Source organism: Novosphingobium oxfordense (assembly GCF_044029435.1).
Classification (GTDB): Bacteria; Pseudomonadota; Alphaproteobacteria; order Sphingomonadales; family Sphingomonadaceae; genus Novosphingobium.
The window spans coordinates 1,201,544-1,659,523 of record NZ_CP147005.1 but is presented as its reverse complement, the minus strand read 5'-3'; the positions used below and the strand labels follow the sequence as shown (position 1 = coordinate 1,659,523).

Here is a 457,980-nt window from a genome sequence, read left to right as displayed (position 1 = left end):
AGCGATCGAACGAGGCATCTGCGCTGTCCTGAAGCACTTGCGTGAAGCTTGCGTGGCGAAGCGTCAACCGTTCCAGCCGCTCACGCACCTGGGCAACATTGCCTTCCTGAAGATAGGGCGGCAGGGGAGCCTTGGCTTCGCGGCCGTAGCCGCGCCCGAAGGCCTGCCACGCGAAGTAGTTGTCGTTCAGCGGGAAGTGGCAGGCCAGCTTTTCAAGGCGCGCACGGAGCACGTCCGCCATGCGCTGGCCACCGGCGAGCGCGTCATATTGCGCGGGCGGGATGCCGAGACCGAAGAGCGAGGCGGGCTGGTCGGTGAGCCACCGCACCAGTTTGCGCTCGAAGATCGGCGCGAAGCGTTCGTCGAACACGCGGCGTTGTTCTTCGAGGGTTTCGGCGCCGAGAATCTCGCTGGGGTCGATCTTGTAGAGCTTGGCGAGGACATGCGCCGCGCCGATGAAGTGGCCCAGCAACCCGCGCTTGTAGATGCCGCGCGTGAAACCCTTGATGCGCTGGCGGCCGACCAGATCGCGGCCTTCCCAGTAGCGACGAGTTGCTTCGTCGAGGTGCGGGGCCAGCTTTTCGCGGTAGATACGGGCGTTTTCGGGCTTGTCGGCTTCGGCGATGAAGCTGCGCAGATCGGCATATTCGGTCAGGTTGCGGATCGCGGCGATCTTCAGGCGGCCCAGCGCGATGTGCGCGGTGTTGAGATCCACGCAGGTGATCGCGGCCGGATTCGCGGTGAGGTAGGAAAGCGCGTTGCAGCTGCCGCTGGCGATCGTCAGCACGCGGCTGTCCGGACCGATCTGCAGCGCCGCCATGTCCGCTACCGGGTCTTCCCAGATCTGCGCGTAGACCAGGCCCTTGAAGGCAAGCGCGAAAGCCTTGTCCAGCAGGCGGGCGGCGCGGGAGGATTCCGAGCGGACGACCGCTCCCTCGATAAGATCGGAAGCAGGGCGTGCGTGTGGCATTGGTAGTGGTCCCCCGGTGCCAGTTCGGCGTGTCGTGGCGGCAATGCCTCTGCCCGGTGACCGGGTGATGACGGGATGATGGCTGTTTATGACAGTCCCGCCGGCCAGCGGTGACGGTCGAAAGCGGCAGCGGAGCGGGCTTCGGCGGGCTTTCGCGAACGGGGCGTGAGGTCGGGCGGATAAAGGCTGCGACGCGGTTCCGGCAAGGTAGGGCAATTGGGTATTGAAACAGAGACCTTGCTGGCTGCAAACGCATAGAGTTGAGTTGTCACACGAGGGCACTATATGCGGCCCTTTCGCGGCTTGCGCGTTCAAGGAGATAGAGTGGTGAGCAAGGTTCTGGTGATCGGCGCAGGTGGCGTCGGTTCGGTCGCGGTCCACAAGATGGCGATGAATCCGGATATCTTTTCCGACATTCATCTCGCCAGCCGCACGGTTTCCAAGTGCGAAGCGATCGCCGAATTGGTGAAGCAGCGCACCGGCGTGACGATCAGCACATATGCGATCGATGCCGACGATGTTGAGGCGACCTCGGCGCTGATCCGCTCGATCGGCCCGAAGCTGGTCGTCAATCTGGCGCTGCCCTATCAGGATCTTGCGATCATGGACGCGTGCCTTGCCACCGGCACGCACTACATGGACACCGCGAACTATGAGCCCAAGGACGTGGCCAAGTTCGAATACCACTGGCAGTGGGCCTATCAGGAGCGCTTCAAGCAGGCTGGTCTGATGGCGCTGCTGGGTTCGGGCTTCGATCCGGGCGTTACCTCGGTCTTCGCGATGTGGCTGAAGAAGCACAAGCTGAAGACCATCCGCACGCTGGATATTCTGGACTGCAACGGCGGCGATCACGGTCAGGCCTTCGCGACGAACTTCAACCCGGAAATCAACATCCGCGAAGTCACCGCGCCGGCGCGCCACTGGGAAAACGGCGAATTCGTCGAAACCCCGGCGATGGGCGTGAAGCAGAGCTTCGACTTCGAGGCCGTCGGCCCGAAGAACATGTACATGATGTACCACGAGGAACTGGAAAGCCTCGCCAAGTTCATCCCGGAAATGGAGCGCGCGCGCTTCTGGATGACTTTCGGTGACGAGTACATCAAGCACCTCACCGTGCTGCAGAACGTCGGCATGACGCGCATCGATCCGGTGATCTACAACGGCGTGGAAATCATTCCGCTCCAGTTCCTGAAGGCCGTGCTGCCCGAGCCCAGCTCGCTTGGCTCGACCACCAAGGGCAAGACCAACATCGGCGATATCGCGACCGGCGAAGCGCTGGACGGTTCGGGTGAGAAGACGTTCTACATCAAGAACATCTGCGACCACGAAGATGCCTATGCCGAAACCGGCAACCAGGCGGTCAGCTACACCACCGGCGTTCCGGCGATGATCGGCGCGGCCATGATCCTGACCGGCGCATGGTCGGGCGAGGGTGTGTTCAACATGGAGCAGTTCGATCCCGATCCCTACATGGACATGCTGAACAAGCACGGCCTGCCGTGGACGGTCGAGGAACTCGACGGACCGCTGGCGTTCTGATGCGCGGGCTGTGGACCGTTCTCGCGGGCGCATTGGCGCTTGCCGCCTGCGCGCCGCAGGACGGTCCCCAGCCGCCTGTTGCGCCGACTGGCGCGCCGACAGGGGAAACTTCGCAGCCCGGCGGTTTTGCGCGCGAGATGAGCGCGGCAGACCGGGCTGCGTGCGAACAATCCGGCGGCACCGTGCAGCGGCGCGGCCGGATCGGCACGGAGCAGTGCGTCCGCCGCTTTGCCGATGCCGGGAAGACCTGCACCGACAAGTCGCAGTGCGAGGGCAAATGCGTGGCGAGCGCCGGTGCAGTCTCCCCCGATAAGCCCGCCGTCGGTCAGTGCCAGGCGGATGACAAGCTCTACGGCTGCTATGCCGAAGTCCGCGACGGCAAGGCGCCCGCCGCGATCTGCGTCGACTGAGACATTACCGATGAACTGGAATTTCGTAGCGCCGGTTGCTCTTCTGGCGGGCTCCAACCTGTTCATGAACACCGCCTGGTATCTGCACCTCAAGATGCCGGGCAAGGCGCTGTGGGTGGCTGTGGCGATGAGCTGGGGCATCGCCTTCTTCGAATATTGCCTTGCGGTGCCGGCCAACCGGATCGGCAGCCAGGTCTACTCGTTGGGCCAGCTGAAAGTGCTTCAGGAGGCGTTTTCGCTCACCGCCTTCGTGCTGGTGGCATGGGCGCTGTTCGGGCAGAAGCCGGGGTTGAACGAGATTGTCGGTTTCTCGCTGGTGGGGGCAGGGGCATGGTTCATCTTCAAAGGACCGTTCGGATGAAGCGCGCGTTGGCGGCCGTTCTGGCCTGCTGCGCGCTGACATCGCTGGCCCATGCTCAACCGGCTGATCCTTATGCGCCCGGCCGCGCGGTGATCGCCGATATCGATCGCATCGTTGCCGCGAAGGGCGTGGATGAGACGCAGATCGTCACGCTTGGCGGCGCAAAGCAGGTCGTCAACATTCGCGGTGCCGATCGCGGCAATCCGATCCTGCTGTTCATCCACGGCGGGCCCGGCGCAGTGGAGATGCCGATCGCCTGGGCCTTCCAGCGGCCCTGGGAAGACTACTTCACCGTCGTCCAGTGGGACCAGCGCGGGGCAGGGCGATCCTATCCGCTCAACGATCCCGCGGCACTGGCGCCGACGCTCACGCTGGAGCGCTATCGCGACGATGCCATCGAACTGATCGCGTGGCTGCAGAAGCGCTACGGCAAGCGCAAGGTGGTCGTTCTCGGTCATAGCTGGGGATCGGCTGTGGGCATGGCAGTGGCGGCGAAGCGGCCCGATCTCCTCCACGCTTATGTCGGGCTAGGCCAGATCATCGATTTCAAGGAGAGCGAGCGGCGCGGCATGGCCTGAACCATTGCCGAGGCGAAGCGGCGCGGCGATGCCAAGGCGGTCGCCGCCGTGGAGGCGCTGCGCCCCTATCCCGATCAGGGCTTCACCATCGAGAAGGCCGACGGCTGGCGCCAGTTCGCGATTCCCTACGGCTCACTGGCCTGGGGGCGTGAGAACGCGGATTTCTACCTGAAGGCGCCGCGCCTTTCGCCGCTTTATACACCGGACGACATCAAGGCCTGGGGCCAGGGATCCGAATATACGGTTACCCGCCTCTGGCCGCGGCTGGCCGATGTCAGCTACACCAAGCTCACCCGCATGAACGTGCCGGTGGTCATGATGATCGGTCGCCACGACCATACCACCGACGCCGCATTGGCCGGCGAGTGGATGGACCACTTGCAGGCGCCGTCGAAGAAGACCATCTGGCTGGAAAATTCGGCCCACCTCGGAATGATCGAGGAGCCGGGCAAGGTCTTCGCCGTCTTGTTGCGCGATGTCCTGCCTTTGACCGAAAAGGACTGAACTCGTCATGGAAACCCGCGCCGGCGATCCGGGAGCCTTCGTTCACTTCGACCTGTCGCGCGTCGACAGCCCCAGCTTCGTGGTCGATGCCGCGAAACTGCGCGAAAACCTGCGCATCCTTGCCGACATCGGCGAGCGTTCGGGCGCCAAGGTGCTCTCCGCGCTCAAGGCCTTCTCGATGTGGTCCACCGCGCCGATCGTGGGCGAGTACCTCGACGGCGTCTGCACTTCCGGCCTGTGGGAAGCGCGGCTTGCCAGCGAGTTCTACGATGGCGAGATCGCGACCTATTGCGCGGCCTACAAGGCGGAAGACCTCGACGAGATCCTGCGTCTGTCGGACCATGTGATCTTCAACTCGCCGATGCAGATCGAGCGCTTCTGGGAGCAGATCGAGGCTGCCCGCGCGCGCGGTGAGGACTTCGACATCGGGCTGCGCGTCAATCCGATGCACCCCGAAGGCGAAGTGCCGAAGTACGACCCCTGCGCGCCGCATTCGCGCCTGGGCTTCCCGATCGACCAGTTGACCGAGGATCACATCGAGATGATCGACGGCATCCACATGCACACGCTGTGCGAGCAGGATTTCGAACCGCTGCGCCGCACCTGGGACAAGGCGTTCGACTATCTCGAACCCTTCTTCGGCCAGTTCAAGTGGATCAATCTGGGCGGCGGGCACCATATCACCCGCGCCGATTACCAGCGCGACGAGCTGGTGGAATTCCTGATCGATCTTCAGGAAGACACCGGGGCCGAAGTCTATCTGGAGCCGGGTGAGGCCGTGGCGCTCGACGCCGGCATCCTGGTCGGCAGCGTGCTGGACATCGGGCACAACGGCATGCCGGTGGCAGTGGTGGACATCTCGGCCACCTGCCACATGCCCGACGTGATCGAGGCACCCTATCGCCCCGCCATGCTGGGCGAGCGCGAGGATGGCGACGGCCAGCCGGTGCGCCTTGGCGGGCCGTCCTGCCTCGCGGGCGATGTGATCGGCGACTATGTTCTGCCCGAAAGGCCGGAGCCCGGCATGCGCTTCGCATTTCTGGACCAAGCGCATTACTCGATGGTCAAGACCACGACCTTCAACGGCGTTCCGCTGCCGTCGATCTGGCTGTGGGATTCGGAATCGGACTCGCTCGAATGCATCCGCCGCTTCGATTACGAGGATTTCCGCGCCCGCCTGAGCTGATGGGAAAGGTGCACGAAGGCGGGGTGGTTCGTCCATCCCGCTTCGGCCCATCCTGCCTTGATCTCGGCCGGTCCCGAAGGGGGCGAGTCGGGTCAACCCGATCGTGCCTTACTGCGTTTTAACCGTGAAGTGTTGGGCAAGGGCCTTTTGCGTAATGCCTATAGGGTCTTCCCTTAACTATCGGACCAGTCAGGATAAATCTGGACTGGCAGGTGCTTGCGGGTGTCTTGAATGACCCTTTTGTGACGTTTTCATGAAAGGGGTATTTTTTCACTTGCGATTCATCTGCTCAGCCCTATATCCGGCCCCTCGCTGCCCCATGGGGACTTCCAAACCGCAAGGCAGCTTTTCGCTAACAATTCCGTTTGGGGGTCCCTTGAGTTGCTCGAACATCTTGATGCACCGGCCGTAGCGCGCACCCTCGCGCCTGACGAACCAGTTATCCTCAATCGCCCGCATGCTGCTGCGCGCGCTGCTCGTTTCTTCGCCACGAAGTTTCCGGGCAAGTCGCTCTATGCCGTAAAGGCGAACCCCTCGCCGGATCTCATCCAGATCCTGTGGGACAATGGGATCACGCATTTCGACGTAGCCTCGATCGGTGAAGTCCGCATGGTCCGCAAGACCCTGCCGGACGCGACCCTGTGCTTCATGCACCCAGTCAAGACCGCGAGCGCGGTTCGCGAAGCCTATTTCGAACATGGCGTGCGCACCTTCAGCCTCGACACCATCGAGGAAGTCGAGAAGATCGTCGAAGCGACCACCGATCAGGCGGGCAATCAGGCGACCGACCTGCGCCTCTGCGTGCGTCTTCGCGTTTCGTCCGAATATTCCGAGCTGAGCCTTGCTTCCAAGTTCGGCATCGATCTGGCTGACGCCGGCCCGCTGCTGCAGGCTACCCGCCAGGTGGCCGACTGGCTGGGCGTGTGCTTCCATGTCGGTTCGCAGGCGATGACGCCGTTTGCCTATGTGCAGGCGCTGGAGCGCGTGCGTGCGGCGATCGCCGACGCGGGCGTCGTTATCGACATGATCGACGTCGGTGGGGGCTTCCCCTCGGTCTATCCGGGCATGGAACCGCCGCCGCTGGAAGATTACTTCCAGATCATCCACCGCCACTTCGAAGCGCTGCCGATCGCGTACAACGCCGAACTGTGGTGCGAGCCGGGCCGTGCGCTCTCCGCCGAATACAGCTCGATGATCGTCAAGATCGAGAAGCGTCGCGGTGACGAGCTTTACATCAACGAGGGCGCCTATGGCGCGCTCTACGATGCGGCGCACGTGGCATGGCGTTTCCCGGTTGCCTGCATCGCGCGTGACGGCCAGCGTTCGGAGGAACTTCAGGAGTTCTCGTTCTACGGCCCGACCTGCGACGATGCGGACTTCATGGAAGGCCCGTTCATGCTGCCGGCCGACATCAAGGCGGGTGACTGGATCGAAGTGGGCATGCTGGGCGCCTATGGCGCGGCCATGCGCACCGCGTTCAATGGATTCGGCACCGGCGATGTGGTGACCGTTTCGGACGAGCCGATGGCGAGCCTCTACAGCGGCGACCGCAAGGATCCGCGCGTTTCGGACAACGTCGTCTCGCTTCGCTGAGCGTAGGCAGATCGAACAGAGAAAAGGCCCCCGGTCATAATGACCGGGGGCCTTTTTCGTTTGGCGGCAGGCCTGCTCAGTCCGCGGTGAACAGGTCCTTCAAGCCGTGCGGTTGGCTGCGCAGGAATTGCGGAGAGACTTTGACCTTTGCGCCCAGTGCGGCGGCGGCGTGCCAAGGCCAGCGCGGATCGTAGAGCACGGTGCGCGCGATCGCGACCATGTCCGCATCGCCGGTGGCGACAATGGCTTCGGCCTGTTCGGGCTCGGTGATCAGGCCCACGGCGATGACGGGCATCGTCTCGACCGCTTCCTTCACCTTGCGGGCGAGGGGGACCTGATAGTTCGGGCCGACCGGGATTTTCTGGTCGGCATGAAGCCCGCCGCTGGAAACGTGGAAACCGTCGCACCCGCGCGCTTCCAGTACCTTGGCAAAGGCGATCGTCTGTTCGACATCCCAGCCGCCTTCCACCCAATCGGTGCCGGAGACGCGCACGGTTACCGGCTTGTCGGCGGGGAAGGCGGCGCGCACGGCGTCGTAGACTTCCAGCGGGAAGCGCATGCGGTTCTCAAGGCTGCCGCCATATTCGTCCGTCCGCGTGTTGGAGAGCGGGGAGAGGAACTGATGGAGCAGGTAGCCGTGGGCGCCATGAATCTGGATCGCGTCGATGCCCAGACGGGCGGCGCGGCGGGCGGCATCGGCAAAGGCATCGCGGATACGGGCAAGACCGGCCTTGTCGAGCGCCTGGGGCGCGTTCTCATGCGGAAGGAAGGGAATGTCCGATGCAGAGACCGTCTGCCAGCCGTTCGCGTCCTGAGGGGCGATCTGGCCGCCACCGTCCCAGGGCTTGGCGGTGCTGGCCTTGCGGCCGGCATGGGCAAGCTGGATGGCGATGGGCATGTCCGACCAGCGGCGCACCGATTCCAGGACCTTGCCCATGGCCGCTTCGGTCTCGTCATCCCACAGGCCGACGTCGGCGTAGGAGATCCGGCCTTCGGGGCTGACGGCGCTCGCCTCGATGGTGAGAATGGCGGCGCCCGATTGGGACAGGTTGCCAAGGTGCTGGACGTGCCAGTCGGTCATCTTGCCGTCTTCGGCGGAATATTGGCACATCGGCGCGATGACGATGCGGTTTGCGAGGGGGAGCTTGCCGAGGGAGATCGGTTCGAAAAGCTTGGCCATGCGGGTCCTTCCGGTCATGTCGTCGCATTGGGGGGAGAGGGGCGTCATCCGCGACGCCTGCGACGGCTGGCAAGTTGGGGTGCCGGGGCCAAATGAAAAGGGCCTCTCGCGCGTGCGGAGGCCCTTTCGTGAAAAGATTATATTGCCGCTGCGAAAGCGATAGCCGGGTCAGGCGGCCAAGCGCATCTCCAGCCGGCCCCAGATCTCTACCAGGGCGTCGGTCAGGTCGCGCATCATCGCTTCGGTATGCGTCGGTCCGGGCGTGAAGCGCAGGCGTTCGGTGCCGCGCGGCACGGTGGGGAAGTTGATCGGCTGCACGTAGGCGCCGTATTCGGCCAGCAGGATGTCGCTGATCTTCTTGGCCTTGACCGGATCGCCCACCATCAGCGGCACGATGTGCGTGGTGGAATCCATCACCGGCAGCCCGGCATCGCGGAACATCTGCTTGAGCAGGGCGGCGGAGCGCTGCTGCGCCTCACGCTCCACGCTGGAACTCTTGAGGTGCTTTACCGAAGCGAGCACGCCCGCCACCAGCACCGGGGAGAGCGAGGTGGTGAAGATGAAGCCCGGCGCATAGCTGCGGATGCAGTCGATCACCTTCTGGTCGGCCGCGATATAGCCGCCCATCACGCCGAACGCCTTGCCCAGCGTGCCTTCGATGATGTTGATGCGGTGCGCCGCCTCGTCCCGATCGGTGATGCCGCCGCCGCGCGGGCCGTACATGCCGACCGCGTGAACTTCATCGATATAGGTGAGGGCGTTGTACTTCTCTGCCAGGTCGCAGATCGCGTGGATCGGCGCGATGTCGCCGTCCATCGAATAGACCGACTCGAAAGCCACCAGCTTGGGCAGGTTCGGATCGGTGGCGGCCAGCAGTTCCTCAAGATGCTCAAGGTCGTTGTGGCGCCAGACCTTCTTTTCGCAACCCGAATTGCGGATGCCGGCGATCATGGAGGCGTGGTTCAGCTCATCCGAGAAGATCACGCAGCCCGGCAGCAGCTTTGCCAGCGTGGAGAGCGTAGCGTCGTTCGAGACATAGCCCGAGGTGAACAGCAGCGCGCCTTCCTTGCCGTGAAGGTCGGCCAGTTCCTGCTCAAGCTCGATATGGTAGTGCGTGTTGCCGCCGATATTGCGGGTGCCGCCGGAGCCGGCGCCAACGTCGTGCAGCGCCTCTTCCATCGCCTCGATCACTTTGGGGTGCTGGCCCATCGAGAGGTAGTCGTTCGAACACCACACGGTGATCGGCTTCGGCCCATTGTGGCCGGCGAAGCAGCGTGCGTTGGGATAGGCGCCCTTGTTGCGCAGGATATCGATGAAGACGCGATAGCGACCTTCGGAGTGCAGGCGTTCGATCGCCTGTTCGAAAATATGCTCGTAGTTCACCTGGGCTCTATCCTGCACTGGCCGTAAGAGGCTTCTACCTGTTGTTGCGCGCCAATACCGCATCGCTGGAAGCCTGACCAGCCGCTTGTATCAGTTACTGTGATCGATATCGCCCCGGGATCGGCGTGAAATAAATCGTCGCGCAGGCGAATTTTTCGCATTCGGGGCGTGCTTTCAGAAATGGGCGAAACCCCAGGGGATGCCCTGGGGTGCCGCCGGGTCATGGCCCGGCACGATGACCATCTTGGGCGCGGCGTGGTGAAGCGCATTGATCGCCATCAACCACGAGGCGATCGCCGTGCGTTTTTCCGGGTGCCCGATGTCCGCCAGCGTGCGCGCGCCGGGGCGGATCGATTGCCAACTCTCGGTGACTTGCGCGACATCGCCGGTGAACAGGAATTCGCGCCCGTCCGCCAGTTGCACGAAGACCATTCTGGCCTCCTCCGGCAGGCCCGGTTGCGGAATGACCACCACGCCTGGGGCGACCGCGCGCGGTGCACCGTCTCCCAGATCGGGCAGCGGCTGCGCATTGGGGGAGCGGACTTCCGGATTTCCGCGATGGACGGGATGGTCCAGCAGGCGCAGGCGCAGCCCGGCCTCGGACACTTCGTGATCGATCCGTTGCTGGGCGAACGCGTCGAAATCCGTCACGCCGTTGTCGCTGGCAATTTTCGCCGTGGTGCCGGCATCGATCACGATAGGGCGCGATCGCGGGATCAGCAGTTCGAACGCGCGCACGCCGACTCGGATCGGGCGCAGCCCGGTGCCGGCGGCAAGCTGGTTGTGGAGCGACATGCGCATGCCCACCAGTTCATGCCGGACTTCGGTGGGATGCTGGCCCTTGTCCGAATTGGCCAGGTTTCGCAATTCGTCGATATTCAGCGGTTTTGCGCGGGCTTCGGGCGCGCTGGAATCGAACTGGAACCAGTAGAGCGGCAGCCCGACGAGCATCAGCACGGCGAGCAGGAATGCATTCAGCCTCGGCGTCAAAACAGTCCGCCCCCCTCCAGTCCGTATCGCGCCAGAGCATCGGCGTAGGATGCGGACAAGTCCCTCGTCCCGGTGAATAGCGCCCGGTCGGGATGCTGGCGAGCATATTCCTGCCCGTCGGTCAGGCGGGCGATCTGGCGGGCAATGCCTTGCGCACCGTGGACGAAGGAGACGCCGGGGCCGAACGCTTCGGCCAGTTCCTCTTCAAGCAGGGGAAAGTGCGTGCAGGCGAGGACTACCGTGTCGATATCCGCGCCGCCGGGCATCGATCGCAGGGCATCCGCAGCGCGGCGGATGGCGCCGGGATCGACGGGTTCGCCGCGCAACTTCGCTTCGGCAGCTTCCACCAGTTCGGGCGCGCCGTGGCGTAGCAACTGCTTGTCAGAGGCGAATTCCCGCTCCAGCCTGTCGACATAGGCCTGCCGGATCGTTGCCTGCGTGCCCAGCAGGCCGATCGTGCCGCTGCGGGTCATCGCGGCGGCCGGCTTGATGGCAGGCACGGTGCCGACGATCGGCACTTCCAGCACTTCCCGCACCATGCCCAGCGCGATGGTGGAGGCCGTGTTGCAGGCGATGCAGACAAGGCGCGGTGCGAACCGCTCTGTCATGCGGCCCAGCAGGCCGGCAACCCGGGCGGCGATCTGTGCCTCCGTCTTGGTGCCATAGGGCAGGCCGGCGGTATCGGCGGCATAGATCACGGGCGCTTGCGGCAGCACGTTGCGCAGTTCGGCAAGCACAGTGAGCCCGCCGACACCCGAATCGAAAACGAGGATCGGCGCTGTGGGGTCGACCTGGTGGATGGCCGACACGGCGGAATTTTCGGAAAGCATGGTTTTTCCCTGTACCTTGCACACTGTTAACCGCGCCCGGGCGGGAAGGGCAATGTCGAATGCTGCAAGTCTCTTCGCCTTGCACGCCTCAGGCGCTAAGAGACCGGGCATGAATTGGATTCTTCCCCTCGTTCTCGGATACGCCCTCGGTTCGATTCCCTTCGGCCTTCTCATCACCCGCATTGCCGGCGCCGGCGATCTGCGCTCGATCGGATCGGGCAATATAGGCGCGACCAACGTGCTGCGCACCGGCCGCAAGGGGCTGGCGGCGGCAACGCTGCTGCTGGACCTGCTGAAGGGCCTTGCCGCCGTGCTGATCGCCGCGCATTTCTGGCCAGGTTTCGCCTGGCTTGGCGCGCTGGGCGCGTTTCTGGGCCATTGCTTCCCGGTCTGGCTGGGCTTCAAGGGCGGCAAGGGCGTGGCCACGACGGCCGGTGTGGCATTCGGCCTCGCCTGGCCGATCGGCGCGGCATACGCGCTGACCTGGATCGGCCTGCTGCTGATCGTGCGGATCAGTTCGGTTGCCGGCATGACGGCTGCGGCGATCGCGCCGGTCGCCGCGCTGCTGCTGGGTGAAACGCAGGCCGCCGGCGTGCTGGCGGTGATCGCCGCCATCGTGATCTTCCAGCACCGGGAGAACATCGGCCGTCTTCGCGCCGGCACCGAGCCCCGCGTGGGGAGCAGCAAGAAACCGTGAGCCTGGCGGAGGGGGACAGCAAGGCCAGGCTCTCGCAGGAAGAGGCGTTTGCGCGCATTCGCCTGCTGCGCTCGCCCAATATCGGCCCCGTCACCTATCGCCAGCTTCTTGCCCGCTGCGGCAGTGCCGTGGCGGCGGTGGAGGCCTTGCCCGAACTCGCCGGTCGTGCCGGTCGCCGCTATCAGGCCGCGCCGGAGCGGCTGGTGGAGGCCGAAGTGGCCCGCATCCGCAAGGCCGGCGCCAGTTACCTCTTCCACGATTCCCCCGAATACCCGCGCCTGCTGGCCCAGAGCGAGGGCGCCCCGCCGATCCTGACCCTGCGGGGAGACACATCGTTGATGAGCAGGCCATGCATCGCCATGGTCGGCGCGCGCAATGCCTCTGCCGGTGCGATGCGTCTTGCGCGCGAGCTTTCGCTGGGCCTGGCCGAGGCGGGATACACCGTCGTCTCGGGCCTTGCCCGGGGGATCGACGGCGCGGCCCATCAGGGCGCGCTGGCGGGCGGCGCGACGATCGGCGTGATCGCCTGCGGTATCGACGTGACGTACCCGCCCGAACACGCCGAGCTTCAGGACCGCGTTGCCACGCAGGGCCTGCTCCTGGCCGAACAGCCCCCTGGAACCGAGCCGCTGGCGCGCCATTTTCCCACCCGCAACCGGATCATTGCCGGGCTTGCCGCGGGCACCGTGGTGGTGGAGGCGGCGCCCAAGTCGGGCTCGCTGATCACCGCGCGGCTGGCGGGCGAGATGGGGCGCGAGGTGATGGCGATACCCGGCTCGCCGCTCGATCCACGTTCGCACGGCTGCAATCAGCTGATCCGCGACGGGGCGATGCTCGTGCAGTCGGTGGAGGACGTGATCGAGCTGATCACCCATTTTGACGGCGTTCCGCGCTCGACCTTCCGCGCGGAAAGACCCGATCCGCTGCCGATGGCGGAAGCGATCGAACAGGCGTCGCCGACCGGGATCGCCGATCTGCTGACCAACGCGCCCGTCGCGGTGGACGAACTCATCCGCCAGTCCGGCGCCAGTCCTTCGGCGGTCCAGATGGAATTGATGGAGCTGGAGATCGGGGGCAGGCTCCTGCGGCATGCGGGGGGCAGGGTGAGCTTGAGTTAACCGGCGTGAAGGAACATCGCCCTACATTGCGGCGGTGAACCTGTAACGGATCTTTGGGGGGAAGATAATGGCTGAAATCAGGCTTGGGATTGGTGATCTTGCGCAGGAATGCGGGCGGGTCGTCCGGGAGAACGGCGGGCTGCTTGCCGGCCTGCTCGTCGGGATATCAACCGCCTACACGGTGGCGGATCGTGTTTCTGCGGTGCTTGCCAATCCTGTGAGCATCGCGGTTTCGGTTTTCGTGCAATACATCTTTGTTGAAGTTGCGCTGGGAGTGACCGGGGAACGCCGCCGGTTCGGGTCGCTGTTCGGGGCGAACCTCATATCGGGGCTGTGCATCTTGTTTGGGGCGATATTGCTGGTGGTACCTGGGCTTTTCCTGGCTGCGCGCTGGGCACTGGCGCCTGCTTTCGTCGTGGCGAACGGCGAGCGTGCAAGCTCGGCACTGTCGGCAAGTTGGCAAGCGACCCGTGGCTGCTGGGTGCCGATCGCGTTTGGCTATCTGATCGTTGGCATACTCATCATCGTGCCGATCATAAGCGCCGTTGTAATGGGCAGCGATGACATGGCGAAAGTGGTCTGGTGGCAGAACGCGCTGCTCAATATTGCCATAACCGGCGGCACGCTGGCGGGCTGGGTCCTGGCGGTTGCCTCCTATCGCGCTGTGGGTGAGGCGCATCATGGACTGGAAACGGTCTTCGCCTGACTTGCCTTTGTCGCATTGGGGTGCTTGACGAAGCGCCCCAAAGCTTCTCACCCTATGCGTGTACACACATGCGCCCGCGTGGGAGCGCGCGCGTAGGGGCTATAAGAGTAACGAATGCAGCTAGTCATCGTAGAATCGCCGGCCAAGGCCAAGACCATCGAGAAGTACCTGGGCAAGGACTACAAGGTCCTCGCCAGTTACGGGCACGTCCGCGACCTGCCGCCGAAAGACGGCTCGGTCCGCCCGGACGAGGGCTTCGAGATGGATTGGGAACTCTATGGCGACAAGCAGCGCCAGGTGAAGGCCATCACCGACGCGGCCAAGGAAGCCGATCGTCTGATCCTCGCGACTGACCCTGATCGCGAGGGAGAGGCGATTTCGTGGCACGTGAAGGAACTGCTGGCCAAGCGCCGGGCGCTGCCCAAGGACGTGCAGCGCGTCACCTTCAACGCCATCACCAAGGAAACCGTCACCAAGGCGATGACCCAGCCGCGTGAGCTGGATCAGGACCTGATCGACGCCTATCTGGCCCGCCGCGCGCTGGACTATCTGTTCGGCTTCACGCTGTCGCCGGTGCTCTGGCGCAAGCTGCCGGGCGCCAAGTCGGCCGGCCGCGTGCAGTCCGTGGCGCTGCGCCTGATCGTCGACCGCGAGCGTGAGATCGAGGCGTTCACGCCGCAGGAATACTGGTCCGTCGCCGCGCAGATGGCGCATGACGGCACCGACTTCACCACGCGTCTGGTAACGTTCGAGGGCAAGAAGCTCGATCGCCTGAGCATCGGTGACGAGGGCACCGCGCTGCGCGCCAAGGCCGCGGTCGAGGCTGGCGCCTTCCGCGTCGAGTCGGTGGAAACCAAGCCGCACAAGCGCAATCCGCAGCCGCCGTTCACCACCTCGACCCTGCAGCAGGAAGCCGCGCGCAAGCTGGGCTTCTCCGCCAGCCAGACGATGCGCGTGGCGCAAACGCTCTACGAAGCGGGCGCGATCACCTACATGCGTACCGACGGCGTGCAGATGGACCCGAGCGCGATCTCGGCCGCTCGTGCGGCGATTTCGGACCGGTTCTCTGGCCACTATCTGCCCGAAAAGCCGCGCCACTACGAAACCAAGGCGAAGAACGCGCAGGAAGCGCACGAGGCGATCCGCCCGACCGACTTCACCAAGGACCGTTATGGTTCGGGTGACGAGGGCCGCCTCTACGACCTGATCTTCAAGCGCGCGATGGCCAGCCAGATGGCCTCCGCGGCGCTGGAGCGTACCACCGTTACTCTGCGCGACGGCACCGGCCAGAACGAACTGCGCGCGACCGGACAGGTCGTGAAGTTCCCCGGCTTCCTGGCGGTCTATGAAGAGGGCCAGGACAACAAGTCGGACGACGACGATTCGGGCCTGCTGCCGTTCATGAAGTCCGGCGACATGCCGGCGAAGAAGGACGTCACTGCCGAACAGCATTTCACCCAGCCGCCGCCGCGCTATTCGGAAGCGAGCCTGGTCAAGCGCCTGGAAGAACTCGGCATCGGCCGCCCGTCGACTTACGCGGCGACGATCCAGGTCATCAAGGACCGCAACTACGTTCGCACCGAGAAGAACCGCTTCTTCGCCGAGGAATCGGGCCGTCTGCTGACCTCGTTCCTCGAACGCTTCTTCCAGCGCTATGTCGCCTACGAATTCACGGCGGGCATGGAGGACGAGCTGGACGACGTTTCCGGCGGCCGCCAGGAATGGAAGGCGCTGCTCGAAGCGTTCTGGCGCGACTTCAAGCCGAAGTCGGACGAAGTGATGGAAAAGAAGCCCTCGGAAGTGACCGAGGCGCTGGACGAGTTCCTGTCCGACTACCTGTTCCCGCCGAAGGCCGACGGCACTGATCCGCGCCTCTGCCCCAAGTGCGGAGAGGGTCGCCTGTCGCTGCGCGGCGGCCGTTATGGCGCCTTCGTCGCCTGCTCGAACTATCCGGAGTGCAAGTACACGCGCAAGTTCGCGCAGCCCGGCGGCAGCGCCGATGGCGGCGGCGAGGACGAGGCGCTGGGCAAGGATCCGGAAACGGGTCTGGAGATCGTGCGCCGCACCGGCCGTTTCGGTCCCTACATCCAGCTGGGCGAGGGCAAGGAAGCCAAGCGTGCGTCGATCCCGAAGGATATCGACGAGTTGACGCTGGAATGGGGCATCAAGCTGCTCAGCCTGCCGCGCACGATCGGTCCGCACCCGGAAACCGGCAACGACATTACCGCCAGCATCGGTCGCTATGGGCCGTATCTGGCGCATGACGGCAAATATGCGCGCCTGCGCAACACGGCCGAAGTGTTCGAGACCGGCATGAACGCGGCGGTCTCGATGCTGGCCGATGCCGCCAACCGTGGCGGTGCCGGCGCGCGCGCCAAGGCGGAGCCGATCAAGGTACTGGGCGCCCATCCGACGACGGCGGGCGAGATCAAGGTGATGGCGGGCCGTTATGGGCCTTACGTGACCGACGGCACCACCAATGCCACGCTGCCGCGCGATCAGAAGCCTGAGGATCTGACCGCCGAGCAGGCGATCGCGCTGATCGACGCGAAGGCTGCCAAGGGCCCCGCCAAGGGCAAGAAGAAGGCGCCTGCCAAGAAGGCCGCGCCGAAGAAGGCCGCCGCGAAGAAGGACGGCGCCGCCAAGACGGCCGAAAAGAAGCCCGCAGCCAAGAAGGCTCCTGCCAAGAAGGCCGCGAAGAAGGAGGCCGCCGAATGAGCGACAAGATCGCCAAGCACAAGCAGCCCTGGAAGCCCGAAGAGCTTCAGAAGCTCCAGACCCTTGCCGGAAAGGGCAAGGGTCTGAAGGAGATCGCCAAGGCCCTCAACCGCACCGAGGAATCGACCAAGGACGCCGCGCGCCAGCACGGCTTCTCGATCGCCAAGGCGCGCTGATCAGGCCGCGCTGATTAAAGCTTGAGGCGGTAGAGCCCGTATTTTCGGGTGCCGAGGGTTACGCCGGCATAACGCTCGTAACTCTCGGCCAGCCGCTTTTCGACCAGCGCGCGCGTCGTCAGGTTGGGCAGGTTGGGGCGGCCGGATTCGGCCTTCACGATCACGCCCGGCCGGCTGTCGAACACCCGCGCGACTTCGGCCGCCGCATCCACACCCAGCGCCGCCGCCTCGTTCATGGCGTTGAGGTGGCTGGGATAGGCAAAGCGCGTCGGGATACAGGCGTTGGTCGTGCGGTAGAGCGCGCTGTCCCCTTCGTAGACATAGAGGCAGCGTCCGTGCAGTTCGCGGGCGATGAGGTCGCTCACCGCGGTGAAGTCCTCCGCGTCCCCTTTTTCGCGCACCTGGAATGCCGGGACGAGCACGGCGCCGATCAGACCCAGGCCGACTAGCAACTGGCCGTACCAGCGCTCCCCCTTGCGCACGCGGGCTAGGGCTGGGGCCGCCAAAATCGACAGCGGCACCAGCACCGGGCCGAGGTAGTGATCATACCACGTCCCGAATGCCAGGAACCCGGCGATCGCGAAGATCGCCCATATGCGCAGGGCGGGCAGCGTCGCGGGGCGCTCCCCGCGCATCGGCGAAAGGCGATGCGGCGCCAGCAGGATGGCCAGCGTGAAGGGCGTCATCGCCAGCACTTCCTTGGCAAGCTGGGTATAGGCGTCGGCGTGGTCGGTCGCCCGGCCGAAGATCGACAGGAAGTTGCTCTGGATGAAGGCGTCGAGATGGCCGAGCAAGGCATAGCCGGCCGCTACGGCCATGGTCGGCAGCAGCGCGGCCAGCAGCCATAGCGCGGCGGTTCCGGCAAGGCGTGGCGCCCCCCAACCGTCGGAACGCCCACGTGCAAGCAGCAGCAGGCCGAAACCGATCCCTTCGAACATCACGGTGTACTTGATCTGCATCGCCAGGCCGAGCAGCAGCATCGGCAGCAGCGCGCGGCGCCATAGCAGCGGATCGCCGCGCCGCTGGCAGGCTTCGATGACCAGCAGCGCAGCCACCACCACCGGCAGGTTGTAGAACACCGGCGCCTGCCCCAGCGCGGCATTGAACACGACTTGCCACAGCAGGTAGACCAGCCCGGCGGCCTGCGCGGCGCGCGGCGAGGCGATCCAGCGCGCCATCCGTTCTATCACCAGCGCGGTCAGCACCGAGCAGGCAAGGCCCAGTATCTGGTACGTCAGCACCGGATCGAACGGCAGCAGGTAGACGCCGCGATAGATCGCGAAAAGGCCCCAGGGCTTGCGGTCCCAGATGTCCACGAAGGGCAGGGCGCCCTGAGCCATGCGCTGGCCGACGAGGAGGTAGAACTGCTCGTCCGACTGGAACGCCGGCTTGCCCAGCATCATCAAGCGCAGCACGAAACCGACGACGAGATAGAGCGTGGGCGATCCGATGGCGGTTCCGCCACGGGGGCGCACAGCCTGTCCCGTTCGGGCAAGGAGGCGCCCGGCTGCAGCGATCATGCTCGACCCTTCTCGTTCCTCAAGCCCGCATGGATGGGGGCGATTTTGTCGCCTGCGCGTCATGCAAGTCGAACATGGCATTTTCGAGACGTTGCGGCGGCGCGGAATCAGCAGCTTGCTTTCGCGAAACCGCCTGCGACAATTTCTTACCGTGCCGGACTTGCGACGAATCCGGTCTTGAGGCGTTGGTCAGATCATGTTGCAAGTGCGAGACGAAGAAGCGGTATCGGCTCCCGCGATGGGGGAAGCGGTCATTCCGGATACGGGTCTCGCGATGCCGCGCAGGCTGTGGGCCATCGTCGCGATCTCCTTCGGCACATCACTGTTCGTGCTGGACGGCACCATCGCCAATGTCGCCTTGCCGACGATCGCGCGGGATCTTGGCGTCGAGCAGGGCGTGGTTGTGAATGTCGTTACCGTCTACCAGCTGGTCATGGTGATGGCGCTGCTGCCTTTCGCCAATCTGGGCGAGCGGCTGGGCCTAAGGCGTGTCTATCAGGCCGGCCAGATCATCTTCATGGCGGCTTCCGCCCTTGCCTTTCTGGCGCATTCGCTGCCGGTATTGCTGATCGTCAGGGCCGGGCAGGCGTTCGGCGCGGGCATGGCGATGAGCGTTTCGGCGGCGCTGATCCGGCAGATCTACTCCAAGGCCAGCCTTGGCAGCGGACTGGGTATCAATTCCGTAATCGTCGCCAGTTCGAATGCCGTGGCGCCGGTTCTGGGCGGCCTGATCGTTGCCCATGCCGACTGGCGCTGGGTCTTCGTGGCGGCGGTACCGCTGGCGCTGATTTCCCTGCTGATCGGCCGGTTCCTGCCCGATCCGGTGCGGGGCGCTACGCCGTTCGACTGGCGATCGGGCCTCTGGAGCGCGGCGAGTTTCGCGATGCTGATCGGCGGTATCGAGATGGCCGCGCATGGCGGCAGGGTGGCCGTGGGCATCGCGATCGCCTTGGCCGGTCTGGGATCGGCGCTTCTGCTGGCATGGCGGGAACAGCGACAGGCGAACCCGGTCTTTCCGGTCGATCTCTTGGCGATGCCGGCGATCGGCCTTTCGACTGTCGCGGCGATTGCGGCCTTCGTGGGATCCGCTGCGCTGATCGTGGCGCTGCCATTCCGGCTGGAGCAGGGCATGGGCTACACACCGCAGGAGGTGGGCCTGATGGTGCTGCCGTTCCCGCTGACGATGCTGGTAGTGGCGCCGGTGGCCGGCTGGCTGTCCGACCATGCTTCACCATCGATCATGGGGCTGATCGGAATGGTGATCGCCGTTGCCGGCCTCTGCTTCATGGCCTTCCTGCCGGACGACGCGGGCGTGGCCGGGGTGGCGTGGCGGCTGGTGGTTGCCGCACTGGGCTTTTCGCTGTTCTTCTCACCCAACGCGCGCATGATCGTGGGCAATGCCCCGCGTGAGCGGGCGGCGGCGGCGGGCGGATTGCTGGCTACCGGACGGCTGTTCGGGCAGACGCTGGGCGCGGCGCTGGTGGGGGTGACGCTCTCGCTCGGCCTGGGGGAAGGGCCGGTGCCGATGCTGGCCTGTGCGGTGCTGGCAGGCGTGGCCGCTCTCGCCAGCCTCGCGCGGTGGAGGCTGGCGGAACGGGTCTAGCGGCAAGCCACTCTAAGTTTTTGGTTTCCCGCGTTTTTCGAGTCATCAGGTGATCTCACCTGATTAGAAAACGCTCTAGCGGCGGTTGCGCGTGCCGGACGCTGTCGACGTGGGCACGGGCTTGACCGGGGGAACCGGCGGCGGCGTTACCAGTGGCGCCGGTGCCGGTGCGATCTGCGGCAGCAGGTTGGGCTTTACCGGCTTCACGCCGGTGCGCATCAGCCACCAGGCGATATCGTTCGCGGTGGCTTCCATGCCCGCGAAGTTCAGGTGCCATTGCAAGCCTAGGCGGCCGTCATAGCCATCGGGAGAGCCGATCAGCCAGGGCACGGTATCGCACGGGGTATGCACGGCGGAAGACTGGTTCATCTCCACCAGCAGCGCTCCGTTTGCGGAGGCGACGCGGGTGGTTATATCGGCCAGACGCACGCCGATCTGGCGGATGATCGCGGCGTGCTCCTCGCTGACCGGGGTGTCCATGCAAAGCTTGCCGGGCGCGGGCAGCGGCGTCAGGTACTGGACGAAGACGATGCGCGCGCGTGGAGCCTGCGTGCGCACGCGCCGCGCAATCTCCATCAGCTGCATTTCATCGCGCGCGTAGTCGTACTCGGTCGGCACTTTCACCGCGCCGCAGGGGCGGGGCTTGCCGCCCGCTGCCAGCGACTGCTTCGCGCGATAGGCGCAGGAGGCGTTGAACAGGTTGCCGACGTAGTTGAGGTCGTTCCCGCCAATGGTCAGCGTGACAAGGCGGGTCTGCGCCGTGACGGCGTTGATCTGCGGCGGGATGTCGCCCCAGGGGCCCAGCACGTTGTCGGTCGTCGCGCCGGAGCACGAACGGTCGGTCAGCACCATCCCGAAGCGTTCGGCCAGCAGGGAGGGGTAGTTGTTCTGGCTCTGTCCGCAGCGTGCCGGCCCGCCGGGCTTGGCTGGGGGCAGCATCGGACCGGCCGCGAAGGACGATCCGATGGCGACATAACGCTGGCCGGCCAGCGTTTCCTCTACCTGTGCGCCGATATCGGCCTTGACTGTCTGCGCCTGCGCCACGGGCATGGCGCAGCAGAGCGCGATCGCCGTCGCGGCGAGCGTGGAGAACCGGATGCTGGGCATTACTTCACCCAGTCCAGCCCGATTTCTTCATAGATATCGCGCGCGTCGGCCCAGTTTTCCTCTACCTTCACGTGGAGGAAGAGGTGAACCTTCTGGCCCAGCACTTCGGTTAGTTCCTTGCGTGCAGCCTCGCCGATGGCCTTGATCTTGGCGCCGCCCTTGCCCAGCACGATGGCGCGCTGGTTGTCGCGGGTGACGACGATCTGCTGGCGGATTTCCACCGAACCGTCCTTGCGCTGCTCGTACGCTTCGGGACGCACGGCGGCATCGTAGGGCAGTTCCTCGTGCAATTGGCGATAGAGCTGCTCGCGCGTGATTTCGCAGGCCAGCAGGCGTTCGCTGGCGTCGGAAACCTGATCTTCCGGATAGTGCCAGGGGCCTTCGGGCATCAGCTTGGCAAGATGCGTCTTCAGTTCGGGCACGCCGTCGCCGGAAAGCGCGGAGACGAAGAACACTTCGTCGAACTGGACCTTGCCGGTCAGTTCCTGCGCCAGCACCAGCAGCGGTTCCTTGGCACCGGCATCGACCTTGTTGATCACCAGGATCTTGCGTTCGGGGCGGGTGGCCAGCGCTTCCAGCAGCGGTTCCAGCTCATGCCGGCGCTTCTTGATGGGATCGACCACCAGCAGCACCGCATCGGCCTCCTGCGCGCCTTCCCAGGCGGCGGCGACCATCGCGCGGTCAAGCCGGCGCTTGGGCGCGAAGATGCCGGGGGTGTCGGCCAGAATGATCTGCGTTTCACCTTCCAGCGCAATGCCCAGCAGGCGTGCGCGGGTGGTCTGGGCCTTGGCCGAAGTGATGGCGACCTTCTGGCCGACCAGTGCGTTGACCAGCGTAGACTTGCCCGCGTTGGGCGCGCCGATCACGGCGACGAGACCGCATGTCTCGGTCATCCGAATTTCCTCATGAATTCCTCGGCCGCGCGCGTTTCCGCGTCCTGCTTTGAGTTCGCGACAGCGCGCGCAGAGCCGACGTTGTGAATGGATACCTCGACAGTGAATTGCGAGGCATGGTCGGGGCCGGAGCGCTCGACCAGCTTGTATTCGGGCATGCGACGGCGGTTGCCGGCGGCCCATTCCTGCAGGGCGGACTTGGGATGCTTGCGCTTGCCGGCCTTGCCCTGCATCGCTTCGCCCCAGAGGTTGCGCACCATGGCGCGCGCCGCATCGAAGCCGTGTTCGATGAAGCAGGCGCCGATCAGCGCTTCCATCACGTCCCCCAGGATATTGTCGCTGTCCTGCCCGCCATCGTCGCGCGCCTGTTTGCCCAGGCGCATGCGCGGGCCAAGTTCGATCCCGCGCGCCACTTGCGCGCAGGTGGTGCGGGCGACCAGCGCGTTCAGGCGCTGCGACAGGCGGCCTTCGGCTTCCTCGCTGTTCTGATAGAGCCATTCGGCGACCGAGAGCCCAAGCACCCGGTCGCCGAGAAATTCCAGTCGTTCGTAATTGCGCTTCTCGCCTGTGCTGCCGTGGGTAAGGGCAGCGGCCCAAAGGGCCTCGTCGGCGGGCTCAGCCCCCGCGACTGCGGCGATGAAGGCGCGGTCCTGCGCGTCAATCACTCAAATAATGCTCCCGATGCGGCTCCAGCGCGCGGCGGTGAACCAGGTCCAGGGGAGGAACCAGTTCGCCGAACCGTCTGTGGAGAACATCATGATGGCGGCCTTGCCGACCAGGTTGTCCTGCGGGACGATGCCGATGCCCTGGCCTTCCACGGCGGGGAAGCGGCTGTCCAGCGAGTTGTCGCGGTTGTCGCCCATCAGGAACATGTGGCCTTCGGGAACGACGTAGACGCCGGTATCGTCCTGCGGCGTGTGGCCAAGGTCGAGCACGTTGTAGCTCTTCCCGTTCGGCAGCGTCTCGCGGTACTGCGGATAATTGCAGACCGGGCCGCCCTTGGCGTCCGTGCCTTCGAATTCCGGGGCGTAGCAATGGGTATTGGGCGTGACCGGCAGCGCGAAATCGGGCTGCTTCACGCGCGGCACGGCCTTGCCGTTGATCCAGACCTGGCCGCCCTTCACCTGCACTTCGTCACCGGGAAGGCCGATCACGCGCTTGATGTAGTCCACGTCGTTGCCCGGGGGCGCCTTGAAGATCACCACGTCGCCGCGTGCGGGCTGGCTGGCGAAGACGCGGCCGGGGATCAGCGGCAGGCTGAACGGCAGCGAGTACTTCGAATAGCCGTAGGACCACTTCGACGCGAACAGATAGTCCCCGTTCAGCAGCCGCGGCAGCATCGATTCGCTGGGAATGTTGAAGGGCGAGATGATGAAGCTGCGCAGCACCACCACGCCCAGCACCAGCCAGAACAGGAAGGAGAGGAAACTCTCATCCTTCTTGGCGGGTTGGCCTGAATGCTTGTCGCGGTTGGTCGCCGGGTTTTGTCCGGAGCCGGAGGCGGGGTTTGCGGATGACGGGGCCGGGGCCGCTGTGTCGGTTTCGCTCATGCGCCGACCCTTGTTGCGCGCGCGCGCTCCCGTCAAGCGCAATCCCGCCGGATACCCCATGTGGATCGACCAAAATCGTCATCTTTCAGGCCGATTGGTCTGCAACAATGCCCCTTGGCCTGAACGGGCCCGCCATGCATAACGCGGCCCGCGAATTTGGCCGCGCTTTCAGGCGCAGTGTCGGCGGCGGATCTGGCCGCAAACGTAACGAAGGGAACAAGGCATGAGCAAAGCGGTGTGGAACAAGCTGGAGAGCCTTCCCAAGCCGAGCCTGAAGGAGCTTTTTGCTGCCGATCCCGACCGCCTGGAGACCTTCGCCACGCATTTTGAGGCCAGCGATATCGAAGCCGATTGCGGCATGCGGTTCGACTGGTCGAAGACGCATCTCGACGCTGCGCACGTCGCCGCGTTCCTGGAACTGACCGAAGCGATGGACTTCGAGGGCCGCCGCGCCGCGCTGTTCAATGGCGAGATCGTCAATCCCACCGAAGGCCGCGCCGCCGAACACACCGCGCAGCGCGGCGTCGGCAGTGAGGAAAGCGTGGCTCTCGCCGCCGAATATCACCACCGCATGGCCGCCATCGTGGAAGCCATCCATCGCGGCGCCATGGGTGAGGTGAAGCACCTGATCCACATCGGCATCGGCGGCTCGGCGCTGGGCCCGGCGCTCGCGATCGACGCGCTGGCGCGCGACGGGGCAATGGTGAACGTGCAAGTCGTCTCCAACATCGACGGTTGCGCGCTGGAAGCCGCTTTTGCGAAGTGCGATCCGGCCACCACGATGCTGGCGGTTGCCTCCAAGACCTTCACTACAATCGAGACGATGACCAATGCCGAAAGCGCGATCGCCTGGCTGCGGGAGAACGGCGTGGAGGATCCTTACGGCCGCGTCGTCGCGCTGACGGCCGCGCCGGACAAGGCGATCGAATGGGGCGTGGACGAAACGCGCATCCTGCCGTTCTCCGAGAGCGTCGGCGGGCGCTATTCGCTGTGGTCCTCGATCGGGTTCCCGGTGGCCATGGCGCTCGGCTGGCCGGATTTTGCCGAGTTCCTTGACGGGGCAGCGGCGATGGACGCGCATTTCCGCGATACCGATGGCCTTGCCAACCTGCCGCTGCGCGCCGCTTTCGCGGACCAGTACTACACCCGCCTGCGCGGCTGTCAGACGCGCGGCGTGTTCGCCTATGACGAACGCCTGAAGCTGCTGCCGGACTATCTCCAGCAGCTGGAGATGGAATCGAACGGCAAGAGCGTGAAGGTGGACGGTACGCCGGTCGATGGGCCGACTGCGCCGATCACCTGGGGCGGCGTGGGTACGGATGCGCAGCATGCCGTGTTCCAGCTGCTGCATCAGGGCACCAACATCGTGCCGGTGGACTTCATCGCCGCGATCGGACCGGGCGATGATCTGAACCCGGCGCATCATCGTATCCTGCTGTCGAACTGCTTCGCGCAGGGCGCGGCGCTGATGGCCGGCAAGGCCAGCGAGGATCCGGCGCGCGCCTATCCGGGCGATCGTCCCTCGGCCACGATCCTGCTCGATGAAGTCAGCCCCGCCACGTTCGGCGCGCTGATCGCGTTCCACGAACATCGCACTTTCGCCAATGCCGTGCTGATGGGCATCAACCCGTTCGATCAGTTCGGCGTCGAACTGGGCAAGGAAATCGCCAAGCAGATCGAGCAGGGCGATACTTCGTTCGACCCTTCGACCGAGGCGCTGCTGTCGCTGGCCGGCATCAAGTAAGGTCGGCCTGACGGTAAATGAAAAGCCGGGGGCGCGGGCCGCGCCTCCGGCTTTCGTTATTTGGGCGATGTGCCGGTCAGGATCGGTATTCGAGGCCTTCCGACCAATCGCCATTGTTGAGGATGTGCGGTGTCGCTGCCTCCGGCCGGGTGTTCATCAGGCGGTGGAGCAGGCGCTTGCCATCCTCCCAGCTGCCGATCTTCGAATCGGCATTGATGTGGCCGGCATCGCCCGCATCCTCGAACTCGCTGCCCCACTGCTTGGCGAGCAGCTTGGCCGTCGGGAAACCGATCCACGGATCGTTGCGACTGGCGACGAGGATGGACGGGAAGGGCAGCCCATCGGCCGGCGTCGGTGCGAAGCCGTTCAGCCGATCGTCGCGCGGGAAGAAGTCCACTTCCGGCGGGGCGACCAGCAGGGCGCCGATTACCGGGCTCGACCAGCCGGGCTGTTCGAACTTGGCCCACCATGCCGTCAGCAGGCAGCCAAGGCTGTGTGCCACCAGCACCACCGGCCGTCCCGCGCGTTGCACGGCAAGGTTCAGCCGATTGATCCAGGTGTTGCGATGCGGCTTTTCCCACAGGCCGAGGTCGACCATCTGGGCATCTTCCATCTCATCCGCCCAGCGGCGTTGCCAGTGGCCTGGTCCGCTGCCGTCAAGGCCCGGGATGAGCAGGATGAGAGGCTTTTCGGCAGGGGCCGCAGCGGATTGCGTCAGTGCCATCTGTCTTCTCCCAAAAGGGCGCCCGCCGGAAGGGGAGACGGCGGGCGATGCGACTCCTATAAACTCAACCAAAAAAGTTGACAATGAGTCTGCGTCCAGCGGAGAGCCGATTTCGACGATCCGTTTCCGATTGTTCCTGCCGCCATGCGCAAATCGCAGGTTGGCAATATGTGCGCCCATGCCCCATATGCGCCCCGCCCCTGGACGGGGCATAGGGTTACGCCCCCGGACGGGGTGCATAGGAGCAAGCCGCATGTCCGAATTCGACTACGACCTCTTCACCATCGGCGCCGGATCGGGCGGCGTGCGTGCGAGCCGGATCGCGGCGGCGCACGGTGCGCGCGTGGCGGTGGCGGAGGAGTTCCGGGTCGGCGGTACATGCGTGATCCGTGGCTGCGTGCCCAAGAAGATGCTCGTCTACGGCGCGCACTTTGCCGAGGATCTGGAAGACGCCAAGCACTTCGGCTGGGACATTCCGGAAGCGAAGTTCGACTGGCTGAAGCTGCGCGACAACGTGCTGGGCGACGTCGATCGGCTGAACGGGCTCTACACGCAGACGCTTTCGAACAACAAGGTGGAGATCTTCCACGAGCGTGCAGTGATCACCGGCCCGCATGAGATCACGCTGTCCAGCGGCGAGAAGAAGACCGCCAAGGTGATCCTGATCGCCACCGGCGCGCGTCCGCTGATACCGAGCTGCCCGGGCCACGAACTGGGCATCACCTCGAACGAGGCGTTCCACCTCGACGCGATCCCCAAGCGCATCCTGATCGCCGGCGCCGGCTATATCGCCAACGAGTTCGCCGGCATCTTCAACGAATTCGGCGCCAAGGTGACGCTGATCAACCGCTCCGACGCGCTGCTGCGCGGCTATGACGAGCAGCTGCGCGACCGCCTGCTGCAGATCTCGCTCGCCAAGGGCATCGACTTCCGCTTCAACGCGGACTTCCGCGGGATCGAGAAGAACGCCGACGGCTCGCTGACGGTCTCGATGACCAATCACGATCCGCTGGAAGTGGACTGCGTGATGTTCGCGACCGGCCGCGTGCCCAATGTCGAAGGGCTGGGGCTGGACAACGTCGGCGTCGAACTGGACGACAAGAACGCGATCGTGGTCGACGAATATTCGAAGACCAGCGTCGACCACATCTACGCCGTGGGCGACGTGACCAACCGCGTGCAGCTGACCCCGGTGGCGATCCGCGAAGGCCATGCCTTTGCCGATACCGTGTTCGGCGGCAAGCCGACGACGGTGGACTATTCGTGCATCCCCTCGGCCGTGTTCAGCCATCCGCCGATCGGCGCGGTGGGGCTGACCGAGGCGCAGGCGCGCCAGCAGTACGGCGAGGTGGAAATCTACACGAGCGATTTCCGCCCGATGAAGAACGTGGTCGCCCATCGCAACGAACGTTCGCTCTACAAGATGGTCTGCGAGGCGCACACGGGCCGCGTGCTGGGGCTGCACATGATCGGCCCGGATTCGCCTGAGATCATCCAGGCCGCCGCGATCGCGGTGAAGGCTGGGCTGACCAAGGCCGATTTCGATGCCACCGTCGCCGTCCACCCGACCATGTCGGAAGAGCTTGTGCTGATGAAGTGATCCGGAGGCGGGTTTTGACGGCCCGTCCCGAATGCAATTGTCGCAACCGCGTCCGCGCGGGAGTGTAGAAAGCCCGGATGCCGCTATTCCCAAGCGGCGTCCGGGCTTTTCCGTTTTGGGCATCGTCCGCGCGAATGAATCGCTAAATTGCGCCATTTCATCGGCAGGGCGGTGTCGATCCATCGGTGGGGCGGATTTGCCGCCAGATCATTACTCCTACCATTTAACCGAGCGATTAAAACTATTGACCTGAGGCGTTCGACCTGCCTTAGCAGTCACAGCAAATTCGCGCCGAACGGCCAGAGGAAGGCCGGGGTCATTGCAAGGGATAACGGATGTCAGCCAATATCGCCGAAATGGAGAACCGCCGCGCCGCAGCAAAGCTGGGTGGTGGTGAGAAGCGCATCGCCGCGCAGCATGCCAAGGGCAAGCTGACCGCGCGCGAACGCCTCGATATCCTGCTCGATGAGGATAGCTTCGAGGAATTCGACCTCTACGTCGAACATGACTGCACCGATTTCGGCATGGAAAGCCAGAAGATCCCCGGCGACGGCGTCGTCACCGGATCGGGCACCATCAACGGCCGCCTCGTCTTCGTGTTCAGCCAGGACTTCACCGTGTTCGGCGGTTCGCTCTCGCACCGTCACGCGCAGAAGATCTGCAAGCTGATGGACAATGCGATGAAGGTCGGCGCGCCGGTGATCGGCCTGAACGACTCCGGCGGTGCACGCATCCAGGAAGGCGTGGCCTCGCTCGGCGGTTATGCCGAAGTGTTCCAGCGCAACGTGCTCGCCTCAGGCGTGGTGCCGCAGCTTTCGCTGATCATGGGGCCCTGCGCGGGCGGCGCGGTCTATTCGCCGGCGATGACGGACTTCATCTTCATGGTGAAGGACAGCTCGTACATGTTCGTCACCGGACCGGACGTGGTGAAGACCGTCACCAACGAAGTCGTCACGCAGGAAGAACTGGGCGGCGCGATCACGCATTCCAGCAAGACCTCGGTGTCCGACCTCGCGCTGGAAAACGATATCGAGGCGCTGCTGGCAGCGCGCGATTTCTTCGATTTCCTGCCACTGAACAATCGTGAGGAAGTGCCCGAGCGTCCTTGCGCCGATCCGTGGGATCGCGCTGAGGAAAGCCTGGATACGGTGATCCCGCCTTCGGCCAACCAGCCTTACGACATGCATGAGGTGATCAAGAAGACCCTCGACGAGGGTGACTTCTTCGAGGTTCAGCCGCTGCATGCCGGCAACATCATCGTCGGTTTCGGCCGGATCGAGGGCAAGACCGTGGGCGTCGTCGCCAACCAGCCGATGGTGCTGGCAGGCGTGCTGGACATCAACTCGTCCAAGAAGGCCGCGCGTTTCGTGCGCTTCTGCGATGCCTTCAACATCCCGATCATCACTTTCGTGGACGTTCCGGGCTTCCTGCCGGGCACCGATCAGGAGCACAACGGCATCATCAAGCACGGCGCCAAGCTGCTGTTCGCCTATGCTGAGGCGACCGTGCCGAAGATCACCGTGATCACCCGCAAGGCCTATGGCGGCGCTTACGACGTTATGGCGTCCAAGCACCTTCGCGGCGACCTCAACTACGCTTGGCCCACCGCCGAAATCGCGGTGATGGGCGCCAAGGGCGCAGTGGAGATCATCTTCCGCGGCCTCTCGCCCGAGGGCATCGCCGAGAAGACCAAGGAATACGAAGACCGCTTCGCCAATCCCTTTGTGGCGGCGAGCCGGGGCTACATCGACGAGGTGATCTACCCGCACTCGACCCGCAAGCGCATCGCGCTGGGTCTGCGCAAGCTGCGGACCAAGAGCCTCGAAAACCCCTGGAAGAAGCACGACAACATTCCGCTGTGACTTTGGATTTCCTCGATGTCTGGCCGGTCATCCTTTTAACGGGCATCGCCGGGACATTCCTCTGGAACGGGGTTCGAGGAATACGTGAAGGGACTGTACGAATTCCGTTGCAGTTCCTGAACGACGATGAATTCGAGCGAGGCACGACGATGTTCGGCTTCGCCGTGGCAATGAACTTTCTGGGCGGTCTGGGCGTACTTGCCGGACTGATCTGGTGGAAATTGGGGAACGGATGATGGCTGGTCTTGAAGACATCTACATCGTCAGCGGCGTGCGCACGGCAGTCGGTGACTTCGGCGGTTCGCTGAAATCGTTCATGCCGTCCGACCTCGGCGGCAAGGTCGTGACCGAGGCTCTAAGCCGCGCGGGCGTTTCGCCTGAGGACGTCGGCCATATCGTCATCGGCCAGGTCATGCCCACCAGCGGCAAGGATGAGATGCTCAGCCGCGTTATCGGCATCAATGCCGGCGTGCCGTTCGAAGTGCCGTCGCTGACGCTCAACCGCCTGTGCGGATCGGGCGTGCAGGCGATCGTCTCGGCCGCGCAGATGATGAAGCTGGGCGAGGCGGGGATCACCGTTGCCGGCGGCGCGGAATCGATGTCGAACGTGCCCTATCACGACCATGGCGTGCGCTGGGGCAAGAAGATGGGCGCCAACACGCAGGAAGACGCGCTGACGGTCGGCCTTTCGGACGCCATCGGCGGCTACCACATGGGCATCACGGCGGAGAACGTGGCGGAGCGCCACTGCGTCACCCGTGAGGACATGGATGCGCTCTCCGCGACCAGCCACCAGCGTGCCGCCCGCGCCATCGCGGAAGGCCGCTTCAAGGCCCAGATCCTTCCGATCGAAGTGAAGACCCGCAAGGGCGTCACCGTCTTCGATACCGATGAACATGTCCGCGCCGATACCACGGCCGAGACGCTGGCCGGCATGAAGCCTGCCTTCAAGAAGGATGGCGCGGTTACCGCCGGCAACGCCTCGGGCATCAACGACGGCGCCGCCGCCGTGGTGCTGGCGACGGCGTCCGAAGTCGAGAAGCGCGGCCTGAAGCCAATGGCGAAGATCGTCGCCTGGGGCCATGCCGGTGTCGAGCCTGCCTACATGGGCGAAGGCCCGATCAAGGCGGTTCCGATAGCACTGAAGCGCGCCGGACTCTCGCTCGACCAGATCGACGTGATCGAGAGCAACGAGGCTTTCGCCGCGCAGGCCGCCGCCGTTTCCAAGGTGCTGGGCTTCGATCCGGAGAAGGTGAACCCGAACGGTTCGGGCGTTTCGATCGGTCACCCGGTTGGAGCCACCGGCACGATGCTCGCGATCAAGTGCATGTACGAGCTGAAGCGCACGGGCGGGAAGTACGGCCTCGTCACCATGTGCATCGGCGGCGGGCAGGGCATCGCCCTCGTGCTTGAGAACGTGGCCTGAGTCAGTGACGGAGGCGTTGCTCTTCCTTGGCGTCCTGACGGCGCTCTGCTGGCTGACGGTATGGGAAATGCGACGCCTCGGCCGGTTAAGGCTGCAGATTGGACGGAGCGGGGTAGAACATTGGCTGACAGAAAGCGAACGGCCGAAGCTGTTCCGAGCGGTGCTGGTCTTGATCACAGCTCTCCCGGTCCTCGTCGGAAGTATGATGCTCATGTCCCAACTGAAGGTTTTTGCTGAATGAAGCTGGGTCGTCTCAACCACATCGGCGTCGCTACGCCCGATCTTGACGCCTCGATCGCGTTCTATCGCGACGTGATGGGCGCCACGGATATTACCGAGCCGTTCGTGCTCGAAAGCCAGCAGGTTCGCGTCTGCTTCGTCAACACGCCGGGTGAGGCTGGCACGGCAGGCACGCAGATCGAACTGCTCCAGCCGACCGTGCCGGACTCGGCCGTAGGCAAGTGGCTGGAGAAGAACCCGCTCGGGGGGCAGCACCACATCTGCTACGAAGTGCCGGACATTCACGCCGCCAAGGCCTGGTTCGAAGGCCTGGGCAAGCGCGTGCTGGGTGAGCCGCGCGTGGGCGCGCACGGGACGCTGATCTTCTTCGTCCACCCCAAGGACATGGGCGGTCAGCTTACCGAGATTATGGAAACGCCCAAAGAGGCGCCCAAAGGCGGACATTGAACTTCATTGCCCCGCCCGCTTGCGGGAGGGGAACGAGACTTGGGGCTGCGCAGCAGGCCCTAGTCGCAGTGGGGTGGGTTTCGGCGGGTCCGGAACAGCCCACACCAACTCCGGCTAGGCAGCAAGCTGCCAAGCCTACGTATCCTCTCCCGCAGGCGGGAGAGGAGGCAGAGGAAACGAAGATGGCAGACGTCAACGACTGGAAGGCAGCCGCCGACAAGGAGGTCAAGGGTAAAGACCTGACCTGGAACACGCCCGAGGGTATTGCGGTGAAGCCGCTCTACACCGCAGAGGACGTGACCGTCGATCCCGGCCTTCCCGGCTTCGCGCCGTTCACGCGCGGCGTGCGCGCCTCGATGTATGCCGGTCGTCCCTGGACCATCCGCCAGTACGCGGGTTTCTCCACCGCCGAGGAATCGAACGCCTTCTATCGCCGCAACCTTGCGGCGGGTCAGAAGGGCCTTTCGGTCGCCTTCGACCTTGCCACCCATCGCGGCTATGACAGCGATCACCCGCGCGTCGTGGGTGACGTGGGCAAGGCCGGCGTCGCCATCGATTCCGTCGAGGATATGAAGATCCTGTTCGACGGCATTCCGCTCGACAAGATGTCGGTCTCGATGACGATGAACGGCGCGGTGATCCCGATCCTGGCCTTCTTCATCGTCGCCGGTGAGGAGCAGGGCGTTGACCGCAAGCTGCTCGACGGGACCATCCAGAACGACATCCTCAAGGAGTTCATGGTCCGCAACACCTACATCTACCCGCCCGAGCCGAGCATGCGGATCATTTCGGACATTTTCGGCTACACCAGCCGCGAGATGCCGAAGTTCAACTCGATCTCGATTTCCGGCTATCACATGCAGGAAGCCGGGGCGACGCAGGTGCAGGAACTGGCCTTCACCATCGCGGACGGCGCGGAATACGTGAAGTACGGGGTGGCATCGGGCCTCGATATCGACAAGTTCGCGGGCCGCCTGTCGTTCTTCTTCGCCATCGGCATGAACTTCTTCATGGAAGTGGCCAAGCTGCGCGCCGCGCGCGTGCTGTGGCACCGGGTGATGACGGAGCTTGGCGCCAAGGACGAGCGGTCGAAGATGCTGCGCACGCACTGCCAGACTTCGGGCGTGAGCTTGCAGGAGCAGGACCCCTACAACAACGTTATCCGCACCACGATCGAGGCGATGGCATCGATGCTGGGCGGCACCCAGTCGCTGCACACCAACGCACTGGACGAAGCGATCGCGCTGCCGACTGACTTCTCGGCCCGCATTGCGCGCAACACGCAGATCATCATCCAGGAAGAGACCGGCATGTGCAATGTGGTCGATCCGCTGGGTGGGTCCTACTACATTGAATCGCTGACGCAGCAGCTGGTCGACCAGGCCTGGGAGATCATCGAACGCGTGCAGGCGGAGGGCGGCATGGCCAAGGCCGTCGCCGCCGGTTGGCCCAAGGCGATGATCGAGACTGCTGCCGCTGCCCGTCAGGCGCGCGTGGACCGTGGCGACGACGTGATCGTCGGCGTCAACAAGTACCGCCTTGCCAGCGAAGACCTGCTGGAAACGCTGGAAGTGGACAACGCCAAGGTCCGCGAAGGCCAGATCGCCCGCATCAACAAGATGAAGGCGGAGCGTGACGAGGCGGCTTGTCAGGCCGCGCTCAAGGCGCTGCGCGATGGTGCCGCTGCGCCCGCCAGCATCGAGAACAACCTGCTCGCGCTCGCCGTCGAGTGCGCCCGTGCCCGCGCCACGCTGGGCGAGATCAGCTCGGCCATGGAAGACAGCTTCCAGCGCTATGGCACGCAGCCGACCCCGGTGAAGGGCGTCTATGCCGCGCCTTACGAGGGTGACAGCCGCTGGCAGCAGGTGCTGGACGGCGTGCAGGCGGTTGAGCGTCGTCTTGGCCGCAAGCCTAAGGTTCTGGTCGCCAAGATGGGGCAGGATGGCCACGATCGCGGCGCGAACGTCATCGCCTCGGCCTTCGGGGACATGGGCTTCGACGTCGTTTCGGGCCCGCTGTTCCAGACGCCGGAAGAGACCGTCGTGCTCGCGCTGGACAGCGCGGTAGACGTGGTTGGCGCGTCCAGCCTTGCGGCCGGTCACAAGACGCTGATCCCCGAACTGATCCAGAAACTGCGCGAAGCCGGCCGTAGCGACATCAAGGTGATCGCCGGCGGCGTCATCCCGCCGCAGGACTATGAATTCCTGCGCAATGCCGGCGTTCAGGGCATCTACGGCCCCGGCACCAACGTCGTCGAATGCGCGGCGGACGTGCTGCGCCTGCTCGGCCACAACATGCCGCCGCTCGGTTCTTCGCTGGAAGCGGCGGAATAAGGATGGGCACGCTGGATCGACGCCGCGCTTGCCCCTATGACCGGGGTTTGGCCGCGCGTCATCCCGCGCGCACCGCCTGAGGAATGAATATGACTGAGACCCCCGCCGTCACTCCACGTACAGACTGGACCCGTGAGGAAATCGCGGCGCTGTTCGACCTGCCATTCACCGAACTGGTGTTCCGCGCAGCCGAAGTGCATCGCGCCAGCCATCCGCACAACGAAGTGCAGCTTTCGACGCTGCTTTCGATCAAGACCGGCGGCTGCGTGGAAGATTGCGGTTATTGCTCGCAGTCGGTTTCGGCCAACAGCGGGGTCAAGGCGACCAAGCTTATGGAAGTGCAGCAAGTGCTGCAGCGCGCCGCGCAGGCGGCGGACCAGGGTTCCACCCGCTTCTGCATGGGCGCCGCCTGGCGCAACCCCAAGGACCGCGACATGCCCGCCATCATCGAGATGGTGAAGGGCGTGCGCGCGATGGGCATGGAAACCTGCATGACGCTGGGCATGCTGACGCCCGATCAGGCGGACATGCTCTCCGAAGCGGGCCTCGACTACTACAATCACAACATCGACACTTCGCCTGAGCGTTACGATCAAGTGATCACCACGCGCACGATGGATGACCGCCTCGACACGCTGTCGAACGTGCGCATGGCGGGCATCAACGTTTGCTCCGGCGGCATCGTCGGCATGGGCGAGACCCGCGCGGACCGCGTAGGCTTCGTTCATACGCTGGCGACGCTGCCCGATCACCCGCAGTCGGTGCCGGTCAATGCGCTGGTTCCCGTGAAGGGCACCGTGCTGGGCGACATGCTGGCCGATACCCCGCTCGCCAAGATCGACGATGTGGAATTCGTGCGCACCGTGGCGGTCGCGCGCATCACCATGCCGCTGTCGATGGTGCGCCTCTCGGCGGGCCGCGAATCGATGTCCGAAATGACGCAGGCGATGTGCTTCATGGCCGGGGCGAACTCGATCTTCACCGGCGACAAGCTGCTGACCGCGCCGAACTCCGGCGACGACAATGACGCGGCGATGTTCGCCCGCCTCGGCATCAAGCCGATGGCGATCGAGCTGACCGAGGCACAAGTGGAAGCCCAGCGGATGCCCAAGGGCTGCGCGAAGCTGGAAGCCGCCGAGTGATCAAACGGGCAGGATCAATGCTGCTGGCGCTGTCCTGCCTTGCTCTTATGCCGGGCGTTGCGGCTGCCGCAACGCCCGCTGCGTCCCCGATCACGATCGGCGAGACGCATCTTGTCACCTTTGCTGATGGCGATCAGCGCCAGGTCAATGTCTACCTTCCGGAAGGCTACGCGAAAGGAAACGCGCGCTACCCGGTCCTCTATCTGCTTGACGGCGGGCTTTCGCAGGACTTCCTGCATGTCGCTGGATCCAGCGCGCTCAACGCCATGTGGGGCCGTTCGCAACCGGTAATCGTCGTCGGGATCGAGAGCAAGGACCGCCGCGCCGAACTGATCGGCACGCCGGGCAACGCCGCGCAGCACAAGCAGTATCCCACCGCCGGGCAGTCCGCTCAATTCCGCGCCTTCCTGCGTGATCGGGTCAAGCCGCTGATCGAAGCGGACTATAGGACCAATGGCGATGATGGCGTGATCGGCGAGTCGCTCGCCGGGCTGTTCATTGTCGAGACGTGGCTGCGCGAACCAGGCCTGTTCCACCGCTATGCCGCCATCGACGCGAGCCTGTGGTGGGACGATGAGGCGCTTTCGAAAGCGGCGGCAGGTCTACTCGCGGCAAAGCAGCCGCGCGGTCCCCTGTTCCTCACCTACTCGAACGAGGGGCCGGAGACCGCCGATGGCGCAGATCGCGTCGCCAGTCTGGGAGGCTCGCTCGTCTGCCTGTCCCCACGCACGGATCTGACGCACGCGACCGCCTATCACGTCCTTTCGCCGCAGGCGCTGCAGTTCCTGTTTCCGACCGACAACAAGCCAGATCCCGAATGGGGCTTCGAAGTAACATGTTCGAAAAAGTCCTGATCCCAAACCGGGGCGAGATCGTCCGCCGCGCCATCAAGACCGCGCGCCGCCCGGGCATCCAGGCAGCGGCCATGGAGCTTCGCGTTGATGAGGGTGAGGGAGAGCGCACGGCGTGACCTTCAGCGTTTCCGGTCCAGGTCTGAAAGAGAAGGCGGGCTGCATTGGCAGCGGCCTTTTGGGATCGGCTTTCGCGGTAATGATGTTGATGGGCGCGGCCATGGGAAGCGGAAGTCGACCCGGCACGCCAGAACACGAATACGAAGACTTTGTCAGGCTTCTGATGTTTCCGGGGAGCCTGATTGTTCTGATCTTGGTGGGACTTTTCGCCGCTTGGCGTATGACAAAAGACAGGGATTGAGATGTTCAAGAAAATCCTGATTGCAAACCGTGGCGAGATCGCCTGCCGGGTCATCAAGACCGCGCGCCGCATGGGCATCCAGACGGTGGCCGTCTATTCGGATGCCGATGCCCGCGCGCCTTTCGTGCAGATGGCCGATGAGGCCGTCCACATCGGTCCCGCGCCCGCTGCGCAGTCGTACCTGATTGCCGACAAGATTATCCAGGCCTGCAAGCAGACCGGCGCCGAAGCGGTACACCCCGGTTACGGTTTCCTCTCCGAACGCACCTCCTTTGCCGAAGCGTTGGCCGCAGAAGGCATCGAGTTCATTGGCCCCCCCGTCGGCGCGATCGCCGCTATGGGTGACAAGATCGAATCCAAGAAGCTGGCCAAGCAGGCCGGCGTCAACGTCGTCCCCGGCTTCGTGGGTGAGATCGAGGACACCGAGCACGCGGTGCGCATCTCGAACGAGATCGGCTATCCAGTGATGATGAAGGCCAGCGCCGGCGGCGGCGGCAAGGGCATGCGCCTTGCCTACGACGAAAAGGACGTGCGCGAGGGCTTCGAGTCCGTGAAGCGTGAAGGCCTGAACTCGTTCGGAGACGACCGTGTCTTCATCGAGAAGTTCATCCTCAACCCGCGCCATATCGAGATCCAGATCCTCGGCGACAAGCACGGCAACATCCTCTACCTGAACGAGCGCGAATGCTCGATCCAGCGTCGCCACCAGAAGGTGGTGGAGGAAGCGCCGTCGCCTTTCGTTACCGAGAAGATGCGCAAGGCCATGGGCGAACAGTGCGTCGCACTGTCGCGTGCGGTCGGCTACTATTCGGCGGGCACCGTCGAACTGATCGTCTCCGGCGCGGACCCGACGGGTGAGAGCTTCTACTTCCTTGAAATGAACACGCGCCTTCAGGTGGAGCACCCGGTTACCGAAGCGATCACCGGCGTCGACCTTGTGGAGCAGATGATCCGCGTCGCCGCCGGCGAGAAGCTGGAGATGACGCAGGCCGACGTGAAGATCGACGGCTGGGCCATCGAGAACCGCGTCTACGCCGAAGATCCCTATCGCGGCTTCCTGCCGTCGACCGGGCGCCTCGTCCGCTATCAGCCGCCGGTGGATGGCTGGACCGACGATGGTTCGGAAAATGGGCGTCGCGGCGTGGACGGCGTTCGCGTGGATGACGGCGTCTACGAAGGCGGCGAAGTCTCGATGTTCTACGACCCGATGATCGCCAAGCTGATCACCTGGGGCGAAACCCGTGACGAGGCCGCCGACAAGCAGGTCGCCGCGCTCGACCAGTTCGAGATCGAGGGCCTTGGCCACAACATCGATTTCGTCTCTGCCATCATGCAGCACCCGCGCTTCCGCTCGGGCGAGCTGACCACCGGCTTCATCGCCGAGGAATATCCCGAAGGCTTCACCGGCGCGCCCGCGTCGGAAGAACTGAAGGGCAAGCTGGCCGCCGTCGCCGCCTTCGTCGCCACCGCGCGGGCAGACCGTGCGCGCCGCGTCGATGGGCAATTGGCGCCGCATCGCCTTTCGCCGCCGTCCGAATGGACCGTCACCATCGACAAGGCGCCGTACGAAGTCGTCATCGCCGATGAGGATGTCACGGTGAACGGCGTCGCGGTGGAACTGGCGATGGAATACACTCCCGGCGACCGGCTGATCGAAGCCGAGATCGACGGAGAGGCCATCGGCATCCGCGTCGTACCCACCCGCACGGGTCTGAAGATGACGACGCGCGGCTGCATTCACGATGTGCAGATCCTGCCCAGCCGCGTGGCCTCGCTCAGCAAGCACATGATCGAAAAGATCCCGCCGGATCTTTCGAAGTACCTGATCTGCCCGATGCCGGGCCTGCTCGTCGCGCTCCACGTGGGCGAAGGCGACAAGGTCGAGGCGGGGCAGCCGCTTGCCGTCGTCGAAGCCATGAAGATGGAAAACATCCTGCGCGCCGAGAAGTCGGGCGTGGTGAAGGCGGTCAACGCCAAGGCCGGTGAGAGCCTTGCGGTGGACGCCGTGATCCTCGAAATGGAATAAATGCACCTGGACCACGATGCTGTCGCGCCTGCGGCGGAGCAGATCACCTTTGACGACTTCCTGAAAGTGGACATCCGCGTCGGCACCATTGTCGCCGCGGAAGTCTACGAGGGAGCGCGCAAGCCGAGCCTTAAACTGCGGATCGATTTCGGTCCCGGCATCGGCGAGCGCAAGAGCGTGGGGCAAGTCGCCGCGCTCTATTCGCCGGAGGATCTGATCGGGCGACAGGTGGCGGCGGTCGTGAATTTTCCCTCACGCCAGATCGGCAAGGCCGTGTCCGAGGCGCTGACGCTCGGCTTCGCGGACGAGGAGGGCCGGGTGGTCCTCTTCGCGCCGGACAAGCCGGTTCCCAACGGTTCGAGGTTGTTCTGATGACGGGTTTCGCGACGCTTCTTGCCGCGGCGGAGGAGATCGAGGGCGGTTTCGTTTTCGATATCACCGAGGATTGGCTTCAGGGGCGCACCGCTTACGGCGGGCTGACTTCGGCCATTTTGCTGGCAGCTGCGCAGCGCGTCGATCCGGAATTGCCGCCATTGCGCTCCGCCCAGTTCGCGATGATCGCGCCGCTGGCGGGCCCGGTGGAAGCGCGGGCGCGGATCGTGCGCAAGGGGCGCAATGCGACCTGGGTTTCGGCGGAGCTTTCGAACGACAAGGGCGTGGGCTTCACCGCCAGCTTCGTGTTCATGCGCCAGATCGAGAGCGCGGCGGATATTGCCGGATATCCGATGCCGGCAGGTGTGAGCCCGGTGGCCGACGCCAAGCCGGTGCCGATGGAAGTGGCGCCTGAATTCCTGAAGCGGAATTTCGACGCACGCTTTGCCTTGCCGAAGTCGGCGCTGGGCGAGGCGGACTTGTGCTGGTGGGTGCGCCTGAAGAAGCGCGAGGGCCTCGATCCTGCGCTGGAGGCGGTGCTGGTCGGCGATGCCTTGCCGACGGCGGTGCTGCCGCTACTCAATTTCCGCGTGCCGATCAGTTCGATGCATTGGCACGTCAATATGCTGGAGCCAGCGCCGACGAACGAGGATGGGTGGTGGCTGCTGCGCTCCACCAGCGAATTCGCGCGCGATGGCGGGGCGAGCGAGCATATCCTGCAATGGAGCGCTTCAGGTGCTCCGGTGATTGCGGGGATGCAATCGGTGGCGGTGTTCGGCTGACGCCTCCGGCCGCATCACGAAGCTCTTCCGCATCAATATAATCCACGTCGCCCCCGCGAAGGCGGGGGCCCCGCTTGTTCTCCCACCGTGCAGAAGAAAGCGGGATCCCCGCCTTCGCGGGGATGACGGGGATTTGCTGACGGTCGTCAGGCGGCCTTCGGCTCACCGGAAAGCGTCTTGCCCAGTGCGATCTTGAACACCGCGAAGGCAATCATGCCGAACGTCGCGGCACCGACGTGGATCAGCCAGAACGACACGGTATCCATCGACGAATACCAGCCTCCGACTACGCCCACCGCCTTGTTGGCCGCGAAGAACGCCAGATAGTAGATGCCCACCACCGTCGCATTCAGCGAACGCGGTGCGATCTTGGTGAAGAGGGCAAGGCTGACGGGCATGATGTGCGCAAAGCCGATCGAGTTGAACAAGTGGAACATCACCGGCCAGAACAGGCCGATCTTGCCGCCACCGGCCGTCGCCGCCGCGATCACCAGGCACATGCCGCCGGTCATCGAGAACAGCGAGCCGATGATCATCTTGCCCAGTTCGTCAGGCTCGCGCCCGGTCCGGTCGGCACGGAACTTCCAGAACGCAGCCACGGCGACCAGCATCGAGAAGCTGAGCGTGGCGTCGACGGTGATCATCCAGCTTGAGGGCAGGGTGATGCCGAAGAAGGTCAGCTGGAACTTGGCATCCGCCCAGACGAGGTAGGCGTTGAAGATTTCCTGGTTGGTCAGCATCGCGATGGCCAGCACCGGCACCAGCACTGCCAGCGCGCCAAGGCGCGGCCAGTCGGAACGCTGCAGTCGCGCGCCGGCGTCGCTGTTCTTGCCTTTACCCACCTTGTTGTCGGCCGGCAGCCAGGGTTGGGCCTTCAGGTACAGCAACAGGCCAAACACCATGACCACGCCGGCGGCGCCGAAACCGTAGTGCCAGCTGACTTCCTGGCCCAGCGTACCAGAGATCAGCGGCGCGGCGATCACGGAGACGTTGATGGCGATGTAGAAGATCTGGAACGCCATCGCGCGGCGCAGGTCGTTGGGGCCGTAGAGTTCGCCCACCTGGCTGGCGATGTTGCCCTTGAACAGGCCCACGCCGACGACCAGCGAGATCAGCGCGAACAGGAACATCCCCTCGAACGCCATCAGGAAGTGGCCGATCGACATGACGACCGCGCCCGCGATCAGCGTGGCCTTGCGGCCCAGCCAGCGGTCGGCGACTATGCCGCCAAGGATGGGCGTGAGGTAGACCAGCGATGTGTAGTCGCCGAAAATCGCCGAAGCGAGCGGTTGCCCGTCCAGCCCGGCATAATGCCAGCCGCGCAGCCACGATAGGCCCAGCACTTTGCCGACGTTCTCCGGCAGCAGCAGATACTTGACCATGTAGAGCACGAGCAGCGTCTGCATGGAGTAATAGGAAAAGCGCTCGCAGCCCTCGACGAAGGAGAGGTAACCCAGCCCGCGCGGATGGCCCAGGAAGGCGCGATCGTTTCGCGCCGCTTCCTCGGGGAAGTCCAGCTCGGGGGTAGCTTCGGCAACAGTCATGGCGATCCCGGAAATATTGTTATTTTTGAAAGACGTTTATATTCTTGACGCATGTGTATAATGGCGTGGCCGAGAAATGTCACGCCATTGACGTCAAGGCGTCAGGTTTCGGGACGGTATCGACGGCCGGGATCGGGGCGCCCAATGTCGGCGAAGGGGCGCGCGTCAGTGGTGGACGTGCTCGGGCTTGCCCTTCCGCTTGGTGGCGGCGAGTTCCTCAAGCTGCTTCTCGCTCATGGAATCGACCATCTCGCGCGATGCGCCCTTGAGGTCGCTCTTTTTCGTCTCTCCACGCTTGGCGGAGAGGGCGGCGCCGGCGGCTTTCTGCTGGGCCTTGGACTTGGCAGGCATCATTGGTCTCCCTTGCGGTGATGCAAGGGAGACGTGCGCAAAGCCGCGGAAGTTCCCGTCGGGCGGCCGAAGCGGTCGCACTAACGGGATGAGGCGTCAGTCGGGCGTGCGGGCCAGCTCTTCGTCGAGGAACAGCGCCACATCGTCCAGTGACACCTCACGGTCGAGATAGGTCTGGCCGATGCCCTTCATCAGCAGGAAGGGCAGGGTGCCGGCGTCCATCTTCTTGTCGTGGAGCATGTGATCCACCAGCGCGCGGCCATCGCAGTCAAGGTCCAGCGCGGCAAGGCTGGCGGGTAGGCCGATCTCGCCGATGTGGCGGGCGACGTGTTCGGCACTCGCTTGCGGCATCAGGCCCCGGCGCGCGGAGTAGCGCGCCGCCAGCACCATGCCGAGCGCCACGCCTTCGCCGTGGAGCAGGCGCGTGGAAAAGCCGGTTTCCGCCTCCAGCGCGTGGCCGAAAGTGTGGCCGAGGTTGAGCAGGGCGCGCTTGCCGGTGGTTTCGAACTCGTCCTCCGCCACGATGCGGGCCTTGGATGCTACCGAGTGTGCTACCGCATATTCGCGCAGCGCGGCATCGCCATCGAGCATCGCAGCGGCATTGGCGTCGCACCATGCGAAGAAGTCCGCATCGTCGATCAGTCCGTACTTCACCACTTCGGCATAGCCGGCCAGCAGGTCGCGGCGGGGCAGGGTTTCCAGCGCGGAAAGGTCGGCCAGTACCAGCGAGGGCTGGTGGAACGCGCCTACCAGGTTCTTGCCGGCGGGCGTGTTGATCGCGGTCTTTCCGCCGACGCTGGAATCGACTTGCGCCAGCAGCGTCGTTGGTACCTGAATGAATTTGCAGCCGCGCTTCAGTACGGAGGCGCAGAAGCCGGTTAGATCGCCGATCACGCCGCCGCCCAGCGCGATCACGCTGTCGCCGCGCTCAACCCCCAGTTCCAGCAGCCAGTTGACCGTGGCGGCCAGTTCTTCCCATGACTTGGTGGCTTCGCCGGCGGGCAGGATGCGCCAGTGCGGTTCATGCCCGTTGTCGCGCAGCGATCGCTCCACCACTTCGCCCCAGGCCGCATGGACATGGGTATCGGTGACGATCGGCACGCCGCGCTTGCGCAGCAGGCCCCGGCAGTTCGGCACGAGTTCGGCCAGCAGCCCGGCGCCCACGCGCACTTCATAAGGGCGTCCGGCGATGTCTACGGAAATCACAGCCATTGCGAGAGTCCCTGAAGTACCTTGTTGATGGTCTGCACGTGCGGCCCGGGCGAACTGAGCACGTGGATCGGTGCCAGTTCGTAATGCGGGCGGCGATCTTCGCGCAGGCGGGCGAGAATATCACGCGGGTTGCCGCCTTGCAGCAGCGGGCGATTGTCCTTGCGCGCGGTGCGGTCCACCAGCGTTTCCACTTCGCTGTCCAGCCACACGGTGATCGCGTGTTCCAGGATCAGCGCGCGCGTTTCGGCATTGCAGAAGGCGCCGCCCCCGGTTGCCAGTACCAGCGGCGCCGCGTCGGAGCCGAGCAGACGGGCGATCACCCGGCGTTCGCCGTTGCGGAAATAGGATTCCCCGTAAGTTTCGAAAATCTCCGGGATCGTCATCTGGGCGGAGCGTTCGATTTCCTCGTCCGCGTCGACGAAGGGAAAGTCCAGCAAAGTGGCCAGCCGTTTGCCCACGCTCGATTTGCCGACGCCCATCATGCCTACCAGCACGATGGGGCGATCGATACGCCGGGCGAGGGCGGCAATTTCTTGCGCGGAAAAGCGGGTCTGTTGAACGTCCATTGCCCCACCGCCTATAGTTGCGCTAGGTCGCAGCGCAAGCATCGGTGAAGGAAGGCGAGTGACGATACCAAAGGGGAGGCGCAGGCTTCCGGGCGTGGTTGCGGCAATTGCCGTCGCGGTCGTGGTGGTTGTCGGCGGATTGGCCTGGGTCGATGGCGGCAGCCGGCAGGTTCGCGATATCGTCCAGCCGGTGAAAGTTCCGGACCAGAAGGTTACGGAGACGGCTCAATGAAGACTCGCATTCGCGCTTGGCACGTGATGGCCGGCACCGCGCTGGCGCTCACTTCGGTGTGGGCGATCGCCCAGGACGGCCCCGAATCGCTGTTGCCCAAGGGTTTCGAGGAACCGACGCCCACGCCGGCCCCGAAAGCCGCGCCCGCCCCGGTTCGGACCGGGGACGGCGGTGCAGCCTCCGCGCCGCGCGCGGTTTCCACGCCGGTCATTCAGCAGCTGCCCAGCACGGCGCCCGCCGCCATCGATGCCGGCGCGCCCATTCCGGCGATTGTCGGCCCGGGCGGGCTTACCCGCGTGCCCACGCTCGAAGAACTCGAACGCATGTCGCCCGAGGATTTCGAGGATCTGCTGGGCAACAAGATCGATCTCGACATGCCGCCGCAGGCGCGCCGCTCGATGGATCGGATCGGCCTGATCGACGATAGCGAGGGCGGGATGCCCGCCGCTTCGCTGTCGACGCTGAACTGGACCGTGGTGGAGGCTGCACTGGCCGCCAATCGCGGCCAGCTGGTTTCGCGCTGGGGCCATATCCTGCTGCGCCGCGCGCTGATCTCGCGCCTTTCGCCGCCGGCCGGCATGAGCCCGCAGCGCTTCTTGGCCCTGCGCGTCTCGCTGCTGCTGCGCATGGGCGAAAGCGATGCGGCGCGGGCGGTGCTGCAGGATATCGACATAGCCAACTACACGCCCGAACTGGGCGACCAGGCGTTCGAGACCTATCAGCGCGCGGCCGATTTCACCGGTCTTTGCCCCGTGTTCTCCTCGGTCGGTTCGCTGCGGGACGATGCGCAGTGGAATGCGGCCAAGGCCATCTGCGAGGCGTTTCGCGGCAGCGGTGCCTCGGCCATGGCCAAGCTGGACAAGATGCGCGTGCGCGGTTCGATGGACCGCATCGACCTGCTGCTCGCCCAGAAATACGCCGGCGCCGCCGGCCGTTCCCGCAAGGCGGTGACGATCGAGTGGGATGGCGTGACGACAATGACGCCGTGGCGCTTCGGCCTTGCCAATGCCGTCGGCCTCACCCCGCCGGACAGCGCCATGGAAGACGCCGGATCGCTGTTCGATGACATGACGGCGCTTGCCCCGATGGTGGGTCTTTCGCGCCGCGCGGCAGCGGCCGATCACGCCGGGGCAAGTGGTGTGCTGTCGAATGCGGCGATGGTCGATCTCTATAGCCAGCTCTATTCCGATCCGGATGTGACCGGCGATTGGCAGCAGCGCGCGGAAACCTTGCGCAATGCCTATGTGCTGGAGGATCCTTCCGCGCGCTTCTCGGCGATGCAGAACCTGTGGAACGGCGCCAATGGAGCCGATGCGATCTACGCGCGTCAGGTGCTTACCGCTGCGGCGGCGGCGCGCATCCAGCCCAGCAAGGAGATGGAGGATCAGGCCCCGGCGTTGCTGGCGTCCATGCTGGCAGCCGGATTCGATTCGAACGCACTGGCATGGTCGCCGGTGGTCGCCTCCGGCACGCAGGGCTGGGCCCTGCTGGTGCTTGCCGCACCCGGCCGGATCAAGACCATCGGTTCGGGCGCGGTCAGCACTTATATCGATGGGGACGGCAGCGCCGACAAGCGCCGCAGCGCCTTCCTTGTCGCCGGCCTCGCGGCGCTGGGCCGTATCGACCAGAGCGATGCGGGCAGCCTTTCCGGCCAACTGGGCCTTGGGCTGGACAGGACTACCCGCTTTACAGAGGCGCTGGACCGTGCCGCCGCGAACGGCGATCAGGCCGGTGTCGCGCTGCTGGCCGGGCTGGGCATGCAGGGCGGCGACTGGCACCTGATGACGCCGCGCTACTTGTTCCACATCGTATCGGCGCTGCGCACCGTGGGACTGGATGCCGAGGCGCGGATGATCGCGGCCGAGGCGGTTGCCCGGGCCTGACGGGATGCCCGCACGGGGGGCGTCTGCAGGGGCGTCTGGATCTGGGGCGGCCGGACGATTCCTGACGATGCTTGCGGCGGAACGCGGCGCGGCGCTCAACACGCTGGCTGCCTATCGCCGCGATCTGGATGCGGCGGCGGACGAGATCGGGGATCTCGTAGCGGCGGATGGCGCGGCGCTGGCCGGATTGGGCGAGGCGTGGAGCGATGTCTCCCCGGCGACGCTGGCCCGCCGTTGCTCGGCCTTGCGCCAGTTCTACGGATTTCTGGTCGACGAAGGGCTGCGGGAGGATGATCCGTCTCCCTCGTTGCCGCGCCCGGTCACGCGGCGGCCGCTGCCACGACTACTCTCGCATGAGGAGGTTGAGCGCTTTCTGGCGCGGGCGGAGGAGGAAGCGGCGGCGGAGCGTCCCGAAGCGGTGCGCCTGCTGGCTCTGCTGGAACTGCTTTACGGGTCGGGCCTGCGTGCCAGCGAACTGGTGTCTCTGCCGGTGACGGCAGTGCCGCGCGATGCTCCTTTCCTGCATGTCACCGGCAAGGGCGGCCAACAGCGGATGGTTCCGGTCAGCACGCGGGCGAGGGCGGTGCTCTCGCGCTGGCTGGCGGTTCGTCAGGGCGGTTCGCGGCATCTCTTTCCGTCACGGGGGGAGAGCGGGCATCTCACCCGGGTACGCCTGTTCCAGTTGCTGCGCGAACTGGCCGGGCGGGCGGGCCTCGATCCCCAGCGGGTCTCTCCCCACGTTCTGCGCCATGCGTTCGCCACGCACTTGCTGGAAGGCGGCGCGGACTTGCGCGTGCTGCAGACGCTGCTCGGCCATGCGGACATCGCCACGACGCAGATCTACACCCATGTGGACAGCGCGCGGCTGGTGGCACTGGTCAATGCGCGGCACCCGCTGGCGAAGCGCAGCTAGAGCAGTTGATCCGATTGCATCGGATCAACTGCTCTAGGATTTTGGTTTTCCGCGTTTTCCGAGTCATCAGGTGATTCCACCTGATTAGAAAACGCTCTGGAGCGGTCTTGCGGAACAAGGGCTTGTCTGCCCAAGTTACCGTCAGGAAGACGGTGCGAAGGGAGAAGACATGTCCGTAAGAACCGCCGGGCGTGGCAGGCGCGCGGCTCCGCCCGTCGCGATGGTGCTGGGTATGGTGCTGGGAGCGGCGGCGGCGCCCAGCAGCGTCGGCATCGCCACTGCGGCAACTGCCTATCCGACGGTCAGCGCGATCAGCCAGGCAGATAAGGCGCAGGGCGCCAAGGCCCATCCCGATCTTCTGGCGGAATTCGGCGGCGCGGTGAGTGGCCCGCAGGCAGCTTATGTCGAGCAGGTAGGCAAGAACATCGCCGTCCAGTCCGGCCTTTCGAACGCAAAGGGCGATTTCACGGTCACGCTGCTCAATTCTTCAGTGAACAATGCTTTCGCGATTCCCGGCGGCTATATCTACGTTACCCGGCAGCTCACCGCGTTGATGAACAACGAGGCCGAACTGGCCGGCGTGCTGGGTCATGAAGTCGGCCACGTCGCCGCGCGCCATTCGGCCAAGCGGAAGCAGGCGGCGAATCGCAACCAGATACTGGGCGTGCTTGGGTCGATTCTCTCCGGCGTCCTGCTGGGTGACAGTGCATTGGGTCAACTCGGCCAGCAGGTCGCGTCGCAGGGGACGCAGATGCTGACGCTGCAATATTCGCGCACGCAGGAGCTGGAGGCGGATCGGCTGGGGGTTACCTACCTCAAGCGGGCCGGCTACGATCCGCGCGCGATGGCCACGGTGCTGGAAAGCCTGGCGCGGCAGAATGCGCTGGAGGCCCAGCTGAACGGAAGTTCGGCGCGGGTGCCGGAATGGGCGTCCACGCACCCCGATCCGGCCTCCCGCGTGCGCGACGCGCAGGCACTGGCAGGCACGGCGCCATCGGGCACGACGAATCGCGACGTGTTCCTCGCGCGGGTCGACGGGCTGGTCTACGGCGACGATCCGCACCAGGGTGTGATCGATGGCGTGCGTTTCACCCATCCCGACCTGAAGCTGACGTTCGAGGTTCCGGCCGGCTTCTACATGGTCAACGGAACGCAGTCGGTTTCGATCAGCGGGCAATCGGGCAAGGCGCAGTTCGGCGGAGGCCGCATCGGGGCAAGCCTGGAATCGTATATCGATGGCGTCTTCGCCGGGCTGACCGAAAAGGGGCAGGCGCAGATCCGGCCTGACGGCGTGGAGCGTGCCACCGTGAACGGCCTGTCGGCGGCTTATGGCGTCGCCCGCGTTCAGGTGTCGAGCGGTCAGGTGGAAGTCGCCGTCTTCGCCTACGATTTCGGCGGCGGCAATGCGTATCACTTCCTGGCGATGACTCGGGTAGGCGGCGTCGGCGCGTTCAATCCGATGTTCCGGAGCATGCGGCGGCTTTCCGCTGCGGAAGCGGGCCAGGTACGGCCACGGGTGCTGCGGGTCGTGACCGTCAAGGCTGGCGACACTTCGCAATCGCTCGCCGCGCGCATGGCCTATCCCGATGGGCGGTTGGAGCGTTTCCTGGTGCTGAACGGCTTGCAGGCCGGGGATCGGTTGGCCGCCGGGCAGAAGGTGAAGATCGTCACGTACTGACCGCGGCTTTCCGCAGATTTTCGTGGATCCGGGAATAGGCGCGGGGCCCTGAAACGGAAAAGGGCGGCAGGTTTCCCTGCCGCCCCGAACCGTTTAGCTCGAAAGCCTCTTAGCTGCCGGTGGTGGTGCCCATGGCCGACGAGGTCTTGTTGAAGGTCGAGGTGAGCTGCGAGCCCATGCCCTGCAGGGCGGCGATAGCGGCAACGGCGATCAGAGCGGCGATCAGGCCGTATTCGATAGCGGTGGCGCCTTCTTCGTTGCGACGCAGCTTGGCGAGAAACTTCATGGTATGTCTCCTGATGTAAAGCAGTCTTCTGTACCCGGTCCTTCCCGCCTGGCGTCTCGCTTCAGCGCTTGGGACAATTTCGCTTCTAGGGTTGAAGTGTTGAAAAATGCTTAAGTTTGCGTTGGACTTAATTGGAGGAAATTGCCTCTGCCGATTTTGAGGAAATGTTATTCCAAAGTCCGATCGTCTCATTGGCGACACCTCGCAGAGCTACCATCATTGCGAGTACGATTACGGCGAGAATAACGCAGTATTCTACTGCAGTTGCCGCGGTTGTTTCTTTAACAATACGAATACAGACCGATCGGATAGACATGAGCAACCCTGCAATTCGCCCGAATGATGCGAAAATGCCGGCTTTGCGTTAACGAGTTCCTAAGAAGGGCATTCAAGCTGGAAAATTCTTTTACACCGCTGGTCGTCGTTGCCGTGGCGCTGCTTCGCGCGGACGGGCGCGTTCTCATGCAGCAGCGCCCGCAGTCCAGCATGCATGGAGGGCTCTGGGAATTCCCCGGAGGAAAGGTCGAACCCGGAGAGAATCCGGAACATGCGGCCGTGCGCGAGTTGGAGGAGGAGCTTGGGCTGGACCTGAGCCTGGCTTCGTTGGAGCCTGTAAGCTTTGCCAGCGGGCGGACGGGCATGGGCACGGGCACGGGCACCCGGTCCCTTGTCATACTTCTTTACGCCTGCCGCGAATGGCAGGGCGAGCCGCACCCGCATGAGGCGGAGGCGCTGGGCTGGTATGCGCCGGAAGCGGTGGAAACCCTGGCAATGCCGCCGCTCGATTACCCGCTGGCGGACGCCTTGTGCAAATTCCTTCGCCAAAGTGCGATATAGGCGTTGACGGGGGGCGGATCCCTTTCTATTGGCGCCACTCCAACGCGCCCGTAGCTCAGCTGGATAGAGCATCAGACTACGAATCTGAGGGTCGGACGTTCGAATCGTTCCGGGCGCGCCACTTTCCCTTCGGGGAAAACGGCCTTGGTTGGACTGAAATTGGCACGCGCCCGTAGCTCAGCTGGATAGAGCATCAGACTACGAATCTGAGGGTCGGACGTTCGAATCGTTCCGGGCGCGCCATTTTCTTTCGAGGGGTTTCAGAACTCTTCGGCCCATATACATAGGGCAATCTGCGCGCCCGTAGCTCAGCTGGATAGAGCATCAGACTACGAATCTGAGGGTCGGACGTTCGAATCGTTCCGGGCGCGCCATTTGCCACTAAGCACGAAAAACCCCGCAAGGCGTTCGGCCAAGCGGGGTTTTTCGTATCTGCGCGTTGGCGCGAACACCTCAGGGGCCCGGAGTCGCTTCTTTCGCATGGGGAGCCGGCGCGAATCCTCGCGAGAGGCCGTGGTAGAGCTTTTCCTTGCATACCAGCGTGCTGACGGCGTCGGCTATGATCGCGGTCAGGAACAGGGGCACGATCATGCCGCGGCTGGCGGTCGTTTCCATCAGGATGATCACGGCGGTCAGCGGCGCGCGCACCACGCCCACGAAATAGCCCACCATGCCGAGCAGCACGATGGCCGGGGCCGGATCGTCGGGAAAGCCGAAGGACAGCAATTGTCCCAGACCCGCGCCGACCGAAAGCGAGGGGGCGAAGATGCCGCCAGGCGCGCCCGAAACGGCCGTGGCCGCCGTGGCCAGGAACTTGGCCGGCCCGAACCAGGGCGAAGGACCGCCGGTCCCTTCGATCATATGCCGCGTGGTTTGGTAGCCTGTGCCCCAGGTCGATCCGGTCAGCACGCCGATGATCGCCACAATCAGCCCGCAAATGCAGGCCAGCGCGACCGGGCGTCCCCGCGCCGCAAGGAAGATCGGATGCGAACTGCGTGCGAAGGCCAGCAGCGTGCGTGAGAACAGGCCGCCCAGCGCACCGCCCGTGATGCCGGCAACGGGCGTGATGACGAGCACGGAAGTGACGCCCAGCGTCTGCCGCATCGCGCCGAAATAGACGTAGTCCCCCGCCACGGCCAGACTGACGAGGCCGGAGATGACCACTGCCGCCATGACCAGCACGGCCACTTTCTGCTCGAACGCGGCGGCCAGTTCCTCGATCGCGAAAGCAACGCCGGCCAGCGGGGTGTTGAAGGCGGCGGCAACGCCGGCGGCGCCCCCCGCGATCAGCACGCCGGCAGAGATCGGCACGCGAAGCACGCGGTGGCATGTCACCATGATCGCTGCGGCCACCTGCACGGTCGGCCCCTCGCGCCCCACCGATGCCCCGGCCAGCAGCATGACCGTGGTCAGCAGCAGCTTGGTAATGGCGGTGGGTAGGGCAAGCAGCTGCGATGGCGCGAGTTCAAGGTGTTTCCCGGCCGCCATCACCTGGGGAATGCCGGAGCCTTTGGCGGCCGGCGCCCAGCGCCGGGTGATCGCCACCGTGGCCATGAAGACCAGCGGGGTAAGCACCAGCGGCGCGAAACGATGCTGCGCCTGGAACTGCGTGAATATCTTCTGTGCCAGATCGCCCATCCAAGCGAAGACGATGGCGACGATGCCCAGCGAAATCGCGCCGATCATCGTCGCGGCGCGCCGGCGCGCCATGTTGAGGGACAAGTCGAAGTCAGCGGCCGACTTCTGGAAGGTGCGGAGGCGCTCCAGCGGAGTCAATTCGGTTCCGATCATGGCAGGCAGAACGGGGGGATTCGCCGCACCGGAACCGTGCGACGGGCTGGCGCCCTAATGGGCCAATGCCTTCGCGCAAGGCAAGGACTTTGGCCGGAAATAGAAAAAGGCCCGGAAACGCCATGACGATTCCCGGGCCTTCGTGTGCATGTTCGGGCGAGAATGACCCGCCGTGGCAATTACTTGCCGGTGGCTCCGCCGGTGGCGCCCTGGACGGATGCGTTGAACTGCGCGGCGGTCACGCCGATCGCGAGCGCGCCGTCCGCGCCGAGCCCGATGGTGTTCTTCTTCAGCGCAACGGCCGAACCGCTCTGCAAAGCCACGGTGACATTGTCGCCTTCGACCTTGCTGACGGTGCCGAGCACGACGCCATCGCTGCTCTTGATGGGCGCATCTGCGACCAGGGCAGCGGCAAGCGCCTCACCCGTCTTGGCCTGTGCGCCTTGAACGGCGGCTTCCAGCTGCGACTTGGTCATGCCGATGGTCAGGCCCTTGTCGCGGGCGACGAAGGCCGACTTGGGCAGGCCCGCGCGCGCGGTACCGGTGTTGACGGTCACCACGTCGCCCTGAACGGTTTCGATCGTGCCTACGTCGTTGCCTTCGGCATCGTAGACCTTTGCACCGGCGGTCGGGCTTGCAGCGGCCGCAGGTGCCGCCTGTGCCATCACGGCGGCGGGAGCGAGCGTTGCGGCCAGAACGGGGGCCAGCGCGGCGGCGATCAGCGATTTCTTCATGGCGTAACTCCTTCTCGATGCGGAAGCCGACCCAACGGCGACCGACACGCAGCCCCCAAACGCGTGAGGGCTCTCAAAAACAGGTCCGGAATGTTGACGACCCGGACAATTCGAACCGACCCAAGGCCGGAACCCGCTCCGCGTGCCATTGCACGTGGGAAAGAGCGGGCGTGAAAGGCATGCTTGTCTGCATGCATGTAACGGAATGGCGGGTGAACGGTGCCTGATCAACCGCCCGAGTGCCTTCGACTTGCGATGAATCGGCCCGAAATCCGCCGTTTCGGTGGCTGCGTGCGATGAACCGACCCGAAGGGCTTCATTTGTCGATGGCTTGCCCTGCGGAACATGTTGCGCTCTTGTTCGCTAGGCACACACGGGTTGCGGCCGATCGAACGGGTGGATGCATTGGAAAGTGAAATTCTGAAGGAGACGGAGGAGCCACCGGTCTCCCCGTCTGTCTGGCGCTATGCGATGGCGCGCCGGGCGCATGTGGTGATCGATGCGGCCGCTTATTTCTCCGTGATCCGCGAAGTCATGGATTCGGCGCAGCAGCGAATATTCCTGATCGGCTGGGATTTCGATTCGCGCATCCTGCTTACCGCCGGCCGCCGCTGGTGGCAGGGCGGGCGGAAGGAGCGGTTTCCGGCGCGACTGGGTTCCTTCATCATATGGCTGGTGCATTCGCAGCCGCGGCTGGAAATCCTGCTGCTGAAGTGGAACGTGTCGCTGCTGAAGTCGCTGTTTCGCGGCACCATGGTGATCGACCTGATCCGCTGGGCCTTTCGCGATCGCATTCATTTCCGCTTCGACGGCGCCCATCCGATCGGATGCAGCCATCACCAGAAGATCGTGGTGATCGACGATGTCTTCGCGGCCTGCGGTGGCATCGACATGACGTCCGACCGTTGGGACACGCCGGAGCATCTTCCGCACGACCAGCGTCGGCGCAAGCCCAGCGGCCGGCTCTATGGTCCATGGCACGACCTGACGATGGTGATGGAGGGCGACATCGCCAAGTCGCTGGCCGATCTGGGGCACGCACGCTGGCGGGCGGCGGGCGGCGGCGAAATCGTGCCCTGCGCGCCGCAGGACTTCGTACCCTGGCCGCAAGGCCTCGTCGCCGAGTTCGAGAATGTGGAGATCGGCATCGCCCGCACGCGCGCGGAATATGATGGCTGCTCGCAAGTGGCGGAGATAGAGCAGCTTTTCGTCGATCAGATCCGGCGCGCGAAGCACTTCGTCTATGCCGAGACGCAGTATTTCGCCTCGCGCGCGATTGCGGAGGCGATTGCCGAGCGGCTGCTGGAGCCCGACCCGCCCGAATTCGTGATCATCAATCCGCTCACTGCCAGTGGCTGGCTGGAGCAGGTGGCGATGGACACCGCGCGCGTCGAACTGGTGAAGACGCTGCAGAATGCCGATCATGCGGGGCGTTTCCACATCTTCCACCCGCGTGCGGCCGACGGCACGCCGATCTACGTCCATGCCAAGCTGCTGATCGTCGATGACGAGATCCTGCGCGTGGGATCGGCCAACATGAACAACCGTTCGATGGGCCTCGATTCGGAGTGCGACGTGTTCATCGATGCCGCCCGGCCGGCCAACGCGCATGTGGTTCCGGCGATCCGCGCGCTGCGCATTCGATTGCTGGCCGAACACTGCGGCAAGACCGAGGAGGTGATCGTGGAGGCGCTGGATCGTTACGATTCGATGGCACAGATGATCGAAAGCCTTGTGCCGGTGGGCAAACATCTCGAACGCTTGCCCTTGAAACATCTCTCCGATGCTGAAAGAGCGCTGGGGGAAAGCGCTCTGCTCGACCCGGAACGACCCGGGGAGATGTTCGAGCCGATCGAGCGGCGCGGTCTGTTCCGCCGCAAGGGGCAGCTCATGCGGCTGCGCCTACAGGAAAGATTGCGAAGGAGTATCAAGGGATGAGCAGCCTGGTCGGTCCCGACGAGGACAGCCCTTTCGAAAAGAAGCCTGCGGTGCCGGAAGACGTGCAGGAAGCGATCCGCACGCTGATCCGCTGGTCGGGCGACGATCCGGAGCGTGAAGGGCTGCTGGACACACCCAAGCGCGTGGCGCGCGCGTGGAAGGAATATTGCCAGGGTTATGGCGAGGATCCGGCCATCCACCTCAGCCGCGTGTTCGAGGAAGTAGGCGGGTACGACGAAGTCGTGCTGCTGAAGGATATTCCGTTCCAGTCGCACTGCGAACACCACATGGCGCCGATCATCGGCAAGGCGGCGATCGCCTATCTGCCGCGCAACCATGTCGTCGGCATCTCCAAGCTGGCCCGCGTGCTGCAGGGCTTTGCGCGCCGCTTGCAGATCCAGGAACGCCTGACCGCCGAAGTGGCGGAATGCATCTGGACGCACCTGAAGCCGCACGGCGTTGCCGTCGTGATCGAGGCGAGTCATGCCTGCATGTCCGCGCGCGGCGTGCGTACGCCTGGCGTCAGCATGATCACCAGCCGCATGATGGGCACGTTCCTTGAGGACGAGCGCAGTCGCAAGGAAGTGCTGAGCCTGATGGGCTACTGACGCGCTGTTTGCAGAATACCCGTTCGGGCATTCTGGCCGGCGCCGAGAAATTCGCGTTTTGCGAATTTCCAAACGGACGCTTATCCCCGTTTCCGCGTTGCCGGGGGGCTTGAACCGCCCCCCAGCCTGCGGCGATGGAGGCGTGGCGGCACCATTCGCGCCGCGCCGGGGGAAGTTTGAGCGGTTTCAACGATAGCGTCGAAGGGCAGGGCGCCCGTCTGCTGCGATATGGAGCCGCGCTGGTTCCCGCGGTAATGCTCTGCGTGCTGCTGCTGCGCAGCGTCTGGGACGTGGACATCTTCTGGCAACTGAAGCTGGGCGAGATCATCCTTGCCCACGGCGGCCCGATCGCGCGTGAGCCTTTCGCGGCGCTCCATCTGGGCGAGCCGCTGCCGGCGGTAGGCTGGCTGGCACAGGCGAGCATGGCCTGGGTGCGGTCGCTGGGCGGCTGGGGGCTGCTGCGGGTTTTCGATTCGCTGGTCTGGCTGGGCGGGTTCTGGGCCGTGGCCGCCGCCTGCCGCCATCGCGGCGCGACCGCGCCGGCCGTGGCTCTCGCGCTGGCGCTTGCATTCTTCGCTGCCCTGCCGACTGCCAGCATCCGCCCGCAGAGCTTCGCGGCGCTGTGCTTCGGATTGCTGTTGGCGCTGATGCAATTGCGCCTGCGTCCGCTGCCGACCATTGCGCTGGGCGTGCCGCTGCTGGTGCTCTGGCAGAATTTCCACCCTTCGGTGAGCATCGGCGTGCTGGTACTGGGCATTTACGCGGTCGTCGGCGGGCTGGGCTGGGTGCGTGACCGTACCCGGCCACTGCCGGTCGCCGCCGCCGTGCTGACGTTGGTGGCGGTGGCGGCGATGTTCGCCACGCCGGACGGCTTCTCGATCCTGGCCATCTCCGCCACCAATACCGAGATGAGCCTCGCCATCGGCGCCAGCGAGTGGCGCCCGCTATGGATTACGGCGAACTGGTGCAATGCCGCACCCGTGCTGGCCGTACTGCTGCTGACGGCTTGGATCGTGCTGCGCAGCCGTCGCCTCGATCCGGCCGAAGTGCTGGTGGCGCTGGGGCTTCTGGCGATGACGATGTTCGCCTATCGCTTTGCGCTGTTCTGGGCGCTCTCCATGGTGCCGGTAATCGCGCGCGGGGCGAGTTCGGCAGGGCGAGGGGCGGCCGCACCTCACTGGCTGCCCGTTGCCGCTGTCGCGCTGGTCGCCGTGGCCATGCCGTTTCTGGCGCCCACGCGCTTCGCGCCAAGCCTTCCGCTGGAGAGCATCGCGCGGCTCAAGCAGGAGAACCTGCGCGGCACGGTTTATGCGGACTTTCCGTTCGGGGGGCCGGTGATCGATGCGGGCTGGCCGAGATGGCGTGTGGCCTATGACGGGCGTTACTACCGCTACAGCCATGAGGAATGGCAGTACAACGGCGGGATCGAGAACGGCTATGTCCCGCTGGTCGATGTGATCGCCAAGTGGAACCCGGTCGCGTTCGTTATTCAGGAAGACCACAATGCGCCGCTGGCGGAGGAACTGGCGCACTCGCCACGGTGGAAGCGGATCTTTCGAGGGGCGGACGGCGTGGTCGTCTACGTGCGGCGGCGGTAATGGGCTGCTACGGGCCCACTCTAAGCCCGAGCGGAACCAACCTGTGCCTACGCCCGTACGCTCCGTCGCCCCCGCGAAGGCGGGGGCCCGCTTCCTTCTACCTTGCCGCAAGAAGAACAAGCGGGATCCCCGCCTTCGCGGGGATGACGGGATTTCATGGAGAAGGGAGGTCGCTGGCGCTCTCCGCTCTTGCCCAACCGCGGCTGCTCAACCGCCCTTTGTCACCGGCACCAGCGCGCCGGTCACCGCGCGCGCGGCGTCGGAGGCGAGGAACAGGATCACATCCGCAATCGCCTGCGGCTGGACCCAGGCCGAGAAATCCGCATCGGGCATGTCCGCGCGGTTGGTGGGCGTGTCGATGATGCTGGGCAGGATCGCATTCACGGTAACGCTGGAACCGGCCAGTTCCTCCGCCAGCGCTTCGGTCAGGCGGTGCACGCCGGACTTGGACGCGGCATAGGCGCCCATGCCCATGCCGGCCTTGACCGCTGCGCCGGCGCCGATGCTGATCACGCGGCCTGCAGCAGAGGCCTTCAGTGCGGGCAGCGAAAGCTGGGTGATGGTGGCGGCCGTGGTCAGGTTCATCGCCTGCATCTTCGCCCAGGACGCGAGCGATCCGCCTTCCAGCGTTTCCCAGGTGAAGCCGCCGGCGACATTCACCAGCACGTCGATGCCACCATGCGCGGCGACCACCTTGTCCAGCGCGGCGCGGGTTGCCGCTTCATCGGTCAGGTCCACTCCGCCGATGTCCAGCGCGCCGGCTAGCGGCTCCCTGGCCGAAGGCGCGAAGTCGATGCGGGCGACTTTGTCCCCCTTGGCGGCGAATGCGGATGCGACGGCATTGCCGAGCACGCCGAATCCCCCAGTGACGATAACCGAACGGGCCATGGAAACTCCTCTCTTTGCGCGGAGGCTATCGCGCCGGCCGAATAGGAGCAAGCCGGGCGGGCTATCGGGCGGGAGCCAACGCCCTACCGATGCTCAAGAAAAAGGCGGCGCTCCCGATCGGGAACGCCGCCTCTTCAAATCGTCAGCCTGAAATCAAAGCCGGCCTAATTACAGCTGACCGAGCATGTAGTCGGCCGAGCTGACTTCGAAAGCGCCCGGCGCTTCGACGTTCAGCTGTTCGACCACGCCGTCGTTCACCACCATCGAGAAACGCTGGCCGCGATGGCCCATGCCGAAGCCGGTGCCGTCCATCACAAGGTCGATCGCCTTCACGAAATCGCCGTTGCCATCGGCCAGCATGACCACGTCTTCAGAGCCGGAGGCCTTGCCCCATGCGCCCATGACGAAGGCATCGTTGACGGCGGTGCAGGCGATCGCGTCGATGCCCTTGGCCTTCAGGTCGGCGGCCTTGTCCACGAAGCCGGGAAGGTGCTTGGCAGAGCAGGTGGGCGTGAACGCGCCGGGCACCGAAAACAGTGCAACTTTCTTGCCGGCGAAGAAATCGGCGGACTGAACGGCTTCCGGGCCGCTTTCGCCGGCCTTGGTCAGCTTCACGTCGGGCAGCTTGTCACCAACGGCGATGGTCATGGGATTTTTCCTTTGTCTGCAAGTGAATCGCGAGCGTCCGCAGATATAGGGCCGCGCCGCCGCGCGGCAACGGGCGGTGCGCCGAAACATGGTCAAAATGGCCTTAACCGGAGCCTTTAAAATGTTCTGAACCGGGGGAGTGAGAGGCTTCTTCATGCATCGGACCTCTGCATCGGAGGCATCCGGGCGTCGGAGGAAGAAGCGATGATGAGCATGAAGCGCGTCGCCGTGGGGGGACGCAAGAATGGGCTGGAGTTCCGGCGGCGGGAGCGCGGCGGTGATCGCCGCCTGCTGGCCGGATCGATCCTGGGCATCGTGGCCGCGCTGGCGGTGGGGCTGAGCGGCCCGGCGCACGCCGCCAAGGCCGAGGCGGTGGTCAAGGTTAAGGGCAAGGTCGAGACGGCGGACGAGAGTGCCGAGCAGCTTCGCCGGCTGGACATCATGCTTATGGTCACCAGCCTGCGCTGCCGCACCACGGTGGACGATTTTCAGGCCGACTACGGCGATTTCACGCAGGAGCACTTGTCCGAACTGAACGACGCCGCGCGTTCGCTGCGGGATGGCTTCGTCGGTCGCTATGGAGACAAGGGCGCGGTGCTGGCGCTCGACAAGATCAGCGTGGTGATGGCCAACCAGTACGGCGCCGGCCATCCCTGGCTCAATTGCCACGAACTGCGGCAGGTAACGCGCGGGCTGGCACACAGCCATGGGCGCGCGCCGCTGGTCGATGCCGCACAGGAATTGCTGGCATCGGCGCGACCCCGGACGGTGGTGGCGCTGGCGCTGAAGTGAATGGGATCAGGTGTTGGTCGTGGTTTCCACAGCCGGCACCTCGATCACGCGATCGGCCAGTCGGTCCACCTCGGCCCGGTCATGGCTGACGTAGAGGATCGGCAGGCGCAATTCGTCGCGCACACGCTCGATCACGCGCAGGATTTCCTCTCGCCGTTCTGCGTCGACGGAGGCGAGGGGCTCGTCCATCAGCAGAAAGCGCGGGCCGGACAGCAGCGCGCGGCCGATCGCCACGCGCTGCGCTTCGCCGCCGGAAAGCGTGGCGGGCATCCGCTTCAGCAGATGGCCGATGCCCAGCACCTCCAGCGCGGTTTCCTGTTCCAGCCAGCGATGTTCGGGCGCGGCGATGTGCCAGCCATAGAGCAGGTTGTCGCGCACGGTCTTGTGCGGGAACAGGCGCAAGTCCTGGAACACATAGCCGCAGCGGCGGCGTTCGGGTGGCAGGTTGATGCGGCGATCGGCATCGAACAGCGTCTCGCCAGAGACGGCGATGTGGCCGCGCGATGGCTTCACAAGGCCGGCAATCATGTCCAGCAGCGTGGTCTTGCCCGCGCCGGATGGACCGAACAGCGCCGTCAGCCCGCCTTGTTCGACGCTGAAGGTATAGTCGAACAGGCGCTTTCCGCGCTTGAGGCCGATCGCAACGTCAAATGACATAGCGCATCGCTCCCGCCCGGTTGCGGCGGGCCAGCCACTCGGAAATCACCAGCGCGCCCAGCGACAGCAGGATCGAAAGCCCGGCCAGTCGCGCCACCTGCCATTCGGCGCCGGGAACCTGCAAGGCGCTGTAGATGGCGAGCGGCAACGTGCGCGTCTCGCCCGGAATGTTGGAGGCGAAAGTGATCGTTGCGCCGAACTCGCCCACCGAACGCGCGAAGCCGAGGACCAGCGCGGCAAGGATGCCGGGCAGCGTCAGCGGCAGGGTGATCGTGGCAAATGTGCGCAGGCGGCTGGCGCCCAACGTGCGCGCAGCCTGTTCATAGCGGCGGTCCACCGCCTCGATCGACAGGCGCATGGCGCGCACCATCAGCGGCAGCGCCATGATCGTTGCGGCAAGGGCTGCCCCGGTCCACCGGAACATGAAAGTGAGGCCCAGCGCGCTCTCGAAGAAGCGGCCGAGCGTGGAATTGGGGGCCAGCGCGATCAGCAACAACCAGCCGGTCACCACCGGGGGCAGCACCAGCGGCAGGTGGACCAATGCGTCGAGAATGATCGCGCCGGGAAAGCGCCAGCGTGCCAGCACCCAGGCCAGCGCGAAAGCCAGGGGCAGCGCGCAGGCCATGGCGACGCCGCTGACTTTCAGCGACAGCAGCAGGACTTCCCATTCCTCGGGCGTGAGAGCGGTCACGCGGTGGTCCGGTTACTTCGTGCCGAAGCCGAACTTGCGGAACACGGCCTTGCCCTCGGCGGAGATCAGGTAGCGGCGAAAGCCTTCCGCATCGCGGTTGCGAGAGGCGGTGAGGACGGCGACCGGATAGCTGATCGGCGGGTGCGAGTTGGCGGGGAACACGCCGGCAACGACCACGGCCGGTTCGGCGCGCGCGTCGGTCGCGTAGACGATGCCCAGCGGCGCGGCACCACGGCCAACGAGTGCCAGCGCGGCGCGCACGTTCTCGGCCGGGGCAAGGTTGTCCTTCACCGAATCCCACACGCCCAGCTTGGTCAGCGCCTGCTTTGCATAGATCCCGGCCGGGACCGCCGCCGGATCACCCACGGCAAGGCGCCCATTGCCCAGCGCGCGGGCCAGCGGGAAGCCGGGCTTGATGGCGATGCGCTGCGGCTTGCTCTTCGGCGCGACGATCACGAGGTCGTTGGTGAGGAACGACACGCGCGTGCCCTTGCGGACAAGGCCCTTGGCCTGCACTTCGTCCATCCAAGGCTCATCGGCGGAAACGAAGACATCGGCCGGCGCGCCCGCCTCGATCTGGCGGGCCAGCGCGGAGGAGGCGGCGAAGGAGATCTTCGGACGCGGATGGCCCTTGGCGGCCCAACCATCGGCGGCGGCGTTCATCGCCTCCTGCAAGCTGGCGGCGGCAAGCACCAGCGGGCCTTCGGACTGCGCGAAAGCAGGCGTCCAGAGCGAGGCCAGCAGGAGAAGGATGGGCAGAAACAGCGCACGCAGCCGGAGCATCTTCGAATACCTCCCGAAAACAACTGTATCCGGCTGTATATGGTCCTTCAGGTCTTGCCTAGGGTGCCTTCATGTGCGGTTCAGTGCCCGCGCGGTTCGGTCGGTTCCTGCCGCAGCAGGGCGGAGAGGGCAGCGAGGTCTGCCGTGTCTGCGGCCTGCCGGATGTGCTGCTGAAAGGCGCGGTAATGCGCCAGAACCGTCTCTCCGGTGTCGGTCAGAACCGCACCCGCACCGCCGGCGCGACCGGGGGATGTGGCCACCAGCGGCTTGGCCCAGCAGCGATTCATCGCGTCCACGAGCAGCCACGCGCGGCGATAGCTCATGTCCATCGCCCGCGCTGCCGCCGATATCGAGCCATGCGTGCGGATCGCTTCCAGCAGATCGGCTTTGCCTGGGCCCATGGCGATTTCGGTGTCGCAGAGCAGGCGCGGCTTGAGGGATAGCTGGGCAAGGTCGGTCATGGGCTGGCGGTCCGTGGCAAAGTGCGATCGGACCTATGCCATCGCAGGTTTGGGGGCAATCGGGGTGGGTTGAGAGGATGGTGGGAGAGAGATTGCAGGAACGCGCCCTTCTGATAGCATGCCCCGTGAAGCCGATGGCTTCGGATCGTCACGGTCAAAAAGACCGGGCGATCGGGGACCGACGGGGGCGATCCGGAACAGCACAGGGGGCAAAGCCCTCCGGTCGCGCCCGCGCACGAGAGAGGATGCGTGGATGAAGGTCGCTGAAGAGAAGACTATTCGATTTGAACGCCGCATCGAATCGGTCGGCGGAATGGTGATTCCCGCGCCCGGGCTGGCGCTGGGAAGCGTGAAGCAGGATGACGAGCAAGACGTTCGGTCGTTGATTACTGCCGTGGCGATGTGCGTCGCCTGCTGGGTGGTGCTGGGCTACTACTTGCTCACCTGAACTTATCGGGCGGCCACGGTTTCCGCAGGAACCCAGCCGCCCGCCGTCGCCGCGTAGAGCCGCGCAACGTTCTGGAACTGCCGTGCGCGGGCATCGACCAGCGAGAGGCGTGCGTGCTGGGACGTGCGGCTGGAATCCAGCACCTGCAGCACGCCGCTGTTGCCCACTTCGAAGCTGCGGCGCGACAGGCGAAGCGAATGATCGGCCACGTCCGCCGCCGTCTGCCGCGCGGTGAGTTCGCGGGCGTTGTTGCCGAGGGCGGAGAGTAGACCGGAAACCTGACCGAATGCCTCGGTCACCACTTGCCGGTATTGCTCCGCGGCGGCCCGTGCTTCCGCCTCGGCCCCCCGCTTTTCGGCCTTCAGGGTGCCTCCGTGGAAGATCGGCGCGGAAACTCCGGCGAAAATGTCGAAAGCATTGAACTTGCTGCTGAACATCCGGTCGAGTTCGGAAGTCGACTGGCTGGTCGTCGCGCCCAGTGTGATGTCCGGATAGAGATTGGCGGTGGCTACGCCCACTCCGGCGACGGCGGCATGGAGCCGCGCTTCCGCTTCGCGAATGTCCGGCCGCGCGTGGACGAGCGTGGAGGGCAGGGCGACCGGCACATTGCCCGGCAGCACGAAGGCATCGAGCCCGAAGGCGGTTTCGCCCAGTTCCTGCGGCGAAATGCCCAGCAGGACCGCCAGCATCGCGCGGCCTTCCGCCAGTTGCTGCTCCAGCCCCGGCAGGTCCGCCCGGTCGTTGGCAAGCTGGCCCTGCGCGCTCAGCACTTCGACTTGCGTGCCTTCGCCCGCTCGGTCGCGCTTCTGGGTCAGCGAGACGTTGCGCTCATCCTCTGCGATCAGCGCGCGTTCGGTCGCCAATCTGTCGTTGAAAGCGGCGATGGCAAGCACCTGATCGACCACGCGGCCGGCGATCAACAGGTGCGCCGCCTCCGTCGCGCGTTCTTCCGCTTCGGCCTGTGCGGCGGCGCGTTCCAGCGCCCGGCGGTTGCCGCCGAACAGGTCGAGGTCATAGCTCACCCCGCCGCCCAGCGTGTAGAGGTCGAACTTCGGATTGGGGATCGCGCCGAACTGCGAATCGCTGGAAAGCCCGAAGGCGGCCAGATTGACGCGCTCGTATTCCGCGCGGGCATTGGCATCGACTTGCGGCAACTGGCGGCCGGCGACGGCGGCAACCTGCTGGCGCGCCTTTTCCAATGTCGCACGCGATGCGGCCAGCGAGTGGTTGCCGGAAAGCGCCTTCGCCACCAGCGCGTCGAGTTCGGGATTGCCGAAAGCCTTCCACCAGTCCGCCGGCGCGGCGTCGCCCAGCACCGCACGGTCGGCGGCAGCGCCATAGCCCGCCTCGGTCGAAGGCGGGGCAGGGGGCGCATAGTTGGGCCCCACCGTGCAGGCGACGCAGAGAAGCAACGGGATCAGAGTGGCGGTCTTGCGCAAGGTCATTCCCCGATGGGCAGCGTATGGGTGTCCACTTGTGTCCGGCGCACGCGCATCAGCATCACGAGCGGGATCAGGCAGAGGGTCAGCAGGAACACGACGTGGAACAGCGTGACATCGCCCACCATCGTCGCCTGGCGGGAGACTTCGCCATAGATCGCGGCCATCGATTGCTGCGATCCGAAGTCGAAATCGGGCCGGGCCCAGGCGAAAACCGGATTATCCGGCCGGACGTGCTGGACAAGGTCGTTTCGCGATTGGGCGATGAAGTGCAGGTACTCGTACTGGATCGCCGAGATGCCTACCGCATTGCCGACATTGCGGGTGAGCGCGAAGATCGCCGCGCCCTCATTGCGCAAGGCAGGGGCCAGTGTGGAGAACACGATGACCGACAGCGGCACGAAGATCATCCCGCTGCCCAGACCCTGCACCAGACCCGCAAAAACGAGCGTGCGCTGATCCACATAGAGGTCGACATGCGAATACATCAGCATGCCGGAACCCATCAAGACGAGGCCGGTGACGATCACCGCGCGCGTGTCCACGTACTTCAGTACGCGCGAGACGATCAGCATGGATGTCAGCGTGCCGATCGCGCGCGGCAGGCTGATGAAGCCCGCCTGCAAGGCCGAATAGCCCAGGAGCGACTGCGTCATCACCACGATCATCGGAATAGTCGCGAAGGCCACGACGCCGATCATCATCGAGAAGATCGACCCGATCGCGAAGTTGCGGTCCTTGAACAGGCTGGGCCGGATGAAGGTATCGCGCGCGGTCGCCATGTGGACGCACATCAGGTAGGTCGTGATGCCGCAGATTAGCGCATAGATGCGGATCTCACCGGAATCGAACCAGTCCAGATGCTCACCCCGGTCGAGGATCAGTTGCAAGGTGGTCAGCGCGATCGAGACCAGGATGAAGCCAAGCAGGTCGAACCGCGTCTGCAATCGACTGGGGCGGCGGCGCAGGAACGCCAGCATGCCCAAGAACGAGAGCGCGCCAAACGGCAGGTTGATGAAGAAGACCCAGCGCCATGACAGCGCATCGGTCAGCCAGCCGCCCAAGGTCGGCCCGATGATCGGCCCGGCCATCGAGCCGAGCGCGAAGATGGCCATCGCCTTGCCGTGATCCTCGGGCGGGTTGATGTCCAGCAGGATCGCCTGACTCAGCGGAACCAGCCCGGCCCCGCAGGCGCCTTGCAGGAAGCGGGCAAGGATGATCGTCTGGAGGTCCGTCGCCAATCCGCAGAGCGCCGAAGCGAGGGTGAACCCGGCCACTGAGAACAGCATCACGTTCTTGCGCCCCACGCGGCCCGCCAGCCAACCGCTGAGCGGCGTGGCGATCGCGCTGGCGACAAGGTAGCTGGTCAGCACCCACAGCACCTGCTCCTGCGAGGCGGAGAGGCTGGCCTGCATGTGCGGCAGGGCGACGTTGGCGATGGTGATGTCCACCGCCACCATCGTCGATGCCAGCATGCAGGGGATGGTGATCAGCAGCCGCTCCAGCGGAGACGGATAGGCGGAGGACGGCGGCATGCCCGCGCTCCTCAGCGCTTTTGCGGCGTGGTTTTTGCCGTCGTGTCGGCGGCGAAGAGGTGGCGTTCGTGTCCGGTATCGACCTTCACGGTGGCGGAGAGGCCGGCGCCGAGCGGCAGGTTGCCCGCGGGTTCGTCCAGCACCACCTGCACCGGCAGGCGCTGCACCACTTTCACCCAGTTGCCGGTGGCGTTCTCCGCCGGCAGGACCGAGAAGCTGGATCCGGTGCCGGGGCTGAAACTCTGGACATGGGCCTTGAACGTGCGGTCCGGGAAAGCGTCCAGCGTCACGGTCGCCGGTTGGCCCGCGCGCATGTAGTGAAGCTGGTCTTCCTTGAAGTTCGCCTGCACCCAGAAGTTGAGGCCGGTCAGCATGAACACCGCGCGGCCGGGCGATACGTAGTTGCCGACCTGAAGCTGGTTCACGCGGGTGACGACGCCGTCCTGCGATGCGCGCACTTCGGTATCGCCCAGGTCGATGCGCGCCTGGGCCAGCTTGGCAGCGGCCTTGCGCACTTCGGGCAGGGCGGAGGTATCGCCGTCGATATGCCCGGCCAGGCTGGCGCGCAGGCTTTCGACACGCGCCTCGGCAGCGGCGATGGCCTGCAGCGATGCGCGCGCCTCGGTCGCGGCCTGTTCGTACTGTGCGCGAGACGCGATGCCTTCGCCGGTCAACGACTTCTGCCGCGCGGCTTCGCCCACGGCGAAATCGTGGCGGGCCTTGGCGGTGGAAACTTGCGTCAGCGCCTCACGATAATCGGCGCGTTGTGATGCGGCGTCGGTCTGGGCCTTCGCGAGTTCGGCTTCGGCGGAATCGACGGCGGCGGCGAAATTGGTCGGGCGGATGCGGAACAGCACCTGCCCCTTGCGGACATGCTCGTTCTCGCGAACCTCGATGGCGACCACGGTGCCCGCGACATTGGGGCTGACCGCGACCATGCCGGTTTGCAGCGCGGCATTGTCCGTCTCTTCATAACGGCCGCCGGAGAGATAGAACCATCCGGCGCCCGCCAGCACGATCAGCGGACCGGCGATCATCAGCACCGCGCGCAAAGAGCGCCGCTGCGTGCGGGGAACCGAAGCGACTGTGTCTTCGGCCTTGATCGAGGTTTCGGCGTTCATGCGATTCTATGCCCTTCGTGCGGCTCGGGCTTGAGACTCGGCCTCAAACCTCGAGAGCACAGATAATAAGCATAGTTATTATCAGCAATACAAGCATCGCAAGGAGGTGCGATCGGGTAATCGCGATTGCGATTTTGGTGCCCTTGCGAAATTCAGGTCGCGAGGAAGCCCTTCACGTCCGCCATGAAGCGGTCGAACTGGTCGTGGTGCAACCAGTGTCCGGCATCGTCGTATTCGACCAGGCGCGCGGTCGGGAAATAGTCGATCCGACCGTCGACCGATGGGCTCTGCGAGAAGCTGTTCTTTCCCCATAGCATCAATACCGGGCACGTGATCGCCTGCCACAGCGAGACGAGGTCGCCCGAAGGCATGTCCGAAACCGACCAGATGTTGAGGTAATTGTCGAACTTCCAGCTCCAGGTGCCGTCCTCGTTCCGGTTGGTGCCGTGGATGGTGAGGTGGCGGGCCTGTTCGTCGGTGAGGAAGGAATTCTCCTCCTTCATCCGCTCATATGCGTCACGGCGCGTGGCGTATTTGCGCGGGGTGCGGCCGGCGGCCTTGCGCTTGTCATCGATCCATTGGCGCAGCCGATCGCCCACGCCGCGCTCCTCCATCTGGCGGCGGATATGCGGGGGTGGGCCGAGTCCCTCGATATTGACGAACTTGTTCACCTTGTCCGGAAACAGGCCGGTGAAGCGCGTGGCGATGCCGCCGCCCAGTGAATGGGCGATGATCGTCACCTTCTCGTACCCCAGCGTGTGCACCAGCTGCGCGAAGTCATAGACCATCGCGTCCATGCCGTAGTGCCCCTCCGGCGACCATTCGGAATCGCCGTGTCCGCGCAAATCAGGGCAGATCACATGCCAGTCGCGCCGCAGTTCCTCGGCCACCCAGTCCCAGCTTCGGCAATGGTCGCGTCCGCCGTGCTGCAGGATCAGCGGAGGGGCATCCACATTGCCCCAGTCGACATAGTTGAGCCGCAGGCGCTGCGAGACGAAGTGGTTGGAAGTGGGGCCGAGTTGTGTGTCCATCCGCCAAGCGTGGGCCGACAGGAGGGGGCCGTCAACCACGGCGAAGCGATGATTTGCGGGGATCAAGTATTTCCATGATGTCCCTAACGCTTGGCAAACCGGGGGTCTTGCCCCTATCTCGCGCCCCAACGATTTTCACGAGATTTACGCCGGAGGCTTCGTAAATGGCGACCACGCACAAGACCCGCATGCTCATTATCGGCTCCGGCCCCGGCGGACTTTCCGCCGCGATCTACGGCGCGCGCGCGGGGATGCAGCCGATCGTGGTGCAGGGCCTTCAGCCCGGCGGTCAGCTGACGATCACGACCGATGTCGAGAACTATCCCGGCTTCCGCGAAGTGATTCAGGGCCCGTGGCTGATGCAGGAAATGGAGGCGCAGGCCGTCCATGTCGGCACGCGGATGATGTACGACGTGATCACCTCGGTCGATCTGGAAGGCCCGGTGTTCCGCGCCGTGGGCGATTCGGGCGACATCTACGAAGGCGACACGCTGGTCATCGCCACCGGCGCTCAGGCGCAGTGGCTGGGCGTTCCGGGCGAGCAGGAGCTTTCGGGCAAGGGCGTTTCCGCCTGTGCCACTTGCGACGGTTTCTTCTATCGCGGCAAGAAGGTCGTGGTGATCGGCGGCGGCAACACCGCGGTCGAGGAAGCGCTCTACCTCACCAACCACTCCGACGAAGTGACGCTGATTCACCGCCGTGACACGCTGCGCGCCGAGAAGATCCTTCAGGACCGCCTCTTCGCCAATCCGAAGATCAAGGTCGTGTGGAACAAGCGCGTCGAGCGCTTCATGGAAGGCGAGAACGGCGACCTGCGCGCGCTGGCGCTGATCGACACGCACACCGGCGAGCAGAGCGAAATCCTGACCGACGGCGCGTTCGTCGCCATCGGCCATGCGCCCGCGACTGAGCTGTTCAAGGGCAAGCTGCCGATGGACGAGACCGGTTACCTGCTGGTCGAACCCGGCACGCCGAAAACCGAAATTCCGGGCGTCTTCGCGTGCGGCGACGTGATGGATCATACCTACCGCCAGGCGATCACTGCCGCCGGCACCGGCTGCATGGCCGCGCTCGATGCAGAGCGCTACCTCGCCCACCGCGACTTTGCCGAGGCGGCCAAGGTCGAGGCGTAAGCGTTTCAGGACGGGAGGGCGCCAGGCGGCGCTCCTCCCTGTCTCGCGCCTCAAACCAACGCTCCAAAATCAAACCCCGTCATCCCCGCGAAGGCGGGGATCCCGCTTTTCTTCGCGGCGTGGAGAAAGGGCAGCGGGGCCCCCGCCTTCGCGGGGGCGACGGAGTTCTATCTACTCGGTTGGGTGCGGCGCGAAGGTGTAGCTCTAAGGTCAAATCAGCCTCGCCTCGTCTTTGCGAGGAGGCGACGCCGACGAAGCAATCCCGAGCTGCTCAGCGCGACGCCAAGGCTTGCAAGCTCTCCACAACCTGCCCGAACAGCCATTCCTGAGCGTCCGGCTCGACATAGCTATGCGTGGCATCCGCGCATGTCCGCAGCCGGGTATCCCGCTTGTCCCAGGTGGCCACGAACGCAAGGCCCGTCCGGTCCCGCCCGGCGATCAGGAACCGCATCGTGCCCGGAAATGCCGCAACTCCTGCTGCAATGTCGGCCGCGAGGCCTTTTGGCACGGCAGGAGCGGGGCGGGCCGCCGCCACAAGGCTACGCAACAGCGGAACGATAGCGACCTTGCCGGTAAGCAAGCGCTTCAGCGCGGCCGGATCGGCAAGCCGCCGTCGATAGTGATCGCGTACGACCTCCGCAGGCGCTTCGCCAGCTGCATCCTCATCGAACGTCCACGGGTTTGAGAGCACCAAGCCGTCGAATCCAGTCCCACCGCTCAGCATCAGCGCGGAAGCTGCATCGCAGTTGCCGAAGCCAACCACGCGCGAGACGTGGGGGCACTCGGCCCGAAGCGCGGAGAGGGCGGCTGCGATATCCGGAGCGCTTGCGCGAAATCCTCGGTTATCGCCTTCGCTGTCGCCGACGCCCCGCCGGTCGAACCGCAGGACGGGATAGCCTGCCGCCGCTACCCGCGCCGCGAGCAGGGCCTGGCTGTTCCATGCCCCAGCGCGCGTCTCGTTGCCGCCGGAAACGATAAGCAGGGCGGTATCGCCCAACGCTTCGTCGATGGTCGCGGCAAGCTCGACACCCTCGCATACGAACGTGAAATGCCGCCGCGTCATGCGTGCATTCCCTCGATCAGCAGGGCGGCAAGCGCGTCGGCCTGCGCTGCATCCTCGTCCGGCTCGGCGCGCAGCCACAGGCCGCTGCCACCGACTTGCTCTTGGGAGATCACCGGAGTGGCCGGATCGGGCGCGAGCGCTTCCAGATCGCGGAACAGCGCCGGGCCCAGCGGATAACCGGCGAGGGAAATACCATCGCGATGCGCCATTTCGGTCAGCACCTCGCGGCTCTCCTCCCGACCGGCCTCTCTGCCCGCGAGCATCCGGGCACGCAGCATCGAGCGCAGGATATTGCCCCCTTTTACCGGCGCGTAGTGCCATGCAGGCAGTCCGGCCGGAGTGAACAGGCATCCGCCGCGCAAGGCCAGCACGTGCGAGGCGCCGAAATGGCCGGCCGCGGCCGTCATCGCCGCGCGCCAGCTCTCGGCATCCTGATCGCGAAGATCGCGCAGGCTTTCGTTGGTGCCGGGGAAATCGGGCAGGAACGCATCGACACCCGCCCGATCGAGCCGGCGCATTACTTCCACGCAGAAGCGCCGCAAGCGGTTCGCCTCGTCGAACAGGGCAGGCACGACCAGCAGTCGCAGCGCACGGCCGCGATCGAAGGCGAGCGCATGTTCATCGCTCGCGCCGTCACGGGGCAGAGGGCAGGGCCAGAAGAGGGGGGTCATTCTGCGATCCCCCTCAAGGCAGAAGTCAGGCCGTGGCGCGCTTCGCCTTGGCGAATTCGAGCAGCCCGCCAAAGGTCTCCAGCATTTCGCCGTCGATCTCGTCGTCCTCGATGATGATGTCCAGCCGATCTTCCAGTTCGGTCAGCAGGCCGGCCACTGCCATCGAATCGAGTTCGGGCAAATGTCCGAAAAGGCCGGTATCGGCCTGAAACGTCTCGGCTTGTCCCTGCTTCAGGCCTAGTACGTCCGTCAGGATGCGGCGCAGCAGCAGGTCGGTATCGTCTTGCATGGCCCCTCTCTTCGGGCATTGTCTTGATCTCCCGCGCCTCTAGCCGCGCTTCGCGGCTGCGGCAAGGCGGCGTGCGGCCCCCTTGGCAATATTCGGCCAGTTTCTGGGATCGAGCGGGCGGATCATGTCCAACCTGTATCGCGGTCGCACAATTTCCATCCAGTCGCGCTTGTAGGGATCATCTCCAGTGCCGAAATCGACGAGGTCGACCTTGTCGATATCGATCACATGGCGGAAAAGCGCCGCGCTCAGCACCGATCCGGGCGAGAAGGGCTTTGCACTTTCGCGATGGGCGAGCTTGTGGATCCACGCGGTGCCGCCTTCCACGGTCCACATCTGCGCGGCAACAGCCTCCCCGCCGACATGCGCGACGCCTAGCCGCAGCCGGCCCGCTTGCCCCTCAGCCATGGCAAAGGCGCGCAGGAAACCCGGGCTGCCTTCGGCGGTTTTCCAGCTTTCGGCGTAGATATCCTCGTAGTCGGTCCAGGCATCTGCATCGAAACGATCGAACACCGCTGTCGCCACTTTGCCGGACTTGCGCTTCAGCGTCGTGCGCAGGGGGCCGGGGCGGGAGGCGATATATTCGTCATAGCCGCGCCCGGCGATCAGCAGCACGTGGTTGGTATCGCACCGCGTGCGGGAGACCATCCAGCCCGCCTTGCCGAAGGCCTGCTCCAGCCGCGCAGCGCTGCCGTCTTCGTCGGGCACCCCATGCAGCGTGACGCGGTGCGCCCGCTTGCGCAGGTCACGCGCCAGGGCCGCAAGCAAGGTGTCCGACTTTGCCGCTAGAGGACGAAATCTGAAGGAATACCAGTTCGATAGAGCCGTAAGCTCACCTGATTTCCCGGTCAGCGGCAGCACGGCAAGTTCGTTTCCATCCCGCGCCACCGCGATCAATGGGGCGATGCCGCAATGTTCGGCCAGCATCGAAAACCATTCCAGCCGGTCGAATGGCGCGCGCTGGTTGCTCTCGGAAAGCCAGAGCGCTAGCTGGCCGTCCGATTGCACTTGCTTAAGATCGCGGTGATAATCGACGTTTACCACGTAGCTACGAACCTCTTGCGGAGCCTTTCCTCACCATGAGCGGCAGTCCCGAAAACCCGATCCTGCCGCTCGACCATCTAGCGCTGCGCGGGGCAGACGATGCCCCGGCACTGCTGTTGCGTGGAGAGACGCTGGACTACAAGGCCTTAAGATCGCGTGTCTCTCGTCTTGCGGCATGGCTGGCACGCGAAATTCCGGCGAAAGGCGCGCGCGTCGCTACCTGGGCGGCCAAGGGGGAGCTTACCTGCCTGATGCCGCTGGCCGCCGCGCGGGCCGGATTGGTGCACGTCCCGATCAATCCGCTGCTCAAGCATGCCCAAGTCGCGCATATCCTGGCCGACAGCGGCGCGCTGATGCTGATCGGCACGCCCGCACGCCTGACGACGCTGGGCGAAGGTGACGTTCCGACGGTCTGCCATCTCGTCGAGGAAGGCGCCGCGCTGGCTGGTGCAGAGGCGCTTGGCGGCGATTTGTCGCCTTCCCAGGCCGATCCCCACGATCTGGCCGCGATCCTCTATACCAGCGGTTCGACCGGGCGGCCCAAGGGCGTCATGCTCAGCCACGCCAACATGTGGCTGGGTGCGGAGAGCGTGCACGAATACCTCGGCCTGGCGCCGGACGACCGCACCTTGGCGGTGCTGCCGCTGTCGTTCGACTATGGGCAGAACCAGTTGTTTTCGACATGGCATGCGGGCGGTTGTGTGGTTCCGCTGGACTACCTGATGCCGCGTGACGTTGTGAAGGCGGTGGAACGGCATGCGATCACCACGCTGGCAGCGGTGCCGCCGCTCTGGGTGCAGATCACCGAACTCGACTGGCCGGACGAAACGGCCGCAAAGCTGCGCCGCCTGACCAACAGCGGCGGCGCGCTGACGGTGGACCTCGTCCGCCGCCTTCGCGCGCTGTTCCCGCAGGCGCGGCTTTTCGCCATGTACGGGCTGACCGAGGCGTTTCGCTCCACTTACCTCGATCCCGCGCTGATCGACAGCCATCCCACTTCGATGGGTAGAGCGATTCCCCATGCAGAAATTCTTGTTATCAACGATTTGGGTGAAGTTTCTCAGGACGGGGAGGAGGGCGAACTCGTCCATTCCGGTCCACTCGTGGCCCAAGGCTACTGGCAGGATCCGGAGCGCACGGCGGAGCGTTACAAGCCCGCTCCGGCGTCTTCGCGCTATGGCGGCATGGCGGTCTGGTCCGGCGATCGCGTGAAGCGCGGTGCGGATGGGCTGCTCTATTTCGTCGGCCGCCGTGACGCCATGATCAAGTCCGCCGGCAATCGCATCAGCCCGCAAGAAGTTGAAGAGGCGGCGCTGGCCACCGGCCTCGTTGCCGAGGCTGTCGCGCTGGGGGTATCCGATCCGAGGCTGGGGCAGGCGGTTCACCTTGTCGTTCGGGCTGCGCCTGAAAGTTCAGGTGCGGAAGAAGAATTGCCTCGTAAGCTAAAGGAAGAATTGCCAAATTTCATGATTCCTCAAGTCATTCACTGGCGCAACGCCATGCCGATAGGTCCCAACGGCAAGATCGATCGCACCGGGCTTGCCGCCGAGCTTGCGGAGATGGTTTCGTGAAGCCTCTGGGTCCGATTCCAGCCGGTTACGACAGCATTGACGGTGTGCTCGCAGTGGGCGGCAGGCCGGTCATCGAATGGGTGGAGCAGGCCGGTGACACGCCGCTGTTTCTCTACAGTGCCGATCTCGTTCGCGCACGGGTTGCCCAACTGCGCGCGGCGATGCCGTCCAGGCTCGCTCTGCATTATGCGGTGAAGGCCAACCCGTTTGGCCCGCTGCTGACGCTGATGAACGGGCTGGTCGATGGTTTTGACATCGCATCCGGTGGAGAACTCGAGATCGTGCGTGGTGCCGGGATCGACCCGGCGAAAGTTAGCTTCGCCGGCCCGGGCAAGCGCGACCGGGAACTGGAAGCGGCGATTGAAGCCGGTGTCACTCTCAACCTAGAATCCGAGGCCGAGGCGCGCCGAGCTTTTGCCATCGGCGAAAAGCTGGGCCGAACGCCGCGACTTGCCATTCGCGTGAACCCCGATTTCGATCTCAAGGGATCGGGCATGAAGATGGGCGGCGGTGCGAAGCCTTTCGGTGTCGATGCCGAACGCGTGCCGGCGCTGGTCCGCGAAGTGATCGCCAGCGGCGCGGAATGGCGGGGCTTTCATATCTTTGCCGGTTCGCAGGCACTCGATGCTTCGGCCATCGCGGAAACTCAGGGACAGACCCTCGATCTCGCGGCGCGGCTGGCGGAGGCGAGCGGGGTAGCCCTGCCGCACTGCAATCTGGGGGGTGGACTGGGCATTCCCTACTTCCCCGGCGATGTGCCGCTGGACCTTTCCGAACTGGGCGCGAGACTGTCCGAACGGTTCGAATCGCTGCCGGAAATCCTGCGCGAAACCGACTTCTGTATCGAACTCGGCCGCTATCTGGTGGGTGAGGCGGGGGTCTACATCGCCCGCGTGATCGACCGGAAGGTCAGCCATGGCGAGGTTTTCCTCGTCACCGATGGCGGGCTGCATCACCAATTGGCGGCGTCGGGCAATTTCGGCACGGTGGTGCGGCGCAACTACCCCTCGGCCATCGCCACCCGGTTCGATGCGCCGGTGGAGGAGGAGGCGTCGATCGTCGGCTGCCTGTGCACGCCGCTGGACAAACTGGCCGATAAAGGCGGTTTTCCACGGTCCGATGTGGGCGACCTGATCGCGGTGTTCTGTGCTGGGGCGTATGGCGCCAGCGCCAGCCCGGCGACGTTCCTGGGGCAAGGGCCGGCGCGCGAAATGCTGGCCTAACGGGCGTTTCAACATTAGCGCGGAGTCTGTCCCAAATCGGGACTACTCCCGAATCGGGGTGAATTGGCTAACGCAATGTTCACCCTTTTAACCGATAGCGGAGGCTGGATTCTGCCACGCGCGTCATGGGTGCTGCACCCGGGCGCGCTGGTGCTGGAGGGAAGAACCTATGCTGCAATCCCGAATTATCCGCCTTCTGGGCGGAACCGCGCTGGCCGGCGTGGTGCTGACGGGATGCGCCGGAGCCGCCTCGCGCCCGCAATTGCCGCCTGCGCAGTTCGTGGCGATGCAGGAAGGGCCGGGCGAGGAATACGTGATCGGCCCGCTCGATCAGTTGACGATCTTCGTCTGGCGCAACCCGGAACTGGGCGCGAAAGTGCAGGTGCGGCCCGATGGGCGCATCACCACGCCGCTGATCACGGACATGCCGGCCGTGGGCAAGACCCCGGCAATGCTGGCCGAGGATATCCGCCTTCAGCTTTCCCAATACATTCAGGACCCGCTGGTTTCGGTCATTGTCGACGGGTTTGCCGGCACGTTCAGCCAGCAGATCCGCGTCGTCGGCGCGACCGAGAAGCCGGCCTCCATCCCCTATCGCGCGAACATGACCGTGCTGGATGCGATGATCGCGGTGGGCGGCCTGTCCGAATATGCCGCGGGCAACCGCGCCAAGCTGATCCGCTTCGACAAGGCGAGCGGCACGCAGAAGGAATATGCGTTGCGCCTGAGCGATCTGCTCAAGAAGGGCGAGAGCAAGGCGAACGTCATGCTCAGCCCCGGTGATGTGATCATCATCCCCGAAAGCATGTTCTAAAGGGGGCCTAGGGCGACATGAACGGCCTCTACGAAGAACTGCTCAGCGCAGTCCACAGCGTCTGGCATCGGCGCTGGATCGCCTTGGCCGTGGCCTGGGCGATCTGCCTTGTCGGCTGGCTACTGGTCGCCCTGATTCCCAACGGCTACGAATCGCAGGCGCGCATTTTCATCCAGCTTGACGATGCCCTGGCCGAGCAGGTGGGCATCGGTGTGGCGGACAAGAAGCGTGACATCGAACGCATCCGCCAGACGCTGACCAGTGCCGTCAATCTTGAGAAGGTCGTACGCGGAACCCGCCTTGGCGACACGATCGAGTCGCCCGCCCAGATGGAAGCGGCGGTGCTGCGGCTGGGCAACAAGGTGAAGGTCGTCAGCCAGGAGGATAATCTCTTCCAGATCAGCGCGACGGCAGATTACGGCTCGTTCTCCGATGCCGAGAATGCCAAGCTGGCGCATGAGATCGCGCAGAAGATGATCGACATCTTCCGTGAAGAGAATCTCGCCGGCGACAAGGGCGACATGGTGGAGACGCTGGAGTTCGTGAACCAGCAGCTTCGCCAGCGTGAGAAGGAGCTGGAAAGCGCCGAACAGCGCCGTACCACCTTCGAGGCGCAGCATCCCGAACTCGCCCAGGGCGGCGCTGCCGTCGTGCAGCGGCTGGATGCCTCGCGCACCCAGCTTCGCGACGTGGAAGCCGATCTGATCGCGGCGCAGAGCGCGCTTGCCTCCATGGACGGCCAGCTTGCCAGCACGCCCCGCACGATTGCCGGTGCCGGCGGTGGTGGCGCCGCGGCGGCGCTGGCCCATGCGCAGGCTGACCTTTCCTCCATGAAGGCGCGCGGCCTTACCGACAATCACCCGGACGTGATTGCCGCCCGTAACCAGATCGCCGCGCTGAAGGGCCCGGCGGCGCAGGAAGCGGCCAGCGGCGTCGGCACGCCGAACCCGACCTACAGCTCGCTCCAGTCGATCCGGGCGGAGCGTCAGGCCGCCGTACAGGCACTGGTCGCGCGCAAGGCGGGGCTTCAGTCGGACATCGGTTCGCTGACGGCTTCGGCGATCCAGGATCCCGAACTGGCCACGCAGGCGCAGCGGATCAACCGTGACTACGACGTGCTCAAGGAACAGTACGACAAGCTTCTGCAGGACCGTGAGGAACTGCGCCTGCGCGGCGAGGTGAAGACCGGGCGCGAGGCGGTGAAGTTCCAGGTGGTCGACCCGCCGACGAGCCCGCGCAAGCCGGTTGCACCCAATCGCCCGCTGCTGCTGCTGGGCGTGCTGCTGGCGGGCATCGGCGGTGGATGCGCCGTGGCCTTTGCGCTGAGCCACATGCGCTCCGTCTTCGCGACTGCCGGTAAGCTGGAGCGGGCAACGGGCCTGCCGGTGCTGGGCACCATCTCCCAGCATCTGACCGATGGCGCGCGTGCCGTGCGCCGCCGCCGGCTCAGGCTGTTCTGCGGAGCCGGGGCCGCGCTGGGGGCGCTCTTTGTGGTGCTGGTGGCCGCGGAATTCATTCAACGCGGCACGGTGGCCTGAGGAAAGCGGTGACGATGACCGAACACAGCAAGCTTCCGGTGCCTGAAAAGGGTGAGGCCAAGCCCCGTGAATCGCTGATCGAGCGGGCGGCGGGGCGTTTCGATTTCACCCGCCTCTCCCGCCCGGCGATATCGATTCCGCCGGTACCTCTGGTCCGGCCGGTTGCCCCGCCGCCCGCAGCGCCGGTGAAGCCTGTGGATCCTGTGAAGCCGGCGACACAGGCCGCATCCGCAGCTTCGGCGGCAATTCCGGCTGAAGCCCCGGCTCAAGATGCCGTCGTGCCCGCGCCCGTGCTATTCGAAGGCCCGCGCCACCCGATCGATCGCGAGCGCCTGCGCGACCAGGGCCTGATCGTGCCGGAAGGCGCGGTGACGGCGCTTCTGGAAGAGTTTCGCATCGTCAAGCGCCAGCTTCTGATGCAGGCGGCGGACCTCCGCCGCCAGAACGCCGGTGCCGCCGCGCAGCGCGTACTGATCAGTTCGCCCCATCCGGGCGAGGGCAAGACCTACTGCGCGCTCAATCTGGCGCTGGCCATCGCGGCGGAGAAGGAGAGCGAGGTCCTGCTGGTGGATGCCGATTTCGCCAAGCCTTCGATCCTGTCTACGCTTGGCCTGCCGGGTGGTCCGGGACTGATGGACGCGCTGATGGACGAAACCATCGACGTGGCGGACTGCGTGCTGGGCACCGATGTTCCCGGCCTGTGGGTGCTGCCCGCCGGCGATACCACGGTGAACGACAGCGAGTACCTGTCGTCGTCGCGCGCGGCGCAAGTGCTGGCACGGCTGACCGAAGGCACGCCGCGCCGCATCGTCATTTTCGATTCGCCGCCGGCACTGGCGGCTTCGCCGGCTGCGGAGCTTGCCAAGCACGTGGGGCAGGCCGTGGTGATCGTCCGCGCGGATCGTACCGGGCAGGGCGCGCTGGAAGATGCGGTATCGCTGCTGGACGGCTGCCCGAACGTCCAACTCATGCTCAATGCTGCCCAGTTCAGCCCGAGCGGTCGCCGCTTCGGCGCTTATTACGGGTATAGCGGATGAGTTTCGGACGTTCCCGAGCGTGCCTTGCCGGTGCGCTCGCTGCATTTCTACTGATGCCTGCCGCTGCCGGTGCCCAATCCCTGGGCCAGAATTCGGCCGGTGGCGATGCCAGTGGCATTGCCGGTGCCGGCGGATCCTCCACGACCGGCGCCGATGCCGGTGCGACGGGCAAGTCTGGCAAGCGCGCCGGCCATGGCGGCAAGAAGGGCACCCGCCGGATCGAAGTTTCCCCCTATATCGAGGTGGATCAGATCGTGACGGCGGAGCTTACGCCCGGTGACGATGTGCTCACCTGGACGCAGCTTGCTGCCGGGGTCGATGTCGGGATCGAGGGGCGCAACAACGCGCTTTCGGCCTCGGTTCGCTATCAGAAGCAGATCGGCTGGGGCAGGGCGACCAATGGCGACGTGATCAGCGGCGTCGCGCGCGGCTACACCACGATCGCGCCGGGCCTGACGCTGGAGGCAGGCGCGCTCGCCACGCAAACCAGTACGGGCAGCGATGGCAGGGCGCTGTCCGGCGGACTGGTTTCGGCGAAATCGCGTACCAATATCTATTCGGTCTACGGCGGCCCTTCGTACAAGACGCGCGCGGGCGACATCGACCTCTCGGCCGATTACCGGGCCGGTTATACCAAGGTGGACCAGCCCAATGCCTTCGTCGCCACGCCGGGCGCGGCGGCGACCGACATTTTCAACCACAGCGTCACGCAAGTGGCCGATCTGGAAGCGGGTGTCGCGCCTTACGTGGTGGCACCCGTGGGCCTGGGCGTGGGCGGAAGCTTCTATCAGGAAGACGTGTCCAACCTGGACCAGCGCGTGCGCGATGCGCAGGCGCGGGGGCTGGTGACGGTGCCCGTCAGCCGCACTGTCCAGATGGTCGGCGCGCTGGGATACGAGGACGTACAAGTCTCCAGCCGCGATGTGCTGCGCGATGCGGACGGCAATCCGGTGATCGACAGCAATGGCCGGTACAAGACCGACAAGAGCCAGCCGCGCGAGCTGGCCTATGACGTCAGCGGCTTGATCTGGGACGTGGCGGTGATGTGGCGGCCCAGCCCGCGCACCTCGCTCACCGCGCATTTCGGCCGGCGCTACGGCGGCACGGCCTATGGCGGCACGCTGGCCTGGGCCCCGAACGACCGCAACAGCGTAAACCTTGTTGTCTACAATACGCTGTCCGGCTTCGGCGGCCAGCTCAACCGCGCGATCGACCAGTTGCCCGACGATTTCGAGGCGGTGCGCGATCCGGTGACCGGGGACTTGCGCGGTTGCGTGTCCTCGGTCGATGGCGGCAGCTGCCTTTCGGGCACGCTGGGTTCGGTGCGTTCGGCAGTGTTCCGCGCGCGGGGCTTTGCGGCAAGCTGGTCGCACAGGATCGGCCACATCGATAGCGGCATCGGCTTCGGCTACGATAACCGCCGCTTCATCGCGCGGCAGGATTCGGTGCTGGCCGCTGCGGACGGTGTCATCGATGAGAACTGGTGGGTGGTCGCCTACCTCTCGGGCCGTCTGGGCCGTGAGGCGGGCTGGTCCGCCAGCGCCTATGCCAATTGGCTGTCCAGCAACGATGCGCTGACCGGCGATGTTAACGGCTATGGCATCAGTGCATCGTATTATCGCATGCTGGCGCGCCGCCTGCGCGCGACGCTGGCGCTCAGCCTCGATGGCGCCAACCGTGGCGGCGCCGGCCGTGACGATGCCTTGATTGACGATTACTGGACCGCATCTGCCCTGGCCGGGCTGCGGTACAGTTTTTAAGAGTTTCGTGGGAGAACAGAGAAATGTTCGAAGATTTCTACGGGCTCCGGGCGAGGCCCTTTCAACTCACCCCCGATCCGGCGTTCTATTTCGAGAGCGCGACGCATCGCAAGGCGCTGTCCTACCTGGGCTATGGCCTGGCGCAGGGAGAGGGCTTCGTGGTCATCACCGGCGAAGTCGGCGCGGGCAAGTCCACGCTGGTCGCTCACCTGATGGCGACGATCGATCCGGCGCAGCTTACCGTCGGCCTGGTGGTGACCAGCGCGCTGGATGGTGAGGAGATCGTCCACGTCGTCGCGCAGGAATTCGGCCTGCACGTGGCGGGGCATGACAAGGCATCCGCCCTCGGCGCGATCGAGGCTTTCCTGCATGCAGAGGCGCGCGCCGGCCGGCGCTGCCTGCTGATCGTCGATGAAGCGCAGAACCTGGCGGTGAGCGCGATCGAGGAACTGCGCATGCTGTCGAACTTCCAGTTGGGCGCGCATCCGCTGTTGCAGACGCTGCTGCTGGGCCAGCCGGAATTCCGCGCGACGCTGCTGGAAAGCCCGGAGCTGGAGCAGCTGCGCCAGCGCGTGATCGCCACGCATCACCTTACCGCGATGACCGCGCGCGAAGTGCAGCCTTATGTCGAGCACCGCCTGGCATGCGTCGGCTGGCAGGGGCAACCCGCGTTCGACGATCAGGTCCATGCCGAAATCCACGCGGCCACCGGCGGCATTCCGCGCCGGATCAACCAGGTGCTCAATCGCCTGCTGCTGCTGGGCGCTGTCGAGCAGAAGACGCGGATCGATGCCGCCATGCTGCGCGAAGTGCTGGGCGAACTGGACGACGATGGCGCGATTGCGCTGGTCAGCCCGCAGCCCAAGGCCGTTGCTGCTGCCACGCCCTTCGCGGCCGCGCCGGCAACGGCAACCGCCATCGATACGGCTGCAACCGCCGCGATGATCGAGGCGGCGCTGGCGCATCGCGACATGCAGATCGACGAATTGCAGCGCGCGATCCTCGAACTCGCTGCCGTTGCCGATGACGCAAGGCATGCTCCGGCCCCGCACGGCGACGGGGCGGCAGTGGCCGTATTGCAGGAACAGCTTGCCCAGGCGCAGGCGCAAGTGGCCGGTCTGGAAGCCCGCGTGGCAGAGCAGGAGGCGACCCTGCGCCATATGCTGACCATGCTGATCGAATGGTTCGAGGGCGGCGAAGGCCACCGCGCGGCGGCCTGATCCTTCCCGAAGTGCCGGAAGCGGAGCGAGACATGCGCGATGTGCGGCCTATCAACGGGCTTTCGGTCGACGTCGAGGACTGGTTCCAGGTCGGCGCGTTCGAGACTGTGATCGACCGTGCGCAGTGGCCGTCTCTGCCGTGCCGGGTGGAGCGGAACTGCGACGAGATCCTGGCGCTGTTTGCCGAGGCGGGCGTAGTGGGCACGTTCTTCACGCTCGGCTGGATCGCCGAGCGGCATCCGGCGATGATCCGCCACATCGTCGAGGCGGGACACGAAATCGCCAGCCATGGCTGGGATCATGAGCGCGTGTTTCGGATGGACGCGACACGGTTCGGCGCCGACCTTTCGCGCGCCCGCAAGGCGATCGAGGATGCTGGCGGGGCGGCCGTAACCGGCTATCGCGCGCCCAGTTTCTCCATCGATGCGCGCACGCCATGGGCTTTCGATGTGCTGGCGGAGCAGGGCTACCGCTATTCGTCCAGCGTCGCGCCGGTGGTGCACGATCACTACGGCTGGCGCGAGGCGCCGCGCTTCGCGTTCCAGCCCATCGCCCGCAGCGATTTCGTGGAGATCCCGGTGACGACTGCGCTGTTCCGTGGACGACGGCTGGCGGCAGGCGGGGGCGGGTTCTTCCGCGTGCTGCCCTATGCTTTCTCCCGCTGGGCGATCCGGCAGGTGAATGCGCAGGGGCGGCCGGCGGTGTTCTATTTCCACCCGTGGGAGATCGATCCCGGCCAGCCGCGCGTGGATAACGCGCCGCTGCGATCGCGCCTGCGCCACTATACCAATCTTGGCGCGATGGCGGGCAAGCTGCGGCGGCTGGTGGGCGAATTCCGCTGGGGCCGCATGGACGAACTGGCCGCGCGCGAGGCCGCGGCCGTACAGGAAACGCTGGCGGCATGAACGCGCCGTTTTCCTTGCCTGCCAATCTCCGCCTGCCCGACCTTGCCGACCCTGGCGAACTGGCACGGATAGAGGGCTTTCTGGCGCGTCATCCGGATGCGACGCCGTTCCATCGTCCTTGCTGGTTCGTTCCTGTTGCGAAGGCAACCGGCAACGACGCGCTTGCGCTGGTGCAGGAACGGCAGGGCGAGATTGTCGCCTTTCTCCCCCTCAACGTGATCCATTCGCCGGTGTTCGGTCGGTTGCTGGCTTCCAGCGGCTTTGCGGTCGGCGGCGGGCTGCTGACCACGGACGGCGCGGACATCGCAGCGATCTTTGCGGCGCTGGAGGAACTGGCGCTGCGCCTGTCCTGCCCGGCGATCGAACTGCGCGGCGGCGCGCTGCCCGGCGCGCGGCAGGGTTGGGCGTTGAAGACGGAGAGCCACTGCAACTTCGCCCGCCCTATAGCCGCCGATGACGACGCCGAACTGCTGGCGATCCCGCGCAAGCAGCGCGCAGAAGTGCGCAAGGGGCTGGGATTCGATCTCGAAGTGGAAGTCGGCACCGGCGAAAGCGACCGCGCCGCGCATTACGCCGTTTTCTGCGAGAGCTATCGCAACCTCGGCACGCCGGTCTTCCCGCGTGCGCTGCTGGACGCAGTGGTCGATGCCTTCGGAGCCGACGCCGATATTCTTACCGTGCGCCATCAGGGCACACCCGTCGCCAGCGTGATCTCGCTCTACCATCGCGGGGCGGTGATGCCGTATTGGGGCGGCGGCACGCACGCGGCACGGGCCTTGCGCGCCAATGACCGGATGTATTTCGAACTGATGCGCCATGCCCGTGCGCGCGGCGCCACGCATTTCGACTTCGGCCGGTCCAAGACGAACAGCGGCGCCTATCACTTCAAGCGCAACTGGGGCTTCGAACCCGAACCGCTAAGCTACGCCACGTGGACAGCGCCCGGCGCGGCCCGGCGCGATGCCGATCCGACGAGCGCGGGCCTCTCGCTACAGATCAAGGTCTGGCAGCGCTTGCCGCTGGCGCTCGCCAACCGGCTGGGGCCGCTGATCGCGCGCGGGATCGGCTGATGGAACTGCTGTTCCTGGCCCACCGCATCCCATTTCCCCCGGATCGCGGCGACAAGATCCGGTCGCATCACATCCTGAAGGCGCTGGCGCGGCTGGCGCCGGTCCACGTCGGCTGCTTTGCCGACGATCCGGCCGATCGGGCGAGCGAGGGCGATCTGGCAAGCTTGGCGACAAGCCATCTGCTGATCGATCGCGGCAAATCGCTGGCGCGGGCAGGGCTGGAGGCGCTGGCACGCGGCGCTCCGCTGAGCGTGACGGCGTTCCACGATGCCCGCATGGCCCGCTGGGTGGCGGAGATCCTGCGCACGCGGCCGATCGGCGCGATCTATCTCTTTTCCGGGCAAGTGGCTCAATATGTCCCGGCGAACTTCCGTGGCCGGGTGATCGCCGATCTTGTCGATGTCGATTCCGCCAAGTTCGAGGCCTATGGTGCGCAGGGGCACGGCTTCCGGGCGTGGATGGAGCGGCGCGAAGCACGCTTGCTGGCGGCCGAGGAAGCCCGCATCGCCCGGCGGGCGCATGCCACGCTGCTGGTCAGCGATGCGGAGGCGGCGCTGTTTCGAAAGCGCCTGGCCGATCCGGCCTGCACGGTTCAGGCACTGGGCAACGGTATCGATAGCGATCTTTACGATCCGACCAAGGTCACGCCCGATCCGCGGATGGCAGCGATTCCGGGCCCGCGCCTGATCTTCACCGGGCAGATGGACTATGCACCCAACATCGCCGCCGTCGAGCGCGCGATTGCGCGCATCATGCCGTCCGTCCGCGCTGCGTTCCCGAATGCGAGCCTGCACGTGGTCGGCCGCAATCCTCCGCCATCGCTTGCCGCGCACGACGGGCGTGACGGGATCCGCATCTGGGGCCGGGTGGACGACGTTCGCCCCTTCCTGGCCGCCGCCGACATGGCGCTCGTTCCGCTGGAAATCGCGCGCGGCGTGCAAAACAAGGTGCTGGAGGCGATGAGCATGGCGCTGCCCGTGGTGCTTTCGACCGGTGCCGCCACCGGGATCGCCGCCGCGCATGGCCGCGAATTTCTGACGGGCGACAGCGATGCCGCGCTTTCGAAGGCCATTTGCGCGTTGGCGGCCGATCCGGCCCGGGCCCACTCCTTGGGCCAGGCTGCCCGGTCATGGATCGAGGCGCACGCCGGGTGGGCCGCCGCATTGGAATCGTTGCCACGGCTGACGGGCTTCGATCGGCCGGATTTCAGCGATGCCGCCTGACGCCTTGCCGCTGCGCCGGCCCGCACCGATCGAAGCCTTGCCCCGCGAATGGCGCATGCCGTTCCTGCGCGTTGCGCTGGTCTGGCTGGCGCTCGTGCTGGTGTTCCTGCCCGATTGGGTGGCGATGGGCCGTCAATGGTGGGACATTTCGACCTATAACCATGTGGTTCTGATCCCGCCGATCGTGGGCTGGCTGGTCTGGCAAAGGCGGGATGAACTGGCGAAGTTGACGCCGTTCTGCTGGTGGCCGGGCCTCGTCCCCTGCGCGGGCGCTGCGTTCCTCTGGCTGCTGGGCGCGCTTTCCGGGCTCGACCTGGCCAGGCAGGCGGGGGCGGTGGGGCTGTTGGTCTCGACCGTACCGCTGCTGCTGGGCCCGCGCGTTACCGCCGGATTGCTCTTTCCGCTTTGCTACATGGCCTTTCTGGTCCCGTTCGGAGAGGAACTGGTCGAAATCCTCCAGACCGTAACGGCTACGATCACGGTTGCGCTGACCCATCTGTCCGGGATCGAAGCGCGGATCGACGGCGTGTTCATCGATACGCCGGCCGGGCTGTTCGAGGTGGCCGAGGCTTGTTCGGGCGTCAAATTCCTGATCGCGATGGTCGCTTTCGGCACGCTTGCGGCGAATGTCTGCTTCGTGAGCTGGAGACGGCGCGGGCTGTTCATGCTGGCCTGCGCGATCGTGCCGATTCTGGCTAATGGCGTGCGTGCCTGGGCGACGATCTTTGCCGCGCAGTTCGTGGGCGCCGAAAAGGCATCCGGTTTCGATCATATCGTCTACGGGTGGATATTCTTCGCGCTCGTCCTTGCGGCGGTAATTTCGGGTGGCTGGCGCTTTTTCGACCGTCCTCTGGATATGCCGATGATCGATGCGCAGGCGATCGAGGCGAACCCGCTGCTGGCCCGGTTCGGCGACGCAAGAATTCCGGCTTTCCCGGCGCTGGGTGCGCTCACCGGGCTTGTCGTGGCGGCTTTGCTCTGGGCCCATGCGGCCGAGCGGCTGATGGCGCCCCTGCCGGCGCGGATAGAACTTCCCGAAGTCACCGGATGGCACCGTGTCGACTATGCTCCGGCCCTTTGGTGGGAACCGCGCGCGCAAGGCGCCGGCCATCGCCTGCTGGGTCGCTATGCCGATGATGAGGGGCATGAAGTCGACGTTTTTGTGGCCCTTTACGCGAACCAGGGCGAAGGGCGTGAGGCGGGCGGCTTCGGGCAGGGTGCGTTGACGCCGGACACTCCCTGGGCCTGGCAGGGCAATGGCCCCGCCTTTGCCGATGCGCGCAGCGAGCGGTTGCTGGGCCATGGCTCGGTCGAGCGCCTTGCCGTCACCTGGTATCGCACCGGATCCTTGCTCACGGGCAGCAACGCCAGCCTCAAGCTTGCGGTGATCCGCGATCACCTGCTGTTGCGGGCGCGGCCGACGATGATGCTGATCCTTTCCGCCGAAGACCGCCCCGGCCGCCCGGCACGGGCTGCGGTCGCCCGGTTCCTCGCCGCGACCGGCGACATCTCCGCGTCGATGGACCGCATCGGCAAGATTCGCTAGGTCAGACGCTTATGTGCGGGATAGCCGGTATCTATCATCTTGAGACGCCCAAGCCGGTCGATCCGGCGCGGGTGGAGGCGATGTGCGATGCCCTGGCCCATCGCGGGCCGGACGGCCATGGCGTCTGGACGGCGCCGGGGGTGGCGCTGGGCCATCGCCGTCTTTCGATCATCGATCTGGCGGGGTCGCCGCAGCCGATGGCCTCTCCCGATGGCCGGGCGATGCTGGTCTTCAACGGCGAGATCTACAATTTCCGCGAACTGCGGCGCGAATTGGCGGCGCACGGTGCTACCTTCCGAACGGAAGGCGACAGCGAGGTTATCCTTGCCGCCTGGCAGCAATGGGGGCCGGCTTGCGTATCCCGCCTGCACGGCATGTTCGCTTTCGCGATCTACGATCTGGAAGCGCGCACGCTGTTCCTGGCGCGTGACAGGCTTGGCGTGAAGCCGCTCTACTTGGCGCCGCTCAGCGACGGCAGCCTGGCTTTCGGGTCGGAACTGAAGGCGCTGCTGGCCCATCCCCTGCTGCGGCGAGAGATCGATCCGCTGGCGGTGGAGGACTATCTGGCCTGGGGATACGTGCCGGATTCCCGGGCGATCCTGAAGGGCGTGACCAAGTTGCCCGCAGGCCATACGCTGCTGCTGCGCCACGGTGCGCCGATGCCCCGGCCGACGCAGTATTGGGACGTGTCCTTCGCGGAACGGCGCAAGGGCAGAGTGGCCGATTTGGAAGCGGAACTGCTGCACCTCATGCGTGAGGCGGTAACCTCGCGCATGGTGGCCGATGTTCCGCTGGGCGCCTTCCTCTCGGGCGGGGTGGACAGTTCCAGCGTGGTGGCGCTGATGGCGGAGGCGTCGTCCCGGCCGGTGAAGACCTGCTCGATCGGCTTCGACGTGGAGGCGCTGGACGAGACGGGCTACGCCGACCAGATCGCCCGCCGGTTCTCTACCGACCACGTTTCTCGCCGGGTCTCGCCCGACGATTTCGGGGCGATAGACACCCTTGCCGGCATGTTCGACGAGCCTTTCGCCGATGCTTCCGCCTTGCCGACCTGGCGGGTGTGCCAACTCGCGCGGGAATCGGTGACGGTGGCGCTTTCGGGCGATGGCGCGGATGAGGCGCTGGCCGGATATCGCCGCCATGTGTTCCAGTATGGGGAGGATCGTGTGCGCTCGATCCTGCCGCAGTCGCTGCGCGGGCCGGTGTTCGGCGCGGCCGGGCGGGCCTGGCCGAAGGCGGATTGGGCGCCGCGCCCGTTGCGGGCCAAGGCTACGCTGCTCTCGCTGGCGGCGGACAGCGCCACCGGTTATGCGCGCGCGATCGGCTTTACGGCCCCGGAACTGCGGGACTCGCTCTATTCCGAAGGATTCCTCCGCCTGCGGGGAGATTACCGGGCAGAGGATGCCGTGATCGCGACGATGCGCGGCGCGCCGGCTCGCTCCGGGCTGGATCGCGCGCAGTATGCCGATCTCAAGCACTGGCTACCGGGCGATATCCTCACCAAGGTGGACCGCACCAGCATGGCCGTCAGCCTGGAAGCGCGCGAACCGCTGCTGGATCATCGCCTGATCGAATTCGCCGCCAGTCTGCCCGAATCGATGCGTGTGCGTAGCGGGCAGGGCAAGTGGCTGATGAAGCGGACGATGCGGCGGATGCTGCCGGACGATATTCTCTATCGCCCGAAGCAGGGATTCGTCACCCCGATCGCCCAGTGGCTGCGTGGGCCGCTGGCCGGCACGGCCCGGGAAATCGCGACGGGGACGATGCTCGCCCGCACCGGCTGGTTCGATTCGCGCCGGCTGAGCGCACTGGCAGAGGCCCATATCGGCGGGCGAGCGGACCATTCGCGGCTGCTCTGGCAGTTTCTGATGCTGGAAAGGTCGCTGGCGCGCCTGGGTATCGGCTGAGGTTAACCGGAAAAGCCGGGGTTAACCGGAAATCATCGTGAACGCCGATTAACCTAACCTCTTGTTAGTAGCTTTGTCCTAGGTCGGTGCTCCAGGCCTCATTGCAGGACGTGCATGAAGATACCAGGTCGCCACTATCGGACGCTTGAGCGCGGGCTTCCCGCGCCGCGCGACTCCGTGCATGCGGCAGCGTTCGTAAACGATGATGCTGCCAAGTCCGGCATAGTGGGCCAGTTTTTCGCGCGTCTGGTCAAGATCTGGAAAAGTCCGCGATTCCGTATCGTGTTGTGGGCAGCGCTGACCGGAATTCTGTTCGGGGTGACGGAGGCGGGCCTTCCTCTGGAAGACGTCATCGTCAACGGGCGCACCATGCTTCGCACGCATCCGTCGGATGGGCGAATCGTGATGGTCTTTCAGGATGACCGGACGGTTCAGGAACTGAATTTCGCCGAAGTCTCGCGTGGTGACGATGCCGCGGTTCTCCGCGGCCTGTTCGAGGCCGGCGCGCAACGCGTGTTTTTCGATCGTACGCTCAGCTACATGGGCGCCGATCGCGACAACCAGGCCTTTCTGAACGAGTTGAGGACGCACCGGGGGAAGATCTTCCTGGGCGCGCTGCCCAGCAGCGAAGGTTCGCGGGGCAATTATGCAGCGATGATTCCGCCGGCCGCCTATCGCGCCAGCGTCGACATCATTTCGCTGATGGCCTTGCATCACCCGTTTAACCTCAGCATCAGCCTCCCCTTCGCATCCGACAGTCCGGTTGGCCACATTCCCAGTATGTCGGCGCGGATGGCGGGGGTCACCGGTTCGCCGGACGACTTGTTCCGCCCTGACTTTTCCATCGATCATACGACGATCCCGACGGTCAGCTATGTCGACGTCCTGAAGGGGCGCCTCGATCCGCGGATCTTCCGGGGCAAGGACGTGATCGTTGCGCCGGCTGCGGAAATCTACCACGATATCCATCCGCTACCCACGCAAGGCTATGCGCCCGGGGCCTATATCCATGCCATCGGTGCCGAAACGCTGAAGAGAGGCGTGCCCGTCGCGCTGGGCTGGATGCCCGCGTTCCTGATCGTGCTGGTGCTGATCATATCGGGCGTCGGTCGGGGCAGGGCACTGGACGTCTATCGTTTCACCGGCCTTGTCGTCGTGCTGATCGCAGCGCCTCTCGCGCTCGACGGGATGCATATTCAGGTGGACATCGTGCCGGCCATTGCGATGGCGGCCGTCGCGGTGTTCCGCATGAGGCACCTCGACAAGTTGGAGGTGGCGGGAGAGACCAACGCCGGTTCCGGCCTGCCCAGCGTACAGGCCTTGCGCAAGTATGACGCGGTATCGAGCCGCATTCTGGTGGCCCTGAAGATCCGCAACTACTCCGCGATCATCGGCAGTTTCGCTGGCGAGCTTGAGGCGCAGATCGCGCACGAGATCGTTCGGCGCATTCGCATCAGCGACAGTCAGGTGGAAGTCTATCACGAAGGTGGGATGTTCCTCTGGCTGTCGACCATTCGCAGCACGTTCGACCTGTTCGAGAACCTCGAAGGGCTGCACCGGATCGTTCAGAATGGTATCCAGGTCGGCGGGTTCGACATCGATCTCTCGTTCAATTGCGGCATAGATTCGGAATTCGATCGTCCGGTTTCCACCCGCGTCGCCAGTGCGATGCAGTCGGCCGAGGAGGCGGTGCGCAACGACGAACTCGTCTACAAGTACGACGGTCACAAGCATGAGGCGCGTTGGGAGATCTCGCTGCTGACCCAGCTCGATCGCGCCATCGACAACGGCGAGGTCTGGGTTGCCTATCAACCCAAGCTGGACATGGCGGCCAATCGGGTAACGGGCGCAGAAGCTCTCGTGCGTTGGACGCATCCCGAAAGGGGGCCGATCAGCCCCGATAAGTTCATTCGCATCGCCGAGGAATTCCACCGCATCGAGCGGATTACGCGCTTCGTCATCAACGATGCGGTTCGCGCCGCGGTCGAATTGCGCCGCCAGGGGCTGGACCTGTCGATGTCGGTTAACATCTCCGCGCAGCTTCTCCGCAATCCCGGTCTGCCGGGAATGATCCTCGACATCCTGGCACTGCATGGGCTTGAGCCGCAAAAGCTGATTCTGGAAATAACCGAAACCGATCGCCTCGATCGCAGTTCGCGCACGTTCCAGATGCTCCAGAAGCTGGTGCAGGCGGGGCTGAGGCTGTCGATCGACGACTTCGGCACCGGTAACGCGACGATCGACTATCTTCGGTACCTGCCCGCCAGCGAAGTTAAGATCGATAAGGTGTTCGTCCAGGCGATGGAGGCGAACCGGGAAGACCTGCTGCTGGTGCAGTCGATCATCGAAATGGCGCACTCGCAGGACCGCACCGTAGTGGCCGAAGGCGTGGAAACACTGGCCGCTCTGGAGATGTTGCGGGCCATGAACTGCGACGCGATCCAGGGGTACTATGTGTGCCGCCCTGTCCCGTTCCGGGATCTTCTGACGGAAATCAAGGGCAGGGAGGCCCGACGAATAGGTTAAAAAAGTCTTGATGACCCTTTAACCCATTGTTATCCATTGTGTCAGCCGCGAAACAGCGGTGGTTCACATGGGGTAAATACAATGACCAAGGGTCTTTACAGCTGGTACTGGGGCGGCATCGGTAGCAAGTAAGCTCCAATTATCATGCGGCGTTTCACGGGAAATCTCGTGAAACGCCGTAATGAAAAAGAGAAAACGACGGAAATCTGCGAAATTTATAAGGACCTAAGGTCCGGCAGATTTTGAAATGTGTCAGGCAAGCGCCCTTCCTCAGAGGATCGGGCGCTTTAATTTTGCCTGTGTTCCGCCCGTCGGTCTTGGCGCAGGGAAGGCTGCCACGGGACCTTGGGCCCGAGAGAATCGGGTCTTCGCATCCTTTCGAAACGTTAACGATTGGCGCAAAAACGGGTAAACGATCGGCCTGTCAGGTCCGTCGCGCTTAAGGTTTCAAAATTTTAACCATCCCGGCCAGGGCCAGGATCTTATCCCTGGAAGTATCTCGCCAAGCTATGGCGGGCATGGGTTCAGTCTTCGCCGTGACCCATCGCGAGATATTCGGCGCTCTGCATCTCGTTGAGACGGCTTACGGTACGCTCGAATTCGAAGCGGCCGTCGCCGGCTTCGTAAAGTTCCTCGGGCGGTGCATCGGCGGCCGCGATTAGCTTCACCTTGTGCTCGTAGAGCGCGTCGATCAGCGTTACGAAGCGGGCAGCCTCGTTGCGGCGGTCCGGCCCCATCTTGGGGATGCCGACGAGGATGACCGTGTGATAGGCGCGCGCCACCGCAAGGTAGTCGGCCGCGCCGCGGGCTTCGCCGCAGAGGCGCTTGAAGCTGAATACGCCCACGCCCTTCAGGCTCTTGGGCACATGCAGCATGCGTCCGCCGCCCACGTCCAGTTCGGCCGAAGGGACGTGTTCGCTATCCTCGGGCGGATAGTCGGTGAGCCGGTAGAACGCCTCGCGCGTCTGGTCGGTGGCGTCCTCGCCCAGCGGATAGTGCCAGGTGGCCATGCCGCCCAGGCGGTGCAGGCGATAGTCGGTCGGCCCGTTCAGCGTCAGCACGTCCAGTTCCTTCTCGATCAGGTCGATGAAGGGCAGGAAGTGTTCGCGATTGAGGCCGTTCTTGTAGAGGTCTTTCGGTGCGCGGTTCGACGTCGTCACCACGGTCACGCCCTCGTTGGCGATCAGGTGCGTGAACAGCCGGCTCATGATCATGGCGTCGGCGGAGTTGTTGACGACCATCTCGTCGAAGGCGAGGCAGCGCACATCCTTTGCGATGGCGGCTGCAACGGGCGGGATCGGGTCGCCCGTTTCCTTCTTGCGCTCGTCACGCAGGCGCGCGTGGACTTCCAGCATGAAGGCATGGAAGTGGATGCGGCGCTTGTCCGGGATGTCGAGCGTATTGTGGAACAGGTCCATCAGCATCGACTTGCCGCGTCCGACGCCGCCCCACATGTAGAGGCCGCGCGGCGGGGCCGCTTTCTTGCCAAGCAGCTTGCCGAACAGGCCAGAGGCCGCGTTAGCCTTGTACAATTCGCGCTGGAGGCGATCGAGCCGCTGAGCGGCAGCGGCCTGCTCCGGGTCGGAGCGAAGCTCGCCGGTGGCAACCAGCGTCTCGTAGCGTTCGAGCATGGCAGTCATGATAGCGTGACAGGTGTAGGCATTGGCGATGATGCGGTGGCCAGGGAATGCGCAGGGCAGCCGGCGCAGACCCACATATTGGGTCGGCACCGGCCTGCGTCAATCCGGCTCACTGCAATCGATCCGTCAGCCAACAGGCCCGATCAGACCTGGCGCTCTGCCTGCATCTTCTTGATTTCGGCGATCGCGCGCGCGGGCGAAAGGCCCTTCGGGCAGACGTTCGCGCAGTTCATGATGGTGTGGCAGCGATAGAGGCGGAAGGGATCTTCCAGCTCGTCCAGACGCTCGCCGGTCATCTCGTCGCGGCTGTCGGCCAGCCAGCGGTAGGCCTGAAGCAGGATTGCCGGGCCCAGGAACTTGTCGGAATTCCACCAGTAGCTGGGGCACGAGGTGGAGCAGCAGGCGCACAGGATGCACTCGTAGAGGCCGTCCAGCTTTTCGCGCTGTTCGGGGCTCTGGAGGCGTTCCTTGCCCGAAGGCGTGGTCGAAACCGTCTGCAGCCAGGGGCGGATCGAGGCGTACTGCGCGTAGAAGTGCGTGAAATCGGGGACGAGGTCCTTGATCACTTCCATGTGCGGCAGCGGGGTGATGCGCACGTCACCCTTCAGATCCTCGATCGCGGTGGTGCAGGCGAGGCCGTTCTTGCCGTTGATGTTCATCGCGCAGGAACCGCAGATGCCTTCGCGGCACGAACGGCGGAAAGTGAGCGAGGGGTCCTGCTCGCTCTTCATCTTGATGAGCGCGTCGAGAACCATCGGGCCGCACTTGTCGAGATCGATCTCGAACGTGTCGTAGCGCGGGTTTTCGCCCGAATCCGGGTCGTAGCGGTAGACGGTGAACTTCTTGGCGTGCGTGGCACCCACAGCCTTGTGGACGTTGCCCTGCTTCTTGATCTTGCTGTTGGCAGGGAGGGTGAAGGTCGCCATGAAAGAATCCCCGTGATCTTGCATTGCGGCATGAACCGCGACTGTTGCCCCTCCCTCTAGCGATTGTGCGCCGTGTAGCAAGCGCAAGTGTGCACGCCGGGGCGGATTGCAAGTGTGATCGCGCGAAACGCAAGCGTCTGACCGGCATGAGCTGGGACGTTGTCTCGGAATTTCAGGCGTAACCCGGGCCGTTTCGCGATACTCTGTGCGGGCAATGGGGCACGGATGGGCGGAATTCGGATCAACGATCGGAAGGATGCAGGCGATGATGAAGCGTTATGTGATCGAACGGGATCTGCCGGGCGTGGGCAACATGAGCGAGTCGGAACTGGGTGGCGCAGCGAAAGTGTCCAATGATGCGCTCGCGAAAATCCCCGGCGTGCAGTGGGAGCATTCCTACGTCACCGGCGACAAGACCTTTTGCATCTACCTGGCCGAGAGCGAGGACCACATTCGGCAACACGCTGACAAGTCCGGTTTTCCGGCCACGCGGATTACCGAGGTGACGGCGGTGATCGACCCGACGACGGAACGCTGCATTCTCAGTTGACTTGGTAACCGGGGGAAACGGAAGGCGCATAGAAAAAGCCCCGCATGTTGCCATGCGGGGCTTTTGTTTGGCGGGAGGCTAGCGGGCCTCCGACCGATTTCGTCAGGTTACTCGCCGAACGTGCGCTGCCACCAGCCGCGACGCGGCGTGGCATCGGCAGGGGCGGCTTCCTCGGCCGGGGCGGCGGCTTCCGCAGGCGCGGGTTCGGCAACCGCTTCGGTTACGGCAGGTTCGGCCGCAGCTTCCGCGGGCTCAGCCTTCTTGCGACGGGTGCGCTTGGGCTTTTCCGCTGCCGGAGCCGGGGCTTCCTCGGCCACGACTTCGGCAACCGTTTCGGCGGGCTCAGCCTTCTTGCGACGGGTGCGCTTGGGCTTTTCCGCTGCCGGAGCAGGGGCTTCCTCGGCCACGACTTCGGCAACCGGTTCGGCCACTGCTTCGGCGGGTTCAGCCTTCTTGCGACGGGTGCGCTTGGGCTTTTCCGCTGCCGGAGCAGGGGCTTCCTCGGCCACGACTTCGACAACCGTTTCAGCAACTGCCTCTGCGGGCTCGGCCTTCTTGCGGCGCGTCGCGCGCTTCTTGGGAGCAGGCGCTTCGGCGACAGGCTCGGCAACGACTTCGATCGCTTCGACCACCACAGCCGCTTCGGCAGGGGCGTCGAAGGTTTCGTCACCGTCTTCGGTCACGTCGCCAGCTTCACCTTCTTCGCTGCCATGCTCGCCGTTTTCACCGTTGCGACGGTTGCGCCGACGGCGGCCACCGCGGCGGCGACGCTTGCGCGGTGCTTCGGCGCCGTCGTCCTCGGCAGTGCCTTCGCCAGTGCCTTCGGTTGCCGCAGCGTCGTCGTCATTGCCTTCCGCTTCGCTCTCGGCGTCGACGGCTTCGTCGTCCGCTTCGGCTTCAGCTTCAGCCTCTTCGGAGACGTTTTCGTCACGGCGATCGCGGTTGCGGCCACGGCGGCGCTTGCGGCGCTTGCGGCGGGCGCCGTCATCGTCCTCATCGCGACCACGCGCTTCCTCGCGCTCTTCTTCCTCGAACTCGTCTTCCTCGTCGATGAAGTCGTCTTCGACTTCCTCGGCGATGGGTTCGAAGCGCGGCACGAAGTCGTTGCGCGGACCGGAGGAGATGACGCGCATCTTCGCGCCTTCGTTCTCACCCTCGGGGATCACTTCGACGGCGACGCCGTAGCGTTCCTCGATGTCGGCAAGGTCGGTGCGCTTGGCGTTCAGCAGGTAGATCGCCGCTTCGGTCGATGCGAAGAGCGAGACGACCACGCCCTTGCCCTTGGCCGCTTCGTCCTCGATCAAACGCAGCGCCGAAAGGCCGGCGGAGCTGGCGGTGCGGACCAGGCCGGTGCCGTCGCAGTGCGGGCACGAACGCGTGGTCGCTTCCAGAACGCCGGTACGCAGGCGCTGGCGGCTCATTTCCATCAGCCCGAAGCTGGAAATACGGCCCACCTGGATGCGCGCGCGATCGTTCTTGAGCGCTTCCTTCATCGCCTTCTCGACCTTGCGGACGTTGGAGCCGTACTCCATGTCGATGAAGTCGATGACGACGAGGCCGGCCATGTCGCGCAGGCGAAGCTGGCGGGCGATTTCCTGCGCGGCTTCGAGGTTGGTGGCAACTGCCGTCTGCTCGATCCCGTGCTCCTTGGTGGCGCGGCCCGAGTTGATATCGATCGAGACCAGCGCCTCGGTCGGGTTGATAACGATGTAGCCGCCCGAACGCAGCTGTACGACCGGATCGTACATCGCGGTCAGCTGGTCTTCGGCGCCGAAGCGCTGGAACAGCGGAACCGGATCGGCGTAAGGCTTAACCTTGCGGCCGTGGCTGGGCATCAGGAGCTTCATGAAGTCCTTCGCCGCGCGATAGCCTTCCTCGCCCTCGACGATCACTTCCTCGATGTCGCGGTTGTAGATGTCGCGGATGGCGCGCTTGATCAGGTCGCTGTCCGAATGGATCAGCGCAGGCGCGGCCGAACGCAGCGTTTGTTCGCGCAATTCGTCCCAGAGACGGGCGAGGTAGTCGAAATCGCGCTTGATCTCGGTCTTGGTGCGCTGGAGGCCGGCGGTACGGACGATGCAGCCCATCGAACGCGGCAGTTCCAGTTCGGCGATGATCGACTTCAGGCGCTTGCGGTCCGAGGCCGAGCTGATCTTGCGGCTGATGCCGCCGCCGTGGCTGGAATTCGGCATGAGCACGCAGTAGCGGCCGGCCAGGCTGAGGTAGGTGGTGAGGGCGGCGCCCTTGTTGCCGCGCTCTTCCTTCACGACCTGCACCAGCAGCACCTGGCGCCGGTGGATCACGTCCTGGATCTTGTAGCGGCGGCGCAGCGCCATGCGCTTGGCGCGCAGTTCGTCGGCTTCCTTCGAGCGACCGCCGCTGCGGCCGCCCTGGCGGCGGCCACGGCCGCGACGGCCACGGCCCGAGTTGTCTTCCTCGGCGGCTTCTTCCTCGGCAGTTTCGAAGCCGTTCTCGACGTTGCCGTCCTCGATCGTGGCGACCTGGTCCTTTTCGGACGTGTCAACTTCGGTCAGGCCGCCGTCTTCGTAGCCTTCGCCGCCTTCCTCGTCCTCGTCATCGCCTTCCGAAGCACGCAGGGCGGCTTCTTCCTCGGCATGGGCGGCTTCTTCCGCCAGCAGGGCCTCGCGGTCCTCCTTCGGGATCTGGTAGTAGTCGGGGTGGATTTCGCTGAAGGCAAGGAAGCCGTGGCGATTGCCGCCGAAATCGACGAACGCCGCCTGAAGCGAAGGCTCCACGCGGGTGACCTTCGCCAGGTAGATGTTACCCTTTATCTGCTTCTTGTCGGCCGATTCGAAATCGAACTCTTCAATGCGATTTCCCTTGAGTACCGCCACCCGCGTTTCTTCCGGGTGGCGCGCATCGATGAGCATGCGCGTTGCCATTGTGTATTCTCCATGCGCGCTCGGTCCCGGCCCATGCAGGGCGGACGGCGCGATCCTGTTCGATGATGTCCGCTGCCTTGGCGCAAGGCCGGCCGGATGCGGCTGGGCCTGCTGAGCGTGTGCTCGCCTTGGCGCGGACGGGGGTAAAGGTGAAGTCGGGGCCGTTCATCGGCGCCCGGAGTGCGACTTTTTTGTCTGGCGTCCCGGCGGGCAGGCCCGAAAGCATGCCGGAGGACGTAATCGTGTCTGCAAGAGATAGTTCGCGTGGCGATATTGGACACGCGGAAAATTGCGACCACACCACCCACGCCCCTTCGGGCATCGGCTGGCAGGGCGGCAATTGGCTTCTCATCTCTCGCGTCAACCTGTTCGTACCGGACGGAATTTGTCCGGTTTGGCGACCGGGTCGCTTGTATCGTTCGGCCTCGCCCGGCGGCATGTAAGCATGCCTTGCCGTATTGCGAGGGGCCGAAGTGTCGCGTGCCCGGAACGAAAGGGCCTAGCATTCATGGCCTTGCACTACAAGGTCATTGCCGCGCTTTCGTTCACCTTGGTGGCAACAATCTTGAATTTATTCGGTCCGAGTCTCCGGCAAGGTTGTTGCGTGGGTGTGCGCTTGAACGGCATTCCGTTGCGCGCCGGGCGTTTTTCCGCCGATAACTGGGGGAAAGCGCGTGGGTGCGGGATTGCCCAGCGCAGCGCCGCAACATAGTCACAGGCCCATGTCGCCCAACCTGCAAAAGGTTCTGCCATTTTCGGCGCCTCTCGCGCTGTTGGTAGCGCTGCCCGTGTTCTATCCGCATCTGGCGGTTTCGGCGCGCGATCTGGACTATGTGGTGCGCTTTGATCTACCGGCTGTCGACGCGCCGGTGGGCTTGCCGCGCGTGGACGGACCGGCCGATGCCAGCCGGCCCTTGGTGGTGATAGACCCCGGCCATGGCGGCTTCGATCCCGGCGCCGGCCTGGGCGATGTGCGCGAGAAGAACGTGGCGTTGCAGGTCGCCCTGGCGATCCGCCAGAAGCTGCTGGCATCCGGTGGCATTCGCGTGGCGCTGACGCGTGATACGGACCGTTTCATCGCTCTGGCGGATCGGCCGGACATCGCCCGGCGCCTGAATGCCGACCTGTTCCTCTCGATCCATGCTGACAGTGCCGATAGCGACGGTGCACGCGGCGCCAGCGTCTACGTACTTTCCGAAAGGGGATCGAGCGAGGCGGCGGAGCGCTTTGCGGCGCGCGAGAACCAGTCGGGCAAGGTCAACGGCGTGGCGCTGGCGAAAACCAGCGAGGATGTAGGCGCAATCCTCCTAGACCTTTCGCAGCGCGGCGCGCAGGCGGGATCGAGCCAGTTCGCCGGGCTGATCCTGCGCGAAATGCAGGACGGCGGCATTGGCCTTCACCGCGACCAGATCGAAACGGCGGCGCTGGCGGTGCTGAAGGCGCCGGATATTCCCTCCGTCCTGTTCGAGACGGGCTATATCAACAATCCGGACGATGCGCGTTTCCTCACGTCGCGAGAGGGGCAGGCGCAGCTTGCCGAAGCCGCCGCGCGGGCGGTGCGCGCATGGTTTGCTCGCCGGGCCGGGGCGTGACGGATGGGCATCGTCGAACGCGAAAAGCGCGCGGCGGATCGTCTCCAGACTGGCCTAGCACAAAATCCCCATGCTAGAGGGCGGTCGCAATGACTGACGATACCAGCGAAAACGGTGCCGAGCAGGCTCCCGAGGATGCCCACTTCCGCCTGCGTCGCGGCGCCCGTGCTTCCCTAGCCGGACGGTTCGACGGGCTGCGCAAGGCATGGCGTGAGCGCAAGTGGCTGCGCCGCTTCGGCTATCTGGGTGCAGTGGGCCTGATCGGGGCAGGCAGCCTCTACATCGTGGTCGCGCACGATCTGCCCGATGCGAACAAGTTGCTGGAATATCAGCCGCCGCTGCCGACCATGGTGCGCGGGGTCGATGGCAACATCGTCTACAGCTATGCCCGCGAACGCCGAGTGCAGCTGCGCTATGTCGACTTTCCGCCCAAGCTGATCGACGCGTTCCTGTCTGCCGAGGACAAGACGTTCTGGACCCATGGCGGCGTCGATTTCGGCGGCCTGGCCGGGGCCGTGGTGGACTATGCCGCCAAGCTGGGCACCGGCGGCCGCGCCCGCGGCGGTTCGACGATCACCCAGCAGGTGGCCAAGAACATCCTGATCGGTGACGAATACTCGGTGACGCGCAAGCTGAAGGAAATGATCCTGGCCCGCCGCATCGAAGGCGTGCTGAACAAGCAGCAGATTCTGGAACTTTACCTCAACGAAATCCCGCTGGGCCGTCAGAGCTTCGGCGTGCAGGCCGCCGCGCGCGCCTATTTCGGCAAGGACGTGGACCAGCTTGACCTGCACGAGGCCGCGTTCCTGGCGATCCTGCCCAAGGCGCCGGAGCGTTATGGCCGCAAGCAGTACGAGGAAATGGCGATCACCCGCCGCAACTGGGTGCTCGATCAGATGGTGTCGAACGGTTGGGCCACCCGCGCCGAGGCGGATGCGGCCAAGGCGCAGCCGCTGGGCCTGATCGCCCGCCGGGTCGAGACCTATGACACCGCCAATGCCTATTTCATCGAGGAAGTGCGCCGCCGCCTGATCGACCAGTATGGCGAAAAGGCCGAGGATGGTCCGAACAGCGTCTATGCCGGCGGCCTTTGGGTGCGCACGTCGCTCGATACCGAGATGCAGAAGGCAGTGCGCGATTCCCTGCGCGCCGGCCTGCTGAACTATCAGGGCAACCGCGAGTGGACGCGCCCGATCGCGCATATCAACAATCTCGACAACTGGCAGACCGAGCTGATCGTTTCGAACAAGACGATCGACTACAAGGATTGGCGCATCGGCGTGATCCTCGACCGCTCTGGCAGCACCGGACGGATCGGTTTCTCCGATGGCAGCACGGGCACGCTGACCAATATCGCCGATGCCGCCAAGGCGGGCGACGTGGTCGCGGCCGCGCCGGTTTCCGGCGATACTTATGCGCTGCGCACGATTCCTGAGGTTTCGGGCGGCATGATGATGGAGCAGCCGGGGAGCGGCCGCATCGTCGCCATGCAGGGCGGTTTCGATGCGGGGCTGGACTCGTTCAATCGCGCCGTGCAGGCCGAACGCCAGCCGGGCTCGACGATCAAGCCGTTCGTCTACGCGACCGCGCTCCAGTATGGCATGACCCCGGCAACGCAGGTGCTGGACGGCACTTTCTGCGTCTATCAGGGCGCTGCGCTGGGCGACAAATGCTTCCGCAACTTCGGCGGGGAGGGCGGCGCCGGCAGCCACACCATGCGCTGGGGCCTCGAACAGTCACGCAACCTGATGACCGTGCGCATCGCCAACGACACCGGCATGCCGCGCGTGATCAAGACGTTCCACAACGTCGGCATCGGCGATTACAAGGCCTATCTCTCCTTTGCGCTGGGCGCGGGCGAGACGACGGTGGGACGCATGGTGAACGCCTATTCGGCGCTGGCCAACAACGGCGTGCAGTTCCAGTCCTCACCCATCGACTACATCCAGGATCGCAACGGCAAGGTGATCTGGAAGTCGGACAATCGCCGCTGCGACACTTGCAACATGCCCAACTGGGACGGCAAGCCGATGCCGCGCATCGACCGTCGCGGCAAGCAGGTGCTGGATGCGCCCACTGCCTATCAGGTCGTGCACATGCTGGAAGGCGTGGTCACGCGCGGCACGGCGGTGCGTCTGCGCGAACTCAATATGCCGATGTTCGGCAAGACCGGCACAACCAACGGCCCGACCGACGTGTGGTTCGTGGGCGGCACGCAGGACTATGTTGGCGGCGTCTACCTGGGCTACGACAACCCGCGTTCGCTAGGCGGTTACGCGCAAGGCGGCCGCATCGCCGCGCCGATCTTCAAGCAAGTGGTGGAGGCCACGCGCCCGCGGTGGGGCATGCAGCCTTTCATTGCGCCCGCAGGCATCCGCATGGTTCGTATCGACCGCGTCACCGGCAAGCGCGTGATGGGCGTGGAGCCGAGCGACGATCCCAAGGCGGCGGTGATCTGGGAAGCCTTCAAGCCCGATACCGAACCGCGCCAGTACACGCCGGAGGATGAGTTCACCCGCCGCCGCGATGCGCTGGTTGCCGAGATTCGCCACGCCCGCGACGCGCGGCAGACCGCCAATGCAGAAAGTTCCGGCGACATGACCAACTTCATCGAGGAACAAGGCGGGGTTTACTGAGGATCAAGCGGCCCGGGCGAATGATCGCCCGGGCCGCTTCGTATCCATCTCGCCAGAATAACCAAGCAAGGTTAGGATCTGCTCCATAACAGGGAGAGGTATCCGATGAAGACGTTCGATCCTGCAAGGACTTGGCGCGGCTTGGCATGCGCCGCAACGCTGGCCGCTACGCCGCTCGTTCCGGTGCTGGCCGATGCGCCGGCATCTGCACCGATTGCTGCAGATGCGCCTTACGTCCGGCCGGACGTCGCGGCCTATCTCAAGAAAACGGCGGCTCAGCCGCTGCCGCCGTTCACCGCCCAGGTAATCGCCCAGATCCGCAAGATGCCGCCCGGCGCGATGCCTTCACGCGATTTGCCGGTGGGCCAGATCGCAGTGGCCAAGGATCTGGAAATGCCGGGGCCGGCGGGGCTGATCAAGCTGCGGCTCTATGACGCGCGCGCGCAGCGCGGACCGGGGCCGGTCCTCGTGTTCTATCACGGCGGCGGCTTCATCCTGGGCAGCATCGACACGCACGCCGCGCTCGCTGCCGAGATCGCGCGCAAGCTGGACGTGCCGGTGGTGTCGGTCGAATACCGTCTCGCCCCCGAAAGCCCCTGGCCCGCCGCGCCCGACGATGGCGAGGCTGCGGCGCGCTGGGTGGCGGCCAATGGCAAGGCGCTGGGCCGCGATGCGACCGGCCTGATCCTCAGCGGAGACAGCGCGGGCGGCAACCTGACACTGATCGTCGCCGCCGCGCTGCGTGACAAGCCCGCCGCCGTGCCGGTGATCATGCAAGTGCCGATCTATCCGGCGACCGATTTTACCGGCGACTATGCTTCGGACCACCTGTTCGGCAACGGCTATGGGCTGGACAAGAGTTCCACCACGCTGTTCCGTCAGCACTACGCGGCCGATCCGAAGAACTTGCGGGCATCGCCGCTGCTGGGTGACCTGAAGGGCTTGCCGCCGACGGTGCTGGTGACTGCCGGCCTCGATCCGCTCCGCGATCAGGGCAGGGCCTATGCCGCCAAACTGATCGAGGCGGGGGTTCCGACGACGTATTATGAGGGCAAGGGGCTGGTCCACGGCTTCGCTACGTTCCGCAAGGATATCCCTTCAGCTCAGCAGGATACGGAGAACTTCCTTGCGCTGGCGAAGACAGTATTGGGGGAAGTGGAGAAGAAGTGAGTGCGGGGTACGCGGTCTGAATTGAGACGATAGATTTCGTATCGCCTCAAAGCACTCCGTCGCCCCCGCGAAGGCGGGGGCCCCGCTTCCTTCTCGCCATGGCCGCAAGAAGAAGCGGGATCCCCGCATGCGCGGGGATGACGAGGATTGGTTTGTGAACCGGGTCTTGCCATTCGGATTTGCTGGGCGGACTTACCGGCAGAGTTTCATTGAAAAAGTGCGCGCACGGTTCACGACCTGATCGGACAACAGCAAAGCCTCATGCCGAGCATTACGATCTTGGTCGGACCGGCGGCACGAAGTGCCCTCAGCAACCGGCCCGAAACTGTTGAGGGGTCATCCCCGTCCAGCGCTTGAATGCCCGGCCGAAGCTGGTCTGCTCGCCATAGCCCAGCCGGTCGGCGATCTCGTCCAGCGACAGCCGCCGGTCCGCCAGATGCGCGCGCGCCAAAAACTCGCGCTGTTTTTCGACCAGTTCCGAAAACCGGACGCCTTGCTCGGCCAGCCGCGATTGCAGGGTGCGGACCGAAATGCCGGTCTTTTCCGCACAGCGCTCGATCGAGCAACGCCCATAGGCCAGGGAGCCGCGAATATAGCTCTCCACCTTGTCGACGATGGACGGGCTATGTGTGGTCTTCACTTGCTGGAGATAGGAGCCGAGCAGCTTGTAGAGCAGCCGGTTCGCGCTGGGCACGGGCTGCTCCAGCGCGCCGACCGGGAAGGCCACCGAATTGCGCTGCGATTGCCCGCGCACCTTGCAACCCAGCAGCTTCTCGATCTCCGGCAAGTCGCTTGATCGCGGATCGGCGGAAAGGCTGACCCAACTGGGACGAAAGGCCGGGCCGCCGATCGATTGCAGCAGCTTCAGGTTCAGCATCGCCGCCTGGTAATTGGCCTGATCGTTCAGGCCGATGTCGGTGTTCACCAGCCAGGTCAGTTCGGCCGTCTCGCGCCCTTCGATCAGCACCACCTCGCAATCGGGGGCATGGACCACGGGCAGGAACTCGATCAGGCAGCGGATGCCCGCGCGCACGGTAGGGGCGGAGCGGCACAGCGCGGTCACGCAGCCGAACACTTCGGGATCCTGCATCGAGCCGAAATGCAGGCCGAACAGCGGATCGTCGAACAGCACGCTGCAATACTCGAACGTGTCCGCCACCTGCTGCGGGGCGATCAGGCTCTCCGGGTCGATCAGCACGCGCGCTTCCATGCCGTGCCGTTCGACGATGCCGCGCGCGTCGCGGCCGTGGCTGCGCGCCAAATTGGCAAGGCCGGCAAAGTTGGCCGCACGCACCTGGCCGCCGCTGGGCGCCACGTCCAGCGGACCATCAAGGCTGAAGAAGCTGCTGCCGTGAACCATACTCATCCCTCTTGCGGGCGGTATCCGCCTCTCATGTCGCGCATCCAATATCGAGAAGGTCGCGCCTAATGCCAATCCCCCTTGCCTTGCCTGTGGCAGCACTCGGGAAAGCCCCGAAAGTCATGAGCAGGGCCAAAAAGGCGGAGAGAACCATGAAGACGATAGCCGACCACAAGAAGGTGGCCGAACAGCATGTCCTCTACGAGAAGGACCCCGAAACCAAGATCGCCACGATCACCTTCAACCGGCTGGACAAGCACAATACCGCCACGATCGGCATGCGCGCGCGCTTCGGCGAACTGGTGTTCAAGGCGAACATCGACGACGATGTGAAAGTGCTGGTGATCCGCGGCATGGGCGATCACCTGGGCAGCGGCGGCGATCTGGACGAGCATGGCGATCTCTACCTGAACCCGCAGCCGGGCGACGGTTTCCTGGTCGATCTGGAAATCGATGATCCGGAGGTGAAGTACCCGCCGCCGGGCTCTTTCCGCTATCTCCACGGCCTGACCGACTACTACGCCAAGGCCCGTTCGGGGAACCGCCCGCTGCAGGAATTCAAGAAGATCTCGATCATCGAGGCCAAGGGATACTGCTACGGCTGGCACTTCTACCAGTGCGCCGATGCGGACATCATCGTCTCTTCCGACGATGCGCTGTTCGGCCACCCTTCGTTCCGCTACGCCGGCTGGGGCCCGCGCATGTGGCAGTGGCTGGAAATGGTCGGCCTGCGCCGTTTCTCCGAAATGCTTTTCACCGGCCGCCCTTTCACCGCGGACGAGATGAACAACTGCAATTTCGTGAACTCCGTGGTTCCGCGCGACAAGCTGGAGGCGGAAACCGCCAAGTACGCGCACGCCTGCTCGATCACCCGGCCGACCGACGTGGTGGTGGCGCAAAAGACCTTTATCGAGGCGTACAAGCAGTATCGCGGCGAATACATGGGCAGCCTGCTGACCGGCTGGCTGGAAGGCATGCTGCCGCTGATGAAGGACGATGGCGAGAACGACGTCAACTTGGGCAAGGGCAGCACCTTCAAGCAGGGAATCGGCAAGGTGGTGAAGGGCCATGACGAGAACTATCCGCCGGAATGGCGCCTCTCGATGAAGGGCCGGAAGGGCTGAAGCTGCAGTATCGGAAGAAATCTGCATTCAATGCAGATCGCGCTGCATGATATGTAGAGTTGTCGCGCGTTCTGATGATACCATGGCGGCGAGGATGTGAGATCGGCGAGAAGCCGGCCGCAGCCTCGCCAGATATGGGCCGGCAGCGAATGTGCATACATTCGCCGGGCCTTCAGCACCCGGGGAGAGGGTCATGGCTGAAACCTTGTTCGCGCTGGACAGGCGCAATGTACACGAAGGCCAGAACGTGTTCCGGGGGGAACGCGCACAGGAATACTATCGGGGGGACTTCTGGGTAGAGGATGCGCCAACGGTAGATGTGCGGTCCGAACGCCGCACTGTCGGCGCCGTTTCGATCATTCGTCAGCGTTCCGCCAGCAACCTGTTCTTCCGCCGATCCCGCCAGCACATCCGCGAGGATGCCACCGATCTCTCGATCCTGTGGTTCGTGCGGCGCGGGGAGTTCGCGTTCTCCAACCAGTGCGGCGCAAAGGTGGCGGCGGAGGGCGATTTCGTCATCACCCGTTCCATGGAACCGTTCCTGATCGAATGCCGGACGGACGGCACCGGGCTGAGCGAAGTGCTGCACGTCACCGTGCCTACACATCTGCTGCGCGCCCATGTCGCGCAGGATTGCAGCAGCGCGCTGGTGGTGCCGGCGGCGCGGGGCAGGGCGGTTCCCGAACTGGCCATTGCCGAACACCTGCTAGCCGATGTGTTCGCGGACGATGGCCGGCTTTGCGAGAATTCGGCCCGCCTGCTGGTGGAGACCGCGCTGGGCCTGATCGGGCACACGGTGCGTGCACTGGAAGAGCCGCGCCCAGCCCGCCAGTCGATCGCCGAGCGTCGGTTGGAAGATGTGCTGCGTTTCATCGAAGTGCACCTGTCGGACCCGCAACTGTCTACCGCGATGGTCGCCAAGGGATGTGGTATCAGCCCGCGCTACCTCTCTTTCCTGCTGCGCCTGAGGGAGACTTCGTTCTCCGAACTCGTGTGGGAACAGCGACTGGGCAAGGCGCGCGACTGGCTGACCAATTCGGATCCGCGCGACATTTCGATCAGCGAGATCGCCTATGGCGTGGGCTTCAAGAGCCCCGCGCACTTCAGCCGCATGTTCAAGCGCGTGTTCGGCGCCAATCCGCGCGAATATCGCGGCGACAGCGGTGGTGAAATCGCACCTCCATCGCCGATGGCGACCGGGTTCGGCGATTTCGTCAGCGGTTCCAGCCTGCTCCAGTAACCGGCACGCCGCCCGGGCGATGCCTGTCCATCGCTCAGGCCCGGCACCCCGCGCCGCGCTTGCAACACGGCGCGGAGCGGGGTGATGTTCGCCGCCAACATATAGGAACAGGAGGATGCCGATGCCCCGTTACAAGCTTGTCGCGCTGACCACGCCGCTGCCCGGCCGTGAGCAGGACTATCACGAATGGTACAACACCAAGCACCTGCCCGAACTGGTCAACAAGTTCGGCATGAACGGCGCGCAGCGCTATGAACTGGTGGCCAAGCTGATCGGCAACGACGCCAATCCCTATCTCGCCATCTATGACATCGAGTGCGACGATCCGATGGCGCTGCTCGGCGCGATCGGCAAGGCGACCGCCGCCGGCGAACTGACGCAGAGCGACGCTTCGGATATGGCGAGCTGCTATACCGCGCTGTTCTCCGAACTGGGCGAACCGGTGCTGCCGGCCTGATGCAGTCCGCCCTCGCGCCGGTCTCGGCGCGAGGGCTCGTTCCTTATCGCCCGATGAACTTCGGTGCGCGCTTTTCCTTCAGCGCCATTACCGCTTCGAGATGATCCGCACTGCGGACAGAGACGCTCTCATAAGCGATGCCCGCGTCCAGCACGGCGGTGGCCAGACGCTTCAGTTCCAGGTTGGTCAGCACCTTGGTCGCGCGGATCGCCATCATCGCGCCGTTCAGCAGCTTTGCACAGAAAGCGTCGACTTTCGCGTCCAGTTCATCCGCCGGGATGCAGTGGTTGACCAGGCCGATTTCCGCAGCCTTGCTGGCGGTAAGCAGATCGCCCGTCAGCAGGAATTCCTTGGCGCGGGTAAGGCCGATGCGCTGGGCCCAGATCACCGCGCCGCCGTCTCCCGCCACAAGGCCGATGCCCACGTGCGGATCGCCGATCTTGGCGCCTTCGGCCGCGAAGATTACGTCGCAGAGTAGCGCCAGCGTCGCGCCCAGGCCCACGGCGTGGCCGTTGAGGCGGCAGACCACCGGCTTGTCGATATCCAGCAGCGTCAGCACGATCCGCTTGGCAATCCGCGCCTCGTGATCGAACAAGTGCGGGTTGCGTGCCGAGTTCTCGATATGGTCGAGGTCGCCACCGGCCGAGAAGGCGCGGCCCGCGCCGGTGATGACGATTACGTCCGAACCGGGATCGCCCTGCGCGAACCACAGTGCCTCGGCCAGTTCGTCATGAAGCTGAAGGTTCACCGCGTTCATCGCGTCCGGCCGGTTGAGCGTCAGGCGCAGCAGCCGTCCCTCGCGTGCGAGCAGGATGGTTCCGAATTCCGGCAGCGGCGGCACATTATCGCTCATTTCGGCATGTCTCCCTCGTTTCCCTGCTCATAAGCGCAGCGGCGGCAACGGCCACCCTGCAATCTTTCGGAAGCCCAACCCTTCGCCCCGGCGAAACCTTTGCGTCGGCAAGGCCTTGGCGGCCTGCTTTGCTTGCATCGTGCGGGCAAGTCCGATCTACCTCGGCCAAAGCCCGCGTGATGCAAGCGATGGGCGCGTGTGAGAGGGCAAAATGGCCGAATTCGACGAGACGTTCGACTGGGTGGTCGTGGGCAGCGGGGCAGGCTCCATGGCATCGGCGCTGCTGATGAAGCAGGCGGGCAAGTCGGTGGTCATTCTGGAAAAGGCGCCCTGGGTGGGCGGTACCACGGCGAAGTCGGGCGGGGTCATGTGGATCCCCAACAACCGCTTCATGAACCCGGGTGAGGACAGCTTCGAACAGGCCTGCCTTTATCTCGATTCCGTAGTACCGGATGGGGAAGACAGCCCCGGCACCAGCCCCGAACGCCGCCGCGCCTATGCCCGCGAAGCGCCCAAGATGCTGGACTTCATCGTCTCGCAAGGCGTCGCGATGGAGCGCGGCTCCACCTTCTGGCCGGACTACTACGACGATCTGCCCGGCGGCGTGAAAACCAGTCGTACGGTCACCGCGCTGCCGTTCGACAAGAACGAATTGGGCAAGGACTGGGCCGGACGGTTGCGGCAGGGCTTCGCCGAAGTGCCGGTGAAGCTGGATGACGGCATGAAGATGCCTTTCGCCAAACACTCGTGGGCGATCAAGATGCTGCTCGTGCGCGTCGGGCTCAAGATCATCGCGGGCAAGCTGACCGGCAAGCACTGGGTCACTGCCGGCGCGGCGTTGCAGGGGCGGATGCTGAAGGCGGTGATCGCCAAGGATGCCGCAGATATCCGCCTGGAATCGCCGGTGGACGAAGTGATCGTCGAGAACGGCAAGGCCGTGGGAGTCGTTACCGTGAAGGATGGCAAGCCGTGGCGCGTCGGCGCGCGGCTGGGCGTCCTGATGAACGCGGGTGGCTTCTCGCAGAACCAGCAGATGCGTGACAAGTACATGCCCGGCACCCGCGCGGCATGGTCGAACGGGATCGAGAGCGACGCCGGCGACATGCACGTCGAACTGGAACGCAAGGGCGCGGTGCTGGCGCAGATGGACCAAATGGTGGGCTTCCAGATGAGCGAGGCGCCCGGCTGGGATACCGACTACGTCAAGCCCGGCACCCAGAGCACCACCGGAAAGCCACACGCCATTCAGGTCGACCAGACCGGCGTCCGCTACATGAACGAGGGCGGGTCCTATGAGGAATTCTGCGAGAACATGCTGGTGCGCAACCGCACGGTTCCCGCGATCCCCAGCTGGGCGATCATGGACCAGCAGTACATGGACGAATACGCCGTGGCCGGCAAAGGCACCGCGAAGAAGAACATGACCGGCTGGCTCTCCTCCGGCTGGATGCGCAAGGCGGACAGCCTGGAGGCGTTGGGCCGGCAGATCGGCGTGCCTTCGGACGCACTGAAGGCCACCGTCGAGCGTTGGAACGGCTTCGTGCGCGGCGGCAAGGACGAAGACTTCCATCGCGGCGAGCGCGCCTACGACAACTGGCTGGGCGATCCGTTTTTCAAGGACGGACCCAATGCCTGCATGGGCACTATCGAGAAGGGGCCGTTCTACGCCATTCCCATCGTGCCCGGCGATGTCGGCACCTATGGCGGCGTGGTCTGCGATTGCGATTCCCGCGTCCTCAAGGCGGATGGCACCCCGATCGAGGGCCTATATGCCTGCGGCGTCACCACGGCATCGCCGATGGGCCGCGTCTACCCCGGTGCTGGCGCCAGCGTGGGTCCGTCGATGACGTTCGGCTGGGTAGCCGCCAAGCACGCCGCCGGGTTGGGCAACCAGCTCTGATCAACCTGCTGCAATCTCATAAATATCTGCGACCTGCCGGGAGATTTTTCTGAATTTTCCGGTAGGTCGCGGAGAGCGAGCTATCGCCCCGCTGCTGCTCAAAAGATGCCCGATTGACCTGTCGATATACGAATCATATACGATTCATATGTTCGTTATCTCCAGAGGCCATCAATGGGCATTGTGAAAATCGCCGACGACCTGCACGAAGAAGCGCGTCGCGCCAGCACGGTGATGTGCCGGTCCATCAATGCCCAGGCCGAATTCTGGATGAAAGTCGGCATGCTGGCGGAAGCCAATCCCACGCTGTCCTTCAACGATATCGTGAAGAGGCAGCTTGCCACCGCGCAGGCGCCTGGGCTGGACGTTCCGGACGCAGCGGCGGCCTGACATGAAGAATGCGATGGTGAAGACGCCCGAGGAACTGGCGCTGATGCGCATTTCGGGCAAGCTGCTGGCGTCGGTGTTCGAGATGCTGGACGGGCATGAGCTTGCCGGCATGTCGACGATGGCGGTGAACGACATGGTCGATCGCTTCATTACCGTGGACCTGAGCGCACGGCCGGCGAGCAAGGGGCAGTACGGCTTCAAGTACGTGCTGAACTGTTCGATCAACCACGTCGTCTGTCACGGGGTGCCCAATGTCGATGAGGTCATCCGCGACGGGGATATCATCAACCTCGACATCACGCTGGAAAAGAACGGTTTCATTGCGGATTCCAGCAAGACCTACATTGTCGGCACCGTTCCCCCGGCAACCAAGCGGCTGGTGCAGGTCGCGCAGGAGGCGATGTGGCAGGGTATCCGGCAGGTCCGACCCGGCGCCAGTCTGGGCGACATCGGTTTCGCGATCGAGCAGCATGCCCGGCGGAACGGCTATTCGGTGGTGCACGAATATTGCGGTCACGGCATCGGCCGCGAAATGCATGAAGATCCGCAAGTGCTCAATTTCGGGCGGCGCGGAACCGGGATGAAACTGCGCGAAGGCATGGTCTTCACGATCGAGCCGATGGTGAACCAGGGTAGCCGCAAGGTGACGACCGAAGACGATGGCTGGACCGTCGTCACCAACGACGGCAAGCTGTCCGCCCAGTTCGAACATACGGTCGCCGTCACGCAAACGGGTGTGGAGGTGCTGACCTTGCGTCGGGACGAGAAGCCGGCGCGACCCTTGGCGGGGCACACCTGAAACGGTCAGGCGCGCGGTAGCGTCAGTTCTGCGCCGCCTCCAGTACGGTCTGGACCCGAACGCGGGGGAACACGTCTTCCAGCGGCGTGCTGTCCGGCAGCACGTAGACATAGCCGCCTTTCTTCTCGAACAGCGGGACCACGCCGTTGTTGTAGAAGGCCTTGGGCACGTTGATGCAGCCGAAGGTGATGCGGTTGTCGTCGATCGTGGCCGATAGCATTCGTGCCTTGCGGTTTTCCTTGTTGCCGACCGGGATCGTGTGGAGCGCCACCGAGGTCGTGTAATCGACCCAGAGCACTTTCTGGTTTCCGGCCGCCATGCCGAACTTCGCCAGGAAGCGACCGGCCGGCGTGGTCTTTTCGGCGGGGCCGATTTCGGACAGCGACTTGGTGCCGATGCCGGGCGTGGCTTCGTCTCCCAGTGCCTTGCCGATCAGGACCGGAGCGTCGGCTAGCGGCTTGCCCTTGGAACTGAACAGGTAGGCACGCGCTGCCGGCTTGTCGACGATGATGTAGGGCAGCTTGCCGTTGTCCGTGGACGATGCGATCCAGCGCGCGACCAGCGCGGCAGAGTCCGAAAGGGTTGGGGTGTATTCCGAAGCCATTCCGGCAGCGTCTTGCCGATCCGCTTCAGCGGTCAGCCCGGCTTCCCCCGCCTGATCCGAACCTTCCGCCTTGTCCGCTTCGGTGGCTGCGGTTTTCGCGGAGACTTTCGCCGGGCTTTTCGCCTTCGCCGGGGCCTTCGCCTTCACCGACGTGCGGCCCGAGGCGTGCGTCTTTGCCGGAGCGTTTAAGTCTGTCGGAATGGCATCAGCGGGCGTCGCGCCGGCCAGCGTGAGCGCAGCAAACGCCAGGGAAACACTGATCATCGTGTTAATCTACTCGAAGAATGCAGGCATGGGAATGGTCGGCGCCAGGACCGGCGCCGACACATGCTTTACAACAAGGACAGGCTCAGACCGAGCCTGCGTTCAGTTACGCGCCTTCTTGCGCGGGGCGGCCCGCAACTGCTGCTCGACGCTATCGACCCGGCCGTTCAGCTGGTCGATCCGCTGGGCGTTCTGCTGTGCAGTTCCGGAAGCGGCCTGGGCTTCCGCCAAGGCCTGCTTCGCCGTGGCATCCGTCTGCTGGAGACGGGAATCGAGACCGTCGATACGCTGGTTTACCGTGGCGATCTGATCGTTCACGTAACCTTTGGTGGCGCACCCGCCGAGGCCGACCGAACCCACAAGCACGATGGCTATCGGGGCGAATCTCGTCAGATATGGCGACATCGCATGCACTCCTTGTCGACTAAGTGTTTAACAGCCCCGCAACGGTCCAACCCGAGCGGGCAATCGTGAACAATGCGATTCTGGCCGGCCGTGCATTCGCTCGGCTGAACGGATGCAGCGAACCTTCCATGTGCAATAAGTAACGCAACGCCGTTCGGTTCCACGCAATCTGTTTGCCTGCGTCGGCGCAGCGAAGTGACTGGGCCTACCTTCCGCATTTTCGCGCCTTTCGCTGCGCTTCGCCGCGCTGCTAGGCCCGTCGAAAGACGATGATTGCGACTGGGAGGATTGAAAATCATGCACCATGCCGGCACCGCCCGCTGCGAGTTGCCCGACCCAGACCGGTCGCTGGTGCAGGCTCCCCCTCTGGCGGACGAGCCGGGGCAGGGCGCGCATACGATCGCGGGTTATTTGCGGGAGGTGACGGCCCGCCACGGCCCGCGTGAGGCGGTGGTGCTCCGCAAAGGTGAACACCGCATCGCGTGGACTTACGAGGATTTGCTCGCCCGCTCGATGGACGTGGCGCGGGCACTGGTTGCCTGCGGGATCGGCAAGGGGGAACGGGTCGGCATCCTGATGACCAACCGGCCGGAATTCCTCTCCAGCCTGTTCGGAACCGCACTGGCCGGCGGGGTGCCGGTGGCGCTGAGCACATTCTCCACGCCGCAGGAACTGGACCACCTGCTGCGCGCCTCCGAAATCACGCTGCTGATTTACGAAGCGCGGGTGCTGAAGAAGGATTTCGGCGCGATGCTGCGCGATTTGGCGCCGGGAATGCTTTCCGCATCGCGAGGCGGTCTGGCCTCGGCGCAGTTCCCGTATCTTCGGCAACTGGTCGCGCTGGGCGGAGCGCCGGGCGAGGAGGAGCCTTTCGCCGTGGGCGCGGGCGGAGCGGTGGAGACCTGGGACGAATTCATCGCCCACGGTGCCGGCGTGGCGGACGAACTCGTGCTGGCTCGGGCCGATGCAGTGCATCCGGCCGATATTGGCGGCATCTTCTTCTCCTCCGGCACCACCAGCCTGCCCAAAGGGGTAGTCCATTCCCAGCGCGCCTTTGCCGTGCAGTGGTGGCGCTGGCCGCGGCTGTTCGCGATGCATGAGCCGGTACGCAGTTGGACGGGGAACGGCTTCTTCTGGTCCGGAAATATCTCGATGGTGGTTGGCACGGCGCTCTCGACCGGCGGCACGGTGGTGCTCCAGCGCATGTTCGACGCGGACGAGGCGCTGGAACTGGCCGAGAAGGAGCGGGTGACTTTCCTCAACGGCCGGCCGCATCAGTGGGCGCGGCTTCAGGCCTCGCCGAAGTGGGCGGGGGCGGACCTGTCCAGCGTAAAGTACGTGCCGCGCGGGGAATTGATCTGGCAGCATCCGACCGTCTCCACCCAGTGGGAAGTGCCGATGTCGTTCGGCTGCACGGAGACGATGACGATCTGCACCTCGTTCGTTGCGGATGATGCCGAAGGCCGCGTGGAAGGGTCTTTCGGGGCGCCTTTGCCGGGGAATATCCTAAAGATCGTCGAGCCGATATCGGGCCGCGTGGTGCCGCTTGGGACCGTGGGAGAGATGTGCATCAAGGGACCGACGTTGATGTCCGGCTACCTCGGCAAGGCGCCCGAGGAGTGCTTCGACGCGGAAGGTTTTTTCTGCACCGGGGACGCCGGAAGGGTCGACGAGGCCGGGCGCTTCTTCTGGGAAGGGCGCATGACCGAGATGATCAAGACCGGCGGCGCCAATGTCGCGCCGATCGAGGTGGACGAGGTGATCGCCCGGATTCCGGGGGTGAAGCGCACCCAGACGGTGGGCGTGCCGGATGACCTGCTGGGAGAGATGGTGGTCGCCTGCATCGTCCCGCTGGATGGCGCGGTGGTGGATGAGGCGACCGTGATCGCATCGTGCAAGGCGCAGATCGCCAGCTTCAAGGTGCCCCGCCGCGTGCTGTTCTTCCGCGACGAGGATTACGCCATCACCGGCAGCGAAAAAGTGAAGTCAAGCGAAGTTCGCAAGCTCGCCCAGGCGCGGCTGGAAGCGGATAACGCCGAGGCGGTCTGACCCACTCTTGCGCCCGGGGGTGGGTGGCGTACTGAACTTGAGTTCAGCCAGCCCCGTTCATGCAAGGGCGGAATGAGGCTGATCTAGAGAGGACCTATGAGCCAGACACTGGAGAACCGGGCCAAGCCCGACGCCAAGACCCAGCTCGACATCTATCGCCGGATGATCCGGATCGAGCGCAACGACGACGCCACCCGCACCCAGATCCGTCGCGGCCGCATTACCGCGCCGTACTACTCGGCGCGCGGGCAGGAATGCATTCCTTCGGCCATCTCGGTGCTGCTGAACGACGACGACAAGATCTGCACGATCTATCGCGGCATCCACGACATGGTCGCCAAGGACATGCCGCTCCGCCCGCTCTGGGCAGAGATCTGCGGCCGCGTCGACGGCACCTGCAAGGGCAAGGGCGGCCCGATGCATCTCACCCACCCGGAAACCGGCGTGATGGTGACGACGGGCATCGTCGGTTCGTCCATGCCGATCGCCAACGGCTTCGGCTGGGCGGCGCTGCTGGATGGCACCAAGCAAGTGACCGTGGCCTATTTCGGTGACGGCGCCAGCAACATCGGCGCGTTTCACGAGGCGCTGAACCTGGCTTCGGTCTGGAAGCTGCCGGTGATTTTCGTGTGCCAGAACAACGGCTTTGCCGAGCACACCCGTTACGAGAACGGCACTTCGGTCGACCAGATCTCGAAGCGCGCGATCGGCTACGGCATGCCGGGCTATACCGTGGACGGCAACGACCCCGTCGACGTCTACGCCCACGCCCACGCCGCCATCGAGCGCGCCCGTGCGGGAGAGGGGCCGACCTTGCTGGAATGCAAGACCTTCCGCTTCATGGGCCACGTCTTCGGCGACGCGGACGGCTACATGACCAAGGAAGAAAAGGCCGCGGCGATCGCTAAGGATCCGCTGCCGATCTACCGCCAGAAGCTGATCGACGACGGCATTGCCACTGCGGCTGAACTCGACGCGCTGACCGCAAAGATCGAGGCCGAAGTGAACGACGCCATCGAATTCGCGATGGCCTGCGAATACCCGTCCGACGACGAACTGCGCCGCGACGTCTTTGCCGAGGAGATTCCGGCATGAGCACTGAAACTCTCGAAGCGACCGCCGTGGAAACGGTCAAGATGAACGGCCTCCAGGCGATCAACGCCGCGCTGATGGAGGCGATGGAGGCCGATCCCAAGGTTCTCGTGCTGGGTGAGGACATCGCGGATAACGAAGGCGGCGGCGTCGTCGGCGTTACCCGCGGCCTCTCCACCAAGTTCGGCACGATGCGCGTGCGCTCCACGCCGATCTCGGAACAGGCGATCATCGGCGCGGCCATCGGTGCGGCCATGGGCGGCTACAAGCCCGTTGCCGAAATCATGCTGATGAACTTCACGACCGTGGCCATGGACATGATCGTGAACCACGCGGCCAAGCTGCGCTTCATGTCGGGCGGCCAGAGCCAGGTGCCGATGGTGATCCGCACCCTGACCGGCGCGGGCAACCAGACCGCAGGTCAGCACGCTGACTTCTACGAGGCATGGTTCTGTCACACCGCCGGCATTAAGGTGGTGATCCCCTGGACCCCGGCTGACTTCAAGGGCCTCTATCTCTCGGCCATCCAGGACCCCGATCCGGTGATCATCGTCGAAAGCGGCAAAACGCTGTTCGTGCCGATGGACGTGCCGGTGAACCAGGGCCCGATCCCGCTAGGCAAGGCGAATGTCGTCGCGCCGGGTTCGGATATCACTATCGTTTCCTACGGCCAGATGATGTTCACCGTCATGCAGGCCTATGAGGAACTGACCAAGGCGGGCGTTTCGGTCGAAGTGGTGGACCTGCGCACGATCTCTCCGTGGGACAAGGAAACCGTGCTGGCTTCGGCCGAGAAGACCGGCCGCCTGCTGGTCGTTCACGAAGCGGGCCGCAACTTCGGTCCCGGCGCGGAAATCGCCGCGACCGTGCAGGAAACGCTGTTCGGTAAGTTGAAGGCCCCGGTCGGGCGCCTCGGCGCGCCCTACTGCTCGGTGCCGTTCGCCAAGAAGCTGGAAGACGCCTTCCTCGTGCAGCCGCCCGAGATCATCGCCGAGGCTCAGCGCCTCGTCGCGATGGGATGATACGGTACTGCCGTTACTGAAACGGAAGGCCTCCGCAGTGATGCGGGGGCCTTTTCGTGTTAGTGCTTGGGCTTGGCGTTATCGAGCGGGCGAACGCAGCGGAGGCACCGGAGATTGCTTCCCCCAAGCCGATCCCGGAGTCAGTCCAACCGCCCCCAGCCGCCCCAACCCAACTTAGCTCGTCATCCCCGCGAAGGCGGGGATCCCGCTTGTTCTTCGCGGCGAGGCAAAAGGAAGCGGGGCCCCCGCCTTCGCGGGGGCGACGGGATGGTGAGGCGGGAGCGCGTGTGTCCTGCGCCTGCGCTCTGGCCGTTCACAGAACGACGTGATCCCCAATGACCGGTCACGCCGTGCAGGGGCAGGTCACCAAACCATCGCATCCGCTCGCTTTTCCGGCCGAATGTAGATCGAGGTGATCCACGGCGAGAGCGCTTTCATCCTGCACTCCAGTTCCTCAATCAGCGTTTCGGCGTCGCCCATCCTCAGGTCGTCCGCGAAGTCGGCGCTGATCGCGACGAAGATCGCCTGCGGGCTCGTGTGGATGGTGCGGATGTGGTTCACCGCGTCAATGCGCGGATTGCCGTCCAGCACTTCCCGGATCCGGGCGATGAGCACCGGGTCGGCCGCCTCGCCGATCAGCAGTTCCTTGGATTCGCGGGCCAGCAGCACGGCAACGCCCGCCAGCACGCAGCCGATCAGTACCGATGCGACGCCATCGATGCGCGGGTCGGCGAAGTGGATCGAGGCCCAGACGCCGATCGCCGCGATGATGAGGCCGATCAGCGCGGCGCTGTCCTCGAACAGCACGATGAAACCCGGCGGGTCCTTGCTGCGATGGATCGCCTGCCACCAGGTCTGCTCGCCGCGCCCGCGATCGAATTCGCGCACGGCGAGGGCCCACGACGCGCCCTCCATCAGGAATGCGATGCCCAGCACGATATAGTTGAGCGTCGGATCCTCGATAGCGTGCGGTTGCTGGATGTGGATGAAGCCTTCGTAGATCGACACGCCCGCGCCGATCGCGAAGATCAGGATGGCGACCACGAAAGCCCAGAAATAAAGCTCGCGCCCATAGCCGAACGGATGCGTCGGGTCCGGCTTTCGGCTGGCGCGTTTCTGGCCGTAGAGCAGCAGTACCTGATTGCCGCTGTCCACCAGCGAGTGCACGCCCTCCGTCAGCATCGAGGACGATCCGCTGATCCCGGCGGCCACGAACTTGGCGACGGCAATGCCAAGGTTGGCCGCCAACGCGCCGTAAAGCACGATATTGGCCTTGAAATGCGCAGCGAAGCTGCCTGTTTCGCTCATCGTGGCGCGGTTCCTCGCAGGACTTCGAAGAGTCCCAACTGTCACCGCCCGGGCGAGGTTGCGCAAGCCCCCGGCAATTTAGGGTCTGTGGGCCTTCCTGGGGCGGAATCCAGTCTCAAGACTGACCGTGGAGAAAGTACTTCACGCCAAACACACCGTCGCCCCCGCGAAGGCGGGCCCCCGCTTCTTTGCGCCGCGCCCGAAGAAAAGCGGGATCACCGCCTTCGCCGGGATGACGGGAGCTAATCGGATGATTTTGGTTTGCGGGTCTTCATTGGCTGAATCCCCATAAGTCTTAGCCCAGCGCCTGACGCCCCACGCGCTCGTTCCACAGGTCGGCATTGCCGCAGAGTTGCAGGTTCAGCAGCGCGCGTTTGAGGAACAGATGGCAAGGATGCTCGTCGGTGAGGCCGATGCCGCCGTGGAGCTGCACCATCTCCTCGGTCACGAAGCGGAAGGCTTCGGCGGCGAGGACTTTGGCGGCGGCAAGCTCGGTCACGCTGGCACCATCGTCGCGCACGCGCTTCCACAGCAGGGCCTCGGCCACGACGATGCGCGTCTTCATGTCGGCGGCGCGGTGCTTCAATGCCTGGAACAGCGCGATCGGCCGGTCGAACTGACGGCGGACCTTCATGTACTCGATCGTCATGTCCAACGCCGCGCCCGCCGCGCCGATGCAGTCCGCCGCGAGCGCCAGTTGCGCTTCGCCCGAAAGCTGGTCGTGCAATGCCTTCGCGCCCGTCGCGTCGGTGAGCATCAGCGTGGGCGCGTATCCGTCCAGCACCACGTCGAACAGGCGGCGGCTGGGATCCCATATCGCGCGATCGACGATCGAGACGCCCGGCGCATCGAGCGGCACCAGTGCATAACCGCCGGGAAGCTGCGCGACGACGGCGACGGCCATGTCCGCTTCGAACACGCCCGATATCGTGCCCGAGACAGAGCCGTCCGATCCCTCGGTCATCTTGGCGGAGAGCATCGGCAGCGGCGCATATTCGCCGCCCGCCAGCCGTTCCAGCCAATCCGCGCGCTCGGCAAAGTCTTCGCTGGCGGCAACTGCTTGAAGGCCAAGTTGGGCTGGGATCAGCGGCATCGCGGAGAGCACGCGACCCATTTCCAGGTGCAGCGCGGTCGAAGCCTCCCGCGTGAAGCCAAGGCCGCCGTCTTCTTCGGGCAGGCGTACCATCAGCCAGCCCATTTCGGCGGCCAGTTGCCAGCTTTGATCGCGCGAGGGGGAGAGCTTTTCCGCCGGGAACGCCTTCTGCGCAGCGTCGGTGAGTTCGTTCAGTTCGATCACAGCACCCACCCCTTCGGCTCGCGCGGCATGTCCAGCATGCGTTCGGCGATGATGTTGCGCTGCACTTCCTCGCTGCCGCCGGCGATGGTCCAGGCATAGGAATTCATGAAATCGGCCATCCAGTTGCCGGTATTGAGATCGCCGAAGGTGATCGGCGCCACATATTGCTCGTCCATCCCGCCCAGTCGCACGCCCAGCGCGGAGTAAGCGCGTAGCGCACGGCTGTAGGCGTTCTTGACGATGGAGGCGTCACCCATGCGCTCGATCCCCTTGATGCGATTGTCGAGGAACTGGTCGGCAATCGCGCAGACGGCGTCGACTTGCGTCACCAATGTGCCGAAATCGCGCAGCACGCCGCGATCGTCCTCGTGCCCATGCTCGCGGATCAGCTTGGCTACGCGGCCCAGCGCGCCACGCATGCGGTAGGACAGCTCCATCAGCGTCAGCCCGCGTTCGGAAGCGAGCGTCGCCTGTGCCACGGCCCAGCCTTTGCCTTCCTCTCCCACGCGTTCGGAGACCGGGATCTCCACGTTATCGAGGAAGATCTCGGCGAATTCCTCGTCGCCCTGGATCTGGTGGATCGGACGGACGGTGACGCCCGGCGCCTTCATGTCCATCAGCAGGTAGGTAATGCCCGCCTGCTTCACGCCGTCAGACGACGTGCGCGCCAGCAGCAGGCACTTGTCTGCGAACTGCGCCATCGTCGACCAGACTTTCTGGCCGTTGATGACGTAGACGTCGCCATCCGGGCGTGACTGGAGTTCGGCCCGGGTCTTGATCGCGGCAAGGTCCGATCCGGCGCCGGGTTCTGAGAAGCCCTGGCACCAGGTCTCACCTTCGAGAATCTTGGGCAGGTAGCGCGCCTTCTGCTCGGCATTGCCGCATTCATGCAGCGTGGCGAAGGCGTGGTAGGTGGACACGAAGGAGAGCAGCAGGCGCGGGCAATCGGCGCCGGCCAGTTCCTCATAGATCACTTTCTGCTCGGCCAGGCTGCGACCGCCGCCGGGATACTCGTCAGGCCAGTGCGGGATCGCATAGCCGGCGCGGACGAGCTTGCCGAACCAGTCGCGTTGGGTGCGGACGAAATCGTCCTGCGTGCGGCTGGCATCGCGCCAGCCGGTGGGCGCTTCGGCTTGGAGGAAGCTGCGGACTTCGCTCCGCAGGGCTTCTAGATCGGCAGTATCGGTCATGCCCTGTCCTTGCCGGTCGGCTGTCGGGGCGTCCAGACGGGGGCGGGTCGCCGCTGCGATATCGGGATGGTCGTCAGGGTCGGAGAACGGATTCCCCCGTTCGAGGATTCGTCAGGGTGACGTTTTCCAGCGCCTGAATGCGCCAGTTCTCATTGCGCCTGGTGAGTACCGCAAGGATCAAAGTATCGATCGCGTGTGGGCCGGCCGGATGGGCTGGGCCCGTCGTCAGACGGCTCCAGAAATGAACGACCGCTGCGCCATCGCTGATCGGCATGATGTCGATCAGGTCGTTTCGCAGCTCGGAGTCGCTGTAGATGGTCTCGTGGATAGGGCGATGCAGTTCGACGATCGCCTCGACACCGCGAACGTAGTGGCCAAAGCGGTTCACGAAGCTCGCATCTTCGTGAAAGAGCGCGGCCAAGGCGTTCATATCATGCGCGTTCCATGCAGCTGCAAATGCCGCAGGCGCGTCTTCGGGGCGGTTCATGAAGCTCGGCCTTTCACGCCTTTTCAGATTGCGACCTCGATCGTCTCGCCCTCGACCCGCACCTCATACGTCTCGATCGGCATCGTGGCGGGTGGATTGATTGGCGCACCGGTTTCGAGGTCGAAGCGTGCGCCATGGACGGGGCAGGAAATCCAGCCGTTGCGCATGCGCCCGCATTCCAGCGTCTCGTAAGCGTGGCTGCACAAGTTGCGCACGGCGAAGATGCGGTCCTTCGTGTTGCAGAGGATCACGCTGATCCCGTTCAGCTCAACCACGATCTTGGTGCCGGGCGGCACGTCTTCCAGTTTGGCGGCGGCAACGAAGGTCTTTTCGGTCATCATCATCCCGGTTTCGCTTTGGTGGCTTGGGCAGTCCTGCCTTCGCGACCTGCGTGCCGCGCCGCCGTGACGCAAGGGCAGGCGGGGTACGCAAGTCGCGCAAGGCAGGACCAAGCAAGACGCTGTACCGTGGCGGTCATTTCGTGGGCAAGCCGCCGACGCGATAAGACGCACGAATAACATGCGTTTCGGGAGAATAGGGGTGGCAGCCAAGGACGGAAGCACTGAAAGCTTCGATGTCGTGGTGGTGGGATCGGGCTCGGCCGGGGCGATGGCGGCGCTGCGCAGTGCCGACCTCGGCATGAAAGTGCTGATCGTCGAGAAGGCACACAAGTTCGGCGGCACTTCGGCCACGTCGGGCGGGGTGATGTGGATCCCGAACCATCGGCTGGACGGCGATCAGGGGGATAGCCGCGAAGCCGCTCTGGCCTATCTGGATGCCACCATCGGCGTGCCGGTGAACCGCGAGCGGTTGGAAGCCTTCGTGGACGAAGCGCCGCGGATGCTGCGTTTCCTCAAGTCCACCGGCGTTTCGGTGATGGCTGCGGCGTGGCCGGACTATTTTCCGGGGCGTGCCGGCGCGCGCGCCGATCGTTCGGTGATCGTGCCGACATTCGATGGACGGCGGCTGGGCGATGGCCGCTATGCGCTGATGCGAGAACAGTACAACCGCTTCAAGCTGTTCGGCCGCTATGCGATGGACCTTACCGAGACCTTTGCGCTGATGATGCAGTCCAAGGGCTGGCGCATGGTCGCGGGCAAGATGATCGGGCGGTATTGGGTGGACCGCCCTACCCGCAAGGTATCCCACCGCGACAAGCGGTTCACGCAAGGCGCAGCGCTGATGGGCGCGACGTATGAGCAGGTGTTTGCGCGCGGGGTGGATCTGCGCATGGAAACCAGGCTGGAGCGACTGCTGGTCGATGAGGGCGGGCGTGTTACCGGCATCGAGCTGTCCAATTTCGGCCGCAAGTACGAAGTCGCGGCGCGGCATGGCGTCGTGCTGGCGGCAGGCGGGTTCGAGTGGAATCAGGAACTGCGCGACCGCTTCTACCCGGTGCCGGGCCTGACGCGGCATTCGTCCACGCCCGAGGACGGCAATCGCGGTGAGGCGCTGATCGCGGCGGAATCGGTCGGGGCCTCCACCGAACATACTTCGCAGGGCTGGTGGATCCCGACGATGACGCTGCCGATGAAGGGCGCCTCGAACTTTCATGAGATCCATCAGGCGGCGTTCGATGTCGGCCGCCCCTGGAGCGTGGTGGTGAACCGCAAGGGTGTCCGGTTCGTGGACGAGGCTTGCGGGTACGACCAGTTCGGGCAGGCCATGGTGCGCGATCAGGTGGAGAGCGGTGCCAACTGTCCGTGCTGGCTGATCTTCGATGCGAAGTTTCGCAAGAAGTTCAGCGCCGGAGGGCTAATGCCCACGGTCCATACGCCCGAGCACAAGGTTCCGGCGGACTGGTGGGATCACTACGTCTTCCGCGCCGATACGATCGAGGAGCTTTGCGCCAAGACGCATCTGCCCGTGGAGGCGGTGCGGCAGACTGTCGCCAACATGAATGCTTATGCGAAGACGGGCGTCGATCCGGAATTCGGGCGGGGCATGAACCCCTATGACCAGATGTTCGGTGATCCGTCCTCCACGCCCAATCCGAACATCGGGCCGATCGACAAGGCGCCGTTCTATGCGGTGCCGATCAACAACGGCGATCTGGGTACCAAGGGTGGCCTCAGATGCGATGCGCGGGCGAGGGTGCTCGATGGGGCCGGGCAGCCGATTGCCGGGCTCTACGCGGCGGGCAACAACTCCGGGACGCCGTTTGGCGATACTTACCCTGGGGCAGGGGCGACGATCGGGCCGGCGATGACCTTCGGGTTCGTTGCCGCCAACGATATTGCCGAGCGTGCCGGTAATCAGCGTGTGGGCTGAGTTTTAAGGAAGCGGGATCCCCGCCTACGCGCGGATGACGAGGTGATTGGATTTGGCGAAGCTTCGATAAGCAGGCCTAAAACCAGACACGCACAAAAATACTCCCGTCATCCCCGTTAAGGCGGGGATCCCGCTACTTCTTCAGGCGGTGACGGAACAAGCGGAGCAGGACAGATGCAAGGCAAGGTAGCAGTCGTCACCGGAGCGGCCGGCGGCATTGGTGAGGCGATCGTGCGCGCACTTGGGGCAAAGGGCGTGAAAGTCCTCGGCACCGGGCGCAACGAAGGCAAGCTGCAGGCGCTGAAGGACGCGCTGGCAGGCACGATGGAGTTCGACTTCATTGCCATCGATGCCACTGCGGATGAAGCACCACGCGCCATTGTCGATGTCGCGGTGGAGAAGTTCGGTCGGCTGGACGTGCTGGTGAACAACGCCGGATCGTTCAACTTCGGTCCCGTGGATCAGACGACCGACGCGATGCTCGACGAAGTGCTGGGCATCTCCCTGCGCGCGCCGTTTCGGCTCTGTCGTGAAGCGCTGCGGGTGATGGGTGAGGGCGGCTCGATCCTCTTCATCGGTTCCACCTGGGGGCTTTACGGCACGCCGGGCGGCGGGGCCTACTCCACGGTGAAGGCTGGGCAGATCGGGCTGATGCAGACGATGGCGGCCGAATATGGCCCGCGCGGCATCCGATCCAACTACATCGCGCCGACAGTGGTGCGCACCGAAATGACGACGGCGTTCTGGGATCTCGATTTCTTCCGCCGCACCAACCACGAACTGACCCCGCTTCAGCGCGACTGCTCGGCAGCGGATATCGGCAACATGGTGGCCTTCCTCGCCTCGGACGAGGCTGGGTTCGTCAACGGGCAGACCATCGCGGTGGATGGCGGCATCTCGACCACGCGCTATGTCTCGCCCGCCGCCATCGGGGTCGTCCGACAATAAGTCAGCGGGGCGGCTTGCAGGGCTTGCCTTCGTAGGCGAAGCGGATGGTCTTGTATTCGCTGCCGCTCCAGCGGGCGATGGGGAAGCAGAAGCCGGGGCCGCCGATCTCGATATCGGGATAGCCGTCCACTCCGCGCGTCGTCTGGAAGGTGGCGATGCCGGTTTCGTTGGCCATGACCTGCCAGCCGGAGGCCGTCTGGCGCAGGAGTTGGAAGCCTGCGCCGGTCATACCGAAACACTCGGTGCCATCGGCCGTGATCAGTGCTTCGGGGCGGCCGTCCCCGTTGAGATCCTTGAACTCGACGTTCTGGCGCGTGACGGTGGTGGCGCCGTCGCAGCCTTTCCAGGCATTGCCGGCCTTCACATAGCCCGCCGTGCGCATCAGTTGGTCGAACTGGGCGGGTGAGAGGGCGGCAGGCTTGGGCGCCTGTGCCGCCAGCGGTGCGGCAAGGGCAAGACCGATCAGGGCCATTCCACGGAACGTCGACATCGTTTTATTCCCCCATATCCAGCGGCATTTTCAGTGACTGGCCCCTTGGCGAAGAGGGTGCCTGCGATGCTGCACCGGCGTCAATCCGTGCGAAGCCCCAATCGTTTTTTGTGGAGGGAGGCGGTTTTCGCCGGGGCGTTGGCCCTGTGCTTGTGGGCGCATGGCCTGCTGGGTAACGCCGGAGGAAAGCAAAGACGAAGGATGCCATGCAGTTCGAATGGACCGAGGAACAGGATGCGTTCCGGCACAAGATCCGGGACTTCCTGCATGCCAACCTGCCGGAAGACTGGGAAAAGTTTTCCGAACACGGCCCCGCTTCGCCCGCGCTGACGGCTTTTGCGCGCACGTTCTGCGTGAAGCTGGCCGAAGTGGGCCTGCTGTTCCCGCACTGGCCGAAGGAAATGGGCGGTGAGGGGCTGGGCCCGTGGGAGCAGCAGATCCTTTCCGAAGAGATGTGGATCGCCGGCGAACCGCGCGGCGGCCAATACATGAACGTCAACTGGATCGGCCCCACGCTGGAGAAGTACGGCACGCCTGAGCAGAAGGCACGCTATCTGGAGCCGATCACCCGCGGGGAATCGCTGTGGTGCCAGGGCTTTTCGGAGCCGGACGCCGGGTCTGACCTTGCCTCCTTGCGTACCCGCGCGGTTCTGAAAGACGGTCAGTACGTTATCAACGGCCAGAAGATCTGGACCTCCTACGCTGGCTTGGCCGATACCTGCTTCCTGCTCACCCGCACCAGTGACGATCGCAAGAAGGGCATCACCATCGTCCTCGTGCCGATGGACACGCCGGGCATCACCGTGCGGCAGATCCCCTCGCTGATCGGCGAGGGCGACATTCACGAGGTCTTCTTTGACGATGTGACAGTGCCCGAAAGCGCCCGCTTCGGTGAGGAAGGGCAGGCCTGGGAGATCGTCGCCTATTCGCTGCGCAACGAACGCCTCGGCATCCCGCGCTTCACCTTGGCCCGTGCCGCGCTGGACCGGGCGGTCTCGATGTTGAAGGAGCGCGGCGATTTCAGCCGCGAATACGTGCGCATCGAAGCGGCCCGCTGCGCGGCACTTTGCGAGGCGGCGGGCACGGCCAACTATGCCGTGGTCCAGAAGCGCGTGGATGGCCTTGCCATCGGCGCCGAGTCCAGTTCCGCGCGCTACGCCACGGTCATGGCGGAACGCGCCGTCTGCGAATTCGTGGTGGAGTTCCTGCCCGAAGCGCTCGCGGGCAAGTCGCCCTATCTCAAGATGCACCACCAGCGCGGCATCGTCGCTGGTGTCGCCGCCGGGTCGGCCGAGATCCAGCTCAACATTATCGCCAGCGACGTGCTGGAACTGCCTCGGGAGCCGCGCTGATGCAGCTTGCCCTGAATGAAGACCAGACGCAGGTGCTCGATTTCGTCGAAGCGCTTGCCCGGCCTTTCGCCGCCGCGCCGCTGCACGATGCGGGGCTGGCGCTGGAAAGCGACGAACTTGACGCCGCGCTGGTGGAGAACGGCTTCCTCGATGTTATGGCGGTTGAGGAGCTTGGCCCCGTCACGGCCGCTCTGGTGGTCGAGAAACTGGCGCGTCTGCCGTTCGCGGTGGAGGCTGCAGCGTCCGCTCTGGTGCGTCCGCTGATCGATCCGGAACTGCCGCGCCCGCTTTGTCTGGTGGAGGAAGGGCGGACTTCGGCGCCGCTGCGCTTCCTGCGGCCCGGTGCGACGGTGGTTGTCGTCGGCGCTTCCAGCGTGCGCAGCTTTACCGCCAGCGAGGACCTGATCGCGCCGGCGCAAGAGGATACGCTCTATGGCTATCCGGTGGCGCTCCTCACCGGCTTGCCCGAGGCGATGACCGCGCATGATGTCGATCCGGCCGAAGTGACGCGGGCTTGGCGCGTGGCCATGGCCGCGGAAGCGGCGGGCCTGCTGGGCGCGGCGCTGGCGAGCGTGGTGACCTATGTGTCGGAGCGCAAGCAGTTCGGCCGCCCGCTGGCGACGTTCCAGGCGATGCGGCACCGGCTGGCCGAGGCGCAAGTGGTGACCAACACGGCCTACTGGCTCGCCATGCGGGCGGCGGCGAGCGAGGATCGGGGCGATGCGGCGATGGCGCTGCTCCACGCACAGGAAGCGGCAAAGCGGGTCTGCTACGATTACCACCAGTTCCTTGGCGGCATGGGCATGACGCTGGAGCATCCGCTGCACTTGTGGACCTATCGCCTCAAGCTGCTGACGTCGGAACTCGGCGGGCGTGGGGCTCAGGGGCTGGCTGCAGCCGAGGCGTTCTGGGGATAGCAGCAGGATAGCTGGCTGAACCCCGCCAATATATCCCACCAATATATCAGACCCGTCGCCCCCGCGAAGGCGGGAATCCCGCTTGTTCTTTGCGATCTTGCGCAAGGGAACAGAAAGAAAGCGGGGTCCCCGCCTACGCGGGGACGACGGAAGTGTGGGCACTCCGCCTTTAGCCGATCGCCCCCTCAACCACTCCCCGCGCGATGGCGTAAGCGCGCTCGCGATATCGCGCCGCAGCCTGTCGCGGGCCGAGCGAGGGCGTGCAAAAATCCCTGCCAACACAGACATGGACGAGTGAGAGCAAGGATGCAGGGAAGCGATCTTATCGATCTGGGCGGGCAAGTGGCGATTGTCACCGGTGCCGGGCAGAATGCCGGCCGGGCGACCGCGTTGGAACTGGCGCGGCACAACGCGGGCGGCATCGCCGTGAACGATTTCGTGGCCGAGCGCGCCGAGGCGGTTGCCGCCGAAATTCGCGCGATGGGCGTACCGGCCATGGCCGCGCCTTTCGATGTAACCGATCTGGAAGCGGCCAAGGCGGCCAATGTCGCGATCACGGCGGAACTGGGCGCGGCCACGGTGCTAATCAACAACGCCGGGATGGCAGGGCCTGGAGGCACGATCCGGCCCTCCCAGAACTTCTGGGAGGAAGATCCGTCCAACTGGCAGCGTTACCTCGGCACAAATCTCTATGGCGTCTACAACTGCTGCTTCGCCTTCATCCCGAACATGGTCGAGGCGAAGCGGGGGCGGATCGTTACCATCGTTTCGGATTCGGGCCGCGTGGGCGAGCCGAAGCTGGCGGTCTATGCCTCTGCCAAGGCGGGGGCGCAGGGTTTTGTGCGCTCGATCGCGAAGGAACTGGGGCGCTACAACGTTACCTGTAACGCGGTATCCCTCTCGTCGCTGATGCCGGACATGTCCGAGGAAAAGCTGGCCGAAATGATGCAGAGCGATCACGCGCGCAACCAGATGGCCCGCTATACCATCCGCCGCTACGGCAAGTCCGAAGATGTGGCCGCGCTGGTGACCTTCCTTTGCTCCAACGCGGCGGAATGGATCACGGGGCAGACCTATCCCCTCAACGGAGGCTACGCACCTTCCGCATGATGGTACGGGCAGGCGATTGACGAAACCGGCCGAGTATCGGGTTCTCCCTATAGCGTAGAACCCGATACCGCCGTGCAGCCTGAACGAGCAGCCGGCAGAACGAGTTACCCTCTTGCTCCGCGTGCGAACAGTCGTTGAGCGCAGACTGTGTAGCTGGGATCCAGCGCGCCCTGACCCAGCGTGCCGCCGCCGTCGAAGGGGCGGCGCAGCTTGAAATCGTATGTGACGACGCGCTTGGAAAAGCGCCATTTGCCATCGGCGCAGCGGCGGTAGTTGTCGATATAGCGAACCGCCATGAAGTCTTCCTGCTGCCCGCCCTCGCGCGTGGGGATCAGGTGCCAGGCGAGCGCGTAGACTTCGCCGCTGGCGCTATCGCCGTCCACCGCGATCAGGTGGTTGCACACGTGATGGCCCGAATAGGGCATGTAGGGAAACGAGCCTTCGATGAACTTGCAGTAGTCGTCCGCCGAACCGTCGAACGAATCGCCGTGGGTGTCGGTCGCGTCCTCGGTGTAAAGATCGCGCAGCAGGTCGATGTCCTGCCGGTCGATCGCGCGCGAATAGAGCAGCACCAGATCGCGGATCGCGTCCTTGTCCAGCAGTTCGCCCAATGCCTTTTCGTTCATGGCCATGTTCTCTCCTCCCGGGATATTTGCGCTTAGAGCAGTGCTCCGCCGTCCACCGGATAGACCTGCCCGGTGATGAAGCTGGCGCGTTCACCGGCAAGGAAGGCCACCATTCCGGCCATTTCCTCCGGCATGGCGAAAGGCCGGCCGACGAACGTGCGGCGCTGCCGGATCGCCCGGTCTTCCTCGGCCACGCTGGCGGTTCCACGGCTGAACAGGCCGGATTCGGGATGGAAGCGGCTGCCGGAGCTGAACGCGGCAGGATCGCGTGATATCGTCGCATAGGGGGCAATGGCGTTTACGCGAATACCGTGCTGGCCCAGTTCCTTCGCCAGAACTACAGTGAAGCTGTGCACCGCGCCCTTGGCGGCCGAATAGACCGCCAACTGGTAATCGCCGACCAGCGCCGCCGTAGACCCTACATTGACCACGGCACCGCCCTTGCGGGCGATCATGCCCGGCAGCACGGCATGTGTCATGCGCAGAAGAGTGCCGAAATTCAGGTCGATATCGGCCATCCACGTGGCCGGATCGGAATCGGCGAAGAAGCCCTGGCCCACATTGCCGCCGACATTGTTCACCAGCACCTCGACCGGGCCGAGTGCTTCGGCGGCTTCCAGAATGCTTGGCGGCGCCGAAGGATTGGTCAGGTCAGCGGCAACGAACCGGGCTTCGGGTGCGCCTGCTTTCAGGCAATCGTCCACCAGGCGGGCACCGGCTTCGGCATCGCGGCCGACCAGCACGGTTTTCGCTCCTTCGGCGGCCAGTTCGAGCGCGATGGCGCGGCCGATATTGGCAGTCGCGCCGGTGACGATCGCCAACTTGCCTGCAAGCCCGAGGTCCATTGCCCGCTCTCCCGCAAATGATTTTGCCGGAGGGCTAGTGCGGAACGCAGGTCAGGGCAAACCGCCGGAGCGATCAGCCGTGCGAAGCGTCAATCCTCGGTATCGATGCTGGAACTGTCCTGCATCCGCTGCCGGCGCGAGGTGAGCACGCAGCGCGTCTCGCTATCCTTGCCGTCTTCTCCCACCACGCGCAGGAACCCGGGGGAGATACGATGCAGGCGCAAGCCTTTCAGCCCGCCGCCGGTCATCACCACATTGTCCCCGGTCAGCAGATAGCTGCCACGCACGCCGTCCACGCCCTTGTAGCTGGAATAGATCACCACCTGGAAATCCAGCGTGGGAACCGGCGTGCCGATCGGCCCACCGGCATCGCCATCCTTTTCGCAGGAATAGCGGCCCAGCGACAGGGTGCTCAGCGTACCGCCGGGCACCGGCGGCGGCGGGGCCTTCGCACCAAGCGGCAAAGCCGGCGTTACCAGCGCAAGGAACAGTGCGGACGCGAAAGCGGGAAGGGCGCGATTCATGACCAATGCGCTAGCATTGGCGCGAAGCAATTGCCACAGTCCGCGTCCTCGGCTAAGGGCGCATGCTTTCCGTTCACCGGCTCTTTCCCATCTTAAGGTTTACCCCATGAAGATCAGCGGCGTCGACATTCGTCCCGGCAATATTCTCGAATACGAAAAGGGCATCTGGAAAGTTGCCAAGACGCAGCACACTCAGCCGGGCAAGGGCGGCGCCTTCATGCAGGTCGAAATGAAGAACCTGATCGATGGCCGCAAGACCAACGTACGCTTCCGCAGCGCCGACACGGTCGAGAAGGTTCGCCTCGACACCAAGGACTTCCAGTTCCTTTACGCCGAGAGCGACCAACTGGTGTTCATGGACATCGAAACCTACGAACAGATCCAGCTTCCCGCCGATCTGCTCGGCGATGCCGCGGCCTTCCTGCAGGACGGCATGCAGGTCCTGCTGGAAATGTGGGAAGAGCGCCCGATCTCGGTTGAACTTCCCGAGCAGGTCGAAGCCACCATCGTCGAAGCCGACGCCGTGGTGAAGGGGCAGACCGCCTCGTCCAGCTACAAGCCGGCCATGCTCGACAACGGCGTGCGCGTGATGGTTCCGCCGCACATCGAAAGCGGCACCCGCATCGTCGTCGACGTCTACGAGCGCGCTTACGTGCGCAAGGCAGACTGATGCGCCGGGCGGTCGTTTCCGCGCTGGCGATCGGCTCGCTGGCGTTCGGCGTCTCGCCGGCGCTGGCCGCGGCCAAGCCGGCTGCGAAGCCGGCCGCCAAGCCTGCGGCCGCTCCGGCGGCTGCGGCAGGCAAGCCCGCACCGCCGCCTGAGGTGCAGCACGCGCTGCTGTACCTCAAGGTGCTGATCTCCGGTCTCCAGTCCGAACAGGTCGAGGAACCGGTGAAGGGCGTGCTGGTGGGCTGCCTCTACAACAATTCGCTTTCCCGGATCAGCACGGCGATGGACAAGGTCATCGCCGACAATCCGGACAAGGTTCACCGCGACAAGCCTGAGGAAGTGCTGCGCGCGATGGTGGCGATCTGCAATCACAGCGATCAGAAGCCCGCTACAGGTGCCGCCCAGCCGGCGCCCGCGCAAACGCCTCAGGGTCGCTGACCCGGCTGGCCCCGTTTGCGGGGCCGCCCCAGACAAGTAAACATCGGCCGGTCAATCCCGGCCCACGAAGGACTAAGGTATTATGGCCATCTCCGGTCTCATTCGCGTGATGGAAAAGGCGGCTCGCAAGGCGGGCAACCGTCTGCGTCGCGACTTCGGCGAAATCGAGCATCTGCAGGTCTCGCGCAAGGGGCCGGCGGACTTCGTTTCGAAGGCCGACCAGGGCATCCGAACGCACGATCTGGGACGAACTGCGCGCTGCGCGTCCGGATTGGGGCTTCCTGTTCGAGGAAGCGGGCGAGATCGCGGGTGAGCCGGACAAGCCGCGCTTCATCGTCGATCCGCTGGACGGCACGACCAACTTCCTCCACGGCATTCCGCACTTCGCGATCTCGATCGCGGTTCAGGAACCGCGCCTGGACGGCAAGGGCTGGGGCGAAGTGACCGCCGGGCTGATCTACAACCCGGTGACCGACGAAAGCTACTGGGCCGAGAAGAGCCGCGGCGCCTGGCTGCACGACAAGCGCCTGCGCGTTTCCTCGCGCCGCCACATGGACGAGAGCGTGATCGCCACCGGCATTCCGTTCGCCGGCCATGGCGATGCCGGTCAGTGGACCCGCATCTATCACGCACTGGCGCCGCAGGTTGCCGGTATCCGTCGCTTCGGTTCGGCTGCGCTCGACCTCGCATGGGTGGCTGCCGGCCGTTACGAAGGCTTCTGGGAAGCGGACCTCAAGCCGTGGGATACGGCAGCTGGCTGCCTTCTGGTGCGTGAAGCCGGTGGATTCGTTTCCGACTGGAAGGGCCGTTCGCAGCCGATCTGCGACACGGAAATCCTGGCTGGCAACGATGTTCTCCACTCCCGTCTGCATAAGTTGCTGGTAACCGCACTTAAGTGACTTGAGCATAAGCGCCGGCGCGGCTAAGCGAGACGCGCCGGAGCCGTCCGCCATTGTGCGGCGGCAATGCACGCGAGAGTGTGCCCCTGTGGCGGAATGGTAGACGCGAACGACTCAAAATCGTTTGTAGCAATACGTGCCCGTTCGAGTCGGGCCAGGGGCACCACGCGTTTCTTTGCATAGGCAGTTACTTGTTAGCTGCTTATGCGCCGTCGACATGTGACGGCTTGTTCCGCCAAACCATTGTACCATCGGCGTTTCGCCGGATGCGTTGCCCGGTTTAACGGTTAAACACTGCCAACCTTTCCCGAATTACGGCATCACGGCCTAGTCGCTCGATGCGTCGATGTTTCCCTGTTGCGGACCTTGCCGGCCAAGGCTGTCTTCCTCCGGGTCCGCGATAAGCATTCGCGTCGAGAATTGCTGGAATCCGGCCCGTTTCACGAGTGCCGAGATGGACCGGGCGCGTGCGGCTTCCCCTACTGCCGCCGATCGGTTTCCGGCATTTCCCGCAAGCCCGGCCACACCGTCCCCCGAGGGCGGCGATGGCCCCTTCGGGTCGCAAAATGGGCGCGAGTGATAGCTCCGCCCCGTCACGCCGGTACGCTCCGGGGGGAGCGTGCCGGCGTGAATTGCCCGCACCTATAGCGCGGGCCGGCAGGAAACCGCGCTCGATTGCATGCAACGGGCGGCGAGTGCGTTTGCCAAGTCTCTCTTTCCGGACTATTTTGTTCGTGAAGGGAATGACATGGAACGTAGCGCCTCCGAATTCCAGGACGCCCTTTCCCGCGTCATCGATTCCGCTACTTTCCGTTCTTCGCCGCGCCTTGCGGAACTTCTCACACATCTTGTTCAACAGACTGTCGCCGGTCATGCGGATCGTTTGAAAGGCTACGCAATTGCGCTCGATGTCTTCGGGCGCGACGAAGATTTCGATGCCTCTTCGGATTCGATCGTGCGCGTGCAGATGACGCGGCTGCGCAAGGCCTTGATCGAGCACTATGCGGGCCAGGGGCAGGACGATCCGCTTCGCATCGTCATTCCGCGCGGTTCCTATGTCCCCTCGCTGGAGGATGCCCCGGTTCGCGCGCCAACTCCGGTGGCCGCCGATGTGGTGGCGCCCGCTGTGCCTGCTGGTGTATCGGCCGCACCGGAAGCGGGCGATGGTGCCGATGGCCCGGTGTCATCGATAGCACCGCCGCCCAGCGCCGGTGATCCGGCACCTTTGGGCGAGCCTCCGCCGGAGGAAATGCTTCATTCCACCAGCGCGCTGAACCTGCGCCGCAGGGCATGGGTCCTGCTGGCGGTGCTGGCGTTGGCGGCGGCGCTGTTGATCGTCTATTGGCCGGACGACGATCGAGACACCGCGATCGCCCGCGCCGGAGAGATGCCGCAGGGCCCCACCGTCTTCGTCATGCCCTATGCCTTGAGCGGGGCGACGCCGCAGATCGAGCAAGTGCGGGACGGTATCCAGTACAATCTGGTCAATTACCTCTCGCAGTTGCCGAATCTCGCAGTGATCGGTCTGGAAGAGGGCGGGATTTCACCGGCTGTAGAGAGGCAGGCGAAAGCCGCACCGAAGGGCAGCACGTTCGTCCTGCAGGGCTCCATCGTGGCGTCCGGAGATCACTTTCGGGTCAATTCCAGCCTGGTCCGGATCCCCGGGGGTGTCGTGGTCTGGTCGGAGAACAGCGACCTTCTGGCTTATGACCCCACGCATATCCTGCAGCTACAGTCCGATATCGCGCTGGGCGTCGCTTCGCGGCTGGGCCAACCCTATGGCGTGATTCACGAGACGATGCGCCAGTCGCTGGAAAACCATCGAAACCTGTCGATGGACCATTATTATTGCGAATTGCGCGCTTTCGAGTTCATGCGGAACAAGGCGCCGGGAACGCTCGGCCCGGTGCAGGATTGCCTCCGCCGCGCGGTCTACGACAAGCCCAATTATTCAGACGGCTGGGCGCTGCTTTCGTGGCTCTACACGTATCAGGCCATTGCGGAGGGCACAGGGAATTCGCCGGCCGCGCTGGACGCCGCGAACCGGGCGGTGGCGGCAAATGCGACCAATGCGCTGGGCTACCAATACCTGGCGATCGCGCGTTTTCATGCAGGCGACTTCGACGCTGCGCGCGAAGCGATCGGCAAGGCGTTGGAGATCAGCCCGAACAATTCCGAAATCCTGGCCGAAGCAAGCCGCATGCTGGGCGCGCTGGGAGAACACGATACTGCCCCCGCGCTGGCCGAAAAGGCAATCCGCCTCAATCCCGGTCATCCGGCGTGGTACTGGTCCGGGCTGGTGATCGATGCGCTCTATCGGGAGGATGGTCCGCAGGCGGTCCATTATGCCCGCCTCAATGCAGAGGATCGCGGCCTGATTCCGCGCTATCTGCTGGCGTCCGCCTATGCGCTGGACGGGCAGGTGCCGGCAGCGCGCAAAGTGCTCGATCAGGCGGCGCGGGACTTTCCGCGGGTGGCACGCGACCGGCGGCAACTCATTCGGGAACTGCATATGCCGGATTTCGTTTCCGGCCCGCTTGAAGCGAATGGCCTGCTGGGTCCGTGAAGTCCCCGTATCGGTTGGGAAAAGCCGGCTTGTCGGCCGGGGCGCCACGCCATAGGCTCCATGCCATGAAAGCCATCGCCACTCCCGCCGCCGTGCTCGGCCTGTTCGCCCTTTCTTCCACCGCATCGGCCGCCACGCCGCAGGAGACGGTCTCGGCTGCCATCTCCGGCGACGTGCCGGGGCTGATGACGATCTACCGCGACTTGCATTCCCATCCCGAGCTTTCGATGCAGGAAGTGCGCAGCGCTGCCATTCTGGCCAAGGCCGCGCGGGAGGCCGGTTTCACGGTTACGGAGAAAGTCGGCGGCACGGGCGTCGTGGCCGTTCTGAAGAATGGCGCCGGGCCTACGGTGCTGATCCGTGCGGACATGGATGGGTTGCCGGTGGTCGAGCAGACCGGCCTGCCGTTCGCCTCCAAACAGCGCGGCACGTCCACTGCGGGCGTGGAAAGCGGCATCATGCACGCCTGCGGGCACGATACGCACATGACGGCGTGGATCGAGACGGCACGGCTGATGGCAGCGCACAAGGGCGACTGGTCGGGCACCCTCGTGATGATCGGGCAGCCGGCCGAGGAGACCGGGGAGGGCGCGCTGGCGATGCTGAAGGACGGGCTCTATTCGCGCTTTCCGAAGCCCGACTACACACTGGCTTTCCACGATTCCGCCGATCTTCCGGCCGGGCAGGTAGGCGCGGCAGTGGGTTGGGCCTTGGCCAATGTCGACAGCGTCGACATCGATGTGAAGGGCATCGGCGGGCACGGCGCCTACCCGCAGACAACAAAGGATCCCATCGTCCTGGCCAGTGCCATCGTCATGAAGTTGCAGACGCTCGCCAGCCGGGAGACCAATCCGCTGGATCCGGTAGTGGTCACAGTCGGTTCGTTCCATTCGGGCGCCAAGCACAACGTCATTTCCGACGATGCGAAGCTCCAGCTTACCGTGCGTAGCTATTCCGACGAGACGCGGACGCATCTTCTCGACGGCATCCGCCGCATCGCGCGGGGGGAGGCGATCGCCTCAGGCCTGTCGGACGATCTCCTGCCGGTTGTCACCGTGAAGGAGCCGCACACCCGCGCTACCTGGAACTCGCCGGAATTCACGCAGGCGGCGGTGGCCGATCTGAAGGGCAAGCTGGGCGATGCCAATGTCGTGGTGACACCCTCAGTCATGGGTGGGGAGGATTTCGGCGAATTCCGCCGCGCGGATGAGGATCACATCCAGTCCGTGATCTTCTGGGTCGGCGGTGTCGATCCAGCGAAGCTGGCGGCGGCAAAGTCTGGTGGAGCATCATTGCCGTCGCTGCACAGCCCGTTCTGGGCGCCGGTGGCGGAAAAGGTGATCGCATCGGGCAGCGAGGCGATCACGCTGACCGCCATGCGGTTGATGCCGCGCACCTGACGGGGCGAGGAGGGGCGATGGTATCGCCCCTTCCTGCTGCCGATAACCTGTAAATGGCGCCGACAGTCCGGCGTGTCACAGAGTGGATTGTCCTGAAAACAGGGGCGTTGTACGGTAAACGCTCTTGTCAGATTTACCGACAGTTTACCCATTTTTCCTAGACTGGGCCAAGGCCGCACCCGGCCCGCAAGATGGCGCCCCCGCGACGATGATTCGCCTTTTCAAACACTACATACCCCACGCGGTCGTGCTGCTCTGGCTCGTCGACGTGGTGCTCCTGGCCGCAGCCAACGAGGTTTCCTGGCGGCTGCGCGCAGAGCAGATCGGCATGGAAGCGGGCGATCTGGCGGGACGAATCGGCGTTCATGCGGCGTTTTCGGCGGTGATCGTGCTCGCGATGATCGCGGTCGGCGTTTACGGGGCGGACGCCTTGCGATCGATGCGATTTGCCGCCGCGCGCTTGCTGGTGGCGGTGTCGCTGGGGATCATCGCGCTGTCCTTCGTCGATTTCCTCGTCGCCGGACAGCACTTCTGGCGTTCGACGCTGGCCTATTCGATGGCGCTGGCGATCGTGCTGCTGATGGCCAATCGCCTGGTGCTCGGCGGGTTTCTTGGAACCTCCGCTTTCCGCCGCCGGGTACTTGTGCTGGGCGCGGGCCATCGGGCCCAGCGCCTGCGCGACCTTGCCGAACGGCCGGAGAGCGGCTTCGGGATCGTCGGCTACATCGGCATGAGCGAGGCGGCGCCCGTGGTGGAGGAGGCGATATCGCGCAATGCGATCCACGATCTGACGCGCTTCGTCACCAACCTTGGCGTGAGCGAGGTTGTGCTGGCGTTGGAGGAGCGGCGCAATGCCTTGCCGCTGAAGGATCTTCTGCGGATCAAGACCACCGGCGTTCACGTCAACGAATTTTCCAGTTTCCTCGAACGCGAAACCGGGCGTGTCGATCTCGATACCGTCAATCCCAGTTGGCTGATCTTTTCCGACGGCTTTTCGTCGGGCCGGATGGTGTCGAGCGTGGCCAAGCGCCTTTTCGATATCTGCGCCAGCGCGCTGCTGCTGGTGCTGACTGCGCCGGTAATCCTGCTGTTCGCGCTGATCGTGAAGATCGACAGCCGCGGGCCGGCCTTTTACCGCCAGTCGCGCGTCGGCCTGTTCGGTGAGCCGTTCGATGTCGTCAAGCTGCGCTCGATGCGCATCGATGCCGAAGCTGCGGGCGCGCAGTGGGCGGAAAAGGACGATCCGCGCATCACCCGTGTCGGGCGTTTCATTCGAAAGGTGCGGATCGATGAACTTCCGCAAGCATGGAGCGTGCTGAAGGGGGAGATGAGCTTCGTCGGCCCGCGTCCGGAACGGCCGCAATTCGTCGCCGATCTGGAAGAGCAACTGCGCTACTATGCCGAACGGCACATGGTGAAACCCGGCATCACCGGCTGGGCACAGATCAATTATCCCTATGGCGCCTCGATCGAGGATTCGCGGCACAAGCTGGAATACGATCTCTACTACGCCAAGAACTACACGCCTTTCCTGGACTTCCTCATCATTCTCCAGACGCTGCGAGTGGTCCTGTGGAGCGAGGGGGCACGGTGATGGAAGGACAGGCCGCCATTCTGTGGTCCAGCGTCGGCACGGCGCTCAACCTTGCCGGCGCGATTGCCGTTGCCAGCCTTGCCTTCTGGCTCTGGCCGCGGCGCGGGCGCTTCGCCCGGGCGGGCGTGCCGATCGTGGCTGCCCTGTTTCTGACTGCCATATGGGCGGTGGCCTCCGTCGCATCCGGCAATGTGCTGATCGGCTCGTTCGCGGAAAGCGCGCGCAATCTTGGCTGGCTCATGGCGGTCTACGCCTTGTTCGCCAGCGACGGCCGGCACGCCAGCCTGGCACCGATCCGTCCGGTGATCTACGCGTTGGTCTTCGTCGAGTTGCTGCATCTGGCCGTCAATCTTGGCCTGTCCCGCTTCGGCTTCGATCCGCACATGTTGCGGGAGGCTTTCGACTTCACGGTGATGTTCCGCCTGCTGGTGGCGATCGGCGGGCTGGTACTGGTTCACAACCTTTACGCCGGTGCGCCGCGAGACGTGCGGAGCGCCTTGCGCTGGCCGGCGGCCGGGCTGGCGGTGCTTTGGGCCTTCGACCTCAATCTTTACACGATCGCCTATCTTGGCAGCGTCTGGCCGGTGGAGATCGGCGCATTGCGGGGAATAGCCACGCTGGCGCTGGCGGCCTGCTTCGCGATCGGCGGTTCGCGCAATCGTGACGAACTGCGCCTGCGTCCTTCGCGGGCCGTGACATTCCAGACGTTTTCGCTGCTGGTGATCGGCTTCTATCTGGTCGCGATGGTCGCGGTGGCTCAGTGGCTGGCCTATGCCGGTGGCGATTTCGCGCGGCTGATCGAATTGGCCTTCCTCACGCTTGCAAGCGCTTTCGCGCTGGTCGTGCTGCCGTCGCGCCGGGTGCGGGGCTGGCTGAAAGTGACGATGACCAAGCACTTCTTCCAGCATCGCTACGACTATCGCGAGGAATGGCTGCGCTTCACCCGCACCATCGGCAGCGGCGGCGAGCAGGCGCTGCCGCTGGGCGAGCGCGTGGTCCAGTCGGTGGCGGACGTCACCGGCAGTTCGGCAGGGCTTTTGCTGACGCCGGGCGATCAGGGCGACTTGACCCTGGCCGCGCGCTGGAACTGGCGGGATATCGAGGTTCCGGCCACGGCCTACCCATTGCGAGCGCTGACGCCGTTCGAGAGCAACGCCTTCATCGCCGATCTTGACGAACAGCGCGCCGGCGTGATGGCGGCGGGTTACGAAGTGGAAGTGCCTGCGTGGCTTCTGGCCGAGCAGCGGGCATGGGCCCTGGTGCCACTGGTCCACTACGAGCGGCTTGTGGGCATGGTCGTGCTGGCCCGACCGCAGCTTTCGCGCAAGTTCGATTGGGAGGATTTCGACCTGCTGCGCGTGATCGGGCAGCAGTTAGCGAGCTATCTTGCCGAGAATTCCAGCCAGGAAGCGCTGGCGGAATCGAGCCGGTTCGAGGATTTCCATCGCCGCATCGCCTTCGTGATGCACGACATCAAGAACCTTGCGAGCCAGTTCAGCCTGCTGGCGCGCAACGCCGAACTTCATGCCGACAAGCCCGAGTTCCGGGCGGACATGCTGGTGACGCTGCGCAACTCGTCCGACAAGCTCAACGCGTTGCTGGCGCGCCTCTCACGCTATGGGAATGGTGCGGTGGACAAGCTGGAGCCGGTTCCCGCCAGCGACGTGGCGCGCGGGGTGATCGACCGGTTCCACGGCAACCCGCAAGTGGTGCTGGCAGAGACGCTGGACGTCATGGTCACCGCCAATCGCCACTCGCTGGAGCAGGTGCTTGTACACCTTCTTCAGAACGCGCTCGACGCCAGTGCGGCGGACAGTCCGGTGTTCCTCTCGCTGGTAAGCGACGGTCTGAACGCACGGTTCGAAGTGCTTGATTCCGGTTGCGGCATGTCGGCCGAATTCGTGCGCAATCGCCTGTTCAAGCCGTTCGTTTCCACCAAGAGCGGTGGTTTCGGCATCGGCGCCTTCGAAGCGCGCGAGCTGGTGCGGGCGATGCGCGGCCGGCTCGAAGTGGAATCGCGCGAAGGGCTGGGATCGCGCTTTATCGTGCGCATCCCGCTCGCCGCTGCCACCGATTTTTACCAGACACTTGCCGCCAAGGATCAGAAAGTAGCCTGAAATGACCGATGCTTCCAAGGCGCTGCCCAAGCTGCTTGTCGTAGAGGACGATGCCGGGCTTCAGGCCCAGCTGAAGTGGGCTTACGAGGATTTCGAGGTGCTGATCGCAGGCGACCGGGCGCAGGCCATGGCGCTGCTGCGTTCGGAAATGCCCGATGTGGTGACGCTGGACCTTGGCCTGCCGCCCGATCCCGACGGCGTGACCGAAGGCTTCGCCGTGCTGGACGAGATCATGGCGCTGAAGCCCGATACCAAGGTGATCGTCGCATCCGGCCACGGCGCGCGCGAATCCGCGCTCCACGCGATCGCGCGCGGCGCTTACGACTTCTACAAGAAGCCGGTCGATATCGATGCGCTGGGGCTGATCGTGCGCCGCGCGCTGCAGCTTCACCGGCTTGAGGATGAGAACCGACGCCTCGCTTCCAAGGTGGAGAAGGACGATAAGGTGCTCGGCCGGATGATTACCGCTGCGCCGGAAATGGTGCGCGTGGCCCGGACAATCGAGCGCGTGGCGAACACCAATGTCTCGGTCATGCTGTTGGGTGCATCGGGAACCGGCAAGGAACTGCTGGCGCGCGGGCTGCATGAGGCGAGCGGGCGCGCCAAGGGTGAGTTCGTGGCGATCAACTGCGCCGCGATCCCGGAGAACCTCCTTGAAAGCGAACTGTTCGGACACGAGAAGGGGGCTTTCACCGGCGCAGTGAAGACCACGCCCGGCAAGATCGAGCAGGCCGGCGGCGGCACGCTGTTCCTCGACGAAGTGGGCGACATTCCGCTCCAGCTTCAGGTGAAGCTGCTCCGTTTCCTTCAGGAGCGTGTGATCGAGCGCGTGGGATCTCGCGAGTCGATTCCCGTCGACACGCGAATTGTCTGTGCAACCCATCAGGACCTTGAGGCGATGATCGCCGATGGCCGGTTCCGTGAGGATCTGTTCTATCGCTTGGCGGAAATCGTGGTGAAAATCCCCAGTCTGGCCGAGCGGCCGGGCGATGCGACCTTGCTCGCGAAGGCGTTCCTCAACCGCTATGCCAAGGAAATGAATCCGCGCGTGCGTGGATTTTCCGCCGATGCACTGGCGGCGATCGATGCCTGGCAATGGCCGGGTAACGTGCGCGAACTGGAGAACCGCGTGAAGCGTGCGGTGATCATGGCCGACGAGAAACTGGTCTGCGCGATCGACCTCGACCTTGCCGAGCCGGACGAGCAGGTGGCCAATGCGCTCAATCTGAAGACCGCGCGCGAGCAGGCCGATCGCAAGGTGATCCGTCATGCCCTGGCGCGTAGCGAGGGCAATATTTCCAGCACTGCCAAGATGCTGGGGATCAGCCGGCCGACGCTTTACGATCTGCTGAAGCAGTACGATCTGCAGAGTTGAACCGTCCCCAGCCCAAAAGAAAAAGGCCGGTGGCGCATCGAGCGCCACCGGCCTTTTCTATGCCTCCAGGAAGGAGCCGATCAGATGTGGATCGGCTTGCCCTGCACGGCCATGGCCGCTTCCTTGATCGCTTCCGAGTGGGTCGGGTGTGCGTGGCAGGTGTAGGCGATGTCTTCCGAGGTCGCGCCGAATTCCATGGCCTGCGCGGCCTGGGCGATCATCGTGCCGGCGACCGATGCGATGCACCACACGCCGAGCACGCGGTCGGTCTCGGCGTCCGCGATCACCTTCACGAAGCCGTCGGGCTCGTGGTTGGTCTTGGCGCGCGAGTTGGCGAGCATCGGGAACTTGCCGACCTTCACCGCGCCGCGAGCCTTGGCGGCTTCTTCGGTCAGGCCGACGCCGGCGATTTCCGGCTGCGTGTAGACCACGCCCGGGATCACGTCGTGGTTCACGATGCCGGTGAGGCCCGCGATGTTCTCGGCAACGGCGATGCCTTCGTCCTCGGCCTTGTGGGCAAGCATCGGGCCGGGGATCACGTCGCCAATGGCCCAGACGCCGTCCACCTTGGTGGCGAAGTCATGGTCGGTTTCGATCTGGCCGCGCTGGTTGAGTTCGAGGCCGATGTTGCCGAGGCCAAGGCCGTCGGTGTTCGGCTTGCGGCCGATGGCGACGAGCACGACGTCGGCATCGATCGTTTCGGCGGCACCGCCAGCGGCAGGCTCGACAGTGACCTTGGCAGCCTTGCCTTCAACGGCAACGCCGGTGACCTTGGTCGAGAGCTTGAGCGTCATGCCCTGCTTCTTGAAGATCTTGGCGGCTTCCTTGCGGACGTCGAGGTCCATGCCCGGAAGCAGCTGGTCGAGGAATTCGACGACGGTGACTTCCGCGCCGAGGCGACGCCAGACCGAACCGAGTTCAAGGCCGATCACGCCGCCACCGATGACGACCATCTTCTTGGGAACCGAAGCCAGTTCCAGCGCGCCGGTCGAATCGACCACAACGCCGCCGGCGTTGTCGATCTCGACGCCCGGAAGCGGGGTTACCGACGAACCGGTGGCGATCACGATGTTCTTGGCGGTCACGGTCTTGCCGGCCACTTCGACGCTGTGCGCGTCCTTGAACTGGGCGTAGCCCTTCAGCCAGTCGATCTTGTTCTTCTTGAACAGGAATTCGATGCCGCCGGTCAGGCCCTTCACCGCGTCAAGGCGCTGGCCCTGCATGGTGTCGAGGTCCAGTTCGGGGGTGACCTTGATGCCCATCTTGGCCATCGAGCCGCCTTCCTTCGCCGCTTCGAAGTATTCCGAAGCGTGGAGAAGGGCCTTCGAGGGGATGCAGCCGACGTTGAGGCAGGTGCCGCCCAGCGTTTCACGGCCTTCGGCGCAGGCGGTCTTCAGACCGAGCTGCGCGGCGCGGATCGCTGCGACATAGCCGCCAGGGCCGGCACCGATGACAAGGACGTCGTAATCGTAATCAGCCATTGTTCAGGCCTCCGTACGCTCGTGCTTCGCACAAATCAGCCACGAGCGGAAAATAGTCATTACATCTAAAGTGAAAACCCCGCCCGACCAGATCGGGGCGGACGGGGTATTTCGGATCAGAGGTCGATGAGGAGACGCGTGGGATCCTCGATCGCTTCCTTGATGGTCTTGAGCGCGGTAACCGCTTCGCGACCGTCGATGATGCGGTGATCGTAGGACAGCGCGATGTACATCATCGGGCGGATCACGATCTCGCCGTTGCGCACGACCGGACGGTCCTCAATGCGGTGCAGGCCCAGCACGGCCGACTGCGGCGGGTTGATGATCGGGGTCGACATCAGACCACCGAACACGCCGCCGTTCGAGATGGTGAAGGTGCCGCCGGCCATGTCGGCCATGGTCAGCGTGCCTTCCTTGGCCTTCTTGCCGAAGTCGGCAATGGCCTTCTCGATGCCGGCGAAGCCCAGCTTGTCGCAGTCCTTCACGACCGGAACGACCAGGCCATTCGGGGCCGAGACGGCGATCGAGATGTCGACGTAGTCGTGGTAGACGATCTCGTCACCGTCGATCTGCGCGTTGACGGCCGGGATGTCCTTCAGCGCCAGGACCGAAGCCTTGGCGAAGAACGACATGAAGCCCAGCTTGATGCCGTGCTTCTTCTGGAACACGTCCTTGTACTTCTCGCGCGCTTCGATGACGGCCGACATGTCGACGTCGTTGAAGGTGGTGAGTAGTGCGGCGTTGTCCTGCGCGGACTTCAGGCGCTTGGCGATCGTCTGGCGAAGGCGCGTCATCTTGACGCGTTCTTCGTTGCGGGCGGCGGGAGCTGCGGCAACCGAAGCTGCTACAGGCGCCGAAGCCGGCTTGTTCTTGGCCGCTTCAAGGACGTCGTCCTTGGTGATGCGGCCGTCCTTACCGGTGCCCTTGATGGTGGCCGGGTCGATGCCGTGCTCCAGAACCGCGCGGCGCACGGCCGGCGACAATACCGAGGAACCGGCCGAAGCGTCGTCTGCGGCGGCAGCCGGGGCGGGTGCGACGGCGGCGGCTGCCGGGGCCGGAGCGGGGGCGGCAGCGGCCGGAGCGGCTGCGGGAGCCGCAGCGGCACCCGAACCGGCTTCGATCGTGGCGATCAGCGCGCCGACGACGACGGTGTCGCCTTCCTTGGCAAGCTGCTGGCCCATGACGCCGGCGTGTGGCGCCATGACGTCGATGGCGACCTTGTCGGTCTCCAGGCTGGCAATGGGTTCGTCAGCGGCAACCGCTTCGCCGGGCTGCTTCAGCCACTGGCCGATGGTGGCCTCGGCGACGGATTCCCCAAGGACGGGGACCTTGACTTCGGTGGTCATGATTTATCTCAAGCCTTCTGCTTGCGGCGGAGTTCGGAACGGACGGAGAGGTGCAGGGCGTCGGCAACCAGCGCGGCCTGTTCGGCCACGTGGCGCTTGGCAAGGCCGGTGGCCGGGGAGGCCGAGGCGTTGCGGCCGGCGTAACGCGGGCGGGGCTGGGCAACGCCGGCTTCCTTGGCGGCAGCTTCGATCTGCGATTCGACGAAGAACCAGGAACCGTTGTTCTGCGGTTCTTCCTGGCACCAGACGATCTCTTCCAGGTTCGGCATGCGCGACAGGCGCTTGGCCAGCGGCTCGCCCGGGAAGGGATAGAGCTGTTCCATGCGGATGATCTGGGTGTCGTCGATCTCGGCGGCATCGCGTGCTTCGAGGATGTCGTAGAAGACCTTGCCCGAGCACAGGATGACCTTCTTCGTCGCCTCGTCGCTCGCGGCGTTGGGGTCCGAGAGCAAGCGGCGGAAGTGGCCGTCACCGAGGAATTCCGAAGCCGGCGACTTGGCCAACGGATGACGCAGAAGCGACTTCGGCGTCATGATGATCAGAGGCTTGCGGAACGGACGGTGCATTTGACGGCGCAGGACGTGGAAGTAGTTCGCGGGCGTCGTGATGTTGCAGACCTGGATGTTATCCTGTGCGCAGAGCTGCAGGTAACGTTCCAGACGGGCCGACGAGTGCTCCGGACCCTGGCCTTCGTAGCCATGGGGCAGCAGCATGACGAGGCCGTTGGCGCGCAGCCACTTGGACTCGGCCGAGGCGACGTACTGGTCGATGATGATCTGCGCGCCGTTGGCGAAATCGCCGAACTGCGCTTCCCAGAGCACCAGCGTCTTCGGATCGGCACTGGCGTAACCGTACTCGAAGCCAAGCACACCATATTCCGAAAGCGTCGAGTTCAGAACCTCGAAGCTGCCGTGGGGCAGGGTCTTGAGCGGGGTGTACTTGTGCTCGTCCTTCTGGTCGACCCAGACGGCGTGACGCTGCGAGAAGGTGCCGCGTTCGCAGTCCTGGCCGGACAGGCGCACGCTGTAGCCTTCGGTGACGAGGCTGCCGAAAGCGAGTGCTTCCGCCGTGGCCCAGTCGAAGCCGTCGGCCGACTTGAACATCTCTTCCTTGGCGGCGATCACGCGGGCCAGGGTCTTGTGGACGGTCAGGTCCTCGGGAACCGTGGTCAGCACGCGGCCCAGGCTGTCGAACAGCTTGTTCTCGATGCCGGTTTCGACGTTGCGGCGCGCGGTTTCCGGATCGGCAGGCTTGTGGAAGCCGCTCCACTGGCCGGCGAACCAGTCGGCCTGGTTGGCCTTGTAGGTCTTGGCCGCCTCGAACTGCTCTTCAAGGTGCTGTGTGAACGCGGCTTCGGTCTGCGGTAGGAATGCGTCGTCGATGACGCCTTCCTTCTTCAGACGCTCAGCATAGATCTGGCTGACAGGCGGGTGCTGGCGGATCTGCGCGTACATCAGCGGCTGCGTGAAGCCAGGCTCGTCGCCTTCGTTGTGGCCGAAGCGGCGGTAGCACCACATGTCGATCACGATGTCGCGGCCGAAGGTCTGGCGATAGTCGATCGCCAGCTTGCACGCGAAAGTCACCGCAGCCGGATCGTCGCCGTTGACGTGCAGGATCGGGGCCTGAACGCCCTTCGCTACGTCCGACGGATACGGCGAGTTGCGCGCGAACTGCGGGCTCGTCGTGAAGCCGATCTGGTTGTTGATGATGAAGTGGATGCAACCGCCGGTGTTGTAGCCCTTCACGCCCGAGAGGCCGAAGCACTCCCAGATGATGCCCTGGCCGGCAAAGGCCGCGTCACCGTGGATGAGGACTGGCAGCACTTGCTTGTGCTTGGCGCCGGGGCCGACGTCGTCGCCGATGTCGTCCGCGATCGTCTGGTAGGCGCGGACCTTGCCGAGCACGACCGGATCGACGGTTTCGAGGTGCGACGGGTTGGGCATCAGGCTCATGTGGACCTTGATGCCGTCGAACTCACGGTCGGCAGACGTGCCGAGGTGGTACTTCACGTCGCCCGAACCGCCGACGTCTTCCGGGTTGGCGGTGCCGCCCGAGAATTCGTGGAAGATGACCTTGTAGGGCTTGGCGAGGACGTTCGCGAGCACGTTCAGGCGGCCACGGTGGGCCATGCCATACACGATTTCCTTCACGCCCAGCGTGCCGCCGTACTTGATCACGGCTTCCAGTGCCGGGATCATGGCTTCGCCGCCGTCGAGGCCGAAGCGCTTCGTGCCGACGTACTTCTTGCCGAGGAACTTTTCGTACTGCTCACCGCGGACGACGGCCTGAAGGATCGCCTTCTTGCCTTCTACGGTGAACTCGATCTCCTTGTCGGCGCCTTCCATGCGCTCCTGGAGGAAGCGGCGTTCCTCGACATCGGAGATGTGCATGTATTCGAGGCCGACCTTGCCGCAGTAGTTGGCGCGCAGGATCTGCACGATCTCGCGAACGGTCGTCCACTCAAGGCCCAGGGCGCCGCCGACATAGACCGGACGGTCCTGCGCCGCGCCCACGAAGCCGTGGTATTCGGGGGTCAGGTCAGCGGGAAGCTGACGCTGGTTCAGACCAAGCGGGTCCAGGTCCGCCGCCAGGTGACCGCGCACGCGATATGTGCGGATCAGCATCATGGCGCGGATGGCGTCTGCCGCCGCTTCGTCTATGCGGGACTGGTCGATCTTCTGGCCACCCTTGGCGGCCGCCTTCTCGATCTGGACCTTCAGCGCGCTGGGGTCGAGGCCCTGCGTAAGATTGTCCTCGAACTCGGCGCCCACCAGGGGCCAGTTCTTGCGCTGCCAGCTGGGTCCGGCCTGCGGGCCGTCAAGCGGCTGGTCGGGGGTGAAGTCGAAACTCTCGTCGCCCATGGGAATCACCTTCATGTGGCGTCGGGAGGGGATTCCCGGCGCTACCGAGCATAGTCTGCGCGAAGCCGGGGATTCGGGGAGAGGTCCCGTGCCTTCGCAAATCGTCCGGCGTCAGAAGCGCACCGGTTATTTATAGACCCGTGGCGGCGGCAAACCACCGCCACGGGCAAAACTGGTTTACGCCAGTTCCTTGAGAACCTCGACCAGCGTCTCGCCCAGGAGCGAGGGCGAGGGCGAGACGCGGATGCCCGCTTCTTCCATCGCCGCGATCTTGTCCTCGGCGCCGCCCTGGCCGCCCGAGACGATCGCGCCGGCGTGGCCCATGCGACGGCCCGGAGGAGCCGTACGACCGGCGATGAAGCCGACCATGGGCTTCTTGCGGCCGCGCTTGGCTTCGTCCTTGAGGAACTGAGCCGCTTCTTCTTCGGCGCTGCCGCCGATTTCGCCGATCATGATGATCGACTTGGTCGCTTCGTCGGCCAGGAACAGTTCCAGGACGTCGATGAAGTTGGTGCCGTTGACCGGGTCACCGCCGATGCCGACGGCCGTGGTCTGGCCGAGGCCCGCGTTGGTGGTCTGGAACACCGCTTCATAGGTAAGCGTGCCCGAGCGCGAAACAACGCCCACCGAACCCTTGGCGAAGATGCTGCCGGGCATGATGCCGATCTTGCATTCGCCGGGGGTCAGAACGCCGGGGCAGTTCGGGCCGATCAGGCGCGACTTCGAGCCCGAGAGGGCGCGCTTCACGCGGACCATGTCGAGAACCGGGATACCCTCGGTGATCGCGACGATCAGTTCCATCTCGGCGTCGATCGCCTCGAGGATCGAGTCGGCAGCGAACGGCGGCGGAACGTAGATGCAGGTGGCCGAGGCGCCGGTAGCGGCCTTGGCTTCGGCAACGGTGTTGTAGTTCGGCAGACCGATGTGGGTCGTGCCGCCCTTGCCCGGGGTCACGCCGGCGACCATCTGCGTGCCATACGCAAGGGCCTGCTCGGTGTGGAAGGTGCCGGTGGCACCGGTCATACCCTGGGTAATGACCTTGGTGTTCTTGTCGACGAGAATGGACATAGGGAAATCCTAATTCCTGTTCCTGGGGTGGGCCGATTCCGGCTTGGGAAGCGCCATGGCGCAAATTCCGCGAAGTGCAACCGTCCAAGTCGTAAAATCAACGGCCCGGTAAGCCGTAACCCCGCCAACCCCCTCGAAACACATCGTCGGGGGCAGGCGGGGCCGGTTTAATTAGATCAGGCGAGCGAGCCGTCGATCGCCTTGCAGGCAACCAGCAGTTCCTTGACCGCGTCGATCGAAACCTGAAGGCCGGCCTTCGCCTGCTCGTTCAGTTCGATCTCGATCACCTGCTCGACACCACCGGCACCGATCACGACGGGCACGCCGACGTAGAGGTTGTCGACGCCATACTGGCCTTCGAGGTGCGCGGCGCAAGGCAGGACGCGCTTCTGGTCGCCCAGATACGATTCAGCCATGGCGATCGCCGAAGCGGCCGGTGCATAGAAGGCCGAGCCGGTCTTGAGCAGGGCAACGACTTCGCCGCCGCCGTTGGCGGTGCGCTTCACGATGGCGTCGATGCGCTCCTGCGTGGACTTGCCCATCTTGATGAGGTCGGGAACCGGGATGCCCTTGACGGTCGAGTATTCGACCACCGGCACCATGGTGTCACCGTGGCCGCCGAGCACGAACGAGGTCACGTCGCGGACCGAAACGCCGAATTCCCAAGCCAGGAAGGTCGAGAAGCGGGCCGAGTCCAGCACGCCGGCCATGCCGACGACCTTGTTGTGGGGCAGGCCCGAGAATTCGCGCAGCGCCCAGACCATCGCGTCGAGCGGGTTGGTGATGCAGATCACGAAAGCGTCGGGTGCGTTGGCGGCGATGCCTTCGCCGACCGACTTCATCACCTTCAGGTTGATGCCGAGCAGGTCGTCGCGGCTCATGCCGGGCTTGCGGGCGACACCGGCGGTGACGATGATCACGTCGGCGCCTGCGATGTCTGCATAGTCGTTGGTGCCGGTGATCTTGGCGTCGAAACCTTCGACGGGGCCGCACTGCGACAGATCAAGCGCCTTGCCCTGCGGCAGGCCTTCGGCGACGTCGAACAGGACGATGTCGCCCAGTTCCTTCTGCGCGGCGAGGTGCGCGAGAGTGCCGCCGATGTTGCCGGCGCCGATAAGGGCAATCTTCTTACGAGCCATGTTGCTGCTTGTCCTTCCCACAAGGCGGGCGCTTCGGACGAAATGGCTCCTGCTGTGTCCCGCTAAAGGCAGGTGCCGGTGTTGACGAAGGGCGCCGTACGCCCCTCAATCCGACATTGCAACCGGGAAACCGCCGCAGAAAGGCGGGAGGGTGCAGAAATTAATGATAATAGTTCGCAATTGCAATAGACGGGTTGGAAGTAGGGGATTCTGCGTCCGGAATCGTCTCCGGCCAACCATTCGGCGCAATCGCGACCGCACTATTCGCAAGCTCATGAATGGCCTGCAACGGCGCAAATCTCCCGCAGTCATGTGGCAGTGGCAAGAAGGTGGAAAGCGAGTCGGCGCGCTGGAAAGGCGCATGGTCGTGAAGTGACTTTGGATGGGCTGTTGCCGAACGACGAAAGGGCGTGGCCCGTCAAGGTCACGCCCTTCGGATCGCCAACGCCTGTTCCGGAGGATCAGCCCCGGTGGATCAACTTCGGTGGGTCAGCCGGGGCGGGCCATGCGACGTTCGAAGGCTTCAGCCATCCGCCGGTCGAGCTGGCGGCACACGGCGATCCACCACTCGCAAGCCTTGTCATCGCCGGAAAGGCGTGCGGCCTCCGCATTGGCGCGGGCGTGACGGGCTGCGGAAAGGCCGTAGACGGCAAAGTGGCGCAGGGCTTCGGTCAGCATGCGCTCGTCATGGCCGTTCTGGTTGGCGGCGGAGGGAAGGAGTGGGGATGTGCGGTGTTCCCGAAGGCCATTGTCGTTGACCGCGTCCAAGGGGGCCCAGCAACATAGCATCCGCATGACCGCTGGTGTCGTCCCGCCTCGCGCCGCGGAAAAGCGAATGGTCATTGTTGCGGGCCCTTTTGTCGTTGTCGCAGGGTATTGTCTGCCATGCAGGCCGCTAAGTCTTCGTGAGGGGCTATGGTTGCCAGAGGGTTGACGTTATGCCGTGGCAGGCCAAACGCGCGGATTCAGGTTCCCGGCGCGGCTATCCATTTGCCGGAATTGGCATATTCGGGACGGATGCCTTGGGCTTCGGGCAAACCACGGGTGCGGTAGAGATCGTCGCCGCCGCGTGCGCGCACCTCTTCCGCATATTGCGGCGCGGATGCGGCGCTAACAGGTGTGGGTTCGCTTCCCGTCGTGGCGGCACGTGCGGCAGGCGCAGAGAATGCCCGCTGCAGGGCCACGGGATCGAGGGCGGCGTCGGCCATGGCGGTTGCGGCGGAAAGATCGCGGGGGCGCGGCGCGGGGGAAGGCTCGCCGCCCAGATAGGCGAGGCGGAATGACGCGGGTGCGCCTGCCGTTCCGGCAAAGCTGTAGAACCGGTGCGCGCCGATCGTGGTGAGGTAGTGCAGGCTGGGCGCCCAGTAGGGATTGATCTGGATCGTGTGATAATGCGTCGCCAGCCCGACCGGCGCATAGACATATCCGGCAAGGGCTGCACGCGCGACGGCGGCGGCACGATCCCAGAAGAAGCGCTGCGGAGCGCGGGCCAGCGATCCATCGCAGGCGAACGTAAACTGGCAGCCCGTGGGGCGTTCCGATCCTTCGAAAACCACGCCGCAGACGGTTTTCGGGTAGGCCGGATGGGCAACGCGGTTCAGCACGACCTGGGCCACGGCGCGCTGGCCGGCGTCAGGCTCGGTAGCTGCTTCGTAGTAGATCGCCATCGTCATGCACTGCTGCGCCCGCGCACGGTCAAGGATCGAGCCGGTGAAGCGGAACGGCTGGGCGACAGGTCCGAAGGGATCGTTGCCGGAATTATCTGCAAAGGCATCGTCGGTCGCCGGCGTAACGTCCACCGCGGGATCTGCCTGCAGATAGTAATAGGCCGAGCCGGGGAAGCTCTCCCCTTTGCGCTCGAAGGGCATGGGCAGCACCGTTTCGGTCGCCGCGTCCGCATCGCCGACCGTGAAGGGGTGCCAACTGCCCGGCTCGGCAAAGGCCGGCAGGGCGACCGCTGCCAGCACGCTTGCGCCGATGGCCCAGCGACGGCGAGTCCGCTGCCGGGCATGGCGACGTCCGCCACGCACGAAGTTGCCGGCGAAGTCGCGCGGACGCGGCTCCGAGGCAGGTATTTCGGCAGTGGAGGCGAAATCGGTCACGAACAATCCCAGGCGTCGAAAGGCGCCACGCCGGCGCCTAGCGCATCGGGCCGCGCCGCGCATCGTTGTGCTGAGGCATGTCCCGATGCGGTACGATGTGACGGGAAAGAGTGAAAGAGTGACGAACGCGACGGTCCGCAAGCGCTCACCATCGTCTTTCCCGTTGCAACGCTTGCATAAGTGCAAACGCCCCCCTATCGGCTGCCGAGACGTTACGGGTGCATGATTTTCGGGCGGTGGGGGTTTTGTGCCCAACGGGTTCGACAGTCCGGATGCACGCCGTCATGCTAAGCCCAGGCCGTTACGGCAGGGGTGAAATGTGATCCATGCGCCTTGCCCATCCCCCCACCCCGAAGGGAAAGGCGCTGACCCGGCTGCTTGCGCGGCAACGGCTTCGGTCGTTGCCTGACGGAGTACACGGGTTGCGGGGGCGGCGTCGCCACCGAGTCCCGTCCCCGCAGGACCGCAACGTTTACATCCGAACGACACTGGCCTTGCCGCACGCGCGGCCCGAACGCGGCAGACTTGCGCGGCACTGGTCCGATCTCATCCCCCCAAACGAAAAACGGGCAGGATAAACCTGCCCGTTCTCCAACGTCGTTGTGACGGCTGTTACTTGCCCGCTTGGGTCAACCCGCGCGCTTCCAGCATCGGCTCGACGCTGGGATCGTGGCCGGTGAAGTCGCGGTACATCTGCGCGAAGTCCTTGGAATGGCCCTGGCCCAGGAAGCTGGCACGGATGTGATCGCCGTTCGCACGCGTCATGCCGCCGTTCTTTTCGACCCATGCCCAGCCGTCATGCGCCAGAACTTCGGTCCAGATATAGGCGTAGTAGCCAGCCGCATAGCCGTTGTCCCAGATATGGCGGAAGTACGGCGTCTTGTAGCGCGGCGGGATCAGGTCGGTGCGCAGGCCGGTTTCGGCCAGCGCCTTCGCTTCGAACGCCATCGGCGGCTGCGCGGCCGCTTCAGGGCTCAGCGTGTGCCAGCGCATGTCGAGCATGGCGGAGGTCAGCGTTTCGCCCAGGCCAAGGCTCTGGTTGAACTTGCCAGCCGCCTGGATCTTGTCGAGCAGGCCTGCCGGCAGCGGCGCGCCGGTCTGGTAGTGCTTGGCAAAGTTGTTGAGCACTTGCGGCACGGTGGCGAAGTTCTCGTTGAACTGGCTGGGGAACTCCACGAAGTCCCGCGCGGTGCTGGTGCCGGAGAGCGAGGGGTACTTCTGGCTGGCGAAGAAGCCGTGCAGCGCGTGGCCGAATTCGTGGAACATCGTCGTCACGTTGTCCCAGGTGGCAAGCGGCGGCTGGCCTTCGGCCGGTGGGTCGATGTTGAGCGTGTTGACGATCACCGGCTTTGTGCCGTTGATGTACGACTGGTCGACGAAGTTGTTCATCCATGCGCCGCCCTTCTTGTTGGGGCGAGCGAAAGGATCATAGTAGAACAGCGCCAGCGAAGAGCCGTCCTTGTCGAACACTTCGTAGACGCGCATCGTCGGGTGATAGCCCGAAAGGTCCATGCGGCGCTTGAAGGTGATGCCGTAGGTCTGCGTGGCAGCGTAGAACACGCCGTTTTCCAGCACGTTCCACACTTCGAAGTAGGGCTTGATCGCCGCTTCGTCGAGGTCGTACTTCGCCTTGCGAACCTTCTCCGCATAGTAGCTCCAGTCCCAGGGCTGAAGCGCGTCGGTCATGCCGTCTGCCTTGGCGGCCGTGGCAAGCAGGCCAGTCTCACGATCCTGCGTGGCGCGCAGGGCGGGGACGAAGCCCTTCATGAAGTCCATCGCCTGCTTGGGCGAGGTGATCATCTGGTTGTACATGTTGAGCGTGGCGAAATCAGGCTTGCCCAGCAGTTGCGCCTTCTTGGCGCGCGCCACCGCGATCTGGCTGACGATGCCGGTGGTGTCGTACTGATCGCCCGAGCTGGTGCGGTTGATGCTGGCTTCGAACACCTTCTTGCGGCTGTCGCGGTTCTGAAGCTCCGTCAGCGCCGGCTGCTGCGTGAAGTTGAGCAGCGGGATCAGGTACTTGCCCGGCTTGCCCTGGCCTGCGGCGCGCTTCGCTGCTTCGGCGATGGCGGCGTCGCTCATGCCCTTCAGTTCGGCGGCATTGTCGAACACCACGGCATGGGCGGCCGTGCCGGCGGTCAGCGTCTGCGAGAACTTGGTTTCGAGCGTGGCGATCTCAAGGTTGAGCTTCTTTAGCTCCACCTTCTGCTCGGCCGAGAGCAGTGCGCCGCGATTGACGAACTTCTCGTAAGTGGTGGAGAGCAGCATCGCGTCTTCGCCGGTCAGCGCCTTGCCCTCGGCGCTGTCGTGCACGGCCTTCACGCGGGCGAACAGGGCGTCGTCAAGGTAGATGTCGTCGTTGAGCGCGGAAATCTGCGGGCTGAGCGCGGTGTCCGCGGCATCCAGCACGTCATTGGTATTGGCCGAGGTGAGCTGGCTGAACACGTTGTAGACGCGGTCGTACATGCTGCCCGCGTGTTCCATGGCGACCAGCGTATTCTCGAAAGTCGGCTTGGCCTTGTTCGATGCGATGGCCTTGATCTCGGCGCGCTTCATGGCGATGCCAGCCTCGATCGCGGGCTGCCAGTCGCTGTCCTTATACTTGCTGAAGTCCGGCGCGTTGAAGGGCAGGGTGCTCGGCTGGGCGAGGGGCCCGGTATAGGCCGTTGCGGCGGCCTTCGGCGCATCCTTGGCAAGAGCAGTCATAGGCATGCCTCCAAGCAGGCCGGCGCCGAGTACGAATGGGGCGGCGGCGGCCATAAGCCGGGTCTTCATCGGTCATTTCTCCTGACGGCGACAGTCCGAAAACGTGCGTGGAAACGATGGGACGCTGGCCTGTTGGCAGCCGCCCCACGGCATCGGCACGGCTGCCGCGAGTGGTCGGTGGGCCGTTTGAAGCGCAGAAATCCGCCACTGGCAAGCACAGAGGCGGCGATTTATGACAGATTGCGGAAGGTGGCTTTGGGGCTTTCCTGATCGCCAAGTGCTATGACGCCGGGGCGCAAGCATGTTGCGCCCCGGCGCCTCGACGGTCGCGATACGCCACCTGTAGCGGCTATGTTGCCGGCGGGGGGATTTCCGGCCCGGTCAGTTCGACCGGAAGCGACCGTTCGACCAGATCTGCATGGGTTCGTCCTGCCCTTCGGCATGCTGGCGCACGCGATCCTCAAGCTGGCGATCGAAGATCAGCGAGCCCGTGCGGCGCGCAAAGCGGCTGCGGCGATAGGGAAGTTCTGCGCCGATGTTCATGGATCCATCTCCTCTCGTTGCGAGCAACGTTCGAAGCGGGGCATGGTTCCCGTCGGCGCGCAACTCCGGCGCGATCAGGCGTGCTCTGGAAACGGTAGTGGAAGCCGGGTGCCCGCGGCCGCATCGGCCAGCGTTTGTGCATCGAGCTCGGCCAGGAATGCACCCATCGCCTTGCGCAGCAACGCCGTAAGCCCACAGGCATTGCGCAGCAGGCAGTTTTCGCAATCGGCTGGCTGAAGGTTCGGTTCGGTAAGCCGCACGACTTCGCCAAGCGTGATTGCGCTGGCGGGCCGGCCAAGGCGGAAGCCGCCGCTGCGTCCACGCACGGTTTCCAGCAGGCCGGAATTGCCCAGCAGGTTCACGACTTTCATCGCGTGGTTGCGCGAGATGCCATGCGCCTCAGCCACTTGCGCGATCGAGAACAGCCGGTCGGGATCGACGGCGGCGTGGAGCAGGATGCGCAAGGCGTAATCGGTGTGCGCGGTCAGGCGCAATCGCGGTCTCCGGATAAATGATGCTATCTATTTACATCTTTTTGCGAGCGCGTATAGATGCATCCAGTTTGCATCATTTAGAGGACGAATCGAAATGGCCGCTCCGCTCAGCGAACAGACCATCGCCACGATCAAGGCGATTGCGCCCGCGCTCCAGCAACACGGCGTAGAGATCACGACGCGCATGTATCAGCGCCTGTTCCAGAATGAGGAGGTGCGCGCGATGTTCGATCAGGCCGCGCAGGCATCGGGCGAACAGCCGCGGCGCCTTGCCGCCGCGATCCTTGGCTATGCGCAGAACGTGGACAAGCTGCAGAACCTGACCGGCGCCGTTGCGCGCATGGTGCGGCGCCATGTCGATACCGGGGTGAAGGCCGAACACTATCCGTTGGTGGCTGATGCGCTGCTCCCCGCGATCCGCGATGTGCTGGGCGAAGCGGCGACCGACGAAGTGCTGGCCGCTTGGGGAGAGGCTTACTGGTTCCTGGCCGACATCCTGATCGGCAAGGAAGCCGATCTTTATGCGGAGCAGGAACTGGCCTGATTGCGCGTTTGAAAATGCGCTGATGCGCCCCCGCTACGCGGGCAAAAAGCGGCTGATGTCGTCGCATCGGAAGTGGAGTTAAAAAGCGTTTCTGCTGCTGGACAAGTGCTTGGGCTTGTTCATAAGCCCCCGGGAAACGGGGGTGTGACATTTCGATTCATCATTGGTTGGCTGCGACGGTCTTGGCGGGCCTCGCTGCCGGTGCGAGTGCGCAAGAGACGACTTTGGAAACGGCGGAGCGGGGGACAGTCGCGCCGCCGTCTTCCGGACAGTCTGTTGCGAGGCTTTCAGGGCAACAAGCCGCCGCGAGCAATCTTTCGGCAGCCCAGGTCTTCACGCTGGCCGACAACGCGCGTGCGCGCGGCGATTTGGCGACGGCTGAAGCGGCCTATCGCGCGCTTACGCAAGACCGCGATCTCGAAATCCGTACGGAGGCGCGCTTCCGGCTCGCCCTGATGCTGGGCGACCAGTTGCACCGCTACTCCGACGCTGCGCTCGAACTACGCCGCATTCTCGACGACAAGCCCGGGGCGGCGCGCGTGCGCCTCGAATTGGCGCGCATGCAGGCGCAAATGGGCAACCTTGCCGCCGCTCGGCGCGAGCTGCGCGCGGCCGAAGCTTCCGGGCTGCCGCCCGAAGTAGAGCAATTGGTGCGCTTCTACAGCCGGGCGTTGACTGCGAAAAAGCCGTTCGGCGGCTCAATCGAATTCGCGCTCGCGCCGGACAGCAACATCAACCGTGCGACGCGAGGCGACAAGCTGGGCACCGTGATCGGCGACTTCACGCTCGACGATGATGCCCAGGCAAAGTCGGGCCTGGGCGTAGATTTGCGCGGACAGGGCTATTTCCGTCTCGGAATATCGAAGGGCGCGGAACTGATGACGCGCGTTTCGACGAGCGCGACACTCTACAAGGATAGCCGCTTCGACGACATCTCGCTGGCATTGCAGACCGGACCGCAGTTCACCTCGGGTAGCGATCTGGTGACCCTTTCGGCCGGGCCGACCTGGCGTTGGTATGGGCTCGATCCCTATTCGCTGAGCCTTGGCGGCAGTGCCGCAATCCAGCACCCGATGGGCAAGCGGGGGCAGGTGCGCGTCGAAGGCGGTGCCAGCCATGTCGACAATCGCCGCAATGCCTTGCAGACCGGCTGGGATTACACCTTGTCGACCAGCCTGGATCGGGCGTTTTCGGCACGATTCGGCGGCGGGCTGCAAGTCTACGGATTCCGTGAGGCGGTGCGTGATCCGGGCTATTCGCTCACGAGCGGGGGCCTCTCTGCGTATCTGTTCCGCGAACTGGGCCGCACGACGCTGGTGGGCACGGTGGGCTACAGCCGTCTGGAAGCGGACGAGCGGCTGTTCCTCTACCCGAAACGTCGGATGGAAGACCGCTACTCGGCCAGTATCGCGGCGACCTTGCGCGCGCTCCACGTCGGTACCTTCGCGCCGCTGGTGCGCCTCAGGTGGGAGCGAAACCGTTCCACCATCGAAATCTACGACTACCGCCGCGTGGCTGCCGAGTTCGGCATCACCTCGGCATTTTGATCTCAACAGGGGGACTGTTCATGATGAGGGTGCGACCTCGCAATCTTGCAACGATGACTTCGCTGACGGCGCTCAGCCTGATGCTTGCGGCCTGCGGTGGAGGCGGCGGCGTCAATAGTACGCCAACGCCCACTCCGGTGCCGACACCTACTCCTACTCCCACTCCCACTCCCACTCCGACACCCACACCAACGCCGGCACCGAAAAACGATGATCTCGTCGCGCCGCTAGTTTCTGAGAACTTCGCTAACGACGCGGTGCTCGGCACGATTTCCGTTTCCACCGCAACGGGTGCGGTGTCTCAAAGTGCTGGAAAGACGGTACTGACGATCGCCTACGATGCCTCGACGAAAAGCTACACGCTAACCGACGGTTCGGTCAGTCAGGCGTTCAAGCAAACCGATATCGATGCCACGCAATCGAATGCGGCGGTCACGACCTACAAGGTTGCCGGCAAGTCGGCGACCGACTTCCTAACATTGTCCAATGCCGGGACCGGAACAGGTCAGACCCGCTACGTAGGAGCGGGATTCTGGCAACGAGCGACCGAAGGCAAGGCCAACGTAGACGGACGCTTCGATGCCTTTGCCTACGGCGTGCAGACGCCGACGGTGGAGATGCCGCGCACGGGGGCCGCAAGCTATGACGTGCAGTTACTCGGCGCGTCGACATCCGACGCGCTGGTCCACTCACTTGCCGGCAATGGGCGTCTTGATGCCGATTTCACGACAGGGGCAATCCATGCCCTCGTCCCCTACACAATGACAAACATGGAGACGGGCCAGACTGGTTATGGCGGGCGCCTTGATGGCTACGCGTTGATACAGTCGGGAACCGATCGTTTTGCAGGTGTGTTGGGCACGGCCACAAGTTCAGGATCTGGTTCCGGAACCTTCCAAGGCGCCTTCTACGGCCCGGCCGCAGCGGAAGTGGGAGCGACTTTTTCGAGTTCCGGTGTTGGCCAAGCAATGGTTGGCGTGATCTGGGGCGCGCGCAATGGCTATCCGGTCAATCAGCAGACGAACCTCTATAACCCTGAAAACGCCACATTCTTCAAAGTGGATGGGCAGAGTCTTTCATTAACGCTGGATGGCCAGGGCAATTTCGTTTCGGCCGTACAGGCCAGTCGCCTCGTGGCAAAGCTGGCCGATTCCGGACCATCGGACGTCTTTTATCGGGCATCCGGACAGGCAGTGGCGCCATTGTCAGGCAGGGACTGGGAAGCTTCTTATGCTGAGACAAGCGGCCCCTTGTTGATGGGGCAAACCTTAGCGGTCATCGCCGGGCTGCAATACGACCGGACGGGCGGCGCGCCTATTCTGGATGCCTATGTTTATGGCAATGAGACTGTAGCGCCATCAGTGCCTCGTGCAGGCACCGGCTACTACATTGCACGGCTGGGCGGGGCGGTACTGGACGTCGGAGCCAAGCCGCAGACGTTGGATGGATCCGGCCGACTTACTGCCGACCTTGGCGCGGGCACGCTATCCGGTACAGGAAGCTACCAACTCAGCCCGTTCGACACGGCAAACATGATCGTGCAGCCGGGCGTAATCTATACCGGTACCGACAGAGGTACCTGGACGAGCAGCGCAACGATATCCAGCACAACTAACGCTATTGCAGGCGTACTCTCACTCGACGGCGCAAAGGATTATACTGGCAATCTTGATGCGCGATTCTATGGCGAAGCTGGAGATCAGATCGGCGGTACGTTCCTGCTTTCGAGTGTCACCGGCGGTAAGGCCAGTGGCTATCTGATCGGCATTGCCGATCTCGCCGCAAATAACGCTGCAACCAGGTTGGCCGATATTAATAAAACAACGCTATTGCACGGCATCGGCGCTGAAATGGCGTATAGCTACTACGCCGAAACCGATGCCTATTTTGATAACTCTGCAAGCGCCACTACCGCGAACTATGGCGTTGAGTTGTCTTCGGGCTCGCCGACCGGCGCGGTCCGCGTGACGGACAATTCGGCTTACGCAAACTATGCGATCATGGGCAGCGGTGATGTCGACAACGCAGCGTCCAGCGCCGAGCGTACGGTATATCGCTCCGGGTCAGTCACGAGCGGAGAGTTTTCCGACTCGTTGCAGGTCGATCGCTACATCTACGATGGCAACGGCGGGCGTATCGCGCTGACCTATTCGGGCTTTGTGGAATATGTCCAGGCGACCGGTGTTTCGCAATATGGCGGAAGTTACCGGATGGGCTACATCGCTTATGGTCAGGCGACGCCGAATACTCTCATGCCAACGACGGGGACGGCTAGCTATTCGGGCGTGGCGCATGGCAGCGCAGCCATCTATGATGCCAATAATCAGGTGGGCATCTATGACGTGGGCGGAACTGCGACTCTCGCCGCTAATTTCGGAACTGGTGCGATTTCCGGGCAGCTTGCCCTCAACGCTGCGAGCATCTCCGACAAGCCCGATCTGAGTTTAGGAACGACAAGCTTCTCCGGCCGTATCGGGGACGTGGTTGCCGGAAATCAGACCGTCGGTGGCTTTTCCGCCACCGCCAATGGCGCGCTTCGCGGAGATGTCCACGGCATGTTTTTCGGACCCAATGCCAACGAAGTTGGCGGCAATTTCGATTTCACCGCTTATTCCGTGCCTGGGATGGGATACGGAACGATAAAGGGGGCTTTCGTTGCCGGCGGGCACTAAACCCGGCTTTTCAGTGCTTTGCGGCGCCGGTTCAGCGTGTCCCTACGCCGCGCTCGAACTGGTTCTGCAGGTTCGCCAGCGTCGCCGGGCTGACCGGTGACAGTTCCGTCGCCGCCTTGCCTTTGCGCAGGGCGGCGCGGTCCTTTTCGGGGGGCTCCACCACGCGTACGCGGACTGCGGCCTTGCCTTGGTTGCGGATGCCGAGCGCTTCGGCAGCGCCGCGCGAGAGATCGATTACTCGGGCGCTTTCGCCATAGGGGCCGCGGTCGTTGATACGAACCACGATGCGGCGGCCGGTATCGAGCGATGTCACTTCGACGTAGCTTGGCAGCGGCAGCGTCTTGTGGGCGGCAGTGATCCAGCCTGGGCGGAAACGCTCGCCATTGGCGACCTGGTTGCCGGATTCGTTGCCGTACCAGGTGGCATAGCCCAGCACGTCGTAGCCGGGCTGACTGGCAGGCGTATAAGTGACGCCGCGCACTTTGTAGGGCGGTCCTACGCGCACCGGGACATCGCTGACTGCGCGAAATTTCGCGCCGCCGCCGCAAGCTGCGAGGGCGAAGAGAAGTGCTATGGCGAATACGGGCTTGAGCGCCCCCGTTAAACTGCCGCTCATTCGCGATCCCTAGCTTCGTGCGCGGCTTGCTGTCCAATCGATCCGACGCCGAGGGAGGGCATGTCGCCGGAACCCGAGGGGCGATCGGCCGGTTGTCCACCGCTGAAGGAGTGATGCATGTTCAAGTCGATAGCCGTGGCCGCGCGCGATCGGGGGCGGATGGCCGAAGTTTCGGCAGTGATCGCCCGCTTCGGGCTTGAGGCGCTGGCGGTACGGCTGGGAATAGGCGAGGGGGACGACGGCGCCGGGGCCGAAGCGCGGGACCTGCCCACGCGCACGCGCCGCGCACTGGAAGCGCTGGGCCCCACTTACGTGAAACTGGGCCAGATCCTTGCCACTCGGCGGGACTTGCTGCCTGACCCGTGGATCGCGGCTTTCGAGCAGCTTCAGAGCGATGCGCCGCGCCTGCCTTTTGCGCAATTGCGCGAGGCGGTGGAGGCTGCGTTGGGCGAGGCGCCCGAAACGGCTTTTGCCCATTTCGATACCGAGCCACTGGCGGCGGCATCGATCGCGCAAGTGCACCGGGCGCGCCTTCATGACGGCGCGGAGGTCGTGGTCAAGATTCGCCGCCCCGGCATTCGCGCACGCATGGAGGCGGATCTGCGGCTCATGCGCCATCTTGCGGCGTTGGCGGAGGCGCGCAGCGCGGCGGTCCGGCGGATGAAGCCTGCGGCCATGATCGAGCAGCTCGGCCGCGAGATTCTCGACGAGCTGGATTTCACCAGCGAAGGCCGCAACGCAGACCTGCTGCGCGCCGATCTCGCTTCTCTGGACCGCGTCACCGTGCCGCGCATTCACTGGGAGTGGACGGGCGAGAAGGTGCTCGTGATGGATTATGTCGACGGGATTCCGCCGCGCGATCCAGGCGTGCTGAGGGCAGCCGGGAACGATCCTTCGCGCATCGCGTCGCTGGGTGCGGAACTGGTGCTGGAGATGGTGTTGGTCAACGGCCGGTTTCACGCCGATCCGCATCCCGGCAACCTGCTGTGCCTTCCCGGTGACGGGCTTGCCTTGCTGGACCTGGGCTCGGTCGGGTTCGTATCCCCGCGCCGCCAGCATGAGTTTCTGACTTTCATCCTTGCGCTGCGCAGCGGCGATCCGGGCGGCGTGGCCGATATGCTGGCGACATGGTCCGAAGGCGGCGAGGTTCCGCGAGAGCGGCTGTTGCGCACGTCCGAGCGGTTGGTAGCGCGGCATGGCACGGGGGCCTTGGTGTTGAACGCCATGGTCGCGGATTTCTTTCCGCTGCTGCGTCAGGAAGGTTTGGTGTTGCCGCCCGATCTGGTGCTGATCTTCAAGGCGATGGTGACGATGGACGGTGTTCTGGCCGGCATCGCCCCGGATTTCGATCTCTCCGACGCTCTGGGTCGGATGCGCGGCAAGCTTGTGGCTTCGCGCCTGTCACGCCTTGCCGCGCCGGACAAGCTGGAGACGGCGCTGCTTGAGCTTTCGCGCGTGGCGGAGGAAGCGCCGCGTTTCCTCCGCGCGGCTTCTACGCGGATGGAAGCGACCACGCCGGCCGCCCGCGATGACAGCACGGCGCGGGCGGTGAAAATGGCCGGCTGGCTGGTCGGCGGTGCAGTGGTGTTCCACGCGTTCGCCGACCTGCTCATTCACTGGACCTGACTTACCGGCGCGCCGCGTCCGACTTGTCGCGCGTGGCCTTGAACTCCGAACCCGTCTTCCATTGCGGCCATCGGGCGGAGTTGGCGAGGTCGCTGCCGATGGCACGTACGAGTTCGACGTCCTGCACGGCTCCGTCCATATTCCAGTCCGGCGACCAGGCATCGCAGGCCTGGTGATAGCACTGGCCGGTGTAGGCATCGATCCAGGCCTGCCCCGCCTTGACGCCGCCCTGCTTGAGGTCGGACGCACCGGCAATGCCCATCATCAGCATCACCGGCACGCCGCGCTTGGCGAAGGAGAAGTGGTCCGCACGGTAGAACAACCCGCGTTCCGGCAGGCTTTCCGGTGTCACCCGGCGGCCTTGCGCTGCGGCGAAACGGGCCATGTCGTCTTCCAGCGTATCCTGACCCCGGCCGATCAGCGTCACATCGTTCGCCGCGCCAGCGGTCTGGAGCACGTCGATGGTAAGGTTGGCGACGGTCTTTTCCATCGGGAAGACCGGATTGGCGGCGTAGAATTCGGAACCGAGCAGTCCGCGCTCCTCGGCAGTCCAGGCCGCGAAGACGACGGTGCGCTGCGGCGCCGGTTCGCTCTTCATGACGCGCGCGATATCCATGATGCCGGCGATGCCGATGCCATCGTCATTGGCGCCGGCGCGGTAGATGCGGCCTTGCGCATCAGGCGCGCCCTTGCCGTAGGCGTCCCAGTGTGCGCCGAACATCACCACTTCGTCCTTGCGGGTGGTGCCGGGAATCTGGGCCAGCACATTGTGGCTCATGACTTCCTCATGGTTCACCGGAATTTCGGCGTCGAGGGCCACGCCCTTCAGTTCCACCGGCTTGAAATCCGGGCGCCGCGCCGCGGTGGAGAGCTTGGCAAGGTCCAGCCCGGCCGAAGAGAACAGCCGCGTTGCCGCATCGGCCGAAAGCCAGCCCTGCAGGGCAAGGCTGGAGAGGCGGTCTTGCGTGCGGACGATGTCGTAATTCTCGCCGCCGGGGCTGGTCACCACATTCCAGCCATAGCCGGCACCGGCAGTATCGTGCACGATCAGCGCGCCGATTGCGCCCTGGCGGGCGGCTTCCTCGAACTTGTAGGTCCAGCGGCCGTAATAGGTCATCGTCCGGTCGCCGAACTTTCCGGCGGCGGGTTCGCCCTTCGCGGCGCGGAAGTCCGGATCGTTGATGAGGAAGACGACCACCTTGCCCTTGAGGTCCATGTCCTTGAAATCGTCCCAGCCGCGTTCCGGGGCTTTTACGCCGTAACCGACGAAGACCACCGGCGCGCCGGCAATGCGGGCGGTGTCGTCCGGCCGAACGGTGGAGAGGTAGATGTCCTTGGCGACTTCCACCGGCATGGCGCCCTTGGGGCCATTGAACGAAAGGACCTTCGGTGCCTGCAGTTTCGTATGCAGAAGCGGCACGTTCTGGACCCACTGGCCATTGGGGCCGGCCGGCTGCAGGCCGATGTCCTGGAAGCGGGCGATCAGGTAGCCGATCGTGCGTTCCTCACCCACCGTGCCCGGCGCGCGGCCCTCGAACGTGTCGGAGGCCAGCGTCTTCACATCGGCGACCATCCGCGCAGGATCGATCGCTTCCTTGGCAATGGCAGTGGGGGATGCGCCGAAAATGGCCACGGGGGCGAGCAGCGCCGCGACGGACGCCATGAGGGGGGGATTTTTCATAAGGCCCGCTTTTAGGCCGCGATGGGGGCGAGGCAAGAGTTACAGCGGGTTGACGGTGCGGGAAGCACCGTCACTTGGAAGCGGCGATAGCCTCTCGGTGGAGATCCAGCACCATGAACTGGTTGTGCGGGCTGGCCTCGTAATCCGCGAAAGGCGGGCATGATGCGAAGCCGCTCTTGCGGTAGAGCGCGATGGCGGGCTGGTGAAGCGGCGCAGTGCCGGTCTCCAGATAGAGGCGGCGCAGTCCTTTCTCCCGCGCCTCGGCCACGACATGATCGATCAGCGCCCGGCCCACGCCGGTACCGCGCGCTTCGGGCGCGGCGCGCATCGACTTTACCTCGCCGTCGCCCTGACCCAGCACCTTGAGCGCGGCGAAGCCGGCCAGCCTGTCATCACGCCACGCGGTCCAGAAAGTGACTTCGGGCGCGGACAGCCCGCTCGCATCAAGGGCGAAGGCGTGCTCCCCCATCACCGATGCCAATTCGGAAAGGTGATGGGCCAGCAAGTCGGCGACGTGGGGCGCGGCGGGATCGTCGATCCGGAGTTCCAGGCCGCTCATTTGGCCGCTCACTTAGGTTGATAGGTCTGGTCGGGTCCGGGGAAGGCGCGTGCGCGGACTTCAGCGGCGTATTGCGCGGCCGCTTCGGAAATCAGCGTCGCCATGTCGGCATAGCGTTTCACGAAGCGAGGCACGCGGTCGAACATACCCAGCATGTCTTCGGCAACCAGAACCTGCCCGTCGCACTGCGCCGAGGCACCGATGCCGATGACGGGGATTTCCAGGCTGTGGGTGAGCGAGATTGCGATGGGCTCGACCACACCCTCCACCACCACGGCGAAGGCGCCGGCATCCGCCACGGCCTTGCCGTCGGAGACGATCTTTGCATGCTCTTCCTGGCTGCGGCCCCGCGCGCCGTAGCCGCCCAGCGCGTTCACCGCCTGCGGGGTGAGACCGATATGCGCCATCACGGGAATGCCCCGGCTGGTGAGAAACGCGATCGTTTCCGCCATGGCCACGCCGCCTTCCAGTTTCACCGCAGCGCAACCGGTTTCGGCCATGATGCGCGCGGCGGAGGCGAAGGCCTGCTGCGGGCTTTCCTCGTAAGAGCCGAAAGGCATGTCGACGACGACGAGCGAGTGATAGCTGCCGCGCACGACGGCGGCGCCATGGGCGATCATCATGTCGAGCGTGACGGGCAGGGTGGAGGGCAGCCCGTAGATCACCTGGGCCAGCGAATCCCCGATCAGCAGAATGTCGCAATGCTCATCCAGAAGCTGCGCCTGCCGTGCGGTATAGGCCGTCAGCATGACCAGCGGATCTGCGGTAAGGCCGCCTGCCTTGCGGCGCTGGATGGCCGGAACCGTCAGGCGTTTCATGGGCGCCGGAGTGGGATTGGCGCGGCTGGTCGCTGTATCGAGCTGAAAGGTCGTGGACATGCGGGGCTTCTAGCCCTCTCTCGCGCTTGCGAAAACCCCGGAACGGCGATCAATTCGGACTGGCCCCGTCATCCGGTCCAGATACAGTTATTCTGGGGAACCAATAGCCTTAACGCTTGCGATACCGTGGCAGCACGCTAGCGTCGCCGCCATTAAGAACTCGGGGGTCCAATAATGTTCGGACGCGTAAAACCGCTGGACGCCATTCTGGCGACCGCGGAAAAGAAATCTCTTCACAGGTCGTTGGGGCCTGTCCAGCTGACGCTTCTCGGCGTCGGCGCCATCATCGGTACCGGCATTTTCGTTCTCACCGCCGCCGCGGCCCAGAAGGCTGGGCCCGGCATGATGTGGAGCTTTGTGATCGCCGGCGCCATCTGCGCGGTGGCGGCGCTCTGTTATTCGGAACTGGCCTCGATGGTGCCGGTTTCGGGTTCTGCTTATACCTACAGCTACGCCGTGGTCGGCGAACTGCTGGCCTGGATGGTCGGCTGGGCGTTGATCCTTGAATATGCGGTTGCCGCCTCGGCCGTTTCGGTCGGTTGGTCGGGCTACTTCATGGGGCTCTTGAAAAGTCTGACGGGGTTCGAGTTACCCGCCTTACTGTCATCCGGCCCCGCCTGGTCGCTTACCGGCGTCGATTTCAGCCACGGAATCATCAACGTCCCCGCCATCTTCGTGGCGCTGGCGGTGACGGCGCTGCTGGTGATCGGCACCAAGGAAAGCGCCACTTTCAATGCCATCCTCGTCGCCATCAAGGTGGCGGCGCTGACCATGTTCATCGTCTTCACTCTGCCGCTTCTGAAGGGCGAGCACTTTGCGCCTTTCGCGCCCAATGGCTGGTTCGGCCCGGCGGGCAGCAGCGGCTTGGGCATCGTGGGGGCGGCAGCGTCGATCTTCTTTGCCTACGTGGGCTTCGACGCGGTTTCCACCGCAGCCGAAGAGACCAAGAATCCGCAGCGCAACGTGCCGATCGGTCTGATCGGCAGCCTTGCGCTTTGCACCGTGTTCTACCTGCTGGTCGCCGCCGGTGCCATTGGCGCCGTGGGCGCGCAGCCGACCGCACTGGGCGTGCAGCCCGGTTCGGCCGAATTCGCTGCCCAGTGTGCCGCGCTCGCCAAGGAGGGCCACGTTCCGCTGGTCTGCTCGAACGAGGCGCTGGCTCACGTCCTTCGCTCGGTAAACTACAACATGGCGGGTGATCTTATCGGCCTTGCCGCAAACCTGGCACTGCCTTCGGTCATCCTGATGATGCTCTACGGCCAGACCCGCATCTTCTTCGTGATGGCGCGCGATGGCCTGCTTCCCGAAAAGCTGGCGACCGTCCACCCCAAGTGGAAGACGCCGCATATCGTGACGATCATCACCGGCGTGTTCGTGGCCGTTGCAGCCGCGCTGCTGCCGGTGGGCCAGCTTGCCGACATCTCCAATTCGGGCACGCTGTTCGCGTTCCTGATGGTGTCGATCGCCGTGCTGATCCTGCGCGTGCGCGATCCCAAGCGTCACCGTCCGTTCCGCACGCCGCTGGTGTGGGTGGTTGCGCCGATCGCGATCATCGGCTGTGTGATCCTTTTCTTCAACCTGCCGTATGAAGCGATGCTGGTGCTGCCCGTCTGGGGCGGGATCGGCCTGGTCGTCTACTTCGCCTATGGGTACCGCAAGAGCCACATCGGCCGCGGTATCGTGGATGTTCACGAAGTTGACGCCGATGCGCCGCCGCAGCCGGTTCCGCCGGTATAAGGCACCGTTTTTGCGACAACGGGGAAGGGGGCTTTCGGGCCCCCTTTTTCGTACCTGGCGGCGAGACTTGTCCCGGGTTTTCCACTTCGTATGCCGGAATTACCCACAGGGTTGGGCACAGGCTTTGGGGTGCGGCGGTAAAACGAAATTAACCAATTGGCGCCATGATCGGCAAAACGCATAAAAAAGAAACCAGGTACCGCCATGGCAGCTATCAAGGCCCTGATCCCGGCATTCATTCTTACGTGGGTGGTGTCATTGGTTATCGGTTCGCAAGGGTCGCGAGGCGGCATGCTTGCGATCACGCATACCTTCTACGAAGGATATGAACTCTATTGGTCCTGGCCGCTCTTCCTGGGGGCGACGGGGCTTGCCTGGGCGATCTTCACGCTGCTCGAATGAAGCTGCGCTAGGAGCGCCAACTGCCCTTCGCGCGTTGACCCCGCATGACCCTGTCCGTCGATCGCATTGCGATGGCATTGCTGCTGATCGCCTGCCTCGCTTTGGCAGGGCGGAATTGGCTGCACGATCATCCTGGCGACAATCCATGGGCGCCGCTGGCGCTCGATGAGGCGCCCGGCTGGGCGACCAGCCGCAAACTCGCCGCACTGCGAACCGACCTCGCTACTTGCCACGCTTTCCTTGCGCGCAGCGGCTTGCCCGACGACAGGCGGCCTGCCACCGGCGCCGGAGCATGTCGACGCGAAGACCGCATGGCTCTGACCATTCCCGGTGCAAGTCTATCCCCGCACCATCCTGAGAGCACTTGCGGGGTGGATGCCGCCTTGGCCTGGTGGTTGCGCCACGGTGTACAGCCGCAGGCGCAGGCGATGTTCGGAAGCCAAGTCGTGCGGATCGAGCATCTTGGCACGGTGAACTGCCGGCGCATCGGCAATGGCGACACGGGGGCATGGAGTGAGCATGCTACTGGCAACGCCATCGATGTCTCCGCATTCGTGCTGGCGAACGGCAGGCGCATTGAAGTCAGGCGCGACTGGAAGGGCGGCGTGAACGATGCTGCTTTCCTGCATGTCGTGCGTGACGAGGCCTGCAAGAGCTTCTCCACCGTGCTCTCGCCGGACTACAATGCGGCGCATGCAGATCACTTGCATCTGGATCAGGCGAACCGGGTTGCGGGCTGGAAAGCCTGTCACTAGGGGCGGCCCGGTCGGCGAGCCGAAGCTTACCCTGCGGTTCCGGTAAGGTGTCTCGATATCTGTCGATTGCCACAGAGAGGTGGCCCGGGATTTCCGGCGAGAGGTGAATCATCGCGATGCAATGACGGCAATTGTACACCGTGCAGCCCGAACTATCATGAAATCGGTCGATGATCCGCCATTGCTCGCAGACGATCCTGCCTTCGGCGATCATCAGGGAGGGGGCGGGATAGGCCGGAAGGCTGGCAGACCGGCACTGCCGTAAATCTTCAACTCCAGGCTTTTTGCCTCGCCCGCTCGCGCATGGCGTCGATAAAGGCGCGGACCGAGGGCATCGCTGCGCGGCCCGCATCGTAAAGCAGGTTCACCGGCATCGGCGGCGGCGCGTGGTCCGCCAGCACCCGGACCAGTCGCCCGGCGGCAATGGCCTCGGCTGACTGGTAGCTTAGCACATTGGCCAGCCCCAGGCCCCCTTCGGCTGCCTCGATCGCCGCGTCGACGGTGTTGACGGTCAGGCGCGGCACGACTTCGACCGCAGTCTCGCCCCTGTCGCCGCCGCTGTTGCCGCCCCTGTCGCCGAACGGCCATGTGCTGCCCACGCGAACACCGCTGCCCACGATGCAACTGTGGACCTTCAGATCGCCCGGCGACATCGGGATGCCTCGATCCGCCAGATAGGCCGGACTGGCCACGATGGTCTGCTGCACGGATCCGATCGCCACGACGCGCAGCGCACTGTCTGCAAGCGCGCCGATCCGTACGGCCACATCGATCCCTTCCTCGATGATGCGCACGTTCCGGTCCAGCAGCATCATGCGTGCGCTCAAGCCATCATGTTTCGCCAACAGGGCACCGACCACCGGCACCACATGCATCCGCCCGAACATTACCGGCGCAGTGAGGTAGAGCTGCCCGCGCGGCGCCGATCGGCCGCCCATGACCACCTGCTCCGCCTCACGCAGATCGGCGAGTATTCGGCGCGCACGGTCGAGAAATGCCGCGCCTTCGTCGGTCAACGACACAGCCCGGGTCGATCGGTGGAACAAGGTTACGCCCAGGTGCCGTTCAAGTGCCGCTACGGCGCGGGTAACGACGGGTGGAGAGACATCCAACGCCCGCGCCGCCGCTGCAAAGCCGCGCCGCTCGGCAACCGTGACGAAAGCCGTTAATGCCTCGAACCGATCCATTATTCTCCAAACCGAAATAGTGAACGCCAATTAGCGCGAATTATCATAAATGCGGCGTTATATTAAGCTCGCCGACATGGCACAGACTTTCCTCCACACCATGTTCGGCCCCGGCTCCCGCGCCTTGCAGGAGGCAGCCGGATCGCGCGCCTCCTACGCCCGGATGGAGGCCCATGCTGGCGACATGGATGTCCTCACCGAACGGGAACTGGATTTCATCGCCGCGCGGGACAGTTTCTACATGGCCAGCGTCAGCGAGGACGGCTGGCCCTATATCCAGCATCGCGGCGGTCCGGCGGGTTTCCTTCGGCAGATTGCCGGAAACCGGATCGGCTTTGCCGATTATCGTGGCAATCGTCAGTATCTTTCGACCGCGAACCTTGCCGCCGACGATCGCGTATCGCTGTTCCTGATGGACTATCCTGCTCGGCGCCGGCTCAAGATGATCGGCCATGCGCACACCAGCGACGACCCGGCCGACATCGCGGCGCTGATGGTGCCGGGCTACGATGCCGAGCCGGAGCGGGCGTTCGTGATCGATATCGTCGGGTTCGACTGGAACTGCCCGCAGCACATCACTCCGCGCTTCACCGAAGCGCAAATCTCCCTGGCCACCCGGCCTCTGCTGGAAGAGCTTGCCCAGTTGCGCGCCCGCGTCTCCGAATTGGAAGGAATGCAGTCATGACCGCCAAGCTGACATGCGGCGTCCATCACGTGGGCCTGACCGTCCCCGATCTTGAACAGGCGCGCGCATTCTTCTGCGATGTGCTGGGTTTCGAGGTTGTCGGCGGTGTACCGGACTATCCCGCGGTCTTCGTATCGGATGGCGGGGTGCTGCTGACGCTGTGGCGCGCTGCCGATCCGATGACCGCGCGGGCTTTCGATCGCCGTGCCAATATCGGCCTGCACCATCTGTCGCTGGCCGTCGCGGACGATGGTGCCCTGGATGAAGCGTGGAAGAAGGTGAGCGCGCATCCCGAAGTCATCGTCGATGTCGCGCCCGGTCCGATCCGCCCGGGATCGCCGACGCGTCACTTCCTCGTGTTCATCCCCGGAGGCATCCGCCTGGAATTGGCCACACCCTTTGCGTGAAGCTGACACGACAAGCCTGATGTTTTGGTCGCCGCGGCGAGAAACCGCTCTCCAGGAAGTGCGCATTGCCGAAGACGGCTGGAATTCCCGTGGCCCATCGCAAGTGATGCAGGCCAACACGCCGGACAGCCTATGGCGAAGCCGCTCGGGCTTCTTGCAAGGGCGCGACGCGATCGTCGCCTTTCTCGCCGACAAATGGCAGCGCGGGCATGACTACCGGCTGGTGAAAGGGCTGTCGGTGCATGACGGCAACCGGATCGGCCCGCGACCGCAAGGCCTCCGGAACTGGAGGAGTTGGGACTTTGAGCGCGGCTTACTTCGCCGCCTGAACAACCCCGTCAGCACCACCATTTCGACGATTTAACCCTCCACATCGTCGAGTGGACGAGTGGCTAGCCGCGTTTCGTTGCCGTGTGTCCGGTCTTTTTCCTTCCCTCACTCGGGTTTCCCCAGTGTGAGGTCGCGCTGCAGTCGGTCACGATCCAGACATCAGCACGATTTTCCGGAGCCGGGGGAATGGCGACAAGCCCGCACTACAAGTTGCAGACGCGCATTCCGCCAGAAATCACCACGCCAGAACGGGTGGAGGTGAGCATTGGCGCGCTGGAATTTGCTGATGGCGTGCCGACAGCCGCGACGGCAGCAAAGGTTTTCGACAATCTGGACTTCCTTCGCGGCATGGAGGCGTTCCTCAAAGGTGTTGCGGGCGCCTCCCTGGTCGCGATCCGCCGCGCACTGCGTGAAGTCGGTGCGACCGGAAGCTGCATGGGCATCTTCGCGGCGATCGCTCTGCGCAAGGGTCATGCATTCGCTTCCGGCGCCGTGGATGCGTGGTCGCGCCGCAGCGTCCCGACGGGGCTGCCAACCGGGTGCAATCGGTGCCGGCCAAGAGCTGTTTCACGATCTTCCGCCTCTACGGCCTATTGGAGCCGTGGTCCGACCGGAGCTGGCAACTGCCCGACATCGAAAAGATCTGCTGAAGGAGCCTCTCGCCATGCCAGATACCCCGTCCGCTGCCGATGCGGCCACGCATGATTGGATCGACACCGGCACCATCGAAACGCCGCTTGGAAGTTTCGACTTCCGTGGCGGCTATCCAACCGCCGAGACCAGCAAGCGGTTGCAGGACTTACGCACGCTGAACCGCGCGGTGGAGGTGTTTCTCGACCAGATGCCGGTTGTGTCCTGGAACGCGGTGTGGCGCGCCGTTCGGCAGTTCGGCGATGGCGTACCCAACCAGGTGGTCATCTGGGAGCAATTGATGGATTCGGCGACATTGCTGCTCACCGGCAATTCCGAGACGGTCTATTCGCTGGCCGCCATCGATCTGAAGCGTGACGGTCCGGTAGTGGCGGAACTGCCAGGCGGGCTTTTGGGTGGGTTTGCGGACTTATGGCAGGACGATATCGCGGCGGTCGGCCCCACGGGCGTCGACAAGGGGCAGGGCGGCAAGATCGTGCTGCTGCCGCCAAACCATCAGGGTGAGGCGCCGGAAGGTGATATCGTGGTGCGTGCCACCAGCTATCGCGTGGTCCTGGGCCTGCGCGGCTTCCTGGTGGAAGGGAAGCCCGATCACGCGGTTTCGCTGATGCGCACGATAAGGGTCTACCCGCTCAGCCAGGCGGGGTCTCCGCCTGAGGCGACGTACTGCAATGCGTCCAACTCCACCATCGACACGATCTTCAGCGATGATATCCGCTTCTTCGAGGATCTGGCCGAGATCATTGCCTACGAAGTGGACCATTTGAGTTCGGCCCAATGGTTCAACCTGAATGCGATCGGCATTCGCAAAGGACAAGATTTCGCGCCCGACGCGGCTTGCAAGAAGCTGCTGACTGACGCGGCCAAGCTGGGCGCGGCGACGGCGCGGGCCAACAGTTACGACTGCCCGGATCCGGTACGGCTGGTCTATCCCGATCGCGCGTGGGAACGGCTATTCGTGGGCGGCACCGCAACGTGGGACGAGAAAGGCTTCGTCGATACCGACCACCGCGCGGGCTTCGCCTATGCGGCTATCGGCATGTCGCCGGCGATGGTGAAGAAGATCGTCGGCGGTGGATCGCAATATCTGTTTTCCCCGCGCGATGCGCGAGGGGATCATCTGGACGGCGGCCGTAACTACACGCTGCATTACCCGGCGAACATCCCGGTGAAGGCATTCTGGTCGATCGTGGTCTATGACGCGGTCAGCCGGTCCATGCTGAAAAACGGCAACAAGTTCCCGACCGTCAGCGTCTACACCGGCCCCGAATTTAACGCGGACGGGTCGATCGATTTCTTCTTCGGTCCGGAGGCGCCTGCCGGGAAGGAAAGGAACTGGGTGAAGACCGTCCCTGGACGCGGCTGGTTCCCGTTGCTGCGCTTTTACGGGCCGCTCGATGCCTTTTTCGATCAGGACTGGAAGCCGGGCGATATCGAGCCACTTTGAGCGGGCAGTTGTACAACCCAGGCCGGCGCCTGTTCCTACAGGCTTCACCATTCCGGTAGAGGCGAGGATGGTGCTCCGCGCCGCGCAAAGTTGGATGATGACCGACTCTTCCGTTCCGGATGTCAGGCGGCCACGATTGGCCTCCCTGACCGCGAGTTCTTGGGTGGACCAAAGTCGCGCGCGCGTCGTTTCGAGTGAGGGAACGCGACCAAAGGCGAGGAGGCCGCGCACCGATGAAATGTCGACGATCGATCGCGGTCGTTTTGTGATGGTAGTGGCCAAGTGACGTGGCACTTCATTGGCGAGTGCATTGGCGGGGGGTGTTGCGCAAGCGGAGAAACCGTAGCCTCGCGGCCTGCGCGCACGACCGTTGCCCTTTCCGCCACGATCAACGCGAGGGGTGCCGCCTGATCGGGGGTGGCCCTTACTGGGCTGCTTTCCTCTCGGCATTGAGCCGCTCGACAAGTTTTTCGATCTCGTCGGGATTGAGAATCCACGTGCGGGTCTTGCGGCCTTCGCGGAACACGGGCCGCGTCAGCAGGATGCGCGCCTGCTCCTTGGCGAAAGGTTTGAAGATCGAAAAGTGCATCACGCATTCGAGCATCGATCCGATCACCGGCGTCTTGCCATCCAGATCGATCAGTGTTGCGGGCTGGTCCCAGGGACTGTTCATCATGGGGTGCGCCTATCGCGGGTTATGACGAATGCAAAGGCTGTCAGCATTCAGCGCGAATCAGGTATCGACAAACGCTTCTGCTGGAAGGGGGATTTCCGGCTTACCATGCGCCAAATTTCCGCCAACGACCGCAACCGCTCGCGATATCAAATTAGACAGAAATTTTTGGGATTGTTAAATGCCCGAAAAGACTGGTGACCCCTACGGGAATCGAACCCGTGTTTCAGCCGTGAGAGGGCCGCGTCCTAACCGCTAGACGAAGGGGCCATTATGGCCAGTCGCGACAATCCGGAAGACTGTCGGTAATGGTGACCCCTACGGGAATCGAACCCGTGTTTCAGCCGTGAAAGGGCCGCGTCCTAACCGCTAGACGAAGGGGCCAATAAAGGCATTTTAATTTGCACTCAGCGCACCGAAATGGTGACCCCTACGGGAATCGAACCCGTGTTTCAGCCGTGAAAGGGCCGCGTCCTAACCGCTAGACGAAGGGGCCATTCCGAGCTGCGCCGGAGGCAGGACCGGCCCTCTAGCGGCGGTCCTCCGGGGGGTCAACCCCCTCATTGCGAATAAAATGAACTCTTCGTGTCGGTTCCTTGAATCAGTCCAGAAAAGCGGCGTCGTCGACGTGGAGTTCCGCTTGCGGGCGGCTGCCCCAGTCATCGATCTTTGCCCGCCCGGCAAGCCACAGGCGCCGTCCTTGCGACGCGTGGAGTAGCGCCTGGCCAAGATCGGTTTCGGCTGAGCGGAAGGCCATAGCCTTGAACCGGCCGCCATCGTTGCCGCTGACGATCAGGCGCACGTGATCGGCGCCCACGGTATCGGCCTTGATCACACGAACCGGGCCCACGGCCACACGCGGGCCAGGCCAGCCCATGCCGTAAGGGCCCGCACTTTCCAGCGTTTCCACCAGTTCGGGCGTAAGCCCGCCGGGTGCGAGCGCGAGGTCCAGCAGCATGGACTGGTGTGCGCTTGCATGCGCAACATCGTTGCCAAGACGGGAATCGAGCCAGTCGGACAGGGCGTCGAGCTTTTCGGGGGCGATGGTGAGACCGGCCGCCATGGCGTGTCCGCCGCCGGCGACCAGCAGTCCCGCTTCGCGCGCGGCGATGATCGCGGCGCCAAGGTCCACACCGGAAATCGACCGGCCGGATCCCTTGCCCTGGCCGGACTCGTCGGCATCGAGGGCGATGACGAGTGTCGGTTTTCCGGTCTTTTCCTTGATTCGGCCGGCGACGATGCCGATCACGCCCGGATGCCAGCCGGCCCCCGCCACGACGATGACTGCGCGGTTGTGCTGTGCCGCCAACTGCGCCTCGGCAGCTTCCTGCACGGCCTGTTCGATGGCACGGCGTTCGTCATTGAGGCGGGACAATTGCGCCGCAATATCGCGGGCCTCATCGGGATCGGTGGTGGTGAGGAGGCGGACGCCCAAGGTCGATTCGCCGACACGACCGCCGGCGTTGATTCGCGGGCCGAGCGCGAATCCCAGGTCGGAGCAGGTGGGTGCCCGGCTGAGCCGGCTGGCGTCGATCAAGGCGGACATGCCGATATTGTCACGCCGGGCCATGATCTTGAGGCCCTGCGCGACCAGGGCGCGGTTGAGGCCATGTAACGCGGCGACATCGGCTACGGTACCCAGCGCGACCAGATCGAGCAGGGCAAAGAGGTCGGGCTCGCGCCGGTTTGCGAAGAAGTTCCTGCGGCGCAACACGCGTACGGTCGCCACCGCGAGCAGGAAGGCGACGCCCACTGCGGCAAGGTGCCCGTGTCCCGCTGCGAGTTCGCTTTCGTCAAGCCTGTTGGGGTTGACCAGTGCCATCGCGCGGGGAAGCACCGCGGCGCACTTGTGGTGATCAACGACGACGACGTCGACACCCGCCGTTGCCGCCATTTCCAGCGCTTCGTAGGCCATCGCGCCGCAATCGACGGTGACGATCAGGCTGGAGCCTTCGCCGGCAATTCGGACTAGGGCCTCGCCACTCGGGCCATAGCCTTCCAGCAGGCGGTCCGGAATGTAGTAGCGCGCTTCGTGGCCCAACTCGCGCAAGAGCAGGATCAGCAGGGCGGCGCTGGTGGCGCCGTCTACGTCATAGTCGCCATAGACGGTTACAGTTTCACCCGTCAGCACCGCTTGGGCGAGGCGTTCGGCTGCTGCGTCCATATCGCGGAATTCGGAAGGATCCGGCAGGAACGCGCGCAAGGACGGGTTGCGGTGGCGTTCCAGATCCTCGCGCGGGACGCCGCGCGAGAGCAGGAGCTGGGTGACGATGTCATCGGTAAGACCACCTCCGAATCCGGAGCCTGGTTCCGATATGTCCATGTTGCCGCCGCGCCAGCGCCAGGATTTGCCGGAAAGCGAGCGATCGATGCCGAATACGGATGCGGGTCGGGATGCCATCCTGGCCGGTTATACCAGCGCGGCGCGCACGGGAAGACGGCGTGAGTGGCGATCGGAGTGTCGGGTGCTCCGCAATGGTGACTAGGGAACGGTATCGAGGAAGAGTATAGTCCGCCCAAAAGCCAAGGAGAGGACAGCCATGATCCCGTTCGCGGAGTCTCCGCCATTGCGCCATGCAGGATTGGAGAACTGACATGCTGGCGATCATCTGGCACAGCAGAACCGGTGCATCGCGCGCTATGGCCATCGCCATTTCCGAAGGGGCAGGGCAGGCTTCCCATCTGGTGCCCGCGGCGGAGGCCATGCCTGCCATCATGCTGGGCATGCAGGGCTTCATCTTCGTCTGCCCGGAAAACCTCGGCACGATGTCGGGCATGATGAAGGAAATGTTCGATCGCTGCTATTATCCGTTGCTGGGACGGTTAGAAGGTCGTCCCTATGCCACGGCGATCTCCGCCGGCAGCGACGGTTCCGGCGCACAGGCTCAGGTCGATCGGATCGCCACCGGTTGGCGGTTGAAGCGCGTGGCGCCGCCGCTGGTGGTGTGCCTGGACGCGCAGACACCACAGCAGATTCTTGCCGAAAAAACCGTATCGCGATCCGATCTCGACGCCTGCTGTGAATTGGGCATGTCGTTTGCCGAAGGTCTCGCGCTCGGAATATTCTAGAGATTACTGCACTAGGATAGTCGTTGTTACTATCTGTTCATGATGGCGTCGCTGAATCTGACTCGACGTTAGGTGAAGGTTGCTGCCAAGTGGCGCCGTGGAAACAGACGATCGTGTGAACTGCGACTTTCGTAATGCCGGGCGGCGACCGCATCCCCCCGCGGCTACGGGCGTGTCCCTGCTTTTCCGGGAGGCAGATCGACCTTCGGTCGAGGCCATGAACGCCTTGTTCGTCGTGGGCGAGGCGGGCGCGCCGCCTGCGCGAATTAGTCACCGGCCGCCGTCGGCTCAGGGATGGCTGGAGTTGCTGGCAAGCGGGTTGACGTTTGACATGTCAGGCCTTGCACCGGGCGAAGCTGCCTCGCTGCCGTTCGATCAGCCCCATTTCCATGGGTTTGAGGTTGTTCCGGAGCTTGAGCTTCTCAAGGGGATCGAACTTGTGCCCGGCGGCCATATTGCGGGAGGCGGGACGATGCCGCCGGTCCTCCGCACATTGGCAGGCCTCTCGGCGGCGCTGGCGCTGCAATTGCCGGTTTCGGCGGTTGCATGGCATTCGGCGGGCACTGTTATGGCACCGGCCTATTTCGCACGCATGGTCATGAACTGGCTGAGTGGCGGGGTCTTTCCGGCGTTGGGTCTGGCGGCGCTGGTTCAGGCCGAGGACGGCAGTATCGCTAGCCAGGGATTGGCGGCATTCTGCGGGCAGGAATTCCAACTCGAACCGCGCCGGGACGAGCATCGGACGGATACCGTCAAGCTTGCCCTTCGGGTAGCCGATCACATCGTCCGCCGCGGCCCGCTGACGGTGCCGGGCCCGATCGAGGGAACCGGCCTTTTCGCGGAGCCATCGCAAGTGGGCAAGTTGGTCTGGATCTGGCGCCAGAGTTGACGGGATCGGCCAGTCGCAGCGGAAGTTCCTGTGCTTTCGGGCAGTCAATTGCCGGCATGGGCCGGGCTACGATTCCGGCATCACCTGCTGGCCTGCGAGGATGCGGCGGTCGTGCGTCTTGGGCTGCCGCTTTATCGTGTGCGCATCGTCGCTACAGCGAACTCGTGCTTGAACGCGTTTCGCAGGTCCAGGCGCAGATGCAGCTCGATGTTTTACGTCGGGCGCTGCAGCGGATGCTGTTGACGCGCCGCAGCTCTTGCCCGCTGCTGAACCGCCATGATCCGCACGGTAGAGCGTTTGATTTTTCGGATCTCGACGCTGTGGCCGATGTCTTGTGGGACGGGACGGCCGGCGTGGCCGCGCCCGTCCGGATAGCTGCGCTTCAGGCGATGCCCGTACGGACCATGCCAGCACGGTCCGCGCCGGCGCGCGCGTTCAATTCTGCCTTGGCGGACTGATATTGAGCATCCAAGGCGGCCACGCGATCGGCCACCGTATCAACTTTGTCGACAGCGCCCACGCCTTGGCCGGCACCCCAGATATCCTTCCAGGCCTTCGCGGCCGTATTGCCGCCCGAGCCGAAGTCCATCTGGGCCTTGTCGCCTTCGGGAAGGTTGGCGGGGTCAAGGCCTGCTGCCGCGATCGACGCGCGCAAATAATTGCCGTGGACGCCGGTGAACAGGCTGGAATAGACGATGTCGGCCGCGTGGCTGTCGACGATGGCCTGCTTGTAGCCTTCCGACGCATTGGCCTCCGTGGTGGCGATCCAGGGGCTGCCGATATAGGCGAAATCCGCTCCCATCGCCTGTGCGGCAAGGATCGAGCGGCCGCAGGCGATGGCGCCGGAAAGCGCCAGCGGCCCGTCGAACCACGCACGGATCTCCTGCATCAGCGCGAAGGGTGACTGGGTTCCGGCATGCCCGCCGGCACCGGCCGCAACGGCAATCAGTCCGTCCGCGCCTTTTTCGACTGCCTTTCTGGCGAAGCGATCGTCGATCACGTCATGCATCACCAGGCCGCCCCAGCCGTGTACCGCCGCGTTGACTTCCGGGATCGCGCCAAGCGAGGTGATGACCAGCGGCACCTTGTGCTTTTCCAGCACCTTCAGGTCTTCCTCAAGGCGGTTGTTGCTTTTGTGGACGATCAGATTGACTGCCAAGGGTGCTGCACAACCATTTGTTTCTTCAGTGATTTGGTGCAGCCAATCGTCCAGCTGGCTGGCCGGGCGGGCATTGAGCGCGGGAAAGCTGCCCACGATCCCCGCGCGAATCTGTGCGATCACCAGCTCCGGGGTGGAAACGATGAACATCGGGGCGGCAATCACGGGGAGGCGCAGGTTTTCGAAAAGCGCAGGCAGGGTCATGTCCGGTCCGTTTAAGTGATCGATTAAATCGTGGCATAATCGGCTGTCGGCGACCTGTCGAGAGCGGCGTAGCGCCACGGCGTTACCGAACGCCGTCCTTACCTTGCCGCGTGACGCCGACACTCGGTGATGTAATAGACAGCACTGTCGACCAGTAACGAGGCCATCATGGGTGGCCTACGCAAAGAGAGGATTTCGCCATGGCCGAGGCCGCTACCGCCACGCTCGATTGTTCCGATATCGACCAGTATCTCGGCAAGGTCATCGATTCCTCGCCGATCCGCGAACCGTTGGGCAACAACGACATCCGTCGCTGGGTCCAGGCGATGCATTACGCCAACTTGCTCCATTTTGATCCCGCCTATGCCGCCGCCAGCCGCTTTGGCCGTCTGGTCGCGCCGCAGAGCTTTCCGATTGTGATGGATGATGGGCACGGCACGGCGCCGTCCTGCGTGGGCTGCATTCCCAATTCGCACCTGCTCTTCGGTGGCGACGAATTCTGGCACTACGGCCCGCGCGTCTTTGGCGGCGACACCGTTACCAATGAACGCATTCCGTACGATTATGTGGTCAAGAACACTGGCTTCGGCCCGACCTGCTTCCAGCGCGGGGACAATTTCTATCGCAACCAGCACGGCGAATTGATCGCCAAGCAGCGCTCCACTGCGATCCGCTATCTGGCCCACGCCGGCGGAGACATGGTCAATACCGCCGAGTTCGACGAGCCGGAATGGACGGATGAGGAACTGGAGAAGCTGGAGGAGCGCAAGTTCGCGTGGATCCAGATGATTCACGACCTTGGCCATAAGGAGCGTTGGTGGGACGATGTGAATATCGGTGACCAGCTTCCCGAGCGTGTGTTCGGGCCGCACACCGTGGCCAGCTTCACCACCGAGTGGCGTTCCTACCTGTTCACCACCTGGGGCACGTTGGATCGCCGCGAACTCGATCTGGCGGCGCTGGGCTTCACGCCGGAAATGGCCGGGCATGAGAACGATCCGCACATGGAGCGGATCAATCCGGAACTGACCGACGGCGCCTATTTCGGCCCTTCGCGCGGCCACCTCTTCCCCAAGTATGCGCGCAAGATCGGCATGCCACGCGCATACGGCTATGGCGCTTCGATGGGCGCATGGGTGACCGACTATCTCGCCGGTTGGGCAGGCGAATGGGGCATGGTGGTTCACTCTACCGCCAACTATCGCGGCCCGGCACTTTCCGGCGACGTGACGATCCAGACGGCCGAAGTGGTCGACAAGATGGTGGATGAGGAAGGCCGCCACCTCGTGCAGGTCAAGCACAAGATGGTGAACCAGAAGGGCACCCTGATGTGTGCCGGCCTTGCCGAGATTGCGCTGCCGAAGAAGCCGGACTGAACGTCAGGCCATTTTCGGGGCGTTTTCTGAGGCGTTTCGCAAATCCGGTACGGCTCTGGGATCGGGGCCGTACCCGTTTGCTCCTTTCGTGCCAGGCGCCAGCAGCAAGAGCAGGTAGGCGAGGCCGAAAGCCGGGAAAAGCAACCAGTCGAGGTAACGGGTAATGGCTTCGATGGCTGCCCGCGCCTCCCATCCGGCCGTGCGCGCGATCACGTCCAGTGCCACGTTCTGGATCGCGACGAGAACAATCGGCAGGCTCCACCATCCCCGGAAACCTATGTCGTGCATGCGCCGTGCCAGCAGCGCGACGCCGGGGACGACGGCCACGAGCGCGATGGCGAGCCGCGCCCATTCAAGTTGAGCGCCGGAAACAGCCAGGGATGCGATCCCGCCCAATACGATATTGGCCAACAGAACCAGCACGAACCACGCGATCAATTCGCTTCGGGCGGCTCGACCGGATGTCGTGAACGTTCGCCGCAGCGTCTGGGCTGCAAGTCTCCGCCAAGTGTTCAGCAGGTTTTTCATAGGGCAGGGCCGATGCCGTGACTGCTTGAATCAAGCCCGGCGCGCTCTGCCGTTTCGGACATGCGCATGGGAAACAGGACGGAGGCCATGAGCGCAGCGATCGCGCTGGCCACGGCCGACCACAGCACGACGACGCCCAGCCCGATGGCCTGTGCGAAGACTTGCGAGATCATCGTATAGCCGGCCGTATATCCGGTCCCGCCGAAGGCAGGGCTCTGAAACACACCGAGGAGGAGCAGGCCAACCGCTCCCGGCAATCCGGCGACTGCGAAGACGCCCATCGCATCATCGATCCGCGCGCGAGCCAGCAGGGCCAATCCCTGCCTTCCGATGAGCGAACCAAGAAGACCCAAAATCAGCGCCGATCCAGGGGAGACATAGCCGGCGGCAGGTGCGATCGCCGCCAGTCCGGCGAGAATGGCCGAACCCGGTCCCAGAATGGTCGCCGGTCGCTTGCCACTCAACCGATCGGCGGCGAGCCATGTCAGAAGTGCGGCGGCGATGGCGATGTGGGCATTGATGGCGGCGGCCGCTGCCGCATCGCTGGCAGAAAGCGCCCAACCTCCGCATAGGCCCAGACCGCCGATCCAGACCAGCGCGCCGCCCGTCAGCGGCAGGCGCGATTCGCTGTCTCGGCGGGGATGGTCGATACGCCTGCCCATCATCAGCGCAGAGACGAGCGCGGACACGCCGGCGGCAACGAACACGACCAGTCCGCCAGCCCAGTCCAGAGTGCCGACCGAACTGGCCAACCAACCACCGCCCCAGACCCAGTGCGCCACCGGTGCTCCCACCATGAGCGACCACAGTCCGCAAAACAGGAGGACCCAGCCGAAACGTGCCCGTTCGGCCCAGGCCCCGGTCATCAGTACCGGTGCCAATGCGGCGACGGCCATCTGGAACAGCACGAAAGCGCTTTCGGGCACGGCGGTCCCCGCGCGCAGGGAGCCCAGGCGGATCAACATCCAGGCGTTGCCGCCGCCGATCCACCCGCCGGTGACATCCCCAAACGCAAGCGTATAGCCGACGACCGTCCAGATCAGGCTGACGACCGCGACGATGCCAAGCGCCTGAAACTGCACGGACATGCGATTCTCGGCACGCAGGCGGTTCGAATGCAGCAGCGCAATGCCGGGCAAGGCGGCCAGCAGCACGAGAGCGGCCGCCGCCAACAGCCAGGCCGTATCGCCGCTGTCGGCGCTCACGGACCGTGCGTCCTGCGCCAGCGCGGGGAGCGCGCCGGCAATGGTCGCAAGCACAAGCGTCACGATGAACGTGAGGCGCTTTATCATGGAACTTCCCCCCGGAAACAGATTGGCTCCGAAACGGAGCCTCTTTGGCTGAGAAGCCGTAAAAGCTCTCCTAAGGCACGAAGCGGGCGGGAGACAAGTAGCCGGAAAACGAGCGGGCAGGTCCCTCAGGGTAGGTCAGGCAGCACCTGATCCGGTGGACGGTGGCCGTCGACCCAGAAGCGGATATTGGCGATGATCCGTTCGCCGGCAGCACCGCGACCCTCGAAAGTCGCGCTGCCAAGGTGGGGCAGGGCGACTACGCCCGGAAGGCTCAGTAGCCGAGGATCGACTTTCGGCTCATTGGCGAAGACGTCCAGCCCGGCGCCCGCGATCCGGCCTTCGGCAAGGGCGGCAATCAGCGCGTCCTCGTCCACCAGTTGGCCGCGCCCGGTGTTTATGAGGCAGGCGGATGGCTTCATTCGCGCGAACCGCCTAGCATCCATCAACGGCTTTCCATCGGATAGGGCGGGGCAATGAAGCGTCAGAATGTCGCTTTCTGCGATGAGCCGGTCCAGATCGGATTCGAAGCGCGCGCCGAACATGGTTTCCAGCGCGGAAGGCAGGCGTCGACGGTTGTGGTAGGCAACCTCCAGACCGAAAGCGCGCGCGCGATGCGCAACGGCCTGGCCGATGCGTCCCATGCCGACGATTCCGAGTCGTTTGCCGGAAAGCGCGCTGCCCAACATTGCCGATGGACCCCAGCCGCTCCACTGGCCGGCGTTCAGGATGGCCTGGTTCTCACCGAACCGGCGCATCGTGAAAAGGATCAGCGCTATCGTCAGGTCGGCCGTATCGTCCGTGAAAACACCGGGCGTATTGGTAACGACGATGCCGCGCGCCCGTGCCGCCTCAACATCGATATGCTCGGTTCCCGCGCCGAAATTGGCGATCATGCCGAATTGCTCGCCCGCCTGCGCGATCATGGCAGCATCGATTCGATCGGTCACCGTAGGCACAAGCACGTCGGCCTCACGCATGGCGGCGGCCAGCGCATCGCGCGACATCGGCTCGTCGCTGGTGTTGAGGACCGCGTCGAACAGTTCGGTCATGCGCGCCTCGACCGCCGGGAGCAGGCGCCGCGTCACGATGACGCGCGGTCGTCCACCAGGGCGGTGGGCCAGATCGGTCTCGGTAACCAGGGTCATGTCGAAGAAAGGGCTAGGCCGTCCACAGGAGCCGGGTCAAGCGGCCTTGAAGCGATGAGGGCGGGCGGGGTATGAACAAGGCTATGTCTCAGCGAAATACGTTCCGGCTGCGTGCGGCCGCTTGTGCCGCCGCCGTCGTCACGTTTGTAGGCGCCTTGTCGGCGCCGGCCATGGCGGCCGATGACGGCAAGGTGCCGTACTGGGCTTCCATCGATGCCGATATTGCCAACCTGCGGGTGGGGCCCGGAGAATCGTACAAGATCGACTGGGTATACCGTCGCCCGCATCTGCCTGTGAAAGTGATCCGCCGCGAAGGTCCGTGGCGTCTGGTCGAGGATCCGGACGGCACGCAGGGCTGGATGCGCGATCTGCTGCTGTCGCGCACTCGTTCTGCGATGGTGCGTGCCAAGGACGTGATCGAGATGCATGCGGAGCCGAAGTCTTCGGCAGCCATGCTGTGGCGCGTGGAGCCTGGAGTCGTCGGCCTGCTGGGCGAATGCAAGGACGGATGGTGTTCGTTCGATGTCGCGGGCCACAAGGGCTTCGTGGAGCAGGAGCAGCTCTGGGGTGCCGGATCGCTCTGAGCTTTTCGCGACAAGCATCTAAGATAAAAGAAAACCCCCGTCGTTTCCGGCGGGGGTTTCTTCTTGAGAGCTGTATTTCGCGATCAGGCGAGTTCGACTGCCACTGCCGTCGCTTCACCGCCGCCGATGCAGAGCGAGGCGACGCCCTTCTTCAAGCCCTTTTCCTTCAGGGCATTGATGAGGGTGACGATGATGCGGGTGCCTGAAGCGCCGATGGGGTGGCCAAGGGCGGTGGCGCCGCCGTGGACGTTCACCTTGTCGTGCGGGATGCCAAGATCATGCATCGCGAACATCGCGACGCAGGCGAAGGCTTCGTTCACTTCGAAAAGGTCAACGTCCGAAAGCTGCCAGCCCACCTTGTCCATCAGCTTGGTGATCGCGCCGACGGGTGCGGTGGTGAACTTGGCGGGCTCCTGCGCGTGGGCGGAAACGCCGACCACGGTAGCGACCGGGGCAAGGCCTTTGGCATCAGCCACGCTCTTGCGCGTCATCACCACGGCGGCGGCGCCGTCGGAGATCGAGCTGGAGGTAGCGGCCGTGATCGTGCCGTCCTTGGCGAAAGCGGCCTTCAGCGTGCGGATCTTGTCCGGATTGCCCTTCGGCGGCTGCTCGTCGGTATCGATCACCAGGTCGCCCTTGCGGGTCTTCACGGTGACGGGGACGACTTCGTCCTTGAACGAACCGTTGGCGATCGCTTCCTGCGCGCGGCGCAGCGACTCGATCGAGTAATCATCCTGGTTTTCGCGGGTCAGCTGGTATTCGTCAGCCGTCACCTGCGCGAAGGAGCCCATCGAGCCGCCTTCGTAGGCGTCCTCAAGACCGTCGAGGAACATGTGATCGTACAGCGTGTCATGGCCGGCGCGCGCGCCAGAACGGTGCTTCTTCGACAGGTACGGGGCATTGGTCATCGATTCCATGCCGCCGGCGATGATCACGTCGAGCGAACCGGACGCAAGCGCCTCTGCGCCCATGATCACCGTCTGCATGCCGGAGCCACAGACCTTGTTCACGGTGGTCGCCTGAACCGACTTGGGCAGGCCGGCCTTGATCGCCGCCTGACGGGCAGGGGCCTGGCCGAGACCGGCGGGCAGCACGCAGCCCATGTAGATGCGTTCGATATCGTCTCCGGCAACGCCGGCACGCTCTACGGCGGCCTTCACGGCCGTGGCGCCGAGATCGGTCGCCGAGACTTCTGCGAGCGAGCCTTGAAGGCCGCCCATCGGGGTACGAGCATAGGAAAGAATGACAATCGGGTCCGAAGCCGAGATCTGGGCCATTATTATGCCTTTCACGCTGGGAAACAGGTATCCTTGGCAGGTGAACTAGTGTTGCGCTGCATCAATTGCAATTGGCGACTCTGGCGATAACGGATGCGAACATGCTCCATCCCCGTGGCGTTGGCCTACTGCTGCTGAGCGTCATTTTTCGCAATCTGGCTGCGAAATCTTGCATCTGTGGGGCAGTGCGGGGATTTTGATGCATTCACCGTCAATCGGCGCCGATCCCCCGGCTTGTGCAGGTTTCGGCACGCTGCCGAATAGTGACGGTCCGTGTCTGAACGCTTCCTTATTGCGAACGTGTTGCAATGCAACGAACTCGGGCCGATTATTCCCATCGGACACCTTGCGATAGGGGGAGGGCTGGCCTAAGAGCGCCCGCAACGACCGGGCGTTGTCTTATGGCATGAGTCCGGCTGCCGTAATCCGGTATGAGGCCAGAACCATTGACTGATCTGTCACAATACCTGCCGATCCTGATCTTCCTCGTGATCGCCCTTGGGCTCTCGTCGGTGATCGTGCTGCTGCCGCTGGCGGTTTCGCGCCTGACCGGCACTCACAATCCGAGCGCCGACAAGAACAGCGAGTACGAGTGCGGCTTCCCCGCGTTCGAAGACCCGCGCAGCCAGTTCGACGTTCGCTTCTATCTCGTGGCGATCCTGTTCATCGTCTTCGATCTTGAAGCCGCGTTCCTGTTCCCCTGGGCCGTTTCGCTCAAGCTGACCGGCTGGGCCGGCTGGCTGACGATGATGGTGTTCCTGGGCGAACTGGCCATCGGCCTCGCCTATGCATGGAAGAAGGGAGCTCTGGACTGGGAATGAGCACGCTCGTCAACTCCGCCGGCCAGCCTCTCGCGCCGGCCGCTAGCCAGGGTGGCGCGATCACGCCGCCCGATCAGTCCTTCTTCAAGGACCTCAATCAGGAAGTTTCCGACAAGGGCTTTCTCGTCACCTCTACCGAGGAACTGTTCCAGTGGGCCCGTACCGGCTCGCTGTGGTGGATGACCTTCGGCCTTGCCTGCTGCGCGGTCGAAATGATCCACGTGAACATGCCCCGCTACGACATGGAGCGCTTCGGCGCCGCGCCGCGCGCTTCTCCGCGCCAGTCGGACGTGATGATCGTGGCTGGCACGCTCTGCAACAAGATGGCCCCGGCGCTCCGCAAGGTCTACGACCAGATGTCGGACCCGAAGTACGTCATCTCGATGGGTTCGTGCGCCAACGGCGGCGGCTACTATCACTACAGCTACAGCGTCGTACGCGGTTGTGACCGGATCGTTCCGGTCGACATCTACGTGCCGGGCTGCCCGCCGACCGCAGAAGCGCTGCTCTATGGCGTGATGCAGTTGCAGCGCAAGATCCGCCGCGTCGGCGCGCTCGATAGGTAAGGACGACGATGACCGTTCTGCATTCCGCCCCGAAGTTCGCTTCGAATGAAGGTGTGATCGAGGCGCTCTCGGCCGCGCTGGGCACCATGGTCGAAGCGAGCAAGGAAGAGCACGGCGAAGTCGTGCTCACCGTTGCGCGCGGCCAGATCGAAAACGCCCTTCGCCTGCTGCGTGACCATCACGAGTACCAGCAGCTGATGGAAATGGCCGGCGTCGACTATCCGTCGCGTCCGGAGCGTTTCGAAGTGGTCTACATGCTGCTTTCGGTGACGAAGAACCATCGCCTGATGGTGAAGGTGAACGCCGCCGAAAGCACACCGGTGCCGACCGTGACCACGCTGTGGCCCAATGCCGGTTGGCTGGAGCGCGAAGTGTTCGACATGTACGGCGTGATCTTCGCCGGCAATCCGGACCTGCGCCGCATCCTCACCGACTACGGCTTCGAAGGGCATCCGTTCCGCAAGGACTTCCCGCTGACCGGCCATGTCGAGCTGCGTTATTCGGAAGAAGACCAGCGCGTGGTCTATGAGCCGGTCAAGCTTGCGCAGGATCTGCGCCAGTTCGACTTCATGAGCCCGTGGGAAGGCGCTGAATACGTGCTTCCGGGCGATGAAAAGGCTGAAGGAGCTGCGAAGTGAGCATTCAGCTTGAACAGTCGCCGACCACCGGCGACGAAGTCATCACCAACTACACGATCAACTTCGGTCCGCAGCACCCTGCGGCCCACGGCGTTCTGCGCATGGTCATGGAACTCGATGGCGAGATCATCGAGCGCATCGACCCGCACGTCGGCCTGCTGCACCGCGGCACCGAGAAGCTGATCGAGCACAAGACCTACCTTCAGGCGCTGCCGTATTTCGACCGTCTGGACTACTGCTCGCCGCTGGGCATGGAACATTCCTACGTCCTCGCGGTCGAGAAGCTGCTCAACCTCGAAGTTCCGATCCGCGCGCAATATCTGCGCGTGCTGTTCGCCGAGCTGACCCGCATCTGCAACCACATGCTGAACATCGGCTCGCACGTCATGGACGTGGGTGCGATGACCCCGAACCTGTGGCTGTTCGAAATCCGTGAGGACTGCCTCAACTTCTTCGAACGCGCTTCGGGTGCCCGCATGCACTCGGCATGGTTCCGGCCGGGCGGCGTCCACCAGGACGTGCCGCTGAAGCTGCTGACCGACATCGCCGACTGGCTCGATACGCGCCTGCCGGAGCTGTTCGAGGACGCGATGAGCCTCGTGGTCGACAACCGCATCTTCAAGCAGCGCAATGTCGACATCGCGCTGGTGAGCAAGGAAGACGCGCTGGCATGGGGCTTCTCCGGCCCGATGATCCGCGGCGCGGGCATCCCCTGGGATATCCGCAAGTCGCAGCCTTACGACGTCTATGACCGCATGGACTTCGAGATCCCCGTCGGCACCAACTCTGACTGCTACGACCGCTTCATGGTCCGCGTCGAGGAAGTGCGCCAGTCGGCCAAGATCATGAAGCAGTGCCTTGCGCAGATGCCTGAAGGTCCGGTTGCTTCTTCCGACCGCAAGGTCGTGCCGCCGAAGCGCGGTGAGATGAAGCAGTCGATGGAATCGCTGATCCATCACTTCAAGCTCTACACCGAAGGCTTCCACGTGCCCGCCGGTGAAGTCTACGTCGCCACTGAGAGCCCGAAGGGCGAATTCGGCGTCTATCTGGTGTCGGACGGCTCGAACAAGCCGTACCGCTGCAAGATCCGCCCGACCGCCTTCTCGCACCTCCAGGCGATGGACTTCATGTCGAAGGGCCACATGCTTCCGGACGCGACCGCCATTCTTGGCGCCATCGACGTCGTGTTCGGGGAGTGCGACCGTTGAGCCGTCTCGCCATCGCAGAGGCCATGATCGCCGCGTACAATGCGCAGGACGCCGATCTCTACGTGACCTACATGACCGACGACGCCAGCGAAGCGAACTATCGCGGCGCCGTCGTTCGTGAGGGCAAGGAAGGCACGCGTGCCGGCCTTCGCACGGCTTTCGCCAAGTGGCCCGAGAACAAGGCCGAGATCGTCTCGCGCGAAGTGACCGACAATTATGTCGTCTTCCGCGAGCATGTCACGCGCGGACCCGCCACCGACGGTTCCGATCTCGTCGAGCCCTTCGACGTCCTCGCTGTCTACAGCTTCGAGGGCGACAAGTGCTCGCGCGTCGAGTTCATCCGGTGAGGGGGCGTTGATGAAGTTCAACACACTCGAACTGACCCGCATATGGGCCGCCGTTACCGGTGTGGCCCTTGCGGTGTGGTATTTTGCCGCCGTCTATTTCGGTCTCCAGCCCACGGCCGTACTGCCGATGCTGGTGACCGCGATCGGCGGTTTCGAATTGTTTCTTTTCGGCCAGGACCAGTGGCTGAAGCGCAGGGGTAAGCATGGCTGACCGCTATATCGAACCCGACACGCCCGAACTTCGGGCCCGTTGGGGCAATTTCGCCTGGACTCCGGAAAACGCCGAAAAGGCGAAGGAAGTCGTCGCGCGTTATCCGGAAGGGCGTCAGCGCTCGGCCGTGATGCCGTTGCTCGATCTGGCCCAGCGCCAGGTTGGAGCCGAACTGAACACGCAGGGCTGGCTGCCGATCCCGGTGATGGAATACGTCGCCGCCTATCTGGACATGCCGATCATTCGTGTGGTCGAGGTCGCGTCGTTCTACACGATGTATAACATCGCGCCGATCGGCCGGTTCCACGTGCAGGTTTGCGGCACCACGCCGTGCATGCTGCGCGGTTCGGATGACCTGCTGGCGACCTGCAAGTCGCGCGGCATGAAGAAGGGCCACATCTCGGAAGACGGTCTCTGGTCGTTCACCGAGGTCGAGTGCATGGGTAACTGCGCCTCCGCCCCGATGGTCCAGATCAACGACGACAACTACGAAGACCTGACGTCGGACCGCCTGAACGCGGTGCTCGACGCTCTTGCCCGTGGTGAAACGCCGAAGGCCGGCACTCAGGATCCCGCCCGTCACACCGTTGAACCGGTGGGCGAACCGACGAACCTGGCGGCCATGATCACCGAAAACCATGACTATCGGAGTGAGTGGTAATGGCTCTCCTCGATAAGGATCGCATCTTCACCAACCTCTACGGCTATCAGCCGTGGAACCTGAAGGAAGCGCAAGCACGCGGCGCTTGGGACAACACCAAGGCGCTGATCGAACGCGGCCGTGAAGCCATCATTGATGAGATGAAGGCATCGGGTCTGCGTGGTCGCGGCGGTGCGGGCTTCCCGACCGGCATGAAGTGGTCCTTCATGCCCAAGCAGCCGCCGCTCGACCAGAACGGTAATCCGAAGCCCAGCTTCCTCGTGATCAACGCGGACGAATCCGAACCGGGTTCGTGCAAGGATCGCGAGATCATGCGTCACGATCCGCACCTGCTTTTCGAAGGCGCGCTGGTCGCGGGCTTCGCAATGGGCGCGCGCGCTGCGTACATCTACATTCGCGGTGAATATATCCGCGAAGCCGAAACGCTGTTTGCAGCCCGTGAAGAGGCCTACGCGGCCGGCCTTCTCGGCAAGAACGCCTGTGGTTCGGGCTACGATTTCGACGTCTTCGTCCATCGCGGCGCCGGCGCCTACATCTGCGGCGAAGAAACCGCGATGATCGAGAGCCTCGAAGGCAAGAAGGGCCAGCCCCGCCTGAAGCCGCCGTTCCCGGCCGGCGCAGGCCTCTACGGCTGCCCTACCACGGTCAACAACGTAGAATCGATCGCCGTTGCGCCGACCATCCTGCGTCGCGGCGCTGCGTGGTTCTCCAGCTTCGGCCGTGAGAACAACAAGGGCACCAAGCTCTTCCAGATCAGCGGGCACGTGAACCGTCCCTGCGTGGTCGAGGAAGAGATGTCGATCCCGTTCAGCGAACTAATCGAGCGTCACTGCGGCGGCATTCGCGGCGGCAAGGACAACTTGCTGGCGGTGATCCCTGGCGGTTCGTCGGTTCCGCTGGTTCCGGCTGCCGAGATCTGGGACGCGCCGATGGACTTCGACGGCCTGCGTGCCGTCGGTTCGGGCCTCGGTACCGCTGCCGTCATCGTCATGGACAAGTCCACCGACATCGTCCGCGCCATCAGCCGCATCTCGTACTTCTACAAGCACGAGTCCTGCGGCCAGTGCACGCCCTGCCGCGAAGGCACGGGCTGGATGTGGCGCGTGATGGAACGCCTGCGCACCGGCGACGCAGAAGTCGAGGAAATCGACATGCTGCAGCAGGTGACCAAGCAGGTCGAAGGCCACACCATCTGCGCTCTGGGCGACGCTGCGGCGTGGCCGATCCAGGGCCTGATCCGTCATTTCCGTCCGGAGCTTGAGCGCCGGATCGCCGAAAACGTCCGCGAGGCTGCCGAGTAATGCCCAAGGTCAAAGTCGACGGCGTCGAGATCGACGTCCCCACCGGCGCAACCGTGCTGCAGGCTTGCGAGCTTGCCGGCAAGGAAATCCCGCGCTTCTGCTATCATGAACGACTGAGCATCGCCGGCAACTGCCGCATGTGCCTGGTCGAAGTGAAGCCCGGACCGCCGAAGCCTCAGGCCTCGTGCGCGCTTCCGGCCGCCGAAGGCCAGGAAATCCGCACGGATTCCGAAATGGTCAAGAAGGCGCGGGAAGGGGTGATGGAGTTCCTCCTCATCAACCACCCGCTCGACTGCCCGATCTGCGATCAGGGCGGCGAGTGCGACCTTCAGGACCAGTCGGTCGCTTACGGTCGTGGCGCTTCGCGCTATGACGAGAACAAGCGCGCGGTTACTGAAAAGTATATGGGCCCGCTCATCAAGACGACGATGACGCGCTGCATCCACTGCACCCGCTGCGTGCGCTTCTCGGAAGAGATCGCCGGCGTGGACGAGATCGGCGCGCTTTATCGCGGCGAGAACATGCAGATCACGACCTATCTCGAACATGCTGCGAAGCACGAGATGTCGGCCAACGTGATCGACCTGTGCCCGGTCGGTGCGCTCACATCGCGTCCTTACGCCTTCGAGGCCCGTCCCTGGGAACTCAAGAAGACGCTGGGCATCGACGTGTCGGACGCCACCGGCGCCAACATCCGCATCGATGCGCGTGGCCGCGAAGTGCTGCGCGTGCTTCCTCGTAACAACGATGACGTGAACGAGGAATGGATCAGCGACAAGGCGCGCTACATGGTCGACGGGCTTACCAAGCGCCGCCTCGACAAGCCGTTCCTGCGTCGTGACGGCAAGCTCGTTGCGGTCAGCTGGAACGAGGCGTTTGCCGCCATCGCCACCCTGAATCCGGGCAATTCGATCGCCGCCGTCGCTGGCGACATGGTCGATTGCGAAACGATGTTCGCGGCCAAGAAGCTGGTCGGCGCGCTCGGATCGAAGCTCATTGAAGGTCGCCAGACCGGGATGGACTACGCGACCGAAAGCCTGGCTGCAGTCAACTTCAACACGACGTTCTCGGGCATCGAGACCGCCGATGCGATCCTGATCGCCGGCAGCAACGTGCGCTGGGAAGCGCCGCTGCTCAACGTCCGTCTGCGCAAGGCGGTCAAGCGCGGTGCCAAGGTGTTCCTGGTCGGGCCCGAGTGGGAAACCACGTTCGGTGGCGTGTTCCTGGGCGAAGACCTCTCGGTCCTTGGCAATCTTCCGCAGAACGTCGCCGATGCGCTGTCGAACGCCAAGCGTCCGGCGGTGATCCTTGGCGGCGCGGCGCTTGGCCGTGGCGGTCTGGAAGCTGGCCTTGCACTCGCGGCCCAGTTCAACCTGGTTCGCGATCTTGAAGACGGCACCAAGTGGAACGGCTTCAACGTCCTCCACATGGCGGCAGCCCGCATGGGTGGCCTGATGCTTGGCTACGCGCAGAAGGGCGGCATTGCCGACCTCGTCGCCGCCAAGCCCAAGGTCCTGATCGCGCTTGGCGCCGATGAAGTGGACTTCACGCAGTTTGCCGGTTCGATGATCGTCTATGTCGGTCACCACGGCGACAAGGGCGCCCACGCGGCGGACGTGATCCTGCCGGCTTCGGCCTACACCGAAAAGGCGGGCACTTACGTCAACACCGAAGGTCGCGTTCAGTGGTCGGACAAGGCCGTGTTTGCACCCGGCGATGCCCGCGAAGACTGGACGATCCTGCGCGCGCTCGCCGATGCTTTCGGCGTGACCGTCGGCTTCGACACGTTCGACCAACTGCGAAACGCAATGATCGCGGAAGTTCCTGCACTTGGCAGCGAAGGTCTGGCGGACTACGGGAGCGTTCTGCCTAACGGCGGCGGTTCCGCTGCCGGTCAGATCGCCTATCCGATCAAGGACTTCTACATGACCAACCCGATCGCTCGCGCGAGCGCCGTCATGCAGCGTTGTTCGGCTGAACTGCTGCACGGTGAAGAGCTGGCGGAGGCTGCGGAATGACCGCTTTCTTCCAAACTCTCGGGATGAGCTACGAGTGGGCATGGTTCGTGTCCACCGTATGCGGTGTCCTGCTCATTGCGTTGCCGCTGATGCTGGCTGTCGCCATGATCATCTATGTCGACCGCAAGATCTGGGCCGCCATGGCGCTGCGCCGTGGTCCCAACGTGGTCGGCCCGTTCGGTCTGCTCCAGTCCTTCGCGGACGGTTTGAAGGTTTTCCTTCAGGAAACCATCATTCCTTCGGCCGCGAACAAGGGTCTGTTCCTGATCGCGCCGATCGTGACCTTCACGCTGGCGCTGCTGTCCTGGGCAGTGATCCCGTTCAACTCGGGCGCGTTCGTTTCGAACATCAACATCGGTCTGCTCTACATCCTCGCGATCAGTTCGCTGGGTGTCTACGGCACGATCATGGCGGGCTGGGCTTCGAACTCGAAGTACCCGTTCTTCTCGGCGATGCGCGCTTCGGCGCAGATGATCTCGTATGAAGTCTCGATCGGCTTCATCCTGATCACCGTCGTTCTTTGGGCGGGTACGTTCAACATGAACGACATCGTCTGGGCCCAGAAGGGTCATGTCTGGATCATCAACGGCTTCGTCGCGAACCCGCTGCTGTTCCCGATGTGGGTGATGTTCCTGATTTCGAGCCTTGCGGAAACGCAGCGTGCTCCCTTCGACCTTGCCGAAGCGGAATCCGAACTCGTCGCCGGTTACCAGACCGAATATTCGTCGATGGCATTCGCCGCCTACTGGCTGGGCGAATATGCCAACGTCCTCCTGATGTGCGCGCTCAACGCGACGCTGTTCTGGGGTGGCTGGCTGCCGCCGCTCGATATTCCCGTTCTGTACCTCGTGCCGGGCTTCATCTGGTTCCTGCTCAAGGTCTTCTTCTTCTTCTTCGTGTTCAGCTGGATCAAGGCCACCGTACCCCGGTACCGCTATGACCAGTTGATGCGCCTGGGCTGGAAGGTCTTCCTGCCCGTATCGCTGCTGTTCGTTGTTCTCGTCAGCGGCTACCTCATGGCTACCGGACACTTCCAATGACCGTCGGACAACTCATAAAGAGCTTCACGCTCTGGGAGTTCGTGAAGGCGCACTGGCTGACCTTGAAGTATTTCTTCAAGCCCAAGGCGACGATCAACTACCCTTTCGAGAAGAACCCGCTTTCGCCGCGCTTCCGTGGTGAGCACGCCCTGCGCCGTTATCCCAACGGCGAGGAACGCTGCATCGCCTGCAAGCTCTGCGAAGCGATCTGCCCGGCGCAGGCGATCACGATCGAGGCCGCACCGCGTGTCGACGGTTCGCGCCGCACCACGCGCTACGACATCGACATGACGAAGTGTATCTACTGCGGCTTCTGCCAGGAAGCCTGCCCGGTGGACGCCATCGTCGAGGGGCCGAACTTCGAATACGCGACTGAAACGCGCGAAGAACTGCTCTATGACAAGGCCAAGCTATTGGCGAACGGGGACAAGTGGGAGCGTGCGATCGCCGCTAACCTTGAAGCCGACGCGCCGTATCGATAGGGGCCCGGGGACATGATCCAGACCATCGCCTTCTATCTGTTCGCGGCGCTGACCATCGCGTCGGCCGCTGCGACCATCCTCTCGCGCAACCCGGTTCACTCGGTGCTGTTCCTGATCCTGGCGTTCTTCAACGCCGCCGGGCTCATGGTCCTCACCGGTGCCGAGTTCATCGCCATGCTGCTGATCATCGTCTACGTGGGTGCAGTCGCAGTGCTGTTCCTTTTCGTGGTCATGATGCTCAACATCGACTTCGCCGAACTGCGGGCAGGGTTCGTCAAGAACTTCCCCGTTGGCCTGCTTGTCGCGCTGATCCTGATTTCGGAACTGCTGTTCGGCATCGGTACGCTCAAGGCCGGTGGTCTTGTGCTTGGCACGGCGGATGGCACCAACGCCGCGCCGGCCGGAACCTCGAACATCGAGGCGATCGGCGCGCTGCTCTACAGCCGCTACCTGTTCCTGTTCGAAGCCGCGGGCCTGATCCTGCTTGTCGCGATGATCGGCGCCATCGTGCTGACCCATCGCCAGCGCGGCGACACGCGCGGCCAGAAGATCAGCAAGCAGATCGCCCGTCGTCCGGACGAAGCGACCGTCAACGTCAAGCCCGAAGTGGGCAAGGGGGTCCAGCTGTGATCGGCGTCGAACATTACGTGGTCGTGAGCTCGATCCTCTTCGTGCTCGGCGTCCTCGGCATCTTCCTCAACCGCAAGAACGTCATCGTTCTGCTTATGGCGATCGAACTGATCCTGCTTGCGGTCAACCTTAACCTCGTCGCGTTCAGCGCGGCCCTGCACGACCTCACGGGTCAGATCTTCGCGATGTTCGTGCTTACGGTCGCCGCCGGCGAGGCTGCAGTGGGGCTTGCAATCCTCGTGATCTACTTCCGTGGCCGCGGCACCATCGCCGTCGACGACGTCAACCGGATGAAGGGATAAGGCCTTGCAGTCGATCCTGATCATCGTTTTCCTGCCATTATTGGCAGCGATCATTGCCGGGCTGGGTAACAAACAGCTCGGCAACTTCCCGGCCAAGATCATCACGACCGGCGCGCTCTTCGTGTCGTGCGCTCTGTCGTGGCCGATCTTCCTTCAGTTCCTCGGCGGTCACGCCGAAGCCAGCGTCGTTCCGGTCCTCAAGTGGGTCCAGTCTGGCGCGATGACCTTCGACTGGGCGCTGCGTGTCGACACGCTGACCGCGGTCATGCTGGTGGTCATCACGTCGGTTTCCGCGCTCGTGCACCTCTATTCCTGGGGCTACATGAGCGAGGAGCCGGATCAGCCGCGCTTCTTCGCGTACCTGTCGCTGTTCACCTTCGCCATGCTCATGCTGGTGACCGCGGACAACCTGGTGCAGATGTTCTTCGGTTGGGAAGGCGTGGGCCTTGCCTCGTACCTTCTGATCGGCTTCTGGTTCCGCAAGCCTTCGGCCGGCGCTGCCGCCATCAAGGCCTTCGTGGTCAACCGCGTCGGCGACCTTGGCTTCATGCTCGGCATCTTTGCCACCTACCTGGTGTTCGGCACGGTCTCGATCCCCGAGATCCTGCATGCGGCGCCCGGCATGGCTGGTGCGACGATCGGCTTCCTTGGCTATCGCTTCGACACCATGACGGTGATCTGCATCCTGCTGTTCATCGGCGCGATGGGTAAGTCGGCGCAGCTCGGTCTGCACACCTGGCTTCCGGACGCGATGGAAGGCCCGACCCCGGTGTCGGCACTGATCCACGCGGCCACCATGGTCACCGCCGGCGTCTTCATGGTCTGCCGTCTCTCGCCGATGTTCGAGACCAGCGAGACCGCGATGCACGTCGTGGCCTTCGTCGGCGCCTGCACCTGCTTCTTCGCCGCCACCGTTGGCTGCACGCAGTGGGACATCAAGCGCGTGATCGCGTATTCGACCTGCTCGCAGCTCGGCTACATGTTCTTCGCCGCTGGCGTCGGCGCCTATGGCGCGGCCATGTTCCACCTGTTCACGCACGCGTTCTTCAAGGCGCTGCTGTTCCTTGGTGCCGGCTCGGTCATCCATTCGATGCACCACGAGCAGGACATGCGTTACTACGGCGCGCTGCGTAAGCACATTCCGATCACCTTCTGGGCGATGACGGCGGGTACGCTGGCCATCACCGGCGTTGGTATCGCGGGCTTCGCAGGCTTCGCAGGCTTCCACTCCAAGGACGCGATCCTTGAAGCGGCCTTCGGTTCGGGCACCCAGGTCGGCGGCTTCGCCTTCTGGATGGGTATCGCTGCCGCGCTCATGACGAGCTTCTATTCGTGGCGCCTGGTCTTCCTGACCTTCTTCGGCAAGCCGCGCTGGATCCAGTCGGAGCACATTCAGCACGCCGTTCACGACGCGCACGGCCACGGTCACGACGACCATGCCCATGACGACCATGCCCATGACGACCATGCCGAAGACGAAGACTCGCATGCGACCGAAGAACTCGGTTCGCGCGGCCCGAACTACACGGTGCACGGCGACGGTACGGGTGGTTACCACCCGCACGAGAGTCCGTGGGTCATGCTGCTGCCGCTGATCATCCTTTCGATGGGGGCGATCTTCGCCGGATACATTTTCCAGCACGCCTTCGTTTCCGAAGGAGAGGGCGAGTTCTGGAAGGGCGCTCTGGTCTTCCACGAACACCTCATCCACGCGATGCATGGCGTTCCGGCCTGGGTGAAGTGGGCACCGTTCACGGTGATGACGCTGGGCCTGCTGACCGCTTGGTACGGCTACATCAAGAACCTCTCGTTCCCCAAGGCAGTCGCCGAACAGCTTGGGCCGGTCTACACCTTCGTGTTCCGCAAGTGGATGTTCGACGAACTCTACAACACGATCTTCGTCCGTCCCGCTTTCTGGCTCGGCAATGTGTTCTGGAAGGTCCTGGATATCGGCGTGATCGACAAGTTCGGTCCCGACGGTGCGGCCTGGGTCGTCGCCAGGGGTTCGACTTACGCGCAGAAGGTCCAGTCGGGCTATCTGTACAGCTACGCTCTTGTCATGCTGATCGGCGTCGTTGCCGCCATCAGCTGGGTGATCGCGGGATAAGATGATGAGTGGTTTTCCGATCCTCAGTCTGATGTTGCTGGTGCCGCTCGCGGCGGCACTGGCGTGTCTTTACCTTGATGCCAAATCGGCCCGAGTGGTGGCGCTTGTCGCCACCCTCGCGGACCTTGCACTTGGCATCGTCCTCTGGATGAACTTCGACGTCGGCGGCGCGCAGTGGCAGTTCACGGAACGGCATGAGCTGTTCTCGGGCTTCTCCTATGCCCTCGGCATCGACGGTATCGCACTTCTTCTGATCATGCTTTCCGTGTTCCTCATGCCGATCTGTATCGGCGCGAGCTGGAATTCGATCGAGAAGCGCGTCGGCGAATACATGGCTGCCTTCCTGCTCGTTGAAACGCTGATGATCGGCGTGTTCGTGGCTCAGGACATCTTCCTGTTCTACATGTTCTTCGAAGCGGGCCTGATCCCGATGTACCTGATCATCGGCATCTGGGGCGGCGCGGACCGTATCTACGCCTCGTACAAGTTCTTCCTCTATACGCTGCTCGGCTCGGTGCTGATGCTCGTGGCGATGCTGTGGATGGTCCACACCGCCGGCACGACCTCCGTCCCCGAACTGATGAACTACGACTTCGACCCGAAGGTCCAGACCTGGCTCTGGCTCGCCTTCTTCGCCAGCTTCGCGGTGAAGATGCCGATGTGGCCGGTCCACACCTGGCTTCCTGCCGCGCACGTTCAGGCGCCGACCGCAGGCTCGGTCATCCTGGCGGGCGTGCTGTTGAAGATGGGTGGCTACGGCTTCATCCGCTTCTCGCTGCCGATGTTCCCCGAAGCCTCGGCCTACTTTGCGCCGCTGGTATGGGGCCTGTCGATGGCCGCCGTCGTCATCACCTCGCTCATCGCGTTGGTGCAGGACGATATGAAGAAGCTGATCGCCTACTCGTCGGTCGCCCACATGGCGATCGTGACCATCGGTCTCTTCGCTTTCAATCCGCAGGGCCTCGAAGGCTCGATGTTGGTCATGCTCAGCCACGGCCTCGTGTCGGGCGCGCTGTTCCTTTGCGTCGGCATCATCTACGATCGCCTGCACACCCGTGAGATCGCCCGTTACGGCGGCCTCGCCATCAACATGCCGCGTTACGCGCTGTTCTTCCTGCTCTTCACGATGGCCTCGATCGGCCTTCCGGGCACCAGCGGTTTCGTCGGCGAATTCCTGAGCCTTGGCGGTATCTACCAGGCATCGAGCTGGACGGCGCTGATCTGCACCACCGGTATCATCCTGGGCGCTGCCTACATGCTCTACCTCTATCGCCGGGTTGCCTTTGGCGACCAGAAGAATGCCGATGCCGCCGCCATGGTCGACCTCGACGCTCGCGAACTGATCATGGTCGGTGCGCTGGGTCTCGCGGTGCTGTGGATGGGCGTCTACCCTGAGAGCTTCATCGCTCCGATGCGCGCAGATATTGCCGCGCTCGACGCCCGGCTCGCTCGCGCAAAGCCGGAAGGAGACGCCAAGTTGGCAATCGGCAAGGAAAAGCCTGCGCACGAAGAAGCCGCTGCGCATGAGGGGGCACACTGATGGACTGGGCTCACTCACTGCGCCTGATCGCGCCGGAAGAAACGCTTAGCATTGCAAGCCTCGTCTTGCTCCTGATCGCCGCCTGGGGTGGCGACAAGGCAGCCAAGCTGATCTCCGTTCTCGCCGTGGCGGCGCTCGTCGCCGCCGGCTTCCTGGTTGCCCCCGCGCTTTGCGGCGGCGCCATGGGAGTGGATACTTACGCCTTCTTCGGCCAGTTCAAGGCCGACGCCTTCGCGTCCTACGCCAAGGTGCTGATCTATATTTCGGCTGCTGTCGCCCTGATGGTGGCGCCGAAGTTCTTCGATCGCTTCAACGCGATGCGCGCCGAATATCCGGTGCTCATCCTGCTGGCGACGATCGGCATGAGCATGATGGTTTCGGCCACGAACCTCATCACGCTGTATGTCGGCCTCGAGATGAACTCGCTGGCGGCTTACGTCTTGGCGGCGTTCCTGCGCACCGACGGTCGTTCGGCCGAAGCGGGCCTCAAGTACTTCGTGCTGGGCGCGCTGGCTTCGGGCATCCTGCTGTTCGGCATGAGCCTGACTTACGGTTTTGCCGGTACCACGTCGTTCGATGGCATCAGCGCTTCGATGGCGCAGGGCCTTTCGCGCGGTGCGCTGTTCGGCCTGGTGTTCGTCCTTGCGGGTCTGGCCTTCAAGATCAGCGCCGTGCCGTTCCACATGTGGACGCCCGACGTTTATGAAGGCGCGCCGACCCCGGTGACCACGCTCTTCGCCACGGCCCCTAAGGTCGCGGCCATGGCGCTGACCATGCGCGTCGCCGTTGAGGCGTTCGGCAATCAGCCCCATGCATGGCAGCAGATCGTCGTCTTCGCGGCACTCGCCTCGATCGTCGTCGGTGCCCTCGGCGCCATCCGCCAGTCGAACATCAAGCGACTGATGGCCTATTCGTCGATCAACAACGTCGGCTTCATGCTGGTCGGCCTCGCCGTCGCCACGCCGCAGGGCATCTCCGCCATGCTGTTCTACCTCGCGATCTATGTCGCGATGTCGATCGGCGGTTTCGCGATGATCCTGATGCTCACCGACGAAAATGGCGATCAGGTCGAGGATCTGAGCAAGATGGCCGGCCTGTCGCGTACCCGTCCGGGTCTGGCACTTGGCCTCGCCATGGTCATGTTCAGCCTCGCCGGTATCCCGCCGATGTTCGGCTTCTGGGGCAAGTTCCTGGTCTTCAAGGCGGCCGTGGACGGTGGAATGGTCGCGCTGGCGGCGCTGGGCTTTGCAGCCTCGGTGATCGGTGCGTTCTACTACCTCAAAGTCGTCAAGATCATGTACTTCGATGAACCGGCAGACGTGGTGAAGGGTGAGAGCGACATCTGGCACAAGCTGATCCTGATCGGTTCGTGCATCGTCATCTCGCCGCTTGGCTTCCTGCTCACCAAGTGGCTGGGCCATCTGGCCGACACGGCCGCTTCGGCTCTCTTCGCCGGCCTTTGATAGAGGTCGTAGAAGAGACCGCTTCGACCAATGCCGATCTCGTCCGGCGCTTAGGCGCCGGCGAGGGCATTGGCGAAGGCTTCTGGCTGCGCGCGGTGCGACAGAGCGCCGGGCGCGGCCGCCGGGGCAAGGCATGGTCCTCGCCCGCGGGCAATCTCTATGCCAGCACTGTCGTGGCGCTGCGGGCCGATGACCCGCCTGTTCATACATTGGCATTCGTAGCGGCGCTGGCCGTGTGCGATCTCGTGCTATCGCTGCTGCCCGCTGCAGCTTCCGTCCAGCTCAAGTGGCCTAACGACGTTCTGGTCGATGGCGCCAAGATCAGCGGCATTCTGCTCGAACGCTCTGGCGATCATGTGATCGTCGGGATCGGCGTCAATGTCGTTTCCGCACCAGAGCTGTCCGACCGGGCCACGACCTCAATCCTTGCTTCCGGGGCATCGGATATAGATGCGCAGGCCGTGCTCCATGTGTTGGATGCCCGCTTTGCCGAGCGTCTTGCCCAATGGCGATGCGAAGGGCTTTCCGGCACGCTGGCGGCATGGCAGCAGAGCGCCTATCCGTTGGGAACGGCATTGAAAGTAATGCTGGATGGGGAAGGGCAGGTCACCGGAACCTTCGCCGGGCTTGACCCGGACGGCGCTCTGCGCTTGCGTCTTGCCGACGGTGGCCTACGTGTCATCCATGCGGGCGACGTCTCGCTGGTCTGAAGGGATTTCCATGCTGCTCGCGATCGATGCCGGCAATACCAATGTCGTTTTCGCGCTTTTCGAAGGCCGCACGCTGCGTGGCCGCTGGCGCATCGCCACCGATCCGCGCCGCACTGGCGACGAATATGCCGTCTGGCTGATGCAACTGCTGGCGATCCGCGGCGTCGATCCCAAGGCGGTGGACAGCATCATCATCTCCACCGTGGTGCCCCGCGCGCTGCACAATCTGGAAATCCTCTGCCGCCACTATTTCGAGGTGGAGCCGCTGATCGCGGGGCAGGGCAAGGCAGACTATGCCATCGATATCGACGTGGACCAGCCGCGCTCGCTGGGGGCCGACCGCGCCGTCAACGCGATTGCCGCGCATGAGCGGCATGGCGGCGACCTGATCGTGGTCGATTTCGGCACCGCGACCACATTGGATGTCGTAGACTATCACGGCGCCTACAAGGGCGGTATCATTGCGCCGGGCATCAACCTCTCGCTCGACGCGCTGGTGGGCAACACCGCGAAGTTACCGCGCATCGCCATCGCCGTGCCGGAAACCAAATCGGTGATCGGCCGCAATACCGAGGACCAGATGCTGATCGGCGTCTTCTGGGGCTATGTGGCGATGATGGAAGGCCTGATCGCGCGCATGCGTGCGGAGATTGGCCGCCCCGCCAAAGTAATCGCCACGGGCGGCCTGGCCGTGCTGTTCGACAAGGCGACTGATATTTTTGATGCCGTCGACGCCGATCTGACGTTGGAGGGCCTTGTAATTCTCGCCGAAAGGGCTGCGAAGAAGTGATTCCGGGTAACGAACTGCTGTTTTGTGCGCTGGGTGGGTCTGGCGAGATTGGCATGAACGTCAATCTCTACGGCTGCCAGGGCAAGTGGCTGATGGTCGATCTTGGCATGACCTTCGGCATGAATGAGTACCCGGGCGTCGATCTGGTATTTGCCGACCTCGAATTCATCGAGGATGAGCGGGAGAACCTGCTTGGTATCGTGCTGACCCATGCGCATGAGGATCATATCGGCGCAGTGCCTTACTTCGCCCAGGAACTCGGCGTGCCGATTTACGCCACGCCCTTCACGGCGCGGCTCGTCGCTGCGAAACTGGAAGAAGCCGGCATCCTTGATGAGATCGAACTGATCGTCGTCGATGACCTCGAACGCTTCGAGCTTGGGCCCTTCGGTATTCGCTACGTTCCGCTGGCGCACTCGATCGCCGAGGGCAATGCGCTGCTGATCGACACGCCTTACGGCAAGATCTTCCATACGGGCGACTGGAAGCTGGATGATGAGCCGCAAGTCGGCACGCCGGCAACCTCGCAGGAACTGACCGCGATCGGGGATGAGGGCGTGCTCGCCCTGGTCTGCGATTCGACCAATGTGTTCAACCCGCAGGCCTCGGGCTCCGAAGGTGAAGTCTATCGCGGACTGCTGGAGGAAGTGAAGAAGCATCGCGGCAAACGCGTGCTGGTGACGACTTTCGCCTCCAACGTGGCACGGCTGCAGACGCTGGGCGACGTGGCACGCAAGACCAATCGCAAGCTCTGTGTCGCGGGGCGCTCGCTTGACCGTATCATCGAGACCGCCCAGGCCAGCGGTTACCTTGGCAAGCTGCCGGAATTGGTCGACATCGAAACGGCGATGGATCTGCCCCGCGGCGAAGTGCTGATCGTCGCGACCGGCGGGCAGGGTGAACCCCGCGCGGCGCTGGCGCGCATTGCGGAAGGCAACCATCCGATCAAGCTGGATTCCGGCGATGTGGTGCTGTTTTCCAGCCGCCAGATCCCGGGGAATGAAATCCCCATCGGCCGTATCCAGAACCGGCTTTCGGACGCAGGCATTGTGATCGTTACCGATCGTCAGAGCCCGATCCACGTGTCGGGCCATCCGGGACGCCCGGAACTCGAAGCGCTCTATGGCTGGCTGCGGCCCGAAATCCTCGTGCCGGTTCACGGCGAAGTCCGCCATATGCGTGAACAGGCTCGGCTCGGCCTGGCGACCGGCATTCCCAAGGCGATCTTCCAGAAGAACGGCGATCTCGTTCGTCTCGCACCCAGTCACCCTGGAAAGTTCGGCGAAGTTCGCTCGGGGCGCCTCATTCTCGATGGCGATATCATCGCGCCGGCGGACGGCGATGCAATGGTGATGCGCCGCCGGATTTCCTACAACGGCGTCGTCTCTGTGGCCGCGGACCGCAAGGGACACGTGCAGGTTGCAGCGATCGGCCTGCCGCTTGACGAGGATTACGCAAAGTTCGTCGAGGAAGCGCAGAGGGACGTTGCCGAAGCGCTGAACCGGGCAAAGAAGTCGGATCGCGAAGTGCGGATCGAGGCAGCCCGCTTGGCTGCCCGTCGCGCCGCAACGCGCTGGTCTGGCAAGAAGCCGCAAGTGCAGGTTCTGCTTCTGGAGGATTGAACGATGGCCATGCAATGGACTTCGATCGTGGCGATCTACGGTTTGTTCTGGGTTCTCAGCGCCTTCCTGGTCATGCCGTTCGGCCTGCGCACGCCCGATGAAGTGGAGGGCTATGTTGTCGAGAAGGGGCACGCCACCAGCGCGCCAGTCAACTTCCGGCCCAAGCTGATCGCCAAGCGCGCCACGATCCTGGCGGTCGTGTTGTTCGGCCTCTATTACGTGAACTATGCCCAGCAGTGGATCACGGTGGACGACCTGAATTTCTTCGGCCAGCCACCGGTGAAGGAATTGGGCTACTGAGTTCCCGATCCACTGGAGAGCCAGTGTTCAGAAAAAGGCGACAGATTTGGATATCTGTCGCCTTTTTCGTTTCAACTCAGTTGCGCAGGCGTTCGATGCCTTGCGCCAGGGCCACATAGAGCTTGCCCATGTCCGACGAGAGCAGCGTGACCCCCAGGGCATTCCCGTCGCGCGTCGAGAGAATCTGGCGCAGGATCGCCTCGAAATCGTGAATATAGCGGCTGACGTGTTCCCGAAACGCGTTGTCACGCTCGAACAGCTGCTGGATCGATTTCACTTCGCCGGCATCCAACAGGGCGACGGCCCGCCTCGTGAAAATGCCGCGATCGCCGCGAAGGTAGGACGCCCATGAGGTGTCCGAAACATCGGCTGACAGCGAAGTGGCAATGTCGATAGCGTTGGAATTGAGCGATTCGGTTATCAGGGCGACGCGGCGGGCGAAGTCATTGTCGACCTGTTCTTCCGCTTGTTCCCGGGCATGGGCGACACGGTTTTCGAGATTGCCGACCAATTCGTCGACCTTGCCCAACTGGTCACGCAGTTGAATGGTGGCCTCGCGCGTGGCTCCTGATGCGTGGGCGACCGCCTGATCGAGTTGGCCGGCAACTTCGGCGACGCGCTGGCGCATGGCCTTGTCGATGGCCTGTGCACTTTCCGATCCCAGGTTTTCAGCTACGAGAGCGATGCGCTGGGCACTGTCGCTTTCGATGGCGTCGGTGGCTTCGCCAAGAGCCGCCTGAAGCGCCGCGATCGCGTTGCGTAATTCGCCCTGGGCTTTGCCTGCTGCATCGCCGGTTGCGATCTCGATGGCCGCGACCGACTGGCGGAGTTCGTCGAGGAGTTTGGCGTGGGCCTCTCCGCTTTGCGAGAGATCGGCCTGCGCCTCGATCAGTTCCGCCGCCAGAGCTTTGAGGCTGAGGCTGGAAGTTTCCACCGTGCCGACAAGTGTTGTGCTCGTGCTCGTCGATTCCCGAAGAGCGTCCAGCAAGGTGGCGATTGCCGATTGCAGCCGATTGAGCCGGTCTTCGGAAACGGCGAGCGATTCCGGCAGCTCATGGTTGGCGTAGCGTGCGCTGCCCTGGATCAATTCGAGGAGGCGAACGCTGGCTTCAGTGAGCTTGTCTACGTCACCATCGGTTGCGGTCAGCGTTGCCCGGGCGGCGGTGAGCCGCTCGGTAAGGGTGCCAAGGCTGGTGGAGAGACGGTTTTCGATCGTCTCGCTGCTGGAGGCGATGGCATCGAGCCGGGCCTGATAGCGTTCCAGCTCCGCAGTGATCGCGCCGGCGCGCTCTCCAAGGGTGGCGGCCTGCAGGCGATGGCGTTCCAGCCTTTCAGCGATACCGGTGTCGAGGTCGCCAAGCATGCTCTCGATTCGCGCCATGGCCGCGCGCTCATGCTCGGATTGGCGGGCCTGACGCTCGTTCAATTCGGAGGCAAGCCGTTCGCGGCGTTCGGTGATGGAGGCGTCGAACTGTTCTGTATCCTTGGCGACGGAATCAAGGCATGCCCGAAGGGCGCCAATCGCGGTGTCCTGGGTGAGGGCAATGGCGCGCGCCACTTCGCGTTGTTCGTCCTCGAGTTCTTCCAGCGCCTTGCGCCAGGCCTCGGTCGCGCGCCCTTCGCCGTCACGCAGAGCGCGTGAAACGACGTCGCTCTCTTCGCGGAGCGATACGAGTCTGGCGCGCAGCGAGGTGAGGCTTTCCTCCTCGTGCCGGTCAAGCTGGGCGCGGGTGTCGGCGATCTCGGTTTCCAGCGCTGCGGCGCGCGTGCGGATTCCGGCAAGCGCCTCTACCTCATGCCGATCCAATTCGGTGCGGAAAGCCTCGCCGCGTTCGGTCAGAGCAGCAAAGCGGTCATCCGCCAGAGTGGCCATGTGGTCGCAACGCGTGGTGAATTCGTCGATCGCCGAGCCGACCGCTTCGCGCAGACGCGTCACCTGACGTTCGCTGGCAGAGCCGAATTCGTTAAGGCGATTGAAGCCGTTGATCATGTCCTCAAGCTGGACATGCGCGGCCCGTCCGGCATTGCCGATATTGTTGGTGACGTCCTTGGCTGAGCTGGCGATTACTGGAAGCTGGCTGCGCAGCTTTTCCATGTTGTCGAGCGCGGCCACGCTAACATTGCTGATAGAATCGACGCGGCCACCATTGTCGCGGATAAGCTCCTGCAAGCGTTCGGCATTTTGGGAAAGACGTTCCGTGGCGATGCGGCCCAGCGCTTCCAGATCGCGGGACTGGGCGGCCACGAACTCCCGTGCAAGGGAAAGCTCGCGGTTTACCGCGGTCAACCGTGCTTCCAGGTTTGCGGATTCGCGGGAAAGCGATCGCGCGACATCGCCAAAGCGGCGGCCTTCGCGGGCGCTGTGGCGCATGGCCAGAAGCCAGATGAGGCCAATCAACAGCAGCGGCACCGCCCAGGTCGTGAGAGCGTTCGGCACGCTATCGAGCGACATTTGGGACAGAGTGGGCCATTGCGCCCAAAGGAAGAAACCAGTCCACGCAAGCGCCACCACGGAGGCGAGGGCAGGGATCGCCCAGCCCGGCAAGCGCGACGCTTCAGCCGGTTCCACGGGCGCGAAAGCCCGCTGCCATTCGTCTTGCGACGGCGTCATGGCCTCATGCTCGATTTCCGTGATGGCCGGCTGCGAACCCGCGCCATTCTCTTCCTGGTTCGCGCCGAACGCGATGATCCTGTTTTCCCCAGCCATGGCGGCAGGATACCATGTGCGTCGCGGCAATAAACCCCGCTTTAACCCTTCCCGGATTAAGCTGGGGAAATGGCGTATGAAGCAGGTGCACTGGAGGCCACGCTGGCCGCAGCCGCGGGAGGGGATGCAGATCTCTTCGCGGAACTGCGATCGTCGTATGTTGAAAGCGTGGCGCGGCAGGCGGATCTTCTCGCGCGGTCGCGTTGTGACGGGAACTGGCACGTCGCAGCGATGCGGTTGAAGGGCATTGCCGCCAGCTTCCACAGCGCGCCACTGCTGGCGCTTGCCGAGGATGCGCTTGAAGGCGCGCCGGGCGATCCGGCGATTGTCCGGCGCCTGCGGGCCTACTTGTCCGAGTTTTCCGACAGCTGAATTCAGGCACACGCTTGGCACCCGGGCTTCCCTTGCTTACATGGTGCGGGGTCGCTGGAGGGTTGCACGCTGCGTATCGCATTGCTGGCCATGACGGAGCCCGCGGCAGCGGGACAGCCGGTTCCGCGCGCATTCCTGCGCGTGGGCGGGTCGACGCTTGCCCGACACCAGTTGGGGCTGGCGCTGGCGATGGATTGCCAGAGGGTGATCTGCATCGCCCGTGGAACCTCTCCTGAACTTATAGCGCTTCAGCACGCGGCGGAGGACGCCGGGCTGCAATTTTACATTTCCACCGGCGCGCGGCCGCTATCCGGGCTGGTGACGGCAAGTGACGAGCTTGTCGTGGTCAGCGAGGGACTTTTTGCAGATCCCGCGCGCGCGGCAGCGTTGTTCGACGGTGTGGCGCCTGCCGTGTTGGTGCAGCCGGTGGAAGGCGCGCTGGCGGAAGGATTCGAGCGTATCGACCTCAACCGTGCCGGTGCCGGTCTGCTGCAAGTGCCCGGTCGCCTGGTTGAACAGCTTCACGAACTGCCCGCCGATTGCGATGTGCCGTCCGCACTGATGCGCATTGCGCTGCAATCGGGTGTGCCCATGCGCGAAATTCCGGCTGATGCCCGGGGCGGCGCCAATTGGCGCATGGTTCGTAACGAAGCCGAGGCCCATGCAGTGGAAACCGAGTGGCTGCGCGAACGATTTGGCGCGGGCGAGCGGATGTCGCCGGGGCAGGCGGTGGCCCGCAAGGGCGTTGTCGCGTTCGGATCGACATTGCTTCATGCGGGGAATGCCAGCAATGTCTTGAGTGCCGCCGTGCTGGTGGCACTGGCAATCGCGGGGGGGCTTGCCTGGTTTGGCGCTTTATCGACCGCGTTCCTGTTCGGGGCACTGGGGGCGATTCTCGTCGAGGCGAGCCGGCTGATCCGATCCGCCGAACGTCAGGCGCTGGGGCAGCTTCCGCCGGCCATTCCGCGCGCGAATGTGCTGGGTTGGCTGATAGACGCGACCATTGGCTTGCTCATCCTTGCGAGTGTGACGCGTCTGTTCGGCGAAAGCCTGCTTTCGTGGATGTTCCCGCCGGCGATGTTGATGATGCTGCTGGCCTTGGTGCCGCGTGTGGTCGCCGGGCCGGTAACGCGGTTTGCGAATGATCGGGCGCTGCTTTGCGTGGTACTGGCGCTTGCGGCCGGTTTCGGGCAGGTTGAGCCCTTGGTTGAAGTTCTGGCGGTGGTTCTGGTTGTTCTGGGTATGGCGCTTCCGCTGCGCCGCAAAGGATAACCGGGGCTTAACCAACTGCGAGGTAGAGGGGACGGATGATCGACAATGCTGTCCGTCCGGCCCACGTTCAAACCGTGGAGGCCCTGTTACGCGCGGAGCTCGCGCGGGGGGACGTCCTCGCCGAGAGCGTGCAGCCGGTTCTGCGCCACCTGCTGTCTGCGCAGGATGGGGCCTTGTTCAGCGATGAGATACTCGCCCGCGTGCGTGGGCTGCTTGGCGACCTTGCGCGCGGGCTGCTTGAAACGCACGTGGGGCAGATGGTCGCTCCTACAGGTAGCGAGGAGCATGAGGCGCTCGTCCTTGCCCTCATGGACCAGCGCGCCCTGCTGACGCACGCCCATGCCCTTGCGCTGGAATGGCGCCTGACGGACCTGTTGCAGACGCGCATGGCGCTGGACCCGGTGGTTTCGCCGCTGCTGCAATCGCTCGTCTCTTCGGAGAACGAGGCGATGCAGGGCCTCGCCATGACCTGGCTGGCTTCCCAGGCGCGTTGGTGCCAGGCGCAGCGCAGGATGGGCCTGCCGTTTACCGAACTGCCTGGAGAATTGCTTCATGCCGCACTTCAGGCGCTGCGGATCGCGTTGTCCGGCACCGCCGGGGCCGCCGAGCGAATCGCGATGGCGGAGGCTGCGGTAAGGGCGCGCTACGAGGAAGGCTCCAGCAGGCTCGGCCTCGCGGCACGGCTTGTCATGGCGCTTGGCAATTCCGGTGGAACGGCCCTTGTGATCCAATATGGCGGCTTGGCGCTGTTCCTTTCCGCATTATCCCTCCGATCGGGACTGGATCGCGACGTGCTGGCGCTGTCGACGCATGACGCGCAGGCCGCACGGCTTGCGCTTGCACTGCGTGCGGCCGGACTGGCAACCGACGAAGTCAGCCACCAGTTGGTGGCGTTCCATCCTGGCCATGTTCTGCCGGATGCGTTTGAGCAGGTCAGTGGCGAGATGGCCGCCGCCGTTCTTGCAACGGGGTATCGGGGCGGCTGATGCTCGCGACCGGCAACATAGTGGCCAGGGCCGAGTGCGACGCGCAGGATTGCCTGACGCGCGCGGACGAGCCGCTTGCCGGGCTGCAGGTGCGTTGTGGCGGGGACGTGCCGGGCGCGATTGCGATCCCCGAACTGCTCGATCTGGTGCGCAAGGCGCGCAGCTATGGTTTTCGACTCGCGCGCGCGATCACGGCTTTCGACGGTGCTGAGTTCGTTACGGCATGGGTGGAAATTCAGCCTCTCTACGGTGAGGAAGCGGGCGAAGCGGCCGGTTACTGCGAGATCGTCGTCAGGAACTGGCAGGCAACGCCGGTGCCGGTGGAGGACAATTCGGTCGCCGATCGCCGTCGGACGATGGTGGATCGACACCTGGCCGAACTGACGGCGCGGCTTGACGGGGCGCAGCGCGTGCTCTCGGTCGAGACGGAGAGTCCTGAACTCGCCGATGTAGCTGCGGTGATGGCCGCCGGGTTGGGGCGTTCCTGGACCGAGTTCCTGCCGCCGGAGAAAATTACTCACAAGCAGCCACTGCACTGGCGCTTGCTGGACGGCGCATCGATACGGGTCGAGAATTCGCTCCGTCCATGGCGCGTGGCGCTTGTCCCTCAGTTCCAGCCCGGGTTCGACCCCACGGGCTTCGAACTTCTGCTGGTGTCGGATGTGCCATCGCAAACGATGACCGCTCCGGAGCCGGTGTCGGAACCGCTCATGCGTCGCGGCCTGGTTGGGCAGGATCTGGCGCCGGTGCTGCGCCAGCCGATTGCGCGGATCATCGCCAACGCGGAAACGATCCGAACCCGACTGGCAGGCCCACTGCCCGATGCATATGCCGAATATGCTGGCGAAATCGCCGGAGCGGGCACGTTGCTGCTTGGGTTGCTGGAAGATCTTGCCGATCTCGAAGTCGTCGAATCCGACAGCTTCAGCACTACTGCTGACAGTATCGACCTGTCCGAAGTCGCCCGGCAGGCGGCGGGAATTCTTAATGTTCGGGCACGCGAAAAGGGCATTCGCGTGGAGCCGCCACATGCGAGCGAGAGCTTGCCGACATTGGCGGAATTCCGGCGAGTGCTGCAGATCCTTCTCAACCTTCTCGGCAACGCGATCCGCTATTCGCCGGAGAATTCGCAAGTCTGGATCCGGTTGGATGCCTTGGCAGACCGGGCCTGCATCACTGTAGCGGATCAGGGGCCCGGCCTGGCCGTTGAGGATCAGGAACGCGTGTTCGAGAAGTTCGAGCGCCTTGGCCGCAGTGGAGACGGCGGCTCAGGACTGGGCCTCTATATCTCCCGCCGGCTCGCAAGAGCGATGGGCGGCGACCTCAGGGTGGAAAGCGCACCAGGTCAAGGCGCCCGCTTCGTGCTGGAATTGCCGCTCGATCGCGAAGGCTGAGAGTCGCGGCTTTACAGGCGATTGCTGCTGCGCCCGTTGGTCCGGCGCGCCAACCACAACAGGATCGCGCCCACGCAGGCCATCACCGCGCCCCGCACTGCCCAGCCGCGATCGTCTATCATGAAGCTGTCCCTGGGCCAGAGGATCAGTCCGGTGCCTTGTCCGACCCAGAGTGCACCCAGCGCCACGGCGAACAGCCCGATGATGAAGGCAAGAATACGCAAGAACAGCATGTAGCGCCCCCAATGTCTGCCCACCGTCCCTGGCAACAACTTGCGGCCAATTTATGGCTTTCGCAACCCAATACGTGATCGTGCGGGGTAACGAAAAAGGCCCCCGCTTTCGCGAGGGCCTTTGACGGATACCGCGATGGTTCGCGGATCGATCGATCAGCGCTGGCCGATCGGCACGTAATCGCGCTGCGTCGGGCCGGTGTAGAGCTGACGCGGGCGGCCGATCTTCTGGCCTGGATCCGAGATCATTTCGTTCCACTGCGCCACCCAGCCGACGGTGCGGGCAAGGGCGAAGAGCGCCGTGAACATCGTGGTCGGGAAGCCGATGGCCGACAGGATGATGCCCGAATAGAAGTCAACGTTCGGGAACAGCTTCTTCTCGACGAAGTACGGATCGTTGAGGGCGATCTCTTCGAGGCGCAGCGCGGTCTCGAACAGCGGATCGTTTACCTTCAGCGCATCGAACACTTCGCGGACGGTCTTCTGCATGACGGTCGCACGCGGGTCGTAATTTTTGTAGACGCGGTGACCGAAGCCCATCAGGCGGAACGGATCGTTCTTGTCCTTCGCACGCTCGATATAGTGCGGGATCTTGTCCGGGGTGCCGATTTCCTTGAGCATGTTAAGCGCGGCTTCGTTCGCGCCGCCATGCGCGGGGCCCCAGAGGCAGGCGATGCCGGCCGCGATGCACGCGAACGGATTTGCGCCCGACGAACCGGCAAGACGCACGGTCGAGGTCGACGCGTTCTGCTCGTGGTCGGCATGGAGGATGAAGATGCGGTCCATCGCCTTTTCGACGGCGGGGATCACTTCATATTCTTCCGCCGGCACGCCGAAGGTCATGCGCAGGAAGTTGCCGGTGTAGCTCAGCTTGTTGTCCGGGTAGAGGAAGGGCTGGCCAACCGAATACTTGTAGGCAGCTGCAGCGATCGTCGGCATCTTGGCGATGAGACGGTGCGAGCTGATCTTGCGGTGCTCGGGATCCGAGATGTCGGTCGAGTCATGGTAGAACGCCGAGAGGGCGCCGACCACACCGCACATGATCGCCATCGGGTGGGCGTCACGGCGGAAGCCGCGGTAGAACGTCGCCAGCTGCTCGTGGAGCATGGTGTGGCGGGTGATGGTATTGGTGAAGCCATCCAGTTCACCCACGTTCGGCAGTTCGCCGTTCAGCAGCAGGTAGCACACTTCCATGAAGGAAGAATTCTCTGCAAGCTGGCCGATCGGGTAACCGCGGTGGAGCAGGACGCCTTCGTCACCATCGATGTAGGTGAGCGCGCTTTCGCAGCTCGCCGTCGAGGTGAAGCCGGGGTCGTACGTGAACATGCCGGTCTGGCCGTAAAGCTTGCGGATGTCGACGACATCCGGACCGACGCTGCCCTTCAGCACCGGGAAATCGATTTCCCCGTTGCCAGCATTCAGTTTGACCTGATCACCCACCAGTTCTTACTCCTTATATGTGCGACCCGGTCGTGGCGCTCGCCTGCGCGCCAATGCGAGCAAGGCTTTCGTCCCGGCCGAGCAGAACCAATACGTCGAAAATACCCGGAGAGGTCGTCTGACCAGTCAGGGCGGCGCGCAGCGGCTGCGCGAGCTTGCCGAGGCCTAATCCCAGCTCCTCGGCCATTGCCTTGAGGCTGGCTTCCAGTGCCTCCAGGGCCCATTCGGACTCTCCGGAAAGACGCTCGTGGATCGCGGCAAGGCGCGAACGCCCTTCGTCGGTCAGGAGCGCCTGCGCCTTTTCGCTCATGGCGAGCGGGCGTTGGGCAAACAGGAAGGCGGCGCCTTCGGCAAGTTCGTTCAGGTCCTTCGCGCGGACCTTCAGGACGGGCATGGCCTGCGTAAGCAAAGTCATGTCGGGATCGGTGTAACCGGCCGCTTCGAGGCGCGGCTGAACGAGGCCGGCAAGCCGGGCGTCGTCCGCTTCGCGCAGATAGTGGCCGTTGAGGTTCTGCAGCTTGGCAAGGTCGAAGCGCGAGGGCGACTTGCCGACGTCGGCCATGTCGAACCACTCGACCGCCTGTTCGCGGCCGATGAATTCCTCGTCGCCATGGCCCCAGCCGAGCCGCAGCAGATAATTGAACAGCGCTTCGGGCAGCACGCCAAGGTCGTCGCGATACGAATCGACGCCCAGCGCGCCGTGGCGCTTGGAAAGCTTGGCGCCATCCGAACCGTGGATCAGCGGCACGTGGCCGTAGACTGGAACGTCCCAGCCCATGCCGTGAATGATCACAAGCTGACGGAAGGCGTTGTTCAGGTGGTCGTCACCGCGCAGGACGTGGGTGACGCCCATGTCGTTGTCGTCGACGACGACCGCGAGCATATAAGTCGGCGTACCATCCGAACGCAGGATGACGAAATCGTCGATTTCCTCGTTCTTGACGGTCACTTCACCCTGGACGAGGTCCTGGATCGTGGTTTCGCCATCGCGCGGCGCCTTGGCGCGCACGACGTATGAGCGATCGGTGGGCCAGGTCGACGGATCGGCATCGCGCCATTCGCTGTCGATGCGGAACGGGCGGCGTTCTTCCTGTGCCTTCTGGCGGCGCTCGGCCAGTTCCTCGGATGTGAGGTAGCAGCGATAGGCATGACCATTGGCGATCAGTTCCGCAGCCACTTCGGCGTGACGATCCGACCGCGCGAACTGGAATACCGCTTCCTCGTCACCGCCAAGGCCCAGCCAGTTCAACCCGTCGAAAATCGCCTCGATGGCCGGCTCGGTCGAGCGGGCGCGGTCGGTATCTTCGATGCGGAGGAGATATTTGCCGCCGAAATGGCGTGCATAGAGCCAGTTGAACAGCGCGGTGCGCGCGCCGCCAATATGGAGAAAACCCGTGGGCGAGGGGGCAAAGCGCGTGACGACGGTCTTTCCTGCCGTCTGTCCGCTCGATGCGCTGCCGCTTGCCATTGCTACTACCTTCCGTCCTAATGTCGACCATGGCCAGTCACGCCGCCACGACCGATGATCCCTGCTTTCCGGCTCCTGCCGGGAGCGCTGCATTGCAGCATCGCCCATGGATCAGCCAGAGCCACATGTCGAGCAGTTTGGCTGGTGTCGAGTGTTTTCTTTCGAACTGCACTTTCGAGCGCGCACCCTGGCTCGCAGTGGGATTCGGCACCGGAATTGCGGGCTGGTTTACCATGCCCGGGCCTCGATGGTGGATTGCATTTTGCGCAACAAGTGCGGCGATCGCAATCGGTGCCAGCGTCTGGCGGCACGGTCGAACGCACTTTCCATACCTGCGGACGGCCCTCATCTCCATGGCGCTGGTTTTGGCGCTTGGTTGTCTTTTTGCGTGGGGGCGCTCGGCAATGGTCGGATCTGCGCCCATTTCTCGGCCAATATCGGGCATTTTTGCGGCAAGGGTGCTGTCCGTCGAAGAGCAGCCGGCGCTGGCGCAAAAACGGTTGCTGCTATCTATGCGCGAGCCAGGAACGGCGCGTGCAATCAAAGTGCGCGTCAACCTGCCGGATCGAGTCGGAATGGCTGGGGTACGCCCGGAAACGACGCCCCCGCTGACCGGGGGCGCCTTGATACGCTTCCGAGGCAGGCTTGCGCCGCCAGCGCCACCGCTGCTTCCCGGAGGATACGATTTCGCCCGGGCGGCGTGGTTTGCGGGGATATCGGCCTCGGGAAGCGTGCTGGAGCCGGTAGAGGTTCTCGAAACTGGAAACGGCGGTGATGTTCTGGGGGCGTGGCGTGCAGAACTGTCCGAACATATTCGCTCAAAATTATCGGGCAGCGTGGCCGGTATCGCGATCGCTTTCGCGACAGGGGATATGGGGGCGATCGAGCAAAACGACGCGCAGGCGATGCGCGATGCGGGATTGGCCCACTTGCTCTCCATCAGCGGCCTTCACGTCAGCGCAGTGATCGGTGCTGTATATTTCCTCGCCTTGCGTCTGTTGGCGCTGTCGCCAGCGTTGGCTCTGCGGTGCCGTCTGCCGATCGTTGCGGCTGCATTGGGGGCACTCGCCGGGATCGGCTATACCTTGCTGACGGGATCGCAAGTGCCGACGGTGCGATCCTGCGCCGGGGCGCTGCTGGTGCTCATAGCTCTCGCTTTGGGGCGGGAGGCCTTGTCGGTTCGTTTGCTGGCGACGGGTGCTTTCGTGGTCATGGTGCTTTGGCCCGAATCCATTATCGGCCCCAGCTTTCAGATGAGCTTCGCGGCCGTGCTGACGCTGATAACGGTGGCGAATGCTGGACCGGTGAAGCGCTGGATGGCGCCTCGCGACGAGGGGATGATCGCGCGAATCCTGCGGGCTCTTGCGATCATGCTCGTAACCGGCATCGCGATCGATCTCGTGCTTGTGCCGATCGGCCTCTACCATTTCCACCGTGCCGGAGTGTACGGTGCCCTGGCAAATCTTGTGGCGATTCCGTTGACGACATTTATCGTCATGCCGCTGGTTGCCTTTGCTCTGTTGCTAGACGTTGCAGGGCTGGGCGCGCCGCTTTGGTGGCTTGCCGACCACGCCATAGCCATTCTTCTGGACATCGCGCACGCCGTGGCCGCGCTTCCCGGTGCCGTGCGATTTATGCCCGTCATGGGAGGTGCGCATTTTCTGCTTTTTGTAGTGGGTGGATTGTGGCTGGCGCTATGGTCCGGGCGAGTGCGATGGTTCGGCTTGTTGCCTGCCTTGGCCGGGGCTGTGGGATTGGCGTTTCTGACACCGCCAGATATTCTCGTGGCCGGTGACGGGCACTACATTGGAATGGCTGTCGGCAGTGAGGCGCGACTTGCAACCCTGCGCGAAAGCAAAAGCGGCTATGCCATGGACAACTTCATGGAAATAGCGGGCCAGCGTAACGCTCCCTTGCTATTGACTGATCAGCCTGAAGTTCGCTGCAATCAGGATTTTTGCGCGGTCAGGCTTCTGCGCGGGGGGCGAACCTGGCATGTTCTCGTCGCTCGCAGCACCGCTTACGTTCCAGTGGCTCAACTGTCCCAAGCCTGCCGACGCTCTGATATAGTCATTGCCGATCGCCGCCTGCCACAAGGCTGTCAGCCACGCTGGCTTCGCATCGACCGGCCAATGCTCAAGCGAACCGGCGGGATCACCATCGATCTTGACGGGCGGACGTTCCGTACTGTTGCAGAGCAACAGGGTGAACATGGCTGGTGGCATCAATGAGGAAGGCTGGCCGGAATCGCCTGCCAATCGGGACCTGCCTCCTCGCCGGGGCGTGGAGGCAGGCAATTCAAAATCAATGGTAACGGCGCAGAATGCCAGCCAGCTTCCCTTGAACCTGCACCTCGCTCGCGCCGTAAATCTGCGGTTCGTAAGCTGCGTTCGCCGGGTCAAGGCGTACCTGCGGCCCTTCTCGGCGCAGATATTTCAGGGTGGCCTCTTCACCCCGGATCAGCGCGACGACGATTTCGCCGTCACGGGCGGTGTCCGTGCGCTTCACGAGGGCAAGATCGCCATCGAGAATGCCCGCCTCTATCATCGAGTCGCCCGATACTTCGAGCGCGTAATGATCGCCTGACCCAAGTAGGGCGGCGGGAACGGGAAGCATCGACTGACCTTCGATCGCCTCGATCGGTACGCCGGCGGCGATCCGTCCATGCAGCGGGATCTCGATCACATCGTTGGCAGCTTCCAACGCACGCGGCGCCGGTCGCAGTGACGGGGGCGTCTCGCGCGGTGCTGCAGTGGTTGCGGACTTGCTGCTGAGATCGTCGGGTGCCCGAAGCACTTCCAGGGCGCGGGCACGATTGGGCAGGCGCCGGATGAAGCCGCGCTCTTCGAGAGCCGAGATCAGGCGATGGACGCCGGACTTGGACTTGAGGTCGAGCGCTTCCTTCATTTCCTCGAAGCTGGGCGAGACGCCACTCTCTTCGAGCCGCACCTGGATGAACCGGAGCAATTCGTGCTGCTTGCGCGTCAACATCTGGCCTGCCTCACCTGCTTCGCCGCAAACCGCGGCCATGTTCCCTTCGCGAAGAACACTTGCAGGTCCGTTCGCGAACAATGAGGGAACAATTAAGCAACGAATGTGGTAACGTCAAGCAATACCGCCATTCTGGAGCAAGTAGACCCAGACCGGATCGCCAATCGCTGCAGGCGGCGCATGGGGTGGGCGGTCTATCAGCACATTGCTTGCCGCTAGCGAGGCCAGCGCGCCGCTGTCTTGCAGGACTTGCGCGGTCACGTTTTCACCGTCCCACAGGCCTCGCAGGAATTCGCGCCGGTCACCGCTCTCGGGAAGAGGGCTCCCTAGCCGGGTCAGGATCGGCATTGCCTTCGGCTTTGCCGCGCCCAACATCGCGCGCAAAACGGGAAGCAGGAAGTGGTAGGCTGTGACGAGGCTGGACACTGGATTTCCGGGCAGCCCGATAATCAGTTGCCGGTGTGACCCATGCGTCCTGGTCGCGACAAGGATGGGTTTGCCGGGCTTGATCGCCACCCGCCAAAAATCGATTTCGGCGCCCCATGCTTCGAGTGCCGGGCGAATCAGGTCATGATCACCGACCGAGGCGCCGCCGCTGGTGACAATCACATCGGCCTCCGCCGCGCTCTCGAAAGCCTGGATCAGTGCGTCCAAGCGATCTTCCACGGGGCCGATATGGTCGACCCGCACCGGCATACTCCGCGCGAGAGCCGCAAGCATTGCGCCGTTGCTGGCGGGGATTTGATGGGGTTCGCACTGTTCGGGATCGGACGCGAGTTCGTCACCACTGTCGATCGCCACGAGTTGGGGTATGCGGCGTACAGGGAGGTGCTTATGGCCGGCAGCCATGCCCAAGGCGGCTTGCATGGGGCCGATGCGGGTACCGGCGGGCAAGACTTCTTTGCCTTCGGGAAAATCCATGCCGCGACATCGCACATGCTTGTCGGCGGGTGAGGGGGCATCGCCGGCCAATGTGATGCGACGACCATCGCGAACAAGGTCTTCCTGCAGAATGACCGCTTCGGCGCCAGCAGGGATCAGGGCTCCGGTCGAGATTCGCACCGCCTGGCCCGGCGTCACGACATCGCCGTAAGGATGCCCTGCTGCACTTTCGCCGACGACCTGCCAGGGTCCGGCCAGATCACCGGCCGTGACGGCATAGCCATCCATTGCAGACACATCGGCAGCGGGCTGGGTGCGGCGCGCCAGCAGCGGCTCTGCCAGGTAGCGGCCGATCGCGCCTTCCATGTCCACGCGTTCGATGGGGAGGGGGGCGACCAGCGCCAGCAGGCGCGCCTGGGCTTCTTCGAGTGTCAGCATGGGCGGCCGCGTCATTCCGCAATTCCTTCCGCAACCCAGTGGCCGGACTTTCCGCCGCGCTTCTCGATGAGGCGGATGCCGCCGATCACCATGCCTTTGTCAAGAGCCTTCGCCATGTCGTAGATTGTCAGGAGTGCAATGGAAATTGCTGTTATTGCCTCCATTTCCACGCCAGTTTTGCCCGAGAGAGACGCCGTTGCCGTCGCACGGATGGCGTCGTTTTCGAACGTGAAATCGACGTTGACGGCATCGAGCATCAATGGATGGCACATGGGGATGAGGTCGGCCGTCTTCTTGGCGGCCATGATGCCGGCGATGCGTGCAGTTCCAAGGACATCGCCCTTCGGGGCATTTCCGGCGCGGATGGCCTCCAGCGCTTCCGCCGACATGGAGATCCGACCTGACGCGACAGCAAGCCGACGGCTCTCGGCCTTGGCGCCGATATCGACCATGCGCGCGGTTCCGTCCGAATCGATATGCGTAAGGCTCTTGGTCATTTTTTGCCTGTCGTTCGGGCTGCAAGGTGACACGGTTGACACAGTTTACACGGTCCTGAAGCAAAATTCGCGTCCGGGCCGGATTGGCGGATTCGTGCGCTTTCATGAGGAGATACGAAGCCGATCATGGCCATTCGATGGCAGATTTCGCAGGGATAGGACAGTAAGGCCGCGATGATATTCGCAAGATCGGTCAGGTCTGTCAGCGATGGTCGTGGCAAGACGGGTTCTATGACGCAAACCTCGAAATCATCTGAGCTTTTCCGAAAGCGCTACTTGGACAGGATGGCGCGTGTGATCACGCGGATCGAAGCCGAGCCGGATGCCGAGCATGATCTCGAAACGATCTCAGATTGGGCCGGATTTTCGCCGTTTCACTTTCATCGCCAGTTTCGTGCGCTCACCGGTTTGCCGCTCCAACGTTTCGTGCAGCTTTCGCGGCTGCACCGCGCGGGTATGCAACTGGCTTTCCGGCCGGGCACGCGGGTGATCGATGCGGCAATGGATGCCGGATACGAAACGCCGGAGGCATTCACGCGGGCTTTTCGGGCTCGACTTGGGCAGGCACCCTCGGCCTTTCGCGCGTCATGGCAGGCGATGAGCGAAGCACTTCAGGAAGCAAGGAGCAGAACCATGACCGATGCCGACACTGCAGACATCGAAATTCGCGACTTCGAGCCCGTCCGCGTGGCGGTGATGGAGCATCGCGGCGATCCCGGCGGCATTGGCGATACGATCCGCCGCTTTATCGAATGGCGACGCGAAGTCGGATTTACACCGAAAAAATCTCGTACTTTCAATGTATTCCCGACCGATCCTCGCGCGGATCGCGAGTATCGAGTGATGCTTTGCGCGTCGGTTCCGGGATGGTTCAATGGCGATGAGGCTGCAGGTGTATATCTCGCGGAAATCCCAGGAGGGCGTTGTGTGCTCCTGCCGGAGAAGGGGCCAGCCATGGACCTCGAAGAGCCGGCCTTGCGGCTCTATCGCGATTGGTTGCCGGCGAGCGGCGAAACCTTGCGCGACTTTCCGCTCTTCTGTGAGCGGGTACGCCTCTATCCGCAGTTTTCCGCGGCAGAGGCGCTTACCGAATTGATGTTGCCGCTGACCTGACGGTTAACGACCGGTCAGCAGCGCGCGCGTTGCCGCTTCGACGTCAGCTTCACGCATCAGGCTTTCGCCGACGAGGAAGGTTCGAGCACCGCAACCTGCGAGTCTTTCGAGGTCGGTGTGCGTGTTGATGCCGCTCTCGCTGACCAGCAGCGTGCCTTCGGGCGCGAGCGGTGCCAGGCGTTCGGTCGTGGCAATATCCGTTACGAAGCGCTTGAGATCGCGGTTGTTCACGCCGATCAACCGCGATTTCAGCCGGCTTGCGCGCTCCATTTCAGACTCGTTGTGAACTTCGACGAGGCAATCCATCCCGCGTTCGTGGGCGGCGGCCTCAATCTCGGCCATTAAGACGTCATCGAGCGCGGCGACGATGATCAGGATCGCATCGGCGCCGATCGCCCGAGCTTCGGCGACCTGCCAGGGATCGACCATGAAGTCCTTGCGGATCACCGGCAGCGTGCAGGCCGCGCGGGCATCCATCAGGAAGTCCTCATGTCCCTGAAAGTACGGTGCATCGGTCAGGATCGAGAGGCAGGCTGCACCACCGCGCTCGTAGGCAACGGCATGCTCGGCGGGACGGAAATCAGGCCGAATCAGTCCTTTGGACGGCGATGCTTTCTTGATTTCTGCGATCAGCGCGAAACCGTTCTCGGCTTTGGCGCGCAGGGCGGCCTCAAAACCGCGTGGGGCGGTCTGGTGCGCAGCGTGCGCGTCGAGGTCGGCCATCGTGGCCACGGCCTTGCGCTCGGCAACTTCCTCGCGCTTGGTGTCGCAGATCTCTGTAAGCTTGTCGGACATTGTAACCCTCTCGCGCGGCTCAGGCCTTGAGCGCGGAAATCCAGCAGTTGAGCAGGGCGTTGGCGAGGCCCTTGTCGATGGCTTCGGCGGCTTCTTCGACACCTTCGCGCCAGGTATCCACCTCGCCCGCGACGATCAGCGCGCCGGCGGCGTTGAGCAGCACGGCATCGCGATAGGGGCCATGTTCACCCATCAGCAGGCGGCGGAGCGCGTCTGCATTATGCGCAGCGTCGCCGCCCCGGATGGCACCGACCGGTGCGATCGCCAGGCCGACGTCTTCGGGTGAAACACGGCGCATGGAGAGTTCGCCGTTCTTGATCTCGGCCACTTCGTTGCCGCCGGCTAGGCTCAGTTCGTCGAGCCCTTCATCGCCGGAGATGACGAAGGAGTGCTCGCTGCCAAGGCTCATGAGGGCTTCGGCATAGATCGGCACATAAGCGGGGCGAGCAATGCCGACGAGTTGGCGGCGCACGTTAGCCGGATTTGCCAGCGGGCCCATCAGGTTGAAGATGGTGCGGCGGCCGATCGCCTTGCGGATCGGCATGATGCGGCCCATCGAAGGGTGATGGCGCGCAGCGAAGAGGAAGCAGATGCCGAGGTCGCCCAGCGTCTCTTCCGCGGTTTCGGCTGCACGGTCGAGATTGAGCCCCAGCGCCTCCAGCGTATCTGCCGCGCCGGCCTTGGAACTGGCGGCGCGGTTGCCGTGCTTGGCCACCGGCACGCCGCAGGCGGCAACGACCAGCGAAACCGCTGTCGAGACATTGAGCGTGTGGTGCCCATCGCCGCCGGTGCCGCAGACGTCGATGGCGTTTGCAGGCGCTTCGATCGGGATCATGCGACTACGCATGGCGCGGGCGGCGCCGGCGATCTCGCTTGCCGTCTCGCCGCGTTCGGTGAGGGCTAGGAGGAAGCGGACGACGGCGTCGTCACCTACGCGCCCATCGAGGATGGCGCCGAAAGCCTCTTCGGCTTCGGCTTCCTCGATGGGGTGGAGAGGGTCGGGCAGAATCATGGTCGTCATGCCGTTGCCAAACCGGTGTCGAGACGGGCGGGGAGTTTTGGATCCATTCCGCAACTGCGCAGGAAGTTCGCCAGCATCGCGTGGCCGTGTTCGGTGGCGATGCTTTCCGGGTGGAACTGCACGCCGTGGATCGGCAGGGAGGCGTGGCGAAAGCCCATGACGTGGTTGTCGTCGGAACGGGCGTTCACCACCAGCGTCTCGGGAATATCCTCGACGATCAGCGAGTGGTAGCGCGTGGCGGTGAAGGGGGAGGGCAATCCGGCGAAGACGCCGGTGCCGTCATGGGTGACGGGTGACGTCTTGCCGTGCATCAGCCCGCCGCGCACGACCTTGCCGCCGAAGTACTGGCCGATCGACTGGTGCCCCAGGCACACGCCCAGCAGCGGTTTTCCGGCGTCCGCCGCCGCGCCCACGAGGTCCAGGCTGATGCCGGCTTCGTTGGGGGTGCAGGGGCCGGGCGAGATCAGGAACCCCTGCGCGCCGCTGGAAATGGCCTGACCGGCCGAAAGCGCATCGTTGCGCACCACTTCGACTTCGGCGCCCAGTTCCATCACGTAATGGACCAGGTTCCAGGTGAAGCTGTCATAGTTGTCGATGACGAGGATCATGGCCTGTCCTTTCCGTTAGAGCCCTTTGCGCTTTTCTCGACGACGATCAAGGGGCCGAGCGGCGGTCCGCCGTCCACGCGCCCATGTTCGGGGTCCCACAGTGAGGACACGCTGCCGTCGAGGAACAGCGCGTTGGGGCAATCCAGCTTGTCTCGGAACAGCCGCGCCAGCTTGCCGAACGAGACCGGCTCGTCCGAGATGACGAAGTGCGCGCGGCCTTGCCGGTCTACGCCCACGGCATTGCGCAGCTTGAGCGACTGGCCGTCCGCATCGATCTTCGGGTGCAACGTGCCGTCGATCACCAGCATCGGGCCCGACTGGGTGCCGAAGTCCGGTCGGTTGTTGATGTGGCCGGCGAAGTCCTCGCTCGTGCGGATCTGCCAGTGGCCGGCAGCATCGCCGAAGAACACGCCGTTGGGCAGGAGGTGGAAATTACCCCAGCCCTTATTGGTGTTGATCGCATGGATGCGCTGGCCCTCGATCACGGCATAACCGATGGGTTTGCCATCCGCATCGAACATGCCGCCGTTCATCGCGAAGGCGACCGCCGGGCTGCCCGAGGGGCGACTTACGGCCAGTTGCGACAGGCTGCGATAGGGCGCGCCGTTCTGCGGCCCTAGCACGAGGTGGATCGTGTGGCGACCGGGCGTGGCGGTGCAGTGCGTGAAACTCGCGCCTTCGAACGAAGCGCCTTCGCAGGGCGGCGGAGGCGGGGCTTCCGCCTGCCTTTGCTGCTGCTGGGCGCCCGATGAACAGGCGACGAGTGAAAACGCAGCCGCCAGAGCGGCGCGCTTCACTGTCCGGAACCCGTCACTGGCCGAAACCCGGTTCTCCGGCGACGCGGATCGCTTCGCGTGCGGCGGCGAACAGGGCGCCGGACTTGGCTTCGCATTCGCGCTGCTCATAGTCCGGATCGCTATCGGCAACGATGCCGGCGCCGGCCTGTACGTGCAGCACGCCATCCTTCAGCACACCGGTGCGAAGAACGATGCACGAATCGACCGAGCCGTCAGGCGCGAAGTAGCCGACGCCGCCGGCATAGGCGCCGCGCGTTTCGGGTTCGAGGCTGGCGATGATCTCGCAGGCGCGGACCTTGGGGGCGCCGGAGACGGTGCCGGCCGGGAAACCCGCGAAGACAGCGTCGATGGCATCGTGCTTCTCGGTGTCGAGTCGGCCGATCACGTTCGAGACGATATGCATCACATGGCTGTAGCGCTCGATCGTGTAGCTGTCGGTCACTTCCACGGTGCCGGCGGCGGAGACGCGGCCCACGTCGTTGCGGCCAAGGTCGAGCAGCATCAGGTGCTCGGCGCGTTCCTTGGGATCGGCCAGCAGGCTGACTTCGTTGGCCTTGTCTTCGGCTACCGTGTTGCCGCGCGGGCGGGTGCCGGCAATCGGGCGGATCGTCACTTCACCTTCGCGTACACGCACGAGGATTTCCGGGCTCGATCCGATTATCGCGAAGCCGGGCAGGTCGAGGAAATAGAGGAACGGCGAGGGGTTCACGCGGCGCAGCGAGCGGTAGAGCGCGACCGGTGGCAGCGGGAATTCGCAGGTGAAACGCTGGGCCAGCACGATCTGGAAGATGTCGCCCGCCTCGATGTAGTCTTTCGCGCGGGTGACCATCGCCTTGTAGTCTTCGGCGGTCATCACGGGCGTTCGCACCGGCTCTGGCAAGTCCGCGATGGCGGGTGAGGCGGGAACCGGGGCAGTCAGCTTGCGCAGAGCTTCGTCGATCCGCTCGGCAGCTGTTTCCACGAGGCTTTCGGGCACGCCGTTTTCAGGCCAGAGCGGAGCAACGCAGAACAGTTCGTCACTCAGCCGGTCGAAAACGAGGATTACCGAGGGGCGGACGAACAGCATGTCCGGCAATTCGAGCGGGCTTTGCGGCGCGCGGGGCAGCTTTTCGACAAGGCCGATCGTCTCGTAGCCGAAGTAGCCGACCAGGCACGCCAGTGCCTTAGGGAGTTCGGCCGGAACGTCGAACCGGCACGATTCGACCAGGCCGCGCAGTTCAGCGAGCGCATCGCCAGGCAGGGGCTCGAACGCCTCGCGGTCATGCTGCCACTTGCGGTTGATCGCGCAGGCATGGCCCTCGGCCCGGAAAACGAGGTCCGGATCGAGGCCCAGCAGGCTGTAGCGACCGCGCACGGCGCCGCCTTCCACCGATTCGAGCAGGAAGTCGCCGCGCCCTTCGGTGAAGAGCTTGAGCGCGGCGCCCACCGGCGTTTCGGTATCGGCGACGAGGCTGCGCCAGAGCAGCGCGGGCTTACCCTCGCGCAGCCGTGACAATGCCTCTTCGCGATCCGATTCGCGCTTCATGCCGATGGGTGTCCTTCTTTTTCTGGGAGTATCAGTTGGCGGCGGCGGTACCGGCGAGCTGTTCGCGCACCTTCTTGATCGCCGCGTCGTGCTTCTGGGCGCCGACCTGCTTGCGGATCGCGTTGGCAAGCGCATCCGTATAGGCCGAGCCAAGCTGGCTGGAGAGTTCGCGCTGAGTGCCCTTCACCACAACATCGTTCTCTTCGGCCGGGGTCTGGACGTCGTTGAGTGCAACCACGAACCAGCCACGTCCGGCACCGGCCGACTGCACCTTCACGGTGCCCTTGGCCATGTGGAACATCAGCGAGACCGGGGGCGGAACCTGGCGGCCCTGGCGCATGGCTTCGGTCAGCATCGCGCGGGTCATTGCCACATCCTGCGCCGGCGGCAGCGTCTTGCCCAGGGCAGCGACCGCTTCGTTCAGCGACTTGCCGCCGCGAACCGCTGCCATGACCTTGAGGGCGGCGGCCTTGGCGTCCGTCGAACCCTTGTCCAGCTTCCACGCCTCGGTCACGTCAGCGACGATTTCCTTGAACGGCGCCGGAGCGGACGGGGTGATATCGGTCACGTCGTAGATGACGTAGCCGGCAGTGGCGGCGGCGCTGGTGCCCGGGGTGAGCTGGCCGAGCTGCGGCTTTTCCTGGTCCATGGAGAAGGCGGTCGACAGGATCGGCTGCAGCTCCGCGGGCAGGGTTTCGCCGGGCTTCGCGTAGACGGCGCCGGTGGCGGTGACGGGCTGCGTCGTGCCGACCGTGGCGCCGATCGCCTTGGCAACTTCGACAAGGCTTGCGCCGTTCGAGAACTGCTCGTCGATGCGCGAGAGCAGATCGGTGAAGGCCGCGCGATGCTTCTCTTCGGTCAGCTTGGTGACGATTTCTGCGCGAACCGCTTCAAGCGGGCGTTCCGGCGTCTTCTGTTCCGAATCCACGCGGATCACGTGCCAGCCCAGCGCGCTCTTCTGCGGTACGGCAAGCTTGCCGATGGGGGCGGCGAAAACGGCATCGGCGATCGCCGGGGAGAACTGCGTTGCAAGCTGATCGTGCGTGAACGATTCGAGCTTGGCGGCCGACAGGCCCTTCTCGGTGGCGGCCAGTTCGAGCGACTTTCCGCCTGCGACTTCGGCGGCCACCGCCTTTGCGGCCGCTTCGGTGGGCACGATCAGCTGGGTGATCTTGCGGTCGTCGCGCGCGGCGTAGAGTGCCGGCTTGTCGGCGGCATAACGCTTGGCGATATCGGCATCGGTCGGCGCGGCAACGTTCTTCAGCGTATCCTGGCCGAACATCGCGTAGCGGATCACGCGGCGCTCCGGGCGTACGAACATGCTGGTGTGGCTCTTGTAGAAGCCCTCAAGATCGGCCTGCGAAGGCGCCTGCGTGGGCGCGAAGGCGATCGAGGGCAGGGTCACGACCTGGCCCTTGCGGTTTTCCTGAAGCAGCGTGGCGTAGCGCTTGGCGAGCGAGAGCGGCAGAGTGGCGCCGAACTGGGCGGGCACCATCACCTGCTGGGCGATCAGGCCCTGCGAGAAGTCATCGCGCAGTGCCTGTTCGGAAATGCCCTTCTGCGCCAGCATCTGGCGGAACGTGTCCTGGCTGAACTTGCCGTCCATGCCCTGGAACGCGGGAATGCGGGCGATTTCGCTGTCGACCAGGCGCTTGCTGGCCACAACGCCAACGTCCTTGCCGAACACGCCGATCGCGGTGCGCGCGATCAGTTCGTCGAGAATGCGGTCAAGCCCGCCTTCGGCGACCAGCATCTTCATCGTCGCCGTCGGGTTCTGCTGCTTGATCTGTTCAAGCTGCGAATTGGCGGCGGTGGTCAGTTCGGTCGCTTCGACATTCCTGCCGCCGACGGTTGCGACCGCCGTGGCGCTGCCGAGACCCGCCGTGTTGCGCAGGCCGTTGATATCGCCGCCCGCGAAGGCAAGCGTTATGAGCACGAGCACTGCCAGCGCAATGCCGGCACCGATCTTGGACTTCAGGAAGTTACGGAAGAATGAGAGCATGGACCGGGCCGATCAGCGTGAAACGAATGTACGGACAAGCGCAAAGGGATAACCGATGCGGGCGCAGGCTTTAGGGGGCGCGATGCGATCCTGCAATGGCTGACGTGGCGGCAGAGCGCCAAGGGCGCAGTGATGCGACCGGTGATCGGGTGTCGGCGCTGTGAGGTTTAAGGTGTTGCGCCCCGTGCAGGCGGTTTTGCCTTAACCGGCGGACGCCGATTTTGACAATTCGGGCCCGCCTGCCTAGCAGCGCCTCGCAAGCGTTCGGCCGATTCCCGCTCTCGTGGTAGACGAAGCGGTAGATGGGCAGCCGGATGCAGACAAATGAATCAGGGTTTTAGTTGAAAATGGCTGCACTGCCTTACATCGTCGGTAACTGGAAAATGCACGGCACGCGCGCGATGCTTACAGAGGCGCGCGCGATCGATCGGGCTGCCGCACGCTTTCCCAAGGTGCAGGTTGCCCTGGCGCCGCCGGCCACGCTGATCTTTCGCATGCGCGATGCCGTGGAACTGATCGGCGTTGGCGGGCAGGATTGCCGCGCTGAAGAGAGCGGCGCATTCACCGGCGATATTTCCGCGCCGATGCTGAAAGATGCCGGTGCGGACTTCACCATTCTCGGCCACTCGGAGCGTCGCACGCTCCACGGCGAGAGCGATGCGGATGTGAACGCCAAGGCACAGGCTGCGCTGGGCGCGGGCCTTGCGGTGATTCTCTGCGTCGGTGAAACCGAAGCGCAGCGTGATGCGGGCGATGCCGTCGCCGTCGTCGCCGCGCAGCTTGAAGGTTCGTGCCCGCGTGTGGACGGGGCGCCGGAAAAGCTTTCGATCGCCTATGAGCCTGTCTGGGCTATCGGCACCGGCCGCGTGCCCTCGATCGAGGATGTGGCGGAAATGCACGCGGCGATCCGCGCGAAGCTCGTTGCGCTTTATGGCGAGGGCGGCGCGGACGTGCGCATTCTCTACGGCGGCTCTGTAAAGGCGGAGAACGCGGCCGAACTGCTCTCCGTGCCCGATGTGGGCGGGGCGCTGGTCGGCGGTGCCAGCCTGAGCGCCGAAAGCTTCACGGCCATCATCGGCGCGGCGGCCCTGCTGGACGCCGACTGACTCTGAATTTTGCCGGGTTTTGCCGGGGCGGGCGGACCTTGATGTCGCCCGGCTCCGCTGACGGCTTGCGCCGGGGCGCTCCAGCGCCTATCTGCGCGGCTTGAATCGCGGACGGACAACCGTCCCCTTCGAAAGATCGAGACTTACACGATGCTGTTCACTTTCCTGACCGTGGTCCAGGCGATCGTCGCCCTCCTGCTGGTGCTCGTGATTCTGGTCCAGAAGTCGGAAGGCGGCGGCCTTGGCGTTGGCGGCAGCCCCTCGGGTATGCTCTCGGCGCGTGGTGCGGCGAATTTCCTGACCCGTGCGACCGGCGGCCTTGCTGCGGTCTTCGTGATTCTCTCGATCGTCCTTGCGGCACTGGCCGTCGGCAAGACCGGCGACGATGTCGACACTTCGCTTCAGCGTGACGCGATTCCCGCTGCGCCGGCGCCTGCCGCGCCCGCGCAGTCCGATCCGCTCGCCGGCGCGGCCAATCCGGCCGCGGCTCCGGCCGGTGGCGCTCCTGCAAGCCCGGCTGCCAGCCCGGCGGCAGGTCAGCAGGCTCCGGCCAACGATCCGCTTTCGGGTGCTGCCGGTCACTGACGTGACCCGGTAACTTCCGGCGTATCACTGTAACGCGAATGCCGTCTGGCGTTGTCAGGCGGCATTTGATCTGTTTTGTTTTGTGGATTGAGGCACAGGGCTCTTGCCCTCGTGCCCCCATGCAATTTAAGGGCCGACTCCCATGGCGCGGCATATTTTTATCACCGGCGGCGTGGTCTCCTCGCTCGGCAAAGGTCTCATGGCGGCGAGCCTCGCGGCTCTCCTGCAGGCACGCGGTTACCGCGTCCGCATCCGCAAGTTCGATCCCTATCTGAACGTCGATCCGGGCACGATGAGTCCGTATCAGCACGGCGAAGTCTTCGTTACCGACGATGGCGCCGAAACCGACCTCGACCTTGGCCACTACGAACGCTTCACCGGCGTTTCGGCCCACCAGGGCGACAACATCACGTCCGGCCGCATCTATCGCGACATCATCGCCAAGGAACGCCGCGGCGACTACCTGGGTGCGACCGTGCAGGTGATCCCGCATGTGACCGACGCGATCAAGGATTTCGCGCTGGCCGATACCGATGACCTCGATTTCGTACTCTGCGAAGTGGGCGGCACCGTCGGCGATATCGAAGGCTTGCCCTTCGTCGAGGCGCTGCGCCAGATGCGCAACGAACTGGGCCGTGAGCAGACCTGCTTCGTCCACGTTACGTTGGTGCCCTACATCGCAGCGGCGGGCGAGCTGAAGACCAAGCCCACGCAGCACTCCGTGCGCGAACTGACCGGCCTTGGCATCCAGCCCGACATCCTGCTGTGCCGCTGCGACCGCGAACTGCCGGAGAGCGAGCGCCGTAAGATCGCGCTGTTCTGTAACGTGCGCCCCCAGGCAGTGATCCCCGCGCTCGACGCGCCGAATATCTATGCCGTTCCGCTTCAGTACCACATGGAAGGCCTGGACGCGGAAGTGCTGCACCACTTCGGCATGTCCTCGCCCGCGCCGGAACTGACGCGGTGGAACGACATTACCAACCGTTTCGAACACCCCGAAGGCGAAGTGACCATCGGCGTCGTCGGCAAGTACGTCGGCCTGCCCGATGCCTACAAGTCGCTGAACGAGGCGCTGGTCCATGGCGGCATGGCCAACCGCGTGAAGGTCAACGTCCAGTGGATCGATGCCGAGATCTTCGAGAAGGAAGATTCGGAAATCGCCGCTGCCCTTGAACCGATGCACGGCATTTTGGTGCCCGGCGGCTTCGGCGAGCGCGGCTCGGAAGGCAAGATCGCCTCGGTCCGCTTCGCGCGTGAGCGTGAGGTGCCGTTCTTCGGCATCTGCCTCGGCATGCAGATGGCCTGTATCGAGGGCGCGCGTGCGTCCGGCATCGAGAAGGCCAGTTCGACCGAATTCGGCCCGACCGAGGAGCCGGTTGTCGGCATCATCACCGAGTGGATGACCGAGGATGGCCTCCAGACCCGCGCCGAAGGCGGCGATCTGGGCGGCACCATGCGCCTTGGCGCCTATCCCGCGATGCTCTCGCCCAACAGCCACGTCGCCTCGATCTACGATTCGACCGAGATTTCGGAGCGTCACCGCCACCGTTACGAGGTCAACGCCAAGTATCGCGATGCGCTGGAAAGCAATGGCCTGATCTTCTCGGGCATGTCGCCCGATGGCCTGCTGCCCGAGATCGTCGAACGTCCGGAGCATCCGTTCTTCGTTGGCGTGCAGTTCCACCCTGAACTCAAGTCGCGCCCGTTCGAGCCGCACCCGCTGTTCAAGGGCTTCATCGCGGCCGCGCTGCGGCAGGCGCGTCTGGTCTGATCGGACGAACGGTTTGAAATGCGAAAGGCCGGTTCCCCAGTGGAACCGGCCTTTTTCGTATCAGCCGAGCAGCGATAGCAGCAGCGTGACGGTGCCGACCGAAAGCACGGTTGAGGCGAGGATGACCTTGGCGGTCAGCGCCCCTTCGCGGCGGTGGAACTCGGCAAGCATGAAGGGGCCGGTTCCGGTGGGCAGTGCGGCCAGCAGGACGGCGGCATTGCGCAGCGGCACGGGCAGGGGGAAGACCCAGAGCGCCAGCACCAAGGTCAGCGCCGGATAGACGAACAGCTTGAGTGCCACGAGCACGGCTGTTTCGACCAGCGAGCCATCACCCTTCTCGCGTGGTTCGGCAAGGAACATGCCCAGGCACACCAATGCACAAGGGCTGGCGGCCGAGCCCAGCAGCTTGAGGAAGGCGTCGAGCGGAGCGGCAATGCCAAGGCCGCTTGCCATGACGACTGCGCCGGCCAGCGGCGCCAGTACCAACGGGTTGCGGAACAGTGCCTGCGCCACGCGCAGCACGATCACTGCCGGATTGCCGCCCTTCTGGTTGCCGAACTCGATCAGTACGATGGCGAGGGCGAACAATACGCAGACGGTGTTGATCGTGGCGATCAGGGTCAGCGTCTGCGATGCCGGACCCAAGGTTGCCAGCAGCAGCGGAAAGCCCAGGAAGGCGGTGTTGGAATAGCTCGAATTGAGCCCCAGGATCGCCCCGTTACCGATCCCGCGCCCCAGCAGGCAGCTTACCGCGACGGTCAGCACGAAGAACACGAATGTGCCGATCGCGAAGACGGCGACGAAGCCCGGCTGCCAGAGCTGGGCAAGGTTCGCCTTGGCAACGATATCGAACAGCAGTGCCGGCAGGGCCAGGTAGACGACGAAACGGTTGAGTTCGGTGGTCGATTGCGGGCCGAAGATGCCGACGCGGCGGGTCAGCCAGCCGACGAATGTAAGCGCAAAGATCGGCAGGACGACCAGGAGGATCGAAAGCATGGGATAGTTGAGGCCCGCATTTGAAGAAGTGTCGCGGGCTTATCGGCTGCATGGTGGCGTTTCCAGCGCGGAAAAGGCGTTGCTGCATGCGGTCCATGCAAAAAGGGCGGCCCGATATCGGACCGCCCCCGTCATTTCGATGTGTCAGCTACGATCTGGTGGCCGCGATCAGGCAGCGGCAGTCTCATCGGCGCCGCCGTCGAGCACGGTCAGCGTATTGCCGCCGATCGCGATCTTCTTGGGCTTCATCGCCTCAGGCACTTCGCGCACAAGGTCGATCACCAGAAGGCCGTCCGCAAGGTCGGCCCCGTCGACGCGGACGTAGTCGGCCAGTTCGAAGCGGCGTTCGAACCCACGCTGGGCGATGCCGACGTGCAGCATTTCGCCTTCAGGGGTTTCTTCCGGCTTCTGGCCCTTGACCACCAGCAGATTGGCTTGCGCGGTGATGTCGATGTCGGCCGGCTTGAACCCGGCGACGGCCAGCGTGATGCGATAGGCATCTACGCCACGACGTTCGATGTTGAAGGGGGGGTACTTGTCACCGGCATTCACGCGGCCCTGGTTCTCGATCATGTCGAACAGGCGGTCGAAGCCGACCATGGTGCGGCGATAGGGGGTAAAATCGATGCGGTTCATGACAAAAATCCTCGTCTGAGCAATCTTCGTTGACTGAGGCCCGGATCTCCGGCGCCTCGTTTTCGAGCCATCCCCATGGCGGGCCATGACTCGGAACCCTAGATATGATAGCCGCGCCCGGTTTCAAGGATATCCCCTAAGGGTGCGGCGTGGTCGCCGGGAAATTATCCTGATTTTGTTGAAGGAACGTTCGATGAGCCAGCCCAAGGTCGAAATCTACACGAAGTGGGGTTGCCCCTATTGCGTGATGGCAAAGTCGCTGCTGGACGGCAAAGGCGTGTCCTATGAGGAATACGACGTGACCATGGGCGGCGAGAAGCGCGCCGAAATGGAAGATCGCGTGCCCGGCGCCCGCACCGTTCCGCAGGTCCTGGTGGACGGCAAGCCGTATGGCGGTTTCGACGATATCAGCGCGCTCGATCGCGCTGGCGAACTCGATCCGGTGCTGGGGCTCTGATCGCATGACGATGCCCGCCGTGAGCCGCGCCGCGCTGTTCCAGATGACCACCGGGATCGATCCGGTGGCCAACGCGGCGGCTATCGTCGCCGCCGTGGCGGAGGCGCAGGCGGGCGGTGCGGCCATGCTGTTCACGCCGGAAATGTCCGGCCTGCTCGATCGCAAGCGTGATCGGGCAGCAGGCAGCATCGTTGGCGAGAGCGAGGATCGCGTGCTGGCAGCGGTGCGCGAAGCGGCGGCCCGTGAGGGGCTGTGGGTCCACATCGGCTCTTTGGCGGTGCGGCCGGAAGGCGGCGACGGCCGATACGCCAACCGTGCGTTCGTCATCGACGATACGGGCGAGATCCGCGCGCGCTACGACAAGATGCACATGTTCGACGTCGATCTGGCGACGGGCGAATCCTGGCGCGAATCCAATGCATACGCGCCGGGCGACAAAGTGGTGACGGTGGAAACTCCGCTTGGCCTGCTTGGCCTGGCGATCTGCTACGACGTGCGCTTTCCGGCGTTGTTCGAGGCGCTGGGCCGCGCAAAGTGCGATGTGATCGCCACGCCTGCAGCCTTCACTGTGCCGACCGGCAAGGCCCACTGGCACCTTATGCAGCGTGCCCGTGCGGTGGAAGCGAGTGCCTTCGTGCTCAGCGCGGCACAGGTCGGCCAGCATGAGGACGGGCGCGAGACTTATGGGCACAGTCTGGCAATCGATCCCTGGGGCGACGTGCTTCTCGACATGGGTGGAGATAAGGCGGGGCTGGGCTTCGTCGATCTCGATCCCGCGCGGATCCAGGAGGTTCGCGCGCAACTGCCCAGCCTTGCCAATCGGCGCACGATCGCCAAATAGGCCATAAAACTGACGGGTTTCGCGCAAGAAGTGTCGCAATGATTGTCTATGATCTCGAATGCCGTGCCGCCGGCCACCGTTTCGAAGGATGGTTCAAGTCCTCGGACGATTTCACGCGCCAGCAGGAGCGTGGCTTGCTGTGTTGTCCGCATTGCGGATCGGTAGAGGTCGGCAAGGCGCTTCAGGCCCCCAGGCTGGCGCGCAAGGGCAACCAGCGGAGCGATGTCGTTCCCGCCCGCGTACCGCAGCCGGTGGCGGCACCGGCCGCGCCGGTCGCCAGTGCGCCGCTGCCACCGCAAGCGGTCGAACTGATCCAGAAGCTGGCGAAAATGCAGGTAGAGGCGCTGAAAGACAGCCGCTACGTCGGCAAGAGCTTTGCCGACGATGCTCGCGCCATGCACTATGGCGAGCGTGAGCATGAGGTGATCCATGGCGAGGCCAGCGTGGAGCAGGCGAAGGAACTGCTTGAGGAAGGCATCGCCGTCGCCGCGCTGCCTTTCCCGGTGGTTCCTCCCGAAAGTGCCAATTAATCCGGCACCAATCCCCTATCGAACTGATTGCCAAGCCCGATTGCGCAAGCTAGGACGCCCCTCGAGTGCGCCCGTAGCTCAGCCGGATAGAGCACCAGATTCCTAATCTGGGGGCCATGGGTTCGAATCCCGTCGGGCGCACCATATCCTTTGAAATCAATGGCTTCGTTCAGTGAAAATCGCGCGAGCGCGGCAGGATGCGCACGTTGCGGGGATGGCGTGCCCGTGACGTGGGGGCGTTCGTGCCGCGGTAGTTCGGGTGATCGATCTCATCGCCGCGCTCATGCTCGATGGACGGTTTCGACAGTTGCGAAAGCAGCCCCAGGGCATCGCTAGCATCGGTGATGTTCTTCACGATCAGGTGGACGACGTTCTCCTTGCTGCGCTGCACTTCGCCTTCGATCACCATTAGGCGAGCAGCCATCAGCGCGCGGCGCTGCGGCTCCATCTCGCGCGCCCAGAGCAGCGCATTGACCACGCCGGTCTCGTCCTCGATCGTGATGAAGATCGCATTGCCTTTGCCCGGCCGCTGGCGCACCAGCACGACACCGGCCACCCGCACTTTCGTGGCGTCCCGCGCGGCGTTGATCGTGGCGCAGTCGGCCACGCCCTGGCGCGTGAAGTGATCGCGCAGGAACTGCATGGGGTGACCTTTCAGCGAAAGTCGGTGGGTCTGATAGTCGGCAAGCACCTCTTCTGAAGGCGACATGACGGGAAGCGGCGCTTCGGGCTCCTTGCCCAGTTCAGGGCTGTCCAGTGCGGCGAACAGCGGCAATTGCACGGGCGGGACGCGCCGGCTTTCCCAGCCTGCCTCGCGCCGGCTCTGCCCCAGCGACCCCAGCGCGTCGGCATCCGCCAGCAAGCGCAGCGCGCGGGAGGGAAGCTCGGCGCGGCGGGCGATGTCTTCCATCGAGCCAATGGGGCGTTCGGCGCGTTTCTCTTTCAGATTTTCCGCCCATTCCTTGCGGAAGCCGTCGATCTGCCTCAGGCCCAGACGCAGGATGCGTTCGCCTTCCAGCGTGTTGTCCCACTCACTGGTGTTGACGTCGATCGGCCGCACCACGACACCGTGCTCCTGCGCGTCGCGCACCAGTTGGGCAGGGGCATAGAAGCCCATGGGCTGGCTGTTGAGCAGGGCGCAGGTGAACACCGCCGGATAATGGCACTTCAACCATGATGAGACATAGGCCAGCCAGGCGAACGCCTGCGCGTGGCTTTCGGGAAAGCCGTATTCGCCGAAGCCCTTGATCTGTTCGAAGCAGCGCTCGGCAAATTCGCGCGGGTAGCCCCGGTTTACCATGCCTTCGATCAGCCGGGGCTGATAGTGATGCACGGTGCCGTTATGGCGAAACGTCGCCATGGCGCGGCGCAGCCCGTCCGCTTCGGCCGGAGTGAAGCCGGCGGCGACGATGGCCAGTTTCATCGCCTGTTCCTGAAACAGCGGTACGCCCAGCGTCCTGTACAGAACCTCCTTCATCTCTCCCTCCGGACCGGGAAAGTCAGGCTTCTCCTCTCCGCACCGCCGTCGCAGATAGGGATGAACCATGCCGCCCTGGATCGGGCCGGGGCGGACGATAGCCACCTGAATGACCAGATCGTATAGCTCCTTTGGCTTCATGCGCGGCAGCATGGCGATCTGGGCGCGGCTCTCCACCTGGAAGGTGCCGATGCTGTCGCCCTTCTGGAGCATCTTGTAGGTGTCTTGATCCTCCTGCGGGACGGTGGCCAGTGTCAGGTCTTGCAGGTGGTGATCGCGCAGCAAGTCGAAGCTCTTGCGGATCGCGGTCAGCATGCCCAGCGCCAGCACATCGACCTTCATCAGGCCAAGGGATTCGAGGTCATCCTTGTCCCACTCGATGAATGTGCGTTTCTCCATCGCGGCATTGTGGATCGGCACGAGTTCCTCAAGCGGTCCCTCGCTCAGCACGAAACCGCCGACGTGCTGCGAGAGATGGCGCGGGAATTCGAGCAATTGGCCCACCATGTCGCGCAGGCGCGCGAGTTCGGGATTGCCGGGATCGTATCCGGCCTCCGCAAGACGGCTTTCGGGCAGTTCCTCACCGCCCCAGCTTCCCCAGATCGTGCCGGAAAGGCGGCTCGTCACGTCCTCCGTCAGGCCAAGCGCCTTGCCCACCTCGCGAATGGCGCTGCGCTGGCGATAGCGGATCACGGTGGCGGCGATACCCGCCCGATCACGGCCGTATCGGTCGTAGATATACTGGATGACCTCCTCGCGCCGCTCGTGCTCGAAATCGACGTCGATGTCCGGCGGTTCGTCGCGTTCTTCGGAGAGGAAGCGGGAGAACAGCAGCTTTTCCCGCACCGGATCGATGGGAGTGACGTTCAGCAGGTAGCAGACCAGCGAATTGGCCGCCGATCCGCGACCCTGGCAGAGGATTGGCGGATCGAGGCTGCGAGCATAGCGCACGATGTCGTGAACGGTGAGGAAGTAGCAGGCGTAAGTCTTGCCGCGGATCAGCCGGAATTCCTCTTCGAGCACGGCCCGGTACTCTTCTGGCAATCCTTCCGGAAAACGTGCTTTTGCGCCTTCCATCACGAGGTGTTCCAGCCAGTCCTGCGGCAGCCAGCCTTCGGGCACCGGCTCGTGCGGATATTCGTAGACCAGTTCGTCCAGCGTGAAGGCAATGCAGTTCTGCAAGTCCTGCGTGGCGCTTAGCGCTTCGGGGCAGGCAAGGAACAGTCGCGCCATTTCAGCCGGGGGCTTCAGGTGACGCTCTGCATTGGGGGCAAGGCGGCGGCCGGCGGTCTGGATCGTCACGCCTTCGCGGATGCAGGTGAGAACGTCCTGCATCGGCCTGTCCTCGGGAAAGGCATAGAGCGCGTCGTTGGTGGCGATCAGCGGCACGCCGGTCTTCGCGGAGAGGGCCATGCGCTGGGCCAGTCGGCGCGCATCGCTTCCCCCGCGCGGCATGCCGGCAGCAAGCCAGAGCCGGGGCGTCGCCGAGCGCAGGGTTTCGAGCAAGGCGGCATCGCCATCCATCGCGATCAGCGCCATGTCCTGCGCATGGGCCAGCAAGTCCGGCAGGTTCAGGATGCAATTGCCCTTTTCCGCGCGGAGATTGCCCAGGGTGAGCAGACGCGTCAGCCGGCCCCAGCCATAGCGGGTCATGGGGTAGGCGACGATATCGGGCGTGCCGTCGGCAAAGACCAGTCGGGCGCCAACGATCAGCCGGAACCCGCTGGATAGGCCGCCTAGATCCTTCCACGCCCTTTGCGCGCGGGCGACGCCGGCGACGGTGTTGCGATCGGCGATGCCGATGCCGGTCATTCCCAGTGCATGGGCACGAGCCACCATCACTTCGGCGTGGGAGGCGCCGCGCAGGAAGCTGAAGTTGCTGGCGGCCACCGGCTCCATGAAAAGCGGCTGATCGGTCATGGGAACAGGCCGTGGAGGTACCACTTCGGACTGGACGTCTCTTCGAACAGGCCGTGGCGGAAAAGCCAATAACGGCGGCCCTCGGCATCCTCGATCCGGTAGTAGTCGCGGGTTGGCTGCTTGCCTTCGACGAGGTGGCCCGTCCGCTTGCGCCACCATTCGGCGCCGATCCGCTCCGGCCCTTCTGCCAGGCGGACTTCGTGGAGATTGCCCTTCCAGCGGAAGCGCTGCGGTGGGCCGTCAGGTACGCCGGCGATAACGTCCACCGATTGTGGCGGATCGAACAGCAACACCGGGCGGGGTAGCTGGCCTTGCTCCACCGGCCAGTCGGCGGCCTTTGCCTCTCTTGCAGGCAGCAGCTTTTGCGCGACTTCAGGCAAGTGCCGGTCGCAGGGCGTCAGGCGGCGAACGCGGTTGGGGCCGAGGCGGGTGCTCAGCCGGTCGATCAAGGCGGAAAGATCATCGCTTGCTTCCTCGCGCGAACCCTCCAGTGCCATCTGGCGGGCGGCAAGCGACTCCGTGCGCAAGATGGCCAATTCGATCGAATCAAACCCGAAGCCGGGATCCAGCGGGTCTGACAGAGTATCGATCCGCTCATGCAGAAGTCGCAGGACGATGGCTGGATCACGTTCTGGGCGGCCGGTATCGACCACCAGCCGGCGCCGCGCATTGTCGCTTCGGCAGAGGGTGACGGCGAAGCGGCGGCCACCAAGCTGGCGCGCCTCCAAATCCCGCGCGGCTTGTTCGAGTAGGTCCTCGACCGCGTCCAGCGCGTCGTCGGTGCGAATGAGCGGTTCGGGAAAGCGCGTTTCCAGCCGGATCGGCGCGGAGATGCGGCGCGGGGCGATCGGGCTGGCTGCTTCGCCCAGGATCTGGCGCAGGCGGGTGACCATCTCCTCCCCGAAGCGCGCCGCCAGCGTCTGCATCGGGCGGCGGGAGAGGTCGCCGATCCGCTGCAGGCCGGCGCGGCGTAGCGCCGCCACGGCATCCTCGGGCAGTTCCAGTGCCGAGACCGGAAGCGTCTGTACGTTGCCGTTTTTGGCCCCATGCCGCGCCAACGCCCGTGCGGCAGTGGCATTTGGGCCGGACGCATGGCGCGCGGTATGGCCGGCCAGCGCCATCGCCTGTCGGGCGAGTTCCTCTTCCCCGCCGAACAAGTGTGTGCAGCCGGTCACGTCCAGCACGATGCCATCGGGTGGATCGGCCGCTACCATCGGAGTGAAGCGGACCATCGCCCTGACCAGCCGGTCAAGCTCGCGCGCGTCGAGCACCGGATCGGCCGGCTTGGTCACGAGCGTGGGGCAACGCGCCCGCGCGTCGGCAAGTGTCATACCGGTTTCCAGCCCTGCCTTTACGGCGAAGGCATCCACGGCGAAGAGGCGCAGGGCATTGCCGGTACGCGAGACGAGGGCAAGCGGCTCAGGCGGCGCGTGGATAGTCAGGCCCGCTGCCATCCGCATTCTCTCGCATGCGAAATAGGGGAACCACAGCGCCAGGCACTGCCGTGATTTCGCTTGCATTTTCGCCGCTGCCTTTGCCTGCATCCCGGAATGTTCCATGATCCGTATTCCATTTCAGCCGCCAACTGCGACCTGCGGCCCCTCCACGCCAGCGCAGCAGCTTTGCCTCTATTGCGGGCCATCCTGGTGCATCGGCTTCAAGCGGGATGGATGGTGCGCTGGAGATAGCCCAACGCGTCTGCGCCGCGCTGGATCGGGGCTCTGCATCCTGCCGCATCACGATCACTCGGTTGCGCGATTGTTCCGCCGCCAGGGCGAGCCTTCGGCTGGCGGTAAGGTCGTACTTCGCGAAGGCTCCCTGCGTTTCCAGCAGGACCAGTTCCACCCCCGGACATCGTGCGGCTTCGAGGCCTGCGCGCAGGAGATCGAGTTCGTTTTCGGTTTCCACCAGAAGCAGGCGAGCGGGTTGGATGCCCAGCAGGGCCAGGCCCTGCCCATTGGGCACAGCATGCGGGGATGTGCGGGACATTCGCACAAGCACGGCAGCACCGCTCGGATCGAGGCCGGTGCGGCAGAGGGCGAAGGCGAGGGCGGCGGCCCGGTCGTCTCCACGCGCGTGGATTTCGTGCAGCCGGCCCGCATCCAGGTCCGGCAAGGCGCCGCCATCGGCCTGAGGGAGGCGTTCGGTGGCCTTTTCCGCCAGTTTGAAGGTCTTGACGGTCATGATCCGAATCGTTCAGTTGTTCTCTATATGTTCCATACTCCAACATTCGCGGCTTGCCAAACGGGTGCCTGCCGTTCTGCCGGGGCAATTCCCGCCGGCAGTCGGCATCATTCTGGAAAGGCGGGTTATTTCGTTGAGAGGTTGAAGCGCTGTCGGAAAGGGGCGTCAGCGCTCTGTCGAGAATGCCGCCGCGATGGTCGCGCCCATCGCGGCGAGCATCGTCGATCCATGACAGTTTCCGTCCAGCGCCAGGTGTTCTGCCTCCGCGCCGCGCCTTTGCCAGCGGGTGGCGAGCGCTTCCGCTGCAGCCCCGCCATGATCGTCGAAATCATTTCCGCACGCGCCGTTGGCAATCAGCAGCTGCGTCTTCAGGCGGGGATCGGCCTTGCGTTCACCGGCGGCCAGACTGCCGCCGCCGTACCAGAGCGAGGGGCTTACCGCGACGACCGTCGAGTAAGTCCGGCCGGTGAACATCGCATGGAGTGCCAGCACTCCGCCGAAGCCATGCCCGGCCAGCGTCTGCCGCGCCGGATCGAGATGCCAGCGGCCTTCGACCAGTGGGCGGAACACCTCATCGATCAGATCGAGAAAGCGCTCCGCCCCACCGGTTGGAAGTCCGCATGCAGGAAAGCCTTGTGGGATCGAATAGCCGGGGGAGGGCGGTGTGTAGTCCTCCACGCGCCGGCTGCGATGGCCGGATTCGATGGCGACGATCACGCCCTTGCCGATTTCCGGATGCACGTCGGCAAAGCGCCGGGCGGTCATCGTGGCGATGGCGAAGTTGTCTTCCCCGTCGAGCAGCCAGAGCACCGGCCAGCCTTGTGCGGGCGGTTCGCCCGCGGGCCACGAAACCAGCAGGCGGTAGAGGTGCCCATCGGGTGCGGGAACGATCTGCACATCGGAATGCGGCAATGTCCACTCGGCGGTACCGAGGGGCCCCGCCGACAGCAGGGCGAACAGCGGCTCCAGGCCAAGAATCGGCTTCATTGCGATGCCCCCCGTTGCGGGCACTGCTGCCGTCCCCGGTGCAGGGTGACGGCCTGGTGGCAGCACGAAAGGACGGTATGCGTCAGGCAGAGGGGAGTGATGACAGTCTTTGCATTCATGGCCATAATTCCCCTCGGCTTTGATTTCAGATGTTATGCTAATGAAAGTCATTCTCAATAACAAGGCTTATGGCGACGATCTGCCGGGAAATGTCGATAAGCTGCGCAGCGTCAAAACTGTGTGACTTGCATCACATGCACTCCGGATTGCGCCGAGCGGGATGGATCGCCATTGAAGCTTCATTTCCAGCCGTTAACGCCCCGATCGTGAAATCGCTTCAGGGCTCAGGGGAAATGGCAATGAAATTCGGTATTTGCATCGCAACGTTGATGGCTGGCACGGCTCTGGCCGGCATTCCGGGCGCGGCATTTGCCGAAGAGGCTGCCGCACCGGCCGATGCCGCGAATGATGCTGACGGCAATTCCAACCAGATCGTCGTCACTGCGCAGAAAGTTGAGCAGCGCGCGGTCGACGTGCCGATCACCCTGTCGGTCGCCAGCGGCGAACGCATGCGCCAGTTGGGCGTGACCGACTTGGGAGAGCTTTCGGCCTACATCCCCGGCCTCAACATCCAGATCCAGAGTGCCAACAACCCCGGCTTCGTGATCCGCGGCATCACGTCCGACAGCGGCTCCGCCCAGCAGGGACCGCGTGTGACGCTGTACTACAACGGCGTGGACATCTCGCGCTCACGCGGGGCCTATCAGGGCGACTACGATCTGGACCGCATCGAAGTGGTGAAGGGGCCGCAGGCGACGCTGTTCGGCACGGCGGCCACGATCGGCGCGATCAGCCTTGTCTCGGCCAAGCCGCAGCCGGGCCTCTCGGCCGAAGTGACGGGTGGCTATGGCAACCTGAACGCCTATCGCCTGGAAGGCTTCGTCAACGCCGGCAACGACGTGCTTGCCGGCCGCATCGCCTGGCAGTGGAAGAAGCGCGACGGCTATGTGAAGAACCTCGCGCCTGATCAGGACGATCTCTACGCGCAGGATCAGCTTGGCCTGCGCGGATCGCTGCGCTTCACGCCCACCAGCAATTTCACCGCCGATCTCGTCTTCACGTACGATCGCCAGCGCAATTCGGGCACGCCTTTCCTGTCTAAGGATCTGGGTTCGACAGCGGTGGATGGCCTCTACGGCCCGGCCTACCTAGGCGGTTCGCCTTATTCGGCGCAGGTTCTGGGCAGCGACAAGCTGGGCCTCAACCGTGACGTCTATGACGTGAACCTGACTGCGAGCTGGGATTTCGCGGACGGCTGGAACTTCACCACCGTCAACGGCTATCGCCATTTCGACGCGCTGGAAGTGTTCGATGCCGATGGCTCGGCCGCCTGGTATCTGGAATTCGCCGAGCGCGCCAAGGGCTGGCAGGCCAGCCACGAAGGCCGCTTCACCTACAGCGACGACCAGTGGCGCGCCTCGTTCGGGTGGAACTATTTCATCGAAGACAGCTACCAGTACGTGCCGTTCTCTTCCGAAGTGGGCACCTACCTTCAATGCACCGCAGGCCTGATCCCCGCGCTGGGCTGCGTGAATTCGTCCAACGTGGCGACGGGCGCATTGGCCACGTCCTACCTGACGAGTGGCGCCTACAGCGCAGTGCCCTATTCCAGTTGGTATGAGAACAAGGGCCGCAACCAGTCATGGTCGGTGTTCGGCGACGTCACCTTCAAGCCGGTGCCGCAGCTGGAACTGACCGCCGGTGCGCGCGTGCTGATCGAGAAGCGCCGTTCGGGCTATTCGGCCTACCAGCCTGATGCGCCGGTCTATGGCCAGCCGCTGCTGCCGCTGGTCGATACCGATGGCCAAACCTATTACGCTCAGCGCTCCTACGCCGCCGTGCTGCCGCGCTTCAATGCGCTCTATCACCTGACGCCGAACTTCAACCTCTACGCCACGATCTCGGAAGGCCGCCGCTCGCCGGTGGTGCAGCTTTCGGCCGCTACCGGGCCGGTCGCCGATCTCGACCTGATCAAGGCGGAGACGGTGTGGAACTACGAAGCGGGCATCAAGGGTTCGGCGGGCATCTTCTCCGGATCGCTGGGCGTCTATTATGACGACTACAGCAACTTCCAGGTCTCAGTGATCGAGAACGGGCAGAGCGTCACCCGCAGCGCCGGTTCGGCATCGAACCTGGGCGTCGAGGCCGAATTGGAGGCGAAGTTCACCAATTGGCTGAGCGCGTTCGGCAACGTGGGCTTCATCAGCGGCGGGATCGACAATAACGCATCGAACGGCGTCTATGCTGGTGACCAGTTCCGCCTCCAGCCCAAGTGGCAGTGGGCGGCGGGCTTCAACCTGAACGTGCCGGTTACCCAGAACACCAGCGTGTTCCTGACGCCCAGCGTGACCTACCGCAGCAAGATCTATTTCGAGATCCCGAACACCGAAGCGATCAGCCAGGACGCGGTGACGTTGGTGAACGTGCGCGGCGGCGTCTCGTTCATGGAGGGGCGTTTCCAGGTCGCGGGCTTTGCGCGCAACCTGGGTAACGAGAAGTACCTGCTGGATGCCGGCAACACCGGCGGATCGTTCGGTCACCCCACCTTCATCCCGGCGGAGCCTCGCACCTACGGCATCGAATTCACCGCGCGTTACTGACCCCTCTCAGTCGACAGGACATACCCCCGATGACCTTCGCTCTCGACCGCCGCCTTCTGATCAAGGTCGGCGCCCTTGGCCTTGCCGCGCTTTCGACGCCCGGCGTTGCCCAGATCCTGACGGCGCGCGGCTTCACTCATGGCGTTGCCAGCGGTGAACCTGCGGCAAACTCCGTGCTGCTGTGGACGCGCTATGTCGGAAGCGCGGAAACGAAGCTGCGCTGCGAACTTGCGGAGGACGATGGCTTCCGCAAGGTGGTGAGCGGGGGCGAGGTGGTCGCCTCGCCCGCCCGCGACAATTGCGCCAAGCTGGTGGTGGCCGGGCTGCAACCGGGCAAGTGGTACTTCTATCGCTTCATCGCGCCCGACGGCACGATGAGCGAGGTGGGCCGCACCCGCACCCTGCCGGTGGGCGAGGTCAAGCGTTTCGGCATCGGTCTGTTCTCGTGCTCGAACATGCCGTTCGGCTGGTTCAACGCCTATGCCCATGCGGCGGCGCGGGACGATCTGGACCTGATGGTTCACGTCGGCGACTATTTCTACGAATACAAGCTGGGCGAATATCCCGAACATCCGATGGCAGGCCGCCCGATCGAGCCGGCGAACGAGATCGTCAGCCTGGCCGACTATCGCCTGCGCTATGCCAGCTATCGCCTCGATCCGGACTTGCGCGCGCTCCATCGCCGCTTCCCGATGATCGCGCAGTGGGACGACCACGAATTCGCGAACGACGCCTACAAGGATGGCGCCGAAAACCACCAGCCGGAAACCGAAGGCCCATGGTCCGTGCGCAAGGCGGCGGCGGAGAAGGCCTATCGCGAATGGATGCCGATCTCCGACGCGGACTGGAGCAGCTACGAGATCGGATCGCTGGCAACGCTATTCCGGCCGGAGACGCGCGTTTCCTCCCGCATGAAGCAGTTGGACCTCGGCTCTGCCTTCGTGGGCCAGCAGGATGTTGCCAAGGCATTGCTGGCGTTCCGTGACGGGCCGTGGATGTCTGCCGATCGCACGCTGATGGGCGCGACGCAGGAAGACTGGCTCTACAAGGGCTTCGCCACGTCTGCCAAGGCGGGCAAGCGCTGGCAGATCCTTGCTCAGCAGATCGTCATGGGTACGCTCCAGTCCCCGGCCGCGCTTGCCGATTTCGTTCCGGCGGGCGGCGATCCCAAGGTGCGCGGGGCGCTGATGGCGGCGGCCGCTGCGGCCAAGGTGGGCCTGCCGTTCAACATGGATTCTTGGGATGGCTATCCTGCCGCCCGCGAGCGTTTGTTGAAGGCCGCACGGGAAGCGGATTGCAACCTCGTGGTGCTGTCGGGCGACAGTCACAATGCCTGGGGCAACGAGCTTTCCAGCGGCGGTTCTGCGGTTGGCGTAGAATATGCCGGTCACTCGGTCACTTCGCCGGGCTACGAGGCCTATCTGCCCGGCGCGGCGCCGAGCGCGTTGGCCGGTGCGATGCGGCAGGCCAATCCGGGGCTGGCGTTCACCGACGTCAGCCGTCGCGGCTATGTCTCGCTGGACGTGATGCCCGATCAGGTGCGCGGCACTTGGCACTTCATGTCGACCATCGCCGAACGCACGACCGCCAATACGGACAGCACGACACTGGCCGTCAAGTGGGGCGAGCGGCGCTTTGCCAAGGCCTGAGAACGCTGCCGAAACGGCCTGAAAATTACCGAGTGGGACGGTTGACGCGGGGGCAGTCACCGTCCCACAGAGTGCCGGTTTCCCATACCCGCAAGGATCCCCCCAAATGTCCGATTCCGATCCCGTAGAGCCGAAGTCCGGTAATCCGGATCGCCGCGATTTCCTCGGCGGCCTGGCTGCTGCGCTGGGTGCTGCCACCGTTGCCGGCGGTGCGGTTGAGACCGCCGAAGCCAAGCCGGCCAAGGGATCTTCCTCGCGCCCGGTCAGCGATGCCAAGCTGCGCGCGGCGATCGACACGGTCGTGGTGATCTTTGCGGAGAACCGCAGCTTCAACAACCTCTTCGCGGATTTCCCCGGCCTTCAGCAGCCGCTCTCCCAAGTGCCGGCCGAGCGCACCCGCCAGCGCGACCGCGACGGCAAAGTGATGGATAAGCTGCCCCAGGTCTGGGAAGGGTTGGTGCCGTCCAAGCAGGTGGTGGAGCATACCGAATACCAGATCGGGCCGGACGATCTTGCGCCGATCCCGAACGGTCCTTTCGCGCTGAAGACGCCGGAGGGCGATCCGCTGCCGCACGGCCTTGTCACCCGCGATCTGGTCCACGCGTTCTACCACAACCAGATGCAGATCAACGGCGGCGCCAACGATCAGTTCGTCGCCTGGGGTGACAGCGGTGCGCTGGTGATGGGCCACTACGGCGACATGCGCGCCCAGCTTCGCCTTTGGCAGATCGCGCGCGAGTTCACGCTCTGCGACAACTTCTTCATGGGCGCGTTCGGCGGATCGTTCCTCAACCACCAGTACCTGATCTGCGCGCAGCCGCCGTTCTATCCCGATGCGGACAAGAGCCCCGCCGCGAAGAAGATCGCCAAGCTGGAAGGCGGCGATCCCAAGGGCACCCGCCTGAAGCTCGATCCCAAGACGCCGGCCAGCGCCATCGACGGCCCGGCGGTGTTCGGCCCCAGCACGCTTTCGCCGGACTTCTGGGCGGTCAACACGATGCTGCCGCCGTATGCGCCGACTTATGAACTCGATGCGGACAAGCCCGGTTACGCCAATGCCGCCAGCGCCAACACGCTGGTGCCGCAAAAGCACAAGACCATCGGCGACATGCTTTCGGCAAAGGGCGTGGACTGGGCCTGGTATGCGGGCGGCTGGAATGCCGCGCTGGAAGGGCACATGAACGACGCCTCGTTCCCCTCGCGCCCGAACTTCCAGCCGCATCATCAGCCGTTCAACTACTACGACCGCTTCGCGCCCGGCACTTCCGATCGCGCGAAGTTCCTGCGTGACGGCGGCGAGGGCAGCACGGCGCGCACCAACAAGTTCCTGGCCGATGCTTCGGCGGGCAAGCTTCCGGCGGTCAGCTATTACAAGCCGCAGGGCAACCTCAACATGCACGCCGGCTATTCGGACATCGACGCGGGCGACCGGCATATCGCTGCCGTCATCGACGCCCTGCGTGAAAGCCCGCAGTGGGAAAAGATGCTGATCGTCGTCACGTTCGACGAGAACGGCGGCTGGTGGGATCACGTCGCCCCGCCCAAGGGCGACCGTTGGGGACCGGGGACGCGCATTCCCGCCGTGATCGTCTCGCCCCACGCAAAGAAGGGCACCGTGGATCACACGATCTACGACACCGGATCAATCGCCCGCTTCATCACCCGCAGGTTCGGCCTGGAGAAGCTGGAGGGCCTGAAGATGCGCGAGGATGCGATGCTCGCAGCCAGCGGTGTGGCGCCGGGAGACCTGACCGGCGCGCTCGATATCGCCTGAGAGCATGCCAAGTTTTTAGCCGCGCACCAAAACAGGTGCGCGGCTCCTGCGAATGCGACAGAGTGTTGACATCGGGGGCGATTCTCGTCGCCCCAGCAGTAGAACCTTCGGGCAAAATCGCATTTCAGGGCAGGGCAATTTCCATGAGGCATATCGTTCTTACCGTGGCGTCGTTCGGCGCCATCGCGCTCTCTTCGACTTCCGCACAGGCAGCACCCAAGGCCTATCCCGATGCCGAGGCGCACGTGCTCGACATGGCCAAGAAGGCCATTGCCCTGCGCTCGGTCGAAGGGGAGGGCAATCAGACCCCGCAAGTGGCCGAACTGTTCAAGCAGCGCCTGATCGAAGCGGGCTGGAGCGCCAATGATATCGAGATCGTGCCCTACAAGGACACGGCCTACCTGATCGCCACGTGGAAGGGCAGCGATCCGTCGCTGAAGCCGCTGGTCGTTTCCGCGCACATGGACGTGGTGGAAGCCAAGGCGGCGGACTGGCAGCGCGATCCCTTCACCCCGGTGGTAGAGAACGGCTACCTTTTCGGGCGCGGCGCCAGTGACACGAAGTTCGAAGCGGTTCTGGCGATGGAATCGATGATCCAGCTGCGCAAGGAAGGCTTCAAGCCCAAGCGCTCGCTGGTGATCGCCTATTCGGGCGACGAGGAAACCTCGATGGCGACCTCCAAGCTGATCGCGGAGAAGCTGAAGAACGCCGAACTCGTGCTCAATGTCGATGGCGCTTCGGGCACCCTGTCCGAAGAGACGGGCAAGCCGCTCTACTGGACCTGGCAGGGCGCCGAGAAGACCTACATCGACTACCAGATCGAAGTGACCAACCCCGGCGGCCACAGTTCCGCGCCGCGCCCGGACAATGCCATCGTCCAGCTTTCCGAAGTGTTGACCCGCATCGGCGCCTACAAGTTCAAGCCCGAGTTGAACGACGTGACCCGTGCCTACTGGACGGAGGCCGCCAAGCTGGAGGCCGATCCGAAGAAGGCCAAGGCCATGCGCGACTTCGCGGCCAATCCCAACGATCCGGCCGCGCTGGAAGTACTGCGCGCCGATCCGGCGACCGTGGGCCGCGTCAGCACGACCTGCGTGCCGACGATGCTGTCGGGCGGACATGCCCGCAACGCCTTGCCGCAGCGCGCCACCGCCAACATCAACTGCCGTATCTTCCCCGGCCACACGCGTGAGGAGATCATGGCGGAACTGGAAAAGGTGGCCGCCATGCCCGCCGCCAAGTTCAGCGACGCGACGGGCGACGATTCCACTATGGCTCCGGCCTCGCCGATGCGGCCTGACTTCGTTGACGCAGCACGCAAGGCGGTGACGGCGGCCTGGGGACCGGTACCGATTATCCCTTCGCAGGCGTCGGGCGCGTCGGATTCTATGTGGTATCGTGCGGTAGGCGTGCCCAGCTACGGCGCCAGTGCATCGATGATGAAGGATTCCGATGAATTCGCCCACGGCCTGAACGAGCGTATCTCGCTGATGAATATTCGGCCGGACCTTACCTACTACCTGTCGATGTACAAGGATTTGGCCGGCAAGTGAGCGGTTGGGGAGTGAAGAAGGGGGCGTTTCTCCCGGTGATCATGGCGGGCGTTCTGGCAACGCCCGCCATGGCGGACACGGTCTATGTGCGCGCCGGGCGGCTGATCGACGTCGACTACGGCACCACGCGTACCGGCCAGTGCGTGACGGTGACCGACGGGCGCGTCACCCGCGTCGACGCATGCGGCAAAACGCCTTCGGGCGCGAAGGAAGTGGACTGGTCGAACTACACCGTGCTGCCCGGGTTGATCGACGTGCACACGCACCTGGCCGATACCGGGCAAAGCGCGGATATCGCCGCGCCCTACCGGACCTCCCCGCAGCTCACGGCCCTGATCGGCGCCCACAATGCCAAGGTGACGCTGGACGCCGGGTTCACCACCGTGCGCGATGTCGGCACGTATCGCGGGCTGACCGACGTGGCCTTGCGCGATGCCATTGCCGCGGGCGACGTGCCGGGGCCGCGCATGTTCGTGGCGGGCGCCTATATCACCAAGCCCGGTGGTGGCGGCGAGTTGAACGGCGTGATCCCCAACGATCAGCTTCCGGCAGACATGCGCTATGGCGTGATCCGCAATGTTCAGGAAGCGCATGACAAGCCGGAATTCCTGTTCCAGCAGGGTGCCGATTTCATCAAGATGATCGCCACCGGAGCGGTCCTGGCCGTGGGTACGGAGCCGGGGCAGGTGGAACTGACCGAGGACGAGATGCGGGCGGTGGTGGCCGTCGCCAAGGAGCGCCACTCCTACGCAACCGCGCATGCCCACGGTGCGGCAGGCATCAAGGCGGCGATCCGTTCAGGCGTGCATTCGATCGAGCATGCCAGCCTGATCGACGACGAAGGCCTGCAGATGGCCAAGGATGCCGACGTCTGGCTGGTGATGGACATCTACGACGGGGACTGGATCGACCAGGAGGGCACCAAGCAAGGCTGGCCCGCCGAATACTTGCGCAAGAACCGCGAGACCACGCAGGCTCAGCGCAACGGGTTCGAAAAGGCCGTGAAGATGGGCGTGAAGCTGGCCTTCGGCACCGATGCCGGCGTCTATCCGCATGGCCTGAACGCGCGCCAGTTCGCCTATATGGTCAAGTACGGCATGACGCCGATGCAGGCGATCCGGGCGGCGACCATCGATGCGGCCACGCTCATCGGCCACGAAAGCGAACTGGGCTCGATCGCGCTGGGCAAGTTCGGGGACATGATCGCGGTTGAGGGCGATCCCCTGCGCGATGTCAGCGTGCTGGAAAATGTCTCCCACGTGATGAAGGCGGGCGTGCTCGAAAAATAGCTCAGCCGGCGGAAAGGCGCCCGCCGCTGAGCACCTTTGCCGGTCCCGGCGCTGCGCGAACCAGCAGGGTGCCCAGCAGGATCACCGTCAACAGCACGATCAGCGGCTGCGTCAGCAGATAGACCGGATAGAGCGGCGAGCCGAGCTTGCCGAACAGCGCGCCCAGCAGCGGCCCACCAAGCCAGATCAGGATCAGGTGGGAGCAGAACAGGAAAAAGGCGAAAGGCTCTATGCGCAGCAGGAATGCGCGCGCCGGGCTATCCGACAGCGCCCATGACAGGCGCCAATAGGCCACGGCTGCGGCGATGCGGACGGAAAGATCCAGCGTGGCCGCTTCCGGCGTTGCCGGATCGACATCCAGACGCAGCGATCCATAGAGTTGGGCGCAAGTCAGCAGGGCGAACGGGACAAGCGCCATGGCCAGCGGCCAGGCGGCAATGCGGTCGGCGACATGGCCCCGCCGCGCAAGGATGCCCAGCAGGAAGAAGAACGGGATGGAGGCGCGCATGAACACGGGTGCCCCCAGTCCTAGGATCTGGCAGACGGCCGCTGCCGACGCGAGCGCGATGAGCCAGGGATTGGCAAGCCTGACAAGCAGCGGCGCGGCCATCATGCAGACGAAAAGGTCGCGCAGGAACGGCATCTGCACGTTGATGTCGGGATTGCGGCTGGCAACGAAGAGTTCCTCGAACACCCAACCAAACGAGTGCGGGGTGGGCGCGGGCAGGCTCAGCAGCCATGCTGTGCCGGATACCAGCAGCAGGGCGAGGGCATTCCACAAAACCATCGGCAGCAGGATCGTTCTTGCCTTGCGCGTTACGTGCGTCGGCCAGTCGCGCGTGCGGTTGGACGAGGCGACCAGCCAGCCCGATATCAGGCCCAGCAGGGGCACTGCGCTGCGTCCGAACACGTCCATCAGCACCCAGCGCAAGTCTTCCTGCGGCGTGCCCTTGGCCAGTTGCAAGTCATATCCGGTAAGGCCGGTCCAGGCGTGAACGTAAACCACGCCCAAGATGCAGATGACGCGGGCGATTGAAATCGCGGCGGATTTGCGCGCGGCTTCGGCGATGAAAGTTCTGGGCAAACGCAAATCCAGGCAGTTGGCGACCTTGTGGGGTACGTGAGGGCGCGCGACCCCAATGCCAATCGCATAAGGGGCGAACCGCCCGTCAAGCCGGACGAAGCGGGCCGATTTGTCGCCGGAAGCACACTCACCCCGTCTTCGATGGGCCACATGGTCCGAAGCGGATCAGTCTCGGGGCTCCAAACCGCCATCAGGTGGGTTCATGTTCGAGCGGGCGAAACTGCCTGCCGGAACAATCGAGAGGTTCGGGATCGTGATCATCGAACAGACATCCTTAACACGCCGTCAGATCGTGGCTGCCGCGATAACCCTGCCGTTCGTGTCGGCCATGCCCACCATCGCCAAGGCCGCGCCGTCCCGGCTCGACAGGTTCATGGTGCAGGGGCGCCCGGAGATCGGCCGATCGCTCTACAAGGCGGCCAATATCCTGCCGGCGCTGGATCAGCTTGGCGGTGTGCGCAAGATGCGGTGTCGGGAGCCGTACAGCGGAACGCCGGGGTGGGCCAATTATCTCAGTCTGGCGCAAGCGGGCGTCAAGTTCTGCTTCACGCTGATGGCGCGGGATCTCGAGACGAGCCTGCAGGACCTGAGAGCGTTCGCGGCCGCCGCGCCCGGCAGCATCTGGGCCATCGAATTCCCTAACGAACCCGACCTCTGGCCGATCACCTACAACGGCGTCACCGATGTGAAGCTAGGGTTTCGTAAGGGGAATGCGCCGGCGCTCATGGCATTCATCAAGGATTTCAAGGCCGCGATCGGTACCGATCCGGCCCTGCGTTCGATCCCGCTGATCGCCAGCAACGATTTCATGCAGGCGGAGCAGGCGCCATTCACCACCTACGGGAATTCCCATATCTACCCGAAGCCTAACCTGACCGCTGCCGACAAGCTGGCGCAGTTCGAGACCAAGGTCGCCGCCGGCAAGCACGCGAAGGGCGTCATCACCGAATGGGGCCGCACGACCGGAGGCGATGCGAGCAACGCGACTGCGCCGCCGGTCACCTTGCAGCAACAGGGCGAATTGCTGGCGTCGGATGTAGAAGCGGCACTTGCGCTCTCATCCGTTCAAACCATCAGCATCTACGAACTGTTTGCCGGGGGCGGCTCCACCGAGATGAACAACTTCGGCCTGTTCAATGCCGACCTGACGCCGCGCCCGGCGGTGGCGGCGATCAAGTCGGTCATCGTCTGACCCTCTGGATCAGCGGAACCGTGCGAAACTGTTACCAAATCGCCTGGTGTCCGCGATCACCTCGTGCGCGCAGTTGTGGCCGGGCGCACCGGTCACGCCGCCGCCGGGGTGGCTGCCGGACCCGCACATGTAGAGCCCCTTGATCGGCCCGCGATAGGCGCCGTGCCCCAGCACCGGCCGTGCCGACCACATCTGGTCGAGCGTAAGGTTACCGTGCATGATGTCACCGCCGACCAGCCCGAACTTGCGCTCCAGCCCCTTGGGGCTAAGCACTTGCCGGCCAAGAATAGAGGCGCGGAAGCCCGGCGCATATTCCTCCACCGTGTCGATGATCGTATCGGCGGCCTTGTCCTCCTCGGCGTCCCAATCGCGGAGAGTTCCATCTTCCTTGGCTGGCAGTTCGGGCGCGAATTGCTGGCAGAACAGGCTGGCGACATGCTGGCCTTCGGGCGCAAGGCTGTCGTCCACGGTCGAGGGGATCAGCATCTCCACGATCGGCTTCTTGGACCAGCCATGGGTCTTCGCGTCCAGGAATGCGCAGTCCATGTAGTCCAGGGTCGGCGCGATGATGATGCCGGACTGGTGATGCTCACCCGGTTCGGGAAGGCATGTGAACTTCGGCAGTTCGGAAAGTGCCACGTTCATGCGGAAGGTGCCGCTGCCTGCCTTGAAACCCTTCATGCGGCGCTGGAAATCGGGATTGAGGTCGCTCTGTGCGATCATCTTGCCGTAGAGCAGCTTGGGGCCGACATTGGCGATCACGCGGGTGGCGGCGATCTCCTCGCCGCTTTCAAGGCGCACACCTGCGACCTTTCCACCGTCGATCAGCACCTGATGCACCGGGCTTTCCAGGCTGATCTCTACGCCCAGCTTGCGGCAGACTTCGCCCATGATGCGGGTGATGTTGCCCATGCCGCCGACCGAGTGACCCCAGGCGCCCTTCTTGCCGTTCACTTCACCGAAGACGTGATGTAGCAACACATAGGCGCTGCCGGGAGTATCGGGGGATGCATAGTTGCCGACCACCGCGTCGAAACCGAAGGCGGCTTTTACCGCTTCGCTCTCGAACCAGCTGTCCAGCAGCGATCGCGCGGACTTGGTGAAGAGGTCCAGCACGTCGCGCTGCGCTTCGATCGAAAGGCCCGCCAGCTTGCGGCCCTGCAAGGCTGCGTCGATCAGCCCGCGCCAGCCGTCGCCCGCATTGGGCGGTGACTTCAGCGCAAGGTCGCGCAGCACTTCTGCCACGGCTTCAAGCGAATCGTAATAGGCCGGCAGCACTTCGGCATCGTGCGCGGAGAAGCGGCGGAATTCGGCCTGCGTGCGCTCCAGTCCGCCGCCGAGCTTCAGGTAGCCACCGTCTTCCTGCGGCAGCAGGTTGGAAATCGGCCGCTCGATTACGCGATAGCCATGCTCGGCCAGCCGCATGTCGGCGATCACCTTCGGCTGCAGCAGGCTGACGGTGTAGCTGGCGACCGAGTTGCGGAAGCCGGGATGGAATTCCTCGGTCACCGCGGCGCCGCCAACTACGTCCCTGCGTTCCAGGATGCGAACTTTCAGCCCCGCGCGGGCGAGGTAGAACGCGCAGACGAGGCCGTTGTGGCCGCCGCCGATGATGACTGCATCGTACTTCTGGGTCATTTTTGGCTCCAGCCGGACGCGGGCCGCTCGCTCTGGCGGGCCTCGGGAATGAGTTCGCGGATGCGCTTGCAGAAGTGGCGCAGGCACACTTCCTTGTCGGACAATGGCCCGACCGAGAACGTGCGCGAGGCCATGCCTGCCTGCACGCGGGTGATCAGGGCGGTATCCTCCGCATTGACCTGCCGGTTGATGCGCCAGTTGAGATAGCGCGCGGCGCGCATTTCCCTGCGGTCATCGTCGAAAACGTAACTGATCTCGCGGATCGTGCAGGTTTCGGGGCCGGTCGGCAGCCACTGCATGAAATCCACCTGATCGGGATAGATATCGAAGGCGACGTTCGGCCAAAGCTTGAAATAGAGCCAGTGGCGCTGGCGATCCTCCGGCAAGTGCGGCACCGATGGCAATAGGCGCTGGTACATGCGTTCGGACCAGTTGGCCGAAGGCGTGTCCATCAGGTCGCCCCACATGCGGTCGACATGCCGTTCCGCCTCCACGCCGTAGCTGCGGCCGAACAGGCGGGTGAGGCCGGGATGCGCAACGGGGATGTGCAGCCCGTCCGAATAGTTGTCACCCACGTTCTTCCAGTTCACCGCGCGCGGGCGAGTGACGACGCGGCCAAGGGCCTTCAGTTCCTCGAAACGATAGGGGGCGACCATGGTCTCGTAAGGCGCCATCATCTGGCTGACGGTGGGGCCGCCATCATCGACCAGGCGCACGAAGATGAAGCCGCGCCAGACTTCGATGTCCACGGGGGCAAGGCCATGCTGGGCCTTGTCGAAATCGGGATAGCTCTGGCTGTCGGGCACGCCGGTCAGGCGGCCGTCGAGGTCGTAGACCCAGGCGTGATAAGGACAGACGAGCTTCTTTGCGCAGCCGCTCGACCCATCGACCACGCGTGAGCCGCGATGGCGGCATACATTGGTGAAGGCGCGCACCTGCCGGTCGTTGCCGCGTACGACGATCACGCTTTCGCCGATGTATTCCAGCGTATGCCAGTCGCCCACGTTCGGAACGTCGCTCTTATGGCAGACGACTTGCCAACTGGGCGCGAAGACGCGTTCCTTTTCGGCGGCAGAGAACTCGGCGTCCGAATAAGTCCAGGCCGGCAGGCTCCAGCCATCGAGCGGGTCCTTGCCCGCGTAGTCCTTCAGCTGCGTTGCCATGGGCGACTCCTTATTGTACGATCGTATAACAACGCGATGACCACCAAGCAATCCTACACGCCGGCGTACACGCGGGGCGATCCGGACGAGCGCCGACAGAGCCTGATCGAGGCGACGGCGCGTTCCCTCGCCGTGCATGGGGTGGGGGGTACTTCGGTCCGCTCGATCTGCGCGATGGCGGGGGTCTCGCCCGGGTTGCTGCGGCACTATTTCGGCGGCGTTGCCGATGCGATTGCGGAGGCCTATCGCTGGACCGGCCACCGCGTGGCGCGTGCGCTGGAGGAAGCAGTGGAGGCGGCGGAGGACAATCCCCGCGCGCGGCTGCTTGCCTATCTCGTCGCCAGCTTTCGCCCCCCGATCGCCGATCCGGAACTGCTGGCGACGTGGCTGGCCTTCTGGGCGATGACGCCGCAGGATCCTGCGATCGGGCGGCTGCATGAAGACATCTATGGAGAGTTCCGCAGCGGCATGGATGCGCTGATCCGCGCCTGCCGGCCGGACATGGCCGATACCCGGCTGATCGGCGTGGCGTTGACCGCGCTGATCGACGGGCTCTGGCTGGAACTCAGCCTTGGCAAAGCGCCGTTCACCCCGGAAGAGGCCGAAGGCCTGGTGGCGACGTGGCTAGACGCGCTCCTCGACAGTCTTGCGGCGAACCAGCAGCCAGATCGGCAGGCCTAGCGCCATCAGTACGAAGCTGAGGCCGCTGGCACCGATGCCTGCGCCCCACAGCGTCCACAGAGCATAGGCCGCGCCAAGGATCGCGGCGGGCCGCCCGATGCCAAGCTTGAGAGCCGAGAGGGCGCAGGCGAGGTAGAGCCACAAGGTTGCCGACGTCGAAAGCAGCAGCAGGTATTCGAACAGCGATTGCATCGATCGGCTGGCGTTCATCGCCGCGAAGAGGCTGGCGATCACCGTAGAGATCAGCAGCGCGCGCCGGGCGACGCCGCGCGTGTCCGTCTCTGCAAACCAGGCAGGCAACAGGCGGCGATGCGCCATGTCACGCACCATTTCGGCCTCAAGCAGCGTCCAGCCGTTGAGTGCGCCCACGCAACTTATCACCGCAAATACGGCGATCAGGACGGCCGCATCCGAACGCCAGAAATAGCTGACGAACGTCGCGAAAGGGGCCGCCGAATGCGCAGCGAGATCGACCGGCAGCAGCAGCGCGATGGCCGAACAGACCATCAGGTAGAGAATGCCGGTTAGCCCCGTGCCCCATAGCGTGGCGCGGGCGATGTTCACTTCCGGATTGCGCACGCGCGCCGCGGCGACGCTGGCGCTTTCGAAGCCGAGCAAGGCCCAGAGCGTCAGGCTGGCAGCACCGTTCACGGCGCCGAAGCTGATGCTGCCGGGGGCAGGCGGGGCAATCTGGGCGAAGCCGTCGTTCAGCACGATCACGGCGATCACGACGACGACGATCAGGGGGATGACCTTCAGGCCCAGCGTCACAACCTGAAAGCCACCTGCCGCGCGGGCGCCGCGCAAGTTGATCAGGGCCATCAGCCAGAGCAGCGCCATGGCCGCGATGGCGGGTATGTGTTCACCCTTCCCGAGTGGTGGAAATATATCCGAAAGATAGCTGACTGCGGCCACGGCAATCGCCACCACGGAAGTCCACATGGAGACGAGATAGATCCAGCTGATGAAGAAGCCGACCGTTGGTCCGAAGGCATCGGTAACGAACCCCGCCGGGCCGCCCGCCTGCGGACGGGCGCGGGTCAATCGGCTGAGTACGTAGGCCAGGATCAGCGCCCCGCTGATCGTCACCACCCAGCCGATTACGCCGTTCCACCCGAATGGCGCCAGGCTGGCGGGGAGGAGGAACACGCCCGATCCGATCATGTTGCCCATGACCAGCGCGGTGGCGGCCACCAGGCCCAGGCTCCCGCCTGAGCCCGCGATTTTCGGAGTCTGTTCTGTCACACCATCGTAGGTATCAGAAATAGACGCCGAACTTTAGCTTGTTCGTGCTGTCGATCAGAATCCGCGGGCCACGCCCTCACGCCGTGGATCGGCACCGCCCAGATAGCCCTTGGGCGTGACGATCACGGCCTGCAGTCCCGATTCCTCGCCCCGGCTGGTCGAGAGGGGCATGCCGCGTGCGGCAAGGCCGGTCATGATCGGATCGGGGAATAGATCCGCGCTGTAGGTATCGCCCTTGGCCACCAGGTTGGGCAGCGAAACCGCGTCCTGCGGGTTCATCTTCCAGTCCAGTAGCGCCACCAGCACCTTGAGGTTGTAGGCCTGGATCGCCGAGCCGCCGGGCGATCCGGCAGCTGCCATGAACTTGCCCTGCGGGGTCAGCACGATGGCCGGCCCCATGCTGGAACGCGGACGCTTTCCGGGCGCGGGGGCGTTGGCGGCAGGCGCTCCGTCGGTGTCGTTGGGAGAGAACGAGAAGTCGGTCAGCTGGTTGTTGAGGAAGAACCCGTCCACCATGCGGCCCGATCCGAAGATGCTTTCGACCGTGGTGGTCATCGAGACGACATTGCCTTGCGTATCGATGATCACGAAGTGGCTGGTGCCACCCGGTTCCGCCGTTGCATCCGGCCCATAAGCGGGCGCGCCCTTTGGCATGCCGAAGGTGACGGGGCCGGCCTTTTCACCGATCAGCGCGGCGCGGCTGGCCAGGTATTCGGGATCGAGCAGACCTTCCACCGGCACTTTCACGAAGGCGGGATCGCCGACATAACGATCACGATCGGCGTAGGCGAGGCGGCTGGCCTGGGCGAACTGGAACCATGCCTTCTCGTCCTTGGGCGAGCGCTTGTCGATGTCGGTATGGGCCAGCACGCCAAGTGCGATCTGCAGGCCCGGGCCGCCAGAGGGTGCCTGGGGCGTGCAGACCACGTAGGTGCGGTAGGGATTGCACAGCGCTGGCCCCGAACGCGGCGTGTAGGACGCCAGATCGGCCAGCGTCATCGTGCTGGGGCGCGGGCCTTCGTGCAGGCGTGCAATGATGTCCTGCGCGACCGGGCCGGTGAGCAGGCCGGAGGCGCCGAACCTGGCGATCCGTTCCAGCGTCTGGGCATAGGCCAGGTTGCGCAGCCGGTCGCCGGCGATGTAGCGGGAACCGTCCGGCTTGGTGAAATAGCGCACAGCATCGGGCGAAGAGGCCTGCGGCGCGCGCGACTGGATCATCCCGGCAAGGCGGGGGCTGACGATGAAGCCGTCTTCCGCAAGCGCATGCGCCTTGTCGAACAGGCCGGCCCATTCCAGTTTGCCATGATCGCGATAGGCCATGTCCAGCATGGCGATGGCGCCGGGTACGCCGGTGGAAATGCCGCCAAGCACGGCATCGTAGAAGGGAATGGGCTTGCCTGCGTCATCCACGAAAAGGCGGTTGGTCGCGCCGGAGGGGGCTTTCTCGCGCCCGTCATAGGCGGTCACCTGTCGCGTCTTCGCATCGTAGAAGATCATGAACCCGCCGCCGCCAAGGCCGGAGCTTTGCGGCTCCACCAATCCCAGCACGGCCTGGATCGCCACTGCCGCATCGACCGCCGATCCGCCCTTGCGCAGCACTTCGACCCCTGCCTCTACCGCGAGCGGGTTGGCGGCAGCGACCATGGCGTGTTTTGCAAGACCCCACTGCTGCGGACGGTCTGCCTTCGCAGCGGCAACATTCGCCGGCGCCTCTGCCTGTGCCGCGGGCGGAACGACCAGGGCCAGGGCGAGGGCTAGAGCAGTGATTCGGTGAAAAGGCGTGAGGCGACGCAAGCGCGATCTCCAGCAAAGGGCGGATTGAGAGCGACCGATTTTCCGGAGGCTTAACGGCGCGCGCCGGTTTGCACCAGCCCCCGGATCGGCGGACATATTTCGTCGCGCTGGCTTCGGGCGATTCCCGAACCTCGCTATGTTCGCAATCGCAGCAGGTGCAATTGCCGATTGGCTTGCGTTACTTGCAATAATATCTCCGTTCGGGTGACTTGCGGGCATTAGTTAGCGTGCTAATTACCCGCCCATGCAGGAACGACGGCAGGAAAGACGATTGCGCGAGCGGGCGTTTGCCGAAAGGCTGGCGCCGGTGTCGCGATCATGGCGACAGCTGGCGGACGACGCGCTTTCATCGCTCGGGATATCCAATTCCTCGGGCTGGGCGCTCGTGCACTTGTTGCGGCTGGGCAAGACGGTCCGCCAGAGCGAGCTTGCCCGCGTCGTCGGCGTCACCGAACCCTCGCTGGTGCGAACGCTGAACCTGCTGGAAGGCGCCGGCCTGATCGAACGGATTGCCGACGAGACTGATCGCCGCGCCAAGCACCTTGCGCTGACCCCGGAGGGGGAGGCGCTGGCAGAAAGAATCGATACGCGTCTCAATGCATTGCGCGCGAGCCTCCTCGATGGCATTTCTGATGAAGACCTTGAAACCACGGTGGCGGTTCTCGATCGGATCGCTGCTCGCGTGGCCGAAAGCAGCGGCAAACCATGACCAAGCGCTTTGGATTTGATGCAGCGCTGTTTTCGGTAAAGGCGTACCTCGCCGCGATCCTGGCCGTCTATATCGCGCTGTCGATCGGGCTGGACCGGCCTTACTGGGCTTTCCTTACCTCCTACATTGTCGCGCAGCCGCTGGCCGGCGCGGTCGTGTCGAAGGCGATGTTTCGCGTGGTGGGCACGTTCGTCGGTGCCGCCATGGCCGTCATCATGGTGCCGCCGCTGGTGAACGCGCCCGAATTGCTGACATTGGCGATTGCCAGCTGGCTGGCGATCTGCGTGTTCGTCTCTCTGCTGGACCGCACGCCGCGCTCCTATGCCTCGGTCCTCGCCGGTTATACGGCGGTGCTGATCGTGTTGCCCAGTGTCGATACGCCGCAGCTGATCTTCACCACCGCTTCGCTGCGTGTGCAGGAAATCACCATCGGCATCCTCTGCGGCAGCTTCGTGCATGCGCTGGTGCTGCCGCAGTCGGTATCCGCCTTCATGCTCCAGCGCGTCTCGACGATCCTGACGGATGCCGAGCGCTGGTCGCGCGATTCGCTGCACATCGATGTGGACCCGGCGGTGGATCGCGAGCGTCGCCGACTGGCGCTTGACGTGACGGAACTGCACCAGCTTTCGACGCACCTGCCTTACGAGAGTACGCGGATCGCGCCGCGCATTCGTACGGTGCGCGCGCTGCAGGACCAGCTTTCGATGATCATGCCGCTGGGCGCAGCAGTGGCCGATCGTATTGCCCAGCTTCACGAAGCCGGCGGCGGCCCGTCCGAAGTGGTTGGCCTGTTGGCCGATACGCGTGGTTGGTTCGGCCGGCTGGACACGATGCCGATTGCCCAGCGTACCGCCGAAGCCGAAGCCCTGTGCTTGCGTTGCAAGGCGCTGGAGCCGCTGGTGGGAGAAGGGGCCTCATGGCACGATCTCATCCTGCTCAGCCTGCTTTCGCGCCTTGCCACCCTGATCGGCGCGCATCGCGATTGCCGTGATCTTGCCGACCAGTTGGCCTCGCCGACGATCCGCCCGGTAAGCGACCGCGCGGCCGAACTGCTGGAAGGCCGGCGCGGGCGGGAGCTTCACCTCGATTTCGGGGGCGCCATTCGCGGCGCGCTCAGCGCCTTCATCACGATCGTGCTGGGCTGTGTGATGTGGATCTACAGCGGCTGGCACGATGGCGGCACGGCGATCATGCTGGCCGGCGTCTTCACCGCGCTTTTCGCCGCTGCGCCCGATCCGCTGGCCCCGCTGCGCTCGTTCTTCGTGGGCACGTTCATCGCGACCTTGCTGGGCCTGCTCTACGGCTTCGTCCTGCTACCCCGGCTCGACGGTTATCTTCAGTTCGCCGCGGCCATGGCGCCGATGCTGCTGATGCTGGGGATGTTGATGCAATCGCCGCGCTATGGCGGCATTGCCGTGCCGCTGTTGCTGGGCTTGGGATCGCCCGTCCTGGTGGCGGATCGGTATGTCGGCGGGTTCGCCAGCTACATGAACGGCTCGCTCGCCCAGCTTACCGGCATCCTTTACGCCATTGTCATGATCCGCCTGCTCAGCTCGACAGGCGCGGAATCCGCCATCCGCCGCACATTGCGCGCAGGCTGGGTGGACATTGCCGAACGCTCCAACCTCATGGCGCCGCCTGACGTGCGCGCCTGGATCAACCGTATGCTCGACCGTATCGCCCAACTTGCACCGCGCCTTGCGATGGCCGGCCGTTCTCCCGGAAAGCCGCTCTACGATGCCCTGCGAGATCTGCGCACCGGCATCGCCATCGGCGAACTGCGCGAACTGCGCCTGGACATGTCGCCCGAACGCAGCGCGCCGCTGACCGCCGTGCTTCGCCGCGTGGGCGAGTACTACCGCAGCTTGGTGCCGGACCGCCCGGCGCCCGCCGATCCCGAATTGCTTCAGGACATCGACGTGGCCTTGGATGCCGTGCTGCGCGATGGCGACCGGGAAGCTGCCCGTTCCGGCGCGCTCGCGCTCGTAAGCCTGCGGCGCAACATCTTCCCGGATGCCGCGCCCATCGAAAGGCTGGCGGCATGAACGGGGAAATTTCCTTCGGCGGGGTTTTCGTGCCGACCTTGCTGGTGCTGGCCGTGATCGCCTCGATCATCACGCTCGCACTGATGCGCCTCGCCAATCTCGTGGGTTTCTACCGCCTTTTCGCGTATCGTGCGGCGGTTGACCTGTGCCTCTATATCCTTGTGCTCGGGCTTCTGGTCTGGGCCGCTCCGCTGATCGGTTTCCGCCAATGAAGAACCTGTTTGCCCGGATAGCCCCGAGCCTCGCTACCCTCGCGCTTGTCGTCATCTCCGCCCTGGTGGCGATCTGGCTTTGGAACCATTACGAGAACCGCCCGTGGACCCGTGACGGCCGCGTCCGTGCAGACGTCGTGCGCGTCACCCCGGATATCGGCGGTCTCGTCACCTCGGTGGAAGTGCGCGACAACCAGGAGGTGAAGGCGGGCGACCTGCTGTTCGTGATCGATCGGCCCCGCTACACATTGGCCATGCAAGCGGCGCAGGCGGCCGTGGCCAGCGCCCAGGCCAAGCTGGGGCAGGCGCAGCGCGAGGCCGCGCGCGACCTGGCACTGGGCGATCTGGTTGCGACCGAAAGCCATGAGCAGAACGTCGCCGCCGTCGCCACTGCGCGTGCCGCGCTGGACCAGACGCTGAGCGCGCTGGACAAGGCCAAGCTGGACCTTGAACGCACCAATGTCCGCGCATCGGTCAACGGCACCGTCACCAACCTGGACCTGCACCCCGGCGACTACGTGGCGCCCGGTAGCCAGGCCATGGCACTGATCGACCGCGATTCCGTGCGCGTGGAAGGCTATTTCGAGGAAACCAAGCTGCCGCACATCCATGTCGGCGCACCGGTGACCGTGGTGCTGATGGGCGAAAGCCGGCCGCTGAAGGGTGTCGTCGAAAGCATTGCCGCCGGTATCAACGACACCACCCGCAGCGATTCCCGCAACCTACTTCCCAGCGTGGAGCCGACTTTCACCTGGGTCCGGCTGGCCCAGCGCATCCCGGTGCGCGTGCGCCTGACCGATGTGCCCAAGGACGTGCGCCTGATCGCGGGCCGTACCGCCACGGTGACGATCGAGCAGCATGACCAACCCGCTGCCAAAGGCAAGCAGCCGCCTGCCGCAGCCGTCGCGACGCCGGCGCCAACGACGACTGCCAACGCATCGGCGGAGCCTGCCAAGTGATCAAGCCAGCTCGACTTCTTGGTGCCGCCTCGCTTGGCGCGATGGCGCTGCTGGCTGGCTGCGTGGCCGGGCCGAACTACAAGCCGCCGGAGCATTCGGCGGCAACGGCGCCCTCCGCCAATGGCCCATTCGCATCCGGGCAGGGCTCCTATTTCTCGCAGGATCCGTTGCCCGACCGCTGGTGGCGCCTCTATGACGATCCGCGCCTGGACGGGCTGATCGAGCAGGCGCTGGAAGCCAACGCCAATTTGCGCGCGGCCGATGCCAACTTGCGCAAGGCCGATGCGGTGGTGCGCGAATATGTCGGGCAGAAGGCACTGAGCACTTCGGTGCTGGCTGACGCCGATCTTGAGCGCGACTATACGACCACCTCGGCCGGCACCAACATGCCGGGCGTCCTGACCTACGACCTTGGCTTCTCGGTCAGCTACCCGCTCGACCTCAATGGCAAGCTGAGGCGCGCCATCGAGAGCAGCCTTGCCGATCGCGAGGCGGTGGAAGCCGCGCGCGACGCCGTGCGCATCAGCGTCGCCGCCGCCACGGCAAAGGCCTATGCCGACGTCTGTGCCGCGAACTATCAGCAGGCGACGGTCGAGAAAGTGATCGCGCTTCAGCAGCAGACGCTGACTGCCACCACGCGGCTTCAGCGCGGCGGACGCGGCACGGCATTCGACGTCAGCCGCTCCCGCACTGCTGTCGAAACCAGCAAGGCAAGCCTTCCGGCCTTCGCCGCCAAGCGCAAGGCGGCGCTCTATCTGCTGGCTACGCTGCTGGGAAAACCGCCTGCCGATTACCCGGTGGAGGTGGAAAGCTGTTCGCAGCTGCCGACGCTGCGCAATCCGATGCCGATCGGTGACGGTGCGGCGATGATCCGGCGGCGCCCGGACATTCGCCAGGCGGAGCGTACGATTGCCGGCGATACGGCCCGCATCGGCGTCGCCACGGCGGACCTCTATCCCACCGTCAGCATCGGCGGCGGCATCATCAACGACGGCAAGCTGGAGAACCTGGGCAAGACGCACAGCTTCGGCTTCAGCTTCGGCCCGCTGCTGAACTGGAGCTTCCCGAACCGCCCGCTGGTGAAGGCACGGATCGATGCGGCGAACGCGCAAGTGGACGTCGATCTCGCCAAGTTCGATGCCACTGTGCTGGACGCCCTGCGTGGTACGGAGACGGCGTTGGAGACTTATGCGCGCGATACGGACCGTGCCGCTGCTCTGGGCAGTGCGACCCGCAGCGCTGGCGTTTCGCAGGCGCAGGCAGCCAAGCTGTTCCGCTTCGGCCGCAGCGATCTGCTGTCCCTGCTGACCACACAGGCCAATCTTGCCAATGCCGAAGTCGCGCACGCCACGGCCGAAGCGACGTTGGTGGACGATCAGATTTCGGTGTTCCTCGCGCTGGGCGGAGGCTGGGAAACGCAGCCAGCCAAGTAGAGGGGGCATGCGCAGAATGCCCAACCATTGATACCCGAAGCCCGTCGTCGCCGTGCAGGCGCGGACCCCGCGACCTGTTTGCCCCGCCGGAAAAAAGCGGGGACCCCGCCTTCGCGGGGGCGACGAGGTCGTTGAGACTAATCCTTGCCCAGCGGTGAAGAAGGCCTGTTTGGGCTCAAGCTGCCCGGCGACGGGTGATGAGGCTGGCTTCGTAAGCAGCGAAGAGATCGACGAAATGCTCGTCCATCGTCCGTGCCGTGGCGGTCGGACGAGGGCGATCGTGCACCACTTTGCGGATGGCACCAGCTGCCGAATGAACATCGGCGGCGGCATAAACGCGGCCAGCACCGTCCCGCGCATGATCGGCCGCTCCGCCCGCGTCGGGAACGATCACCGGCACGCCGCTGGCGCGCGCCTCGGCGGCGGTCATGCAGAAGGTCTCCGCCTCGCAGCCGTGGACGAGCGCGTCGGCACTGGCCATGATCCGGGCGAAGGCAGCGCGGTCCCGCTCCGGCGCGAACAGGCGCACATGCGGGTTGCCGGCGATATGGCGCAGGATCGTGCGATGTTCGCGCCCTTCGCCTAGCATGACAAGGCCGATCGGGCTCTGCTGGCTGGCCATGCTCACCGCATCGATCACCATGGGCCAGCGCTTCTCCGGCGCCAGGCGGCCGATACCGAGCAGAAGCGCGGCGCTTTCGGGCAGGTCGCAATCGGCAAGCAGCCGCGCGCGCAATGCCGGGTCGCGATGGACGGGCGAGAAGCGATTGGCTTCCACGCCCATCGGGATCGTGATGGTGTGCTGTACGCCGCCTTCGTCGAGCCTGCGGGAAAGGTCGCTATTAGCGCAGACGACATAGTCGTAACGGCGTGAATTGCGGCGCAAGTGTTCCCAGAACACGGAAAACTGCCGGTCTATGGTCTGGCGGGAGAACACGTCGCCCAGCCAGCGATAGGCATAGGCGGAAAGCGGATCGGCATGCATGACGAGGCTACGCGGCGTCGGCGAATTCCAGTCCGCGACCAGCCCGGCGCTGCGCCAGGGTGAGGTCGCCTCCACGAAGTCCGGCGCCAGCGCATCCAGCGCGGCGTGCAGGCGCGGTGCCTCGTTGAAATACCAGTACTTGCGGTCGAGCGGGAAGCGCGGGCTCTTCAGCGTCACGATCCGCGCGCCGGGGCCGCGTTCGATCACCGCGTCCTCGTCACCGGGGGCGAGGATCACGATCTCGTGCCCCAGCGCCGGTCCGATGCGCAGCTTCTGTTCGACATAAGTTCGCACCCCGCCACCCTGCGGCGAGTAGAAGGCGCAGACGTCGACGATCTTCATGCGATAACGACCCTTATTTGCCTTGCTTCAGCGGGGCGACACCCAGCCCGCTGCGATAGTTCATCACGATCTGCAGCGGCGTGATCCCGCTGCCGGCCGTGGTCGCGACATTGCGCACGCTGGGCTTGCCCCAGCCGAGCTTCGGATTTCGGGAAAAGCCGATGCCGTCGATCCGCCAGTTGAACTTGCGGTCGTTGTCCCGGTCGTGCAGCAGGCTGACGGCGAAAGTGCCGGGGCCGGGCAGGCGCACGCAAAGCTTGGGCGTGCCGCTGGCGGGCACCGGCACTTCCACGCGGCGGAAGGTCTTGCCCGCACTCACCAGCACGTTGTCATCGGCCAGGAAGTCCGTCTCGTTGGCGGGATAGACTTCCAGCTTGAGCTTGCCGGTGCGGTCCTTGAGGCCCTGGACTTCTACCTCGAAGGCCGGCCCGCGTTCATTCGGGCGGCACTGGCCTTCGGCCTTGCCCAGATCGGGCGTCGAGGGGATCATCGCGGCGGCGGCAAGCGGGAGCAGCAGGGAAAGGGTCATGCGCGGGCCTCCGGCGTGGCAAGGTCACGGATGGCGAGGAGAGCGCCCAGTACCAGATGCGTTGCCAGCAGCAGCCCGGCCATCAGCGTCATCAAGGCGCCGATGTCGCCCTCGTGCCCCAGGGCCAGGACGGCAAATCCGGCGAACAGCAGGTCCTTGTTGGGCATCAGCGGCAGGCGCGAGACCAGCAGGCGCAGGGTCGCGAGGAACAGCCACCAGCTAAGCGGCACTTGCGGCAGGACGATGTGCCACATGATCGCGTTGGAAAGGGTGGTGAAGGCGATGCGGGCAAGATGGACCTGCGTGATCATCACAAGGTCGGTGCGGGGCAGGGTGAATACCTTGCGACGGAACACCATGGCCACGGCCGAGATGGCCAGCAGGATCGCCAGCGAATAGCTCAGCATCCGGGAATCGAGGCCGAGCCGGGTCATCCCCACCACCGGCAGCATGATCGCCACCAGCAGCATGGTCACGCCGTTGCCGGTCATGGCCGAAAGGATCGCCACGTCCTTCACCGCGCCGAACGGCGCCGCGGTCAACGACACGCGCTTGCGCGCCCAGGTGTAGAAGTAGGCCTCGCCCAGATAGCCGAGCAGCAGTTCGTTGTAGATCTTCTTGCGCATCAGCGCGAGCATGCCGCCCGGCGGAATGCCCCAGAGACGGTGGAAGATCAGCCATTCGCTGGCCGGCGTCACCAGATAGCCGGCCGCGAAAACCAGCCAGAATCCGATGCTGGTGGGCAGCATGGCCTGCATCTTGGCAATTTCCAGCCCGCCCATCTCGTGGACGACGGCAACGATTACCGCGAGGGACAGCACGATGGAGAACAGGGCCTGTCGTCCCCGATTGGGGGCGCGGTCCTGTGGGGTAAGCTGGATTGCCGGGGCTTGGGGCGCCAGGGCAGCGACGGTATCGGTCACGCAGTTCTCCGGGGGTGGGCGCTCAGAAAGTGCGTTGCCAGTTGGAGGGCGGCAGCCAGGCGCTTTCATCAAGCAGGCGCTGGCGGCTGCGCTCGTCCTCGCGACGCAGTCTGTCCATGAGGTCTATGTATCGATGTGCGGCACCCTCGATTTCGTAGCGGGCGGCAACGGTCCGGGCGCGGGCGGGATCGCCCGGCAGCTCGCGGATCTTCGCCAGGCCATCGGCAAATGCGGCCTCGTCGCCAGTGGGGACGAGCAGGCCGGTGCGGCCGCTTTCCAGCAGGCAGGCCATCGACACGCAGCAGTCGGTGGAGAGCACCGGCAGCCCGCTCGCCAATGCTTCCACCACGACGCCGGGCAGCCCCTCGTAATCGGAGCTGAGAACGAAGGCGTCGGCTTCGGCAAGCAAGGGGTCCACGCTGGCAAGATGGCCGGGCAGGCGCACCTGGGCGGCGATACCCAGTTCGTTGGAAAGACGCTCGATTGCCGCGCGTTCGGGCCCTTCGCCGGCGATCGTCAGCGTGTCGCCCGGGCGGGCTGCGCGGGCGAAAGCGCGCAGCATCAGCGCATGGTTCTTCTGCGCGACAAGCCGCCCGGCGGTCAGATAGCGGGTGCCCCACACCGATGTCGGCTTGCGCTCTATCCTGCCAAGGTCGGTCAGCCGGCGGCGAGAGAGGATCGGATTGGCGATGACGGCGACCTGGCGGGCGCTCGCCTGCGTGGTTTCGCGGATTTCGCGCGCCATGGGCTCAGAAAGGGCCACCAGACGGTCGAACATCCGGCCCTGGGCCCGCAGCCATGTGCCGTAGCCCTGCCTCAGCAGTGCCGGCATGTCCGGCCGGTGCAGCGCATTGCTGACCTTCAGGACCATCGGCGGCGACTGTTCGCGCAGCATGACCCGCATCGCCGCGCCGACGATGGCGTACGTGTTTCCGGGAAGGAACAGCACGTCAGCCCGGCGTTCCAGCAGGCAATTGTAGAGGCTGTGGATCATCCAGGGAGTTTCCCAGGATGCGGTCGGGAACGGCGACGGCAACTGCCAGTAGTCCAGCGGCGGCGCGCTGGTGAGATGGCTGCTGCCCGAACGGCCAAGCACGATCGTCACGTCGTGCCCCGCACGATCCCATTGCATGGCGAGCCCCAGCGCCACGCGCTCCACACCGCCCGGATCGAGGCTGTGGATCGGTATCAGGATCCTGAGCTTGTCCTTCATATTTCCCCCGACGTCGCCGCCTGCCTCCATCCGCAGTCGGCGCGTACAATTTCCGTTCGTGGCAAGACCCTTCGGGGCGGCGTTACTGTGCGTTCGATGTCGGGTTCGTGACGGCGGTGTCGCAGTCACCTCCCGGACGGAAAACCGTATTGAAAGAGTCATCCGGGCTACGGACGAATGCGCAGATCCGCATAGCGTGCAGGCCGATGGGTGGCGGCGAAGCGGCGCAGGGTCGTATCGATGCTGTCGAGCAGCGAGGTCTTCGTCACATCCCCGGGATGGACGGCGATTCGAACCGTGGACAATGCGCCCAGCGCGGCTCTGGCCAGCCCCGCGAAGGCCAGCGAGGATGCCGTGCGCATTGTGGAGCGACTGGCCCAGGTGATCACCGGCCCCTTGGCCAGCACTTGGTCGGTCGATGCGTCCCACACCCGCCAATGATCCTCGGCGATCGCGAAGTCCGCCTTGCGCAACGCCGCGCGCGCGCCTTCGCCATAGAGCCAGGCCGGGGCGATGAACCCGGCGCTTTCGCGCCCGATCACATCTTCGACCAGCGCCTTGCCTTCCAGCATGCGATTGAGCGCGGTGGCATCGTCCAGTCCCAGGAACTCGCCTTCGCCGGCCGTCATATGCTTGGCCTTGAAACGCGCGGCGGCATCGGAATGTTCGGCCATGTCCTTGTGAAACCAGCCATGCACGAACATTTCGATCCCGCGTTCGGACCATCGGCGCAGTCTTGCCTGAAAGGCCCTGTCCTTCGCCAGCGGATGCTGTCCCCAGTGGTCGGGCACCACCAGCATGGCGAAATTCGGGCCGCCCAGCCGCATTTCGAGAATGTCGGCCAATTGCAGTACGGCGCGTTCGCTGCCGGGGCCCACATCGTGGATCGAGGCCAAAAGACGCTTGGTTTCGGACGGCATCGGTTTCGGGCGGCTCCTTGCTGGCGAGGCGCAACTATGCGCCCTGCGTGACTTTGCCATGACGGCGCCGGCGGTGAATTTCCGCAGTCTTTCATGCGGTCTTGCAGGGGCTGGAATGGTCAATGTGAAATTGGAGCGCGCCAAACCGGGATTTTTCCGCTATGGGGCCCTCAAGGACCATAGGGTCGCACAAAACTCCACGGCAAATTACCCCCCCATGAGACCGCGCAAGCGGCACAGGACGATTCAACAAACTCATGACTTTTTCCCAGCTCCCCCAACCTCTTGCCGATGCTCTGACCGCACAAGGCTACGAGTCGCTCACCCCCGTTCAGGCTGCCGTTTCGGAAGCCGAGGCGCGTGGCCGTGACCTCGTGGTTTCCGCGCAGACCGGTTCGGGCAAGACCGTCGCCTTCGGCATCGCCATGAGCGACGAACTTCTGGCGGACGGCTCGATTCCCTACGCCGAAGCGCCGCTGGCTCTTGCGATCGCGCCCACGCGCGAACTGGCGCAGCAGGTCAGCCGCGAGCTTGAATGGCTCTACGGCAAGACCGGCGCGCGCATCGTTACCTGCGTCGGCGGCATGGATCCGGTGCGTGAGCGCAAGCAGCTTGAGCGCGGTGCGACGATCGTCGTCGGCACTCCCGGCCGCCTGCGCGACCATCTGGAACGCGGCAAGCTCGACCTCTCGGCGCTGCGCGTCGTCGTCCTCGACGAGGCCGACGAGATGCTCGACATGGGCTTCCGCGAAGACCTTGAAGAAATGCTCGACGCGATGCCGGAAAGCCGTCGCACGCTGCTGTTCTCGGCCACGATGCCGCGCCCGATCGAGGCGCTGGCCCGCCGCTACCAGACCGATGCGCTGCGCATCTCGACGATGAGCGAGAATCGCGGCCATGGCGACATTACTTATCAAGCCGTCACCGTTGCCCCGGCAGACGTCGAGAACGCGGTGGTCAACCTGCTGCGCCTTCACGATGCAGAGACGGCGATCCTGTTCTGCGCCACGCGCGACAATGTGAAGCACCTGCACTCGACCCTGACCGAGCGTGGCTTCTCTGCCGTGGCTCTGTCCGGCGAGCATTCGCAGAATGAGCGCAACAACGCGCTTCAGGCGCTGCGCGACAAGCGTGCACGCGTCTGCGTCGCCACCGACGTTGCCGCTCGCGGCATCGATCTTCCCTCGCTCAGCCTCGTCATCCACGTGGAGATCCCGCGCGACGCCGAAACCCTCCAGCACCGTTCGGGCCGCACCGGCCGTGCGGGCAAGAAGGGCACCGCCGTCATCGTCGTGCCGTTCCCGCGCCGTCGCCGCGTGGAAGGCATGCTGCGCGGTGCGCGTATCGAGGCCGAATGGGTTGCGGCTCCGACGCCTGAAGTCATCCGCGCGGCCGACCGTGGCCGCCTGATGGAAAAGCTGCTCGCCCCGGTCGAGGCTGACGAGGAAGATCGCGAGATCGCCCGCGAAATCCTTGAGAAGGTGAGCGCCGAGGATCTGGCAGCGGCTCTGGTCAAGGCGCATCGCGCCGCCATGCCGCAGCCTGAAGAACTGATCGGCAACAGCCCCGAAGCACGCGAGGCGCGCCAGCGTCCGGGCTTTGACGATGTCGTGTGGTTCACCATGGATGTTGGCCGCCAGCAGAACGCCGATCCGCGCTGGATCCTGCCGCTGCTGTGCCGTCGCGGTCACGTCACCCGCAACGCGGTTGGCCAGATCCGCATCATGGCCAACGAAACCTACTTCCAGATCCCGCGCGCGCAGGCCGAGCAGTTCGTCCGCGCCGTGGAGCGCACCGCGCATGACGACAGCGGCGACGTGGAGAACACTATCCGCATCGTGCAGGCGCAGGACACCCCGCGCGAGGTGGCCCGTGATCGTCGCCGTGACCGTGAAGGCCCGCAGGGTCGCGGTCGCAAGCCGCATGGCCGTGAAGAAGGTGGTCGTGGTGGCTACCAGCCCCGCCCGACCGGCGGCGCTCGTCCCGAGCGTAGCGGTGGTGGCGGCAAGCCGTTCCACAAGAAGCCCAAGAAGGGCAACTGGCAGTCCTGAGGACTGAGGAATTGATGAAGGCGGGGGCAAGTTCCCCGCCTTTTTCTTTGGCTGGCGTTTTCAGGAAGAGTTGGACTTCGGCGCTTGTGGGAGCCGGAAGGTCGAATTTCAGCCGCAGGAAAGAGCTAACCCAACCTCTGAAATCCAAACCCCGTCATCCCCGCGAAGGCGGGGATCCCGCTTTTCTGCTGCCGGAGCGCGAAGGAAGCGGGGCCCCCGCCTTCGCGGGGGCGACGATGTGATATTGTCAGGCTGACGAGCCCCGCAAAAACAGGCAGTTTGAGTTTAGACTCCGAAGCTCAGGCGCTCAGCGCCAGCACCTCAATGGCCTCTTCCTGTCCGTTGAAATCGACGAACTCACCCACTTCCGCTCCCAGCAAAGCGCGCGCGAGCGGGGCGGTGAAGGCGAGGGCACCCTTGGCCGGATCCGCCTCGTCATGCCCGACGATGCGAACTTCCCGTTCCTTGCCGTTCAGCGCGAACCGCACGCAGTGGCCGAACATCGCCACGTCGCCCGAAGGCGCAGGCTGCACTTCCGCCGTCGCCAGCCGCTTGCGCCAATAGCGCAAATCCCGCTTCGCGGTATTGAGCGCCGTTTCATCCGTCAGCGTCGGAACTTCCGCCTCCAGCGCCGCGATGCGGGCATGGATCAACGCAAGGCCGTCAACGGTGACGAGGTTCGGCCCCGGCGGGATCGGCACTTCGAACTTGGGTTCAAGATGCTCCTCGTCGCCGTCACGCCGGAAGGCTACGCTCACGCATTACCTCCCATGTACTCGTCCATGGCCTCGCTTGCCTCGAACCAGCCGGCTTCGGCCAGTTCCAGTTCGCTGGCGGCCTGAGTGCGTCGCTTGCCGATCTCACCGATATTGAGCTTGGCGAGATCGCCCTTGGCGGTGGCCGGATCGGCGAGCACGGCGTCCAGCGCGTCCAACTGCTGTTGGATACGCTTCATGCGCGTTTCCGTCTCGGAGACCTTCTTGCGCAGGGCCTTGAGTTCTTCACGCGCGACTGCACCGGACTTGCGCGCCGGCTTGCTTCCGCCCGCCGCGCCGTCGCCCTTGGGCTGGTTACGGCCGAGCACGAAGTCGATGTAATCCTCCATCGAACCGTCGTAGTTGGTCGCCGTGCCCTGATCGACCAGTACCAGACGGTCGGCGGCCAATTCCACCATGTGACGGTCGTGGCTGACCAGGATCACAGCACCTTCGAACGAATTGAGCGCCTGGACCAGCGCTTCGCGCGCGTCGACGTCCAGGTGGTTGGTCGGTTCGTCGAGGATCAGCATGTGCGGCGCGTCGCGGGTGACCAGCGCTAGCGCCAGACGCGCACGCTCGCCGCCCGAAAGCGTGCCGATTTCCGCCGTCGCCCGGTTGCCCGAAAAACCGAAGCGGCCAAGCTGCCCGCGCACGGCGACTGGCGGCTTGTCGGTCATGGCGCGCGTCATCAGTTCCAGCGGGGTAGAACCGGACGGCAATTCCTCCACCTGATACTGGGTGAAATAGCCGATGCGGATCTTGGGCGAGAAGGAAAGCGAACCCTCCATCGGCTCAAGCTGGCGGGCCAGCAGGCGTGCCAGCGTGGTCTTGCCGTTACCGTTGCGGCCAAGCAGGGCGATGCGGTCTTCGGGATCGATGCGCAGGTTCAGGCGGCGCAGGATCGGTTTTTCAGCCTCGTAGCCCACGGCGGCAAGGTCCAGCGTGACGAGAGGCGGACGCAGCTCGTTGGGGCTGGGGAAATCGAAGCTGAGCGAGGGATCGTCCATCATCGACGCGATCGGCTGCATCTTTGCCAGCATCTTGGCGCGCGACTGGGCCTGCTTCGCGGTGGAAGCGCGTGCGGAGTTGCGCGCCACGTAGTCGGCCAGCTTCTTGCGCTGCGCCTCCTGATTCGCCCGTGCCGCAGCGGCCTGAGCAGCACGCTCGGCCCGAATGCGCTCAAAGCTGTCGTACGTGCCGGGATAAAGCGCCAGCTTGCCGTGCTGGAGATGCAGGATGTGATCGACCACGTTGTTCAGCAGGTCGCGCTCGTGGCTGATGACGATCAGCGTCTTGGGATAGGTCTGGAGGAAGTTTTCAAGCCACAGCGTCGCTTCAAGATCGAGGTGGTTCGAAGGTTCGTCGAGCAGCAGCACGTCGGGCTGCGAGAACAGCAGGCCGGCCAGCGCCACGCGCATCTTCCAGCCACCGGAGAAGCTGTCCAGCGGGCGGTTCTGCATTTCCTCATCGAAACCCAGGCCCACCAGAATGCGCGCGGCGCGGGCTTCGGCGGTGTAGGCATCGATCGCGATCAGGCGGTCATGCAGGTCGCCAAGGCGGTTGGGATCGGTGCAGGTTTCGGCTTCGGCGAGCAGGGCGGTGCGTTCCGCATCCGCGTCCAGCACCGCGCCGATGGCGGTCTGATTGCCGGTGGGCGCTTCCTGCGCGATGTATCCAAGCCGGGCACGGCGGGGCATTTCGACCGAGCCGCTATCAGGCTCCAACTGCCCGATGATGGCCTTTACCAGCGTGGACTTGCCCGCGCCGTTGCGGCCGATCAGGCCTACCTTGCCGTCCTTGGGGATCGTGGCAGCGGCCTGGTCGAGGATGGTGCGCCCGCCAAGGCGGACGGTAATGTCGCGGATCGTCAGCATGGGGGCAGCGCCTAGAGGATTTTGCGCCCGGTTGGAAACATCTTCCCACCATAAGATTTTTGCGACGTGGTTTTGCGGGCAGGGGCGCGGCAGGCTCGCCATCTTCCCTATGCGTAAAGAAGAATTGATTTGCGCCAAGGCGATGGCAGTATGTGGTTGGTATCGCGTCCATACTTAACCGATCGCCGGGGGCACCGGCTGCATGATCCTGGCTGAGGAACGTCGATGAAGAAATCCGTGGTCGCCGCAGTGGTCGTTGCGGTTCTGCTGGTGGCTGGATTGGTCTGGTTGCTGACGCGAAGCCATCAGGATCCCAATACGATCGTGCTCCACGGCAATGTCGATATCCGGCAGGTATCGCTCGCCTTCGACGGTTCGGGCCGGATCGTCCAGATGGCGGTGGAGGAAGGCGATGCGGTGAAGGCCGGGCAAGTGCTGGCTCGCCTCGACACGGTGACGCTGGGGCTTCAGGCCCGCAACGCCCAGGCGCAGATGAGCGCGATGCAGGAAAACCTGCTGAAGCTGCAGAACGGTACGCGGCCGGAGGATATCGCCCAGGCCCGCGCCAGGGTCGAATCCGCCCAGGCCAGCGCAGCGCGTGCGGCGGACGACTACAAGCGCGCGCAGTCGGTATCGGCCAATACGTCCGGCCGCGCGGTCAGCGCGCAGGAACTCGATCAGGCGCGCAATGCATCGCAAGTCGCCGCGGCGCAGTTGAAGGAAGCCGCCGAGGCGCTGAATCTTGCGACGCGGGGCCCACGCGCAGAGGATATTGCCGCCGCCAAGGCGCAAGTGAAAAGCGCGGATGCGCAACTTGCCTTGCTCCATCACCAGATCGACCAGGGCGAACTCCGGGCGCCGGCCGATGCCGTCGTCCGTTCGCGCCTGCTGGAAGTGGGCGACATGGCGACGCCTCAAAAGCCCGTCTACCAACTGGCGCTGACTAGCCCGAAGTGGATCCGCGTTTTTGTGGAAGAGGCGGACCTTGGCCGTATCCGCATGGGCCAGCGCGCCGACGTCACCAGCGACAGTTTTCCCGATCAGCCCGTGCCGGGAACGGTGGGGTACATCTCTTCGGTGGCGGAGTTCACTCCGAAATCGGTGGAGACCGAATCGCTGCGGACCGCGCTGGTCTACGAAGTGCGCGTGCGAGTGGACGACAAGACGGGGCGTTTGCGGCTGGGCCAGCCGGTGACGGTTCGGATCGATGCGGGTGCCGCCAGGTCGGGATCGTAACAAGGTGAGCGATTTCACCGTCGCCTGCGAAGGCCTGCGAAAGGTCTTCGACGGTCCGGACGGCAAGCCATTCGATGCCGTTCACGATCTGACGTTCTCGTTGCGGGCGGGCACGATCACGGGGCTGGTGGGGCCGGATGGCGCGGGCAAGACCACGCTTATGCGCATGATGACCGGCTTGCTGAAGCCCGACGGCGGCGCGCTGAAAGTGCTGGGCATCGATGTCTCCGCCGATCCGCAGGCGGTGCAGAACCGCATCAGCTACATGCCGCAGCGTTTCGGGCTCTACGAAGACTTGTCCGTGCAGGAAAACATGGACCTCTATGCCGATCTCCACGGCGTGCCGCTGGAAGTGCGCGCCGAACGCTTCAAGCGCATGCTGGACATGACCGACATGGCCCGCTTTACCGACCGCGCGGCGGGCAACCTCTCCGGCGGGATGAAGCAGAAGCTGGGCCTTGCCTGCACTCTGGTGCGGGTGCCGGACCTGCTGCTGCTGGACGAGCCGAGCGTCGGCGTCGATCCGCTCTCCCGCCGAGACTTGTGGCAGATCATCGAGCAGCTGATCGAATCGGATGGTCTCAGCGTGCTCGTCAGCACGGCCTACATGGATGAGGCAGGGCGCTGCGACGAAGTGCTGGTGATGGACCATGGACGCCTGCTCGCGCAGGACAAGCCGCAGGCGATCACCGCGAAGGCGCATGGGCTTACATATGTGGTCTCACCCCCTCCCGACACTCCAGCGCGTGATCTGCAGGCCCGGTTGATCGATGCGCCGGACAAAGTGGTGGATGCGGTGCCGCGCGGCGGTGCAGTGCGCTTCATTCGCCAACCCGACAGTCCGGTCGAAACGATGGACGATCTCCTGCAAGGTCAGTCGGCCGAACCGCGGGAGGAGGAACTGGAGGACGCCTTCATGCTCCTGCTGCGTCAGCATGATGGGGCGGGAAAAAGCGCGGCGCCTGCGGAGACCGCGAAGCCTGAAGTACGGGTGGATGCCGATGCTTCATCATCGGACGGTGACAATGTGATCCACGTTCGCGATCTGGTGCGCCGTTTCGGGGACTTCACCGCCGTCGCCAATACTTCGTTCGATGTGCGGCGGGGTGAGATATTCGGTCTGCTCGGCCCCAATGGCGCGGGGAAGACCACGACCTTTCGCATGCTCTGCGGGTTGCTGCCGGCGACTAGCGGTACGCTGGAAGTGGCGGGCGTCAACTTACGCTCCGCCCGGGCGGAAGCGCGGCGACGGATCGGCTATGTGGCGCAGAAGTTCTCTCTCTACGCCAACCTCTCGGTGCGGGAGAACCTGGAATTCTTCGGCGGCGCCTACGGCCTGCGCCGCCACGAACTGAAGCAGCGCGTTCAGGCCATTCTCGATCAGTTCGGGCTCGATCCGGCGGCGACCAGCGGAGCCCTGCCGCATGGCTACAAGCAACGCCTCGCCATGGCGGCCGGGCTGGTCCACGAACCGGAAATCCTGTTTCTGGACGAGCCGACCAGCGGGATCGACCCGATCGCGCGGCGGGCGTTCTGGCGTACGATCACCTCGCTGTCGCAATCGGGCGTGACGGTGATCGTGACCACGCACTTCATGGAAGAGGCGGAATATTGCGACCGCATCGCCATTCAGGATGCGGGCCATATGCTGGCCCTCGGCACGCCGCAGGAAGTGCGCGAGCAGGCCGGCGGCGACAGCGTTGGCGACATGAACCAGGCCTTCATTGCCATCGTCGAGCAGGGCAGGGCGCATGAAGCCGGGGAGAAATCCGCGGCATGAGCGACGACCGCACCGAAAGCGCCTTCCTCACCCGGTTGACCGCCTTGGTGCGCAAGGAAACGCGCCAGATGCTCCGCGATCGCAGCAACCTGATGGTGGGCCTGCTGTTGCCGGTCGCGCTGATCCTGCTGTTCGGGTTCGGCCTCTCGTTCGACGTCAAGAATGCGCCGGTGGCGCTGGTGATGCAGGATCGTTCCGCCGGCGCGCGCGAAATCGTCTCGGGCCTGCGCGGTTCAGCCTATCTCGATCCCATCGATGTCGAAACCATGGAGCAGGCAAGCCGCATGCTTCGCGAGGGCAAGGTGGACGCCATCGTTCAGATCCCCAACGATTTCGCCAGTCGGCAGGTGAAGGGCGGGGCGGAGATCCAGCTCATCTTGAACGGCGTCGATTCGACAACGGCCCAAACGCTGGAAGCCTATATCCAGGGCGCCGTTGGAGTGGCCGTGGCGCGGCAGGCGGATCGAGGCGGCGCGACGGCATCCGGTGGTTCGGTCACGCTGATGACGCGGACCTGGTTCAATGAGGAAGGCAACAGCCGCTGGTATCTGGTGCCTGGCCTAGTCGTTCTCATCATGACGCTGGTGGGCGCCTTCCTCAGTTCGCTGCTGATCGCGCGCGAGTGGGAGCGCGGCACGTTGGAGGCGCTGTTCGTCACGCCGGTGCGCCCACTGGAGCTCGTGCTGGCGAAACTGGCGCCTTACATCGTGATCGGGCTGATCGACCTGACGATGTGCCTTCTGGCCGCAGTATTCCTGTTCGATGTGCCGATCCGGGGATCGATGCTGGCGATCATCCTCGTCTCTTTCCTCTACCTGCTGGTGTCGCTGCTGGTCGGCCTGCTGATTTCCGGGGTGACGCGCAACCAGTTCGCCGCCAGCCAGGTGGCGTTGCTGACCAGCTTCATGCCCGCGCTGATGCTGTCCGGCTTCGTGTTCGACTTGCGGAACATTCCCGTCGCCGTGCAGGTGGTGGCCCAAATCCTGCCGGCCACGCACTTCATGGGCGTGATCAAGACGCTTTTTCTCGCCGGAACCGATTGGGGCATGGTGGCCAGCAACAGTCTGATCCTGATGGGCTACATCGCGATCCTGACGATCCTCACCCGCCGCACCTTGCGCAAGCGACTGGACTGAGCCGATGAACCGAACATTGGCATGGCTGGGCGCAATTGCCTTCCTCTTCCGCAAGGAAGTGCTGGCGCTGTTCAAGGATCCGGCCAACCGTATCATCCTTTTCGCTCCGGCCTTCATCCAGACGCTGCTGTTCGGATATGGCGCGATGCTCGATCTCCAGCATGTGCCTTATGCGCTGCTGGACCAGAGCCGGGGGCAGGCCGCGACCGAACTGATCGCCCGGCTGGACGGCACCGGCGTATTCTCCCGCCAGGCCACGCTGGACAACGCCAACCAGATCGCGCGCCTGATCGACCGGCAGAAAGTGCTGATGGTCGTCACCATTCCCGCCGACTTCGACCGAAATCTGGAAAGCGGCCAGAACGCCGCAGTGCAGGTCGTGTTCGACGGACGCAACTCCACCACGGCCGGGTCTGCGGCGGCCTATATCGCGTCGGTGGTGCAGGCGTTCAATGCTTCGCGATCCGGCACGCCAGGGGTGACTGTGGTGCGGCGGGCCTGGTTCAATCCCAACCTCGAATCGCGCTGGCAGATCATGCCGGCCATGATCGCCACGCTCTCCATGCTCCAGACGATGCTGCTGGCGGCGCTTTCGGTGGCGCGGGAGCGGGAGCAGGGGACGTTCGACCAATTGCTGGTCACGCCGATGACGCCGCTGCAGATCCTTGTCGGCAAGGCGCTGCCGTCGATCGTGGTCGGGCTGCTGCAATCGACGATCGTGCTTCTGATCGTGCTGCTGTGGTTCCGCGTGCCGATGAGCGGTTCGCCTTTCGTGCTCTATTTCGGGCTGCTCTGCTTCAATATCGCCTCTGTCGGGATAGGTATGACGCTGTCAGCCTTCGCGCTGAACATGCAGCAGGCGATGCTCTATTCCTTCGTGTTGATCATGCCGCTGACGCTGCTGTCCGGCATGCTCACGCCGATCCGCAATATGCCTTTGGTCCTCCAGTACGCGACTTACGTGAACCCCTTGAGGTTTGGCGTTGCCATCGTGCGCCGGGTCTATCTGGAGGGCGCGGGGATCGCGGATGTTGCCATCAACTTCCTGCCGTTGCTGGCGGTTGCGGCAGTCACACTGCCGCTGGCCGCATGGCTGTTCCGCCACCGGCTTGCCTGAATGCAAGGATTGACCGCCATGTTTCGTGCTCGATTTCCGCAGGCAGCGTTTCTTGCCCTGAGTCTTGGCTTGGCGGGTTGTACGGTGGGGCCGGACTTCAAGGCGCCCGTCACGCAGGCACCCGACGACTGGTCGCAATGGCGCAGCGGTACCGCCGATGTGATCGCGGTTCCGGCGGGCAAGCAGCCGATGCCGGCGGAGTGGTGGACGCTGCTCGGCGATCCGGTGCTGAACGATCTCGAAAGCCGTGCGTTGGCCGCCAGTCCGGACTTGCAGACCGCCGCGCTCCACCTCGCCCAGGCGCGCGCCCAGCGCGGCGCGGCAGCTTCGGCAGGGCTGCCGCAAGTCAATGCCAGCGCCGGCATCACGCGCGAGCGGATGAGCGAATATGGCGCCTCGACCCGCCTTTTCGATGTGCTGGCGGGGGACAACCGCGACCAACTCGCCGAATATCTGGCCAGACCCTTCACGCTCTATCAGGGTGGGTTCGACGCCGGGTGGGAGATCGACCTCTGGGGCAAGGTCCGCCGCTCAGTAGAGGCGGCCGACGCCGGAATCGCGCAACAGGGCGCCTTGCTGGACCTTACGCGGCTTTCGGTCACTGCCGAAGTCGCACAGGCCTATTTCGCGATGCGGAGCGCGCAGGCCCAAGGCGCCGTGGCCGGGGAGGACATCGCTTTGCTCAAGGACCGCGTCGGCCTGGTTGGCGCACGGGTCAACGGCGGGCTGAGCGATCATACTGCCATCGAAACCGATCAGGCCAGCCTGCGCGCTTCGGAGGCGAACCTGCCAGCGCTTCAGGCAGAAGCCGCCGCACAGGCCAATCGCATCGCCATCGCACTGGGCGTTCAGCCCGGAACCTTGCGTGATGAGTTGAAGCCAGCCGGGCTGGGCCCATTGCCACCTGCGCTCCCGGACCTTTCGCTGGGGATGCCGTCCGAGGTGGCGCTGCGGAGGCCTGAAGTGCGCGCGGCGGAGGCGAAGCTCCATGCCGCGACCGCGCAGATCGGCGTTGCCGTGGCTGATCTTTATCCCAGCATCACGCTTGGCGGCGGGTTCGGGCTTGAGAGCTACCGTTCGCAGAACCTGTTCGATTGGGCGAGCCGGACCTGGCAGATCGGGCCGAGCCTCAGCCTGCCGATATTCGATGGCGGCCGCCGGCGCGCGACGGTGGAAGTGCGCAAGCTCGAACAGCGTGAGGCGGCGGTGAACTTTCAGGTCGCTGTGTTGAAGGCCTGGCAGGAGATCGACGATGCGCTTACCGGCTACACTGCCGATTGGCAGGCCCGCCAGCGTCTGGCCGATAGGTTGGAGCATGCGCGCGCCAATGCCGATCTGGTGGAGGCCCGCTATCGGGGCGGTCAGGTGAACTACTTGCCGGTCATCGACGCACGCCGCGCGGTTCTCGCCGCCCGGCGCGAACTTGATGAGAGCGACGCGCGAGTCCGCACCTGGCTGGCGGCGATCAACAAGGCCATCGGCAACGTTCCACCACCTGCGAATCCCGTAGAATCACCGTGATCGAAAGGCGTTCCGGCAGCGTGCTGCGTCGGCGCACAAGTTATCAACACTTATCTCGCCCATTTTGCGGTGCAACATGCCGCAAGACCTGTCGCAACAGGGTGCGAATCGCGTAACATTCGTGCTTGCAACGCTGAATCACTTGTGATTCTATCACGGCATGAGGGCCATGCGTCACGATAACAACCTTGCGAAGGAGCGACTTGTTCAGGGCGGTGCCCTGGCCTTGCTGCTGCTCATGGGCGGTTTCGTTATCGCGGGCCCCAGCGGCATTCTTGCCTGGGGCGAAAACCAGCGCCTGCTGGAGCAGCGCCGGGAAAAGCTGACGGAGCTGGAAAGCCAGCGGGATCACTTGAAGAATCGCGTTGCCTTGCTGGATTCCAGCAAGGTCGATCCTGACCTTGCTGGCGAATTGTTGCGCTCCAATCTCAATGTTGCTCGCCCTGACGAAATGGTCATGCTGATCAAACGTTGAGTTTCGGCCCTTTTGGGCCTCTGGTTATGAGCATCGCCTCCCATCATGTTGCGATGCAACATTTCTGTTCGCCATAATTTTTGTGCCGGGTACGGCAAATTTCCGTCAACGTGCTTTTGATTTCCGTCCGTCGTCCTATAAGCGGCCGGTAATCAATCGCACCAACGATGGGGAGTCCCGTTGCCCAAAGCTAAGAGTGACGCCGGGTCCGGCGCCGAGCCTGCCGTAGTACCGGCACAGGACGAAGACTTTGCGCTGCACAGCCTCCAGGAAGCTCTGGAAGCTGACAAGCGCTACAAGCCCAACAAGGAAGAGCTGCTTCACTTCTATGAGCAGATGCTGCTCATTCGCCGCTTCGAGGAACGCGCTGGCCAGCTTTACGGCCTGGGCCTGATCGGCGGCTTCTGTCACCTCTACATCGGCCAGGAAGCCGTTGCCGTGGGCCTTCAGTCCGCGCTCGACGGTGAACGCGATTCGGTCATCACCGGTTATCGCGACCACGGCCACATGCTCGCCTACGGCATCGATCCGAAGGTGATCATGGCCGAGCTGACCGGCCGCGCTGCCGGTATCTCGCGCGGCAAGGGCGGTTCGATGCACATGTTCAGCGTCGAACATAAGTTCTACGGCGGCCACGGCATCGTCGGCGCGCAGGTCTCGCTGGGCGCGGGCCTCGCTTTCGCGCACAAGTACCGTGAAGACGGCGGCGTCGCGATGGCCTACTTCGGCGACGGCGCGGCCAACCAAGGCCAGGTCTACGAGAGCTTCAACATGGCGGCTCTCTGGAAGCTGCCGATCATCTTCGTGATCGAGAACAACGGCTACGCCATGGGCACCGCCGTGAAGCGCGGCTCGGCCGAGACGCACTTCTACCGCCGTGGCACCGCCTTCCGGATCCCCGGCATGCAGGTGGACGGCATGGACGTGCTCGAAGTCCGCAAGGCCGCCGAAGTGGCACTGGAATACGTGCGCGCTGGCAATGGTCCGGTTCTGATGGAACTGAACACCTACCGCTACCGCGGCCACTCGATGTCCGATCCGGCAAAGTACCGCAGCCGCGAGGAAGTTCAGGACGTGCGTGAAAAGCGCGATCCGATCGACCATGCCAAGACCGAACTGATGGCCATGGGCGTGGACGAAGCCGCGCTGAAGGAAATCGACAAGCGCGTTCGCGCCGCCGTCGCGGAATCGGCCGACTTCGCAGAGAACTCGCCGGAACCGGAAGCTTCTGAACTCTATACTGACGTCCTGGTGGAGCGCTACTGATGGCGATCGAACTGAAGATGCCGGCGCTCTCTCCGACGATGGAAGAGGGCAAGCTTGCCCGCTGGCTGGTTAAGGAAGGCGACGAAGTCAAATCGGGTGATATCCTCGCCGAAATCGAGACCGACAAGGCGACGATGGAATTCGAAGCCGTCGACGAAGGTACCGTTGGCAAGATCCTCGTGGCCGAAGGCACCGAGGGCGTGAAGGTCGGCACCACGATCGCCGTTCTCGCCGGCGAAGGCGAAGATGCGTCGACCGTTTCGGCCGCCGCGCCGAAGGCTGCTTCTGCAGCCGAAGCCGCTCCGGCTGCTGGCAAGGCAGAGGCTCCTGCTCCCGCCCCGGCGAAGAAGGACCCCGAAGTTCCGCACGGCACCAACATGAAGACCTCGACCGTCCGCGAAGCGCTGCGCGACGCCATGGCCGAGGAAATGCGCCGCGACGATCGCGTCTTCGTGATGGGCGAGGAAGTGGCCGAGTACCAGGGCGCCTACAAGGTGACCCAGGGCCTGCTGGAAGAGTTCGGTCCGCGCCGCGTGATCGATACGCCGATCACCGAATACGGCTTTGCCGGTATCGGCACCGGCGCCGCCATGGGCGGCCTGCGTCCGATCATCGAGTTCATGACGTTCAACTTCGCCATGCAGGCGATCGACCACATCATCAACTCGGCGGCCAAGACCAACTACATGTCCGGCGGCCAGATGCGCTGCCCGGTCGTGTTCCGTGGCCCGAACGGCGCCGCTGCCCGCGTCGGCGCGCAGCACTCGCAGAACTACGGCCCGTGGTACGCCAACGTGCCGGGCCTGGTGGTGATCGCGCCTTACGACGCTTCGGACGCCAAGGGCCTGCTCAAGGCCGCGATCCGTAGCGAAGACCCGGTCGTGTTCCTTGAGAACGAACTGGTCTACGGCCGCACGTTCGAACTGCCCGAACTCGACGATCACGTCCTGCCGATCGGCAAGGCGCGCATCATGCGGGAAGGCAAGGACGTGACGATCGTGTCCTACTCGATCGGCGTCGGCCTCGCGCTCGAAGCTGCCGAGCAGCTGGCCGCCGAAGGCATCGATGCCGAAGTCATCGACCTTCGCACCCTGCGCCCGCTCGACAAGGAAACGGTGCTGGCCAGCCTCGCCAAGACCAACCGTATGGTTGTCGCGGAAGAAGGCTTCCCGGTCTGCTCGATCGCTTCCGAGATCATCGCGATCTGTATGGAAGACGGCTTCGACGATCTCGACGCCCCGGTGGTCCGCGTCTGCAACGAAGACGTGCCGCTGCCTTACGCGGCCAACCTTGAAAAGCTGGCGCTGATCGACACGCCGCGCATCGTCGAGGCGGTCCGCAAGGTCTGCTATCGCTGATCTTGCGTCGGTAACGGCAATCTGGACGGCGGCGGAGCGAGAGCTTCGCCGCCGTCTTGCGTTACGGGCTTGCGCCGCTGCCCGGGCGGGGTAGAGAGACCCCGTGTCCGAGCAAACCACCCCCGAAAGCCGTCCCGAAGACCTGCTTCTGCCCGCATTGCCGCAGACGATGCGGCTTGCGCTGGCCTATGCGCCATCGCCGGCGCGGCTGCCGACTCTGGCCCTGCTGGCGCTGGACCAGCGGCTTGCCGGCCTGCTGCGCCACTCGCGCGAGCCGATGATGGCGCAGATCCGCCTGGCCTGGTGGCGCGAGACGCTGGATCGTGACGCTGGTGAATGGCCGGAAGGTGAGCCGCTTCTGGCTGCTTTGCGCAGTTGGAACGGCAAGCACCGCGCACTCGTCAAACTCGTCGATGGCTGGGAAGCGTTGACCGGTGAAGCACCGCTCGCGCCGTCTGCGCTGGAAGAGATGGTGGAAGGACGCGCGGCCGCCTTTGCGGGGCTGGCCCACGCTCTTGGCCGCGAACGCGAAGCCGAAACGGCGCGAGCGCTGGGCCGGCGTTGGGCGCTGGCGGACCTTTCGACGAAGCTCAATCATCCGGGCGAAAGCGTCGTCGTGCGCCGCCTCGCGCAGGCGGAAGCGGGACGCGCTTCTCGTGTATCGCGCACGTTACGGCCGCTGGCAGTGCTGGAAGGCTTGGCTCGCGACGCCATGGCCAGCGAGGGGCAGGGATCGGCCCGCGCCGTGCTGAAGGCGATGCGGATCGGCTTGCTGGGGCGTTAATTACCAGCGATAACAGACATGTAATTTCCCTATTTCGCCTCGGCCAGAGGATAAGCCGCGCGCGAATTCAGGGAGATTGGCCATGCAGCGCTTCATCCTCGGCGGCGTGACAGTGCTTCTGCTGCTGTCGCTGGGCCTGTTTTGGTGGCAGGGGCGTGCCGAAGTGGAAAAGGCCGCGCCGCCGCCCATCGCGGTGAAACCGCAGCCGCATCCCACCGATATTCCCAGCGCCGATCTGGAAAATCTGGCCGGGCCGGAACTGCCCGAAGCGACCCCGCTCACCCGTGAGCAGCGCCGCTTCGCGCGTTACGACTTCAACCGCGATGGCAGGATCAGCCGGGAGGAGATGCTGTCCACGCGCACCTCCGCATTCCGCAAGCTCGATAAGGACGGCAACAACCTGCTGACGTTCGAGGAATGGGCAGTGTCGACGGTCGACAAGTTCGACCATGCCGACACCAACCATGACGAAATCCTCACGCCCGAGGAATTCCGTTCCACCGCGCCGCCGCCACCCAAGCCAAAGCCCAAGTGTTCGTGCAAATCCTAGGTCAGGCGGGCGTCAGTTCCGACAGCCAGGGCATGATGTCCTGCTTGGCGCGTTCGGTATAGGCTTCCTTGCGCTGCTTCTTCTTCACGTCATGCAGCGGCGGGAAGAGGCCGAAGTTGACGTTCATCGGCTGATAGTTCTCCGCCTCGGCATCGCCGGTGATGTGCGAGAGCAGGGCGCCCAGCGCCGTGGTGCGCGGCGGGGCCTGCCATTCGCGCCCGGCGAGTTCCGTGGCGGTCATCAGGCCTGCCATCAGGCCGACGGCAGCGCTTTCGACATAGCCTTCGCAACCGGTGATCTGCCCGGCAAAACGCACATGCGGCGCCGTCTTCAGGCGAAGCTGACGATCGAGGAGGACAGGCGAGTTGAGGAAGGTGTTGCGATGCAGACCGCCGAGGCGGGCGAATTCCGCATTTTCCAGTCCCGGAATCGTGCGGAACAGGCGCACCTGCTCGGCATGCTTCAGCTTGGTCTGGAAGCCCACCATGTTCCACAAGGTGCCAAGCTTGTTGTCCTGGCGGAGTTGGACCACCGCATGGGCCCAGCGGCCGTTGGGGTGTTCCTCCGTTGCCCAGTGCGGATTGTCGAGGCCGACTGGCTTCATCGGCCCGAAGCGCAGCGTTTCCACGCCGCGTTCCGCCATCACTTCGATCGGCATGCAGCCGTCGAAGTAGGGCGTGTTGGCTTCCCATTCCTTGAAGGCGGTCTTTTCGCCTTCGACCAGGCCCTGATGGAAGGCCAGGTACTGCTCCTTGTTCATCGGGCAGTTGATGTAGTCCTTGGTCTCACCCTTGTCCCAGCGAGAAGCCATCCAGCACACGTCCATGTCGATCGTGTCGCGATAGACGATGGGGGCGATGGCATCGAAGAACGCCAGGCTGTCCGCGCCGGTGGCCGCTCCGATGCTGTGGGCGAGGGCTTCGGCGGTCAGCGGGCCGGTGGCGACGATGGTGGTGCCGGCCTGCGGCAAGGTATCGATCCGTTCGCGGACCACGTCGAGGTTGGGGAGCGCCGTGAGCCGCGCCTCCACTTCGGCCGAAAACACGTCGCGATCGACCGCGAGCGCGGAGCCGGCGGGAACTTCCGCCTTGGCTGCGGCCGACATGATCAGCGACTCGCAGCGGCGCATCTCCTGATGCAGCAGGCCGACGGCGTTCTTTTCATGGTCGTCGGAACGGAAGGAGTTGGAGCAGACCAGTTCGGCAAGGCCATCGCCCTGATGTGCCGGGCTTCTTTCGCCCGTTCCGCGCATTTCCGAGAGGCGAACCTTGAAGCCGCGACGGGCAAGCTGCCAGGCGGCTTCGCTGCCGGCAAGGCCGCCGCCGATGATATGGACGTCGTATGTCATGGCGGTTGCGCCTAGACCTTTGCGTCGCAATGGGGAAGGGTAAGCGACGGTTGAATTGCCAGCTCCCATCGTGGGGCCCCATCGCGAGGAGATCGATCCTGCCCATGCTCCAGAGCGCGCTGATCGAACGTCGTCCCTGGCTGCTTGCTGCCATTGTCGCGGCCTTGGCGTTCCATTTCGTGCAAAGCACTGCCTTGCCCGAAGTCTACCTGATCCTGCTGGAGTTCCTGCCGTTCGGCCTGCTGGCCAATTACGCGCTGCTCCGCCATGCGGGAAGCGACACGAATATTCTGGCGCTGATGCTGCTGCTGGAAGGGGTGGGCGCCGCCTTCTACGACATCAACGACTATCAAGGCACGATCTTCACCGCCGCCGGATTTTCACTGGGGATCGGGCTGTTTCTCAATCATCTGGATGAACGACACGGCAACCACGTCCGATGGCTGACCATCTTTGCCCTTTTCTTGCTGCCGCCGGTCTTCCTGCTGATCACCGCGACTTCGCGGGGCGCCGCGCCTGCGTTTCAAGGCATTGCGCTGGGCGGCATGGTGGCAAGCGCCTGGGCGAGCACTTTCCCGCGCGAGAGTGTGCGGAGTGGTGCGGTGATCGTGATGCTGGGCAGCATGATCGCTATTCAGTGGCCGGGACATTGGCTGTCCTGGCCACTGTTCTTTGTAGGAAATCTGGTGCTGGCTATCGGCGTGACGAGCGAGCTGCGCGCCCGCGACGCGGGATAAGCTTAGGCCGGAAGGATCAGGTTCCCGTCGCCGTCGTGCGAGATCGGGCCATGCGCGATCACAGCGGAGAGCGGCAGATCGGCATAGATGTGCGGAAACAGCGCGCCGCCGCGTGAGACTTCCCACTTCACCGCATCGCCCAGCAGGCCAAGGTCTACCGCTGCCAGCGCCAGGCCGGTCTGGCCGGCGAAGTGCTTTTCCAGCGTTTCCTGCGCCTGCACGGCGGTCGACGTGTGGATGTAGCCATCCGCCTTGTCGATCGGCGCGCCCGTAAAGACGCCGTCGGCGAGCAGCTGCTGGAGCTGCTCGCCGGTCAGGATCTTGTACGCAATGGCGTCGTTCACGCCTCGTCTTCCGGGGTTTCCGGGGTTTCGGACGTTGCCGGCGTGTCGGTGACAGTCGCCTCCGCACCGTCGGCGAGTTCGATCACCTCTTCCTCGGTGGGTTCGTCGAGACGCACCGCGCTCACCACATGCTCATCGCCGGAAACGTTGAACAGGCGGACACCGGCCGAGCCGCGGCCGATTACGCGCAGCGAATCGAGCGGCAGGCGGATCAGCTTGGCCTGGTCGGTCACCAGCATAAGCTGGTCCGCACGCGTCGCCGGGAAGCTGGCGACGACCGGGCCGTTGCGCACGATATTGTCGATATTGGTGATGCCTTGGCCGCCACGGCCGGTGCGGCGGTACTCGTAAGCGGAGGACAGCTTGCCGTATCCGTTGGCGCAGACCGTGAGGATGAACTGCTCCTTCTCGGAAAGGTAGGCATACCGTTCCGCATCGAGCGACGGTTCGCCGTCCTTCTCACCCTTCCAGGGGGCGAAGCGCAGGTAGGCCTCACGCTCGTCCTGGTCCTTCACGCCGACGCGGTGGAGGATCGACAGCGAGATGACCTCGTCGTCGTCCTTCAGCGTCATCGCCTTCACGCCGGTGGACGTGCGGCTTGCGAATTCGCGGACCAGATCGCCGGCGAATCGGATCGCCTTGCCCTGGCGGCTTGCCAGCAGAACGTCGTCCTGATGGCTGAGCAGGGCCACGCCGATCAGGCGATCGGCACTGTCATCCTCGAACTTCATCGCGAACTTGCCGTTGGACGGAATGTTCGCGAAGGCGTCCATGGCGTTGCGGCGGACATTGCCCTTGGCCGTCGCGAAGACGACCGAAAGCTTGCTCCACTCCTTTTCGTCCTCAGGCAGGGCGAGAACCGTCTGGATCGTCTCGTCCTTGTCCAGTGCGGGCAGGAGGTTGACGATCGGACGGCCGCGTGTGGTCGGGCCGCCTTCGGGCAGCTTGTAAACCTTGAGGCGGTAGACCTTGCCGGCGGTAGAGAAGAACAGCACCGGATTGTGGGTGGAGGTGACGAACATCGTTGTCACCACGTCCTCGTCCTTCGTCGCCATGCCGGCGCGGCCCTTGCCGCCACGGGCCTGAGCACGGAAGGTCGAGAGCGGAGTACGCTTAATATAGCCGTCCATGGTAACGGTAACGACCATGTCCTCGCGCTCGATCAGGTCCTCGTCCTCGATGCCTTCAGCCGCGCCGGTCATTTCCGACACGCGCGGGGTGGCATAGAGGTCGCGCACTGCAACGAGTTCGCCGCGCATCACGCCGTAGAGCTTAGCGCGGTCTGCCAGGATCGAGAGGTATTCCTCGATCGCGGTGGCCAGTTCCTTCAGCTCGTCGCCGATTTCGTCGCGACCCAGCGCCGTCAGGCGATGCAGGCGCAAGTCGAGGATCGCCTTCACCTGGATTTCCGACAGGCGATAGGTGCCGCCGGTTTCCTCGGCATTCGGCTCGATCGCCTCGACCAGACGGATGTAGGGCGCGATGTCGCCGATCGGCCATTCGCGCACAAGCAGGCGCGCGCGGGCCTCGGCCGGGTTCGGCGCACCGCGGATGATCTTCACCACTTCGTCGAGGTTCGAAACCGCAACGACAAGGCCGAGCAAGATGTGTGCCCGGTCGCGCGCCTTGTTCAGTTCGAACTTGGTGCGGCGGGTGATGACCTCTTCACGGAACTGGATGAAGGAGGCCAGGATGTCGCGCAGGTTGAAGACTTCGGGGCGGCCGTTCTTGATGGCCAGCATGTTTGCCGCGAAGTTCGACTGCGCCGGCGTGTTGCGCCAGAGCTGGTTGAGCACGACTTCAGGAGTCGCGTCACGCTTCAGGTCGATGACGACGCGCATGCCTTCGCGGTTCGATTCGTCACGGATGTCCGAGACGCCTTCGATGCGCTTTTCCTTGGCGGCTTCGGCGATCTTTTCGACCAGGCCGGCCTTGCCGACCTGATAGGGGATCGAGGTCAGCACGATCGAACGGCGGTCGCCGCGGCCTTCCTCGATCTCATGGCGGCAACGCATGATGACCGAGCCACGGCCCGTAAGGTACGCGTTGCGGGCGCCGCCCTGGCCGAGAATCAGCGGCGCGGTCGGGAAGTCCGGGCCCGGAATGATCTGGATCAGTTCTTCGATCGAGACGCCCGGATTGTCGATCATGGCAAGGCAGCCATCGATCACTTCGCCCAGGTTGTGCGGCGGGATGTTCGTGGCCATGCCGACGGCGATACCGCCGGCGCCGTTCACAAGCAGGTTCGGGAAACGCGCCGGCAGCACGGTCGGCTCGCTTTCGGAACCGTCGTAGTTGTCGGCGAAGTCGACCGTGGCCTTTTCGATGTCGGCTAGCAGCTCGTTCGACACCTTGTCGAGGCGCGCTTCGGTGTAACGCATGGCGGCCGGCGGATCCGGGTCCATCGAACCGAAGTTGCCCTGACCGTCGATCAGCGGCAGTCGCATCGACCACGGCTGCGTCATGCGCGCCAGTGCGTCGTAGATCGCGCTGTCGCCATGCGGGTGATATTTACCCATGACGTCACCGACGATGCGGCTCGACTTGCGGTAGGGTCGCCCGGCGACATAGCCGGCTTCATGGCAGCTATAGAGAATGCGGCGATGGACGGGCTTCAGGCCGTCGCGCACGTCAGGCAGCGCGCGGCTCACGATCACGCTCATCGCGTAATCGAGATAGCTCGTCTTCATCTCATCGACGATGTCGATGCGGGTATATTCGCCTTCGGGCCCGGTATGTTCGGGGCCGTTCTGCTCAGGAATGTCGGTGTCGTCGCTCACGCGCTGGATCGTTCGTTGCTGCGGGACAAGGGATGATGGACCGCCCTAGGGCATGCCGCGCGCGAAAGCCACTGGAAGGCGGCAGGTGAGGGCGCCAAGCGTTCCTTTTTCCACACTTATAGCCGTGGCGGTGCGGGGCGATGCGGTGGAAACCATCCGGGTTGCGACGAAACGCATTCAATCAGCGTTCAGCGGCGCGTATCTAATCGGGCTGCGAGGTTGCCAAGCGAACATTTCAACGCCAAACCGGCGCGGCGCTTTATGCGGTGCCGCTGTTCGCGGTGCGACCGTATGTGTCTTGTTGAGGAGTTGGCCTTGATGGCTCGCAAGTTCCTGATTTCCCGTATTGCTCTTGCCGTGGCCCTTGGTGGCGGCATGGCAGTGGCCGTGGCTCCGGTCGCTTCCGCGAAGGAAGCCAAGCCGAAGTCCGATGCCAAGTACTCGGATGCCTTCATCAAGGCCGCCGGCCCGATCGAAAAGGCGATCAACGCTGCAACCTCCAGCCTTCCCCAGGGCGCGGGCGCAGAAGCTTTCCCGGCTGCCAAGTCGAGCATCGACACGGCGCTTGGCGGCAACGGCAAGGCTGCGATCGAGGCGGCCATGCCTTCGGCCACCACGCCTGACGACAAGATGGCGATGGGCCAGTTCGCCCGCACCTACGGCGTGCTGTCGCAGGACCTCGCGTTCAAGCAGCGCGGCGTGACCATGATGATCGAAAGCGGCAAGCTGCCCGCCACCTCGCTGGGCGCGACCTATTTCGATGCCGGCGTGAATGCCTTCAACCTGAAGGACTACGCCACTGCGGCTACCTACCTGAAGCAGGCGAAGGATGCCGGCTATCAGGATCCGCAGAACCAGCTCGACCTGATCCTGTCGGAATCGTACAAGCGCGGCAACAATCCGGAAGCCGCGATGGACATGGCCAAGGCCGACGTCGAGGCCGCCAAGGCCAAGGGCGTCGCCCCCAGCGAAAGCGCGCTTCGCAACGTTCTGCAGCAGGCCTACAACGCCAAGCAGCTCGACACGTCGGCCGATTATGCCGCCATGCTCGCCCAGTATTATCCGAGCCCCGCGACCTGGAACATCTCGACCTCGATCGTTCGCCAGCTCGGCTCGTTCGAGAAGTCGGACAATCTCGACCTCATGCGCCTGATGTTCCTTACCGGCGGCATGAAGGACAAGCGCGACTACTTCGAATACCTCAGCAACGCCGACCCGCGCGCCTATCCGGGTGAAGCGCTGAAGGTGATGGATGCCGGCCTTGCCAAGGGCATGCTGACCCAGGCCGAAGTCGGCCAGGATCGTGCGTCCAGCGCCACGCGCATCGCGGCCGACAAGGCCTCGTTCGCGGCGACCGAGCGTGATGCCACCAAGCCCGGCGCCACCGCTGCCCAGATCATGAGCGCGGCCGACGTGTTCCTGAGCTACGAACAGTATGCGAAGGCGGAGCAACTGTTCCAGACCGCGCTGACCAAGCCGGGCGTCGATACCAACAAGGCCAACCTGCGCCTTGGCATGGCTCAGACCATGCAGGGCAAGACCGCGGAAGCCAAGGCTTCGTTTGCCAAGGTGACCGACAAGCGCTCGTCGATCGCCAAGCTGTGGGCCGCTTATGCTGCCAGCAAGGGCACGCCGGCCGGCTGATTAGGCTACCAGCAACCGATAAAAGGAAAGGGCGGCGGGATCATCCCGCCGCCCTTTTCATTTGCCGCTTTGACCTGTATGAAATTGGCGGACGAAGCCTCAGGAGACTGGGGCGAACTGGCCGGTATCCTTGTCCATCAGGTGCAGCACGCCGTCGGAGATGGCGAAGAACGTGCCGCGCAGCGTCAACTCGCCGGTCTTCACCTTGTGGCGGACGCAGGGGAAGGTCATCAGGTTCTCGATGCTCACGCGCACTGCGGCCTGTTCCATCTCGCGCTCGGCAGGGCGGCCGGTGGTGCCGAATTCGGCGGCGACAGGTGCGCGCGCTTCGTCCAGCATAGAAATCCAGTCGGCGATGAATCCGCCCTGGCCCGGCTCGGCGCCGTGCAGCTCCTGTGTCAGCGCCGCCTTGCAGCCGCCGCACATGCCGTGGCCCATGACCACGATTTCCTTCACCTTCAGCACCTGCACCGCGAATTCCAGCGCGGCGGAAACGCCGTGATGGCCGGGCGAGGTTTCGAAGGGCGGGACGAGCGCGGCGACATTGCGCACCACGAAGATTTCGCCCGGATCTACGTCGAAAATCTGCGAAGGGTCGACGCGGCTGTCTGAGCACGCAACGATCATCACTTCGGGCTGCTGGCCTTCGCTCAGCCGGGCCCAGCGCTCGCGGTGCGGGTTCCAGCCCGAGTCGCGAAAGCGGCGATAGCCATCGATCAGGCCATTCAGCACGCGGTTTTCGCCCTCGCTGATACCGGCGTTAGCTCCGGCGCTGGTTCCGGTGGAAGAATCGGTCATGGGGGCCTCCGTTGAAACGCACGCAACCCATAGACCGGATATTCGCACTGGCAAGCGGCAGCGCTTGCGACTATCTGGGCCCCATGAACGACCTCTCTTCCGTGCCGAGCCCCGAGCAGAAGCCCGAACGTCAGCGCAAGCCCGACTGGATCCGCGTCAAGGCGCCGACCAGCAAGGGCTATGGCGAAACTCGCCAGCTCATGCGGGACCTGAAGCTCAATACGGTCTGCGAAGAGGCAGCTTGCCCGAACATCGGCGAGTGTTGGACCAAGAAGCACGCCACGGTGATGATTCTGGGCGATACCTGCACTCGCGCCTGCGCGTTCTGCAACGTGAAGACCGGCATGCCCGGCCGCGTCGACCCGCTTGAGCCCGAGCATGTGGCCGAACTGGCGGTGAAGACGGGCCTTGAGCACATCGTCATCACCTCGGTCGACCGTGACGACCTGCCGGACGGCGGCGCGAACCAGTTCGTGAAGGTGATCCAGGCCCTGCGCGCCGCGACGCCGAACACCACCATCGAGATTCTGACGCCCGACTTCCGCGGCAAGATGCGCCGCGCGGTGGAGGCGATCGTCGCCGCCGGTCCGGATGTCTATAACCACAATCTGGAGACGGTTCCCCGGCTCTATCCGACCATTCGCCCCGGCGCGCGCTACTATGCCTCGCTCCGTCTGCTGGAAGAGGTGAAGGCGCATAATCCGCTGATCTTCACCAAGTCGGGCGTGATGCTGGGCCTGGGTGAAGAGCGCCTTGAAGTCCATCAGGTGATGGACGACATGCGCTGCGCGGACATCGACTTCCTGACGATGGGCCAGTACCTGCGCCCGACGCCGAAGCATGCCGAGGTGAAGGAATTCGTTACCCCGAAGGCGTTCGATGCCTACGGCGCTATCGCCCGTGCGAAGGGTTTCCTTCAGGTCGCTTCGTCGCCGCTGACGCGTTCTAGCTATCACGCGGGCAAGGACTTCGCCGAAATGCGCGCCGCGCGTGAAGCGAAGCTCGCCAAGGCTGTCGCGAAAGCCTGATCCCGTGCCCGGCATTCACGAAACGCAGCGCTTACCCTACAGCGCGGAGCAGATGTTCGACCTCGTCGCCGATGTCGGCCGTTATCAGGAATTTCTGCCCTGGGTGGTCGCCACCCGCGTCAAGTCCGACGATGGGCACGAAATGATCGCGGACATGCTGGTCGGCTTCAAAGCGCTGCGCGAGAAGTTCACCTCACGCGTGGAGAAAGTTCGGCCGCGCGAGATCAAGGTGCATTACGTCGACGGCCCTATGAAGGACCTCGACAACCACTGGATCTTCCATCCGGTGGATGCGCATAGCTGCGATATCGAGTTCGATGTGCGCTTCAGCTTCCGCAACGTCCTGTTCGAGAAATTGGCCGGCCAGTATTTCGACAAGGCGTTCCGCAAGATGGTCGCCGCGTTCGAAACGCGCGCGCACGAACTTTACGGCGAGCCTCAGGAAAGCTGAGCTAGGGGCTGATTTTATTGGGTTTGGAGCGGCTGCGAAAGCCGCTCCATCCGGCTTTTAGGCCTTTTCCGGCAGCAGCAATTCCAGCGCGATCAGTGCCGCCTGATGGCGGATTTCCGTGCGTCCCTTGCCGTCCAGCAGCTTCTGTTCGGCATCCTCTTCCGGCACATCGCGCAGCGCCCGCGCGAACACGACGGTGCCCACCGGCTTCAACTCGCTGCCGCCATCGGGTCCGGCGATACCGCTGATCGCCACAGCGACGTCCGCACGGCTGTGCTCGATCGCGCCTTGCGCCATGGCCCAGGCCGTCGCGGGCGACACGGCGCCCAAGGTGTCGATAATGTCCGGTGAGACGCCCAGCAGGTCCTGCTTGGCCTCGTTCGAGTAGGTCACGAACCCGCGATCGAGCACCGCGGACGATCCCGGTACTTCGGTCAGCGCGGCACAGACCAGGCCACCGGTGCAGCTTTCCGCCACGGCGACCTTGCGGCCGATTGCCTTGTTCTCGACGATGACGCGTTCGGCGAGGTCGTAGAGATCCTGCGGGAAGAGAAGGATGTTAGACATGTCAGTCCCTAAAAAAGGTCAGGCGGGGCAGAGGGTCAGTCCGGCGATCTTCGCCTTGTCGGCCACATCGGCGGGCGCAACGCCCTTGGCTTTCGCGGTCATCTCTACAATCAGCGCGATCAGCCCGGCGGTATTCTCGGGCGGGAGAGGGGCGAGCAGATCAACCGCAAGATCAATCCGGTCGCATGATTTGAGCGGAAGGTTCTGCGAGACCAGCCCCTCGACCGTGATGTCGACGAGCGGACGCAGCGAATCATCGGGCAGGTTGCGCGCGAACTTGGCAACGTCGCTGCTCTGCCCTTCGGATAGTTTCAGGAAGGCTGCCTTGGCTTCGGGCCATGAACGCCCCTTCTGCGCGGCGTAACGGTTGGCCAGTTCAGTGCCGTGCGTGCGTAGATAGGCGTCGGCGGGCAGCACTTGCTGGCAGCGCTTGGCGGTGCCGGAAATCACCTGCGGTAACGCGTAAGTGAACAGCGCCTGCGCCTCGGGCCGGGTGAGGCACGCGGTTTCGGCCTGCGCCAATCCGGGGGTGAGCGCCATCAGGGCGGCGGCGAAAGTCAGTGTCTTGCGGTGAACGGTCATCGACTATTCCCTAGAGGCGGATCAGGCTCACCGCGGCCTGCGCGGCTATGCCCTCGGCCCTTCCGGTGAAACCCAGCTTCTCGGTAGTGGTTGCCTTGACGCTGATAGCAGCCTGATCGGCGCCCAGAATTTCAGCAAGCCGCGCGCGCATGGCTTCGCGGTGCGGGCCGATCTTCGGCGCCTCGCAGATGATCGTCACGTCGGCATTCGCCAGCGCGTAGCCAGCCTGGGCGACGAGCGATCCTGCATGGGCCAGGAACCGGTCGGACGCCGCCCCCTTCCACTGCGGATCGCTGGGCGGGAAATGCTGGCCGATATCGCCCGCACCGATCGCGCCGAGCAGGGCATCGACCAGCGCGTGAATGGCAACGTCGGCATCGCTGTGGCCGGACAGGCCGTGGGTATGTTCGATCTTCACACCGCAGAGCCAGAGTTCCTCGCCTTCCTCAAGGCGATGGACGTCATAGCCGGTGCCCACGCGGATCGGCGGGGCGGAAGGGGCGAAGTCAGTAGCGAAAGTCAGCTTGTGCAAGGCTTCGTCTCCTTCGACGAGCGCGATTTCAAGGCCGTTCGCCTGTGCCACCTGAGCATCGTCCCCCGCAAGGGCCGAGCCTTCCCATTCACGATGAGCGGCGAGAATCTCGGCAAAACGGAAGGCCTGCGGCGTCTGGACGCGGCGCAAGGCTTCTCGCCGGGCAGGGGCGCCCATCGTCTCACCTTCCTCGCCGGTTTCGGCATGTGCGAGGCTATCGACCACCGGCAGCACGGGAATGGCGCCGGCATGATGATGCAGTGCCGACACCAGGCGGTCTACGACGGCGGCGGGCAGGAGAGGGCGGGCGGCATCGTGGATCAGCACGAGATCCGGCGCAACTCCCGCCAGAACTTCCAGTCCCAGTCGAACCGATTCCTGACGAGTCGCGCCGCCGGTGGTGAGCTGAATCTCAGGTAGATCGCCCAGTATCTGGCGGACCATCGCATCCGCCCCCTCGGGGATGACGACAACGATGGGCGAAACGCCAGCAGTGGTGAGTGCGTCGACCGAATGCCGCAGCACCGGCTTGCCGCGCCACACCGCGAATTGCTTGGGAATCGGCTGTCCTGCGCGAAGGCCCTGGCCGGCCGCGACCACGATCGCCGCCACCTTTTGCATCTGCCCGGTTCGCGGCTGCGGAATTGTCTGGTCCTGCGACATCGTGCCTGCCGGTAATCGCTTGCTGTCGAGAGGGCAATCCACTATGCGCTGCCTGTTTTTTAGGCATGTCGCGATTTTTAGGCACGCGGCTTTTCTCAGGCAAAATTCGAGCGCGCATTATGAACGAACTTCCTACCCCGCCGGCCATGAAGCCGATCGAAGTCGGCCCCGTGCGGATCGACTGCCCGGTCGTACTCGCGCCGATGACGGGGGTTTCGGACCTTCCGTTCCGCCGCATGGTGCGCAGCTTCGGCTCCGGTCTCAACGTGACCGAGATGATCGCCAGCCCCGCCGCGATCCGCGAGACGCGCGTGTCCCTCCAGAAGGCGATGTGGGATCCGGTAGAAGATCCCGTGTCGATGCAGCTTGTCGGCTGCGATCCGGAACAGATGGGCGAAGCGGCCAAGCTGGTCGAGGATCGCGGCGCCGCCATCATCGACATCAACATGGGCTGCCCCGTGCGGAAGGTGGTCAACGGCGATGCCGGATCGGCCCTGATGCGCGACGTGCCGCTGGCCACCCGCCTGATCGAAGCGACGGTGAAGGCCGTGAAGGTACCCGTCACCGTGAAGATGCGGATGGGTTGGTGTCATGACAGCCTGAACGCTCCCGAACTCGCGCGCATTGCCGAGGATCTGGGCGCGAAGATGATCACCGTCCACGGCCGCACTCGCAACCAGATGTACAAAGGCTCAGCCGACTGGGCCTTCGTGCGCGGGGTGAAGGATGCGGTTTCGATCCCCGTGATCGTCAATGGCGACATCTGCGGGATCGACGATGCCGCCAAGGCGCTGGAACAGTCCGGCGCGGACGGCCTGATGATCGGGCGCGGTGCCTACGGCAAGCCCTGGGCACTGGCGCAAGTCATGCAGTGGTGGCGTGGCAACGGCCTGATGGCCGAACCGGGCTTTGGCGCGCAGTATGAGATCATTCGCGAGCACTACGAAGAGATGCTCAGCCACTACGGCCGCGAAACCGGCGTCAAGATGGCCCGCAAGCACCTGGGCTGGTATGTGCGGTGCATTCGCGGTTCTGCAGAGTTCAGAAACCACGTGAACTTCATCGACGATCCCGATCGGGTGCTTGCAGAACTCGCCGAATTCTATGCGCCGTTCCGCGACGAGCCGGCCGAGGCGAACACCCTGCAACGCCGGGCGGCATGACCGCCACTCCGGTTGCTGCAAGGCCGGATATGGTCAGGCTCATGGCGAGCCTGCCACTTGCCGTCGTCGTGCTGGAACCGGGGTTGCGGATCGCATCGCTCAATCCGGCCGCGGAGCAGTTCTTCGGCCAATCGCTGCGGCGCCTTGTCGGCAGCCGATTGACTGACGTCATGACGGTGCCGGACGCGCGGCTGCTGGAGCGGCTTGCCGACTACGAAACGCCCGTTTCCGCGCGCGAAGTCACGGTTTCGATCCGTGGGCGCGGCGTAAGGCGGATCGACGTCAATGTCGCGCCGGTGGCCGATACGCCAGGCTGGCAGGTGCTGACGATCCACGACAACAGTGCGACCGATGCGCTGGGCGACGATTCGGGCAGCGCCGACAATGCCATGCTACGCGGCCCCGAAATCATGGCGCATGAGATCAAAAATCCGCTCGCCGGCATTCGCGGGGCGGCCCAGCTGCTGGCACGGAACGCCAGCGAGCGTGATCTTCCGCTAACCGAATTGATCACCTCGGAAGTCGACCGCATCGCCAATCTTATCGAGCGAATGCAAAAGCTTTCGCGGCGAACTGCACCTCCCGTCGAGCCCTGCAACCTTCACGAAGCAGCCCGGCGCGCGATCGACGTGTTGTCCGTCGCGCAAGAGAAGACAGCCTCCACCGTTCGCATCGTCGAGGAGTTCGATCCATCGCTGCCTGCCGTGCTCGGCAGTCCGGATGCACTGGTGCAGGTGATCATCAACCTGGTCGCCAACGCGCGTGAGGCTTGCCAGTACGAGGCCGAGCCGCGCGTCACCATCCGCACGCGCTTTGCCAGCGGCCTGCAGCTTCACACCACCGATTCGGGGGAGCCGGTGCGGCTTCCCGTGGAACTGCGCGTCACCGACAATGGTCCCGGCGTAGATGCGGCGATGCGCGATCATATTTTCGAGCCCTTCGTCACCACCAAGAAGGCGGGGCAGGGGCTGGGCCTGCCGCTGGTGCGCAAGCTCGTTCGCGACATGAACGGGCGCATCACGCATGAGCGTGACGAGGAAGGGGGGCTTACGCATTTCCGCGTGCACCTGCCGCTCGCGCGCGAAACCCGCGGCCGGGTCAGCAGGAGGAAGGTCGAATCATGAGTGTTCTGCTGGTCGAGGATGACCTCTCGATCGCCATCGTCATCACCGCGGCGCTTGAGGCGGAAGGCTTCGACGTCGTTCATTGCCAGACCATTGGCGAGCGTGACCGCTTGCTGGACGAGCATGGCTTCGATGCACTGGTCACGGACGTGATGCTGCCCGATGGCGACGGGATCGAGACTATGGACCGGGTGCGGGATGCGCATCCGACGATGCCGATCATCATCCTGTCGGCCCAGAACACCCTCGACACTGCCGTTCGCGCCAGCGACACCGGCGCCTTCGAATATTTCCCCAAGCCCTTCGACATCGATGAACTGGCGCGCACGGTCCGTCAGGCCGCCGGTGCCGGCAAGGAACTGTCCAGCCTGGGCGATGAACCGCTGGGAGACGGCCTGCCGCTGGTCGGCCGCAGCCTGGCGATGCAGACCGTCTTCCGCATGATCACGCGCGTCCTGCGCAATGACCTGACCGTGCTGATCCTGGGTGAATCGGGAACGGGCAAGGAACTGGTGGCAGAGGCGATCCACAACCTGGGTCATCGGCGCGCCGGGCCGTTCATTGCCGTGAACACCGCCGCAATCCCGGCCGACCTCATCGAAAGCGAGCTGTTCGGACATGAAAAGGGCGCGTTCACCGGCGCCGTCGCGCGGCATGTCGGCAAGTTCGAGCAGGCCTCCGGCGGCACGCTGTTCCTGGACGAGATCGGCGACATGCCGATGCAGGCGCAGACCCGCCTTCTGCGTGCGCTTCAGTCCGGCACCGTAAGGCGTGTCGGTGGGCGCGAGGAAGTCCGGCTCGACGTCCGCATCGTTGCTGCGACCAACAAGGATCTGGAGCCGGAGATCGCTGCCGGGCGGTTCCGCGAGGATCTCTATTATCGCCTGAACGTCGTGCCGATCCACATGCCGCCGCTGCGCGAGCGCCGCGACGATATCGACGTTCTGGCTCGCCATTTCCTCCAGCTTGCCGCCGGAGAGGGCCTGCCGCGCCGGCAATTGTCGGCCGAGGCGGCGCAACTGCTGGCCCGTCAGCCGTGGCGCGGCAACGTTCGCGAACTCAAGAACTTCATCTACCGCCTGGCGCTGCTCGCTCGCGAGGACACCATCGATCCGGAAAGCGTGCAGGCCCTGCTCGCGCCGGAGGGGCCGGCCCCTGCGGGAATTTCCGCAAATGGCGACTGGGATGGCGTGGAAAGCGTTGGCGGGATTGCCGATGCCGTATCCCGCTGGCTGGCGGCGGAACGTCCAGCTGCCGGCACCATCTACGAGGCTGCCGTCGCCGCGTTCGAGCGTCCGCTGTTTTCCGAGGTGCTGCGCGAAACGGGCGGCAATCAGCTCCGCGCCGCGCAGGCATTGGGCATAAATCGCAACACCTTGCGCAAGCGCCTCAGCGAGCTGGCGCTCGATCCTGAGGAATTCACCCGTCGTTCATGACTGACACTTGATGTATTTACGCTTGCAAATCGGCAACACTAGCGTTGTAAGTCGGCCACGATGAACGAAATTAGGGTCCGCAAGCGCGCTTGGCCGCGTTGGTGGCGACGTGTCCAAGTTGCGGCACGCCGGGCGAACTTCTTTGCCGTGATGGAGATGGTCTCCGGCCTCGCGTTCGTGGTCATGTCGGTCGCGACGTGGCTCGCGCTCGACAATGGGGGCGACAAGCGCACCCTGTTACCCTCCAACCTGACAGCAACGTTGCTGATCGGCACCCTTGTGCCCGCCATGGCAATCCTGGTGCTGGTAGGGCGTCGCATCGCCTTGCGCCGCGCGGCGGAACATATTGGCGGCACCGGGCAGATGCACGTGCGCATGGTGTTCATCTTCTCGCTGATCGCCGCCGTGCCGACGCTGCTGGTCGTGGTTTTCGCGTCGTGGCTGTTCCAGTCCGGCGTGGAGTTCTGGTTTTCGGATTCGTCGCGAGGCTTGCTTGAAAACGCCAACAAGCTGGCGCGCGGCTATTACGAGCAGACGCAGCGTGACGTCGGCTACGAATCGGTCGCCATGGCGCAGGATACCCGGCTGATGCTGGGTGAATATCCCGTCGCCAGTCGTGAGTTTCAGGCGTTTTTCGCCGATCAGGTGTTCCGCCGGAACCTTTCCGTCGCCGCGCTCATTCAGGTGGCCGCCGATGGCAGTCAGCGTACACCGATCATCGTCGATCCGGATGGGGGCAAGGACGCTTCCAAGCGGATCGGCGGGGATGTGCAGCAACGGCTTCAGAAAGAGCCCTACGTCGTTACTACCGACGCCAACCGCATCGTGGCAGCTGTGCCGATCGAGCGGCAGGCCGGAATCTACCTCTACGCGGCTCGAAGCAACGAACTGCTGGCATTAAGCCAGGGGCAGCGGGCAGAGAATGCCGAAAACATCGTGCAAGCTTACGAAGCGCTGACGAGCCAGGCCCGCGTGCTGCAGCTTCGTTTCAACATAGCGCTGTTCATTGCCTCGCTCGCGCTGGTGGGGCTGGCCGTCTGGTTCGCGCTTCGCTTCGCGGACCGGCAGGTCAAGCCGCTTTATGAGCTGGTGGATGCGGCGCGTACGGTCGGCAGCGGCAATTTCGCGCTGCGTCTGGAAGGGCGCACCGGAGCGGACGAGATCGGGCTGCTCAACCGTGCGTTCAACCGCATGACCGCGCAGCTTGAAAAGCAGACGCAGGCCCTGCTGGGCGCCAATCGCCAGTTGCATGAGCGCCGCGTATTTATCGAGGCCGTGCTGGAATCAGTGACCTCGGGGATCATCTCGCTCGACAACCAGGGCAGCATCCTGCTGATGAACAGCACGGCGCTGAAACTGCTGACCGACCTTGCGCAAGTGCCCGAAGACATGCCGCTGGCCGATCTCGCCCCGCAATTCGCGGCGCTGATCGATCAGAACAGCACCGGCGGCCTCGTCCAGTACCACCGCAAGGGCGATTTGCTGACCTTCGCCGTCAAGGTGACGCGCGATGCCACTGGCCATGTGCTGACGTTCGAGGACATCACCCGCCAGCTTCTGGACCAGCGCACTGCCGCGTGGTCGGATGTGGCGCGCCGTATCGCGCACGAAATCAAGAACCCGCTTACCCCGATCCAGCTGGCGACCGAGCGTCTAAGTCGCCGTTATCGCAAGCAGATCATCGACAATCCCGAGCTGTTCGAGGACCTTACCCGCACGATCATCCGGCAGGTGGGCGACCTTCGAAAGATGGTCGATGAATTCTCCTCGTTCGCACGGCTGCCAAAGCCCGTGTTCCGGGCCGAGGACCCGGTCGCCCTGACCCGGCAGGCATTGTTCCTGCAGGAAGTCGCGCGGCCCGACATCGCGTTCAGCTTCAGCAGCGACGCGGTGATCGGCTCCATCGAATGCGATCGCCACCAGTTCGGGCAGGCGATGACCAACGTGCTCAAGAACGCGGTCGAAGCGATCGAGGCGAAGACCAAGGACGCGGCCGAGGGCTATCGCGGCGCGATCACGGTAGCGGTGGAGGCATTGCCCGAGGCGATCCTCGTGCGCATCGCCGACAACGGCATTGGCCTCTCGCAGGATCGTGAGCGGATCATCGAACCCTACGTGACGACGCGTGAGAAGGGCACCGGGCTCGGCCTCGCCATCGTCAACAAGATCATCGAGGAACACGGCGGCGACATGCAGTTCTTGCCCACGCCTGGGGGTGGCACCACGGTGACAATGCGCTTCGCCATCGACCCCACGGCGCAGGCTCGCAAGGCGGAGGCGGCCGAGTGATCGCGGCAGGCCTTCGCCCTCCCATCCATCCATTCAAGTTCAAGAAGATGAAGTCATGGCTCTCGAAATCCTGATCGTCGACGATGAACGCGATATCCGCGAACTTGTGGCGGGTGTGCTGAGCGACGAAGGCTACGAATGCCGAACCGCCGGCGACAGCGAGGCGGCGCTTGCCGCGATAGACGCACGGCGGCCCTCACTGGTGCTGCTTGACGTATGGCTTCACGGCAGCCCGATGGACGGGCTGGAAGTGCTGGACGCAATCAAGGCCCGCGAGCCCGGGCTGCCGGTGATCATCTTCTCGGGCCACGGTAACATCGATACGGCCGTTGCCGCGATCAGCCGCGGTGCGGTGGACTTCATCGAAAAGCCTTTCGAGGCGGAAAAGCTGCTGCACCTCGTTGAGCGTGCGACCGAGACCGAACGCCTGCGCCGCGAAAATGCGCAGCTTCGCTCGGACTTTACGATGGGTGAGGAGTTCACCGGATCGAGCGGCTCCATCAATCAGGTTCGCGCAACGCTGAAGCGTGTGGCGAATACCGGCAGCCGCCTGCTGATTACCGGCCCGGCCGGTTCCGGCAAGGAAGTGGCAGCGCGGCTGCTCCACGCTTGGAGCCCGCGCGCCGGAAGCGCCTTCGTCAGCGTCAATTCGGCCCGCATCACTCCCGAACGCTTCGAGCAGGAACTGTTCGGGGAGGAAAGCGAAGGCGCGCTAGTCCGCCCCGGCCTGCTGGAAATGGCTGACGGCGGCACGCTCTATTTCGATGAAGTGGCGGACATGCCGCTCTCCACCCAGGCGCGCATCTTGCGGGTGCTGACCGATCAGGCCTTCGTGCGCGTGGGCGGCACCCGCCAGATTCGTGTCGACGTGCGCGTGGTTTCCTCCACTTCTCGCGATCTCGAAAAGGAGATCGTCGAACGCCGTTTTCGCGAAGACCTGTTCTATCGCCTCAATGTGGTGCCGGTATCGATCCCGGCCCTGCGTGAGCGCAGGGACGACATTCCCTCGCTAATCGATCACTTCTTCGCCCGTTATGCCAACGAGCAGGGGGTCGCCCCGCCGCATGTCAGTGCAGAGGCCATGACTGCCCTCCAGGCCTACGAATGGCCGGGGAACGTCCGCCAGTTGCGCAACGTGGTCGAACGCACGGTCATCATGGCCCCGCGTGAGAAGCTGGCCCGTATCGAGGTGGATATGCTGCCGCCCGAAATTTTTGCCAATCGCGCCGGCGGCGAGGCTGGCATTTCAGTGATGATGAGCGCGCCGCTGCGCGAAGCCCGCGAGACGTTCGAGCGGGAATACCTGCGCCTGCAGATCCGCCGTTTCTCGGGAAACATCTCGAAGACGGCATCGTTCATCGGCATGGAACGCTCGGCGCTGCATCGCAAGCTCAAGCTCCTCGGCATGGCCGAGCGGCGCGAGGGCGAGGAGGGCGACGAAGAAGTCTGATAGAGCCCATTCGGCCAGGGAAACTCAGGGTATTTCCCGTTCCTGACCGGGGATGTCATCGACTTGCTACATTTTTCGCGTTTACTGCATTGCAGCAAGACGATAGGTTACGATTCGTAAACGGCCTCATCACCCCGGATGGGGCCAGATCGCGGACCGCATGAGCGGCCGCCAAAAAAAGGAGCACGAACATGGCTGGCCGCACGCTTTCCGCGCGTCCTCGTCCCACGCCTTCCCCTGAGGAAGAAGAAGCTGCCGCAGCGGCACCGCCGGTGGTAGCAGCTGCCGCAGGCAAGGGGCAAAACCTCCAGGACCAGTTCCTGAACCTCCTGCGCAAGAACAAGATCCCGGTCACGATGTTCCTCGTGAAGGGCGTCAAGCTTCAGGGTATTGTCACGTGGTTTGACAATTTCTCTATCCTCCTGCGCCGTGATGGCCAGTCGCAACTGGTCTACAAGCACGCGATCTCGACGATCATGCCGTCGACCCCGATCGACGCGCGCCAGTTCTCGAACGGTGCGGAAAGCTCGAAGAAGACGCGCGTCCTACAGGACGTGTTCCTCTCCAGCATCCGCAATGCCGGCGTGCAGGTCACGATGTTCCTCATCAACGGCGTCATGCTTCAGGGCCGCGTCGCCGCTTACGACCTGTTCTGCATGCTGCTGGAACGTGAAGGCTACGTACAACTGGCCTACAAGCATGCTGTTTCGACGATTCAGCCCGTGACTCCGGTCGATCTTCAGGCGCATGAAGAAGCCGACGAAGACTGAGCAAAGCTGAAACACGTTGAACGACGAACTTAAGGGCGAGGTCACGCGCGGTGCGCGTGCCCTCGTCGTGTATCCGCAGATGCGGGGGCGAAGCGATCTCGACCCCGAGGCCCGGCTTGAGGAAGCGAAAGGTCTTGCCCATGCTATCGGCCTTGCCGTGGCCGAGGCCATGGCCATCCCCATTCGCGAACCGCGCGCCGGTACCCTGTTCGGCGAAGGCCAGATCCAGAATATCAGCGTTGCCTGTGAGTTGAACGAGGCCGAACTGGTCATCGTCGACGGATCCCTTTCGGCGATCCAGCAGCGCAACCTTGAGGAAAAGCTCAAGCGCAAGGTCATCGACCGTACCGGCCTGATCCTGGAGATCTTTGGCGAGCGGGCGGCGACGGCCGAGGGCCGCTTGCAGGTCGAACTCGCGCATCTGGATTATCAGGCCGGCCGCCTCGTGCGCAGTTGGACCCACCTTGAACGCCAACGCGGCGGTTTCGGCTTTCTTGGCGGCCCCGGCGAAACGCAGATCGAGGCGGACCGCCGCATGATCCGCGATCGCATGGGCAGGATTCGTCGCGAACTGGAGCAGGTACGCCGCACACGCGGTCTGCATCGCGACCGGCGCGAGAAGGCGCCTTGGCCGATCGTGGCGCTGGTCGGCTATACGAACGCCGGAAAGTCCACGCTTTTCAATTACCTGACGGGTGCCGGCGTGATGGCACAGGATCTCCTGTTCGCCACCCTCGATCCCACGATGCGGGCGGTTCGTTTGCCCGGCGTCGAAAAGGCGATCCTGTCAGACACCGTGGGCTTCATTTCGGACCTTCCGACCCAGCTTGTCGCGGCGTTTCGCGCCACGCTGGAGGAAGTGACCGCGGCCGATCTTATCCTTCACGTCCGCGACATCGCCAATCCCGACACGGATTCGCAGAAGCGTCAGGTACTCGATGTGCTTGCCGATCTGGGCGTGCTGGGCAGCGGCGATGAAGGCGGGGAAGGGGAGGCAGAGCCTGCCATCCCCATGATCGAGGTTTGGAACAAGTGGGATCTGCTCGATCCCGCGCAAGCCGTCGAACTGCAGAAAGCCATCGCGCACCGCGTGGGCGAGACGATCGTGCCGATCTCAGCGATTACCGGCATGGGCTGCGAGAATTTGCTCGAAACGGTTGGCCAATCGCTGACCGAAGATGCGAAGCTTTACAGCTTCGTCATCCCGGCTGCGGATGGCCAGCGCTTGGCATTCCTTCACGCGCGTGGCGAAGTCGTGTCGGAAGACGATGCGGGCGAGGGCGAGGGCGAGGAGGGGCCGCTGCTGCGCCTGCAAGTCCGCCTGTCCGACCGCGAACTAGGCCGTTTCAGCGCGCTCTGAAGCTTTGACCGCCTGCCAGTAGGCTTCCTGCTCATCGAGTGAGAGCGCCGCGAAATCCCGACCGTCACCGGACGCGAAAGCTTCCATGGCTCGGAAGCGGCGCTCGAACTTGGCATTGGCGGCGCGCAGGGCATCCTCCGGCGCGATGCCGTTGAGGCGGACGAGATTGACCGCTGCGAACAGTAGGTCGCCGGCTTCCTCCAGCCTTTCGGCTTCCGAGGCTTCAGCCAGTTCGACGACCTCCTCCGCCACCTTTTCTGCGGCCCCGCTCGGATCGGGCCAATCGAAACCGACGCGGGCGGCACGCTTCTGGAGCTTTTCCGCCCGCATCAGAGCCGGTAACGAGATCGCGACCCCGTCCACGGCGCTGATTTCGCCCTTATCCGCACGCTCCTTGGCTTTGAGTTTCTCCCAGCGTTCGGTCTGGGCATCGCCTGAAGTCTCGTCGCCGAAAATATGCGGATGGCGCGCTTCAAGCTTGTCCGAAATCGCAGCCGCCACATCGGCGAAGGCGAAATGGCCAAGTTCTTCCGCCATGCGGGCGTGGAACACGACCTGAAGCAGCAAATCGCCAAGCTCGCCGCGCAAGTCGGCAAGATCGTCGCGGGCGATGGCATCGGCGACTTCGTAAGCTTCCTCGATCGTATAGGGCGCGATCGTCGAGAAATCCTGAGCGCGGTCCCATTCGCATCCCGATACCGGATCGCGCAGACGCGCCATGATGCCAAGGAGACGATCTATCTGATGATGGTGCTGGGTCATTCCTGCCGGGATTCGAAAGTGGGGTTGGTTCGCGATCTATAACGGCGGCTTTTATGAAGCGCATCCTCGGTCTTCGAGGGCCCGCCTCAACTCCTCAATGCTGGAATGATAATATGTATTATGTTAAAATGATCGGGTCTCAAGCGGCTCGTTCATTGGCGTCCATGCAGTCCGAGGACCTGGACCACCATCACCAGTCCGATGATGATGACCGCCCAGATCAAGGCGAGCTTCAGGCCCTTCGAAAAGCCGAGCGCCCGGAACCGTGAATTGCTGGTCACCAGGATAAGCGCGCCGATCACGGAGATAATGCCAACGATCGTCGCGGTATTGCTCATGGCTCGATTATCATCCCGTCATAGCCGACCAGCACGTTGTCCGGCACTTCAGTGCTCAGTGTGGCATAGTCCATCGACTTGTCGAGATGCGTCAGCACGGCTTGGCCCACTCGGCATACCGATGCCAATTCCAGCGCCATGCCCAGATGCGCATGGGTTGGGTGCGGTTCGCGTCGCAAGCAATCGACGACGAGCAGATCCGCGCCGTAGCACAAGTCGATCATGCCTTTGGTGATTTCGCTGAAGTCCGTCGCGTAACAGACTGATTTTCCGTCGCAATCGAAGCGAAACGCGGTCGATTCCGCCGGTCCGTGCGGCATCTGCACGTGATCGACGCGGAAGCCTTCGCAAAGGCGCAAAGTGTCCAGATTGTCGAGACTGACGAGCGTCGGATAGCCGAACTGCCCGGCGAAAACATAACCGAAACGCTGACGCAGGCGGCGCACGGTTTCCGAATTGGCAAAGCCGGGAATTGGACCGGCGCGGCCGTAACGCAGTGGCCGCATGTCATCGATGCCGTGGCAATGATCGGCGTGATCGTGCGTCCAGAACACCGCATCGATGCGGTGGATGTCATTGGCCAGAAGCTGCGCGCGCAAGTCCGTCGGAGTGTCGACAAGAATGCGGCTGCCTGCATCGCTTTCCAGCAGGATCGACACGCGCGTCCGGCGATTTTTGGGTTCGTTGGGATCGCAAAGGCCCCAATCCGCGCCGAATTCGCCGCCGAGGCGCGGCACGCCGGTCGACGTACCGCTGCCGAGAATTACAACCTTCACGCGGCCGCCTTTCGATCCGCCTTGCTAAACAGCGCGAAGAAGTTGCGCGACGTAACTTCTCCAAGCTCTTCCACGCTCACGCCGCGCAGATTGGCGACGAAACGCGCGGTGTCGGCCGTGTAGGCAGGTTCGCAGCGCTTGCCGCGATGCGGCACTGGGGCAAGGAACGGAGAGTCCGTTTCCACCAGCAATCGATCTTCAGGAATGGTCTTAACAACCGCCTGCAAATCCAAGGCGTTCTTGAACGTCACGATGCCGGAGATCGAGATCGTCAGGCCAAGTTCCAGCACCTTACGGCCGAAATCCGCACTCGCAGTGAAGCAATGGATCAGGGCCGGGAATGCCCCCTTCCCCATCTCATCCTCCAGGATGCGGAAGGTATCGTCCTCTGCATCGCGGGTATGGATGATCAGCGGAAGTCCGGTCTCGCGGGCGACCTGGATATGCGTGCGGAACAGTGCCTGCTGCACCTCGCGGTCGGACTTGTCGTAATAGTAATCGAGTCCGGTTTCGCCGATGCCGATCACCTTCGGATGCCGGGTCGCTTCCAGCAGCGCCGCTTCGCCGAGGTCGGCATGCTGGTCCGCTTCATGCGGATGAATGCCGACCGAGGCCCATACGTCCGGAATGCGCGCGGCCGTGCCGACCACGCGATCCCATTCGCTCTGCCGAGTAGAGATATTGAGGAAGCCCTTGATGCCGGCCGCCCGACCGCGGTCCAACACGCCCTGCTGGTCTTCGACAAGGCCTTCGTATTCCAGATGGCAGTGCGAATCGATAAACATCAAGCAGTTGCTTCCGTATCTTCAGGAAGTTCCAGGCGGGGGAACACGCCTTCCGGCTTGTCCACCTTGAAGCCGCTAGATGCCAGCGCGGCGAACCAGTCGGCATCGGCCAAGTCGGCATAGCCACGCGCATCGACGGCAACGCCCATCTGGTCCAGCAGCTTGTCGATGGAGGTCGGCACGACCGGACGCACGGCAATGGCAAGATCGCGAACAACGCGGAACAGCGTCATCAGCACGGCTTCCATCCGCGCAGGATCGGTCTTGCGCAGCGTCCACGGCGCCTGCTCGTCCACGTACTGGTTACATGCGAAGACCGCGCGCATCCATGCTTCGAGACCGTCGCTGAAGGCGAGGTCGGTGAAACCCTTGCGCAAGCCGGAGATGCCCTCGGCGACGGCGGCGAATAGCGCCGCGTCCGCCTCAGATTCCTCGTAATCAGCCTTCAGAACGCCATCCATATTCTTGAAAATCATGGAAAGGCTGCGCTGGGCAAGATTACCGAAGCTGTTAGCTAGTTCGGCATTGGCGCGCGTAACGATCGCTTCGGGCGACCACGAGCCGTCCTGACCGAAAGCCACTTCACGCAGCAGGAAGTAGCGCACGGCGTCGACGCCGAAGGTACCGGCCAGCGCGATCGGATCGGTGACGTTGCCGAGCGACTTCGATTCCTTCTGCCCGCGATTGAGCAGGAAGCCGTGGCCATAGACCTGCTTGGGCAGCGGCAGACCTGCGCTCATCAGGAAGGCCGGCCAGTAGACGGTATGGAAACGGACGATGTCCTTGCCGATCAGGTGCAGATCGGCGGGCCAGAACTTCGCATAGTCGCCGCTCTCGTCCGGGAAGCCGAGGCCGGTGAGGTAGTTGGTCAGCGCGTCCACCCACACGTACATGACGTGGTTGTCGCTGCCGGGCACCTTGATGCCCCAGTCGAAGCTGGTGCGGGAGACCGAGAGATCGCGCAATCCGCCTTCGACGAAGCGCTGGATCTCGTTACGGCGGGTTTCCGGGCGGATGAAATCACCCGCGTTGTAAAGGTCGAGCAGCTTGTCCTGATACTTGGACAGGCGGAAGAACCACGATTCCTCAACCGTCCATTCGACCGGCGTGCCTTGTGGAGAGAGCTTGGCGCCCCCTTCCCCGGCAACCAGCTCGGACTCGTCGTAATAGGCCTCGTCGCGGACCGAGTACCAGCCCTCGTAACGATCGAGGTAGAGGTCGCCATTGGCTTCCATCCGCCGCCAGAGTTCCTGCGTCGCCGAGTGGTGGCGCGGTTCGGTCGTACGGATGAAGACATCGTAATCGATGTTAAGAGCCGCGCACATATCAATGAAATGCTGCGACATTTCCGTCGCAAGCTGCGCCGGCGTAATGCCGAGGTCACGGGCCTTCTGTGCCATCTTCAAGCCGTGCTCGTCGGTTCCTGTCTGGAACCGTACGTCGAAGCCTTCCGCCTTGCGGTGGCGGGCGATGACGTCGGCGGCAATAGCCTCGTAGGCGTGGCCGATGTGCGGCTTGCCGTTGGGGTACGAGATGGCGGTGGTGACGTAGTAAGGCTCGGCCATGCGGCGTCGCAATTCCTTGCTGGAGTTTACGGGCGAGCCGCCTCTCTAGGCATCGCCGCCGATGCCAGCAAGCCGCCAATTTCCATTATGAGGAGCCCGGCGTCGAAATTGTAGGTGGGTGCTTGCGCGGAAATGCGCATCAGCGTACCGTGCGCCTCGATCAGTGCGAGTTGCCCCGCGCGCGAGGCGGAGGCCAACTCTCCCACCAATACGGTGCGGGCGAGTTCCAGCGCTGCCAGTTGCCGGCCCCGTGTGGGACGGGCGCCCATCTCCTCGGCCAAGGCGCCGCGCAAGTGATAGTCGCGGTCTCCCTCATGGAGAATGCGCAGCATCAGATCGTGAATGCCGCCCAGGTCATGTTCGACGAAGCTGAGCGCCATGCCAGGAGAGCCCTGCGCCGCCTTGATGGCCGCTTGCCGGGCCATGGTGTCCGATTCCGGCATGTCCCGGCGGATGACGGCGTCCAGTTCGGCCTCATCCAACGCGGCGAAGCGCAGGACGCGGCAACGGGAGCGGACAGTGGGCAACAGGCGGCCGGGCTGGTGCGTAATGAGCAGGAAGAACGTGCCGACCGGCGGCTCCTCCAGCGCTTTCAGCAGGGCGTTGACCGCGCTTTTTTCCAGTTCGTCCGCCGGATCGATGACGATGGCGCGGCGATCGCCCAGAGTGGGCTTGGTCGCCAGGCGGCGGATCATCTCGCGCACCTGATCGACCGAGATGCTGCGCTTGGCCTGCCACGGCTTGCCCTCGGCCTTCTTCTTGGCCTCATCGTCGTTGGCCGGAAGCGCTTCCAGGATGTGAATGTCGGGGTGCGACGCGAAATCGGGACGGGGCTGCCCGGGCAGGCGTACCAGTTCCTCGGCCGCGGTGCGCGCGAAGGCACGTTTGCCTAGGCCGCGCTGCCCGGCAAGCAACCAGGCGTGATGCATGCGATCCGACCCGATGGCGGAAAGCCATTCGTGCCATGCTTCGCGCTGGCCGATGAAAGGAAGGTCGTCGGTCACGCGGAAAGTAGCTGTTCGAGTGCGGCCATCGCCAGCGCTGAGGTCTCTTCCGGCGTCCCGTTGCCGTCGATCCGGGCAAAGCGGGCGGGTTCGGCATCGGCGAAACGGGAGAAGGCATCGGCCACGCGGGTATGATAGGCGGCCTCTCGGCCGCCGATACGGTCGGTGCCGTCCACATCGCGCCGGGCAAGGCGCGTTGCCGAGATTTCGGGCGACACCTCGAACAGCAGCGTCAGATCGGGAAGCAGCCCCTCACTGCCGATGGCGTGAAGGGTGCGAATATCGGCATCGGAAAGCCCGCCCCCGCCGCCCTGATAGGCGCGACTGGAATCGAGATAGCGGTCGCAGATCACCCAGGACCCGCGTTCGATGGCAGGGCGGATCAACTTTTCGACGTGATCGGAGCGCGCCGCCGCGAACAGTAGAGCTTCGGCCCGTGGCCCCCAGCCTTCGCCCTCTGCATGGAGGACGAGGTTGCGGATCGCTTCCGCGCCTTGGGTACCGCCGGGCTCACGGGTGATCACCACCTCCAGCCCGCGCGCACGCAGCGCTTCTGCCACGAGCCGTGCCTGGGTGGACTTGCCCGCCCCTTCCCCGCCTTCCAGCGCGATGAATTTGCCCTTCGTCATGCGAAGAGATTGATAAAGCCGTTCCACAGCCTGTCCAGCGGTCCGCCTACGGCGACATCGCGCGCGGCATAGAGCGGAACGTGGCCGGGCGCGAGGCCATCCACCTTGATTTCAAGCTGGCCCACTTCATCCCCCTTGCGGATCGGGGCCTGCAGTGGGCCCTTGTAGTGGACGGCGAGCGTGATCTTGCGATTGTCGCCCTTAGGCAGCGTGGCATGGACTTCGCGATTGGCGACCAGCGGGACCGAGCGGTCCACGCCGCCCTGCACTGCAGCCTCGGTCACCGGCTGTCCCTGATCGAACAGGTGGCGCGGCGTCCACGCATCGAAGCCCCATTCCAGCAGTGCCCGCGCGGCAGCGTCACGCTGCTTCGGTAAGGGCGAGGCGGCCAGCACCATCACCAGCCGGCGTCCGTCCCGCTCGGCCGTGCCGAGGAAGTTGTAGCCGGCCTCACGCGTGTAGCCGGTCTTGATACCGTCCGCCCCCGGGACCACGCCCACCGTCGGATCGTGGCTGCGCATGGCGACATCGCGCCAGAAGTAATGCTTCACGCCCGAGAACTCGCGATAGAGCGCGGGGTGGCGTGTGATCATGGCATCGGCCAGCCGCACCAGATCGCTGGCGGTGACGTACGTGTTGCCTTCGTCCATCCAGCCGTTCGGCGTGTTGTAATGGCTCCGCGTCATGCCCAGGCGGCGCGCGGCGTCGTTCATCTTCGCGGTCCACGCCGGAACGCTGCCAGCGTAGCCTTGCGCCAGCACGATGGCGCCATCGTTCGACGATGCCGTCATGATGCCATGCAGCAGATCGGTGGTGGTGGGTTGGTCCTTTTCGGTCAGGTACATCGAGGTACCCTTTGCGAACCATTCCTTCGCCGTTTCCGGCCGCACCGAAAAGCGCCGATCCATCGGCAGGCGTCCGGCATCGATTTCCTCGAAGGCGACGAAGGCCGTCATCACTTTCGTGACGGAGGCGGGCAGGAACGGGGTGTCCGGGTGATTCTGCACCAGTACCTGGCCCGAACCGAGGTCTACCAGCAGGCTGACAGGGATACCGGCAAGCTCCGCAGGCGGCGTCGGAACGGCTGCGTTAGCCGGGACACCAAGTGCAAGAGCCAGTGCGGGAACGAGAAAACGGGCGGACTTACGAAACGACTTCAAGACGCGACTTCTCCCGGCGACCCCTCGCGAAAGGCGGGAACGGAGGTGAATGCGCCGGAAGGTTCAGTCGGCGCGCTGGATTCGTGCGTCGCTATACCCTGCGGCGCGGGCCTTCTCCAGCGCTGCGGCGGCTTGTGCACCATTTGCGAAGGGCCCCATGCGCACGCGCCAGAATTTGCCTGATTGGGTGGCCTGCGTGCCCAGTTGCTTTGCGACCTTCCGCGCATTTGCTTCTACCGAGAACATGCCCACCTGAACTACCTGCGACCCCGTCGGCGGGGGGCTCTCCGTCGTTTTCGGGGCGGGTTTCGGTTCAGGCATAGGCGTGCGCGCCGGTTTGGGGGCCTGCGTTGCGACGACAACGGGCTTCGGCGGATTTTTCGGTTCGGATGAAGATGGAGGTGGCGGCGTTGCCGATAAAGCAGCCGCAGGAAGCGCGGCCGGCGGCCCTTTCGGCATCGTCGGCGGAGTGGATGGCGGCGGCAGCAACGGCGATTGATCGGCCAGCTTGTGGCGCAGCACTTTCAGCAGCCCTTCCGGCGTCGCCATCCTTGCGGGAGCGGTGGCACCGCTGCGTAGAAGCGCACGCTCTACCTCTGGCGGGTTGACGCGTCTGATGCGGACCGCATCATGCGATCCCGTTGCCAGCCCAAGCTGCGCGGCTGCGTCTGCCGAAAGCTCCGTAAGCGCATCATTCGTCATGGGGCCGCGCCGGGTGATCCGCACCAGGATCGTGCGCCCGGTGTCGAGCGAAGTCACTTCGGCATAGCTGGGCAGCGGCAGCGTTTTGTGTGCTGCAGAAACGCCCGTTCCGCCCCCCTCACCCACGCTGGCATAACCCACCGCGTCGTAATTGAGCTGATCTGCCGGCGTCCATGTGGTGGTGCCGACGGTAAACGGATCGCCAACCACCAATGGGTAGTCCGCCGCCGGCCCCGCGACGGCAGGGGGCGCTGGAATATCCTTTGCAGAGGTAGGAAAGGACGTGAGAAAAATCAGCGCAGCCAGCGGCAGCGCATGGTTAACGGGCAATCTCATCTGCAAGCAATCCCACGGACAACGCGTAGTAGTTCGAGCAGTTGTACTGGAGGATCACACGATAATTCCCGGTTAACAGATAGGCTGCGGTTCCGGGGCCATCGGGCTGGAACAGCGATGCCTGCACATTGTCCCCGATGGGGCCAAGCGGATTGACGCCCAGCGCGCGCCATTCGGCCACGCTCTTCCATTGAGAATGGCGCGCATGAACGGCCGAGCAGGTCGGCGCCGAAAGTTTGGACGAATAGGCTCCGGCCGAAAAACCCTGCGGCAGCGAAGCGCGCACGCCCCAGGGCTGCCCCGGACGCCAACCGGCGTCGCGGAAATAGTTGGCGATCGAGGCCAGCGTATCGGCCGGGCTGGAAAAGATGTCGCGCGTGCCGTTCCCGTCACCATCGACGGCAAGGCGCAGATAGACGCTTGGCAGGAATTGGGGATAGCCGAAGGCCCCTGCCCAGCTTCCCTTGAGCTTGTAGGTCGGCACGCCCTGATCGACCATCTTCATCAGCGCGATCAGTTCGTTCTCGAACAATTGGCGGCGGCGGCCTTCCCATGCCAGCGTCGCCAGCGAACGGGCTAGGTCGAAATCGCCGACATAGCTGCCGTAGTTGGTCTCATGCCCCCAAATCGCGAACAACATCTTGGCCGGGACGCCATAGCGCCTTTCTATCGAAGGCAGCAGCGAGGCATTCTGCGCATAACGATCCCGTCCACGGGCGATGATGCTCGGCCCCACATGCTGGGCGATATAGGGCGCGACGGGAGGCGGCGAACTGCTGCGGTTCGGCTGAGCGCTGTCCAGCGCCATCACCCGGTCGTTGGGCGTAAGGCCGGTAAGAACCTGGGAGATCGTCTGCTGGCTCACACCCTCGCGGCGGGCGCGGGCGGCCACGGTCTGCAAATAGGCGTCGAACCCCTGCCCTCCCACGGACTGGACTACCGGTTGCGCTGCGGCAGGCATGGCCGACACGACGGCGGCCGCTGGGGCAAGGGCTGCTGCAAGAAATGAAAGGCGCATCGAACGAAGCTTGGGGGAGACAGTCATCACGAGCAAATCTCGCATAATGCGCCCGCGATGCAAATGGCCCGTCCGTTTGAGCCGTGGACAGCCGCCGCAAGAAGGCGGCGATCCGTCCCGATTGTCCCCCGCAGATCTGTGGCCAGACCGTTCGTCGCCCCTTGCAAGCCGCGCACTTTTCTCTATGCGCCTCCCAAGAGGACAGGTGGCCGAGTGGTTTAAGGCAGCGGTCTTGAAAACCGCCGTGGGTGCAAGCTCACCGTGGGTTCGAATCCCACCCTGTCCGCCAGAGCCCCCTCCCAGAACACCCCAAGAAGTCCCCAAAAACCTCTGATTTCTGCGGGAAAATGTGGTACAATACGTTCCAGGAAATCCCGTTTTGTTTCGCCACTGCCCAAGGCAGGTTGGGGTACAAGTCGGGGGTGTCGTGCTTACGGACAAATAGGTGGCAAACGCCAATCCCAAAGAGAAGCCTTTCAAGCTTACTGATTCGCGCGGACCTTATCTTTTCGTCGCGAAAAGCGCCCTCAAATCCTGGCGAATGAAGTTCGAATTCGAGAGCAGGGAAAAGCTGCCCACCTTCGGTTCGTACCCGGAACTCACGCTCAAGGACGCGCGGAACAAGCGCGATGAGGCGCGGATGGCGGAGGGAGAAGCTCCGACCGATCTCCGGGCATTCGCAGAGCGGCTGGAACGCCTGGAATCTGGCCTCATGGATCTGGATAGCTGATCGCAATGACTTTCGATCCAGGCGACCAAACCCGGAATCCCTATCTCCCAAGGGCCTCATCCGCTTGGCTGTAGTGCCAAGGCGGGCGCAACTGCCCAACCCTTTTCCGGTCTCAACTAACGGCCTCTTCACCGAACCGCTCCTTGAATAAGTCGAACGGTTCGTTCGCCGGGTTCGCCTCGCGGAACTTCGCCCGGCCCTCGTCCTTCAGGTAATCAGCGTAGAGCATCGTTGTCGTGCCGATGCGGCGGACGGAGAGCACCGTGTCCATCTGCTCCATGAATACGCCCAGCTTCTCGATCGGGGCACAGGCGAAGACCTGGAGGTTGAACTCGCGCAGCAGGGCCAAGCACGAGTTGACGTTGCCGCCGTCGAGCGCGTTGAACGCCTCGTCGAAGAGGATGATGCCAAGGCCCAGATTGTCGCGATTGTCTTCGGAGGAGTGGCACACGCTCGACATCGCGCAAGCCATGGCGATGTAGAACGGCACCTGCTTCTCGCCGCCCGAACCACTGCCTTGGCGCTTGGCATAGTCCGATGTGACGCGCTCGCCGTCGAGCGTCGTCGTCAGCAGTTCGAATTGCAGATAGTTGCGATAGTCGCTGATCTGCTCGACGTTCTCGCCCTCGTCGATCATACGCTTGATCCGCTCGACGCCCTTCATCAGGCTGGGCTCGATCCCGGAATTGGCACTCCCCTCCTCGAACAGCGCGCCCACGTCGATGCTGTTGAGCTGGACCCGCCGGGCGATCTCCACGATCTCGGCATAGAAGCGGTCCGGCTTTACTTCGAAGCGGTAGAGTTCGCCGTGGAATGGGCGCAACTGCAGGCTGCGGTTGAGCGTGCGGATCTGGCGCTTGGCACCCTCGATACGGTCATGCAGCTTGACCAGCATGTCGGTCTTCAGCGAAGTCTCGATCGAGGCGCGCGCTTCCTGCGCCTGATCGCGGTACTCACTCAGCGTATTGTTGACGATCGAAGCCTGCTGGCCTTCCAGCCAGGCAAGCTGCACCTCTGGCCCAGCCTCGCGGTCGAATTGTCCGCCGATCCCGGCATCGTGGGCGTAGGCATAGGCCTTCTGTGGTGCCTGCCCCAGAAGCTGGTTGACCCGCGTACGGGCCTTGGCCGCCTGATCCTGTGCGGCATTGCGCAGTGCGGGCAACACCTTGCCATGTTCTGCCAGCAGGAAATCGTAGTCCCGCAGCGCGTTTTCCCGCTCCGCCGCATCGAGCCCGTCGCGTTCGGCAAACATGGCTTCGGCCTTGGCGAACTCGTCCCGGGCAACGGCCAGCTTCTCGCTGGCGCTGCCGACGAGATGGCCGGAGACGCGCTGCGCCTTCTCGTCGTTCTTCAATTCCTCCTCGTATTCGGCAAGGTCCGCCTTGAGGCCGACCAGCCGCTCGCGGATTTCGACCGGGCGTTCGCCTTCAAGGGTGCGGATATTGTCGCGGATCTGGGCGACGCTTTCCGCCGTGCTCTGGCGGCTGCGCTCTAGGTCGTCGAGGCTGCGGCTTCCGGCGACGTCAAGGAAGCGCTGGATATCCTCGACCAGCGCTTTCAGCGCCTTGGCCTGGGCTTCGCTGCTGGAAAGCGAGCGCTCCTGCCCGGCAACCAGTTCTTCCAGCACCGGGATGTTCTTGCGGCTGGCTTCCTTGCCCAGGCGGTGGACCTGCGCGGGGCGGCGGTTCTCGATCGAGCCGCCCGAGGCAAAAAGGCAATCGGGGGTGACGGCGCGGTCATGCCGTAGCAGCTCCTGCTCGGTCTCGACCCGGCGCACGCTGTTGAGACGGCGGTTGATGAAGGCCCGCGCGTGCGCATTGTCCGTCTCGATCACATCGGCAAGGCTGCCTGCCGTAGCCGACTTCGTACCCTCACCCGTCTTGGTCGTGTTGACGATCTGCGTGCCGGGATAGTCGCGGCGCTGGCGGCGCAGCAGGGCAATCGCCTCCTGCGCCTGTTTGGGTTCGACCACCAGCGCATCGCGTGCGGCACCCAGCAGCGTTTCGGCGGCATCGACCCAGCGCTCGTCGGTCACTTCGACCAGTTCGGCAATAGGCCTTGCGGCAATGCCATGCGCTTCGAGATAGTCGATCAGCCGTGCCGTCGGCCCTTCGACCAGCGCGCCGCCGCGTGCAAGGGTCTGCAACTGCTCGCGGTTTTCGCGAAGCTGGCCGCGCAGCGTGGCGCCCGTCCTGAGATGCCCCTCGCGCGCGTCCTGCGCGGCGGCGACATAGCGCGCCAGCGGATCGACAAGGCGGGTGACGATCTGGTCGATATCGCGCGCGGCAAGGCCGGCCTCGCCCGAGACGCGGCTGCGGAGCGCTTCCAGTGCTTCCTTGGCACGCAGATATTCGCCGTCGCCATAAGTCAGTACCAGCCGATCGCTGAGGCCCGCCGCCGCGCCGATCGCAGCGAAATAGGTCTGATAGTCCTTGTCAGCCTCGGCATAGGCTCGTTCGGCGATTGGCAGGTTGAGATCGCGGAACTCGCGGATCGCCTGTTCGCGTGTGTCGTTTTCCAGCGCGCGCGAAATCTCGCGGATTTCCTCGGTCACGCGGGTAATCGCTTCGCGCGTGCGGGTAAGCCGGCGGTCGGCCAGCGCCTGTTCTTCCAGCTTGCTCTCGTGCTGGATGGTGACAAGGCGCAAGTGCTCTTCCAGACGGTCGCGTTCGGCCTTGCCGGCGACCCAGCGCAGCCGGGTTTCCTCGGAGGTCTTGTCGGCCAGTTCTCGGTAGGCGGCAATCGCCTCACCCACCTGCTGCTTCTGGGTCTCGAGATCCTCGATCTTCTTGAGCAGCCCACGCCAGGTCGAGACCGACTTGCGCAGCGCCTCCACGTCGAGCCCGGCGGGATCGAGCAGGAATTCGCGCACGAATTCGGTGGCCGACTTCATCTCGCGGATGCGCAGACCATTCCTCAGCGTCTTGAGGAACTTCTCCGGGTCCGCGTGGTGCCCCTTCCCGCCCAGCGCCATGAGCACGCGGCGGGTAAAGTGGGTGGGCCGGTGGCCGAGATTCTCGAACCCGGAAACCTTGCGCAGCCGCGCGGTCAGTTCGCCCCAGGGCAGCACGTAAGGGGCGCCGTCCACGTCCTCCAGAAAGTCGCTGTCGCGCAGCGACTGGTCGGGCGCGATGAAAGCGCCGAGCACTTCCTCATTCTGCTCGCCGTCGACCGCGCTCATGCCGATGCCCACGGTCCAGCACTTGCCGTCATGCTCGCGCTCGAACACCAGCGAGACATAGCTGATGCAGTTGGTGCGCAGCGTCTCGCCAGCAACGCGGCCAAGGCAATAGTCGAAGACCGAACGGTTCTCGCCCACCTTGCGGGTCTGCCCGGCGGTGACGTTCGCACTGGCATTGAGCTGGAAATAGTTGCGGTTGTTGCCGGTCAGAACGACCTGGATCGCGTCGAGGATGGACGACTTGCCCGCGCCGTTGGGGCCGATCAGCGACGTGCTGCCCCGAAGGTCGATCGACAGGCGTTCGAACGTGTACCAATTGATCAGGTTGATGCGGCTGAGCTTGATCATTCCGCAATCTCCTGTTCACGCGCTTCGACGGGAGCGGGGGCCGGAGCGACCTCTTCCGCCGCTTCCTCCGCGTGGCTTTCGGGCAATTGCCCCTGCGCCTCTGCGGCAAGCCTGGCCTGCGTCGCCGCGACCCATTCCTCTATACGCGTCTGCCAGGCATCGCCGGTCACGCTGCGGATCGACGGGCGGATGGTGATCCGCACGCCGTTCTCCAGCGGAATATCGTCACCAAGGTCGATGAAGCGGCGGCGGCGGAACGCATCGAGGATCTTGCGCACGCGCGCCCATGGCGGACGGGGCCGGGCGACCCACTGGTCGTAGCGTTCCATCACTTCCATCGATGTCGTCTCGATGTGGCCGAATTCCTCCTGGCTCATCGTCAGCACGCCCTGCTCGAACGTGGCGCGCAGCGCGAGCAGCACGATCGTCTCGTCGACCGAAAGCGTGGTTCGCGAAAGGCTTTCCTGCGGGCGCAGTTCGATCATCATCTCGTCGGCGCGGATCACCAGATCGCGCCCAAGCGCATCGAACAGCCCACGGAAATAGGCCGCGTGGCGCACGATGAGATCGTAGGTGCCTGAGGCATTGTAATCGTCGCGGAACAGGCATTGCTGGGCGAGCAGGCGGTCCGCCGCCCGCACCATCATCTCCTTCGAGACGTCGCGGTTCTGCGGTCGTTCCAGCAGCTCTTCAAGGTCGTACAGCGTGGTGCCGGTCATTGGTCTACACTCGGGGAATCGGGAGAAATACGTTCGATGCGGAAGGCCGAGAAAGCCGACCAGTCGGTCTCGACGACGCGGCCAGGATCGTGGACCACGCGGAAGCGCCGCAGCAGATCCTTGTTGCCGAACATGTCGAGCTGGCGGGCGCCTTGCAGCAGCAGGGCCTGCTCGGGGCTGTCGATGCCGAACTGGCCTGCATCCAGCCCGTCACGCGTCCCCAGATTGCGCTCGATGTAATCGGCGATCTTCTGCGGGGTGACGGCCAGTTGCAGCAGATAGACCTTCTGCGACTGGTCGTAGGCGATCAGCGCGGGATCGACCTCGACCCGGCGCACCGGGCTGGGCGCTGCGATCGGCCGGCGCAGCGTCGGCGAGGCAAGGCTTTCGGGGCCCCAGTGCCGCACCGGATCGGCCAGTTCGGAAGGAACCTCGACAGGGTCCTCCCAATCACAAGGCACCGCGGCCACATCGCGAAGCAGATGGGTGAGGCGTAGCAAGCTCGAACCGTCGACCTCGTTCATATAGCTGACGGTGCGGGCGATCCGCTGTTCAAGGCGGCTGCGGAAAGCGTCGATGTCATCGAGCCGTTCCTCGGCCGCATCGAAGATCCGCTTCACCTGCGCCAGATGCTGGCGGACTTTCGAAAGCGCGGTGTCATGATTTCCAGCCAACCCTTGCGCGACGTAGCCCTGCGCGAAGGCCGTCACGACGGCGGGGTCATGCTCGTAATCGGAGATCATCTGGATGATCCGGTTACGGTGGCGGAACGGATTGTTGGTGGTCTTGATGACCCGGTAATCCGAGATCAGCACATCCTCCACGAAGTGGAAGAAGCTGGCCAGGATGCGCGTGGGCTGCGGATCGGAAACGATGCGCTGCTCGTGCGCGCGCAAGTTGCCGATGATCGCGGAGAGATGCTGCTGGAAACGCCGCGCGCGCAGCGCCGCGTCCGCCAGCGAGGATGCCTTGTCGAGCGGGTTGTCGCCCAGCCGCTCGATCACGCTTTCCAGCGCCGCGATGGTCCCGCCGAAATGGACCGCCTCCCCCTCCTCGATCGCGCTCAGCGTTTCGAGCAGCATCGAGACCGAGGCGTCGAGATCGACCATCTGCACATAGCCGCGCGAATGCTCGACCAACCAGCCGGCCTGCTTCAGCCGGAGGTAGACGTTGTGCGGGTTCTGACTGGCATCGGCATTGGCCGCGTCTGCGGAGAAGTCCTCGGCAATGTCGGAAAGGCGGTCGATCTGGGTGGCGATGAAGGCGACGAGGTCGTCCTTGCGCACCGGATCGGCATAGTTCTCGCCAAAGAACGCGCGGTAGACCCAGAGGATCAGGCGCGCATAGTCCCGCCGCGCGGGCGAGGACAGCACGCCGAACAGGCTGGGCGGAAGGTGCCCGAAAAGCGCGTCCCGCGTTTCCTGCCCTTGCCCGTTGTCGCGTTCTCCAGAGCCAGCCGTATGCATCGAAATCCCATGATCGCCTCGGCCAGAATCGGTACGGGGACGGAAAGGGAGCGGCACATAGGAGCCAAGAGGAGACGCAACAACCGGGCGGCCCAAGATGTAAACACCCAATCGATAAGCCGCACCCCGGGACGCGCGGCTCGTCGCCATGTCAGCCAACCGGCGTCAAGGAGGCAAGAATGCCTGATCGATGCGACGGCCCCGGATGCCGATCCGATCGTCCGCCCCCTCCCCGCCCGCAAGGCGCCCGCGAATCAGAAAATTGAATCGACGAAGCCCCTCTTTCCCAAGAGCGTCCTCACTGAGCCGTTTTTCTGTGGGTTCGATTTCCACTTTCCAGCGTTTCGAAAGGCGAGGTACAAATCGGGCATCGTGCTTACGGACAAAAAAATGGCAAACGCCAATCCCAAAGGACGCGCAGAACGAGCGAAGCTTATGAACTTCGAAGTCGCGGCCCGCAGCTCTAGAATATTGTACTTTATCTAGCTGCCGAGCCGTTCGCTCCGGGCATCACCGGGAAAAACGCATGAACTGCTGCCGGTCCCATCGCCGGGCTTGCCGAACGAAGCGACGGCAATATGCGGATAGGCGCAGATCAATTGCTGACGCAGTAGCCTGCCGTCGGCGTACTTGCTGGCGACGAAGAAATCCGGCGCAGCGCCGCCGCTGGCCCAGGCGTCGATAACGCCCAGCTTGTCGAACGTGTCGCAGCCGGGGCCGCCTTGGCAGTGATCCATGCCGGGCAGCGCGAACAGGCGCACGGCGGATCCGGCGTCGATCCCACCGGCCTTGGCATTCGCCAGCACTGCATCGTGCCAGCCCATCAGCTCGCCGGGATGGTGATAGTCGTTCCAACCGATATAGAGCAGCAGCTTGCCGCCGCGCCGCAGAAAGGCGTCAAGGTCGGGTTTGACCTCGAAACGTCCTCCGGTCGCCGCGCCGGCGGCGGCCACGTCCTCCGACCAGTCCATCTTCAGCGGTGACCATTCGGCCGACTGGAACGCGGCATAGCGAAAGAAATCGGCGGCATTGGTGAACTCCTTGCCGCTGGCGAACATCGCCAACTGGCTTTCGGAGCCCAGCGCCGGGCCAGGGAAAATCAGCCGTCCGCTGGCCGGATCTACCGGCCCGCGATAGATCAGGTCCAGAAAATCGACTTGCGCTTGCGTCAGGCAATCGGCCGTCACGCCGGGCTTGCAGAGCAACTGGCGCGGGCGAAAGCCGCAGGCTGCCGGGTTCTCGATATAGCCCTGCGCCTTGCCCACCGGGCCGGCGCAGGCCTCTATCGCCGCGCGGGTGACCATCGCGTAGCCTTCCGGCGGGATATAGCGCTTGGGATCCTGCGCCAGCAGCCATTGCGGCCACATCTGCGCGGCATTGAAGTTCGCCAAAGGGTTCGGCGGGGCGCCGGCGACGATACCGTCGTAATCCTCGGGATAGCGCTGCGCCTCGATCAGCGCCTGTAATCCGCCCAGCGAGCAGCCGATGAAATAGGAATGGCTGGCGGCGCGGCCGAAGAAGCGCTGCACCAGCAGCTTTGCCTGCTCCGTCATCAGGTGGTTGGCGCGCCCGGCATAGTCGTCCAGCTTGTCCGGCTGCCCCAGCGCGAAACGGCCGCCGTGGCCCATGCTGTCATCATGCCCGGTATCATTGGCGGCGACGGCATAGCCCTGCGCCAGCCCGGTCTGCATGGTGCCGTAGGGGATCGATCCGCCCCAGCCGAAATTGCCAAGGCCCAGGAACTTGCCGTTCCAGCCCTTTGCGGGCAGCCAAACCTCGGTGCGGATCGCCGATCCGGCGGCGGGCTTCAGCACGAAGGATACGCGGCAGAACCCTGGATTGGCGGCCTGCGTGGCCTGCCCGGCGATATTCATGCCCGGCGCGCTTTCCCAGTCGGAATTGGGCAGGTCCAGCTTGCCTGGCGCCACCATCCGCGCTTGCACCTCGGCCGACTGCGCGGTCAAAGCCTTGGCCAGTGCGGCGCAGGAGGCCTGAGCCGGTTCGGCGGCATGCGCCACGCCGGGCGCCACGAAAGCCAGCAGCGCCGGGGCAGCGGAAAGGGCCAGTTTCGCGAACCTGCGTCTGGTCATGCAATTTCTCCGGCGAAAAGGATGTGTACGGGGCGCGGCAGGTCCAGCCCATTGCGCGTCGGGGAAACCCGGCCACTGGCGCGGTCGATGGCGAAGACTTCCACCCGGCTCGATTTCTCGTTGGCGACCAGCATCCACGATCCTGCCGGATCGATCGCGAAGTGCCAGGGAAAATCGCCGCCGCAGGACAGGCGCTGAAGCAGCGTGAGCTTGCCGGTTGCCGGGTCGATGGCGTGGACGACGATTGTGTTCTCGCTCCGGTCGGTAAGATAGAGCTTCGTGCCATCGGCACTGATCGCCAGTTCGGAGCTGCTCCGCTCGCCCGAAAACCCGGCCGAGGAGGTGGAGCGCGCGTCGATCAAAGTCAGTTCGCCGGTTTCGCCGTTCCAGCCGAACGTCAGAAGTTCGCCGCTCAGCTCGGTCAGCGCGAACATCACGCGGCCACCCGGATGGAACAGGACGTGGCGCGGGCCGCTGCCCGGCGCGGCCACGTAATCGAGGTGACGGTCCGGTCGGTCATAGCGCAAGGCGCGCGTCTGCCGGTCGAAGCGATGGACGAAGATGCGATCGGCACCAAGGTCGGGCACCAGCGCGAACCGGCCGGTCGGGTCCACCGCGACGCCGTGCGGATGCGAACTGCCCTGCCGCTTCATCGGCCCCGATCCATGCTCGATCAGGACGGAGGATACCGGGCCAAGGCCGTCGTCCGAACGGATCGGGATGGTCGAAACGGTGCTGCCGCCGAAGTTGGTGGCCAGCAGCGTCATCGACGGCGCATCGAGGTGCAGGTGCGTGGTGCCGCCGCCTTGCGCGATCGTCTCGCCAATGCGCTGGAGGCGTCCACTGGTGCGGTCGATCCGATAGGCGACGACGGCGCCGCTTTCCCACCCCTCGTTGCCGTCCTCGCGCACGTAGTAGACCACCTCGCCAGCCGGGTGGAGGATGCCCCAGGTCGGTGCCGACTGCTCGGCCGCCACGCCGATGGGGGAGAGTGTGCCGCGCCGGGTGTCGAAGCGCGCGGCGTGGATCTGGCTGCCATGCATGCCGAAGTAGACCAGCGCGTCGGATGCCGGTGCCGAACTGGCAAGGGCGCGCCCTGCCCCCGTCATCGCCAGACCGCCAAGAGCCAATCCCCCCAGCACCGCACGCCGCGAGGCGGCAAGTTCGATCGTTCGCGTATTCAAGTAATCCATCCTCGGATCAGGCATCGGGAAGCGGCGTGGTCTGCCATGAGACGAGCTGCCAGCGGCCATCGCGCCAGGCGTAGACGCCCAGCACGCTGGCCTTCATCGTCCGCTCCCCCACCTGCATCGTCAGGTTGGCGCGACTGGTGCCGACATCGCCGTAGACGTGGACCACGCGGTCGCTGGGATCGATGCGGCGATAGTCGAGATGGCCGTCGCGCAGCGCGGCAAGGTGATCGCCACGCGTCTCTCGCCGGCCATTGGCGTGGCAATAGACCAGTTCGTCGCCCAGGCTGGCGTCGACCGTGGCGAAGTCATGGCTGATCTGCGCGGCGAAGAACGCGTCCTCCGTCGCGATCAGCGAGGCTTCGTCATGGGCCGCGGCGGCATGAGCGGCGCGCGCGAGAACCGGCGCGGTCGGGATCATGCCGGCCAGGGCGGCAGGCAGGATCAGGGCGCGAAAGGCATGTCGGGTCATGGGCATCACTTCCAGAACAGGCCGCGCCGTCCGCCCCTGGCGCGCTTGCGCCAGAGTTCGACGTACATGACGAGGCCAGAGAGGGAGAAATAGACGAGCGCGAGGCCTGCCAGCAGGTCCAGCCAGCGACCGGGCATGCCGACAATATCGCCGCGATGGAGCCGCTTGGCGGTCTCATGCGCCTGCCAGCCGAACGGGAACGGCACAGGCGGATAGCCAGGCTCGGTCAGGGCCATGGCCTTGCCGGATTCGGCGTTGTAGACCAGTTGGCGCGAATTCTCGCCACCGGTCACCACCACGCCCTGATGATAGCCGGCATAGTCGCGCAGGCGCACGACCTTCACCGGATGGCCCGCCATCTCGCGCTCGGCGGCGGACAGGGTAACCACCAGCATTCCCGGCAGGCGCGCATCGTCCAGCGGAGTCAGCGCGCCGGGGCGCAGCGGATCGCCCATCTGCGGGCCGATCTCGCGGATTTTCAGCGCGAGGCCAGCGCTCTCGATGGCCAGCCACATTCCACTGAATGTCACCACCATCAGCGGCACCGCCATCACGATCGCGGTCCAGCGGTGGATCTGCCGCCACTGGTCGCCGCCCTTCCAGAACAGTCCGTTGCGCTTCATCCGCTGCCGCGCGCCCAGCAGGCGGAAGTAGATCAGCAGGCCGGTGACGATCAGCGTGCCCAGCGCGATCGGCGCCATCAGGTTCAGCACAAGCGCCCAGTCGCCGAACGTCGTCATACGGTGCAGGTGCTTGAAGAAATTGCGAATGGAACCCTCCGGCGCGGTGTCGACCTTGTCCGCCGAAGTGCGATCGATCAGCCGGCCGCTGGCAAGGTCCACGGTCACATGCCCGCGCCCCTCGCCGAACCGCGCGACCGGCTTGTCGCCGATCATGCGGAATTCGGCATAGACCAGCGGCACATCGCCGAAGGCCCCGCGCACATCGGCCAGCCCTTTCCGCAAATTGGCGGCATAATCGAAGTTTGCCGGCAGCGCCTTGGCCAGGTAGTCCCGCGTCTGGCGCACCTGGAAATCGCCCGGCCCGTCGAAGCTTTCGCGAATGGCCTGTACGTCGAGGTCGCTGGCCGGGGCCTTGCCGACCAGCTTGTAGAGGTCCAGCCCCTGCATCAGCGTCCCGGTCACGCCCAGGAACAGGAGCAGCAGCGCGAAGAAAACGGTAACGAACCGGTGGATGGACTTGAGCTTCAGCATTCTATCCTGCTTGCGAACACGAAGGGCGGCCCCGCCCCTCGGGAGGTGAGCGACGGGGCCATGGGAAAGATCAGAACTTGTAGGCCAGTCGTACGCCGTAGAAACGCGGCGTGGTGGTGTAGAAGGCCAGGTAGTTGTCCGGCATCGGGCCCGGCGCATGGTTGCCGACGCCGCCGTAAACACCGCCGAAATAGGACCCGGTGACGAAGCTGGTGCGCTGCACCTTGTTCTCGATATTCTCGACGAAGACCTGGATCGAATAGCGCCCGTCATCGCCCTCGTACGTGAGGTTCGCGTCGCTTCGGGTATAGTCCGGCTGCTTGTAGCGCACGCCGTCGCCGAAATCGCTGAGGTAGTAGGATCCGCTGTACTTGATCGCCGCGTGCAACCTCAGCTTGCCCTTACTGCCGACGTCGAAGGCATGGTCGATCGCGGCGGTGGCGAAGACGCTGGGGGCAAGGTCCACCGGATCGCCGGAGAAGTCGATCCCGTCGCCCACGAAACGGTTCACGCCCGCCACATAGTCCTTGTACTTACTGTGCAGCAGCGAGAACGAGGCGGATAGCGTGGTCTGCCGGGCGATGGCGTAAGTCGCCTCGTTCTCCCAGCCGTAGATTTCGACCGGCACCGTCTCGGTGAACAGCGCCTGCTGGCCATTGGGGAACAGCGCGATGCTGTTCACCTGATAATCCGAATAATCGTAGTAGAACGCCGATGACGACAACGTCAGCCCGGCGACCGGCCGCCCCTTGTAGCCCACCTCGTACGCGGTGAGGAACGCCGGCTTGTAGTTGCCGATGCCGCCGGTCGTCTGGTCGTAATCGTTGAAGCCGCCAGGCTTGAAGCCGGTTGAAACCGACGCATAGATCAGGTCGCTGGGCGTCATCTGGAAGTTCGCGCCAAGCCGCCAGGTGAACTTGTGGTCCTTTTCCGAACCGTTGTTCGCTCCGCCCACGCAGTCGTTGGGATATGTGCAGATCGCATTGCCCTGATCGTCCGGATAGGGCGGCGGCGGGAAGCCGGCGTCGAAATTGAACGGCAGGGTGAACGTGCCGACCCGGTCCAGCTTGTTCTGCGTATAGCGTGCGCCCGCAACTAGGCCGATCCGATCGGTGACGTTGAAGGTCGCCTGTCCGAACACGCCATAGGATTTCTGGGTCGTCGTGTTCACGGGGCCGGCGTAGTAATAGTACCGCGACTGATCGAGCGGGGCGTCGATCTGGGCATTCCAGGTCAGGCCGCTTTCATCGTTCTTTTCCTGATAGTAATTGGCGCCCACGACATAGTCGATGAAGCCCGGTTCCTCGTTGGATGCGCGCAGTTCGACTTGCTTGGCCACCGAACGGCTACGCTGGAGATAGAATTGGAAGGCCGGCCCGAACGCGGTGGGCGAAAACGTCGGCTCGACCTTGGAATTGGCGTTCGCCGCCACGTCGTTGGTCTGCGTCCCCTGCTGTTCGAAGCGGAAGTTCTGGTAGGAGCCTAGCAGATCGAACTGGATACCGCCCGCCTTGGCCCTGAGGCTGGCATCGTAGAGCCGGAAGCTCGCATCGAGGTAGGCAGGCACCGGATTGGTCAGCGTACGCAGCGCCGCCGTACCGGTGTCATTGTGGGCCTGAAGCTGGGTTTCCAGCGCATAAGTGCTGCCCGCCCCGCCCTGATGGCCCAGCGTCGCGGTGAACCGCGCCTCCAGCGCATCGCTGGGGGACACCAGCAGCGAAATGCGTCCCGCCGCATCCTTCTGGTCGTTCCGCGCCCGCGCCAGCGACTTGCTGAAGGTATAGGTCTGGCCGTTGGCATCGATGGTGGTGTCCATCGGTTTCGAATAGCCGTCGCGGTTGTTGAAAGTGCCCGACACGCGCAGCGCCACGATCTGGCCGAGCGGCACGTTCAGCGCCGCCTCCCCCCGCATGGCGTTGAAATTGCCGTATTCGATGCGGGCGAAGCCCTCCGTCTCGCCCAGCTTCGGCGCATTGGTGATAACGTTCACCGCGCCCCCGGTGGAGCTGCGGCCATAGAGCGTACCTTGCGGCCCGCGCAGCACTTCCACGCGGCTGATATCGAAAAACGCGCCCGAGCGGGCGTAGCCGCGCCCGACGTACATGCCGTCGATGTTGAAGGCGATGTCCTGCGAACCCTTGCTGGACGTGTCGGTGGAAGAAACGCCGCGGATCGCCACCTGTAAGCCATCACGCCCGGTGGAGATATTGACGTTGGGCACCACGTTCTGAAGGTCCGCCGCGCTGTTCACGCCCTGCTCCTTCAGCGCATCGCCTGAGAGCACCGACAGCGCCGCCGGCGTCTTCAGCGCGGTGGAGGCGCGCTTCATGGCAGTGACGATGATTTCCTGCGAGCCAGGCGCATCCGCGGCTCCGCCCTGTTCTTGCGCCAGTGCTGGCGTTGCCGCAATTGCGATCGCCAGGGCACTCGTGCCTGGCAGCATGCATCTCGAAATGCCCATTCCCTACCCCTCCTCATACCGGCCGGTTTCAAGCCGGCTCGGCATCCATTCTGTTCTTTCCCGGCATCGCGACCGGTCGATGAGGGGCTTAGGGCGCCAACCTAAACCGAAGACGAACGGATGGGGGCAATATCTCGCGCCAAGCATGAATTGAATGTCTCGGGGCGAGCGATAAGTTCTAGGCATCTACGATGCCGATGTTTTGCTCGAACGGCCAAGAACGCGAAGAAGGAGAGGATGACCTTGCGCTTGTTACTTGTTGAGGACGACCAACGGCTTTCGGACAAGCTGCAACGTTTCCTGATAGGGGAAGGCTTCGTCGTCGACCTGGTAACGGATGGAGAGGATGCGCTTCATCTCGGCCTCACGCAGGAATATGCGGCTGCGGTGCTGGACTTGGGCCTGCCATCGCTGGACGGCATGGCCATTCTCCAGGCGTGGCGACAAAACCAGCGTGATCTGCCGGTCCTGATCCTGACGGCGCGCGATACCTGGCTCGACCGGATTGCCGGCTTCAAAGCCGGGGCCGATGACTATCTGGTGAAACCCTTTCATCCCGAGGAAGCCGTTTTGCGTTTGCGGGCGCTTATCCGCCGCTCCGGTTCGCACAACAGCGCCAAGATCGTTTGCGGGACCCTCACCTACGACGGGATGACCGGCGGTATGGAAATGGCGGGGCAGCCGCTGAAGCTGACTGCCTTCGAACTGCGCCTGCTCACCGCTCTCATCACCCGCAAAGGTGTGGCGGTTAGCCGGAACCACCTGATCGCCAGCGTCTACGGTTATGACGAGGATGCCGAGGCAGGTTCGCTGGAGGTGATCATGAGCCGCCTGCGGCGCAAGATCTCCCCGCATATCATTGAGCCCATTCGCGGCTATGGCTACCGACTGGTCGGATTGCCGTCGTGAAGCTGCCCCTGTCGATCCATGCCCGGCAAATCGTTATCGCTGTCGTGGCAGGCATGGTCGCGTTGATGGTTTCCTGGCAGGCGAACAAGAGCGTTCTCGACCTGGTCATCACGACCAGCCTCAACGACAAGATGGATGCGCAACTGGGTGGGATCGAGCGGGCCGTGGATGCCGACGGCCGGTTGCATCCCGACCGCATTCTCCTGCTGCCCGATTACGACCTGCCGACGGCGGGTTGGGGTTGGGATGTGCGCACTGTAGCGGGGCACTGGCATAAGGGACCGCGGCCAGCGCAATCGGCGTATGCGGACGGCACCATCCAGGTGGAGCACGGCGCCTACAGCGGGCGCGGATGGAAGGTGGACGGCACCCGCGTCCACTTGCGCCAGCGCCGCAGCGGCACGCCGGAAAAGCCTGTGATCGTGACGGTGATCGCCCCCGATTCGCTCATCAAGGCTCCTATCCGCCATGCGCTGATCCCGACGATTTCGGCACTTGTGCTGCTGGCGCTGATCCTTGCACTGACGGCGTTGCTTCAGGTGCATTTCGGGCTCAAGCCGGTCCGTCGGCTACAGACCAATCTGGCCGACATCCGCAATGGAACGCGTCAATTATTGCCCGAAGCACAGCCTGGAGAGCTTAAGCCCCTTGCAGCGGAGATCAACGCGCTGATCTCTCAGCAGGAACTCAGCCTCAATCACGCGCGCCAACACATGGCCAATCTGGCTCACGGGGTAAAGACGCCGCTCGCCACGCTGGCTTTCATCATGACGCGCGATGCCGGGAACAACGAGGAGGTGCGATCGCTGGTCGCTGCGATCGACAATCGTGTGGCGCATCACTTGCGACGTGCTCGCAGTGCGGCCATCAGCGGGGCCCCCCGACTACGATGCGATGCCTGGCAGATCACCACCGATCTGATCCTCGTGCTGCAACAGCTTCACGGCCAGAAAGCCATACGTGTCCGAAACGATCTGCCGCAGCCTTGCCAGCTAGCCGTAGATGCTGAGGATTTCGGAGAAATCCTTGGCAACCTGCTGGAAAATGCCTTTCGGCACTGCCGCGAAGCGATCAACGTCACTGGCACAGCGGCAGAGGGTCGCCATATCCGCATCGTCGTGGAGGACGATGGCAGCGGGATCACCGATATGCTCATCAATGAGGCGATGCTCCCCGGCCGCCGCCTTGACGAAACCGGCAAGGGATACGGTCTGGGCCTGAATATCACGAGGGAATTGGTGGAATTGTACAACGGCAGCATAGATCTGGCACAATCGCCGAATCTGGGCGGGCTCAGCTGCACGATCACGCTGCCACTTAGCTTGAAACGCTAATTGGAATTGCTTTCGTGAGCACGGATGGAGTGGCCGGCCGCTGCAATGCCGGCCTTTTCTGGACAGGCAATTTTACCGTAGCGCGATCCATTATCACGAAAAAGATGCCGCCATCGCGCGATGGCGATGGCGGCAAGTCGAACCGGCATGGCGTGAAGGACTGCGCGTAAAGCGCCTTCATATGCCGGTTCGGGAGGTATGTCGACAATTCGTCGAAAACTTCGCCATCGGCCCCATTCGTGGGCAACCTTGTTCGAGCGCAATTTCATTAAGAGCACTCTAACGGCCAATCGCTCACAGACACAATCCGTGGCGAGCAACTGTTTTGCCGATCGATGAATGATCGACTCCGCGATAAATTTTGCCGTCCATCGGTCAAAATACCTTGTTTTCGACACAAATCCGCCCGGAAATCGGCAACCGTTATGTCGCACGCGGGACTTAGCTGCCGTCAAACAGGATCCTTTTATCTGGACTCGAATAGGGCAATCATTGACAATCAAAGGATCGACCTTGGCCCGGAAGCCAGGCGTGAACCTTTGGGAGAGCTGGATTGGGTCAGCGTGAATCGGCTCGCACCGAATGGCGTCGCCATTGGCCGATGGTCCTTGCGGCCTGCATAGGCTTTTCGTTCATGTCGTTCATGACGGCGGCCGCAGGCGTGTTCATGGATCCGCTTGCTGAAGAGTTCCATTGGGGGCGGACCGAACTCACGCTGGGCATGGCCATCGCATCGTTGCTTTCCATTCTGTGCTCGCCGTTTGTGGGCAACCTGATCGACCGCTTCGGCTCACGGCGGCTTGCCCTGCCCGGCCTTGTGCTGACGGCCATGGCGATTGCGGCGTTTTCACTGACGGACGGATCGCTAACCCAATGGATCGGTCTATGGCTCGCATGGGGCATTGTGGCACTGCTGATCCAGTCGACCCTGTGGTCGGCCGCAATCGCCAGCGTATTCACAAGCGGGCGCGGCCTGGCGCTGGGGGTTACCATGTCTGGCACCGCGCTTGCGCAAGTCGTCGCCCCGCCCTTGGCCAATTACATCATCGAACGATCGGGATGGCGTGCCGCTTACGCGATCATGGGGTTGGGATGGGGTGCACTGGCGCTCGTCCTGTCGGCTTTGTTCCTGTTCGACGTGCGCGATCGTGAACGGAAGCAAAGTCTGTCCGCGGCGCCGGCCAGGATCGACCTTGCAGGGCTGTCACTATCGCAGGCGTGGCGGGATTCCTCGCTCTGGAAAGTGGCCGTCGCCACGTTCCTCGTCCTGACCGTTACCATCGCCATCGTCGTCCACCAGTTCCCCATTTTGGTCGAGGCGGGGATGAGCCGCGGCCAGGCGGCCTGGCTGGTCAGCCTGTCAGGCGTGGCCGGGGTTCTGGGCAAGCTGGTTTCGGGCACGCTGATAGACCGCTTCCACGCGCGCGTCGTGGGCGGCGTGACGCTCGCCTCCACCGCGATCGGGTGGCCGATGCTGATGGCCGGAATTGCAACGCCGGCCACGATCATCCTGGGCATCATGATAAGCGGCTATGCAGCAGGAACGAAGATCCAGTTATGCAGCTACCTGACCGCGCGTTACGCGGGCATGCGCAACTACGGCACTATCTTCGGCTTCATGACCAGCGTCATCGCCCTTGCCTCGGCCGTCGGACCGCTGGCGGCAGGGCTCTCCTACGACCGATATGACAGCTACACGCCCCTGCTGCTGACAGGCGTCGTCATTTCCCTCGTTTCAGGCGGGCTGGTGTTCAGCTTGCGCGACTATCCTGATTGGCACGCCTCTGTGCCCACGAATGCATGAGGATCCACCAATGAACCCCACGCCGCCGATTACCCGATCGGGCCTGCCCAACGCTGTTGTGGTCGGCGCCGGCGGATTGGGCATGGCGATCGCCCGCAGGATGGCGCAGCAGCACCGCGTCATCCTCGCCGATATCGACGAGACGCTGGCCTTGCGTCAGGCCGCAGCGCTGGTCGATGAGGGGGGCGAGGCATTGGCCGTGCACTGCGATGTGACGGACGCCGCCTCCATCGCAAGACTGGCCGGAATCGTTGATGAAAACGGCGGATTTCATGCGCTGGTCCATGTCGCGGGACTATCGATCGCGGCGGGGGACTTTGGAGCGATCCTGAAAGTCAATCTGCGCGGCCCCGCGCTTGTCGCGGCAAGTCTGCTGCCATTGGCAAGCCCCGGATCATGCGCAGTGTTGATCTCCTCCATGGCCGCGCATCTCTCGCAACCCGATGCGCTGGCCCGCCAAATCCTGTCCGAACCGACGCGCCCCGACCTCACCGATCTCCTGGCCGAGCATCTGGGCCCCGATGGCGCCACGCCGGCAGCCGCTTATGCCCTTTCCAAATCCGGCCTGCTCATGCTTGCCCGGCACAAGGCGGCGGAATGGGGGCAGCGAGGCGCACGGATAGTGTCGCTTTCTCCCGGCATGATTGCCACGCCGATGGGACGTGGCGCTTATGCCGAGAGCCCTAACAAGGCACGCATGTTCGCCAGGAGCCCGCTCCAGCGCGAAGGCGCGATGCACGAGATTGCCGATGCGGTCGAATTCCTCATCTCGCCGCGCGCCGCCTTCATCAGCGGTACGGACCTGCTGGTCGACGGCGGCCTGAGCGCCGCCCTCACCAGCCCGTGATCAATCGACGACTTCGTCCTCCAGCCGCATCTGAAAACGCGCCCTGATCCGCCGCGCCCATACCTTGCGGCTGTATTGGCTGGCAATCGCGGCCAATTCCGGATCGCCTTGCAGCAAGGCACCGAATTCCATCAGCCGGGCATTGCGCCAGTTCTGCACGAATTGGCGATGCTCTGGCGAGACATCGTCGATCACCGGCCCCTGATAGGTACGGCGTGAGAACGCGACGTTTATATCGAAGATCAGCTTGATGTACGCACTGTCGGCCAGTGTGAAGACGATGTCCTGCGTCTCCCGCTCCAGTTCACGCACCGCGTCGAACGCCGCATCGTCCGATATCGCGCGTGTGCGTTCGAGCAAGGATTCGATCAATTCGACAATCTCGTCATGCGGTGCGCGGGCAGCCTTGCGCATCGCCTCCACCCACAACGCCGTGGCGATCACGGTGACGTCTTGCGGCGGGACATCCACCGTCGAAAGATAAGTGCTGACGACGGTCTCGATCGTCGAGGCATCCGGACGCGAGCCGAAGTAGCCGCCGTTATTGCCGCGCCGAACCAGCAGCAGCCCTTCCCGCTCGACCAGACGCGCCGCCTGGCGGACGGTGGCGCGGGCAAAGCCAAGCTCCGAAATAAGCGCCTCTTCGCGCCCGAGAGCGGCTCCCGGCTCCCGGGAGAGAACGATCTCCCGCAATCGTTCGGCAGCGGCATCGAGTGCCGACTTGGTTTCGCGCTTGGTCATCAGCGTGGGTCAAAACACAAAACCCTGCCCCGCGTCCAGTCTGTTCGCAGCAGCGATGCGGGATGGCCGTCCGATTGCTTGACAGACTTATAGAGTATCCTGTTTAAATCATCCCGACAAAGGAATCGGGGGCAGGATGGCTCCCAAGAACCCTTTCAGGATAAAAATTGGAGAGAGGCATGGCACGTCTTCCTTGGGACATGAGCGGCCGCGTCGTCGTCGTTTCGGGCGGCAATGCAGGTATCGGCTTGGGCTTCGCACGCGGCATCGCCCGCGCGGGCGGCGACGTCGTGATCTGGGGACGCCGCAAGGATCGGAATGAGGAAGCGGCCCGCGAACTGGCCGAATTCGGCGGACGCGTTTTCGCGCAGGAAGTGGACGTTGCCGACGAAGCGCGCGTGGTAGAAGCCTTCGCCGAAGCCGTCGACCAGATGGGCCGCGTCGATGGCGCCATAGCGAATGCCGGCCTTATGAAGAACCAGGGCTGCTTCACCAACATGACGGGCGAAGCCTGGCACGAACTGCTTTCGGTGAACCAGCACGGCGCATTCTATCTGGCAAGGGAGGCGGCGCGGCACATGCGCACCCGCGCCGAAGCGGGTGATCCGGGCGGATCGATCCTGTTCTGCGCCAGCCTTTCGGCCGTCACTGGGTCTATCGGCATGCAGCATTACAACGCATCCAAGGGCGCGATGGCAGCGCTGGCGCGCGGCATCGCGGTCGACCTTGGCAAGTACGGCATCCGCGCCAACACGGTTTGCCCCGGTTATACCGAGAGCGAGACGGTGAAGGACCAGGGACCGGACTCGCCGCTCGGCAGCCAGGTGCGCGAACGCTGTCCGATCCCGCGGTTCGGCAACCCTTCCGATTTCGAAGGGATCGGCGTCTACTTCATGAGCGATGCCTCACGCTACCACACCGGCGACCTCGTGCGCGTCGATGGTGGATGGATGGCGAACGCCGGCAAGCTCAACACCGCAGCGGAGCGCCGGGCATGAGCGCGGCGCCGACGAAGGACGCTGAGAAAGTCCAGACCAAGGTCTTCAAGGTCGAACAGTTCCGCAATCCTGGGATAGCACCGGAACGCCGCGCCGAGCTTGAAGCCGCCGAGGCCGAACCGCTCGACATGTCGGTGGAAGGCATCCTGGCCGATGCCAGGGCGCAGACCGGGCTTTCCGATTTCGGGCCGATGGACTTCACGCAGCGCCTTGGCGCGCTGGTCGGCGAAGTTGCTGCGAACCCCAATCTCTGGCGTTTCGCCAAGGCGCAGTTCCGTGCCGCCTGCGTGAAGCAGGCAGCCAATCGCCTCAAGAACAAAGCCTTCCTCGATACGCATCCGGAGGTCGACGATCAGGTCATAGATCGCCCGATCATCATCGTCGGCCTGCCGCGATCGGGCACGACCCACCTGGAAAACCTTATCGCCGCCGACCGCCGTCTGCGCCACTTGCCCGTCTACCTCGGCTCAGAAGCCGTGCTGGCGCCGGGCGAAGCGGCCGGTGCGGACGGGCTCGATCCGCGCTGGGTACGCTCCAGCGCCCATTGGGAGCGGATGAAGCAGAACGCCATCATGGCGGCCATGCATGAGCATTCGCCCGACCATGCCTGCGGCGAAAACGAGCTGCAGATGCCGGATTTCACGACCTACCAATGGGAATGGATGGCCGAAGTCCCTGCCTGGCGCGACTATCTGCTCGGCCACGACCAGACGCCGCATTACGCCTATGGCAAGCGGATGCTGAAGGCGATCGCCTATCAGTTCCCCTCGGACCGTCGCTGGATCCTCAAGGGTAACCAGCATAGCGAGCAGATCCCCGCGCTGATCGCCAACTATCCCGATGCCTATATCGTCCAGATCCACCGCGACCCGCTGGCGCTGCTGCAATCGGTGCTGACCATGCGCGGGCTCTCGGTACTCGCGCACCAGAAGCAGCCCGACATCCCGGGCCACGTCGCCTATTGGGTCGACCGGATCGAGCGGATGCTGCGTGCTTACCTGCGCGACATGGACAAGGTGCCGGAAGGCCAGCGCCTCGACGTCTTGTTCGGCGACGTCATCGCCGACGATGTCGGCACCGCGCAGCGCGTTCTGGAATTTGCCGGCCTTCCCTCCAGCGAGGAAAGCGTTGCCGACATGCGCGCCTATATGGACAGCCATCCGCGCGGCAAGGATGGGCGGGTGGTCTATGACCTTGCCGGGGATTTCAATCTCGACATCCCCGCGCTGCGCCAGCGCTTTGCCTTCTACACCGACCGCTTCCGCGTGAAACAGGAAGTGCAGTGAGCCATACCGGATGCATTTCCGAAGGGGAGCCGAAGAAAATGCGCGATGCCAATCAACCGCTCAATGCCCAGATCATCAACGACGGTGCCGGAACGCAGGACGCCGTCGATCTCGGCAACGGCATCTTCATGTCGAGAGACGTGTCGAACCTCTATCTGGTTACGACCGGCGACGGCGATGTGCTGATCAACACGGGCATCATCTATAGCGCGGCCGAGAACAAGCGGCGCTTCGATGCCGTCAGCGACAAGCCGATCCGCAAGATCGTCTTCACCCAGAGCCACGAAGACCACATCGGCGGCTGGCCGACCTTCAATGCGCCCGGCGTCGAGACCATCGGCCACGCCAACCTGCCGTTCGTACGAACCCAATATCGCGATCTCGGCCCGGCCATGGCGGCACGATCGCGGCGCCTTTGGAGCCGAGACCAGAAGCGGGAACTGACCGAGCGGCCCGAGCCGGTGCTCACGACGACTTTCCACGATACGCACTCTTTCGGACTGGGGGGACGCCGGTTCGAACTCCTCTCGGTACCGGGCGGGGAGACGGTCGACTCCCTGGCCGTCTGGCTGCCGCAGGATCGCATCGTTTTCACCGGCAACATGACGGGACCGATCTTCGGCCACGTGCCGAACCTCTATACCGTTCGCGGCGAGCGCTATCGCTATGTCCAGTGGTACATCGACAGCGTCCAGCGCATCATCGACCTCAAGCCCGAAGTGTTGATTACCGGGCATGGCGAGCCGATCCGCGGCGCCGAGACGATCCGCCACAGCCTTACCCGGATGCGCGATGCGGCGCAGTACCTTCGCGATGCGACGTTCGAGGGGATGAACGCCGGCAAGAGCCTGTGGGAACTGATCGAAACGATCACGCTCCCGCAAGAACTGGCGATCCCGCAGGGCCACGGGAAAGTACCGTGGATCGTGCGCTCCATCTGGGAAGAACATCTGGGATGGTTCCGCTATGAATCGACGACTGAACTGTACGGCACGCCGGCCAACTCCGTATTCCCGGACCTGATTACGCTGGCGGGCGGCGCGGAGCCGGTCCTCGATCTTGCAACCCGATACCTCAGCGAAAGCCAGCCGCTGAAGGCGCTGCACATTGCCGAGGCGGTGGAAGCCGGATCGCCGTCCCATCGCCGCGCGCTTGAAATCCAGCTGGAAGCGCAGCAGGCGATCCTGACCGCCGCCGGCCGCGAAAATTTCAGCGAAGTCCGCTGGCTGGAAAGCGAAATCCATCGTCTTGAGGCCGCTCTGGCGAGGACCACGCCATGACGAACGCGCGCCTTTCGGTCGATGCCATGTGCTCGTTCCAGTGGCCGTTCGAGCGTGAGCTTGCCCTCTGGACGGGCATGGGCATACGCCATGCCGGCCTGCTGATGAACAAGATCGCGGACGATCCGAAGACCAAGCTATCCGCGCTGGACGGCGCCGGCATCCGCATCAGCACGCTGATCACGGCGGGTTTCCAGCTTGCCAATCGTGCGAGCTGGGATGGGACGCGCGCCGTCCAGCGCGACATGATCGATCTGGTCGCAGCGCACGACGGCCATTCGATCTATTTCACGACCGGTCGGACCGTCCGCTGCGACTGGGACGAGGACTGCGCGCTGTTCGCCGAAGCGGTCGCCCTGACGGTCGAACACGCGCGTCGGCAAGGCGTCATCGCCGCCTTCGAACCCAGCCTGCGTACCAGCGCATCGTTCTGCACGTCCCTCTCCGATGCGATCGAAGTCGCAGAGAAGACGGGCCTCGGCATCGTTTCCGACTTCGGCAACAACTGGATGGAACGCGGGCTGCCAAGGACGCTGAAGCGCGCCATGCCGCACATCGCGCTGGTGCAGATCGGCGACATCGCCATTTCGGGTCGCGGCGGCCGTGCGCACATCGGCCAGGGAGATCTACCGCTAAAGCGTATGATCGGGGACGTCCTCGACGCGGGCTATCAAGGCGTGTTCGACCTCGAGGTCGTTCCGGCCGACTATGCCGCAGAGACTGACGAGGACGAACTCCGCGCCGGTATTCAGGCGGCATCCGATCTGCTCGATGCCATGAACGTCTAAACCACAACGATCGAAATGCGCCTAAAAACAGGCAGGGAGAGGAACAGATGTCGGAAACCTTCGCTGGCAAGAGCGCACTCATCATCGGTGCAGGACAAAACATCGGCCGCCGCATCGCGCAGGAATGGGCTGCGCGCGGCGCGCGCGTGGCCGTTGCCGACATCAGCCGGGACGGTGCCGAGGACACGGCCGAAATCCTGCGCAAGTCGGGCACCGAAGCCGTCGGACTTCATTGCAATGTGCTGGACGAGGCATCGGTCGCCGCGACGATCGATGCAGCGGAACAGGCTCTGGGGCAACTCGACATCCATATGAACAATGCCGGCATCCTGTCGGGCGGCAACCCAGAGGATATTCCCCTCTCCGAATGGCGGCGCATGTTCGACGTCAATCTCTTCGGCATGGTCCGCGCCAACAATATCGTCGTGCCGCGCATGATCGCGCGCGGCTCCGGGCATATCGTCAACACCGCCAGCTTTGCCGGTCTCTATCCCTTCGCGGCGAGCCGGATCCACTACGCCGCCTGCAAGGCGGCCGTGGTCTCGATGTCGCAAAATCTGGCGCTTTACCTCAAGCAGTTCGGCATTGGCGTCAGTTGCCTCTGTCCCGGCCCGGTGATGACCACCTCGGTCGATGGGATGAAGCATTTCAGCGAGAACTACGTCATGCGCGCGCCCGGCAGCCACCTTCAGGTCATGTCCCAGCAGGAGACGGCGAAGGTCCTGTCGGACGCCATGGAAGCGAGCCGCATCCTTGTGCCCACGCATCACGAGGCATGGGCCACCCTGATCGAGGTGGCCACGGACCCCGACGCCTTTGTCGAAAAGAAGCACCGGGAGTTTCTGGCCGGCGACCCCGGCCGCCCCGGCATCACCCAGGACGTCATCGATTCCCTCAACGCCTGAGCGGAGCGAAATCATGGATCTTCTCGACCCCTTGGAGCGAACGCAAATCGGCAGCGATGTCGGCGGAGTTGTGATCGCCCGATCGGTGGATGAACCGGCCACGCCGATAGAGGCCAGCTGCCGCGACTATCTGTTCGCCGAAATCTGGAGCCGCCCCGGCCTCGACCGACGCTCGCGCTATCTCATCGCCATCGCAAGCGCAGCCAGCAGCAATGGCCCGGTCGACGTCCTGGACGACTATGTTCGCGGTGCGCTTGCCGGCGGCGATCTGTCATTGATCGAACTGCGCGAGGCCGCACTCCATCTTGCCGTCTATGCCGGATGGTCGCGCGGGATCGAACTGGATCGCGCCATATCGCGGTGCGCGCAGGTCCTCGGGCTCGCCCCGACTGCCTTTGCGCCGATCCGGGGCGAACCCTGGAATCCGCAGGAGCGCGTTCAGCAGGGCATCGACGAATTCAACGCCGTAATGGGCTTTCCGGGACCGGCACCCGTCACGCCCTATTTCGAAGCGGGGATCGACAACTTCGTCTTCGGCGAAATGTGGAAACGCTCGGCGCTGGACCAACGGTCACGCCGCTGGATCACGCTGGTGGGCGTTTCCGAGAGTTGTGCGCCCACACCGATCAAGACACATTTCCATGCAGCAATGGCGAGCGGCAATTGCTCCGCCGATGAATTGCAGGAATTCGTTCTGCAATACGCGGTGCATGCTGGCTGGCCCAAGGCCTCCGTCATCCAGGGCGCCGTCATCGCCATGATCAGGAACTTCGAGGCCGACTTGGGCTGGGATGCATGAAAGCGTAGGAATTTGAGCCCGACGTCTTGAAAACTGCTAATCGTAGCGGACGGCCTCACGTCATATCGGAAGGAAGCGTTTGTCTTGACTGCAGCAAGCGAAGCCCAATTCGAGCGACTGGTTACGCCATTGCTACGGCATTTCTCACTGCTTCTGGCCGAACTCGGGGGTGATTTGGGCTCGCTTCTGGGAGAGGTCGAAATTCCTGCCGACGATTATTCGGAATGTTCAGGCGGCCTGACATACCGGCAAACGATCCGGCTGCTCGATACGGCGGCAAGACACCTCGACTGCCCGGACCTGGGAATGCGGCTTGCCATCCGTCAACGCGGGGGCGCCGTGTTCGGCCCGCTGGGTAATGTCATGCGCAATTCGAAGACCTTCGGGGATGCCGTCAGGTTCGCGAGCGAGAACACCCCGGCGCACAGCCGGGCGGCCCGCGTCTGGCTGAGTGAGGCATCGGACCGGGCGAGCACCTTTGCGGGACACGAACTGCTGCTGGCGGGAACTGCCGACCGCGCCCAGGCGATCGAACAACTGCTGCTGATCGGCCATCTCGAAGCGCTGGAAATGACGGGCGGGCTGGCGCGTGCCCGTAAGATACACTTCCGTCATGAGCCGGTATCGCCGACTTGCCTCTATCGGCGGAATTTCGGCTGTGACGTGCTGTTCGGAGAACCGGCGGACGGCATCACATTCTACGCCGAGGATCTCTCCCGCCCCATCGTCAGCCACGACGAATACGTCCACCGCGACATGACCCGTTACATTGCCCGGCACTTTCCCAAGCAAGAGCTTCCCGTGGACGCGGAAGTGCGCGGGCTGGTGCTTCGGTCGCTCGCTGAAGGAGACAGTTCCTGCGAGGGTGTGGCGCTGGCCCTCAGCATCCACCCGCGTACGCTGCGGCGCCGGCTTCGCGAGGAAGGGCTGAGTTTTCAGGAGGTGAAAGACGGCGTCCGGCAGGAATTGACGCACTATTACCTTGAGCGCACCGACCTGGAATTTCACGAAATCTCCGAAAAACTGGGTTTTGCGGAGCAGTCCATCTTTTCGCGAAGCTGCCAACGCTGGTTTGGAAAGTCGCCCACGCGATTGAAGCGAAAACTGCGCCCCAACGGCCTCCCTGTCCGGATAGGTCAAGCCAAATAGGCGCCTATTGGCGCATCACCTAGCGGAGAGACGAGGTTCGTTTGGCGGCGAATCCACGAGATTCGCCGTCAAACGCGAGGTGGGAGAGAGGGTGCGAAAGCAGGCCTGAGCGCACGGCAACGATCGCGTCTCCGACGGCAATAGATGCCGCAGGCGGCACGATCGGCCTCAGGCCAAGGGAGCAAGCCAAATCCCGTACCGGACCGGCAAACGCAGGCGGAACCCCGCTTTGCGCAACGGGACCGCTTTGCCTCGATCAGATCAAAGCTGACGAGACGGATTTGACGACGAATTCACCGCGAATTCGCCAAGGGGAGGAAAAAGAAATGGCAAGTAATTACAAGCGTTCCTGCGCCCGGTTTGCATTGGGAGCAGCGACAATGGCTCTGCTGCCCGGTGCAGCCTTTGCCCAATCGGAACCGGCGCAGTCCCAAGGCCTGCCGCCTGCACCGCAACAGTCGGCGTCCGAACAGTCCGCCGCGGAACAGCTGACCAGCGAACCGATCGTCGTGACCGGCACTCTCATTCGTGGCATCGCTCCGGCCGGGAACAACGTCATCAACGTCGATACCGACAAGATCGCGGCCACCGGCGCGGCCTCTACCAGCCAGGTGCTGGCCACCGTCCCGCAGGTCGGCAACTTCTTCAACGCCCTGCCCGCCGGCATTTCGCCTACGCCCGGCGCAAACGGCAGCAACCCGATCAACCGGCCCAACTTGCGCAACTTGCCGGGCGCGAACACCAGCGGCGGCGCGCAGACGCTTGTCCTTTTCGATGGCCAGCGCGTCGTGGGTGCCGGCATCCAGCAGGTCGCCGTCGATCCCGACATCATTGCTCCGGGCGTAATCGGGCGGGTAGAGGCGATGACCGACGGCGGTTCGGCAGTCTATGGCTCGGATGCGATCGGCGGTGTCATCAACTTCGTCACGCGCGATCGCTTCGACGGTATCCAGGCGGATGCCCGCTACGGTATCGGCGACGATTACCAATCGGTTGAGGCAAGCGCGCTTGCGGGCAAGGATTGGGGAACCGGCGGCCTTTACGTCGCCTATGGCTACTCGCACCACGACAGCGTCTTCGGCTCCGACCGCGACTGGATCAAGCAGGTCGACTGGAACACGGATATCCCGACGGGCCGCAACTGCGCGGCCCCCAATGTGACGATCGGCACGACCTCATATGTTCCGGGCGGAAGCGGACTGGTTGCCGGCGGACCCAACACCTGCGACTTTTCCGATCCGGTCGCGATCTATCCGACTTCGACCTTGCACACCGTTTTCGCCCGGCTCAACCAGCATCTCAGCAGCGGCGTGCGGTTCGACATGACCGCGCTCTATGCCAATCGCAAGATCGAACAGATCGGCGGCACGCTGGGAACCGGGGCGCTCGGAACCGGGGCTGCGGGCCAGGCCACGCTGACGGCGGCCTCCCCATTCTACCTGTCGAGCGCCGACGCCAATGCCGGAAAGCCGCAGGTGGTGAGGTTCGACTACAGCCCGCTTTACGGCGTTCGCTCCGCCACGCAGGAAACCAATCTTGAGACCTGGCGTATTGCGCCCTCGATCTCGGTCGAGCTTGGCTCAGACTGGGAATTCAGCGGCCTGTTCAGCTATGGCAGCGCCGCAACCTCGTTCCGCAACGCCCAGATCAGCGCTGCCGCGCAAGCGACCGCGCTCGCCAACGGAACGCTCAATCCCTACGATGTCGGGGCGACCTCGTCCGGCGTCGCATCTGGCTTGCTCCGTTATGCGACCGGCAGCGGCCGCAACGAACTGTTCGACTACCGCGCCATCGTCAACGGGCCGGTCTTCGCACTTCCCGGTGGGACGCTGCGCGCAGCCGTCGGTTATGAGCACATGCAGGACAATTTCACGCGGCGCACCACGAACGCCTCCACATACGCGCTGCAGGATCCGACCAAGTATACGCAGAAGGTGGATTCGGTGTTCGGCGAACTGTCGATCCCCATCATCGGCGACGACAATGCCCTGCCGTTCATCAACGAACTGACGCTTTCGGCATCGGGCCGATATGACAAGTACAACGACTTTGGCGACACCTTCAATCCGAAGCTCGCCGCAACCCTGCGCCCGGTCGAGTGGATCGCGATCCGCGGCAACTGGGGCAAATCCTTCACCGCCCCGTCGCCGGTCGATCAACTCGGCGTCCTTGCCTCAGCCGTGGCGACCGTTCCGGCTGCCTTCCTGCGCCCGCCGCCGGGTGTCACCGCCGCTCCGGGTGAGATCGGCCTGTTCGTCTCGGGCACTGCGCCGGGGGTTCAGCCGCAGAAGGCCACCAATTGGTCGATCGGCGCCGAGATCGAGCCGCCCTTCGTACCGGGACTGACGCTGAATGCCAGCTACTACAATATCGACCTTACCGGCACGATCGGCAGGCCGGTCACCGGGGCGGACCTCAGCGACTACTACGCCAATTTTCCGCAGCTCTATGCTGTCCGGCCCAGCGGCCAGCAGTTGGCGGAATATCTGACGCAGTTCGATCCGGCCAATTTCAACTTCACCGTGGCCAATCCGAACTCGACGGCACAGGCGATCATCACCTCGGGCGGCACCAGTTCGCCCGTGCTCGTCACGCTCGATACGCGTGCGCGTAACCTCGGTACGGCAACGCTGGATGGGATCGACTTCTCCGCAAACTATGTGCTCGACACCAGTGTTGGCTCGTTCGACGCGAGCGTCACCGGCAACTACCGCCTGTCTCAAAAGTCGCGTGCGCTGCCGTCGCTGCCCGTCTCCGACGATCTGGCCTTCAACACGCCCGTCTTCCGCATCCAGGGGACCCTGGGAACCAAGATCGGCGGCCTGCGCGCGCAAGTGATCTGGAACCACACGTCGGGGTACAAGCGCGGCACCGTCGAATTCGGGCAGACCCGGGTTTCGGCGTTCGATGCGATCAACCTGTTCTTCAAGTACGACGTGAAATCGAAATCGGCCTGGGCCAGCGACCTTTCGTTCACACTCAACGTCCAGAACCTGTTCGATGTGGCTCCGCCGGAGTTCCGCTCGGCGACCGGCCTGGGCATAGATACCACATCGGGCAGCGCGTTCACGATCGGCCGCGTCGTTCAGTTCGGCATAAGCAAGAAATTCTGATCTGAATTCAACCGCCCGGGCCACCAGCCTGGGCGGTTTTAACCGTATAGCCAGCGCCGCACGCCGCGCCCGTTGACGAAATCCGGGCTTGCCGTTCGTCGATAGGAGGCGAGCCGGATCGCCCACCGCGGACAATTACATTGACGATGGGCCCGGGCCGCAGTTCGATCGCCCTCGGTTCAACGTCCAGCTCAATCTGCACGTCTTGGACAAGGAAGGATCGTCTTCCCGTCGCGGGTCGCCACCGTGATGACCGTAGAGGCAAGATGCACGATTTGCTCGGGCGAAAGAGGTGACAGCGCTTCAATGATGTCGTTCACGTCGCCACAGGTCGAAGGCTTGATCGGAATGGACAATCGGGTGGATACCGCCTCGTCGATCAATGGGCGCAACACCGCATCCGACAGGCCGGCAATTTCCTTGTCTTCGGATTGACCCATTTTGAGAAACGCGGATTTCGCCATGGGCCACGCCGCCAGTTTCCGGTTCTCAAGCTGCGTCACCAGGCTGGGCATGGAGGTGCGAACATAGCTGTCCGCAGGCAAGGCGGCATTGCACTTCTGTGCGACCTCGTTCAGCGCCCGGGGCAGAAAATATGCGACGATCCCATCCAGTTCCTGCTGCGTAATGCAGCTTGCCGTGTCGGCTGCCTGCGCCGAAGTCGTCGCACAAAGCGCAAAGCTCGCGGCGACTGCCGAAATGATCTTACGCATAGAAGTGTGTTCCCTGATCATGCGTGCTGGCGGCGCTTGTCGGCCCTTGATCAAGCAACTCGCGGCGATCAGGCTGATAAAATCGGGAATAGATGAAGCGCAAGTCCTAACCGCAGGATCATGTAAGGCGTGAACTGTCCTAGACCGTCGGCGGCCTTCACGTTGCCGTTCTAGGCTGCCTGCCGCAGTCGGTTGCGGCCATCGCGCTTGGCGCGATAGAGCGCGCCGTCCGCGCGGGCCAGGAACTGATCGGAGTCCATGCCGGGAACGAAGCAGGCAAGGCCGATGCTTGCCGTCACGGGATCGACGCCGAGCAGAGACCAGTCTTCGCTCTCGATCGCACGTCGCAGACGCTCGGCCAGGGCGATCGCCATTTCCGAGCCCGTACCGGACAGGACGACCACGAACTCTTCCCCGCCCACCCGGCCGACGAAGTCCGCATTGCGGATCATCTGAGCACAGATCTGGGCGATGCGGCGGATCACCTGATCGCCCACCGCGTGACCGAAGCGGTCGTTGACCCGCTTGAAGTGGTCGATGTCGAGCACCGCGATTGCCAGATCGGTCGATTGCGCCTCAGCCTGCCCTACTTCCGTTTCCAGCACGGCAAACAGCTTGCGGCGATTGGCGATGCCGGTCAGCGTATCGGTCTCGGCGAGAATGATCGCTTCGCTTGCCTTCGCTTCGGCGCGTGCGCGCGCACTGGCCATTTCCAGCACCGCTATCACGCGCTCGGTCACATCCTGGAAGATGCCGAAAATGGCGACGTTGGTGCCGTCGTCCGATGTCTCCACCTCGCTGCGGCTGTAAACATGCCGAAGCTCGCCATCGCTCCGGACGATGCGCGCCTCGAAGCTCATGGGCTGCCTGCGTTCGAGACAGTCGGCCAGGGCACCACGCACGATCGCGCGATCATCCTCATGATAGAAATCCACGGCGCTTTCCACGGTGGGAGCCGTGCCGGGGACCAGGCCATGAATCCGGAAGATCTCACTCGACCAGAACAGCCGCTGGGAGGGGAGTTCGACCCGCCAATGCCCGACCTTGGAAATGCTTTCCGACATCTCCAGCCAGCGCTTGCCGCGCTCCACTTCCGCGAAACTGCGGTCGCGCATCGATATCATCGCGGCAAGCGGCAATGCCGATACCAGCAGCATGAAGATGTAGAACTGCAGGAACAGTACCGTCGCCTCGCCATCGGCGTGCTGCAGCGTGATCGCGCCGCTCCCCTTCCATGTCGCGAACGAGCCGATCGCTGCGATGATCAGCGTGCTGCAGGTCGCGCCGGTTGGGCCCAGGAAATAGGTGGCCATCAGCACGGCCAGCATCGGCAGGAACAGCAGCGGCAAGGTCGATTGGGCAAAGACGCCGGCGGCGACCGCGCCAACCAGGGCCAACACGGCCGTCGTGCGTATGGCATCCGAAACCTTCATGCCTGCCCGCCTGCGCGTTGCGACATCCATGAAGTTCATGATCAGGGGCACAACGATCATGATCCCAAGCGTCACCGTGGTGACCCAGGACAGGAACATGTGGCGAGAGCCGTGCCCGGCTGCGAAACTGGCAATCCCGCCGCTAGCGACAGCGGCTGTCACGGCCGCAAGGCAGAAGCGCGATACCGATCGAATGGTGAAGAGATTGCCGTCCTGCCGCCCGATATCCGACATCAGGCGACAGGCGATGACCGCTTCGATCACATTGGCGAAGGTCAGCCCCAGCGCCGTTGCAGCGCTGCCGCCCCAAATGAAGTTCGCCCAAAAGCTGGCAAACGCAATGCCTACGCAGATTGCAATCCGTTCGCCGCGCCCGGCAAGCAGCAACCCCGCGACCGCTACGCCGCTGGCCGGCCACACAGTGGCCACGCCGTCCGCCCCCCTGGTCAGTTCCAGAGCCGGGGCAGCCAGGGCAAAATAAAGGATGGCAACTACCGCCCCCGCCAGGACCGGTCGACCAAAGCGTAAAGTAATCACCGCCCCATCATAGACGGAAGTTGCGAGGATTTCGACCGAAGTTGTCGCCATCTCGAACAAAACGGGACAGATAACGCCCGGGCACTGCGCTATCGCGACATATCTCCATTGTGTCGTCATCGACCGGTCATGGGATCGTCGGGTCCGGCGACGACGAAGCCCGCGCTCTTTCCAAAGTTAGCGGAAGCATATCCCCTCGGGACCGGCATCATTTGCCAGTTCGCCCGCACCAACCAAACGACTTGGTGCTAGACGGCAGGTCCAAGACGAAGAAGCTCCATCCGGAGGTTGATCGCCCGATAAATGTTCTATATATGTTCCAGCTCAAGGACGGAACATATGCACAACCTCAACCAGATCCGCGACGCAGTCGCTAGCGAACTCGAAAACCGCGGGCTCGACAATCGCAAGTTCCTACGGGAAATCCGCAGCGGCAAGCGGGACGATGGACCCTATATGATTGGTGCCCTCGCCGCCGCCCGCCTTGCACCGAAAGCAGAATAAAGCGGCAGCGCAGCCTGCTTTTTCTGGAAACCGCGCCAACCATCAACCGTTCCCTATAATCGGCAGCGTACTGTCGGGTCGGGATTTCCAATCTCGGGAATTGTGGTTTGGTTGAGGAGGCTCGACTTCCATGGCGGATTACGATCTGTACTATTGGCCCGTTCCATTTCGTGGGCAGTTCATTCGCGCCATCCTCGCCTATACAGGAAAGGCCTGGATCGAGCACGATAGTGGCGAAATCGGGGACATCATGGGCAAGGCTCCTGCCGACCAGCCCGTGCCGTTCATGGGGCCGCCAGTTCTGATCGACACGGCGAGCGGCTTTGCCATCGCCGAGATGCCGGCCATTGCGCTCTATTTGGGGGAGGCATTGAACCTACTCCCCGCGTCTCCCGAAGGCAGGGCTCTTTCGCTGAAAATGGTCAACGATGCGAACGATGTGATCGACGAGATCACCTTGGACGGGGGCCGCGAGATGTGGACCGATGAAAAGTGGGAAGAGTTCGTTCCCCGCCTCAAGCGCTGGATGGAAATCTGGGAGGCCACGGGGATCACCCACGGTCTGGAGAAGCAGCACGGGACGATGCTGGGAACGGAAGCGCCGGGCGTGGCCGATATCGTCACCGCCGTACTCTGGTCGACGATGGCGGACCGCTTCGGCAAGATTGCTGCGCTGCTCGATGATACAGCGCCTCGCGTCGCTGCGCTGGTGAACAGGATGCAGGCGATTTCAGCATTGACGAAGCTCGCGGCCGATTCCCGGCGGGACTACGGAGACGCCTATTGCGGGGGCGAAATCGAGAAGTCCCTACGCAAAGTCGCGCTCTGACGGGAGCACCCTGCCCGGAAGCGCCCCATACCCGGCATCCGGGCATGGGGCGTCATCGGTCAGACCGTCACCGGCTGCGGGCGATTGGCGATCAGGTTTTCGACGACGGATGGATCGGCCAGCGTCGAAATATCGCCCAGGTTCGAGAAGTCGTTCTCCCCGATCTTGCGCAGGATGCGGCGCATGATCTTGCCCGAACGGGTCTTGGGCAGGCCCGGCGCGAACTGGATCACGTCCGGCGTTGCGATCGGGCCGATCTCGTGGCGGACCCACTTGATCAGTTCCTTGCGCAGCGCTTCGTCCGGCTCCACTTCGGCATTGCAGGTGACGAAGGCATAGATGCCCTGCCCCTTGATCTCATGCGGCATGCCCACCACCGCCGCCTCGGCAACGGCCGGATGCGCGACGAGCGCGGATTCGATCTCGGCCGTGCCCATGCGGTGTCCGGATACGTTGATCACATCATCGATGCGGCCGGTGATCCAGTAGTAATCGTCCTCATCACGGCGGCAGCCGTCGCCGGTGAAGTAATAGCCAGCGAAGGTTGAGAAATAAGTCTGGAAGAAGCGATCGTGATCGCCCCAGACGGTGCGCATCTGGCCGGGCCAGCTATCTGCGATGACGAGGCAGCCGTCCGTTGCGCCTTCGAGAACCACGCCCTCGTTGTCCAGCAGCATGGGCTTCACGCCGAACAGCGGCTTGCTGGCTGAACCGGGTTTCAGCGCAGTGGCACCGGGCAGCGGGGTGATCATGGCGCCGCCGGTCTCGGTCTGCCACCAGGTGTCGACGATCGGGCAGCGGCCCTCGCCCACGACCTTGTGATACCACTCCCACGCCTCGGGATTGATCGGTTCGCCCACGGAGCCGAGCAGGCGCAGGCTCTTGCGGCTGGTCTTCTTCACGAAGTCGTCGCCCTCGCGCATCAATGCGCGCAGCGCGGTGGGGGCGCCGTAGAAGATTTCGACCTGGAACTTGTCGACCACTTGCCAGAAGCGGCTGGCGTCCGGGAAGTTCGGCACGCCTTCGAACATCACCGTGGTCGCGCCGTTCATCAGCGGGCCGTAGACGACGTAGGAGTGGCCGGTCACCCAGCCGATATCGGCCGCGCACCAGTAGATCTGGCCGGGGCGGTAATCGAAGACGTACTCGTGCGTCATCGAGGCCCAGACAGAGTAGCCGCCGGTGGTGTGCAGCACGCCCTTCGGCTTGCCGGTGGAGCCGGAGGTGTAGAGGATGAACAGCGGGTCTTCCGCGTTCATCTCCTCGAGCGGGCAATCGGCGGACTGATCGGCCACGGCCGAAGCCCAATCGATATCGCGGCCTTCCACCATAGGCACGTCGGCGCCGGTATGGGCGAGGACGATAACGCTCGCTACGGCCGGGCAAGCCTTCAGCGCCTCGTCAACGTTGGCCTTCAGCGCGACCTTCTTGCCGCCGCGCAGCCCCTCGTCGCTGGTGAGGACGATACGGCTGTCGCAGTCCTGGATGCGGCCGGCGAGTGCGTCCGGAGAGAAGCCGGCGAAGACGATCGAATGGATCGCGCCGATGCGCGCACAGGCGAGCATGGCGACGGCCGCCTCAGGCACCATCGGCAGGTAAATGGTGACGCGGTCACCCTTTTTGACACCGCGCGCCTTCAGCAGATTAGCGAATCGGCAGACCGATTCGTGCAACTCGCGATAAGTGATGCGGCGTTCCGGGTTCTTCGGATCGTCCGGCTCCCAGAGGATCGCAATGGCATCGCCACGTTCGCTTAGGTGTCGGTCGAGACAGTTAGCGGAAAGGTTCAGCGTGCCGTCGGTGAACCAGGAAATTCCGAAGTCCGCCTCGTGAAAGCTGGTCTGCTTGACCACGCTGAACGGCTTGATCCAGTCGAGCCGCTGCGCTTCCTCGCGCCAGAAACCATCGGGATCGGTGATCGAGCGCTGATACATCTCAAGGTAGCGCGCCTCGTCGATCAGGGCGTTCTTCGCCCATTCTGCGGGCACGGGGTAGATGGCCTCGGCCATGAATTTTCTCCTCTCCGGTGGAGTTTTTCCGGCATGCGCGGAAGCTTGTGCCAGCACCTAGCACGCCCGCGCAATCGGTTCGACAACACATTAATGATTGGCGGAACGACCGCCAGCGGCAACGGGCTAGGTCGGCATCTTCGCGGGGACCTCAGTGTCCCGTCGCCGAGACGAAACGCAGGGGTTTCGCAGGGTTACGCGCCCGATCTTGCCGCCAAGGGCGACATGCCGCGCGGCCTGTGCTATTCCCGCCCTGCGCCGCGACGACAGCGGCGAGAGGTCGAGAACGGGAGTGGGGCCTGATCTGGATCAAGGCCCCGCCTCCGGTTTCGATCTAGGAAACCGGCACATCTCGGCGGAGTTTCGTTCATGTCCCCCAATGACGTCATCACCCTTCCCACCCGTTCCGGCATCGAACTTGAAGTGCGGCCCGCCAAGGAGAGCGACGAGGCCGATCTGACTGCCTTTTTCGAACGCGTGGCGGACGAAGACCGCCGCTTCCGCTTCTTTGCCGCAGCCGACAAGGTGAGCGCGCAGCAGATCGCGCCGCTGGTGAATGCAGACCAGTTCCGCACCGAATCGTGGATCGGTTTCGACAAGGCCAGCGGGCAGATGGTGTCCTCCGGCGTGCTGGCCTGCGACGCTGCGCTCGATACCGCCGAAGTGGCGATTTCCGTGGCCAGCGTCTACAAGGGCAAGGGCATCGGCTGGGCCATGCTCGATTTCCTGGGCAAGCAGGCCGAAGCGCGCGGCTGCCGCAAGGTGATGTCGATCGAAAGCCGCGAGAACAGCGCCGCTATCGAGGTCGAGCGCGACAAGGGCTTCACGCCCGAGTCCTTCCCCGGCGATCCCACATTGGTGGTGCTTTCCAAGACCTTCCGCTGACGGGATTGTTCCGTTCCGGCGCAATTCGCTGGGCGTGCTAACCCCTTGGTAAGCCTGAACTTGCAAGACGACCTTCCACTTGGCGGAGGTTGTCTTGCATATCGTTTCCGATCCCCAGCCCACGGATCAGCTTGAGCGGATCGACCGCGTGGATCTGTCGCTATTGTGCGAAGTAAGACAGGGCACACGCCCCTGGAAAGTCGCGCGTCTGGAGGATCTTTCGCCGGGCGGTTTCCGCATCGCCTGGCTGCCCGATGCGCGCGAAGACCTGCCGCTCCGCATCCGCATTCCCGGCCTTCAGATGTTGAACGCGCGGATCTGCTGGACTAGCGGCAACACCATTGGCTGCGCTTTCGCGGAACCGCTTCATCCTGCGGTTTTCGAGCACATCGCCCGCGCTGCAGCCTGAGCCAGGGCAACTGCCGGCAAACGAAAAGGGCGGGCCCTCGCAGGCCCGCCCTTCGCATTTTTACAGTAGATCGCTGCCTCAGATGTGAAGCGCGCGGCCGTAGGCAGCCAGAACCGATTCGTGCATCGCTTCCGAGATCGTCGGGTGCGGGAACACGGTCTGCATCAGTTCGGCTTCGGTCGTTTCCAGCGTCTTGCCGACGACGTAGCCCTGGATCATCTCGGTCACTTCCGCGCCGATCATGTGAGCACCCAGCAGTTCGCCGGTCTTGGCGTCGAACACCGTCTTCACGAAGCCCTCGGGCTCGCCCAGCGCGATGGCCTTGCCATTGCCAATGAACGGGAAGGTGCCGGCCTTCACTTCATAACCCGCTTCCTTCGCCTTCGCTTCGGTCATGCCGACCGAGGCGATCTGCGGATGGCAGTAGGTGCAGCCCGGGATGTTGTTGCGATCAAGCGCGTGCGGATGGACGTCCTTGTTGCCCAGTTCCTGGGCGATCGCCTCAGCCGCGGTGACACCTTCGTGGCTTGCCTTGTGGGCCAGCCAGGGACCTTCGACGCAGTCGCCAATGGCCCAGATGCCCTTAACGTTGGTACGGCCGTAGTCGTCGGTCTTGATGTGGAAGCGCTTGTCGGGCTCGATGCCCAGGTCTTCCAGGCCGATGTTCTCGACGTTCGGCACGATGCCGATGGCGACGATCATGTGGCTGAATTCGGCCGTCTCGGTCTTGCCGGCCTTGTCGGTGATGGTGACCTTCACGCCATCCTTGCCAACGACCATGTCGCTGGTCTTGGCGCTGGTCTTGATCTTCATGCCCTGCTTGGTCAGCTGCTTTTCGAGGAAGGCCGAAACGTCGGCGTCCTCGACCGGCACGATGCGGTCCATCATCTCAACGACGGTGACGTCAACGCCCATGTCGTTGTAGAAGCTGGCGAATTCGATGCCGATGGCGCCCGATCCGATGACCAGCAGCTTCGTCGGCATTTCCTTCGGCGTCATCGCGTGGCGATAGGTCCACACGCGCTCGCCGTCCGCCTTGGCGTTGGGCAGATCGCGGGCGCGGGCGCCGGTGGCGATGATGATGTGCTTGGCCGAGATGGTCTCGGTGCCCTTCTCGCCGGTCACTTCCAGCTTGCCCGGAGCGATAAGCTTGCCAGTGCCCATGTGCACGGCAATCTTGTTCTTCTTCATCAGGTGCGTGACGCCCTGATTCAGCTGCTTGGCAACGCCGCGCGAACGCTGAACGACGGCATTCAGGTCCGCCGTGATGTTGTCAGCCGCAAGGCCGTAGTTCTTGGCGTGCTTCATCTGGTGGAACACCTCCGCCGAGCGCAGCAGCGCCTTGGTCGGGATGCAGCCCCAGTTGAGGCAGATGCCGCCGAGCAGTTCACGCTCGACGATGGCGGTCTTCAGGCCAAGCTGCGCGGAACGGATCGCCGCGACATAGCCACCGGGGCCCGAGCCGAGGACGATGACGTCATAGGTATCAGCCACTGTCTTACTTCTCCTGATCGATGACGCGCGGTTTGCCGAATTCGTTCACCGCGACGAAGGTGAACACGGCCTGCGTCACCTTCACTTCTTCTTCTTCGTGCCGATGGCGGCGCCATGCCTCGATGGCGATCGTCATCGAGGTGCGGCCGACCCGCTTGATTTCGCCATAGACGGAAACCTCGTCACCTACCTTTACGGGCAGGTGGAACTGGGTGCCGTCCATGGCGACGGTGACCGCGCGGCCGCGCGAACGACGGGCGGCGATCAGACCGGCGCCCATGTCCATCTGGCTCATCAGCCAGCCGCCGAAGATGTCGCCATAAGCGTTGGCATCGGCCGGCATCGCCGTGACCCGGATCACCGGGTCACGCGGGCAACCGCTGGTCTGGTCTTCCATCTTAGGCAACCATGCCCAGCGGCGTTTCGATGTATTCGCGGAAGGCGGCCATCAGGCGGGCACCGTCGGCACCGTCCACCGCGCGGTGGTCGAAGCTGCCGGTCGCGCTCATGACGGTGGCGACGCCCAGCGAATCGTCGGGCATGACCCACGGACGCTTCTCGCCCGCGCCAACCGCGATGATCGTCGCCTGCGGCGGGTTGATTACGGCCGTGAACTGCTTGATGCCCATCATGCCCATGTTCGAGATCGAGGCGGTGCCGCCCTGATACTCGCCCGGCTGAAGCTTGCCTTCCTTGGCGCGCTTGCCAAGGTCCTTGGTCGCCTTGGCGATTTCGGAGAACGACTTGCCGTTGGCATTCTGGACGATCGGGGTGATCAGGCCGCCCGGGATCGAGACGGCGACCGAAACGTCGGCGCGCGCATACTTGATCAGCTCGTTACCGGCGAAGGTCACGTTGCATTCCGGCACGTCGATCAGCGCGCGGCCGAGGGCCTTGATCAGCATGTCGTTGACCGAAACCTTCACGCCCTGCTTTTCGAGCATGGAGTTGATCTCGGCGCGCAGGGCCATGAGCTTGTCGAGGCGCACGTCCACGGTGAGGTAGATGTGCGGCGCTTCCTGCATCGACTGGGTAAGGCGGCGCGCGATGGTCTTGCGCATGCCCGACAGCTTCTCGACGGTGTGCGGGATGCGGTCGTCCAGCAGGGCGCGGGTTTCGGGCGCCATTTCGACCGAAGCGGGCTTGGCTTCGCCAGCGGCGGCAACCGGGGCTGCGGCAGGCGCAGCAGCCGGAGCGGCCGCCTTGGGTGCGGCGGTGCCGGGCTGAGCGGCTTCGACGTCGGCCTTGACGATGCGGCCCTTGGGGCCGGTGCCGGTGACGGCGGCAAGGTCAACGCCCTTGGCGACAGCGACGCGCTTGGCGAGCGGCGAGGCGACCACGCGGCCGTCCTTCGACGCCGGAGTGGCCGCAGGTGCCGAAGCGGCGGGAGCCGAGGCAGCAGCGGGAGTGGCGGCAGGCGTAGCAGCCGGGGCCGAGGCAGGCGCGGCAGCCTTGGGGGCGGCGGCAACGGCGCTGGCGTCTTCGCCTTCACCGGCGATCACGGCGATCACGGTGCCGACCTTCACGCCTTCGGTGCCTTCGGGCACCAGAATCTTGCCGACGACGCCTTCGTCGACGGCTTCGAATTCCATGGTGGCCTTGTCGGTTTCGATTTCGGCCATGATGTCGCCAGAGTTGACGGTATCGCCTTCCTTAACCAGCCATTTCGCCAGTTTTCCCTCTTCCATAGTCGGGGACAGGGCGGGCATCTTGATCTCGATGGGCATGGAAGCTTGTGAGTCCCTTGTTATCCTGGGGAGGTGTGCGGGGTTGGCCTTTCCTTGGACAAGTTGCGCGCAGCATACAAGCGCCTTCGCAATCCTTTCGCCATTCGTGATCTCTTGCACAGAGACCTGAATGGCCCGATAAGCGGCCGGCAAGGGGATTGAGGCCAAAAAATCATGCGCGTCTATCTGGTTATCGTGGACGAAACCGAAGAGGCGCTGGTCGCTCTCCAGTTCGCTGCCCGCCGTGCCGCCAAGACGGATGGCGTGCTTCACCTGCTGGCACTGGTGCCGCCACAGCCCTTCAATGCCTTTGGCGGCGTGCAGGCCACGATCGAGGAAGAAGCCCGCGCCCGCGCCGAAACGCTGGTGACGGCGGCGGCAGGCAACCTGCTGTCGCAAGGTGCCAAGATGCCGGTGATCTCCGTCCGCATGGGCGAGGATATCAAGATCGTACGCGAATACCTGAAAGAGCATCCCGAAGTATCGGCGCTCGTTCTGGGTGCTGCCAAGGAAGGCGGACCGGGCCCGCTGGTGGCGCACTTCACCGGGGCAGGCCTGGGCCACATGCCCTGCCCCGTCTTCGTTATACCCGGAACGCTCGACGCCGAAGCGATCGAGCGCCTGAGCTAAGCCTCTCTTACTTCTTCTTCCGGCCCTGGTGCCGGATATTGCCCGGCCGGCCGCGCTGGCCGACGAAGTGCTTGCCCTTCTTCTTGAGCGGCTGCGCCTGCGGCCTGCCGCGCGGCTCGATCCGGCCGCCGCCCTCTTCCAGTTCGAACTTCAGCGCGCCGGTCAGCGGGTTCGCCTCTGCAAGACGCAGGCGCAGGATCTGCCCGACGGCATAGCTGGTTCCGGTGCTCTCACCTTCGAGGACTTGCGCCTTCTCATCATAGGCAAAGCGCTCGTCACCCAGGGTGGAGACGGGAACGAGACCGTCGCCGCCGAGGCCAATGATCGTCGCAAAGAAGCCGAACTTCTGCACGCCGGTGATACGCGTGTCGAACACGTCACCCACGCGGGCCGATAGCCAGGCGGCGACATAGCGGTCGATCGTCTCGCGCTCTGCCTCCATGGCGCGGCGCTCGAAATTGCTGATCGCCTCGCTGACGCGGCCGAGATCGTCGCGGTCGCGTTCGGACAGGCCAGAGAGCGCTGGAATGTCGCCGTTCGGGGCAGGCTGCTCCAGCCCATAGGCATCGACCAGCGCACGATGAACCAGAAGGTCGGCATAGCGGCGGATCGGTGACGTGAAGTGCGCATAGGAGCCGAGCGCGAGGCCGAAGTGGCCTTCGTTGCGCGGGCCGTAATAGGCCTGCGTCTGGCTGCGCAGCACGGCCTCCATGATCAGCGCCTTCTCGCTCTCGTCCGCGATGTCCTTCAACATGCGGTTGAACAGGCCCGGCGTGATCACCTGACCCATCGCCAGCTTGCGGCCGAAAGTGGCGAGATAGTCCTTGAGCGAGGTAAGCTTTTCGCGGCTCGGCGTCTCGTGAACACGGTAGACGACCGGCGCAACCTTGGCCTCCAGCGCCTTGGCAGCGGCGACGTTGGCGGCGATCATGAAGTCTTCCACCACGCGGTGCGCGTCGAGCCGTTCACGGATGGCGATTTCCGCGATGCGCCCCTGATCGTCCAGCTTCACGCGGCGCTCAGGCAGTTCGAGTTCCAGGGGATCGCGGGCGGCACGCGCCTCCGCCAGCAGCTTCCAGCACGCCCAGAGGTTCTGGAGATGCTCCGGCGCGCGGTTTTCGTCGATGCGGACCTGTGCCTCTTCGTAGGCGATCACTTCATCGATGCGCACGATGGCGCGGGTGAAGCGCCATTCCGTTACCTTGCCCTGCCCATCGATCTTCATGTGGCAGGCCATTGCCGCGCGGTCTTCGCCCGAGCGGAGCGAACAAACGTCGGCGCTCAGCACTTCGGGCAGCATCGGCACGACGCGGTCCGGGAAATAGACCGAGTTGCCGCGCCGCCGCGCTTCGCCATCGATCTGGCCGCCGGGACGGACGTAGAACGAGACGTCGGCGATGGCGACGAGCGCGTCGAAGCCGCCCTGATCGTTCGGCGCCGCCCAGATCGCGTCGTCATGATCGCGCGCGTCAGAAGGGTCGATGGCGACGATGGGAAGGTGCCGCAGATCTTCACGCTTTTCGACGCTGAGAGGCATCTTTGCAGCGCGCTCTGCTTCGGCGATCGTTTCTTCGGTGAAGTGGTTGGGGATGCCGTGCTTGTGGATCGCAATCAGGCTGAAAGCCTTGGGCGCCAGCGGTTCGCCCAGTACTTCGGAGACCTTCACCGAAGGCCGCGCCGAACGGCCGATCGGTTCGGCCAGCACGAGTTCGCCCTTCTCCGCCCCGCCAAGATCGGAAATCGGCGAGGAACTGCGGATGCGCTTGTCCACCGGGGCCAGCCAGGCCTTGCCGCCGCCATCGATCTCCACGACGCCGAGCATCTGCTCGGACCGAAGCATCAGCTTCTTCATCGGATAGGCGCGCCATCCGGTGGAGGTCTCTTCGGTGCGCGAGAGCACGCGATCGCCCTTGCGCAGCGCGGAGCGCCCCTTCTCGATCAAGCGGATGCGCGGCGGCGGAGTGCCGTCGTCCGGCGACCAGGTATCGGGAATGGCGATGGGCTCGCCCTCGCTGACGTCTACCACGCGCAGCACCGTCACCTTGGGCAGACCGCCCATGCGGTGGAAGGCGGTACGCTTGCCGTCGATCAGGCCTTCTTCCGCCATGTCCTTGAGCAGCGCCTTGAGCTGGATCTTCTCCTGCCCTTTCAGCCCGAACGCGCGCGCGATCTCGCGCTTGCCGGCGGGATCGGTGGCGTTCTGGATGAAATCGAGCACTTGCTGGCGCGTGGGCAGGCCGGGCTCATGGCGCGGCTTGGAGGACTTGGGCGTCTTGTTCATGGGGCGAGGCATAGCACGGCACTTGGCGACAAACGCGCGCAATTACAATCCGCGTCCGCCCGGCTCAGCGGTACACCCCCGATTTGTGCGGATTGGCAGGATAAACATCCAACAGTATTGTCGGATGATCAGAGGGGGGATCGACATGCGCCAAAGTCTGCAATTTCGACACATCGCCATCCTGCTCACCGGGACCGCACTGGCCTTTCCCGGCCCGGCAATGGCGGCGCCCAATGCGGTTGACAGTCTGATCGGCAATATACTGGCCGATGCACCGGACGCCGCTTCGCTCAACGCTCGCTGCGACACGCTTTCGAAGGCAATCGACAGCCGCATCACCCAGCTGGAAGGCGAACGCGGACCGGCCACGATCGCCGGCACTCTGCAAAGATACGACGACATCAATGACCTCGTCACCTCCGGGCTAGGCGAATCCACCCTGTACCGCGAAGTCATGGCCGACGCACCGCGCCGCGATGCCGGCGCGGCTTGCGAGGTTCGAATGCAGGCTGCGGTCACTCGCCTCAGCCTTTCCAGACCGGTTTATGACCGGCTCAAGGCCATTGACGCCACGGGTGCGGACGCTGCCACGCGTTACTACCTTGCCCGCGCCCTGCAGGCGTTCGAGATCGCCGGCGTCGGTCAACCCGAAGAGCGGCGCAAGACCGTCCAGGCATTGCAGGATCGCATTTCCGCCAACGGTACCGCTTTCGAGAAGGGCATTGCCGATTCCCGAAAGACGATCGAGGCGGATCCGGCCGAGCTTGCCGGGTTGCCAGCCGACTTCATCGCTGCCCATCAGCCGGGGGCTAACGGCAAGATCGTCCTATCGACCGACTATACCGATGTATTGCCGGTGATGACCTATGCCCGCAGCGATGCGCTGCGCGAAAGGCTGCAGCAGGCTTTTCGCACGCGTGGCTATCCCGAGAACGACGCACGCCTGACCGCCCTGCTCAACGACCGCGCCCAACTGGCCGCCACGCTGGACCGCCGCGACTATGCGACGCTCGCGCTTGAAGACAAGATGCAGAACACGCCAGCCAAAGTGGAAGGCCTGCTTTCGGGCATCGACGAAGCGGCGCGGCCCATCGCGCAGCGGGACTACGATCGCCTGTTGGCCGAACGCCGGCGCGACGAACCCGCTGCCAGCCAGGTCGATTTTTGGCAATACGCGTTCTATTCGCAGCGGGTGCAGCAGCGCGACTATGCGTACGACAGCCAGGAAATCCGCAAGTACCTGCCCTATGCCAAAGTGCGCGATGGGATCCTGAAGCTTACATCCAACCTGTTCGGCGTGGAATTCCGCCCATGGACGACTGCCAAGTGGGACGCGGGCGTCGAAGCCTATCAAATGCTCGAAAATGGCAAGGTTATCGGTGAATTCTATTTCGATTCGCATCCCCGGCCGGGCAAATACGAACATGCCAACATGGTTCCGCTGCGGTCCGGACTTTCCGGCAGGGCGATCCCGGTCGGCGCGCTCGTCACCAACCTCTCCGCCGGCAACGGCGGCGACGCGCTGATGGAGCACGACGATGTCGTCGTCTTCCTGCATGAATTCGGCCACATGCTGCATCATATCTTCGGCGGCCAGCGGCAGCGCTGGGCCGGCCAGTCAGGCGTGACGAACGAATGGGACTTCGTGGAAGCACCGTCGCAGATGCTGGAAGAATGGGCTTTCGATTACGATACGCTGGCAACCTTTGCCGCCGATGCCGACGGCAAACCGATACCCCGCGATCTGGTCGACCGGCTGAACCGAGCGCGCTATTTCGGGCGGGGTTTCGATGCGCTGCGGGAGCTTGGCCTTTCGAACATCTCGCTGCGCCTTCATCAGGCGCCGGCCCCGGCCAATCTGGGCGTCAAGACACGCGCGCTCTATGCACCCTACGTCTTTGGGCCCGTACCCGATTGGTACCAGATTCAGGACAGCTTCAGCCACCTCAACGGCTATTCGGCGATCTACTACACCTATACCTGGTCCAAGGTCATCGCGGACGACATGTTCACGCAGTTCCAGTCGCACGGCATGCGCGACCGGGCAACCGCATCGCGCTATCGGCAAACCGTGCTTGCCCCCGGCGGAACGCGGCCGGCGGCCGAACTGGTAGAGGCGTTTCTCAGCCGGCCGATCAGCCTCGACGCATTCAAGGCGGAACTGGCAAAGGATCAGTGAAGGGGAATGCCGGTGCCTTAGTGCACCGGCTCCTTGGCCACCGCCTCGATCGGCGATTGCACCTTGTCGGCCATCTGCGACTTCACCATGAGCTGCCACGATGAGACTGCCAGCACGCAAGCGAGCAGCGGTTGCAGCACCTTGTCCGGCGCGTGCGAGGAGAGGTAGCTGCCCACGATCACGCCGGGAATGGAGCCGATCAGCAGGTTGCCCAGCAGCACCAGATTGACGTCGCCGATGATCCAGTGGCCGGTTCCTGCGATCAGCGCCAAGGGCACGGCATGCGCGATGTCGGACCCGACAAGGCGCGCCACCGGCAGGCGGGGATAGAGCAGCAACAGCACGGTCACGCCGATGGCGCCCGCGCCGACCGAAGAAATAGAGACTGCCAGGCCGATCACTGCGCCCAGAATGATGGTTCCTGCAGCCACCTTTCCGGCCGGAACCGGTTGATCGTTTTCGCGCACGAAGCGCATCAACCACTTGCGCGAAGCCACCGCCACGGCGGTGACGAACAGCAGCAGGGCCAGCGAGAACAGGATCACGTTCTCCGTCGACTTGCCGATCTTGCCCACATAGGCGAGCACGACCAGCGTCACGATCGCGGCGGGGATGCTGCCGGTGGCGAGCCGCCGGACGATAGCCCAGTCCACCGTTTCGCGCTTTCCGTGCACCACGGAACCACCGATCTTGGTGATCGCGGCGAACAGCAGGTCGGTGCCGACCGCCGTCTGCGGGTTCACGCCGAACATCAGCACCAGCAGCGGCGTCATCAGCGATCCGCCGCCGACGCCGGTCAGGCCCACCAGCACGCCGACAAGCAAGCCTGCTATCGCGTGCAACATGTCAAAAGGGTGGGTCATAGGCCGTTAACTCTTTCCAACGCCCTTCGGGCATCTTGTCGGGGCGTCAAATAGTCCGTGGCATCGCCGGAAAGTCCCGCTTTCCCGCATGCTCCACAGACCGCCACCCTCTCGAATTCGGATTTTCTACTCATTCACTAGAGAATGACAATAGGCGCGGAATTGCCATCTTGATCCGGTTTGATCCCTATTCCGGAGAAGCAAGAGGGGTAAAGCCGCCGCCCGGCACTGCCGCTGCAATCGGGCTTTCGCTGCCATCGGGAGCTATCGCATTCACGCCGAGAATCCAGTCGTCACCGCGCAGCCCGTCCAGTTTAACGCTCGTCGCGGCGGTTTTTGCGACCATCGGCTGCGATTCCCACTCACCCGCATCGGTGCGGCGGCGCCAAACGGAATAGGCGACGGCGCCGTCAACCGGCTTCCAGGTCACGTCGGTCCAGGTCTTCACGGCGGCATCGGCGGTGGGAGCAGGCGGCATCGGCGCCTTGGCCAGCGCGGCCAGTGCAGCGATGTTGAGGCGCGTCACCCGGGCAAGGTAGGGGAAGTCCATCTCGTCGATGGTATCGCCGTACTTCACCCCTTTCTCTACCCGCAGGTCCTGATGCTGGTGATCGTAATCCTCGATCGCGACCGAGAAGCGCACTGCTGGATTGCCTTGCTCCAGGAAGGGAAGCTGGTCGCCGCCCCTGCCCATGCGATCGGCGCGCCAGACTTGCCGAACTTCCAGCTTGTCCTGCACGCCGCCGGAAAGGCCGGCGATAAAGCGCGAAATGTTGCGCGAAGGGCTGTCGTTTTCACCGCCGAACCGGCGCGCATCGGCGCGGGTCTTGTCCGTGGCGTCGGCTCGCGGACCTTCGGAGAACAGGCGCACATGCGTATCGTCCACAAGGCCATCCGCGCCGCGGCTGCCGCCGACGATATCGTTGTTCAGCACGGCCTTGACCGTCCAGCCCTGCTTCTTCGCATAGTCGGCCAGCAGCTTGCCGCCATAAAGCCCCTGCTCCTCGCCCGAAAGCGCAGCGTAGACGATGGTCGTCGGGAACTTGCGCTTGGACAGTACGCGCGCGGCTTCGAGAACCAACGCCGTGCCCGAACCATCGTCGTTGGCGCCGGGCGCATCGCTCTTCACATCCATCACGTCGGTCACGCGGCTGTCGATATGCGCCTCTACGATCACGACTTCATTCGGACGCTCCGTCCCGCGCTGGATGGCGACGACATCGACCATCTTCACCGGCGTGGGGATGCGCGTTCCGCTGACCATGCTTTCGGGCATGACCACTTCCAGGCAGTTCCCGCAGGCCTTGGAGGTCTTGCGGAATTCATCCGCCGCCCACCGCCGCGCTGCGCCGATGCCGCGCTTGGGATCGGTGTCCGAGGACAGCGTGTGCCGCGTGCCGAAGGAGACCAGTTTCTCCACGTCCGCATGCATGCGCGCTTCCGAAACGTCCGCCGGCGCATCGGCCGCGCTAGCTGCGATGGGGCTGAGAATGCTGGATGAAAGCGAAAGTGCGACCAGGATCTTGTTATTCATCCGGCGCTTGTCGGGCCTCGCGCGGCGCTTGGCAAGACCCGAGGCTACACTCAGAACCGAACCGGGGCCGGGCCATAGCGATTGGGGCCCGGTGTAGAGGGCCACACGCCGAAGACGATTACGATCAGAAATGCGGCCCAGCCCATCACGCTGGCGCCGACGAACTTGGACTGGAATCCCAGGATGCCGGCAGGATCGGCCTCTGAAATCCGGCTCATCGCACCAATGATTTCATCCATTTTCGCCCAAACGAGTGCCTTGGACGCGAAGGACAGTGCCAGCGCCACCAGTGCGATCCAGCCTGGACGGTTCGAATCGTGCAGCCTGCGCATGAAGGCGGCGAGCAGGAAGAACGCAGCGATGATCGACACAACGGCGCTCAGCGTCATCGACGTGCGCATATAGCCGGCCATCTGCGCCATCATCCGCGCCTGCAGCTCAGCCTCCGAAGCGCCTTGCTGCGCCGCGCTGAAGGCGCCGCGCATCATCCCGCCCATCATCGGCATGGAGATCAGCAGGCCCGCAGCATATTGGATGATGAACAGGAAGAGGACGTAGAACCAGAAGGTCTGCCGCGCATCGCGGCCCTTGAAGTTCAGGAGGTTCGACAGGTTGTACTTGATCGATCCCAGCACGCCCTCTTCCTTTCAGTTCATCAATTGCATCGCATCAGTAGGAACGCGCCACGTAGATGCGTTCCACCGCCGGACGGCCGGTGAAGACGCAAGTGCCGGTCACCGCATCCTCGCCCAGCGGCGTGTTGCGCATGGTCAGCTTCAGCGTCTTCAGCTTCTGCACGACGGATTCCAGTTCGGCACCGGTGGGGCGCGCCCATTCGACTTCGACCCAGCCCGGATAGCGCTTGTCGTCCGAGAAGAACGCCGTGAGTTCGTCAAAGCTGCCCAGGCGGGTGACATTGGCGTCGCGGCGGTTCCTGGCCTCTGCGTAAAGCGACGCCTGGAAGTCCTCGATCTCGGCAGCGGCGCGGGCGATGAAATCGTCCTTCGCCATGCCGACGAAGTTGGCCTTGGCCGCATCGTTCCACAGCTTGTCGCGGCGCAGCATCGAAATCTGGCCACCCGCAGCATCGCGGCCGCCGATTTCGAGGATGAGGGGCACGCCCTTCTTCACCCAGGCCCAGCGCTTCTGCGTGGCCTTGCCAGGACGCTTGTCGAGCAGGACACGGACGGATTCGCCGAGCGCCGACTGCTTGATCAGCGCCTTACGCAGTTCCTCACAGTAAGCGAGCAGCGCTTCGTCCTCGTTGTTTTCGCGCAGCATAGGCAGGATCACGATCTGGTGCGGCGCCACCATCGGCGGTACGCGCAGGCCATCATCGTCGCCATGGACCATGATCATGCCGCCCACCATGCGAGTGGACGTGCCCCAGCTGGTGGTATGGGCGTACTGCTGCGTGCCTTCCTTGTCCTGGTACTGGATGCCGGAAGCCTTGGCGAAGCCGGTGCCGAGGTAGTGCGAGGTGCCGGCCTGCAGCGCCTTGCCATCCTGCATCATGGCTTCGATCGAATACGTCGCGACGGCACCGGGGAAGCGTTCGTTCTCCGGCTTCTCACCCGCGATCACCGGCATGGCCAGCTCGGTCTCGGCAAAGTCGCGATACATTTCGAGCGCGCGCAGCGTCTCTTCCAGCGCATCCTCGCGATTGGCGTGGGCGGTGTGGCCTTCCTGCCAGAGGAACTCGCTGGTGCGCAGGAACATGCGCGTGCGCATTTCCCAACGCACGACATTGGCCCACTGGTTCACCATCAGCGGCAGGTCGCGCCAGGACTGGACCCAGCGCGCCATGGCGGCGCCGATCACCGTTTCCGACGTGGGGCGGACGATCAGCGGCTCTTCCAGCTTGGCTTCGGGATCGGGCACGAGGCCACCCTTCCCGTCACCGATCAGGCGGTGATGGGTGACGACCGCCATTTCCTTGGCGAAGCCCTCAACGTGCTCGGCTTCCTTGGAAAAGAACGAAAGCGGGATGAACAGCGGGAAATAGCAATTGGTAACGCCCGCTTCCTTGATGCGGTCATCCATCAGGCGCTGGATGCGTTCCCATATGCCGTAGCCCCATGGCTTGATGACCATGCACCCGCGAACACCGGATTCCTCAGCCATTTCAGCTTCGGAAATCACTTCCTGGTACCACTGGGCGAAATCGTCCTCGCGCTTGACGGAGAGGGCGTGGCGAATGGCGGACACTGGGGCTCTTCCTGCTTGCATCGATGCGGGCGGACCATCCGCCGCATTCGGGCCCGTCACGCCGGAAATCACCAGCGCATCGGGCCCTTGCGCAGACCCTTATTTGCCCAGCGCGTCAAGCCTCTTCTGGATTTCCGCCATCTGATCGCGCAGTGCGGAAAGGTCGCTCTTGTCTTCGGCGGCCGGCGCCTTGGGCTCCGGCTTCTCGGCGCCGGGCATGAAGGCGGCGGCGGCAGCCTTGAACATAGCCATGTTCTGTTCGGCCAGCTTCGCCAGCGGATTGTTGCCCAGGCTATCCTCGAAAGCCTTGTGCAGCTTGGTCTGGTTGGCGCGGAAATTGTCCATCGACGCTTCGAGGTAGTGCGGCACCAGCGACTGCATCGAATTGCCGTACATGCTGATCAGTTCGCGCAGGAAGTTGACCGGAAGCATCTGCTCTCCGTTCGATTCCTCTTCCATGATGATCTGCGTCAGGATCGTATGCGTGATGTCGGTGCCGGTCTTGGCGTCGAGAACCTTGTAGTTGATTCCCTCGCGCGTCATGTGGGCAAGATGGTCGAGCGTGATATAGCTCGACGAACGCGTGTTATAGAGCCGTCGGTTGGCGTATTTTTTGATTATTACGGTATCGTCTTCGTGCGAACCCGTTTCTGGCATAACCTATCCCCAACGTTGATGGGCCAACCCCCAATCGCTTTAGCCCAATCCCTTTAGAGCGCCACGATACCACCCAGCGTTGTCGCAACGCAACACAATTTGCTGCGCAGCAAAATCGGGATAAACCGGCCTCAGCGGCCGAAACGGCGGCCGAGGGAGGTCAGCAGTTCGTATTGCGACAACCCCGATGTCACTGCAGCTTCCGGCAAGGCATATTCGGCCGCGACCCAATCGCCTTCGCGGATTTCCGGCGCGGCGGAAAGGTCGATCACGGACATGTCCATGCTCACCCGGCCAAGTACGGGCAAGCGAACGCCGGCGGCATGGAAGACGCCCTTGCCCGACCAGCAGCGAAGGTAACCGTCCGCATAGCCGATCGCGATCGTGCCTACCCGCATGGCATGGGGCGCGGTGAACGTGGCATTGTAGCCCACCGTTTCGCCGGCGGCGACGTCGCGCACTTGCAGCACGGCCGCCTGCGGGCGGGCGACCTGGCGTAGCAATGGCGCCATCTCAGCGCGCGGAATGCCCCCGTAGAGCGCGATGCCGGGGCGCGTAAGGTCGCCATGATAGTCCGGCCCCAGCGCAATCCCGCCGCTATTGGCAAGGCTGGCGCGGGCATGACGCACCGCGCCCCGCGCCTCGTTCCAGCGCCGGCACTGGCGCGCGTTGAGGTCGGTTTCTTCTTCGGAGGAGACGAGGTGCGACAGCAGCACATCGATATCGAGCGCCTGCACCGCCTCCTCGCCAAGTTCGGCAAGCGTTACGCCCAGCCGGTTCATTCCGGTGTCGACCATCAGGTGGCAACGCCCGCCACCCGCCGCCGTCCAGCGCTGCACTTGTGCGAGGGAGTTCAGCACCGGCACCACGCCCGAAGCGCGGGCGAATGCCACGTCGCCGTCGCTCAGGGGGCCGTGCAGCACCGCGATGCTGGTGGGATCGGCAAGGTCCGCCAGTTCGGCGGCTTCCGCCCAATGGGCGACGAAGAAATCCCGGCAGCCAGCCTCGTGCAGCAACGGCACGACCTGCCGCGCACCAAGGCCATAGGCATTGGCCTTTACCGCCGCGCCGGCCCGCGCCGCACCCGAAAGCCGGTCAAGCGCGCGCCAATTGGCGGCGATCGCATCGCGGTCGATGTCGAGACGGAGGGCAGGCGCAGGAAATTCAGGAAGCATCATCACCATAGTCACGCGGGGGGCCTCCCCGCAGCCCCCAGAGCGAGACCACGAGGGCAAGTGCGACCACCCCCCAGGTATACCAGAGGCCCTGGTAAGGATTGCCGCTGCTGGCGACCATGTAGCTGGAAATCAGCGGAAGGAAACCGCCAAAGTAGCCCGTGCCGATATGATAGGGGATCGACATCGAGCTATAGCGGATGCGCGGAGGAAACATTTCCGACAGCAGCGCCGCCACCGGCCCATAAGTCGCGCCCGATAGCGCCATGAGCAATATGAGCACGCAGCCGATGACCAATGCCGTGCCGATGGTGGGGCGAACTTTGGCAAAGTCGTACCCCGCCTGCCCCAGCCAATGCTGCAGCATCTTGTTTCGCGCCGCCTTGTCCTTCCACGGATAGGTTTCCATCGGAAGCACGCGCTGGCCGACCTTCAGGATCAACTCGGGAGCGGCCGTAACCCGGTAGGAAACGCCCGCCCCTGCCAGATCGCCCAGCAGGATCCCGCAGTGGGTTTCCTGCTCGGTGCGGAACGGATTGTAGCGGCAATCCGGCCCCGCCACGACCACCGGGGCCTGCTCCGCCGCGTTGGCAAGGCCAGGATTGGCGTAGTTGCCGATCACCCAGAACGCCGGAAACAGCAGGAGCAAGGTCAGCATGTAGCCCAGGACGATGGGCTGCTTGCGCCCCACCCGGTCCGACAGGCTGCCGAAGATCACAAAGAACGCCATCCCGATTGCCGCAGAGATGCCGACGATAATCTCGGCCGCGGCATCCTCCATCCGCATCGCTCCTTTCAGGAACGTGAGCGCGGAAAACATCGCGGTGTACCAGATCACCGTCAGGCCGGCAGCGATGCCGAACAGGGCGATGAAGATGCGCTTTGGATTACCCGGGTATGTGAAGCTTTCCTTGAACGGATTGCCGGAAATCTCGCCCTCTTCACGCATTGCCTTGAAAACCGGGCTCTCGGAAAGCTTCAGCCGCATCCACAGGGAAACGCCAAGTAGCACGATCGACAGCACGAAAGGCATGCGCCAGCCCCACGCCTCCCAAACCGCCGTGCTCATCACCGCCTTGCAGCTCAACACGACGATGAGGCTGAGCACGAAGCCACCAACGACGCTGGCCTGGATGAAGCCGGTGTGGAAGCCGCGCCGGTGCGGGGGCGAATGTTCCGAAACGTAGATCGCCGCGCCGCCATACTCGCCGCCAAGCGCAAGCCCCTGCAGGACGCGCAGCAGCAGCACGATGGCCGGCGCGGCCATGCCGATGCTTGCGGCGGATGGAGTCAGACCAACCCCGGCGGTGGCGATGCCCATAAGGGTGACGGTGACAAGGAACGTGTACTTGCGCCCCAGCCTGTCCCCCAGGAACCCGAACAGGACAGCCCCCAGTGGCCGGAACCCGAAGCCCACTGCAAATCCCGCCCAGACCAGCAGCGTTTCCAGAGTGACGTTGCCGGAGGGGAAGAATGTCTTGCCGATGATGGCGGCAAGCGTGCCGTAGATGAAGAAGTCGTACCACTCGAACACCGTGCCCATCGACGAGGCGGCGATCACCAGCCTGATGTCGGACGCGCTCGGTTCCAGAGCCTGCGAATGCTGCGCGGCTTGTGCCATTCGATCCCCCCGAAGCCCCCTCTCCAGGGGCTGACCCCATTTCTCTAGCGCTTAGCCCCCTCGCCGGAAAGCGCCGAAAGCGCAGCCTTCCACGGCAGCATTACAGCGCCGTGGCGGGCCGGATAATCGCGCGCCGCAGCAATCTGCGAAAGGCCGGGCCAGTCCGGCAACGGCGCTTCTTCGCCAAGCCAACGCGTAATCGCCTGCGCGGCGGCGGCAAGCTCCGCCTGTGTACGGCCCTGCGCGGCATCGGCAAAGATCGCAGCGGCGGCCTGCCCGATGGCGCAGGCCTGGCTGCGCACCCCGATCTTCGTCACCCTGCCCTCACCGTCCAGTGCGAGACCCAATGCGATCGTGCTGCCACAACTGGGGGAGCGTGCCTCGGCCCTGAACGGCAGATCGCCATCCCAGCCATGGGCCGCCAGCTTTACGGCAAGGCCCAGCACTTCGGGCGTGTAGAGAACGGTGGTGGACATCGGCCCGCTCAGGCCCCGCTGTCCTGCGCCGCTTCGGCCGCGTGAGCCTCACGCCGACGCTCGGCCAGCATCTTCACCAGCGCTTCGCTGCTGGCATTGATGAAGGAGTAAGTGCGCGCCTGCCGAATCCAGTCGGGCCGGCCGGCCGCGCCCCAGATGGTGTCATAACCAAGCACTAGGATCGAGAAGCCCAGCACCGCGATCAGAACGCCCTTCACCGCACCGAAGCCGAAGCCCAGCACCCGGTCTATGGGGCCCAGCAGCGAGGCGCGGCTTGCCCGCCCTGCCCAGTTGGCCACCAGCTTGACCGCCGCAAAAGGCACCAGCAGCAGGATCGCAAACGCCAGAACCGGCGTAGCCGATCCGTTGCCGGTATGCGGCTCAAGCCAGTGGGCGAGCGGCGTGTGCATGGTGCGGATGGCGATGACGGCAAAAACCCAGGCGCCCAGCGCAAGAATTTCCTGCACGAAGCCGCGCATGAAACCCGTGACGGCGCCGACGCCGACAATGACAAGAACTGCGATATCGAAACCGGTCATGGTATCCGCGAAATTAGAGCCTGCATGGCCGAAGAGGAAGCACCGAGACGTCCTCCGGCTATGCCGCAGGCTCTAGGCATCTGCCAGAATACGGTCAACGAGGTTGGGCAACATGGAAAGGCCCGTGAATTCCAGACCCTTTTCTGGACTGGTAGTCGCCACCGGGCCATAGGCGCGACCGAATCCCAGCTTGGCCGATTCTCGCTGTCGGATCGATGAATGGGCCACCGGGCGAATCTCACCCGCCAGCGAAACTTCGCCGAACCAGACCGTGTTCTTCTGCAAGGGGCGATCGCCCAGCGCCGAAATCAGCGCCGCCGCCACTGCAAGGTCGGCCGCCGGATCGGCCAGCCGATAACCGCCCGCGACGTTAAGATAGACTTCCGCGCTGGAGAAATTGAGCCCGCAGCGCGCTTCCAGCACGGCCAGCAACATCGCCATGCGTCCCGAATCCCAGCCCACGACCGCGCGGCGCGGCGTTGCCCCGCTTTGCAATCGCACGATCAGCGCCTGGATCTCGATCAGGACCGGCCGCGTGCCTTCCATTGCCGCGAAGACAGCGCTGCCGGCCATCGCATCCTCGCGGCCGGACAGGAACAGCATCGATGGATTGCCCACTTCGGCCAGCCCCGCACCTTCCATCGCGAAGACGCCGATCTCATCCACCGGGCCGAATCGGTTCTTCAGACTGCGAAGAATGCGGTACTGGTGGCTGCGTTCGCCCTCGAAGCTCATCACCACGTCCACCATGTGTTCCAGCACGCGGGGGCCCGCGATATTGCCGTCCTTGGTGACGTGGCCGACCAGGATCAGGGTGACGTCGTTTTCCTTGGCATAGCGGATCAGTTCGAACGCGCAGCCACGCACCTGGCTGACCGAACCCGGCGCGCCCTCAATCGTGTCCGAATGCATGGTCTGGATCGAATCGATGACCAGCAGCGTCGGCGCGTCCATCATGCCCAGCGTCGTCAGGATATCGCGAACCGAAGTGGCTGAGGCGAGCTGGATCGGTGCCTTGGACAGGCCCAACCGCTCCGCACGCAGACGCACTTGCCCAGCCGCTTCCTCGCCGCTGACGTAGACGGTGGTATTACCCGAATTGGCAATATGCGCTGCCGCCTGAAGCAGCAGAGTTGACTTGCCGATGCCTGGCTCGCCGCCCAGCAGGATTGCAGAGCCAGGAACCAGGCCGCCGCCTAGCGCGCGATCGAATTCGGCAAGGCCGCTTGCCCTGCGCTTCGGCAATTCGCCCGGTGCATCGAGCGGGGTGAACAGAATCGGACGCCCGCCTGCGGACAAGTCATGCTTCGATGAGAACACCGTTTGCGGCGCCTCTTCCGCCAGCGTGTTCCACTCGCCACAATCGGCGCACTGCCCCTGCCAACGGGTAGTGACGCCTCCACAGGCCTGACAGACATATCGACGTTTCGGCTTTGCCATGCGCCATCGATTATCTGGAACGGAATGAGAACGCAATTGCCTTTCGGCGCGATGCGCTTCAAGCTAAATCCATGCGCCAAAAGGAACTGCGGATCGCGCTCGTCTGCTACGGCGGGGTTAGCCTGGCCGTCTATATGCATGGGGTTACCAAGGAGCTGTGGAAGGCCCTGCAGGCCAGCCGTGCCTATTGGGCGGGGGACATCGAGCCCACCGGCACCACGGCAGTCTACCTCAAGCTGCTGCGCAGATTGGAAGCGGCCGGAAATCTGCGATTGCGCGTATTGTGCGATATCGTTGCCGGGGCCAGCGCGGGCGGCATCAATTCGATCTTTCTGGCGCAAGCGATCCATTCCGGACAGTCGCTGGAACCGCTGACCGATCTGTGGCTGGACGTTGCCGACGTGGACGAACTGCTCGATCCCGAGGCCCGGCCATGGTCCGGGCGCACCAAGTTCTGGGCCCAACCGATCGCAGCGTACATCCTCAACCGCCCAGGCAATGCGGTAAGCGCCAGCGTCGCGCCGGAAACCCGGCAGGAAGTGCGCGACAAACTGTCGCGCCTGATCCGTTCGCGCTGGTTCGAACCGCCATTCAGCGGCATCGGTTTCTCGCGCCTGCTCTACAAGGCCATGTCGGCGATGGGGGAGACCAGCGGCCCAGCCCTGTTGCCACTGCGCCATCCGATAGACCTGTTCGTCACCGCCACCGACTTCAAGGGGCATCTGGAAACGCTGCGGCTGCACTCGCCCGAACTGGTGCTGGAAAGCGAGCATCGACTGACATTCGGCTTTCGCGCACCAAGCGGCGCGCAGGAACTGGCGGCGCTGCCCGAACTGGTCATGGCTGCGCGCTCCACCGCGAGTTTTCCCGGGGCGTTCCCGCCACTCCAACTGGAGGAGATCGACCGGCTGGTGGCGGAAAACGGCATCGACTGGCCGGGGCGCGATGCATTCCTGCGCCGGATCATGCCCGAACATGCCGCCCGCGGCGATCTCGATTCGGTCTCGCTGATCGACGGCTCCGTTTTGGTGAACGCGCCTTTTGCCGACGCCATGCGCGTGCTCCGCAGCCGCCCGGCCACGCGTGAGGTGGATCGCCGTTTCGTCTATATCGACCCCGCGCCTGATCGCGTCGGCGCCGACTTGCGCCGCGATACACGGCCGCCGGGATTCTTCACGACGATTTTCGGATCGCTCTCGTCGATCCCACGTGAGCAACCGATTCGTGACAATCTGGAGGCGCTGGAGGAAGAATCGCGCGAAATGGCGACTCTACGCGCCATTGTGCGTGCACTGCGCCCGGAGATAGAGGAGACGGTCGGCAGCCTGTTCGGCCATACGCTGTTCCTTGACCGACCGACGCCGAAACGCCTTGCCGCCTGGCGAGCCCGGGCGCAGCAGGCCGCGTTCGAACAGGCCGGCTTTGCCTATCACGGCTATGTGCAAGTAAAGTTCACCGGCGTCGTCACCATGCTGGCGCGTCTGGTGTTCGAGGCGGCACCAGGGCTGGGTGTCGGGTCTACCGCCCCGATCGCGGAACGGCTCTATTCCTACCTCTCGGAAAACGGGATCGACCGGATGCAGCCCCTGCGCGGCGGCACCTCCCCCGGAATGGCGGCGTTCTTCCGGATGCAGGACATTGCCTTCCGCATTCGCCGCCTGCGCCTGCTCGCCCGGCGGGTGACGCAGGAATGGAGCCTGGACGGCGATGTCGACGAAAGCCAGCGTGATGCCGCGCGAGAGGCGATCTATGGCGCGCTGGCGCTGTGCATCGATGCCGAAGCGGTTTCGTTTCTGGGCCCGAAATTCACCGAACTTGCCGAAGGCGTGTTCGAGAACCCCGGCGCCCTGCTCGACCATGTGGCCGACCGGCGGAACCTGCTGGAAATCGACGCGCGCGTGGACGAGATCCTGGCCGAGATGCTCTCCACTATGCCGACCGGACTGTGCAAGCGCCTGTTGCTCGCCTACTTGGGCTATCCGTTCTACGACACCGTGACGCTGCCGCTGCTGCGCGGCGAAGGGCTGGACGAGTTCGACCCCGTCCGCGTCGACCGTATCTCGCCGGAGGATTGCCATGCGATTCGACAGGGGCCGATGCTGCGCGGCACCGAGTTTTATAATTTCGGAGCCTTCTTCAGCCGGGCATACCGTGAAAACGACTACCTATGGGGGCGTCTGCACGGGGCGGAGCGCATGATCGAGCTGCTGGCCTCCACCTTGGAAAATGAGCATGCACTGGACGAGCGTGAATTGGATAGCTTTCGACGGGAAGCGTTCCTGGCCGTTCTGGATGAGGAACAGGGCCGCCTGAATGCCGATCCGGCGCTTGTCGGGAATATCAGGGTGGAAGTCTTGCGGCGGATTTGATCGGCTGTCTTCTTGCGCCAACTCTGGCCGTTGCGAACGCAGCGAAGCCATCTAGCGCCGTTCGGCATCGCTCTGGGTTGGTTCGCGGCTCTCGCAATGGCGAAAGTGGAGACCGGATCATGCGGACTGGGTCCCGCGCCTTCCAAACGATCACGCCGTCCTCGCATGGGCGAGGACGGCGTGACGTGATTTATCGGTGAAAAACCTTGCCGGGATTACTCGGTCAGGTCGTTCCACGCTTCCTTGATGCGGTCGAAGAAGCTCTTCGAACCGGGGCATTCGTCGCCCGTCTCGGTCGACTGAAGCTCCCGCAGCAATTCCTTCTGGCGTGCGGAGAGCTTGGTCGGCGTCTCCACCGTGATCTCGATGACGAGATCGCCGCGGCCACGGCCCTGAAGCACCGGCATGCCGGCCCCACGCTTGCGAAGTTGCTTGCCTGACTGGATACCGGCCGGAATGTCGAGAGTGATGGCCTCGCCATCGATACCCGGGATATCGATCGATCCGCCCAGTGCCGCCGTGGTGAAAGTGATCGGAACGCGCGTCAGCAGCGAAGTGCCGTCACGCTCGAACACTTTGTGGCGCTTCACATGGAGGAAGATGTAGAGATCGCCCGGAGGCGCGCCGAACGGCCCAGCTTCGCCCTTGCCGGCAAGGCGGATGCGGGTGCCCGAATCGACGCCTGGCGGAATTTCCACTTCCAGCGTCTGCGGACGATCCACGCGGCCTTCGCCGCCGCAGGCGCGGCACGGCTTTTCGATGACTTCGCCGCGGCCGTGACAGGTCGGGCACGTACGCTCGACCACGAAGAAGCCCTGCTGCGCTCGCACCTTGCCGTGGCCGGCGCACATGTTGCAGGTGCGCTTGCCGGTGCCGGGTTCGGCACCGCTGCCGTGGCAGGGTTCGCAGCCCTGCGAAACCTCGATCGTGATCTCGGTGGACTTGCCGTGGAACGCCTCGTCCAGGCTGACTTCCATGTCGTAGCGCAAGTCCGCGCCGCGACGCGCCTGCTGGCGACCGCCGCCACCGCCGAAGGCGCTGCCGAAAATGGATTCGAAGATATCGCCGATGTCGCCGAATTCGGCGCCCATGCCGGGGCCGCCGCCGCCCATGCCCTGCTGGAACGCAGCATGGCCATAGCGATCGTAGGCCGCGCGCTTCTGCGGGTCCTTGAGGCAGTCGTAAGCCTCGCTGATCTGCTTGAAGCGTGACTCGCTGTCGCCGCAGCCCGGATTCTTGTCCGGATGGAAGCGCATCGCGAGGCGGCGGTAGGACGATTTGATGGTCTTGTCGTCGGCGTCGCGCTCTACTTCGAGCAGTTCGTAATAGTCGATTTCGGTAGCTGACACGTCTCGTTATTCCCCGCGTGCGACCTGGCCGCCACCGTCACATTGGGTAACGATGGCGGCCACGCTTGTCATGAGGACTGGTCAGCCCTTGTTGTTTTCGTCGACTTCCGAGAATTCGGCGTCGACAACGTCGTCATCGCCACCGGCCGGAGCGGCTTCCGGCGAAGCGGCCGAGGCCTGCTCCTTCTCGTAGATGGCCTGACCCATCTTCATCGCGACTTCGGTCAGCGCCTGCGACTTGGCGGTGATGTCGGCGGAGTCTCCACCTTCGATCGCTGCCTTGGTCGCGGCGATGGCCGCTTCGACTTCCGACTTCAGGCCGGCGTCGATCTTGTCGCCATGCTCGGCGATCTGCTGCTCGGTCGCGTGGACGAGGCTGTCGGCGTTGTTCTTGGCCTCTGCGGCCTCACGACGCTTCTTGTCCTCTTCGGCGAACTTCTCGGCATCCTTGACCATCTGGTCGATGTCGCCGTCCGACAGACCGCCAGACGCCTGGATGCGGATCTGCTGTTCCTTGCCGGTGCCTTTGTCCTTGGCGGACACGTTGACGATGCCGTTGGCGTCGATGTCGAAGGTCACTTCGATCTGCGGCACACCGCGACGCGCCGGCGGAATGCCGACGAGGTCGAACTGGCCGAGCATCTTGTTGTCCTGCGCCATCTCGCGCTCGCCCTGGAACACGCGGATGGTCACCGCCTGCTGGTTGTCCTCGGCAGTCGAGTAGACCTGGCTCTTCTTGGTCGGGATCGTCGTGTTGCGGTCGATCATCTTGGTCATGATGCCACCCAGCGTCTCGATACCCAGCGACAGCGGGGTGACGTCCAGCAGCAGCACGTCCTTGACGTCGCCCTGAAGCACGCCAGCCTGGATCGCGGCGCCCATGGCAACCACTTCGTCAGGGTTCACGCCCGTGTGCGGATCCTTGCCGAAGAAGTCCTTCACGACTTCGCGCACCTTGGGCATGCGGGTCATGCCGCCCACGAGCACGACGTCGTCGATGTCCTTGGCCGAAAGACCGGCATCGGCGATCGCCTTGCGGCAGGGTTCCAGCGTGCGCTGGATCAGGTCCGCAACCATCTTTTCAAGGTCGGCGCGGGTAACGGTTTCGACGAGGTGCAGCGGGGTGGTGGCGCCGCCTTCCATGCGCGCGGTGATGAAGGGCAGGTTGACCTCGGTCGTCGCGGTGGACGACAGTTCGATCTTCGCCTTTTCGGCCGCTTCCTTCAGACGCTGCAGGGCCAGCTTGTCGCTGCGCAGGTCCATGCCTTCCTTGGCCTTGAACTTGTCGGCCAGCCATTCGACCAGCTTGGTGTCGAAGTCTTCGCCGCCCAGGAACGTGTCGCCGTTGGTCGACTTCACTTCGAACACGCCGTCGCCGATTTCGAGGATCGAAACGTCGAAGGTGCCACCGCCAAGGTCGTAAACGGCGATGGTCTTGCCGTCCTGCTTATCGAGGCCATAGGCCAGCGCCGCGGCAGTCGGTTCGTTGATGATGCGCAGCACTTCAAGACCGGCGATCTGGCCGGCGTCCTTGGTCGCCTGGCGCTGCGCGTCGTTGAAGTAGGCGGGCACGGTGATGACGGCCTGCGTCACGGTCTCGCCGAGGTACGATTCGGCGGTTTCCTTCATCTTCTGCAGAGTAAAGGCAGAGATCTGCGACGGGCTGTAGTCTTCGCCGCCGGCCTGGACCCAGGCGTCGCCGTTCTTGCCCTTGACGATGTGGTACGGAACCAGTTCGGTGTCCTTCTTGGTCACCGGGTCGTCGAAGCGGCGGCCGATCAGGCGCTTCACCGCGAAAATCGTGTTGTCGCCGTTGGTCACGGCCTGGCGCTTTGCCGGCTGCCCGATCAGACGCTCACCATCCTTGGTGAAAGCGACGATCGAGGGCGTCGTGCGTGCGCCTTCGGAATTCTCGATGACCTTCGGCTTGCCGCCGTCCATCACGGCAACGCAGCTGTTGGTGGTGCCGAGGTCGATACCAATTACTTTTGCCATTATCCCCATTCCTCACGTCAGTGGATGACACCGCGCGGATAGCCTCCCCCTTCAAGAGGCAAGGCGGCTTGCACGGCTCGATGACGTTCAAGTCGTCGATGCGGCATATAGGTGCGGATTGTCTTGGAACAAGAGCGTTGCAATGGCATTAGGCACGCGAAATTTTCATGGCTCATCAAGCAGCCACCGGAAGGACGCCCCTGCCTTGAACAAGACTCGTTCGCTCAGCCTGATCGCCGTGGCCCTGCTGGCAACGCTTGGTGCCTGCAAGCAGCAGGCATCCTCGCCGCAAGACAGCGCCAGCAGCGCGCCCGGCACCATGTCGAGCGAGGCGGGCGCCGGCATCTCGGCCCGCGACGGCAAGCTGGTGCTTTCCCCGGTGTCGGGACGCCCCGGCGCAGCCTACTTCACGGTCCGCAACGATGGCGCCGCCCCGATCGCGCTGACCGGCGTGGAAGTGAACGGCGCCGGCAAGGCCCAGATGCATGAGACCAGCGGCGGCGCCATGAAGGCCGTCGATTCGCTGCCGATCGCTCCCGGCGCCGAACTCGAATTCGCGCCCGGCGGTCTGCACGTGATGGTGTTCGACATTTCGCCCGCGCTAAAGCCAGGGCAGACCACCGACCTGACACTGGTCTTCTCGAGCGGCGAAAAGCTGAAGATGCCGGTGATGATCGACAGCATGGGCAGCAATGGCGACGACATGGACGGCATGGGCCCAATGCCCTCCGCAACCGGCGCGGCAAATGGTCATGACGGCGCCATGGCCAACATGCCGGGAATGGGCCACTGATCGCCAACGATCGTTCGCCGCCTGCCTGCGAGGCGGGGGGCGAACGAAAATTGACGACGGGAGAGGCATCTCTCGTCGCTGAAGTCTTCGGCAATTCGATCGACTACACCGACGTCCGGCTGCGTCGGCGCAAATGGTTTCCGCTACAACCCACGAACGTCGTCATGGCACCGTGCGGACACTTGCACTTTCACCCGCGATCGCCGCTCTATCTGGACGATTTTTCGAAAGGCTCGCCGGGCCTACAAGGGCTGTTCATCCATGAAATGGTGCACGTCTGGCAGACACAGAAACGCGGACGCTGGTATCTGCCGCTGATGCGCCATCCCTTTTGCCGATACGACTACGCCCTGCGACCGGGCTGGACGCTGGAACGATACGGCATCGAGCAGCAGGCAGAGATCGTCCGCCATGCCTTCCTGCTGGCGCGGGGATGGCAAGTGCCCGGCGCGCCGTCACTGGACAGCTACCGGGCGATACTGCCGTTTGCGAACCGCGATCAGCAGTCGCGATCCCAATAGCGGTTGCCATTGCGGTCATAGCGATAGCAGCCGTCGTGCTTCTTCTGGGTAGACCCTACGGCCGCACCGGCCGCGGCGCCAACTGCGGCACCGGCAGCGGCATTACCCGCAATCGCACCGACACCGGCACCCAGCGCACCGCCGGCAAGGGCCCCCTCGCCGCCATAGTTGCTGGCACAACCGGCCATTCCAAGCGCCGTCGCTGCAACGATGGGAATCATGAACTTGCGCATCACAAATCTCCCGTTTTCAGGTTCCATGCCTGAGCAACGGGCTGCCTGCTGGGCAGGTTCCTTCAAAATGTGCAAATAATCGACGACCCGCCCCCGCTCAGCGCGCGAAGGCGTGCGGAAGGCGGGTCGCGATAGAGGATCAGTCCGGCTTCTTGGCCACGGCAACCATGGCGGGACGCAGAAGGCGGTCCTTGATCATGTAGCCTGACTGGAGTTCCTGGATGACGGTGCCCGGCTCGGCATCGGCCGAGGGAACCTCGATCATCGCCTGATGCTGGTTGGGGTCGAGCGGCAGGCCCATGGCCGCCACGCGGGTGATGCCGTGATTGCCGAAGACCTTCTCGATCTCACGGCCCGTGGCCTCGATACCGGCAACGATGCCCTTCAGCTTCTCGTCCTCGCGCAGCTCGGCGGGGATCGCCGAAAGCGCGCGCGAAAGATTGTCTGCAACCGAAAGGATGTCACGCGCAAATCCCGTTGCCGCATAGGCGCGGGTATCGGCGACGTCCTTTTCAAGGCGGCGGCGCACATTCTGCGTTTCCGCACGCGCATAAAGCGCATCCTGCTTCGCCGTTTCAAGCTCCTCGCGCAGTTTGGCGAGTTCAGGATTGTCGATCATATCCTCGGGCACACCCTTCAGTTCTTCGGCCATGGCCAATTCTTCTGTCGACTGCGTCTTTTCTTCGGTCATTATTCTATGGTTCCATCTATCCGATGAGCTTACCCAGGCTCTGGGCAGTGAAGTCCACCATGGGGACTACGCGCGCATAATTCAACCTAGTCGGACCGATAACCCCCACCACACCGACCACTCGGCCGTCCCGATCGCGATAGGGCGATGCGATCACCGACGATCCGGAAAGCGCGAAAAGCCGGTTTTCCGAACCGATGAAGATGCGCGTCGATTCCGCCTCGCGCGCGATGTCCAGCAGTTCGGCGACCGACTGCTTGTTCTCCAGGTCGTCCAGCAGCGAACGGATGCGCTCAAGGTCCGAAAGCGCGCTTTCGTCCAGCAGATTGGCCTGCCCGCGCACGATCAGCACCGGGCGGGCCATCGCATCCTCGCTCCATACAGCAAGGCCGCGCTCCACCAAGTCCCGGCTCGCAGTGTCCAGCGCGGACCGACCCGAGGCGATGTCGGCGCGCATGGACCGCGCAGCCTCGACCAGCGTGCGCCCGGCAAGATGGGCCGAAATGTAGTTCGACGCCTCTTCCAGCGCGCCCGGCGGCAGGTTCACCGGCAAGTCGAGCACGCGATTCTCCACCACGCCATCCTCACCCACCAGGACTGCCAGCGCCCTTCCGGGCCCCAGGCCGACAAGCTGAAGCTGGATCAGGCGCGGCTCGCGCTTGGGCACCATCACCACGCCGGCGGCGGAGGACATGCTGGAAAGCAACGCGCTGGTCGCCTCCAGCGCCGCCTCGATCGGCCCCGGCGCAGCGATTCGGCTTTCGATCGCCAGCCGCTCCTCCACCGTCGGCTCGGCCACCTGCATGATGCCGTCCACAAACAACCGAAGCCCCGCTTCGGTAGGCAGACGCCCTGCACTGGTATGCGGCGCGGCCAACAGTCCCAGCGATTCGAGGTCGGCGAGCACCGAACGGATGGACGCAGACGAAAGACTCACTCCGCCCGGCCCGCTCAGTGCCTTGGACCCCACGGGCACGCCCGTCGCCAGATAACCCTCCACCACAAGACGGAAGATTTCCCTGGCACGGGAGGTCAATTCGGTGATCGGCGGACTGGGCATCTCTCTTACAATTTAGGCAATGCCCTTGCAGCCTCAAGCCTATTCCGCCTAGGGGCCTCTGGTAATCCACGATCCGACTTCGACCAGGGGAATATTCATGCGACCTTCCGGCCGTGCGCCCGACGAGATGCGCGCTATCGAGATCCAGACCGGTTTCACCAAGCACGCCGAGGGATCGGTGCTGATTTCCTTCGGCGATACGCGCGTGCTGGTCACCGCCTCCGTCGAGGAAAAGGTGCCGCCGTTCCTGCGCGGCAAGGGTGAAGGCTGGGTGACCGCCGAATACTCGATGTTGCCCCGCGCCACCCACACGCGCGGTTCGCGTGAAGCCGCCAAGGGCAAGCAGTCTGGCCGCACGCAGGAAATCCAGCGCCTGATCGGCCGCTCGCTCCGCTCCGTGGTCGACATGAAGAAGCTGGGCGAGCGCCAGATCGTGCTCGACTGCGACGTGATCCAGGCCGACGGCGGCACCCGCACCGCCTCGATCTCCGGCGCCTGGGTGGCGCTGCGCCTGGCCGTCGACAAGCTGATGGCCGAAGGCAAGATCAAGGAAGACCCGATCCAGGGCCGTGTCGCCGCGATCTCCTGCGGGATTTGCGAGGGCACCCCGGTGCTCGACCTCGACTATATCGAAGACAGCTCGGCCGACGCCGACGCCAACTTCGTGCTGATCGAAGGCGGCAAGATCGCCGAGGCGCAGGCTACCGCCGAAGGCGCGACGTATGACGAGGAAGGCCTGCTCCGCCTCCTGCGCCTTGCCCGCATCGGCTGCGATCGCATCTTCGCAGAACAAGCCAAGGCCGTCGGCCGCTAATCGGCATAGCACTGCCCCCCAATCCGCCGTCGCCCCCGCGCAGGCGGGGCCCCGCTTCCTTCTCTCTAGGCCGCAAGAAAGCGGGATCCCCGCCTTCGCGGGGATGACGAGGGAAGGCGGGGCGGATCAGCGGACAAGAGGACATCATGACCCGCAAGCTCGGTAACACCCGCCTCGTCATCGCCACGCACAATGCGGGCAAGCTGAAGGAAATCTCGGCCCTGCTCGCGCCTTACGGCATCGATTGCGTGTCGGCCGGCGAACTCGGCCTGCCCGAGCCTGACGAGACCGGCACCACGTTCGTCGAAAACGCGCTGCTGAAGGCGCATGCCGCTGCCAAGGCCGCCAATCTGCCGGCGCTGGCCGATGACAGCGGGCTTTCCGTGGTCGCGCTGGACGGACGCCCCGGCGTCTACACGGCGGACTGGGCCGAGCGGCAGTGGTTCGAAGGCCCAGAGGGGCGCGACTGGTTCATGGCCATGGGCAAGGTCGAAGGCCTGCTGTGCGAACAGGGCGAGGATGTGGACCGGTCCTGCTGGTTCTCCTGCGTGCTGGCTATCGCTTGGCCGGATGGCGAGGAAGCCGTCTACGAGGGCCGCGCGAACGGCACGTTCTCCTGGCCGCCGCGCGGCAAGATGGGCTTCGGCTACGACCCCGTCTTCGTGCCCGATGGTCGCGACATGACTTACGCGCAGATCCCGCCCGAGGAAAAGCACGAGATCAGCCACCGCGCCGACGCTTTCGCCAAGCTGGTCGCGGAGCAGTTCGCAGGCTAATCTCCCAACATGGCCCGCGCGCTCTACATCCACTGGCCGTTTTGCCTCGCAAAGTGCCCCTATTGCGACTTCAACAGCCATGTTCGCGAACGGGTCGAGCATGATCGCTGGCAGGCGGGCCTGCTGGCGGACATGCGCCACGAACACGAAGTGGCGGGCGGAGAGCCGCTGTCGTCGATCTTCTTCGGCGGCGGCACCCCCTCGCTGATGCCCCCTGCCCTCGTCGCTCGGCTGCTGGACGAAGCGCAAAAGCTATGGGGCTTTGCCGAGGGGATCGAGATCACGCTGGAGGGCAATCCCTCCTCGGTAGAGGCGGCGAACTACGCCGCGCTGGCCGATGCCGGCGTCAATCGCGTCTCGCTGGGTCTACAGGCGCTGGACAACGAAACACTGCGCTTCCTGGGGCGCCTGCATGATGCCTCGGAAGGGCTGAAAGCGCTCGAAGTGGCGCAGCAGCGCTTCTCCCGCGTCAGCTTCGATCTGATCTATGCGCGTCCGGGCCAGACCCTCGACGCATGGCAGGCCGAACTTGCCCATGCCCTTTCCTACGGCACCGGTCACCTCTCGCTCTATCAGCTGACCATCGAGCCGGGCACCAAGTTCGCGACGATGGTACGCCAGCACCAGTTCGAGCCGCTGGACGAGGATGCCTGCGCCGACATGTTCGCGCTTACCCGCGAGATGACGGCCAGCGCCGGTCTGCCCGCCTACGAGATCAGCAATCACGCCCGCCCGGGCGAGGAAAGCCGCCACAACCTGACTTACTGGCGTTATCAGGACTATTGCGGGATCGGCCCCGGCGCTCACGGTCGCCGCGGGGGTGTGGCGACCACCCGTCATCGCAAGCCCGAAAACTGGCTGGAAGCGATCGATAGCCACGCCCACGGCATCAATGAAACTCGCGATCTTGGCCGACGCGAACAGGCGAGCGAGGCCATGTTGATGGGCCTGCGGCTTGATGAAGGCGTCGATCTGGATTCGCTGGCAGCCCGGTTCGGCCTGGCGATCGCCGATCTCTGCGTCGAGGCAAAGGCTGCGTTCTATGAGCGACAGGGCCTTGTCTGGCGCAAGGGCAACCGCCTTGGTGTAACTGATCAGGGCATGGCGCTGCTTGATGGCCTGCTGGGCGAACTGGTCCCGGCCGACCTCGTCGAGACATGACGACAAAGGCGGACCTGCTCGAAGCCTGGGGCAACCACCTCACCCACGCCCGGCGACGCAGCCCGCATACCTGCCGCGCCTATATCGCCACCGCCGCACGACTGATCGACGCGACAGCGGGCGTCGGGGGGGAGACGGACTGGCACGCTCTCTCCCGAACAGATGCCGGCACGCTTCGGCTCCATCTGGCCGAGCGACGGGAGGACGGGATCGGTAACGTTTCCGCCGCGCGTGAGCTTTCCGCGATCAAGAGCTTCCTTGCCTTCGCCCGCGAGCAGGCCGGCGTTCCGGAGCGAGCAGGCCCGAGAGTGCGCGGTCCGCGCGTCAAGAAAGGCATTCCCCGCCCGGTCACGCCGGACGAAGCCATCAACCTTGCCGCCACGGTAGAGGAAGACGCGCGCGAGGAATGGATCGGCGCCCGCGACCGGGCGGTGCTGCTGCTCCTCTACGGCGCCGGCATGCGCATTGCCGAAGCGCTCTCGCTCACCGGGTCCGCGCTGCCGATGGGCGAGACGATCACCGTCACCGGCAAAGGCAACAAGCAGCGCGTGGTGCCGCTGCTGCCGATCGTACGCGATGGGGTGGCTGATTACGTGGCCAAATGTCCCTGGCCGATGGGCCGGGACGAGGCACTATTTCGCGGTGCGAAGGGCGGCGCACTTTCACAGGGAATGGTGCAGAAAGCGATGGCGCGGGCGCGGATCGCGCTTGGCCTGCCCACAACGGCGACACCGCATGCGCTGCGCCACAGCTTTGCCACGCACCTGCTGGGCGCAGGTGCCGACCTCAGGAGCCTGCAAGAACTGCTGGGTCACGCCAGCCTGGGCTCGACCCAGATCTACACGAAAGTGGACGCGGCGACACTGCTGGACGTCTACCGAAACGCCCACCCGCGCGAGCAGGGATAGAGCAACACTCCATCCCGCCGCACATATCAAAAAACCCGCCGTCGTCTTGTCGCAGGCGGGGCCCCGCTTCCTTACTCTGCAAAGAAAAAGCGGGGCCTTTGCCTAAAAGTCCGGCCGCTCAGATCGCGCCTTCATCCGGCGCCAGCAGGAAGCGCCAGATCACCGCACCGATGGCCGCGCCGATCAGCGGAGCCACCCAGAATGCCCAGAGCTGGGAAAGAGCTGCCGTTTCGGCGAACAGCGCCACACCCGTCGAGCGGGCCGGGTTCACCGAAGTATTGGTAACGGGGATCGCCACAAGGTGGATCAGCGTCAGGCACAGGCCGATGGCCAGTGGCCCGAACCCGGCCGGCGCGATCTTGGAGGTTGAGCCGAGGATGACGATGATGAAACCGGCCGTCAGGATCATTTCGATCAGAAGCGCGGAATGCAGCGAATAGCCGCCCGGTGAAAGCGCACCATAACCGTTCGTTGCGAAGCCGCCGGGCGTCCAGCCCGCCTTGCCCGAAGCGATCGCGTAGAGCGCCGCCGCCGCCACGATGGCGCCGATTACTTGTGCGATCCAATAGGGGATCAGGTCCTTCCAGTCGAGCCGGCCACCTACGGCCATGCCAAGCGATACTGCCGGGTTGAAATGCCCGCCGGAAATCGCGCCGACCGCATAAGCCATCGTCACCACTGTAAGCCCGAAGGCTAGGGCGACGCCGGCAAAGCCGATACCAAGTTCAGGAAAGGCCGCTGCAAGGACTGCTGCACCGCAGCCCCCGAAAACAAGCCAGAACGTACCGAAGAATTCAGCTGCCAGTCTCTTGGACATAACGCCTGCTCCCCAATGGTTGCGGGCGAAGAATACGTCAGTATCCTTAAGCAAGATAGCCGGGAATTACACTAAGCCGATAGTTGGCTTCATTTTTTCAACTTGGGCTTGGTTCAGCGCGTTGGCTTCCAGCTTATTACCCGCCAGAGATACCAGGCCACGGTTGCTGCCGCCAGCGCCAGCGTCACCCATCCGATCCAAGCCGCCGCCTCGGAAAATCGCCGTCCCAGCCATTGCCCGCCCATCAGCAGCAGGGTGTTCCATACGGCTGCACCAGCGGCGGTGTAGAGAAGGAACCTTACGTGTTTCATGTGCGAAAGTCCGGCGGGGACAGAGATCATCGTGCGGAACATCGGCATGAACCGCATGACGAAAACCACCCAGTGACCGTGTCGGCGGAAGAATTTTCCGGCGCGTTCGACATCGTGCCACTCCATCGTCAGCCAGCGCCCCCAGCGGTCAACCAGCGGCTTCAGGCGCTCGTACCCCAGACGGTCGGCGATCAGGAAAAGGATGTAGTTGCCCAGCGTGCAGCCGGCCGTTCCCGCCAGCAGCACCGGCGTGAACGCCATCGTCCCGCGTGCCAGCGCGACTCCGGCGACGCCCATGATAAGCTCCGACGGAATCGGCGGCACCAGGTTTTCCAGCACCATCAGAAACGCGATGCCCCAGTAACCGCCGCCTTCGATCAGGCGGATGACCCATTCATCCATGACGGAATTCCGTTACATCGCGGCGTGGCGTGCCTCGATCGCGTCCCAGATCAGCGCGCCGGTATCGGTTCCGTTGAACCGGTCGATGGCAACGATGCCGGTGGGCGATGTCACGTTGATCTCGGTCAGCCATTTGCCGCCAATCACGTCGATGCCCACGAAAACCAGCCCCCGCGCCTTCAATTCCGGCCCCATCGCCGCGCAGATTTCCTCTTCGGTAGAAGTGAGTTGCGTCGCCTCGGCAGAGCCGCCGACGGCAAGGTTCGAACGGAATTCGCCCGCGCCCGGCTTGCGGTTGATGGCGCCGGCCACCACGCCATCGACCAGCACGATACGCTTGTCGCCTTCCGACACGTCCGGAAGGAAGGGCTGGACCATGAACGGCTCCACCCAGGCGTTCTGGAACATCTCCACCAGCGCGCCAAGATTGCTGCCGTCAGCCGGAACGCGGAAAACCGCCTTGCCGCCGTTGCCGTGGAGCGGCTTGACCACCAGGTCGCCACCCAGCCCGGCCGCCACCTGACGCTCCTGAAACGCGCGCACGTCCTCGATCCGTCGCGCGATCAGCGTAGGCGGCATGAAGCGCGCGAAATCGAGCACGAAGACCTTTTCCGGCGCATTGCGGACCGAGGCGGGATCATTGGCCACCAGCGTCTTGCCGGCCAGCCGCTCCAGCAGGTGCGTCGCGGTGATATAGCCAAGGTCGAACGGCGGATCCTGCCGCATCAGCACTACGTCGATATCGGCGACCAGGTCGATCAGGCGATAGTCGCCACGTGTGAAATGTGCGCCGTCCACGCGCTGCACCGTCACCGGTGCGCCCCAGCAGGTCAGCCGCCCGCCGGCGCCGTAGGACGCATCATAGGACATCGTCCGTACGTCATAGTGGAACAGCGTGTGCCCGCGCGCCTGCGCGGCCAGCATCAGGGCGAAGGACGAATCGCCGACGATGTTGATGGTTTCGAGCGGATCCATCTGAACGGCAATGCGCAGGGTCATGAAATGGGCTTCCTCGGGGGATTACAATCTTGGGGGGATTACGTGGCTGGCACTTAATGAAATTCGCGGAGACGTGCGAATAGTTTCGACCGCATCGGTGCGATCCCTGATTTTCGTTTTTACCAGACCCCCCGCTGTCACGCGAAAGGTTGCCATGCATTGGCGATCCGACGCGGCCAGCACCCCGGCGCCAGTAGCAGGACATCTATCCTGATGCTGTCGCCGGGTTTCTGGTAACGCGGCGACAGCGCCTCTGCCGCCGCTGCGACACGGCGCAGGCGGAACGCATCGATCGCGTGATCCAGATCCTCGGCCCGCGCGCGCCATTTCACCTCGACAAAGCACAGCACCCGGCCGCGCCGCGCGACCAGATCGACTTCGCCGCGTGGAGTCTTCACCCGCGACGCCAGGATGCGCCAGCCACCAAGCCGCAGGAACCAGAGCGCCAGCACTTCGCCCCGGCGCCCCTGCCGCTCCGCATAGGCGCGCCGGTCGCTCACTTCAGTTCAAGCGCCCGCGCATAGAGCGTCTTGCGATCGAGCCCGGTCGCCTTTGCCACGCTTGCCGCCGCCTGGGACGGCTTAGCCTCTTGCAGAGCGGCACGCAGCAGCGCGTCAACATCGATCTCGCCCAGCGGTTCGTCGCCCGGCGGCGCGACCAGCAGCACGATCTCACCCTTGGGCGGATGCGCGGCATAGTGCGCGATCAGTTCCTGCGGCGAACCGCTGCGGCATTCCTCGAACTTCTTGGTCAGCTCGCGCGCCACGGCGACTTCGCGGCCCGGCAAGACCGAATCGATAGCGGTCAGCGAATCCTCAAGCCGTGGGGCCGTCTCGTAAAAAATCAGCGTCGCCGGAATTTTCGAAAGTTCCGCCAGCACGCCCTCGCGCGCCTTGGCCTTGTTGGGCAGGAAGCCTGCGAACAGGAAGCGATCGTTGGGCAGGCCCGATAGCGTCATCGCCATCACCGCCGCATTGGCGCCCGGCAGGCTGGTGACGGCAATTCCACGCTCCCGCGCGATCCGCACCAGACGGTATCCGGGGTCCGAAATCAGCGGGGTTCCGGCATCGCTGACCAGTGCGACAGGCGCACTCTCCATCAGTGCCAACAAGCGTTCGCGGTCCCCCTCCCCGGCATGATCGTCATAGCGGATAAGCTTCTGTTTGATGCCCAGGTGGTGCAGCAATTTGCCCGTCACCCGCGTATCCTCGCAGGCGACCGCACTCACGCCCCGCAGCGTCTCCACCGCGCGCATTGTAATATCCCCAAGGTTGCCAATGGGGGTTGCCACTATGTAGAGCCCCGGCGAAAGACTGTTTTCCATCATCGGCCTCATGGCCCAAGGACCACGGGAGCGGCAAGCAATGTTCGACAAGAGCCTGAACGGGCGACCCAATCGGCGTAATTTTCTGGCCGGGGCCGCCATGGCGCTACTTGCCGGCTGCGCCGTCGTTCCCAAGGCTCCCGCGCCCACGCCGGCGCCGACGCCCGCCCCCAGCGGCGACAATGTGATCGCCAGCGATAACGACCGTCACCGCATCGCTCTGCTGGTCCCCACCACGGGCACGAACGCCGGAGTCGGCCAATCGCTCGCCAATGCGGCGAACATGGCGATTCTCGATACCGGCGCGAAAGATCTGCGCATCACCGTCTACGACACCGGCACCAATCCCGGCGATGCCGCACGCCGGGCCGTGGTGGATGGCAACAAGCTGATTCTGGGCCCGCTCCTGTCGGACGACATCAATGCCGTCCGCACGATCGCGAAGCCTGCGAAAGTGCCGATCATCTCATTCTCGAATGACGAGAAGGCGGCTGAGGCGGACGTCTTCATCATCGGCAATCTGCCCGGCCAGTCGGTCAGCCGCACGATCGCCTATGCCCGCCAGCAGGGCATCTCCAGCTTCGCCGCGCTCGTCCCGCGCGGCGAATATGGCGAGCGGGTGAGCAGTTCGCTGCTCGCATCGGTCCGCGCCAGCGGCGGCACCGTGCTGGCCATGGAAAACTACGATCGCACCGCCGCCTCGATCAGCGCGGCCGCCGCCCGCATCAAGGCCAAGGGCGGCTTCGGCGCGCTGCTGATCGCAGATAGCGGCAGCCTCTCCGCGCGCGCTGCCACCACGTTCCGCGCCGGCGGCAACGCTGCCCCGGTCCGCCTGCTGGGCACCGAACTGTGGAGCGGGGAGAAGGAACTCGCGACCGCCCCTGCCCTCAACGGCGCGTGGTTCTCCACCGTGTCCGATGCGCGCTTCGGCCAGTTCGCCAAGAGCTACCGCGCCCGCTTCGGCACCCAGCCCTTCCGCATCGCCACGCTGGGTTACGACGCGGTTCTGCTGACCCTGCGCGTCTCGCGCGACTGGAAGCCGGGCACGATCTTCCCGACTACCGCCATGTTCGCACCCGACGGTTTCCTGGGCGTGGACGGCGCCTTCCGCTTCAATCGCAACGGCCTGATCGAGCGCGCTCTCGAAGTCCGCGCGGTGCAGGCAGGCACTGTCAAGGTGATCGACGCGGCGCCCACCGGCTTCGCCAAGGGCAAGTAAGAGCTTTTTCGCGGCACCAGCCCGCTTCCCCACCCGACATCCCATCAGGATAAACTTGTGGGAGATCGGGTGGGGGAGTGGGCTGGTGCCGCAAAATTCGCCTTCAGCGAATTTTCAATCGATCCTGCCTCGCCCCTTTTGTTCTCTTTTTCTTCCACTTTTCCCCAATCCCTGCGGAAAAGCGTCGCTCACCCGCTTGATCGCGGTTTTTCCGCCTGCCTATAGTCGTCCCCATGTCCGACGACCTCTTCGACAAGCTCCCCTCCGCGGGCGGTGAAACCTACGACGGTTCGGCGATCGAAGTGCTGGAGGGGCTTGAGCCCGTCCGCCGTCGCCCGGGCATGTATATCGGCGGTACCGACGAACGGGCCCTGCACCACCTCGCCGCCGAAGTGCTGGACAACGCGATGGACGAAGCCGTCGCCGGCCACGCCAACCGCATCGAGGTGACGCTGGAGGACGAGCCGGGCACCGCCGGCCGCCTGACCATCACCGACAACGGCCGCGGTATCCCGGTCGATGAGCACCCCAAGTATCCCGGCAAGTCGGCGCTGGAGGTCATCCTTTCCACGCTGCACTCGGGCGGCAAGTTCTCCGGCAAGGCCTATGCCACCTCGGGCGGTCTGCACGGCGTCGGCATCTCCGTGGTCAACGCACTTTCGGTGAAAACGCGTGTGGAAGTGGCGCGTAACAAGGAACTGTTCGCGCAGGAATTTTCGCGCGGACAAACGCTTGGCCCGCTCCAGAAGGTCGGCGCGGCGCCCAACCGGCGCGGCACCGCCGTCACCTTCACCCCCGATATCGAGATTTTCGGCGATCAGAAGTTCAAGCCCGCCCGGCTGTTCAAGCTGGTGCGCTCGAAGGCCTATCTTTTCGCCGGCGTCGAAATCCGCTGGAAGTGCGCGCCCTCGCTTGCCGTGGACGGCATCCCCGCCGAAGCTACCTTCCAGTTCCCCGGCGGCCTTGCCGACCATCTGGCAGAACAGATCGGCAGCCGCGAATGCGTGACCACGCAGTTCTTCTCCGGCAGCCAGGAATTCCCGCGCGGGGATGACGGCTCAGAACAGGGCCGCGTGGAATGGGCGATCGCCTGGCCGCTCTACTCGGACGGCTCGTACTCCTGGTACTGCAACACCATTCCGACACCCGATGGCGGTACCCACGAACAGGGCCTGCGCGCTGCGCTGACCAAGGGCGTCCGCGCCTTCGCCGAACTCGTTGGCCAGCAGAAGAAGGCCAAGGACATCACGCCGGACGACGTGGTGACCGGCAGCGAAGTGATGCTCTCGGTCTTCATCCGCGACCCGCAATTCCAGAGCCAGACCAAGGACCGCCTCACCAGCCCAGAAGCTGCGCGCATGGTGGAAGCGGCGGTGCGCGATCACTTCGACCACTTCCTCACCGACAATATGGAGCGCGGCAAGGCGCTGCTGGGCGCGGTGATGGAGCGTATGGACGATCGCCTGCGCCGCAAGGCGGAGCGTGAGGTAAAGCGCAAGACCGCCACCAACGCCAAGAAGCTGCGTCTGCCAGGAAAGCTGACCGATTGCTCGGGCGAAGGCGATGGCGAGACCGAGATATTCATCGTCGAAGGCGATTCGGCAGGTGGCTCGGCCAAGCAGGCCCGCAACCGCAAGACGCAGGCGATCCTGCCGATCCGCGGCAAGATCCTGAACGTTGCCAGCGCGACGGCGGACAAGATCCGCGCCAACCAGGAAATCGCCGATCTCGGCCTCGCGCTCGGCTGCGGCACCCGCAAGGACTGCAACCCGGACGACCTGCGGTATGACCGCGTGGTGATCATGACCGACGCAGACGTCGACGGCGCACACATCGCGACGCTGCTGATGACGTTCTTCTTCCAGGAAATGCCGGAAATCGTGCGGCGCGGGCACCTCTACCTCGCCCAGCCGCCGCTTTACCGCCTGACCTCCGGCTCCACTTCCGCCTATGCCCGCGATGACGAGCACCGTGCGGAACTGGAGCGCACCGTGTTCAAGAACAAGAAGGTGGAAGTCGGCCGCTTCAAGGGCCTGGGCGAAATGAACCCCCAGCAGCTTCGTGAAACGACGATGAGCCCGGACAGCCGCTCGCTGATCCGCATCACCCTGCCGCCCGAATACGAAGGCCGTGCTGCGGTGAAGGACCTTGTCGACCGCCTGATGGGCCGCAACCCCGAACACCGTTTCATGTTCATCCAGAACCGCGCGGGCGAGATCGATCCGGAACTGATCGACGCCTGAGGCGTCGATCAGCGGAACTGCGAAAGCCTTATTTCGTTGCGGGCGTCACCGCAGCGGGCGCCGCAGTCATCGGTACTTGTACCTGGATCGGCGCAGCAGCCGGGGCAACCGTCACGTATGCCACATCATCTTCGAGGAAGCCCTTCACGGGAGATCCGGACGCGATGAAAGCGCTCGTTCCAGTGGTCAGAAATCCTGCAATCGGAACGAACGCAATTGCGGCCACGACGCCACCCGTGCCCGTCACGCCCTTGTCGTCGAAAGTGCCGGACAACCGGATATTCCGATCGCCAAGCCGAAGCGATACAACGCGTGCGCCAATGTAACCGGACTTGCCCCACATGCCCTTGTTACGAACTTCGGTGATCTCACCGACAGCCGGTGTTCCAGCAGGAATAATGACCACGCCATTGCGTTCGATATTCGCAGCCACTTCCATCTGGAAACGCTGACCGACGCGCAGAGCCTTCTTCTTAGTCGTAAGTTCTTCCCGCGTTACCAGCGGGATTTCCACGCCCGCGCGAAGAACGTTGTCCTGCACCGGCGCCAAAGGCACCGCGACCTGCGGCGCGGCGGTTGCCGCAGCCACGACCGCCCCCTGCTGCTGCGCATTGCCGGCGACAGCAACAGACACCAGCAGGCAAAAGCCTGCGGCATACTTCAATTTCATATAGATTCCCCCTGTGAGGTAGAAACACCTCACATTCGCGCGTAAAATCGCGCTCCGTTCGCCGTCAAATAAAATATATTTAACCGCTCTCGATCATCACCAATTGAAATTGGCGCTCTGGATTTTCGGATCCAGTCGCAATCGGTTCGCCGCCGCACTGCTTCGGCAAGGGGTTGTTAATAGCCGTTTCAGCGCATCCGCTTGATAAAAAGCCCGCTCTCGCGCTTTTCGGTGGCGAAGTTCGGCAAGGTCTGCACCAGTTCGGACAGGCGCGAAAAACCATAGCTGCGCGCGTCGAAGCTGGAACGGTTGGCCACCCGCTGCCCCACTTCGGAAAGGCTGGCATAGCCGTTTTCATCCCGCTTGCTGGCCTTCCACCCCTCGCCGATCAGCTTGACAAGGTCCTCGTCGATCGCAGGCTTTGCCGCCTCGCCCGAGCCTTCGTCGACATCGGCGGCGGGCAACGCTTCCAGGTCGATGAAACGGGTACAGGCCTCGCGAAAAGCCTCGGGCGTGCGACTGGTGCCGAAACCATAGACCGGCGTGCCATTCTGACGGATGCGGATAGCCAGCGGCATGAAGTCGCTGTCGCTGGTCATCAGGCCGAAGCCATCGATATGGCCGCCATAGAGCAGGTCCATCGCATCGATGGTCATCTTCATGTCGGTGGCGTTCTTGCCCTTCGTCACGTCGAACTGCTGCTGCGGCTCCAGCGCGTGGCGGTGCACCAGCTTCGACCAGCCTTTCAGCGAGACCTTGCTCCAGTTCCCGTAAGCCCGCCGCACGTTCACCGAGCCGAGATCCCCCAGGATCGTCAACGCCGCCTCCAGATTGCTGGGCGAGGCATTGTCTGCGTCGATCAACAGCGCGATATTGCGCGCCGCGCGGGGCTTGGGCTCGGACAAGTCAGGCTCCTTCCGGTTGGGGCACCCAGCGGGTGCCCGCCGTCAGACTACCGCGAAGACGGCACGCAACACCAGCGGTCGCAACGCCCCGGCGGCGAAGTCCGTGCGCTCCACACACCACTTGCCATGCTGCGGCGCAAAACATAGGGCTTAAGCGAACAGTTAAATACGGGGCTCTACCCCCGAGGGGACGGATATGCAGCGTTTCGAAGGCACCAGCAGCTATGTCGCCACCGATGACCTGAAGGTCGCGGTCAATGCCGCCGTCCTGTTGCGCCGCCCGCTGCTGGTGAAGGGGGAGCCCGGCACCGGCAAAACCGTGCTGGCCGAGCAGATCGCCGCCTCTCTCGATGCGCCGCTGATCACCTGGAACGTCAAGTCCACCACCAAAGCGCATCAGGGCCTTTACGAATACGACGCCGTTGGCCGCCTGCGCGACGGCCAGTTGGGCGACGCGCGCGTCCACGACATCAACAACTACATCCGCAAGGGCAAGCTGTGGGAGGCCTTCACCGCCCCGCGCCTGCCCGTGCTGTTGATCGACGAGATCGACAAGGCCGATATCGAGTTCCCCAACGACCTTCTGGCCGAACTCGATCGCATGGCTTTCGATGTCTACGAAACGGGCGAGCATGTCGCTGCCGTGGAACGCCCGATCGTCGTCATCACCTCCAACAACGAGAAGGACCTGCCGGACGCCTTCCTGCGCCGCTGCTTCTTCCACTACATCAAGTTCCCGGACCGCGAGACGATGCAAGCCATCGTCGATGTCCACTTCCCCGGCATCCAGAAAACGCTGGTCACCCGCGCGATGGAGATCTTCTACGAGCTGCGCGAAGTGCCCGGCCTGAAGAAGAAGCCTTCCACCAGCGAACTGCTCGATTGGCTGAAGCTGCTGTTGGCGGAGGACATGCCGCTGGACGTGCTGCAGAACCAGGACGCGACCAAAGCGATTCCCCCGCTGCACGGCGCCTTGCTGAAGAACGAGCAGGACGTCATGTTGTTCGAAAGGCTGGCCTTCATGGCACGCCGGGGGAACTGACAAGGCGGGAACTGATACGATGACTGCACCCTATACCGGACGCTGCGCCTGCGGGTCCGTCACGTTCGACATTGTGGGCGAGCCCATTGCCACGCGGCAGTGCTGGTGCCGCCAGTGCCAGCAGCTTGCAGCGGGCGGGCCGACCAACAATGCGATCTTCAAGGTGGAAGACGTCACGCTTGACGGTGAACTCGCCTCTTCCACATGGGCGGCGGCGAGTGGCAATACGCTGACGTTCAGCTTCTGCCCCAAGTGCGGCACGCAGATCTTCGCGCAAAGCTCCGCGCGCCCTCATTTGCGGACCTTCCGCCTCGGCGCGCTCGATGCGGGGCATGGGCTGAAACCGGCGATGGTGATCTGGACCGACGATGCGCCGGAATGGGCGCATTTCGACACGGCGCTGGAAACCTGGCCGCAACAGCCGCCTCCGCCGCCTGTTTCGCCGCCCACTCCTGCATAGGCGCAGCGTGATCACAGCGTCCCACACCCGCTTTGCCGCAATCCGCGCGCAGCTCGAAGCATTCGAGCCGCGCGCGGGCTGGCGGGCGTGGATCTACGAATTCCTGCTGTTCGGCTTCAAGCAAGGATGGGCCTGCCTGTTCGGCGGGCTGCTGCTGGCACTGCTGGTAGCCACCCATCTGTTCTATCCTGAGGGTGCCGCCCTCGCCCGCTACGATTTCCTGACGCTGGCGGCGCTGGCGATCCAGCTTGCGATGTTGGCGCTGCGGCTGGAAACGCTGGAGGAAGCCAAGGTGATCCTGGCTTTTCACGTCGTCGGCACGGTGATGGAACTGTTCAAGACGGCGCACGGATCCTGGGAATATCCGGAAGCGAACTTGCTGCGGATTGGCGGCGTTCCGCTGTTTTCCGGTTTCATGTACGCTGCCGTCGGCAGCTATATCGCCCGCGTCTGGCGGATCTTCGACTTCCGTTTCAGCGGCTATCCCATGGAGGCCGCCTCGGTCGCGCTGGCCGTCGCCATCTACGTCAATTTCTTTGCCACCACTGGCTGCCGGATGTGCGGATCGGCCTGTTCGCCCTGCTGGGCGCGCTGTTTCTGCGCACCCGCATCTGGTTTCGCGTCTGGCGCGAGGATCGCTGGATGCCGCTGCTGGTGGGCTGGCTGCTGGTCGCCCTGTTTATCTGGTTCGCCGAGAACCTGGCTACGTTCTCGCAGGCGTGGATCTATCCGAACCAGCGGCACGGCTGGGCGATGGTGCACTGGACCAAGCTGGGCGCATGGTATCTGCTGATGTACATTTCCTTCGTGCTGGTGGCGCTGGTCCATCGCCCCAAGGCGCGTGACGAGGGTGCGTCGGTTTCCTACGTCGACGCCAAGGGTGTAGGTTCGGGATCATGAACCGCGCACGATCTCCTGCTCCGGCCCTTGCACCGACCCCTTCGCCAGCCGGCTTGCCCGCACAAGGTGACACCGGGCCCAGGATGCGCGTTTCGGAAAGTCACACCATCATCTGCAAAGTGACAGATAACCCTTTGATTTCAAAACAAGGCGACACTTCGCTTCGCTGGCGTCGCCGTGTCAACCGGGACCGGATGCTGCCATGCTGCTGAACTTCATAGAGGAACTGCGCGCGGCCGGCATTCCCGCCTCGCTCAAGGAGCATCTGGTGCTGCTGGAAGCGCTGGACCGCGAGGTGATCGAGCGGACGCCGGAGGCATTCTATTACCTCAGCCGCGCCACCTTCGTGAAGGACGAGGGGCTGCTCGACCGGTTCGACCAGGTGTTCCAGAAGGTCTTCAAGGGCGTACTGACCGACTATGGCCAGCAGCCGGTCGACATTCCCGAGGAGTGGCTGCGCAAGATGGCCGAACGCTACTTCTCCGAAGAGGAGATGGAGCAGATCAAGGCGCTCGGCTCCTGGGACGAGATCATGGAGACGCTGAAGAAGCGCCTGGAAGAGCAGGAAAAGCGCCATTCGGGCGGCAACAAGTGGATCGGCACCAACGGCACCTCTCCCTTCGGCCATTCGGGCTATAACCCCGAAGGCATCCGCATCGGCGGCGAAGGCCGTCATGGCCGCGCGATCAAGGTCTGGGAGAAGCGCGAGTTCGCCAATCTCGACAACACGCGCGAACTGGGCACGCGCAACATCAAGGTGGCGCTGCGCCGCCTGCGCCGCTTCGCGCGCGAGGGAGCGGCCGAAGAACTGGACCTCGACGAGACGATCCGGGGCACTGCCAAGCAGGGCTGGCTGGACGTCGTCATGCGGCCGGAACGGCACAATGCCGTGAAAGTGCTGCTGTTCCTGGACGTTGGCGGGTCGATGGATCCGTACATCGAACTGATGGAGGAACTGTTCAGCGCGGCCAGCGCCGAGTTCAAGAACATGGAGTTCTTCTACTTCCACAACTGCCTCTATGAAGGCGTGTGGAAGGACAACCGCCGCCGCTGGTCGCAGCGCACGCCGACCTGGGACCTGCTCCACAAGTTCGGGCACGACTACAAGGTGATCTTCGTGGGCGATGCGTCGATGAGCCCGTACGAAGTCAGCCACCCCGGCGGTTCGGTGGAGCACATGAACGAGGAAGCCGGCGCGGTCTGGCTGCAGCGTGTGGCGCAGACTTATCCTGCAACGGTCTGGCTCAACCCCACGCCGGAGATTCAGTGGGGCTATTCCAGTTCGACGCGGATGATCCGCGACCTGATGGGCGGGGCGATGTTTCCGCTGACGCTGGACGGGCTGGATGCGGCGATGCGGGAACTGACGCGCAAGAAGGCATGAGGGCCCTTTCCTAAGCGCCCGGTTTGCGCGATCATCCTCATCAACCCCAAGAGGGAGTGCGACGATGAAACAGGTAGTTCTGATTTTGGCGATGGCTGTCCTGACGGTCGCGGCCGCTCCGCCCAACGGTGGGGGCAAGTCTCCGTCCGCGAAGGCAAAGTGCGGCTACACCATCCAGCGCGCCAACGCAGCTGCGGGGAAGACCACGCCAAACGCCGATGACGGCAAGCCAACGCTGATCCGCGCGGTGGACAAGCGGCTCGGTGGCTGCCCCGTGCTGGAATTGGCCGATGGCAAGCTCAAGGCTCCGCCCGCCTTCAACGATGGGCCGGCAAGCAAGTCGCCGGCCCAGTAAACGCATTCAGTAAAGCAGAAGGTCCGCGATTTCGGTCTTCCACGCGGCTTCGTCCGCCCCGGCCGCAGCATCGAGGTCAGCCGGAAGTGCATCGGGGCTGTCGACCCATTCGCGAAGCCCCGGTCCGCCGTTGATCACATCGATGGCAAGGCGCGTGAACTCGTACTCGTACGGGAAATCGCGCCAGATCGGATAGTCGGGATAGAGGTTGCGGATCGCCTTGAACGCCAATGCCTGAAGCCGCCACGGGCGGAAGGCATGATGGTCGTAGAACTTGCCCTCTGCATGGATCATCAAGCCGCTGCACAGCGTCTTGGCATGCTTATGGAAGGTCGGTTCGAACCAGCATTCGCGCACCGCGCAGCCTTCGAGCCATTCGGGGGCGAAGCGCTGCATCTCGGCCAGAACCGCCTTGGCGTCGATGTCCGGCGCACCGAACAGCACTTCCAGCGGGCGGGTGGTGCCACGGCCTTCCGACAGCGTCGCGCCCTCGATCATCACCGTGCCCGCATAAGCGCGGGCCATGTTGAGGTTGGCGGCGTTCGGGCTGGGGTTGATCCAGATGCGGTCCTGCGGCCAGCCGAAACCGGGGCCTTCGGGCTCCCATCCCTCCATCGCGACCACGCGGTAGTCGACGTCGAGCTTGAAATGCCGGACGAACCAGTGGCCCATCTCACCCAAGGTCAGCCCGTGGCGCATCGGCATAGGGCCCGCGCCGACGAAGCTCTCCTGCCCGGTCAACAGGGTCAGCCCTTCGATCGGGCGACCGGCAGGGTTCGGACGGTCGAGCACCCAGACGCTCTTGCCCTGCTTTTGGGCCGCTTCCAGCAGATAAAGCAGCGTGGTGACGAAAGTATAGATGCGGCAGCCCAGGTCCTGCAGGTCGAACAGGAACACATCGGCGCTGTCCATCATCGCCTCGCTGGGGCGGCGGACTTCGCCGTACAGGCTGTAGACGGGAATGCCGTAAGTCGGATCCAGCTCGTCCGCCGTCTCGACCATGTTGTCCTGCTTGTCGCCTTTCAGCCCGTGCTGGGGGCCAAAGGCACTCGTCACGTTCACGCCCGCAGCGATCAGCGCGTCAAGCGAGTGGACAAGGTCCTCGGTTACCGAGGCGGGATGGGCGACGAGCGCGACGCGGCGGCCGTCAAGCGGCTTACGCAGTTCAGGGTCCGCCAGCAGGCGGTCGATGCCGAATTTCATGCCTGCCCGGGTGCCGCAAGCGGAAGTGCGAAGCAAGACGGATCGTGGAAATCAGGCGCATCGCCGCTGTGGGAAAGCGCCCAATAGCTCTTAACGCCGCCCTCTTCCTCGATCACCGCTGTGAAGCCATGGTTCAGCGGCAGCGGTGGCAGGCCGGCAACGGGGATGGCGGCATCGAAGATCGCGATGTCCGAACCCTTGCGCATCGTACACTCCGGCTCGTGCGGCATCGGATGTTCGACCATGCCCTCGCGGCGACCGGTGAAGTCGTACACGTTCCAGCGTTCGGAGGGGGAGAGGTTGATCTCGACGTACGATGCCTCACCCGGCGGCTGGAGGAACAGCTCGAAACAGGTGGTGTTCCACAGCCCCTCTGCCCGGCCCTTGCCTGCGAAAGCCGGCACCACCAGCTTGCCCGCGCCAAGGATCCGCCAGCGCACACGCAGCCAGTTTTCGTCGAAGCCGATCACGCGGGTTTCGATCGAGCGAACGAGAACGGGTGGATGTGCCGGGTGGCAGGTCAGGTCGGACATGGCGGCCTCCGTAAAGGTCCGCGCGTCGGGCTGGCAATCCGGGTCTTGCCGGATTCGGCCGGATATCACCACGCACGCGACCAATTGCTTCATATCCTGCGCCCCACATGCTAGGCGCCCCGCTCCCATTAACAAGAAGCACGGTCATGACCTACAAATCTTCCCTGCTCCGCGTCCTCGAAGAGCGCGGCTACATCCACCAGACGACGGATGCCGAGGGCCTTGATGCCCTCGCAGAGAAGCAGGTCGTGCCGGGCTATATCGGCTTCGACGCCACGGCCGCGTCGCTTCACATCGGCAGCCTCGTCCAAATCATGATGCTGCGCCGCCTCCAGCAGACCGGCCACAAGCCGATCGTGCTGATGGGCGGCGGCACCACCCGCATCGGCGACCCCACCGGCCGCGACGAGAGCCGCAAGATGCTGTCCGACGAGACGATCGAGGCCAACATCAAGGGCATCTTCTCGATCTTCTCGCGCCTGTTGAAGTTCGGCGACGGGCCAACCGACGCGGTGATGGTTAACAACCAGGACTGGCTGGGGCAGCTGGGCTACATCCAGCTGCTTCAGGAAGTGGGCACCCACTTCACGGTGAACCGCATGCTCTCGTTCGATTCGGTCAAGCTGCGCCTTGAGCGCGAGCAGCCGATGACCTTCCTCGAATTCAACTACATGATCCTGCAGGGGTACGACTTCCGCCACCTCTGCAAGGAGAAGGACGTGCGTCTGCAGATGGGCGGCTCCGACCAATGGGGCAACATCATCAACGGCGTCGAACTGACCCGCCGCATGGACAGCAAGGAAGTCTTCGGCCTCACCACGCCGCTGCTGACCACGGCGGACGGCGCCAAGATGGGCAAGTCGGCCGCCGGCGCGGTCTGGCTTAACGAGGAAATGCTGCCCAGCTACGACTTCTGGCAGTACTGGCGCAATTGCGACGACCGCGACGTGGGCAAGTTCCTGCGCTTGTTCACCGACCTGCCGCTGGATGAGATCGCCCGCCTTGAAGCGCTTGACGGCGCGGCGATCAACGACGCCAAGGTCGTCCTTGCCAACGAAGTGACCAAGCTGTGCCGCGGCGAAGATGCCGCCGTCGCCGCCGAAGCCACTGCCAAGGCGACCTTCGCTGGCGGCGGACTTGGCCAGGACCTGCCGACGCTGGACGTGACCGGCGAAGGCGTACGTCTTGGTGCTGCACTCACCGAACTGGGCTTCACCGCCTCCAACGGCGAAGCCAAGCGCAAGATCGGCGAAGGCGCCGTCAAGCTGGACGATGTTACGATGGATGACCCGGGCTTCCTGATCGAAGTCGCATCCGGAGAAACTCGTAAGCTCAGCCTCGGTAAGAAGAAGCACGCGATCTTGCGGGGCGCCTGATCGCTGACAGAGCACACCTCATCCCGGCAGGACGGCAATGTCTTGCCGGGATTTACTGTTTGTTTGCCAATTTGATGCACTGTGCTGCCTCACGGCCATAACCAGAGGCGGATAAGAAAATGAGTGCAGGAGCACAGCTCTCTGTAACCGACAAACGGCGCGCGGCGCGCCACCCTGTCGATCACAAGCTGATTGCCGAACATCGCCGTCTGGGTGACGTTCACCTGCATATCGTCAACTTTTCGGCCCAGGGTTTCATGTGCAAGGGCGAACTGGACCTCGATCGGGGTGAACGCCTGGTAATGCGGCTTCCCGTGGTCGGACGGATCGAGGCGCACATGATCTGGTCGCATGAGGGCCGTTCAGGCTTTCAGTTCGAACGAATCATCCGGATCGACGATTTCCTGAAGCTGGTAGACACCACCCAGCCCAATCCGAGATTGCGTCCGCGTCGCTGAGGCGAAGCGCAGCATGCGACCTAGCGAAGCCGTCCCGCGTCGCCGGGCGGCTTTTTGCCTGGGTGATGAGCTGTGTGGCGATGGTGCCGCAACGCAGCATGAATTTTTCGACATGTTTCGATTGAGTATTGAGATAGTATAACATCACTCCTAGCCAGAGCGCATGAAGACGCCTCAAGCCCGAATCACCCTGCTGGCTTCCGCCGGTGCCCTTGCCACCACCGCATTGCTGGCCATGCCCGGCACGGCGTTCGCACAGGCAACCACTGCACCGGCCCCTTCCGACGACAGCAGTCACCCGCAGGAAACCGGCCCGGAAATCATCGTCACCGGCCGCGTGATCTCCGGCAACGCCGATCCAATCAGCGCCCCGGTCGTGCTGACCGGCGATAGCCTGGCCCGCGATCTGAAGCCGCAAATCGGCGAAATGCTCGCCAGTCTTCCGGGCGTATCCAGCAGCGGCTTCGCGCCCGGCGTATCGCGCCCCGTGCTTCGCGGGTTCGACGGTCCGCGCGTGCAGGTGCTGCTTGATGGCATCGGCTCGCTCGATGCGTCTTCCGTCTCAGCCGACCACGCCGTCTCGCTCGATACGCTCAACGTCGACCGTATCGAAGTTCTGCACGGACCGCGCGTGCTGCTCTACGCCAGCGACCCCTCCGGCGGTGCGGTCAATGCGATCGACAAGCGCATCCCGCGCAAGGTTCCGGACAAGGCTTTCACGGTCGACGCGCTCGGCTCGTTCGGCACGGCGGCAGACATGGTGAACGGCGGCATCGCCACCAATATCCGCCTTGCCAGCCGCCTCGTCGCCCATTTCGACGCCTCGTACTATCATAGCGACGATCTTCGTGTCGGCGGCTACGTCCTCTCGCCGGAACTGCGCGCCCAAACGTTGACGCAGGCCAGCGATCTGGCCGATGCCGGCGACACGGAAGGCGCCGCAACCCTGACCACGCAGGCCAACCGCAAGGGCAAGCTTGCCAACAGCGGCACCGAGGGCTGGACGCTCGGCAGCGGCCTTGCCTTCATCGACGATGGCGGGGACATCGGCGTCTCGGTGCAGCGTCTTGCCAACGATTACGGCATTCCGCCCCGTCCTTCCGCCGATCCGTCTTCCACCAGCATCTCCCTGCGCCAGACCCGCGTTGATTTGCGCGCGGGCCTGAACCTCACCGGCTTCCTCAAGCGCCTGGAAGTGCGCGGCGCCTATGGCGACTACGAACATGCCGAGATCGAGGATGGCGATATCGGCACGCAGTTCCACAACAAGGCCGTGGAAGTCCGCCTTCAGGCCGATCAGGCCAAGCAAGGCATCTGGAGCGGTTCTAGCGGCGTCCAGTATTCCTCTTCGCGCCTGCAAATCAGCGGCGATGAAGCCCTGCTACCTGACAACAACACCGATCGCTTCGCCGTCTTCACATTGCAGCAGCTCGAAGTGGGCAGCGTCGACCTTGAAGGTGCGCTCCGCTATGAAAACACGCAGATCCGCACGATCCCGTCCGACGAGCATCGCAACTTCGACCAGTACGCAGCCGTCGCCGGCGTCGCCTGGCATGCGACCGACACCCTGACCCTCTCGGCCAACTTCTCGCACGGTGAGCGCGCGCCTTCGGCCGAAGAACTCTTCGTCGACGGCCTGCATGATGCCACGCAGTCCTACGAGCGCGGCAATCCCGACTTCACCGTCGAAAAGAGCAACACCGTCGAAGCAGGTCTGCGTTACAACGGCGGTGCCTTCGTGGGATCGGTCACGGTATTCGGCACCAATTTCGACAACTTCATCACCGCCGTTCCCACCGGCGAAGTGATCGAGGATTTCCCCGTCTATCAGTACCTCCAGGCCCCTGCCCGCTTCCGCGGCGTCGAGGCCGAAGGTGCGCTTACTTTCGCGCGCTGGGGCGACAATTCGCTGAAGGCCGACGCGGGCGTCGACTATACCCACGCCAAGCTGGTGAACATGGGCCCGGTGCCGCGCATCCCGCCGCTGCGCACGCGTGGCGGGCTTGAATTCGATTCGCCCGCCGTCACCCTGCGCGGCGAAGTCGAATGGAACGCCAAGCAGGACCGCGTGACGGAGAACGAGAACCCGACCAGCGCCTTCACGCTCGTCAATCTCAGCGCCACCTGGAGGCCACTGGGTCAGGATGGTCCGCTTTCCCTGATCCTGGCGGCGGATAACCTGTTCGACGTCACCGGTCGCCTCGCCGCTTCGGAAACGCGGGATTTCGTTCCCATCGCCGGCCGCGATGTGCGCCTCACCGCGCGGTTTACTTATTGATCCCAAACATAACCTATCGACAATCGGTGGCGGCATGACTTGGCAAGCCCGGGTCATGCTGCCATGCAGCCGATCGTGAATACGCCCTCCTCCTCTTCGGGCTCCCCCGCGCAGCCCACCTCGCCGCCGACATCACCGCTGCGCATCGCCGATTATCGCAAGTTCTGGCTGGCGCGCTTCTTCCAGGTGCTCGCCTCGACCGGCATGGTCGTCATCATCGGCTACCAGCTCTACGATGTGGCCCGCAGCGACTATGGCATGTCGATCACGCAGGCCTCGTTCCAGCTTGGCCTGCTGGGTTTTGCGCAGTTCCTGCCGATTTTCCTGCTGACGCCGATCTCCGGCGTGATCGCCGACCGTTTCGACCGGCGCCGCGTTGCCGGGCTGGCAATGGCCATCGACATCATCGTGGCACTAGGTCTCGGCATTGCGACAACGCTCGAATGGCGCAGCCTGCCGGTCCTGTACACGTTCGCGGCCATCCACGGTGCCGTGCGCGTTTTCGTCGCCCCGTCGATGAGCGCCATTGCGCCCAATATCGTTCCGACCGACCTGATCCCGCGCGCGATCGGCTTCAATTCGATCGCCATGCAGGCCGGCACGATCATCGGCCCCGCCGCATTCGGCTTCCTCTTCGCCAGCCACCATGCACTGCCTTACTGGATCGCCTCCGCGCTCATGGCGCTCTCGGCTATCAGCATCCTTGCCATCCGCAACCTGCCACCCTTGCCCAAGGACGCGCGCAAGGCGCACCCCCTGCGGCAGATCGTCGATGGCTTCCACTTCATCTGGCACGAACGCTTCCTGCTTGGCTGCATCACGCTGGATCTATTCGCGGTCCTGCTGGGCGGCGCGACGGCGCTGATGCCGGTCTTCGCCCGCGACATCCTTCACGTCGGCCCCGAAGGCCTTGGCCAGATGCGCGCGGCGACTGCTGCCGGTGCCGCCGTGGTCGCACTGTGGCTCTCGTTCCGGCCGCTGGCGAAGAATGTCGGCGTGAAGATGCTCGTCTCGGTCGCCGCCTATGGCGCCATGACGGTCGGCTTCGGCCTTTCGCGTAGCTTCGTCGTCTCGCTCGGCTTTCTTGCGCTGATCGGCGCGGCCGACATGATCTCCGTCTTCATTCGCAGTTCGCTGGTCCAGCTGCGCACCCCCGATGACAAGCGCGGACGCGTCTCTGCCATTTCGGGCCTGGCCATCTCGGCCTCGAACGAATTGGGCGAAATGCAGTCGGGCGTCGCCGCCGCACTGCTTGGCGCGACGGGAGCTGTTGTCTTCGGCGGGACCGCTGCCATAGTCATTACCGCCATCTGGGCCTGGGGATTCCCTGAAATCCGCAGAGCCCGCACCTTCTCACCGCGTTGGGAGCAAGCATCATGAAGGCCGACAGCATTCTCGCCACGATCGGCAATACGCCGCATATCCGGGTCTCGCGCCTGTTCCCGGACCATGAGGTCTGGATCAAGGCGGAGCGCGGCAACCCCGGCGGCTCCATCAAGGACCGCATCGCGCTTGCCATGGTCGAAGCGGCCGAGGCCGACGGCTCGCTGAAGCCGGGGGGCACGATCATCGAGCCCACCTCGGGCAACACCGGCATCGGTCTGGCCATGGTGGCCGCCGTCAAGGGCTACAAGCTGGTCCTCGTCATGCCCGAATCGATGTCGATCGAGCGTCGCCGCCTCATGCTGGCCTATGGCGCCACGTTCGATCTCACGCCCCGCGAAAAGGGCATGAAGGGCGCTATCGAACGCGCCAAGGAACTGATCGCCGAAACGCCGGGATCGTGGATGCCCCAGCAGTTCGACAACCCGGCGAACGTGGATGTCCACGTGAAGACCACGGCGCAGGAAATCCTGACCGACTTCGCGAACGAACCGATCGACGTGCTCATCACCGGCGTCGGCACTGGCGGGCACCTAACCGGCTGCGCCGAAACGCTCAAGAAGGCCTGGCCCTCGCTCAAGGCCTATGCCGTGGAACCGACGCTTTCGCCGGTCATTTCCGGCGGTCAGCCGGGCCCGCACCCGATCCAGGGTATTGGCGCCGGCTTCATCCCCGGCAACCTGCACACCCAGTCGATCGATGGCGCGATCCAGGTCGAAGCCGCCGATGCCAAGGAATGGGCACGCCGCTGCGCGACCGAGGAAGGCATGCTGGTGGGCATCAGCTCCGGCGCGACGCTTGCCGCGATCGCGCAGAAGCTGTCGTCGCTGCCGGCCGGATCGCGCGTGCTGGGCTTCAACTACGATACGGGTGAGCGTTATCTCTCGGTGCCGGACTTCCTGCCGGAGTGAGCAGGATGGACGCGATCGCCTATAGTCATGCAGGGCAGGACCTTACCGGATGGCTCGCCCGTCCGGAGGGTCCGCCACGCGCGGCGGTGATCATCTTCCCGACGATCGCCAACTACAATGCGCCGATGGAAAAGCGCGCGCGCATGTTGGCGGAACTCGGTTACCTTGCCATGGTGGCCGATTTCTATGGCGAGCCGGTGGAAAGTTTCGAAGCGTCCCTCCCGCTCGCCGAAAAGCTTCGCGCCGATCTCGATCACTATCGCGGGCGTCTGGTTGCCGCGATCGAAACCTTGCGCGCGGTTCCCGACGCGGCGGGGCTGCCGGTGCTCGCCATCGGATACTGCATGGGAGGGCAGGCCGCCCTCGAAATGGCCCGCGACGGGCAGGACCTTCTGGCAGTGGTGACCTTCCACGGAACCCTCACCACCAGGCGCGAGGCGAAAGTAGGCACGATCAAGCCCCGCATTCTCATCTGCCACGGCGATGCCGATCCCCTGGTGCCGCGCGAGCAGGTGATCGCCTTCTGGGAGGAGATGGACCGGGCAGAGGCCAACTGGCATTTTCACGCCTATTCGGGCGTGCGCCATGGCTTTACCGACCCCGGCAGCGATGCGCGCGGCATAGCGGCCATATCTTACGACGCCAGCGCGGATCGTCAGAGCTGGGCGGCGATGGTCAACCTCTTCGACGAAGTACTGGATTAGCCAATCACCGGAAATCGTGGCCGCCAAGCCGGCGGCCACGATCCGTCTATCCGGCCTTAGCAGCCGTGAGACTTGTCTCCACCGCCATGATGGCCGTGGCCGTGGTCGTCATCGTCGTGACCCCAGCCCCAGTGGTTGCCGTTGTCATGATCACGGCCCCAGTGGTTACCCCACCGGTTGCCATTGTCATTGTCGCGGCCCCAATGGTTGCCGTTGTTACGATTGTCACCCTTGTCGAAATAGCTGGCCAGATTGTACTTCTGGTTGCTGACGACAGAGCTGGCAGGTTTCTGGTCCGCCCATGCGGCGGTTGGAACGCCGACAAGCAGGCCAGCGGTCACTGCAACGATTGTCACTCGTCGGTTCATGACATTTCCCTTCCTTCTAATGCCCCGCGAAGCCCGTCAGGCTTCTCTCCCTCATGCCAGCGCCGGGGAGGCCGGCGACATCCGACGGCACCCCCGATGAGGGCATGCGCACCCGTTGGCTGGTGCGGGGCAGGACACCAGCCTTGAGCAGCCACTCGTTGACTTATTGTCATCGTGGGACAGCCGATTTCCCGGGAGAAATCAGTGCTGTCAGAAGGGACTTTGCCTTCTGCAGTGCAACAAACGAGCGCGTTGCGTTCATCCGTAAGAATGATGGGGTAAGCCGAAATTGCCACGATTACCGGCGCACTGGCCAAAATCGTGCGAGGAAGCTTCAATTCCTTGAATTTACGCATTTCTAATGGTTAATCCGGCCATCACCGTCGTCGCGATGGCCGGATACGAAAATCTACGTGGTTCTCAGCTTTCGAATGATTCGAGGCGGTTACCGTCGATTCGGCGATAGAAGCAGCTGCGAGCACCGGTGTGGCAGGCCGGGCCCTCGGGCTGCACAACCAATTCCAGCGCATCCTGATCACAATCGACTCGAATCTCCTCCACCCGCAGGAAATGGCCCGAGCTTTCGCCCTTCAGCCAAAGCCGCCCGCGCGAGCGTGAGTGAAAGTGGGCCAGCCCCGTCTCGCGCGTTTTCGCGAGCGCCTCTTCATCCATGTAGGCGACCATCAGGATTTCCCGCGTCCGGGAGTCCACCGCAATCGCGATCAGCAGCCCATGTGCATCGAACTTTGGAAGAAATTCATGGCCCTGCTCGCGCTCTTCCTTGGTGATCTCACGCATTCTGGAAATTTCCCTCCGCTTTTCCCGCACGCAACGAATGTTGCAGGATAACCACAGCCGGTGATCAAAATCCCCGTAACGCCCTCAAGCCTCTTTTCAACCCCCGGGTTTCCGTCGATTGTCGGCTTGCAGCTGGGGGGCTGCTTCCGACCACAGGTCGCTGACCGGTAACGAAGGTTACCAGGAAACAAGCGCCACGGTTCAGGGAATGTCGATCGATGATCGACGCAAAATGAGGGATCGGACCAGGCGGCCTGCAGGGGGGCCGCCGAACCGCACAAGCGGGGTCTACCAGTTTCGTCACGAGAACGCCCGGAGCCTTTGGTTCCGGGCGTTTTCGATTCCTCCGATCAAGCTTCACACCAGATCGAGTGCTTCATCCAACACACGCGCGAAGCAGGCGATTACGACCCGTTCCGCGCCTGCTCGCTTGAGCGCGGATACGCAGGCCTCACTCGTGGCTCCGCTGGTCAGAACATCGTCAACCAGAACGATCCTCGCGCCTTTCACGCCGGCCCGCTTTCGTAAGGGAATACCGATCGCCCCGGACAGCGCCCGCCGACGCGCCTTGCGCCCCAACCCACCCAGTGACGGCGTGGCCTTGCGCCGTTCCAGCAAATCGACAGCGAGGCGTGCGCCGCGCCGCCGGGCAATTACGCGCGCGAGTTCCGCCGCCTGGTTGTAGCCACGATGCCAGATGCGCCAGCGGTGAAGAGGAACCGGCGCAATCAGCCAGTCTTCATCGATCTGGGGCAGTCGTGCCGCCATGAAGGCACCCATCATGTCCGCCAGAGCCAGACGATTACCGTGTTTCAGTGCCAGGATCAGCTTGCGTGAGCTGGCGTTGTAGAGCGTGGCCGCCGCGATCCCGTCATGGCGCGGTGGCTCTGCCAGGCATGGGGCGCAGATCGAACCGTCGATTATCCCGTCCGCAAAGGGTCGCGAACATGTCCCGCAGGAGGGATCGCCCGGGATCGCAAGCGTTCCCCAGCATCCCGGGCACAGACCGTTCTGCGCGGCGATCGCGGCCCCGCAAAGCGGGCATCGCGGCGGAAAGACCAGATCGATCACTGGAGCAAAGGCGGCCGAAAGCGACATTGGCCCGCCAGCCTATGGTGCCCCGGCAGAACCTCAAGCTACAACCTGTTCATCCCGTGCCTGTCTGGGTGGTTGCGCAAGCCGACCGGACGCGGCAGGGAGCGCGGGATGGCTGAAACCGCTCCCCCCGCGCCGCCCCGCATCTTCGCCCCCGCCCGGCGCATCGCCGCCCGTCGACGTGCCTTGGCCCTGCAACAATTGCCGGACGCGCCGCACTATCTGCTCGACGATATGGTGGAGGATGTCGAGGAACGTCTCTCCTTCCTCCGCTTTGAGCCCAAGCGCGCGCTCGTCATCGGTGACTGGACCGGCAGGCTGGCACATTCCCTGGCCGCGCGGGGGATCGAGGTGGTGGAAGCGGAACCGGCAGCCGGTTTCGATGAAGAAGCCCCTTACCCGTTCGACGGCTTCGATCTCATCGCCAGCCTCGGCACGCTCGATACCGTGAACGATCTGCCCGGTGCGTTGATCCATGCCCGCCGCGCTCTGGCGCAGGGCGGAATGCTGATTGCCAGCTTCCTGTCGTCGGGCAGCCTGACTCGCCTGCGGGAGATCATGCTGGCGGCAGACGGCGACCGTCCGGCTGCGCGCATCCATCCCATGGTTGATGTGCGCGCGGGCGGCCAGTTACTCCAGCGTACCCTCTTTGCCGATCCGGTGATCGACCAGCGCCCGCTACAGGTCTCGTTCCGCAGCCTTGAGCGACTGATCGGCGACTTGCGTGCGCAGGCCCATGGCAGCGTGCTGGCGGACCCCGGACCGCCGCTGGACAAGGCCGGGCTGGCACGGGCTCAGACCGCCTTCGCGGCCGCTGGAGACAACGGACGAACCGTCGAGACTTTCGAAATCCTCACCTTATCGGGTTGGAAAAAATAAGAAAAAGGCCGGGATTTACCCCGGCCTTTTCGTTTTCAGTCCCGGAAGCCTCAGCCCAGAGCGGCCTGAGCCGCCGCCAGTCTCGCGATCGGCACGCGGTAGGGTGAGGCACTCACGTAGTCGAGGCCAACCTTCTCGCAGAACGCTATCGAGGCCGGATCGCCGCCATGCTCACCGCAGATACCGAGCTTGAGATCGGCATAAGTCGCCCGGCCGCGTTCGGCGCCCATCTGCACGAGTTGCCCGACACCTTCGATATCGAGGCTGACGAACGGATCGCGCGGATAGATCCCCTTTTCGACGTAAGGGCTGAGGAAGCGCGCAGCGTCATCGCGCGACACGCCCAGCGTGGTTTGCGTCAGATCGTTGGTACCGAACGAGAAGAACTTCGCCTCCTCGGCAATCTCGCCCGCCATCAGGGCGGCGCGCGGCAGTTCGATCATCGTGCCGACCATGTAGTCGAGCGTGCGGCCCTTCTCGGCAAAGACCTTGGCGGCCGTCTCGTCGACGACCCTCTTGAGGATCTGCAGCTCGCGCTTGGTGGCGACCAGCGGGATCATCACTTCCGGCACGATGGCTTCGCCCGAAGCGGCTGCTACTTCGCAGGCGGCTTCGAAAATCGCGCGGGCCTGCATCTCGTAGATTTCAGGGAATGTGATGCCCAGACGGCAACCGCGATGGCCCAGCATCGGGTTGAACTCGTGCAGTTCGTCCGCACGGCGCTTCAGCGTGTCGATGCCGATGCCGATCGTTTCCGAAAGCTCCGCAAACTCGGCATCGCCGTGCGGCAGGAACTCGTGAAGCGGCGGATCGAGCAGGCGGATAGTGACCGGCAGGCCGGCCATGACCTCGAAGATCGCGATGAAGTCCGCACGCTGTTCAGGCAGCAGCTTTTCCAGCGCGGCACGGCGACCGGCTTCGTCTTCGGCCAGGATCATCTGGCGCACGGCCGAGATGCGACCGGCGTCGAAGAACATATGCTCAGTGCGGCACAGGCCGATGCCCTCGGCGCCGAACTGGCGGGCCATCTTGCAATCGGCCGGTGTTTCGGCGTTCGTGCGCACCTTCATCCGGCGGTGCTTGTCGGCCCAGACCATCAGCGTGGCGAAATCACCGGCCAGTTCCGGCTCGATGGTCGGCACTTCGCCGGCCATGATGTCGCCGGTCGCGCCGTCGAGGGTGATGACGTCGCCTTCCCTCAGCTCACGGTTACCCATGCGCAGGGTGCGGGTCTTCATGTCGATCGACAGACCCGAAGCGCCCGAGACGCAGGGACGGCCCATGCCGCGCGCCACGACCGCTGCGTGGCTGGTCATACCGCCGCGGGCCGTCAGGATACCCTTCGCGGCGTGCATGCCGTGAATGTCCTCAGGGCTGGTTTCGACGCGGACGAGGACTACGGCCTCGCCCATTTCTGCGCGCTTTTCGGCGGTATCGGCATCGAGCACGATCGCGCCCGAAGCCGCACCCGGCGATGCCGGCAGCCCCTTGCCGAGAATGTCGCGCGGCGCCTTGGGGTCGAGCGTGGGGTGCAGAAGCTGGTCCAGCGCCATCGGATCGACACGCTTGATCGCAGTCGCCTCGTCGATCAGGCCTTCTTCCACCATGTCGACCGCCATCTTGAGCGCGGCCTTGGCGGTGCGCTTGCCCGAACGGGTCTGCAGCATCCACAGCTTGCCCCGCTCGACGGTGAACTCGATGTCCTGCATGTCGCGGTAGTGCTTTTCGAGAAGCTCGAACACCGCGGCAAGCTCGGTGTAGGCCTCAGGCATCGCCTCTTCCATCGACAGCGGCTTGGCGCCGGCACGCTCACGCGCGGCCTTGGTCAGGTACTGCGGGGTACGGATGCCGGCGACGACGTCTTCACCCTGCGCATTGACCAGCCATTCGCCGTAATAGGCCTTCTCACCGGTCGCAGGGTCGCGGGTGAAGGCAACGCCGGTGGCCGAAGTGTCGCCCATGTTGCCGAAAACCATGGCCTGCACATTGACCGCAGTGCCCCAATCGCCCGGAATGTCGTTCAGGCGGCGATAGACCTTGGCGCGGTCCGAATCCCAGGAATCGAACACGGCGCGGATGGCGCCCCAAAGCTGCTCATGCACGTCCTGCGGGAACGGGCGGCCGAGTTCTTCCTCGACGATACCCTTGTATTCCTTGACGATGGCCTTCCAGTTCGACGCCGTCATCTCGACGTCGTTCATGTAGCCGTTGTCTTCCTTCGCAATCTCCAAGGCCTCTTCGAAACGACCATGATCGAGGGCCAGAACGACGTCCGAATACATCTGGATGAAGCGGCGATAGCTGTCCCACGCAAAGCGCTCGTCGCCCGAGGTCTGCGTCAGGCCCTCGACCGTGGCGTCGTTGAGGCCCAGGTTGAGGACGGTGTCCATCATCCCCGGCATCGAAACGCGCGCGCCGGAGCGGACCGAGACGAGCAGCGGATCGGCGGCATCGCCGAAGTTCTTGCCCACTGTCTTTTCGATATGCGTCAGCGCCTCGGCAACGTCGGCGCGCAGTTCGGCCGAAAAGTCACCGCCTTCGGCAAGGTATTTCACGCACTCTTCGGTGGTAATGGTAAAGCCTGGGGGCACCGGCAGGCCGATCCCGGCCATTTCGGCAAGGTTGGCACCCTTGCCGCCGACTACGACCTTGTCGCGCGCACGTACGTCTTCATTTTTGACGCCGCCGCCGAACGTGTAGACCTGCCTGCTCATTTATCCCCTGACTTTCCTGTCCTGGTTGATAAAACTCTTGGAACTGGCCCGGAGTATGTGGACCAGCCCCTAGCCTTCGATCTTCGAAAAGTCCGCCACATTGTGCACCGCAGTACGGAAGCGATCGAGCAAGGCCAGCCTTGAATGGCGCTTGATCGGATCCGCGTCGTTCACTGTGACATGTTCGAAGAAGGCATCGATCGGTGCCCGCAGCGAAGCGAGCGCAGACATCGCGGAAGCGAAGTCCTCTGCCTCAACCGCGCGGGCCGCCTGCGGTTCCGCCGCCGTCAGCGCATCGATCAGCGACTGTTCGGCCGGCTCCGCCGCATAGGGCAGCACCTGTTCCGCTGCGTGGCGGTCCGCCATCTTGGCGGCAACAATCGGCGCCAGATCGGGATCGTCGACCACAGCCAGCGGATCCTCCTCACCGGTGCGGGAAATTTCCCCCTCGATGCCGTGCCAGTCTTCTTTCTTGAGGATGTTGGCCGCACGCTTGTAGCCGGCGAGCAGGTTCACACCATCGTCGGTGGCAACGAATGCCTGAAGCGCATGGACGCGGGCCAGAAGGCGAACGATATCGTCTTCGCCGCCCAGTGCGATGACCGCGTCGATCAGGTCATGGCGGATGCCCGCTTCCTTCTGCTGGACCTTCAGGCGGTCCACGAAGAAGTCGAGCAGATCACCCTCTGCCACGCCGAAGCGCAGGTTGTTGTCAGTGATCAGGCGAATAATGCCCAGCGCCGCACGGCGCAGCGCGAAGGGATCCTTCGAGCCGGTAGGCTTCTCGTCAATAGCGAAGAAGCTGCGAAGGGTATCCAGCTTATCGGCCAGCGCCACGGCGACCGATACCGGCGCGGAAGGCACTTCATCACCCTGCCCGACCGGCTTGTAGTGATCGCGAATGGCATCGGCCACAGCGTCCGGCAGACCTTCGGCGCGGGCATAATAACCGCCCATAAGTCCTTGAAGCTCGGGGAATTCACCCACCATCTCGGTGACGAGATCGGCCTTCGCGAGTTCTGCAGCCTGACGTGCCAGCGCCGGGTCGCAGTTCGGCACCACGCCTTCGCTCGCCAGCCATTCCGCCAGCTTGGCAACGCGCTCGACCTTGTCGGCGACGGTGCCCAGCTTCTCATGGAAAGTGATGCGGGCCAGCTTCTCGCCATGCACCGAAAGCGGCGTCTTGCGGTCTTGCTGCCAGAAGAAGCGTGCGTCAGACAGGCGCGCGGCGAGCACCTTGCGGTTGCCATCCACCACGCCCACGCCGCCATCGGTTGCGACGATATTCGCCGTACAAATGAAGGCGTTGGCAAGCGAACCTGCGGCATCTTCGCAGACGAAATACTTCTGGTTCACACGCGCGGTGAGCTGGATCGTTTCGGGCGGAACTTCCAGGAAATCTTCCTCGAAACGGCCGAGCAGCGGCACCGGCCATTCGGTGAGGCCGGCGTTCTCGATGACGAGGCCTTCGTCCTCGACCAGCACGAGGCCGGCCGCAGTCGCCGCTTCGCGCGCCTTGGTGCGGATGATGTCCTGCCGTTCCTCATGGTTCACAAGGACGTGGGCAAGGCGCAGCTTGTCCGCATAGTCATGCGCGCCGCCGATCGTGATTTCGCGAGGCGCATGGAATCGATGGCCCTTGGTCACGTAGCCAGAGGCGACACCGCCGACTTCGCATTCGACCAGGTCTTCGCCCAGCACCGCGACGATGCCCGAAAGCGGGCGCACCCAGCGCAGCGATTCGGTGGAGAGCGAAGCCTTGCCCCAGCGCATCGACTTCGGCCACGGGAACGCGCGCACGATGGCCGGGATCGCCTCTGCCAGCACGTCCTTCACCGCGCGGCCGGGCTTTTCGACGACCGCGAAGTAAGTGTCCTTGCCCTTAAGGTCGCGAACTTCAAGCTGGTCCTTGGTGAGGCCGGTCTTGCGCAGGAAGCCTTCCAGCGCCTGCTCGGGCGCGCTGGTGGCGGGGCCCTTGGTTTCCTCGTGAACGGCTTCAGTCGCCAACGGCAGGTTGCGGGCGATCATTGCGAGGCGGCGCGGTGTAGACCACACCGAGACATCGGCAACGGCCACGCCGGCCGCTTCCATTTCCTTGCGGAACAGCTTTTCCAGGTCGGTGCGGGCGCCGGCCTGCATGCGCGCGGGGATTTCCTCGGAGCGGAGTTCGAGAAGAAAGTCGGTCATGCGCTCCACCCCGGGAACTTGGCTTCCCACTGGTCCTTGTTCTTGTCGATCCAGGCCTTGCACGAACCCTTGGCGAGTTCGCGCACGCGGCCGATGTAGCTGGCGCGTTCCTGCACGGAGATCACGCCGCGCGCCTGGAGCAGGTTGAAGAGGTGCGAAGCCTCGATCGCCTGGTCATAAGCGGCAAGCGGAATTTCCGCCTCGATGCAGCGCATGCACTCGGCCTCCGCCGCCTTGAAGCCGGCGAACAGCGCTTCGGTGTCGGCAATCTCGAAGTTGTACTTCGACTGCTGCTGCTCGTTGGCGAGGAAGACGTCGCCGTAGGTGACGCCTTCATTGTTGAAGCGCAGGTCGTAGACCCAGTCCACGCCCTGGATGTACATCGCCAGGCGCTCAAGGCCGTACGTCAGCTCGCCCGCAACCGGCTTGCAGTCGAACCCGCCGACCTGCTGGAAATACGTGAACTGCGTCACTTCCATACCGTCGCACCAAACTTCCCAGCCAAGGCCCCAGGCGCCCAGAGTCGGGCTTTCCCAGTCATCCTCAACAAAGCGGATATCGTGCGCCAGCGGATCCACACCGATCGCAGCGAGGCTTTGCAGGTAGAGTTCCTGCAGGTTCTCGGGATTCGGCTTCAGGATCACCTGATACTGGTAATAGTGCTGAAGACGGTTCGGGTTTTCGCCATAGCGACCGTCGGTCGGGCGGCGAGAGGGCTGGACGTAGGCCGCCTTCCACGGTTCGGGCCCCAGAGCACGCAGCGTGGTCGAGGGGTGGAACGTTCCAGCCCCCATGCGCATGTCGTAAGGCTGAAGAATGAGGCAACCTTGCTTGCTCCAGAAATCGTGGAGCGTCAGGATCATGTCCTGAAAGCTGAGGGGCTGCCTGTCAGTGGAGGGCGCGGCGGTCGACATCGAAATCCCGTCAAAACTCATGGGCAGGCGGCCTTTGGCGGATCGAACCCGGCAAATCAACCGCGCAAAACCACTGCATGATGACTGAGAACGCTACCCTGAGCAAACTTGGCCCGCTAATGCGTCGTGCGACGGGCTGTTAATGGTGCGTTTGTTCCTGCCCTTTCATGGAATGGCGATGATATTCTTCCGAAAGCCCCGCTTTCGCCTTGCCTCGGCGACGGCTCTTGCCCTTCTCACCGCTACTCCCGGCATCGCGCAGGAAACGGCGCCTGCCCGCCCCGCGATGTGGAAGATCGCGGACAAGGACACCACCATCTATCTCTTCGGCACGATCCATATCCTGCCGGAAGATACGCACTGGTTCACCGGGCCGGTGAAGGACGCCTTCGATTCGTCCGACCTGCTGGTAACCGAGACGAATACGGATTCCCCCGATTCGCTACAGAAGCTGTTCATCGAAAAAGGCATGCGGAACGATGGCACCACGCTGCGTGCCAGCCTGCCGCCCGAGGAACGCGCCGCCTTCGAGAAGACGCTGAGCGGCATGGGCCTGCCTGCCGAAGCCTTCGACCCGTTCGAGGCTTGGTATGCCGGCCTCCTGCTCTCGCTTCTGCCCCTCAAGGCTGCGGGCTTCGACAAGGCCAATGGCGTAGAGACGCTAATCGATGCCAAGGCGGCCGAAGATCACAAAACCCGCAAGGCGCTGGAGACGCCCGAATACCAGATCGAACTGTTCGACGGGATGTCGGTCGACAGCCAGAATCGCTATCTGGGCGAAGTGCTGGATCAGTTGCCCACTCTGCGCGAAGACGTTGCCAAGGTGGTCGCTGCATGGAAGGCCGGCCGCGCCGACGAACTGGCGCGATTGCTGAACGAGGACGAATCGGACGAAGCCATGCGCAAGGCGTTCATCACCGATCGCAACACGGCATGGGCCAAGTGGCTGGAAGCGCGCATGGCGGAACCGGGCACCGTCTTCGTTGCAGTTGGCGCCGGGCACCTTGCCGGAGAAGGCAGTGTGCAGGATCAGCTCGCCAAGGCGGGAATTAAGGCAATAAGGGTGCAATAACAAGGTGATGCGCGGACTTTTTGCCATCTTAGCGAGCATCTTACTCGCCGCCTGCACCCAGCAACCCGATCCGGCGACACCGGCACTCTGGCATGTCGAGGGACCAAGCGGCCAGCAGGCTTGGCTGTTCGGCACGATCCACAGCGTGAAACGGCCAATCGCGTGGGAGACCGCCGAAGTGCGTCAGGCACTCGCCGGATCGGATACCATCATGGTGGAGGTAGGTAATCTTTCCGACGAGAAAGCCGTGGCGGCAACCTTCGCACGGCTTGCCAAGAGTGATGGTCAACCGGCTATTTCTCAAAGGATTTCTGCTCAACAGCGCCCCGCCCTCGCCGCCCTTCTCAAGCGGGGCGGTTATTCCGACGGCGACTTTGCGCAAATGGATACCTGGGCCGCCGCCCTCACCCTTGCCAGGGTAGGCGCAACCGATGAAGACAGCCGCAACGGCGTCGATCGCGCGGTGATGGACGAAGCCGGGGGCAAGCCTGTCGTCGAACTGGAGGGCGCCGAGCGCCAGTTGAGTCTGTTCGACAGCCTGCCCGAAGCGGATCAACGCGACTTGCTAGGCTTCGTCGTGACGGACCAGCAAGGTGATGACGACAGCCGCCTTGCCGATAGCTGGCGCAAGGGTGACATGGCTGCGATCGAGAAGGAAACCCGCCGCGGGATGCTGGCCGATCCCGAACTGCGCGCCGTGCTGTTCACGAGCCGGAACCAGGATTGGGCCGCGAAGATCGGACGCGCCATGCAGGAGGGCAAGCGCCCCTTCGTTGCCGTTGGCGCCGCTCACATGGCCGGTCCGGAAGGACTGCCCGCCATGCTCGCCGCGCAGGGCTACAAGGTCACGCGCGTTGAGTAACGACAGTCAGCGCGAGCCTTCGCTATCCGGCGGTTCAGGGCCCTTCGACATCATCGGCGATGTCCACGGCTGCGCTCACGAGCTTGAAGAATTGCTCGGCAGCCTGGGATATCACCTCGTCTGGCGCGGCAATCAGGTAACGGTGACTCCACCGATCGGCCGCCGCGCCATATTCCTGGGCGATCTGGTCGATCGCGGTCCACGGTCGCCGGACGTATTGCGCATTGCCAAACACATGGTGGAGAGCGGCAACGCGCTGGCGGTCGTCGGCAATCATGACGACAAGCTCATGCGCCATCTGGCCGGCCGCAATGTCTCGATCGCGCATGGACTTGCGGCGACGATCGCACAATTGGCGCAGGAGCCTCACGAGTTCCTGGGCGAGATGCGCCGATGGCTCGGCACCCTGCCCGCCTACCATAGTCTTGATGGCGACAGGCTCATCGTCGCCCATGCCGGCTTCGGTGAAGACCTGCTGCAACGCTCCCCCAAGGCCATCCGCAATTTCTGCATGTATGGCGATACGAGCGGCGAAATCGACGAGTTCGGCCTGCCCGTTCGCCGTGATTGGGCGGCGCACTATTCGGGATCGGCGATGATAATCTATGGTCACACGCCGGTACGCGAGGCCGGCTGGGTAAATCGAACCCTCTGCATCGACACGGGCTGCGTGTTCGGCGGCAGGCTTACGGCGCTGCGCTATCCCGAATTGGAACTGCTATCCGTCCCAGCCCGGCGGACTTATTGCGAACCATTGCGCCCACTGGCCTGACCATGGGCAATCGGCCATGCCTCCGCCGCACAAGGCTTGCATTTCCGCCGATTCCGCATTAAGGGCGCGCGCTTCCCGTCATGGTCATCCCTGGAGGCGTGGCGGGACGGCACGGGCCGATGAGCGGACCGATGCCGTTATTGATATCCAGTTTTGAAAGGCAAGTCCCATGAGCGATACGCTTAACCTGCCGGCCGAGACGCGTGAACGGGCTGGCAAGGGAGCCTCCCGTGCTCTGCGTCGTGATGGCCGCGTTCCCGCCGTCGTCTACGGTGGCAACGAAGAACCCATCGCGATCCACGTCGAGGAAAAGGAGCTGGTCCGTCAGCTCATGACCGGCCACTTCTTCAACTCGATCATCGAAGTTGAAGTTGCCGGCAAGAAGCTGCGCACGCAGCCCAAGGACGTTGCCTTCCACCCGGTCAACGACCGTCCGCTCCACGTCGACTTCCTGCGCCTGGGCGCCAACGCGACCGTGCACGTCAACGTGCCCGTCGTGTTCGCCAACGAGGAAGCTTCGCCGGGCCTGAAGCGCGGCGGCGTGCTCAACGTCGTCCGTCACGACCTTGAACTGGTCTGCGACGCCGACAAGATCCCGCACGAAGTCGCGATCGACGTGACCGGCTTCGACGTGGGCGAATCGATCCACATCAGCCACGTGAAGCTGCCCAAGGGCGTTGCTTCGGCGATCACCGACCGCGATTTCACCATCGCAACGATCGCTGCTCCCTCGGCTCTGAAGAGCGCCGAAGGCGACACGACCAAGGAAGACGCCGAGTAATCGGACCGTTTTCGCAATCGGCCTCTCCCGCCCCGGTCCGTCCGGCGCGCGGGAGGGGCCTTTTGTTTTTGGGGATCAGCCCCGCTCTTTCTGGATCAGCTAAGCCATGCAGCTTTGGGTCGGCCTTGGTAATCCCGGACCGCAATATGCGATGAATCGCCACAACGTCGGTTTCATGGCGGCGGATGCGATTGCCGAAATTCACAACTTCGGCCCGGTTCAGAAGAAATTCCAGGGCTGGCTGCAGGAAGGCCGCATCGGCACGCAGAAGGTGCTGCTGCTCAAACCCGCTACTTTCATGAACGAAAGCGGCCGCGCCGTGGGCGAGGCGATGCGCTTCTACAAACTGGACCTGTCGGACCTTACCGTCTTCCACGACGAGCTGGACCTCGCCCCGTTTAAGGTGAAGGTGAAGCAGGGCGGCGGCCATGCCGGGCACAACGGCCTGCGCTCGATCGACCAGCACCTTGGCCCCGATTTCCGCCGCGTTCGCCTGGGAATCGGCCATCCCGGCCACAAGGACCGCGTGCATGGCTATGTCCTCGGCAACTACGCCAAGGCGGAGATGGATCCGCTGGCCGGCATGCTGGGCGCCGTCGCTGCGGAAGCAGACCGCCTCTCTGCCGGGGACGACGTACGCTTCATGAACGATGTAGCCCTGCGCCAGCAGGACTGACCTCAAGGCCAGCCCAGACTCGCCATTCACCGCGACTGGCGCTAAGGCGCGGCCAATCATTTTTTCCGGAGTTACACATGGGTTTCCGTTGCGGAATCGTGGGCCTGCCCAATGTCGGCAAGTCGACCTTGTTCAATGCGCTCACCGAGACGCAGGCAGCGCAGGCGGCCAACTATCCTTTCTGCACGATCGAGCCCAATGTCGGCCAGGTCGGCGTGCCCGATCCGCGCCTGGACAAGCTGGCGGCGATCGCCGGCTCGGCCAAGATCATCCCGACGCAGCTTTCCTTCGTCGACATCGCCGGCCTGGTGCGCGGCGCATCGAAGGGTGAAGGCCTGGGCAACCAGTTCCTCGGCAACATCCGCGAAGTGGACGCCGTGGTCCACGTGCTGCGCTGCTTCGAAAACGACGACATCCAGCACGTCGACAACAAGGTCGATCCGATTGCGGATGCCGAGACGGTCGAGACCGAACTGCTGCTTTCCGACCTCGAAAGCCTGGAAAAGCGCGTTCCCGCCGCCCAGAAGAAGGCCGCGCAGGGCGACAAGGAATCGAAGATCATCGCTTCGGTACTTGGCCAGACGCTGGAACTGTTGCGCGACGGCAAGCCCGCGCGCCTGACCCAGCCCAAGGACGAAGATGAGGCCCGCGTCTTCGCGCAGGCCCAGCTGCTCACTGCCAAGCCGGTCCTTTACGTCTGCAACGTGGAGGAAGAATCCGCCGCCGAGGGCAACGAGTTCTCGGCCCGCGTGTTCGAGAAGGCCAAGGCCGAAGGCGCCACCGCCGTCATCGTTTCGGCCGCGATCGAATCGGATCTCGTCGGCATGGACATGGAGGAGCGCCTCGTGTTCCTCGAAGAGATGGGCCTGCACGAAACCGGCCTCGCCCGCATCATCCGCGCCGGTTACGATCTGCTCGGCCTGCTGACCTTCTTCACGGTCGGCCCCAAGGAAGCCCGCGCCTGGACCGTGCATAAGGGTGCCAAGGCCCCCGAAGCTGCCGGCGAAATCCACTCGGACATGCAGCGTGGATTCATCCGCGCCGAAACCATCGCCTATGACGACTATGTCGCGCTGAACGGCGAAGCCGGTGCCAAGGAAGCCGGCAAGCTGCGTCAGGAAGGCAAGGAATATCTGGTGCACGACGGCGACGTCATGCACTTCAAGTTCAACGTCTGATCTTTCAGGCGGCGCAGGGTTTCGGCCCTGCGCCGCACGTTGCCGTTTCCTCGAACGCTTCGAGGATCGGGCAAGGCCCCTCGTCCGACCCCGCGCATTCGTGGGCAAGACGGCGCAGCGACTGACGGGCCGCTTCAAGCTGCGCAATCTCGCGATCCAGCGCCGCCAGCCTTACCTCCGCCATTTCCCGCGCTCTCGGCCGATCTCCGGTGTGATCAAGGCTGATCAACTCAGCAATCTCGTCGAGGATGAAGCCCGCCGCCTTGGCCGATCGGATGAAGCGCAGGCGCCGCACATCTTCCTCGCCATAATGCCGCTGGCTTTTGGCGCCGCCGATCGTCGCCGGGCGCGGATCGAACAGCAGTCCCTTGCGCTGGTAGAACCGCACCGTCTCGACACCTACACCGCCCGAGCGGGCCAATTCGGAAATCGTCAGGGCCATGCTTGACTCCGTACTATGGTACGGAAGGTATAGCCCCTTTCTATGACGCAGCAACAGACCGCAAAGCCAACCGCCGTGCTCTATCGCATGGTCATGGAAAAGCACTCGTGCCCCTGGGGCATCAAGTCGAAGCACTTGCTCGAAAAGCTGGGCTATAAGGTGGAGGACCACTGGCTCACCACACGTGAGCAGACCGATGCCTTCAAGGCCGCGAACGACGTTGCCACCACGCCGCAAACCTTCATCGGCGGGGAGCGCATCGGCGGCTATACCGACTTGCGCGCCCATGTCGGCCTGAAGGTCCATGACCCCAAGGCCAAGACCTACCGCCCGGTGCTTGCCGTGTTCGCCACCAGCCTTGGCCTTGCGCTGGCGGCCTGTTGGGCGGCGTTCGACACGCCCTTCACACTGCGCGCGGCGGAATGGTTCGTCTCTATGACGATGATGCTGCTGGCCATGCTGAAGTTGCAGGACGTCGAGCAGTTCTCGACGATGTTCCTGGGCTACGACCTGCTTGCAAAACGCTGGGTGCCGTATGCCTACGCCTACCCGTTCCTGGAATTCGCCGCCGGCGCGCTGATGACCGCGCATGCCCTGCCCTGGCTTTCGATCCCCATCGGCCTTGTCATCGGTGGAATCGGCGCGGTCTCGGTATTCTACGCAGTCTATATCCAGAAGCGCGAGCTGAAGTGCGCTTGCGTAGGCGGATCGGGCGCGGTTCCACTGGGCTTCGTTTCACTGACCGAGAACCTGTTCATGGTCGCCATGGCGCTCTGGATGCTCGCGCGGATGGCCTGAAGCGACATTTAGCCGACATCGACCTGTCACGACTTCGCGGCTAGGGGGCGGGGATGAAACGCCTCCTCCCCCTGCTGCTGGGCGCCAGCGTCGCGCTCCCCCTCCCCGCCTTTGCCGACAGCACCGTTCCAGTTGCCGAAAGCCGTCAGCCGGTGACGATCCTGGTCTCGATCGACGGGTTCCGCGCCGACTACCTCGATCGCGGCATCACGCCCAATCTCTCGGCCCTGGCCGCACACGGGATCAGCGCGGCGATGCGCCCCTCGTTCCCCAGCAAGACCTTCCCCAACCACTGGACGCTGGTGACCGGCAAAGTGCCCGATCACCACGGCATCGTCGCCAATCGCTTCGAGGATCCGGCCCGACCGGGCGAAGTCTTCACCATGGCCAGCGACGATCCCTTCTGGTGGAACGCCGCCGAGCCGATCTGGGTCACCGCAGAGAAGGCGGGAATCCGCACCGCGACGATGTTCTGGCCTGGCTCCAATGTCGCCTGGGGCGGCCAGCGCGAGAAGCGCGAATGGAGCGAAACCACAGGTGGCACGCGCCCCTCGGATTGGCAGCAGTATAACCAGGCCGTCACGCCGGTGCAGCGCGTCTCCGCCGTGATCGACTGGATGCGCCGCCCTGCCGCCACGCGGCCCAAGCTGGTGACGCTTTACTTCGATCAGGTCGATACTGCCGGACACCACTACGGCCCCGTCGATCCGCACACCGACGAAGCGATTGCCGATGCAGACCGGGACATCGGCCTGCTGGTCGAAGGTCTGCGTGAACTGGGCCAGCCCGCGAACCTCGTGATCGTCGCCGATCACGGCATGGCCGCCACCTCCAGCGAACGCGTAATTGCGCTCGACAAACTCACCGATCCCAAGCTCTACGACGTGGGCGATACCGGCCCCTTCGCGACGATCACCCCCGCCAAGGGCAAGGACGCCAAAGTCGCGGCGGCGCTGCTGAAACCACACGATCACATGCAATGCTGGCGCAAGCAGGATATCCCGGCGCGCCTGCGCTACGGCACCAACCCGCGCATCGCGCCCTATTTCTGCCTTGCCAAGACGGGCTGGGAAATCGCCAAAACCGCACCGAAGGAAGCCAAGTCGGGCGGTTCGCATGGCTACGACAACGCAGCGCCGGAAATGGCCGCATTATTCGTGGCAACGGGACCAGCGTTTCGCCCAGCGGGCAAGCTGGCCGCGTTCGACAATGTCGACGTTGCACCGCTACTGCGCGACTTGCTGGGCCTACCGCAAGCCAGTGATGGAGACGGTAACGATACGCCGTTCGGCCCGGTGCTGACGGCGAAGTAGGTTCGACGACAAATGGGAGCGTCAGCCGCCGGTAGCCTCAGCGGAAGGCTGTCCGGCGGCTGCCGTACAATTCACCTCGCCATCGGTCAGGAATGCCACGCGCTCCTGCGAATCGTGGAGCACCAAGCGCGCCGGCCAATGCATATGGTCCGATCCACCTTCGTAATCAGGCAGGCTGACCAGATCGACCCATGTTGAGAGGCCGACGTAAGTTGTCCGCGCATTGCCCGGTAATTGCGCGCTTTCCAGCTTTGCGGCGTAGCGCTTCAAATCGCCGTCGATGCGCATGAAGCCTTCTTCGGAATTGGCGATGAAGATCGGATCCGCGTCGCCTTGCTTGCGGAACTGGCAGCCGGGCTTGTCCAGCCCGTAACGCTCAACATCCACCTTGGTGATGGGCTTGGGGACGATCGGCTTGAACGGTTCCTTGCTCATCCGTTCGACCATCGCGACATCTTGCCGGTCTTCGGCGTCCTTGCGGGCCGGGTCTTCCCTTCCGCACGCGGTCAGGGAGGTCAGCGCGGCAAAGGCAAAGATGATGGATCGCGTCATTTTCGTCCGAACAGCTTCTCGATATCCTGATGTGCAAGTTTAACCCACGTGGGGCGGCCATGGTTGCATTGCCCCGAACGCGGCGTGCGTTCCATTTCACGAAGCAGCGCGTTCATCTCCGCCACCGACAGCGAGCGGCCGGCGCGGACCGAGCCGTGGCAGGCCATCGTCGCCAGAACGAGGTCGAGCCGTTCGCCCAGCAGCAGCGCATCGCCGTTCTTGGCCAGATCGTCCGCCACGTCGCGAACCAGCGCGGTAACGTCGCTTTTGCCCAGTACCGACGGAACTGCCCGCACCAGCATGGCGCAAGGGCCGAAACGTTCGAGCGTGAGGCCGAATTGCGCCAGATCGGCGATCTTGTCTTCCAGCGCGTCGCAGGCCGCTTCTTCCAGTTCGACCACTTCGGGCAGGAGCAGCGCCTGGCTGCGCACCATCGCATCCTCGGCACCGGCCGCCTTCAGGCGTTCGAGCACGAGCCGTTCATGCGCGGCATGCTGGTCGACGATCACCAGGCCATCCTCGGCCTCCGCGACGATATACGTGCCTGCCACCTGGCCGCGCGCAACGCCCAGCGGATAGCTGACCGCTTCCTCGGTTTCTTCCGGCGCCACTTCGGCGCGACCGGAAGGTTCGGCCATGACTTCGGCTTCGTAGGAGCGCCATGTCGAACCGGCTTCGCCAAGCCGCGGCGCCGCCGGACGCATCGGTGCCGAAGAATAGTTCGGCGAATATTGGCGCGCGAACAGCGACCCCAGCGCGGGGGCAGGCTCCGGCGCGCGGGGCGCGACGGGTTCCACCTGCCACATGTCCATCGCGGCAGCCTGCGGCGGCTGCGCGCTCTTCTGTCCGGACAATTCGAGGGCATGGCGCAGCGCGCCGACCAGAAAACCGCGAATGAAGGCGGGGTCGCGGAAGCGCACCTCGGTCTTGGCGGGGTGCACGTTCACGTCCACTTCCTCGGGCGGAAGCTCGAGGAACAGTGCCAGCACGGCATGACGATCGCGCGCCAGCATGTCCGAGTAGGCACCGCGCACCGCGCCGACCAGCAGGCGGTCCTTGACCGGCCGGCCATTGACGAAAAGATACTGGTGATCGGCAACGCCGCGATTGTAAGTCGGCAGGCCGGCCACGCCGGTCAGCCGCGCCGTGCCGCGCTCGGCATCGATCAGCACGCCGTCATCCGCCAGCTCCCGGGCGACCAGACGCGCCACGCGCGACGCCAGTTCCTCACGCGGCTGCACCGCAAGAACGCGGCGCCCCTCATGCTCCAACACGAAGCCGATGTCCGGCCGCGCCATGGCAAGCCGGCGCACGACGTCCTGACAGGCGGCGTATTCGGAGCGGGGCGAACGCAGGAACTTGCGCCGCGCAGGAACTTTGCCGAACAGGTCCTCAACCCGAATCCGCGTTCCGGGAGGCAAGGCGGCGGGCGAATCGACGGCCACCTGCCCGTGATCGACCACCCGCTTCCAGCCTTCCGCCGCATCGTGCGGGCGGCTTTCGATGGTCAGCCGTGCGACCGATCCGATGGAAGGAAGCGCCTCACCCCGGAAACCCAGGGTGGTGACCAGTTCGATCGCCTCGTCCGGCAATTTCGACGTGGCGTGCCGTTCCAGCGCCAGCGCGATCTCGTCCGGACGCATGCCGCAGCCGTCGTCGGTCACCTCGATCATGTCCAGCCCGCCCGATGCGAGCCGCACGGTGATCTCGGTTGAGCCCGCGTCGATAGCGTTTTCCACCAGCTCCTTCAGCGCGGAAGCCGGCCGTTCGACGACCTCGCCCGCGGCGATGCGGTTGACGAGGTGCTCTGGAAGGCGGCGGATAGTGGGCATTTTCAAATCTCTGGTTCGGCAGCGATGGGGTGCTTGGCAGCACAGCGGGAATGGGCCCGGCGCTACATTCACGAACTGTTCCAGTCCCTAGCGACGAAGCGCGAGGAATTCGAGACAGGCCCCTGCGGATTCCCCCCAAAAATTGACACAAAATTTTGGCGTTTCGCAAATCGATGGGCTAAGGGGCTCACTCTCCTTCAAACAAGCCGGCTACGCCGTCCCCAAACAGGGCGGCAAGCGGCCTGAAAGACAACGGATTACTGATGGCTTCGCCCTTCTCGCGATTCTTCAAGCTCGGCTCCCAGAACATGGCTATCGACCTGGGTACCGCCAATACGCTCGTCTATGTTCAGGACCGTGGGATCGTGCTGAACGAACCGTCGGTGGTCGCCATCGAGACGCTGAACGGCGTCAAGAAGGTCAAGGCCGTGGGTGACGACGCCAAGATGATGATGGGCAAGACGCCCGACAACATCGAAGCCATCCGCCCGCTGCGCGACGGCGTTATCGCCGACATCGAAATCGCGGAAGAGATGATCAAGCACTTCATCCGCAAGGTGCATGGCAAGAAGAACCTGTTCCGCTATCCTGAAATCGTGATCTGCGTTCCCTCGGGCTCGACCTCGGTCGAACGCCGCGCGATCCGTGACGCCGCTTCGAACGCCGGCGCCAGCCAGGTCTACCTGATCCTCGAACCGATGGCCGCCGCGATCGGCGCCGACATGCCGGTTACCGAACCGGTCGGCTCGATGGTGGTCGACATCGGCGGTGGCACCACCGAAGTCGCCGTGCTTTCGCTGCGCGGCCTTGCCTACACCACCTCGGTCCGCGTTGGCGGTGACAAGATGGACGAGGCGATCGTCTCCTACGTCCGCCGCCACCACAACCTCCTGATCGGCGACGCCACGGCGGAACGTATCAAGAAGGACTATGGCATCGCCACGATCCCGGCCGATGGCATCGGTGAAACGATCCACATCAAGGGTCGCGACCTCGTCAACGGCGTGCCGAAGGAAATCACCATCAGCCAGGCCAACGTTGCCGAGGCGCTGGCGGAACCGATCGGCGCGATCATCGAAGGCGTGCGCATCGCGCTTGAAAACACCGCCCCGGAACTGGCGGCCGACATCGTCGACCAGGGCATCGTGCTCACCGGCGGCGGCGCGCTGATCCAGGGCCTGGACGACTATCTGCGCGAAGAGACCGGCCTGCCGGTCAGCGTCGCGGAAGATCCGCTGTCCTGCGTCGCGCTCGGCACCGGCCGCGCGATGGAAGATCCCGTCTATCGCGGCGTATTGATGTCCGCATAAGGGTTCGCGCGGGCGGCGCGGCCATCACGGCCCGCGCCGCCCGCTTTGATTCTGGCGAAGCGTTCGCCAGCCAGGGAAATCACGGCGGCCCGTCCGCCCTTGTTTCAGGAGTGCATGGCGCATGGCGCCGCCCGCAAACAGGCGCTCCAGCTATTCGCGCAGAGCGCAATATTCCACCTTTCTGAGCTATTCCGCGGGCGTTCTGGGCGCTGTCGTGGGGTTGGGGCTCGTGGTGGTCTCGCTGGTCAACCCCGACGTGTTTTCCCCGCTGCGCGGGCTTGCCTCCGATGCGACGGAGCCTGCCACGCAGGCGGCCGCCAGCGGACGCGAGCTTGGCCGCAATGCGGTCGCAGACGTGTCCGGCTTCTTCCATTCGGGTAGCGAGAATGCGCGCATTCGCCGCGAACTGGCAGAGGCGAAGGTCCGTCTCGTCCAGGCCGATGCCACGCGGGTCGAGAATCAGCGCTTGAAGGCGCTGATGGGCATTCCCGAAACCGACGCCACGCCGGTTGCCTTCGCACGCCTGACCGCATCGACCGGCAGCAGCACCCGCCGTTATGCCACCCTGGGCGCGGGCCGCGATCGCGGCGTCGTCACTGGCATGCCGGTTCGTTCGCCGATGGGCCTTGTCGGCCGCGTGCTCGAAGTGGGCTCATCCAGTTCGCGCGTACTGCTGATCACCGACAGCGAAAGCCTTGTCCCCGTTCGCCGTTCCACCGACGGGGTTCCCGCCTTCGCACAGGGCGCGTCCGACGGCACCTTGCGGATCCGCCTGATCAACCTGGGCATCAATCCGCTGAAGAAGGGCGACGTGCTCGTCACTTCAGGCTCTGGCGGGCTCTACCGCCCGGGCACGCCGATGGCGATCGTCACCGAGTTGCTGCGCGATGGCGCGATTGCTCGCGTGCTGAGCAATCCTTCGGATACCGATTACGTAATGGTCGAAAGGACCTGGGCGCCGCCTCCACCGCCGCCGCCGGCCGCGACGACCGATGGCGTCAAGCCGGCAGGCAAGCGATGAACCTGTTCAAGGCGCCGCACCACAACCACACCCGGCGTAGCATCAATCGCGCGCCTTGGCCGCCGCTGGCGCGTGCGTTTCCGTGGCTGACGATCCTGCTGGGATCGGTCGTTCCATCATGGCTGATGATCGCATCGGCCCCGGTGATGCCGCCGCTGGGATACCTGATCTTCCTGTCCTGGCACCAGCTTCGCCCCGGCCTTCTGCCGATCTGGGCGGGCCTGCCGCTCGGCCTGTTCGACGATCTGTTCTCGGGCCAACCCTTCGGCTGCGCGGTACTGCTCTGGTCGACTTCCTCGATCGTGCTCGATCTGGTCGAAACCCGCCTTCCCTGGCGTAATTTCGTGATCGAGTGGCTGGTGGCGAATGGCCTGATCCTCGCTTATATCGTGCTGTGCCTGGGCCTCGCCAACGTTGGCGGGGCGGATGCTCCCCTTCGTGTGATCGTACCGCAGATCGTGATTTCCGTGCTTGCATATCCCCTTGTCGACCGCTTCGTAGCTATCGCCGACCGCTTCCGCCTGAAGCCGTTCCTGGTCGCCCGATGAAGATCAACTTCCGGCGCCTGATTCAGCCGCGCCACGTGAGTGCCGGTACGCTGCGCAACAGTTTCGACCGGCGCAGTCTTGTCGTCGGCGGCATCCAGGGCGGCATCGGCGTGCTGCTGGCAAGCCGCATGGCGTACCTCGCGATCGGACAGAACGAGAAATACAAGCTTGAGGCGGAGAGCAACCGCGTCAACCTCTCGCTAATCCCGCCGCGCCGCGGCTGGATTCTGGACCGTAACGGCACCCCCCTCGCCTCCAACCGCGCCGACTTCCGCGTCGACGTCGTGCCGGAGCGGATGGAGGACAGGGCGCACACGCTTTCGGTGCTCGGCCAGCTCCTCAGCCTGACGCCAATCGCGATGCAGGATCTTGAGGACAAGATCGAGAAGTCACGAGGGTTCGCCCCCGTCGAAGTTGCTAGCGGCCTTGATTTCGAGCGATTTGCCTCGGTGAGCGTCCGCCTGCCGGATCTCCCCGGCGTCGTCACCCAGCGGGGCTATTCGCGCTTCTATCCGCTTGGTCCCGACGTGGGACACCTGATCGGTTATGTCGGCCCAGCCTCGGCCGAGGAGTACGAGAAGGATCACGATCCCGTCCTGATCACCCCCGGCTACAAAGTGGGCAAGGATGCGCTCGAAAAGTTCTACGAGAAGGACTTGCGCGGCAAACCGGGCGCACGGCGCGTGGAAGTGACCGCGTCAGGCCGCATCGTGCGCGATCTGGACACGCGTGAGGACGTTCCGGGCAAGACCATCAAACTCACTATCGATGCCGGCATCCAAGAATATGCCTCGCGGCGCATCGGCGTCGAATCGGGCGCCGCAGTCGTCATGGACTGCCAGACCGGCGACATCCTGGCGATGTGCTCGATGCCCAGCTTCGATCCCAACAGCTTTTCGGATGGCATCGGCCGTCTCGAATGGAAGATGCTGTCGGACGACGACCACGTGCCACTGCGCAACAAGGTCCTGCGCGGGCTCTATCCGCCGGGCTCCACGGTCAAGCCGATGGTCGCGCTCTCGTTTCTGGAAGCCGGGCTGGACCCGAACGAATCGGTATTCTGCAGCGGCGGTCTACGCGTGGGCAACCGCGTGTTCCACTGCTGGCAGCACCACGGCCACGGCCAGGTCAACATGGCCAAGGGCGTCTACCAGAGCTGCGACGTTTACTTCTACCACTTCGCCCAGCGCATGGGCATGGACCCGATCGCCGCGATGGCGAGCCGGCTGGGTCTCGGCCACGATTTCCCCTTGCCGGTTTCCGGCCAATCCTACGGCACCGTGCCCAATCCGGCATGGAAGCTGAAGAAGTATGGCAAGGAATGGCAGACCTTCGATACGGTCAACGCCACCATCGGTCAGGGCTACTTCCTGGTGAACCCGCTCCAGCAGGCGATCCAGGTTTCGCGAATCGCCAGCGGCAAGATCATCATGCCGCGCCTGATCCACGGCCACGATTATGAGCCGCCCAAGCCGCTCGGCATTCCCGAAGAGCATCTGGCCTATATCCATCAGGCCATGTCGGACGTAGCCAACGGCCCCGGTTCGGCCCCGCACGCACGCCTGCCGTTTCCGGATATCAAGCTAGCCGGCAAGACCGGTACGGCCCAAGTCGTCGGCCTTAACGTTGGCAACGGCAAGGGCGGCCAGTGGAAGCACCGTGACCATGGTCACTTCATCTGCTTCGCGCCAGCGGACAATCCCCGCTATGCTTGCTCAGTCGTGATCGAACATGGCGGCGGCTCCGGTGCTGCCTATCCGGTCGCCCGCGACATCATGACGTACATCTTCGACAAGCAGAAGGGCATGGATATCCTGACCGAGCTTGAGAAAGGTTGGGGCGGTACTCCGAAGGAAAGGCTCGACGCGCGTTACCGTAAGTACGCCGCCGAGTATGGCGTTGGTGCGCCTGCCGTATCGCCAGAACAGGAAAGTGAAGCTGCCGATCAGGCCGATTCTGCTGTCGAGCCGCAGCAGCCGATCGTGCGCGATGCTCAATCGCCAGCGCCTGAACCAGCAGCCGCAGGCAATCCGGCGCCCGGAGCATCGCCCTCGCCTGCCGCCACTGCCCCTGTAGCGCCCGGACCCGCGCAAAATCCCGGAACTCCGCAATGATCAGCCGTTCCATCGTTCCCGACACCATCGCCCGCCAACCCTGGGGAATGCTGGTGCCGCTGATGGGGCTGGTCGCGCTCGGTGCGGCGGTGCTCTATTCGGCGGCCGGCGGCAGCCTTCAGCCCTATGCGCTGAGCCACGTACTGCGCTTCTTCGTGTTCCTGGGCATGGCCATCGTGATTTCCCGCTTCAGCCGGGATTTCTTCCGCATGGCGGCCTATCCGCTTTATGGCGCCATCGTCATTCTGCTGGTGCTGGTGGAAGCCATCGGCGCGGTGGGCGGCGGCAGTCAGCGCTGGCTCAACCTGGGCTTCATGACGCTTCAGCCGTCAGAGCTTATGAAACCGGCCATCGTGCTGGTGCTGGCGCGTTTCTATGAAACGCTGCCCCACGCGATGACGGCAAGCTGGCGCGGCCTTGTGCCCGCGGGGATGCTGATCCTGCTGCCGGTGGCTTTCGTCGCCATCCAGCCCGATCTGGGCACCGCGCTGGCGATCTGTTTCGGCGGCGGCGTGCTGATGTTTCTGGCGGGCCTGCCGATGTGGTGGTTCGTCGGCGCGGGCATCAGCGCCCTGATCGCCGGCCCGATCGCGTTCTTCACGCTGCTGCACGACTATCAGCGCAACCGCGTGCTGACCTTCATGGATCCCGAAAGCGATCCGCTGGGCACCGGCTACCACATCACCCAGTCCAAGATCGCGATCGGATCGGGCGGCATCTTCGGCAAGGGCTTCGGCAACGGTTCGCAAAGCCACCTGCAATACCTGCCCGAACCGCATACCGACTTCGTCTTCGCCACCATGGCGGAAGAATGGGGCATGGTGGGCGGATATTTCGTGCTGTTCGTTTTCGCCGTGGTGCTGACCTGGGGCATGCGAGTGGCACGCAATGCGCCTGATCGATTCTCCAGCCTGCTGGCCGCCGGCATGACCGCGACGATCTTTTTCTACGTGGCGATCAACCTGATGATGGTGATGGGCCTGGCGCCGGTGGTGGGCATCCCGCTGCCGTTCATGAGCCACGGCGGCACATCGATGATGACGAACATGATCTGCATCGGCACGCTGATGGCGATCAACCGCTGGAGCAATCGCCCCAAAAGCATTTCATGAAAAAAATCTGACACTACCCCCTTCCCATCCAAATTTTTGCCGTTATAGGGGCCTCTCCGCCGCCGAGGAGGAGCCCACAAGGCTCTGAAACGGCAGCCCGGCCAGGGCAAGGTGTGGACGCATAGCTCAGTTGGTAGAGCAGCTGACTCTTAATCAGCGGGTCCTTGGTTCGAGCCCAAGTGCGTCCACCAGTCCTGTCCATACGCGGAAACGCGTGGACGCATAGCTCAGTTGGTAGAGCAGCTGACTCTTAATCAGCGGGTCCTTGGTTCGAGCCCAAGTGCGTCCACCATTTCCGTACCTTACGCGGCAACGCGTGTGGACGCATAGCTCAGTTGGTAGAGCAGCTGACTCTTAATCAGCGGGTCCTTGGTTCGAGCCCAAGTGCGTCCACCACCGCCGCCTTCCTACAGTCTGTAGCAAGCCCCTGCTTCGGGTGCCTTCCAGACATAACTCCCCCATCGCATCTGTCGGTCGACCGCGTCAGCAGCCGTGTGACTTGTACCCTTCATGGCCCCGGGCATGCCCGCCGCCTTGCGAATCGCCGGCAGACGACCTGTCGAAGCCGGAGAAGGTCGGAAAACTCCTGCCGATCGAGGCTTGCTCCATCTTGCCGATGACGCTCTCTGCCGGTTTCATGCCCGCCTGCGCCTGAGCCGACAGCATCAGGGCAAGCCCCAGCGCAGACCCAGCCATTACGGTCCTGTGCATTGCAGTCCTGTTCATGGACCTTCCTTTCCTTGAGCGATGCCCGGATCCGCCCCTGTTCGCTTTCAGGGCTGGATCCGGGCACGCGCAGTCTTGTCCTGCCAAGGCTAGGCCGGACTTATGAAGGATCCTGAAAGAGCGGGTTTAATCGACATTAACGACGATCCGTTCGGCAGGCGCAGCCAGTGCACCTGCCGAACGGTCATTTCGCCGTGTCTTCGTCCTCTTCGGCTGCGGGCGGCGCACCGCTGCCCATGGCCTGCGCGTCGATCTCGCGCGCGGTCTTGTCGATCTGGGTGCGCGCAGCCTCATAGCGCTCGTCGAAGGTGGGCTCCCGGTGGCAGCCTGCAAGCGCTGCCGCAGCCACCGCCAAAGCCACGGGGCAGAGGAACACGCGCCGCATCAATAGTCCTTCTTGATCTTGACGCTGAGCGAGGTGACGCCCGATCCACCGGCCTGGCTCAGCACCGACAGCCAGCGCGTCACGCTGACTTCCAGCTGCGTCGCGGTAAAGCCGCGCGCGTCGGTGATCAGTTCGACGTAGATGTCGTCCGTCAGATACTGGCCAGCCGCCAGGGCCGTGCCGCGCCCGCTCGCCTCATCCGGACTGAGAATGCGCAGGCGGTCGATACCCGTCGCCGAGCGCAGCTTGCCCAGCGGGTTCAATCCACCGCCACTCGCCCGCAGCGAGTTCAGCGAGGTGGCCAGCTGGACCGCCTGGATCGCCGAAAGATTCGCGATCGAACTGCCGAACAGGATCCGCGACAGGATTTCGTCGTCAGGCAGGCTGGGATCCGAACTGAATTCGATCTGCGGATTGTAGGCGCGGCCGGAAACGGCGACGGTCACATTGACGTCCTCGATCGTTTCGGTGGCGGTGAGCGATATCGAGGGATCGATCGTGCGGCCGCCGTTGAAACTGATCTTGCCTTCCGAGATGTTGAAGGACCGGCCTGCGAAATCCAGGTTGCCGCGGATCAGCGTCACATCGCCGCTCATCGACGGTGCCGCAGTGGTTCCGCTTACCCTGAAATCGGCGCTCCATTCCGAATCGAGCCCCATGCCCGAAACGTAGAGCTTGTCCGGCGCTCGCAGATGCAGGTCGAGCCGCAGCGACGAGAAGGCGGATGACATCGGCTCAGCCTCTTCATCGCCGGTGACGCGGGTGGGTCCGGACTTCGGCTTGAAGCGCACTCCGGTCAGATGCGGCACTTCCACAGCACCTTCGCGGACGATCTCGTACCGGGTTTCCGGCAGCCGCAATTCGCCCGAAAGCAGTGCGGTCTCGCCCGCCTTCTTCGTCAGATTGACCGTCCCGGTTGCGCTGGCGGAAAGCGAAGCACTGCGGGCAAGGCGTGCGCGATCCAGCTTGACGGTCAGGTCCATCGGATAGCCGGCCGCCGCCGCCAGACTCATCCGGCCACTACCGCTGACCGTGCCGTTGCCGGCATTGGCGTTCAGCGATTGCAGTTCGAAACTGTTGCCGGTGAAACGACCCTCAAGGGTCATGTTGGTCAGCCTCGTGCCGAAGGCCTGATACTCGTAAATGAGATCGCGCCCCTTCACGAGGCCGTTCACGCATGGATCGGACAGCTTGCAAGAGAAGTCCGCCGCCAGCCCCATCGAACCCGTCAGGGTCTGCCCGGGTTGGCCGGCAAAGGAGAACAGCGTATCGGCCGGTCCGTTGTACCGGATGCCGCCGCCCAGCGGCGCATCCATCAAACGCTTGGTCCAGCTCCCCTCACCCGGCGGCAATGGCCGGAGCGTTGCCTCCATCCGGCCAATGACGCTGCCGCGCTTGCGGATCACCGCATGGGCTTCGACGCCGTCCGAAACGAACTTGCCCAGGAAATTGATATCGACCGGCTGGCTGACCGTGCTGGAACTGGTGCGCGTGAAGTTGTTCACGGTCAGGCGCGCATCGGCCTGTGGCATGGCGTTGCCGTTGGCCTGCTCGAAATCGAGACTGCCGCTCGCCTGCCCGCCAAGGCCGTAGCCCGGCACGAATGCGTTGACGACGCCGACGTCGAGGTTTTCGAGGCGGGCCTGCAGCTTCATGCCATCGCCGTAATGTCCAGCAACGCGCACCGTACCGCGACCGGCCGAGAGGGTCGTCGGCAGCAGTTCATAGCCATCCTTGCCCGGAACGATCCGTGCAGGGCTGAGCGTGCGCACCGATTGCCCGCGAACACGCCCCGAAACCGCCACGCGCCACAGTTCGGGCGCCAGATCGGCATTGAGGCCCAGTCGGAACGGAACGCCGCTGACGCCTTCGACCAATGCCTTGGCCTGCCCCCGCCCGTCGCGATAGTTCACCAGCACGCGTGCGGCGGCGATGTCGAACGCGCCCAGCGTGGTGCCGGCCAGCTGCGCATCGGCGATCACCAGCGGCTTGTCGTACAGAACCGCGCGCCCGTCGATCAGGGCGGACCCGATAGTGAGGTTCGCCGGGCCGGGGAACACGGCATCCTTCGCGCGCAAGTTGAAGTCCACCGCCTGGAACTTGCCGTCGCCCGAAAGACGCAGCGCGCCGCCTATGCCATTGCCGTTGGCGGTCAATTCCCCGGCGAAGGGGCCCGCCGCCGTTTGCGTCAGCTGCCCTGCGAAATCGACGCCGGCAAGGTTGGCGCTGTTGATCTGCAGGGCCAGCTGCCGCCCGGTCTGCACGGTCACGTCAGCGCGAAGCGGTCCGTAGTCGGTGTCGCTCTTTACGTCGAAACGATAACCGCCACGCACCCCTGTTATCCGCGCGTCAAGATTGGCAAGGCCGATGCCGAAGCCCGGATGCTCGGCCGTGAGATGGGCATCGGGATTGGTGAGAGTGCCCGTTACCCGCACGCCCAGCGCGCCGTAGCGATCCGATGCTCCGCGCGCGGCAAGGGTGATGCGGCCATCGGGCGACCAGCTTCCCTGCCCGTCCACGATCCGCAGATCGGGTGCGTTCATCCGCAGAGACGAGAAATGTACCACCCCGTCCGAGCCATAGCGGACGTGCGAGGATGCCGCGAAATTGCCGCCGAGGTAGTTTTCGAGACTGGCGTTGAGCAGCTTGCGCGAACGGGCGTGAACGGTGCCCTCCAGCGCAAATCCGTTTCGCTCGCTCTTGAGGTCCATGTTCGTGTTGATGTCGAACACGCCCACGCTTTCAAGGCGGTAATTGTCGATCCGGCCGTTGATAGCGCCGGTATAGAAGCCCTTGGCGACGTCTGCGGCAAGGATCAGCTTGGCATCGATGCGATCGGACCTGAGGCGCATGTTGTCCGAAAGAACGCGCGTGCCGTCTATAGCGATGTCGCCATCGAGGCGCACGTTGGCCAGCGTGCCGCCGGCAACGGTATCGAGCCCGACGATCCGGTTCACGCGTGCCGCTACCGGGATCATGATCTTGCCGGCATCGACCCGTGCCGCGCCCTGCGCGCTTAGCCCTTCAAGGCCCATGTCGTTCATCGAAAGACGCGCGGCATTGATGCGATACGCCGCCTTCGGCCGCGTGAATGCTCCATCCAGCGCAAGCGAGGCCGTCAGCCCCGAACCGCTGAGATTCTTCGCCATCACCGCCGGCTTGAGCAGCGCAAATTGCAGGCGCAGATCGTCGAACGTGTTGTCCGACAGGTCGATCACACCATTCGGCCGCAACGTGAAGGCATCGCTGGATACAAGGCCAGAGAGCTTCGCGCGCCGCTTGTCCAGCACGGCCGTAAGGTCGAGATTGGTGATCGGCCCCAGCAACCCGGCCGTGGGCCCGGTGAACAGCCGCGCAATCCGCGTCGGCCCCTTGATTGCAAAAGTGCCATCGCGCGCGGCCAGCGAAAGCCGCGCCATCTCTCCGCCGCCGAGGTCGGCATCGAAAGTCCCGTTCCAAACCTTCCAGTCGCCCTTGCCGTCAAGCCGAAGCGCCAGCGGCTGCTTGAAGCCCCCAAGGGCCGCGATCACACCGCCCGTCGGCGCATCGAGATCGACTTTCAGCGCCAGCCGATTCCTGGCCGGCACGGCATCGAGCACGAGGTCGAACCGGTCGCCACCTTCCTTGCCTTCGATGGCGATCGTGCCGCCCTTGGCGAATACCTGCGCGCGGCCATCGGCGATGTGCGCGCGGCCATCCACGGTGAGAATGCGGCGAACGCCCGCCACTGGCGGTTCGGCGACGAACCGGCCGATCCGCAGCCGGCCTACATCGATGTCCAGATCGGGCAGCAGCGGCGCGTTGCTAGGCGGCGTGGGCTTGAACTTGGGCGTGCGGCGAAGGACCATCCGTTCGGCCACGGCGCTGCGCACGTCTACGTGCCTGCGCAAATAGGCGAAGGGGCGCCAATCGACATCGATCTCGGGAGAATAGAGGAACTCACCCTGCGGATCGCTGACCGATAGATCGTGCAACGTCATCTTGCTGTAGAGCGAGCCTTCGATCCGGCCCACCTTGATGCGCATCCCATTGTCGAAACGCAGGCCCGCGATCTGTTCGGCAACGAAACGGTGCCCCGGCCCGGTATCGATCCCGAAGATCACCGCCGCCGCCAGCACCACCACGCCGAGCACCAGCCCGACGATGGTCTTCAGCGCACGGATGCGCAGGCGGCGGCCCAGCGTGGGTCGTGACCGAACCGTTGAATCGAGGGCTTCGTCCCCTGCTTCATCATCCCGCGGCAGGGTATCGTCGTCCTGGCTCATCAGAATGCCTGCCCGATCGAAACGTAGATATTGATGCGCGATTCGCCCGGTTGCCGGTCGATCGGCGTCGCCACGTCGAGGCGCACCGGACCGAAGTTGGTGTAGAAGCGCCCGCCGATGCCGACGCCGTACCGAAGGTTGTTGAATTGCGGGATCTTTTCCCGATAGGCCTGCCCGGCATCGACGAAGGCGACGACGCCGTACGTGCCAAAGCGATAGCGCGCCTCGACCGATGCCTCGTTCAGGCTGCGCCCGCCCACGGCCTTGCCGTCCGGCGCCTGCTCGCCCAGCGCCTGATAGGCATAGCCGCGCACCGAGCCGCCGCCGCCGGCATAAAGCCGCCGCGAAGGCGCGATATCGAACAGCCCTGCGCCCTGGATCGTGCCAAGCCGCACGCGCCCGGCCAGCACCAGACCGTCCGTCACCGAATAATAGGCCGAACCGTCGACGCGGCTGCGCACGTAAGGATTGAAGCCGCCCTTCACGGTCGCTTCCGGCTGCACGAGCGCCGTGAAACGGAAACCCTTGGTGGGATCGAGCAGACTGTCGGTCTTGTCGAAGCCGGCCTGCCCGTTGACGCCGACGACGTAGTAGAGCTTGCGGTCCCGGGTGCCGGTGGAGACGTTATAATCGGTCTCCCCAGTGATCAGGGCTTCGGCGCCGTAGGCATAGGTGAATTTCTTCTGCCACAGCGGCGTGGAATCGCGTGCCATGCGCACAGCGATGCGGCCGGTGTAGGCGCTGTAGGCGTCGTAGTCGTTGTGGAATGCCTCGGCCACCATTTCGAAAGTGCGGTCGCGCTTGCCGGCGTTCGAGCGACGGAACGTGGAACTCACGCCCTGTTGCTTGGTGCCCGCGATGGCGCTGAGGATCAGTGCACCCTCGGGCGGGAACATGTTGCGATGGGTCCAGCTCGCCTGCGCGCTCAAACCCTCGCCCGTGGCGTAGCCCACCGTGCCGGCGATCGTGCGCGGCGGCCCTGCGTCCTGCTGCACGTGAAGCGTGACGTATTCGGTGCCATCCGTCCCCGCAAACTCGCCGGTCTTGCGCGGCTCGACCGAGACGGTGGAGAAGAGATTGGTGGCCACGAGCGCCTTGCGCAGGTCATCCACCTTGCGGCTGTCGTAAAGCTGCCCCCGCTTGAAGCGGGCCAGCACCTCGATGTGCTTTTGGTCGAACGCAAGATCGCCGGCAGTGGTGAAACCGCCGAACCGGCCGCGCGGGCCGACGTCGATCGGCAATGTATAGACACCGTCGCCGGTGTCCTGGTCCAGCAGGATGTCCCGGTCGCCCACATGCGCGAAGGCATAGCCGTTCTCAGGCAGGGCAAGCCCGACTTGCGCTTCGGCGCCCTGCACTCTTTGGGCCACGATCGGATCACCGACCTTGAGCGCGAAGTTGTCCGCAATCAGCGTGGGCGGAACCGTGGGATCCGCCTTCACCACGATATCGGAAAAGACATAGCGCTTGCCGGGCGAGACGGTCATCACCGCCGTCAACGGCGGCTCGCCCTCGCCATTCCGGCCACGTTCCACCCGCGTCTTGATGATGGGCGAATACCAGCCTTCGGATGCGAGCACGGTCTGCATCAAGGTGGCGTCTTCGGACAGGCGCGCGCGCAGCATGGCGATGTTGGCCGCCTTGCCGCCGGCCTTCTTCAGCGCCGAGTGCGACCTGAACTCACTCCTGAGGTCGACATCGGTAAGATCGTCGGCAGCTTCCAATCCGTCGATCCGCGTGGCGTAGGCCACCTCGGTATCCTTGGACTGCTCTTCCGCTTCCGCGAACTGGACGGGCGTCACCTCGAACTGGTCGATCGGCGGTAGCGGCGCGGACAGTTCGGCATCGCGCACCGGCGCCTGGCCTACGGGCGCGGTATTGCCCTCAGCCGCAGCTGGCGTAGCTTGCACATTGCCGGGCTGCGGCGACGACCCGCTGGTCGCAGCTGGGCCGGTCGCTTGAGCCGCCGTCTGCCCAGATTGGCCAGATTGGCCGCCCGCCAGCCGGCTTTCGAATTCCTGGATCGATTCGAGCGGCTTGTCGAGTTCGGGATCGTCCTGCGCATCCAGCTTCGGGATCGACTTGTTGAACTCGTCGTCGGGAATGATCGGTTTGACCTCTGGCAAGGTCACGTCCGCGGGAGGCGCCGGAACGTCCAGCTTGCCCGCCTGCAGGCTGTCATCCTGCGAGGCTTGAGGCTCGGCGCGATTGGGCTGCGCGCTGTCCTGCTGATCCGCCTTCGCCGGTTGCCCGGCAGCCGGAGTTTCGGCCTGATCGGCATCCTGCGCCTGTGCAGGCGCGGCCCATGCCAGCATCATGGCCAAAGTAATCAAACCCGCACCATCGCGCAGGCGCCGGGAACCGGCTCCGTCGTGATGGCTTAGCCTAGGCATGAGCAGCGCGATGAGAGATCCCCCTGTCGAGGCTGGGCAACGTGCCCCCTCGTGCTTTACCGTATCGCATTGCAACAGCGAAAGTTCCCGCCTGCAAGGGGGTACGTAATGGACACCCACGACGCATCAATCAACCGTGGCGTTTCGGATACGGCCTCCGCCGCCACTCATCCTGCCGATTTCGGCGACGAAGCCAACGCACCCTGGGCGCTTTCGGGCAGAGCCTGGTGGCGCGTCTGCCGGCGCGTCTGGGTGATGAGCGGCTTTCATGAGCTGGGCCTGCTTGCCGCCGGGCTTGCCTTCTACTGCTTCCTCGCCCTCACCCCGCTGATCGCGGCGACCGTGATGACCTATGGCCTGATCGGCGATGTGAACACCGTGCGCGAACAGATGCAGAGCATCGTCGAGGTGGTACCGCCGGAAGTCGCCCGCATGCTGGAACAGCAATTGATCCAGATCGTCACCACCAGCCGTGGGGTGACCGGATTTGCATTGGTGATCGCACTGCTTTTCGCGATCTATGGCGGCATGCGCGCCGCAAGCGGCATGATAAGCGCCCTCAACATCATCAACGAGGAGCGCGAGACGCGCGGCATCGTCGCGATGACGTTCCGCGCCGGCGGGCTGACACTTTCCGCCGTGCTCATCGCGTTGACCGGGATCCTGTCGGGAGGGGTCTTCGCGTGGTTGCAGACGCGGGCGAGCGTCTATCTGGGCGATGCCACGCAGACGCTGTTCAACTGGCTCACTTGGATCGCGGCCATCCTGCTGGGCAGCGTCGGCTTCGCGCTGATAATGCGCTATGGCCCGGACCGCCGACCGGCGAAGTGGCGATGGCTCGCGCCCGGCGCCTTGCTGGCGACACTGCTGTGGATCGGCGTTTCGTTCGGCTTCTCGCTCTACGTCGCCTACATCAGCGACTACAACGCGACCTATGGGTCGCTGTCCGCGATCGTCGTGTTCCTGATGTGGCTGTTTCTATCCGCCTATGGCGTGCTGCTGGGCGCCCTGCTCAATGCCGAGATCGAGCGGCAGACCATATGCGACACCACCCAAGGGCCGCCGCTCCCGGCCGGGCAGCGCGGGGCGGTGCTGGCCGATCTGGTAGACGATCGCATTCCCTCGTTCGAGGATCTGCAACGCAAGCGCAATCGCCGCGCGGACAAGGTCCGCCGCAACGCGGATTAGCGCGCGGCGATCTCAAGCGGATGGCGCGCTTCGTCCAGCCGGATCACGAGATCGGCCCGGCCGGGCATTTCGGCGAGTATCACCCGCGTAATCCGCTCGTAATGAGCGATGAAGCGGGCGATCTCCGCCTCATCCATCACCGTGTCTTCCGGCCCGGCTTGGACGGCAAGATCGCGCTCCTGCTCGCTCCGCCAGCGATGGACGACCTCGAAGCCCGGCGCGGCAAGCAGCACCAGCCGATCGATCCGCGCGAAAAGGCGCTGGTACGAATCGCCCAGCATGTCGTTCACCCAACGCCGCCAATGCCCGTCCGCGTCCTCCTCCGCTTCCAGCGCGTTGACGGGATCGGCCAGATCGCTGGTCCGCTGCGGAAAGGCGCCGAGGCACCAGCCTTCCAGCACCAGCACCTGGCAACCCGGGGCAACTATGGGCCAGTCGCGCTCCGGCACGGGATCGTCGCGCGCCTTATCGAAGCGTGGGAGCGCGACGGGGCCGCCGCTCTCCAGCGTGTCGAGCACATCCAGGCCCAATGCAATGTCGTGCGTTCCCGGAACCCCTCGCGTTGCCAGCAGGGGATGGACGTCGCGCGCCAGTGCCTGCCTTTCGGCATGGGTCAGATAGAGGTCGTCCAGCGAAAGCACGGCACTCGCCAGCCCTTCCCTGCCGCACCGATCCTCCAAGGCCCGCGCCAAAGTGGACTTGCCCGAACCTTGTGCCCCGCAGATGCCGATCACCACCGGGCGCCGCCGTGTCGCCGATAAGGCCCCGCGAACCTGAGCCATCACCGCGTCGACCGCGTCGGGATGACACTTGCTCATGAGTGGAACATCGCCGCCTGCCCGTGGCAGCGTCCCTCTCCATCGACAAGATTCCAGACCACCGCGGGCCCGATCTTGAAGCGCCGGCCGTTCGCACTGATGCGAACGCCCGCATAATCGTCGATGAACCCGTGCGCCGTGACCCGATCGAGCAGTGCCTGCCGCTCCTCGCGCAGCGGCGCCTCAGCCGAAAGGCGCGACGGCATACCGACGAAACGTTCGATATCACTCTCGAACGCATCAAGCGCGCAGGCATTACCGAAGAAGAACGCCGGATCCGCCTCCACGCCATGCGCCACCACCGCGAACGGCGCCTGCCAGAGTGCTGCAACCCCATCCTCGCTCGCGGCAACGAGCGGCCGGCCAAGCAGCCTCTCGAAGCTTTCGCCGATCATGGCGATCCGGGTCGCGATCACCGGTTCGCGATAGAGCGAAGGAACAGAACCAGCCGCCGTCATTTTCTTCCGCCGCTCATTTCAATCTCCGGCCAACGATCCCCGCGCCTAGCAGGAGGAAGCGGAATTTTCGACCCGCCAGGCTGCATCGTGCCCGCGATCAGCCCTCACCCCTGTTGAAGCACCCGCCCCTGTGCGACTAGCTATCCACCAACAAGACATACCCACAACATGGGGCCGGTCTACGTCCGCGCCCGAGAGAGGAAGGATAAGCGGATGACCGATATTCTCGGCTACAAGGGCAAGCGCGTAATCGTCAGCGGCTGCTTCTCGGGCATGGGCGAAGCGACGGCGAAGCTGCTCGTGGAACTCGGTGCCGAAGTCCACGGCTTCGATTTCAGGGAAAGCGCCGTTCCGATGGCCTCCTTCACGCAAATCGACCTGCGCGACCCTGCTTCGATCGAAGCGGCTGTCGCCGGCGTCGGCGGCAAGGTGGATGCCCTGTTCAACTGCGCCGGCCTTGCCGGTGGCGGCGGTTTCCCGGCGATCGACGTGATGAAGGTCAACTTCCTCGGCACCCGCCACCTCACCGAACAGGTGGTGCCGCTGATGGGTGAAGGCGGCGCGATCGTCTCTATCGCCTCGACCGGCGGCCTGGGCTGGAGCCGCCGTATCCCGGTTCACATGCAGCTGCTCGCCACCAATGGCTTCGACGCCGGTCTTGCCTGGTGCGAAGCGAACATGGATCAAGTGAGCGAGGGCTATGCCTTCTCGAAGGAAGCCGTGATCGTCTGGACCCAGTTCATGGGCGCGCAGCTGATCAAGAAGGGCATCCGCATCAACTGCTCGCTCCCCTCACCCACACAGACGCCGATGATGGCCACTTTCCACGCCACCTCGGGCAAGGAAGTGGTGGACGCCGCCGCAGAGCCGCTGGGCCGCTACACGACCCCTGCCGAGCAGGCCGGCCCGCTGGTGCTGATCTGCAGCGATCTTGCGGGCGTGGTGAACGGCATCGTCATGCCGGTGGACGGCGGCTTCATGGGCGGCCTTGCCACCGGTCAGGTGGACATCACCAAGATGATGAGCAAGCAGCCCGCCTGATCCCGCTCACCTGAATTGCAAAGGGGCCGGCGAGAAATCGCCCGGCCCCTTTAACGTATGCGTCAACCTGCTAAGGCGGGCGCAAGAACAAGGAGAAGGACCCCCGCATGACCGACGCCGTACTTTACGAGATCGACGCCGAAGGCATCGTCACGATCACGCTCAACCGGCCGGAACTGCGCAATCCGATCTCCGATCCCGAAGTGATCGAGGGCCTGCTGGGCGCGCTGGAGCGGCTGGACACCGATCCCGCCGCGCGCGTTGCCATCCTCACCGGCGCCGGCAAGGGTTTCTCCTCTGGCGGCAACATCAACGAGATGAAGCCGGGCGGCAACGTCAACGGCGGGGAGCCGATCCGCACCCGCCTCAACTACAAGCGGGGCATCCAGCGCCTGCCTCTCGCCTTCGCTGCACTCGAAGTGCCGGTGATCGCCGCCGTCAACGGCGCCGCCGCTGGCGCGGGCTGCGACCTCACCTGCATGTGCGATCTTCGCATTGCCGGCGAAAGCGCGCGCTTCGCCGAAAGCTTCGTGAAGATCGGCCTGATCGCCGGCGACGGCGGCTCGTGGCTGCTGCCGCGCGTGGTCGGTTGGTCGAAGGCGGCCGAAATGGCGCTCACCGGCGACATGATCGACGCCGCCGAAGCACTGGCCTGCGGGCTCGTCTCCAAGGTCGTGCCCGATCACCTGCTGATGGACGAGGCACGCGCCCTCGCCCGCCGCATTGCCGCCAACCCGCCGCACGCCGTGCGCATGACCAAGCGCCTGCTGTGGGAAGGCCGCCGCGCCGATCTGGCGACCCTCCTGGAAATGGCTGCCGCCATGCAATCCGCCGCGCATTCCACCCACGATCATGCCGAAGCGGTAGACGCCTTCCTCGAAAAGCGACGGCCGGAGTTCAAAGGGACTTGAATTTCGATGTGATCGGTTCATATCGCACTCACACCAAAATGTGAGAATGGATACTCCAATGGCAGGCAATGTGATCGAACAGGTCCGCAAGCTCGTCGCCGAAGGCGGCATGAGCAAGTCGGGCCTTGCCCGCGCAGCCGGGCTTCACGCCAACACGCTGCGCGACTGCACCGAGCCCGACTGGAACCCCACCGCCGAAACGCTGACCAAGCTGGAGCGCGTGCTGTTCTCTAACGACGACCGCCAGATGCTCGTCCCCATTGAGGAGATCATCGACGAAGCGCGCAACGGCCGCATGTTCATCCTGGTCGATGACGAAGACCGCGAGAACGAGGGCGACCTCGTGATTCCCGCGCAAATGGCAACTCCGGCGGCAATCAACTTCATGGCCACCCATGGCCGCGGATTGATCTGCCTGACACTTACCAGCCAGCGCGTCGACGAACTCGGCCTCGACCTGATGAGCCGCCACAACGGCACCCGCCACGAAACCGCCTTCACCGTCTCGATCGAGGCGCGCGAAGGCGTGACCACCGGCATTTCGGCTGGCGACCGCGCGCGCACCATCTCGGTCGCGATCGACGGCACCAAGAGCAAGGCCGACATCGTCACCCCCGGCCACGTCTTTCCGCTGCGCGCCCGTGACGGCGGCGTGCTGGTCCGCGCTGGCCACACCGAAGCGGCCGTGGACATCTCGCGCCTTGCCGGCCTCAACCCCTCCGGCGTGATCTGCGAGATCATGAAGGACGACGGCACCATGGCCCGCATGGACGACCTGATCGGCTTCGCGCGCATCCATGACCTGAAGATCGGCACGATCCGCGACCTGATCGCCTATCGCCGCAAGCATGACCGCATGGTCGAGAAGAAGAACGAGATCACGTTCCAGAGCCGCCACGGCGGCCAGTGGCTGGCACGCAGCTATTACAACAAGGCCACCGGCGACGAGACGATGGCGCTGATCAAGGGCCGCATCGATCCTGCCAAGCCGACGCTGGTGCGCATGCACACCCTCTCGATGTTCACCGACGTGTTCGGCGAGGATTCGCCGGAGCGCGGCAACCTGCTGCACCGTTCGATGGAAATGATCGCCGAAGAAGGCACCGGCGTAATCGTCGTGATCAATCGCCAGATCGGCAGCTCCATGTCCAAGGTAATGGACATCAAGCACCAGATTCGTGCCGGCGAAATGCCTGACATCGAAGAACTTCGCGACTATGGGGTGGGTGCGCAGATTCTCGCGGAACTCGGCGTCCACGACATGATCCTGCTCACCAACACGCATCATTCGCTTGTCGCGCTGGAAGGCTATGGCCTGAACATCGTCGATGAGCGCCCCATTCCCTGTGCTTCTGAAAATGCTGCCCCTGAAGGAGCGAACTGACATGGCCCGTTTTCTCATCGTCGAAGCCCGCTTCTACGACCATCTCAACGATCAGCTGATCGCCGGCGCCAAGGCAGCGCTGAAGGCCGCCGGCCACAAGGGCGAAGTGATCACCGTGCCCGGCGCGCTGGAAATCCCGGCCGCCATCTCGATGGCCGACGCCACCGGCGACTATGACGGCTACGTCGCCATCGGCGTGGTCATTCGCGGCGAAACCTACCACTTCGAAATCGTCGCCGGGGAATCGGCGCGCGGCATCATGGCACTGACGATGGACGGCATTGCCATCGGCAACGGCATCCTTACCGTGGAGAACGAGGAGCAGGCGCTCGTCCGCGCCGATCCCGCACAGAAGGACAAGGGCGGCGAAGCCGCCAAGGCCGCAATCGCGCTCTACGACCTCAAGGAGCGCTTCGCCTGACGGAGAGTTGAATGGCTGATACGATCCCGGTCGCAGACCCGAAGGACACGCACCCCTATCTCGGCGGCATTCGCCTGGTGCTGGGCGGCAACGTCTTTGGATGGACAATCGACCGGGATCGCAGCTTTTCGGTTCTCGACGCCTTCTATGAGCAAGGCGGCCGGATGATCGATACGGCCGAGGGCTATTCCAACTGGGTTCCGGGCCACAAGGGCGGCGAATCCGAAGCGATCATCGGCGAATGGCTGGAAAGCCGCGGCGTCCGCACCGAAATGCGGATCGCCACCAAGACCGGCCAGGGCGGCGCGCCCGGCATGCTGGCTCCCGAAAAAGTACGGGCCGCGCTGCAAGGTTCGCTCGAACGGCTGCGTACCGACTATGTAGACCTCTACTATGCCCACCGGGACGACGGCACGACGCCGCTGGACGAAGTCGCCGGCGTGTACGGCGAAATCTTCGCCGCCGGCCAAGCGCGCGAACTGGGCGCATCCAACTATTCGGCCGAGCGACTGGCCGACGTGATCGCGGCGGCAGACGGTTTGGGCGTCCGCCACTTCACCGTGCTCCAGCCCTGCTACAACATGGTCAAGCGTGACGAGTTCGAGGGGCCGCTGATGGCACTATGCCAGGAACGCGGGATCGCCGCCCTGCCCTATTACGGCCTGGCCGGTGGTTTTCTGACCGGGAAGTATTCCAGTGCCGGCGACTGGGAAGGCTCATCACGCGCACATACCCTGGATGCAGCCGTCGCCAATGGCGGCTGGGCGATCTTGGACGACCTTCGCCAGAAGGCCGACCGGATCGGAGGCACGCCGGCACAAATCGCGCTTGCCTGGCTCAACGCACAGCCGACCGTCGCCGCTCCGCTCGCCAGCGCGACCAGCCCCGAACAAGTGCGCGAACTCGCGGGTACGGCCAGCATCATCCATTCTGATTAGCGGAAAAACGCCCCATCCGCGATCACAAGCCGGCCCCACGGAGGCCCTGGCGGATAGATTACTGATTTTACACGAACAGTTTAACAGCCGGCAATTTGCCGCCCTTTAGTCAATCACTCATGGCCTGTACCCAAGTTGGACAATGCCGAATCCCCGGTTTCAAAAATTTCATAATGATGTAGGCGCTTCAGGAGAAATATCCGATCCGACTGTATTCGGCGGAAACTTAACAGAAGCACCACGCCGGGAAAGGCGCGGGTCGTAAACCCAGGCCCAGGGGATGGGGTCCTGTCGAACCATATGGCTCGACTGGCGGAGTAATTGCCGGTGAACATCGAACAGAAGCGCGCTCAACTCATCGAAGCGCTGATCGCAAAACTGCCCGAACTTGAAGAATTTGGCGCGCCGATTGCGGCCGCACATCTCCAGGCGGCGATTGATGGACTGCGCAAGCCCTCCGACACGGAGCAAGATTGCACCGTTGTGGAGTAAGCTACGCAAGACTGACTGCCCTTCCTCATGCCACAACCATTCGCGGAAAGTGCGACGCAGACTTCAGGCAAAGGGTTAATTCCCATCAGCGCCCGAAGCGCCGAAATCCACGATCCGCGTAGTAATTGCTGTAAATAGTATTCGTGATCGAAACCTTTCGACACGATACTATTGCAGCCAGGCGTTTGGTGGGCTCTGGCTTATGGAGAAGACCGATCAACTAATGCGCAGCCGGGCCAAGGCCATCCGGCTCATCGGTATCGCCAATGAACTTCTCGCCATGGCTCGGGAACTCGAAATCGGACAGACCGTCGCGACCGAGGCCACACTCGGGCTGGAACGCGATGGCACCAAGGCCGCGAGCCAGGATCACCCCATCTGGGTGGAACTTGCCCGCCAGACCTATGACGACCGCCGCAGGCGCACCAAGATCTTCGGTTCGGAAGACCTCTTCGGCGAACCGGCGTGGGACATCCTGCTGGATCTCTTCATCGCCACCAAGGAACGTCGCCGCGTTTCGGTGACGAGTGCCTGCATCGGCTCGGCCGTCCCCTCAACCACGGCCCTGCGCTGGATAACCATTCTGGAAAAGCAGGGTCTACTGGTGCGGGAAGCCGATCCGGGCGATGCGCGGCGCGTCTATGTCAAGCTGAGCGCGCGGGGCTATGCCGCGATGCTCGAATACTTCGCCTCTGCATCGCGCTCCGTCGTGCTGCTCGACGATCCCCGTACGGAGTTCTCGGCGGCGCGCTGATTTCCGGTAGCCAACCCGTTCTGCCCCTAGGGTGGGGGACCTGGGCACGGAGCCGATAGAGGCGACCGGGTGGCCGGCTTTTCCTGACCGAAGCCGGTCACCCGGCATCCCATCCTCCAACTCGATCTTCAACAGGCAAGAAAAAGGCCCGGCTCCCTGAGGAGCCGGGCCTTTTCTGTCCAAGCTATTCCGCCTGGATGGGCCGATCAGCGCGCCAGACGGCCAAATGCCGAAGCGCCAGCGAACTTCGCGGCCTTGCCCAGTTCTTCCTCGATACGGATCAGCTGGTTGTACTTGGCAAGCCGGTCCGAACGGGCGAGCGAGCCGGTCTTGATCTGGCCGCAGTTGGTGGCGACGGCAAGGTCGGCGATGGTCGCGTCCTCGGTCTCACCCGAACGGTGCGACATCACGGCAGTGTAGCCAGCGCGGTTGGCGATCGACACGGCTTCCAGCGTCTCGGTCAGCGTGCCGATCTGGTTGACCTTCACCAGCAGCGAGTTGGCCATGCCCTTCTCGATGCCCATGGTCAGGCGCTTGGGGTTCGTCACGAACAGGTCGTCACCCACCAGCTGCACCTTGTGGCCAAGCTTTTCGGTCAGCGCGGTCCAGCCTTCGAAGTCGTCTTCGGCCATGCCGTCTTCGACCGAGATGATCGGATAGGCGCCGCACAGATCGACGAGATAGTCGGCGAACTGGATCGGGCTGAGCGAAAGCCCTTCGCCGCTGATCTCGTACTTGCCGTTCTTGAAGAACTCGGTCGCAGCGCAGTCGAGCGCGAGCTGCACGTCCACGCCGGGCTTGAAGCCGGCCTTCTCGATCGAGGCAATGACGAAGTCCAGCGCAGCGCGCGTGCTGGCAATGTTCGGCGCGAAGCCGCCTTCATCGCCCACAGCGGTGGCCAGGCCCTTCTCGTGCAGGCCCTTCTTCAGGGTGTGGAAGATCTCCGAACCCCAACGGACCGCTTCGGCGATCGAATCGGCGCCGACCGGCATGACCATGAATTCCTGGAAGTCGATCGGGTTGTCCGCGTGCTCGCCGCCGTTGATGATGTTCATCATCGGCACCGGCAGGACATGCGCCGAAACGCCGCCGACGTAGGAATAGAGCGGCAGGCCGCGCGCGTTCGCGGCGGCCTTCGCGACGGCAAGGCTAACGCCCAGGATGGCATTGGCGCCAAGGCGGCCCTTGTTCTCGGTCCCGTCCAGTTCGATCATCGCAAGGTCGAGGTCGCGCTGGTCTTCGGCGTCCATGCCCACCAGTTCCTCGGCAATTTCGGTATTTACCGAATCGACGGCCTTGAGCACGCCCTTGCCGAGATAACGGCTCTTGTCGCCGTCACGCAGTTCCACCGCTTCGTGCGCACCGGTCGAAGCACCCGAGGGTACTGCCGCGCGGCCAAAGCTGCCATCTTCAAGAAGGACGTCGACTTCAACGGTCGGGTTGCCGCGGCTGTCGAGAATCTGGCGGCCGTGGATATCGATGATCGCGGTCATGCTGAGATTTCCTCTTGAACGGCGCCAATGAAATAGGCCTTGGCGCTCTTGAGCGCGTCTTAGCAGGGGAACTTGAGGTTACAAGTTGCGTTGCAGCAAGCAGGACAACTTGTGTTACCCTGTCGGCACATCGCATATAGGCGAAAGACCGGGGTATCCCGAGAGCAAGGAGGATTACGCCATGGCCGAACCTACAAGCGGCACCGGAAACGGAACCGAAAACGCCAAGGGCCACTTCAGCAAGGCCATGGAAGAAGCTCGCGCCGGCGCCATGGCATTGGGCAAGGAAGCCCAGGCTGCCGCCGAAGGCTATCTGGGAAAACTGAACCAGACCAAGAGCGAATGGTCGAGCGAGGCCAAAGTGCGTTCAGAAGACGCAAAGACCAAGGCCAGCGCATTCGCCGATGATGCCAAGGTCAAGGCGACCGACCTAGCCAATCAGAGCAAGGCGAAGACCAGCCAGGCCATGGTCGGCCTGTCGAAGCTGATCGACGATAATGTCGGCCTGATCGACGAGAAGGCCGGCCCCAAGTACGGCGATTATGCGCGCTCCGCGTCCAAGTCGGTATCGGATGCCGCTGCCCGCCTTGACGAGAAGTCGCTGGATGAACTGGGTGAGGATGCGCGCGAATTCGTCCGCAAGAGCCCCGGCGCCGCGATCGGCATTGCTGTGGCAGCAGGCTTCCTGTTCGGTCGCCTGTTCAAGAAGAGCAGCTGATCCAGCCGACTGAGGCGCGAAACGCGACAATGCTCGACCCCACACCGTCCCTCGACCTTGCGGTGGAGGACATCTCATTCGCCCAGGATTTGCGCCTCCTTGCCGAGGAGGCTCGAACGCTTGCGCAGGCGGAACTGGCCTTCCAGAAGACCCGCGCCGCCTATGTCGGCGCGGAAGTCCGCAAGATCGCCCTGTTCGGCGCGCTCGCCGCGGTATTCATCTTCTTCGCCCTGATGGCATTCGTGTTCGGGCTGGTGCTTTCGCTGGCATCGGTGATCGGCCCCTGGGCGGCGACCGCAGTGGGCACGCTTGCCCTCTTGCTGGTTGCGGCGATCCTGGCGCTCAGCGCGCGCGGCCGCGTCCGTCGGATGCGTTCGGCGCTGGGCAACGACGGCCTGCAAGCCGGGGGTGAAAACTGATGGCTGCGCTTGCCCAGCAACTCGCCGAACATCGCGCCGTGCGCGACAGTGCAAAAGCCGTGTTCGATGCCCATTATGCGGCCTTGAAAGCCGATATCGAGGAACGCGGGATCGCCGGCCGCCTTGCCGACGAGGCGATCGACAAGGCACTGGACGTGCTGGATGAGGCTGTCGCCGTCGTGGAGGAACACCCCGCCGTGATCGGCGGAACTTTCACGGCGCTGGTGCTTTGGCTCTTGAGAAACCCCATCCTTGCCTGGATCACCGACATATTCGGCGCATTCTCAGGCAAGGGCGACAATGACGACAGTGAAAAGGAGCCCGACGGTGAGCGACGCTGAAACCAAAAAGCCCGCCCAATCCGCAACCGATGCCAATCTGGGGGCAGTCGTTCCCATTCGGCCGGCATCCGAAACGGACAGCCCGTCCCGCAAGGTGATTGCGTTCGTCAAGAAACATCCGGTTCTCGTCGTCGCGGGCGGTCTTGCCGCCGGTGCCGTCGTAAGCGCGCTTCTGCCCCGCCGCGTAACGCGCAATGCCATGTCGCGCACGATGGAATTCGCCGAAGCCGCCGGCGGCGCGGCCATGCTGCTGGGTCGCAATGCCTCCAACAAGGCGCATGATCTGGGCATCGGCGCCAAGCGCGAAGCAGGCCACATCGCCGATCGCGCGGAAAAGGCAGGCGGCCTCGCAGCCGAACGGCTGGAGCGCTATGGCCTTGCTGCCTTGGCCGCAGCCGGTGCGCTGGGCCGGGCAACGGCGGACAAGGCGGAGAAGGTCAGCAGCGTGGCTGCGACGAAGGCCGGAAAGCTGGGCCATGACGCTGCCGAAACCGCCAGCGAAAAGACCCACCGTTTCGCTCAGCGCATGCAGGATTTCGCTCAGCGCATCAGTCATTGAGAAATTGTTGCTATTGATTTACAGGAGCATTTTGAGCCGTATCGCGCACGCGATCGGCTCTTGCTCTGTGCACCGTCTGGACTTATGGGGACGCTCGTCTCTCCCAAAGGAAAGCGGTCTCTCCCCATGCAGAAACTACACCTCGTGATGGGTGGCCGGGTCAAGGATCCGCGCAGCCTCGAATTCGCCGATCTTGATGCCATGGATCTGGTTGGCGTCTACCCGGACTACGCCTCTGCCGAAGACGCCTGGCGTTCGGCTGCCCAGCGCACGGTTGACGATGCGGAAATGAAGTACGTAATCGTCCATCTCCACCGCCTGCTCCAGCCGGATCAGCCGGAAGCCTGAAAAGGCGCCCCGTCACCGACAGGCGGCGGAAACGAAAAAGGCCGGCTTTCGCCGGCCTTTTCTTTTGCCCTCACCGCGGGAGAAGCGAGTTCAGATGAACTCGATCTTCTGGACGAGGTAGAACTTGTCGCCCGAAGGAACGGTCACTTCGACCTCATCCTCGATCCGGCGGCCGATCAGCGCCTTGCCTAGCGGCGAGTTGTAGCTGATGCGGCCGATCCGGGCGTCCGCCTCATAAGGGCCGACGATCTGGTACTTCACCGGCTTGTCATCGTCATCCAACAGGGTGACGGTGGCGCCGAAGATGATCTTGTCGCTCGAAAGCGTTGCCGGATCGACGATCTGGGCGCGCGTGATCTTGTCTTCCAGATCCGCAATCGTCGCTTCGACCTGGCCCTGACGCTCCTTGGCGGCATGATACTCGGCATTTTCCGAGAGATCGCCGTGCGCGCGCGCTTCCTCGATCGCATCGACGATCCGGGGGCGCTCTTCGCGCAGCGCCTTGATCTCGGCGGTAAGCTTCTCATACCCTTCGGCGAGCATGGGGAGCTTTTCGATACTGGCCATCAAACACTTCCTTCCTGCGGCCTCCCCGCTGCGCGAAAACCAGTCGAGGGAGACTAGTTCCCTGTCCCGTTCCTCAGGTCATTCCCGGGGACTGGGCCGATCCGCAGCGATGTGGGGAGGCTAGATCGATTTCAGCTATAATAATCCTGCAACGAACGCACTTCAAGCTGGCTCCCGCGTTGTGCAGAAATTGCCTGTGCAGCAGCCACGCTGGCGGCCGCTGTCGTGAAGTACGGCACCTTGCCCGTCAGCGCCGAAGCGCGGATCGACTGCGAGTCCTTCAGGCTCTGCCAGCCTTCGGTGGTGTTGAAGATCAGCGCGATATCGCCATCGACGATCTTGTCGACGATGTGCGGACGGCCTTCCGCCACTTTGTTCACCAGTTCCACCGGCAGACCGGCTTCGCTCAGGTACTTGTGCGTGCCTGACGTGGCGACGATGCGGAAACCTTCCTTCACCAGCATCTGGACGGCGGGCAGGATCACGCCCTTGTCGCTGTCCTTCACGGAGACGAACACCGTGCCGCTGTCCGGCAGGCGCATGCTGGCGCCGAGCTGGGCCTTCAGGAAGGCGCGCGGGAAATCGGCATCGATGCCCATAACTTCGCCGGTCGATTTCATTTCCGGGCTCAGCACCGGATCGACGCCGGGGAAGCGCGCGAACGGGAACACGGCTTCCTTGACCGCCATGTATGGGAGGTCACGCTTAAACGGCGGGAAATCGGCCAGCTTTTCGCCCGCCATGACGCGGCTGGCGATCTTGGCAACTGGCTGGCCGAGCGCCTTGGCAACGAAAGGCACCGTGCGCGAGGCGCGCGGGTTGACTTCGATAAGGTAGACCTCACCGTCCTTCACCGCGAACTGGATGTTCATCAGGCCGCGCACGCTGAGACCGAAGGCCAGCGCTTCGGCCTGACGCTCCATCTCGGCAATAATTTCGGCCGGCAGGCTGTAGGGCGGCAGCGAGCAGGCGCTGTCGCCCGAGTGGATGCCCGCTTCCTCGATGTGCTGCATGACGCCGGCGACGACGACCTGGTCGCCATCGCAAAGGGCATCGACGTCGCACTCGATGGCGTCCCGCAGGTACTGGTCGATCAGCACCGGGCTATCGCCCGAAACCTGAACGGCGGTGGTGATGTAGTCGTCGAGCTGCTGCTCGCTGTCGACGATCTCCATCGCGCGGCCGCCGAGCACGTAGCTGGGGCGCATCAGCACCGGATAGCCGATGCGATTGGCGACGTTCACCGCCTCGTCGCGGCTGCGGGCAATGCCGTTGGCCGGCTGCTTCAGTCCCAGCTTCTCGACAAGAGCCGAGAAACGCTCGCGGTCTTCGGCAAGGTCGATCGCGTCGGGCGAAGTTCCCAGGATCGGAATGCCGGCGTCTTCCAGCGTCTGCGCCAGCTTCAGCGGGGTCTGGCCGCCGAACTGCACGATCACGCCGACCAGTTCGCCCTTCTGCTGCTCAACGCGCAGGATTTCCAGCACGTCTTCGCCGGTCAGCGGCTCGAAGTAGAGGCGGTCGGAGGTGTCGTAGTCGGTCGAGACGGTCTCGGGGTTGCAGTTGACCATGATCGTCTCGTAGCCGACTTCGGCAAGCGCGAAGCAGGCGTGGACGCAGCAGTAGTCGAACTCGATGCCCTGGCCGATGCGGTTAGGACCGCCGCCGAGGATCACGATCTTCTTGCGATCGGACGGGTTCGCCTCGTTCTCCGGCTCACCGAAGATCGGGGCTTCGTAGGTCGAGTACATGTAAGGCGTGATCGCCTCGAACTCGGCCGCGCAGGAGTCGATGCGCTTGAACACCGGGTGGACGCCCAGCTTGGTGCGCAGCTGGCGCACTTCCTTCTCGCTGGTCGCACCCGCCATGGCACGCAGCGCATCATGCAGCAGGCCCGAGCTTTTTGCCTGGGTCTCGCCCATGCCGCCGGCAACGCCCACCGAACGCACCGCCAGCGTGGCCAGGCGCTTGTCCGAGAAGCCCATCGCCTTCAGGCGGCGCAGGCCCTGCGCATCGACCGGCAGGCCGTGCTTCATGATATTCGCTTCTTCGGCGATAATCTCTTCGATGTGGCGCAGGAACCACTTATCGTAGTGCGCGATCGCGTGGATCTCGTCGACCGAGAAGCCTTCGCGGAAGGCCTGAGCCGCCACCAGCAGACGGTCCGGCGTCGCCTTGGAGAGCGCGGCGGTGATCACGTCACGCCCGGCGCCTTCCAGTTCGACCACGCGGTTGAAACCGTCGAGACCGGTTTCCAGGCCGCGCAGGGCCTTCTGCATCGATTCCTTGATGTTGCGGCCGATCGCCATGACTTCACCGACCGACTTCATCGCGGTGGTCAGATCGTTCTTGGCGCCCTTGAACTTCTCGAAAGCGAAGCGCGGGATCTTGGTGACGACGTAGTCGATCGTCGGCTCGAACGCGGCCGGCGTGGCGCCGGTGATCTCGTTCATGATCTCGTCGAGCGTGAAGCCCACGGCCAGCTTCGCCGCGACGCGCGCGATCGGGAAGCCGGTAGCCTTCGATGCCAGCGCCGACGAGCGCGAGACGCGCGGGTTCATCTCGATGACGATCAGGCGGCCGTCCTTCGGATTGACCGCGAACTGCACGTTGGAACCGCCGGTTTCGACGCCGATCTCGCGCAGCACCTCGATCGAGGCGTTGCGCATGATCTGGTATTCCTTGTCGGTCAGCGTCAGCGCCGGGGCGACGGTGATCGAGTCGCCGGTGTGGACGCCCATCGGATCGACGTTTTCGATCGAGCAGATGATGATGCAGTTGTCGTGCTTGTCGCGCACGACCTCCATCTCATACTCCTTCCAGCCGAGCAGCGATTCCTCGATCAGCACTTCGGTGGTGGGAGAGGCATCGAGGCCGGAGCGGACGATCGCCTCGAACTCGGCCTTGTTGTAGGCGATGCCGCCGCCGGTGCCGCCCATCGTGAAGCTGGGACGGATGATCGAAGGCAGGCCGGTGGTTTCCAGCACCTTGAACGCCTCGTCCAGGGTGTGCGCCACGCCCGAACGGGCCGAGTTGAGGCCGATCTTATCCATCGCGTCGCGGAAACGCTGGCGATCCTCAGCCTTGTCGATGGCGTCGGCGTCGGCGCCGATCATCTGCACGCCGAACTTCTCCAGCGTACCATCGTTGAACAGCGCCAGCGCGCAGTTCAGCGCGGTCTGCCCGCCCATCGTCGGGAGCACCGCATCAGGGCGCTCCTTCTCGATGATCTTGGCGACCACTTCCGGGGTGATTGGCTCGACATAGGTGGCGTCGGCCATGTCCGGATCGGTCATGATCGTCGCCGGGTTGGAGTTCACCAGGACGACCCGGTAGCCCTCTTCCTTGAGCGCCTTGATCGCCTGCGTCCCCGAATAGTCGAATTCGCAGGCCTGGCCGATGATGATCGGGCCGGCGCCGATGACGAGGATCGAGGAGATGTCTGTGCGCTTGGGCATGGGCTGTCCTGGGGTGTCCTGTGTGTCTTGTATGTCGGACTGGCGGCCTAGGCCACCAGCTCGCCAAACGCCTTGTCCCAGTAATCTGGGCCTTCGGCCTTGGCTTGAAGAATGATCGGGTTGCTGTCCTGCTCCTCGCGGATCACCGCGCGGTATCGGTCAGCCTGGAACTGGTGCATCGAACCGCCGTACTCGCCCTCCGTCGTCGACCAGGCGCCCGTTTCGAGCATCCGATCGATGAAGGCCTTGCCGGCTTCCTTGGCATGCTTGCGCACCTTGGGGCCGAACTTGCGAACGGCCACCGAGATCTTGTCCTCGAAGATGAGCTGCAGTTCACCGTAGGGGTAGAACCGCGGCGCAACCGTGAGTTCGGCAGCCTGTCCGGCAATATAGTAAGCGAGCATGTGGTCGATAAGGTCGGTCATCGTATGGCCCCTTGCCTTTGATGGGTTCCCGGCACCAAGGCCGGGCTCCCGCCTGCATAAGCAAAGGGACATGCCGGGTCGAAATCTCGCTGGTCCGCACCGGCAATGATCGCCGATGCGGGGCACGGCATTGCTGCCGCAGCAAGAAACCGACCCATTGCGCCCATCAGGCCAGCATCCCCACGAACTTTTCGAAGAGGTAGAAGCTGTCCTGCGGACCGGGGCTGGCTTCGGGGTGGTACTGCACGCCGAAAGCCTTCTTGCCCTTGATCGAGATGCCGCAGTTCGAACCGTCGAACAGGGAAACGTGCGTCTCCTCCACGTTCTCCGGCAGGGTCTGGTTGTCGACCGCGAAGCCGTGGTTCATCGAGGTGATCTCGACGACCGCGTCGTCCAGGCGCTTCACCGGGTGGTTGGCGCCGCGATGGCCCTGATGCATCTTCGAGGTCTTGGCGCCGGCCGCAAGGCCGAGCATCTGGTGACCGAGGCAGATGCCGAAGATCGGCACGTCACGCTCCAGCAGCGAGCGGATCACGGGAACGGCATATTCGCCGGTCGCCGCGGGATCGCCCGGGCCGTTGGAGAGGAACACGCCCGCCGGCTGCAGCGCGAGGATCGCGTCGAGCGAGGTTTCGGCAGGCACCACGGTAACGCGCGCGCCGGCCTTCACCAGGTTGCGGAAGATGTTGTCCTTCGCGCCGTAATCGATGGCGACGACGTGCGGGAGGGTATCGCCCTCAGCGGCGCCGAAGCCCTGGCCGAGTTCCCAGGTCGAGCCTTCCCAGCCCTCCTGGATTTCGCGGCTGACGATCTTGGCAAGGTCCATGCCTTCGAGGCCGGGCCATTCCTGCGCGCGCTGGATCAGCGCTGGAATGTCGAACTCGCCCTCCGGGTTATGGGCGATCACCGCATTGGGCGCGCCCTGAAGGCGGATGCGGCGGGTGAGCGCGCGGGTGTCGACGCCGGAAAGGCCGACTTTGCCCTTGGCGGCAAGCCAATCGCCGAACTCACCGGCAGAGCGGAAGTTCGAAGGCAGGGTAACGTCCTCGCGGACGACGCAGCCCACGGCGCCATCGACCTTGGATTCGAGATCCTCGTCGTTGACACCGACATTGCCGATGTGAGGGAAAGTGAACGTGACGATCTGGCCCGCGTAGGACGGGTCAGTCATCACTTCCTGATACCCGGTCATCGCGGTGTTGAAGCAGACTTCACCGACTGCTTCGCCGACGGCTCCAAAGCCGCGGCCCCAGACCACGTGTCCATCGCTCAGGACGAGAACGCCTGTCGCCCCTTCAGGTTTGGGCGCAAGCGTATATGCGGCGTCGGCCATGGTGGGTCGCTCCGTTTACGGCGTTTCTGACTATGTGTGCTAAGGCCCGCCCGCTAGACAGGGTTGTGCACCGCGTCAAGGCGCGACAGGTGCAATTTGGCGCGCGGCTTGCTACTTTTGCGCCATCACCCTTTCCCAAAACCAGCAGAACAGCAGGAAAACAATGCTTCGTGATTCGATCAAGGCCGCCCAGATCACCGCGATGAAGGCGGGCGACAAGCCGCGCCTCGCCGCGGTTCGCCTCATCCTTGCCAAGATCAAGGACCGCGACATCGAACTGCGCACCGCCGATTCTCTTCCGGACGACGATGCCATGGTGATCGACGTGCTGCAGAAGATGGTGAAGCAGCGCCGCGAATCGATCCAGCTGTTCGAAGAAGGTGGCCGTCCCGAGAAGGCCGCCGAAGAGCAGGCCGAGCTGGACGTGATCGAGACCTTCCTCCCCGCCCAGCTCTCCGAGGACGAAACCAAGGCCCTGATCGAAGCCATCAAGGCCGAAGTCGGTGCCGAGAGCATGAAGGACATGGGCAAGGTGGTCGCCGCGCTGAAGGCGCGTCACGGCACCCAGCTCGACATGGGCAAGGCTTCGGGCTGGGTGAAGGCGGCGCTGGCCTGACCTGACACGATACCGGGCGGCAGGACCGTGCTTACCCCTCAATGGCTCGACCAGCTTCGCACGCGGATCACCCTGTCTGCGTTGATCGGTCGCTCGAACTCGCCTCACCAAGGCGGGGCGCGAGTTCAAGGCCTGCTGCCCGTTTCATAACGAGAAGTCTCCAAGCTTCACCGTCAACGACGAAAAGGGCTTCTATCACTGCTTTGGCTGCGGCGCACATGGAGATGCGATCCGCTGGATGACGGACCATCAGGGCCTGTCGTTCATGGACGCGGTCAAGGAACTGGCGGCCGAGGCGGGGATGGACGTCCCTGCCCCCGATCCGCGCGCGGCCAAGGCGGCAGAGAAGCGCGATACGCTTCATGACGTGATGGCCGCCGCGCAAGGCTGGTTCGTGCAGAACCTGTCCTCGCCCGGCGGAGAGGCGGCGCGTGCCTATCTCGGCACGCGCGGCTTCGATGCCCACACCCTCCAACGCTTCGGCTTCGGCTATGCCCCCGAAGGCCGGCAGGCGATGAAGGAAGCGCTGGGCAAGTTTCCCGAGGCGATGCTGATCGAGGCGGGCCTGCGGATCGAGGTGGAGAACCGCGATCCCTATGACCGTTTTCGTGGCCGCCTCATGCTGCCGATCGAGGATGCGCGCGGCCGCGTCATCGCTTTCGGCGGCCGCATTCTCACCAAGGAGAAGACGGATGCGCCGAAGTATCTGAACTCTCCGGACACCCCCCTCTTCGACAAGGGGCGCACCCTCTACAACCTCCACCGCGCCGCGCCCGCCGCGCGCCAGTCGGGCCGGATGGTGGTGGTGGAAGGCTATATGGACGTCGTGGCGATGGCGGCAGCCGGAATCGGCGAATGCGTCGCCCCGCTGGGCACCGCGCTGACCGAGCAGCAGATCGAGATGCTGTGGCGCCATGTCGAGATGCCGGTTCTCTGCTTCGACGGTGACGCCGCCGGGCAGCGCGCGGCGATGCGCGCCGTCACCCGCGCCCTGCCCTTGCTGCGCCCTGCCCACTCCTTGCGAATCGTCCGCCTGCCCGAAGGGCTCGACCCCGACGATCTCATCAAGGCGAAGGGCGCGCGCGTCATGGAAGAGGTGCTGAACTCGGCCAAGAGCCTGATCGAAGTGCTTTGGGAAGTGGAGCGCGATGCCCAGCCGCTTACCACGCCAGAGGACAAGGCCGGCCTGAAGGCACGCCTCATGGCGCATGTCGATGCGATCCAGCATCCCGATATTGCCAGCCTCTACCGGCGCGAGTTGCAGGACCGCTATTCCGAATTCGCCTTCCCCAAGCGCGAGAGCCGCTGGCAGCAGGGCGGCGGCGGGCAAGGTGGCGGCGGTCAATTCCGCCCGAACCAGCAGCGTGGCGGGGGTCGTGGCAACTTCCAGAAAGGCCGCTGGAGCCCGATCCCCGAATCCGACCCCGAATCGCTTGAACGTCTGCGCCGGGCGATATCGGGCGGGTCACGCGATGCCCTGTCCTCCGCGATCCTGGCCGGGCTCATCCAGTGGCCGGATCAGATCGCCCGCCATGCGGAAGCGCTGGCGCGCACGCCCGGGCTCGATCCCCGTTTCGCCTTGCTGCTCGATTGCCACGATGTGAGCCACCGTGTGAACGAACGGCTTGAAAGCGATGTTCTTGCTACCATATTGGCGAATAGTGGCCTGGAGATCCCCGGCACCGCAGAATACTCAGGATTGCGCTTCGGGTTCTTAAATCCCGATACCGGCGCGGATCAGGCGGCAGAGGATCTTGTGCAGGCGATCGACCTCTTGGTGGAGCGCCCGGTTCTGGAGGCGGCATTGGCGCAGGCGACGGCACGGTTCGAAAGCGAGCTGTCGGATGAAGCTTTTGCCGAACAGCAACGTCTCCTCAAGAGAAAGCTGGAATTTGATAGTCGTCTCAGGCAAATGGCGACAAGACAGGCGGCGTCTTCCTGATGGTATAATCGGGACGAATGCACGGGGATACGGCGGAAGAATGAGCAAGAACGACAACACCGGCGATACCAACGACGATGCGCCGCTGATCGACCTCAATGAGGCTTCGATCAAGAAGCTGATTGCCCGCGCCAAGCGTCGGGGGGTCATCACTGTTGACGAACTGAATGAGGCTCTCCCTCAAGACCAGATGTCCACCGACCAGATCGAGGACATTATGGCCGCGATCTCGGAAATGGGCGTCAACATCGTCGAGAGTGACGAAGACGCCGATGGCCAGGCCGATTCGGACGACGATGTCGAGGAAGTCGATTCCGACGATACCGCCCCGCGCATGGTCGTGGACGCGAAGAAGAAGGAAACGGTCGAGCGTACCGACGACCCCGTGCGCATGTACCTGCGCGAGATGGGCGCGGTCGAACTGCTCAGTCGCGAAGGCGAAATCGCCATCGCCAAGCGTATCGAATCCGGCCGCGACATGATGATCCTGGGCCTCTGCGAGAGCCCGATCACCTTCCACGCGATCATCCAGTGGTCCGAAGCACTCAACAACGGTGAGATGCAGCTGCGCGAGATCCTCGATCTCGACGCGATGCTGTCCAAGGAACCCGCGCCCGAAAGCCTTAACGAGGACGGCGAGAGCGACGAGGACGGCGAGATCAGCGAAGCCACCGCCGGCCCCTCTTTCAAGGACGAGGACGATGCGGACGAGGACAACTCGGAAGAGGTGGACGAGGACGGCAACCCGATCCCCAAGCGCCAGGCCGAGGAAGAGGAAGAGGACAACACCCTCAGCCTCGCCCAGATGGAAGCGGCCCTCAAGCCCGAAGCGCTTGAGAAGTTCATGCTCATCACCGAGCTGTTCCAGGCTTTCGAGCGCCTTCAGTCGGAGCGTCTGGAGGCGCTGGCACTTGGCATCGATTTCCCCGCCGCCAAGGAAGAACAGTACCAGTCGCTGCGCGAGGAACTGACCGCGCAAGTCGAATCGGTGAAGTTCCACGCGACGAAGATCGAATACCTTGTCGACAACCTCTACGCCTTCAACCGCCGCCTGACCGCCCTTGGCGGTCAGATGCTGCGCCTGGCGGAGCGTCACAAGGTAAAGCGCGCCGACTTCCTCGAAACCTACGTGGGCCGCGAGTTGGACGACACCTGGCTCACCGACATGTCCAAGAAGGACAAGAAGTGGGCCGCCTTCGCGGATAACGAGGCCGATTCAGTCGAGCGCATCCGTTCGGAAGTCTCGGACATCGCCGCCGCCACCGGCATGGCGCTTCCGGAATTCCGCCGCATCGTCAACATGGTCCAGAAGGGCGAGCGCGAGGCGCGCATTGCCAAGAAGGAAATGGTCGAGGCGAATCTGCGCCTGGTGATCTCGATCGCCAAGAAATACACGAACCGCGGCCTGCAGTTCCTGGACCTCATCCAGGAAGGCAACATCGGCCTGATGAAGGCGGTCGACAAGTTCGAGTACCGCCGCGGCTACAAGTTCTCGACCTACGCCACCTGGTGGATCCGTCAGGCGATCACGCGTTCGATCGCTGATCAGGCCCGCACGATCCGTATCCCGGTCCACATGATCGAGACGATCAACAAGCTGGTCCGCACCAGCCGCCAGTTCCTCCACGAGCAGGGCCGCGAGCCCACGCCGGAAGAAATGGCCGAGCGCCTGTCGATGCCGCTCGAAAAGGTGCGCAAGGTGATGAAGATCGCCAAGGAGCCGATCTCCCTCGAAACGCCGATCGGTGATGAGGAAGATTCGCACCTGGGTGACTTCATCGAGGACAAGAACGCGATCATCCCGGTCGACGCGGCGATCCAGGCAAACCTCAAGGAAACGGTCACCCGCGTCCTTGCCTCGCTCACCCCGCGTGAGGAACGCGTGCTGCGCATGCGCTTCGGCATCGGCATGAACACCGACCACACGCTTGAGGAAGTCGGCCAGCAGTTCTCGGTCACCCGCGAACGTATCCGCCAGATCGAGGCGAAAGCGCTGCGCAAGCTCAAGCACCCGAGCCGCAGCCGCAAGATGCGCTCGTTCCTCGACCAGTAAGTTCGACGGAAAAGAGAGACTTTGAAAACGCCCGCAACCTCGGTTGCGGGCGTTTTCGTTTGCGCTATCGCCGTCCGGTATCCTTGCGCGCGTCGGTGTAGGCCGCGACGGTCGGCGCCGGCGCATCGAGCCGAACCCATAGGGCAACGCCTATAGAGGCCATCACCAACAGCACCGCCAGCGCTTGCGATCCGCGCAGCGAAAGCGGCACGCGCAGCGGCAACAGCGCGCAAACGGCGATGGCCAGCGGCAGAACCGCGACCATCGGCAAGCTCGGCCCAACCGCCTGCAAAAGCGAATAGCCGAGCATCAACGCGTATCCCGTGACTACGCCGGCAACCAGCACACCCATCGCGCGCGCCAGGCTATCGCGATTGAAAGCGCGCAGCAGCGCCACCACGCCGCCCAGAAAAAGCGGCACCGCCAGAACATAAGCCGCGGCCGGAGCGAAAGTCTGAAACGCCACGCCCGCCAGGAACACCGGCAAGACCAGCCCCGCTTCACCCGCCACGCCATCCGGCTTCCGTCCAACCAACAGCGCGGCCACGGCAATGCTCGTGCAGAAGGCCATGATCTGCAGCCTGGGGATCGCGGCAAGGCGATCGTAGTAATTGACCGGACCGTCCGCCCCCGAAAGCAGGTTGAGCGCATAGAGCACGCCAGCGGTCACCACGATCAACCCCAGCATTCGCGTCGCGCCGCCAAGAAATGCGCGCCCGTCGAAACGGCGCAACGCCAGTGTTCCGTAGCCCACGAAACCGACCGCCAACATCGCCCAGCCCCACCACACCGCGTAGTGGACGGCGAACAGCCCGAACACGTCGAAGAACACGATATCGGGCGACTTGCCCGGCAGTTCCGGCGCCTTGGCCATCGCGCGTGCCAGGCCCAGCGTCTGCTCGCCCATCTGCTGTAACGAACCCTGATCGAGATTGGCCGGCGTCGCCATCGGAGAATGATAAAGCCCCGGCCGGCCGATGAACGCGAAGTTCCACGCCGCATAGCCATGCGGCAGCGCCACGGTCAGGTCGGTATCGTTGGGCAAGACGCTATAGATGAACGTCGCCAGCGA

General features: G+C 64.1%; 404 protein-coding genes, 12 tRNA genes and 4 pseudogenes (2 of these 420 only partly in view). 238 read left to right on the top strand and 182 right to left on the bottom strand.

Annotation, left to right across the window (positions count from 1 at the left end):
* Nucleotides 1-970, bottom strand: partial view of a DUF3419 family protein gene (locus tag WBP07_RS07660; RefSeq protein WP_395395248.1) — the 5' portion only. 254 nt of this gene lie to the left of the window's left edge; only the first 970 of its 1,224 coding nucleotides appear in the window; its start codon is at nt 968-970; the stop codon falls past the left edge of the window.
* Nucleotides 971-1,297: 327 nt separating this feature from the next.
* Between WBP07_RS07660 and WBP07_RS07655 the strand changes: the two genes are divergently transcribed.
* From WBP07_RS07655 to WBP07_RS07625, 7 genes are all read left to right on the top strand, one after another.
* A complete protein-coding gene (locus WBP07_RS07655; RefSeq protein WP_395395246.1) occupies nt 1,298-2,509 on the top strand; it encodes a saccharopine dehydrogenase family protein in 1,212 nt (403 codons plus the stop codon).
* Nucleotides 2,509-2,919, top strand: a complete 411-nt coding sequence (locus WBP07_RS07650) for a hypothetical protein (protein WP_395395244.1) — start codon at nt 2,509-2,511, stop codon at nt 2,917-2,919. The genes WBP07_RS07655 and WBP07_RS07650 overlap by 1 nt, the downstream gene beginning before the upstream one ends.
* A gap of 10 nt (nt 2,920-2,929) precedes the next feature.
* Entirely contained in the window at nt 2,930-3,280 is a 351-nt protein-coding gene (locus tag WBP07_RS07645) for a DMT family protein (RefSeq protein ID WP_395395242.1), read from the top strand.
* Nucleotides 3,277-3,858, top strand: coding sequence for an alpha/beta fold hydrolase (locus WBP07_RS07640; protein ID WP_395395240.1), 582 nt, complete (start codon nt 3,277-3,279; stop codon nt 3,856-3,858). Before WBP07_RS07645 ends, WBP07_RS07640 begins: the two co-directional genes overlap by 4 nt.
* Nucleotides 3,859-3,906: 48 nt before the next feature.
* Nucleotides 3,907-4,362: a hypothetical protein gene (locus WBP07_RS07635; protein ID WP_395395238.1), complete on the top strand. Its 456-nt coding sequence runs from the start codon at nt 3,907-3,909 to the stop codon at nt 4,360-4,362.
* A 7-nt stretch (nt 4,363-4,369) separates the two neighbouring features.
* A complete protein-coding gene (locus WBP07_RS07630; RefSeq protein ID WP_395395236.1) occupies nt 4,370-5,548 on the top strand; it encodes a carboxynorspermidine decarboxylase in 1,179 nt (392 codons plus the stop codon).
* Nucleotides 5,549-5,929: 381 nt separating this feature from the next.
* Nucleotides 5,930-7,141 (top strand): type III PLP-dependent enzyme, encoded by a 1,212-nt coding sequence (locus WBP07_RS07625; RefSeq protein WP_395395234.1) that lies wholly within the window; start codon nt 5,930-5,932, stop codon nt 7,139-7,141.
* A 76-nt stretch (nt 7,142-7,217) separates the two neighbouring features.
* Here WBP07_RS07625 and WBP07_RS07620 read toward each other — a convergent pair whose 3' ends face one another.
* The 4 genes from WBP07_RS07620 to murI form a co-directional block, all read right to left on the bottom strand.
* A complete protein-coding gene (locus WBP07_RS07620; RefSeq protein WP_395395753.1) occupies nt 7,218-8,321 on the bottom strand; it encodes an NADH:flavin oxidoreductase/NADH oxidase in 1,104 nt (367 codons plus the stop codon).
* Nucleotides 8,322-8,489: 168 nt separating this feature from the next.
* The gene (gene hemA, locus WBP07_RS07615) at nt 8,490-9,704 is read right to left on the bottom strand and encodes a 5-aminolevulinate synthase (protein ID WP_395395233.1); all 1,215 of its coding nucleotides are present in this window, start codon (nt 9,702-9,704) and stop codon (nt 8,490-8,492) included.
* Nucleotides 9,705-9,878: 174 nt separating this feature from the next.
* A complete protein-coding gene (locus WBP07_RS07610; protein ID WP_395395231.1) occupies nt 9,879-10,694 on the bottom strand; it encodes a hypothetical protein in 816 nt (271 codons plus the stop codon).
* Complete coding sequence (gene murI / locus WBP07_RS07605) at nt 10,691-11,524, bottom strand: glutamate racemase (protein WP_395395230.1); 834 nt, start codon at nt 11,522-11,524, stop codon at nt 10,691-10,693. Before murI ends, WBP07_RS07610 begins: the two co-directional genes overlap by 4 nt.
* A 109-nt stretch (nt 11,525-11,633) precedes the next feature.
* Between murI and plsY the strand changes: the two genes are divergently transcribed.
* The 5 genes from plsY (at nt 11,634) to WBP07_RS07580 (ending at nt 16,939) form a co-directional block, all read left to right on the top strand.
* Nucleotides 11,634-12,221 (top strand): glycerol-3-phosphate 1-O-acyltransferase PlsY, encoded by a 588-nt coding sequence (plsY, locus tag WBP07_RS07600; RefSeq protein WP_395395229.1) that lies wholly within the window; start codon nt 11,634-11,636, stop codon nt 12,219-12,221.
* Nucleotides 12,218-13,339: a DNA-processing protein DprA gene (dprA, locus tag WBP07_RS07595; protein WP_395395228.1), complete on the top strand. Its 1,122-nt coding sequence runs from the start codon at nt 12,218-12,220 to the stop codon at nt 13,337-13,339. Before plsY ends, dprA begins: the two co-directional genes overlap by 4 nt.
* Nucleotides 13,340-13,406: 67 nt before the next feature.
* Entirely contained in the window at nt 13,407-14,045 is a 639-nt protein-coding gene (locus WBP07_RS07590; RefSeq protein ID WP_395395227.1) for a hypothetical protein, read from the top strand.
* A gap of 114 nt (nt 14,046-14,159) precedes the next feature.
* Nucleotides 14,160-16,763 carry a type I DNA topoisomerase gene (gene topA / locus WBP07_RS07585; RefSeq protein WP_395395225.1) on the top strand — a complete coding sequence of 868 codons (2,604 nt, stop codon included), beginning with the start codon at nt 14,160-14,162 and terminating at the stop codon, nt 16,761-16,763.
* Nucleotides 16,760-16,939 (top strand): hypothetical protein, encoded by a 180-nt coding sequence (locus tag WBP07_RS07580; protein WP_313440627.1) that lies wholly within the window; start codon nt 16,760-16,762, stop codon nt 16,937-16,939. The genes topA and WBP07_RS07580 overlap by 4 nt, the downstream gene beginning before the upstream one ends.
* A 14-nt stretch (nt 16,940-16,953) precedes the next feature.
* Here the strand turns inward: WBP07_RS07580 and WBP07_RS07575 are convergent, their stop codons facing one another.
* Nucleotides 16,954-18,459, bottom strand: coding sequence for a hypothetical protein (locus WBP07_RS07575; protein ID WP_395395223.1), 1,506 nt, complete (start codon nt 18,457-18,459; stop codon nt 16,954-16,956).
* A gap of 196 nt (nt 18,460-18,655) precedes the next feature.
* On the opposite strand from WBP07_RS07575, the gene WBP07_RS07570 reads away from it, so the two are divergent.
* Nucleotides 18,656-20,062: an MFS transporter gene (locus WBP07_RS07570; RefSeq protein WP_395395222.1), complete on the top strand. Its 1,407-nt coding sequence runs from the start codon at nt 18,656-18,658 to the stop codon at nt 20,060-20,062.
* Between the two features lie 75 nt (nt 20,063-20,137).
* Here the strand turns inward: WBP07_RS07570 and WBP07_RS07565 are convergent, their stop codons facing one another.
* Genes WBP07_RS07565 through lepB form a run of 4 tightly spaced genes read right to left on the bottom strand, consistent with a single transcriptional unit; the run spans nt 20,138 to nt 23,612 of the window.
* Complete coding sequence (locus WBP07_RS07565) at nt 20,138-21,169, bottom strand: SGNH/GDSL hydrolase family protein (protein ID WP_395395221.1); 1,032 nt, start codon at nt 21,167-21,169, stop codon at nt 20,138-20,140.
* Nucleotides 21,169-22,062: a GTPase Era gene (gene era / locus WBP07_RS07560; protein ID WP_395395220.1), complete on the bottom strand. Its 894-nt coding sequence runs from the start codon at nt 22,060-22,062 to the stop codon at nt 21,169-21,171. The genes WBP07_RS07565 and era overlap by 1 nt, the downstream gene beginning before the upstream one ends.
* Nucleotides 22,059-22,727: a ribonuclease III gene (rnc, locus tag WBP07_RS07555; RefSeq protein WP_395395219.1), complete on the bottom strand. Its 669-nt coding sequence runs from the start codon at nt 22,725-22,727 to the stop codon at nt 22,059-22,061. Before rnc ends, era begins: the two co-directional genes overlap by 4 nt.
* Entirely contained in the window at nt 22,728-23,612 is an 885-nt protein-coding gene (lepB, locus tag WBP07_RS07550) for a signal peptidase I (protein ID WP_395395218.1), read from the bottom strand.
* Nucleotides 23,613-23,835: 223 nt separating this feature from the next.
* Here lepB and pgi point away from each other — a divergent pair, with 223 nt between their 5' ends.
* Nucleotides 23,836-25,356: a glucose-6-phosphate isomerase gene (pgi, locus tag WBP07_RS07545; protein WP_395395217.1), complete on the top strand. Its 1,521-nt coding sequence runs from the start codon at nt 23,836-23,838 to the stop codon at nt 25,354-25,356.
* A 76-nt stretch (nt 25,357-25,432) separates the two neighbouring features.
* Here the strand turns inward: pgi and WBP07_RS07540 are convergent, their stop codons facing one another.
* Nucleotides 25,433-26,080 (bottom strand): RBBP9/YdeN family alpha/beta hydrolase, encoded by a 648-nt coding sequence (locus tag WBP07_RS07540; RefSeq protein WP_395395215.1) that lies wholly within the window; start codon nt 26,078-26,080, stop codon nt 25,433-25,435.
* Nucleotides 26,081-26,333: 253 nt separating this feature from the next.
* Here WBP07_RS07540 and gor point away from each other — a divergent pair, with 253 nt between their 5' ends.
* The 13 genes from gor to WBP07_RS07475 all read left to right on the top strand — a co-directional run bounded on the left by gor (nt 26,334) and on the right by WBP07_RS07475 (nt 39,522).
* Nucleotides 26,334-27,680: a glutathione-disulfide reductase gene (gor, locus tag WBP07_RS07535; RefSeq protein ID WP_395395213.1), complete on the top strand. Its 1,347-nt coding sequence runs from the start codon at nt 26,334-26,336 to the stop codon at nt 27,678-27,680.
* Nucleotides 27,681-28,015: 335 nt separating this feature from the next.
* Nucleotides 28,016-29,542 carry an acyl-CoA carboxylase subunit beta gene (locus WBP07_RS07530; protein WP_395395212.1) on the top strand — a complete coding sequence of 509 codons (1,527 nt, stop codon included), beginning with the start codon at nt 28,016-28,018 and terminating at the stop codon, nt 29,540-29,542.
* 2 nt (nt 29,543-29,544) lie between these two features.
* Nucleotides 29,545-29,778, top strand: a complete 234-nt coding sequence (locus WBP07_RS07525) for a hypothetical protein (protein ID WP_395395210.1) — start codon at nt 29,545-29,547, stop codon at nt 29,776-29,778.
* Nucleotides 29,778-30,968: a beta-ketothiolase BktB gene (bktB, locus tag WBP07_RS07520; RefSeq protein ID WP_395395752.1), complete on the top strand. Its 1,191-nt coding sequence runs from the start codon at nt 29,778-29,780 to the stop codon at nt 30,966-30,968. Before WBP07_RS07525 ends, bktB begins: the two co-directional genes overlap by 1 nt.
* Nucleotides 30,969-31,205: 237 nt before the next feature.
* Nucleotides 31,206-31,655, top strand: a complete 450-nt coding sequence (mce, locus tag WBP07_RS07515; protein WP_395395209.1) for a methylmalonyl-CoA epimerase — start codon at nt 31,206-31,208, stop codon at nt 31,653-31,655.
* Between the two features lie 182 nt (nt 31,656-31,837).
* Nucleotides 31,838-33,988: a methylmalonyl-CoA mutase gene (gene scpA / locus WBP07_RS07510; protein ID WP_395395208.1), complete on the top strand. Its 2,151-nt coding sequence runs from the start codon at nt 31,838-31,840 to the stop codon at nt 33,986-33,988.
* An 89-nt stretch (nt 33,989-34,077) separates the two neighbouring features.
* Nucleotides 34,078-35,130, top strand: a complete 1,053-nt coding sequence (gene bioB, locus WBP07_RS07505; RefSeq protein ID WP_395395207.1) for a biotin synthase BioB — start codon at nt 34,078-34,080, stop codon at nt 35,128-35,130.
* A complete protein-coding gene (locus WBP07_RS07500) occupies nt 35,127-35,984 on the top strand; it encodes an alpha/beta hydrolase (RefSeq protein WP_395395206.1) in 858 nt (285 codons plus the stop codon). The genes bioB and WBP07_RS07500 overlap by 4 nt, the downstream gene beginning before the upstream one ends.
* Nucleotides 35,966-36,100, top strand: coding sequence for a biotin carboxylase N-terminal domain-containing protein (locus tag WBP07_RS07495; protein WP_395395205.1), 135 nt, complete (start codon nt 35,966-35,968; stop codon nt 36,098-36,100). The genes WBP07_RS07500 and WBP07_RS07495 overlap by 19 nt, the downstream gene beginning before the upstream one ends.
* Complete coding sequence (locus WBP07_RS07490; protein WP_395395203.1) at nt 36,097-36,342, top strand: hypothetical protein; 246 nt, start codon at nt 36,097-36,099, stop codon at nt 36,340-36,342. Before WBP07_RS07495 ends, WBP07_RS07490 begins: the two co-directional genes overlap by 4 nt.
* 1 nt (nt 36,343) lies before the next feature.
* Entirely contained in the window at nt 36,344-38,368 is a 2,025-nt protein-coding gene (locus WBP07_RS07485) for a biotin carboxylase N-terminal domain-containing protein (RefSeq protein WP_395395202.1), read from the top strand.
* Entirely contained in the window at nt 38,369-38,740 is a 372-nt protein-coding gene (locus WBP07_RS07480; protein ID WP_395395200.1) for a tRNA-binding protein, read from the top strand. It begins immediately after the preceding gene.
* Complete coding sequence (locus WBP07_RS07475) at nt 38,740-39,522, top strand: thioesterase family protein (RefSeq protein ID WP_395395198.1); 783 nt, start codon at nt 38,740-38,742, stop codon at nt 39,520-39,522. Before WBP07_RS07480 ends, WBP07_RS07475 begins: the two co-directional genes overlap by 1 nt.
* A 146-nt stretch (nt 39,523-39,668) precedes the next feature.
* Here WBP07_RS07475 and WBP07_RS07470 read toward each other — a convergent pair whose 3' ends face one another.
* The 4 genes from WBP07_RS07470 to WBP07_RS07455 all read right to left on the bottom strand — a co-directional run bounded on the left by WBP07_RS07470 (nt 39,669) and on the right by WBP07_RS07455 (nt 43,195).
* Nucleotides 39,669-41,066, bottom strand: coding sequence for a peptide MFS transporter (locus WBP07_RS07470; RefSeq protein WP_395395197.1), 1,398 nt, complete (start codon nt 41,064-41,066; stop codon nt 39,669-39,671).
* Between the two features lie 165 nt (nt 41,067-41,231).
* Nucleotides 41,232-41,417, bottom strand: coding sequence for a DUF3008 family protein (locus WBP07_RS07465; protein ID WP_395395751.1), 186 nt, complete (start codon nt 41,415-41,417; stop codon nt 41,232-41,234).
* A 96-nt stretch (nt 41,418-41,513) separates the two neighbouring features.
* On the bottom strand, nt 41,514-42,629 hold the full coding sequence (gene aroB, locus WBP07_RS07460; RefSeq protein ID WP_395395196.1) for a 3-dehydroquinate synthase: 1,116 nt from the start codon (nt 42,627-42,629) through the stop codon (nt 41,514-41,516).
* Nucleotides 42,620-43,195, bottom strand: coding sequence for a shikimate kinase (locus tag WBP07_RS07455; protein WP_395395194.1), 576 nt, complete (start codon nt 43,193-43,195; stop codon nt 42,620-42,622). Before WBP07_RS07455 ends, aroB begins: the two co-directional genes overlap by 10 nt.
* 58 nt (nt 43,196-43,253) lie before the next feature.
* On the opposite strand from WBP07_RS07455, the gene WBP07_RS07450 reads away from it, so the two are divergent.
* The 4 genes from WBP07_RS07450 to WBP07_RS07435 all read left to right on the top strand — a co-directional run bounded on the left by WBP07_RS07450 (nt 43,254) and on the right by WBP07_RS07435 (nt 47,901).
* The gene (locus WBP07_RS07450; RefSeq protein WP_395395193.1) at nt 43,254-43,427 is read left to right on the top strand and encodes a hypothetical protein; all 174 of its coding nucleotides are present in this window, start codon (nt 43,254-43,256) and stop codon (nt 43,425-43,427) included.
* Nucleotides 43,424-45,310, top strand: coding sequence for a hypothetical protein (locus WBP07_RS07445; RefSeq protein ID WP_395395192.1), 1,887 nt, complete (start codon nt 43,424-43,426; stop codon nt 45,308-45,310). The genes WBP07_RS07450 and WBP07_RS07445 overlap by 4 nt, the downstream gene beginning before the upstream one ends.
* A gap of 4 nt (nt 45,311-45,314) precedes the next feature.
* Nucleotides 45,315-46,223, top strand: a complete 909-nt coding sequence (locus WBP07_RS07440) for a tyrosine recombinase (protein ID WP_395395190.1) — start codon at nt 45,315-45,317, stop codon at nt 46,221-46,223.
* Between the two features lie 169 nt (nt 46,224-46,392).
* Nucleotides 46,393-47,901 (top strand): M48 family metalloprotease, encoded by a 1,509-nt coding sequence (locus WBP07_RS07435; RefSeq protein ID WP_395395189.1) that lies wholly within the window; start codon nt 46,393-46,395, stop codon nt 47,899-47,901.
* Between the two features lie 109 nt (nt 47,902-48,010).
* Here the strand turns inward: WBP07_RS07435 and WBP07_RS07430 are convergent, their stop codons facing one another.
* Nucleotides 48,011-48,187, bottom strand: coding sequence for a Flp family type IVb pilin (locus WBP07_RS07430; protein ID WP_395395188.1), 177 nt, complete (start codon nt 48,185-48,187; stop codon nt 48,011-48,013).
* Between the two features lie 414 nt (nt 48,188-48,601).
* On the opposite strand from WBP07_RS07430, the gene WBP07_RS07425 reads away from it, so the two are divergent.
* From WBP07_RS07425 to WBP07_RS07410, 4 genes are all read left to right on the top strand, one after another.
* On the top strand, nt 48,602-49,024 hold the full coding sequence (locus tag WBP07_RS07425) for an NUDIX domain-containing protein (protein WP_395395750.1): 423 nt from the start codon (nt 48,602-48,604) through the stop codon (nt 49,022-49,024).
* 44 nt (nt 49,025-49,068) lie between these two features.
* Nucleotides 49,069-49,145, top strand: a tRNA-Arg gene (locus WBP07_RS07420).
* 45 nt (nt 49,146-49,190) lie between these two features.
* Nucleotides 49,191-49,267 (top strand) — tRNA-Arg (locus tag WBP07_RS07415).
* Between the two features lie 54 nt (nt 49,268-49,321).
* Nucleotides 49,322-49,398, top strand: a tRNA-Arg gene (locus WBP07_RS07410).
* A 79-nt stretch (nt 49,399-49,477) separates the two neighbouring features.
* Here WBP07_RS07410 and WBP07_RS07405 read toward each other — a convergent pair.
* Entirely contained in the window at nt 49,478-50,815 is a 1,338-nt protein-coding gene (locus WBP07_RS07405; protein WP_395395187.1) for a chloride channel protein, read from the bottom strand.
* A 179-nt stretch (nt 50,816-50,994) separates the two neighbouring features.
* Entirely contained in the window at nt 50,995-51,549 is a 555-nt protein-coding gene (locus tag WBP07_RS07400; RefSeq protein ID WP_395395186.1) for a hypothetical protein, read from the bottom strand.
* A 405-nt stretch (nt 51,550-51,954) separates the two neighbouring features.
* On the opposite strand from WBP07_RS07400, the gene WBP07_RS07395 reads away from it, so the two are divergent.
* The 3 genes from WBP07_RS07395 (at nt 51,955) to WBP07_RS07385 (ending at nt 55,693) form a co-directional block, all read left to right on the top strand.
* Nucleotides 51,955-53,487, top strand: coding sequence for a phospholipase D-like domain-containing protein (locus WBP07_RS07395; protein WP_395395185.1), 1,533 nt, complete (start codon nt 51,955-51,957; stop codon nt 53,485-53,487).
* Nucleotides 53,484-54,095, top strand: a complete 612-nt coding sequence (folE, locus tag WBP07_RS07390) for a GTP cyclohydrolase I FolE (protein WP_395395183.1) — start codon at nt 53,484-53,486, stop codon at nt 54,093-54,095. The genes WBP07_RS07395 and folE overlap by 4 nt, the downstream gene beginning before the upstream one ends.
* 176 nt (nt 54,096-54,271) lie before the next feature.
* On the top strand, nt 54,272-55,693 hold the full coding sequence (locus tag WBP07_RS07385) for a hypothetical protein (protein WP_395395182.1): 1,422 nt from the start codon (nt 54,272-54,274) through the stop codon (nt 55,691-55,693).
* Nucleotides 55,694-55,900: 207 nt separating this feature from the next.
* On the opposite strand, the gene WBP07_RS07380 is transcribed toward WBP07_RS07385, so the two are convergent.
* Together WBP07_RS07380 and WBP07_RS07375 are read right to left on the bottom strand one after the other, a co-directional pair.
* Complete coding sequence (locus WBP07_RS07380) at nt 55,901-56,581, bottom strand: SDR family NAD(P)-dependent oxidoreductase (protein WP_395395181.1); 681 nt, start codon at nt 56,579-56,581, stop codon at nt 55,901-55,903.
* A 168-nt stretch (nt 56,582-56,749) separates the two neighbouring features.
* Complete coding sequence (locus WBP07_RS07375; protein WP_395395179.1) at nt 56,750-57,229, bottom strand: peroxiredoxin; 480 nt, start codon at nt 57,227-57,229, stop codon at nt 56,750-56,752.
* A 204-nt stretch (nt 57,230-57,433) separates the two neighbouring features.
* Here WBP07_RS07375 and WBP07_RS07370 point away from each other — a divergent pair, with 204 nt between their 5' ends.
* Nucleotides 57,434-58,021, top strand: a complete 588-nt coding sequence (locus tag WBP07_RS07370; protein ID WP_395395178.1) for an S-adenosyl-L-homocysteine hydrolase — start codon at nt 57,434-57,436, stop codon at nt 58,019-58,021.
* A gap of 6 nt (nt 58,022-58,027) precedes the next feature.
* On the opposite strand, the gene WBP07_RS07365 is transcribed toward WBP07_RS07370, so the two are convergent.
* The 4 genes from WBP07_RS07365 to WBP07_RS07350 form a co-directional block, all read right to left on the bottom strand.
* Nucleotides 58,028-58,678, bottom strand: coding sequence for a molybdenum ABC transporter ATP-binding protein (locus WBP07_RS07365; protein WP_395395176.1), 651 nt, complete (start codon nt 58,676-58,678; stop codon nt 58,028-58,030).
* Nucleotides 58,668-59,369, bottom strand: coding sequence for a molybdate ABC transporter permease subunit (gene modB / locus WBP07_RS07360; RefSeq protein ID WP_395395175.1), 702 nt, complete (start codon nt 59,367-59,369; stop codon nt 58,668-58,670). The genes WBP07_RS07365 and modB overlap by 11 nt, the downstream gene beginning before the upstream one ends.
* Nucleotides 59,370-59,381: 12 nt before the next feature.
* Nucleotides 59,382-60,152 (bottom strand): molybdate ABC transporter substrate-binding protein, encoded by a 771-nt coding sequence (gene modA, locus WBP07_RS07355; RefSeq protein WP_395395174.1) that lies wholly within the window; start codon nt 60,150-60,152, stop codon nt 59,382-59,384.
* Nucleotides 60,153-60,232: 80 nt separating this feature from the next.
* Entirely contained in the window at nt 60,233-60,613 is a 381-nt protein-coding gene (locus WBP07_RS07350; RefSeq protein ID WP_395395173.1) for a winged helix-turn-helix domain-containing protein, read from the bottom strand.
* Nucleotides 60,614-60,866: 253 nt separating this feature from the next.
* On the opposite strand from WBP07_RS07350, the gene WBP07_RS07345 reads away from it, so the two are divergent.
* Nucleotides 60,867-61,061: a hypothetical protein gene (locus WBP07_RS07345; RefSeq protein ID WP_395395171.1), complete on the top strand. Its 195-nt coding sequence runs from the start codon at nt 60,867-60,869 to the stop codon at nt 61,059-61,061.
* A 2-nt stretch (nt 61,062-61,063) separates the two neighbouring features.
* Here WBP07_RS07345 and WBP07_RS07340 read toward each other — a convergent pair whose 3' ends face one another.
* The 4 genes from WBP07_RS07340 to WBP07_RS07325 form a co-directional block, all read right to left on the bottom strand.
* A complete protein-coding gene (locus tag WBP07_RS07340; protein WP_395395170.1) occupies nt 61,064-62,506 on the bottom strand; it encodes an efflux transporter outer membrane subunit in 1,443 nt (480 codons plus the stop codon).
* The gene (locus WBP07_RS07335; RefSeq protein WP_395395169.1) at nt 62,503-64,035 is read right to left on the bottom strand and encodes a DHA2 family efflux MFS transporter permease subunit; all 1,533 of its coding nucleotides are present in this window, start codon (nt 64,033-64,035) and stop codon (nt 62,503-62,505) included. The genes WBP07_RS07340 and WBP07_RS07335 overlap by 4 nt, the downstream gene beginning before the upstream one ends.
* A gap of 11 nt (nt 64,036-64,046) precedes the next feature.
* Nucleotides 64,047-65,156, bottom strand: a complete 1,110-nt coding sequence (locus WBP07_RS07330; RefSeq protein ID WP_395395168.1) for an HlyD family secretion protein — start codon at nt 65,154-65,156, stop codon at nt 64,047-64,049.
* Nucleotides 65,157-65,308: 152 nt separating this feature from the next.
* Nucleotides 65,309-66,187: an alpha/beta fold hydrolase gene (locus WBP07_RS07325; protein WP_395395167.1), complete on the bottom strand. Its 879-nt coding sequence runs from the start codon at nt 66,185-66,187 to the stop codon at nt 65,309-65,311.
* A gap of 164 nt (nt 66,188-66,351) precedes the next feature.
* Between WBP07_RS07325 and trxB the strand changes: the two genes are divergently transcribed.
* A complete protein-coding gene (trxB, locus tag WBP07_RS07320) occupies nt 66,352-67,320 on the top strand; it encodes a thioredoxin-disulfide reductase (RefSeq protein WP_395395166.1) in 969 nt (322 codons plus the stop codon).
* A gap of 271 nt (nt 67,321-67,591) precedes the next feature.
* Here trxB and WBP07_RS07315 read toward each other — a convergent pair whose 3' ends face one another.
* The 4 genes from WBP07_RS07315 to WBP07_RS07300 are packed head-to-tail and all read right to left on the bottom strand — an operon-like array spanning nt 67,592 to nt 70,387.
* Entirely contained in the window at nt 67,592-68,383 is a 792-nt protein-coding gene (locus WBP07_RS07315) for a hydrolase 1, exosortase A system-associated (protein ID WP_395395165.1), read from the bottom strand.
* Nucleotides 68,380-69,054, bottom strand: a complete 675-nt coding sequence (locus WBP07_RS07310; protein WP_395395163.1) for a hypothetical protein — start codon at nt 69,052-69,054, stop codon at nt 68,380-68,382. The genes WBP07_RS07315 and WBP07_RS07310 overlap by 4 nt, the downstream gene beginning before the upstream one ends.
* 25 nt (nt 69,055-69,079) lie before the next feature.
* Nucleotides 69,080-69,343, bottom strand: coding sequence for a phosphopantetheine-binding protein (locus tag WBP07_RS07305; RefSeq protein ID WP_395333743.1), 264 nt, complete (start codon nt 69,341-69,343; stop codon nt 69,080-69,082).
* 39 nt (nt 69,344-69,382) lie between these two features.
* Nucleotides 69,383-70,387 carry a GNAT family N-acetyltransferase gene (locus WBP07_RS07300; RefSeq protein ID WP_395395161.1) on the bottom strand — a complete coding sequence of 335 codons (1,005 nt, stop codon included), beginning with the start codon at nt 70,385-70,387 and terminating at the stop codon, nt 69,383-69,385.
* A 35-nt stretch (nt 70,388-70,422) separates the two neighbouring features.
* Between WBP07_RS07300 and WBP07_RS07295 the strand changes: the two genes are divergently transcribed.
* The 13 genes from WBP07_RS07295 (at nt 70,423) to WBP07_RS07235 (ending at nt 88,727) form a co-directional block, all read left to right on the top strand.
* Nucleotides 70,423-71,958 (top strand): acyl-CoA ligase (AMP-forming), exosortase A system-associated, encoded by a 1,536-nt coding sequence (locus tag WBP07_RS07295; RefSeq protein WP_395395160.1) that lies wholly within the window; start codon nt 70,423-70,425, stop codon nt 71,956-71,958.
* Nucleotides 71,955-73,181 (top strand): pyridoxal-dependent decarboxylase, exosortase A system-associated, encoded by a 1,227-nt coding sequence (locus WBP07_RS07290; protein WP_395395159.1) that lies wholly within the window; start codon nt 71,955-71,957, stop codon nt 73,179-73,181. Before WBP07_RS07295 ends, WBP07_RS07290 begins: the two co-directional genes overlap by 4 nt.
* A 169-nt stretch (nt 73,182-73,350) precedes the next feature.
* A complete protein-coding gene (locus tag WBP07_RS07285; RefSeq protein WP_395395158.1) occupies nt 73,351-73,995 on the top strand; it encodes an XrtA/PEP-CTERM system exopolysaccharide export protein in 645 nt (214 codons plus the stop codon).
* A 17-nt stretch (nt 73,996-74,012) separates the two neighbouring features.
* Nucleotides 74,013-75,533, top strand: a complete 1,521-nt coding sequence (locus tag WBP07_RS07280) for an XrtA system polysaccharide chain length determinant (RefSeq protein ID WP_395395157.1) — start codon at nt 74,013-74,015, stop codon at nt 75,531-75,533.
* A gap of 14 nt (nt 75,534-75,547) precedes the next feature.
* Nucleotides 75,548-76,570: a capsular biosynthesis protein gene (locus tag WBP07_RS07275; protein ID WP_395395155.1), complete on the top strand. Its 1,023-nt coding sequence runs from the start codon at nt 75,548-75,550 to the stop codon at nt 76,568-76,570.
* A 53-nt stretch (nt 76,571-76,623) separates the two neighbouring features.
* The gene (locus WBP07_RS07270; protein WP_395395154.1) at nt 76,624-78,330 is read left to right on the top strand and encodes a preprotein translocase subunit YajC; all 1,707 of its coding nucleotides are present in this window, start codon (nt 76,624-76,626) and stop codon (nt 78,328-78,330) included.
* A 23-nt stretch (nt 78,331-78,353) separates the two neighbouring features.
* Entirely contained in the window at nt 78,354-79,550 is a 1,197-nt protein-coding gene (locus tag WBP07_RS07265) for an XrtA/PEP-CTERM system-associated ATPase (RefSeq protein ID WP_395395153.1), read from the top strand.
* 32 nt (nt 79,551-79,582) lie between these two features.
* Nucleotides 79,583-80,455, top strand: a complete 873-nt coding sequence (locus WBP07_RS07260) for an XrtA system polysaccharide deacetylase (protein WP_395395152.1) — start codon at nt 79,583-79,585, stop codon at nt 80,453-80,455.
* Nucleotides 80,452-81,525 carry a FemAB family XrtA/PEP-CTERM system-associated protein gene (locus WBP07_RS07255; RefSeq protein WP_395395151.1) on the top strand — a complete coding sequence of 358 codons (1,074 nt, stop codon included), beginning with the start codon at nt 80,452-80,454 and terminating at the stop codon, nt 81,523-81,525. The genes WBP07_RS07260 and WBP07_RS07255 overlap by 4 nt, the downstream gene beginning before the upstream one ends.
* Nucleotides 81,525-82,748 (top strand): TIGR03087 family PEP-CTERM/XrtA system glycosyltransferase, encoded by a 1,224-nt coding sequence (locus WBP07_RS07250; RefSeq protein WP_395395150.1) that lies wholly within the window; start codon nt 81,525-81,527, stop codon nt 82,746-82,748. The genes WBP07_RS07255 and WBP07_RS07250 overlap by 1 nt, the downstream gene beginning before the upstream one ends.
* Nucleotides 82,738-84,294, top strand: coding sequence for an exosortase A (gene xrtA / locus WBP07_RS07245; protein ID WP_395395149.1), 1,557 nt, complete (start codon nt 82,738-82,740; stop codon nt 84,292-84,294). The genes WBP07_RS07250 and xrtA overlap by 11 nt, the downstream gene beginning before the upstream one ends.
* 11 nt (nt 84,295-84,305) lie before the next feature.
* On the top strand, nt 84,306-86,201 hold the full coding sequence (locus tag WBP07_RS07240; RefSeq protein ID WP_395395148.1) for an XrtA/PEP-CTERM system amidotransferase: 1,896 nt from the start codon (nt 84,306-84,308) through the stop codon (nt 86,199-86,201).
* 114 nt (nt 86,202-86,315) lie between these two features.
* Nucleotides 86,316-88,727: an EAL domain-containing protein gene (locus tag WBP07_RS07235; RefSeq protein WP_395395147.1), complete on the top strand. Its 2,412-nt coding sequence runs from the start codon at nt 86,316-86,318 to the stop codon at nt 88,725-88,727.
* 524 nt (nt 88,728-89,251) lie between these two features.
* Here the strand turns inward: WBP07_RS07235 and zapE are convergent.
* Together zapE and WBP07_RS07225 are read right to left on the bottom strand one after the other, a co-directional pair.
* Complete coding sequence (gene zapE, locus WBP07_RS07230; protein ID WP_395395749.1) at nt 89,252-90,367, bottom strand: cell division protein ZapE; 1,116 nt, start codon at nt 90,365-90,367, stop codon at nt 89,252-89,254.
* Nucleotides 90,368-90,510: 143 nt separating this feature from the next.
* Nucleotides 90,511-91,293, bottom strand: coding sequence for a succinate dehydrogenase iron-sulfur subunit (locus WBP07_RS07225; protein ID WP_395395146.1), 783 nt, complete (start codon nt 91,291-91,293; stop codon nt 90,511-90,513).
* A gap of 265 nt (nt 91,294-91,558) precedes the next feature.
* On the opposite strand from WBP07_RS07225, the gene WBP07_RS07220 reads away from it, so the two are divergent.
* Entirely contained in the window at nt 91,559-91,843 is a 285-nt protein-coding gene (locus tag WBP07_RS07220; protein ID WP_395395145.1) for a DUF4242 domain-containing protein, read from the top strand.
* Between the two features lie 107 nt (nt 91,844-91,950).
* On the opposite strand, the gene WBP07_RS07215 is transcribed toward WBP07_RS07220, so the two are convergent.
* Entirely contained in the window at nt 91,951-94,746 is a 2,796-nt protein-coding gene (locus tag WBP07_RS07215; protein ID WP_395395144.1) for a ribonuclease E/G, read from the bottom strand.
* Nucleotides 94,747-95,468: 722 nt separating this feature from the next.
* Between WBP07_RS07215 and WBP07_RS07210 the strand changes: the two genes are divergently transcribed.
* From WBP07_RS07210 to WBP07_RS07200, 3 genes are all read left to right on the top strand, one after another.
* On the top strand, nt 95,469-96,338 hold the full coding sequence (locus tag WBP07_RS07210) for an N-acetylmuramoyl-L-alanine amidase (RefSeq protein ID WP_395395142.1): 870 nt from the start codon (nt 95,469-95,471) through the stop codon (nt 96,336-96,338).
* Nucleotides 96,339-96,427: 89 nt separating this feature from the next.
* The gene (locus WBP07_RS07205; RefSeq protein WP_395395141.1) at nt 96,428-98,974 is read left to right on the top strand and encodes a penicillin-binding protein 1A; all 2,547 of its coding nucleotides are present in this window, start codon (nt 96,428-96,430) and stop codon (nt 98,972-98,974) included.
* A 105-nt stretch (nt 98,975-99,079) separates the two neighbouring features.
* The gene (locus WBP07_RS07200) at nt 99,080-100,144 is read left to right on the top strand and encodes an alpha/beta hydrolase fold domain-containing protein (RefSeq protein WP_395395138.1); all 1,065 of its coding nucleotides are present in this window, start codon (nt 99,080-99,082) and stop codon (nt 100,142-100,144) included.
* A 307-nt stretch (nt 100,145-100,451) separates the two neighbouring features.
* Here WBP07_RS07200 and WBP07_RS07195 read toward each other — a convergent pair whose 3' ends face one another.
* Complete coding sequence (locus WBP07_RS07195) at nt 100,452-101,510, bottom strand: AraC family transcriptional regulator ligand-binding domain-containing protein (protein ID WP_395395136.1); 1,059 nt, start codon at nt 101,508-101,510, stop codon at nt 100,452-100,454.
* A gap of 146 nt (nt 101,511-101,656) precedes the next feature.
* Between WBP07_RS07195 and WBP07_RS07190 the strand changes: the two genes are divergently transcribed.
* The 3 genes from WBP07_RS07190 (at nt 101,657) to WBP07_RS07180 (ending at nt 104,325) form a co-directional block, all read left to right on the top strand.
* Nucleotides 101,657-102,628, top strand: coding sequence for an enoyl-CoA hydratase/isomerase family protein (locus WBP07_RS07190; RefSeq protein ID WP_395395135.1), 972 nt, complete (start codon nt 101,657-101,659; stop codon nt 102,626-102,628).
* Nucleotides 102,629-102,821: 193 nt separating this feature from the next.
* On the top strand, nt 102,822-103,868 hold the full coding sequence (locus WBP07_RS07185; RefSeq protein WP_395395134.1) for a helix-turn-helix domain-containing protein: 1,047 nt from the start codon (nt 102,822-102,824) through the stop codon (nt 103,866-103,868).
* A gap of 121 nt (nt 103,869-103,989) precedes the next feature.
* Nucleotides 103,990-104,325: a hypothetical protein gene (locus WBP07_RS07180; protein WP_395395132.1), complete on the top strand. Its 336-nt coding sequence runs from the start codon at nt 103,990-103,992 to the stop codon at nt 104,323-104,325.
* Between the two features lie 43 nt (nt 104,326-104,368).
* Here WBP07_RS07180 and WBP07_RS07175 read toward each other — a convergent pair whose 3' ends face one another.
* Nucleotides 104,369-105,178 carry an enoyl-CoA hydratase/isomerase family protein gene (locus WBP07_RS07175; protein WP_395395131.1) on the bottom strand — a complete coding sequence of 270 codons (810 nt, stop codon included), beginning with the start codon at nt 105,176-105,178 and terminating at the stop codon, nt 104,369-104,371.
* A gap of 211 nt (nt 105,179-105,389) precedes the next feature.
* Between WBP07_RS07175 and WBP07_RS07170 the strand changes: the two genes are divergently transcribed.
* The 3 genes from WBP07_RS07170 (at nt 105,390) to map (ending at nt 108,267) form a co-directional block, all read left to right on the top strand.
* Nucleotides 105,390-107,078, top strand: a complete 1,689-nt coding sequence (locus WBP07_RS07170; protein ID WP_395395130.1) for an FAD-binding protein — start codon at nt 105,390-105,392, stop codon at nt 107,076-107,078.
* A 174-nt stretch (nt 107,079-107,252) separates the two neighbouring features.
* The gene (locus WBP07_RS07165; RefSeq protein WP_395395129.1) at nt 107,253-107,468 is read left to right on the top strand and encodes a ParD-like family protein; all 216 of its coding nucleotides are present in this window, start codon (nt 107,253-107,255) and stop codon (nt 107,466-107,468) included.
* A gap of 13 nt (nt 107,469-107,481) precedes the next feature.
* Nucleotides 107,482-108,267, top strand: a complete 786-nt coding sequence (gene map / locus WBP07_RS07160; protein ID WP_395395747.1) for a type I methionyl aminopeptidase — start codon at nt 107,482-107,484, stop codon at nt 108,265-108,267.
* Nucleotides 108,268-108,289: 22 nt separating this feature from the next.
* On the opposite strand, the gene WBP07_RS07155 is transcribed toward map, so the two are convergent.
* Complete coding sequence (locus WBP07_RS07155) at nt 108,290-109,135, bottom strand: L,D-transpeptidase family protein (protein ID WP_395395127.1); 846 nt, start codon at nt 109,133-109,135, stop codon at nt 108,290-108,292.
* A gap of 102 nt (nt 109,136-109,237) precedes the next feature.
* Nucleotides 109,238-109,540, bottom strand: a complete 303-nt coding sequence (locus tag WBP07_RS07150) for an Lpp/OprI family alanine-zipper lipoprotein (protein WP_395395126.1) — start codon at nt 109,538-109,540, stop codon at nt 109,238-109,240.
* Nucleotides 109,541-109,837: 297 nt separating this feature from the next.
* On the opposite strand from WBP07_RS07150, the gene WBP07_RS07145 reads away from it, so the two are divergent.
* From WBP07_RS07145 to WBP07_RS07135, 3 genes are all read left to right on the top strand, one after another.
* Nucleotides 109,838-111,589: a class I adenylate-forming enzyme family protein gene (locus WBP07_RS07145; RefSeq protein ID WP_395395124.1), complete on the top strand. Its 1,752-nt coding sequence runs from the start codon at nt 109,838-109,840 to the stop codon at nt 111,587-111,589.
* 96 nt (nt 111,590-111,685) lie between these two features.
* Nucleotides 111,686-112,684, top strand: a complete 999-nt coding sequence (locus WBP07_RS07140) for a thiamine pyrophosphate-dependent dehydrogenase E1 component subunit alpha (protein WP_395395123.1) — start codon at nt 111,686-111,688, stop codon at nt 112,682-112,684.
* A complete protein-coding gene (locus WBP07_RS07135) occupies nt 112,681-113,703 on the top strand; it encodes an alpha-ketoacid dehydrogenase subunit beta (protein ID WP_395395121.1) in 1,023 nt (340 codons plus the stop codon). The genes WBP07_RS07140 and WBP07_RS07135 overlap by 4 nt, the downstream gene beginning before the upstream one ends.
* Before the next feature lie 363 nt (nt 113,704-114,066).
* Here the strand turns inward: WBP07_RS07135 and WBP07_RS07130 are convergent, their stop codons facing one another.
* From WBP07_RS07130 to WBP07_RS07110, 5 genes are all read right to left on the bottom strand, one after another.
* The gene (locus WBP07_RS07130) at nt 114,067-115,011 is read right to left on the bottom strand and encodes a cation diffusion facilitator family transporter (protein WP_395395120.1); all 945 of its coding nucleotides are present in this window, start codon (nt 115,009-115,011) and stop codon (nt 114,067-114,069) included.
* Nucleotides 115,012-115,306: 295 nt separating this feature from the next.
* On the bottom strand, nt 115,307-116,308 hold the full coding sequence (locus WBP07_RS07125; RefSeq protein ID WP_395395119.1) for an acyl-CoA dehydrogenase family protein: 1,002 nt from the start codon (nt 116,306-116,308) through the stop codon (nt 115,307-115,309).
* Nucleotides 116,305-117,498, bottom strand: coding sequence for an acyl-CoA dehydrogenase family protein (locus WBP07_RS07120; protein WP_395395118.1), 1,194 nt, complete (start codon nt 117,496-117,498; stop codon nt 116,305-116,307). The genes WBP07_RS07125 and WBP07_RS07120 overlap by 4 nt, the downstream gene beginning before the upstream one ends.
* A gap of 73 nt (nt 117,499-117,571) precedes the next feature.
* Nucleotides 117,572-117,985: an SgcJ/EcaC family oxidoreductase gene (locus tag WBP07_RS07115; protein WP_395395117.1), complete on the bottom strand. Its 414-nt coding sequence runs from the start codon at nt 117,983-117,985 to the stop codon at nt 117,572-117,574.
* 23 nt (nt 117,986-118,008) lie between these two features.
* Complete coding sequence (locus WBP07_RS07110; protein ID WP_395395746.1) at nt 118,009-118,323, bottom strand: Rieske (2Fe-2S) protein; 315 nt, start codon at nt 118,321-118,323, stop codon at nt 118,009-118,011.
* Between the two features lie 202 nt (nt 118,324-118,525).
* Between WBP07_RS07110 and WBP07_RS07105 the strand changes: the two genes are divergently transcribed.
* Complete coding sequence (locus WBP07_RS07105) at nt 118,526-120,256, top strand: FAD-dependent oxidoreductase (RefSeq protein ID WP_395395116.1); 1,731 nt, start codon at nt 118,526-118,528, stop codon at nt 120,254-120,256.
* Between the two features lie 174 nt (nt 120,257-120,430).
* The gene (locus WBP07_RS07100; RefSeq protein ID WP_395395115.1) at nt 120,431-121,204 is read left to right on the top strand and encodes an SDR family NAD(P)-dependent oxidoreductase; all 774 of its coding nucleotides are present in this window, start codon (nt 120,431-120,433) and stop codon (nt 121,202-121,204) included.
* A gap of 1 nt (nt 121,205) precedes the next feature.
* Here the strand turns inward: WBP07_RS07100 and WBP07_RS07095 are convergent, their stop codons facing one another.
* Complete coding sequence (locus tag WBP07_RS07095; protein WP_395395114.1) at nt 121,206-121,694, bottom strand: FG-GAP repeat domain-containing protein; 489 nt, start codon at nt 121,692-121,694, stop codon at nt 121,206-121,208.
* A gap of 206 nt (nt 121,695-121,900) precedes the next feature.
* Here WBP07_RS07095 and WBP07_RS07090 point away from each other — a divergent pair, with 206 nt between their 5' ends.
* From WBP07_RS07090 to WBP07_RS07080, 3 genes are all read left to right on the top strand, one after another.
* Complete coding sequence (locus WBP07_RS07090; protein WP_395395113.1) at nt 121,901-123,046, top strand: acyl-CoA dehydrogenase family protein; 1,146 nt, start codon at nt 121,901-121,903, stop codon at nt 123,044-123,046.
* A complete protein-coding gene (locus WBP07_RS07085; RefSeq protein WP_395395112.1) occupies nt 123,046-123,963 on the top strand; it encodes an acyl-CoA dehydrogenase family protein in 918 nt (305 codons plus the stop codon). The genes WBP07_RS07090 and WBP07_RS07085 overlap by 1 nt, the downstream gene beginning before the upstream one ends.
* A 306-nt stretch (nt 123,964-124,269) precedes the next feature.
* Nucleotides 124,270-125,073, top strand: coding sequence for an SDR family NAD(P)-dependent oxidoreductase (locus WBP07_RS07080; RefSeq protein ID WP_395395111.1), 804 nt, complete (start codon nt 124,270-124,272; stop codon nt 125,071-125,073).
* 104 nt (nt 125,074-125,177) lie between these two features.
* Here the strand turns inward: WBP07_RS07080 and WBP07_RS07075 are convergent, their stop codons facing one another.
* From WBP07_RS07075 to WBP07_RS07065, 3 genes are all read right to left on the bottom strand, one after another.
* Nucleotides 125,178-125,705, bottom strand: a complete 528-nt coding sequence (locus WBP07_RS07075; protein WP_395395110.1) for a nuclear transport factor 2 family protein — start codon at nt 125,703-125,705, stop codon at nt 125,178-125,180.
* 26 nt (nt 125,706-125,731) lie between these two features.
* Nucleotides 125,732-126,544 carry an SDR family NAD(P)-dependent oxidoreductase gene (locus WBP07_RS07070; protein WP_395395109.1) on the bottom strand — a complete coding sequence of 271 codons (813 nt, stop codon included), beginning with the start codon at nt 126,542-126,544 and terminating at the stop codon, nt 125,732-125,734.
* An 89-nt stretch (nt 126,545-126,633) separates the two neighbouring features.
* Nucleotides 126,634-127,068 (bottom strand): hypothetical protein, encoded by a 435-nt coding sequence (locus tag WBP07_RS07065; protein ID WP_395395108.1) that lies wholly within the window; start codon nt 127,066-127,068, stop codon nt 126,634-126,636.
* A gap of 106 nt (nt 127,069-127,174) precedes the next feature.
* Between WBP07_RS07065 and efp the strand changes: the two genes are divergently transcribed.
* From efp to prsR, 9 genes and pseudogenes are all read left to right on the top strand, one after another.
* Nucleotides 127,175-127,738, top strand: coding sequence for an elongation factor P (efp, locus tag WBP07_RS07060; RefSeq protein ID WP_395395106.1), 564 nt, complete (start codon nt 127,175-127,177; stop codon nt 127,736-127,738).
* Entirely contained in the window at nt 127,738-128,175 is a 438-nt protein-coding gene (locus WBP07_RS07055) for a hypothetical protein (protein ID WP_395395105.1), read from the top strand. The genes efp and WBP07_RS07055 overlap by 1 nt, the downstream gene beginning before the upstream one ends.
* 79 nt (nt 128,176-128,254) lie before the next feature.
* A pseudogene (locus WBP07_RS07050) lies at nt 128,255-129,074 on the top strand (inositol monophosphatase family protein).
* Between the two features lie 82 nt (nt 129,075-129,156).
* Nucleotides 129,157-129,240: transfer RNA gene (locus WBP07_RS07045), tRNA-Leu, on the top strand.
* 582 nt (nt 129,241-129,822) lie between these two features.
* Nucleotides 129,823-131,640 (top strand): tetratricopeptide repeat protein, encoded by a 1,818-nt coding sequence (locus WBP07_RS07040; protein ID WP_395395104.1) that lies wholly within the window; start codon nt 129,823-129,825, stop codon nt 131,638-131,640.
* Nucleotides 131,641-131,705: 65 nt separating this feature from the next.
* Nucleotides 131,706-133,040, top strand: coding sequence for an amidohydrolase (locus WBP07_RS07035; RefSeq protein WP_395395103.1), 1,335 nt, complete (start codon nt 131,706-131,708; stop codon nt 133,038-133,040).
* A 208-nt stretch (nt 133,041-133,248) separates the two neighbouring features.
* Nucleotides 133,249-134,634, top strand: a complete 1,386-nt coding sequence (locus tag WBP07_RS07030) for a TIGR03013 family XrtA/PEP-CTERM system glycosyltransferase (protein ID WP_395395102.1) — start codon at nt 133,249-133,251, stop codon at nt 134,632-134,634.
* The gene (gene prsK / locus WBP07_RS07025; protein ID WP_395395101.1) at nt 134,634-136,751 is read left to right on the top strand and encodes an XrtA/PEP-CTERM system histidine kinase PrsK; all 2,118 of its coding nucleotides are present in this window, start codon (nt 134,634-134,636) and stop codon (nt 136,749-136,751) included. Before WBP07_RS07030 ends, prsK begins: the two co-directional genes overlap by 1 nt.
* A 1-nt stretch (nt 136,752) precedes the next feature.
* Nucleotides 136,753-138,126, top strand: a complete 1,374-nt coding sequence (prsR, locus tag WBP07_RS07020) for a PEP-CTERM-box response regulator transcription factor (protein WP_395395100.1) — start codon at nt 136,753-136,755, stop codon at nt 138,124-138,126.
* Between the two features lie 80 nt (nt 138,127-138,206).
* Here the strand turns inward: prsR and lpdA (WBP07_RS07015) are convergent, their stop codons facing one another.
* The 10 genes from lpdA (WBP07_RS07015) to WBP07_RS06970 all read right to left on the bottom strand — a co-directional run bounded on the left by lpdA (WBP07_RS07015) (nt 138,207) and on the right by WBP07_RS06970 (nt 151,866).
* Entirely contained in the window at nt 138,207-139,607 is a 1,401-nt protein-coding gene (gene lpdA / locus WBP07_RS07015) for a dihydrolipoyl dehydrogenase (RefSeq protein WP_395395098.1), read from the bottom strand.
* A gap of 116 nt (nt 139,608-139,723) precedes the next feature.
* Nucleotides 139,724-140,953: a 2-oxoglutarate dehydrogenase complex dihydrolipoyllysine-residue succinyltransferase gene (odhB, locus tag WBP07_RS07010; protein ID WP_395395096.1), complete on the bottom strand. Its 1,230-nt coding sequence runs from the start codon at nt 140,951-140,953 to the stop codon at nt 139,724-139,726.
* 8 nt (nt 140,954-140,961) lie between these two features.
* A complete protein-coding gene (locus WBP07_RS07005) occupies nt 140,962-143,814 on the bottom strand; it encodes a 2-oxoglutarate dehydrogenase E1 component (protein WP_395395745.1) in 2,853 nt (950 codons plus the stop codon).
* 177 nt (nt 143,815-143,991) lie between these two features.
* Nucleotides 143,992-144,882, bottom strand: coding sequence for a succinate--CoA ligase subunit alpha (gene sucD, locus WBP07_RS07000; protein ID WP_395395095.1), 891 nt, complete (start codon nt 144,880-144,882; stop codon nt 143,992-143,994).
* Between the two features lie 176 nt (nt 144,883-145,058).
* On the bottom strand, nt 145,059-146,021 hold the full coding sequence (gene mdh, locus WBP07_RS06995) for a malate dehydrogenase (RefSeq protein ID WP_395395094.1): 963 nt from the start codon (nt 146,019-146,021) through the stop codon (nt 145,059-145,061).
* Between the two features lie 489 nt (nt 146,022-146,510).
* Nucleotides 146,511-146,816 carry a hypothetical protein gene (locus tag WBP07_RS06990; protein WP_395395093.1) on the bottom strand — a complete coding sequence of 102 codons (306 nt, stop codon included), beginning with the start codon at nt 146,814-146,816 and terminating at the stop codon, nt 146,511-146,513.
* Nucleotides 146,817-146,986: 170 nt separating this feature from the next.
* Nucleotides 146,987-148,123, bottom strand: a complete 1,137-nt coding sequence (locus WBP07_RS06985; RefSeq protein ID WP_395395091.1) for a cell wall hydrolase — start codon at nt 148,121-148,123, stop codon at nt 146,987-146,989.
* A 612-nt stretch (nt 148,124-148,735) separates the two neighbouring features.
* Complete coding sequence (locus WBP07_RS06980) at nt 148,736-150,898, bottom strand: M3 family metallopeptidase (RefSeq protein ID WP_395395089.1); 2,163 nt, start codon at nt 150,896-150,898, stop codon at nt 148,736-148,738.
* Nucleotides 150,899-151,210: 312 nt separating this feature from the next.
* Entirely contained in the window at nt 151,211-151,372 is a 162-nt protein-coding gene (locus WBP07_RS06975) for a hypothetical protein (RefSeq protein ID WP_395395088.1), read from the bottom strand.
* 74 nt (nt 151,373-151,446) lie between these two features.
* Nucleotides 151,447-151,866 (bottom strand): Rrf2 family transcriptional regulator, encoded by a 420-nt coding sequence (locus WBP07_RS06970; protein ID WP_395395087.1) that lies wholly within the window; start codon nt 151,864-151,866, stop codon nt 151,447-151,449.
* 94 nt (nt 151,867-151,960) lie between these two features.
* Here WBP07_RS06970 and WBP07_RS06965 point away from each other — a divergent pair, with 94 nt between their 5' ends.
* The 3 genes from WBP07_RS06965 to WBP07_RS06955 all read left to right on the top strand — a co-directional run bounded on the left by WBP07_RS06965 (nt 151,961) and on the right by WBP07_RS06955 (nt 156,629).
* A complete protein-coding gene (locus tag WBP07_RS06965; RefSeq protein WP_395395086.1) occupies nt 151,961-152,410 on the top strand; it encodes a globin domain-containing protein in 450 nt (149 codons plus the stop codon).
* A 167-nt stretch (nt 152,411-152,577) separates the two neighbouring features.
* Nucleotides 152,578-153,957 (top strand): surface lipoprotein assembly modifier, encoded by a 1,380-nt coding sequence (locus WBP07_RS06960; RefSeq protein ID WP_395395085.1) that lies wholly within the window; start codon nt 152,578-152,580, stop codon nt 153,955-153,957.
* 53 nt (nt 153,958-154,010) lie between these two features.
* Nucleotides 154,011-156,629, top strand: a complete 2,619-nt coding sequence (locus WBP07_RS06955; protein ID WP_395395084.1) for a transferrin-binding protein-like solute binding protein — start codon at nt 154,011-154,013, stop codon at nt 156,627-156,629.
* 31 nt (nt 156,630-156,660) lie between these two features.
* On the opposite strand, the gene WBP07_RS06950 is transcribed toward WBP07_RS06955, so the two are convergent.
* On the bottom strand, nt 156,661-157,245 hold the full coding sequence (locus tag WBP07_RS06950) for a septal ring lytic transglycosylase RlpA family protein (RefSeq protein WP_395395083.1): 585 nt from the start codon (nt 157,243-157,245) through the stop codon (nt 156,661-156,663).
* 117 nt (nt 157,246-157,362) lie between these two features.
* On the opposite strand from WBP07_RS06950, the gene WBP07_RS06945 reads away from it, so the two are divergent.
* The gene (locus tag WBP07_RS06945; protein ID WP_395395082.1) at nt 157,363-158,871 is read left to right on the top strand and encodes an ABC1 kinase family protein; all 1,509 of its coding nucleotides are present in this window, start codon (nt 157,363-157,365) and stop codon (nt 158,869-158,871) included.
* 1 nt (nt 158,872) lies between these two features.
* Here the strand turns inward: WBP07_RS06945 and WBP07_RS06940 are convergent, their stop codons facing one another.
* The 3 genes from WBP07_RS06940 to panB all read right to left on the bottom strand — a co-directional run bounded on the left by WBP07_RS06940 (nt 158,873) and on the right by panB (nt 161,989).
* Entirely contained in the window at nt 158,873-160,534 is a 1,662-nt protein-coding gene (locus tag WBP07_RS06940; protein ID WP_395395081.1) for a M20/M25/M40 family metallo-hydrolase, read from the bottom strand.
* Nucleotides 160,535-160,622: 88 nt separating this feature from the next.
* Complete coding sequence (locus WBP07_RS06935) at nt 160,623-161,111, bottom strand: GNAT family N-acetyltransferase (RefSeq protein WP_395395079.1); 489 nt, start codon at nt 161,109-161,111, stop codon at nt 160,623-160,625.
* Between the two features lie 8 nt (nt 161,112-161,119).
* A complete protein-coding gene (gene panB, locus WBP07_RS06930) occupies nt 161,120-161,989 on the bottom strand; it encodes a 3-methyl-2-oxobutanoate hydroxymethyltransferase (protein ID WP_395395078.1) in 870 nt (289 codons plus the stop codon).
* 171 nt (nt 161,990-162,160) lie between these two features.
* Here panB and WBP07_RS06925 point away from each other — a divergent pair, with 171 nt between their 5' ends.
* The 3 genes from WBP07_RS06925 (at nt 162,161) to WBP07_RS06915 (ending at nt 164,883) form a co-directional block, all read left to right on the top strand.
* Nucleotides 162,161-163,726: an amino acid permease gene (locus WBP07_RS06925; protein WP_395395744.1), complete on the top strand. Its 1,566-nt coding sequence runs from the start codon at nt 162,161-162,163 to the stop codon at nt 163,724-163,726.
* A 204-nt stretch (nt 163,727-163,930) separates the two neighbouring features.
* The gene (locus tag WBP07_RS06920; protein WP_395395077.1) at nt 163,931-164,128 is read left to right on the top strand and encodes a hypothetical protein; all 198 of its coding nucleotides are present in this window, start codon (nt 163,931-163,933) and stop codon (nt 164,126-164,128) included.
* 44 nt (nt 164,129-164,172) lie between these two features.
* Nucleotides 164,173-164,883 (top strand): extensin family protein, encoded by a 711-nt coding sequence (locus tag WBP07_RS06915; protein WP_395395076.1) that lies wholly within the window; start codon nt 164,173-164,175, stop codon nt 164,881-164,883.
* A 269-nt stretch (nt 164,884-165,152) separates the two neighbouring features.
* Here the strand turns inward: WBP07_RS06915 and WBP07_RS06910 are convergent, their stop codons facing one another.
* Nucleotides 165,153-166,070: a LysR family transcriptional regulator gene (locus WBP07_RS06910; RefSeq protein WP_395395075.1), complete on the bottom strand. Its 918-nt coding sequence runs from the start codon at nt 166,068-166,070 to the stop codon at nt 165,153-165,155.
* 76 nt (nt 166,071-166,146) lie between these two features.
* On the opposite strand from WBP07_RS06910, the gene WBP07_RS06905 reads away from it, so the two are divergent.
* From WBP07_RS06905 to WBP07_RS06885, 5 genes are all read left to right on the top strand, one after another.
* On the top strand, nt 166,147-166,755 hold the full coding sequence (locus WBP07_RS06905) for a pyridoxamine 5'-phosphate oxidase family protein (RefSeq protein WP_395395743.1): 609 nt from the start codon (nt 166,147-166,149) through the stop codon (nt 166,753-166,755).
* On the top strand, nt 166,752-167,162 hold the full coding sequence (locus tag WBP07_RS06900) for a VOC family protein (protein ID WP_395395074.1): 411 nt from the start codon (nt 166,752-166,754) through the stop codon (nt 167,160-167,162). The genes WBP07_RS06905 and WBP07_RS06900 overlap by 4 nt, the downstream gene beginning before the upstream one ends.
* Nucleotides 167,155-167,526 (top strand): DUF1348 family protein, encoded by a 372-nt coding sequence (locus tag WBP07_RS06895; protein WP_395395073.1) that lies wholly within the window; start codon nt 167,155-167,157, stop codon nt 167,524-167,526. The genes WBP07_RS06900 and WBP07_RS06895 overlap by 8 nt, the downstream gene beginning before the upstream one ends.
* A gap of 152 nt (nt 167,527-167,678) precedes the next feature.
* The gene (locus tag WBP07_RS06890; RefSeq protein ID WP_395395072.1) at nt 167,679-168,197 is read left to right on the top strand and encodes a hypothetical protein; all 519 of its coding nucleotides are present in this window, start codon (nt 167,679-167,681) and stop codon (nt 168,195-168,197) included.
* On the top strand, nt 168,157-169,590 hold the full coding sequence (locus WBP07_RS06885; RefSeq protein WP_395395071.1) for a DUF1254 domain-containing protein: 1,434 nt from the start codon (nt 168,157-168,159) through the stop codon (nt 169,588-169,590). Before WBP07_RS06890 ends, WBP07_RS06885 begins: the two co-directional genes overlap by 41 nt.
* A 424-nt stretch (nt 169,591-170,014) precedes the next feature.
* Here the strand turns inward: WBP07_RS06885 and WBP07_RS06880 are convergent, their stop codons facing one another.
* Nucleotides 170,015-170,266: a hypothetical protein gene (locus tag WBP07_RS06880; RefSeq protein ID WP_395395070.1), complete on the bottom strand. Its 252-nt coding sequence runs from the start codon at nt 170,264-170,266 to the stop codon at nt 170,015-170,017.
* Nucleotides 170,267-170,287: 21 nt separating this feature from the next.
* On the opposite strand from WBP07_RS06880, the gene WBP07_RS06875 reads away from it, so the two are divergent.
* The gene (locus WBP07_RS06875) at nt 170,288-170,464 is read left to right on the top strand and encodes a hypothetical protein (RefSeq protein WP_395395069.1); all 177 of its coding nucleotides are present in this window, start codon (nt 170,288-170,290) and stop codon (nt 170,462-170,464) included.
* On the opposite strand, the gene WBP07_RS06870 is transcribed toward WBP07_RS06875, so the two are convergent.
* From WBP07_RS06870 to recJ, 4 genes are all read right to left on the bottom strand, one after another.
* Nucleotides 170,459-170,533: transfer RNA gene (locus WBP07_RS06870), tRNA-Glu, on the bottom strand. The genes WBP07_RS06875 and WBP07_RS06870 overlap by 6 nt on opposite strands.
* A 39-nt stretch (nt 170,534-170,572) precedes the next feature.
* A tRNA-Glu gene (locus tag WBP07_RS06865) sits at nt 170,573-170,647 on the bottom strand.
* A 37-nt stretch (nt 170,648-170,684) separates the two neighbouring features.
* Nucleotides 170,685-170,759: transfer RNA gene (locus tag WBP07_RS06860), tRNA-Glu, on the bottom strand.
* Nucleotides 170,760-170,864: 105 nt separating this feature from the next.
* Entirely contained in the window at nt 170,865-172,664 is a 1,800-nt protein-coding gene (recJ, locus tag WBP07_RS06855; protein WP_395395068.1) for a single-stranded-DNA-specific exonuclease RecJ, read from the bottom strand.
* Between the two features lie 194 nt (nt 172,665-172,858).
* Between recJ and WBP07_RS06850 the strand changes: the two genes are divergently transcribed.
* Nucleotides 172,859-173,332: a flavodoxin family protein gene (locus WBP07_RS06850; protein ID WP_395395067.1), complete on the top strand. Its 474-nt coding sequence runs from the start codon at nt 172,859-172,861 to the stop codon at nt 173,330-173,332.
* A gap of 217 nt (nt 173,333-173,549) precedes the next feature.
* On the top strand, nt 173,550-174,221 hold the full coding sequence (locus tag WBP07_RS06845; RefSeq protein ID WP_395395065.1) for a hypothetical protein: 672 nt from the start codon (nt 173,550-173,552) through the stop codon (nt 174,219-174,221).
* A 382-nt stretch (nt 174,222-174,603) separates the two neighbouring features.
* Here the strand turns inward: WBP07_RS06845 and WBP07_RS06840 are convergent, their stop codons facing one another.
* Nucleotides 174,604-175,584, bottom strand: coding sequence for an NAD(P)H-dependent flavin oxidoreductase (locus WBP07_RS06840; protein ID WP_395395064.1), 981 nt, complete (start codon nt 175,582-175,584; stop codon nt 174,604-174,606).
* Nucleotides 175,585-175,784: 200 nt separating this feature from the next.
* On the opposite strand from WBP07_RS06840, the gene WBP07_RS06835 reads away from it, so the two are divergent.
* Nucleotides 175,785-176,960 (top strand): MaoC family dehydratase N-terminal domain-containing protein, encoded by a 1,176-nt coding sequence (locus tag WBP07_RS06835; RefSeq protein WP_395395063.1) that lies wholly within the window; start codon nt 175,785-175,787, stop codon nt 176,958-176,960.
* A 3-nt stretch (nt 176,961-176,963) separates the two neighbouring features.
* Here WBP07_RS06835 and WBP07_RS06830 read toward each other — a convergent pair whose 3' ends face one another.
* From WBP07_RS06830 to WBP07_RS06820, 3 genes are all read right to left on the bottom strand, one after another.
* Nucleotides 176,964-177,488, bottom strand: a complete 525-nt coding sequence (locus WBP07_RS06830) for a DUF805 domain-containing protein (protein WP_395395061.1) — start codon at nt 177,486-177,488, stop codon at nt 176,964-176,966.
* Nucleotides 177,485-178,780 (bottom strand): ammonium transporter, encoded by a 1,296-nt coding sequence (locus WBP07_RS06825; RefSeq protein ID WP_395395059.1) that lies wholly within the window; start codon nt 178,778-178,780, stop codon nt 177,485-177,487. Before WBP07_RS06825 ends, WBP07_RS06830 begins: the two co-directional genes overlap by 4 nt.
* Before the next feature lie 125 nt (nt 178,781-178,905).
* Complete coding sequence (locus WBP07_RS06820) at nt 178,906-179,925, bottom strand: 2-hydroxyacid dehydrogenase (protein WP_395395058.1); 1,020 nt, start codon at nt 179,923-179,925, stop codon at nt 178,906-178,908.
* A gap of 83 nt (nt 179,926-180,008) precedes the next feature.
* Between WBP07_RS06820 and WBP07_RS06815 the strand changes: the two genes are divergently transcribed.
* Nucleotides 180,009-180,509 (top strand): SH3 domain-containing protein, encoded by a 501-nt coding sequence (locus tag WBP07_RS06815; protein ID WP_395395057.1) that lies wholly within the window; start codon nt 180,009-180,011, stop codon nt 180,507-180,509.
* A gap of 83 nt (nt 180,510-180,592) precedes the next feature.
* On the opposite strand, the gene WBP07_RS06810 is transcribed toward WBP07_RS06815, so the two are convergent.
* Nucleotides 180,593-181,786 (bottom strand): acetyl-CoA C-acyltransferase, encoded by a 1,194-nt coding sequence (locus tag WBP07_RS06810; RefSeq protein WP_395395055.1) that lies wholly within the window; start codon nt 181,784-181,786, stop codon nt 180,593-180,595.
* Nucleotides 181,787-182,232: 446 nt separating this feature from the next.
* On the opposite strand from WBP07_RS06810, the gene WBP07_RS06805 reads away from it, so the two are divergent.
* From WBP07_RS06805 to WBP07_RS06710, 20 genes and pseudogenes are all read left to right on the top strand, one after another.
* Nucleotides 182,233-182,607 (top strand): NADH-quinone oxidoreductase subunit A, encoded by a 375-nt coding sequence (locus tag WBP07_RS06805; protein WP_395332953.1) that lies wholly within the window; start codon nt 182,233-182,235, stop codon nt 182,605-182,607.
* A complete protein-coding gene (locus WBP07_RS06800; protein ID WP_207078429.1) occupies nt 182,604-183,173 on the top strand; it encodes an NADH-quinone oxidoreductase subunit B family protein in 570 nt (189 codons plus the stop codon). The genes WBP07_RS06805 and WBP07_RS06800 overlap by 4 nt, the downstream gene beginning before the upstream one ends.
* An 8-nt stretch (nt 183,174-183,181) precedes the next feature.
* A pseudogene (locus tag WBP07_RS06795) lies at nt 183,182-183,793 on the top strand (NADH-quinone oxidoreductase subunit C); the annotation flags it as partial.
* 14 nt (nt 183,794-183,807) lie between these two features.
* Nucleotides 183,808-185,019: an NADH-quinone oxidoreductase subunit D gene (locus WBP07_RS06790; protein WP_395395054.1), complete on the top strand. Its 1,212-nt coding sequence runs from the start codon at nt 183,808-183,810 to the stop codon at nt 185,017-185,019.
* Nucleotides 185,016-185,366, top strand: coding sequence for a nuclear transport factor 2 family protein (locus tag WBP07_RS06785; RefSeq protein ID WP_395395052.1), 351 nt, complete (start codon nt 185,016-185,018; stop codon nt 185,364-185,366). The genes WBP07_RS06790 and WBP07_RS06785 overlap by 4 nt, the downstream gene beginning before the upstream one ends.
* A 10-nt stretch (nt 185,367-185,376) precedes the next feature.
* The gene (locus tag WBP07_RS06780; protein ID WP_395395051.1) at nt 185,377-185,577 is read left to right on the top strand and encodes a hypothetical protein; all 201 of its coding nucleotides are present in this window, start codon (nt 185,377-185,379) and stop codon (nt 185,575-185,577) included.
* Nucleotides 185,570-186,238, top strand: coding sequence for a complex I 24 kDa subunit family protein (locus tag WBP07_RS06775; RefSeq protein WP_395395050.1), 669 nt, complete (start codon nt 185,570-185,572; stop codon nt 186,236-186,238). The genes WBP07_RS06780 and WBP07_RS06775 overlap by 8 nt, the downstream gene beginning before the upstream one ends.
* The gene (nuoF, locus tag WBP07_RS06770) at nt 186,238-187,539 is read left to right on the top strand and encodes an NADH-quinone oxidoreductase subunit NuoF (RefSeq protein ID WP_395395049.1); all 1,302 of its coding nucleotides are present in this window, start codon (nt 186,238-186,240) and stop codon (nt 187,537-187,539) included. The genes WBP07_RS06775 and nuoF overlap by 1 nt, the downstream gene beginning before the upstream one ends.
* Nucleotides 187,539-189,557, top strand: a complete 2,019-nt coding sequence (gene nuoG, locus WBP07_RS06765; protein ID WP_395395048.1) for an NADH-quinone oxidoreductase subunit NuoG — start codon at nt 187,539-187,541, stop codon at nt 189,555-189,557. The genes nuoF and nuoG overlap by 1 nt, the downstream gene beginning before the upstream one ends.
* On the top strand, nt 189,554-190,597 hold the full coding sequence (nuoH, locus tag WBP07_RS06760; protein ID WP_395395047.1) for an NADH-quinone oxidoreductase subunit NuoH: 1,044 nt from the start codon (nt 189,554-189,556) through the stop codon (nt 190,595-190,597). The genes nuoG and nuoH overlap by 4 nt, the downstream gene beginning before the upstream one ends.
* Nucleotides 190,594-191,079, top strand: coding sequence for an NADH-quinone oxidoreductase subunit NuoI (gene nuoI / locus WBP07_RS06755; protein WP_132262574.1), 486 nt, complete (start codon nt 190,594-190,596; stop codon nt 191,077-191,079). The genes nuoH and nuoI overlap by 4 nt, the downstream gene beginning before the upstream one ends.
* 12 nt (nt 191,080-191,091) lie before the next feature.
* Nucleotides 191,092-191,709, top strand: coding sequence for an NADH-quinone oxidoreductase subunit J (locus WBP07_RS06750; RefSeq protein ID WP_395395046.1), 618 nt, complete (start codon nt 191,092-191,094; stop codon nt 191,707-191,709).
* Nucleotides 191,706-192,011, top strand: coding sequence for an NADH-quinone oxidoreductase subunit NuoK (nuoK, locus tag WBP07_RS06745; protein WP_142633990.1), 306 nt, complete (start codon nt 191,706-191,708; stop codon nt 192,009-192,011). Before WBP07_RS06750 ends, nuoK begins: the two co-directional genes overlap by 4 nt.
* 4 nt (nt 192,012-192,015) lie before the next feature.
* Complete coding sequence (gene nuoL / locus WBP07_RS06740; RefSeq protein ID WP_395395045.1) at nt 192,016-194,118, top strand: NADH-quinone oxidoreductase subunit L; 2,103 nt, start codon at nt 192,016-192,018, stop codon at nt 194,116-194,118.
* Between the two features lie 4 nt (nt 194,119-194,122).
* Nucleotides 194,123-195,658 carry an NADH-quinone oxidoreductase subunit M gene (locus WBP07_RS06735; protein ID WP_395395043.1) on the top strand — a complete coding sequence of 512 codons (1,536 nt, stop codon included), beginning with the start codon at nt 194,123-194,125 and terminating at the stop codon, nt 195,656-195,658.
* Nucleotides 195,658-197,121: an NADH-quinone oxidoreductase subunit NuoN gene (gene nuoN, locus WBP07_RS06730; protein WP_395395042.1), complete on the top strand. Its 1,464-nt coding sequence runs from the start codon at nt 195,658-195,660 to the stop codon at nt 197,119-197,121. The genes WBP07_RS06735 and nuoN overlap by 1 nt, the downstream gene beginning before the upstream one ends.
* On the top strand, nt 197,118-197,831 hold the full coding sequence (locus WBP07_RS06725; protein WP_395395040.1) for a biotin--[acetyl-CoA-carboxylase] ligase: 714 nt from the start codon (nt 197,118-197,120) through the stop codon (nt 197,829-197,831). The genes nuoN and WBP07_RS06725 overlap by 4 nt, the downstream gene beginning before the upstream one ends.
* A gap of 10 nt (nt 197,832-197,841) precedes the next feature.
* The gene (locus WBP07_RS06720) at nt 197,842-198,621 is read left to right on the top strand and encodes a type III pantothenate kinase (protein ID WP_395395038.1); all 780 of its coding nucleotides are present in this window, start codon (nt 197,842-197,844) and stop codon (nt 198,619-198,621) included.
* Nucleotides 198,618-200,243: a ribonuclease J gene (locus WBP07_RS06715; protein WP_395395037.1), complete on the top strand. Its 1,626-nt coding sequence runs from the start codon at nt 198,618-198,620 to the stop codon at nt 200,241-200,243. The genes WBP07_RS06720 and WBP07_RS06715 overlap by 4 nt, the downstream gene beginning before the upstream one ends.
* Before the next feature lie 9 nt (nt 200,244-200,252).
* A complete protein-coding gene (locus WBP07_RS06710; protein WP_395395742.1) occupies nt 200,253-200,543 on the top strand; it encodes a DUF1467 family protein in 291 nt (96 codons plus the stop codon).
* A gap of 76 nt (nt 200,544-200,619) precedes the next feature.
* Here the strand turns inward: WBP07_RS06710 and WBP07_RS06705 are convergent, their stop codons facing one another.
* Nucleotides 200,620-203,250 (bottom strand): ATPase, encoded by a 2,631-nt coding sequence (locus tag WBP07_RS06705; protein WP_395395036.1) that lies wholly within the window; start codon nt 203,248-203,250, stop codon nt 200,620-200,622.
* A 69-nt stretch (nt 203,251-203,319) separates the two neighbouring features.
* On the opposite strand from WBP07_RS06705, the gene WBP07_RS06700 reads away from it, so the two are divergent.
* From WBP07_RS06700 to WBP07_RS06685, 4 genes are all read left to right on the top strand, one after another.
* The gene (locus tag WBP07_RS06700; protein ID WP_395395035.1) at nt 203,320-203,622 is read left to right on the top strand and encodes an Hpt domain-containing protein; all 303 of its coding nucleotides are present in this window, start codon (nt 203,320-203,322) and stop codon (nt 203,620-203,622) included.
* Nucleotides 203,623-203,712: 90 nt separating this feature from the next.
* Complete coding sequence (locus WBP07_RS06695) at nt 203,713-204,894, top strand: hypothetical protein (RefSeq protein ID WP_395395034.1); 1,182 nt, start codon at nt 203,713-203,715, stop codon at nt 204,892-204,894.
* Nucleotides 204,895-204,929: 35 nt separating this feature from the next.
* Nucleotides 204,930-205,880 (top strand): hypothetical protein, encoded by a 951-nt coding sequence (locus tag WBP07_RS06690; RefSeq protein WP_395395033.1) that lies wholly within the window; start codon nt 204,930-204,932, stop codon nt 205,878-205,880.
* Nucleotides 205,880-207,274, top strand: coding sequence for a sensor histidine kinase (locus WBP07_RS06685; protein ID WP_395395032.1), 1,395 nt, complete (start codon nt 205,880-205,882; stop codon nt 207,272-207,274). Before WBP07_RS06690 ends, WBP07_RS06685 begins: the two co-directional genes overlap by 1 nt.
* Before the next feature lie 11 nt (nt 207,275-207,285).
* Here WBP07_RS06685 and WBP07_RS06680 read toward each other — a convergent pair whose 3' ends face one another.
* The 3 genes from WBP07_RS06680 to gltX all read right to left on the bottom strand — a co-directional run bounded on the left by WBP07_RS06680 (nt 207,286) and on the right by gltX (nt 210,415).
* Nucleotides 207,286-207,507: a hypothetical protein gene (locus WBP07_RS06680; RefSeq protein WP_395395030.1), complete on the bottom strand. Its 222-nt coding sequence runs from the start codon at nt 207,505-207,507 to the stop codon at nt 207,286-207,288.
* 156 nt (nt 207,508-207,663) lie between these two features.
* Nucleotides 207,664-208,947 (bottom strand): citrate synthase, encoded by a 1,284-nt coding sequence (locus WBP07_RS06675; RefSeq protein ID WP_395395028.1) that lies wholly within the window; start codon nt 208,945-208,947, stop codon nt 207,664-207,666.
* A 13-nt stretch (nt 208,948-208,960) separates the two neighbouring features.
* Nucleotides 208,961-210,415 carry a glutamate--tRNA ligase gene (gltX, locus tag WBP07_RS06670; protein WP_395395027.1) on the bottom strand — a complete coding sequence of 485 codons (1,455 nt, stop codon included), beginning with the start codon at nt 210,413-210,415 and terminating at the stop codon, nt 208,961-208,963.
* Between the two features lie 92 nt (nt 210,416-210,507).
* On the opposite strand from gltX, the gene WBP07_RS06665 reads away from it, so the two are divergent.
* Nucleotides 210,508-212,646, top strand: a complete 2,139-nt coding sequence (locus WBP07_RS06665; protein ID WP_395395026.1) for a ComEC/Rec2 family competence protein — start codon at nt 210,508-210,510, stop codon at nt 212,644-212,646.
* Between the two features lie 73 nt (nt 212,647-212,719).
* On the opposite strand, the gene lexA is transcribed toward WBP07_RS06665, so the two are convergent.
* From lexA to moaC, 3 genes are all read right to left on the bottom strand, one after another.
* Nucleotides 212,720-213,406 carry a transcriptional repressor LexA gene (gene lexA, locus WBP07_RS06660; protein ID WP_395395024.1) on the bottom strand — a complete coding sequence of 229 codons (687 nt, stop codon included), beginning with the start codon at nt 213,404-213,406 and terminating at the stop codon, nt 212,720-212,722.
* A 114-nt stretch (nt 213,407-213,520) separates the two neighbouring features.
* Entirely contained in the window at nt 213,521-214,741 is a 1,221-nt protein-coding gene (locus tag WBP07_RS06655; protein WP_395395023.1) for a molybdopterin molybdotransferase MoeA, read from the bottom strand.
* On the bottom strand, nt 214,738-215,223 hold the full coding sequence (moaC, locus tag WBP07_RS06650; RefSeq protein ID WP_395395022.1) for a cyclic pyranopterin monophosphate synthase MoaC: 486 nt from the start codon (nt 215,221-215,223) through the stop codon (nt 214,738-214,740). The genes WBP07_RS06655 and moaC overlap by 4 nt, the downstream gene beginning before the upstream one ends.
* Nucleotides 215,224-215,508: 285 nt before the next feature.
* Here moaC and WBP07_RS06645 point away from each other — a divergent pair, with 285 nt between their 5' ends.
* Nucleotides 215,509-216,336 carry a GyrI-like domain-containing protein gene (locus WBP07_RS06645; protein ID WP_395395021.1) on the top strand — a complete coding sequence of 276 codons (828 nt, stop codon included), beginning with the start codon at nt 215,509-215,511 and terminating at the stop codon, nt 216,334-216,336.
* Between the two features lie 3 nt (nt 216,337-216,339).
* On the opposite strand, the gene trpC is transcribed toward WBP07_RS06645, so the two are convergent.
* From trpC to WBP07_RS06615, 6 genes are read right to left on the bottom strand one after another with little or no spacing between them, the layout of a single operon-like run.
* A complete protein-coding gene (trpC, locus tag WBP07_RS06640) occupies nt 216,340-217,131 on the bottom strand; it encodes an indole-3-glycerol phosphate synthase TrpC (RefSeq protein ID WP_395395020.1) in 792 nt (263 codons plus the stop codon).
* Nucleotides 217,132-217,150: 19 nt separating this feature from the next.
* Complete coding sequence (gene trpD / locus WBP07_RS06635) at nt 217,151-218,143, bottom strand: anthranilate phosphoribosyltransferase (protein ID WP_395395741.1); 993 nt, start codon at nt 218,141-218,143, stop codon at nt 217,151-217,153.
* A gap of 5 nt (nt 218,144-218,148) precedes the next feature.
* The gene (locus tag WBP07_RS06630; RefSeq protein ID WP_395395019.1) at nt 218,149-218,760 is read right to left on the bottom strand and encodes an anthranilate synthase component II; all 612 of its coding nucleotides are present in this window, start codon (nt 218,758-218,760) and stop codon (nt 218,149-218,151) included.
* Nucleotides 218,757-219,557 (bottom strand): phosphodiester glycosidase family protein, encoded by an 801-nt coding sequence (locus tag WBP07_RS06625; protein ID WP_395395018.1) that lies wholly within the window; start codon nt 219,555-219,557, stop codon nt 218,757-218,759. The genes WBP07_RS06630 and WBP07_RS06625 overlap by 4 nt, the downstream gene beginning before the upstream one ends.
* 13 nt (nt 219,558-219,570) lie before the next feature.
* Nucleotides 219,571-221,082: an anthranilate synthase component I family protein gene (locus WBP07_RS06620; RefSeq protein WP_395395017.1), complete on the bottom strand. Its 1,512-nt coding sequence runs from the start codon at nt 221,080-221,082 to the stop codon at nt 219,571-219,573.
* 31 nt (nt 221,083-221,113) lie between these two features.
* Complete coding sequence (locus WBP07_RS06615; protein ID WP_395395015.1) at nt 221,114-223,084, bottom strand: SurA N-terminal domain-containing protein; 1,971 nt, start codon at nt 223,082-223,084, stop codon at nt 221,114-221,116.
* A gap of 347 nt (nt 223,085-223,431) precedes the next feature.
* Here WBP07_RS06615 and tpiA point away from each other — a divergent pair, with 347 nt between their 5' ends.
* The 3 genes from tpiA (at nt 223,432) to WBP07_RS06600 (ending at nt 226,546) form a co-directional block, all read left to right on the top strand.
* A complete protein-coding gene (tpiA, locus tag WBP07_RS06610) occupies nt 223,432-224,190 on the top strand; it encodes a triose-phosphate isomerase (RefSeq protein ID WP_395395014.1) in 759 nt (252 codons plus the stop codon).
* Nucleotides 224,191-224,343: 153 nt separating this feature from the next.
* Nucleotides 224,344-224,775, top strand: a complete 432-nt coding sequence (secG, locus tag WBP07_RS06605; RefSeq protein WP_395395740.1) for a preprotein translocase subunit SecG — start codon at nt 224,344-224,346, stop codon at nt 224,773-224,775.
* Nucleotides 224,776-224,917: 142 nt separating this feature from the next.
* On the top strand, nt 224,918-226,546 hold the full coding sequence (locus WBP07_RS06600) for a CTP synthase (protein ID WP_395395012.1): 1,629 nt from the start codon (nt 224,918-224,920) through the stop codon (nt 226,544-226,546).
* Between the two features lie 60 nt (nt 226,547-226,606).
* On the opposite strand, the gene WBP07_RS06595 is transcribed toward WBP07_RS06600, so the two are convergent.
* Nucleotides 226,607-227,542 (bottom strand): AEC family transporter, encoded by a 936-nt coding sequence (locus tag WBP07_RS06595; RefSeq protein WP_395395011.1) that lies wholly within the window; start codon nt 227,540-227,542, stop codon nt 226,607-226,609.
* Nucleotides 227,543-227,710: 168 nt separating this feature from the next.
* Nucleotides 227,711-228,178 carry an Hsp20 family protein gene (locus tag WBP07_RS06590; RefSeq protein WP_395395010.1) on the bottom strand — a complete coding sequence of 156 codons (468 nt, stop codon included), beginning with the start codon at nt 228,176-228,178 and terminating at the stop codon, nt 227,711-227,713.
* Nucleotides 228,179-228,371: 193 nt separating this feature from the next.
* Between WBP07_RS06590 and grxC the strand changes: the two genes are divergently transcribed.
* From grxC to WBP07_RS06570, 4 genes are all read left to right on the top strand, one after another.
* Nucleotides 228,372-228,635: a glutaredoxin 3 gene (grxC, locus tag WBP07_RS06585; protein ID WP_395395008.1), complete on the top strand. Its 264-nt coding sequence runs from the start codon at nt 228,372-228,374 to the stop codon at nt 228,633-228,635.
* A gap of 19 nt (nt 228,636-228,654) precedes the next feature.
* The gene (locus WBP07_RS06580; RefSeq protein ID WP_395395739.1) at nt 228,655-229,476 is read left to right on the top strand and encodes a carbon-nitrogen hydrolase family protein; all 822 of its coding nucleotides are present in this window, start codon (nt 228,655-228,657) and stop codon (nt 229,474-229,476) included.
* Nucleotides 229,477-229,514: 38 nt separating this feature from the next.
* The gene (locus tag WBP07_RS06575) at nt 229,515-230,006 is read left to right on the top strand and encodes a DUF1178 family protein (protein ID WP_395395007.1); all 492 of its coding nucleotides are present in this window, start codon (nt 229,515-229,517) and stop codon (nt 230,004-230,006) included.
* 67 nt (nt 230,007-230,073) lie between these two features.
* Nucleotides 230,074-230,150 (top strand) — tRNA-Arg (locus tag WBP07_RS06570).
* A 25-nt stretch (nt 230,151-230,175) separates the two neighbouring features.
* Here the strand turns inward: WBP07_RS06570 and WBP07_RS06565 are convergent.
* The 4 genes from WBP07_RS06565 to WBP07_RS06550 form a co-directional block, all read right to left on the bottom strand.
* A complete protein-coding gene (locus WBP07_RS06565; RefSeq protein ID WP_395395006.1) occupies nt 230,176-233,403 on the bottom strand; it encodes an error-prone DNA polymerase in 3,228 nt (1,075 codons plus the stop codon).
* Nucleotides 233,400-234,857, bottom strand: a complete 1,458-nt coding sequence (locus tag WBP07_RS06560; protein ID WP_395395004.1) for a Y-family DNA polymerase — start codon at nt 234,855-234,857, stop codon at nt 233,400-233,402. Before WBP07_RS06560 ends, WBP07_RS06565 begins: the two co-directional genes overlap by 4 nt.
* Entirely contained in the window at nt 234,823-235,587 is a 765-nt protein-coding gene (locus WBP07_RS06555) for an ImuA family protein (RefSeq protein WP_395395003.1), read from the bottom strand. Before WBP07_RS06555 ends, WBP07_RS06560 begins: the two co-directional genes overlap by 35 nt.
* 165 nt (nt 235,588-235,752) lie before the next feature.
* On the bottom strand, nt 235,753-236,574 hold the full coding sequence (locus WBP07_RS06550; protein ID WP_395395002.1) for an alpha/beta hydrolase: 822 nt from the start codon (nt 236,572-236,574) through the stop codon (nt 235,753-235,755).
* Between the two features lie 389 nt (nt 236,575-236,963).
* On the opposite strand from WBP07_RS06550, the gene WBP07_RS06545 reads away from it, so the two are divergent.
* The 5 genes from WBP07_RS06545 to WBP07_RS06525 all read left to right on the top strand — a co-directional run bounded on the left by WBP07_RS06545 (nt 236,964) and on the right by WBP07_RS06525 (nt 245,499).
* Nucleotides 236,964-239,234, top strand: a complete 2,271-nt coding sequence (locus tag WBP07_RS06545) for a TonB-dependent receptor (RefSeq protein ID WP_395395001.1) — start codon at nt 236,964-236,966, stop codon at nt 239,232-239,234.
* A gap of 29 nt (nt 239,235-239,263) precedes the next feature.
* On the top strand, nt 239,264-240,883 hold the full coding sequence (locus WBP07_RS06540; protein ID WP_395395000.1) for an alkaline phosphatase D family protein: 1,620 nt from the start codon (nt 239,264-239,266) through the stop codon (nt 240,881-240,883).
* A 106-nt stretch (nt 240,884-240,989) separates the two neighbouring features.
* Nucleotides 240,990-242,657, top strand: a complete 1,668-nt coding sequence (acpA, locus tag WBP07_RS06535) for an acid phosphatase (RefSeq protein WP_395394998.1) — start codon at nt 240,990-240,992, stop codon at nt 242,655-242,657.
* 143 nt (nt 242,658-242,800) lie between these two features.
* Entirely contained in the window at nt 242,801-244,210 is a 1,410-nt protein-coding gene (locus WBP07_RS06530) for a M20/M25/M40 family metallo-hydrolase (RefSeq protein WP_395394997.1), read from the top strand.
* Nucleotides 244,211-244,251: 41 nt separating this feature from the next.
* Complete coding sequence (locus WBP07_RS06525; RefSeq protein ID WP_395395738.1) at nt 244,252-245,499, top strand: amidohydrolase family protein; 1,248 nt, start codon at nt 244,252-244,254, stop codon at nt 245,497-245,499.
* 1 nt (nt 245,500) lies between these two features.
* Here the strand turns inward: WBP07_RS06525 and WBP07_RS06520 are convergent, their stop codons facing one another.
* Nucleotides 245,501-246,583: an acyltransferase gene (locus WBP07_RS06520; protein WP_395394996.1), complete on the bottom strand. Its 1,083-nt coding sequence runs from the start codon at nt 246,581-246,583 to the stop codon at nt 245,501-245,503.
* Nucleotides 246,584-246,785: 202 nt separating this feature from the next.
* Between WBP07_RS06520 and WBP07_RS06515 the strand changes: the two genes are divergently transcribed.
* Nucleotides 246,786-247,775, top strand: a complete 990-nt coding sequence (locus WBP07_RS06515; protein WP_395394995.1) for a calcium-binding protein — start codon at nt 246,786-246,788, stop codon at nt 247,773-247,775.
* 9 nt (nt 247,776-247,784) lie between these two features.
* On the opposite strand, the gene WBP07_RS06510 is transcribed toward WBP07_RS06515, so the two are convergent.
* Both WBP07_RS06510 and WBP07_RS06505 read right to left on the bottom strand, forming a co-directional pair.
* On the bottom strand, nt 247,785-249,413 hold the full coding sequence (locus WBP07_RS06510; RefSeq protein WP_395394994.1) for a phytoene desaturase family protein: 1,629 nt from the start codon (nt 249,411-249,413) through the stop codon (nt 247,785-247,787).
* On the bottom strand, nt 249,410-250,576 hold the full coding sequence (locus WBP07_RS06505; protein ID WP_395394993.1) for an aromatic ring-hydroxylating dioxygenase subunit alpha: 1,167 nt from the start codon (nt 250,574-250,576) through the stop codon (nt 249,410-249,412). Before WBP07_RS06505 ends, WBP07_RS06510 begins: the two co-directional genes overlap by 4 nt.
* A 36-nt stretch (nt 250,577-250,612) precedes the next feature.
* Here WBP07_RS06505 and WBP07_RS06500 point away from each other — a divergent pair, with 36 nt between their 5' ends.
* On the top strand, nt 250,613-251,257 hold the full coding sequence (locus tag WBP07_RS06500; protein WP_395394991.1) for a TetR family transcriptional regulator C-terminal domain-containing protein: 645 nt from the start codon (nt 250,613-250,615) through the stop codon (nt 251,255-251,257).
* Here the strand turns inward: WBP07_RS06500 and WBP07_RS06495 are convergent.
* Both WBP07_RS06495 and WBP07_RS06490 read right to left on the bottom strand, forming a co-directional pair.
* Nucleotides 251,201-252,502: an amino acid permease gene (locus WBP07_RS06495; RefSeq protein ID WP_395394990.1), complete on the bottom strand. Its 1,302-nt coding sequence runs from the start codon at nt 252,500-252,502 to the stop codon at nt 251,201-251,203. The genes WBP07_RS06500 and WBP07_RS06495 overlap by 57 nt on opposite strands.
* Before the next feature lie 54 nt (nt 252,503-252,556).
* A complete protein-coding gene (locus WBP07_RS06490; protein ID WP_395394989.1) occupies nt 252,557-254,146 on the bottom strand; it encodes a gamma-glutamyltransferase family protein in 1,590 nt (529 codons plus the stop codon).
* 421 nt (nt 254,147-254,567) lie between these two features.
* Here WBP07_RS06490 and WBP07_RS06485 point away from each other — a divergent pair, with 421 nt between their 5' ends.
* From WBP07_RS06485 to WBP07_RS06465, 5 genes are read left to right on the top strand one after another with little or no spacing between them, the layout of a single operon-like run.
* The gene (locus WBP07_RS06485) at nt 254,568-255,005 is read left to right on the top strand and encodes a MarR family winged helix-turn-helix transcriptional regulator (protein WP_395394987.1); all 438 of its coding nucleotides are present in this window, start codon (nt 254,568-254,570) and stop codon (nt 255,003-255,005) included.
* Nucleotides 255,002-257,050 (top strand): FUSC family protein, encoded by a 2,049-nt coding sequence (locus tag WBP07_RS06480; protein ID WP_395394985.1) that lies wholly within the window; start codon nt 255,002-255,004, stop codon nt 257,048-257,050. Before WBP07_RS06485 ends, WBP07_RS06480 begins: the two co-directional genes overlap by 4 nt.
* A complete protein-coding gene (locus tag WBP07_RS06475; RefSeq protein ID WP_395394983.1) occupies nt 257,047-257,262 on the top strand; it encodes a DUF1656 domain-containing protein in 216 nt (71 codons plus the stop codon). Before WBP07_RS06480 ends, WBP07_RS06475 begins: the two co-directional genes overlap by 4 nt.
* Nucleotides 257,259-258,221, top strand: coding sequence for an efflux RND transporter periplasmic adaptor subunit (locus tag WBP07_RS06470; protein WP_395394981.1), 963 nt, complete (start codon nt 257,259-257,261; stop codon nt 258,219-258,221). Before WBP07_RS06475 ends, WBP07_RS06470 begins: the two co-directional genes overlap by 4 nt.
* A 41-nt stretch (nt 258,222-258,262) precedes the next feature.
* Nucleotides 258,263-259,654, top strand: coding sequence for an efflux transporter outer membrane subunit (locus tag WBP07_RS06465; protein WP_395395737.1), 1,392 nt, complete (start codon nt 258,263-258,265; stop codon nt 259,652-259,654).
* Nucleotides 259,655-259,829: 175 nt separating this feature from the next.
* Here the strand turns inward: WBP07_RS06465 and WBP07_RS06460 are convergent, their stop codons facing one another.
* From WBP07_RS06460 to WBP07_RS06440, 5 genes are all read right to left on the bottom strand, one after another.
* A complete protein-coding gene (locus WBP07_RS06460; protein WP_395394979.1) occupies nt 259,830-260,981 on the bottom strand; it encodes a glycosyltransferase in 1,152 nt (383 codons plus the stop codon).
* 13 nt (nt 260,982-260,994) lie between these two features.
* Entirely contained in the window at nt 260,995-261,510 is a 516-nt protein-coding gene (locus tag WBP07_RS06455) for a DUF2141 domain-containing protein (protein ID WP_395394977.1), read from the bottom strand.
* The gene (locus WBP07_RS06450) at nt 261,507-262,433 is read right to left on the bottom strand and encodes a hypothetical protein (RefSeq protein WP_395394976.1); all 927 of its coding nucleotides are present in this window, start codon (nt 262,431-262,433) and stop codon (nt 261,507-261,509) included. The genes WBP07_RS06455 and WBP07_RS06450 overlap by 4 nt, the downstream gene beginning before the upstream one ends.
* Before the next feature lie 22 nt (nt 262,434-262,455).
* The gene (locus tag WBP07_RS06445; RefSeq protein WP_395394975.1) at nt 262,456-263,646 is read right to left on the bottom strand and encodes a glycosyltransferase; all 1,191 of its coding nucleotides are present in this window, start codon (nt 263,644-263,646) and stop codon (nt 262,456-262,458) included.
* A 167-nt stretch (nt 263,647-263,813) separates the two neighbouring features.
* Nucleotides 263,814-264,566 (bottom strand): DUF2334 domain-containing protein, encoded by a 753-nt coding sequence (locus WBP07_RS06440; protein ID WP_395394974.1) that lies wholly within the window; start codon nt 264,564-264,566, stop codon nt 263,814-263,816.
* Nucleotides 264,567-264,823: 257 nt separating this feature from the next.
* Here WBP07_RS06440 and WBP07_RS06435 point away from each other — a divergent pair, with 257 nt between their 5' ends.
* Nucleotides 264,824-266,617 carry a DEAD/DEAH box helicase gene (locus WBP07_RS06435; protein ID WP_395394973.1) on the top strand — a complete coding sequence of 598 codons (1,794 nt, stop codon included), beginning with the start codon at nt 264,824-264,826 and terminating at the stop codon, nt 266,615-266,617.
* A gap of 299 nt (nt 266,618-266,916) precedes the next feature.
* On the opposite strand, the gene WBP07_RS06430 is transcribed toward WBP07_RS06435, so the two are convergent.
* Both WBP07_RS06430 and WBP07_RS06425 read right to left on the bottom strand, forming a co-directional pair.
* A complete protein-coding gene (locus WBP07_RS06430; RefSeq protein ID WP_395394972.1) occupies nt 266,917-267,375 on the bottom strand; it encodes a GreA/GreB family elongation factor in 459 nt (152 codons plus the stop codon).
* Entirely contained in the window at nt 267,372-269,249 is a 1,878-nt protein-coding gene (locus WBP07_RS06425) for an ABC-F family ATP-binding cassette domain-containing protein (protein ID WP_395394970.1), read from the bottom strand. The genes WBP07_RS06430 and WBP07_RS06425 overlap by 4 nt, the downstream gene beginning before the upstream one ends.
* Nucleotides 269,250-269,474: 225 nt before the next feature.
* On the opposite strand from WBP07_RS06425, the gene WBP07_RS06420 reads away from it, so the two are divergent.
* The 10 genes from WBP07_RS06420 to WBP07_RS06375 all read left to right on the top strand — a co-directional run bounded on the left by WBP07_RS06420 (nt 269,475) and on the right by WBP07_RS06375 (nt 280,472).
* Entirely contained in the window at nt 269,475-270,485 is a 1,011-nt protein-coding gene (locus tag WBP07_RS06420; RefSeq protein ID WP_395394968.1) for an HlyD family efflux transporter periplasmic adaptor subunit, read from the top strand.
* Nucleotides 270,486-270,489: 4 nt separating this feature from the next.
* Nucleotides 270,490-272,265: an ATP-binding cassette domain-containing protein gene (locus WBP07_RS06415; RefSeq protein WP_395394966.1), complete on the top strand. Its 1,776-nt coding sequence runs from the start codon at nt 270,490-270,492 to the stop codon at nt 272,263-272,265.
* Nucleotides 272,262-273,401, top strand: a complete 1,140-nt coding sequence (locus WBP07_RS06410; protein ID WP_395394964.1) for an ABC transporter permease — start codon at nt 272,262-272,264, stop codon at nt 273,399-273,401. Before WBP07_RS06415 ends, WBP07_RS06410 begins: the two co-directional genes overlap by 4 nt.
* A gap of 4 nt (nt 273,402-273,405) precedes the next feature.
* Nucleotides 273,406-274,518 (top strand): ABC transporter permease, encoded by a 1,113-nt coding sequence (locus WBP07_RS06405; RefSeq protein ID WP_395394962.1) that lies wholly within the window; start codon nt 273,406-273,408, stop codon nt 274,516-274,518.
* Complete coding sequence (locus WBP07_RS06400) at nt 274,519-276,039, top strand: efflux transporter outer membrane subunit (RefSeq protein ID WP_395394961.1); 1,521 nt, start codon at nt 274,519-274,521, stop codon at nt 276,037-276,039. It abuts the gene before it with no gap.
* 226 nt (nt 276,040-276,265) lie between these two features.
* On the top strand, nt 276,266-276,514 hold the full coding sequence (locus tag WBP07_RS06395) for a septum formation initiator family protein (protein WP_395394959.1): 249 nt from the start codon (nt 276,266-276,268) through the stop codon (nt 276,512-276,514).
* 180 nt (nt 276,515-276,694) lie between these two features.
* Nucleotides 276,695-277,780: a pyruvate dehydrogenase (acetyl-transferring) E1 component subunit alpha gene (gene pdhA, locus WBP07_RS06390; RefSeq protein ID WP_395394957.1), complete on the top strand. Its 1,086-nt coding sequence runs from the start codon at nt 276,695-276,697 to the stop codon at nt 277,778-277,780.
* The gene (locus WBP07_RS06385; RefSeq protein ID WP_395394956.1) at nt 277,780-279,138 is read left to right on the top strand and encodes a pyruvate dehydrogenase complex E1 component subunit beta; all 1,359 of its coding nucleotides are present in this window, start codon (nt 277,780-277,782) and stop codon (nt 279,136-279,138) included. The genes pdhA and WBP07_RS06385 overlap by 1 nt, the downstream gene beginning before the upstream one ends.
* Nucleotides 279,139-279,241: 103 nt before the next feature.
* On the top strand, nt 279,242-279,922 hold the full coding sequence (locus tag WBP07_RS06380) for a hypothetical protein (protein ID WP_395394955.1): 681 nt from the start codon (nt 279,242-279,244) through the stop codon (nt 279,920-279,922).
* Between the two features lie 82 nt (nt 279,923-280,004).
* A complete protein-coding gene (locus WBP07_RS06375; protein ID WP_395394954.1) occupies nt 280,005-280,472 on the top strand; it encodes a hypothetical protein in 468 nt (155 codons plus the stop codon).
* A 1-nt stretch (nt 280,473) separates the two neighbouring features.
* Here WBP07_RS06375 and trmFO read toward each other — a convergent pair whose 3' ends face one another.
* Nucleotides 280,474-281,820: a methylenetetrahydrofolate--tRNA-(uracil(54)-C(5))-methyltransferase (FADH(2)-oxidizing) TrmFO gene (gene trmFO, locus WBP07_RS06370; RefSeq protein ID WP_395394953.1), complete on the bottom strand. Its 1,347-nt coding sequence runs from the start codon at nt 281,818-281,820 to the stop codon at nt 280,474-280,476.
* Nucleotides 281,821-282,014: 194 nt separating this feature from the next.
* Between trmFO and WBP07_RS06365 the strand changes: the two genes are divergently transcribed.
* Nucleotides 282,015-282,557 (top strand): hypothetical protein, encoded by a 543-nt coding sequence (locus tag WBP07_RS06365; RefSeq protein ID WP_395394951.1) that lies wholly within the window; start codon nt 282,015-282,017, stop codon nt 282,555-282,557.
* A 2-nt stretch (nt 282,558-282,559) separates the two neighbouring features.
* Here WBP07_RS06365 and WBP07_RS06360 read toward each other — a convergent pair whose 3' ends face one another.
* Both WBP07_RS06360 and gyrA read right to left on the bottom strand, forming a co-directional pair.
* Nucleotides 282,560-282,901 carry a DUF952 domain-containing protein gene (locus WBP07_RS06360; RefSeq protein WP_395394950.1) on the bottom strand — a complete coding sequence of 114 codons (342 nt, stop codon included), beginning with the start codon at nt 282,899-282,901 and terminating at the stop codon, nt 282,560-282,562.
* Entirely contained in the window at nt 282,898-285,591 is a 2,694-nt protein-coding gene (gene gyrA / locus WBP07_RS06355; protein WP_395395736.1) for a DNA gyrase subunit A, read from the bottom strand. The genes WBP07_RS06360 and gyrA overlap by 4 nt, the downstream gene beginning before the upstream one ends.
* 408 nt (nt 285,592-285,999) lie before the next feature.
* On the opposite strand from gyrA, the gene WBP07_RS06350 reads away from it, so the two are divergent.
* Nucleotides 286,000-287,325: a hypothetical protein gene (locus WBP07_RS06350; RefSeq protein ID WP_395394948.1), complete on the top strand. Its 1,326-nt coding sequence runs from the start codon at nt 286,000-286,002 to the stop codon at nt 287,323-287,325.
* Nucleotides 287,326-287,424: 99 nt separating this feature from the next.
* Here the strand turns inward: WBP07_RS06350 and WBP07_RS06345 are convergent, their stop codons facing one another.
* The gene (locus WBP07_RS06345) at nt 287,425-288,123 is read right to left on the bottom strand and encodes a carbonic anhydrase (RefSeq protein WP_395394946.1); all 699 of its coding nucleotides are present in this window, start codon (nt 288,121-288,123) and stop codon (nt 287,425-287,427) included.
* 83 nt (nt 288,124-288,206) lie between these two features.
* On the opposite strand from WBP07_RS06345, the gene lipA reads away from it, so the two are divergent.
* Together lipA and WBP07_RS06335 are read left to right on the top strand one after the other, a co-directional pair.
* Nucleotides 288,207-289,151: a lipoyl synthase gene (gene lipA / locus WBP07_RS06340; RefSeq protein ID WP_395395735.1), complete on the top strand. Its 945-nt coding sequence runs from the start codon at nt 288,207-288,209 to the stop codon at nt 289,149-289,151.
* 4 nt (nt 289,152-289,155) lie between these two features.
* Complete coding sequence (locus WBP07_RS06335) at nt 289,156-289,602, top strand: type II toxin-antitoxin system RatA family toxin (RefSeq protein ID WP_395394944.1); 447 nt, start codon at nt 289,156-289,158, stop codon at nt 289,600-289,602.
* A gap of 57 nt (nt 289,603-289,659) precedes the next feature.
* Here the strand turns inward: WBP07_RS06335 and WBP07_RS06330 are convergent, their stop codons facing one another.
* The 3 genes from WBP07_RS06330 to WBP07_RS06320 are packed head-to-tail and all read right to left on the bottom strand — an operon-like array spanning nt 289,660 to nt 291,946.
* A complete protein-coding gene (locus WBP07_RS06330; RefSeq protein ID WP_395394943.1) occupies nt 289,660-290,169 on the bottom strand; it encodes a CinA family protein in 510 nt (169 codons plus the stop codon).
* An 18-nt stretch (nt 290,170-290,187) separates the two neighbouring features.
* Nucleotides 290,188-290,751 carry a hypothetical protein gene (locus tag WBP07_RS06325; protein ID WP_395394942.1) on the bottom strand — a complete coding sequence of 188 codons (564 nt, stop codon included), beginning with the start codon at nt 290,749-290,751 and terminating at the stop codon, nt 290,188-290,190.
* A gap of 10 nt (nt 290,752-290,761) precedes the next feature.
* On the bottom strand, nt 290,762-291,946 hold the full coding sequence (locus WBP07_RS06320) for a bifunctional 2-C-methyl-D-erythritol 4-phosphate cytidylyltransferase/2-C-methyl-D-erythritol 2,4-cyclodiphosphate synthase (RefSeq protein WP_395394941.1): 1,185 nt from the start codon (nt 291,944-291,946) through the stop codon (nt 290,762-290,764).
* A gap of 119 nt (nt 291,947-292,065) precedes the next feature.
* Between WBP07_RS06320 and dusB the strand changes: the two genes are divergently transcribed.
* The 7 genes from dusB (at nt 292,066) to hflX (ending at nt 301,538) form a co-directional block, all read left to right on the top strand.
* Nucleotides 292,066-293,109: a tRNA dihydrouridine synthase DusB gene (gene dusB / locus WBP07_RS06315; protein ID WP_395394939.1), complete on the top strand. Its 1,044-nt coding sequence runs from the start codon at nt 292,066-292,068 to the stop codon at nt 293,107-293,109.
* Complete coding sequence (locus WBP07_RS06310; RefSeq protein ID WP_395394938.1) at nt 293,106-294,233, top strand: nitrogen regulation protein NR(II); 1,128 nt, start codon at nt 293,106-293,108, stop codon at nt 294,231-294,233. Before dusB ends, WBP07_RS06310 begins: the two co-directional genes overlap by 4 nt.
* Nucleotides 294,230-295,669, top strand: a complete 1,440-nt coding sequence (locus WBP07_RS06305) for a sigma-54-dependent transcriptional regulator (RefSeq protein ID WP_395394936.1) — start codon at nt 294,230-294,232, stop codon at nt 295,667-295,669. Before WBP07_RS06310 ends, WBP07_RS06305 begins: the two co-directional genes overlap by 4 nt.
* A gap of 60 nt (nt 295,670-295,729) precedes the next feature.
* Nucleotides 295,730-297,958, top strand: a complete 2,229-nt coding sequence (locus WBP07_RS06300) for an ATP-binding protein (RefSeq protein ID WP_395394935.1) — start codon at nt 295,730-295,732, stop codon at nt 297,956-297,958.
* Nucleotides 297,959-298,013: 55 nt separating this feature from the next.
* On the top strand, nt 298,014-299,408 hold the full coding sequence (locus tag WBP07_RS06295) for a sigma-54-dependent transcriptional regulator (RefSeq protein ID WP_395394933.1): 1,395 nt from the start codon (nt 298,014-298,016) through the stop codon (nt 299,406-299,408).
* Nucleotides 299,409-299,599: 191 nt separating this feature from the next.
* Nucleotides 299,600-300,178, top strand: a complete 579-nt coding sequence (hfq, locus tag WBP07_RS06290; RefSeq protein ID WP_395394932.1) for an RNA chaperone Hfq — start codon at nt 299,600-299,602, stop codon at nt 300,176-300,178.
* Between the two features lie 16 nt (nt 300,179-300,194).
* A complete protein-coding gene (hflX, locus tag WBP07_RS06285) occupies nt 300,195-301,538 on the top strand; it encodes a GTPase HflX (RefSeq protein ID WP_395394931.1) in 1,344 nt (447 codons plus the stop codon).
* On the opposite strand, the gene mazG is transcribed toward hflX, so the two are convergent.
* From mazG to WBP07_RS06235, 10 genes are all read right to left on the bottom strand, one after another.
* Nucleotides 301,515-302,300 (bottom strand): nucleoside triphosphate pyrophosphohydrolase, encoded by a 786-nt coding sequence (gene mazG / locus WBP07_RS06280; protein ID WP_395394930.1) that lies wholly within the window; start codon nt 302,298-302,300, stop codon nt 301,515-301,517. The two genes, hflX and mazG, sit on opposite strands and share 24 nt — an antisense overlap.
* Nucleotides 302,301-302,452: 152 nt before the next feature.
* Complete coding sequence (locus WBP07_RS06275) at nt 302,453-302,638, bottom strand: hypothetical protein (RefSeq protein WP_395394929.1); 186 nt, start codon at nt 302,636-302,638, stop codon at nt 302,453-302,455.
* Nucleotides 302,635-303,414 (bottom strand): MBL fold metallo-hydrolase, encoded by a 780-nt coding sequence (locus WBP07_RS06270; protein ID WP_395394928.1) that lies wholly within the window; start codon nt 303,412-303,414, stop codon nt 302,635-302,637. Before WBP07_RS06270 ends, WBP07_RS06275 begins: the two co-directional genes overlap by 4 nt.
* Nucleotides 303,411-304,199: a TatD family hydrolase gene (locus tag WBP07_RS06265; protein WP_395394927.1), complete on the bottom strand. Its 789-nt coding sequence runs from the start codon at nt 304,197-304,199 to the stop codon at nt 303,411-303,413. Before WBP07_RS06265 ends, WBP07_RS06270 begins: the two co-directional genes overlap by 4 nt.
* The gene (gene metG / locus WBP07_RS06260; RefSeq protein ID WP_395394925.1) at nt 304,199-305,764 is read right to left on the bottom strand and encodes a methionine--tRNA ligase; all 1,566 of its coding nucleotides are present in this window, start codon (nt 305,762-305,764) and stop codon (nt 304,199-304,201) included. Before metG ends, WBP07_RS06265 begins: the two co-directional genes overlap by 1 nt.
* A 26-nt stretch (nt 305,765-305,790) precedes the next feature.
* Nucleotides 305,791-306,768, bottom strand: a complete 978-nt coding sequence (locus WBP07_RS06255) for an AAA family ATPase (RefSeq protein WP_395394924.1) — start codon at nt 306,766-306,768, stop codon at nt 305,791-305,793.
* A complete protein-coding gene (tmk, locus tag WBP07_RS06250) occupies nt 306,765-307,397 on the bottom strand; it encodes a dTMP kinase (protein WP_395394922.1) in 633 nt (210 codons plus the stop codon). Before tmk ends, WBP07_RS06255 begins: the two co-directional genes overlap by 4 nt.
* The gene (locus tag WBP07_RS06245; RefSeq protein WP_395394921.1) at nt 307,394-308,557 is read right to left on the bottom strand and encodes a D-alanyl-D-alanine carboxypeptidase family protein; all 1,164 of its coding nucleotides are present in this window, start codon (nt 308,555-308,557) and stop codon (nt 307,394-307,396) included. The genes tmk and WBP07_RS06245 overlap by 4 nt, the downstream gene beginning before the upstream one ends.
* Nucleotides 308,558-308,620: 63 nt before the next feature.
* The gene (locus tag WBP07_RS06240) at nt 308,621-309,595 is read right to left on the bottom strand and encodes an SPOR domain-containing protein (RefSeq protein ID WP_395394920.1); all 975 of its coding nucleotides are present in this window, start codon (nt 309,593-309,595) and stop codon (nt 308,621-308,623) included.
* Nucleotides 309,579-310,556 (bottom strand): lytic transglycosylase domain-containing protein, encoded by a 978-nt coding sequence (locus tag WBP07_RS06235; RefSeq protein WP_395394919.1) that lies wholly within the window; start codon nt 310,554-310,556, stop codon nt 309,579-309,581. Before WBP07_RS06235 ends, WBP07_RS06240 begins: the two co-directional genes overlap by 17 nt.
* Nucleotides 310,557-310,812: 256 nt before the next feature.
* On the opposite strand from WBP07_RS06235, the gene WBP07_RS06230 reads away from it, so the two are divergent.
* Nucleotides 310,813-310,902 (top strand) — tRNA-Ser (locus WBP07_RS06230).
* Nucleotides 310,903-311,058: 156 nt separating this feature from the next.
* A complete protein-coding gene (locus WBP07_RS06225) occupies nt 311,059-311,343 on the top strand; it encodes an Arm DNA-binding domain-containing protein (protein ID WP_395394918.1) in 285 nt (94 codons plus the stop codon).
* 112 nt (nt 311,344-311,455) lie between these two features.
* Here the strand turns inward: WBP07_RS06225 and WBP07_RS06220 are convergent, their stop codons facing one another.
* The 8 genes from WBP07_RS06220 to WBP07_RS06185 form a co-directional block, all read right to left on the bottom strand.
* Entirely contained in the window at nt 311,456-314,872 is a 3,417-nt protein-coding gene (locus tag WBP07_RS06220; protein ID WP_395394917.1) for an SbcC/MukB-like Walker B domain-containing protein, read from the bottom strand.
* Nucleotides 314,869-315,591, bottom strand: a complete 723-nt coding sequence (locus tag WBP07_RS06215) for a DUF4194 domain-containing protein (protein WP_395394915.1) — start codon at nt 315,589-315,591, stop codon at nt 314,869-314,871. Before WBP07_RS06215 ends, WBP07_RS06220 begins: the two co-directional genes overlap by 4 nt.
* Nucleotides 315,588-317,057, bottom strand: a complete 1,470-nt coding sequence (locus WBP07_RS06210; protein WP_395394913.1) for a Wadjet anti-phage system protein JetA family protein — start codon at nt 317,055-317,057, stop codon at nt 315,588-315,590. The genes WBP07_RS06215 and WBP07_RS06210 overlap by 4 nt, the downstream gene beginning before the upstream one ends.
* 482 nt (nt 317,058-317,539) lie before the next feature.
* On the bottom strand, nt 317,540-319,147 hold the full coding sequence (locus tag WBP07_RS06205; RefSeq protein ID WP_395394912.1) for a tannase/feruloyl esterase family alpha/beta hydrolase: 1,608 nt from the start codon (nt 319,145-319,147) through the stop codon (nt 317,540-317,542).
* The gene (locus tag WBP07_RS06200) at nt 319,144-320,331 is read right to left on the bottom strand and encodes a lactonase family protein (RefSeq protein WP_395394911.1); all 1,188 of its coding nucleotides are present in this window, start codon (nt 320,329-320,331) and stop codon (nt 319,144-319,146) included. The genes WBP07_RS06205 and WBP07_RS06200 overlap by 4 nt, the downstream gene beginning before the upstream one ends.
* Before the next feature lie 16 nt (nt 320,332-320,347).
* The gene (locus WBP07_RS06195; RefSeq protein WP_395394910.1) at nt 320,348-320,809 is read right to left on the bottom strand and encodes a nuclear transport factor 2 family protein; all 462 of its coding nucleotides are present in this window, start codon (nt 320,807-320,809) and stop codon (nt 320,348-320,350) included.
* Between the two features lie 5 nt (nt 320,810-320,814).
* Nucleotides 320,815-322,023: a PepSY domain-containing protein gene (locus WBP07_RS06190; RefSeq protein ID WP_395394909.1), complete on the bottom strand. Its 1,209-nt coding sequence runs from the start codon at nt 322,021-322,023 to the stop codon at nt 320,815-320,817.
* Nucleotides 322,024-322,093: 70 nt separating this feature from the next.
* Nucleotides 322,094-324,484, bottom strand: coding sequence for a TonB-dependent receptor (locus tag WBP07_RS06185; protein WP_395394908.1), 2,391 nt, complete (start codon nt 324,482-324,484; stop codon nt 322,094-322,096).
* Between the two features lie 237 nt (nt 324,485-324,721).
* Between WBP07_RS06185 and WBP07_RS06180 the strand changes: the two genes are divergently transcribed.
* The 4 genes from WBP07_RS06180 (at nt 324,722) to WBP07_RS06165 (ending at nt 329,378) form a co-directional block, all read left to right on the top strand.
* Nucleotides 324,722-325,393: a response regulator transcription factor gene (locus WBP07_RS06180; protein WP_395394907.1), complete on the top strand. Its 672-nt coding sequence runs from the start codon at nt 324,722-324,724 to the stop codon at nt 325,391-325,393.
* Entirely contained in the window at nt 325,390-326,727 is a 1,338-nt protein-coding gene (locus tag WBP07_RS06175) for a sensor histidine kinase (RefSeq protein WP_395394905.1), read from the top strand. The genes WBP07_RS06180 and WBP07_RS06175 overlap by 4 nt, the downstream gene beginning before the upstream one ends.
* 601 nt (nt 326,728-327,328) lie before the next feature.
* Nucleotides 327,329-328,531 (top strand): MFS transporter, encoded by a 1,203-nt coding sequence (locus WBP07_RS06170; RefSeq protein WP_395395734.1) that lies wholly within the window; start codon nt 327,329-327,331, stop codon nt 328,529-328,531.
* 10 nt (nt 328,532-328,541) lie between these two features.
* Nucleotides 328,542-329,378: an SDR family oxidoreductase gene (locus WBP07_RS06165; protein ID WP_395394904.1), complete on the top strand. Its 837-nt coding sequence runs from the start codon at nt 328,542-328,544 to the stop codon at nt 329,376-329,378.
* Here the strand turns inward: WBP07_RS06165 and WBP07_RS06160 are convergent, their stop codons facing one another.
* Complete coding sequence (locus tag WBP07_RS06160; protein WP_395394903.1) at nt 329,379-330,119, bottom strand: FadR/GntR family transcriptional regulator; 741 nt, start codon at nt 330,117-330,119, stop codon at nt 329,379-329,381.
* Between the two features lie 179 nt (nt 330,120-330,298).
* Here WBP07_RS06160 and WBP07_RS06155 point away from each other — a divergent pair, with 179 nt between their 5' ends.
* From WBP07_RS06155 to WBP07_RS06120, 8 genes are all read left to right on the top strand, one after another.
* Entirely contained in the window at nt 330,299-331,117 is an 819-nt protein-coding gene (locus tag WBP07_RS06155; RefSeq protein WP_395394902.1) for an SDR family NAD(P)-dependent oxidoreductase, read from the top strand.
* Nucleotides 331,114-332,403, top strand: coding sequence for a sulfotransferase family protein (locus tag WBP07_RS06150; protein WP_395394901.1), 1,290 nt, complete (start codon nt 331,114-331,116; stop codon nt 332,401-332,403). Before WBP07_RS06155 ends, WBP07_RS06150 begins: the two co-directional genes overlap by 4 nt.
* A 38-nt stretch (nt 332,404-332,441) precedes the next feature.
* Complete coding sequence (locus WBP07_RS06145) at nt 332,442-333,683, top strand: MBL fold metallo-hydrolase (protein ID WP_395394900.1); 1,242 nt, start codon at nt 332,442-332,444, stop codon at nt 333,681-333,683.
* Nucleotides 333,680-334,471, top strand: coding sequence for a sugar phosphate isomerase/epimerase family protein (locus tag WBP07_RS06140; RefSeq protein ID WP_395394898.1), 792 nt, complete (start codon nt 333,680-333,682; stop codon nt 334,469-334,471). Before WBP07_RS06145 ends, WBP07_RS06140 begins: the two co-directional genes overlap by 4 nt.
* Before the next feature lie 47 nt (nt 334,472-334,518).
* The gene (locus WBP07_RS06135) at nt 334,519-335,376 is read left to right on the top strand and encodes an SDR family NAD(P)-dependent oxidoreductase (RefSeq protein ID WP_395394897.1); all 858 of its coding nucleotides are present in this window, start codon (nt 334,519-334,521) and stop codon (nt 335,374-335,376) included.
* A 13-nt stretch (nt 335,377-335,389) separates the two neighbouring features.
* Nucleotides 335,390-336,175, top strand: a complete 786-nt coding sequence (locus WBP07_RS06130) for a carboxymuconolactone decarboxylase family protein (protein WP_395394896.1) — start codon at nt 335,390-335,392, stop codon at nt 336,173-336,175.
* 84 nt (nt 336,176-336,259) lie between these two features.
* The gene (locus WBP07_RS06125) at nt 336,260-337,324 is read left to right on the top strand and encodes an AraC family transcriptional regulator ligand-binding domain-containing protein (protein WP_395394895.1); all 1,065 of its coding nucleotides are present in this window, start codon (nt 336,260-336,262) and stop codon (nt 337,322-337,324) included.
* A gap of 380 nt (nt 337,325-337,704) precedes the next feature.
* Nucleotides 337,705-340,437 (top strand): TonB-dependent receptor domain-containing protein, encoded by a 2,733-nt coding sequence (locus WBP07_RS06120; protein WP_395394894.1) that lies wholly within the window; start codon nt 337,705-337,707, stop codon nt 340,435-340,437.
* 191 nt (nt 340,438-340,628) lie between these two features.
* On the opposite strand, the gene WBP07_RS06115 is transcribed toward WBP07_RS06120, so the two are convergent.
* The gene (locus WBP07_RS06115; protein ID WP_395394893.1) at nt 340,629-341,150 is read right to left on the bottom strand and encodes a hypothetical protein; all 522 of its coding nucleotides are present in this window, start codon (nt 341,148-341,150) and stop codon (nt 340,629-340,631) included.
* Between the two features lie 170 nt (nt 341,151-341,320).
* Complete coding sequence (locus WBP07_RS06110; protein WP_395394892.1) at nt 341,321-343,171, bottom strand: diguanylate cyclase; 1,851 nt, start codon at nt 343,169-343,171, stop codon at nt 341,321-341,323.
* 288 nt (nt 343,172-343,459) lie between these two features.
* Here WBP07_RS06110 and WBP07_RS06105 point away from each other — a divergent pair, with 288 nt between their 5' ends.
* Nucleotides 343,460-343,624, top strand: coding sequence for a hypothetical protein (locus WBP07_RS06105; protein ID WP_395394891.1), 165 nt, complete (start codon nt 343,460-343,462; stop codon nt 343,622-343,624).
* A gap of 130 nt (nt 343,625-343,754) precedes the next feature.
* Nucleotides 343,755-344,453, top strand: coding sequence for a glutathione S-transferase (locus WBP07_RS06100; RefSeq protein ID WP_395394890.1), 699 nt, complete (start codon nt 343,755-343,757; stop codon nt 344,451-344,453).
* A 59-nt stretch (nt 344,454-344,512) separates the two neighbouring features.
* Here WBP07_RS06100 and acs read toward each other — a convergent pair whose 3' ends face one another.
* Entirely contained in the window at nt 344,513-346,462 is a 1,950-nt protein-coding gene (gene acs, locus WBP07_RS06095; protein ID WP_395394889.1) for an acetate--CoA ligase, read from the bottom strand.
* A gap of 369 nt (nt 346,463-346,831) precedes the next feature.
* Between acs and WBP07_RS06090 the strand changes: the two genes are divergently transcribed.
* Both WBP07_RS06090 and WBP07_RS06085 read left to right on the top strand, forming a co-directional pair.
* Nucleotides 346,832-347,347 (top strand): GNAT family N-acetyltransferase, encoded by a 516-nt coding sequence (locus WBP07_RS06090; RefSeq protein ID WP_395394888.1) that lies wholly within the window; start codon nt 346,832-346,834, stop codon nt 347,345-347,347.
* Between the two features lie 94 nt (nt 347,348-347,441).
* A complete protein-coding gene (locus tag WBP07_RS06085) occupies nt 347,442-347,756 on the top strand; it encodes a PilZ domain-containing protein (protein WP_395394887.1) in 315 nt (104 codons plus the stop codon).
* Between the two features lie 78 nt (nt 347,757-347,834).
* Here the strand turns inward: WBP07_RS06085 and lpdA (WBP07_RS06080) are convergent, their stop codons facing one another.
* From lpdA (WBP07_RS06080) to WBP07_RS06070, 3 genes are read right to left on the bottom strand one after another with little or no spacing between them, the layout of a single operon-like run.
* Nucleotides 347,835-349,250, bottom strand: coding sequence for a dihydrolipoyl dehydrogenase (gene lpdA, locus WBP07_RS06080; RefSeq protein WP_395394885.1), 1,416 nt, complete (start codon nt 349,248-349,250; stop codon nt 347,835-347,837).
* Nucleotides 349,251-349,254: 4 nt separating this feature from the next.
* Nucleotides 349,255-349,647, bottom strand: coding sequence for an acyl-CoA thioesterase (locus WBP07_RS06075; RefSeq protein WP_395394884.1), 393 nt, complete (start codon nt 349,645-349,647; stop codon nt 349,255-349,257).
* Nucleotide 349,648: 1 nt separating this feature from the next.
* Complete coding sequence (locus WBP07_RS06070) at nt 349,649-350,977, bottom strand: pyruvate dehydrogenase complex dihydrolipoamide acetyltransferase (RefSeq protein WP_395394883.1); 1,329 nt, start codon at nt 350,975-350,977, stop codon at nt 349,649-349,651.
* Between the two features lie 174 nt (nt 350,978-351,151).
* Here WBP07_RS06070 and WBP07_RS06065 point away from each other — a divergent pair, with 174 nt between their 5' ends.
* Nucleotides 351,152-351,607, top strand: coding sequence for a universal stress protein (locus WBP07_RS06065; protein WP_395333247.1), 456 nt, complete (start codon nt 351,152-351,154; stop codon nt 351,605-351,607).
* A gap of 7 nt (nt 351,608-351,614) precedes the next feature.
* Here WBP07_RS06065 and rnr read toward each other — a convergent pair whose 3' ends face one another.
* Entirely contained in the window at nt 351,615-353,888 is a 2,274-nt protein-coding gene (gene rnr, locus WBP07_RS06060) for a ribonuclease R (protein WP_395394882.1), read from the bottom strand.
* Between the two features lie 145 nt (nt 353,889-354,033).
* Here rnr and WBP07_RS06055 point away from each other — a divergent pair, with 145 nt between their 5' ends.
* Nucleotides 354,034-356,067 (top strand): M3 family metallopeptidase, encoded by a 2,034-nt coding sequence (locus WBP07_RS06055; protein ID WP_395394881.1) that lies wholly within the window; start codon nt 354,034-354,036, stop codon nt 356,065-356,067.
* A gap of 17 nt (nt 356,068-356,084) precedes the next feature.
* Here the strand turns inward: WBP07_RS06055 and WBP07_RS06050 are convergent, their stop codons facing one another.
* The 10 genes from WBP07_RS06050 to radA form a co-directional block, all read right to left on the bottom strand.
* The gene (locus WBP07_RS06050) at nt 356,085-356,930 is read right to left on the bottom strand and encodes a sulfite exporter TauE/SafE family protein (protein ID WP_395394880.1); all 846 of its coding nucleotides are present in this window, start codon (nt 356,928-356,930) and stop codon (nt 356,085-356,087) included.
* 187 nt (nt 356,931-357,117) lie between these two features.
* A complete protein-coding gene (locus WBP07_RS06045; RefSeq protein ID WP_395394879.1) occupies nt 357,118-358,464 on the bottom strand; it encodes a M28 family peptidase in 1,347 nt (448 codons plus the stop codon).
* A 50-nt stretch (nt 358,465-358,514) separates the two neighbouring features.
* On the bottom strand, nt 358,515-359,099 hold the full coding sequence (locus tag WBP07_RS06040; protein WP_395394877.1) for a DUF805 domain-containing protein: 585 nt from the start codon (nt 359,097-359,099) through the stop codon (nt 358,515-358,517).
* 34 nt (nt 359,100-359,133) lie between these two features.
* Complete coding sequence (gene proS / locus WBP07_RS06035) at nt 359,134-360,693, bottom strand: proline--tRNA ligase (RefSeq protein ID WP_395394876.1); 1,560 nt, start codon at nt 360,691-360,693, stop codon at nt 359,134-359,136.
* Between the two features lie 78 nt (nt 360,694-360,771).
* Complete coding sequence (phaR, locus tag WBP07_RS06030; RefSeq protein WP_395394874.1) at nt 360,772-361,329, bottom strand: polyhydroxyalkanoate synthesis repressor PhaR; 558 nt, start codon at nt 361,327-361,329, stop codon at nt 360,772-360,774.
* A 131-nt stretch (nt 361,330-361,460) separates the two neighbouring features.
* A complete protein-coding gene (gene alr / locus WBP07_RS06025) occupies nt 361,461-362,504 on the bottom strand; it encodes an alanine racemase (protein ID WP_395395733.1) in 1,044 nt (347 codons plus the stop codon).
* Nucleotides 362,494-364,125, bottom strand: a complete 1,632-nt coding sequence (locus WBP07_RS06020; RefSeq protein ID WP_395394873.1) for an MFS transporter — start codon at nt 364,123-364,125, stop codon at nt 362,494-362,496. Before WBP07_RS06020 ends, alr begins: the two co-directional genes overlap by 11 nt.
* Before the next feature lie 44 nt (nt 364,126-364,169).
* Nucleotides 364,170-364,601 (bottom strand): iron-sulfur cluster assembly scaffold protein, encoded by a 432-nt coding sequence (locus WBP07_RS06015; protein WP_395394871.1) that lies wholly within the window; start codon nt 364,599-364,601, stop codon nt 364,170-364,172.
* 8 nt (nt 364,602-364,609) lie between these two features.
* Nucleotides 364,610-365,140, bottom strand: a complete 531-nt coding sequence (locus WBP07_RS06010; RefSeq protein WP_395394870.1) for a CvpA family protein — start codon at nt 365,138-365,140, stop codon at nt 364,610-364,612.
* Between the two features lie 72 nt (nt 365,141-365,212).
* Nucleotides 365,213-366,580, bottom strand: coding sequence for a DNA repair protein RadA (gene radA, locus WBP07_RS06005; RefSeq protein ID WP_395394869.1), 1,368 nt, complete (start codon nt 366,578-366,580; stop codon nt 365,213-365,215).
* A 71-nt stretch (nt 366,581-366,651) separates the two neighbouring features.
* Between radA and WBP07_RS06000 the strand changes: the two genes are divergently transcribed.
* On the top strand, nt 366,652-368,949 hold the full coding sequence (locus tag WBP07_RS06000) for a patatin-like protein (protein WP_395394867.1): 2,298 nt from the start codon (nt 366,652-366,654) through the stop codon (nt 368,947-368,949).
* A gap of 215 nt (nt 368,950-369,164) precedes the next feature.
* On the opposite strand, the gene dnaJ is transcribed toward WBP07_RS06000, so the two are convergent.
* Both dnaJ and dnaK read right to left on the bottom strand, forming a co-directional pair.
* Entirely contained in the window at nt 369,165-370,298 is a 1,134-nt protein-coding gene (gene dnaJ, locus WBP07_RS05995; protein ID WP_395394866.1) for a molecular chaperone DnaJ, read from the bottom strand.
* Nucleotides 370,299-370,379: 81 nt separating this feature from the next.
* Nucleotides 370,380-372,293, bottom strand: coding sequence for a molecular chaperone DnaK (gene dnaK / locus WBP07_RS05990; RefSeq protein WP_395394864.1), 1,914 nt, complete (start codon nt 372,291-372,293; stop codon nt 370,380-370,382).
* Between the two features lie 205 nt (nt 372,294-372,498).
* Between dnaK and WBP07_RS05985 the strand changes: the two genes are divergently transcribed.
* Nucleotides 372,499-373,086 (top strand): copper chaperone PCu(A)C, encoded by a 588-nt coding sequence (locus WBP07_RS05985; protein ID WP_395394862.1) that lies wholly within the window; start codon nt 372,499-372,501, stop codon nt 373,084-373,086.
* A 50-nt stretch (nt 373,087-373,136) separates the two neighbouring features.
* Complete coding sequence (locus WBP07_RS05980) at nt 373,137-373,607, top strand: vgr related protein (RefSeq protein WP_395394860.1); 471 nt, start codon at nt 373,137-373,139, stop codon at nt 373,605-373,607.
* Here WBP07_RS05980 and WBP07_RS05975 read toward each other — a convergent pair.
* From WBP07_RS05975 to hrcA, 3 genes are all read right to left on the bottom strand, one after another.
* Nucleotides 373,586-373,840: a hypothetical protein gene (locus WBP07_RS05975; RefSeq protein ID WP_395394858.1), complete on the bottom strand. Its 255-nt coding sequence runs from the start codon at nt 373,838-373,840 to the stop codon at nt 373,586-373,588. The genes WBP07_RS05980 and WBP07_RS05975 overlap by 22 nt on opposite strands.
* 139 nt (nt 373,841-373,979) lie before the next feature.
* Complete coding sequence (grpE, locus tag WBP07_RS05970; protein WP_395394856.1) at nt 373,980-374,531, bottom strand: nucleotide exchange factor GrpE; 552 nt, start codon at nt 374,529-374,531, stop codon at nt 373,980-373,982.
* 16 nt (nt 374,532-374,547) lie between these two features.
* Nucleotides 374,548-375,591 carry a heat-inducible transcriptional repressor HrcA gene (gene hrcA, locus WBP07_RS05965; RefSeq protein WP_395394854.1) on the bottom strand — a complete coding sequence of 348 codons (1,044 nt, stop codon included), beginning with the start codon at nt 375,589-375,591 and terminating at the stop codon, nt 374,548-374,550.
* Nucleotides 375,592-375,688: 97 nt separating this feature from the next.
* On the opposite strand from hrcA, the gene rph reads away from it, so the two are divergent.
* The 4 genes from rph to WBP07_RS05945 all read left to right on the top strand — a co-directional run bounded on the left by rph (nt 375,689) and on the right by WBP07_RS05945 (nt 379,250).
* Nucleotides 375,689-376,405, top strand: coding sequence for a ribonuclease PH (gene rph, locus WBP07_RS05960; protein WP_395394852.1), 717 nt, complete (start codon nt 375,689-375,691; stop codon nt 376,403-376,405).
* 146 nt (nt 376,406-376,551) lie between these two features.
* Nucleotides 376,552-377,181: an RdgB/HAM1 family non-canonical purine NTP pyrophosphatase gene (gene rdgB, locus WBP07_RS05955; RefSeq protein ID WP_395394850.1), complete on the top strand. Its 630-nt coding sequence runs from the start codon at nt 376,552-376,554 to the stop codon at nt 377,179-377,181.
* Between the two features lie 9 nt (nt 377,182-377,190).
* Nucleotides 377,191-378,342: a radical SAM family heme chaperone HemW gene (hemW, locus tag WBP07_RS05950; RefSeq protein ID WP_395394849.1), complete on the top strand. Its 1,152-nt coding sequence runs from the start codon at nt 377,191-377,193 to the stop codon at nt 378,340-378,342.
* Entirely contained in the window at nt 378,339-379,250 is a 912-nt protein-coding gene (locus WBP07_RS05945) for a tyrosine recombinase XerC (protein ID WP_395394848.1), read from the top strand. Before hemW ends, WBP07_RS05945 begins: the two co-directional genes overlap by 4 nt.
* Before the next feature lie 118 nt (nt 379,251-379,368).
* On the opposite strand, the gene aqpZ is transcribed toward WBP07_RS05945, so the two are convergent.
* From aqpZ to rsmI, 5 genes are all read right to left on the bottom strand, one after another.
* Nucleotides 379,369-380,067 (bottom strand): aquaporin Z, encoded by a 699-nt coding sequence (gene aqpZ / locus WBP07_RS05940; protein ID WP_395394845.1) that lies wholly within the window; start codon nt 380,065-380,067, stop codon nt 379,369-379,371.
* 113 nt (nt 380,068-380,180) lie between these two features.
* Nucleotides 380,181-380,780 carry a DedA family protein gene (locus tag WBP07_RS05935; protein WP_395394844.1) on the bottom strand — a complete coding sequence of 200 codons (600 nt, stop codon included), beginning with the start codon at nt 380,778-380,780 and terminating at the stop codon, nt 380,181-380,183.
* A 12-nt stretch (nt 380,781-380,792) separates the two neighbouring features.
* Nucleotides 380,793-381,779 (bottom strand): glutathione synthase, encoded by a 987-nt coding sequence (gene gshB / locus WBP07_RS05930; RefSeq protein WP_395394842.1) that lies wholly within the window; start codon nt 381,777-381,779, stop codon nt 380,793-380,795.
* Between the two features lie 137 nt (nt 381,780-381,916).
* Nucleotides 381,917-382,279, bottom strand: a complete 363-nt coding sequence (locus tag WBP07_RS05925; RefSeq protein ID WP_395394841.1) for a YraN family protein — start codon at nt 382,277-382,279, stop codon at nt 381,917-381,919.
* Nucleotides 382,276-383,103 (bottom strand): 16S rRNA (cytidine(1402)-2'-O)-methyltransferase, encoded by an 828-nt coding sequence (gene rsmI, locus WBP07_RS05920; RefSeq protein WP_395395732.1) that lies wholly within the window; start codon nt 383,101-383,103, stop codon nt 382,276-382,278. The genes WBP07_RS05925 and rsmI overlap by 4 nt, the downstream gene beginning before the upstream one ends.
* 40 nt (nt 383,104-383,143) lie before the next feature.
* Between rsmI and WBP07_RS05915 the strand changes: the two genes are divergently transcribed.
* On the top strand, nt 383,144-384,322 hold the full coding sequence (locus WBP07_RS05915) for a penicillin-binding protein activator (protein WP_395394840.1): 1,179 nt from the start codon (nt 383,144-383,146) through the stop codon (nt 384,320-384,322).
* A gap of 233 nt (nt 384,323-384,555) precedes the next feature.
* On the top strand, nt 384,556-386,565 hold the full coding sequence (gene parE, locus WBP07_RS05910; protein WP_395394839.1) for a DNA topoisomerase IV subunit B: 2,010 nt from the start codon (nt 384,556-384,558) through the stop codon (nt 386,563-386,565).
* A 28-nt stretch (nt 386,566-386,593) separates the two neighbouring features.
* On the opposite strand, the gene WBP07_RS05905 is transcribed toward parE, so the two are convergent.
* On the bottom strand, nt 386,594-387,235 hold the full coding sequence (locus WBP07_RS05905; protein ID WP_395394838.1) for a hypothetical protein: 642 nt from the start codon (nt 387,233-387,235) through the stop codon (nt 386,594-386,596).
* Nucleotides 387,236-387,423: 188 nt separating this feature from the next.
* On the bottom strand, nt 387,424-388,140 hold the full coding sequence (locus tag WBP07_RS05900) for an NYN domain-containing protein (protein ID WP_395394837.1): 717 nt from the start codon (nt 388,138-388,140) through the stop codon (nt 387,424-387,426).
* Nucleotides 388,141-388,336: 196 nt separating this feature from the next.
* Here WBP07_RS05900 and WBP07_RS05895 point away from each other — a divergent pair, with 196 nt between their 5' ends.
* The 5 genes and pseudogenes from WBP07_RS05895 (at nt 388,337) to WBP07_RS05875 (ending at nt 392,281) form a co-directional block, all read left to right on the top strand.
* The gene (locus WBP07_RS05895) at nt 388,337-389,182 is read left to right on the top strand and encodes an AAA family ATPase (RefSeq protein WP_395394836.1); all 846 of its coding nucleotides are present in this window, start codon (nt 388,337-388,339) and stop codon (nt 389,180-389,182) included.
* 19 nt (nt 389,183-389,201) lie between these two features.
* Complete coding sequence (locus WBP07_RS05890; RefSeq protein ID WP_395394835.1) at nt 389,202-389,642, top strand: GFA family protein; 441 nt, start codon at nt 389,202-389,204, stop codon at nt 389,640-389,642.
* Nucleotides 389,643-389,649: 7 nt separating this feature from the next.
* Nucleotides 389,650-390,542: pseudogene (locus tag WBP07_RS05885) on the top strand (DUF817 domain-containing protein).
* A 202-nt stretch (nt 390,543-390,744) separates the two neighbouring features.
* Nucleotides 390,745-391,926 (top strand): VWA domain-containing protein, encoded by a 1,182-nt coding sequence (locus WBP07_RS05880; protein ID WP_395394834.1) that lies wholly within the window; start codon nt 390,745-390,747, stop codon nt 391,924-391,926.
* Nucleotides 391,927-391,990: 64 nt separating this feature from the next.
* Nucleotides 391,991-392,281 carry a hypothetical protein gene (locus WBP07_RS05875; RefSeq protein ID WP_395394833.1) on the top strand — a complete coding sequence of 97 codons (291 nt, stop codon included), beginning with the start codon at nt 391,991-391,993 and terminating at the stop codon, nt 392,279-392,281.
* A 6-nt stretch (nt 392,282-392,287) separates the two neighbouring features.
* On the opposite strand, the gene WBP07_RS05870 is transcribed toward WBP07_RS05875, so the two are convergent.
* Both WBP07_RS05870 and WBP07_RS05865 read right to left on the bottom strand, forming a co-directional pair.
* Nucleotides 392,288-393,484: an exo-beta-N-acetylmuramidase NamZ domain-containing protein gene (locus WBP07_RS05870; protein ID WP_395394832.1), complete on the bottom strand. Its 1,197-nt coding sequence runs from the start codon at nt 393,482-393,484 to the stop codon at nt 392,288-392,290.
* Nucleotides 393,481-394,017, bottom strand: coding sequence for a DOMON-like domain-containing protein (locus WBP07_RS05865; protein WP_395394831.1), 537 nt, complete (start codon nt 394,015-394,017; stop codon nt 393,481-393,483). The genes WBP07_RS05870 and WBP07_RS05865 overlap by 4 nt, the downstream gene beginning before the upstream one ends.
* A 146-nt stretch (nt 394,018-394,163) precedes the next feature.
* On the opposite strand from WBP07_RS05865, the gene tyrS reads away from it, so the two are divergent.
* The 6 genes from tyrS (at nt 394,164) to WBP07_RS05835 (ending at nt 401,127) form a co-directional block, all read left to right on the top strand.
* Complete coding sequence (tyrS, locus tag WBP07_RS05860; RefSeq protein ID WP_395394829.1) at nt 394,164-395,393, top strand: tyrosine--tRNA ligase; 1,230 nt, start codon at nt 394,164-394,166, stop codon at nt 395,391-395,393.
* 119 nt (nt 395,394-395,512) lie between these two features.
* On the top strand, nt 395,513-395,851 hold the full coding sequence (locus WBP07_RS05855; protein ID WP_395394828.1) for a PilZ domain-containing protein: 339 nt from the start codon (nt 395,513-395,515) through the stop codon (nt 395,849-395,851).
* 163 nt (nt 395,852-396,014) lie between these two features.
* Complete coding sequence (locus WBP07_RS05850) at nt 396,015-398,129, top strand: TonB-dependent receptor (RefSeq protein WP_395394827.1); 2,115 nt, start codon at nt 396,015-396,017, stop codon at nt 398,127-398,129.
* 63 nt (nt 398,130-398,192) lie between these two features.
* On the top strand, nt 398,193-399,509 hold the full coding sequence (locus tag WBP07_RS05845) for an MFS transporter (RefSeq protein WP_395394826.1): 1,317 nt from the start codon (nt 398,193-398,195) through the stop codon (nt 399,507-399,509).
* Entirely contained in the window at nt 399,506-400,423 is a 918-nt protein-coding gene (cysK, locus tag WBP07_RS05840) for a cysteine synthase A (RefSeq protein WP_395394825.1), read from the top strand. The genes WBP07_RS05845 and cysK overlap by 4 nt, the downstream gene beginning before the upstream one ends.
* A 5-nt stretch (nt 400,424-400,428) precedes the next feature.
* Nucleotides 400,429-401,127, top strand: a complete 699-nt coding sequence (locus WBP07_RS05835) for a dienelactone hydrolase family protein (RefSeq protein WP_395394824.1) — start codon at nt 400,429-400,431, stop codon at nt 401,125-401,127.
* A gap of 56 nt (nt 401,128-401,183) precedes the next feature.
* Here WBP07_RS05835 and WBP07_RS05830 read toward each other — a convergent pair whose 3' ends face one another.
* The 3 genes from WBP07_RS05830 to WBP07_RS05820 form a co-directional block, all read right to left on the bottom strand.
* On the bottom strand, nt 401,184-401,483 hold the full coding sequence (locus WBP07_RS05830; RefSeq protein ID WP_395394822.1) for a hypothetical protein: 300 nt from the start codon (nt 401,481-401,483) through the stop codon (nt 401,184-401,186).
* Between the two features lie 432 nt (nt 401,484-401,915).
* Complete coding sequence (hisI, locus tag WBP07_RS05825; RefSeq protein WP_395394821.1) at nt 401,916-402,293, bottom strand: phosphoribosyl-AMP cyclohydrolase; 378 nt, start codon at nt 402,291-402,293, stop codon at nt 401,916-401,918.
* A gap of 357 nt (nt 402,294-402,650) precedes the next feature.
* Entirely contained in the window at nt 402,651-403,364 is a 714-nt protein-coding gene (locus WBP07_RS05820; RefSeq protein WP_395394820.1) for a double zinc ribbon domain-containing protein, read from the bottom strand.
* Between the two features lie 135 nt (nt 403,365-403,499).
* Here WBP07_RS05820 and WBP07_RS05815 point away from each other — a divergent pair, with 135 nt between their 5' ends.
* Nucleotides 403,500-404,267, top strand: a complete 768-nt coding sequence (locus WBP07_RS05815; RefSeq protein WP_395394819.1) for a class I SAM-dependent methyltransferase — start codon at nt 403,500-403,502, stop codon at nt 404,265-404,267.
* A gap of 50 nt (nt 404,268-404,317) precedes the next feature.
* Here the strand turns inward: WBP07_RS05815 and ppdK are convergent, their stop codons facing one another.
* The 3 genes from ppdK to WBP07_RS05800 all read right to left on the bottom strand — a co-directional run bounded on the left by ppdK (nt 404,318) and on the right by WBP07_RS05800 (nt 410,103).
* Complete coding sequence (gene ppdK / locus WBP07_RS05810; protein ID WP_395394818.1) at nt 404,318-406,981, bottom strand: pyruvate, phosphate dikinase; 2,664 nt, start codon at nt 406,979-406,981, stop codon at nt 404,318-404,320.
* Nucleotides 406,982-407,050: 69 nt separating this feature from the next.
* The gene (gene glyS, locus WBP07_RS05805; protein WP_395394816.1) at nt 407,051-409,168 is read right to left on the bottom strand and encodes a glycine--tRNA ligase subunit beta; all 2,118 of its coding nucleotides are present in this window, start codon (nt 409,166-409,168) and stop codon (nt 407,051-407,053) included.
* Nucleotides 409,165-410,103, bottom strand: a complete 939-nt coding sequence (locus WBP07_RS05800; RefSeq protein WP_395394815.1) for a glycine--tRNA ligase subunit alpha — start codon at nt 410,101-410,103, stop codon at nt 409,165-409,167. Before WBP07_RS05800 ends, glyS begins: the two co-directional genes overlap by 4 nt.
* A gap of 157 nt (nt 410,104-410,260) precedes the next feature.
* Here WBP07_RS05800 and WBP07_RS05795 point away from each other — a divergent pair, with 157 nt between their 5' ends.
* From WBP07_RS05795 to ychF, 6 genes are all read left to right on the top strand, one after another.
* Nucleotides 410,261-411,154 carry a TraB/GumN family protein gene (locus WBP07_RS05795; protein WP_395394814.1) on the top strand — a complete coding sequence of 298 codons (894 nt, stop codon included), beginning with the start codon at nt 410,261-410,263 and terminating at the stop codon, nt 411,152-411,154.
* Nucleotides 411,155-411,161: 7 nt separating this feature from the next.
* Nucleotides 411,162-412,016, top strand: a complete 855-nt coding sequence (locus tag WBP07_RS05790; protein ID WP_395394813.1) for a TraB/GumN family protein — start codon at nt 411,162-411,164, stop codon at nt 412,014-412,016.
* Complete coding sequence (locus WBP07_RS05785) at nt 412,009-412,788, top strand: metallophosphoesterase (RefSeq protein WP_395394811.1); 780 nt, start codon at nt 412,009-412,011, stop codon at nt 412,786-412,788. Before WBP07_RS05790 ends, WBP07_RS05785 begins: the two co-directional genes overlap by 8 nt.
* Nucleotides 412,789-412,957: 169 nt before the next feature.
* Nucleotides 412,958-413,569, top strand: a complete 612-nt coding sequence (locus WBP07_RS05780; protein ID WP_395394810.1) for a 50S ribosomal protein L25/general stress protein Ctc — start codon at nt 412,958-412,960, stop codon at nt 413,567-413,569.
* A 106-nt stretch (nt 413,570-413,675) separates the two neighbouring features.
* Nucleotides 413,676-414,245 (top strand): aminoacyl-tRNA hydrolase, encoded by a 570-nt coding sequence (gene pth / locus WBP07_RS05775; protein ID WP_395394808.1) that lies wholly within the window; start codon nt 413,676-413,678, stop codon nt 414,243-414,245.
* A gap of 77 nt (nt 414,246-414,322) precedes the next feature.
* Nucleotides 414,323-415,423 (top strand): redox-regulated ATPase YchF, encoded by a 1,101-nt coding sequence (gene ychF, locus WBP07_RS05770; protein ID WP_395394807.1) that lies wholly within the window; start codon nt 414,323-414,325, stop codon nt 415,421-415,423.
* A gap of 4 nt (nt 415,424-415,427) precedes the next feature.
* On the opposite strand, the gene WBP07_RS05765 is transcribed toward ychF, so the two are convergent.
* A complete protein-coding gene (locus tag WBP07_RS05765) occupies nt 415,428-415,865 on the bottom strand; it encodes a MerR family transcriptional regulator (RefSeq protein WP_395394806.1) in 438 nt (145 codons plus the stop codon).
* Between the two features lie 42 nt (nt 415,866-415,907).
* On the opposite strand from WBP07_RS05765, the gene WBP07_RS05760 reads away from it, so the two are divergent.
* Nucleotides 415,908-416,663 (top strand): MauE/DoxX family redox-associated membrane protein, encoded by a 756-nt coding sequence (locus WBP07_RS05760; RefSeq protein WP_395394805.1) that lies wholly within the window; start codon nt 415,908-415,910, stop codon nt 416,661-416,663.
* A 53-nt stretch (nt 416,664-416,716) separates the two neighbouring features.
* Nucleotides 416,717-417,976: an ectonucleotide pyrophosphatase/phosphodiesterase gene (locus tag WBP07_RS05755; protein ID WP_395394804.1), complete on the top strand. Its 1,260-nt coding sequence runs from the start codon at nt 416,717-416,719 to the stop codon at nt 417,974-417,976.
* Between the two features lie 21 nt (nt 417,977-417,997).
* Here the strand turns inward: WBP07_RS05755 and WBP07_RS05750 are convergent, their stop codons facing one another.
* The gene (locus tag WBP07_RS05750; RefSeq protein ID WP_395394803.1) at nt 417,998-418,528 is read right to left on the bottom strand and encodes a hypothetical protein; all 531 of its coding nucleotides are present in this window, start codon (nt 418,526-418,528) and stop codon (nt 417,998-418,000) included.
* Nucleotides 418,525-420,360 (bottom strand): DNA mismatch repair endonuclease MutL, encoded by a 1,836-nt coding sequence (gene mutL / locus WBP07_RS05745; RefSeq protein WP_395394802.1) that lies wholly within the window; start codon nt 420,358-420,360, stop codon nt 418,525-418,527. The genes WBP07_RS05750 and mutL overlap by 4 nt, the downstream gene beginning before the upstream one ends.
* 263 nt (nt 420,361-420,623) lie before the next feature.
* On the opposite strand from mutL, the gene WBP07_RS05740 reads away from it, so the two are divergent.
* The 8 genes from WBP07_RS05740 (at nt 420,624) to WBP07_RS05705 (ending at nt 426,861) form a co-directional block, all read left to right on the top strand.
* The gene (locus tag WBP07_RS05740; protein ID WP_142633493.1) at nt 420,624-421,670 is read left to right on the top strand and encodes a rod shape-determining protein; all 1,047 of its coding nucleotides are present in this window, start codon (nt 420,624-420,626) and stop codon (nt 421,668-421,670) included.
* A 121-nt stretch (nt 421,671-421,791) separates the two neighbouring features.
* Nucleotides 421,792-422,691 (top strand): rod shape-determining protein MreC, encoded by a 900-nt coding sequence (gene mreC / locus WBP07_RS05735; protein WP_395394800.1) that lies wholly within the window; start codon nt 421,792-421,794, stop codon nt 422,689-422,691.
* Entirely contained in the window at nt 422,688-423,239 is a 552-nt protein-coding gene (locus WBP07_RS05730; protein WP_395394798.1) for a rod shape-determining protein MreD, read from the top strand. The genes mreC and WBP07_RS05730 overlap by 4 nt, the downstream gene beginning before the upstream one ends.
* A complete protein-coding gene (gene mrdA / locus WBP07_RS05725) occupies nt 423,236-425,353 on the top strand; it encodes a penicillin-binding protein 2 (RefSeq protein WP_395394797.1) in 2,118 nt (705 codons plus the stop codon). Before WBP07_RS05730 ends, mrdA begins: the two co-directional genes overlap by 4 nt.
* Nucleotides 425,353-426,465 (top strand): rod shape-determining protein RodA, encoded by a 1,113-nt coding sequence (gene rodA, locus WBP07_RS05720; protein WP_395395731.1) that lies wholly within the window; start codon nt 425,353-425,355, stop codon nt 426,463-426,465. The genes mrdA and rodA overlap by 1 nt, the downstream gene beginning before the upstream one ends.
* Before the next feature lie 115 nt (nt 426,466-426,580).
* A tRNA-Lys gene (locus tag WBP07_RS05715) sits at nt 426,581-426,656 on the top strand.
* A 25-nt stretch (nt 426,657-426,681) separates the two neighbouring features.
* Nucleotides 426,682-426,757: transfer RNA gene (locus tag WBP07_RS05710), tRNA-Lys, on the top strand.
* A gap of 28 nt (nt 426,758-426,785) precedes the next feature.
* Nucleotides 426,786-426,861: transfer RNA gene (locus WBP07_RS05705), tRNA-Lys, on the top strand.
* An 87-nt stretch (nt 426,862-426,948) separates the two neighbouring features.
* Here the strand turns inward: WBP07_RS05705 and WBP07_RS05700 are convergent.
* The 4 genes from WBP07_RS05700 to WBP07_RS05685 all read right to left on the bottom strand — a co-directional run bounded on the left by WBP07_RS05700 (nt 426,949) and on the right by WBP07_RS05685 (nt 434,159).
* Nucleotides 426,949-427,191: a hypothetical protein gene (locus WBP07_RS05700; RefSeq protein WP_395394796.1), complete on the bottom strand. Its 243-nt coding sequence runs from the start codon at nt 427,189-427,191 to the stop codon at nt 426,949-426,951.
* A 184-nt stretch (nt 427,192-427,375) separates the two neighbouring features.
* A complete protein-coding gene (locus WBP07_RS05695) occupies nt 427,376-427,567 on the bottom strand; it encodes a hypothetical protein (RefSeq protein WP_395394795.1) in 192 nt (63 codons plus the stop codon).
* Nucleotides 427,568-427,575: 8 nt separating this feature from the next.
* A complete protein-coding gene (locus tag WBP07_RS05690) occupies nt 427,576-431,841 on the bottom strand; it encodes a translocation/assembly module TamB domain-containing protein (RefSeq protein ID WP_395394793.1) in 4,266 nt (1,421 codons plus the stop codon).
* On the bottom strand, nt 431,841-434,159 hold the full coding sequence (locus WBP07_RS05685) for an autotransporter assembly complex family protein (RefSeq protein WP_395394792.1): 2,319 nt from the start codon (nt 434,157-434,159) through the stop codon (nt 431,841-431,843). The genes WBP07_RS05690 and WBP07_RS05685 overlap by 1 nt, the downstream gene beginning before the upstream one ends.
* A 183-nt stretch (nt 434,160-434,342) precedes the next feature.
* Here WBP07_RS05685 and WBP07_RS05680 point away from each other — a divergent pair, with 183 nt between their 5' ends.
* The gene (locus WBP07_RS05680) at nt 434,343-435,422 is read left to right on the top strand and encodes a YihY/virulence factor BrkB family protein (RefSeq protein ID WP_395394791.1); all 1,080 of its coding nucleotides are present in this window, start codon (nt 434,343-434,345) and stop codon (nt 435,420-435,422) included.
* Here the strand turns inward: WBP07_RS05680 and WBP07_RS05675 are convergent.
* Nucleotides 435,419-436,240 carry a kinase gene (locus WBP07_RS05675; protein WP_395394789.1) on the bottom strand — a complete coding sequence of 274 codons (822 nt, stop codon included), beginning with the start codon at nt 436,238-436,240 and terminating at the stop codon, nt 435,419-435,421. The two genes, WBP07_RS05680 and WBP07_RS05675, sit on opposite strands and share 4 nt — an antisense overlap.
* Nucleotides 436,237-436,698, bottom strand: coding sequence for an MEKHLA domain-containing protein (locus tag WBP07_RS05670; protein ID WP_395394788.1), 462 nt, complete (start codon nt 436,696-436,698; stop codon nt 436,237-436,239). Before WBP07_RS05670 ends, WBP07_RS05675 begins: the two co-directional genes overlap by 4 nt.
* A 213-nt stretch (nt 436,699-436,911) precedes the next feature.
* On the opposite strand from WBP07_RS05670, the gene WBP07_RS05665 reads away from it, so the two are divergent.
* From WBP07_RS05665 to WBP07_RS05635, 7 genes are all read left to right on the top strand, one after another.
* Entirely contained in the window at nt 436,912-437,739 is an 828-nt protein-coding gene (locus tag WBP07_RS05665) for a coniferyl-alcohol dehydrogenase (RefSeq protein WP_395394787.1), read from the top strand.
* 107 nt (nt 437,740-437,846) lie between these two features.
* Nucleotides 437,847-438,650: a crotonase/enoyl-CoA hydratase family protein gene (locus tag WBP07_RS05660; protein ID WP_395394786.1), complete on the top strand. Its 804-nt coding sequence runs from the start codon at nt 437,847-437,849 to the stop codon at nt 438,648-438,650.
* 58 nt (nt 438,651-438,708) lie between these two features.
* Nucleotides 438,709-440,034 carry a 3,4-dihydroxy-2-butanone-4-phosphate synthase gene (ribB, locus tag WBP07_RS05655; protein ID WP_395394785.1) on the top strand — a complete coding sequence of 442 codons (1,326 nt, stop codon included), beginning with the start codon at nt 438,709-438,711 and terminating at the stop codon, nt 440,032-440,034.
* Between the two features lies 1 nt (nt 440,035).
* Nucleotides 440,036-440,455, top strand: coding sequence for a 6,7-dimethyl-8-ribityllumazine synthase (gene ribH, locus WBP07_RS05650; RefSeq protein WP_395333409.1), 420 nt, complete (start codon nt 440,036-440,038; stop codon nt 440,453-440,455).
* 11 nt (nt 440,456-440,466) lie between these two features.
* Nucleotides 440,467-441,393 (top strand): aldo/keto reductase, encoded by a 927-nt coding sequence (locus WBP07_RS05645; protein WP_395394784.1) that lies wholly within the window; start codon nt 440,467-440,469, stop codon nt 441,391-441,393.
* Between the two features lie 327 nt (nt 441,394-441,720).
* Nucleotides 441,721-441,885, top strand: coding sequence for a hypothetical protein (locus tag WBP07_RS05640; protein WP_395394783.1), 165 nt, complete (start codon nt 441,721-441,723; stop codon nt 441,883-441,885).
* A gap of 202 nt (nt 441,886-442,087) precedes the next feature.
* Entirely contained in the window at nt 442,088-442,639 is a 552-nt protein-coding gene (locus tag WBP07_RS05635) for a MarR family transcriptional regulator (protein ID WP_395394782.1), read from the top strand.
* Nucleotides 442,640-442,845: 206 nt separating this feature from the next.
* Here WBP07_RS05635 and eno read toward each other — a convergent pair whose 3' ends face one another.
* Nucleotides 442,846-444,132 (bottom strand): phosphopyruvate hydratase, encoded by a 1,287-nt coding sequence (eno, locus tag WBP07_RS05630; RefSeq protein WP_395394781.1) that lies wholly within the window; start codon nt 444,130-444,132, stop codon nt 442,846-442,848.
* 181 nt (nt 444,133-444,313) lie between these two features.
* On the opposite strand from eno, the gene WBP07_RS05625 reads away from it, so the two are divergent.
* The 5 genes from WBP07_RS05625 (at nt 444,314) to WBP07_RS05605 (ending at nt 446,517) form a co-directional block, all read left to right on the top strand.
* Complete coding sequence (locus WBP07_RS05625; protein WP_395394780.1) at nt 444,314-444,850, top strand: hypothetical protein; 537 nt, start codon at nt 444,314-444,316, stop codon at nt 444,848-444,850.
* Nucleotides 444,851-444,879: 29 nt separating this feature from the next.
* On the top strand, nt 444,880-445,269 hold the full coding sequence (locus WBP07_RS05620) for a phage holin family protein (protein WP_395394779.1): 390 nt from the start codon (nt 444,880-444,882) through the stop codon (nt 445,267-445,269).
* On the top strand, nt 445,269-445,610 hold the full coding sequence (locus WBP07_RS05615) for a hypothetical protein (RefSeq protein ID WP_395394778.1): 342 nt from the start codon (nt 445,269-445,271) through the stop codon (nt 445,608-445,610). The genes WBP07_RS05620 and WBP07_RS05615 overlap by 1 nt, the downstream gene beginning before the upstream one ends.
* Nucleotides 445,597-446,169 carry a hypothetical protein gene (locus tag WBP07_RS05610; protein ID WP_395394777.1) on the top strand — a complete coding sequence of 191 codons (573 nt, stop codon included), beginning with the start codon at nt 445,597-445,599 and terminating at the stop codon, nt 446,167-446,169. Before WBP07_RS05615 ends, WBP07_RS05610 begins: the two co-directional genes overlap by 14 nt.
* Before the next feature lie 126 nt (nt 446,170-446,295).
* Nucleotides 446,296-446,517, top strand: a complete 222-nt coding sequence (locus tag WBP07_RS05605; protein ID WP_395394776.1) for a DUF4170 domain-containing protein — start codon at nt 446,296-446,298, stop codon at nt 446,515-446,517.
* A gap of 90 nt (nt 446,518-446,607) precedes the next feature.
* Here the strand turns inward: WBP07_RS05605 and greA are convergent, their stop codons facing one another.
* The 4 genes from greA to carA form a co-directional block, all read right to left on the bottom strand.
* The gene (gene greA / locus WBP07_RS05600; RefSeq protein WP_395394774.1) at nt 446,608-447,084 is read right to left on the bottom strand and encodes a transcription elongation factor GreA; all 477 of its coding nucleotides are present in this window, start codon (nt 447,082-447,084) and stop codon (nt 446,608-446,610) included.
* 131 nt (nt 447,085-447,215) lie between these two features.
* The gene (gene carB, locus WBP07_RS05595) at nt 447,216-450,539 is read right to left on the bottom strand and encodes a carbamoyl-phosphate synthase large subunit (RefSeq protein ID WP_395394773.1); all 3,324 of its coding nucleotides are present in this window, start codon (nt 450,537-450,539) and stop codon (nt 447,216-447,218) included.
* Between the two features lie 47 nt (nt 450,540-450,586).
* Nucleotides 450,587-450,964: a hypothetical protein gene (locus WBP07_RS05590; RefSeq protein WP_395394772.1), complete on the bottom strand. Its 378-nt coding sequence runs from the start codon at nt 450,962-450,964 to the stop codon at nt 450,587-450,589.
* A gap of 166 nt (nt 450,965-451,130) precedes the next feature.
* Nucleotides 451,131-452,297 carry a glutamine-hydrolyzing carbamoyl-phosphate synthase small subunit gene (gene carA, locus WBP07_RS05585; RefSeq protein ID WP_395394770.1) on the bottom strand — a complete coding sequence of 389 codons (1,167 nt, stop codon included), beginning with the start codon at nt 452,295-452,297 and terminating at the stop codon, nt 451,131-451,133.
* 163 nt (nt 452,298-452,460) lie between these two features.
* Here carA and WBP07_RS05580 point away from each other — a divergent pair, with 163 nt between their 5' ends.
* From WBP07_RS05580 to rpoD, 3 genes and pseudogenes are all read left to right on the top strand, one after another.
* Nucleotides 452,461-452,913 carry a GatB/YqeY domain-containing protein gene (locus tag WBP07_RS05580; protein WP_395394769.1) on the top strand — a complete coding sequence of 151 codons (453 nt, stop codon included), beginning with the start codon at nt 452,461-452,463 and terminating at the stop codon, nt 452,911-452,913.
* 27 nt (nt 452,914-452,940) lie between these two features.
* Nucleotides 452,941-454,855, top strand: a pseudogene (gene dnaG, locus WBP07_RS05575) (DNA primase).
* Between the two features lie 40 nt (nt 454,856-454,895).
* On the top strand, nt 454,896-456,908 hold the full coding sequence (gene rpoD, locus WBP07_RS05570) for an RNA polymerase sigma factor RpoD (protein ID WP_395394767.1): 2,013 nt from the start codon (nt 454,896-454,898) through the stop codon (nt 456,906-456,908).
* A 64-nt stretch (nt 456,909-456,972) separates the two neighbouring features.
* Here rpoD and WBP07_RS05565 read toward each other — a convergent pair whose 3' ends face one another.
* A protein-coding gene (locus WBP07_RS05565) for a M28 family peptidase (RefSeq protein WP_395394766.1) crosses the window boundary here: on the bottom strand, nt 456,973-457,980 show its 3' portion. It continues 579 nt past the right edge of the window; 1,008 of the gene's 1,587 nt are visible here — the last part of the coding sequence; its start codon lies beyond the right edge, outside the window; it ends in the stop codon at nt 456,973-456,975.

What these genes read in the sequence shown, in the direction of transcription:
- WBP07_RS06950 (WP_395395083.1), bottom strand. Translation starts at nt 157,245, where the DNA reads ATGAGCGGCAGTTTAACGGGGGCGCTCAAGCCCGTATTCGCCATAGCA.
- WBP07_RS06695 (WP_395395034.1), top strand. Translation starts at nt 203,713, where the DNA reads ATGACGGAGCCCGCGGCAGCGGGACAGCCGGTTCCGCGCGCATTCCTG.
- WBP07_RS07220 (WP_395395145.1), top strand. Translation starts at nt 91,559, where the DNA reads ATGATGAAGCGTTATGTGATCGAACGGGATCTGCCGGGCGTGGGCAAC.
- WBP07_RS06425 (WP_395394970.1), bottom strand. Translation starts at nt 269,249, where the DNA reads ATGCTGACGATCCGCGACATTACCGTCCGCCTTGGCGGGCGCACCATC.
- WBP07_RS06975 (WP_395395088.1), bottom strand. Translation starts at nt 151,372, where the DNA reads ATGAACATCGGCGCAGAACTTCCCTATCGCCGCAGCCGCTTTGCGCGC.
- gyrA (WP_395395736.1), bottom strand. Translation starts at nt 285,591, where the DNA reads ATGAAGACGAGCTATCTCGATTACGCGATGAGCGTGATCGTGAGCCGC.
- WBP07_RS07440 (WP_395395190.1), top strand. Translation starts at nt 45,315, where the DNA reads ATGCCCGCACGGGGGGCGTCTGCAGGGGCGTCTGGATCTGGGGCGGCC.
- grpE (WP_395394856.1), bottom strand. Translation starts at nt 374,531, where the DNA reads ATGACCGAAGAAAAGACGCAGTCGACAGAAGAATTGGCCATGGCCGAA.
- pgi (WP_395395217.1), top strand. Translation starts at nt 23,836, where the DNA reads ATGAGCAAAGCGGTGTGGAACAAGCTGGAGAGCCTTCCCAAGCCGAGC.
- WBP07_RS05790 (WP_395394813.1), top strand. Translation starts at nt 411,162, where the DNA reads ATGCGCGGACTTTTTGCCATCTTAGCGAGCATCTTACTCGCCGCCTGC.
- greA (WP_395394774.1), bottom strand. Translation starts at nt 447,084, where the DNA reads ATGGCCAGTATCGAAAAGCTCCCCATGCTCGCCGAAGGGTATGAGAAG.
- WBP07_RS07345 (WP_395395171.1), top strand. Translation starts at nt 60,867, where the DNA reads ATGAAGGTCGCTGAAGAGAAGACTATTCGATTTGAACGCCGCATCGAA.
- hrcA (WP_395394854.1), bottom strand. Translation starts at nt 375,591, where the DNA reads ATGCCCAGTCCGCCGATCACCGAATTGACCTCCCGTGCCAGGGAAATC.
- WBP07_RS06310 (WP_395394938.1), top strand. Translation starts at nt 293,106, where the DNA reads ATGACCGCCACTCCGGTTGCTGCAAGGCCGGATATGGTCAGGCTCATG.
- WBP07_RS07260 (WP_395395152.1), top strand. Translation starts at nt 79,583, where the DNA reads ATGCGCGATGTGCGGCCTATCAACGGGCTTTCGGTCGACGTCGAGGAC.
- WBP07_RS07310 (WP_395395163.1), bottom strand. Translation starts at nt 69,054, where the DNA reads ATGACCCCCCTCTTCTGGCCCTGCCCTCTGCCCCGTGACGGCGCGAGC.
- WBP07_RS06825 (WP_395395059.1), bottom strand. Translation starts at nt 178,780, where the DNA reads ATGATAAAGCGCCTCACGTTCATCGTGACGCTTGTGCTTGCGACCATT.
- WBP07_RS06045 (WP_395394879.1), bottom strand. Translation starts at nt 358,464, where the DNA reads ATGAATAACAAGATCCTGGTCGCACTTTCGCTTTCATCCAGCATTCTC.
- WBP07_RS07080 (WP_395395111.1), top strand. Translation starts at nt 124,270, where the DNA reads ATGCAGGGAAGCGATCTTATCGATCTGGGCGGGCAAGTGGCGATTGTC.
- WBP07_RS06680 (WP_395395030.1), bottom strand. Translation starts at nt 207,507, where the DNA reads ATGCTGTTCTTGCGTATTCTTGCCTTCATCATCGGGCTGTTCGCCGTG.
- WBP07_RS07445 (WP_395395192.1), top strand. Translation starts at nt 43,424, where the DNA reads ATGAAGACTCGCATTCGCGCTTGGCACGTGATGGCCGGCACCGCGCTG.
- WBP07_RS05685 (WP_395394792.1), bottom strand. Translation starts at nt 434,159, where the DNA reads ATGATGCTGGCATGGGCCGCGCCTGCACAGGCGCAGGATGCCGATCAG.
- WBP07_RS07330 (WP_395395168.1), bottom strand. Translation starts at nt 65,156, where the DNA reads ATGAACGCCGAAACCTCGATCAAGGCCGAAGACACAGTCGCTTCGGTT.
- sucD (WP_395395095.1), bottom strand. Translation starts at nt 144,882, where the DNA reads ATGTCCATTCTCGTCGACAAGAACACCAAGGTCATTACCCAGGGTATG.
- WBP07_RS07075 (WP_395395110.1), bottom strand. Translation starts at nt 125,705, where the DNA reads ATGGCCATGAACGAAAAGGCATTGGGCGAACTGCTGGACAAGGACGCG.
- WBP07_RS06880 (WP_395395070.1), bottom strand. Translation starts at nt 170,266, where the DNA reads ATGATGAACAGTCCCTGGGACCAGCCCGCAACACTGATCGATCTGGAT.
- WBP07_RS07295 (WP_395395160.1), top strand. Translation starts at nt 70,423, where the DNA reads ATGAGCGGCAGTCCCGAAAACCCGATCCTGCCGCTCGACCATCTAGCG.
- dnaK (WP_395394864.1), bottom strand. Translation starts at nt 372,293, where the DNA reads ATGGCAAAAGTAATTGGTATCGACCTCGGCACCACCAACAGCTGCGTT.
- WBP07_RS07375 (WP_395395179.1), bottom strand. Translation starts at nt 57,229, where the DNA reads ATGACCATCGCCGTTGGTGACAAGCTGCCCGACGTGAAGCTGACCAAG.
- lexA (WP_395395024.1), bottom strand. Translation starts at nt 213,406, where the DNA reads ATGTTGACGCGCAAGCAGCACGAATTGCTCCGGTTCATCCAGGTGCGG.
- WBP07_RS05740 (WP_142633493.1), top strand. Translation starts at nt 420,624, where the DNA reads ATGGCTTCGCCCTTCTCGCGATTCTTCAAGCTCGGCTCCCAGAACATG.
- WBP07_RS06375 (WP_395394954.1), top strand. Translation starts at nt 280,005, where the DNA reads ATGCAGCGCTTCATCCTCGGCGGCGTGACAGTGCTTCTGCTGCTGTCG.
- prsK (WP_395395101.1), top strand. Translation starts at nt 134,634, where the DNA reads ATGGAAGGACAGGCCGCCATTCTGTGGTCCAGCGTCGGCACGGCGCTC.
- WBP07_RS06515 (WP_395394995.1), top strand. Translation starts at nt 246,786, where the DNA reads ATGTTCGAGCGGGCGAAACTGCCTGCCGGAACAATCGAGAGGTTCGGG.
- bktB (WP_395395752.1), top strand. Translation starts at nt 29,778, where the DNA reads ATGGCTGGTCTTGAAGACATCTACATCGTCAGCGGCGTGCGCACGGCA.
- WBP07_RS06490 (WP_395394989.1), bottom strand. Translation starts at nt 254,146, where the DNA reads ATGGTCGCTGCCGCCAACCCGCTCGCGGTAGAGGCAGGGGTCGAAGTG.
- nuoF (WP_395395049.1), top strand. Translation starts at nt 186,238, where the DNA reads ATGGCTCTCCTCGATAAGGATCGCATCTTCACCAACCTCTACGGCTAT.
- WBP07_RS07140 (WP_395395123.1), top strand. Translation starts at nt 111,686, where the DNA reads ATGAGCCAGACACTGGAGAACCGGGCCAAGCCCGACGCCAAGACCCAG.
- WBP07_RS07215 (WP_395395144.1), bottom strand. Translation starts at nt 94,746, where the DNA reads ATGGCAACGCGCATGCTCATCGATGCGCGCCACCCGGAAGAAACGCGG.
- acpA (WP_395394998.1), top strand. Translation starts at nt 240,990, where the DNA reads ATGTCCGATTCCGATCCCGTAGAGCCGAAGTCCGGTAATCCGGATCGC.
- WBP07_RS06385 (WP_395394956.1), top strand. Translation starts at nt 277,780, where the DNA reads ATGGCGATCGAACTGAAGATGCCGGCGCTCTCTCCGACGATGGAAGAG.
- WBP07_RS06130 (WP_395394896.1), top strand. Translation starts at nt 335,390, where the DNA reads ATGGATCTTCTCGACCCCTTGGAGCGAACGCAAATCGGCAGCGATGTC.
- WBP07_RS06545 (WP_395395001.1), top strand. Translation starts at nt 236,964, where the DNA reads ATGGCTGGCACGGCTCTGGCCGGCATTCCGGGCGCGGCATTTGCCGAA.
- WBP07_RS06980 (WP_395395089.1), bottom strand. Translation starts at nt 150,898, where the DNA reads ATGAAGACCCGGCTTATGGCCGCCGCCGCCCCATTCGTACTCGGCGCC.
- WBP07_RS05620 (WP_395394779.1), top strand. Translation starts at nt 444,880, where the DNA reads ATGCTCGACCCCACACCGTCCCTCGACCTTGCGGTGGAGGACATCTCA.
- WBP07_RS07485 (WP_395395202.1), top strand. Translation starts at nt 36,344, where the DNA reads ATGTTCAAGAAAATCCTGATTGCAAACCGTGGCGAGATCGCCTGCCGG.
- WBP07_RS05855 (WP_395394828.1), top strand. Translation starts at nt 395,513, where the DNA reads ATGAGTGCAGGAGCACAGCTCTCTGTAACCGACAAACGGCGCGCGGCG.
- WBP07_RS06015 (WP_395394871.1), bottom strand. Translation starts at nt 364,601, where the DNA reads ATGTCCACCACCGTTCTCTACACGCCCGAAGTGCTGGGCCTTGCCGTA.
- lpdA (WP_395395098.1), bottom strand. Translation starts at nt 139,607, where the DNA reads ATGGCTGATTACGATTACGACGTCCTTGTCATCGGTGCCGGCCCTGGC.
- WBP07_RS07540 (WP_395395215.1), bottom strand. Translation starts at nt 26,080, where the DNA reads ATGGCACTGACGCAATCCGCTGCGGCCCCTGCCGAAAAGCCTCTCATC.
- mdh (WP_395395094.1), bottom strand. Translation starts at nt 146,021, where the DNA reads ATGGCTCGTAAGAAGATTGCCCTTATCGGCGCCGGCAACATCGGCGGC.
- WBP07_RS06720 (WP_395395038.1), top strand. Translation starts at nt 197,842, where the DNA reads ATGCTGCTCGCGATCGATGCCGGCAATACCAATGTCGTTTTCGCGCTT.
- WBP07_RS06410 (WP_395394964.1), top strand. Translation starts at nt 272,262, where the DNA reads ATGAGCGACGACCGCACCGAAAGCGCCTTCCTCACCCGGTTGACCGCC.
- nuoH (WP_395395047.1), top strand. Translation starts at nt 189,554, where the DNA reads ATGACCGCTTTCTTCCAAACTCTCGGGATGAGCTACGAGTGGGCATGG.
- modA (WP_395395174.1), bottom strand. Translation starts at nt 60,152, where the DNA reads ATGCTCCGGCTGCGTGCGCTGTTTCTGCCCATCCTTCTCCTGCTGGCC.
- WBP07_RS07590 (WP_395395227.1), top strand. Translation starts at nt 13,407, where the DNA reads ATGGCTGAAATCAGGCTTGGGATTGGTGATCTTGCGCAGGAATGCGGG.
- WBP07_RS05895 (WP_395394836.1), top strand. Translation starts at nt 388,337, where the DNA reads ATGCAGCGTTTCGAAGGCACCAGCAGCTATGTCGCCACCGATGACCTG.
- WBP07_RS05935 (WP_395394844.1), bottom strand. Translation starts at nt 380,780, where the DNA reads ATGGATGAATGGGTCATCCGCCTGATCGAAGGCGGCGGTTACTGGGGC.
- WBP07_RS06445 (WP_395394975.1), bottom strand. Translation starts at nt 263,646, where the DNA reads ATGAAGGACAAGCTCAGGATCCTGATACCGATCCACAGCCTCGATCCG.
- WBP07_RS07650 (WP_395395244.1), top strand. Translation starts at nt 2,509, where the DNA reads ATGCGCGGGCTGTGGACCGTTCTCGCGGGCGCATTGGCGCTTGCCGCC.
- WBP07_RS05890 (WP_395394835.1), top strand. Translation starts at nt 389,202, where the DNA reads ATGACTGCACCCTATACCGGACGCTGCGCCTGCGGGTCCGTCACGTTC.
- WBP07_RS06055 (WP_395394881.1), top strand. Translation starts at nt 354,034, where the DNA reads ATGCGCCAAAGTCTGCAATTTCGACACATCGCCATCCTGCTCACCGGG.
- WBP07_RS05635 (WP_395394782.1), top strand. Translation starts at nt 442,088, where the DNA reads ATGGAGAAGACCGATCAACTAATGCGCAGCCGGGCCAAGGCCATCCGG.
- WBP07_RS06190 (WP_395394909.1), bottom strand. Translation starts at nt 322,023, where the DNA reads ATGCTGAAGCTCAAGTCCATCCACCGGTTCGTTACCGTTTTCTTCGCG.
- WBP07_RS06705 (WP_395395036.1), bottom strand. Translation starts at nt 203,250, where the DNA reads ATGGCTGGGGAAAACAGGATCATCGCGTTCGGCGCGAACCAGGAAGAG.
- WBP07_RS07115 (WP_395395117.1), bottom strand. Translation starts at nt 117,985, where the DNA reads ATGAACCGCCCCGAAGACGCGCCTGCGGCATTTGCAGCTGCATGGAAC.
- WBP07_RS05730 (WP_395394798.1), top strand. Translation starts at nt 422,688, where the DNA reads ATGAACCTGTTCAAGGCGCCGCACCACAACCACACCCGGCGTAGCATC.
- WBP07_RS06630 (WP_395395019.1), bottom strand. Translation starts at nt 218,760, where the DNA reads ATGATCCTCGTCATCGACAACTATGACAGCTTCACCTGGAACCTGGTC.
- WBP07_RS06345 (WP_395394946.1), bottom strand. Translation starts at nt 288,123, where the DNA reads ATGACCGATTCTTCCACCGGAACCAGCGCCGGAGCTAACGCCGGTATC.
- WBP07_RS06690 (WP_395395033.1), top strand. Translation starts at nt 204,930, where the DNA reads ATGATCGACAATGCTGTCCGTCCGGCCCACGTTCAAACCGTGGAGGCC.
- WBP07_RS07265 (WP_395395153.1), top strand. Translation starts at nt 78,354, where the DNA reads ATGTTCGAAGATTTCTACGGGCTCCGGGCGAGGCCCTTTCAACTCACC.
- WBP07_RS07130 (WP_395395120.1), bottom strand. Translation starts at nt 115,011, where the DNA reads ATGAGCGAAACAGGCAGCTTCGCTGCGCATTTCAAGGCCAATATCGTG.
- tpiA (WP_395395014.1), top strand. Translation starts at nt 223,432, where the DNA reads ATGGCTGCACTGCCTTACATCGTCGGTAACTGGAAAATGCACGGCACG.
- WBP07_RS06890 (WP_395395072.1), top strand. Translation starts at nt 167,679, where the DNA reads ATGGCGACAAGCCCGCACTACAAGTTGCAGACGCGCATTCCGCCAGAA.
- gltX (WP_395395027.1), bottom strand. Translation starts at nt 210,415, where the DNA reads ATGGCAAGCGGCAGCGCATCGAGCGGACAGACGGCAGGAAAGACCGTC.
- WBP07_RS07380 (WP_395395181.1), bottom strand. Translation starts at nt 56,581, where the DNA reads ATGGCCCGTTCGGTTATCGTCACTGGGGGATTCGGCGTGCTCGGCAAT.
- WBP07_RS06815 (WP_395395057.1), top strand. Translation starts at nt 180,009, where the DNA reads ATGTCTCAGCGAAATACGTTCCGGCTGCGTGCGGCCGCTTGTGCCGCC.
- WBP07_RS05690 (WP_395394793.1), bottom strand. Translation starts at nt 431,841, where the DNA reads ATGAGCCAGGACGACGATACCCTGCCGCGGGATGATGAAGCAGGGGAC.
- WBP07_RS05580 (WP_395394769.1), top strand. Translation starts at nt 452,461, where the DNA reads ATGCTTCGTGATTCGATCAAGGCCGCCCAGATCACCGCGATGAAGGCG.
- WBP07_RS07120 (WP_395395118.1), bottom strand. Translation starts at nt 117,498, where the DNA reads ATGACCGATACTGCCGATCTAGAAGCCCTGCGGAGCGAAGTCCGCAGC.
- WBP07_RS06115 (WP_395394893.1), bottom strand. Translation starts at nt 341,150, where the DNA reads ATGCGTAAGATCATTTCGGCAGTCGCCGCGAGCTTTGCGCTTTGTGCG.
- WBP07_RS06500 (WP_395394991.1), top strand. Translation starts at nt 250,613, where the DNA reads ATGACCACCAAGCAATCCTACACGCCGGCGTACACGCGGGGCGATCCG.
- WBP07_RS06460 (WP_395394979.1), bottom strand. Translation starts at nt 260,981, where the DNA reads ATGAAGATCGTCGACGTCTGCGCCTTCTACTCGCCGCAGGGTGGCGGG.
- WBP07_RS05665 (WP_395394787.1), top strand. Translation starts at nt 436,912, where the DNA reads ATGACCGATATTCTCGGCTACAAGGGCAAGCGCGTAATCGTCAGCGGC.
- WBP07_RS06110 (WP_395394892.1), bottom strand. Translation starts at nt 343,171, where the DNA reads ATGGCGACAACTTCGGTCGAAATCCTCGCAACTTCCGTCTATGATGGG.
- WBP07_RS06165 (WP_395394904.1), top strand. Translation starts at nt 328,542, where the DNA reads ATGAACCCCACGCCGCCGATTACCCGATCGGGCCTGCCCAACGCTGTT.
- WBP07_RS07580 (WP_313440627.1), top strand. Translation starts at nt 16,760, where the DNA reads ATGAGCGACAAGATCGCCAAGCACAAGCAGCCCTGGAAGCCCGAAGAG.
- WBP07_RS06180 (WP_395394907.1), top strand. Translation starts at nt 324,722, where the DNA reads ATGACCTTGCGCTTGTTACTTGTTGAGGACGACCAACGGCTTTCGGAC.
- WBP07_RS06685 (WP_395395032.1), top strand. Translation starts at nt 205,880, where the DNA reads ATGCTCGCGACCGGCAACATAGTGGCCAGGGCCGAGTGCGACGCGCAG.
- WBP07_RS07370 (WP_395395178.1), top strand. Translation starts at nt 57,434, where the DNA reads ATGATGAGCATGAAGCGCGTCGCCGTGGGGGGACGCAAGAATGGGCTG.
- WBP07_RS06945 (WP_395395082.1), top strand. Translation starts at nt 157,363, where the DNA reads ATGTTCAAGTCGATAGCCGTGGCCGCGCGCGATCGGGGGCGGATGGCC.
- WBP07_RS07190 (WP_395395135.1), top strand. Translation starts at nt 101,657, where the DNA reads ATGAAGACGATAGCCGACCACAAGAAGGTGGCCGAACAGCATGTCCTC.
- recJ (WP_395395068.1), bottom strand. Translation starts at nt 172,664, where the DNA reads ATGGCATCCCGACCCGCATCCGTATTCGGCATCGATCGCTCGCTTTCC.
- ribB (WP_395394785.1), top strand. Translation starts at nt 438,709, where the DNA reads ATGGCAGGCAATGTGATCGAACAGGTCCGCAAGCTCGTCGCCGAAGGC.
- WBP07_RS07235 (WP_395395147.1), top strand. Translation starts at nt 86,316, where the DNA reads ATGAAGATACCAGGTCGCCACTATCGGACGCTTGAGCGCGGGCTTCCC.
- odhB (WP_395395096.1), bottom strand. Translation starts at nt 140,953, where the DNA reads ATGACCACCGAAGTCAAGGTCCCCGTCCTTGGGGAATCCGTCGCCGAG.
- hemW (WP_395394849.1), top strand. Translation starts at nt 377,191, where the DNA reads ATGGCCCGCGCGCTCTACATCCACTGGCCGTTTTGCCTCGCAAAGTGC.
- WBP07_RS06965 (WP_395395086.1), top strand. Translation starts at nt 151,961, where the DNA reads ATGGCCGCTCCGCTCAGCGAACAGACCATCGCCACGATCAAGGCGATT.
- xrtA (WP_395395149.1), top strand. Translation starts at nt 82,738, where the DNA reads ATGCCGCCTGACGCCTTGCCGCTGCGCCGGCCCGCACCGATCGAAGCC.
- WBP07_RS06530 (WP_395394997.1), top strand. Translation starts at nt 242,801, where the DNA reads ATGAGGCATATCGTTCTTACCGTGGCGTCGTTCGGCGCCATCGCGCTC.
- WBP07_RS06990 (WP_395395093.1), bottom strand. Translation starts at nt 146,816, where the DNA reads ATGCGGATGCTATGTTGCTGGGCCCCCTTGGACGCGGTCAACGACAAT.
- WBP07_RS07350 (WP_395395173.1), bottom strand. Translation starts at nt 60,613, where the DNA reads ATGACCGACCTTGCCCAGCTATCCCTCAAGCCGCGCCTGCTCTGCGAC.
- tmk (WP_395394922.1), bottom strand. Translation starts at nt 307,397, where the DNA reads ATGACGAAGGGCAAATTCATCGCGCTGGAAGGCGGGGAAGGGGCGGGC.
- mazG (WP_395394930.1), bottom strand. Translation starts at nt 302,300, where the DNA reads ATGACCCAGCACCATCATCAGATAGATCGTCTCCTTGGCATCATGGCG.
- WBP07_RS05755 (WP_395394804.1), top strand. Translation starts at nt 416,717, where the DNA reads ATGAAACGCCTCCTCCCCCTGCTGCTGGGCGCCAGCGTCGCGCTCCCC.
- aroB (WP_395395196.1), bottom strand. Translation starts at nt 42,629, where the DNA reads ATGGCTGTGATTTCCGTAGACATCGCCGGACGCCCTTATGAAGTGCGC.
- rdgB (WP_395394850.1), top strand. Translation starts at nt 376,552, where the DNA reads ATGACCCGCAAGCTCGGTAACACCCGCCTCGTCATCGCCACGCACAAT.
- plsY (WP_395395229.1), top strand. Translation starts at nt 11,634, where the DNA reads ATGAATTGGATTCTTCCCCTCGTTCTCGGATACGCCCTCGGTTCGATT.
- WBP07_RS05795 (WP_395394814.1), top strand. Translation starts at nt 410,261, where the DNA reads ATGATATTCTTCCGAAAGCCCCGCTTTCGCCTTGCCTCGGCGACGGCT.
- WBP07_RS06850 (WP_395395067.1), top strand. Translation starts at nt 172,859, where the DNA reads ATGCTGGCGATCATCTGGCACAGCAGAACCGGTGCATCGCGCGCTATG.
- WBP07_RS07195 (WP_395395136.1), bottom strand. Translation starts at nt 101,510, where the DNA reads ATGAGTATGGTTCACGGCAGCAGCTTCTTCAGCCTTGATGGTCCGCTG.
- WBP07_RS06135 (WP_395394897.1), top strand. Translation starts at nt 334,519, where the DNA reads ATGTCGGAAACCTTCGCTGGCAAGAGCGCACTCATCATCGGTGCAGGA.
- WBP07_RS06350 (WP_395394948.1), top strand. Translation starts at nt 286,000, where the DNA reads ATGGCTCGCAAGTTCCTGATTTCCCGTATTGCTCTTGCCGTGGCCCTT.
- WBP07_RS06835 (WP_395395063.1), top strand. Translation starts at nt 175,785, where the DNA reads ATGGCCGAGGCCGCTACCGCCACGCTCGATTGTTCCGATATCGACCAG.
- WBP07_RS07470 (WP_395395197.1), bottom strand. Translation starts at nt 41,066, where the DNA reads ATGACTGTTGCCGAAGCTACCCCCGAGCTGGACTTCCCCGAGGAAGCG.
- WBP07_RS06185 (WP_395394908.1), bottom strand. Translation starts at nt 324,484, where the DNA reads ATGGGCATTTCGAGATGCATGCTGCCAGGCACGAGTGCCCTGGCGATC.
- WBP07_RS06090 (WP_395394888.1), top strand. Translation starts at nt 346,832, where the DNA reads ATGTCCCCCAATGACGTCATCACCCTTCCCACCCGTTCCGGCATCGAA.
- WBP07_RS07065 (WP_395395108.1), bottom strand. Translation starts at nt 127,068, where the DNA reads ATGAATCGCGCCCTTCCCGCTTTCGCGTCCGCACTGTTCCTTGCGCTG.
- WBP07_RS07255 (WP_395395151.1), top strand. Translation starts at nt 80,452, where the DNA reads ATGAACGCGCCGTTTTCCTTGCCTGCCAATCTCCGCCTGCCCGACCTT.
- WBP07_RS06300 (WP_395394935.1), top strand. Translation starts at nt 295,730, where the DNA reads ATGAACGAAATTAGGGTCCGCAAGCGCGCTTGGCCGCGTTGGTGGCGA.
- WBP07_RS06550 (WP_395395002.1), bottom strand. Translation starts at nt 236,574, where the DNA reads ATGAAGCCGATTCTTGGCCTGGAGCCGCTGTTCGCCCTGCTGTCGGCG.
- WBP07_RS06905 (WP_395395743.1), top strand. Translation starts at nt 166,147, where the DNA reads ATGGCACAGACTTTCCTCCACACCATGTTCGGCCCCGGCTCCCGCGCC.
- bioB (WP_395395207.1), top strand. Translation starts at nt 34,078, where the DNA reads ATGACTGAGACCCCCGCCGTCACTCCACGTACAGACTGGACCCGTGAG.
- WBP07_RS06160 (WP_395394903.1), bottom strand. Translation starts at nt 330,119, where the DNA reads ATGACCAAGCGCGAAACCAAGTCGGCACTCGATGCCGCTGCCGAACGA.
- tyrS (WP_395394829.1), top strand. Translation starts at nt 394,164, where the DNA reads ATGACCTACAAATCTTCCCTGCTCCGCGTCCTCGAAGAGCGCGGCTAC.
- WBP07_RS06935 (WP_395395079.1), bottom strand. Translation starts at nt 161,111, where the DNA reads ATGAGCGGCCTGGAACTCCGGATCGACGATCCCGCCGCGCCCCACGTC.
- dusB (WP_395394939.1), top strand. Translation starts at nt 292,066, where the DNA reads ATGAACGAACTTCCTACCCCGCCGGCCATGAAGCCGATCGAAGTCGGC.
- WBP07_RS05680 (WP_395394791.1), top strand. Translation starts at nt 434,343, where the DNA reads ATGGACACCCACGACGCATCAATCAACCGTGGCGTTTCGGATACGGCC.
- WBP07_RS06600 (WP_395395012.1), top strand. Translation starts at nt 224,918, where the DNA reads ATGGCGCGGCATATTTTTATCACCGGCGGCGTGGTCTCCTCGCTCGGC.
- WBP07_RS06440 (WP_395394974.1), bottom strand. Translation starts at nt 264,566, where the DNA reads ATGCCGTCCGAAACCAAGCGTCTTTTGGCCTCGATCCACGATGTGGGC.
- WBP07_RS06435 (WP_395394973.1), top strand. Translation starts at nt 264,824, where the DNA reads ATGACTTTTTCCCAGCTCCCCCAACCTCTTGCCGATGCTCTGACCGCA.
- WBP07_RS06915 (WP_395395076.1), top strand. Translation starts at nt 164,173, where the DNA reads ATGACCCTGTCCGTCGATCGCATTGCGATGGCATTGCTGCTGATCGCC.
- WBP07_RS06885 (WP_395395071.1), top strand. Translation starts at nt 168,157, where the DNA reads ATGCCAGATACCCCGTCCGCTGCCGATGCGGCCACGCATGATTGGATC.
- WBP07_RS07250 (WP_395395150.1), top strand. Translation starts at nt 81,525, where the DNA reads ATGGAACTGCTGTTCCTGGCCCACCGCATCCCATTTCCCCCGGATCGC.
- WBP07_RS06205 (WP_395394912.1), bottom strand. Translation starts at nt 319,147, where the DNA reads ATGACCAGACGCAGGTTCGCGAAACTGGCCCTTTCCGCTGCCCCGGCG.
- WBP07_RS05815 (WP_395394819.1), top strand. Translation starts at nt 403,500, where the DNA reads ATGGCTGAAACCGCTCCCCCCGCGCCGCCCCGCATCTTCGCCCCCGCC.
- WBP07_RS07435 (WP_395395189.1), top strand. Translation starts at nt 46,393, where the DNA reads ATGTCCGTAAGAACCGCCGGGCGTGGCAGGCGCGCGGCTCCGCCCGTC.
- WBP07_RS05760 (WP_395394805.1), top strand. Translation starts at nt 415,908, where the DNA reads ATGACGCAGCAACAGACCGCAAAGCCAACCGCCGTGCTCTATCGCATG.
- pth (WP_395394808.1), top strand. Translation starts at nt 413,676, where the DNA reads ATGCAGCTTTGGGTCGGCCTTGGTAATCCCGGACCGCAATATGCGATG.
- WBP07_RS06215 (WP_395394915.1), bottom strand. Translation starts at nt 315,591, where the DNA reads ATGACCGGCACCACGCTGTACGACCTTGAAGAGCTGCTGGAACGACCG.
- WBP07_RS07145 (WP_395395124.1), top strand. Translation starts at nt 109,838, where the DNA reads ATGCACCATGCCGGCACCGCCCGCTGCGAGTTGCCCGACCCAGACCGG.
- ppdK (WP_395394818.1), bottom strand. Translation starts at nt 406,981, where the DNA reads ATGAGCAGGCAGGTCTACACGTTCGGCGGCGGCGTCAAAAATGAAGAC.
- trxB (WP_395395166.1), top strand. Translation starts at nt 66,352, where the DNA reads ATGGCGACCACGCACAAGACCCGCATGCTCATTATCGGCTCCGGCCCC.
- trpC (WP_395395020.1), bottom strand. Translation starts at nt 217,131, where the DNA reads ATGTCCGACAAGCTTACAGAGATCTGCGACACCAAGCGCGAGGAAGTT.
- WBP07_RS07180 (WP_395395132.1), top strand. Translation starts at nt 103,990, where the DNA reads ATGCCCCGTTACAAGCTTGTCGCGCTGACCACGCCGCTGCCCGGCCGT.
- WBP07_RS06010 (WP_395394870.1), bottom strand. Translation starts at nt 365,140, where the DNA reads ATGACCGGTTTCGATATCGCAGTTCTTGTCATTGTCGGCGTCGGCGCC.
- rph (WP_395394852.1), top strand. Translation starts at nt 375,689, where the DNA reads ATGCGACCTTCCGGCCGTGCGCCCGACGAGATGCGCGCTATCGAGATC.
- WBP07_RS06155 (WP_395394902.1), top strand. Translation starts at nt 330,299, where the DNA reads ATGGCACGTCTTCCTTGGGACATGAGCGGCCGCGTCGTCGTCGTTTCG.
- WBP07_RS06505 (WP_395394993.1), bottom strand. Translation starts at nt 250,576, where the DNA reads ATGGCAACGCAGCTGAAGGACTACGCGGGCAAGGACCCGCTCGATGGC.
- WBP07_RS06170 (WP_395395734.1), top strand. Translation starts at nt 327,329, where the DNA reads ATGGTCCTTGCGGCCTGCATAGGCTTTTCGTTCATGTCGTTCATGACG.
- rsmI (WP_395395732.1), bottom strand. Translation starts at nt 383,103, where the DNA reads ATGGAAAACAGTCTTTCGCCGGGGCTCTACATAGTGGCAACCCCCATT.
- WBP07_RS05625 (WP_395394780.1), top strand. Translation starts at nt 444,314, where the DNA reads ATGGCCGAACCTACAAGCGGCACCGGAAACGGAACCGAAAACGCCAAG.
- mreC (WP_395394800.1), top strand. Translation starts at nt 421,792, where the DNA reads ATGGCGCCGCCCGCAAACAGGCGCTCCAGCTATTCGCGCAGAGCGCAA.
- WBP07_RS06920 (WP_395395077.1), top strand. Translation starts at nt 163,931, where the DNA reads ATGGCAGCTATCAAGGCCCTGATCCCGGCATTCATTCTTACGTGGGTG.
- alr (WP_395395733.1), bottom strand. Translation starts at nt 362,504, where the DNA reads ATGCTTCCTGAATTTCCTGCGCCTGCCCTCCGTCTCGACATCGACCGC.
- WBP07_RS05865 (WP_395394831.1), bottom strand. Translation starts at nt 394,017, where the DNA reads ATGTCCGACCTGACCTGCCACCCGGCACATCCACCCGTTCTCGTTCGC.
- WBP07_RS06845 (WP_395395065.1), top strand. Translation starts at nt 173,550, where the DNA reads ATGAACGCCTTGTTCGTCGTGGGCGAGGCGGGCGCGCCGCCTGCGCGA.
- era (WP_395395220.1), bottom strand. Translation starts at nt 22,062, where the DNA reads ATGACCGAGACATGCGGTCTCGTCGCCGTGATCGGCGCGCCCAACGCG.
- WBP07_RS07640 (WP_395395240.1), top strand. Translation starts at nt 3,277, where the DNA reads ATGAAGCGCGCGTTGGCGGCCGTTCTGGCCTGCTGCGCGCTGACATCG.
- WBP07_RS06955 (WP_395395084.1), top strand. Translation starts at nt 154,011, where the DNA reads ATGACTTCGCTGACGGCGCTCAGCCTGATGCTTGCGGCCTGCGGTGGA.
- WBP07_RS07305 (WP_395333743.1), bottom strand. Translation starts at nt 69,343, where the DNA reads ATGCAAGACGATACCGACCTGCTGCTGCGCCGCATCCTGACGGACGTA.
- WBP07_RS06875 (WP_395395069.1), top strand. Translation starts at nt 170,288, where the DNA reads ATGACGAATGCAAAGGCTGTCAGCATTCAGCGCGAATCAGGTATCGAC.
- WBP07_RS06510 (WP_395394994.1), bottom strand. Translation starts at nt 249,413, where the DNA reads ATGACCCAGAAGTACGATGCAGTCATCATCGGCGGCGGCCACAACGGC.
- WBP07_RS05835 (WP_395394824.1), top strand. Translation starts at nt 400,429, where the DNA reads ATGGACGCGATCGCCTATAGTCATGCAGGGCAGGACCTTACCGGATGG.
- WBP07_RS05750 (WP_395394803.1), bottom strand. Translation starts at nt 418,528, where the DNA reads ATGACGCGATCCATCATCTTTGCCTTTGCCGCGCTGACCTCCCTGACC.
- WBP07_RS05945 (WP_395394848.1), top strand. Translation starts at nt 378,339, where the DNA reads ATGACGACAAAGGCGGACCTGCTCGAAGCCTGGGGCAACCACCTCACC.
- WBP07_RS06000 (WP_395394867.1), top strand. Translation starts at nt 366,652, where the DNA reads ATGCGCCAAAAGGAACTGCGGATCGCGCTCGTCTGCTACGGCGGGGTT.
- WBP07_RS06655 (WP_395395023.1), bottom strand. Translation starts at nt 214,741, where the DNA reads ATGACGCGGCCGCCCATGCTGACACTCGAAGAAGCCCAGGCGCGCCTG.
- zapE (WP_395395749.1), bottom strand. Translation starts at nt 90,367, where the DNA reads ATGACTGCCATGCTCGAACGCTACGAGACGCTGGTTGCCACCGGCGAG.
- WBP07_RS07205 (WP_395395141.1), top strand. Translation starts at nt 96,428, where the DNA reads ATGACTGACGATACCAGCGAAAACGGTGCCGAGCAGGCTCCCGAGGAT.
- WBP07_RS06940 (WP_395395081.1), bottom strand. Translation starts at nt 160,534, where the DNA reads ATGGCGTCCGTCGCGGCGCTGCTCGCCCCCGTGGCCATTTTCGGCGCA.
- WBP07_RS05700 (WP_395394796.1), bottom strand. Translation starts at nt 427,191, where the DNA reads ATGAACAGGACTGCAATGCACAGGACCGTAATGGCTGGGTCTGCGCTG.
- WBP07_RS07480 (WP_395395200.1), top strand. Translation starts at nt 38,369, where the DNA reads ATGCACCTGGACCACGATGCTGTCGCGCCTGCGGCGGAGCAGATCACC.
- WBP07_RS06120 (WP_395394894.1), top strand. Translation starts at nt 337,705, where the DNA reads ATGGCTCTGCTGCCCGGTGCAGCCTTTGCCCAATCGGAACCGGCGCAG.
- WBP07_RS07150 (WP_395395126.1), bottom strand. Translation starts at nt 109,540, where the DNA reads ATGTCGCCATATCTGACGAGATTCGCCCCGATAGCCATCGTGCTTGTG.
- WBP07_RS07645 (WP_395395242.1), top strand. Translation starts at nt 2,930, where the DNA reads ATGAACTGGAATTTCGTAGCGCCGGTTGCTCTTCTGGCGGGCTCCAAC.
- WBP07_RS06050 (WP_395394880.1), bottom strand. Translation starts at nt 356,930, where the DNA reads ATGACCCACCCTTTTGACATGTTGCACGCGATAGCAGGCTTGCTTGTC.
- WBP07_RS06295 (WP_395394933.1), top strand. Translation starts at nt 298,014, where the DNA reads ATGGCTCTCGAAATCCTGATCGTCGACGATGAACGCGATATCCGCGAA.
- proS (WP_395394876.1), bottom strand. Translation starts at nt 360,693, where the DNA reads ATGCAAGCAGGAAGAGCCCCAGTGTCCGCCATTCGCCACGCCCTCTCC.
- WBP07_RS07325 (WP_395395167.1), bottom strand. Translation starts at nt 66,187, where the DNA reads ATGGACACACAACTCGGCCCCACTTCCAACCACTTCGTCTCGCAGCGC.
- parE (WP_395394839.1), top strand. Translation starts at nt 384,556, where the DNA reads ATGTCCGACGACCTCTTCGACAAGCTCCCCTCCGCGGGCGGTGAAACC.
- WBP07_RS07225 (WP_395395146.1), bottom strand. Translation starts at nt 91,293, where the DNA reads ATGGCGACCTTCACCCTCCCTGCCAACAGCAAGATCAAGAAGCAGGGC.
- WBP07_RS06455 (WP_395394977.1), bottom strand. Translation starts at nt 261,510, where the DNA reads ATGACCCTTTCCCTGCTGCTCCCGCTTGCCGCCGCCGCGATGATCCCC.
- WBP07_RS07210 (WP_395395142.1), top strand. Translation starts at nt 95,469, where the DNA reads ATGTCGCCCAACCTGCAAAAGGTTCTGCCATTTTCGGCGCCTCTCGCG.
- nuoG (WP_395395048.1), top strand. Translation starts at nt 187,539, where the DNA reads ATGCCCAAGGTCAAAGTCGACGGCGTCGAGATCGACGTCCCCACCGGC.
- WBP07_RS05670 (WP_395394788.1), bottom strand. Translation starts at nt 436,698, where the DNA reads ATGACGGCGGCTGGTTCTGTTCCTTCGCTCTATCGCGAACCGGTGATC.
- gshB (WP_395394842.1), bottom strand. Translation starts at nt 381,779, where the DNA reads ATGACCCTGCGCATTGCCGTTCAGATGGATCCGCTCGAAACCATCAAC.
- WBP07_RS05875 (WP_395394833.1), top strand. Translation starts at nt 391,991, where the DNA reads ATGAAACAGGTAGTTCTGATTTTGGCGATGGCTGTCCTGACGGTCGCG.
- WBP07_RS06320 (WP_395394941.1), bottom strand. Translation starts at nt 291,946, where the DNA reads ATGTCGCAGGACCAGACAATTCCGCAGCCGCGAACCGGGCAGATGCAA.
- WBP07_RS07090 (WP_395395113.1), top strand. Translation starts at nt 121,901, where the DNA reads ATGCAGTTCGAATGGACCGAGGAACAGGATGCGTTCCGGCACAAGATC.
- nuoI (WP_132262574.1), top strand. Translation starts at nt 190,594, where the DNA reads ATGACCGTCGGACAACTCATAAAGAGCTTCACGCTCTGGGAGTTCGTG.
- WBP07_RS07085 (WP_395395112.1), top strand. Translation starts at nt 123,046, where the DNA reads ATGCAGCTTGCCCTGAATGAAGACCAGACGCAGGTGCTCGATTTCGTC.
- WBP07_RS06820 (WP_395395058.1), bottom strand. Translation starts at nt 179,925, where the DNA reads ATGACCCTGGTTACCGAGACCGATCTGGCCCACCGCCCTGGTGGACGA.
- WBP07_RS06145 (WP_395394900.1), top strand. Translation starts at nt 332,442, where the DNA reads ATGCGCGATGCCAATCAACCGCTCAATGCCCAGATCATCAACGACGGT.
- rnr (WP_395394882.1), bottom strand. Translation starts at nt 353,888, where the DNA reads ATGAACAAGACGCCCAAGTCCTCCAAGCCGCGCCATGAGCCCGGCCTG.
- WBP07_RS06305 (WP_395394936.1), top strand. Translation starts at nt 294,230, where the DNA reads ATGAGTGTTCTGCTGGTCGAGGATGACCTCTCGATCGCCATCGTCATC.
- WBP07_RS07165 (WP_395395129.1), top strand. Translation starts at nt 107,253, where the DNA reads ATGGGCATTGTGAAAATCGCCGACGACCTGCACGAAGAAGCGCGTCGC.
- WBP07_RS05660 (WP_395394786.1), top strand. Translation starts at nt 437,847, where the DNA reads ATGACCGACGCCGTACTTTACGAGATCGACGCCGAAGGCATCGTCACG.
- WBP07_RS06470 (WP_395394981.1), top strand. Translation starts at nt 257,259, where the DNA reads ATGAAGAACCTGTTTGCCCGGATAGCCCCGAGCCTCGCTACCCTCGCG.
- WBP07_RS06195 (WP_395394910.1), bottom strand. Translation starts at nt 320,809, where the DNA reads ATGACCCGACATGCCTTTCGCGCCCTGATCCTGCCTGCCGCCCTGGCC.
- WBP07_RS06565 (WP_395395006.1), bottom strand. Translation starts at nt 233,403, where the DNA reads ATGACCGATCAGCCGCTTTTCATGGAGCCGGTGGCCGCCAGCAACTTC.
- WBP07_RS06240 (WP_395394920.1), bottom strand. Translation starts at nt 309,595, where the DNA reads ATGAGATTGCCCGTTAACCATGCGCTGCCGCTGGCTGCGCTGATTTTT.
- WBP07_RS05800 (WP_395394815.1), bottom strand. Translation starts at nt 410,103, where the DNA reads ATGAGTTTTGACGGGATTTCGATGTCGACCGCCGCGCCCTCCACTGAC.
- WBP07_RS07620 (WP_395395753.1), bottom strand. Translation starts at nt 8,321, where the DNA reads ATGGCCAAGCTTTTCGAACCGATCTCCCTCGGCAAGCTCCCCCTCGCA.
- WBP07_RS06540 (WP_395395000.1), top strand. Translation starts at nt 239,264, where the DNA reads ATGACCTTCGCTCTCGACCGCCGCCTTCTGATCAAGGTCGGCGCCCTT.
- WBP07_RS06615 (WP_395395015.1), bottom strand. Translation starts at nt 223,084, where the DNA reads ATGCTCTCATTCTTCCGTAACTTCCTGAAGTCCAAGATCGGTGCCGGC.
- WBP07_RS06220 (WP_395394917.1), bottom strand. Translation starts at nt 314,872, where the DNA reads ATGATCAAGCTCAGCCGCATCAACCTGATCAATTGGTACACGTTCGAA.
- WBP07_RS07575 (WP_395395223.1), bottom strand. Translation starts at nt 18,459, where the DNA reads ATGATCGCTGCAGCCGGGCGCCTCCTTGCCCGAACGGGACAGGCTGTG.
- WBP07_RS06065 (WP_395333247.1), top strand. Translation starts at nt 351,152, where the DNA reads ATGCGCGTCTATCTGGTTATCGTGGACGAAACCGAAGAGGCGCTGGTC.
- WBP07_RS05870 (WP_395394832.1), bottom strand. Translation starts at nt 393,484, where the DNA reads ATGAAATTCGGCATCGACCGCCTGCTGGCGGACCCTGAACTGCGTAAG.
- WBP07_RS06140 (WP_395394898.1), top strand. Translation starts at nt 333,680, where the DNA reads ATGACGAACGCGCGCCTTTCGGTCGATGCCATGTGCTCGTTCCAGTGG.
- grxC (WP_395395008.1), top strand. Translation starts at nt 228,372, where the DNA reads ATGAGCCAGCCCAAGGTCGAAATCTACACGAAGTGGGGTTGCCCCTAT.
- WBP07_RS06210 (WP_395394913.1), bottom strand. Translation starts at nt 317,057, where the DNA reads ATGCATACGGCTGGCTCTGGAGAACGCGACAACGGGCAAGGGCAGGAA.
- WBP07_RS06840 (WP_395395064.1), bottom strand. Translation starts at nt 175,584, where the DNA reads ATGACCCTGCCTGCGCTTTTCGAAAACCTGCGCCTCCCCGTGATTGCC.
- WBP07_RS06590 (WP_395395010.1), bottom strand. Translation starts at nt 228,178, where the DNA reads ATGAACCGCATCGATTTTACCCCCTATCGCCGCACCATGGTCGGCTTC.
- mce (WP_395395209.1), top strand. Translation starts at nt 31,206, where the DNA reads ATGAAGCTGGGTCGTCTCAACCACATCGGCGTCGCTACGCCCGATCTT.
- carA (WP_395394770.1), bottom strand. Translation starts at nt 452,297, where the DNA reads ATGGCCGACGCCGCATATACGCTTGCGCCCAAACCTGAAGGGGCGACA.
- WBP07_RS06555 (WP_395395003.1), bottom strand. Translation starts at nt 235,587, where the DNA reads ATGACCGTCAAGACCTTCAAACTGGCGGAAAAGGCCACCGAACGCCTC.
- WBP07_RS05850 (WP_395394827.1), top strand. Translation starts at nt 396,015, where the DNA reads ATGAAGACGCCTCAAGCCCGAATCACCCTGCTGGCTTCCGCCGGTGCC.
- WBP07_RS06475 (WP_395394983.1), top strand. Translation starts at nt 257,047, where the DNA reads ATGAACGGGGAAATTTCCTTCGGCGGGGTTTTCGTGCCGACCTTGCTG.
- acs (WP_395394889.1), bottom strand. Translation starts at nt 346,462, where the DNA reads ATGGCCGAGGCCATCTACCCCGTGCCCGCAGAATGGGCGAAGAACGCC.
- WBP07_RS07335 (WP_395395169.1), bottom strand. Translation starts at nt 64,035, where the DNA reads ATGCCGCCGTCCTCCGCCTATCCGTCTCCGCTGGAGCGGCTGCTGATC.
- WBP07_RS07185 (WP_395395134.1), top strand. Translation starts at nt 102,822, where the DNA reads ATGGCTGAAACCTTGTTCGCGCTGGACAGGCGCAATGTACACGAAGGC.
- carB (WP_395394773.1), bottom strand. Translation starts at nt 450,539, where the DNA reads ATGCCCAAGCGCACAGACATCTCCTCGATCCTCGTCATCGGCGCCGGC.
- WBP07_RS05780 (WP_395394810.1), top strand. Translation starts at nt 412,958, where the DNA reads ATGAGCGATACGCTTAACCTGCCGGCCGAGACGCGTGAACGGGCTGGC.
- WBP07_RS07040 (WP_395395104.1), top strand. Translation starts at nt 129,823, where the DNA reads ATGGAACGTAGCGCCTCCGAATTCCAGGACGCCCTTTCCCGCGTCATC.
- WBP07_RS05975 (WP_395394858.1), bottom strand. Translation starts at nt 373,840, where the DNA reads ATGCGCAAGTTCATGATTCCCATCGTTGCAGCGACGGCGCTTGGAATG.
- WBP07_RS06645 (WP_395395021.1), top strand. Translation starts at nt 215,509, where the DNA reads ATGGCGCGTGTGATCACGCGGATCGAAGCCGAGCCGGATGCCGAGCAT.
- phaR (WP_395394874.1), bottom strand. Translation starts at nt 361,329, where the DNA reads ATGCCAGAAACGGGTTCGCACGAAGACGATACCGTAATAATCAAAAAA.
- WBP07_RS06900 (WP_395395074.1), top strand. Translation starts at nt 166,752, where the DNA reads ATGACCGCCAAGCTGACATGCGGCGTCCATCACGTGGGCCTGACCGTC.
- WBP07_RS07200 (WP_395395138.1), top strand. Translation starts at nt 99,080, where the DNA reads ATGAAGACGTTCGATCCTGCAAGGACTTGGCGCGGCTTGGCATGCGCC.
- WBP07_RS07005 (WP_395395745.1), bottom strand. Translation starts at nt 143,814, where the DNA reads ATGGGCGACGAGAGTTTCGACTTCACCCCCGACCAGCCGCTTGACGGC.
- WBP07_RS06810 (WP_395395055.1), bottom strand. Translation starts at nt 181,786, where the DNA reads ATGGCCCAGATCTCGGCTTCGGACCCGATTGTCATTCTTTCCTATGCT.
- WBP07_RS06420 (WP_395394968.1), top strand. Translation starts at nt 269,475, where the DNA reads ATGAAGAAATCCGTGGTCGCCGCAGTGGTCGTTGCGGTTCTGCTGGTG.
- rpoD (WP_395394767.1), top strand. Translation starts at nt 454,896, where the DNA reads ATGAGCAAGAACGACAACACCGGCGATACCAACGACGATGCGCCGCTG.
- WBP07_RS07170 (WP_395395130.1), top strand. Translation starts at nt 105,390, where the DNA reads ATGGCCGAATTCGACGAGACGTTCGACTGGGTGGTCGTGGGCAGCGGG.
- eno (WP_395394781.1), bottom strand. Translation starts at nt 444,132, where the DNA reads ATGACCGCGATCATCGATATCCACGGCCGCCAGATTCTCGACAGCCGC.
- panB (WP_395395078.1), bottom strand. Translation starts at nt 161,989, where the DNA reads ATGTCCACGACCTTTCAGCTCGATACAGCGACCAGCCGCGCCAATCCC.
- WBP07_RS07110 (WP_395395746.1), bottom strand. Translation starts at nt 118,323, where the DNA reads ATGACCGAAAAGACCTTCGTTGCCGCCGCCAAACTGGAAGACGTGCCG.
- WBP07_RS06400 (WP_395394961.1), top strand. Translation starts at nt 274,519, where the DNA reads ATGCAAGGATTGACCGCCATGTTTCGTGCTCGATTTCCGCAGGCAGCG.
- WBP07_RS05845 (WP_395394826.1), top strand. Translation starts at nt 398,193, where the DNA reads ATGCAGCCGATCGTGAATACGCCCTCCTCCTCTTCGGGCTCCCCCGCG.
- WBP07_RS05605 (WP_395394776.1), top strand. Translation starts at nt 446,296, where the DNA reads ATGCAGAAACTACACCTCGTGATGGGTGGCCGGGTCAAGGATCCGCGC.
- WBP07_RS07465 (WP_395395751.1), bottom strand. Translation starts at nt 41,417, where the DNA reads ATGCCTGCCAAGTCCAAGGCCCAGCAGAAAGCCGCCGGCGCCGCCCTC.
- gor (WP_395395213.1), top strand. Translation starts at nt 26,334, where the DNA reads ATGTCCGAATTCGACTACGACCTCTTCACCATCGGCGCCGGATCGGGC.
- WBP07_RS05880 (WP_395394834.1), top strand. Translation starts at nt 390,745, where the DNA reads ATGCTGCTGAACTTCATAGAGGAACTGCGCGCGGCCGGCATTCCCGCC.
- aqpZ (WP_395394845.1), bottom strand. Translation starts at nt 380,067, where the DNA reads ATGTCCAAGAGACTGGCAGCTGAATTCTTCGGTACGTTCTGGCTTGTT.
- WBP07_RS07285 (WP_395395158.1), top strand. Translation starts at nt 73,351, where the DNA reads ATGCTGCAATCCCGAATTATCCGCCTTCTGGGCGGAACCGCGCTGGCC.
- scpA (WP_395395208.1), top strand. Translation starts at nt 31,838, where the DNA reads ATGGCAGACGTCAACGACTGGAAGGCAGCCGCCGACAAGGAGGTCAAG.
- radA (WP_395394869.1), bottom strand. Translation starts at nt 366,580, where the DNA reads ATGGCAAAGCCGAAACGTCGATATGTCTGTCAGGCCTGTGGAGGCGTC.
- WBP07_RS07570 (WP_395395222.1), top strand. Translation starts at nt 18,656, where the DNA reads ATGTTGCAAGTGCGAGACGAAGAAGCGGTATCGGCTCCCGCGATGGGG.
- moaC (WP_395395022.1), bottom strand. Translation starts at nt 215,223, where the DNA reads ATGACCAAGAGCCTTACGCATATCGATTCGGACGGAACCGCGCGCATG.
- WBP07_RS06105 (WP_395394891.1), top strand. Translation starts at nt 343,460, where the DNA reads ATGCACAACCTCAACCAGATCCGCGACGCAGTCGCTAGCGAACTCGAA.
- WBP07_RS06020 (WP_395394873.1), bottom strand. Translation starts at nt 364,125, where the DNA reads ATGGCACAAGCCGCGCAGCATTCGCAGGCTCTGGAACCGAGCGCGTCC.
- WBP07_RS06070 (WP_395394883.1), bottom strand. Translation starts at nt 350,977, where the DNA reads ATGCCCATCGAGATCAAGATGCCCGCCCTGTCCCCGACTATGGAAGAG.
- WBP07_RS07240 (WP_395395148.1), top strand. Translation starts at nt 84,306, where the DNA reads ATGTGCGGGATAGCCGGTATCTATCATCTTGAGACGCCCAAGCCGGTC.
- WBP07_RS07400 (WP_395395186.1), bottom strand. Translation starts at nt 51,549, where the DNA reads ATGAAGAAATCGCTGATCGCCGCCGCGCTGGCCCCCGTTCTGGCCGCA.
- WBP07_RS06910 (WP_395395075.1), bottom strand. Translation starts at nt 166,070, where the DNA reads ATGGATCGGTTCGAGGCATTAACGGCTTTCGTCACGGTTGCCGAGCGG.
- WBP07_RS06710 (WP_395395742.1), top strand. Translation starts at nt 200,253, where the DNA reads ATGCAATGGACTTCGATCGTGGCGATCTACGGTTTGTTCTGGGTTCTC.
- nuoN (WP_395395042.1), top strand. Translation starts at nt 195,658, where the DNA reads ATGGACTGGGCTCACTCACTGCGCCTGATCGCGCCGGAAGAAACGCTT.
- WBP07_RS06150 (WP_395394901.1), top strand. Translation starts at nt 331,114, where the DNA reads ATGAGCGCGGCGCCGACGAAGGACGCTGAGAAAGTCCAGACCAAGGTC.
- ribH (WP_395333409.1), top strand. Translation starts at nt 440,036, where the DNA reads ATGGCCCGTTTTCTCATCGTCGAAGCCCGCTTCTACGACCATCTCAAC.
- WBP07_RS07155 (WP_395395127.1), bottom strand. Translation starts at nt 109,135, where the DNA reads ATGATCAGTGTTTCCCTGGCGTTTGCTGCGCTCACGCTGGCCGGCGCG.
- hfq (WP_395394932.1), top strand. Translation starts at nt 299,600, where the DNA reads ATGGCTGGCCGCACGCTTTCCGCGCGTCCTCGTCCCACGCCTTCCCCT.
- WBP07_RS07095 (WP_395395114.1), bottom strand. Translation starts at nt 121,694, where the DNA reads ATGTCGACGTTCCGTGGAATGGCCCTGATCGGTCTTGCCCTTGCCGCA.
- WBP07_RS05915 (WP_395394840.1), top strand. Translation starts at nt 383,144, where the DNA reads ATGTTCGACAAGAGCCTGAACGGGCGACCCAATCGGCGTAATTTTCTG.
- ychF (WP_395394807.1), top strand. Translation starts at nt 414,323, where the DNA reads ATGGGTTTCCGTTGCGGAATCGTGGGCCTGCCCAATGTCGGCAAGTCG.
- WBP07_RS05590 (WP_395394772.1), bottom strand. Translation starts at nt 450,964, where the DNA reads ATGACCGACCTTATCGACCACATGCTCGCTTACTATATTGCCGGACAG.
- WBP07_RS05615 (WP_395394778.1), top strand. Translation starts at nt 445,269, where the DNA reads ATGGCTGCGCTTGCCCAGCAACTCGCCGAACATCGCGCCGTGCGCGAC.
- WBP07_RS07030 (WP_395395102.1), top strand. Translation starts at nt 133,249, where the DNA reads ATGATTCGCCTTTTCAAACACTACATACCCCACGCGGTCGTGCTGCTC.
- WBP07_RS07630 (WP_395395236.1), top strand. Translation starts at nt 4,370, where the DNA reads ATGGAAACCCGCGCCGGCGATCCGGGAGCCTTCGTTCACTTCGACCTG.
- WBP07_RS07495 (WP_395395205.1), top strand. Translation starts at nt 35,966, where the DNA reads ATGTTCGAAAAAGTCCTGATCCCAAACCGGGGCGAGATCGTCCGCCGC.
- WBP07_RS05765 (WP_395394806.1), bottom strand. Translation starts at nt 415,865, where the DNA reads ATGGCCCTGACGATTTCCGAATTGGCCCGCTCGGGCGGTGTAGGTGTC.
- WBP07_RS07340 (WP_395395170.1), bottom strand. Translation starts at nt 62,506, where the DNA reads ATGACCTTGCGCAAGACCGCCACTCTGATCCCGTTGCTTCTCTGCGTC.
- WBP07_RS06075 (WP_395394884.1), bottom strand. Translation starts at nt 349,647, where the DNA reads ATGGAAGACCAGACCAGCGGTTGCCCGCGTGACCCGGTGATCCGGGTC.
- trpD (WP_395395741.1), bottom strand. Translation starts at nt 218,143, where the DNA reads ATGATTCTGCCCGACCCTCTCCACCCCATCGAGGAAGCCGAAGCCGAA.
- WBP07_RS06480 (WP_395394985.1), top strand. Translation starts at nt 255,002, where the DNA reads ATGACCAAGCGCTTTGGATTTGATGCAGCGCTGTTTTCGGTAAAGGCG.
- WBP07_RS06595 (WP_395395011.1), bottom strand. Translation starts at nt 227,542, where the DNA reads ATGCTTTCGATCCTCCTGGTCGTCCTGCCGATCTTTGCGCTTACATTC.
- map (WP_395395747.1), top strand. Translation starts at nt 107,482, where the DNA reads ATGGTGAAGACGCCCGAGGAACTGGCGCTGATGCGCATTTCGGGCAAG.
- WBP07_RS06800 (WP_207078429.1), top strand. Translation starts at nt 182,604, where the DNA reads ATGAGCACGCTCGTCAACTCCGCCGGCCAGCCTCTCGCGCCGGCCGCT.
- WBP07_RS05645 (WP_395394784.1), top strand. Translation starts at nt 440,467, where the DNA reads ATGGCTGATACGATCCCGGTCGCAGACCCGAAGGACACGCACCCCTAT.
- lipA (WP_395395735.1), top strand. Translation starts at nt 288,207, where the DNA reads ATGAACGACCTCTCTTCCGTGCCGAGCCCCGAGCAGAAGCCCGAACGT.
- WBP07_RS06525 (WP_395395738.1), top strand. Translation starts at nt 244,252, where the DNA reads ATGGCGGGCGTTCTGGCAACGCCCGCCATGGCGGACACGGTCTATGTG.
- WBP07_RS07475 (WP_395395198.1), top strand. Translation starts at nt 38,740, where the DNA reads ATGACGGGTTTCGCGACGCTTCTTGCCGCGGCGGAGGAGATCGAGGGC.
- WBP07_RS06560 (WP_395395004.1), bottom strand. Translation starts at nt 234,857, where the DNA reads ATGGCAGCGGGCCTGACTATCCACGCGCCGCCTGAGCCGCTTGCCCTC.
- hisI (WP_395394821.1), bottom strand. Translation starts at nt 402,293, where the DNA reads ATGCGTGAGATCACCAAGGAAGAGCGCGAGCAGGGCCATGAATTTCTT.
- WBP07_RS07455 (WP_395395194.1), bottom strand. Translation starts at nt 43,195, where the DNA reads ATGGACGTTCAACAGACCCGCTTTTCCGCGCAAGAAATTGCCGCCCTC.
- WBP07_RS06100 (WP_395394890.1), top strand. Translation starts at nt 343,755, where the DNA reads ATGGCGGATTACGATCTGTACTATTGGCCCGTTCCATTTCGTGGGCAG.
- WBP07_RS07135 (WP_395395121.1), top strand. Translation starts at nt 112,681, where the DNA reads ATGAGCACTGAAACTCTCGAAGCGACCGCCGTGGAAACGGTCAAGATG.
- WBP07_RS06275 (WP_395394929.1), bottom strand. Translation starts at nt 302,638, where the DNA reads ATGAGCAATACCGCGACGATCGTTGGCATTATCTCCGTGATCGGCGCG.
- WBP07_RS06780 (WP_395395051.1), top strand. Translation starts at nt 185,377, where the DNA reads ATGAAGTTCAACACACTCGAACTGACCCGCATATGGGCCGCCGTTACC.
- cysK (WP_395394825.1), top strand. Translation starts at nt 399,506, where the DNA reads ATGAAGGCCGACAGCATTCTCGCCACGATCGGCAATACGCCGCATATC.
- WBP07_RS06830 (WP_395395061.1), bottom strand. Translation starts at nt 177,488, where the DNA reads ATGAAAAACCTGCTGAACACTTGGCGGAGACTTGCAGCCCAGACGCTG.
- metG (WP_395394925.1), bottom strand. Translation starts at nt 305,764, where the DNA reads ATGGCCGAGCCTTACTACGTCACCACCGCCATCTCGTACCCCAACGGC.
- mutL (WP_395394802.1), bottom strand. Translation starts at nt 420,360, where the DNA reads ATGCCCACTATCCGCCGCCTTCCAGAGCACCTCGTCAACCGCATCGCC.
- WBP07_RS07175 (WP_395395131.1), bottom strand. Translation starts at nt 105,178, where the DNA reads ATGAGCGATAATGTGCCGCCGCTGCCGGAATTCGGAACCATCCTGCTC.
- WBP07_RS06735 (WP_395395043.1), top strand. Translation starts at nt 194,123, where the DNA reads ATGAGTGGTTTTCCGATCCTCAGTCTGATGTTGCTGGTGCCGCTCGCG.
- lepB (WP_395395218.1), bottom strand. Translation starts at nt 23,612, where the DNA reads ATGAGCGAAACCGACACAGCGGCCCCGGCCCCGTCATCCGCAAACCCC.
- WBP07_RS07565 (WP_395395221.1), bottom strand. Translation starts at nt 21,169, where the DNA reads ATGCCCAGCATCCGGTTCTCCACGCTCGCCGCGACGGCGATCGCGCTC.
- murI (WP_395395230.1), bottom strand. Translation starts at nt 11,524, where the DNA reads ATGCTTTCCGAAAATTCCGCCGTGTCGGCCATCCACCAGGTCGACCCC.
- WBP07_RS07035 (WP_395395103.1), top strand. Translation starts at nt 131,706, where the DNA reads ATGAAAGCCATCGCCACTCCCGCCGCCGTGCTCGGCCTGTTCGCCCTT.
- WBP07_RS07270 (WP_395395154.1), top strand. Translation starts at nt 76,624, where the DNA reads ATGCCTGCCGCTGCCGGTGCCCAATCCCTGGGCCAGAATTCGGCCGGT.
- efp (WP_395395106.1), top strand. Translation starts at nt 127,175, where the DNA reads ATGAAGATCAGCGGCGTCGACATTCGTCCCGGCAATATTCTCGAATAC.
- WBP07_RS07070 (WP_395395109.1), bottom strand. Translation starts at nt 126,544, where the DNA reads ATGGACCTCGGGCTTGCAGGCAAGTTGGCGATCGTCACCGGCGCGACT.
- WBP07_RS06700 (WP_395395035.1), top strand. Translation starts at nt 203,320, where the DNA reads ATGGCGTATGAAGCAGGTGCACTGGAGGCCACGCTGGCCGCAGCCGCG.
- glyS (WP_395394816.1), bottom strand. Translation starts at nt 409,168, where the DNA reads ATGACCGACTTTCTTCTCGAACTCCGCTCCGAGGAAATCCCCGCGCGC.
- WBP07_RS06325 (WP_395394942.1), bottom strand. Translation starts at nt 290,751, where the DNA reads ATGACCGTTCACCGCAAGACACTGACTTTCGCCGCCGCCCTGATGGCG.
- WBP07_RS06235 (WP_395394919.1), bottom strand. Translation starts at nt 310,556, where the DNA reads ATGCCTGCCGCAGCGCAACCGGTAGTCCAGTCCGTGGGAGGGCAGGGG.
- WBP07_RS07100 (WP_395395115.1), top strand. Translation starts at nt 120,431, where the DNA reads ATGCAAGGCAAGGTAGCAGTCGTCACCGGAGCGGCCGGCGGCATTGGT.
- WBP07_RS07365 (WP_395395176.1), bottom strand. Translation starts at nt 58,678, where the DNA reads ATGTCATTTGACGTTGCGATCGGCCTCAAGCGCGGAAAGCGCCTGTTC.
- WBP07_RS07405 (WP_395395187.1), bottom strand. Translation starts at nt 50,815, where the DNA reads ATGATCGGAACCGAATTGACTCCGCTGGAGCGCCTCCGCACCTTCCAG.
- WBP07_RS06465 (WP_395395737.1), top strand. Translation starts at nt 258,263, where the DNA reads ATGGCGCTGCTGGCTGGCTGCGTGGCCGGGCCGAACTACAAGCCGCCG.
- WBP07_RS06750 (WP_395395046.1), top strand. Translation starts at nt 191,092, where the DNA reads ATGATCCAGACCATCGCCTTCTATCTGTTCGCGGCGCTGACCATCGCG.
- WBP07_RS07055 (WP_395395105.1), top strand. Translation starts at nt 127,738, where the DNA reads ATGCGCCGGGCGGTCGTTTCCGCGCTGGCGATCGGCTCGCTGGCGTTC.
- mrdA (WP_395394797.1), top strand. Translation starts at nt 423,236, where the DNA reads ATGAAGATCAACTTCCGGCGCCTGATTCAGCCGCGCCACGTGAGTGCC.
- WBP07_RS07275 (WP_395395155.1), top strand. Translation starts at nt 75,548, where the DNA reads ATGACCGAACACAGCAAGCTTCCGGTGCCTGAAAAGGGTGAGGCCAAG.
- WBP07_RS06405 (WP_395394962.1), top strand. Translation starts at nt 273,406, where the DNA reads ATGAACCGAACATTGGCATGGCTGGGCGCAATTGCCTTCCTCTTCCGC.
- WBP07_RS07530 (WP_395395212.1), top strand. Translation starts at nt 28,016, where the DNA reads ATGTCAGCCAATATCGCCGAAATGGAGAACCGCCGCGCCGCAGCAAAG.
- topA (WP_395395225.1), top strand. Translation starts at nt 14,160, where the DNA reads ATGCAGCTAGTCATCGTAGAATCGCCGGCCAAGGCCAAGACCATCGAG.
- WBP07_RS07430 (WP_395395188.1), bottom strand. Translation starts at nt 48,187, where the DNA reads ATGAAGTTTCTCGCCAAGCTGCGTCGCAACGAAGAAGGCGCCACCGCT.
- folE (WP_395395183.1), top strand. Translation starts at nt 53,484, where the DNA reads ATGAGCAGCCTGGTCGGTCCCGACGAGGACAGCCCTTTCGAAAAGAAG.
- WBP07_RS05905 (WP_395394838.1), bottom strand. Translation starts at nt 387,235, where the DNA reads ATGAAATTGAAGTATGCCGCAGGCTTTTGCCTGCTGGTGTCTGTTGCT.
- WBP07_RS06330 (WP_395394943.1), bottom strand. Translation starts at nt 290,169, where the DNA reads ATGTCTAACATCCTTCTCTTCCCGCAGGATCTCTACGACCTCGCCGAA.
- trmFO (WP_395394953.1), bottom strand. Translation starts at nt 281,820, where the DNA reads ATGACATACGACGTCCATATCATCGGCGGCGGCCTTGCCGGCAGCGAA.
- WBP07_RS05675 (WP_395394789.1), bottom strand. Translation starts at nt 436,240, where the DNA reads ATGAGCAAGTGTCATCCCGACGCGGTCGACGCGGTGATGGCTCAGGTT.
- prsR (WP_395395100.1), top strand. Translation starts at nt 136,753, where the DNA reads ATGACCGATGCTTCCAAGGCGCTGCCCAAGCTGCTTGTCGTAGAGGAC.
- WBP07_RS07315 (WP_395395165.1), bottom strand. Translation starts at nt 68,383, where the DNA reads ATGACGCGGCGGCATTTCACGTTCGTATGCGAGGGTGTCGAGCTTGCC.
- WBP07_RS06775 (WP_395395050.1), top strand. Translation starts at nt 185,570, where the DNA reads ATGGCTGACCGCTATATCGAACCCGACACGCCCGAACTTCGGGCCCGT.
- WBP07_RS06265 (WP_395394927.1), bottom strand. Translation starts at nt 304,199, where the DNA reads ATGTTTATCGATTCGCACTGCCATCTGGAATACGAAGGCCTTGTCGAA.
- WBP07_RS06620 (WP_395395017.1), bottom strand. Translation starts at nt 221,082, where the DNA reads ATGAAGCGCGAATCGGATCGCGAAGAGGCATTGTCACGGCTGCGCGAG.
- WBP07_RS06575 (WP_395395007.1), top strand. Translation starts at nt 229,515, where the DNA reads ATGATTGTCTATGATCTCGAATGCCGTGCCGCCGGCCACCGTTTCGAA.
- WBP07_RS07280 (WP_395395157.1), top strand. Translation starts at nt 74,013, where the DNA reads ATGAACGGCCTCTACGAAGAACTGCTCAGCGCAGTCCACAGCGTCTGG.